Source organism: Streptomyces sp. YIM 121038 (assembly GCF_006088715.1).
Lineage (GTDB): Bacteria > Actinomycetota > Actinomycetes > Streptomycetales > Streptomycetaceae > Streptomyces.
Genome location: NZ_CP030771.1, coordinates 6,937,672 through 7,399,044 on the forward strand (window position 1 = coordinate 6,937,672; position 461,373 = coordinate 7,399,044).

Annotated in this window: 342 protein-coding genes, 5 pseudogenes and 1 riboswitch (2 of these 348 cut by a window edge); of the genes and pseudogenes, 186 read left to right on the forward strand and 161 right to left on the reverse strand. The window is 73.0% G+C overall.

What is annotated here, in order from left to right; translation table 11 throughout:
• The 4 genes from dapF to hflX all read left to right on the forward strand — a co-directional run.
• Positions 1-280 carry the 3' end of a diaminopimelate epimerase gene (dapF, locus tag C9F11_RS29970; RefSeq protein ID WP_138962184.1) on the forward strand. It extends 617 nt beyond the left edge of the window, so 280 of the gene's 897 nt are visible here — the last part of the coding sequence; its start codon lies beyond the left edge, outside the window; the stop codon is at positions 278-280.
• 470 nt (positions 281-750) lie between these two features.
• On the forward strand, positions 751-2,919 hold the full coding sequence (locus C9F11_RS29975; protein ID WP_138962185.1) for an HD domain-containing protein: 2,169 nt from the start codon (positions 751-753) through the stop codon (positions 2,917-2,919).
• 245 nt (positions 2,920-3,164) lie between these two features.
• Positions 3,165-4,715: a M1 family metallopeptidase gene (locus tag C9F11_RS29980; protein ID WP_138962186.1), complete on the forward strand. Its 1,551-nt coding sequence runs from the start codon at positions 3,165-3,167 to the stop codon at positions 4,713-4,715.
• Positions 4,716-5,026: 311 nt separating this feature from the next.
• Positions 5,027-6,517: a GTPase HflX gene (hflX, locus tag C9F11_RS29985; RefSeq protein ID WP_138962187.1), complete on the forward strand. Its 1,491-nt coding sequence runs from the start codon at positions 5,027-5,029 to the stop codon at positions 6,515-6,517.
• A gap of 156 nt (positions 6,518-6,673) precedes the next feature.
• Here hflX and C9F11_RS29990 read toward each other — a convergent pair whose 3' ends face one another.
• Positions 6,674-7,888, reverse strand: a complete 1,215-nt coding sequence (locus tag C9F11_RS29990; protein ID WP_138962188.1) for a hypothetical protein — start codon at positions 7,886-7,888, stop codon at positions 6,674-6,676.
• A 612-nt stretch (positions 7,889-8,500) separates the two neighbouring features.
• Complete coding sequence (locus tag C9F11_RS29995; protein WP_138962189.1) at positions 8,501-9,727, reverse strand: hypothetical protein; 1,227 nt, start codon at positions 9,725-9,727, stop codon at positions 8,501-8,503.
• A gap of 403 nt (positions 9,728-10,130) precedes the next feature.
• Here C9F11_RS29995 and C9F11_RS30000 point away from each other — a divergent pair, with 403 nt between their 5' ends.
• The 5 genes from C9F11_RS30000 (at position 10,131) to C9F11_RS30030 (ending at position 19,194) form a co-directional block, all read left to right on the forward strand.
• Complete coding sequence (locus C9F11_RS30000) at positions 10,131-11,741, forward strand: diaminobutyrate--2-oxoglutarate transaminase family protein (protein WP_138967144.1); 1,611 nt, start codon at positions 10,131-10,133, stop codon at positions 11,739-11,741.
• A 163-nt stretch (positions 11,742-11,904) separates the two neighbouring features.
• Entirely contained in the window at positions 11,905-14,361 is a 2,457-nt protein-coding gene (locus C9F11_RS30015; RefSeq protein WP_249401929.1) for an IucA/IucC family protein, read from the forward strand.
• Positions 14,362-14,465: 104 nt separating this feature from the next.
• Positions 14,466-15,242 carry a GNAT family N-acetyltransferase gene (locus tag C9F11_RS30020; RefSeq protein WP_138962190.1) on the forward strand — a complete coding sequence of 259 codons (777 nt, stop codon included), beginning with the start codon at positions 14,466-14,468 and terminating at the stop codon, positions 15,240-15,242.
• A gap of 72 nt (positions 15,243-15,314) precedes the next feature.
• Complete coding sequence (locus C9F11_RS30025; protein ID WP_138962191.1) at positions 15,315-17,162, forward strand: IucA/IucC family siderophore biosynthesis protein; 1,848 nt, start codon at positions 15,315-15,317, stop codon at positions 17,160-17,162.
• A gap of 40 nt (positions 17,163-17,202) precedes the next feature.
• Positions 17,203-19,194, forward strand: a complete 1,992-nt coding sequence (locus tag C9F11_RS30030; RefSeq protein WP_138962192.1) for an ATP-dependent DNA helicase — start codon at positions 17,203-17,205, stop codon at positions 19,192-19,194.
• 443 nt (positions 19,195-19,637) lie between these two features.
• Here the strand turns inward: C9F11_RS30030 and lexA are convergent, their stop codons facing one another.
• Positions 19,638-20,423, reverse strand: a complete 786-nt coding sequence (gene lexA, locus C9F11_RS30035) for a transcriptional repressor LexA (RefSeq protein WP_138962193.1) — start codon at positions 20,421-20,423, stop codon at positions 19,638-19,640.
• Positions 20,424-20,939: 516 nt separating this feature from the next.
• On the opposite strand from lexA, the gene nrdR reads away from it, so the two are divergent.
• Together nrdR and C9F11_RS30045 are read left to right on the forward strand one after the other, a co-directional pair.
• Positions 20,940-21,494: a transcriptional regulator NrdR gene (gene nrdR / locus C9F11_RS30040; RefSeq protein WP_138962194.1), complete on the forward strand. Its 555-nt coding sequence runs from the start codon at positions 20,940-20,942 to the stop codon at positions 21,492-21,494.
• Positions 21,495-21,631: 137 nt separating this feature from the next.
• On the forward strand, positions 21,632-24,523 hold the full coding sequence (locus C9F11_RS30045; protein ID WP_138962195.1) for a vitamin B12-dependent ribonucleotide reductase: 2,892 nt from the start codon (positions 21,632-21,634) through the stop codon (positions 24,521-24,523).
• A 62-nt stretch (positions 24,524-24,585) separates the two neighbouring features.
• Here C9F11_RS30045 and C9F11_RS30050 read toward each other — a convergent pair whose 3' ends face one another.
• Positions 24,586-25,116, reverse strand: a complete 531-nt coding sequence (locus C9F11_RS30050; protein WP_138962196.1) for a TerD family protein — start codon at positions 25,114-25,116, stop codon at positions 24,586-24,588.
• Between the two features lie 119 nt (positions 25,117-25,235).
• Between C9F11_RS30050 and C9F11_RS30055 the strand changes: the two genes are divergently transcribed.
• Complete coding sequence (locus C9F11_RS30055; RefSeq protein WP_138962197.1) at positions 25,236-26,057, forward strand: arylamine N-acetyltransferase; 822 nt, start codon at positions 25,236-25,238, stop codon at positions 26,055-26,057.
• A 33-nt stretch (positions 26,058-26,090) separates the two neighbouring features.
• Positions 26,091-26,696, forward strand: coding sequence for a YdbC family protein (locus tag C9F11_RS30060; protein ID WP_138962198.1), 606 nt, complete (start codon positions 26,091-26,093; stop codon positions 26,694-26,696).
• Positions 26,697-26,825: 129 nt separating this feature from the next.
• On the opposite strand, the pseudogene C9F11_RS30065 reads toward C9F11_RS30060, so the two are convergent.
• Positions 26,826-27,443 (reverse strand): annotated as a pseudogene (locus C9F11_RS30065) (TetR/AcrR family transcriptional regulator C-terminal ligand-binding domain-containing protein); the annotation flags it as partial.
• A 414-nt stretch (positions 27,444-27,857) separates the two neighbouring features.
• On the opposite strand from C9F11_RS30065, the gene abc-f reads away from it, so the two are divergent.
• The 3 genes from abc-f to C9F11_RS30080 are packed head-to-tail and all read left to right on the forward strand — an operon-like array spanning position 27,858 to position 31,080.
• Entirely contained in the window at positions 27,858-29,468 is a 1,611-nt protein-coding gene (abc-f, locus tag C9F11_RS30070; RefSeq protein ID WP_138962199.1) for a ribosomal protection-like ABC-F family protein, read from the forward strand.
• Between the two features lie 34 nt (positions 29,469-29,502).
• Positions 29,503-30,162, forward strand: a complete 660-nt coding sequence (locus tag C9F11_RS30075; protein ID WP_138962200.1) for a histidine phosphatase family protein — start codon at positions 29,503-29,505, stop codon at positions 30,160-30,162.
• A gap of 12 nt (positions 30,163-30,174) precedes the next feature.
• The gene (locus C9F11_RS30080) at positions 30,175-31,080 is read left to right on the forward strand and encodes an ADP-ribosylglycohydrolase family protein (RefSeq protein ID WP_138962201.1); all 906 of its coding nucleotides are present in this window, start codon (positions 30,175-30,177) and stop codon (positions 31,078-31,080) included.
• Positions 31,081-31,318: 238 nt separating this feature from the next.
• Here C9F11_RS30080 and C9F11_RS30085 read toward each other — a convergent pair whose 3' ends face one another.
• On the reverse strand, positions 31,319-32,875 hold the full coding sequence (locus C9F11_RS30085) for an MFS transporter (RefSeq protein ID WP_138962202.1): 1,557 nt from the start codon (positions 32,873-32,875) through the stop codon (positions 31,319-31,321).
• 127 nt (positions 32,876-33,002) lie between these two features.
• Between C9F11_RS30085 and C9F11_RS30090 the strand changes: the two genes are divergently transcribed.
• From C9F11_RS30090 to C9F11_RS30100, 3 genes are all read left to right on the forward strand, one after another.
• Positions 33,003-33,617 carry a TetR/AcrR family transcriptional regulator gene (locus tag C9F11_RS30090; RefSeq protein WP_138962203.1) on the forward strand — a complete coding sequence of 205 codons (615 nt, stop codon included), beginning with the start codon at positions 33,003-33,005 and terminating at the stop codon, positions 33,615-33,617.
• Between the two features lie 227 nt (positions 33,618-33,844).
• Positions 33,845-34,546, forward strand: a complete 702-nt coding sequence (locus C9F11_RS30095) for a ribonuclease HII (protein WP_138962204.1) — start codon at positions 33,845-33,847, stop codon at positions 34,544-34,546.
• A gap of 77 nt (positions 34,547-34,623) precedes the next feature.
• Positions 34,624-35,289 carry a hypothetical protein gene (locus tag C9F11_RS30100; protein ID WP_138962205.1) on the forward strand — a complete coding sequence of 222 codons (666 nt, stop codon included), beginning with the start codon at positions 34,624-34,626 and terminating at the stop codon, positions 35,287-35,289.
• Between the two features lie 272 nt (positions 35,290-35,561).
• Here the strand turns inward: C9F11_RS30100 and C9F11_RS30105 are convergent, their stop codons facing one another.
• Both C9F11_RS30105 and C9F11_RS30110 read right to left on the reverse strand, forming a co-directional pair.
• Positions 35,562-36,230, reverse strand: coding sequence for a hypothetical protein (locus C9F11_RS30105; RefSeq protein WP_138962206.1), 669 nt, complete (start codon positions 36,228-36,230; stop codon positions 35,562-35,564).
• 219 nt (positions 36,231-36,449) lie between these two features.
• Entirely contained in the window at positions 36,450-38,639 is a 2,190-nt protein-coding gene (locus tag C9F11_RS30110) for a RecQ family ATP-dependent DNA helicase (RefSeq protein WP_138962207.1), read from the reverse strand.
• A gap of 133 nt (positions 38,640-38,772) precedes the next feature.
• Between C9F11_RS30110 and C9F11_RS30115 the strand changes: the two genes are divergently transcribed.
• From C9F11_RS30115 to C9F11_RS30145, 7 genes are all read left to right on the forward strand, one after another.
• Entirely contained in the window at positions 38,773-40,362 is a 1,590-nt protein-coding gene (locus tag C9F11_RS30115; protein WP_249401930.1) for a DUF4192 family protein, read from the forward strand.
• Positions 40,363-40,629: 267 nt separating this feature from the next.
• Positions 40,630-42,729: a glycogen debranching N-terminal domain-containing protein gene (locus C9F11_RS30120; RefSeq protein WP_138962208.1), complete on the forward strand. Its 2,100-nt coding sequence runs from the start codon at positions 40,630-40,632 to the stop codon at positions 42,727-42,729.
• A 119-nt stretch (positions 42,730-42,848) separates the two neighbouring features.
• The gene (locus C9F11_RS30125; protein WP_138962209.1) at positions 42,849-43,610 is read left to right on the forward strand and encodes an NUDIX hydrolase; all 762 of its coding nucleotides are present in this window, start codon (positions 42,849-42,851) and stop codon (positions 43,608-43,610) included.
• A gap of 208 nt (positions 43,611-43,818) precedes the next feature.
• Positions 43,819-45,849, forward strand: coding sequence for an ABC transporter ATP-binding protein (locus tag C9F11_RS30130; protein ID WP_138962210.1), 2,031 nt, complete (start codon positions 43,819-43,821; stop codon positions 45,847-45,849).
• Positions 45,850-46,091: 242 nt separating this feature from the next.
• Positions 46,092-46,979, forward strand: coding sequence for a FadR/GntR family transcriptional regulator (locus tag C9F11_RS30135; RefSeq protein WP_138962211.1), 888 nt, complete (start codon positions 46,092-46,094; stop codon positions 46,977-46,979).
• A gap of 547 nt (positions 46,980-47,526) precedes the next feature.
• Positions 47,527-49,074, forward strand: coding sequence for an RNA polymerase sigma factor (locus C9F11_RS49695; protein WP_138962212.1), 1,548 nt, complete (start codon positions 47,527-47,529; stop codon positions 49,072-49,074).
• Between the two features lie 181 nt (positions 49,075-49,255).
• Positions 49,256-50,086, forward strand: coding sequence for a serine protease (locus tag C9F11_RS30145; RefSeq protein WP_138962213.1), 831 nt, complete (start codon positions 49,256-49,258; stop codon positions 50,084-50,086).
• A gap of 326 nt (positions 50,087-50,412) precedes the next feature.
• On the opposite strand, the gene C9F11_RS30150 is transcribed toward C9F11_RS30145, so the two are convergent.
• Complete coding sequence (locus C9F11_RS30150; protein ID WP_138962214.1) at positions 50,413-50,643, reverse strand: hypothetical protein; 231 nt, start codon at positions 50,641-50,643, stop codon at positions 50,413-50,415.
• A 453-nt stretch (positions 50,644-51,096) separates the two neighbouring features.
• Here C9F11_RS30150 and C9F11_RS30155 point away from each other — a divergent pair, with 453 nt between their 5' ends.
• From C9F11_RS30155 to C9F11_RS30180, 6 genes are all read left to right on the forward strand, one after another.
• Complete coding sequence (locus C9F11_RS30155; RefSeq protein ID WP_138962215.1) at positions 51,097-53,211, forward strand: DNA topoisomerase IV subunit B; 2,115 nt, start codon at positions 51,097-51,099, stop codon at positions 53,209-53,211.
• A gap of 330 nt (positions 53,212-53,541) precedes the next feature.
• Positions 53,542-54,030, forward strand: coding sequence for a CcdC protein domain-containing protein (locus C9F11_RS30160; RefSeq protein WP_138962216.1), 489 nt, complete (start codon positions 53,542-53,544; stop codon positions 54,028-54,030).
• Positions 54,031-54,062: 32 nt separating this feature from the next.
• On the forward strand, positions 54,063-55,211 hold the full coding sequence (locus C9F11_RS30165; protein WP_138962217.1) for a histidine kinase: 1,149 nt from the start codon (positions 54,063-54,065) through the stop codon (positions 55,209-55,211).
• Between the two features lie 152 nt (positions 55,212-55,363).
• Positions 55,364-56,071 (forward strand): response regulator transcription factor, encoded by a 708-nt coding sequence (locus C9F11_RS30170; RefSeq protein WP_138967150.1) that lies wholly within the window; start codon positions 55,364-55,366, stop codon positions 56,069-56,071.
• Positions 56,072-56,183: 112 nt separating this feature from the next.
• Positions 56,184-56,681, forward strand: coding sequence for a DUF485 domain-containing protein (locus tag C9F11_RS30175; RefSeq protein ID WP_249401931.1), 498 nt, complete (start codon positions 56,184-56,186; stop codon positions 56,679-56,681).
• Positions 56,678-58,267 (forward strand): cation acetate symporter, encoded by a 1,590-nt coding sequence (locus tag C9F11_RS30180; RefSeq protein ID WP_138962219.1) that lies wholly within the window; start codon positions 56,678-56,680, stop codon positions 58,265-58,267. The genes C9F11_RS30175 and C9F11_RS30180 overlap by 4 nt, the downstream gene beginning before the upstream one ends.
• Positions 58,268-58,297: 30 nt before the next feature.
• Here C9F11_RS30180 and C9F11_RS30185 read toward each other — a convergent pair whose 3' ends face one another.
• The 4 genes from C9F11_RS30185 to C9F11_RS30200 form a co-directional block, all read right to left on the reverse strand.
• On the reverse strand, positions 58,298-58,975 hold the full coding sequence (locus tag C9F11_RS30185) for a response regulator (protein WP_138962220.1): 678 nt from the start codon (positions 58,973-58,975) through the stop codon (positions 58,298-58,300).
• Positions 58,972-60,675 (reverse strand): sensor histidine kinase, encoded by a 1,704-nt coding sequence (locus C9F11_RS30190; protein ID WP_138962221.1) that lies wholly within the window; start codon positions 60,673-60,675, stop codon positions 58,972-58,974. Before C9F11_RS30190 ends, C9F11_RS30185 begins: the two co-directional genes overlap by 4 nt.
• A gap of 150 nt (positions 60,676-60,825) precedes the next feature.
• Positions 60,826-61,848, reverse strand: coding sequence for a sucrase ferredoxin (locus C9F11_RS30195; RefSeq protein ID WP_138962222.1), 1,023 nt, complete (start codon positions 61,846-61,848; stop codon positions 60,826-60,828).
• Positions 61,849-61,881: 33 nt separating this feature from the next.
• A complete protein-coding gene (locus C9F11_RS30200) occupies positions 61,882-63,150 on the reverse strand; it encodes a citrate synthase family protein (RefSeq protein ID WP_138962223.1) in 1,269 nt (422 codons plus the stop codon).
• A gap of 120 nt (positions 63,151-63,270) precedes the next feature.
• Here C9F11_RS30200 and C9F11_RS30205 point away from each other — a divergent pair, with 120 nt between their 5' ends.
• Positions 63,271-64,446: a citrate synthase/methylcitrate synthase gene (locus C9F11_RS30205; RefSeq protein ID WP_138962224.1), complete on the forward strand. Its 1,176-nt coding sequence runs from the start codon at positions 63,271-63,273 to the stop codon at positions 64,444-64,446.
• A gap of 171 nt (positions 64,447-64,617) precedes the next feature.
• On the opposite strand, the gene C9F11_RS30210 is transcribed toward C9F11_RS30205, so the two are convergent.
• From C9F11_RS30210 to C9F11_RS30220, 3 genes are all read right to left on the reverse strand, one after another.
• Entirely contained in the window at positions 64,618-65,193 is a 576-nt protein-coding gene (locus C9F11_RS30210) for a DUF6082 family protein (protein WP_249401932.1), read from the reverse strand.
• 595 nt (positions 65,194-65,788) lie between these two features.
• Positions 65,789-66,025 carry a hypothetical protein gene (locus tag C9F11_RS30215; protein ID WP_138962225.1) on the reverse strand — a complete coding sequence of 79 codons (237 nt, stop codon included), beginning with the start codon at positions 66,023-66,025 and terminating at the stop codon, positions 65,789-65,791.
• Positions 66,026-66,145: 120 nt separating this feature from the next.
• Positions 66,146-66,631 carry a DUF6082 family protein gene (locus C9F11_RS30220; protein ID WP_346347458.1) on the reverse strand — a complete coding sequence of 162 codons (486 nt, stop codon included), beginning with the start codon at positions 66,629-66,631 and terminating at the stop codon, positions 66,146-66,148.
• Between the two features lie 365 nt (positions 66,632-66,996).
• Between C9F11_RS30220 and C9F11_RS30225 the strand changes: the two genes are divergently transcribed.
• On the forward strand, positions 66,997-68,475 hold the full coding sequence (locus C9F11_RS30225) for a CobW family GTP-binding protein (protein WP_249401933.1): 1,479 nt from the start codon (positions 66,997-66,999) through the stop codon (positions 68,473-68,475).
• On the opposite strand, the gene C9F11_RS30230 is transcribed toward C9F11_RS30225, so the two are convergent.
• Positions 68,476-70,929, reverse strand: coding sequence for a DNA topoisomerase IV subunit A (locus C9F11_RS30230; RefSeq protein WP_138962227.1), 2,454 nt, complete (start codon positions 70,927-70,929; stop codon positions 68,476-68,478).
• A gap of 408 nt (positions 70,930-71,337) precedes the next feature.
• On the opposite strand from C9F11_RS30230, the gene C9F11_RS30235 reads away from it, so the two are divergent.
• From C9F11_RS30235 to C9F11_RS30250, 4 genes are all read left to right on the forward strand, one after another.
• Positions 71,338-72,723: a pitrilysin family protein gene (locus C9F11_RS30235; RefSeq protein WP_249401934.1), complete on the forward strand. Its 1,386-nt coding sequence runs from the start codon at positions 71,338-71,340 to the stop codon at positions 72,721-72,723.
• A 23-nt stretch (positions 72,724-72,746) separates the two neighbouring features.
• Entirely contained in the window at positions 72,747-74,129 is a 1,383-nt protein-coding gene (locus C9F11_RS30240) for a pitrilysin family protein (RefSeq protein ID WP_138967157.1), read from the forward strand.
• 261 nt (positions 74,130-74,390) lie between these two features.
• A riboswitch (cyclic di-AMP (ydaO/yuaA leader) is annotated at positions 74,391-74,553 on the forward strand.
• A gap of 12 nt (positions 74,554-74,565) precedes the next feature.
• Complete coding sequence (locus tag C9F11_RS30245) at positions 74,566-75,399, forward strand: M23 family metallopeptidase (RefSeq protein ID WP_138962228.1); 834 nt, start codon at positions 74,566-74,568, stop codon at positions 75,397-75,399.
• A 288-nt stretch (positions 75,400-75,687) separates the two neighbouring features.
• Entirely contained in the window at positions 75,688-76,359 is a 672-nt protein-coding gene (locus C9F11_RS30250) for a GntR family transcriptional regulator (RefSeq protein WP_138962229.1), read from the forward strand.
• A 420-nt stretch (positions 76,360-76,779) separates the two neighbouring features.
• Here the strand turns inward: C9F11_RS30250 and C9F11_RS30255 are convergent, their stop codons facing one another.
• Complete coding sequence (locus C9F11_RS30255; RefSeq protein WP_138962230.1) at positions 76,780-77,061, reverse strand: HPr family phosphocarrier protein; 282 nt, start codon at positions 77,059-77,061, stop codon at positions 76,780-76,782.
• Positions 77,062-77,239: 178 nt separating this feature from the next.
• On the opposite strand from C9F11_RS30255, the gene C9F11_RS30260 reads away from it, so the two are divergent.
• The 4 genes from C9F11_RS30260 to C9F11_RS30275 all read left to right on the forward strand — a co-directional run bounded on the left by C9F11_RS30260 (position 77,240) and on the right by C9F11_RS30275 (position 82,779).
• Positions 77,240-80,161: a bifunctional GNAT family N-acetyltransferase/acetate--CoA ligase family protein gene (locus C9F11_RS30260; RefSeq protein WP_138962231.1), complete on the forward strand. Its 2,922-nt coding sequence runs from the start codon at positions 77,240-77,242 to the stop codon at positions 80,159-80,161.
• Between the two features lie 71 nt (positions 80,162-80,232).
• Positions 80,233-80,838: a DUF5998 family protein gene (locus C9F11_RS30265; RefSeq protein WP_138962232.1), complete on the forward strand. Its 606-nt coding sequence runs from the start codon at positions 80,233-80,235 to the stop codon at positions 80,836-80,838.
• Positions 80,838-82,037: a nucleotide pyrophosphatase/phosphodiesterase family protein gene (locus C9F11_RS30270; RefSeq protein ID WP_138962233.1), complete on the forward strand. Its 1,200-nt coding sequence runs from the start codon at positions 80,838-80,840 to the stop codon at positions 82,035-82,037. The genes C9F11_RS30265 and C9F11_RS30270 overlap by 1 nt, the downstream gene beginning before the upstream one ends.
• Before the next feature lie 64 nt (positions 82,038-82,101).
• Entirely contained in the window at positions 82,102-82,779 is a 678-nt protein-coding gene (locus C9F11_RS30275) for a thymidine kinase (protein WP_138962234.1), read from the forward strand.
• Positions 82,780-82,880: 101 nt separating this feature from the next.
• Here the strand turns inward: C9F11_RS30275 and C9F11_RS30280 are convergent, their stop codons facing one another.
• Complete coding sequence (locus C9F11_RS30280; RefSeq protein WP_138967159.1) at positions 82,881-83,708, reverse strand: VOC family protein; 828 nt, start codon at positions 83,706-83,708, stop codon at positions 82,881-82,883.
• Positions 83,709-84,160: 452 nt separating this feature from the next.
• Between C9F11_RS30280 and C9F11_RS30285 the strand changes: the two genes are divergently transcribed.
• Positions 84,161-84,991: a sulfurtransferase gene (locus tag C9F11_RS30285; RefSeq protein WP_138962235.1), complete on the forward strand. Its 831-nt coding sequence runs from the start codon at positions 84,161-84,163 to the stop codon at positions 84,989-84,991.
• A 190-nt stretch (positions 84,992-85,181) separates the two neighbouring features.
• Here the strand turns inward: C9F11_RS30285 and sepH are convergent, their stop codons facing one another.
• Positions 85,182-86,240, reverse strand: coding sequence for a septation protein SepH (gene sepH / locus C9F11_RS30290; protein ID WP_138962236.1), 1,059 nt, complete (start codon positions 86,238-86,240; stop codon positions 85,182-85,184).
• A 582-nt stretch (positions 86,241-86,822) separates the two neighbouring features.
• On the opposite strand from sepH, the gene C9F11_RS30295 reads away from it, so the two are divergent.
• Entirely contained in the window at positions 86,823-88,049 is a 1,227-nt protein-coding gene (locus C9F11_RS30295) for a hypothetical protein (protein WP_138962237.1), read from the forward strand.
• Positions 88,050-88,076: 27 nt separating this feature from the next.
• Here C9F11_RS30295 and C9F11_RS30300 read toward each other — a convergent pair whose 3' ends face one another.
• Complete coding sequence (locus tag C9F11_RS30300) at positions 88,077-89,420, reverse strand: D-arabinono-1,4-lactone oxidase (protein ID WP_138962238.1); 1,344 nt, start codon at positions 89,418-89,420, stop codon at positions 88,077-88,079.
• Positions 89,356-90,618: an MFS transporter gene (locus C9F11_RS30305; RefSeq protein ID WP_138962239.1), complete on the reverse strand. Its 1,263-nt coding sequence runs from the start codon at positions 90,616-90,618 to the stop codon at positions 89,356-89,358. Before C9F11_RS30305 ends, C9F11_RS30300 begins: the two co-directional genes overlap by 65 nt.
• Before the next feature lie 314 nt (positions 90,619-90,932).
• Between C9F11_RS30305 and C9F11_RS30310 the strand changes: the two genes are divergently transcribed.
• Positions 90,933-92,072 (forward strand): ferrochelatase, encoded by a 1,140-nt coding sequence (locus tag C9F11_RS30310; RefSeq protein WP_171075873.1) that lies wholly within the window; start codon positions 90,933-90,935, stop codon positions 92,070-92,072.
• Between the two features lie 9 nt (positions 92,073-92,081).
• Positions 92,082-92,900 (forward strand): inositol monophosphatase family protein, encoded by an 819-nt coding sequence (locus tag C9F11_RS30315; RefSeq protein WP_138962240.1) that lies wholly within the window; start codon positions 92,082-92,084, stop codon positions 92,898-92,900.
• A gap of 147 nt (positions 92,901-93,047) precedes the next feature.
• On the opposite strand, the gene C9F11_RS47560 is transcribed toward C9F11_RS30315, so the two are convergent.
• Positions 93,048-93,221, reverse strand: a complete 174-nt coding sequence (locus C9F11_RS47560; protein ID WP_171075874.1) for a hypothetical protein — start codon at positions 93,219-93,221, stop codon at positions 93,048-93,050.
• A 331-nt stretch (positions 93,222-93,552) separates the two neighbouring features.
• Here C9F11_RS47560 and C9F11_RS30320 point away from each other — a divergent pair, with 331 nt between their 5' ends.
• The 4 genes from C9F11_RS30320 to C9F11_RS30335 all read left to right on the forward strand — a co-directional run bounded on the left by C9F11_RS30320 (position 93,553) and on the right by C9F11_RS30335 (position 97,148).
• On the forward strand, positions 93,553-94,206 hold the full coding sequence (locus C9F11_RS30320; protein WP_138962241.1) for a response regulator transcription factor: 654 nt from the start codon (positions 93,553-93,555) through the stop codon (positions 94,204-94,206).
• A 6-nt stretch (positions 94,207-94,212) separates the two neighbouring features.
• Entirely contained in the window at positions 94,213-95,445 is a 1,233-nt protein-coding gene (locus tag C9F11_RS30325; protein ID WP_138962242.1) for a HAMP domain-containing sensor histidine kinase, read from the forward strand.
• A 394-nt stretch (positions 95,446-95,839) separates the two neighbouring features.
• Positions 95,840-96,136: a DUF4193 domain-containing protein gene (locus C9F11_RS30330; protein ID WP_030680288.1), complete on the forward strand. Its 297-nt coding sequence runs from the start codon at positions 95,840-95,842 to the stop codon at positions 96,134-96,136.
• 13 nt (positions 96,137-96,149) lie between these two features.
• A complete protein-coding gene (locus C9F11_RS30335) occupies positions 96,150-97,148 on the forward strand; it encodes a hypothetical protein (RefSeq protein WP_138962243.1) in 999 nt (332 codons plus the stop codon).
• A gap of 21 nt (positions 97,149-97,169) precedes the next feature.
• Here the strand turns inward: C9F11_RS30335 and C9F11_RS30340 are convergent, their stop codons facing one another.
• Positions 97,170-97,616 (reverse strand): DUF3093 domain-containing protein, encoded by a 447-nt coding sequence (locus C9F11_RS30340; protein ID WP_138962244.1) that lies wholly within the window; start codon positions 97,614-97,616, stop codon positions 97,170-97,172.
• A 58-nt stretch (positions 97,617-97,674) separates the two neighbouring features.
• On the opposite strand from C9F11_RS30340, the gene C9F11_RS30345 reads away from it, so the two are divergent.
• From C9F11_RS30345 to C9F11_RS30355, 3 genes are read left to right on the forward strand one after another with little or no spacing between them, the layout of a single operon-like run.
• The gene (locus tag C9F11_RS30345; RefSeq protein ID WP_138962245.1) at positions 97,675-98,259 is read left to right on the forward strand and encodes a PaaI family thioesterase; all 585 of its coding nucleotides are present in this window, start codon (positions 97,675-97,677) and stop codon (positions 98,257-98,259) included.
• On the forward strand, positions 98,256-98,786 hold the full coding sequence (dut, locus tag C9F11_RS30350) for a dUTP diphosphatase (protein ID WP_269078100.1): 531 nt from the start codon (positions 98,256-98,258) through the stop codon (positions 98,784-98,786). Before C9F11_RS30345 ends, dut begins: the two co-directional genes overlap by 4 nt.
• 1 nt (position 98,787) lies before the next feature.
• Entirely contained in the window at positions 98,788-99,552 is a 765-nt protein-coding gene (locus C9F11_RS30355) for a DUF3710 domain-containing protein (protein ID WP_138962246.1), read from the forward strand.
• Positions 99,553-99,679: 127 nt separating this feature from the next.
• On the opposite strand, the gene C9F11_RS30360 is transcribed toward C9F11_RS30355, so the two are convergent.
• A complete protein-coding gene (locus C9F11_RS30360) occupies positions 99,680-101,350 on the reverse strand; it encodes an IS1182 family transposase (RefSeq protein ID WP_138958190.1) in 1,671 nt (556 codons plus the stop codon).
• 357 nt (positions 101,351-101,707) lie between these two features.
• On the opposite strand from C9F11_RS30360, the gene kdpF reads away from it, so the two are divergent.
• From kdpF to C9F11_RS30400, 8 genes are all read left to right on the forward strand, one after another.
• Positions 101,708-101,797, forward strand: coding sequence for a K(+)-transporting ATPase subunit F (gene kdpF / locus C9F11_RS30365; protein ID WP_033264828.1), 90 nt, complete (start codon positions 101,708-101,710; stop codon positions 101,795-101,797).
• An 8-nt stretch (positions 101,798-101,805) separates the two neighbouring features.
• The gene (gene kdpA / locus C9F11_RS30370; protein ID WP_138962247.1) at positions 101,806-103,470 is read left to right on the forward strand and encodes a potassium-transporting ATPase subunit KdpA; all 1,665 of its coding nucleotides are present in this window, start codon (positions 101,806-101,808) and stop codon (positions 103,468-103,470) included.
• Positions 103,467-105,611, forward strand: a complete 2,145-nt coding sequence (kdpB, locus tag C9F11_RS30375; protein ID WP_138962248.1) for a potassium-transporting ATPase subunit KdpB — start codon at positions 103,467-103,469, stop codon at positions 105,609-105,611. The genes kdpA and kdpB overlap by 4 nt, the downstream gene beginning before the upstream one ends.
• A 6-nt stretch (positions 105,612-105,617) precedes the next feature.
• The gene (locus C9F11_RS30380; protein ID WP_138962249.1) at positions 105,618-106,340 is read left to right on the forward strand and encodes a potassium-transporting ATPase subunit C; all 723 of its coding nucleotides are present in this window, start codon (positions 105,618-105,620) and stop codon (positions 106,338-106,340) included.
• Between the two features lie 177 nt (positions 106,341-106,517).
• Positions 106,518-109,064, forward strand: a complete 2,547-nt coding sequence (locus tag C9F11_RS30385) for a sensor histidine kinase KdpD (protein WP_138962250.1) — start codon at positions 106,518-106,520, stop codon at positions 109,062-109,064.
• Between the two features lie 74 nt (positions 109,065-109,138).
• Positions 109,139-109,822 carry a response regulator gene (locus tag C9F11_RS30390; RefSeq protein WP_138962251.1) on the forward strand — a complete coding sequence of 228 codons (684 nt, stop codon included), beginning with the start codon at positions 109,139-109,141 and terminating at the stop codon, positions 109,820-109,822.
• 61 nt (positions 109,823-109,883) lie between these two features.
• Positions 109,884-110,282 carry an OB-fold nucleic acid binding domain-containing protein gene (locus C9F11_RS30395; RefSeq protein ID WP_138962252.1) on the forward strand — a complete coding sequence of 133 codons (399 nt, stop codon included), beginning with the start codon at positions 109,884-109,886 and terminating at the stop codon, positions 110,280-110,282.
• 3 nt (positions 110,283-110,285) lie between these two features.
• Entirely contained in the window at positions 110,286-111,035 is a 750-nt protein-coding gene (locus tag C9F11_RS30400) for a DUF3159 domain-containing protein (protein WP_138962253.1), read from the forward strand.
• A 108-nt stretch (positions 111,036-111,143) separates the two neighbouring features.
• Here C9F11_RS30400 and C9F11_RS30405 read toward each other — a convergent pair whose 3' ends face one another.
• The 4 genes from C9F11_RS30405 to C9F11_RS30420 form a co-directional block, all read right to left on the reverse strand.
• The gene (locus C9F11_RS30405; protein WP_138962254.1) at positions 111,144-111,806 is read right to left on the reverse strand and encodes a TrkA family potassium uptake protein; all 663 of its coding nucleotides are present in this window, start codon (positions 111,804-111,806) and stop codon (positions 111,144-111,146) included.
• Complete coding sequence (locus tag C9F11_RS30410) at positions 111,806-112,474, reverse strand: TrkA family potassium uptake protein (RefSeq protein ID WP_030682402.1); 669 nt, start codon at positions 112,472-112,474, stop codon at positions 111,806-111,808. The genes C9F11_RS30405 and C9F11_RS30410 overlap by 1 nt, the downstream gene beginning before the upstream one ends.
• A gap of 222 nt (positions 112,475-112,696) precedes the next feature.
• Positions 112,697-112,936 carry a hypothetical protein gene (locus C9F11_RS30415; protein WP_138962255.1) on the reverse strand — a complete coding sequence of 80 codons (240 nt, stop codon included), beginning with the start codon at positions 112,934-112,936 and terminating at the stop codon, positions 112,697-112,699.
• Positions 112,933-113,268, reverse strand: a complete 336-nt coding sequence (locus C9F11_RS30420) for a winged helix-turn-helix domain-containing protein (RefSeq protein WP_138962256.1) — start codon at positions 113,266-113,268, stop codon at positions 112,933-112,935. The genes C9F11_RS30415 and C9F11_RS30420 overlap by 4 nt, the downstream gene beginning before the upstream one ends.
• Before the next feature lie 202 nt (positions 113,269-113,470).
• On the opposite strand from C9F11_RS30420, the gene C9F11_RS30425 reads away from it, so the two are divergent.
• The 5 genes from C9F11_RS30425 to C9F11_RS30445 all read left to right on the forward strand — a co-directional run bounded on the left by C9F11_RS30425 (position 113,471) and on the right by C9F11_RS30445 (position 124,034).
• A complete protein-coding gene (locus tag C9F11_RS30425; RefSeq protein WP_138962257.1) occupies positions 113,471-115,738 on the forward strand; it encodes an MMPL family transporter in 2,268 nt (755 codons plus the stop codon).
• 165 nt (positions 115,739-115,903) lie between these two features.
• Entirely contained in the window at positions 115,904-117,952 is a 2,049-nt protein-coding gene (locus C9F11_RS30430; protein WP_138962258.1) for an APC family permease, read from the forward strand.
• Positions 117,953-118,234: 282 nt separating this feature from the next.
• On the forward strand, positions 118,235-119,566 hold the full coding sequence (locus tag C9F11_RS30435) for a class I SAM-dependent RNA methyltransferase (RefSeq protein ID WP_138962259.1): 1,332 nt from the start codon (positions 118,235-118,237) through the stop codon (positions 119,564-119,566).
• A gap of 222 nt (positions 119,567-119,788) precedes the next feature.
• The gene (locus C9F11_RS30440) at positions 119,789-121,717 is read left to right on the forward strand and encodes a DNA/RNA helicase domain-containing protein (protein ID WP_138962260.1); all 1,929 of its coding nucleotides are present in this window, start codon (positions 119,789-119,791) and stop codon (positions 121,715-121,717) included.
• 202 nt (positions 121,718-121,919) lie between these two features.
• A complete protein-coding gene (locus C9F11_RS30445; RefSeq protein WP_138967165.1) occupies positions 121,920-124,034 on the forward strand; it encodes a DUF2075 domain-containing protein in 2,115 nt (704 codons plus the stop codon).
• Positions 124,035-124,093: 59 nt separating this feature from the next.
• On the opposite strand, the gene C9F11_RS48845 is transcribed toward C9F11_RS30445, so the two are convergent.
• The 6 genes from C9F11_RS48845 to C9F11_RS30470 all read right to left on the reverse strand — a co-directional run bounded on the left by C9F11_RS48845 (position 124,094) and on the right by C9F11_RS30470 (position 129,789).
• Positions 124,094-124,222 (reverse strand): DUF6408 family protein, encoded by a 129-nt coding sequence (locus tag C9F11_RS48845; RefSeq protein ID WP_234334465.1) that lies wholly within the window; start codon positions 124,220-124,222, stop codon positions 124,094-124,096.
• A 208-nt stretch (positions 124,223-124,430) separates the two neighbouring features.
• Complete coding sequence (locus C9F11_RS30450; RefSeq protein ID WP_138962261.1) at positions 124,431-125,096, reverse strand: response regulator transcription factor; 666 nt, start codon at positions 125,094-125,096, stop codon at positions 124,431-124,433.
• Entirely contained in the window at positions 125,084-126,340 is a 1,257-nt protein-coding gene (locus C9F11_RS30455; protein WP_138962262.1) for a sensor histidine kinase, read from the reverse strand. The genes C9F11_RS30450 and C9F11_RS30455 overlap by 13 nt, the downstream gene beginning before the upstream one ends.
• Before the next feature lie 248 nt (positions 126,341-126,588).
• Entirely contained in the window at positions 126,589-127,905 is a 1,317-nt protein-coding gene (locus C9F11_RS30460) for a glycosyltransferase 87 family protein (RefSeq protein ID WP_138962263.1), read from the reverse strand.
• A gap of 168 nt (positions 127,906-128,073) precedes the next feature.
• Positions 128,074-128,694 (reverse strand): sigma-70 family RNA polymerase sigma factor, encoded by a 621-nt coding sequence (locus C9F11_RS30465; protein WP_171075876.1) that lies wholly within the window; start codon positions 128,692-128,694, stop codon positions 128,074-128,076.
• A 225-nt stretch (positions 128,695-128,919) separates the two neighbouring features.
• Complete coding sequence (locus C9F11_RS30470) at positions 128,920-129,789, reverse strand: hypothetical protein (protein WP_138962264.1); 870 nt, start codon at positions 129,787-129,789, stop codon at positions 128,920-128,922.
• 463 nt (positions 129,790-130,252) lie between these two features.
• Between C9F11_RS30470 and C9F11_RS30475 the strand changes: the two genes are divergently transcribed.
• Together C9F11_RS30475 and C9F11_RS48850 are read left to right on the forward strand one after the other, a co-directional pair.
• The gene (locus C9F11_RS30475; protein ID WP_138967169.1) at positions 130,253-131,494 is read left to right on the forward strand and encodes an MFS transporter; all 1,242 of its coding nucleotides are present in this window, start codon (positions 130,253-130,255) and stop codon (positions 131,492-131,494) included.
• Position 131,495: 1 nt separating this feature from the next.
• Positions 131,496-133,187, forward strand: coding sequence for a hypothetical protein (locus tag C9F11_RS48850; protein WP_249401935.1), 1,692 nt, complete (start codon positions 131,496-131,498; stop codon positions 133,185-133,187).
• A gap of 38 nt (positions 133,188-133,225) precedes the next feature.
• On the opposite strand, the gene C9F11_RS30485 is transcribed toward C9F11_RS48850, so the two are convergent.
• Complete coding sequence (locus tag C9F11_RS30485; protein ID WP_249401936.1) at positions 133,226-134,392, reverse strand: acyl-CoA dehydrogenase family protein; 1,167 nt, start codon at positions 134,390-134,392, stop codon at positions 133,226-133,228.
• Positions 134,393-134,549: 157 nt separating this feature from the next.
• Between C9F11_RS30485 and C9F11_RS30490 the strand changes: the two genes are divergently transcribed.
• Together C9F11_RS30490 and C9F11_RS30495 are read left to right on the forward strand one after the other, a co-directional pair.
• Positions 134,550-136,427, forward strand: a complete 1,878-nt coding sequence (locus tag C9F11_RS30490) for a CoA transferase (protein ID WP_138962265.1) — start codon at positions 134,550-134,552, stop codon at positions 136,425-136,427.
• A 264-nt stretch (positions 136,428-136,691) separates the two neighbouring features.
• The gene (locus tag C9F11_RS30495; RefSeq protein WP_138962266.1) at positions 136,692-138,347 is read left to right on the forward strand and encodes a class I adenylate-forming enzyme family protein; all 1,656 of its coding nucleotides are present in this window, start codon (positions 136,692-136,694) and stop codon (positions 138,345-138,347) included.
• Between the two features lie 72 nt (positions 138,348-138,419).
• Here the strand turns inward: C9F11_RS30495 and C9F11_RS30500 are convergent, their stop codons facing one another.
• From C9F11_RS30500 to C9F11_RS30525, 6 genes and pseudogenes are all read right to left on the reverse strand, one after another.
• Positions 138,420-139,241 carry a zinc ABC transporter substrate-binding protein gene (locus tag C9F11_RS30500; protein WP_138962267.1) on the reverse strand — a complete coding sequence of 274 codons (822 nt, stop codon included), beginning with the start codon at positions 139,239-139,241 and terminating at the stop codon, positions 138,420-138,422.
• Positions 139,178-140,065: a metal ABC transporter permease gene (locus C9F11_RS30505; protein WP_138962268.1), complete on the reverse strand. Its 888-nt coding sequence runs from the start codon at positions 140,063-140,065 to the stop codon at positions 139,178-139,180. The genes C9F11_RS30500 and C9F11_RS30505 overlap by 64 nt, the downstream gene beginning before the upstream one ends.
• Before the next feature lie 122 nt (positions 140,066-140,187).
• Positions 140,188-140,817, reverse strand: a pseudogene (locus C9F11_RS30510) (ATP-binding cassette domain-containing protein); the annotation flags it as partial.
• A gap of 118 nt (positions 140,818-140,935) precedes the next feature.
• The gene (locus C9F11_RS30515; protein ID WP_138962270.1) at positions 140,936-141,430 is read right to left on the reverse strand and encodes a copper chaperone PCu(A)C; all 495 of its coding nucleotides are present in this window, start codon (positions 141,428-141,430) and stop codon (positions 140,936-140,938) included.
• Complete coding sequence (locus C9F11_RS30520) at positions 141,427-143,709, reverse strand: heavy metal translocating P-type ATPase (RefSeq protein WP_138962271.1); 2,283 nt, start codon at positions 143,707-143,709, stop codon at positions 141,427-141,429. The genes C9F11_RS30515 and C9F11_RS30520 overlap by 4 nt, the downstream gene beginning before the upstream one ends.
• Positions 143,709-143,930 (reverse strand): hypothetical protein, encoded by a 222-nt coding sequence (locus C9F11_RS30525; RefSeq protein WP_138962272.1) that lies wholly within the window; start codon positions 143,928-143,930, stop codon positions 143,709-143,711. The genes C9F11_RS30520 and C9F11_RS30525 overlap by 1 nt, the downstream gene beginning before the upstream one ends.
• Positions 143,931-144,117: 187 nt before the next feature.
• On the opposite strand from C9F11_RS30525, the gene C9F11_RS30530 reads away from it, so the two are divergent.
• The 4 genes from C9F11_RS30530 (at position 144,118) to C9F11_RS30545 (ending at position 147,018) form a co-directional block, all read left to right on the forward strand.
• Positions 144,118-144,498, forward strand: coding sequence for a cell division protein SepF (locus C9F11_RS30530; protein WP_030682464.1), 381 nt, complete (start codon positions 144,118-144,120; stop codon positions 144,496-144,498).
• Positions 144,499-144,641: 143 nt separating this feature from the next.
• Entirely contained in the window at positions 144,642-145,841 is a 1,200-nt protein-coding gene (locus C9F11_RS30535) for an ATP-binding protein (RefSeq protein WP_138962273.1), read from the forward strand.
• Positions 145,842-145,854: 13 nt separating this feature from the next.
• Positions 145,855-146,178 carry a nucleotide pyrophosphohydrolase gene (locus C9F11_RS30540; RefSeq protein ID WP_138962274.1) on the forward strand — a complete coding sequence of 108 codons (324 nt, stop codon included), beginning with the start codon at positions 145,855-145,857 and terminating at the stop codon, positions 146,176-146,178.
• Between the two features lie 339 nt (positions 146,179-146,517).
• Positions 146,518-147,018, forward strand: coding sequence for a DUF6099 family protein (locus C9F11_RS30545; protein ID WP_138962275.1), 501 nt, complete (start codon positions 146,518-146,520; stop codon positions 147,016-147,018).
• Positions 147,019-147,122: 104 nt separating this feature from the next.
• Here C9F11_RS30545 and C9F11_RS30550 read toward each other — a convergent pair whose 3' ends face one another.
• Positions 147,123-147,341: a hypothetical protein gene (locus C9F11_RS30550; protein ID WP_138962276.1), complete on the reverse strand. Its 219-nt coding sequence runs from the start codon at positions 147,339-147,341 to the stop codon at positions 147,123-147,125.
• A gap of 265 nt (positions 147,342-147,606) precedes the next feature.
• Here C9F11_RS30550 and C9F11_RS30555 point away from each other — a divergent pair, with 265 nt between their 5' ends.
• The 7 genes from C9F11_RS30555 (at position 147,607) to argF (ending at position 156,873) form a co-directional block, all read left to right on the forward strand.
• Positions 147,607-148,530, forward strand: coding sequence for an LLM class F420-dependent oxidoreductase (locus C9F11_RS30555; protein ID WP_138962277.1), 924 nt, complete (start codon positions 147,607-147,609; stop codon positions 148,528-148,530).
• 114 nt (positions 148,531-148,644) lie between these two features.
• Positions 148,645-149,118, forward strand: a complete 474-nt coding sequence (locus C9F11_RS30560; protein ID WP_138962278.1) for a carboxymuconolactone decarboxylase family protein — start codon at positions 148,645-148,647, stop codon at positions 149,116-149,118.
• Between the two features lie 62 nt (positions 149,119-149,180).
• The gene (locus tag C9F11_RS30565; RefSeq protein WP_138962279.1) at positions 149,181-150,104 is read left to right on the forward strand and encodes an RNA polymerase sigma-70 factor; all 924 of its coding nucleotides are present in this window, start codon (positions 149,181-149,183) and stop codon (positions 150,102-150,104) included.
• Between the two features lie 224 nt (positions 150,105-150,328).
• The gene (locus C9F11_RS30570) at positions 150,329-151,816 is read left to right on the forward strand and encodes a 3' terminal RNA ribose 2'-O-methyltransferase Hen1 (RefSeq protein ID WP_138962280.1); all 1,488 of its coding nucleotides are present in this window, start codon (positions 150,329-150,331) and stop codon (positions 151,814-151,816) included.
• Entirely contained in the window at positions 151,813-154,338 is a 2,526-nt protein-coding gene (locus C9F11_RS30575) for a polynucleotide kinase-phosphatase (RefSeq protein WP_138962281.1), read from the forward strand. Before C9F11_RS30570 ends, C9F11_RS30575 begins: the two co-directional genes overlap by 4 nt.
• Before the next feature lie 169 nt (positions 154,339-154,507).
• The gene (locus C9F11_RS30580; RefSeq protein WP_138962282.1) at positions 154,508-155,737 is read left to right on the forward strand and encodes an arginine deiminase; all 1,230 of its coding nucleotides are present in this window, start codon (positions 154,508-154,510) and stop codon (positions 155,735-155,737) included.
• A 122-nt stretch (positions 155,738-155,859) separates the two neighbouring features.
• The gene (argF, locus tag C9F11_RS30585) at positions 155,860-156,873 is read left to right on the forward strand and encodes an ornithine carbamoyltransferase (RefSeq protein WP_138962283.1); all 1,014 of its coding nucleotides are present in this window, start codon (positions 155,860-155,862) and stop codon (positions 156,871-156,873) included.
• 7 nt (positions 156,874-156,880) lie between these two features.
• On the opposite strand, the gene C9F11_RS30590 is transcribed toward argF, so the two are convergent.
• Entirely contained in the window at positions 156,881-157,300 is a 420-nt protein-coding gene (locus C9F11_RS30590; protein WP_138962284.1) for an ATP-binding protein, read from the reverse strand.
• A 231-nt stretch (positions 157,301-157,531) separates the two neighbouring features.
• Between C9F11_RS30590 and C9F11_RS30595 the strand changes: the two genes are divergently transcribed.
• Positions 157,532-158,359 carry an enoyl-CoA hydratase family protein gene (locus C9F11_RS30595; protein ID WP_138962285.1) on the forward strand — a complete coding sequence of 276 codons (828 nt, stop codon included), beginning with the start codon at positions 157,532-157,534 and terminating at the stop codon, positions 158,357-158,359.
• A complete protein-coding gene (locus C9F11_RS30600) occupies positions 158,356-160,665 on the forward strand; it encodes a bifunctional salicylyl-CoA 5-hydroxylase/oxidoreductase (RefSeq protein ID WP_171075877.1) in 2,310 nt (769 codons plus the stop codon). Before C9F11_RS30595 ends, C9F11_RS30600 begins: the two co-directional genes overlap by 4 nt.
• On the opposite strand, the gene C9F11_RS30605 is transcribed toward C9F11_RS30600, so the two are convergent.
• Positions 160,655-161,464: a PaaX family transcriptional regulator C-terminal domain-containing protein gene (locus C9F11_RS30605; protein WP_138962286.1), complete on the reverse strand. Its 810-nt coding sequence runs from the start codon at positions 161,462-161,464 to the stop codon at positions 160,655-160,657. The two genes, C9F11_RS30600 and C9F11_RS30605, sit on opposite strands and share 11 nt — an antisense overlap.
• 9 nt (positions 161,465-161,473) lie before the next feature.
• Entirely contained in the window at positions 161,474-163,183 is a 1,710-nt protein-coding gene (locus C9F11_RS30610) for an AMP-binding protein (RefSeq protein ID WP_138962287.1), read from the reverse strand.
• Between the two features lie 135 nt (positions 163,184-163,318).
• On the opposite strand from C9F11_RS30610, the gene C9F11_RS30615 reads away from it, so the two are divergent.
• Together C9F11_RS30615 and C9F11_RS30620 are read left to right on the forward strand one after the other, a co-directional pair.
• Positions 163,319-164,545 (forward strand): acyl-CoA dehydrogenase family protein, encoded by a 1,227-nt coding sequence (locus C9F11_RS30615; RefSeq protein ID WP_138962288.1) that lies wholly within the window; start codon positions 163,319-163,321, stop codon positions 164,543-164,545.
• Positions 164,542-164,940, forward strand: coding sequence for a RidA family protein (locus C9F11_RS30620; protein ID WP_138962289.1), 399 nt, complete (start codon positions 164,542-164,544; stop codon positions 164,938-164,940). Before C9F11_RS30615 ends, C9F11_RS30620 begins: the two co-directional genes overlap by 4 nt.
• A gap of 179 nt (positions 164,941-165,119) precedes the next feature.
• Here C9F11_RS30620 and C9F11_RS30625 read toward each other — a convergent pair whose 3' ends face one another.
• Together C9F11_RS30625 and C9F11_RS30630 are read right to left on the reverse strand one after the other, a co-directional pair.
• Positions 165,120-166,556, reverse strand: coding sequence for a hypothetical protein (locus tag C9F11_RS30625; RefSeq protein WP_138962290.1), 1,437 nt, complete (start codon positions 166,554-166,556; stop codon positions 165,120-165,122).
• Between the two features lie 69 nt (positions 166,557-166,625).
• A complete protein-coding gene (locus C9F11_RS30630; protein WP_138962291.1) occupies positions 166,626-168,155 on the reverse strand; it encodes a UDP-N-acetylglucosamine 1-carboxyvinyltransferase in 1,530 nt (509 codons plus the stop codon).
• A gap of 517 nt (positions 168,156-168,672) precedes the next feature.
• Between C9F11_RS30630 and acnA the strand changes: the two genes are divergently transcribed.
• Complete coding sequence (acnA, locus tag C9F11_RS30635) at positions 168,673-171,387, forward strand: aconitate hydratase AcnA (RefSeq protein ID WP_138962292.1); 2,715 nt, start codon at positions 168,673-168,675, stop codon at positions 171,385-171,387.
• Between the two features lie 73 nt (positions 171,388-171,460).
• Here the strand turns inward: acnA and C9F11_RS30640 are convergent, their stop codons facing one another.
• On the reverse strand, positions 171,461-172,780 hold the full coding sequence (locus tag C9F11_RS30640; protein ID WP_138962293.1) for an NAD(P)-binding domain-containing protein: 1,320 nt from the start codon (positions 172,778-172,780) through the stop codon (positions 171,461-171,463).
• A 91-nt stretch (positions 172,781-172,871) separates the two neighbouring features.
• Between C9F11_RS30640 and C9F11_RS30645 the strand changes: the two genes are divergently transcribed.
• On the forward strand, positions 172,872-173,486 hold the full coding sequence (locus C9F11_RS30645) for a MerR family transcriptional regulator (protein WP_138962294.1): 615 nt from the start codon (positions 172,872-172,874) through the stop codon (positions 173,484-173,486).
• A gap of 504 nt (positions 173,487-173,990) precedes the next feature.
• Positions 173,991-175,187, forward strand: coding sequence for a DUF11 domain-containing protein (locus C9F11_RS30650; RefSeq protein WP_138962295.1), 1,197 nt, complete (start codon positions 173,991-173,993; stop codon positions 175,185-175,187).
• Positions 175,188-175,254: 67 nt separating this feature from the next.
• On the opposite strand, the gene C9F11_RS30655 is transcribed toward C9F11_RS30650, so the two are convergent.
• From C9F11_RS30655 to C9F11_RS30675, 5 genes are all read right to left on the reverse strand, one after another.
• Complete coding sequence (locus tag C9F11_RS30655) at positions 175,255-175,647, reverse strand: VOC family protein (RefSeq protein ID WP_138962296.1); 393 nt, start codon at positions 175,645-175,647, stop codon at positions 175,255-175,257.
• 146 nt (positions 175,648-175,793) lie between these two features.
• Complete coding sequence (locus tag C9F11_RS30660) at positions 175,794-177,836, reverse strand: HEAT repeat domain-containing protein (protein ID WP_138962297.1); 2,043 nt, start codon at positions 177,834-177,836, stop codon at positions 175,794-175,796.
• Positions 177,837-178,514 carry an SAVMC3_10250 family protein gene (locus C9F11_RS30665; protein WP_138962298.1) on the reverse strand — a complete coding sequence of 226 codons (678 nt, stop codon included), beginning with the start codon at positions 178,512-178,514 and terminating at the stop codon, positions 177,837-177,839.
• A gap of 7 nt (positions 178,515-178,521) precedes the next feature.
• A complete protein-coding gene (locus tag C9F11_RS30670; RefSeq protein WP_138962299.1) occupies positions 178,522-178,716 on the reverse strand; it encodes a DUF397 domain-containing protein in 195 nt (64 codons plus the stop codon).
• On the reverse strand, positions 178,713-179,540 hold the full coding sequence (locus C9F11_RS30675; RefSeq protein WP_138962300.1) for a helix-turn-helix transcriptional regulator: 828 nt from the start codon (positions 179,538-179,540) through the stop codon (positions 178,713-178,715). The genes C9F11_RS30670 and C9F11_RS30675 overlap by 4 nt, the downstream gene beginning before the upstream one ends.
• 111 nt (positions 179,541-179,651) lie before the next feature.
• Here C9F11_RS30675 and C9F11_RS30680 point away from each other — a divergent pair, with 111 nt between their 5' ends.
• A complete protein-coding gene (locus C9F11_RS30680; RefSeq protein WP_138962301.1) occupies positions 179,652-180,098 on the forward strand; it encodes an ATP-binding protein in 447 nt (148 codons plus the stop codon).
• Here C9F11_RS30680 and C9F11_RS30685 read toward each other — a convergent pair.
• Together C9F11_RS30685 and C9F11_RS30690 are read right to left on the reverse strand one after the other, a co-directional pair.
• Positions 180,052-183,843 (reverse strand): GH92 family glycosyl hydrolase, encoded by a 3,792-nt coding sequence (locus tag C9F11_RS30685; protein WP_138967175.1) that lies wholly within the window; start codon positions 183,841-183,843, stop codon positions 180,052-180,054. The two genes, C9F11_RS30680 and C9F11_RS30685, sit on opposite strands and share 47 nt — an antisense overlap.
• A 319-nt stretch (positions 183,844-184,162) precedes the next feature.
• Positions 184,163-184,921 carry an NAD(P)H-binding protein gene (locus C9F11_RS30690; protein WP_138962302.1) on the reverse strand — a complete coding sequence of 253 codons (759 nt, stop codon included), beginning with the start codon at positions 184,919-184,921 and terminating at the stop codon, positions 184,163-184,165.
• Positions 184,922-185,226: 305 nt separating this feature from the next.
• Between C9F11_RS30690 and C9F11_RS30695 the strand changes: the two genes are divergently transcribed.
• Positions 185,227-186,144: an RNA polymerase sigma-70 factor gene (locus C9F11_RS30695; RefSeq protein ID WP_138967177.1), complete on the forward strand. Its 918-nt coding sequence runs from the start codon at positions 185,227-185,229 to the stop codon at positions 186,142-186,144.
• Positions 186,145-186,160: 16 nt separating this feature from the next.
• Here C9F11_RS30695 and C9F11_RS30700 read toward each other — a convergent pair whose 3' ends face one another.
• From C9F11_RS30700 to C9F11_RS30710, 3 genes are all read right to left on the reverse strand, one after another.
• Positions 186,161-187,279 (reverse strand): serine hydrolase domain-containing protein, encoded by a 1,119-nt coding sequence (locus C9F11_RS30700; RefSeq protein WP_138962303.1) that lies wholly within the window; start codon positions 187,277-187,279, stop codon positions 186,161-186,163.
• A 65-nt stretch (positions 187,280-187,344) separates the two neighbouring features.
• A complete protein-coding gene (locus C9F11_RS30705; protein WP_138967179.1) occupies positions 187,345-188,874 on the reverse strand; it encodes an alpha/beta hydrolase in 1,530 nt (509 codons plus the stop codon).
• A 9-nt stretch (positions 188,875-188,883) separates the two neighbouring features.
• Positions 188,884-189,309, reverse strand: a complete 426-nt coding sequence (locus tag C9F11_RS30710) for a DUF4190 domain-containing protein (RefSeq protein WP_249401937.1) — start codon at positions 189,307-189,309, stop codon at positions 188,884-188,886.
• 186 nt (positions 189,310-189,495) lie between these two features.
• Here C9F11_RS30710 and C9F11_RS30715 point away from each other — a divergent pair, with 186 nt between their 5' ends.
• The 11 genes from C9F11_RS30715 (at position 189,496) to C9F11_RS30765 (ending at position 204,032) form a co-directional block, all read left to right on the forward strand.
• Positions 189,496-190,686: a histidine kinase gene (locus tag C9F11_RS30715; RefSeq protein ID WP_275940275.1), complete on the forward strand. Its 1,191-nt coding sequence runs from the start codon at positions 189,496-189,498 to the stop codon at positions 190,684-190,686.
• A 53-nt stretch (positions 190,687-190,739) separates the two neighbouring features.
• The gene (locus C9F11_RS30720; protein WP_249401938.1) at positions 190,740-191,480 is read left to right on the forward strand and encodes a response regulator transcription factor; all 741 of its coding nucleotides are present in this window, start codon (positions 190,740-190,742) and stop codon (positions 191,478-191,480) included.
• A gap of 425 nt (positions 191,481-191,905) precedes the next feature.
• Positions 191,906-193,348, forward strand: a complete 1,443-nt coding sequence (ngcE, locus tag C9F11_RS30725; RefSeq protein ID WP_138962305.1) for an N-acetylglucosamine/diacetylchitobiose ABC transporter substrate-binding protein — start codon at positions 191,906-191,908, stop codon at positions 193,346-193,348.
• A gap of 34 nt (positions 193,349-193,382) precedes the next feature.
• The gene (locus C9F11_RS30730) at positions 193,383-194,312 is read left to right on the forward strand and encodes a sugar ABC transporter permease (RefSeq protein ID WP_138962306.1); all 930 of its coding nucleotides are present in this window, start codon (positions 193,383-193,385) and stop codon (positions 194,310-194,312) included.
• 15 nt (positions 194,313-194,327) lie between these two features.
• Positions 194,328-195,260 carry a carbohydrate ABC transporter permease gene (locus C9F11_RS30735; protein WP_138962307.1) on the forward strand — a complete coding sequence of 311 codons (933 nt, stop codon included), beginning with the start codon at positions 194,328-194,330 and terminating at the stop codon, positions 195,258-195,260.
• A 247-nt stretch (positions 195,261-195,507) separates the two neighbouring features.
• Positions 195,508-196,707, forward strand: coding sequence for an ROK family transcriptional regulator (locus tag C9F11_RS30740; protein WP_138962308.1), 1,200 nt, complete (start codon positions 195,508-195,510; stop codon positions 196,705-196,707).
• Between the two features lie 122 nt (positions 196,708-196,829).
• Entirely contained in the window at positions 196,830-197,927 is a 1,098-nt protein-coding gene (locus C9F11_RS30745) for a substrate-binding domain-containing protein (protein ID WP_249401940.1), read from the forward strand.
• Positions 197,928-198,093: 166 nt separating this feature from the next.
• The gene (locus C9F11_RS30750) at positions 198,094-198,888 is read left to right on the forward strand and encodes an ATP-binding cassette domain-containing protein (RefSeq protein WP_138962309.1); all 795 of its coding nucleotides are present in this window, start codon (positions 198,094-198,096) and stop codon (positions 198,886-198,888) included.
• The gene (locus tag C9F11_RS30755; RefSeq protein WP_138962310.1) at positions 198,885-200,186 is read left to right on the forward strand and encodes a sugar ABC transporter permease; all 1,302 of its coding nucleotides are present in this window, start codon (positions 198,885-198,887) and stop codon (positions 200,184-200,186) included. Before C9F11_RS30750 ends, C9F11_RS30755 begins: the two co-directional genes overlap by 4 nt.
• A 236-nt stretch (positions 200,187-200,422) precedes the next feature.
• Positions 200,423-202,351 carry a 1-deoxy-D-xylulose-5-phosphate synthase gene (gene dxs, locus C9F11_RS30760; protein ID WP_138967187.1) on the forward strand — a complete coding sequence of 643 codons (1,929 nt, stop codon included), beginning with the start codon at positions 200,423-200,425 and terminating at the stop codon, positions 202,349-202,351.
• A 157-nt stretch (positions 202,352-202,508) separates the two neighbouring features.
• A complete protein-coding gene (locus tag C9F11_RS30765) occupies positions 202,509-204,032 on the forward strand; it encodes an amino acid permease (protein WP_138962311.1) in 1,524 nt (507 codons plus the stop codon).
• 99 nt (positions 204,033-204,131) lie between these two features.
• Here C9F11_RS30765 and C9F11_RS30770 read toward each other — a convergent pair whose 3' ends face one another.
• A complete protein-coding gene (locus C9F11_RS30770; protein WP_249401941.1) occupies positions 204,132-205,118 on the reverse strand; it encodes a hypothetical protein in 987 nt (328 codons plus the stop codon).
• A gap of 95 nt (positions 205,119-205,213) precedes the next feature.
• Between C9F11_RS30770 and C9F11_RS30775 the strand changes: the two genes are divergently transcribed.
• The 5 genes from C9F11_RS30775 to C9F11_RS30795 all read left to right on the forward strand — a co-directional run bounded on the left by C9F11_RS30775 (position 205,214) and on the right by C9F11_RS30795 (position 212,377).
• On the forward strand, positions 205,214-206,413 hold the full coding sequence (locus C9F11_RS30775) for a CapA family protein (protein WP_138962312.1): 1,200 nt from the start codon (positions 205,214-205,216) through the stop codon (positions 206,411-206,413).
• A 287-nt stretch (positions 206,414-206,700) separates the two neighbouring features.
• On the forward strand, positions 206,701-208,938 hold the full coding sequence (locus C9F11_RS30780) for a HAMP domain-containing protein (protein ID WP_138962313.1): 2,238 nt from the start codon (positions 206,701-206,703) through the stop codon (positions 208,936-208,938).
• Positions 208,939-208,944: 6 nt separating this feature from the next.
• Positions 208,945-210,798, forward strand: coding sequence for a poly-gamma-glutamate synthase PgsB (gene pgsB, locus C9F11_RS30785; protein ID WP_138962314.1), 1,854 nt, complete (start codon positions 208,945-208,947; stop codon positions 210,796-210,798).
• Positions 210,795-211,277 (forward strand): poly-gamma-glutamate biosynthesis protein PgsC/CapC, encoded by a 483-nt coding sequence (locus C9F11_RS30790; RefSeq protein WP_030682587.1) that lies wholly within the window; start codon positions 210,795-210,797, stop codon positions 211,275-211,277. Before pgsB ends, C9F11_RS30790 begins: the two co-directional genes overlap by 4 nt.
• Positions 211,278-211,303: 26 nt before the next feature.
• The gene (locus tag C9F11_RS30795) at positions 211,304-212,377 is read left to right on the forward strand and encodes an NlpC/P60 family protein (protein WP_138962315.1); all 1,074 of its coding nucleotides are present in this window, start codon (positions 211,304-211,306) and stop codon (positions 212,375-212,377) included.
• Between the two features lie 189 nt (positions 212,378-212,566).
• Here the strand turns inward: C9F11_RS30795 and C9F11_RS30800 are convergent, their stop codons facing one another.
• A complete protein-coding gene (locus tag C9F11_RS30800; protein ID WP_138962316.1) occupies positions 212,567-212,941 on the reverse strand; it encodes an NYN domain-containing protein in 375 nt (124 codons plus the stop codon).
• A 117-nt stretch (positions 212,942-213,058) separates the two neighbouring features.
• Here C9F11_RS30800 and C9F11_RS30805 point away from each other — a divergent pair, with 117 nt between their 5' ends.
• Positions 213,059-214,093: a hypothetical protein gene (locus tag C9F11_RS30805; protein ID WP_138967191.1), complete on the forward strand. Its 1,035-nt coding sequence runs from the start codon at positions 213,059-213,061 to the stop codon at positions 214,091-214,093.
• Between the two features lie 60 nt (positions 214,094-214,153).
• Here the strand turns inward: C9F11_RS30805 and C9F11_RS30810 are convergent, their stop codons facing one another.
• The 5 genes from C9F11_RS30810 to C9F11_RS30830 all read right to left on the reverse strand — a co-directional run bounded on the left by C9F11_RS30810 (position 214,154) and on the right by C9F11_RS30830 (position 222,235).
• The gene (locus tag C9F11_RS30810) at positions 214,154-216,283 is read right to left on the reverse strand and encodes a 3-hydroxyacyl-CoA dehydrogenase NAD-binding domain-containing protein (protein ID WP_138962317.1); all 2,130 of its coding nucleotides are present in this window, start codon (positions 216,281-216,283) and stop codon (positions 214,154-214,156) included.
• Entirely contained in the window at positions 216,280-217,494 is a 1,215-nt protein-coding gene (locus C9F11_RS30815) for an acetyl-CoA C-acyltransferase (RefSeq protein ID WP_138962318.1), read from the reverse strand. Before C9F11_RS30815 ends, C9F11_RS30810 begins: the two co-directional genes overlap by 4 nt.
• Positions 217,495-219,229: 1,735 nt before the next feature.
• The gene (locus C9F11_RS30820) at positions 219,230-220,513 is read right to left on the reverse strand and encodes a ribonuclease D (protein WP_138962319.1); all 1,284 of its coding nucleotides are present in this window, start codon (positions 220,511-220,513) and stop codon (positions 219,230-219,232) included.
• Between the two features lie 78 nt (positions 220,514-220,591).
• A complete protein-coding gene (locus C9F11_RS30825) occupies positions 220,592-221,254 on the reverse strand; it encodes a response regulator transcription factor (protein ID WP_030687574.1) in 663 nt (220 codons plus the stop codon).
• A gap of 321 nt (positions 221,255-221,575) precedes the next feature.
• Positions 221,576-222,235, reverse strand: a complete 660-nt coding sequence (locus C9F11_RS30830) for a DUF3000 domain-containing protein (RefSeq protein ID WP_138962320.1) — start codon at positions 222,233-222,235, stop codon at positions 221,576-221,578.
• A 156-nt stretch (positions 222,236-222,391) separates the two neighbouring features.
• On the opposite strand from C9F11_RS30830, the gene hemE reads away from it, so the two are divergent.
• Positions 222,392-223,459, forward strand: coding sequence for a uroporphyrinogen decarboxylase (hemE, locus tag C9F11_RS30835; RefSeq protein ID WP_138962321.1), 1,068 nt, complete (start codon positions 222,392-222,394; stop codon positions 223,457-223,459).
• Positions 223,460-223,462: 3 nt separating this feature from the next.
• On the opposite strand, the gene C9F11_RS30840 is transcribed toward hemE, so the two are convergent.
• The 9 genes from C9F11_RS30840 to C9F11_RS30880 form a co-directional block, all read right to left on the reverse strand.
• Positions 223,463-224,164, reverse strand: coding sequence for a spherulation-specific family 4 protein (locus C9F11_RS30840; RefSeq protein ID WP_138962322.1), 702 nt, complete (start codon positions 224,162-224,164; stop codon positions 223,463-223,465).
• Positions 224,161-225,090 (reverse strand): NAD-dependent epimerase/dehydratase family protein, encoded by a 930-nt coding sequence (locus C9F11_RS30845; protein WP_138962323.1) that lies wholly within the window; start codon positions 225,088-225,090, stop codon positions 224,161-224,163. Before C9F11_RS30845 ends, C9F11_RS30840 begins: the two co-directional genes overlap by 4 nt.
• Positions 225,091-225,093: 3 nt before the next feature.
• Positions 225,094-225,807 (reverse strand): nucleotidyltransferase family protein, encoded by a 714-nt coding sequence (locus C9F11_RS30850; protein WP_138962324.1) that lies wholly within the window; start codon positions 225,805-225,807, stop codon positions 225,094-225,096.
• A gap of 39 nt (positions 225,808-225,846) precedes the next feature.
• Positions 225,847-226,848, reverse strand: a complete 1,002-nt coding sequence (locus tag C9F11_RS30855; RefSeq protein WP_138962325.1) for an SDR family NAD(P)-dependent oxidoreductase — start codon at positions 226,846-226,848, stop codon at positions 225,847-225,849.
• A gap of 49 nt (positions 226,849-226,897) precedes the next feature.
• Entirely contained in the window at positions 226,898-228,412 is a 1,515-nt protein-coding gene (locus C9F11_RS30860) for a hypothetical protein (protein WP_138962326.1), read from the reverse strand.
• Positions 228,409-229,986, reverse strand: coding sequence for a GT4 family glycosyltransferase PelF (gene pelF / locus C9F11_RS30865; RefSeq protein WP_138962327.1), 1,578 nt, complete (start codon positions 229,984-229,986; stop codon positions 228,409-228,411). Before pelF ends, C9F11_RS30860 begins: the two co-directional genes overlap by 4 nt.
• Before the next feature lie 268 nt (positions 229,987-230,254).
• The gene (locus tag C9F11_RS30870) at positions 230,255-232,414 is read right to left on the reverse strand and encodes a hypothetical protein (RefSeq protein WP_138962328.1); all 2,160 of its coding nucleotides are present in this window, start codon (positions 232,412-232,414) and stop codon (positions 230,255-230,257) included.
• A gap of 751 nt (positions 232,415-233,165) precedes the next feature.
• A complete protein-coding gene (locus C9F11_RS30875) occupies positions 233,166-234,551 on the reverse strand; it encodes an FAD-dependent oxidoreductase (protein WP_138962329.1) in 1,386 nt (461 codons plus the stop codon).
• Positions 234,552-234,693: 142 nt separating this feature from the next.
• Positions 234,694-235,668 (reverse strand): DUF4349 domain-containing protein, encoded by a 975-nt coding sequence (locus tag C9F11_RS30880; RefSeq protein WP_138962330.1) that lies wholly within the window; start codon positions 235,666-235,668, stop codon positions 234,694-234,696.
• A 164-nt stretch (positions 235,669-235,832) separates the two neighbouring features.
• Here C9F11_RS30880 and hemG point away from each other — a divergent pair, with 164 nt between their 5' ends.
• Together hemG and hemQ are read left to right on the forward strand one after the other, a co-directional pair.
• Positions 235,833-237,323, forward strand: coding sequence for a protoporphyrinogen oxidase (gene hemG, locus C9F11_RS30885; protein ID WP_138962331.1), 1,491 nt, complete (start codon positions 235,833-235,835; stop codon positions 237,321-237,323).
• A 4-nt stretch (positions 237,324-237,327) separates the two neighbouring features.
• Positions 237,328-238,047 (forward strand): hydrogen peroxide-dependent heme synthase, encoded by a 720-nt coding sequence (gene hemQ, locus C9F11_RS30890; RefSeq protein WP_138962332.1) that lies wholly within the window; start codon positions 237,328-237,330, stop codon positions 238,045-238,047.
• 10 nt (positions 238,048-238,057) lie between these two features.
• On the opposite strand, the gene C9F11_RS30895 is transcribed toward hemQ, so the two are convergent.
• From C9F11_RS30895 to C9F11_RS30925, 7 genes are all read right to left on the reverse strand, one after another.
• Entirely contained in the window at positions 238,058-239,668 is a 1,611-nt protein-coding gene (locus C9F11_RS30895; RefSeq protein WP_138962333.1) for an alpha/beta hydrolase, read from the reverse strand.
• A gap of 102 nt (positions 239,669-239,770) precedes the next feature.
• Entirely contained in the window at positions 239,771-240,565 is a 795-nt protein-coding gene (locus C9F11_RS30900; RefSeq protein ID WP_138962334.1) for a TIGR04222 domain-containing membrane protein, read from the reverse strand.
• A 104-nt stretch (positions 240,566-240,669) separates the two neighbouring features.
• Positions 240,670-241,494 carry a DUF4142 domain-containing protein gene (locus tag C9F11_RS30905; RefSeq protein WP_138962335.1) on the reverse strand — a complete coding sequence of 275 codons (825 nt, stop codon included), beginning with the start codon at positions 241,492-241,494 and terminating at the stop codon, positions 240,670-240,672.
• Between the two features lie 189 nt (positions 241,495-241,683).
• A complete protein-coding gene (locus tag C9F11_RS47565; RefSeq protein WP_171075880.1) occupies positions 241,684-242,757 on the reverse strand; it encodes a TIGR04222 domain-containing membrane protein in 1,074 nt (357 codons plus the stop codon).
• 41 nt (positions 242,758-242,798) lie between these two features.
• Positions 242,799-244,157, reverse strand: coding sequence for a DUF692 domain-containing protein (locus C9F11_RS30915; RefSeq protein ID WP_171075881.1), 1,359 nt, complete (start codon positions 244,155-244,157; stop codon positions 242,799-242,801).
• Between the two features lie 115 nt (positions 244,158-244,272).
• Positions 244,273-245,037, reverse strand: coding sequence for a DUF4142 domain-containing protein (locus tag C9F11_RS30920; RefSeq protein ID WP_171076136.1), 765 nt, complete (start codon positions 245,035-245,037; stop codon positions 244,273-244,275).
• A 229-nt stretch (positions 245,038-245,266) separates the two neighbouring features.
• On the reverse strand, positions 245,267-245,986 hold the full coding sequence (locus tag C9F11_RS30925) for a peptidyl-tRNA hydrolase (protein ID WP_138962337.1): 720 nt from the start codon (positions 245,984-245,986) through the stop codon (positions 245,267-245,269).
• A 60-nt stretch (positions 245,987-246,046) separates the two neighbouring features.
• On the opposite strand from C9F11_RS30925, the gene C9F11_RS48860 reads away from it, so the two are divergent.
• Both C9F11_RS48860 and C9F11_RS48865 read left to right on the forward strand, forming a co-directional pair.
• A complete protein-coding gene (locus C9F11_RS48860; RefSeq protein ID WP_249401942.1) occupies positions 246,047-246,937 on the forward strand; it encodes an ATP-binding cassette domain-containing protein in 891 nt (296 codons plus the stop codon).
• Positions 246,934-247,605 (forward strand): ABC transporter, encoded by a 672-nt coding sequence (locus C9F11_RS48865; RefSeq protein ID WP_249401943.1) that lies wholly within the window; start codon positions 246,934-246,936, stop codon positions 247,603-247,605. The genes C9F11_RS48860 and C9F11_RS48865 overlap by 4 nt, the downstream gene beginning before the upstream one ends.
• Before the next feature lie 10 nt (positions 247,606-247,615).
• On the opposite strand, the gene C9F11_RS30935 is transcribed toward C9F11_RS48865, so the two are convergent.
• The gene (locus C9F11_RS30935; RefSeq protein ID WP_138962338.1) at positions 247,616-248,479 is read right to left on the reverse strand and encodes a polysaccharide deacetylase family protein; all 864 of its coding nucleotides are present in this window, start codon (positions 248,477-248,479) and stop codon (positions 247,616-247,618) included.
• Positions 248,480-248,628: 149 nt separating this feature from the next.
• Here C9F11_RS30935 and C9F11_RS30940 point away from each other — a divergent pair, with 149 nt between their 5' ends.
• Positions 248,629-249,783 (forward strand): class I SAM-dependent methyltransferase, encoded by a 1,155-nt coding sequence (locus tag C9F11_RS30940; protein ID WP_138962339.1) that lies wholly within the window; start codon positions 248,629-248,631, stop codon positions 249,781-249,783.
• Positions 249,784-249,796: 13 nt separating this feature from the next.
• Here C9F11_RS30940 and C9F11_RS30945 read toward each other — a convergent pair whose 3' ends face one another.
• The 3 genes from C9F11_RS30945 to zapE form a co-directional block, all read right to left on the reverse strand.
• On the reverse strand, positions 249,797-250,621 hold the full coding sequence (locus C9F11_RS30945; protein WP_249402242.1) for a PPK2 family polyphosphate kinase: 825 nt from the start codon (positions 250,619-250,621) through the stop codon (positions 249,797-249,799).
• Between the two features lie 162 nt (positions 250,622-250,783).
• Positions 250,784-252,166, reverse strand: coding sequence for an alkaline phosphatase PhoX (locus C9F11_RS30950; RefSeq protein WP_138962341.1), 1,383 nt, complete (start codon positions 252,164-252,166; stop codon positions 250,784-250,786).
• A gap of 55 nt (positions 252,167-252,221) precedes the next feature.
• Positions 252,222-253,316, reverse strand: a complete 1,095-nt coding sequence (gene zapE, locus C9F11_RS30955) for a cell division protein ZapE (RefSeq protein ID WP_138962342.1) — start codon at positions 253,314-253,316, stop codon at positions 252,222-252,224.
• Between the two features lie 47 nt (positions 253,317-253,363).
• On the opposite strand from zapE, the gene C9F11_RS30960 reads away from it, so the two are divergent.
• From C9F11_RS30960 to msrB, 4 genes are all read left to right on the forward strand, one after another.
• Positions 253,364-254,197, forward strand: coding sequence for a pyrimidine reductase family protein (locus C9F11_RS30960; RefSeq protein WP_138962343.1), 834 nt, complete (start codon positions 253,364-253,366; stop codon positions 254,195-254,197).
• A gap of 85 nt (positions 254,198-254,282) precedes the next feature.
• Positions 254,283-254,756: an indole-3-glycerol phosphate synthase gene (locus C9F11_RS30965; RefSeq protein WP_138962344.1), complete on the forward strand. Its 474-nt coding sequence runs from the start codon at positions 254,283-254,285 to the stop codon at positions 254,754-254,756.
• Between the two features lie 85 nt (positions 254,757-254,841).
• The gene (gene murC, locus C9F11_RS30970; RefSeq protein WP_138962345.1) at positions 254,842-256,239 is read left to right on the forward strand and encodes a UDP-N-acetylmuramate--L-alanine ligase; all 1,398 of its coding nucleotides are present in this window, start codon (positions 254,842-254,844) and stop codon (positions 256,237-256,239) included.
• Positions 256,240-256,283: 44 nt separating this feature from the next.
• Entirely contained in the window at positions 256,284-256,691 is a 408-nt protein-coding gene (gene msrB / locus C9F11_RS30975; RefSeq protein ID WP_138967197.1) for a peptide-methionine (R)-S-oxide reductase MsrB, read from the forward strand.
• Between the two features lie 27 nt (positions 256,692-256,718).
• Here the strand turns inward: msrB and C9F11_RS30980 are convergent, their stop codons facing one another.
• Both C9F11_RS30980 and C9F11_RS30985 read right to left on the reverse strand, forming a co-directional pair.
• The gene (locus tag C9F11_RS30980; RefSeq protein WP_249402243.1) at positions 256,719-257,975 is read right to left on the reverse strand and encodes a cytochrome P450; all 1,257 of its coding nucleotides are present in this window, start codon (positions 257,973-257,975) and stop codon (positions 256,719-256,721) included.
• Positions 257,976-258,094: 119 nt separating this feature from the next.
• Complete coding sequence (locus C9F11_RS30985; RefSeq protein WP_138962347.1) at positions 258,095-258,928, reverse strand: alpha/beta hydrolase; 834 nt, start codon at positions 258,926-258,928, stop codon at positions 258,095-258,097.
• Positions 258,929-259,107: 179 nt separating this feature from the next.
• On the opposite strand from C9F11_RS30985, the gene C9F11_RS30990 reads away from it, so the two are divergent.
• The 4 genes from C9F11_RS30990 to C9F11_RS31005 all read left to right on the forward strand — a co-directional run bounded on the left by C9F11_RS30990 (position 259,108) and on the right by C9F11_RS31005 (position 264,568).
• Positions 259,108-261,486 (forward strand): GTPase-associated protein 1-related protein, encoded by a 2,379-nt coding sequence (locus tag C9F11_RS30990; RefSeq protein ID WP_138962348.1) that lies wholly within the window; start codon positions 259,108-259,110, stop codon positions 261,484-261,486.
• Between the two features lie 146 nt (positions 261,487-261,632).
• Complete coding sequence (locus C9F11_RS30995) at positions 261,633-262,292, forward strand: tellurium resistance protein (RefSeq protein WP_138967199.1); 660 nt, start codon at positions 261,633-261,635, stop codon at positions 262,290-262,292.
• On the forward strand, positions 262,289-263,197 hold the full coding sequence (locus C9F11_RS31000) for a protein phosphatase 2C domain-containing protein (protein WP_171075882.1): 909 nt from the start codon (positions 262,289-262,291) through the stop codon (positions 263,195-263,197). Before C9F11_RS30995 ends, C9F11_RS31000 begins: the two co-directional genes overlap by 4 nt.
• 18 nt (positions 263,198-263,215) lie before the next feature.
• Positions 263,216-264,568, forward strand: coding sequence for a protein kinase (locus C9F11_RS31005; protein WP_138962350.1), 1,353 nt, complete (start codon positions 263,216-263,218; stop codon positions 264,566-264,568).
• Positions 264,569-264,617: 49 nt separating this feature from the next.
• On the opposite strand, the gene C9F11_RS31010 is transcribed toward C9F11_RS31005, so the two are convergent.
• The 10 genes from C9F11_RS31010 to C9F11_RS31055 form a co-directional block, all read right to left on the reverse strand.
• Entirely contained in the window at positions 264,618-266,678 is a 2,061-nt protein-coding gene (locus C9F11_RS31010) for a hypothetical protein (RefSeq protein WP_138962351.1), read from the reverse strand.
• 3 nt (positions 266,679-266,681) lie between these two features.
• A complete protein-coding gene (locus C9F11_RS31015) occupies positions 266,682-267,170 on the reverse strand; it encodes a hypothetical protein (protein WP_249401944.1) in 489 nt (162 codons plus the stop codon).
• Positions 267,167-268,864 (reverse strand): hypothetical protein, encoded by a 1,698-nt coding sequence (locus C9F11_RS31020; protein WP_138962352.1) that lies wholly within the window; start codon positions 268,862-268,864, stop codon positions 267,167-267,169. The genes C9F11_RS31015 and C9F11_RS31020 overlap by 4 nt, the downstream gene beginning before the upstream one ends.
• 63 nt (positions 268,865-268,927) lie before the next feature.
• On the reverse strand, positions 268,928-270,793 hold the full coding sequence (locus tag C9F11_RS31025; protein ID WP_138962353.1) for an Hsp70 family protein: 1,866 nt from the start codon (positions 270,791-270,793) through the stop codon (positions 268,928-268,930).
• Positions 270,790-272,931: an Hsp70 family protein gene (locus C9F11_RS31030; RefSeq protein ID WP_138962354.1), complete on the reverse strand. Its 2,142-nt coding sequence runs from the start codon at positions 272,929-272,931 to the stop codon at positions 270,790-270,792. Before C9F11_RS31030 ends, C9F11_RS31025 begins: the two co-directional genes overlap by 4 nt.
• Complete coding sequence (grpE, locus tag C9F11_RS31035) at positions 272,928-273,395, reverse strand: nucleotide exchange factor GrpE (RefSeq protein WP_138962355.1); 468 nt, start codon at positions 273,393-273,395, stop codon at positions 272,928-272,930. Before grpE ends, C9F11_RS31030 begins: the two co-directional genes overlap by 4 nt.
• Positions 273,396-273,482: 87 nt before the next feature.
• The gene (locus tag C9F11_RS31040) at positions 273,483-273,830 is read right to left on the reverse strand and encodes a hypothetical protein (RefSeq protein ID WP_138962356.1); all 348 of its coding nucleotides are present in this window, start codon (positions 273,828-273,830) and stop codon (positions 273,483-273,485) included.
• The gene (locus tag C9F11_RS49700) at positions 273,827-279,616 is read right to left on the reverse strand and encodes a CHAT domain-containing protein (protein WP_138962357.1); all 5,790 of its coding nucleotides are present in this window, start codon (positions 279,614-279,616) and stop codon (positions 273,827-273,829) included. The genes C9F11_RS31040 and C9F11_RS49700 overlap by 4 nt, the downstream gene beginning before the upstream one ends.
• A gap of 9 nt (positions 279,617-279,625) precedes the next feature.
• Complete coding sequence (locus tag C9F11_RS31050; RefSeq protein WP_138962358.1) at positions 279,626-281,989, reverse strand: hypothetical protein; 2,364 nt, start codon at positions 281,987-281,989, stop codon at positions 279,626-279,628.
• 35 nt (positions 281,990-282,024) lie between these two features.
• Complete coding sequence (locus C9F11_RS31055; protein ID WP_138962359.1) at positions 282,025-282,540, reverse strand: hypothetical protein; 516 nt, start codon at positions 282,538-282,540, stop codon at positions 282,025-282,027.
• Positions 282,541-282,970: 430 nt separating this feature from the next.
• Here C9F11_RS31055 and phsA point away from each other — a divergent pair, with 430 nt between their 5' ends.
• Positions 282,971-284,770, forward strand: coding sequence for an O-aminophenol oxidase PhsA (gene phsA / locus C9F11_RS31060; protein ID WP_249402244.1), 1,800 nt, complete (start codon positions 282,971-282,973; stop codon positions 284,768-284,770).
• A 28-nt stretch (positions 284,771-284,798) separates the two neighbouring features.
• Here phsA and C9F11_RS31065 read toward each other — a convergent pair whose 3' ends face one another.
• Entirely contained in the window at positions 284,799-285,581 is a 783-nt protein-coding gene (locus tag C9F11_RS31065; protein WP_138962360.1) for a hypothetical protein, read from the reverse strand.
• A 97-nt stretch (positions 285,582-285,678) separates the two neighbouring features.
• On the opposite strand from C9F11_RS31065, the gene C9F11_RS31070 reads away from it, so the two are divergent.
• Positions 285,679-286,563 (forward strand): LysR family transcriptional regulator, encoded by an 885-nt coding sequence (locus C9F11_RS31070; protein WP_138962361.1) that lies wholly within the window; start codon positions 285,679-285,681, stop codon positions 286,561-286,563.
• 48 nt (positions 286,564-286,611) lie between these two features.
• On the forward strand, positions 286,612-287,310 hold the full coding sequence (locus C9F11_RS31075; protein WP_138962362.1) for a PDZ domain-containing protein: 699 nt from the start codon (positions 286,612-286,614) through the stop codon (positions 287,308-287,310).
• 18 nt (positions 287,311-287,328) lie between these two features.
• Here C9F11_RS31075 and C9F11_RS31080 read toward each other — a convergent pair whose 3' ends face one another.
• The gene (locus C9F11_RS31080; RefSeq protein WP_138962363.1) at positions 287,329-288,084 is read right to left on the reverse strand and encodes a metallophosphoesterase; all 756 of its coding nucleotides are present in this window, start codon (positions 288,082-288,084) and stop codon (positions 287,329-287,331) included.
• Between the two features lie 283 nt (positions 288,085-288,367).
• Between C9F11_RS31080 and C9F11_RS31085 the strand changes: the two genes are divergently transcribed.
• Positions 288,368-289,495 (forward strand): aminopeptidase P family protein, encoded by a 1,128-nt coding sequence (locus C9F11_RS31085; protein WP_138962364.1) that lies wholly within the window; start codon positions 288,368-288,370, stop codon positions 289,493-289,495.
• 11 nt (positions 289,496-289,506) lie between these two features.
• Here the strand turns inward: C9F11_RS31085 and C9F11_RS31090 are convergent, their stop codons facing one another.
• Positions 289,507-290,487, reverse strand: a complete 981-nt coding sequence (locus C9F11_RS31090; RefSeq protein ID WP_138962365.1) for an aldo/keto reductase — start codon at positions 290,485-290,487, stop codon at positions 289,507-289,509.
• A 57-nt stretch (positions 290,488-290,544) separates the two neighbouring features.
• Positions 290,545-292,314: a malto-oligosyltrehalose trehalohydrolase gene (gene treZ, locus C9F11_RS31095; RefSeq protein ID WP_138962366.1), complete on the reverse strand. Its 1,770-nt coding sequence runs from the start codon at positions 292,312-292,314 to the stop codon at positions 290,545-290,547.
• Positions 292,315-292,434: 120 nt separating this feature from the next.
• Between treZ and C9F11_RS31100 the strand changes: the two genes are divergently transcribed.
• On the forward strand, positions 292,435-292,995 hold the full coding sequence (locus C9F11_RS31100) for a DUF1707 and FHA domain-containing protein (RefSeq protein WP_138962367.1): 561 nt from the start codon (positions 292,435-292,437) through the stop codon (positions 292,993-292,995).
• A 74-nt stretch (positions 292,996-293,069) separates the two neighbouring features.
• On the opposite strand, the gene C9F11_RS31105 is transcribed toward C9F11_RS31100, so the two are convergent.
• Positions 293,070-294,311 carry a M14 family zinc carboxypeptidase gene (locus C9F11_RS31105; RefSeq protein ID WP_138967205.1) on the reverse strand — a complete coding sequence of 414 codons (1,242 nt, stop codon included), beginning with the start codon at positions 294,309-294,311 and terminating at the stop codon, positions 293,070-293,072.
• Between the two features lie 188 nt (positions 294,312-294,499).
• Positions 294,500-296,914: a malto-oligosyltrehalose synthase gene (treY, locus tag C9F11_RS31110; RefSeq protein ID WP_138962368.1), complete on the reverse strand. Its 2,415-nt coding sequence runs from the start codon at positions 296,912-296,914 to the stop codon at positions 294,500-294,502.
• An 81-nt stretch (positions 296,915-296,995) separates the two neighbouring features.
• Between treY and C9F11_RS31115 the strand changes: the two genes are divergently transcribed.
• Positions 296,996-298,327: an MFS transporter gene (locus C9F11_RS31115; protein WP_138962369.1), complete on the forward strand. Its 1,332-nt coding sequence runs from the start codon at positions 296,996-296,998 to the stop codon at positions 298,325-298,327.
• On the opposite strand, the gene glgX is transcribed toward C9F11_RS31115, so the two are convergent.
• Positions 298,302-300,410 (reverse strand): glycogen debranching protein GlgX, encoded by a 2,109-nt coding sequence (glgX, locus tag C9F11_RS31120; RefSeq protein ID WP_138962370.1) that lies wholly within the window; start codon positions 300,408-300,410, stop codon positions 298,302-298,304. The two genes, C9F11_RS31115 and glgX, sit on opposite strands and share 26 nt — an antisense overlap.
• A 160-nt stretch (positions 300,411-300,570) precedes the next feature.
• Here glgX and C9F11_RS31125 point away from each other — a divergent pair, with 160 nt between their 5' ends.
• The 4 genes from C9F11_RS31125 (at position 300,571) to C9F11_RS31140 (ending at position 304,921) form a co-directional block, all read left to right on the forward strand.
• Entirely contained in the window at positions 300,571-301,359 is a 789-nt protein-coding gene (locus C9F11_RS31125; protein ID WP_171075883.1) for a Tat pathway signal sequence domain protein, read from the forward strand.
• A gap of 58 nt (positions 301,360-301,417) precedes the next feature.
• Positions 301,418-302,734, forward strand: coding sequence for a copper amine oxidase (locus C9F11_RS31130; RefSeq protein ID WP_138962371.1), 1,317 nt, complete (start codon positions 301,418-301,420; stop codon positions 302,732-302,734).
• 109 nt (positions 302,735-302,843) lie between these two features.
• A complete protein-coding gene (locus tag C9F11_RS31135; protein ID WP_138962372.1) occupies positions 302,844-304,085 on the forward strand; it encodes an SAV2148 family HEPN domain-containing protein in 1,242 nt (413 codons plus the stop codon).
• 116 nt (positions 304,086-304,201) lie between these two features.
• Entirely contained in the window at positions 304,202-304,921 is a 720-nt protein-coding gene (locus C9F11_RS31140; protein WP_138962373.1) for a 3'-5' exonuclease, read from the forward strand.
• A gap of 219 nt (positions 304,922-305,140) precedes the next feature.
• Here the strand turns inward: C9F11_RS31140 and C9F11_RS31145 are convergent, their stop codons facing one another.
• Complete coding sequence (locus C9F11_RS31145; protein ID WP_138962374.1) at positions 305,141-306,007, reverse strand: aminoglycoside phosphotransferase family protein; 867 nt, start codon at positions 306,005-306,007, stop codon at positions 305,141-305,143.
• Positions 306,008-306,209: 202 nt separating this feature from the next.
• Here C9F11_RS31145 and C9F11_RS31150 point away from each other — a divergent pair, with 202 nt between their 5' ends.
• From C9F11_RS31150 to C9F11_RS31160, 3 genes are read left to right on the forward strand one after another with little or no spacing between them, the layout of a single operon-like run.
• On the forward strand, positions 306,210-307,142 hold the full coding sequence (locus C9F11_RS31150) for a sugar ABC transporter permease (RefSeq protein ID WP_346347385.1): 933 nt from the start codon (positions 306,210-306,212) through the stop codon (positions 307,140-307,142).
• Complete coding sequence (locus C9F11_RS31155; RefSeq protein WP_138962375.1) at positions 307,139-307,978, forward strand: carbohydrate ABC transporter permease; 840 nt, start codon at positions 307,139-307,141, stop codon at positions 307,976-307,978. Before C9F11_RS31150 ends, C9F11_RS31155 begins: the two co-directional genes overlap by 4 nt.
• Positions 307,978-309,267, forward strand: a complete 1,290-nt coding sequence (locus C9F11_RS31160) for a sugar ABC transporter substrate-binding protein (RefSeq protein ID WP_138962376.1) — start codon at positions 307,978-307,980, stop codon at positions 309,265-309,267. The genes C9F11_RS31155 and C9F11_RS31160 overlap by 1 nt, the downstream gene beginning before the upstream one ends.
• Positions 309,268-309,352: 85 nt before the next feature.
• On the opposite strand, the gene C9F11_RS31165 is transcribed toward C9F11_RS31160, so the two are convergent.
• On the reverse strand, positions 309,353-310,402 hold the full coding sequence (locus tag C9F11_RS31165; protein ID WP_138962377.1) for a hypothetical protein: 1,050 nt from the start codon (positions 310,400-310,402) through the stop codon (positions 309,353-309,355).
• Positions 310,403-310,578: 176 nt separating this feature from the next.
• Between C9F11_RS31165 and C9F11_RS31170 the strand changes: the two genes are divergently transcribed.
• The 6 genes from C9F11_RS31170 to C9F11_RS31195 all read left to right on the forward strand — a co-directional run bounded on the left by C9F11_RS31170 (position 310,579) and on the right by C9F11_RS31195 (position 316,280).
• Positions 310,579-311,040: a MarR family winged helix-turn-helix transcriptional regulator gene (locus C9F11_RS31170; RefSeq protein ID WP_138962378.1), complete on the forward strand. Its 462-nt coding sequence runs from the start codon at positions 310,579-310,581 to the stop codon at positions 311,038-311,040.
• An 89-nt stretch (positions 311,041-311,129) separates the two neighbouring features.
• Entirely contained in the window at positions 311,130-312,371 is a 1,242-nt protein-coding gene (gene mgt / locus C9F11_RS31175) for a macrolide-inactivating glycosyltransferase (RefSeq protein WP_138962379.1), read from the forward strand.
• A 277-nt stretch (positions 312,372-312,648) separates the two neighbouring features.
• On the forward strand, positions 312,649-313,707 hold the full coding sequence (locus tag C9F11_RS31180; RefSeq protein ID WP_138962380.1) for a CDP-alcohol phosphatidyltransferase family protein: 1,059 nt from the start codon (positions 312,649-312,651) through the stop codon (positions 313,705-313,707).
• A gap of 305 nt (positions 313,708-314,012) precedes the next feature.
• A complete protein-coding gene (locus tag C9F11_RS31185; protein WP_138962381.1) occupies positions 314,013-315,221 on the forward strand; it encodes a S8 family peptidase in 1,209 nt (402 codons plus the stop codon).
• A 109-nt stretch (positions 315,222-315,330) separates the two neighbouring features.
• Positions 315,331-315,897, forward strand: a complete 567-nt coding sequence (locus C9F11_RS31190; RefSeq protein ID WP_138962382.1) for a DUF1697 domain-containing protein — start codon at positions 315,331-315,333, stop codon at positions 315,895-315,897.
• The gene (locus C9F11_RS31195) at positions 315,894-316,280 is read left to right on the forward strand and encodes a DUF4440 domain-containing protein (RefSeq protein WP_138962383.1); all 387 of its coding nucleotides are present in this window, start codon (positions 315,894-315,896) and stop codon (positions 316,278-316,280) included. The genes C9F11_RS31190 and C9F11_RS31195 overlap by 4 nt, the downstream gene beginning before the upstream one ends.
• Before the next feature lie 12 nt (positions 316,281-316,292).
• On the opposite strand, the gene C9F11_RS31200 is transcribed toward C9F11_RS31195, so the two are convergent.
• From C9F11_RS31200 to C9F11_RS31270, 15 genes are all read right to left on the reverse strand, one after another.
• The gene (locus C9F11_RS31200; RefSeq protein WP_138962384.1) at positions 316,293-317,198 is read right to left on the reverse strand and encodes a transglutaminase-like domain-containing protein; all 906 of its coding nucleotides are present in this window, start codon (positions 317,196-317,198) and stop codon (positions 316,293-316,295) included.
• Positions 317,199-317,485: 287 nt separating this feature from the next.
• Positions 317,486-318,289 (reverse strand): sirohydrochlorin chelatase, encoded by an 804-nt coding sequence (locus C9F11_RS31205; protein ID WP_138962385.1) that lies wholly within the window; start codon positions 318,287-318,289, stop codon positions 317,486-317,488.
• A gap of 5 nt (positions 318,290-318,294) precedes the next feature.
• Positions 318,295-319,203 (reverse strand): ABC transporter permease, encoded by a 909-nt coding sequence (locus tag C9F11_RS31210; protein WP_138962386.1) that lies wholly within the window; start codon positions 319,201-319,203, stop codon positions 318,295-318,297.
• On the reverse strand, positions 319,190-319,999 hold the full coding sequence (locus tag C9F11_RS31215; protein ID WP_249401945.1) for an ABC transporter ATP-binding protein: 810 nt from the start codon (positions 319,997-319,999) through the stop codon (positions 319,190-319,192). Before C9F11_RS31215 ends, C9F11_RS31210 begins: the two co-directional genes overlap by 14 nt.
• 42 nt (positions 320,000-320,041) lie before the next feature.
• Entirely contained in the window at positions 320,042-321,187 is a 1,146-nt protein-coding gene (locus tag C9F11_RS31220) for an aliphatic sulfonate ABC transporter substrate-binding protein (protein WP_249401946.1), read from the reverse strand.
• A gap of 234 nt (positions 321,188-321,421) precedes the next feature.
• Complete coding sequence (locus C9F11_RS31225) at positions 321,422-322,768, reverse strand: GTP-binding protein (protein WP_138962387.1); 1,347 nt, start codon at positions 322,766-322,768, stop codon at positions 321,422-321,424.
• Between the two features lie 2 nt (positions 322,769-322,770).
• Entirely contained in the window at positions 322,771-323,739 is a 969-nt protein-coding gene (gene cysD / locus C9F11_RS31230) for a sulfate adenylyltransferase subunit CysD (protein ID WP_138962388.1), read from the reverse strand.
• A 103-nt stretch (positions 323,740-323,842) separates the two neighbouring features.
• Entirely contained in the window at positions 323,843-324,424 is a 582-nt protein-coding gene (cysC, locus tag C9F11_RS31235; RefSeq protein ID WP_171075884.1) for an adenylyl-sulfate kinase, read from the reverse strand.
• Positions 324,406-325,125, reverse strand: coding sequence for a phosphoadenylyl-sulfate reductase (locus tag C9F11_RS31240; RefSeq protein WP_138962390.1), 720 nt, complete (start codon positions 325,123-325,125; stop codon positions 324,406-324,408). Before C9F11_RS31240 ends, cysC begins: the two co-directional genes overlap by 19 nt.
• Positions 325,122-325,301, reverse strand: a complete 180-nt coding sequence (locus tag C9F11_RS31245; RefSeq protein ID WP_138962391.1) for a hypothetical protein — start codon at positions 325,299-325,301, stop codon at positions 325,122-325,124. Before C9F11_RS31245 ends, C9F11_RS31240 begins: the two co-directional genes overlap by 4 nt.
• Before the next feature lie 28 nt (positions 325,302-325,329).
• The gene (locus tag C9F11_RS31250) at positions 325,330-327,027 is read right to left on the reverse strand and encodes a nitrite/sulfite reductase (protein ID WP_138962392.1); all 1,698 of its coding nucleotides are present in this window, start codon (positions 327,025-327,027) and stop codon (positions 325,330-325,332) included.
• A gap of 112 nt (positions 327,028-327,139) precedes the next feature.
• Positions 327,140-327,223, reverse strand: a complete 84-nt coding sequence (locus C9F11_RS49980) for a putative leader peptide (RefSeq protein WP_318783855.1) — start codon at positions 327,221-327,223, stop codon at positions 327,140-327,142.
• Between the two features lie 278 nt (positions 327,224-327,501).
• A complete protein-coding gene (locus C9F11_RS31260; protein ID WP_138962394.1) occupies positions 327,502-328,068 on the reverse strand; it encodes a GNAT family N-acetyltransferase in 567 nt (188 codons plus the stop codon).
• A gap of 119 nt (positions 328,069-328,187) precedes the next feature.
• Positions 328,188-329,489, reverse strand: a complete 1,302-nt coding sequence (locus C9F11_RS31265) for a GAF domain-containing protein (protein ID WP_138962395.1) — start codon at positions 329,487-329,489, stop codon at positions 328,188-328,190.
• 277 nt (positions 329,490-329,766) lie between these two features.
• Entirely contained in the window at positions 329,767-331,401 is a 1,635-nt protein-coding gene (locus C9F11_RS31270) for an acyl-CoA dehydrogenase family protein (RefSeq protein WP_138962396.1), read from the reverse strand.
• Positions 331,402-331,418: 17 nt separating this feature from the next.
• On the opposite strand from C9F11_RS31270, the gene C9F11_RS31275 reads away from it, so the two are divergent.
• Positions 331,419-332,549, forward strand: a complete 1,131-nt coding sequence (locus tag C9F11_RS31275; RefSeq protein WP_138962397.1) for a YihY/virulence factor BrkB family protein — start codon at positions 331,419-331,421, stop codon at positions 332,547-332,549.
• A 21-nt stretch (positions 332,550-332,570) separates the two neighbouring features.
• On the opposite strand, the gene C9F11_RS31280 is transcribed toward C9F11_RS31275, so the two are convergent.
• Entirely contained in the window at positions 332,571-333,443 is an 873-nt protein-coding gene (locus C9F11_RS31280; protein ID WP_138962398.1) for an NmrA family NAD(P)-binding protein, read from the reverse strand.
• 80 nt (positions 333,444-333,523) lie between these two features.
• On the opposite strand from C9F11_RS31280, the gene C9F11_RS31285 reads away from it, so the two are divergent.
• Both C9F11_RS31285 and C9F11_RS31290 read left to right on the forward strand, forming a co-directional pair.
• Positions 333,524-334,498, forward strand: coding sequence for an AraC family transcriptional regulator (locus C9F11_RS31285; RefSeq protein ID WP_138962399.1), 975 nt, complete (start codon positions 333,524-333,526; stop codon positions 334,496-334,498).
• Positions 334,499-334,508: 10 nt separating this feature from the next.
• A complete protein-coding gene (locus C9F11_RS31290) occupies positions 334,509-335,240 on the forward strand; it encodes a DUF6597 domain-containing transcriptional factor (protein ID WP_138962400.1) in 732 nt (243 codons plus the stop codon).
• Between the two features lie 28 nt (positions 335,241-335,268).
• On the opposite strand, the gene C9F11_RS31295 is transcribed toward C9F11_RS31290, so the two are convergent.
• Both C9F11_RS31295 and C9F11_RS31300 read right to left on the reverse strand, forming a co-directional pair.
• Positions 335,269-335,682 carry a VOC family protein gene (locus C9F11_RS31295; protein WP_138962401.1) on the reverse strand — a complete coding sequence of 138 codons (414 nt, stop codon included), beginning with the start codon at positions 335,680-335,682 and terminating at the stop codon, positions 335,269-335,271.
• A gap of 111 nt (positions 335,683-335,793) precedes the next feature.
• Positions 335,794-338,682, reverse strand: coding sequence for a glycoside hydrolase family 2 TIM barrel-domain containing protein (locus C9F11_RS31300; RefSeq protein ID WP_138962402.1), 2,889 nt, complete (start codon positions 338,680-338,682; stop codon positions 335,794-335,796).
• A 469-nt stretch (positions 338,683-339,151) separates the two neighbouring features.
• On the opposite strand from C9F11_RS31300, the gene rsgA reads away from it, so the two are divergent.
• On the forward strand, positions 339,152-340,285 hold the full coding sequence (gene rsgA / locus C9F11_RS31310) for a ribosome small subunit-dependent GTPase A (RefSeq protein WP_138962403.1): 1,134 nt from the start codon (positions 339,152-339,154) through the stop codon (positions 340,283-340,285).
• Between the two features lie 164 nt (positions 340,286-340,449).
• Entirely contained in the window at positions 340,450-341,859 is a 1,410-nt protein-coding gene (locus C9F11_RS31315; RefSeq protein ID WP_138962404.1) for a DNA-3-methyladenine glycosylase 2 family protein, read from the forward strand.
• Here the strand turns inward: C9F11_RS31315 and C9F11_RS31320 are convergent.
• The 5 genes from C9F11_RS31320 to C9F11_RS31340 all read right to left on the reverse strand — a co-directional run bounded on the left by C9F11_RS31320 (position 341,849) and on the right by C9F11_RS31340 (position 346,388).
• The gene (locus C9F11_RS31320; RefSeq protein WP_138962405.1) at positions 341,849-343,543 is read right to left on the reverse strand and encodes a hypothetical protein; all 1,695 of its coding nucleotides are present in this window, start codon (positions 343,541-343,543) and stop codon (positions 341,849-341,851) included. The two genes, C9F11_RS31315 and C9F11_RS31320, sit on opposite strands and share 11 nt — an antisense overlap.
• A gap of 18 nt (positions 343,544-343,561) precedes the next feature.
• Complete coding sequence (locus C9F11_RS31325) at positions 343,562-344,095, reverse strand: hypothetical protein (RefSeq protein ID WP_138962406.1); 534 nt, start codon at positions 344,093-344,095, stop codon at positions 343,562-343,564.
• Positions 344,096-344,285: 190 nt separating this feature from the next.
• The gene (locus C9F11_RS31330) at positions 344,286-344,663 is read right to left on the reverse strand and encodes a PPOX class F420-dependent oxidoreductase (RefSeq protein ID WP_138962407.1); all 378 of its coding nucleotides are present in this window, start codon (positions 344,661-344,663) and stop codon (positions 344,286-344,288) included.
• Between the two features lie 165 nt (positions 344,664-344,828).
• Positions 344,829-345,314: a DUF456 domain-containing protein gene (locus tag C9F11_RS31335; RefSeq protein WP_138962408.1), complete on the reverse strand. Its 486-nt coding sequence runs from the start codon at positions 345,312-345,314 to the stop codon at positions 344,829-344,831.
• 66 nt (positions 345,315-345,380) lie between these two features.
• Entirely contained in the window at positions 345,381-346,388 is a 1,008-nt protein-coding gene (locus C9F11_RS31340; protein WP_138962409.1) for a LuxR family transcriptional regulator, read from the reverse strand.
• A gap of 276 nt (positions 346,389-346,664) precedes the next feature.
• Here C9F11_RS31340 and C9F11_RS31345 point away from each other — a divergent pair, with 276 nt between their 5' ends.
• From C9F11_RS31345 to C9F11_RS31355, 3 genes are all read left to right on the forward strand, one after another.
• Positions 346,665-348,773, forward strand: coding sequence for a protein phosphatase 2C domain-containing protein (locus C9F11_RS31345; RefSeq protein WP_138962410.1), 2,109 nt, complete (start codon positions 346,665-346,667; stop codon positions 348,771-348,773).
• A gap of 54 nt (positions 348,774-348,827) precedes the next feature.
• Positions 348,828-350,570: a pyruvate dehydrogenase gene (locus C9F11_RS31350; RefSeq protein ID WP_138962411.1), complete on the forward strand. Its 1,743-nt coding sequence runs from the start codon at positions 348,828-348,830 to the stop codon at positions 350,568-350,570.
• A 235-nt stretch (positions 350,571-350,805) separates the two neighbouring features.
• Complete coding sequence (locus C9F11_RS31355) at positions 350,806-351,600, forward strand: SDR family oxidoreductase (RefSeq protein ID WP_138962412.1); 795 nt, start codon at positions 350,806-350,808, stop codon at positions 351,598-351,600.
• 279 nt (positions 351,601-351,879) lie between these two features.
• Here the strand turns inward: C9F11_RS31355 and C9F11_RS31360 are convergent, their stop codons facing one another.
• Together C9F11_RS31360 and C9F11_RS31365 are read right to left on the reverse strand one after the other, a co-directional pair.
• Positions 351,880-352,932 carry a DUF2637 domain-containing protein gene (locus C9F11_RS31360; protein WP_138962413.1) on the reverse strand — a complete coding sequence of 351 codons (1,053 nt, stop codon included), beginning with the start codon at positions 352,930-352,932 and terminating at the stop codon, positions 351,880-351,882.
• A gap of 205 nt (positions 352,933-353,137) precedes the next feature.
• The gene (locus C9F11_RS31365) at positions 353,138-354,007 is read right to left on the reverse strand and encodes a (2Fe-2S)-binding protein (RefSeq protein ID WP_138962414.1); all 870 of its coding nucleotides are present in this window, start codon (positions 354,005-354,007) and stop codon (positions 353,138-353,140) included.
• A gap of 182 nt (positions 354,008-354,189) precedes the next feature.
• Between C9F11_RS31365 and C9F11_RS31370 the strand changes: the two genes are divergently transcribed.
• Positions 354,190-354,933, forward strand: coding sequence for a GntR family transcriptional regulator (locus C9F11_RS31370; RefSeq protein ID WP_138962415.1), 744 nt, complete (start codon positions 354,190-354,192; stop codon positions 354,931-354,933).
• A 259-nt stretch (positions 354,934-355,192) separates the two neighbouring features.
• On the opposite strand, the gene C9F11_RS31375 is transcribed toward C9F11_RS31370, so the two are convergent.
• A complete protein-coding gene (locus C9F11_RS31375; protein WP_308402333.1) occupies positions 355,193-355,591 on the reverse strand; it encodes an ATP-binding protein in 399 nt (132 codons plus the stop codon).
• A gap of 245 nt (positions 355,592-355,836) precedes the next feature.
• On the opposite strand from C9F11_RS31375, the gene C9F11_RS31380 reads away from it, so the two are divergent.
• Positions 355,837-358,938, forward strand: coding sequence for a glycoside hydrolase family 38 C-terminal domain-containing protein (locus tag C9F11_RS31380; protein ID WP_138962416.1), 3,102 nt, complete (start codon positions 355,837-355,839; stop codon positions 358,936-358,938).
• A gap of 197 nt (positions 358,939-359,135) precedes the next feature.
• On the opposite strand, the gene C9F11_RS31385 is transcribed toward C9F11_RS31380, so the two are convergent.
• A complete protein-coding gene (locus tag C9F11_RS31385) occupies positions 359,136-359,912 on the reverse strand; it encodes a hypothetical protein (RefSeq protein WP_138962417.1) in 777 nt (258 codons plus the stop codon).
• Positions 359,913-360,075: 163 nt separating this feature from the next.
• Entirely contained in the window at positions 360,076-361,833 is a 1,758-nt protein-coding gene (locus tag C9F11_RS31390; protein ID WP_138962418.1) for a PucR family transcriptional regulator ligand-binding domain-containing protein, read from the reverse strand.
• A 482-nt stretch (positions 361,834-362,315) separates the two neighbouring features.
• On the opposite strand from C9F11_RS31390, the gene C9F11_RS31400 reads away from it, so the two are divergent.
• The 6 genes from C9F11_RS31400 to C9F11_RS31425 all read left to right on the forward strand — a co-directional run bounded on the left by C9F11_RS31400 (position 362,316) and on the right by C9F11_RS31425 (position 370,405).
• A complete protein-coding gene (locus C9F11_RS31400; protein ID WP_138962419.1) occupies positions 362,316-363,206 on the forward strand; it encodes a xanthine dehydrogenase family protein subunit M in 891 nt (296 codons plus the stop codon).
• Positions 363,206-363,799 (forward strand): (2Fe-2S)-binding protein, encoded by a 594-nt coding sequence (locus C9F11_RS31405; protein WP_138962420.1) that lies wholly within the window; start codon positions 363,206-363,208, stop codon positions 363,797-363,799. The genes C9F11_RS31400 and C9F11_RS31405 overlap by 1 nt, the downstream gene beginning before the upstream one ends.
• Positions 363,800-363,803: 4 nt before the next feature.
• On the forward strand, positions 363,804-366,194 hold the full coding sequence (locus tag C9F11_RS31410) for a molybdopterin cofactor-binding domain-containing protein (RefSeq protein ID WP_138962421.1): 2,391 nt from the start codon (positions 363,804-363,806) through the stop codon (positions 366,192-366,194).
• A gap of 218 nt (positions 366,195-366,412) precedes the next feature.
• The gene (locus C9F11_RS31415; protein WP_138962422.1) at positions 366,413-367,870 is read left to right on the forward strand and encodes an NCS2 family permease; all 1,458 of its coding nucleotides are present in this window, start codon (positions 366,413-366,415) and stop codon (positions 367,868-367,870) included.
• Positions 367,871-367,911: 41 nt separating this feature from the next.
• Positions 367,912-369,066, forward strand: a complete 1,155-nt coding sequence (locus C9F11_RS31420) for an XdhC/CoxI family protein (protein WP_138962423.1) — start codon at positions 367,912-367,914, stop codon at positions 369,064-369,066.
• Positions 369,067-369,148: 82 nt separating this feature from the next.
• Positions 369,149-370,405 carry a cytochrome P450 gene (locus tag C9F11_RS31425; protein WP_138962424.1) on the forward strand — a complete coding sequence of 419 codons (1,257 nt, stop codon included), beginning with the start codon at positions 369,149-369,151 and terminating at the stop codon, positions 370,403-370,405.
• A 9-nt stretch (positions 370,406-370,414) separates the two neighbouring features.
• Here the strand turns inward: C9F11_RS31425 and C9F11_RS31430 are convergent, their stop codons facing one another.
• Positions 370,415-371,203: a polysaccharide deacetylase family protein gene (locus C9F11_RS31430; RefSeq protein ID WP_138967219.1), complete on the reverse strand. Its 789-nt coding sequence runs from the start codon at positions 371,201-371,203 to the stop codon at positions 370,415-370,417.
• 497 nt (positions 371,204-371,700) lie between these two features.
• Between C9F11_RS31430 and C9F11_RS31435 the strand changes: the two genes are divergently transcribed.
• The 5 genes from C9F11_RS31435 to C9F11_RS47575 all read left to right on the forward strand — a co-directional run bounded on the left by C9F11_RS31435 (position 371,701) and on the right by C9F11_RS47575 (position 380,134).
• Entirely contained in the window at positions 371,701-372,345 is a 645-nt protein-coding gene (locus C9F11_RS31435; protein WP_249401947.1) for a helix-turn-helix domain-containing protein, read from the forward strand.
• Positions 372,346-372,540: 195 nt separating this feature from the next.
• Positions 372,541-373,602 carry a radical SAM protein gene (locus C9F11_RS31440; RefSeq protein ID WP_138962426.1) on the forward strand — a complete coding sequence of 354 codons (1,062 nt, stop codon included), beginning with the start codon at positions 372,541-372,543 and terminating at the stop codon, positions 373,600-373,602.
• Positions 373,599-376,223 (forward strand): class III lanthionine synthetase LanKC, encoded by a 2,625-nt coding sequence (lanKC, locus tag C9F11_RS47570; protein WP_171075886.1) that lies wholly within the window; start codon positions 373,599-373,601, stop codon positions 376,221-376,223. The genes C9F11_RS31440 and lanKC (C9F11_RS47570) overlap by 4 nt, the downstream gene beginning before the upstream one ends.
• A gap of 159 nt (positions 376,224-376,382) precedes the next feature.
• Entirely contained in the window at positions 376,383-378,905 is a 2,523-nt protein-coding gene (gene lanKC, locus C9F11_RS31450) for a class III lanthionine synthetase LanKC (RefSeq protein WP_138962427.1), read from the forward strand.
• Positions 378,902-380,134, forward strand: coding sequence for an MFS transporter (locus C9F11_RS47575; protein ID WP_171075887.1), 1,233 nt, complete (start codon positions 378,902-378,904; stop codon positions 380,132-380,134). The genes lanKC (C9F11_RS31450) and C9F11_RS47575 overlap by 4 nt, the downstream gene beginning before the upstream one ends.
• Here C9F11_RS47575 and C9F11_RS31460 read toward each other — a convergent pair.
• Positions 380,044-382,566 carry a M14 family zinc carboxypeptidase gene (locus tag C9F11_RS31460; protein WP_138962428.1) on the reverse strand — a complete coding sequence of 841 codons (2,523 nt, stop codon included), beginning with the start codon at positions 382,564-382,566 and terminating at the stop codon, positions 380,044-380,046. The genes C9F11_RS47575 and C9F11_RS31460 overlap by 91 nt on opposite strands.
• Positions 382,567-382,786: 220 nt before the next feature.
• Here C9F11_RS31460 and C9F11_RS31465 point away from each other — a divergent pair, with 220 nt between their 5' ends.
• Complete coding sequence (locus tag C9F11_RS31465; RefSeq protein ID WP_249401948.1) at positions 382,787-384,019, forward strand: serine hydrolase domain-containing protein; 1,233 nt, start codon at positions 382,787-382,789, stop codon at positions 384,017-384,019.
• A gap of 12 nt (positions 384,020-384,031) precedes the next feature.
• Here C9F11_RS31465 and C9F11_RS31470 read toward each other — a convergent pair whose 3' ends face one another.
• Positions 384,032-384,940, reverse strand: coding sequence for a helix-turn-helix domain-containing protein (locus C9F11_RS31470; RefSeq protein WP_138967224.1), 909 nt, complete (start codon positions 384,938-384,940; stop codon positions 384,032-384,034).
• 137 nt (positions 384,941-385,077) lie between these two features.
• On the opposite strand from C9F11_RS31470, the gene C9F11_RS31475 reads away from it, so the two are divergent.
• From C9F11_RS31475 to C9F11_RS31495, 5 genes are all read left to right on the forward strand, one after another.
• On the forward strand, positions 385,078-385,671 hold the full coding sequence (locus C9F11_RS31475; RefSeq protein WP_138962430.1) for an MBL fold metallo-hydrolase: 594 nt from the start codon (positions 385,078-385,080) through the stop codon (positions 385,669-385,671).
• Between the two features lie 377 nt (positions 385,672-386,048).
• Complete coding sequence (locus C9F11_RS31480) at positions 386,049-386,567, forward strand: acyl carrier protein (protein WP_138962431.1); 519 nt, start codon at positions 386,049-386,051, stop codon at positions 386,565-386,567.
• A 14-nt stretch (positions 386,568-386,581) separates the two neighbouring features.
• The gene (locus C9F11_RS31485; protein WP_138962432.1) at positions 386,582-387,538 is read left to right on the forward strand and encodes a chlorinating enzyme; all 957 of its coding nucleotides are present in this window, start codon (positions 386,582-386,584) and stop codon (positions 387,536-387,538) included.
• A gap of 160 nt (positions 387,539-387,698) precedes the next feature.
• On the forward strand, positions 387,699-388,397 hold the full coding sequence (locus C9F11_RS31490; RefSeq protein WP_171075888.1) for an alpha/beta fold hydrolase: 699 nt from the start codon (positions 387,699-387,701) through the stop codon (positions 388,395-388,397).
• Positions 388,398-388,615: 218 nt separating this feature from the next.
• Entirely contained in the window at positions 388,616-389,929 is a 1,314-nt protein-coding gene (locus tag C9F11_RS31495) for a cation:proton antiporter (RefSeq protein ID WP_212767842.1), read from the forward strand.
• An 88-nt stretch (positions 389,930-390,017) separates the two neighbouring features.
• On the opposite strand, the gene C9F11_RS31500 is transcribed toward C9F11_RS31495, so the two are convergent.
• Entirely contained in the window at positions 390,018-393,170 is a 3,153-nt protein-coding gene (locus tag C9F11_RS31500) for a non-ribosomal peptide synthetase (RefSeq protein WP_138962434.1), read from the reverse strand.
• A 280-nt stretch (positions 393,171-393,450) separates the two neighbouring features.
• Between C9F11_RS31500 and C9F11_RS31505 the strand changes: the two genes are divergently transcribed.
• Positions 393,451-393,648: a ferredoxin gene (locus C9F11_RS31505; protein WP_138962435.1), complete on the forward strand. Its 198-nt coding sequence runs from the start codon at positions 393,451-393,453 to the stop codon at positions 393,646-393,648.
• Between the two features lie 180 nt (positions 393,649-393,828).
• Here C9F11_RS31505 and C9F11_RS31510 read toward each other — a convergent pair whose 3' ends face one another.
• The 3 genes from C9F11_RS31510 to C9F11_RS31520 form a co-directional block, all read right to left on the reverse strand.
• A complete protein-coding gene (locus C9F11_RS31510; RefSeq protein ID WP_138962436.1) occupies positions 393,829-394,935 on the reverse strand; it encodes a zinc-binding dehydrogenase in 1,107 nt (368 codons plus the stop codon).
• Complete coding sequence (locus C9F11_RS31515) at positions 394,932-395,744, reverse strand: phytanoyl-CoA dioxygenase family protein (RefSeq protein WP_138962437.1); 813 nt, start codon at positions 395,742-395,744, stop codon at positions 394,932-394,934. The genes C9F11_RS31510 and C9F11_RS31515 overlap by 4 nt, the downstream gene beginning before the upstream one ends.
• A 67-nt stretch (positions 395,745-395,811) precedes the next feature.
• A complete protein-coding gene (locus C9F11_RS31520; protein WP_138962438.1) occupies positions 395,812-396,546 on the reverse strand; it encodes an SDR family oxidoreductase in 735 nt (244 codons plus the stop codon).
• 995 nt (positions 396,547-397,541) lie between these two features.
• On the opposite strand from C9F11_RS31520, the gene C9F11_RS31525 reads away from it, so the two are divergent.
• From C9F11_RS31525 to C9F11_RS31560, 9 genes are all read left to right on the forward strand, one after another.
• The gene (locus tag C9F11_RS31525; protein WP_138962439.1) at positions 397,542-403,664 is read left to right on the forward strand and encodes a non-ribosomal peptide synthetase; all 6,123 of its coding nucleotides are present in this window, start codon (positions 397,542-397,544) and stop codon (positions 403,662-403,664) included.
• A gap of 13 nt (positions 403,665-403,677) precedes the next feature.
• Positions 403,678-404,457, forward strand: a complete 780-nt coding sequence (locus C9F11_RS31530) for an alpha/beta fold hydrolase (protein WP_138962440.1) — start codon at positions 403,678-403,680, stop codon at positions 404,455-404,457.
• Positions 404,454-408,254, forward strand: a complete 3,801-nt coding sequence (locus C9F11_RS31535) for an SDR family NAD(P)-dependent oxidoreductase (RefSeq protein WP_138962441.1) — start codon at positions 404,454-404,456, stop codon at positions 408,252-408,254. The genes C9F11_RS31530 and C9F11_RS31535 overlap by 4 nt, the downstream gene beginning before the upstream one ends.
• Before the next feature lie 368 nt (positions 408,255-408,622).
• On the forward strand, positions 408,623-426,133 hold the full coding sequence (locus tag C9F11_RS31540) for a non-ribosomal peptide synthetase (protein WP_138962442.1): 17,511 nt from the start codon (positions 408,623-408,625) through the stop codon (positions 426,131-426,133).
• Between the two features lie 114 nt (positions 426,134-426,247).
• Positions 426,248-427,477 (forward strand): cytochrome P450, encoded by a 1,230-nt coding sequence (locus tag C9F11_RS31545; protein ID WP_138962443.1) that lies wholly within the window; start codon positions 426,248-426,250, stop codon positions 427,475-427,477.
• A gap of 1,014 nt (positions 427,478-428,491) precedes the next feature.
• The gene (locus tag C9F11_RS47580) at positions 428,492-428,641 is read left to right on the forward strand and encodes a hypothetical protein (protein ID WP_171075889.1); all 150 of its coding nucleotides are present in this window, start codon (positions 428,492-428,494) and stop codon (positions 428,639-428,641) included.
• A 159-nt stretch (positions 428,642-428,800) separates the two neighbouring features.
• The gene (locus C9F11_RS31550) at positions 428,801-430,726 is read left to right on the forward strand and encodes a radical SAM protein (RefSeq protein ID WP_138962444.1); all 1,926 of its coding nucleotides are present in this window, start codon (positions 428,801-428,803) and stop codon (positions 430,724-430,726) included.
• Between the two features lie 12 nt (positions 430,727-430,738).
• Complete coding sequence (locus C9F11_RS31555) at positions 430,739-433,279, forward strand: RiPP maturation radical SAM C-methyltransferase (protein ID WP_138962445.1); 2,541 nt, start codon at positions 430,739-430,741, stop codon at positions 433,277-433,279.
• Between the two features lie 94 nt (positions 433,280-433,373).
• Positions 433,374-434,012 (forward strand): class I SAM-dependent methyltransferase, encoded by a 639-nt coding sequence (locus C9F11_RS31560; RefSeq protein WP_138962446.1) that lies wholly within the window; start codon positions 433,374-433,376, stop codon positions 434,010-434,012.
• Between the two features lie 202 nt (positions 434,013-434,214).
• Here C9F11_RS31560 and C9F11_RS31565 read toward each other — a convergent pair whose 3' ends face one another.
• The 10 genes and pseudogenes from C9F11_RS31565 to C9F11_RS31605 all read right to left on the reverse strand — a co-directional run bounded on the left by C9F11_RS31565 (position 434,215) and on the right by C9F11_RS31605 (position 446,277).
• Positions 434,215-434,610, reverse strand: coding sequence for a helix-turn-helix transcriptional regulator (locus C9F11_RS31565; protein WP_138962447.1), 396 nt, complete (start codon positions 434,608-434,610; stop codon positions 434,215-434,217).
• A gap of 202 nt (positions 434,611-434,812) precedes the next feature.
• Positions 434,813-435,160, reverse strand: a complete 348-nt coding sequence (locus C9F11_RS48880) for a hypothetical protein (RefSeq protein ID WP_249401949.1) — start codon at positions 435,158-435,160, stop codon at positions 434,813-434,815.
• 17 nt (positions 435,161-435,177) lie between these two features.
• The gene (locus C9F11_RS31570) at positions 435,178-437,610 is read right to left on the reverse strand and encodes an AAA domain-containing protein (protein ID WP_249401950.1); all 2,433 of its coding nucleotides are present in this window, start codon (positions 437,608-437,610) and stop codon (positions 435,178-435,180) included.
• A 497-nt stretch (positions 437,611-438,107) separates the two neighbouring features.
• Positions 438,108-438,299: pseudogene (locus C9F11_RS31575) on the reverse strand (CorA family divalent cation transporter); the annotation flags it as partial.
• A gap of 408 nt (positions 438,300-438,707) precedes the next feature.
• The gene (locus C9F11_RS31580; RefSeq protein WP_138962448.1) at positions 438,708-441,587 is read right to left on the reverse strand and encodes a tetratricopeptide repeat protein; all 2,880 of its coding nucleotides are present in this window, start codon (positions 441,585-441,587) and stop codon (positions 438,708-438,710) included.
• Positions 441,588-442,147: 560 nt separating this feature from the next.
• On the reverse strand, positions 442,148-443,506 hold the full coding sequence (locus C9F11_RS31585) for a hypothetical protein (protein ID WP_138962449.1): 1,359 nt from the start codon (positions 443,504-443,506) through the stop codon (positions 442,148-442,150).
• A gap of 139 nt (positions 443,507-443,645) precedes the next feature.
• A pseudogene (locus C9F11_RS48885) lies at positions 443,646-443,895 on the reverse strand (transposase family protein); the annotation flags it as partial.
• 90 nt (positions 443,896-443,985) lie between these two features.
• Positions 443,986-444,297, reverse strand: a complete 312-nt coding sequence (locus C9F11_RS31595) for a very short patch repair endonuclease (RefSeq protein WP_249401951.1) — start codon at positions 444,295-444,297, stop codon at positions 443,986-443,988.
• A gap of 36 nt (positions 444,298-444,333) precedes the next feature.
• Positions 444,334-444,885, reverse strand: a complete 552-nt coding sequence (locus C9F11_RS31600) for an NUDIX domain-containing protein (protein ID WP_138962450.1) — start codon at positions 444,883-444,885, stop codon at positions 444,334-444,336.
• A 36-nt stretch (positions 444,886-444,921) separates the two neighbouring features.
• On the reverse strand, positions 444,922-446,277 hold the full coding sequence (locus tag C9F11_RS31605) for a tetratricopeptide repeat protein (RefSeq protein WP_138962451.1): 1,356 nt from the start codon (positions 446,275-446,277) through the stop codon (positions 444,922-444,924).
• Positions 446,278-446,508: 231 nt separating this feature from the next.
• Between C9F11_RS31605 and C9F11_RS31610 the strand changes: the two genes are divergently transcribed.
• The 4 genes and pseudogenes from C9F11_RS31610 to C9F11_RS31625 all read left to right on the forward strand — a co-directional run bounded on the left by C9F11_RS31610 (position 446,509) and on the right by C9F11_RS31625 (position 449,515).
• Complete coding sequence (locus C9F11_RS31610; protein WP_138962452.1) at positions 446,509-447,258, forward strand: hypothetical protein; 750 nt, start codon at positions 446,509-446,511, stop codon at positions 447,256-447,258.
• Between the two features lie 72 nt (positions 447,259-447,330).
• Positions 447,331-448,242, forward strand: a pseudogene (locus tag C9F11_RS31615) (aminoglycoside phosphotransferase family protein).
• Positions 448,243-448,935, forward strand: coding sequence for a class I SAM-dependent methyltransferase (locus C9F11_RS31620; protein ID WP_138962453.1), 693 nt, complete (start codon positions 448,243-448,245; stop codon positions 448,933-448,935).
• A gap of 28 nt (positions 448,936-448,963) precedes the next feature.
• Complete coding sequence (locus tag C9F11_RS31625) at positions 448,964-449,515, forward strand: hypothetical protein (RefSeq protein ID WP_138962454.1); 552 nt, start codon at positions 448,964-448,966, stop codon at positions 449,513-449,515.
• Between the two features lie 340 nt (positions 449,516-449,855).
• On the opposite strand, the gene C9F11_RS31630 is transcribed toward C9F11_RS31625, so the two are convergent.
• Together C9F11_RS31630 and C9F11_RS31640 are read right to left on the reverse strand one after the other, a co-directional pair.
• On the reverse strand, positions 449,856-450,362 hold the full coding sequence (locus tag C9F11_RS31630) for a hypothetical protein (protein WP_138962455.1): 507 nt from the start codon (positions 450,360-450,362) through the stop codon (positions 449,856-449,858).
• Between the two features lie 471 nt (positions 450,363-450,833).
• On the reverse strand, positions 450,834-451,865 hold the full coding sequence (locus C9F11_RS31640; protein WP_138962456.1) for a nucleotidyltransferase: 1,032 nt from the start codon (positions 451,863-451,865) through the stop codon (positions 450,834-450,836).
• Between the two features lie 372 nt (positions 451,866-452,237).
• Here C9F11_RS31640 and C9F11_RS31645 point away from each other — a divergent pair, with 372 nt between their 5' ends.
• Together C9F11_RS31645 and C9F11_RS31650 are read left to right on the forward strand one after the other, a co-directional pair.
• The gene (locus tag C9F11_RS31645) at positions 452,238-452,609 is read left to right on the forward strand and encodes a helix-turn-helix domain-containing protein (RefSeq protein WP_249401952.1); all 372 of its coding nucleotides are present in this window, start codon (positions 452,238-452,240) and stop codon (positions 452,607-452,609) included.
• 11 nt (positions 452,610-452,620) lie between these two features.
• Positions 452,621-453,175, forward strand: coding sequence for an ImmA/IrrE family metallo-endopeptidase (locus tag C9F11_RS31650; RefSeq protein ID WP_138962458.1), 555 nt, complete (start codon positions 452,621-452,623; stop codon positions 453,173-453,175).
• 94 nt (positions 453,176-453,269) lie between these two features.
• On the opposite strand, the gene C9F11_RS31655 is transcribed toward C9F11_RS31650, so the two are convergent.
• The 7 genes from C9F11_RS31655 to C9F11_RS31685 all read right to left on the reverse strand — a co-directional run bounded on the left by C9F11_RS31655 (position 453,270) and on the right by C9F11_RS31685 (position 459,569).
• The gene (locus C9F11_RS31655) at positions 453,270-453,932 is read right to left on the reverse strand and encodes an HAD-IA family hydrolase (protein WP_138962459.1); all 663 of its coding nucleotides are present in this window, start codon (positions 453,930-453,932) and stop codon (positions 453,270-453,272) included.
• A 233-nt stretch (positions 453,933-454,165) separates the two neighbouring features.
• Positions 454,166-454,501 (reverse strand): hypothetical protein, encoded by a 336-nt coding sequence (locus C9F11_RS31660; RefSeq protein ID WP_138962460.1) that lies wholly within the window; start codon positions 454,499-454,501, stop codon positions 454,166-454,168.
• A 135-nt stretch (positions 454,502-454,636) separates the two neighbouring features.
• On the reverse strand, positions 454,637-456,364 hold the full coding sequence (locus C9F11_RS31665) for a relaxase/mobilization nuclease domain-containing protein (protein ID WP_138962461.1): 1,728 nt from the start codon (positions 456,362-456,364) through the stop codon (positions 454,637-454,639).
• A complete protein-coding gene (gene mobC, locus C9F11_RS31670) occupies positions 456,361-456,867 on the reverse strand; it encodes a plasmid mobilization relaxosome protein MobC (protein ID WP_138962462.1) in 507 nt (168 codons plus the stop codon). The genes C9F11_RS31665 and mobC overlap by 4 nt, the downstream gene beginning before the upstream one ends.
• Before the next feature lie 285 nt (positions 456,868-457,152).
• Positions 457,153-457,923: a DUF2637 domain-containing protein gene (locus C9F11_RS31675; RefSeq protein ID WP_138962463.1), complete on the reverse strand. Its 771-nt coding sequence runs from the start codon at positions 457,921-457,923 to the stop codon at positions 457,153-457,155.
• 60 nt (positions 457,924-457,983) lie between these two features.
• Complete coding sequence (locus C9F11_RS31680) at positions 457,984-458,640, reverse strand: ATP-binding protein (protein ID WP_138967230.1); 657 nt, start codon at positions 458,638-458,640, stop codon at positions 457,984-457,986.
• A gap of 41 nt (positions 458,641-458,681) precedes the next feature.
• Positions 458,682-459,569, reverse strand: a complete 888-nt coding sequence (locus C9F11_RS31685; protein ID WP_138967233.1) for a hypothetical protein — start codon at positions 459,567-459,569, stop codon at positions 458,682-458,684.
• A gap of 254 nt (positions 459,570-459,823) precedes the next feature.
• Between C9F11_RS31685 and C9F11_RS31690 the strand changes: the two genes are divergently transcribed.
• The 3 genes from C9F11_RS31690 to C9F11_RS31700 form a co-directional block, all read left to right on the forward strand.
• Positions 459,824-460,075, forward strand: coding sequence for a helix-turn-helix transcriptional regulator (locus C9F11_RS31690; RefSeq protein ID WP_138962464.1), 252 nt, complete (start codon positions 459,824-459,826; stop codon positions 460,073-460,075).
• Between the two features lie 321 nt (positions 460,076-460,396).
• A complete protein-coding gene (locus C9F11_RS31695) occupies positions 460,397-460,633 on the forward strand; it encodes a helix-turn-helix domain-containing protein (RefSeq protein ID WP_138962465.1) in 237 nt (78 codons plus the stop codon).
• A 46-nt stretch (positions 460,634-460,679) separates the two neighbouring features.
• A protein-coding gene (locus tag C9F11_RS31700; RefSeq protein ID WP_138962466.1) for a site-specific integrase crosses the window boundary here: on the forward strand, positions 460,680-461,373 show its 5' portion. 554 nt of this gene lie beyond the right edge of the window; only the first 694 of its 1,248 coding nucleotides appear in the window; its start codon is at positions 460,680-460,682; its stop codon lies off the right edge, out of view.

The following is a 461,373-nucleotide window of genomic DNA, read 5'->3' on the forward strand; positions in this document are numbered from 1 at the left end:
CCCCCGCCACGTCGCCATGCGCGTGCACGAGCGCGGCGTCGGCGAGACCCGCTCGTGCGGCACGGGCGCGTGCGCCGTCGCCGTCGCCGCCGCCCGCAGGGACGGCCTGGACCCCGCGGCGACCGGCGCCCCGGTGACGTACACCGTCGACGTGCTCGGCGGCACCCTGGTGATCACAGAGCGGCCCGACGGCGAGATCGAGATGACGGGCCCCGCCGTGATCGTCGCCGAAGGCGAGATCGCCCCGGAGTGGCTGGCCGCGGTCACGCGCCGAGGGTGATGCCGGGGGCGGGCCGCTGACCGCCCGGGGGAGCGCCGGGCCTGCCGCGCGCGTGGCGGCAGGCTCTGCCCGAGGTCCGGGCGCCGCCCGCCCGAAGCCGGTGAGGGCGCCGGGCTCCCGGCCTGCCGGCCCTCGGCCGGAGCGTCAGGGCGCCGCCTCTGCGCCACGTGGCCGCACCCACCCCGCGCAACGGCCCCGGGTGCCGCCGGGCGCCCGTGCGGCGGGTGAAACAGTCGAAACGGGGGCCTGCCCCGTCACGATGGCGCTCCTCCGTGTCGAATCAGTACTCGTCCCAGTCGAATCATCACTCGAAACAGCACTCCACAGAACTGTCGCTCGAATGGGTGATCCGTTTCACGCTCGGCGAGAGCGGGTCAGCACCGCGTGATGGGCTCGGTAGCATCAAGCACCGGCCCGGACGGAGCAGGCTGCCGTTCGTACACCGCCGGTCGGAGCTGCCGGAGGTGCCCATGAGTGCGGAGGCCACGAATCCCGCGACGCCCGGCCCCGCGACGCCCTCGGGCCCGATCCCGGCGACAGCGGGATCCACGGGCCAGCGGCGCCGCGCCCGCCCCCGGCTCGACCTGCGCAGACTCGGCTGGGCCGCGCTCCTCGGAACCGCCGCGCGCGGCCGCGTCCCGGACGCGATCAGCCACGTCGCCGAGGCCCACCGCGGCCACCACCCGGACGCCGACCTGGAGCTGCTGCGCCGCGCCTACGTCCTCGCGGAGTCCTCGCACCGCGGCCAGACGCGCAAGAGCGGCGAGCCGTACATCACCCACCCGCTCGCCGTCACGCTGATCCTGGCTCAACTGGGCGCCGAGACGACCACCCTGACCGCGTCCCTGCTCCACGACACGGTCGAGGACACGGACGTGACGCTCGATCAGGTGCGCGCCGAGTTCGGCGAGGACGTGTGCTATCTGGTCGACGGCGTCACCAAACTGGAAAAGGTCGACTACGGGGCGGCCGCCGAGCCCGAGACCTTCCGCAAGATGCTCGTCGCCACCGGCAACGACGTCCGGGTGATGTCGATCAAACTCGCCGACCGCCTGCACAACATGCGCACCCTCGGCGTGATGCGTCCAGAGAAACAGGCGCGCATCGCCAAGGTCACCCGCGACGTGCTCATCCCGCTCGCCGAGCGGCTCGGCGTACAGGCCCTCAAGACCGAGCTGGAGGACCTCGTCTTCGCGATCCTCCACCCCGAGGAGTACGCCGCGGTCGAAGGCCTCATCGCGGCGAAGAACGCCGACGGCGCCGACCCCCTCGCGGACATCGCCGAGGAGGTGCGCGGCGTGCTGCGCGAGGCCGGGATCGCGGCCGAAGTGCTCATCAGGCCGCGCCACTTCGTCTCCGTGCACCGCGTGCACCGCAAACGCGGCGGGTTGCGCCCCGCCGACTTCGGGCGCCTGCTGGTCCTCGTCGGTGAGGACGCCGACTGCTACGGGGTGCTCGGCGAGCTGCACACCTGCTTCACCCCGGTCGTCGCGGAGTTCAAGGACTTCATCGCCGTACCGAAGTTCAACCTCTACCAGTCGTTGCACACGGCCGTCGCGCGCCCGGACGGCGAGGTCGCCGAAGTCCTCATCCGCACCCACAAGATGCACCGCGTCGCCGAGGCGGGCGTCGTCGCCCTGCGCAGCCCGTACGAGCCCCCCGTGGAGGAGCAGCCCGTCGACGGCGAGCGCGCCGACCCCACCCGGCCCGGCTGGCTCTCGCGCCTCCTGGAATGGCAGCAGGCCGCGCCCGACTCCGACACCTTCTGGTCCACGCTGCGCGAGGACCTCGCCCAGGACCGCGAGATCGCCGTCTTCCGCCCCGACGGCGGCACGCTCGGGCTGCCCGCGGGCGCCAGCTGCGTCGACGCCGCCTACGCCCAGTACGGCGAGGACGCCCACGCCTGCATCGGGGCGCGTGTGAACGGCCGCCTCGCGACGCTCAGCACCGTCCTGAGGGACGGCGACTCGGTGCAGCTCCTCATGGGCCAGGACCCCACGTCGGGGCCCTCACGCGAGTGGCTCGACCACGCCCGCACCCCCGCCGCACGGATCGCCATCCGGCGCTGGCTCGCCTCCCACCCGAGCCCGGCCGCAGGGCAGCCCGCGCCGGCACCCCCGCCGCCCGCGACCGTGCCCGCGGCGGCCCCACGACCGCCGGTCGCGGCAGCCCTGCGCCCGGCCGCCGCGAACGTCGTGGTCGACCGGGAGGGCGCCACCGTGCGCCTCGCGGGCTGCTGTACGCCCGTACCGCCCGACGAGGTCACGGGATTCGCGGTACGCGGCGGCGTCGTCACCGTCCACCGCGTCAGCTGTCCGGCGGTGGCGCGCATGAAGGGCGTGGGGCGCCCGGAGGTGGGCGTGCGCTGGGGGGACAGCGCCGAGTGCCGGGTCACGCTCATCGCCGAGTCGTTCGGCAGGCCGCACCTCCTCGCCGACCTCACCGAAGCCATCGCCCTGGAGGGCGCCGCCATCGTCTCAGCGACCGTGGAGCCGCCCAGCCAGCAGCGCGTCCGCCACACCTACACCCTCCAGCTCCCGGACGCCGCCCACCTGCCCGGCCTGATGCGCGCGATGCGGAACGTCCCCGGGGTGTACGACGTGAGCAGGGCGCAGCACCGGGCCGCGGCCACGCCCTAAGGCGGCGACCTCCTGAGAAGGACCGTGGCGATGTCCTGAGAAAGGACCGTGGCGGTGTCCTGACAGAGCCGCGGCGACGTCTTGGAGCAGTGAGGGCGCCCTCCGGTCCCGCCGCGCCCCAGCGGGCTCCGATCCGCTCGTCCCGCCGCGCCGCTGAGGCATCCGGCCACCCCCGCCCCGACTCGTTCGAGTGGCCCGGCGCGCGTCATCACGGCACGGAAGGCAGGCGCTGATAGCGGTAGTTCATGCTGCTCACCCCACGCCCCAAGGCCACGAGGACCACGGCCGCGCGGCCGAAGACCGTGCGCGTCGCCATCGCCCTCCTCGCGACCGCCGCCTCCGCCGCCCTGCTCGCCGCGAGCGTCCCGCAGCCCGCCGCCCCGCTCGGCATCGGCGACCGGCTCTTCCCGCACCTCGGCAACCCGGGATACGACGTCCTGGAGTACGACATCGCCTTCACGTACAGCGGGGACAACGCCAAGCCGCTCGACACGGTCACGAAGATCGACGCCCGCGCCACCGCCCCGCTGGAGCGGATCAACCTCGACTTCTCGCAGGGCGAGGTGCGCTCCGTCGACGTCAACGGCGCGCCCGCCGCCTTCGACAGCAGCGGCGAAGACCTCGTCGTCACCCCCCACGCGCGCGTGGAGCGCGGCCAGCGCCTGCGGGTCACCGTCCGCCACACCAGCCACCCGGTCGGCGGCAAGGAAGAGGGCGGCTGGGTACGCACCGCCGACGGCCTGGCCATGGCCAACCAGGCCGACGCCGCACACCGCGTCTTCCCCTGCAACGACCACCCGGCCGACAAGGCCCGCTTCACCTTCCGCGTCAGCGCCCCCAAGGCGCTCACGGCCGTCGCCAACGGCGTCCCACTGGCCACGACGCGCGCCGGGGCCACCACCACGTGGGCGTACCGCACCGAACACCCCATGGCCACCGAGCTGGCGCAGGTCTCCATCGGCCGGTCCACGGTGCTGCACCGCACCGGCCCGCGCGGCCTCCCCATGCGGGACGTCGTACCGACCAAGGGCCACAAGAAGCTGGAGCGGTGGCTCAAGAAGACGCCCGGCCAGATCGCGTGGCTGGAGGGCAAGGTCGGCCGCTACCCGTTCGAGAACTACGGCCTGCTCGTCGCCGACGCCCAGACCGGCTTCGCACTGGAGACGCAGACGCTGTCGCTCTTCGAGAAGCAGCTGTTCACGCGGCCCGAGTTCCCGGAGTGGTACGTGGACACGATCATGGTCCACGAGCTGGCGCACCAGTGGTTCGGCGACAGCGTCAGCCCGCGCACCTGGTCCGACCTGTGGCTCAACGAAGGGCACGCCACCTGGTACGAGGCCCTCTACGGCGAGGAGAAGTCCGGGCACGAGCTGCGCACGCGCATGCGCGAGGCCTACCGGTACTCGGACCAGTGGCGCGCCGCGGGCGGCCCGCCCGCCGCCCCCAAGGCGCCCAAGCCCGGGGAGAAGATCAGCCTCTTCCGGCCCGTCGTGTACGACGGCAGCGCGCTGGTGCTCTACGCGCTGCGGCAGGAGATCGGACGGGCCGCCTTCGAGAGCGTGGAGCGCGCGTGGGTGCGCGCCCACCGCGACGGAACCGCGACCACGGCCGACTTCACGCGCCTGGCCTCCCACGTATCGGGCCGGGACCTGCGCGAGTTCTTCGCCGCCTGGCTGTACGGCACCAAGACACCGCCGATGCCGGGCCACCCGGACTGGACGTCGGAGGCCCCGGGCAAGAAGCAGGCGGGCCGGGCGGGCGGCGGGTCGGGCGCCGCCGGGCACACCCACCACTGATCAAGGTCCCGCACAGCCTGGGGGACGGCGTTTCGCCAGGTGGCAGGCGTGGCAATAACCCAGGTGACGAGACGGGCCGTCCCGTGCAACCATCTTCAGGTCGACGGCGCGGCCCGTCCGGGACATCCCCTCGGGGAGATCTCAGGGGCGGTTCCGTCCGGTCCGGGGAATCCCGGGGCGGTCGTGTGCGTTGTCGGATGTGACGGGTGGCGCCGTCGCTCGCGAGACGCCGCCGCACCCAGGGTGCGGCAGGGGACGGTAGCCGTCCCCAAGGCGCCCCGCATCGGATTCCCATCGACGTAAAGGACCCAATGACCTCCTCTTCTTCCTTTTCCCAGGACGCACAGAGCTTCGTGCAGAACTACCCCGAAGGTCTTCGGGCCGATGCCCTGATGGAAGAGGACGTCGCCTGGAGCCACGAGATCGACGGAGCACGGGACGGCGAGCAGTTCGACCGTGCCGAGCGTGCGGCGCTGCGCCGCGTCGCGGGCCTCTCCACCGAGCTCGAGGACGTCACCGAAGTCGAGTACCGACAGCTCCGCCTGGAGCGCGTCGTCCTCGTCGGCGTCTGGACCTCCGGAACGGTTCAGGACGCGGACAACTCCCTCGCCGAGCTGGCCGCCCTCGCGGAGACGGCGGGCGCCCTCGTGCTCGACGGTGTCGTGCAGCGCCGCGACAAGCCGGACCCGGCCACGTACATCGGCTCCGGCAAGGCCCTGGAGCTGCGGGACATCGTGCTCGAGACCGGCGCGGACACGGTCGTGTGCGACGGTGAGCTGAGCCCCGGCCAGCTGATCCACCTCGAAGACGTCGTCAAGGTCAAGGTGATCGACAGGACCGCCCTGATCCTCGACATCTTCGCCCAGCACGCCAAGTCCCGAGAGGGCAAGGCCCAGGTCGCCCTGGCCCAGATGCAGTACATGCTGCCGAGGCTCCGCGGCTGGGGTCAGTCGCTGTCCCGGCAGATGGGCGGCGGCAAGGGCGGCGGCCTCGCCACCCGTGGCCCCGGTGAGACCAAGATCGAGACGGACCGGCGACGGATCCGCGAGAAGATGGCGAAGATGCGCCGGGAGATCGCGGAGATGAAGACGGGCCGCGAGATCAAGCGCCAGGAGCGCAAGCGCAACAAGGTCCCCTCGGTCGCCATCGCCGGATATACGAACGCGGGCAAGTCCTCGCTGCTCAACCGCCTCACGGGCGCGGGCGTCCTGGTGGAGAACGCGCTGTTCGCCACCCTCGACCCCACCGTCCGCAGGGCCGAGACGCCGAGTGGCCGTCTGTACACCCTGGCGGACACCGTCGGATTCGTCCGGCACCTGCCGCACCACCTGGTGGAGGCGTTCCGCTCCACGATGGAGGAGGTCGGCGAGTCCGATCTGATCCTGCACGTGGTCGACGGCTCGCATCCCGCCCCCGAGGAGCAGCTCGCCGCCGTGCGCGAGGTGATCCGCGAGGTCGGCGCGACCGACGTCCCCGAGATCGTGGTGATCAACAAGGCGGACGCCGCCGATCCGCTGACCATCCAGCGACTGCTGCGCACGCAGCGGCACGCGATCGCGGTCTCCGCGCGCACGGGCGCGGGCATCGAGGAGCTGCTCGGGCTCATCGACGCCGAGCTGCCGCGGCCCGAGGTCGAGATCGAGGCCCTCGTGCCGTACACCCACGGCAAGCTCGTCGCCCGCACGCACGCCGACGGAGAGGTGCTCTCCGAGGAGCACACCGCCGACGGCACGCTGCTCAAGGCCCGGGTGCACGAGGAGCTCGCGGCGGAGCTGGCGCCGTTCGTCCCTGCGGCGCACTGACGCCCGCGTCGCACGCGCACGCACACGGCGGAGGCCCCGCCCCCTTCCGAGGGGGCGGGGCCTCCGCCGTGTGCGTGCGGCTCCGGGCCTTGCCTGCTGTGAAGGCGGCCGGGCCCGGTCGTGAACCGGCCGGGCCCGGCAGCGATAGGCCAGGACCTACTGCGCTCCGTACTTCTCGCTCATCATGTCGAAGATCTGCTTGGCGCCGGAGCCCAGCTGCGGGCCGGCGAGCCAGGTGTTCTCCGCCGGGCCGATCGAGGTGTTGGACACGAGCTTGGTCTCGCCGTCGCTCGCCCGCCGGAACCAGCCGCCGCCCGACGAACCACCGGTCATCGTGCAGCCGATGCGGTACATCGTCGGCTGCGCCGGGTCCAGCGACAGACGGCCCGGCTTGCCGATGCACTTGTGCATGGTCAGGCCGTTGAACGGCGGCGCGGCCGGGTAGCCCCAGGCGCCCATCGAGCCCACGCTCTGCGCGGACGGGGTCGAGAAGTCGACATCCAGGCCGTTGCCGACCGTCTCCTCAAGGGACTTGCTGCCCTGCTGCGGCTTCACGTGCAGCACGGCGTAGTCGTACGGCGCACCGGCGCCGCCCGACGCGGCGCCCTGGTCGATCCACTCACCGGAGGTCGACACCCAGTCCGCCCACCACTGGCCGTACGGGGAGACCTCCTGCGGGGCGGCGTTGCTCAGCTCGGCCTCGGACTTGCCCAGGTCGTTGTAGGCCGGCACGAAGGTGATGTTGCGGTACCAGCCGCCCTTCGAGCCCGCATGCACGCAGTGGCCCGCGGTCCACACGAGGTTGGACTTGCCCGGGTTGCGCGGGTCCTTCACGACCGTGCCCGAGCAGACCATCGAGCCCTCGGGGGAGTCGAAGAAGATCTTGCCGACGGGCGCGGCGTGCTCGTGGTACGGCGTCTTCTCGGGCTCGGCCTCGACCGGCTCGGGCTCCGGGTCGGTCGCGCCCTGGTCGGCGGCCGCGTCCTTCGCCGCGATCGTCTTGTTCGGGTCCTTGGCCTTGCGCATGCGCTCGGGCTTCCAGAGGTCCTCTATGACCGGGTTGACGAAGTCCTTGGCCTCGCGCAGCCAGTCGTCCTTGCTCCAGTCCTTCCAGGCACCGTCCTTCCACTTGTCCGGATCGATGCCGTGCTCCTTGAGCCGGTCGGTGAGGTCGGCGGGCAGCCCGCCGCCGCCCGAGTCGGACCCCTTGTCGGCACCCTGCGAGGTACCGGAGTCGGCCTTGTCGCCGGCCTTGTCGTCGCCCGGCCCGCAGGCCGTGGCGGTGAGCGCCAGGGTCGCGGCGAGCCCGGTGACGGCGAGCGCGGTACGGCGACCGCGGCCGCGCGCGAAGGGCGCACGAATGGAACGCATGGAGCTGTAACCCCCGTGGGAACGTGTGTTTGCCATGTGCGTGTCAGGCGTGGGCGCGGCGTCCGCCGCCCGGGCCGACGTGGCCTCCCACTATGCCTGTGCAATTGGGGACGAACGGCGGCGAGCCCGTGAAGGTTTCGCCGCCCCCGTCGGCGTACGCATACGTACGGATGCGTACGCGTACAAAGCGGATCTGTGTGGTGCGCCGGGCGGATCTGTGGGGTGTGCGGTGTGGGGTCTGTGGGGCGCGCTGTGCGGTGTGCACGGGGGCGCGTTGTGCGGGGTCCGTGGGGCGCGGGCTGTTGCGGCGCGGGCTGTGCGGGGTCCGCGAGGCGCGTGGTGCAGGGCCCGTGGGGTGCGTGGTGCGGATGCGCGGCGTGCGCGGTGGCCAGGCTCCGGGCCCGGATTGAGCGCCCGGGCCCTGAGTGCGGCTGGGCTTCGGGCCCGGGCGCCGGGCCTCTGCGTCCGGCCGGGCTCCGGGCCCGGCGGAGACCGGGGCTCGTGCGGCGGTCAGGCCGCGCCCCCGCGGAGCCCGAGCGGCACTGTCGCGCCCGGCCGGTGGGTTCGCCCTCACGAACGAACCCACCGCGTGCCGTGCGCCTCCGCGAGCCGCTAGCTCGCGAACTTCTTGCTGACCGCGTCGTAGATGCCCTTGGCCTCGGCACCCAGGCGCGGACCCGCCAGCCAGCCGGCCGTCACCGGGCCGATCGAGGTGTTCGACACGAGGGCGGGCTTGCCGTCCTTGCCCGCGGCGACCCAGCCGCCGCCGGACGAACCGCCGGTCATGGTGCAGCCGATGCGGTACATCGTCGGGTCGGGCTCGCTGATCGAGAGCCGCCCCGGCTTGTCCGCGCACTGGAACTGATTCTGGCCGTCGAACGGCGGCGCCGCCGGATAGCCCGTCGCCGTCATGTCCTTGATGTCCGGCACGGCCGGAGCGTTGAAGTCCACCGGCAGCGCGCTGCCGACCGTCTCCTCCAGGGACTTGCCCTCGCTGCCCTTCTCCGGCGTCACATGGATCACCGCGAAGTCGTACGGAGCGCCCTTGCCGCCGGTCGGGCCGCCCTGCTCGATCCACTGGTCCGAGGTCTGCGCCCAGTCGCCCCACCACACGCCGTACGGAGCGACTTCTTCCTTCGGTGCACCCTGGAGGTCCGCGGTGGCCTTGCCCGCGTTGTTGTACGAGGGGACGAAGGCGATGTTCCGGTACCAGCCGCCCTTGGCGCCCGCGTGGACGCAGTGGCCCGCGGTCCACACCATGTTCGACTTGCCGGGGTTCTTCGGGTCCTTGACGACCGTGGCCGAGCAGACCATCGAGCCCTCGGGGCCGTCGAAGAACAGCTTCCCGGCCGCGGGGACCTGGTCGTGGTACGGCGCCTTCACGGACGCCGCCTCGACCGGCTTCGGGGTCGGGTCCGTCACGCCCTGGTCACCGGAGATGTCGTTGTCGTCGACGCCCCGGTCCGGGTTCTTGTCGGCGTCCCGCATGCGGTCCGGGTCCCACAGGCCCTCGATGATCGGGTTGACGAAGTCGCCCGCCTCGCGCAGCCAGTCGTCCTTGTCCCAGTTGCGCCAGGCGCCGTCCTTCCACTTGTCGATGTCGATGCCGTGCTCCTTGAGCCGGTCCTTGAGATCGCCGGGAAGCTGGATCTTGCCGTCACCGTCGCCGCTGCCGCCCGGCTGGGACGCGGACGAGTCGTCCTTGTCGTCGCCGGGACCACAGGCCGTCGCCGTCAGGACGAGCGCCGCGCCGAGCACGACAGCGGCTGCCACGGGGGAGGTCTTGCCGCGCGCGCTCCTCCCACGACGAGCGGTGAAGAGCGGACGTATGGGTCGCATGGTGAGAATCCCCCTGGGCTTCGAATTGTTCTCAACGCCGGACATCATGGCGTCGTACGCCATGTCGTACGGGTTCCGTACGCCTGTCGCGGCAGCGCCGGTCATCACTGAACACCGCGGTGCTCAGGGGTTCTGAACGCCTTGGTGCTGATGAACGGCACCCCACACTATGCCGGTGCCGTTGGGGACGGCCGACGGAACAGCAACGGTTCCGTCACGGCAAGGATCTTCGGTCGACCCGTGATCCCCCGCACTCACCGTCGTTGGTACGTACGGGGGACACGCCACACGCGTTCATCCCCCGCGTCAACTCGCCCGCCGCACCCGGCCGGATGCGACGGGCACCTGCCCAGTCCCAGCGGGAGGACGAAAAGCCGTGGCCGTGACCGAGCCTGTCCCCGCGATGGTGTCCGCGGCGCACGAAGGGATCCTGCGCCGTCAATCGGCGCGCGAGTCCGCCGCGCGCACCTACGCGCGCGCCCTGCCGATCGTGCCCGTCCGCGCGAGAGGGATGACGATCGAGGGCGCCGACGGGCAGCGCTATCTGGACTGCCTCTCCGGCGCGGGCACCCTCGCCCTCGGGCACAACCATCCCGTCGTCCTCGAAGCCATCCGCGCGGTGCTCGACTCCGGCGCGCCCCTGCACGTCCTCGACCTGGCCACACCGGTCAAGGACGCCTTCACCACCGAGCTGTTCCGCACCCTCCCGCGCGGCTTCGCCGAGCGCGCCCGCGTCCAGTTCTGCGGTCCCGCGGGCACGGACGCGGTGGAGGCGGCGCTGAAACTGGTGCGCGCCGCCACCGGGCGCGAAGGGCTCCTCGCCTTCACCGGCGCGTATCACGGGATGACGGCGGGGGCGCTCGAAGCATCCGGCGGCGCGCGGGACGTACGAGTGGCGCGCCTGCCCTATCCGCAGGACTACCGCTGCCCCTTCGGCATCGGCGGCCCCCGCGGCGCCGAACTCGCGGCCCGCTGGACCGAGAGCGTCCTGGACGACTCCAAGTCCGGCGTCCCCGCCCCCGCAGGCATGATCGTCGAACCCGTGCAGGGGGAGGGCGGCGTGCTCCCCGCCCCCGACGCCTGGATGCGCCGGATGCGCGACATCACGGCGGCACGGGGCATTCCGCTCATCGCGGACGAAGTGCAGACCGGCGTCGGGAGAACCGGTGCCTTCTGGGCCGTCGAACACAGCGGCGTCACGCCCGACGTCCTCGTCCTCTCCAAAGCGATCGGTGGCAGCCTGCCCCTCGCCGTCGTCGTCTACCGCGACGACCTCGACGTCTGGCCGCCCGGTGCCCACGCGGGCACCTTCCGGGGCAACCAGCTCGCCATGGCCGCGGGCGCGGCGACCCTGGCCCACGTCCGCGAGAACCGCCTCGCCGAGCGCGCCGCCGACCTCGGCACCCGCATGCTCGCGGGGCTGCGCTCCCTGGCCCATGAGCACTCCTGCATCGGCGACGTGCGCGGCCGCGGACTCATGCTCGGCATGGAACTGGTCGACCCGAGCGGTCGTCAACCAGCCCTGAACGAACGCGATTTCGGCCGGGCCAGAAGCACGTCCCGATACGACGACCCGCCTCCCGCGGCGGCCGACGGGCGCCCCGGAACCGCCCCCGAATCCGCCGCGCACGGCCCCCACCCCGGCTCCGCGCGCACCCTCCCCGCCGCCCGCCAAGGGGATGCCCGCACCGAAGGGCCCGGCTCCGCAGGTGCCCACCCTCATCCGCCTCAGTACGACTTGGCCGCGTCGGGGGAACACGCCGATCCCCATCAGCGCCCGAGCGACACCGCGCACGACCTTCCGGAATCCCGTCCTCACCCACCGGCCCCCGAACTCGCCGCCGCCGTGCAGCGCGAGTGTCTGCGCCGCGGACTCATCGTCGAACTCGGCGGCCGTCACTCCAGTGTCGTACGCCTCCTGCCTCCCCTCACCATCACCGACGAACAGGCGACCGCCGTCCTCGATCGCCTCGCCGACGCGCTCGCCACGGCGACACGAACCCAGCACAGGTAGCCACCGCCTCCCTCGCCCCACTGTCCGCTGCCTCCCTTCTCCGTTGACCACGACGGAACCGGACTGCTCCGTGGCAGCCGACCGCACCCCGTGTCCCACCCCTCGTCCCAGCCCAGCCCCTGCCCGTCGCCACACGGAGCCCGACACCACGCAAGGAAGCCCCTTGAACGCCACCCCCGCACCCGACGGCCGTCCCCAACCGCATCCCTCAGGCGCCTGCGGCACGCAATCCCCGCTGGCTGCGGAGTCCGGCACAGTCCCCCAGCAGAAGGGCAGGACCCACGAGCCCAAGCGCCTGCCGCACACCACGGCAGACCTCCTCGACCACCCCGACCCGCAGATCGCCGCCCAGGCCGCCGCCGTCGAGAACCTGCTGCGCTGCTGGGTGCGGGAGAACGCCATCCCCGCGCCCGACCACGGCTCCCTCCGCATCCCCCTCCGCGCCAGCGCCACCGCCCTGCTGGTCCCCGTCGACTACTGGTCCCCGACCGGCTGGCACCGCTTCGGCCTCCCCTATCTGGAGGACGGCCCCGACTCCGCGCCCCCGGTCGACGCGGTCACGGTCGCCGCACTGCTGAGCCGCGAGAACGCCTCCACGGAGGGAGGCGGCACACCCGGACCCGAGACCTCCGGCGCCTCACGTGCCTCCGGCGCCTCACGTGCCTCCGGCGCCTCCCGTGCCTCCCGTGCTGAGCACACCGCCCCCTTGCCCGACCAGGAACAGGCGGAAGCGGAACCGGAGCTGGGTGAACCGACCACGTCGACCCCGGCGCCATCGGCTCCCCAGCCACCTGAGCCTCAGTCGCCTGAGCACCAGTCACCTGAGACCACCACGGCGGAGGCAAGGGCCTCTGAGGTCGCAGCGCAGGGGGCCAAGAAGGCTGAGGAAGCCCCGTCCGAAGCCGAGGCACCTGAGACCAAGGCGACCGACACGGCCACCACGCCGGAGACCAAGGCGTCCGAGGCCGCCGTGCCGACCCCGGGCGCCACGGACCAGCCGCCCAGCCCCCACATGCCCACCCGGCAGCCCCCGACAGGCCTTCCGGTACCGGACGCCGCCGGACCAGGCCCCGCCCGAGCACTCTCCGGATCGGCCTCAGCCGCGGGCGGACCCGCGATGCCCGACGCGCCGAGGACCTCCACGCCCGCACCCCAGGACTCCGCTGACGGCGCCGACCTCGTCGCCCGCGTCGCCGACTCCGTCCGCCGTACCGCCGACTTCCTCGCCGACCGCAGGGACAACCTGGACGACACCCCTGACCTCTTCCTCGCCGCCGAACAATCCCTCCTTCTCGGTCACCCCCTGCATCCGACCCCGAAGAGCCGCGAGGGTCTCTCCCGCACCGAATCCCGGCTCTACTCACCTGAGCTGCGCGGCTCCTTCCCCCTGCACTGGCTGGCGGTCGATCACTCCGTCCTGGCCATGGCCTCGGCCTGGACCGAGAGAGGCCGCACCGTCCCGGCCGAGCAGCTCACCGCCCGCCTGGCCGGGCCCGGCCTGACCCCGCCGGACGGCCACGCCCTGCTCCCCGTACACCCGTGGCAGATGCGGGAACTCAAGCACCGTCCCGAAGCCGCCGACCTCCTGGCCGCCGGGCTCCTCAAGGACTGCGGCCCGCACGGCACTCCCTGGTCGCCCACCTCCTCCGTACGCACCCTCTACCGCTCCGGCGCCCCGGCCATGCTGAAGCTGTCACTGGGCCTGCGCATCACCAACTCCCGTCGCGAGAACCTCCACAAGGAACTCCACCGCGGCGTCGAGGTCCACCGCCTGCTGCGCAGCGGTCTCGGCGAACAGTGGCAGGCCGCCCACCCCGGCTTCGACGTGATCCGCGACCCCGCCTGGCTCGCCGTCACCGGGGCCGACGGCAACCCCGTCGCCGGGCTCGACGTCATGATCCGGCACAACCCCTTCGGCCCCACCGACGACGCCACCTGCATCGCAGGCCTCGTCTCAGCTCGGCCGACGGGTCAGGGCGGGGAGCAGGACCGTCCGCCGATGCGCTCCCGGCTCGCCGAGATCATCACCCGTCTCGCCGGGCGCACCGGCCGACCGCGCGGAGCCGTCGCCGCCGAGTGGTTCCTGCGGTACCTCGAAAGCGTCGTCCGCCCCGTGCTGTGGCTGGACAGCGAGGCAGGAGTCGCCCTGGAAGCCCACCAGCAGAACACGGTGCTGCTGCTCGACCCCGATGGCTGGCCCAAGGGCGGGCGCTACCGGGACAACCAGGGCTACTACTTCCGCGAGTCCCGCCGCCCCGAGCTGGAGAAGCGGCTTCCCGGCATCGGGCAGCACAGCGACACCTTCGTCTCCGACGACGTGACCGACGAACGCTTCGCCTACTACCTCGGCATCAACAACGTCCTCGGTCTGATCGGCGCCCTCGGATCCCAACGCCTGGCCGACGAACGGCTGTTGCTGGCCGCCTTCCGCCGCTTCCTCACCGATGTGGCCTCAGGGCCCGGCCGACTGCGCACGCCCCTGCCCGCCCGGCTGCTCGACTCACCCACGCTGCGCTGCAAAGCCAACCTGCTGACCCGGCTGCACGGCCTCGACGAACTGGTCGGGCCCGTCGACACCCAATCCGTCTACGTCACCATCGCCAACCCCCTCCACCTGTGAACCCTCCACCTCGCCTGCCGCCCGGCCCCATGCCCGCCATGACCCACCCCTGAGGACCACGCCCGGCCCCACTGAACCCGCCCCCTGCCGAGAGGAGCGACGTCGTGTCTCCCACCGACGCGAGCACCGACGCCGGAACCGAGCCCGTCACCGCGGGCGCGACGGACTTCGAAGAGACCCTCGACCCGCGGCAGCCCGACGAACTCGGCCCGCCGCCTCCCCCCAGCGACGGGCGACCGGCCCGCGCGGCAGCCGACCTCCGCGGCGACGCGCACCCGACGGCAGGCGGGGCGGCCACCCCGACACCGGAGGACCTCCTCGACCACATCGCGGCCTGGGGCCCGGCGGCCACCGATGTCGGCGCCTTCCACCTCGTCCCCGTACGCCCCGAACACGACCTGACGCTCATCAGCCGGTGGATGAACGACCCAGCCGTCGCCGCGTTCTGGGAGCTCGCCGGGCCCCCCTCCGTCACGGACGCCCACCTGCGGGCCCAGTGCGACGGAGACGGGCGCAGCGTCCCGTGCCTCGGTGTCCTCGCAGGCACCCCCATGAGTTATTGGGAGATCTACCGTGCCGATCTCGATCCGCTGGCGCGCCACTACCCAGCCCGCCCCCACGACACCGGAATTCACCTCCTGATCGGCGGTGCCGCCGACCGCGGCCGAGGGCTCGGCAGCACCTTGCTCAGGGCCGTCGCCGATCTCGTACTCGACCACCGCCCCTCCTGCGCACGTGTCGTAGCTGAACCGGACCTGCGCAACACCCCCTCCGTCTCTGCCTTCCTCGGCGCCGGCTTCCGCTTCGCTGACGAGGTCGACCTCCCCGACAAGCGGGCCGCGCTCATGATCCGTGACCGGGCCCTGCGCGACCTGCTCTGACCCGCTCAGCACGACCTGCTCACTTCTCGTACACCGCCCGACCCGATCCGGTTCCCTCCCAGAGGAGTCCCCGTGCCGAATCCCTCAGAGCCGCACGAACCCCATGAATCCACCGCGCTCTACGACCCGCCGGAGCTGACACCCGACCGCTGGGAGCAGGCAGGCCGACGCCTGCTCGCCAAGATCATCAGTGAGTTCGCGTACGAGGAGATCATCGAGCCCGCCCCCGCGGACGGGGGCTCGGGCGCGTACTGCTTCCACCTCGACGAACCCTCCACGGACGAGCAGCCCCGCCCCCTTCTCACCTTCCGCGCCCGGCGCGGGGCGTACGGCAGCTGGCGGGTGGACCCGGCCAGCCTGGCCCTCGCCGAAGGAGCCGACGGCCCCCAGGCGCTGACCGACCCGCTGCGGTTCCTGACCGCAGCGCGCCGCACGCTCGGCCTGGACGGCGCCACGCTCGGCCACCTCATCCGCGAACTGACCGTCACCCTCAGCGCCGACACCCGGCTCGACCACGGAGCGCTGAGCGCGGCCCAGCTGGCCGACCTCGGATACGCGGAACTCGAAGGGCACCAGACCGGCCACCCCTGGCTCGTCCTCAACAAGGGCCGCATCGGTTTCTCCGCGACCGACGCACGGCACTGGGCCCCCGAGGCCTGCACCAGCACGACGATCCCCTGGATCGCGGTCCACACCAGCCTCGCCCGCTACCGCGGCGTGACCGGGCTGGCCACCTCCGACAAGCTCTACGCCCGCGAACTCGCCCCCGGCACGCAGGAGTCCTACGCCGCCCTGCTCCGCGCGCGTGGACTCGATCCGGAGGAGTACCTCTATCTGCCGGTGCACCCGTGGCAGTGGGACGACGTCGTGCTGCCCCTCTTCGCACCGTCCGTCGCCTCCGGGAAGGTCGTCCCCCTGCCGACCGACGGCGACCTGCGCCTGCCCCAACAGTCCATCCGCACATTCCTGAACACCACGCGCCCCGACCGGCACACCATCAAATTGCCGCTGTCGGTCCTCAACACCCTCGTCTGGCGCGGCCTGCCCACGGAGCGCACCCTCGCCGCCCCGGCCGTCACCTCCTGGGTGCACGCATTGCGTGATGGCGACACGTTCCTGCGCGACGAGTGCCGCGTCATCCTCCTCGGAGAGGTCGCCTCCGTAGCCGTCGAGCACCCCGTATACGACTCGTTGCCGGAAGTTCCCTATCAATACAAGGAACTGCTGGGCGCCATCTGGCGCGAGCCCCTCACGCGCTACCTCGCGCCGGGGGAGCGCGCCCGCACCCTCGCCTGTCTGCTGCACACCGACCCACAGGGGCGTGCCCTCGTCGCCGAGCTCGTCGAACGCTCCGGTCTGACGCCGACCGTCTGGCTGAGCCATCTGTTCACGGCGCTCCTGCCGCCCCTGCTGCAGTTCCTCTACCGGTACGGCACGGTGTTCTCGCCCCACGGTGAGAACACCATCGTCGTTTTCGACGACAGTGACGTCCCCGTACGGCTCGCGGTCAAGGACTTCGTGGACGACGTGAACGTGAGCGCCAAGCGGGTGCCGGAACACGACTCCATGCCGCCCGCCGTGCGCGACATCCTGCTCACCGAGCCCCCCGCCTTCCTCACCCAGTTCATCCACGCCGGGCTCTTCGTCGGGGTCTTCCGCTACCTGGCGCCGCTGTGCGAGGAACAGCTGGGCGTCACCGAATCCGACTTCTGGGCCCTCGTCCGTGCCGAGATCCTGCGCCACCAGGCCCGCGCTCCCGAGCTCAAGGAGCGCTACGAGATGTTCGACCTGCTCACTCCCCGTATCGACCGGCTGTGCCTGAACCGCAACCGGCTCCACCTCGACGGCTACCGCGACCGCTCCGAGCGCCCGCACGCCGCCGTTCACGGGACCGTGCCGAACCCGCTCCATCAGCCTTGAGGACGGCGTTGTCAGTGGGGCACCGTAGGGTGGTCGGGCTATGACGAAGCCCTCACTCCCCGAGCTCCTGCACGCCGCCGTCGCCGCTGTCGGAGGCACGGAGCGCCCTGGCCAGGTGACCATGGCCGAGACCGTCGCCGAGGCGATCGACGACGGTTCCCACGTGCTGGTCCAGGCCGGCACAGGCACCGGCAAGTCCCTCGGCTATCTGGTGCCCGCGCTGGCCCACGGGGAGCGGGTCGTCGTAGCGACGGCCACCCTGGCGCTGCAGCGCCAGCTCGTGGAGCGGGACCTGCCGCGGACGGTGGACGCCCTGCACCCGCTGCTGCGCCGCCGCCCCCAGTTCGCCATGCTCAAGGGCCGGTCGAACTATCTGTGTCTGCACCGCCTCCACGAAGGCGTGCCCCAGGAGGAGGAAGAGGGGCTCTTCGACCAGTTCGAGGCGGCGGCCCCCACCAGCAAGCTCGGCCGGGACCTGCTGCGCCTGCGGGACTGGGCGGACGAGACCGAGAGCGGTGACCGCGACGACCTGACCCCCGGGGTCTCCGACCGGGCCTGGGCCCAGGTGTCCGTCTCCTCCCGGGAGTGCCTGGGCGCCTCCCGCTGCGCGTACGGCCAGGAGTGCTTCGCCGAGGCGGCCCGCGAGCGCGCCAAGCTCGCCGAGGTCGTGGTCACCAACCACGCCCTCCTCGCCATCGACGCGATCGAGGGCGCCCCGGTCCTCCCGCAGCACGAAGTGCTGATCGTGGACGAGGCACACGAGCTGGTCTCCCGGGTGACCGGCGTCGCCACGGGCGAGCTCACTCCGGGGCAGGTCAACCGCGCGGTGCGCCGCGCGGCCAAGCTGGTCGACGAGAAGGTCGCGGACCAGCTCCAGACGGCCGCCGAGGGCTTCGAGCGGCTGATGGAGCTGGCGCTGCCCGGCCGCCTGGAGGAGATCCCGGAGGACCTCGCGTACGCGCTGATGGCCCTGCGGGACGCCGCCCGCACGGTCGTCACCGCGCTCGGCACCACCCGCGACAAGTCGGTCCAGGACGAGGACGCCGTCCGCAAGCAGGCCCTGGCCTCCGTGGAGACCATCCACGACGTGGCCGAGCGCATCACGACCGGCTCCGAGTACGACGTCGTCTGGTACGAGCGCCACGACCGCTTCGGCGCCTCCCTGCGCGTGGCCCCCATGTCGGTGTCGGGCCTCCTCCGGGAGAAGCTCTTCACCGACCGCTCGGTGATCCTCACGTCCGCCACGCTCAAGCTCGGCGGCGATTTCAACGGGGTGGGGGCGTCCCTGGGCCTGGCCCCCGAGGGCACGCGCGCCGAGGACACCCCGGTGTGGAAGGGCGTGGACGTCGGCTCGCCCTTCGAGTACCGCAAGCAGGGCATCCTGTACGTCGCCCAGCACCTGGCCCGCCCGGGACGCGACGGCACGCGCGAGGACATGCTGGATGAGCTCGCCGAGCTGATCGAGGCCGCGGGCGGGCGCACGCTCGGCCTGTTCTCCTCGATGCGCGCGGCACAGTCGGCGGCCGAGGAGCTGCGCGGGCGCCTCGACGTGCCGATCCTGCTCCAGGGGGAGGAGACCCTGGGCGAGTTGATCAAGAACTTCGCGGCTGACGAGCAGACCTGCCTCTTCGGCACGCTCTCGCTGTGGCAGGGCGTCGACGTGCCGGGCACCAGCTGTCAGCTGGTCGTCATGGACAAGATCCCGTTCCCGCGCCCGGACGACCCGTTGATGAGCGCCCGCCAGAAGGCGGTGGACGAGGCGGGCGGCAATGGCTTCATGGCGGTCGCGGCGACGCATGCCGCTCTGCTGATGGCGCAGGGCGCCGGCCGTCTCGTACGGGCGTCGGGGGACCGCGGTGTGGTCGCGATCCTGGACCCGCGCCTCGCCACGGCCCGGTACGGCAGCTATCTGCGGGCATCGCTTCCCGACTTCTGGTACACCACGGACCGCAATCAGGCGCGCCGCTCACTGGCGGCGATCGATGCTGTGGCCAAGGAGAAGGGCGCTGCGGCCGGGGAGAAGAGCGAGTAGACGAGTAGGGGGAGAGGGGCGCGTCCGGTGCGCGCCGGTGCCACCCCGTAGGTGGGTGCCGCGCCATCGGGTCGCGGTGTCACCGTGGTGCTGTCACCGCGCGTAGCCGTCGCCAGACGGGCGGCATCATCAGACGGGGGGCGTCACCAGACGGGCGGCGTCACCGTGGGCGGGGTCACCGTGGGCGGAGCCGCCGCGCGAGCGGCTTCACAGGGTCGCTCGGAGCCCGCGCGTCCCGGAGGCCAGCCCCGGGGCCACCTGGATGCCCGCGCCGCTCTCCCGGGGGCTCAGCCCGCCCTGGGCGGCACCTAGGCACGCTCTGCCACCCTGTGAAGGGGGCAGGACAGCTCTGAAGCACCAGGGAGCAGCCCCGAGCACACGGCACAGAGCAGGGCCCCGGAACCGGCGCAGTGGGTTCCGGGGCCCGGTCGGGGGCACAGGGCTCACACCCGGCGCAGGACCGCCACCACCTTGCCGAGGATCGTCGCCTCGTCGCCGGGGATCGGCTGGTACGCGGCGTTGTGGGGCAGCAGCCAGACGTGTCCGTCCTCGCGCTTGAAGCGCTTCACCGTGGCTTCGCCGTCGAGCATGGCGGCGACGATGTCGCCGTTCTCCGCGACGGGCTGGCGGCGGACCGTCACCCAGTCGCCGTCGCAGATCGCGGCCTCGATCATGGAGTCGCCGACGACCTTCAGGACGAACAGCTCACCGTCGCCGACGAGCTGCCGGGGGAGGGGGAACACGTCCTCGACGGACTCCTCGGCGAGGATGGGACCACCCGCGGCGATGCGGCCGACGAGGGGGACGTACGAGGCGGCGGGCTTGCCCGTCGTGTCGGTGGCCTGGGTGCTGGGCTGGTCCGAGCCGCGCACCTCGTACGCCCGCGGTCGGTGCGGGTCGCGGCGCAGGAATCCCTTGCGCTCCAGAGCCATCAGCTGGTGCGCCACCGAAGAAGTGCTGGAGAGGCCGACCGCCTGCCCGATCTCCCGCATCGACGGCGGGTAACCACGCCGCTGCACCGAGTCCCTGATGACCTCGATCACCCTGCGCTGGCGGTCCGTGAGCCCGGAGCTGTCGGCGCGGATTCCTGGAGGTCGGCCCGGCAGGGAGCGAGTGGGCTTGGGCCCCTCCTGGTTCGTGGCTGCGTCATTCATGGCATGCACCGGCTCGAATCGGCTCCGGGAGCGGTCCTGGGCAGTGATAGTGGCGCTGTCTGCGGTGGTGGTCACGTCGGTCGGCCCCTCTACGAGATGTTCTCCCTAGTTAGCCAACGGTAGTTGCTTTCGAAAGGTTGCGCCAAACACACGTTCGAGTGAAAAATCGCAGATTGCCTGCCGTGATCATGCGTCCGGGTGTATGGCTATCGCGCGGACCGAAAGGCATTTCGGCTCATTACGGTACGCTTCACCGCCGGGGTCGTAACCCTGTCGAGTGAGGCTCTCATAGTGCCATCCGCGGCCTCGTCAACCCCGCACCGACCCCTCTCGGGTGGCGTTGGTGCGGTCGGACCCAGGGCGTGCAAGGGGTGGACGGTGTGGCGCGCGGGGGTGATCGGCGCGACACGCGACGGCGTCGAAATTTCCGGCAAACCCCAGATCTAGTGGTTGGATTGCGACCGCAGCCCAGAAGTTGTGGTCCCCGGTCCATCGGGACCTCCGGCATCGCCTATGCTTGGGGCTGCTTCGAGGGCCTCAAGGGTCCACAGAGGCTTGTGAGTCGTGCCATGAAGGAGGGTTGGGAGTTCCATGCACTGCCCCTTCTGCAGGCACCCCGACAGCCGCGTAGTCGACAGCCGCACCACGGATGACGGCACGTCGATCCGCAGGCGTCGTCAGTGCCCGGACTGCTCGCGCCGTTTCACGACGGTCGAGACGTGCTCACTGATGGTGGTCAAGCGCAGCGGCGTCACCGAACCCTTCAGCCGTACCAAGGTCATCAATGGCGTCCGCAAGGCGTGCCAGGGGCGACCGGTGACGGAGGACGCGCTGGCCCAGCTGGGCCAGCGGGTCGAGGAAGCGGTGCGGGCCACGGGAAGCGCCGAACTGACCACCCACGACGTGGGCCTCGCCATACTCGGCCCGCTGCAGGAGCTCGACCTCGTCGCCTATCTGCGCTTCGCGTCCGTGTACCGGGCGTTCGATTCGCTCGAGGACTTCGAGGCCGCGATCGTGGAGCTGAGGGACCGGTGCGAGGAGCGGGGTGACCGCGCGCCGGACGGCTCCGGCGCGGAGCGTGCCGCGACCGGCCGCGGGCCCGGAGGGACTGCAGAAGTCCCGCAGCCTGCCACTGCCGCCGACTGACCGTCCTGCCGACGGTTCGGCGGCAACCAGACCTGTCACGAGGTGCCCGCGCGGGCGCTCGCGACATCAAGACACACACCGTGCTGCGGGAAGAACGCGGCACTTCAGGGCGTTTTAGCCTGATACAGGGAGGCGGCATGACCGAGACGACGAGCGGCCCCGCACGAGGTTCCCGCGCCAAGGGAGCCAAGGGCGGCAAGGGCCTGCGCATCGAGCGCATCCACACGACCCCCGGCGTGCACCCTTACGACGAGGTGGCCTGGGAGCGTCGTGACGTCGTCATGACCAACTGGCGCGACGGTTCGGTCAACTTCGAGCAGCGCGGCGTCGAGTTCCCCGACTTCTGGTCGGTGAACGCGGTCAACATCGTCACGAGCAAGTACTTCCGGGGCGCGGTCGGCACCCCGCAGCGTGAGGTCAGCCTCAAGCAGCTCATCGACCGCATCGTGCAGACGTACCGGAAGGCCGGCGAGGACCACAAGTACTTCGCCTCCCCCGCGGACGCCGAGATCTTCGAGCACGAGCTGGCGTACGCCCTCCTGCACCAGATCTTCAGCTTCAACTCGCCGGTGTGGTTCAACGTCGGCACGCCCCAGCCGCAGCAGGTCTCCGCCTGCTTCATCCTCTCGGTCGACGACTCCATGGAGTCGATTCTCGAGTGGTACAAGGAAGAGGGCATGATCTTCAAGGGCGGCTCCGGGGCCGGCCTGAACCTCTCCCGCATCCGTTCCTCCAAGGAACTGCTGTCCTCCGGAGGCAACGCCTCGGGTCCGGTCTCCTTCATGCGGGGCGCCGACGCCTCCGCAGGAACGATCAAGTCGGGCGGCGCCACCCGCCGCGCGGCCAAGATGGTCATCCTCGACGTCGACCACCCCGACATCGAGGGCTTCATCGAGACCAAGGTCAAGGAAGAGGAGAAGATCCGCGCGCTGCGCGACGCGGGCTTCGACATGGACCTGGGCGGCGACGACATCACGTCCGTCCAGTACCAGAACGCCAACAACTCGGTCCGCGTGAACGACGAGTTCATGAAGGCCGTGGAGTCCGGCGGCAAGTTCGGCCTCCGCGCCCGGATGACCGGCGACGTCATCGAGGAGGTCGACGCCAAGTCGCTCTTCCGCAAGATGGCCGAGGCCGCCTGGGCCTGCGCCGACCCGGGCATCCAGTACGACGACACGATCAACGCCTGGCACACCTGCCCGGAGTCCGGCCGCATCAACGGCTCGAACCCGTGCAGCGAGTACATGCACCTGGACAACACGTCCTGCAACCTCGCCTCGCTGAACCTGATGAAGTTCCTCAAGGACGACGGCAAGGGCAACCAGTCCTTCGAGTCCGAGCGCTTCGCCAAGGTCGTCGAGCTGGTCATCACGGCGATGGACATCTCCATCTGCTTCGCCGACTTCCCGACCCAGAAGATCGGCGAGAACACCCGCGCCTTCCGCCAGCTCGGCATCGGCTACGCCAACCTCGGCGCCCTGCTGATGGCCACCGGCCACGCGTACGACTCCGACGGCGGCCGCGCCCTCGCCGGTGCCATCACGTCGCTGATGACCGGCACCTCGTACAAGCGCTCCGCCGAGCTGGCCGCGGTCGTCGGCCCGTACGACGGCTACGCCCGCAACGCCGAGCCGCACAAGCGCGTCATGAAGCAGCACGCCGACGCCAACGCCACGGCCGTCCGCATGGACGACCTGGACACCCCGATCTGGGCCGCCGCCACGGAGGCCTGGCAGGACGTCCAGCGCCTCGGCGAGAAGAACGGTTTCCGTAACTCCCAGGCCTCGGTCATCGCCCCCACCGGCACCATCGGTCTCGCGATGTCCTGCGACACCACCGGCCTCGAGCCCGACCTGGCCCTGGTCAAGTTCAAGAAGCTCGTCGGCGGCGGCTCGATGCAGATCGTCAACGGCACCGTGCCGCAGGCCCTGCGCCGCCTGGGCTACCAGGAGGAGCAGATCGAGGCGGTCGTCGCCCACATCGCCGAGAACGGCAATGTGATCGACGCCCCGGGCCTGAAGACCGAGCACTACGAGGTCTTCGACTGCGCCATGGGTGAGCGCTCCATCTCCGCGATGGGCCACGTCCGCATGATGGCGGCCATCCAGCCGTGGATCTCCGGCGCGCTCTCCAAGACGGTCAACCTGCCGGAGACGGCGACCGTCGAGGACGTCGAAGAGGTCTACTTCGAGGCCTGGAAGATGGGCGTCAAGGCGCTCGCGATCTACCGCGACAACTGCAAGGTCGGCCAGCCCCTCTCCGCCAAGAAGAAGGAAGAGGAGAAGGCCGAGGTCACGGAGAAGACCGAGGCGACGATCCGCGAGGCCGTCGAGAAGGTCGTCGAGTACCGTCCGGTCCGCAAGCGTCTGCCCAAGGGCCGTCCCGGCATCACCACCTCCTTCACGGTGGGCGGCGCCGAGGGCTACATGACCGCGAACTCCTACCCGGACGACGGTCTCGGTGAGGTCTTCCTGAAGATGTCCAAGCAGGGCTCCACCCTCGCGGGCATGATGGACGCCTTCTCCATCGCCGTCTCCGTCGGTCTGCAGTACGGCGTGCCCCTGGAGACGTACGTCTCCAAGTTCACGAACATGCGCTTCGAGCCGGCCGGCATGACGGACGACCCGGACGTGCGGATGGCGCAGTCGATCGTCGACTACATCTTCCGCCGCCTCGCGCTGGACTTCCTGCCCTTCGAGACCCGCTCCGCGCTCGGCATCCACTCCGCCGAGGAGCGTCAGCGTCACCTGGAGACCGGTTCGTACGAGCCGGCCGACGAGGACGTCGACGTGGAGGGCCTGGCCCAGTCCGCTCCGCGCCAGACGGAGACCCTGAAGGCCGTCGCCGCCCCGGTGGCGAAGGCCGAGGTGCCCGCTCCGCAGCAGGCGCACACCAGCGCCGAGCTCGTCGAGATGCAGCTGGGCATCCAGGCGGACGCGCCGCTGTGTTTCTCCTGCGGTACGAAGATGCAGCGCGCAGGCTCGTGCTACATCTGTGAGGGCTGCGGCTCCACCAGCGGCTGCAGCTGACCGCTTGACGCCGTGAGATGAGGGGCGGCGGGCCTTCGGGCCCGCCGCCCCTCATCGCTGTCTCAGCGGACGCCGCCCATGGCGGACGTGAAGGACGCCAGGTCGGTGTCGAAGCCGTGGAGCAGCTCGCGGAAGGTCCAGGGACCGCCCGGCTGGTCCCGGGCGAACTCGGCGACCACGCAGGCCGTGCTGCCGGCCACTTCGGTGAAGTCGTGCTCCGTGAGGTCCGTGTATCCCTCGCGGATGCGGACCGCGGCATTCACTATGTCGCTGAAGACCCTGCCCTCCGGGGGCTGCTGGATGGCCACGCCGACCACCACGCGCACGTACCTCTCGGCGAGCCGCTCCAGCTCCAGGACCATGACCTCGTCGTAGCCGAAGCCCTGGCCGGTCCTGCTGTCCCTGCTGAGCGTGATCGTGCCGTCCGGGGAGCGGCTGTCGAAGTGCACGAGGTAGGCGGGGCTGCCGTAGGGGTCCTCGGAGGTGTACGTCGCGGCGACGATGTCCAGGTCGTGGGGCGACGTGCCGAGAGGGCTCGGGTCCCATCTCAGGCCGACCTCGACCTTCTCGAGCCCTTTCCTGATGTTGCTCACCGAACTCCCCCTCACCGTCCGCCGGTTGCCAGTGCTACGGACACGCTAAGGCTTCCCACTGACATCGGCGTCATGACCCGTGGCTTTGCGCCGAGCGCCCCCGCGGTGATCATTGTTGCGTGACATGGAACGAGAAGGAACTGGATGTCGAGGCCTATCTGGCCAGGATCGCCTACGAAGGGGAGACGAAGCCCGATCTGGCGACGCTGCGCGCGCTGCACCGCGCGCATGTGACGGCCATCCCTTTCGAAAACCTTGAGATCATGCTCGGCCGTCCCGTCCTGCTGGACGTGGCCGCTCTGCAGGACAAGATGGTGCGCCGTCTGCGCGGCGGTTACTGTTACGAACAGAACCTGCTGTTCGCCGCGGCGCTGGAGCGCATCGGCTTCTCCGTGACGGGACTCGGCGCCCGCGTCAGGGCGGGAGCGCCGTCCGTGCGCCCGGTGACGCACATGCTGCTGAAGGTCGAGGCGGACGGCGAACGGTGGCACTGTGACGTCGGGTTCGGTGGCGAAGGGCTGCTAGAGCCCCTTTTGCTGCACGACGGGGTGGACGAGCGCCAAGGAGAGTGGCGGTTCAGTCTGAAGAGCGAGCCGGACGGCGTGATGGTGCTGCGGACCGAGCACCCTGACGGCTGGTTCGACCTCTACTCGTACACGTCGACTCCGTGTCTTCCCGTCGACTACACCGTCATGAACCACTTCATCTCCACTCACCCCAAGTCCCCTTTCGTCCGCCGTCCCATCCTGCAAAAGGCGACCCCTGAGGTGCGCCTTCGGCTGGCCGGTACGGAGCTGGTCGTCACCGCACCCGACGGCCAACTGGAGAAACGAGCCGTGACCGGAGGCGAGTTGAGGGACGTACTCGTGCGCGAGTTCGGTATCGAGCTCAGTGAGCAGGAGCTCGCCGACCTGATCCGGGGGCACTACCCGGGAGCGTGACCCGCGCCACGCGCCGCACCGTACGATGGCGCGGTGCTGGTCAAGTGGATTCGCTGCACCGTCGTGGACCGCCGGGGATTCGAGCGGGCGCAGCGAAAGTGGGCGGGGCTTCTGGGGGAGCCGGGTTTCCGGGGACAGGGCGGGGGATGGAGTCGTGGTCGGCCGAACGTGGCGCACATCTTCGCGTTCTGGGAGAGCCGGGCCTTCTACGACTCCTTCATGGCGCGCTCGCACGACCGGCTCGCGGCGGCGCAGGTGGGCACCTACAGAGACATCCAGGTCAAACTGTTCGACCACCGTTTCGACGTGAAGACGGGCTTCGAACCGCGCTTCACGGACACCGACGTGGTCCGCGTGGCGCACTGTCGCGTCCACGAGGAGCGGGTCGAACACTTCGCGCTGATGCAGGAGAAGGTCTGGAACCCGGCGATGGCCGGCTCGCCGGGGATGGTCCGGGGGCTCTTCGGCGAGGCTCCGGGGCACGAATTCCTGGTCCTGTCGATGTGGCAGTCGGCCGCCGAGCACGGCAAGTACCGCGCGGAGCGCGTGGAACGGCTCTCGCTGCGCGCGCAGACGGAGGCCGATGTCGCGGCGCTCGCAGGCGATGTCGTGGAGCTGGAGCCGTCCTGGACGGTGTGACGCGGCTGTCCGTGAACGGGGATTCGGGGCCCCTGCCCCTGAGGGCAGGCGTCTCGGGGCCTCCCTGCGTCTGAGGGCAGGTGCTGTCCGAGGCGTGCGAACGCTCCCGCGCGCGGGAGCGACCCCGCGTCAGCGGCTCTCTGCGGTACTGGTCCGGTCGAACGCCCCCGCGCGCGTGGCGGCCGCCGCAGCGGCCGCCGACTGGTCGGCGAGCGCGGCGTCGATGGGCTCCCGGGTGATGAACAACCGCAGCATGAGTGGCGCCGAAACGGCCCGGACGAGTGCTGCCGCGTCGGTGCCGGCCGTCGTCTCGCCACGCGCCACCGCGCGCGCGACCACGGCCTCGCAGCGCGTGAACCGCTCGGTGTAGAACGCGCGCAGGGCGTCGGCCGCGCGCGGGGACTGGAAGGCGGCGGCGATGAACGCGGTCGGCGCGGCGGCGTCCGCCGGGTCGGCGAACGCGTCCACGACCTCGTGGGCGAGCGCGCGCAGATCGCCCTCCAGGGAGCCGGTGTCGGGTGGTGTCCAGGTGTCCTCGCCCGCCATGTCCAGGGCGTCGGCCACCAGCCCCTCCAGGCCGCCCCAGCGGCGGTAGAGCGTCGTCTTGTGGACGCCGGAGTGCTCGGCCACGTATTCGATGGTGAGACCCGGGTAGCCGTGGTCGCTCAGACCGCTCAGCACCGCGTCGCGCACGGCCGCGCGGGTGCGGGCGGTGCGTCCGCCGGGGCGGCTGGTGCCGGGGGCGGGGCGTGGGTTCGAGGGGTTTGCGGAGTGCGGGGTCGTGGATCGCTGGGCCGCGAGGTCCGTGGTGTCTTCGTCGGTCCCGCCGGGGCTGGGGGTGGCGTCTCCCGCCGGGACCCGACCCGTGGGATGGCCTTTGCGTGATGCCCCAGCGGCGCCGCTCTTGGCCTGCTTGGCCGTGCCGGGTCGCTGGACCTCGCCGAACTGCCCGGGCGTGTGCGTGCCGCTGGCCTTGCGGCCCTGACCAGCAGGAACGGCTTCGCCTGTCATCGCTCTCCCTCTGCAAGCATCATGAGCGCACATTCAATCACTACTTCTGTTGCATTAGTGAGTCCGTCGTGTCACACTCATCGTAATGCGACAAGCGTTGCGTTTGCTTGTCGGCGGGTGAATGCGGGTTGTGCGGAAACGGGGGTGTCCATGCCTACTCAGATCTCAGTGCGCGGCGTGACCAAGTCCAGGGGTGACCGGCTGCTGTTCGACGACGTGTCCTTCACCGTGCGCCCGGGGGAGCGTGTGGGGGTCGTCGGGGAGAACGGCGCGGGCAAGTCCACGCTCCTGCACCTCCTCGCGGGGAGCACGCAGCCCGACGACGGCGAGGCGGTGACCGTCACCGAAAGGGGCGCTGGGCTCCTGGCGCAGACACCCCAACTGCCCGCCGAGCGCGGCGTCGACGACGCGATCGACGCCGCCCTTGCCGACCTGCGCTCCATGGAGCGGCGTCTGCGTGATCTAGAAGCTGACCTCGAAACCGCATCCGGCACGGCGCTGGAGGAGTACGGCGACCTGCTCACCGCCTTCGAACTGCGCGGTGGCTATGAGGCCGACGCGCGCGTCGACAAAGCCATGCACGGTCTTGGGCTCGCGCACATCGACCGCGACCGCCGACTGGGCAGCCTGTCCGGCGGCGAGCAGGCGAGACTCGGCCTCGCGTGCTTGATCGCGGCGGCCCCCGAGGTGATGCTCCTGGACGAGCCCACCAACCACCTCGACGAAAGCGCGCTGGACTGGTTGGAGACCGCTCTGATCGCACACCGGGGCACGGTCGTCGCGGTCTCGCACGACCGCACGTTCCTGGAGCGCGTCGCCACCGCGATCCTCGAGGTGGACGACGCCCGCCGCACGGTCGTGCGCTATGGGGGCGGTTATCGGGGTCTGCTCGCCGAGCGCGAGGCCGCCCGGCGGCGCTGGGAGCAGGCCTACGCCGAGTGGTGCGAGGAAGCCCATCGCCTTGAGGGGTTCACGGCGACCACGGCACACGCCGTGGCCGGAGGCCGCGCCATGAAGGACAACAACAAAATGGCGTACGACCGGGCCGGAGGCCGAGTGCAGGCCTCCATCGCGGGCCGCGTCCGCAACGCCCAGGAGCGGCTGCGTCGTCTGCGCGAACACCCGGTGCCCAAGCCGCCGGAGCCGTTGCGGTTCGCCGCGCGGCCCACGTCCGGAGCGGTCGAAGGGCCCCTGGTGATGCTCCGGGACGTGCGGATCGGAGACCGTCTCCATGTGCCGGAGCTCACGATCTCCGCAGGTGAGCGCCTGCTTGTCCACGGGGGCAACGGCGCCGGGAAGTCCACGCTCCTCCGCACCCTGGCGGGCGTACTCGACCCGGACGAGGGCACGGTCGTGCGCCGCGGCCGCATCGGCTACCTCGCCCAGGAGATCCCGGTGCGCCACCCCGCCGAGCGGGTGCTCGAAACCTTCGGCAGGGGCCTGCCGCTCACCGAGGAGGAGCAGGCCGAACTGCTGCTCTCCTACGGCCTGTTCCGGCCCCGCGACCTGCACGTCCCCGTGGGGGCGCTCTCTGCCGGGCAGCGCCGCAGGCTCGCTCTCGCTCGGCTGCTCGCCCGCCCCGCCGATCTGCTGTTGCTCGACGAACCGGCCAACCATCTGGCGCTCACCCTGGTCGAAGAGCTGGAGCAGGCCCTGGACCAGTGGACCGGCGCCCTCGTGGTCGTCTCGCACGACCGACTCCTCCGGAGCCGCTTCACGGGCCGAATACTCCGGATGGAGTCCGGTCGGCTACCCGGCTGACCCATGCCCGGAGCGGCCGATCTAGGGTCGACCCATGGCTCGACCGCGGCGCATCGTCCTCGTCCGGCACGGCGAGTCGGCTGGAAACGCCGACGACACCGTGTACGAGCGCGAGCCTGACCACGCCCTCGCCCTGACCGAGACGGGGTGGCGCCAGGCGGAGGAGACCGGGAAGGGGCTGCGGGAGCTCTTCGGCCAGGAGCGGGTCAGTGTCTACCTCTCGCCGTACCGCCGCACCCACGAGACCTTCCGGGCCTTCCACCTCGCACCCCAGCAGGTGCGCGTGCGGGAGGAGCCCCGGCTGAGGGAGCAGGACTGGGGAAACTGGCAGGACCGGGACGACGTCAAGCTGCAGAAGGCCTACCGCGACGCCTATGGGCACTTCTTCTACCGCTTCGCCCAGGGCGAGTCGGGCGCCGATGTCTACGACCGGGTCGGATCCTTCCTGGAGAGCCTCTTCCGCAGCTTCGAGGCTCCCGACCATCCGCCGAACGTCCTGCTCGTGACGCACGGCCTGACCATGCGCCTGTTCTGCATGCGCTGGTTCCACTGGACGGTGGCCGACTTCGAATCGCTGTCCAACCCGGGCAACGGCGAGACGCGGACGCTGCTGCTCGGCGAGAACGGCAAGTACACACTCGACCGACCGTTCGAGCGCTGGCGTGAGCCGGAGCCGTACGGCATCACCGGATAGAGTGACGAGGCGATGACCGCTGACCTCTCTCCTAACCAGCGCCTGGACCGCGCCCTGGCGAGCCTGCGCGGCCTGGCCGTGGGAGACGCGCTGGGCTCACAGTTCTTCACGCCCGCGCACTACCCACTGCTCCAGCGGCGCGAGCTGCCGGACGGTCCCTGGCTTTGGACCGACGACACCGAGATGGCGTGCTCCGTGCTGGCCGTCCTCACCACGCACGGCCGCGTCGACCAGGACGCCCTGGCCCGCTCCTTCGCCGAGCACCACCACGCGGACCGGGGGTACGGCCCGGCCGTCAGCCGCCTCCTCGACCAGATCCGGGGCGGCGGGGACTGGCGCGAGCTGGCCTCCGCCCTGTTCAAGGGGCAGGGCTCCTGGGGCAACGGCGCGTCCATGCGGATCGCACCGCTCGGCGCCTGGTACGCCACCGACCCGGAGCAGGCCACGCACCAGGCGGAGATCTCGGCCTATACGACCCACCAGCACCGGGAGGCCGTCGTCGGGGCCATGGCGGTCGCCGCCGCGGCCGCACTGGCGGCCGCCCCGGAAGGGCCGCCGACCTCCAGGGCGCTTCTCGACGGTGTCATCGCCCTGGTGCCCCGCAGCGCCGTGGGCGCGGGCCTTCGCCGGGCCCGGGACATGCTCGACTACGACGACCCCGGGACGGTCGCCGCGGTCCTCGGTTGCGGCCGCCGTACGACGGCCCACGACACGGTGCCGTTCGCGCTGTGGTCGGCGGCCCGCGCGCTGGACGACTACGAGCGGGCGTTCTGGGCCACTGTGGCGGTGGGCGGCGACATGGACACCACCTGTGCCATCGTCGGAGGAGTCGTGGCGGCCGCAGGCGGGAAGCCGCCGACGTCGTGGCTGGAGCGGACAGAGGCGCTGCCCGAGTGGGTGCCCACGGAGGGGCGCTGACCCGCTGGGACGTGCCGACCGAGGTCGGCTTGCTGGGGGCCTCAGGGCCGGTGTGGGCCGGTGCGCAGGCCTGGAAGGGCCGTGGGCGGGACCCGTCAGGCCTGGAAGCGGCCTGGGGCGGGAGTCGGGTTGCGTGGCTTCGGCGGACCTGATGGTTCCCGTGGGTGCCAGGTGGTCCGCCGGGCGTCTGGCCCGGTCTGCCCCGCCGTTGCCGACGGCCCGGCACCCACGGCTGGCTTCAGCCTCCGGAGGGACCCGCGGCGCTCGCCGTACCCGCGAGCGCGTCCAGGTCGCTCTTGCGCACCCGGATGACCAGCAAGGCGGTCACCAGGGCGAGCACGGCCATGGCCACGGCCGGGAGGAAGGCCGTGGAAATGCCCTTGGACAGCACCTCGTGGCCCCACGGCGCGGGGAGCTCGTGGCTCTTGGCGAAGGCGGCCTTCTGTTCCGGTGAGGCCTTCGCCATGAAGTCCGGGATCTGGTCCTTGGCCTCGTCCCGGCTCGCCGTGCCGAAGACCGTGGTCAGGATGGAGAGACCGAGTGAACCACCCACCTGCTGGGTCGCGTTGAGCAGGCCCGACGCGGCGCCCGCCTCGTGCACGGCGACTCCGGAGACCGCCGTCAGCGTCAGCGTCACGAAGTTCAGGCCCATGCCGAAGCCGAACAACAGCATCGGACCGAGCACCCCGCTGAGGTACGAGCTGTCCGGGGTGATGAACGTCTGCCAGCCGAGCCCCAGAGCGACGATCGACGAGCCGGTCACCATGAAGGGCTTGGGCCCGAGCACCGGCAGCAACCGCTGCGAGAGGCCCGCGCCGACCACGATCGCGGCCGTGACGGGCAGGAAGGCCAGCCCCGCCTGGATGGGCGTGTAGTCCAGGACGTTCTGGACGAAGAGCACGATGAAAAAGAACATGCCGAACATCGCCGCCGCCAGGCTCAGCATGATCACGTACGTGCCCGAGCGGTTGCGGTCGGCGAACATCCGGAGCGGAGTGATCGGCTCCTTGGCGCGGCTCTCGATGAGGACGAACGCGAGGAGCAGGACGACCGCGGCCCCGAACGACCCGAGTGTGAGGCCGTCGCGCCAACCGTCCTCGGACGCCCTGATGAAGCCGTAGACCAGGGAGGCCATGCCCGCGGTCGAGGTCAGGGCGCCCACGAAGTCGAAGCGGCCCGGGTGCCGCTCGGACTCACTGATGTAGAGGGGGGTCAGGAAGGCGATCAGAACGCCGATGGGGACGTTCACGAACAGCACCCAGCGCCAGTCGAGCCACTCGGTGAGCATGCCGCCCGCCAGCAGACCGATGGCGCCGCCGCCCGCGGAGACGGCCGCGAAGACGCCGAACGCGCGGTTGCGCGCCGGACCCTCGGGGAACGTCGTCGTGATCAGTGCGAGCGAGGTGGGGGACGCGATCGCGCCACCGACGCCCTGCAGGGCGCGTGCCGCGAGGAGTTGCCACGGCTCCTGGGCGAATCCGCCGAGGAGCGAGGCGAACGTGAACAGCAGGATGCCGAACATGAAGACCCGGCGGCGGCCGAGGATGTCACCGGCACGGCCGCCGAGCAGCAGCAGGCCGCCGAAGGTGAGGGTGTACGCACTGACGACCCAGGTGAGGTCCGTCGTCGAGAACTCCAGCGCGTCCTGGATGTGCGGGAGCGCGATGTTCACAATCGTCGCGTCCAGGACCACCATGAGTTGGCAGGCGGCGATGATGGTGAGAGCCACGCCGGGATGCCCATCGCGACGGGCGGCACCGGGCTTTTGATCTTGCGCTAACTGAGAGGTTGTCACTATGAGACCCCCGCAAGTGCGTTAGTGAACGCATCCGTTCACTGCCGCGTCCCACGGTAGTGAACCCCGAAGAGTGAACGCAACCGTTCACTGGGGGCTACCTCGAGTCCTCAACGGAGAGATGTAGATGCCTACTTCGCGTTGGAAGGCCGCTTCCGCTCAGGTGGTCTCCTCGCGCCGCCGGGGGCCCGTGCTGGAGCGCGCGATTCTCGATTCCGCGTTGGAGCAGCTCAGTACGGTCGGCTGGAACGGCCTCACGATGGAAGGTGTGGCCGCGGGTGCCCAGACGGGCAAAGCCGCGGTGTACCGTCGCTGGCCGTCCAAGGAGGACCTCGTCATCCACGCCCTACAGGCCGGACTGCCCAAGCTCGACGAGGTGCCGGACTGCGGCAGTGTCCGGGAAGACCTGCTGCAGCTGTGCCGCCAGATGCGCGCGGCCATGACCTCCCGCCCCGGTTACGCCCTGCTCGCCGTCCTTCACGAATGCGACACGGCAACCGCCGAGCGCTTCCATGAGGTGATCGTCGAGGGTGTGATCGAGCCGAGTGTGGAACTCATCCGGCAGGTCATGCGGCGCGGAATCGAGCGCGGAGAGGTCCGTTCCGGAGCGACGGACAAGTACGTCTGCGATGTGATCCCGGCCATGATGATGTACCAGTCCAAGGTGCGCGGGAGCGAATGGCCCGATGAGGAATTCACGGACCTCATCGACCAGGTCATGGTCCCGCTGCTCCGCCCGTAGATCTTCCCGGGACTTCATCACAAGCCCCGGGAGGCCTTCCGGGGGCTCGCAGACGCGTCGCGACGGGGCGCGCCGACGCCCGTCCGCACGTCGGGGGGAAGCGGAATGCGGCCGCCCGGAAGCGGGCGGACGTACGGCACCGGCGGAAGCCCTGGCGCGAACCGGCCCGGAGTGAGGCGAACCGGGGTGTCGCGAGTGGTCACAGGCGGCGTACGCTGTCAGGCGCCATGCCGTACGAAGCACCCACCCATACCGTCGAGCGCTCCTTGCGCGCCACCACCGGAGCGAAGATCGTCGCCGGTGTCGACGAGGTCGGACGCGGAGCGTGGGCGGGCCCGGTCACCGTTTGCGCGGCGGTCACGGGCCTGCGCAGGCCACCCGCGGGGCTCACCGACTCCAAGTTGATCAACCCCAAGCGGCGGGCCGAGCTCGCCCAGGAGCTGACGGGGTGGGTCACGGCGCACGCGCTGGGCCATTCCTCGCCCGAGGAGATCGATGATCTGGGCATGACGGCAGCGCTGCGGCTCGCCGCGGTCCGCGCCCTCGAAGCACTACCGGTGCGGCCGGACGCGGTCATCCTCGACGGGAAGCACGACTACCTCGGAGATCCGTGGCGGGTGCGTACGGTCATCAAGGGCGACCAGTCCTGTGTGGCCGTCGCGGCGGCATCGGTGATCGCCAAGGTTCAGCGCGACAAAATGATGGCCGAACTGGGCATCGAACATGCAGACTTCGGTTTTGCGGCCAACGCCGGCTATCCGTCGCCGGTGCACAAGGCCGCGCTGGCGGAACGGGGGCCCACCCCGTACCACCGGCTTTCGTGGGCGTATCTTGACGCGCTGCCCCAGTGGCGGCACCTCAAGAAGGCCCGCAGCTGGGCGGAGGGAAACGTTCCGGAAATCAAGGGCCAGCTCGGCTTTGAGTTCTGATGTTTTCCGCGGTTCCAGTCGCACTCATGTGCCACCCGCCGACGCGTGTCGCATCGGCGTTTGATAGACAACAACGCATGCCTCTCATTCCCGAGGAGCCTCAGATTCACGAGAGTGCCCAGGGTCCCCGCGCCGCTTCGGCCAACAGCCGCACCGCGCCGACCCCCCGCCCCGTACCCGGTCCGCGTCCCGCGGCTCCGTCGCGCCCCGGCCGTCCCGGCCCCGCGCGGCCGATGCCGCCCGCGCAGCGCGCGACGCGCGAGCCGGCCGTCAAGCCAGGGCCGCAGGCCCCGGCCGTGAAGCCGGGGCCCACCGCTCCGGTTGCCCCGGAAGCCTCGGCCGAAAGCGTCGCGGCTCCGCAGATCCAGTTGATCCCGGCCTCCGCCGACGGCGCCCTCGACGCCGCCGAGGAAGCCGTCGACCTGCTGCTCGACTCGGGTCGCGCTCCGGGTGAGGTCCTGGTGGTCACCACCGGCGAGCTTCACCCGTGGGCCGCGCACGAGCTGTCCTTCGGCGAGGACGCCTACTGGGCCCAGCACGAGGCGGGTGACGACGTCTTCTACGCCGACGCCGCCGTCCTGTCCCGCGCCACGGCCCGCCCCGCGGTCGTCGTCGCACTGAACGGCGGCAGCGAGGAGACCGAGGCCGCGGCCCTGCCCGTAGCGCTCGGCCGGGCCGGTGCCCTGCTGATCGTCTGCGGAGACCCGCAGCGCATCAACGCCATGCTGGGCGCGAGCGTCTGACGCTCCCGCCCGGCGGGCGAGCCGCGGCGCGTGCGCCGCGGCCCGGGGGAGCCACAGCCGTAGGGGTGCCGTGCCGCACTGTGCTCACCCCTGCCCTGCGGTGGTGCGCATGGGGCCTCAGGGGCCGCGCCACGCGGTACGTGAGGCGGGCACGGTGTGGTCGACTGCCCACGGGCTGCACCGCGTCGTCCGGGCCTCACCGCGCCGCCACGCGTCGTCGCAGGCCTCACCGCGTCCCCACGCGCCGCCCGGACTCACCGCGCCGCTGAGGTCTATCGCGCCGCCACGCGCCGTAACATCTCGGACGCCGCGCCCCCGGTCCGCGGCTGACGCGGATCGCCCGCCGCGGTTCCAGCGCCCGGGGCGTGGGCCGTACCGGCGAGGTCCTCGGGCGGCGAACCGGCGCTCGGCCTACGGCCTCCGCGCCCTTCGCCGAGGACCTGCCAACCCTCCCGGGTCAGCGTGATGTACGCCCCGCACCGCAGGCCGTGCAGTGTGCAGGCGTCCCGCAGCCCCCACATCCACGCGCCGTCCTCCTGCGTCCAACGCCCGTCCCCGTCGCGGCAGTAGAGCAGTACGGCGGTGCGCACCGGGGTGCGGCGGCGCAGATCGTGCGGGATGACCCGGCGCAACTGGGCGAGCAGCGCGTTACGGAACACCCATCCGTCCACCGCGCTCGCCCGGCGGGCGAACGACGCGGAGGCTCTGACCCGCTCCTCCGGATCGAGCACGGCCACGATCGCGGTGGCCGGGGTGGGCCGGTGCCGGGCGTGCAGTCCGCTCACGACCTCGCGCGGGTTCCGCAGCAGGGGGATCTCGGCGGCTGACCACTCTGAGGGCTCGAGCATCCGGGTCGGTTGCCGACCGGCGTCGGTCGTCGCGGCAGCGGCCAGGGAATCCGATGCCGACGCCGCAGCGGACGGAGCGAATCCGAAGGTCACGGTCCTCCCTTCGGCTACGCGCCCCCAAGGAGGGCGGGGTCGGACTGGGGGGAGCGCACCGCGACACAGCCCTACCGGACCACGGGGAGCCGCGCGGGAGCGGTACCAATTCTTCCCGTCGTACTGGCTTGCGGCAACGAGCAATTGAAGCCGCCTGACCAGTATCCGCTGATACGTCTTGCATATCCCTGCCCAGGACATCGCACGGTAATGCGGACGTCACCCCTGCACGGCCAGGACCAGCGGCAACACCCCCTTCGCCCCTGCCCGTCGGAGCATGCGCGCGGAGACCGCGAGCGTCCAGCCGGTCTCCGTCGCGTCGTCGACGAGGAGCACGGGGCCGTCCGCCTCCTGGAGCGCCGCGGCCAGCGCGGGCGGCACGATCAGGGCGCCGTCCAGGGCACGCAGCCGCTGGGCGCTGTTGCTCCTCGGCACCCGAACGTCCGCGGCCTCGGCGGCGTACTCCAGTCCACCGAGCAGCGGAAGGCGGCCGATCTCCGCGATCCGCGCCCCGAGCGACTGGATCAGCTGGGGCTTCGAGCGGGAGGGCATCGTCACCACGCCCACCGGCCGGGGCCCGGCGTCGGGGCCGCCCGACGCCCAGCCGCCCGGGCCCTTGGCCCAGTCGGCCAGTACTTCCACCACGGCCTTGGTGACGTCATCGGGCACCGGGGTGTCCGGCGCCTGGGGTGCGAGCATCGGACGAAGCCGGTTGCCCCAGCCGATGTCCGACAGGCGTCCCAGGGCCCGGCCCGGAGAGGCCTGTTCACCAGCGGGAATGCGGCCCTTGAGGGTCATGCCCACGGCGGCGAGCCCGGTGGGCCACATCTTGCGGGGCTCGACCTCCACTCCGGGCCGGGCGAGCTCGCCTCGCGCCGAATCCAGAGCCGTGGACGAGACGGCCTCGTCGAAGCGGCCCCCCGCACAGTTGTCGCAGCGGCCGCACGGTGCGGCTTCCTCGTCGTCCAGCTGGCGGCGCAGGAACTCCATGCGGCAGGACGTGGTCGTGGCGTACTCACGCATGGCCTGCTGCTCGGCCTGCCGCTGTTTGGTGACCCAGGCGTAGCGCTCGGTGTCGTACGTCCAGGGAGCGCCCGTGGCGATCCAGCCACCTTGCACCCGGCGTACCGCACCGTCGACGTCGAGGACCTTGAGCATCGTCTCCAGGCGTGACCTGCGCAGCTCGACCAGCGGCTCCAGGGCGGGCAGCGACAGGGGGCGGTCCGCCTGACTGAGGACCTCCAAGGTGCGACGCACCTGCTCCTCGGGCGGGAAGGCCAGGGAGGCGAAGTAGTTCCAGATCGCCGTGTCCTCCTGACCGGGCAGGAGCAGCACCTCAGCGTGGTCGACGCCGCGCCCGGCGCGGCCTACCTGCTGGTAGTAGGCGATGGGCGAGGAGGGCGAGCCGAGATGGATGACGAAGCCCAGGTCGGGCTTGTCGAACCCCATCCCGAGCGCGGAGGTGGCAACCAGGGCCTTCACGCGGTTGGCGAGCAGGTCCTCCTCCGCCTGCTGCCGGTCCGCGTTCTCCGTCTTGCCGGTGTACGAGGTGACGATGTGGCCGCGCTGGCGGAGGTAGGCGGTGACCTCCTCGGCGGCGGCGACCGTGAGGGTGTAGATGATCCCGGAGCCCGGCAGGTCGCCCAGGTGGTCAGCGAGCCAGGCCAGCCGGTGTGCCGCATTCGGCAGTTGGAGCACGCCGAGGCTCAGGCTCTCCCGGTCGAGCGGCCCTCTCAGGACGAGGGCGTCCGATCCGCCGCCGGTGCCGAGCTGGTCGGCGACGTCCGCGGTCACGCGCGCGTTGGCCGTCGCTGTCGTGGCCAGGACCGGGACACCGGGCGGGAGGTCGGCCAGCATGGTGCGCAGTCGGCGGTAGTCGGGCCGGAAGTCGTGGCCCCAGTCGGAGATGCAGTGGGCCTCGTCGACCACCAGCAGGCCGGTCGCGGCGGCGAGCTTGGGCAGGACCTGGTCGCGGAACTCCGGGTTATTGAGCCGCTCCGGGCTCACGAGCAGCACGTCGACGTCGCCCGCCGCGACCTCGGCCTGGATGGTGTCCCACTCCTCGGTGTTCGACGAGTTGATCGTGCGGGCGCGGATACCGGCCCGCGCCGCCGACTCGACCTGGTTCCGCATCAGCGCGAGCAGGGGAGAGACGATCACGGTCGGACCGCTGCCGCGCTCCCGCAACAGCGCGGTCGCGACGAAGTACACCGCCGACTTGCCCCAGCCGGTGCGCTGTACGACGAGCGCGCGGCGCTTCTCCGCGACCAGTGCCTCGATGGCTCTCCACTGGTCCTCGCGCAGACGCGGGCCGTCCGGCGGCCGCGTCCCGTCGGCCGAGGAGGAGGGGCCGCCGACGAGGCGGGCGAGGACGGCGTCGGCCGCCGTGCGCAGGTCTTCGTTGCTCATGGCTCCATGCAACCCGATGGGTCGGACATCCGGCGAACGCGACCGCCAGACTGTGGATAACTCTTGGCGTGGCCCTGCTCAGGGTTATCCACAGCCATAACCGGAGGTATTGATTCCGGTGCAGAGTCGGCACATGACCCAACGCAGCGAATCAGCAGACCCGATCGACGAGACCATCGTCACCCTCCGCACGCCCGCCGAACTGGCGGACGCCTTGCCGTACTTGCTCGGCTTCCGGCCCGAGAACAGCGTGGTCCTCATCGCCCTGCACGGTCCGCGAGGCCGGTTCGGCGGACGGGTGCGCCTCGGCATCCCGGAGCGCCCGGACGACTGGCCGTCCGTCGCCGAGCAACTGGCCCAGTGCCTCGTGAGCGGATCCGAGCGGCGCGAGGCCCGGCCGGACGGAGTCGTCGCCTTCCTCTGCCAGGAGCCGGAAGCGTTCGCGGGGGACGCTTCCGGTCAGCAGGTCATGGAACGCCTCAGGCCGCTGGCCCAGGCACTCCGTACGGAGTGCGGTGACCTCGACGTTCCCGTCCTCGAAGTCGTGTGCGTCTCCGACGGCCGCTTCTGGACGTACTGCTGCCCGGACCAGCGCTGCTGCCCCTCCGAAGGCACCCCTTTGCTCCCGGCGGGGACGTCGGTGCTGGCTGCCGCCACCGTGTACGCGGGTTTCCAGGTCGGTCCCGCGCAGGGGCGAATCAGGGCCCGGCTCGCTCCCTGGCGGACCGCCGCGGCCAGCGACCAGGCGCGCGTGCTGCATGACACGGCGTGTGCACTCGTGCCCAGGATCCTCGGCGACGGCGGTCACGCCGAAGTCGCCGCCGAGACCCTCGCTCTCGCCCGCCGCGTCATGGCACGCCTGGCCGCCGCACCTCCCATCGCCGACACACTCGAAGCCGACGTCTACGACGACGAACTGATCGGCCACGAGGAGGCCGCCGCGCTGATCCTCGGGCTTCAGGACCGCACGACCCGCGACCGCTCCGCCGAGTGGATGGAAGGGGACGAGGCAGCTCCGGCCCTCAGGCTCTGGCGCGCCCTGGCCCGGCGCTGCGTGCGGGAGTACCGAGAACACGCCGCCGCGCCCCTGACCCTCGCGGGCTGGGTGGCCTGGTCCCTCGGCGACCTCGCCGAAGGGCAGGAAGCGCTCACCATGGCGTTGATCGCTGATCCGCACTACGCCTTCGCCCTGCTCCTGCACCCGGCGTGCAGCGCGGATGACGACCCGGAGCCGATCCGCCGCATTCTGCGCGGCGAGCGCGCTCAGCGGGACGCGACGGCACAGGGCCGGAACCCCGTTCGATCCGCTGTCCGGCAGCACGCGGAAGCGGCCGCCAGCGGAGGAAGGAGCACCGAGACCAGCGGAGCCGAGCACACCGAGGTGCGGGAGCACGACCGTAGGGAGGGCGACAACGCCCAGGGCGGCGTGAGCGCCGCGAAGCCCGACATGGGCACGGAGAAGCCCAGGAAGAACGAAGAGGCCGAGGACCAGAAGGCCCCCGGAGCGCCGGAAGTCGCGCCGCCCGGGAGCTCGCCGGACCGTCCGGACAACACCGACCCTCTTGAACACGCAGGGGCCGGCGTCGGTGTCAGGACGGCGCCCCGTGGACGGCGGCGCCCGCCGCGCACCTCAGGCCCCGGCTCCCGACCCGTCGGCGACGCGGGCACGGGACCACGGAACCGGCGGGACACGATCCGCCGTGGCGCAAGGCACGACCGGTGACCACATCGGTGGCTGGGCCCCGGTCGACATCCGCGGCTGGGCCCCGGCCACAAGCGGTCTCCGGACCCCGGTCGAAGCATTCGTTTCTGGCTCGTGCGGCGCAGGCCGCCAAGCGAATGCACCGCCGGATGGGCGGCTTCCTGGAACACATGCGTGACTTGGGGCGGCCCCGTGCCGTTCACCTGAGTGGCGGTACCCGCGTCCTCGTCGTGACGCTGTTCCGTGACCGAGTCTCCGTAGCGCAGAGAACGCAGAAGTGGCTGCCCCATGTCCGTTCCCGCCTCGTCTCCCGTCTCCCCCTGGCCCGAGAGAAACGGCGGCCCGGAGCCGCACGCCTTCCGGGCACCCGCACCGACTCCCAGGCGCCCACCCGGCGGCCACGCGCCCGGCCCTGGGCCGCGTCGCTCCGCCGCACTGCCACCCGTGCACGACGCGCTGGTCTGCGTCGCGCTTCCCGCGCTCGCCGTCTCCACGGACCAGGGGCAGCTGAACGGCCGGGGACTGGAGGGGTTCTATCGCGCGGGCCGTCGCATGCTGTCCCGCTGCCAGGTACGTGTGGCCGGGCGCGAGCCGATCGCCGTACAGGCGCGGATGCTCTCGGCGGACAGCGCCCGCTTCGTGGCGGCCCTCCTCCCCTCGGCGGACGGAGGGCCGGACCCGGACGTCGTCGTGGAGCGGACCCGACATGCCGACGGCACCGAGCGGATCACGCTGCACAGCTCGGCCAGCCGCCCCCTCAGGCTGCCGGTCGAGGTGTCGCTGGGCACGGACCTGGCGGAGCTCGGCGCGGTCGCGTCCGGCCGCGCCGGTCCGGAACTGCCCGCCAGCGTCCACGACTCGGGCATGCGCTGGTCCTCAGGAGAAGGCCACTGCGTGGTGACGGCCGTCCCGGCGCCCAAGGACGCGCTGGCCTCCGCGGGACTGCTGCGCTGGGAGGTGCACCTGCCACCGGGCGGCAGTCAGAGCGTGGAGCTGCGAGTACGGCCGCACGGCGCGGGGCCCCTGAGACCGGTAGGGCACGGGGTGACCAGCCCGCTGTCCTCGGCCCAAGCGACCGGGGACGACCCCACGGTCCAGCGTCTGCTGGACACCTCGGTGGCGGACCTCAGGGCCCTGCTGCTGCGCGACCCGGCCCACCCCGCGGACCTGTACGTGGCCGCCGGAGCGCCCTGGCGGTGCGGCCTCGCGCCCGCCGAGGCCCTCACGGCCGCGCGGATGGTGCTGCCCCTCGGCACTCGGCTCGCGGAGAGCACGCTGCGTGCGCTCGCCCGCGACCAGCTCACCCGTTCCGGTCCCTGCGCGGGCATGATCCCGGGGCCGATGCGGGACACAGGTCCCCACCTGCCACCCGGGTGCACGGGAGTGGAGGCCACGCTTCTGTTCCCCACCCTCCTCGCCGAGGCGTGGCGCTGGGGGATGCCGGAGGCCGACGTCGCGGAACTGCTGGTCCCGGCGGAGCGCTGTCTGCGGTGGCTGCTCGAAGGCACCGCAGCCGGGGAATTCGTGCGGGACGCCCACCCGGACTCCCCGCCCTCCGGGCCGGTGCGCTGCGAGATCCAAGCGCACGCGCACCGGGCTGCGCTGCTGGGGGCCGACCTCCTCGACACGCTCAAGGGCTCGGGAGGCGCGGAGCTGCGGCAGTGGGCGGAGCGGTTGCGGACCCGGTTCCAGAGGGCGTTCTGGGTGGAGGACCGGACGGGCGGCAGGCCCGCCGTGGCACTCGAGCCCGACGGGCGGCCCTTGCCGCACCTCACCGGCGGTGCGGCCCACCTCCTCGACACGGGCCTCCTCGGATCCGGCGAGGTCGCCCCCGGCCTGCTCGACAAGGTGCAGACCGAGCAGGTCGCGAGGCTCCTTGGCGGGCCTGCCATGGACTCGGGCTGGGGCCTGCGCAGCCTGGGCTCGAAGGAAGCGGCGTACAACCCCTTCGGGCACCGTGGCGGGGCGGTCCGGGTCCACGAGACGGCCACGGCCGTCACGGGCCTGGCGGCGGCGGGTTACGAGAAGGAAGCCGGTGCACTGCTGCGAGGAGCGCTGGACGCCGCTGCGGCCTTCGGGTTCCGGCTGCCGGAGATGTACGGCGGCGAGCAGCGTGTGGCCGGGAGCGCACCCCTCCCACACCCCGCGGCCTGCCGCCCCGCGGCTGTCAGCGCCGCGGCCGGAGTGCAGCTCCTGACCGTGCTGGCCGGGATCCGCCCGGACGCTCCGGCGGGCACGGTGACGCTCCGGCCGGTCCGCAGTGCGCCCCTGGGAGAGCTGGGCCTGACGGCGCTGCGCGTGTCGGGCGCCCCCTTCTCCGTGCGCGTCAGCAGGCTCGGCCTCGCCATGGTGGAGGAGGCGGCCGACGGGCTGCAGTTGGGGGTGTGATGTCGCTGAGCCACGGCGTCACGGGTGCGACGGGCCGGACGGAAGGGCCTCAGGGAGCGGGGCCGGAAGCAGATGGCGTAGGAGGTGTTTATCGTCAGGCAGACGACTATGATCGCGGCATGTCGCCCTACGACCCGTCGGCCTTCCCGCCCTTCGCTGTCACCGTCGATCTGGTCGTGCTGACCGTGCGCCGCCACGCCCTGTGCGCCCTGGCCGTGCGCCGTGGTGAGCCGCCGTTCCAGGGGCGTTGGGCATTGCCCGGGGGTTTCGTACGGGCGGACGAGGACCTCTCGGGGGCCGCGGCGCGCGAGCTGGTGGAGGAGACGGGGCTCTGTGCCCACGACCCGGACAGTCCGGTTCAGGCCAATGGTGCGCACCTCGAGCAGCTGGCCACGTACGGCGACCCCAAGCGCGACCCGCGGATGCGCGTGGTCAGCGTCGCTCACCTCGCCCTCGCACCGGACCTGCCGGCGCCCCGCCCCGGCGGTGACGCCCACAGCGCGCGCTGGGCCCCGGTCGAGGCCCTGCTCCACCAGGGCGGGTACGGCAGGGAGGGGGAGCAGGCCGCGCCGCTGGCGTTCGACCATGCGCAGATCCTCTCGGACGGAGTGGAGCGCGCCCGTTCGAAGATCGAATACTCCTCGCTGGCCACGGCGTTCTGCCCGCCGGAATTCACGGTCGGCGAACTGCGGCGCGTGTACGAAGCGGTATGGGGTGTCGCCCTCGATCCGCGCAACTTCCACCGCAAGGTGACGGGCACGCCGGGATTCCTCGTGCCCACAGGGGGGACGACGACGCGCCAGGGAGGCCGCCCGGCCCAGCTCTTCCGCGCGGGTGGCGCGACGCTCCTCAACCCCCCGATGCTGAGGCCCGACGTCTGATCCCGCCCGGGCTCGACGGCTGCCGGCTGTCCGGCTTGGGTGCGCCGTCGGCCGCGTGAGAGCTGGGGATTGACACCCGCAGTCCACGCCCTGAGCGAAAAGCCGGAAATGTCGCGTTATCTTGCTGCGGTACCCACGGGGCTTGTCCGTCCCCGATCCGGCGGACCCGCCCCGCCCGCGAGCGGTCGCACATCCTGCGAGAGAAGCGATGATCCAGGCCATCGGACTGACCAGCAACCCCCGCAAGGACCTCCCGCCCGCCGTCGACGACGTCTCCTTCCAAGCGCACACGGGCCGTGTCACCGCGGTCCTGGGAGCCTCGGGCGGAGGCAAGACAACGACTCTCCGCTTGATGCTCGAACTCCAACAAGGGCGCGGCGTCACCTACTTCAGAGGGCGGGAACTGCACCGCATCGCGCACCCTTCGCGCGAGGTGGGCGTCCTGCTCGGTGACGTCCCCGGGCATCCGGCGCGCACGGTGAGAGGCCATCTGCGCATGCTCTGCGCCGCGGTGGGCGCGCCTGTGACACGCGCCGATGACGTGCTCGAAGGAGTCGGACTCGTCAGCCTGCGCGAACAGCGCCTCGGCACGCTCTCCCGCGGGATGGACCGCCGTCTCGGGCTGGCCTGTGCGCTCCTCGCGGATCCGCACACCCTCGTGCTGGACGAGCCCACCGGCAGCCTTTCGGCCCGTGAGGGCGACTGGCTGCACGGCATCCTACGGGCACATGCCGCACGGGGCGGCACGGTCCTGTTCACCACGGACGACGCCAAGGAAGCCGCCCGGACCGCCGACCGGGTCATCACCCTGGACGCGGGGCGGCTCGTCGCGGATCAGGATGCGGCGGAGTTCGCCCGCACACGGCTCAGGCCCCGCGTCGCCGTGCGCACCCCGCATGCCGCGCGTCTCGCCGCCTTGATCGCCAAGGAGGCCCGCTCGCTGCGCCGGTCCGTCGAGGTGGTGCAGGAGGGCGGCAGCCGTCTGTCGGTCTACGGAAGTACGTGTGGGGAGGTGGGGGAGGCCGCGTTCCGCCACGGCATCCTTGTGCATCAACTCGCCGACGAAGTCGGGGACGCGGACCACGCGGCAGCCGATGCGCGGGAGCGGGCTCCGGTGGAGCAGGGGCGCAGCGCGGCGCTCGAAGCCGCGCCGGGCGCGCAGAGCGGCCCCGCAGTGCGGCAGGGGCCCGTGAGCTCCGCGGCATGCGCCTCCGGCGAGCCGCGAGAGTCGCTCAAGGCAGCCGTCGCCACGCCTACGCACGACACGGTGGCTGAGCGCTCGCCCGCCACCGGCGGCGCTTCTGCCGCGTCGGGCACCGATGGCGCCACTTCGAGCACTGCGAGCGCGCCTCGTACTGCCAGTGCGCCTCGTGCTTCGAGTGAACCTTGTGCTTCGAGTGCGCCGCGCGCATCGAGCGCACCGCAGGCCCCGCCGTCTCCCTTGCCCCCTCCCATCGCCCTCCGTACGGCACCGAACCCGCTGCGTCCGCTGCGCTACGAGCTGCGCCGCGCCACCGGTGTCGGCACCGGATACCTCACGGTGGCCGTGGCGATCGCCTCGTCCGCGCTCCTATGCCTGTTCCTCGCCCGGACCGGACGCACGCCGCAGCTGCACCTGCTCGCGGCTTGGCCCAGCGAACTTCCGCTGCCGCCCGCGGCCCTGGGAGCCGGGCTGCTGGGCGCGCTCGCCTTCGGGGAGGAGTTCCGCCACCCCGCCCTCGCCGCGGACCGCGGTACCGTGCCCCGGCGCCTGGGGCTCCTCGCCGCGAAGCTCGCCGTCGCCGCCACCACCGCGCTGCTGCTCGCCGGGCTCACCGTGGGGTGCGACGCCTTGCTGCTCCACCTGGTATACGGAGGAGAGCTCGCAGAAGTTCCCTCCGACTGGCTTTCGGCGACCGTCAGTTGGATTTCATTGATGATCGGATGTGCTTGGGCCGGAGTGCTGGCCGCCGGAGTCTTCCGGTCCACCACCGCCGGACTCGCCGCGGTGCTCGCGGTGCCGATCGTCGTCGTACCGCTCGTACAGAAGGCGCTGGAAGGGCCGTCCGTTCGATCAGCCGCTGGATTTCCGGGGCGACTGCGAGAGCTCACGCTGGTGGAGTGGCCGTTCGGCGCCGAGCGGTACGTCGCCGGAGGGCTGAGGATGGTGGCTCAACCCGTGGGCAGCGCACTGATGTTGTCGCTCGCCGCACTGCTCGGCGCGTACCTGCTGACAGCGGGGCGCAGGCGGGCGCGCTGACGCCTTCGCCGCCTCCGGAGAGCACGGGTGAGGGGCTGCGGCCGCCGATGGCTCGTCGGCCTCCTGGGCGGGCCGCGGACGGGCCTCTACTGCCTTTCGGTCCCGCGTTGTGCGCAAGTCTTCGCAGGACAGCCACTTCTTTCCGATAAGGCGTCAATTGCAGCGAGGTAAGCGATCACCCTTTCGTGTGCTTTTCACCAAAGACCTCAAGGGACTTGGGGGCCAGGCCGACAACTGAATCCGTGAGTACCCTTGCGCACACCATGATGACCACCGCCCGCTCCGCAGACACCGGCCTCGCCGGCCCGGGCGAACTCGACCGCTACCCCTACGCCGAGGCCCACGGCGCCGACCGCGTGGTCGCGCCCGCCTGGGACAGCGCCGACCAGGACCTGGCCCGCGTGGGCCGACGAGCGGCCGGGAGCCGCGGCCGCGGACTGCACGGCCAACTGGTCCAGCAGCTGGGCCAGATGATCGTCTCCGGGGACCTGGGCGCCGACCGGCCCCTCGTCCCGGAGGAGATCGGCCAGCGGTTCGAGGTCTCCCGCACCGTCGTCCGCGAATCCCTGCGCGTGCTGGAGGCCAAGGGCCTCGTCAGCGCCCGCCCCAACGTCGGCACGCGCGTGCGCCCGGTCAGCGACTGGAACCTGCTCGACCCGGACATCATCGAGTGGCGGGCGTTCGGCCCGCAGCGCGACGACCAGCGCCGCGAGCTCAGCGAGCTCCGCTGGACGATCGAGCCGCTCGCGGCCCGGCTCGCCGCCGGGCACGGCCGGGAAGAGGTCCAGCAGCGCCTCGCCGACATGGTCGAGATCATGCGGCACGCGCTCGGCCAGGGCGACTCGATCACTTTCGCCCGCGCCGACGCCGAGTTCCACTCGCTGCTCATCCAGGTCGCGGGCAACCGCATGCTGGAGCACCTGTCCGGCATCGTCTCGGCCGCCCTCCAGGTCTCCGGCGGCCCCGTCACCGGCTGTGACCGCCCCACCGAGGCCTCGCTGGCCCACCACGGCCGGATCGTCGACGCCCTCGCGTCGGGCGACGGAGCCGCCGCCGAGGCCGCCACGCGCCAGCTCCTGACCGTCCACCCGGAGGTGGAGCGGGTCGTGCCCGCTCCTCGCGAGCACTGACCGCGCGCACGCGTCGGCACCGCAGCCGTGCGCGCCGCGCAGCATCGTTTCGCTGCCTTCCCCTCCGCTGACCGCTCCCGTGTCGCCGGACTCCCGGGGCCCTGCCAGGGGCCGGGGGCCCGGCGACACGGGCGCAGCAGCCTCGGAACGGCAGCAGCGGAGCCGCAGGCGATCGCTCACCGGGCCTGGGGACGCGCGAGCCCGGCATGAGGAAACGTGTCGGCAGCCCCGAAGAAACGGCCGTAGTCAAGAGCTAATGGTTGAAGGCACGACCACTCTTCACCGGATGCTCGTCGACTCTGACCAGATCTGGACGTTTTTAGACGCATACGGTGTGTGACTCGGGCCACGTAGATTGGGCGTAACGCTCCCAGAGACAGCGCGATGACCTAAGAGGTGACAGCCGAGGAGGGAATACAGACGTCGTTCACGGCGCTGTGCAGCTCCACGGTCCCGCCCGCGCCGTCGGCACAATCCCCAGCCGTCGGTCGTCGGCTCCGATCCATGGTGGACGGGGCCGGAAGCCGTTTTCCAACGTTCCGAGAGGTTGTTCGTGTCGGCCAGCACATCCCGTACGCTCCCGCCGGAGATTGCCGAATCCGTCTCTGTGATGGCGCTCATCGAGCGGGGAAAGGCTGATGGGCAGATCGCCGGCGACGACGTGCGTCGTGCCTTCGAAGCTGACCAGATCCCGGCCACTCAGTGGAAGAACGTTCTGCGCAGCCTCAACCAGATCCTCGAGGAAGAGGGTGTGACGCTGATGGTCAGTGCCGCGGAGCCGAAGCGCCCCCGCAAGAGCGTCGCAGCGAAGAGTCCGGCCAAGCGCACCGCGACCAGGACGGTCGCGGCCAAGACCACCACCGTGAAGCAGACCACCGCCACGGCCGCCTCCGCGAAGTCGGCCGCCGAAGGCGTGGACGAGGACGGCGCCGCCAAGAAGGCCGCTGCCAAGAAGACGACGGCCAAGAAGACCGTCACGAAGAAGACCGCCGCCAAGAAGACGACGGCCAAGAAGACCGCCTCCAAGAAGGACGCCGGTGAGTTCCTCGACGAGGAGGCCACCGAGGAGACGCCCGCCGTCGGCAAGCCCGGCGAGGGCGAGCCCGCGGAAGAGGGCGCCCAGGGCTTCGTCCTGTCCGACGAGGACGAGGACGACGCGCCCGCGCAGCAGGTCGCCGCGGCCGGCGCCACCGCCGACCCGGTCAAGGACTACCTGAAGCAGATCGGCAAGGTCCCCCTGCTCAACGCCGAGCAGGAGGTCGAGCTCGCCAAGCGCATCGAGGCCGGCCTGTTCGCCGAGGACAAGCTCGCCAACGCCGACAAGCTCGCGCCGAAGCTCAAGCGCGAGCTGGAGATCATCGCCGAGGACGGCCGCCGCGCCAAGAACCACCTCCTGGAGGCCAACCTCCGTCTGGTGGTCTCCCTGGCCAAGCGCTACACGGGCCGCGGCATGCTCTTCCTGGACCTCATCCAGGAGGGCAACCTCGGTCTGATCCGCGCGGTCGAGAAGTTCGACTACACCAAGGGCTACAAGTTCTCCACCTACGCCACCTGGTGGATCCGTCAGGCGATCACCCGCGCCATGGCCGACCAGGCCCGCACCATCCGTATCCCGGTGCACATGGTCGAGGTCATCAACAAGCTCGCGCGCGTGCAGCGCCAGATGCTCCAGGACCTGGGCCGCGAGCCCACCCCGGAGGAGCTGGCCAAGGAACTCGACATGACCCCGGAGAAGGTCATCGAGGTCCAGAAGTACGGCCGCGAGCCCATCTCCCTGCACACCCCGCTGGGCGAGGACGGCGACAGCGAGTTCGGTGACCTCATCGAGGACTCCGAGGCCGTCGTCCCGGCCGACGCCGTCAGCTTCACGCTCCTCCAGGAGCAGCTGCACTCCGTCCTCGACACCCTGTCCGAGCGCGAGGCGGGCGTCGTCTCGATGCGCTTCGGTCTCACCGACGGTCAGCCGAAGACCCTCGACGAGATCGGCAAGGTCTACGGGGTGACGCGTGAGCGCATCCGTCAGATCGAGTCGAAGACGATGTCGAAGCTGCGCCACCCGTCGCGCTCGCAGGTCCTGCGCGACTACCTGGACTAGGTCCCGGCTCCTCGGCCTCGTCGCGTCACCGGGCCGAGTCACAGGACAACCGGAAGACCCGGAGTCCCTCCCGCAAGGGAAGGGCTCCGGGTCTTCCGTCTATCCGCGTGGCAGAGTGTGCGGCGCGCGCGACGGTAGTTGACTCTGGGTACGCGATGGCAACCCAGAGTGAGGAGATCGCATGCGTCGTCCCTTCGCCCGAGCGCTGGTGGGAACGCTGACCCTGGGGGCCGCGATGGCCGCCCTGCCGCTGGCTTCCCCGCCGCCTGTGGCGGCCGACAGCGTGGTCGTCGGAGGCGCGCCCGCGCGGGTGGCGGACAGCCCGTGGGTGGTGGCGCTCGCCAGCCGTGACCAGTTCGGGGGTACGCGCTCGGGCCAGTTCTGCGGCGGCGTCGTGATCGCCCCGTCGACGGTCCTGACCGCGGCCCACTGCATGGGCGAGGAGGTGCTCGGCGTACCCGTCCGGGAGATGAAGGACCTCAGGGTCATCGCCGACCGCGAGGACCTGGACACCCGTGCGGGCAGTGAGATTCCGGTACGCGGCGTATGGGTCAATCCCGAGTACGACCCGTACACGAACGCCGGTGATGTCGCGGTCCTCACCTTGGCCAAGCCGCTCCCGAAGGGCCAGGTCATCCCCATGGCGCGTGCCGGGGACGCCGCGTACGAGCCGGGTACGGGCGCAGCCGTGTACGGATGGGGCGATACGACGGGGATGGGTCACTACGCGCGCACGCTGCGTTCCGCGCGCGTGACGGTGCTGGCGGACTCGGTGTGCGAGCAGGCCTACCGGGGCAGCGTCGACGGGACGTACACGCGCTCTTCGATGCTGTGCGCGGGCGAACCGCAGGGAGGCCGGGACGCCTGCCAAGGGGACAGCGGCGGGCCGCTGGTCGCCCACGGGCGGCTCATCGGCCTCGTGTCGTGGGGGAGCGGCTGCGGTCGGGCGGACAGCCCCGGGGTCTATACGCGCGTCTCGGACGTCGCTCGGGTGGTGCAGCGGTACGTGTAGGAGCTGCTGTGGGCTGGGGCCCAGCAAGGGCCCCTGGCGGCCCATGGGCCCCGCTGGGCCGCATGAAGGGCTGTGGTGACGCCTTGAAGGCCAGGCGGCTCGGGATCGCGTTTACGAGCTCTTGAGGCCTGCAACGGAGACGCCGTGGGGCCCCTGGAGGCCTCGCCTGGGCCCCTGGGAGGCGCTTAGCGGTCGGCAGGTGGCTCGGAGGGTGGATCGTCCGACAGGAGGCCGGGAAAGAGAGCGGGCGGCTGCCCCTGGGTTGCAGGGGAAGCCGCCCGTGCCGGTCTGGTGGTCCGGCGCTCGCTCGTCGTGGGTGCGAGGCGTCAGCGTTCCTCTTCGGTCACGCTGGCCGGCACGGCCGTCAGGCGCTCCGTCTCGTCCTGTATCTCGGCGGCGATCTTCTTGAGTTCCGGCTCGAACTTGCGACCGTGGTGGGCGCAGAAGAGCAGTTCACCGCCACTCAGCAGGACGACGCGCAGATATGCCTGGGCGCCGCAGCGGTCGCAGCGGTCAGCGGCCGTCAGGGGGCTCGCGGGGGTCAGAACAGTAGTCACGTCGCCTCTTCTCTAGCTCGACGAGCTGTCGTACCAGGGTCAACATCCAACCAGCCCGAAAACGTTCCCGCTCGTGGCTTTTCCTCGATTTTTTCTTTCGAGGAGGCTGTCTGCTGCCGGTTGGCGGCGAATGAGCCGTATTGCGTGTCTTACGTGTCGTACGGTTTCGCGCTGTCTGTCAGGTCAGGTCCTTCGCCGGCTGGCTTGCCGGTTGTTCATGAGGACGTGCCCGGAGCCTAAATGGTTCATGCCTGGAAGGGAACGTGACGTGCGCTTCACTCCATCGAGGGATCGAACACGCGTACGCTTCTGGACTAGTCTGGACCCGGTGCGGGTTGACTTGAGGGTGGCGTGACAACGGCTCTACCAGGCCTCGGTACCCTCTCACCGGCAGCAGAAGCCGGGCCCTTACCCACAAGGGCCTCCCTTGAAATTCAGCGAGGAGCGAACCGCGTGACCGCCGAGACGTCCACAGCGTTGCTGACAGGAGCCGACCGGGACGGTTCCAACTACACCGCGCGGCACCTGCTCGTCCTGGAAGGGCTCGAGGCCGTCCGCAAGCGTCCGGGCATGTACATCGGCTCGACGGACAGTCGCGGCCTGATGCACTGCCTCTGGGAGATCATCGACAACTCCGTCGACGAGGCCCTGGGCGGGTTCTGTGACCACATCGAGGTCATCCTGCACGACGACGCCTCCGTAGAGGTCCGGGACAACGGCCGAGGCATCCCTGTGGATGTCGAGCCGAAGACCGGGCTCTCCGGGGTCGAGGTCGTCATGACCAAGCTGCACGCGGGCGGCAAGTTCGGCGGCGGCTCATACGCGGCCTCCGGCGGTCTGCACGGCGTGGGCGCTTCCGTGGTGAACGCCCTGTCGGCCCGTCTGGACGTCGAGGTGGATCGCGCCGGGCACACCCACGCCATCAGCTTCCGGCGCGGAGTCCCCGGTGCGTTCGCAAAGTCCGGCCCTGATGCGGCCTTCGACTCCGCGGCGCGTCTCACCAAGGTCAAGAAGGTCCCCAAGGCCCGCACCGGCACCCGCGTGCGGTACTGGGCCGACCGTCAGATCTTCCTGAAGGACGCCAAGCTCAGCCTGGAGAACCTGCACCAGCGCGCGCGCCAGACCGCCTTCCTGGTGCCGGGCCTGACCATCGTGGTCCGTGACGAGTACGGCCTCGGTGAGGGGGGCACGAAGGGTGAGGAATCCTTCCGCTTCGACGGTGGCATTAGCGAATTCTGTGAGTACCTGGCACAGGACAAGGCGGTCTGTGACGTCCTGCGCTTCTCCGGGCAGGGCACCTTCAAGGAGACCGTTCCGGTACTCGACGACCACGGTCAGATGACGCCGACGGAGGTCACCCGCGAGCTGGGCGTGGACGTCGCCCTGCGCTGGGGCACCGGCTACGACACGGCGATCAGGTCCTTCGTCAACATCATCGCCACGCCCAAGGGCGGCACCCACGTCACCGGCTTCGAGCGCTCGCTCACCAAGACGGTGAACGAGGTGCTGCGCACCCAGAAGCTGCTGCGCGTCGCCGAGGACGACGTCGTCAAGGACGACGCCTTGGAGGGGCTGACGGCCGTCGTGACCGTTCGCCTGGCGGAGCCGCAGTTCGAAGGCCAGACGAAGGAAGTCCTCGGCACGTCGGCGGCCAACCGCATCGTCGCCAACGTCATCGCCAAGGAGCTCAAGGCGTTCCTGACCTCCACCAAGCGGGATGCCAAGGCGCAGGCCCGCGCCGTCATGGAGAAGGTCGTCGCCGCCGCCCGGACGCGCATCGCTGCCCGGCAGCACAAGGACGCCCAGCGCCGTAAGACCGCGCTCGAGTCCTCCTCGCTCCCGGCGAAGCTCGCAGACTGCCGTAGCGACGACGTCGACCGCAGTGAGCTCTTCATCGTCGAGGGCGACTCCGCGCTCGGCACGGCCAAGCTGGCCCGGAACTCCGAGTTCCAGGCCCTGCTGCCGATCCGCGGCAAGATCCTCAACGTCCAGAAGTCGTCCGTTTCGGACATGCTCAAGAACGCCGAGTGCGGCGCGATCATCCAGGTCATAGGAGCGGGGTCCGGCCGGACCTTCGACATCGACGCGGCCCGCTACGGCAAGATCATTCTGCTCGTGGACGCCGACGTCGACGGCGCGCACATCCGCTGCCTGCTCCTGACCCTCTTCCAGCGCTACATGCGGCCGATGGTGGAGGCGGGCCGCGTCTTCGCCGCCGTCCCGCCGCTGCACCGCATCGAGCTGACCCAGCCCAAGAAGGGCCAGGACAAATACGTCTACACGTACTCGGACCGCGAGCTGCGGGAGACCCTGCTCGAGTTCGAGCGCAAGGGCGTGCGGTACAAGGACTCCATCCAGCGCTACAAGGGCCTCGGTGAGATGGACGCCGATCAGCTGGCCGAGACCACGATGGACCCGCGCCACCGCACGCTCCGCCGTATCAACATCACCGACCTCGAATCGGCCGAGCACGTCTTCGACCTGCTCATGGGCAATGAGGTCGCCCCTCGCAAGGAGTTCATCACGAGCTCCGCGGCGACGCTGGACCGCTCGCGGATCGACGCTTAGGCACGAGCCGGTAGCCGGTAGCCGGTAGCCGGTAGCCGGTAGCCGGTAGCCGGTAGCCGGTAGTGGGGTGCGGGGTGCGGGGACTCGCTGGGCGTCAGGCGGGCAGCGTTCGCCAGGCGGCATGCCGGTGGCCTGCTGGCTAGCTGGCGGGCCGGGCTGTCGGCTGGTTCGCCGCCCGTCCGCCGAGCCGCCACGTCGGGCGCCTCCACCCTCGGGTGGAGGCAGCTAATCCACCCGTGATCCACCCCTGCTCCGATCTCCCGGCCGGGCCGAGTCCGTAACTTCGATGACGTCGTACTTCACCGTTCGCGCACGTCATCGGAGGCCGTGATGTCAGGGTTCGCCCAAGTGCTGCTGATCCCCGCAGTCATAGCGCTCGTCGTCATACGCCAGATGAAGCCGCAGCGACTGACCGACGCCCGGCGCTGGTGGCTGGTGCCCGCCGTGCTCACCTATTGCGGCCTGACGGAATCGGGCCTCATCGACCCGGGCCACCGGGCGGAGTCGCTTGCGCTGCTCAGCGGTGAGGTGCTCATAGGCCTTCTGATGGGCATCGCCTGGGCCCGCACCAGCCATGTCTGGGCCGAGCAGGACGGATCCGTGTGGAGCCGCGGCACCAAGGCCACAGCCGTGGTGTGGGTCGTCGGCATCGCCTCGCGGTTCGGGCTCATGGGCATAGGCCTGCTCATTGGCATCCACCAAGGCACGGGTGCGCTGCTCCTCGCCCTGGCGGCGTCCCTGCTGGTGCGTGCCGGCCTTCTGGAGTTGCGGGCCCACACCCTCCGCTCGGGCCCGGCACTCACCGGCGCCGTACGGTGACACGGTGGCCGCACCGAGAGGAAGGAGCGGGCGTGACGCGTGACATCTGGACGCGCTGGCCCGCGCGGGAGGCGCTCACTCAGGAGGAGCTGACACGGCCCCGCCGGTTGCTCACTTGGGTCGTGCGCGCGGTGTTCATCAGCATGCTGCTGTGGAGCACCTTCGCGCGGCGGGAGATGCCCGGCTGGGGCCTCGCACTGGCGCTGTTCGTGATCATTCTCTGCGCGGGGGCGGCGGCGTGGTTCATCCACGTCACCCTGGAGCGGCGCATATGGCCGGCCCTGATGTCGTGGGGCGTGCTGCTGCTGGCGGGCGTGGCGGCGCAGGGGGCCGGGCTCGACACACCCGCGGCCGTGCTGTGGTGCGCCTGCGCGATGTTCGCGCTGGAGCGGCTGCCCCTTGCCGTGGGGGTGCTCGGGGCGCTGACGTCACTGGGGGCGTTCGCCGTGGTGAACGAGGATCCTTGGCCCACCACGGCGGCCGTCACCGTGGGGCTCGGTCTCGCCGGGTACGTCCTGCGCATGGACGCCGAGGCGCGGGGCAACGCGCAGCGGCTGCTCGCGCAGGAGCGGGCAGCGCGGGCCGCGGAGGCGGAGTCGGCGGCTCTGGGAGAGCGTGCCCGTATCGCCCGGGAGATCCACGACGTGCTGGCGCACAGCCTCTCCGCGCAGCTGGTCCACCTGGAGGCGGCCCGGTTGTTGATCGAGCGTGACGCGGACCGGGAACAGGTTCTGGGCCGGGTCGTGGCGGCGCGCGCGATGGCTGCCGAGGGGCTCGCCGAGACGCGGCAGGCGCTGTCGGCGCTGCGCGGCGAGATGACTCCCGTCGAGGACTTCCTGCGGGAGCTCGCCCGGACGGACGGTGCGTCGGTCGCGGTCTCCGGCGAGCGGCGGGCCCTCCCCGCGGAGGCTTCGCAGGCGGTGCGAAGGGTGGCACAGGAGGCGATGACGAACGTACGGAAGCACGCGCCGGGGGCCAAGGTGACCGTGTGCTTCGCATACGGAGAGGGGGAAGTCGCGCTGGACGTGACCGATTCGGGGGGAGCGCCGGGGGAATTCGCGGCATCGGGAGCCGGGTACGGTCTGCTGGGAATGCGTGAGCGTGCCGAGTTGCTCGGCGGCTCGCTGGAGACGGGGCCGGAGGACGAGGGCTTCGCCGTGAGGCTGAGGGTGCCGGGATGACAGGGGACGACGGGCGCCGCGACGGTGCTTCCGTGGCTGGTGCTGGTGCTGGTGCTGGTGCTGGTGCTGGTGCTGGTGCTGGTGCCGAGCTGGGCGCCGGGGCACGGGCAAGTGGTGTTTCTGGAGTGGGCGTTGGCGCCGAGGCCGGGGCGGTGAAGTCGGCGGTCCAGGGAGGTGCGAGAGAGGGCAAGGCGCCCGCGCGCGTGGTTGTCGTCGATGACCAGACCGTGGTGCGTGAGGGCATCGTGATGCTCCTGGGGCTGCTGCCGGGGGTCGAAGTGGTGGGGGCCGGGGGTGACGGTGAGGAGGCGGTGCGGCTCGTGGGCGAGCTCGCGCCGGACGTGGTGCTGATGGATCTGCGTATGCCGCGCTGCGACGGGGCGGAGGCCACCCGCCGGATCCGCGCCGAGTACCCGGGCACGCAGGTGGTGGTGCTCACCACGTACGCCGACGACGAGTCGCTGTTCCCCGCGCTCAAGGCCGGGGCGCGGGGGTATCTCACCAAGGACGCGGGTGGGGAGGAGATCGTGCGGGCCATCGAGGACGTGCTCTCGGGCCAGGCCGGTCTTTCGCCACAGATCCAAAGACGGCTCCTGGAGCGGCTTTCGGAGCCGGAGGGGCCCGCGCAGCCGGTGGAGCCGCCGGACGGCCTGACGCTGCGGGAGACGGAGGTCGTCGCTCTGATCGCGGAGGGGCTGACGAACCAGGAGATCGCGCGGGTGTTGCACGTCTCCACGGCCACCGTGAAGACCCACATCAACAATCTCTTCGCCAAGGCGGGCCTCAAGGACCGTGCGCAGGCGGTGCGTTATGCCTACCGGCACGGGCTCGCGCAGCTGCCGGGGAGTACCCGCAGGTGAGGATCGCCGTCACCTGATGGGGTGAAGAGCGGGGAGAGAGGAGGGACGGATCTTCCCCTTCTGCCCATCCTTGGGCTCGCGGCCGAACATGGCTGCGGACAAGGAGAGTTCGGTGGACAAGGACGACGGCTGCGATGCCGGGCGGGACCGGCCCGGTGACCTGAAGGATCCGTGGTACGACGAGCTCGCGGCGGGCTGGGGCGAGTTGGACGGCACGGGCACACCGACGCCCACGGATCCCGCCACCGCGCCGCGGCGGCACGGGAGCGCGGCCGACATCTATCTGGAGGTGCAGGCGAGCGCGGCGTTCCAGGAAGTGCGCCGCCGCTACCGACGGTTCGTCGTCCCGGGGGTGGCCGTCTTCTTCACCTGGTACGTGGCGTATGTCGTAGCGGCGACGACGGCGCCGGGGCTGATGGCGCGGCCGGTCGCCGGAGCGGTGAACGTGGCGATGCTGGCTGGGCTCGGACAGTTCCTGACGACGTTCCTGCTGACCTGGGCGTATGCCCGGCATGCTCGGCTGCGGCGGGACCGGGCGGCGCTCGATCTGCGCTGGGCCGTGTTCGAGCAGAACAGAGAGCGGGAGCTGAGGCAGGGGGCCGAGCGGTGAGCGGTGACCATCAGACGCTGGCGCTCGTGCTGTTCGGCGTGTTCGTGGCGATCACGCTGGCGATCACGACGTATGTGAGCCGTAACCGGCAGGGGTCGGCGGAGGAGTTCTACGCGGGCGGGCGGCTGTTCTCGCCCATGGAGAATGGTTTTGCCATCGCGGGTGACTACATGTCGGCTGCGTCGTTCCTCGGCATCTCCGGGCTGATCGCCCTGTACGGCTACGACGGGCTGCTCTACTCGGTGGGCTTTCTGGTCGCGTGGCTGGTCGTGCTGTTCTTGGTGGCGGAACTGGTGCGCAACTGCGGCAGGTTCACGCTCGCCGATGTCGTCGCGGCGCGGATGCGGGAGCGGCCGGTGCGCATCGCCGCGGGCACGTCCTCGGTGACGGTGTCCGTGCTCTATCTGGTGGCGCAGATGGTGGGAGCGGGCTCGCTGGTGGCGCTGTTGCTGGGAGAGACGGGAGGTGCCGCCCGGACATGGGCGGTGATCGGGGTCGGCGCGCTCATGGTCATCTATGTGTCGCTGGGCGGGATGCGGGCCACCACGTGGATCCAGATCGTCAAGGCGGTGCTCCTCATGGGCGGTGCGATCGCGCTGACGGTGCTGGTCCTGATGCGTTTCCACGGCGACTTCGACCAGTTGTTGCGTACGGCGGCCGACCGCAGTGGGCACGGAAGTGCGTTCCTGGCCCCTGGGCTGAAGTACGGCGGGGACTGGACGGCGCGGTTGGACTTCATCAGCCTGGGGCTTGCCCTCGTGCTCGGCACCGCGGGGCTTCCGCACATCCTCTCCCGCTTCTACACCGTGCCGACTGCGCGAGCCGCCCGCCGTTCCGTCGTCTGGTCCATCGGCCTGATCGGCAGCTTCTACTTGATGACGATCGTGCTCGGGTTCGGGGCGGCGGCGATCGTCGGCTCCGACGCGGTCCGCGGGTCGAACGCCGCGGGCAACACGGCGGTGCCGCTGCTGGCGCTCGATCTGGGCGGGGGCGCGGATTCCACGGGAGGAACGGTTCTCTTCGCGGTGGTCGCCGCCGTGGCGTTCGCGACGATCCTCGCCGTGGTCGCGGGGATCACGCTCGCTTCCTCGGCGTCCGTGGCCCACGACCTGTACGCGTCCCTGCGGCGGCGGACCAAGCAGCGCAGCGAGGTGGCGGTGGCGCGCGTCGCCGCGGCCGGGATCGGGGTCGTCGCGATCGGGCTCGGCCTGCTCGCCCGGGATCTCAACGTCGCGTTCCTGGTGGGGCTGGCTTTCGCGGTCGCCGCGTCCGCGAATCTGCCGGTGCTGTTGTACTCGTTGTTCTGGAGGGAGTTCACCACGCGGGGCGCCGTGTGGTCGGTGTACGGCGGGCTGCTGCCCGCCCTGGCGCTCGTGGTGCTGTCGCCGGTGGTGTCCGGGAGTCCGGACTCGCTGTTCCCGGGAGTGGACTTCCAGTACTTCCCGTTGGAGAACCCGGGGCTCGTCTCGATTCCGCTGGGCTTCGTCGCGGGTTGGCTCGGGACCGTCACATCGGTGGAAGGGGCGGACGAGGCCAAGCACGCGGAGACGGAGGTGCGTTCGCTGACCGGGGCGGGCGCCGTGTAGCCGGGCCTGCCCCACGGGGCGTGGCGTGGGTCAGCGGCTGGACGCCCACTCGTAGCGGTGTTCGGGACGTCCTGTGTCGCCGTACTTCAGGCTCAGCCGCACTCGGCCGGTGCGCTCAAGGAGCTTGAGGTAGCGCTGTGCGGTCTGGCGGCTGAGCCGGGTGCGTTCTCCCAGCTCCTGCGCGGAGAGCGGCCCCTCGGCGGCCATCAGGGCCCTGCGGACCAGCTCCGCGGTCGTGAGGGAGTGCCCCTTGGGCAGTTCGGGCGCCGGAGTCGCCGAGAGCGCGCCGAAGATCCGGTCGACCTCGGCCTGTTCCGCCTCGCCGCCGCCGTCCAGGGTGCGACGCAGCGTGGCGTACGCGTCGAGCTTCGTACGGAGCCCCGCGTACGAGAACGGCTTCACCAGGTACTGGAGCGCCCCGTGGCGCATCGCGGCCTGGACGGTGGTGACGTCGCGGGCCGCCGTCACCATGATCACGTCGGTCTGGTGGCCGCGTTCGCGCAGCGTGCGCACCACGGCGAGGCCCGTCTCGTCCGGCAGATAGTGGTCGAGGAGCACCAGGTCGACGGGGAGCTGTTCGACCAGGCGCAGTGCCTCGGCCGCGTTGTGGGCCCGGCCTGCGACGCGGAAGCCGGGCACCTTCTCCACGTAGGCGGCGTTGACGTCCGCGACCCGGACATCGTCGTCCACGACCAGTACCTCGATCATCGTGCCTCCTCCGTGGCGGCCGGTGGGGTGAGCGACCGGGGTTCCGTGGCGGTGGAGCGCAGGTCCCCGCCCATCGGCTGCGGCTCTGCCAGCCCTTCGGGGAGGACCACGGTGAACTCGGCGCCCCCGTCCGCTCCCGCGCCGACCCGTACGCTGCCGCCCTGGCGTTCGGCGAGCCTGCGGACCAGCGCGAGTCCGATGCCCCGTTGCCCGTGCGCGGGAGGCTCCTTCGTCGTCCAGCCCTCCGTGAACACCGCTTCGCGCTGGTCCTGCGGTACCCCGGGGCCGGTATCGCGCACCTGGAGGACAACCGTGCGTCCCTGTAGACCCTCAGTACGCAAAACGACCTCCACGCGTGCGTGCCGTGTGCCCGTCGCCGCGTCCAACGCGTTGTCCACGAGGTTCCCGACGATGGTCACGAGGCCTCCGGGGTCGACGAGCCGGTCGGGCAACGCGGTGTCTCCGGAGACGGCGAGTGCCACGCCGCGCTCCGTGGCCACGGTCGCCTTGCCGACGAGCAGGGCCGAGAGGAGCGGATCGTGGACCTTCTCGGTGATCTGCTCGGCCGTCACCCGGTGGGCGCCCGCCACCTCACCGACGAACTCCGCGGCCTCCTCGTACATCTCCAGCTCCAGCAGGCCGAGCAGCGTGTGCATACGGTTGGCGTGCTCGTGGTCCTGGGCGCGCAGGGCGTCGATGAGGCCGTGCGTGGAGTCGAGTTCCCGGCCGAGCTGCTCCAGCTCGGTGCGGTCGCGCAGGGTCGCGACGGCACCCCCGTCGTCCGTGGGCATGCGGTTGGCGACCAGGACGCGCTGGCCGCGTACGGTCAACAGGTCGGTGCCCGTGACGCGCCCGGCGAGGACGTCCGTCGTACGGCCCGGTCCGAGCGCCTCGTCCAAGGGCCGGCCGATCACCTCCGTGCCGAGCCCGAGGAGCCGCTGTGCCTCGTCGTTGAGCAGCCGGACGCGTCCGCCGCGGTCGAGGGCGACGACGCCCTCGCGGATGCCGTGCAGCATCGCCTCGCGCTCCGCGAGCAGCGCCGAGATGTCGGAGAAGGCGAGGTCCCTGGTCTGGCGCTGCACGCGCCGGGAGATCAGATAGGCGGCGAGCGCGCCCGCGGCGAGCGCCCCGCCCGCGTACGCGAAGAGGCTCGGGATCGTATGGATCAGACGGTCGCGGACGCTGTCGTACTCGATGCCTACGGAGACGGCGCCGACGATCTCGCCGCCCGCCACCCGCAGGGGTACCTTCCCGCGCGCGGAGCGCCCCAGCGTGCCGTTGTCGATCTGCATGACGTCACGGCCGGCGAGCGCGTCGCTGGGGTCGGTCGAGACGACCTTGCCGATCTCGCCGGGGTCGGTGTGCGACCAGCGCACCCCCAGCTTGTTCATGATCACTACGTACTCGGCGCCGCTGGCCTCGCGGATGCGTTCGGCCGCCGCCTGGACGGGCCCGTCGGCCGCCGGACGCGTCGAGGTGAGGTCGCGGACGATCTGAGGCTGTGCCGCCGTCGTCTGCGCGATGGCGAGCGCGCGGCGCATGGCCTGGTCGTCGAGCTGTTTGCTGAGCGGCGCGAGGAACAGACCGGTGGCGAGCACCGTGACCCCGGCGGCGATCGCCAGCTGCATCAGCAGGACCTGCGAGAAGACGCGCCGCGGCAGGCCGAGGCGCAGTCGTCGGGCAGGAGGAGTCGGGCTCATGCGACGAACGGTACGGCGGCGGGCGGTCTCCTCTTAAGAGAGTGTGGCGTGGATCTCGTCAGCCCTTGCGTCGCTTCCCCGGAGGCTGACGAGGAGCGCCCCTGGAGCCTGCCGGACTGCTTGTGCGCTGCCGCGCGCCCCTTTGTGTTGCTAGGTGAGTGCTCCGAGCGCGGATGCGCCCCCGTCCTTGTTCGCGTTCCCCTGATCGACCCCGCTCCCGTCCGCGCTTTCGCGGTGGTGCCCGCCCTCAGCTCCGGTCGACCGGGATCCCGTGAGCTCGCGGACCGCCATGACGTCCATCCGGGCGGGTGACGCGAGGGCCGCGCCGCAGCTCTCCGGGCGCGGCGGGAGCGAGGCGCCCTGGGCGACGGTGACCAGCCAGTGCCGCCCGTCGGTGTGGGCCACGGTGATCTCCCAGCGCGGGGCGTCACCTGTCGTCCGTACGACGCTCAGGACGCCCGCGCGGTCCTCGCCCACGGCCGTGCGCACCGCGAGCTCGGCGGCCTGCCCGGGACGCTCCCAGGCGGAGTTGCCCCGGCAGCCCTCCGTGACGACGCGTCCTTCGCGCACCGCTTGCAGGACGCTCTTGACGGCGTGCGCCGCCGTCCGGCCGTACGCGTATCCGTACGGGAGCACCAGCAGGGTGGGGGAGAAGCGGTGACCACCTAGATGAGTGACTTCCCAGACGCCTTCCTCGCCGGAGGCGGCGAGTTCGGCGGCGAGCGGGCGGCCGAGCAGGGCGCAGCAGCGGTCCCGCTTGCCGTTCGTGCACACGAGCGCGAGCGGGTCGCCGGTGTGCGGGCGGCCGAAGCCGCCGTGGTCGCCCGCGCCGAGTGCCGCGAAGTCCAGGTCGAGCAACTGCCTCGGGTCGTCGATCACATGGGCGCGCAGCCAGGTGGCTCCCGGGGTGGTGTGCGCGACGAACACCCGGTGCCGCGCGGGTGTGTGACAGTCGGCGTGCCGTCCGGGGCGCCGGATGAGGGCGACCCGGACGCCCGTGGACTCGGCCGCCCGCTCCAGCGCTCGGCCCACCTCCGGGTCCAAGTGGCTTGATGTGAGCGCTTTGGCACCCCAGGGGCCGGGCTGTTCCAGGAGCAGCCAGGTCTTGGCGGTGGCCGCGGTGCCCGTGAGGGGTTCGCTCAGGTCCCGCGATGCGGTTGCGCAGGTACTCACGGAGGTGAGCCTAACCTGAGGCCCCGGCCGGACTCACGTGTCCTGCTTGGTGGGCAGCGGCTGTGGCGGGCGCTGCCCGACGTACTGGCCGACAGGACGCATGCGCATCGGCCGCTCCTCGTACTCCTCCAGGGCGTGCGCGATCCAGCCGACCGTGCGGGCCACCGCGAAGACCGTCTCGCCCGCCTCAGCGGGCATGCCGGACGACACGGTGAGGACGGCGAGCGCGAGGTCGACGTTGGCGTGCAGGTCGGTGTGGCGGGCGGTGGTGGCCACCACGTCGCGCGCCGCCGCGAGGGCGGGTCCGGCCTTGGGCATCACTTCGAGCAGGCCGAACAGGGCCTGGGCGCGCGGGTCCTCGCCCGCGTACAGGCGATGGCCGAGCCCGGGGACGCGGCGGCCCGCGCGCAGTTCGTCCGCGACGACCGGTGCCGCGGTGCCCCGGTCGAGCACCTCCACGAGCATGCGGTGGGCGAGGCCGCTGGCCGCGCCGTGCAGGGGCCCCTCCAGGACGCCGAGGCCCGCCGACACCGCCGCGTACGGGTGGGCGCGGGCGGACGCGGCCACGCGGACCGCCAGCGTGGACGCGGCGAGGTCGTGGTCGACGAGCAGCGCGAGGGCGGTGTCCAGGGCGTGGAGCGAGGCCTCGTCGGGCTTGCGGCCGCTCAGCCGTGCCCACAGCCGCCCGGCGAGCGGGCCGCCGTCGCGGTGCGTGGCGAGGACGGGCGGGAGCGCGGCGACCATGGTGGGGATCAACGTGCGGGCCGTGCCGACGACCGCCTCCTCGGAGAGGTCGAAGCGGAGCGGGTCGGCGGCCGCCGCGGAGATGGCCGCCACGCGCAGGCGGTCCGTGGGGGCGCAGTGCGCGGGCAGGGCGCGCACGGCGAGCCGCGCGGCTCCGGCGGGCTCCGGCGGTGCCGTGAAGTGGATGCCCGGGCGCAGGACGCCGGTCCACAGCCACTCGGCGACCTCTTCGTAGGAGTGGCGCAGGGCCAGCTCGGCCGCGTCGACGCCGCGGAAGTAGTAGCGATCCTTGTCGATCAGCGTGATGCGGGTGCGGACGGAGAGTTCGTTGGCCGTGGTCGCGGCGGCGGGCTCGCGGCGGTTTCTGTGCGCGAGGGCCCGCACCTCCTTGGGGTCGAAGGTGCTGCCGCGCCCTCCGGGGCCGCGGCGGCTGTTGAGCTGGCCCCGGCTCACGTACGCGTACACGGTCTCGGGCTTCACGCCGAGTAGCTCCGCGGCCTCCTTGGTGCTGATCCGCCGACCTTCGTGCGTGGCCGCACCCGCTTCTTGATCCGTCATGGGCGTCACCGTATCTGCGTCCGGACAGCTGCATTCGCACATTGATTCAATCAATATTGACAGGGATTGAGTCAAGCATGGACAGTCAAGTCAAGTCCAGGGAGGAAGTCGAGGAACACCATGCCGATCAATGGCTCCGCCGCCACCCCTACCGCGCCCATCGAGGTCCCCCGCGGCCTCGCGGGCGTCGTCGTCACCGAGACCCAGCTCGGGGACGTCAGGGGATACGAGGGCTTCTACCACTACCGCCAGTACTCCGCCGTCGAGCTCGCGCAGACCCGCGGCTTCGAGGACGTCTGGCACCTGATGTTCCACGGAACGCTGCCCGACGCCGCGCGGCGGGCAGCCTTCGCCGAGCAGACCGCGGCCCTGCGGCACCTGCCGGACGAGGTGCGCGCCGCGCTGCCCGCCATCGCCCGCGCCAGCGTGCTCTCCGGTCCGCTCTCCGGACTGCGTACCGCGCTCTCACTCTTCGGCGCCGCGAAGGGCTTCCGGCCCGTTTACGACATCGATGGCGACCGGCGCCGCGCCGACGCGCTCGCCGCCTCCGCCGTGGTGCCGACCTTGCTCACCGCGCTGTACCGCCTCGGCCAGGGGCTCGACCCCGTGGAGCCGCGCGACGACCTGTCGTACGCCGCCAACTATCTCTACATGATGACCGGTTCGGAGCCGGACGCCGCCCGGGCGCGGGCGGTCGAGCAATACTTGATCTCGACCATTGACCACGGCTTCAACGCGTCAACGTTCACGGCCCGCGTCATCACGTCGACGGGTGCGGACGTGGCGGCCTGTCTCGTCGGAGCCGTCGGAGCGCTGTCCGGTCCGCTGCACGGCGGTGCGCCCAGTCGCGCCCTGGACACGCTCGACGCGATCGGCACGCCCGAGCGCATCGACTCCTGGATCCGGGAACGCGTGCTCGCGGGCGAGCGCATCATGGGCTTCGGCCACCCCGTCTACCGCACGGAGGACCCGCGCTCCCGCATGCTCCGCGGCATCGCGCAGCAGTTCGGCGGCGAGCTCGTGGAGTTCGCGGTGGAGGTCGAACGGCAGGTCGAGGCCATCCTCGCGGAGCTCAAGCCGGGGCGCGAACTCCACACGAACGTGGAGTTCTACGCGGGCGTGGTCATGGAGCTGTGCGGGCTGCCGCGCGAGATGTTCACGCCGACGTTCGCGTCCGCGCGTGTGGTGGGCTGGAGCGCCAACATTCTGGAGCAGGCGCAGGACTCGAAAATCATCCGGCCCGCGGCTCGGTACGTGGGGGAGGAGCCGCCGGTGGCGGTGCCGCCGCTTGCCTGATCGGTGCCCAACTGTGCGGCGCCCGGTCGTGCTGTGCCCGGCCGCGCGGTGCCCAGTCGGGCCGCGCTCGGCCGCGCGATGCTCAGTCGGGCCGTGCTCGGCCGTGCCGCACCCGGCTGCGCGGCGGGCTGCCGAGGCGCAGGCCGAGCCGGGCCGACGGGCCACCCTCGTTCACGCGGTGGACGGGGGCGTCCTGCGATGCTGGTCGGCCAGGGCGCGCTCGAAGACCCGGAACATGCGGCCCTCCGCACTGTCGGCGGGCAGTCGGCTCTTGTGCGCGCGGGTGGCGTTCCAGTAGCGCAGGAAGGCGGGGCTGGACAACAGGCTCGACGCGTAGACGACGAGGTCTTCCTCGGAGAAGGTGCCCCAGCTCAGCGCCAGGACGAAGTGGTTGAAAGCGAGGTTGGAGAACAGGTCCTGACGCAACTCGGTGGTCGATCCCAGAGGGAGGTCGTTCCACACTGCGGCCAGGTCGGGGTTGTCCATGACCATCTCGGTCAGCTGCATGTGGAGGGAGCGTAGATCCGCCTCGGCGCTGCGGTGCAACTCCTGTCGTGAAGTCGCCAGTTCCGCCCGCTGGAGCGCGAGTTCCTGTCGCTGCATGCGTAGTTCACGCTGTTGCAGGAGCAGCGTGAAGATGAGCAGCAGGAGGGCGAGGCCGGAGAAGACGGCACTCACGCCGCCGAAGTAGTCGCCGATCTGGCTTCGCTTCTCCGCTGTCCGGCTGTCGCCGTTGGCAGCCTCCACGCCGCGTATCAACAATCCGCTCACGGCAATGGACGCCAGGCTCACAAGCGCGATGCCGATGACGACGGCGGCGCTCCATAGGGAGGTGGTGCGTGCCGAACGCCATGCATGTTGACCTGGCATCAGTCACCCCTGAGGGAAAGTCTTCCCGAGGGTGAGTGCAGGAAACGGCACCCGGGAGGGCGGGAGCAGCAGGGCGCTGGACATGTCGGCTGTGTGCCAGGGGGATGGGTCGGGGCCCGGATGAGGGCGCATCGGCTGCTGATGACGATCCGTGCGTGGGCGGCACGCGCTACGCCGACGGGCAACTCGTCGTCGGGATCCGAGGTCGTTTTGGTTCAGGTCGCGAGGAAGTCACTGGCCGATGCTTCGATGATGTGCGGCGGTCGGCATGGGAAAGGTGGCATCTCTCCCGTGATAGAGGTCCATCCCGCAGTGGAGTTCGAGCACACCGGAACTACGTCGGCGCACGAGGCGAGAGAGCGCAGGGCGAACGGAGGGCCCGAAGGGCGCTTGTGGTGAGGAGTCACTCACGTGACGGCAGCTCGGAAGCGAAGCGCCGGAATGGGGCGTCGTGTCCTGCTCCGGGTTACGGTCAGGCGTCGGGGATGTCGGCCTTGGCCCGGATGAGGGTCTCTCGGCTGATCACGACGATGCATTCGTCGTCGGCGCGTGCCGCGTCGGCGGGCAGTGCGCCTGCGAGGTCCGCTGTCATCTCGGTTCCGATGACAGCGAAGTCGCCGGTGCTGAGCTCGAAGATGTCGGGGCACGTCGCGCCCGAGGCGCTGCCCCGCTCGCGTGGAGAGGCGCCAATGCGGCGCAGGATGTTCAAGGGGATCCTGGTCCTTGGGTGCTAGGCGGAAGGGCCAGGACAGATTAGCCCCAAATGTCTGTGCCCGGGAGCCGTGTGGCGCTCCAACTCGTCTCGGCGCAGGGGTGGTTGGGGTACCGGCTAGTCGGCGGGCGGGTGCTCGACAATCCACCGTTCGCCCGTGTTCGCGGCCCGGAAACCCTGTACCAGACTGTCCAGGGCGCGCTCCATCTCGGCCTCCTCCGACGAAGGGCACAGGCTGGCGTGGTGGTGGGTGATCTCCCAGTACTCGCGCAAGATCGGGTTCTGGCACATCGCCTGACGATGTCCGTGGAGTTCTCCTGGGCTCATGACGCCGATCCGGCACGCCTGCAGAGCGTGGAAGTGGAGGGCGTGGGCGAACAAGAACTGGCGGCGCCCGGCCGATGGCGCCTCGCCGTCGTAGATGTCCGGGTCCGCGGCCAGCGTCTCGTCCCCCATGGCCTCGCAGCGCAGGGCGAAGTGCAGACGGTGCTGCTCGGTCAGGGCCATGTGCCTGCGGAGCCGCGCGGCCGCGAGGGCCAGCGCTCCGGTCGTGATCGCGAGGCCCGCCATCGCGGCCGGCCTGATCCCCCCCGTATCCAGTATTTTCGTGTGGCCATGTCAAGCCCCGAATCAGGCGACCGTCCGCCGGTCTTCGGGCGCGGGGCGGCAGGCGGACCGGCGAGCGATGGGCGGCGCTTGCCGCCTCCCAGGGTGCCGAGCGGCTCTGATCGGCCGGGAGACGGAGAGGAGGCGCACGGAAGCACGGCAGGAATCCGGTTTCCGACATCCCTGCGCCGTGCCCAATGTGTGCCCCGTCGGCGTCGCACGGGATCGTTCGCCTACCGGCACGTCTACGCGCACATATCCTGGAGTGGTGTTCAAATGCCGTACGTGCTCGTCGCCTGCGAGGTGTACGCGTCTTGAGCGAATTGACCGACCTTGATGTGTGTTGATGCGAGGGGCCACACGTGCGTGAGCAGCAGATTCCAGTCGTCGTCCTCACGGGATTCCTGGGATCGGGCAAGACGACCCTGTTGAACCACCTGCTGCACCGCAGCGGAGGCAGTCGCATCGGCGCGATCGTCAACGACTTCGGTTCCATCGAGATCGACGCCATGGCCGTCGCGGGCCAGCTCGGCGACTCCACCGTGTCCCTCGGCAACGGGTGTCTGTGCTGCGCCGTGGACGCCGGCGAACTCGATGTGTATCTGGAACGGCTCGCCCGGCCCTCTTCCCGCATCGACGTCATCGTCATCGAGGCGAGCGGGCTCGCGGAGCCGCAGGAACTCGTGCGCATGGTGCTCGCCAGCGAGAACCCGCACATCGTGTACGGCGGTCTCGTGCAGGTCGTGGACGCCGCCGAGTTCGACGCCACCAGACAGCGGCACCCCGAGGTCGACCGGCATCTGAAGATCGCCGACCTCGTCGTGGTCAACAAGGCCGACCGGGTACCGGCGGGGGAGCGCGACCGCGTCCTCGACGAGGTGCGCCGTCACACCGACCGGGCCGCCGTCGTCGCCGCCACGTACGGGCGCGTGAACGTGGAGCTCCTCCTGGACCGCAAGCCGGTGGGGGAGCGCGTCGGGCAGCTCTCCTTCGACGACCTGCACGACCACAGCGAGGACCCGTACACGGACGGCGGCCACCGGGAGGCCGACGGCGGCCCGGAGACGGGCGAGGAGTGCCACTGCGGCGACCCCGGCCACACCACCCCGCACGGTGCCCCCGGCCACGCCACCCCGGACGGCGACCTCGGCGACGCCACCCCGCACGGCGGCCGCGGTCACGCCCATCTGCACAGCGCCTACGAGAGCCTCGCCTTCACCTCCGAAGCGCCCATGAACCCCCGCCGCCTCATGGCCTTCCTCGACAGCAGGCCCGAGGGGCTCTACCGCATCAAGGGGTACGTCGACTTCGGGGCCGCCGACGCGCGCAACCGGTACGCGGTGCACTCCGTGGGGCGGTTCCTGCGCTTCTACCCCGAGCCGTGGGAGCCCGGCGAGAAGCGCCTCACGCAGCTCGTCCTCATCGGCTCCGGCATCGACGTACCGGAGCTGCACACCCGGCTGACGCTGTGCCGGGAGAACGACGAGGACGCCCCGCACGCGGATGAGTTCGGCATGTGGGGCGTCCTGCGGTACGTACAGGAGCCGGGTGCGGAGGAGACGCCCGGGGCTGAGGGCGGGAGCGGGCCCGAAGCCGGGGCCGGGCCGGGACCCGACCCCGCCTCCGATGCCACCGCCGATATCGCCGACGATGTGGACGGCGACGTCGAGCCGGAGGCCGGTCCCGACCCCTACTCGGACCTCGACTTCGGCCCTGACACCGATGATGCCGATGGCTTCGACGACTTCGACGACTTCGACGGCCTCGACACCGAGGACCACGAAGACCTCGGCCCCGCAGCCGACCCCGGCCCCGGGACCGGCCCCGCCACCGGCCGCTGACTACACCGGCCCCGCCACCGCAGCCACCGGCTTGGCCAGGGAGACGCCGGAGCCGTCCCGGCGCGGGTCGGGCTCCGGCAGCTCCGTCGGGATGCCCGTGCGCTGTGCCGCGCGCGGCGGCGTGGGGCCCGCCCAGGCGAAGCTCAGGCAGTCCTCGCCCTTCAGCAGGCGCTGGCAGCGCACGCCGCCCGTCGCACGGCCCTTGCGCGGATACTGGTCGAACGGCGTCAGCTTCGCCGTCGTCTGCACCGAGTCGTCGAGCGTGCCGCGCGAGCCCGCGACCGTGAACACCACGGCGTCCGCCGCCGGATCGACCGCCGTGAAGGAGATGACCTTCGCGCCCTGTGCGAGCTTGATGCCCGCCATGCCGCCCGCCGGGCGTCCCTGCGGGCGCACCTGTCCCGCCGGATAGCGCAGCAACTGGGCGTCGTCCGTGATGAAGACCAGGTCCTCCTCGCCCGTGCGCAGCTCGATCGCGCCGGCGATGCGGTCACCGTCCTTGAGGGTGATGACCTCCAGCTCGTCCTTGTTCGCCGGATAGTCGGGCACCACGCGCTTGACCACGCCCTGTTCCGTACCGAGCGCCAGGCCCGGGGAGGACTCGTCGAGCGTCATCAGGCAGATCAGCTTCTCGTCCGCCTCCAGGGAGAGGAGCTCGGCGACCGGGGCGCCTCCCGAGAGGTTGGGCGCGGACGCCGTGTCCGGGAGCTGCGGCAGATCGACCACGGAGAGCCTCAACAGGCGCCCCTCGGACGTCACCGCGCCCACCTCACCGCGCGCGGTCGCCGGGACCGCCGAGACGATCACGTCGTGCTTGACGCGCTTGCCGTCGCTCTCCGAGAAGGGCTCGCCGTTGGCCGTGCGGGCCAGCAGGCCCGTCGAGGACAGCAGGACCCGGCACGGGTCGTCCGCGACCTGGAGGGACACCGTGGGGGCCGGGGCGCCCGCGGACTCCAGGAGCACCGTGCGCCGCTCGGTGCCGAACTTCTTCGACACGGCGGCCAGTTCGGCGGAGACCAGCTTGCGCAGCTCCGCGTCCGACTCCAGGATGCGGGTCAGCTCGTCGATCTCCGCGTTCAGCTTGTCGCGCTCGGACTCCAGCTCGATGCGGTCGTACTTGGTGAGGCGGCGCAGCGGGGTGTCCAGGATGTACTGCGTCTGGACCTCGGTCAGGGAGAAGCGCTCCATCAGGCGCTCCTTGGCCTGCGCGCTGTTGTCGCTGGAGCGGATGAGGCGGATGACCTCGTCGATGTCCAGGAGGGCGATGAGCAGGCCCTCCACCAGGTGCAGCCGGTCGCGCTTCTTGCCGCGGCGGAACTCGCTGCGGCGGCGCACCACGTCGAAGCGGTGGTCGAGATAGACCTCGAGGAGCTCCTTGAGGCCGAGCGTGAGGGGCTGGCCGTCCACCAGCGCCACGTTGTTGATGCCGAAGGACTCCTCCATCGGCGTCAGCTTGTACAGCTGCTCCAGGACGGCCTCCGGGACGAAGCCGTTCTTGATCTCGATGACCAGGCGCAGGCCGTGCGCGCGGTCGGTGAGGTCCTTGACGTCGGCGATGCCCTGGAGCTTCTTGGACCCCACCAGGTCCTTGATCTTGGAGATGACCTTCTCCGGGCCGACGCTGAACGGCAGCTCCGTGACGACCAGGCCCTTGCGGCGCGCGGTCACGGCCTCCACGGCGACCGTCGCGCGCATCTTGAAGGTGCCGCGCCCCGTCTCGTACGCGTCCCGGATGCCGGACAGGCCGACGATCCGGCCGCCGGTGGGCAGGTCGGGGCCCGGGATGTGCTTCATGAGCGTCTCGAGGTCGGCGCCCGGGTACTTGATGAGGTGCCGGGCGGCCGCGATGACCTCGCTGAGATTGTGCGGCGGCATGTTCGTCGCCATGCCTACGGCGATGCCGGACGAGCCGTTCACCAGGAGGTTCGGATACGCCGCCGGGAGGGCTACCGGTTCCTTCTCCTGGCCGTCGTAGTTCGGCGTGAAGTCGACCGTGTCCTCTTCGATCGACTCCGTCATGAGGGACGTGGCGTCCGCCATGCGGCATTCCGTGTACCGCATCGCGGCGGGCGGGTCGTCGTTCCCCAGCGAGCCGAAGTTCCCGTGGCCGTCGACCATGGGCAGGCGCATGGAGAACGGCTGCGCCATGCGGACCAGCGCGTCATAGATGGACGCGTCGCCGTGCGGGTGCAGCTTGCCCATGACCTCGCCGACGACGCGGGCACACTTCACATAGCCGCGCTCCGGGCGCAGGCCCATCTCGTTCATCTGATAGACGATGCGGCGCTGCACCGGCTTCATGCCGTCGCGGGCGTCGGGCAGGGCGCGGGAGTAGATGACCGAGTAGGCGTACTCGAGGAAGGAGCCCTGCATCTCGTCGACGACGTCGATGTCGAGGATCTTCTCCTCGAACGAGTCGTCGGGCGGTGGGGTCTTCGTGCTGCGGCGGGCCATCGCTGCTGCGGCTCCTTCACCAACAAGTGCGGGATCTGACGCCGACCATTGTGGACCGTCCCACTGACAACCCCGACCACGACCCGGGCCCACCCGCGCGCCGACCAGGCGGTCGGCGGCGTGGCGCGGGCACGCCACGGCCGCGCGGCGCCCCCGTTCCGCGCCGCGAACCGGGGCGGAGCCGGGGCGGGACCGGGCGGGGCAGAGGTAGGAACCCGGCGGCGCCGGGGCCCCGCCGCGGGCCCCGGCGCACCGCACACGCCCACGCGCGCCCCGTCGCGATCACGCCCACGGCGAACACCGACGACCCGGAGCGCGGAACGGGAACTTCGCCAGGGGTCTGCGGGCTTGCATACAGTGTCAGGACCGGCAAAAGCTATTGAGGATTCAGCGATCGAAGGGACGTACATGCCCATGGGTCACACGGCCACAGCCGCGGCAGGCTCCGGCGGTCTGGCAGCGACCGAGCACCGCCTTGCCAACGGCCTGCGCGTGGTGCTCTCCGAGGACCACCTGACCCCGGTCGCCGCGGTGTGCCTCTGGTACGACGTGGGCTCGCGCCACGAAGTCAAGGGGCGCACCGGTCTGGCTCACCTCTTCGAGCACCTGATGTTCCAGGGCTCGCAGCAGGTGCACGGCAACGGTCACTTCGAACTGGTGCAGGGTGCCGGCGGCTCGCTGAACGGCACCACCAGCTTCGAGCGCACGAACTACTTCGAGACCATGCCCGCGCACCAGCTGGAGCTCGCCCTGTGGCTGGAGGCGGACCGGATGGGCTCCCTCCTGGCGGCACTCGACGAGGAGTCCATGGAGAACCAGCGCGACGTGGTGAAGAACGAACGCCGCCAGCGCTACGACAACGTCCCCTACGGCACGGCCTTCGAGAAGCTCACCGCCCTGTCGTACCCGGAGGGCCACCCCTACCACCACACCCCGATCGGCTCCATGGCCGACCTGGACGCGGCCACCCTGGAGGACGCCCGGAACTTCTTCCGCACGTACTACGCGCCGAACAACGCGGTCCTGTCCGTGGTCGGCGACATCGACCCGGAGCAGACGCTCGCCTGGGTCGAGAAGTACTTCGGCTCCATCCCCGGGCACGACGGCAAGCAGCCGCCGCGCGACGGCTCGCTGCCCGAGCGCATCGGCGAGGAGCTGCGCGAGGTCGTCGAGGAGGACGTCCCGGCCCGCGCCCTGATGGCCGCCTACCGCCTGCCCCAGGACGGCACGCGCGCGTGCGACGCGGCCGACCTGGCCCTGACGGTGCTCGGCAGCGGCGAGTCCTCGCGGCTCTACAACCGCCTGGTGCGCCGCGACCGCACCGCGGTGACCGCCGGGTTCGGCCTGCTGCGGCTCGCCGGAGCGCCCTCCCTCGGCTGGCTCGACGTGAAGACCTCGGGCGACGTCGAGGTCCCCGTCATCGAGGCCGCCGTCGACGAGGAGCTCGCCCGGTTCGCCGAGGAGGGCCCCACTCCGGAGGAAATGGAACGGGCCCAGGCCCAGTTGGAGCGCGAGTGGCTCGACCGCCTCGGCACGGTCGCGGGCCGCGCGGACGAACTGTGCCGGTTCGCCGTCCTCTTCGGTGACCCGCAGCTCGCCCTCACCGCGGTCCAGCGCGTCCTCGACATCACGGCGGCCGAGGTCCAGGAGGTCGCCAAGGCGCGCCTGCGCCCCGACAACCGCGCGGTCCTGGTGTACGAGCCGGTGGCCGCCGCGGAGGACGCCGACGGCACGGCCGCCGCGCCCCAGCAGGAAGCCGCCGAGACCCAGCAGGAAGAGGAGGCGGCGAAGTGAGTGAGGCTGAGACGTCCGTGAAGATGCAGTTCCACCCGCAGCCCCAGGCGGGCACGGCCAAGCCCTGGGCCTTCCCGGCCCCCGAGCGCGGCGCCCTGGCCAATGGCCTGACGGTGCTGCGCTGCCACCGCCCCGGCCAGCAGCTCGTCGCCGTCGAGGTCCACCTCGACGCGCCCCTGGACGCCGAGCCGCAGGGCCTGGACGGCGTGTCCACGATCATGGCGCGGGCGTTCTCCGAAGGCACCGACAAGCACTCCGCCGAGGAGTTCGCCGCCGAGCTGGACCGCTGCGGCGCCACGCTGGACGCGCACGCCGACCACCCCGGCGTCCGGCTCTCCCTCGAAGTGCCCGTCTCCCGCCTGGCGAAGGGCCTGGGCCTGCTGGCCGACGCGCTGCGCGCGCCCGCCTTCGAGGACGGCGAGATCGAGCGCCTCGTCCGCAACCGCCTGGACGAGATCCCGCACGAGACCGCCAACCCCGCGCGCCGCGCCGCCAAGGAGCTGGCCAAGCAGCTCTTCCCGGCCACCTCGCGCATGTCGCGCCCGCGCCAGGGCACCGAGGAGACGGTCACCGCCATCGACTCCGCGGCCGTACGCGCCTTCTACGAGAAGCACGTGCGCCCCGCCACGGCCACCGCCGTCGTGGTCGGCGACCTCACGGGCACGGACCTCGACGCCGTCATCGCCGACACCCTCGGCGCCTGGACGGGCGGGTCGGCGGAGCCGCACGTGATGTCCCAGGTGACCGCCGACGACACCGGCCGCGTCGTCATCGTGGACCGCCCCGGCGCCGTCCAGACGCAGCTCCTCATCGGCCGCGTGGGCGCGGACCGGCACGACATCGTCTGGCCGGCGCAGGTCCTCGGGACGTACTGCCTGGGCGGCACCCTCACCTCGCGCCTGGACCGCGTCCTGCGCGAGGAGAAGGGGTACACGTACGGCGTGCGCGCCTTCAGCCAGGTGCTGCGCTCCGCGGCCCCGCGGTCCCCGGAGGGCGCCCCGGGCGTCGCCATGCTGGCCATCAGCGGCTCCGTGGACACGCCGAACACGGGCCCGGCGCTGGATGACCTGTGGAAGGTCCTGCGCACCCTCGCCGCCGAGGGCCTCACCGACGCCGAGCGCGACGTCGCCGTGCAGAACCTGGTGGGCGTGGCCCCGCTGAAGTACGAGACGGCCGCCGCGGTCGCCGCGACGCTCGCCGACCAGGTGGAGCAGGAGCTGCCGGACGACTTCCAGGCGAGCCTGTACCGGCAGTTGGCCGGGACGGGCACGGTGGAGGCCACCGCGGCCGTCGTGAGCGCGTTCCCGAGCGACCGCCTGGTGACGGTGCTCGTCGGTGACGCCGCGCAGATCGAGGAGCCCGTCAGGGCCCTCGGCATCGGCGAAGTGACGGTTGTCACCGGCTGATTGCGGCACACACGCCATGAACCGGCCTCACCAGGCCGCAACGGGCAAACCGGAATGAACGCCGCGTAACCCCAGGGGCCCCGGAGGCTCAGGAAGCCTCCGGGGTCCCTGCATGCTGCCATATGTCCGAATTGACATGGAGGTTGGGCGTCTGCCGTGTGGCGTGCGCTACAAAAGGCAGGATCCGTTTGTCGATTGAAAGATGAGGCGTTTAGCGTCAGTGCGGCTGTACGTCACGCAGTACGCCGCGCCCGCGGCACCGGACAGTCATCGCCGAGTCCCCGTACGGCGTGAGCCAGGGGAGCCGGGGACCCACACGTCCCCTGGGGTGAATCGGTCCCCTTGCCGCGAGGCGAGGAGTCCGTAGGAGACCTTCCTGCTCCGAACCCGTCAGCTAACCCGGTAGGCGAGAAGGAAGGAAAGGACCAGCCGCTTCATGGCGCTCATCCGCCCGACCGGCAAGCACCGCCGTCCGAGCCGCATCACGCGCACCACCGCCAGCGCCGCGGGCGTCGCCGCCCTCACCACCACCGGTGTCATCTCGGGCCTGGCCGCTCCGGCCCTCGCCGCCGACGGCTCCGCGGACCACGCGAGCACCGGCCTCACGCAGGCCATCGCCATCAACGACACGCTGGCCGACGAGATCGACGCCCAGGCCGCCGCCCAGAAGCAGGCCGCCAACGACGCCGCCGCCCAGAAGAAGGCGGAAGAGGCGGCGCGGCAGAAGGCCGCCGAGCAGAAGCGCAAGGCCGAGGCCGCCGCGAAGGAGAAGGCCGAGAAGGAGGCCAAGGCCAAGGCGGCGAAGGAGGCCAAGGAGCGGGCCCGCGAGCGGGCCGCCCGTGACGCCGAGCGCAAGCGCCTGAACGCCTACGTCGCCCCGGTCGCCGGCTCCTACGTCTCCACCTCCTACAAGGCCGGCGGCGGCATGTGGTCCTCCGGCAGCCACACCGGCATCGACTTCCACGCCGCGTCCGGCACCTCGGTGCAGGCGGTCGGCGCGGGCACCGTCGTCGAGGCGGGCTGGGGCGGCGCCTACGGCAACAACGTCGTGATCAAGATGAACGACGGCACGTACACCCAGTACGGCCACATGTCGTCCCTCAGCGTCACGGTCGGCCAGGCCGTCACCCCCGGCCAGCAGATCGGCCTCTCCGGTTCCACCGGCAACTCCTCCGGGCCGCACCTGCACTTCGAGGCCCGCACCGGCGCCGAGTACGGCTCGGACATCGACCCGATCGCGTACCTGCGCTCCCACGGCGTGGGCGTCTGACGCGTCGACGGCGCGAACGCCCCGCGCCCGCGCACGTCCCGAAAGCCCCGGCTCACCGAGCCGGGGCTTTCGGCATCGGGGCACGGCTCGGGCCCTAAGCGCCCACGACCGGTAAGCGTGCCGCTGCGCACACCTTTGGCCAAAAGATATCCATGGATTCCGGTGCCCCATCGGAAAATGCGGCCATCTGCAATAGAGTCCGTCGTGGCAGCGTCCATGGAGTCGCCGCACCAGCGTCTTCAACGCGTCGCGCGACGCGTTTCGCGGGCATTAAAGCGGAGGTCCGTCATGCGCATTCCCGCGCACTCGGTCTGCACGGCCATCCGGGACGACATCGTCTCCGGTGTCTACGAACGCGGCACGCGGCTCACCGAAGAACTCCTCGCCCGCCGCTACGGCGTCTCGCGCGTCCCCGTGCGCGAGGCCCTGCGCACCCTGGAGGCCGAGGGCTTCGTCGTCACCCGCAGGCACGCGGGCGCCTGCGTCGCCGAGCCGACCGAGCAGGACGCCGCCGACCTCCTGGAGGTCCGTACGCTCCTGGAGCCGCTGGCGGCCGCCCGCGCGGCCCAGCGCCGCACCGAAGCCCATCTGAAGGTCCTGCGCGGCCTCGTGCGCCTCGGCCAGGAGCGGGCCCGGCGCGGCGGCGAGGACCTGCGCGCGCTCGACGGCTGGTTCCACGAGACGCTCACCCAGGCCTCCGGCAGCCCCGGCCTCATCGCCCTGCTCACCCAGCTGCGCCACAAGGTCGCCTGGATGTACGTGGCGGACGCGCAGGCCGCGGCCACGGACCTGTGGAGCGGGCACGCCGCGGTCGTCGACGCGGTCGCCCGCCAGGACGCGGACCGGGCCCGCGCGCTCACGCTCCTGCACGCCGAGCGCACGGCGTCCGCGTACCGGCCGCGCGCCGGGCGTGTGAGGGGTTCGCAACGCGCCGTCAACAAAGTAGGCGTACGGAATTAACAGGCGCCCCGTACACGGGACTAACAGGGGCCTCGTACTCAGGATTAACAGGGGCCTCGTACACGGGACCCGTATCCCGTACGCGGGACTCGTCCACCGGACTCGTATGCAGGGCTCATATGCGGAGTGCACGTACCCGAAGTGCGCGTACGCGACCTCATGCGCGGCGTCGTGAAAGCCGGGCATGCCCGCGTGGGAATTCCCCGCCGGATTTACTTGCCGCAGGTGCTGCCTTTGTGCCACCGGTGGTGCGCCACCGGCTCGTGAATTCACCCGGGGCGTTCGCCGGACGGCACTCCGCGGGGGCGCGCCTCGGGGCGCACCCCCCCCGAAAAGCCTCGGGGCGCACCCCCGAAAACACGACGGAGCCGCGCGGCCACCCAGTGGCTCACGCGGTTCCGGCACGCTTGTCCGACCGTGTCAGACGGTCTCCGGGAGCTCCTCGAGGCCCTCGGAGACGAGCTTCGCCAGCCGGTCCAGGGCGGCGTCCGCACCCTCGGCGTCCGAAGCGAGCACGATCTCCTCGCCGCCCTGCGCGCCCAGGCCGAGCACCGCGAGCATCGAGGCCGCGTTGACGGGGTTGCCGTCGGCCTTGGCGATCGTCACGGGGACGCCCGAGGCCGTGGCCGCACGGACGAAGATGGAGGCGGGCCGGGCGTGGAGGCCCTCGGCCCAGCCGACGTTGACGCGGCGCTCAGCCATGTGTTGCTGCCCTTCCAGGTGTCTCACACTTGTCTAGACCAGTGTCTCATGCCGACCCGGGTGCTCCCGCAGGACCGGCGGAGCGCTGCCCCACGGGCCGCGTCCCGCCACCCGAGCGCCTTCGACCCCTCCTACATTGCCCCGGGCCCGGCGCCCGCGCGACCCGTACCCTGGCCCCATGCAGACCCCGGCGGACGGCTCAGCACACCCCTCGTCGGACAGCGCCGCGCACGCCCCGGCGGACGGCACGGCGCCCGCCGCCACGCACACCCCCGCGGCCGAAGCCACCCGCGCCCCGGCCGCGGACCAGCACCCCTACCCCTCCCACTGGGAGGCCGACGTGGTGCTGCGCGACGGCGGCACCGCCCGCATCCGGCCCATCACGGCCGCCGACGCCGACCGTCTGGTCAGCTTCTTCGAGCAGGTCTCGGACGAGTCGAAGTACTACCGCTTCTTCGCGCCCTACCCCCGTCTGTCCGCGAAGGACGTGCACCGCTTCACGCACCACGACCACGTGGACCGCGTCGGGCTCGCGGCCACCATCGGCGGCGAGTTCATCGCCACCGTCCGCTACGACCGCATCGACGCCCAGGGCCGCCCCGCCTCGGCGCCCGCCGAAGAGGCCGAGGTCGCCTTCCTCGTCCAGGACGCCCACCAGGGCCGCGGCGTCGCCTCCGCGCTGCTCGAACACATCGCCGCCGTCGCCCGCGAACGCGGCATCCGCCGCTTCGCCGCCGAAGTCCTGCCCGCCAACACCAAGATGGTGAAGGTCTTCACGGACGCCGGATACCAGCAGCAGCGCAGCTTCGAGGACGGCGTCGTGCGCCTCGAACTCGACCTGGAGCCCACCGACCGCTCCGTCGCCGTCCAGCACGCCCGCGAACAGCGCGCCGAGGCCCGCTCCGTGCAGCGGCTGCTCGCGCCCGGCTCCGTCGCGGTCATCGGCGTCGGCCGCGCCGAGGACAGCGTCGGCCGCGGCGTCCTGCGCAACCTGCTGCGCGCGGGCTTCACCGGCCGCGTCCACGCCGTCAACCGCGCCTTCGCGGACCGGGCCACCACCGAGGGCGTCGAGGGGGTCCCCGCACACCGCTCCGTGCGCGACGTCGCCGGGCCCGTCGACCTCGCCGTCGTCGCCGTCCCCGCCGAGCACGTGCCGGAAGCGGTCGCCGAGTGCGGCGAACACGGCGTCCAGGGCCTCGTCGTCCTCTCCGCCGGATACGCCGAGAGCGGCCCCGAAGGACTGGAGCGCCAGCGCGAACTCGTCCGCCAGGCCCGCTCCTACGGCATGCGCCTCATCGGCCCCAACGCCTTCGGCGTGATCAACACCGCTTCCGCCGTACGCCTGAACGCCTCGCTGGCCCCCGAACTGGCCGCCGCGGGCCGCATCGGCCTGTTCACCCAGTCCGGTGCCATCGGCATCGCCCTGCTGTCCCGGCTGCACCGCCGCGGCGCGGGCCTGTCGTCCTTCGTCAGCGCGGGCAACCGCGCCGACGTCTCCGGCAACGACGTCCTCCAGTACTGGTACGACGACCCGGACACCGACGTCGCGCTCATGTACCTGGAATCCATCGGCAACCCCCGCAAGTTCACCCGCCTCGCCCGCCGCGCCGCCGCCGCGAAGCCCCTCGTCGTCGTCCAGGGCGCCCGGCACAGCGGCATCGCCCCCACCGGCCACGCCGGGGCCGCGACCCGGCTGCCGCACGCCACCGTGTCCGCGCTGCTCCGCCAGGCCGGGGTCATCCGCGTCGACACCGTCACCGAGCTCGTCGACGCCGGGCTCCTGCTCGCGGGCCAGCCGCTGCCCGCGGGGCCCCGCGTCGCCATCCTCGGCAACTCCGAGTCCCTCGGCCTGCTCACCTACGACGCGTGCGTCGCCGAAGGCCTGCGCCCGCTGCCCCCGCGCGACCTGACCACGGCCGCGACGCCCGAGGACTTCCGCGCCGCGCTCGGCGCCGCGCTCGCCGCCGACACCTGTGACGCGGCCGTGGTCACCGTCATCCCCTCGCTCGGCGAGTCGAGCCGCGAGGGCCAGGGGGAGACCCTGGCGACCGCCCTGCGGGCCGCCGCTGCCGCGTGCCCCACCAAGCCCGTCGCCGTCGTCCACGTGGAGCTCGGCGAGCTCGCCGAGGCCCTCTCCGCCGCCGCGAGCACCAAGCCCGGATCGGCCGCCGCCCGCCCCGCCGACCGGCCCCCCGCCGCCCCGCCCACGGCCGACGCCCCGCCGCCGCACGCCCGCATCCCCGCCTACCCCGCCGCCGAGCGGGCCGTGCGCGCCCTCGCCGAAGCCGTCACCTACGCCCAGTGGCGGCACGACATCGCCGACCCCGGCAAGGTGCCCGAGTACGACGACATCGACGAACCGGGCGCCGCCGACCTCATCGCGGACCTCCTCGCCAAGGGCGGCGACCCGCACGGCCTGACCCTCGGCCCCGACGACGCCCGCGACCTGCTCGGCCGCTACGGCATCGCCGTCCACGCCGTCCTGCCCGCGCCCGACGCCGACGCGGCCGCCGACGCCGCCCTGCGGCTCGGCTACCCCGTCGCCCTCAAGACCACGGCCCCGCACCTGCGCCACCGCCCCGACCTCGGCGGCGTACGCCTCGACCTCGCCGACGAGGAGCAGCTGCGCCGCGCCTACCGCGAGCTCACCCACGCCCTCGGCCGCCCCGCCGAGCTGCGGCCCGTCGTCCAGGCCATGGTCGCGCGGGGCGTCGACACCGTCGTGCGCGCGGGACACGACCCCGCCGCGGGGGCGGTGCTGTCCTTCGGCCTCGCGGGCGCGGCGTCCGAACTCCTCGGGGACACCGCCCACCGACTGATTCCCGTCACCGACCGCGATGCGCGCACCCTCGTGGGATCGATCCGGACCGCGCCCCTCCTCTTCGGCTGGCGCGGTGCGGCCCCCGTGGACACCCCCGCCCTGGAGGAGCTCCTCCAGCGGGTCTCGCGCCTGGTCGACGACCATCCCGAAGTGGTCACCGTCTCACTGGAACCGGTGGTCGTCGCCCAGGACGGCCTGTCCGTCCTCAGCGGCACCGTCCGCCTCGCCCCGCCCCCGGCCCGCGACGACCTGGGCCCGCGCACCCTGCCCGCCTACTGACGAGCCCGCGGCGCCCGCCGAGGCGGCCACCGCGCACCGTCGGGCGGGCGCCGGGCCGTAGGATGGGCGTCATGGCAAAGACCGGTACCACGACCCAGGGGCTGCGCGCGGCGATCGAGCGCAGCGGCTACTACCCGGCCCTCGTGGCCGAGGCGGTGGAGGCCGCGGTCGGCGGCGAGACCATCGGGTCGTACCTGGTCCACCAGGAGACCACGTTCGACGCCAACGAAGTACGCCGTCACGTGACGGTGCTCGTCCTCACCGACACCCGCTTCATCGTCAGCCACACCGACGAGCAGGCGGCCGACAGCACCTCGCCGACCCCGTACGCCACGACCTCCACCGAGTCCGTGAAGATCGGCCGGATCTCGTCGGTCGTCGTCAGCCGCGTCGTCGCCAATCCCGAGAAGTACGTCCCCGGCTCCCTGCCCCGTGAGGTCGTCCTCACCATCGGCTGGGGCGCCGTCTCCCGCATCGACCTCGAACCGGCCGCCTGCGGCGACCCCAACTGCGAGGCCGACCACGGCTACACGGGCAGCTCCACCGCCGACGACCTCAGCCTGCGCGTCAGCGAGGCCGGCGACGGCCCCGACACGGTCCGCCAGACCCTCGCCTTCGCCCAGGCACTCTCCGAGGCCACGGCGGCCACCGCCGGCGGCGCGGGCGCCACCCGCTGATGGTCACAGCCGACTGGACCGGCGGCTGGGACGACGTACAGCCCCTGGAGCTCGCCACCGCACCGCTGCCCGAGTACGGCACCGGGTCGCTCGCCGACCTGCTGCCCACCCTCGTCGCGCACCAGGAGGTCGACGGCTTCGCGCCCGCCATCGCCGAGCTGGCCCCCGCCGACCGGAACTGCGTCTTCCTGATCGACGGCCTCGGCTGGGAGCAACTGCGCGCCCACCCCGCCGAAGCGCCGTTCCTGACCTCGCTCCTCGGCTCCTCGCGCGGCGGCACCGGACGCCCCATCACCGCGGGCTTCCCCGCCACCACGGCCACCTCCCTCGCCTCCGTCGGCACCGGCCTGCCCCCGGGCCTCCACGGCCTGCCCGGGTACACCGCCCGCAACCCCGACACCGGCGAGCTGATGAACCAGCTCCGCTGGAAGCCCTGGACCGACCCGCACGCCTGGCAGCCCCACCCCACGGTCTTCCGGCGCGCCCACGAGGCGGGCGTCCACACCGCCCAGGTCTCCTCGCCGACCTTCGAGCACACCCCGCTCACCAAGGTCGCCCTGAGCGGCGGCACCTTCCGCGGCCGCCTCTCCGGCGAGGACCGCATGGACCTCGCCGCCGAGCAGCTCGCCGCCGGTGACCGCTCCCTGGTCTACACGTACTACGCGGAGGTCGACGGCAAGGGCCACCGCTTCGGCCTGGACTCCGACGCCTGGCGCGGCCAGCTCATGTACGTCGACCGCCTCGTCCAGCGCCTGGCCGAGCAGCTCCCGCCGCGCAGCGCCCTGTACGTCACGGCCGACCACGGCATGGTCGACATCCCCTTCGACGAAGAGTCCCGGATCGACTTCGACGAGGACTGGGAGCTGCGCGCGGGCGTCGCCCTGCTCGGCGGCGAGGGCCGCGCCCGCCACGTCTACGCCGTCCCCGGCGCCGAGGCCGACGTCCTCACCGTCTGGCGGGAGGTCCTCGGGGACCGCTTCTGGGTGGCCGGACGCGAGGAGGCCATCGCCGCGGGGTGGTTCGGCCCGCGCGTCGACGAGCGCGTCCACGGCCGCATCGGCGACGTGGTGGCCGCCGCCCACGACGACGCCCTGATCATCGCCTCCCGCACCGAGCCCCACGAGTCCGCGATGGTCGGCAACCACGGCTCCATGACCCCCGCCGAACAGCTCGTACCGCTGCTGGAAGTACGCTCCTAGCCGCCGCGCGCCCTCCCCGGGCGCCCCCGCACGCCCCCACATGATGAAAGGCCCTCAACTCCCCATGCCTGAGCTGGTGTTCTTCTCCGGAACGATGGACTGCGGGAAGAGCACCCTCGCGCTGCAGATCGAGCACAACCGCTCGGCCCGCGGCCTCGAGGGGTTGATCTTCGCGCGCAACGACCGCGCGGGCGCGGGCAAGCTCTCCTCCCGCCTCGGCCTCGTCACCCAGGCCCTCGAAGTCGCCGACGGCCTCGACTTCTACGCCCATCTCGTCGACCGCCTCTCCCAGGGCGGCCGCGCCGACTACGTCATCGTCGACGAGGCGCAGTTCCTCACCCCGGAGCAGGTCGACCAGCTCGCGCGCGTGGTCGACGACCTCGGCCTCGACGTCTTCGCCTTCGGCATCACCACCGACTTCCGCACCCGGCTCTTCCCCGGCTCGCAGCGGCTCGTGGAGCTCGCCGACCGCATAGAGGTCCTCCAGGTCGAGGCCCTGTGCTGGTGCGGCGCCCGTGCCACTCACAACGCCCGTACCGTCGGTGGCCACATGGTCGTCGAGGGCGCCCAGGTCGTCGTCGGAGACGTCAACCAGGCCGCTGACGAGGTGGGCTACGAGGTCGTGTGCCGCCGTCACCACCGCCGCCGCATGACCGCCGCGTCCGCCCACGCGGGCGCCCTGTCGCCCGACGTCCTTCCGCTCGACAGCGACAGCGCCGTCGGCACCCTGGAACGCTCCTAGGGCTCCTAGAGCTCCTAGAGCTCCTGGGGCCGCTGGGGCCTCTGGAACCTCAGGGCCCTCCTGGAGTCACCGAACCCCCTGGAGCCTCCGGAGCGCCGCCGTCAGAGCGTCTCCGGCGGCTCCTGGCAGGACCGCTCGGTGTGCACGAGCGTGAACACCGCGCCCTCCGGGTCGGCGACCGTCGCGATCCGCCCGTGCGTGCCCTCGCGCGCGGGACGCACGAGACGGCCGCCGAGCTCGACCGCCCGCTCCACCGTCGCGTCCACGTCCGCGGCCTCGAAGTACGTCATCCAGTACGCGCCCCGGTCGCGCGGCAGCGCGCTGCCGGCGCCGTGCACCGAAGCCACCGCACGGCCCTCGAGGAACAGCGTCAGGAAGTCCGTGTCGGGTGCGCCGGACGCCTCCTCGGTGTAGCCGAACAGCGTCCGGTAGAACTTGGCGACCTCCGCCGTCTCCCGGGTCACCAGCTCGTTCCAGGCGGGCGCTCCGGGCACCCCCGCCACCGCGGTGCCCAGGTGCTCCGCGGGCTGCCAGATGCCGAACACCGCGCCCGCGGGGTCCGACGCGATCGCCATGCGCCCGGCCTCGGCCGCGTCCAGCGGGCCGACGCCCACCGTGCCGCCGCAGTGCCGGGCCATCTCCGCCGTCTCGTCGGCGTCGTCCGACGCCAGATACGGGGTCCAGGCGATCGGCAGGCGCCGGTCGGCCGGCAGCTCGCCGATCCCGGCCACCTCGCGGTCGTCCAGGAAGGCGCGTACGTAGGGGCCCAGCTGCTGCGGCCCGGGCCGGTACGTCCAGCCGAAGAGCCGCGCGTAGAACTCCTTGGTCGCGGCCAGGTCGTGCGCCATCAGGCTCACCCAGCAGGGCGTGCCGGGTGCGGGCCGCGCGGTCCGTTCGCGTCGGCTGTCCGGCCACCGTGCCTCGGTCATCGTCACTCTCTCCTCGGGCCCTCGTGGCGGCGGCAGCTCACGGACGGCGCCGGTCGCCGACGCCAGGGGGCCGGATTCGCGATCCGTCATCTGCTGCTCCATGACGTCGCTCGTCCGCCCGCTGCCGTCCGCCACCCGCCGTCGGTCAGCCGCCGCCACTCCGCTTCGACTCGCCTTTCGAACGCGCGTACCCTGGCCGCGCGCATGCCCGTCCGTGCAGATGCTTGCACCACCCGCCGCCCGGCGCCCCCCGGCCGCGCCGCCTTTTCCTGTTTCCTGGCGGAGGATGCCCGGTCTGCCGTTTCCCATCCGTAAACGTGCGATTGCCGAGCCGTGTCCGTCTTCGGTACGGGGCGTGCCCGGTCCCGTACGCCACGTGTTCGGGCGGGTCCGGCCGAGCAGGCTAGCCGGACCTGGACGCGGCGGCCACCCCGTGGGCAAGGTTGGGGCTTATGAAAGCCATCATCTCCGCATCCGAACTCGCGAGCGACCTGGCGGGCGCGAATCCGCCAGTGCTGCTCGACGTCCGCTGGCAGCTCGGCGGCCCGCACCAGCGGCCCGCCTACGAGGAGGCGCACATCCCGTCGGCGGTCTTCGTCGACCTGGACGCGGAACTGGCCGGTCCGGCCGGGGCGGAGGGCCGCCACCCGCTGCCGGACGCCGGGCGCTTCGGCGCGGCGATGCGGGCGGCGGGCGTCTCGGGGGACCGGGACGTGGTCGTGTACGACGGCGGGCAGGGCTGGGCCGCGGCGCGCGCCTGGTGGCTGCTGCGCTGGGCGGGGCACCCGTCGGTGCGCGTCCTGGACGGCGGGCTCGCGGCGTGGCGCGGCGAGCTGGAGTCCGGCGACGTACGACCGCCCGCGGAGGGCGCGTTCACGCCGGTGCCCGACTCGGTCGCCCGGCTCGACGCGGACGGCGCGGCCGCCCTGGCCCGCTCGGGTCTGCTCCTGGACGCCCGGGCCGCGGAGCGCTACCGGGGCGACGTCGAGCCGATCGACCGCGTGGGCGGGCACATCCCGGGCGCGGTCTCGGCCCCCACGACGGAGAACGTCTCCGGGGATGGCCGATTCCGTCCGGCGGGGGAGCTCGCGGCCCGCTTCACGGCGCTGGGCGCCGCCGACGCCCCGGAGGTCGGGGTGTACTGCGGCTCGGGCGTCTCGGGCGCCCATGAGGTCCTCGCCCTCGCGGTGGCGGGCATTCCGGCGGCGCTGTACGTCGGTTCGTGGTCGGAGTGGTCCTCGGACGCGGCCCGTCCGGTGGCGAAGGGGCCGGATCCGCAGTAAGGGGCCGGGGATACGTCGTCGGCGCTCGCGGAGCCGGGCGCGACGACGTGACCGTCACGCTCCGTAGGCACACGGCTGTCACGCTCTGTGACGCATGGGTGTCATGTGAAGGGCCCGTACGGATCTTGCGTACGGGCCCTTCGACGTGTCCGCGGCGTGGGCGGAGGATGGTTCCTCCACCTCCGCGCGGCTACTCCTGCTTCTTGCGGCGGGTGCCGAACACGATCTCGTCCCAGCTCGGCACGGCGGCGCGGCGGCCGGGCCGGACGCCGTCCGCCTCGGCCTGGCGGTCCGTGGAGCCGACCAGGCGCTCGCGGTGGCTGGCGACGGCGCGCGGCATCAGCACGTCCGCGTACGCCGAACCGGCCGACGCCGCGGTCGCCGGGGGCTCCTCGGCCTCGGGCTCCTGCTCCGGCTCGTCCTGTGCGGACGGCAGTTCGGAGGGTGCGGTGGTGGGGCGCTCCGGGACGACCATGTCGCCCCGGAAGCTCGGCACGGCCTCCAGGAGGCTGGTCAGGGAGTCCCGCTCCTGCTCGGCGACGGCGCCGCTCGGGCCCGGCTCGTCGGGCTCCGGCGCCGGGGCGCCGGGGCGGTCGAGGGCGCGCTCCAGCGGCCTGTCCCGGGGCAGCCGGGCGATGCGCGGCACGAACGGAAAGCTCGGCTCGGGCGCGGCGATGTCGTCGGTCTCGCCGATGAGGGCGCGGGCCTCGTCGTCGACGGCCTGGACGAGGCGGCGCGGCGGGTCGTACGTCCAGCTCGCGGAGTGCGGCTCGGTGGCGACGCGGTAGACGAGCAGCACCTCCCAGGTGCCGTCGTCACGGCGCCAGGAGTCCCACTGCACGGACTCCTTGTCGGCGCCGCGCAGCAGCAGCCGCTCCTGGACGGCCTCGCCGAGCTGCGGTCCGGTGTTCTCGCCGGGGCGGCGCACGGGGGTCTTCCGGGCGCGCTCGGCCATGAAGGCGCGCTCGGCGAGGACGGGGCCCTCGAAGCGGCGGACGCGGTCGACGGGGATGCCGGCGAGCGAGGCGACTTCTTCCGCACTGGCTCCAGCGCGTATACGGGCCTGGATGTCGCGGGGCCTGAGGTGGCTCTCCACCTCGATCTCGATCTGGCCGAGTCTCGGGCGGTCGCCGCGTACGGCGGCACGGAGCCGTTCGTCGATGGGAAGCGTGTACTCCGTGCTGTCCGCAGCCTTCAGCACCAGCCGTGTGCCGTCGTTGCTGACGGCCACGACACGCAGTTCGGGCATGGGGACCTCCCGGGTGGTGCCTGCCGACGTCACGTGCGTCGCTGCTTCCGCTAGTCGAGTGTGGCCTGCCCGGGTGCAGCCTGCCACAACCTTGCCGAGTTGCCCGGCGTGTCGGGCGAGGGCCCGGGATCGCCGTTATGGCACGGTTACTTATTCGCAACGCTAAGTGACCAACTTGGTCACCCTGTGCAGCGAGCCCCCTCCCGGCGGTCCTGGCTGGCTCCGGGCACCCTGGTGGGAGACCGGACCCAGGGCTCGCAACACTACTCCATTCGGGCCACCCGGGTGGACCGGCACGCCGCCGAACTTCTCCCGGGTGAAGGGAGTTGATGGCGTCAAAGGGCGCGAACGCCCCGCGCGCAGGTGGCGCTCTTCACGTAAACGCCAGAAGCGGAACTATTTTCTTCGTACGTACGTCCCTTTCTCATGTGACTCGCGTGGCTCGTACGCGAATCAGTGGTGAAGCCCGTAAGGCGAGAAAGGCGACAAGGGTCGGAGATGCGTGGAAAGCCGGATACCGGCAGGACGTCGGAGGACACATCGGAAGGCACGTCGGAGGACGCGCCGAAGAAGCGGCTCGACGTGAGCGTGCCGCAGGTGGCGGGCAGTGCCGTGGCCGCGGTGCTCGCCGCGAAGCTCGCGTCCAGCTTCGGCGTGTACGGAACGATCCTCGGCGCCGGTGTGGTGAGTGGCATCGCCACCTGCGGCGGCACGGTCTTCCAGCACTTCTTCAAGCGCACCGGCGAGCAGATCCGTGACGTCGCGGTGCAGGCCAAGCCGAAGGCACAGCAGGTGCCGGTGACGGCGGCCACGCCGGTGCCCGAGGCCTTCAGGGCCGCGCCTGCCACGCCCCCGTCCGGTCACGCCTCCGGTCCTGCGACCGGCTACTCGACTGGCTACGCGCCCGGCCACGCGACCGGCTCGGGCCCGGTGACCACCACCTGGGGCAGGCAGTCGGCGGACCACCGTGCCCCGGACGCCGACCCCACGGCCGTGCTGCCGATGGCGGGAGCCGACCCGACGGCCGTGCTGCCGATCGCCGGTGCCGCCGACCCGACGGCCGCCCTGCCCGCGGTCGGGGCGGGCGATCCCACCACCGCCCTGCCCGCCGTCTCCGCCGACGCCGAGCAGACGCGGCTCCTGGGATCCGTGGACGCGACGCAATTGCTGCCGCGCGACCAGAAGACCCAGGTGCTGCGCGCCACGGGTCCCGCGGTTCCCGGAGCGCCGCAGCCGTCGCAACCGCCGTTCCCTTCGGACGAGTTCACCGAGGGCACCACGCACCGCGCGCGGGTGACGAGCTGGAAGCGTCCCCTGGTCGCCGCCGCCGTCGTCTTCGGTGTGGCGCTCACCGGCATCACCACGTACGAGCTGGTGAGCGGTCAGAGCTTCAGCGGTGACGACAAGAGCACCTCGATCGCCGACTTCGTGAAGGGCAAGAACTCCTCCTCCACGTCGGACGATCAGCAGCCGGGCGGCGACTCGGACCAGCCGTCCGACCAGGGCACCACCGGTGAGGACGACGGCTCCCAGCAGGGCGACGACACCTCCAAGGACCCCAGCGGCAAGCCGTCGCCGGGCGACGACACGGGCTCGGACACCGGGACCGACACCGGCAAGGACCAGGGCGGCAAGCCCGACGACGGCGGCAAGGACGACGGCGGTGACTCCGGCGACGGCGGCTCCAAGGTCGACCCGACGCCCACCCCCACGCCCACACCGACCCCCACGCCGACCCCGACCCCGACGCCCACCCCGGCACGCGGCGGCGGGAACGGCCTCCAGGAGCAGCAGTCCCCCGAGCAGTGAGCCCGGTGACCGCTCCGGCCCGGGGGCTCAGTCGCCGAGGACCCGCCGCAGATAGGCGTTGGCGAAGAGCCGGTCCGGGTCGAGGCGGTCGCGCAGCGCCGTGAACTCGCCGAAGCGCGGGTAGGCCTTGGCGAAGTACGCGGCGTCGCGGGTGTGGAGCTTGCCCCAGTGGGGCCGCCCCTCGTGGGCGACGAAGATCTGCTCCGCGGCGCTGAAGTACGTACGGAAGGGCGTGCCCTTGTAGAGGTGCACGGCGATGTAGGCGCTGTCGCGGCCGGACGCCGTGGAGAGCGTGATGTCGTCGGCGGGGGCCGTGCGGACCTCCACGGGGAAGCTGACGCGCAGCGGGGAGCGCTCGATCATCGTCTTCAGCTCCCGCAGCGTGTCCACCAGCGCCTCGCGCGGGACGGCGTACTCCATCTCCACGAAGCGCACGCGCCGGGGGCTGGTGAAGACCTTGTACGGGATGTCCGTGTAGGTGCGGGCCGACAGGGCCCTGCTGGAGATCCTGGCGATGGCGGGGATGGTCGCGGGCACGGCACGGCCGAGCGAATTGACGACCTGGAAGAGGCCGTTGGAGAGCAGTTCGTCCTCTACGAAGGCGCTGATCGCGCCGGGCGGGGCCGCGGGGCCCAGGCTGCGGTTGTTCCGCTTGGTGGTGCAGTTGTCGGTGTGGGGGAACCAGTAGAACTCGAAGTGCTCGTTCTCCGTGGCGAGTTCGTCGAACGACCCGGTGACCTGGTCGAACGACATCGGCTCCTCACGTGCCTGGAGGAAGAAGAGGGGCTCTACGGAGAACGTGATCGCGCTGATGACGCCCAGCGCGCCGAGGCCCACGCGCGCGGCGGCGAAGACGTCGGGGTGCTCGTCCCGGGAGCAGGTGAGGACCTGGCCGTCCGCGGTGACCAGTTCGAGCGCCGTGATCTGGGCGGCCATCGACGCGGAGTCGCGGCCCGTGCCGTGCGTCCCGGTGCTGACGGCCCCGGAGACCGTCTGCTCCATGATGTCGCCCATGTTCGTCAGCGACAGGCCCTCACGGGCGAGCGCGGCGTTCAGGCGCTTGAGCGGGGTGCCCGCCTCGACGGTGACGGTGCCCGCGGCGTGGTCGATCGCGCGGATCCCCGTGAGCAGGTCGGGGCGTATCAGCAGGCCGTCGGTCGCGGCGGCGGCCGTGAAGGAGTGGCCGGTGCCCAGGGGCTTCACCGTCAGGCCTTCGGCCGCGGCCCCGCGGACCGCCGCGACGAGCTCGTCGACCGAGGCGGGCGTCGCCTCGCGCGCGGGGTGCGCGCTGACGGTGCTCGCCCAGTTACGCCACGCCGCTCGACTCCTCCCGCTGGTCGCTGCCGCGCCCCTGCCCGTTGCCCTGCTCATGGGTCCCTCCCCGTCGCGGATCCGGCCGCTTCAGCCGGCGATACCCCAGGAATCCGACCGCCGCCGCGAGCGCCCCGGCCACGCCCGGCACGCCGTACCCGGCGCTCGGTCCCGCGGCGTCGATCACCCAGCCGGCCACGGAGGAGCCGAGCGCGATCCCGACGGCTAGCCCGGTGCTGACCCAGGTCATGCCCTCGGTCAGCTTCGCGCGTGGTACGTGCTGTTCGACGAGGGCCATGGTCGTGATCATCGTCGGTGCGATGGACAGGCCCGCGAGGAAGAGCGCCGCGGCCAGGAACGGCAGGCTCCCGACCAGTTGCAGCGGGATCATACTCACGGCCATCGCGCAGAGGCCCACCACCCACCTGCGCGCGGGCGACCCCTTGAAGTGCATGAGCCCGAAGCCGACACCGGCGAGGCACGAGCCGAGCGCGTACACGGCGAGGACCAGGCTCGCGGCGCTCTTGCGGCCCTCCTCCTCGGCGAAGGCCACAGTGACCACGTCCACCGCGCCGAAGATCGTGCCCGTGGCGACGAACGCGGCGACCAGGACCTGGAGGCCGGGGGAGCGCAACGCCGAGCCCCGGGTGTGGTGTTCGCGCGGGTGCGGCACCGGCTCGGTGGCGCGCTGCGCGGTCAGCCAGAAGACGCCCACGGCGAGGAACACGGCCGCGAGCAGTGGCCCCGACTCGGGGAACCACACCGTGGACAGGCCGATCGAGATGATCGGCCCGAAGATGAAGCAGATCTCGTCGACGACGGACTCGAAGGAGTACGCCGTGTGCAGCTGCGGGGTGCCGCGGTACAGGGCCGCCCAGCGCGCCCGGACCATCGAGCCGAGGCTCGGCACGCAGCCCGCGACCGCGGCGAAGAGGAACAGCGTCCAGTCCGGCAGCTCGAACCGCGCGGCCAGCAGCAGGCCCGCGACGGCGACGAGCGTCACCAGGGTCGCGGGCCGCAGCACCCGGCGCTGGCCGTGCCGGTCCACGAGCCGGGATATCTGGGGGCCCATCACGGCGGCGGACAGCGCGACGGTCGCCGACAGGGCGCCCGCGAGGCCGTAGCGTCCGGTCATCTGGGAGACCATCGTCACGACGCCGATGCCCATCATCGACAGCGGCATCCGCCCGATGAGACCGGCGGCGGAGAAGCCCTTGCTGCCGGGGGCGGCGAAGATGGCGCGGTAGGGGCTCGGCACGTGGACTCCGCGGGGGCGCAGGGGCGGCTGACCCGGGAGGGGTCGCGCGGCTCCGGTAAGGCGTGAAGATGGCTGATACAGCTTACGGCCGCGGAGCCGTTCGGCGCACCGTTAATTTCCGTCCCGCAGGAATCACTGGAGAAGCGCCGTTGAAGCGCCGTTGAAGCCCCGGGGAGGCGCCCGCGCACGTGCGGGAGAGGGCCGCGCTAGTGCTGACGAGGCGGTGTCATCCCCGGTGCGACGGAGCGGCGCCGCCCCCGGTGAGGAGTACCGCCGTTTTCCGGCTGTCAGTGCCGAGTGGCAGGATCAAAGGCATGTCCGATGCGCTGGATTCCCCACTGGATCCCACTCCGTACGACGCCTTGCTGCTGCTCTCGTTCGGCGGGCCCGAGGGCCCGGACGACGTCGTTCCGTTCCTGGAGAACGTGACGCGGGGCCGCGGCATCCCCAAGGAGCGTCTGAAGGAGGTGGGGCAGCACTACTTCCTCTTCGGCGGCGTCAGCCCCATCAACGACCAGAACCGCGCCCTGCTCGACGCCCTGCGCAAGGACTTCGCCGACCACGGCCTCGACCTGCCGGTGTACTGGGGCAACCGCAACTGGGCGCCGTATCTGACGGACACCCTGCGGGACCTCGCGCGCGACGGCCACCGCCGTGTGCTCACCCTCACCACCGGCGCGTACGCCTCGTACTCGGGCTGCAGGCAGTACCGCGAGAACCTGGCGGAGGCCCTCGCCACGCTCCGGGAGGAGGGCCTGGAGCCCCCGCGCGTGGACAAGCTGCGGCACTACTTCAACCACCCGGGCTTCGTGCGCCCCATGGTCGACGGCGTCCTGAAGTCCCTGGCCGACCTCCCCGAAGAGGTGCGGGACGGCGCGCACCTGGCGTTCACCACGCACTCCATCCCGACGGCCGCGGCCGACACCTCGGGCCCGGTGGCCGACCACGGCGACGGCGGGGCGTACGTGCGCCAGCACCTGGACGTCGCCCGCGTCATCGCGGAGGCCGTGCGCGCCGAGACCGGCGTCGACCGCCCCTGGGAGCTGGTCTACCAGTCGCGCTCCGGAGCCCCGCACATCCCGTGGCTGGAGCCCGACATCTGCGACCACCTGGAGGAGCGGCACGCCGCTGGGGCGCCCGCCGTGGTGATGGTTCCGATCGGCTTCGTGTCGGACCACATGGAGGTCCTGTACGACCTCGACACCGAGGCCACGGCGAAGGCCGCCGAGCTCGCCCTGCCGGTGCGGCGCTCGGCCACCGTGGGCGCCGACCCGCGGTTCGCCGCCGCGGTGCGCGAGCTGGTCCTGGAGCGCGCGGCCGCCGAGAGCGGCCGCGCGGTGACGCCCTGCGCCCTGGGCGCGCTCGGCGCCGGCCATGACCTGTGCCCGGTGGGCTGCTGCCCGGCACGCACCCCGAAGCCCGCCGCCGCGGGCGCCGACAGCCCGTTCGCCTGAGGAGCCCTCGTGACCGACCACTCCACCGCTCAGGATGGCCTGAAGGCCGAGCTCCTCGCCGTCGCCCTGGAGGCCGCGCACCGCGCCGGTGAGCTGCTGCGCGACGGCCGCCCGGACGACCTGGGGGTGGCCGCCACGAAGAGCAGCGCCGTCGACGTCGTCACCGAGATGGACATCGCGTCCGAGAAGCTCATCACGGACTTCCTCGCCGAGCGCAGGCCCGACGACGGCGTGCTCGGCGAGGAGGGCGCGAGCTCCGAGGGCAGCAGCGGCGTCCAGTGGGTGATCGACCCCGTCGACGGCACCGTGAACTACCTGTACGGACGGCCGGACTGGGCGGTGTCCATCGCGGCGCGCGCGGGCGGCGAGACCCTCGTCGGCGTCGTGCACGCGCCCGTGCGCGGCGAGACGTTCCGCGCGGTGCTCGGCCAGGGCGCGTACGTCAACGACAGACGGGCGCGCACCCGCCCCGCGCCCCCGTTCGAGCAGGCCCTGATCGGCACCGGCTTCGGGTACGTCGCACAGCGCCGCGCCCACCAGGCCGAGGTCGCCCGGGAGCTGCTGCCGCTCGTGCGGGACATCCGCCGCTGCGGCTCGGCGGCGATCGACCTGTGCGACGTGGCGGCGGGCCGCCTGGACGCGTACTACGAACGGGGCCTGAACCCCTGGGACTTCGCCGCCGGAGACCTCGTCGCACGCGAGGCGGGCGCGCTCACCGGCGGCCGCCCCGGCGAGCCCCTGTCCGGCGAGCTGACGGTGGCGGGCCCGCCCGGCCTCTTCGAGCCGCTGCAGACGTTCCTGGACGAGCGGGGCGCCTGGCACGACTAGGGCCCGTGCGGCGGGGCGGCGCGGCGTCGGCCCGCGGGACGGGCCCCAGGGCCCCCGGCGGCCCGCACGGCTCCAGAACACACGTCAGGGCCCCGGCACCCCGCGGACGCGGCGTGCCGGGGCCCTGACGCAGGACGTGCCGGCCGGTCAGGAGGACGGGACGGCGACCTCCACGCCGTGCTCGGCGGCCAGGCGGTGGAGGTCTTCCAGCTCGGCCAGCTCGACCTCGGCCAGGAAGTCGTCGCCCGTCTCGCGGGCCTGCGCGAGGTCGGATTCCGTGGTCTTTATGCGCTGCAGGAGACCTGCGGTGAATGCGTCCATGGTTGCGCCCCCTCGGCTGAGTCGTGTGGGTCGGTGGCACGGGGGTGTGCCCGAGAAGCGGCGATCACGTCCGATGACGCTGCGTGGAGCGCGCCGTGGCACATCACATACGAAGCGTGATCGCGGGGTGTAAGGCCGTCCTCCCCCCGGCCTTCCTCACGGAAACCTCAAACACGGGCGGAAGTCCGAGAAATTCCCGTGTTCCCAGGGGCACCGGCCGTCTTACAGCCGGTTTATGGCCGAAAGGGGCAGGATGGAGGTCTCACCCCCAGATCAGACCTGCCCTCGCCCACGGGAGAACCGGGGCCGGGCACAGAGGAAGGACAGCGACGTGCGCGTACTCGTCGTCGAGGACGAGCAGCTGCTCGCCGATGCGGTGGCCACCGGACTGCGCCGGGAGGCCATGGCCGTCGACGTCGTGTACGACGGTGCGGCCGCCCTGGAGCGCATCGGCGTGAACGACTACGACGTGGTCGTCCTGGACCGCGACCTCCCGGTCGTGCACGGCGACGACGTCTGCCGCAAGATCGTCGAGCTCGGCATGCCGACGCGCGTCCTGATGCTCACCGCCTCCGGCGACGTCAGCGACCGCGTCGAGGGCCTGGAGATCGGTGCGGACGACTATCTGCCCAAGCCGTTCGCGTTCAGCGAGCTGACGGCCCGCGTGCGCGCCCTGGGCCGGCGCACCAGCGTGCCGCTGCCGCCCGTCCTGGAGCGTGCAGGCATCAAGCTCGACCCGAACCGCCGCGAGGTGTTCCGCGAGGGCCGCGAGATCCAGCTCGCGCCGAAGGAGTTCGCCGTCCTGGAGGTCCTGATGCGCAGCGAGGGCGCCGTGGTCTCCGCCGAGCAGCTCCTGGAGAAGGCCTGGGACGAGAACACGGACCCGTTCACGAACGTCGTCCGCGTCACGGTCATGACCCTGCGCCGCAAGCTCGGCGAGCCCGCCGTCATCGTCACGGTGCCCGGCTCGGGCTACCGGATCTGATCTCCGGTGGCCGCGACACCGGCGCCGCCAGCGGCGCCCCCCAAGCCGACGTGGGACCCCCGGAAGGTCGAACCGCCCTTCCCGTGGCTGCGTCCCACCATCCGCATAAGGCTCACGCTCCTGTACGGCGGCATGTTCCTGATCGCGGGCATCCTGCTGCTCTCGATCATCTACCTGCTCGCCGCGCAGGCGCTGAACGTGGGCAGCGAGCTGCCCTTCAAGATCGTCTCGGGCCGGGTGGAGAGCAAGGTCTGCGACCTGCCGAGCCGCGCCTCGCCGGAGGAGTTCAACGCCGCGATGAACGCGTGCGTGAACGAACAGCGCCAGCACGCCCTGGACAACCTCCTGAGCCGCTCGCTGCTCGCCCTGCTCGGCCTCGCCGTGATCGCCTTCGCCTTCGGGTACGCGATGGCGGGCCGCGTCCTGTCGCCGCTCGGCCGCATCACCCGTACCGCGCGCCGCGTGGCGGGCACGGACCTCAAGCGCCGCATCGAACTGGACGGCCCCGACGACGAGTTGAAAGAGCTCTCCGACACCTTCGACGAGATGCTGGACCGCCTGGAGCGCGCCTTCACGGCCCAGCAGCGCTTCGTCGGCAACGCCTCGCACGAGCTGCGCACCCCGCTCGCGATCAACCGCACGCTCCTCGAAGTGCAGCTCTCCGATCCGGGCGCGCCACCCGAGCTCCACCAGCTCGGCAAGACCCTCCTCGCCACCAACGAGCGCAGTGAGCAGCTCGTGGAGGGCCTGCTGCTGCTGGCCCGCAGCGACAACCAGATCGTCGAGCGCAAGCCCGTGGACCTCGCCGAGGTCGCCAACCGCGCCGTCGACCAGGCGCGCGCCGAGGCCGAGGCCAAGGGCGTCGAGATCCGCGGCGAGCGCGGCCTCGCGATCGTGCAGGGCAACGGCGTCCTGCTCGAGCGCATCGCCCTGAACCTCGTCCAGAACGCCGTCCGGTACAACGTGAAGGAGGCGGGCTGGGTCGAGGTCACCACGGAGGCCCAGCACGGCCAGGCCGTGCTCGTGGTGACGAACACCGGACCCGTGGTGCCCGCGTACGAGATCGACAACCTCTTCGAGCCGTTCCGCAGGCTCCGCACGGAGCGCACCGGCAGCGACAAGGGGGTGGGTCTCGGCCTGTCCATCGCCCGGTCGGTGGCGCGCGCCCACGGGGGCCGTATCATCGCGGAGCCTCGTGAGGGGGGTGGGCTCGTGATGCGCGTCACCCTGCCGATCTGAGATGCTGCCGCGTGACCATGCCGGACGTTCGCTTTGAGCGGAATTTTCAGGATCTGATCCTGCCAATTTCGTGTGTGATCGATCACAGGAGCGAATTTCTGGCCATCCACTCTCCGTGACCGCGAAAGTCGTCGGAAAGCCGGGAAAATCCGGGTTTTCGAGGGTCTTGATCACGGGAAGTACACGGGGTGGCGCCCGTGAAGTGCGACATTCGGACCGTGTACGGTCCCGATCGCCATCCAAACCGATCACCTCTTCAGGGGTGCGGTTGGGTGTCGATTGAGTAACAGACCTTGATGTGAGGCAAAATCTCCGCCTCAGGTCGGGCACAAGTCCGGCCTCTCACGCGTTACGTGCGCTGAGACACCGCAGACACCCAGAGGGGGAGAGCGACATGGCAACGGACTACGACACCCCACGCAAGACCGACGACGACGTCGACTCGGACAGCCTTGAAGAGCTGAAGGCCCGGAGGAACGACAAGTCCTCCTCGGCCGTCGACGTCGACGAGTTCGAGGCCGCCGAAGGCCTCGAGCTGCCCGGAGCGGACCTGTCCAACGAGGAGCTCGCCGTGCGCGTGCTCCCCAAGCAGCAGGACGAATTCACCTGCATGAGCTGCTTCCTGGTGCACCACCGCAGCCAGCTGGCCCGGGAGAAGAACGGTCAGCCGATCTGCCGCGACTGCGACTGAGGCGGGGTCGGCCGTGACAGGCTCGACCCCGCCCGGGAAGAACCGCTTCGGCGACCACGAAGCGGACGCAGCCGCGCCCACCGGCGAGACGGACGCCGAGCGGGGCCCTGAGGCCTCGCTCAGGCCCGCCGACGCGCCGGGAGCGGCCCCGGCCGACTCCGTCGGCCACCAGGGCCCAGGCAGGGCGCAGAACGGCGCTGAGACGGCGTACGAGGCGGTTCCCGCGCTCGTGCACGAGGCGGCGGTTTCGTCGCCGCACCAGGCCGTCGAAGCCGTGGACACCGCGACGACGGCGGGAGACGAGGGCCCTGCGACCAAGGGCAAGCGTTTCGCCGCCGTCGCGAACGGCTTGAAGAACGGGGCGCTCCGCGGTGGCCGCGGAGCCAAGGCCGGCATCGGCTATCTGGCCGACCGGATCATCGAGAACGCCCCCCGGGTCCCCGTCCGGGACCTGGCCACCCTCCGCAAGCAGTTCCCGGGCCTCGGCCCCGACCGGCTCGCGGACAAACTCATCACGGGCGCGGCGAACGCCACCTCCACGGTGGGCGCCGGCGTCGGCGCCGCCGCCATGCTGCCGGTGCCGCCGGCCATGCCCGCGGAGCTCGCCGCCGAGATCACCGGTGTGGCCGCGATCGAGCTGAAGCTCATCGCCGAGCTGCACGAGGTGTACGGACGGCGCCCGCCCGGCAACCTCAAGCAGCGCAGCACCGAGTACCTGCGGTCGTGGACCGAGGAGCGCGGGATCGACGTGGCCAAGCCCGCGTCGGTGAACGCGGCGCTCGGCGGCCAGCTGAAGCGTGAGCTGCGCCAGCAGATCATGAAGCGCATGGTGCGGAACCTGCCGAACCTGATGCCGTTCATGGTGGGAGCCGCGGTCGGGGCGTTCATGAACCGCCGCGACACCAAGAAGCTCGCCGAGCGCGTCCGCGCCGACCTGCGGCGCACCCAGGTGCCCTGGGACGCCCTGGGGGAGCTGCCGCCGCTCACCGGCCCCAAGGAACTGGAGTCCTGAGCCCCGGCGCCGGGCGGCGGGCTACGACGCCGTGACCGCCCCCAGGGCCTTCGCCAGCGCCTGCGGATTCCGCGTCGACACGTACACGTACGGGGTCGGGTCCTCGGGGTCCGCGATCTCCACGCGCAGGGCCGTCGGGATGTAGCTGCGCAGGACCATGAACGCGCGCGGGTCCGCCTTGTGGGTCCGCCAGGCGCGCGCTTCAGCCGCGTCCAGGGCCTGGGCGGGGCCGAGGGCCGCCAGCGGGATCTTGGCGTCGCCCGCGACCAGGAAGCCCGCCACGACCCGGATGCGCACCGAGCCGTACGAGCTGGTGAGCACCGCCGCGAGCGCCGTGCCGGCGACCAGGCCGCCCAGGAACGGCAGGGTGCCGAACGGGAGCGCGATCAGACCCGCCGCGATGCCGACGAGCACCGAGACGAACCACCACGAACGGGGCGCGGTCAGGCGTTCTTCGTAAGGCTGCATGAAGCCAAGCTTGGCATGGTGCGCGACCGCCGCTGACGCGGAGGTAAGGTCTGCGCCTGTGAGTGGTACAACTGCGGCCCTGCGGCCCCCGGCCGACGCCATACCCCCCGTGCGGCACCCCGACGCGCCCGCGCCCGGGGAGCTGATCGGCGCGCACTACGCGCAGTGCTTCGGCTGCGGCGAGGGTCAGGCCCACGGGCTGCACCTCGCGGCGCGCGCCGGTGAGGGCGTCACCGTCACCGCCGAGTTCACCGTGCGCGAGGCGCACCAGGGTGCGCCCGGTCTCGCCCACGGCGGCGTGCTCGCCACCGCGCTCGACGAGACCCTCGGCTCCCTGAACTGGCTGCTGCGGGTGATCGCCGTGACCGGGCGCCTGGAGACGGACTTCGTGCGGCCGGTGCCGGTCGGCACGGTGCTGCACCTGGAGGCCGAGGTCGTCGCCGTCGCCGGACGGAAGATCTACTCGCGGGCGCGGGGGCGCATAGGCGGGCCCGAGGGCCCGCTCGCCGTCCGCGCCGACGCCCTCTTCATCGAGGTGAAGGTGGACCACTTCATCGACAACGGCCGTCCGCAGGAGATCCGGGCGGCCATGAACGACCCGGACCAGATCCGGCGCGCCCGCGCCTTCGAGGTGAACCCGTGACCGACCGTGCCCCCCTGGACGTGCTGATCAGGCGCGTCGACCCCGACGTACCGCTGCCGGCGTACGCGATGCCCGGTGACGCCGGCGCCGATCTGCGGACGACCGAGCCGTGCGAACTCGCGCCCGGAGAGCGGGCGGTGCTGCCGACGGGGGTTTCCATCGCCCTGCCCGAGGGGTACGCGGCCTTCGTGCACCCCCGGTCCGGTCTCGCCGCCCGCTGCGGTGTCGCCATGGTGAATGCCCCAGGGACGATTGATGCCGGGTACCGTGGGGAGATCAAGGTGATCGTGGTGAATCTCGACCCGCGCGACAGCGTGCGGTTCGAGCGCTTCGACCGGATCGCCCAACTGGTCGTCCAGCAGGTCGAGAAGGTGCGCTTCCAGGAGGTGGCGGAACTTCCCGGCTCGGCGCGGGCCGAGGGGGGCTTCGGGTCGACCGGCGGTCACGCCGCCGTGGGCGTCAGCCCGGGCGAACAAACGGGTGGGAATCGATACGCATCGGCCGTATCCGACCGGGAAGGACAGTGACGTGTTCGGACGTCGCAAGAAGAGCGGTGCCGCCGAGGACGCGGCGGGCGAGGCCGAGCAGGTCGTCGACGGCACCAAGGACGCGGAGTCCGAGGACGCCGCGCCCCAGCGCGTGCGACTGGAGCCGGAGCCGCGCCCGGACGGTCCCTGGGACGACTCCGAGGTCCGCGACCCCGGCGAGGGCCGGGTGGACCTCGGCGGTCTGTTCGTGCCGGGGGTCGAGGGCATGGAGCTGCGCGTGGAGGTCGCCGGTGACGCGATCGTCGCGGCCACCGTCGTGCTCCAGGACAGCGCCGTCCAGCTGCAGGCCTTCGCCGCTCCCAAGCGGGAGGGCATCTGGGGCGAGGTCCGCGAGGAGATCGCCTCCGGCATCACCCAGCAGGGCGGTGTCATCGACGAGGTCGAGGGGCCGCTCGGCTGGGAGCTGCGGGCGCAGGTGCCGGTGCAGCTGCCGGACGGCACGGGCGGCTTCCAGGTCGTCAGGTTCGTCGGCGTGGACGGCCCGCGCTGGTTCCTGCGCGGAGTGATCTCCGGGCAGGGCGCGGTGCAGCCGCAGGCCGCGGGTCTGCTCGAGCAGATCTTCCGGGACACGGTCGTCGTCCGCGGCGAGGGCCCGATGGCCCCGCGGGACCCGATCGTCCTCAAGCTGCCCGACGACGCGCAGATGGTCGCGGAAGGCGTTCAGCAGGAGGACCAGGAGGCCTCCCGCTTCTCGGGCGGCATGGGCCAGCTGGCCCGGGGGCCGGAGATCACCGAGGTGCGCTGACGGCGACGCGGGCCGGAAAGGGCCGTCGTCACCGGCACGAGAGCTGACGTGAAGCTGACGTAAAGCAGTGCGAGCCAAGGGGCCGCACTCCCGAATCGGGGATGCCGTTGGCGAATTCGGGGTCCTGCTACTTCGCCCCGTCGATCGTTTGGTCGGCGGGGCGAAGTCGTGCGAAGTGGCTGGTGCGGGTCCGGGCCAGGGGTGTTCCGGTGAGGTGGGCGTCGAGGCGGGCAAGGTTGATCGCGGTTGCGGTGAGCTGGTGCTGGAGGCGGGTTCTGGCGAGTCCGCGGTAGCGGCACCGGCGCAGACCGGCGGTGTGAACAGCGTGGGAGAGGGTGCCCTCGATGCCGTTGCGGGCCGCGTAGCGTTCCCGCCACTCGGGAGTGCCCTGGGCTGCACGGGCCTGTTGGATCGCCTCGTGTTCGGCCCGGGGCCGCAGGGTGATTTCCCTTCTCGCGGCTCGGGGTGAGCTCACGCACTCGGGGCGCGCGGGGCAAGTGCGGCAGTCAGCGGGTGAGAACCGGACGATGATGATGGGGGCGCCACGATCGGAGATCTTGTCCCGCCATTGGGTGGCGTTCTTGCCGTTCGGGCAGGTCACGGTCTGGCTCTGCCAGTCGATGGCGAAGGCGCTCTGGCTGTAGGGGCCGCTGGCCTGGGCAGTGGTGTTGCCGCGGATGGGGCCGGTCAGGGTGATGCCGTACTGACGATCGGCGGTGACGATGCGGGGTCCGTCGATGTAGCCAGCGTCCAGTAGATGCTCGCCGGGCAGAAGGTCCCTGGCGGCGAGGGCGTCGTGGACCAGGTTGGTGGCCGTGCTGTCCTGGACGGTAGCGTCCTGCGTCAGCACGTTCGTGATCAGGTGAGACGTGTCCGCATCGCAGGTCTCGGTCAAATGGACCTTGAAACCGTCCCACTTGATATCCCGCTTCACACTCGCGCGAGCGTCGGTGTCATAGGGGCTGACCAGGCGAAGAGCACCCGGCGGGCACTCTTTTGGGTCCCGCCATCGCACCTCGCCCTCCGTATCGAACACGTACTGCTGAACCCAGGCCCGGCGCAGGATCTGGACGGCGGGCAGCTCGCGCAGCCACACGGGCGCCCCGGCGGCGTGCACGTCGGCCAGCAGGCGCATGCCGTCCCGGCCGGTCTGCTCGGCCAACTCGGTCCGCTTGGCCTTGCCGGAGGGCAGCCAGTAGTCCTCCGGCCGGGTGGCATACCGGTCGAACCAGGCCGGATCAGCGTGGGCGGACAGCCAGTTGGGGGCCGCAGCGGCGAGTGCGTTGAGCGCAGCGCGCAGGGTCTCGATGACGAACTCCAGCCGGTTCAGCGACCGGATCGCGGCCAGTACGTGGGTGGAGTCGGTGCGGGCCCTGCCTGGCGCCTTCAGCATTCCCGCCTTCCGGGCGGACTCCAGGACGTGGTCGAAGACCTGCTGCCCCGCTTCCGCCTCGACCAGCCGGGTGCGGAACTCGCTGAGTACGGAGTAGTCGAAGCCCGGGTCGGTAAGCTCCAGGCCCAGGGCGTATTTCCAGTCGATCCGGGCCCGCACCGCCAGGGCCGCCTGCCGATCGGGCAGCCCCTCGGCGAACTGGAGTACCGACACCAGCGCGAGCCGGCCCGGGGACCAGGCCGGCTTGCCCCGGGACGGGAACAGATCCGCGAACTGCTCGTCCCGGAACAGCACCCCCAGCTCATCCCGCAACCGGATCGCCAGACTGCCCTTCGGGAACGCCGCCTGGGCCACCCGCACCGTCTCCGCGGGGATCTCCCCATCTCCGATCGGACGCATCGACATCGACACCCACCCCATACGACAACGTCGGCCTTCAAGACCACAACCAGGTCTTGAAGGCCGACGTCACGCAGAGCCCCGAATTCGCCAACGGCATCCCCGAATCGGGAGTGCGGCCCCTTGGCGTATACGCGTGTGAACTGGTTGAACGCAGCGCCGTAAGAGATTCGTCAACGCCGCGCCAATGGCCGCTAGGGAGACGTCAACGGCGATCGGAATTCGCCATTGAGGCGGTTTCCTCGGGTTGTCAGCAATTCCGAATCTCATCTAGGAGCACACGATGGCCGACGTGGCCTTCGTCGTCACCACGATCGCGGTCTTCGCGCTGGTGGCTCTCGTCGCCAAGGGGGTGGCGAAGCTGTGACCGCCGAAAACATCGTCGGCCTCGTCGTGGCCGTCGCCCTGCTCGGTTATCTCGTCCTCGCCCTCGTGTTCCCGGAGAGGTTCTGAGCCCCGACATGAGTCCCGTTCTCGCTGGCGTGCTCCAGCTCCTCGCGCTCGTGGCCGCGCTGGCCCTCGCGTACCGTCCGCTCGGCGACTACATGGCCGGCGTCTACTCCTCCGACAAGCATCTGCGCGTCGAGAAGTGGATCTACAAGGGCATCGGCGCCCACCCCGGCACCCAGATGCGCTGGCCCGCCTATCTGCGCGGCGTGCTCTCCTTCTCCCTGGCGAGCCTGCTCTTCCTGTACCTGCTCCAGCGGATCCAGGGCTCGCTGCCCGGCTCGCTCGGCTTCAAGGCGATCGACCCGGACCAGGCGTTCAACACCGCCGCGTCCTTCGTCGCCAACACCAACTGGCAGTCGTACTACGGCGAGCAGGCCATGGGCCACGTCGTGCAGACCGCCGGTCTCGCGGTGCAGAACTTCGTCTCCGCGGCCGTCGGCATCGCCGTCGCCGTGGCCCTGGTGCGCGGCTTCTCCCGCTCGCGCACCGGTGAGCTCGGCAACTTCTGGGCCGACCTGGTGCGCGGCGTCGTCCGCATCCTGATCCCGATCTCCGTGATCGGCGCGCTCGTCCTGGTCGCCTGCGGCGCGATCCAGAACTTCTCCGGCATCCACGGGGTCGGCCAGTTCCTGGGCGGCGAGCAGCAGTGGAACGGCGGCGCGGTCGCCTCCCAGGAGGTCATCAAGGAGCTGGGCACCAACGGCGGCGGCTACTTCAACGCCAACTCCTCCCACCCCTTCGAGAACCCGAACCCGATCTCGAACCTCTTCGAGATCTTCCTGATCCTGGTGATCCCGTTCGCCCTGACCCGGACCTTCGGCCGGATGGTCGGCTCGCTCCGGCAGGGCTACGCGATCCTCGCCACGATGGCGACGATCTGGCTCGGCTTCACCGCGCTGATGATGTGGACCGAGTTCCACCACGGCGGACCGGCGTTCGACCTCGCGGGCGGGGCGATGGAGGGCAAGGAGACGCGGTTCGGCGTCGGCGGCTCGTCGATCTTCGCGGTGGCCACCACGCTCACCTCCACCGGCGCGGTGAACTCCTTCCACTCCTCGTACACCGGCTTCGGCGGCGGGATCACGATGCTGGGCATGCAGCTCGGCGAGATCGCACCCGGCGGCGTCGGGTCCGGCCTCTACGGCATGCTCGTCATGGCGATCATCGCGGTCTTCCTCGCCGGTCTGATGGTCGGCCGCACCCCCGAGTACTTGGGCAAGAAGCTCGGCACCCGCGAGATCAAGCTCGCGGCCTGCTACATCCTCGTCACGCCCGCGCTCGTCCTCGGCTTCACCGGCGCCTCGATGGCGATGGACACGCCGAAGAACTCGATGACCAACAGCGGCGCCCACGGCTTCTCGGAGATCCTGTACGCCTTCACCTCCGGCGCCAACAACAACGGTTCGGCCTTCGCGGGCCTGAACGCGGACACGCAGTGGTTCAACACCACGATCGGTCTCGCGATGCTCCTCGGCCGGTTCCTGCCGATGGTGTTCGTGCTCGCGCTCGCCGGATCCCTCGCCGAGCAGCGGCCGATCCCGAAGACTGCGGGCACCCTGCGCACCGAGAAGCCGCTGTTCACGGGCCTGCTCGTCGGCACCATCATGATCATCACTGGTCTGACGTACTTCCCGGCGCTCGCGCTCGGGCCGCTCGCCGAGGGTCTCGCGTCATGACCACCCACACCAGGAAGCAAGAGGAGCGCAGCTCCATGACCACCGCTACTCCCACGCGCGCGCCGCACCAGGACGTGCCGACCGGCCACAAGCCGGACGACGGCAAGGTCGGCGGCGGTCTCTTCGACCCGGCCCAGCTCCTGAAGTCCTTCCCGGACGCCCTGCGGAAGCTCGATCCGCGCGTGATGGTCAAGTCGCCCGTGATGTTCGTGGTCCTGATCGGCTCGGTGCTGACCACCGTGCTCGCCTTCAAGGACCCGGGCGACTGGTTCGGCTGGACGATCGCCGCGTGGCTGTGGCTGACCACGGTCTTCGCCAATCTGGCGGAGGCGGTCGCCGAGGGCCGCGGCAAGGCCCAGGCCGACACGCTGCGCAAGGCCAAGACCGACACGGTCGCCCGGCGCCTGTCCGCCGACGGCAGGAGCGAGGAGCAGGTGCCCGGCACCGACTTGAAGGTCGGTGACCTGGTCGTCTGCGAGGCGGGCGACATCATCCCCGGCGACGGTGACGTCGTCGAAGGTGTGGCGAGCGTCGACGAGTCGGCGATCACCGGTGAGTCGGCGCCCGTCATCCGCGAGTCCGGCGGCGACCGGTCCGCGGTCACCGGCGGTACGAAGGTCCTCTCCGACCGCGTCGTCATCAAGATCACGACCAAGCCCGGCGAGACCTTCATCGACCGGATGATCAACCTGGTCGAGGGCGCGGCCCGGCAGAAGACGCCCAACGAGATCGCCCTGAACATCCTGCTCGCCTCGCTGACCATCGTCTTCCTGCTCGCGGTCGTCACGCTCCAGCCGTTCGCCGTGTACGCCGGTGCCGAGCAGTCCATGATCGTGCTCTGCGCGCTCCTGGTCTGCCTCATCCCGACGACCATCGGCGCCCTGCTCTCCGCGATCGGCATCGCGGGCATGGACCGCCTGGTCCAGCGCAACGTCCTCGCCATGTCCGGGCGGGCCGTCGAGGCCGCCGGTGACGTCTCCACGCTGCTGCTCGACAAGACCGGCACCATCACGCTCGGCAACCGCCAGGCCGCCGAGTTCGTGCCGGTGCGGGGCACCACCGAGGCCGAGGTCGCCGACGCCGCGCAGCTCTCCTCGCTGGCCGACGAGACGCCCGAGGGCCGCTCCATCGTCGTCCTCGCCAAGGAGAAGTACGGGCTGCGCGAGCGCCACCAGGGCGAGCTGACCGGCGCCGAGTGGATCGCCTTCACCGCCCAGACCCGGATGTCGGGCGTGGACGTGGACGGGCGCAAGGTCCGCAAGGGCGCGACCGGCTCGGTCGTCGCCTGGGTCCGCGAGCGCGGCGGCACCGTCTCCGACGAGGCCCAGGAGCTCACCGACACGATCTCGCAGGCGGGCGGCACCCCGCTCCTCGTGGCGATCGAGGACACCGAGGGCGCCCGCGTGCTCGGCGTCATCCACCTCAAGGACGTCGTCAAGGAGGGCATGCGGGAGCGGTTCGACGAACTGCGCCGCATGGGCATCAAGACCGTCATGATCACGGGTGACAACCCGCTGACGGCCAAGGCGATCGCCGACGAGGCGGGCGTGGACGACTTCCTCGCGGAGGCCACGCCCGAGGACAAGATGGCGCTCATCAAGCGCGAGCAGGCCGGCGGCAAGCTCGTGGCGATGACGGGTGACGGCACGAACGACGCGCCCGCGCTCGCGCAGGCCGACGTCGGCGTGGCCATGAACACCGGCACCTCGGCCGCCAAGGAGGCCGGGAACATGGTGGACCTGGACTCCAACCCGACCAAGCTCATCGAGATCGTGGAGATCGGCAAGCAGCTGCTCATCACGCGCGGCGCCCTGACGACCTTCTCGATCGCCAACGACGTGGCGAAGTACTTCGCGATCATCCCGGCGATGTTCGCGGTGGTCTACCCGGGCCTGGACAAGCTCAACATCATGGATCTGTCCAGCCCCAAGTCCGCGATCCTGTCGGCCGTCATCTTCAACGCGCTGATCATCGTGGCCCTGGTGCCGCTGGCCCTGAAGGGCGTGCAGTACCGGCCCATGAGCGCCGACCGGATGCTGCGGCGCAACCTCGGGATCTACGGTCTCGGCGGTCTGGTCGCGCCGTTCATCGGCATCAAGGTCATCGACCTGCTCCTCTCCCTCATCCCCGGCATTGGGTGACTTGGCATGAATAACTCCGTCGGAAACACCGCCCGGTTGCTGGGCGCGGGCCTGCGGGCCGTGCTCGTCCTCACCGTGGTCTGCGGCGTGATCTACCCGCTCGTCGTCACCGGCGTCGCCCAGGCCGTCTTCCCCAACAAGGCCAACGGCTCCGAGGTCAAGGACGGCGGCGAGGTCGTCGGCTCCGCGCTCATCGGCCAGCGCTACGACCTGCCCCTGAAGAAGGGCCAGGAGACGCCCGAGCCGGACCTGAAGTGGTTCCAGCCCCGGCCCTCCAACGGCCTCGGCAGCAACAGCGTGAACACCCGGTACAAGCTGCTCCTGTCCGGCGCGACCAACCTCTCGGGCGACTCCGGGTCCGTCAAGGACAAGGACGGCAGGCAGGTCTGCGACCCCAAGGCCGCCGACGGGCTCTGCGCCCAGGTGAAGGCCGCCAAGGACGCCGTCGTCAAGGACAACTCGACGGCCGACTTCAAGGTCGGCCCGGCGGACGTCCCCGCGGACGCCGTCACCTCCTCCGCCTCGGGCCTGGACCCGCACATCTCACCGGCGTACGCCGACCTCCAGGCGCACCGGGTCGCCGCGAGGAACCACCTGGACGTCAAGGCCGTCGAGAAGCTGGTCGACGACCACACCGACGGCCGCGTCCTCGGCTTCATGGGGGAGCCCCGGGTGAACGTCCTGAAGCTCAACATCGCCCTGAAGCACCTGGCCGCCGCCAAGGGCTGACACCACCCCGGCCTGTGGGCCCCCGGCGTGTCCGGGGGCCCACAGGCCTGCGCGGCGCCGGGCGCATCAGGGTTGCGTCAAGGACCCTCAGGAACGCCCGCCTCGTCCGTTTTACCGCGATTGTTGGCCGTAGGGTCGACGCTGCGTACACAGCAGTTTCAGGAAGACAATGGGGCCATGGCACGCGGCAAGCTTCGGATCTACCTCGGTGCGGCACCGGGTGTCGGCAAGACGTACGCGATGCTGTCCGAGGCCCACCGCCGTGTCGAGCGCGGCACGGACTGCGTGGTGGCGTTCGTCGAGCATCACGGGCGGCCGCGCACGGAAGTGATGCTGCACGGCCTGGAGGTCGTACGGCGCAAGGAGCTGGAGTACCGGGGCGCGGCCTTCACCGAGATGGACGTGGACGCCGTGCTGCGCCGGGCCCCGGCCGTGGCGCTCGTGGACGAGCTGGCCCACACGAACGTGCCGGGCTCGCGCAACGCCAAGCGCTGGCAGGACGTCGAGGAGCTCCTCGAAGGGGGCATCGACGTCATATCGACGGTGAACATCCAGCACCTGGAGTCGCTGGGTGACGTGGTGGAGTCGATCACGGGGGTGCGTCAGCGCGAGACGGTGCCGGACGAGGTGGTGCGGCGCGCGGACCAGATCGAGCTGGTGGACATGTCGCCGCAGGCGCTGCGGCGGCGGATGGCGCACGGCAACATCTACAAGGCGGACAAGGTCGACGCGGCCCTGTCGAACTACTTCCGGCCGGGCAATCTGACGGCGCTGCGGGAGCTGGCGCTGCTGTGGGTGGCCGACCGGGTCGACGAGTACCTCCAGCAGTACCGGGGCGAGCACAACATCCGCTCGACCTGGCAGGCCCGTGAGCGCATCGTCGTCGGCCTCACCGGCGGCCCCGAGGGCCGCACGCTCATCCGGCGCGCCTCCCGCATGGCCGCCAAGGGCTCCGGCAGCGAGATCCTCGCGGTCTACATCGCCCGCAGCGACGGCCTGACCGCGGCCTCGCCCAAGGAGCTCGCCGTCCAGCGCACCCTGGTCGAAGACCTGGGAGGAACGTTCCACCACGTCATCGGCGACGACATCCCCGCCGCGCTGCTCGACTTCGCCCGGGGCGTCAACGCCACCCAGATCGTCCTCGGCTCCTCGCGCCGCAAGGCCTGGCAGTACGTGTTCGGGCCCGGCGTCGGCGCCACCGTGGCCCGTGACTCCGGGCCCGACCTGGACGTCCACATCGTCACGCACAGCGAGGTCGCCAAGGGGCGCGGCCTTCCCGTGGCGCGCGGTGCCCGGCTCGGCCGCTCCCGGCTCATCTGGGGCTGGCTCGCCGGCGTCGTGGGGCCCGCGCTGCTCACCCTGCTCCTGACGCACATCGACGTCGACCTCGGCCTCGCCAACGACATGCTGCTGTTCCTGACCCTCACGGTCGCGGCGGCGCTGCTCGGCGGCATGCTCCCGGCCCTCGCCTCGGCGGCCTTCGGGTCCCTGCTGCTCAACTACTTCTTCGCGCCGCCGCTGCACCAGTGGACGATCTCCGACGCCAAGAACATCGTGGCGATCTGCGTCTTCGTGTCCGTCGCGGTGTCCGTGGCGTCCGTGGTCGACCTCGCGGCCCGCCGCACCCACCAGGCCGCCCGCCTGCGCGCCGAGTCGGAGATCCTCTCCCACCTCGCGGGCAGCGTGCTGCGCGGCGAGAACAGCCTCGCGGCGCTCCTGGAGACCATGCGGGAGACCTTCGCGATGGAGGCCGTGGCCCTCCTGGAGCGCGAGAACGACACGGCGCCCTGGACCTGCGCGGGCAGCGTCGGCAGCGGCGCGCACGTGGGCCGCCCCGAGGACGCCGACGTGGACGTGCCCGTGGGCGACCACATGGCGCTCGCCCTGTCGGGCCGGGTGCTGCCCGCGGAGGACCGCCGCGTGCTCGCCGCGTTCGCCGCGCAGGCCGCGGTGGTCCTCGACCGCCAGCGCCTGCAGTCCGAGGCCGACCGGGCGCGCACCCTCGCCGAGGGCAACCGCATCCGCACCGCCCTGCTCGCCGCCGTCAGCCACGATCTGCGCACCCCCCTCGCCGGGATCAAGGCGTCGGTGTCCAGCCTGCGCTCCGAGGACGTGGAGTGGTCCGAGGAGGACCGGGCCGAGCTGCTCGAAGGCATCGAGGCGGGCGCCGACCGGCTCGACCACCTCGTCGGCAACCTCCTGGACATGTCCCGCCTCCAGACCGGCACCGTCGCCCCCCTGATCCGCGAGATCGACCTCGACGAGGTGGTGCCGATGGCGCTCGGGGGCGTGCCCGACGGCAGCGTGGACCTCGACGTCCCCGAGGACCTGCCGATGGTCGCCGTCGACAAGGGCCTCCTGGAGCGCGCCGTCGCCAACGTCGTGGAGAACGCCGTCAAGTACGCGCCCGAGGACACGCCGGTCCTGGTGTCGGCGAGCGCCCTCGGGGACCAGGTGCAGCTGCGCGTCGTGGACCGGGGCCCCGGCGTCCCCGATGACGCCAAGGAGCGCATCTTCGAGCCGTTCCAGCGTTACGGTGACGCTCCACGCGGCAGTGGCGTGGGCCTCGGCCTCGCCGTCGCCCGCGGCTTCGTGGAATCCATGGAGGGCACCCTCAACGCCGAGGACACCCCCGGCGGTGGCCTCACGATGGTGCTGACGCTGAAGGTGGCGGGCGGCCGGCCGCCCGTCGTGCCCGACCTCTCCGCCCAGATGACCTCGTGACCGCCACCGCCGGCCGCGCACGGGGCACAACCAGCCGCACGAGCGGCGCTGACAAGCCCGAAAGGCAGGTAGGAATGACCCGGGTGCTCGTGGTCGACGACGAGCCGCAGATCGTACGCGCCCTCGTGATCAACCTGAAGGCGCGCAAGTACGACGTGGACGCGGCACCGGACGGCGCGACCGCCCTCCAGCTCGCCGCCGCCCGCCACCCCGACGTGATCGTGCTCGACCTCGGTCTGCCCGACATGGACGGGGTGGAGGTGATCAAGGGGCTGCGCGGCTGGACGCGGGTGCCGATCCTGGTGCTCTCCGCCCGGCACAGCTCCGACGAGAAGGTCGAGGCCCTGGACGCGGGCGCCGACGACTACGTGACCAAGCCCTTCGGCATGGACGAGCTCCTGGCCCGGCTGCGGGCCGCCGTGCGGCGGGCCGAGCCCACCGGGGCGGGTGAGGACGACGTCACGATCGAGACCGAGGACTTCACGGTCGACCTGGCCGCCAAGAAGGTCAACCGGGGCGGGCGCGACGTGCGCCTGACCCCCACCGAGTGGCACCTCCTGGAGGTCCTCGTACGCAACGCGGGCCGTCTCGTCAGCCAGAAACAGCTCCTCCAGGAGGTCTGGGGGCCCTCGTACGGCACGGAGACGAACTACCTGCGGGTCTACATGGCCCAGCTGCGGCGCAAGCTGGAGACGGACCCGGCGCACCCCCGGCACTTCATCACGGAGCCCGGGATGGGCTACCGCTTCGAGCGGTGACCTGCCGGGGGCCGCGCACCGGCGTTGCGGGGGTGTCGGGGAGCACCGGTAGGCTCGGGGTATGAGTGCTGTTCCTGGATCCGACAGGCCCGCCGGCCGCTTCCGGCGCATGCTCGACCGGCTGTCGTCCTCCCAGCAGGACTTGGACTCCCAGGAACTGCGCGAGGACGCCGAGACGGCCGGCTGCACCCGCATCGGCGACTGCCACGACCGCCAGATCGTCACGGTCACTGGTACGTTGCGCACGGTCACCCTGCGGCCACGGGCCGGTGTGCCCGCCCTGGAGGCGGAGCTGTTCGACGGCTCCGCCGCGGTGGACGTGGTGTGGCTCGGCAGACGTTCCATCGTCGGCATCGAGCCGGGCCGCCGCCTGATCGCCTCGGGGCGGATATCCATAGACCGCGGCCGCAGAGTGCTCTTCAACCCCAAGTACGAACTCAGACCGCTCGGACGGGAGTAGCCGGTGACGTCAGTCGACAAGCCGACCGACCAGGGCCTGGCGGGCGCGAGCCCCCAGGACACGGACACCAGGGCTCTGACGCAGGCCGCGCTCTTCGACGCCTTCGGCGGCATCCGCGGCACGGTCGAGACGATGGTCCCGGGCCTGCTGTTCGTGTTGATCTACACGATCAACAAGGACCTGCACAGCTCGGCGATCGCCGCGCTCGGCGTCGCGCTGCTCCTGGTCGTGGTCCGGCTGGTCCGTCGGGACACGGTCAAGCATGCGTTCAGCGGCGTCTTCGGCGTCGCGTTCGGCGTCGCCTTCGCCATGTTCACGGGCAACGCCAAGGACTTCTATCTGCCCGGGATGATCTACGGCACCGGCCTCGGCGCCGCCTTCTTCCTGTCGGCGCTCGTGGGCTTCCCACTGCTCGGCCTGCTGCTCGGGCCGGTCTTCCGGGAGAACCTCTCCTGGCGCACCCGCAACCCGGGCCGCAAGAAGGCGTACACCAAGGCGTCCCTGGCCTGGGGCCTGATCTTCCTCGCGAAGTACGCGATCCTCTTCCCGCTGTACTGGTGGGGGGACACCGAGCAGCTCGGCTGGGTCCTGATCGCCCTCAAGCTGCCGCCGATGGTCCTCGCGGTGTACTTCACCTGGATCTTCCTGGCGAAGGCCCCGCCGCCCATTGATGTTTTCGCGGAGATGGAAGCCGAGGAGCGGGCCGAGGCCGAGCGCAAGGCAGCCGCCGAGCAGCAGCAGCGCCAGGCCTGACTCTCCCCGCCCACCCGCCCCTTCAGGGGCGGGTGGGCGGGGAAAACGCAGGTGGGGGGTGCCCGAACCTTCCGGGCACCCCCCACCTGCGTACAAAGCCTTACGGCTCTAGTTGCGCGCCGACAGCAGGTCCTCCAGCTGCTCCTCGCGCGCCTGGGCGGCCACGAAGAGCAGCTCGTCACCCGCTTCGAGCGAGTCGTCGGGGGTCGGCGTGAGGACGCGCGTGCCCCGGATGATGGTGACGAGCGAGGTGTCCTCGGGCCACTGGACGTCGCCGACCCGGGTGCCCGCGAAGGCGGACTCCGGCGGCAGCGTCAGCTCGACCAGGTTCGCGTCGCCGTGGCTGAAGCGCAGCAGGCGCACCAGGTCGCCGACGCTCACCGCCTCCTCGACGAGCGCGGACATCAGACGCGGCGTGGACACCGCGACGTCGACGCCCCAGGACTCGTTGAAGAGCCACTCGTTCTTGGGGTTGTTGACGCGGGCGACGACGCGCGGGACGCCGTACTCGGTCTTGGCGAGGAGCGAGACGACCAGGTTCACCTTGTCGTCGCCCGTCGCGGCGATGACCACGTTGCAGCGCTGGAGCGCCGCCTCGTCCAGGGAGGTGATCTCGCAGGCGTCGGCGAGCAGCCACTCGGCCTGCGGGACGCGCTCGACGGAGATGGCCGTCGGCGCCTTGTCGACGAGCAGCACCTCGTGCCCGTTCTCCAGGAGCTCACCGGCGATGGAACGGCCCACCGCGCCCGCTCCGGCAATGGCGACCCTCATCAGTGACCGCCTTCCTCGGGGCCCTCGGCGAATGCCGCCTCGACCTTCTCGACCTCGTCGGTGCGCATCATCACGTGCACCAGGTCGCCCTCCTGCAGGACCGTCTGCGAGGTCGGCAGGACCGCCTCGCCGAGCCGGGTGAGGAAGGCGACGCGCACGCCGGTCTCCTCCTGCAGGCGGCTGATCTTGTGGCCGATCCAGGAGGCGGAGGCGTGCACCTCGGCGAGCTGGACGCCGCCGGTGGGGTCGCGCCACAGCGGCTCGGCGCCGGAGGGCAGCAGCCGCCGCAGCATCTGGTCGGCGGTCCAGCGGACCGTGGCGACCGTGGGGATGCCCAGGCGCTGGTAGACCTCGGCGCGGCGGGGGTCGTAGATGCGGGCGGCGACGTTCTCGATGCCGAACATCTCGCGGGCCACCCGGGCGGCGATGATGTTCGAGTTGTCGCCGCTGGAGACGGCGGCGAAGGCACCCGCGTCCTCGATGCCTGCCTCGCGCAGGGTGTCCTGGTCGAAGCCGACCCCGGTCACGCGACGGCCGCCGAAGCCGGAGCCCAGACGGCGGAAGGCGGTGGGGTCCTGGTCGACCACGGCGACCGTGTGCCCCTGCTGTTCCAGGGTCTGCGCGAGAGCGGAACCGACTCTCCCGCAGCCCATGATGACGATGTGCACGTCGCTACCCCGCGCTCCTCACGGCCCACTTGACCTGCGTAAATGCCCTACTCATGACTCTCTTTCGGCGCGCCTGCGCGGCGGCGGCGCATCCCGCCCAGCGGCTCGCGGTGCGGGGCGCTCTCGACCGGCCCGGTGTGTCCGGGTGCGTTTGCAGAGTCCACGGTAACGGCTTTCGCACGCGGGCCGGAGCCGGAGTGCGCGCGCCCTCGCCGCGGGCCGCTAGTCGACGGAGCGCAGCATGCTCTCCATGGACCCGACCCGCAGGTTCAGCTCGGTGAGCTGGTTGCGCACGGCGTCGGCCTCGGACCGGGCGGTGTCCAGGGCCTGGCGGTAGGCCTCCATCGCCGCCGCGTACTCGCGGTCGCGCTCGCGGCTGCGCTGCGTCTGGAAGTGCGCTACGGCGACGATCGCTCCGGCGAGTATCAGGAAGAAGGCGATCGGGATGATCGCGTCGCTCATGGGGGCGTCTCCTCGGGTGAGTGCTGTCCGGCCTCGCTCGCCCCGTCCTGCCGGGCCGCGGCAAGAATCGTATCCACGTTCAACCGCACGTCAAACGGCGCGAGTTCGAAGTACTTGAGGGCCTTGCCGTCGTCGGAGAGTTCCAGCCTGCCGAGCACGAGGTCCGCCTTCTCCAGGCGCTCCAGGTGCATATAGAGCAGGGGCCGGGAGACGCCCAGGCGCCGTGCCAGCTCACTGACGTACATGGGGCCCGCGGAGAGCTCCTTGATGATCCGGATCCGCTGCGCGTGGCCCACCGCCGAGAGGAAGGCAAGCAGCTCCTCGCTGTTCATGGCCCGCCTCTGTGCCGTTCCGATACCTGTCAGCCAAGGCTTACGCACGCCGTGAAGCACTGTCAAACCCTCCGCCGACCCGGAGTTTCCCGCCGGATCTGACAGTTGACGCACTCATCCTTCACCTGTCAGTCTGCGCTTACACGTCATGTGTAAGTCTGTTCTTACACATGAAGCACGGCTATTCATGGGGGTCGGAGACATGGGGATACGAGGGTCGGGCGGGGAGGGGCGGTCGGTGACCGTGCGGGTGGCGCGGTGGAGCGCGCTGCACCCGTGGCGGGCGATCGTCGGCTGGTTCGTCTTCGTGGCGCTGTGCCTCGTCGCGGGCAGCGCGGCCGGGATGAACAGCGCGGCATCGGAGGACTACCGGGTCGGCGAGGCCGGGCGCGCCGAGGCCATGGCCTCCGAGGGCGACCTGCAGATCAAGTCGCTGGAACAGATCCTGATCAGCGGCCGGGCCGGCAAGCTCGACGAGGCCGAGGCCGACGCCGCCGTGCGGGACGTCACCCGGCGGATGAAGCGGCTGCCCGAGGTCGACGAGGTGGGCGCCCCCGTCCGCTCCGCGAACGGCGAGGTCATCCGCGTACCCGTGACGCTCAACGGCCCGGAGCAGGAGGCGCGGGAGATCGTCGTCCCGCTCCAGGAGCTGACCGAGAAGATCAAGAAGGCCCATCCGGGCGTGGTGGTCGAGGAGACCGGCGCCGCCTCCGTGAGCAAGGGCGTCGACGACCAGCGGGACGAGGACCTCGCCTTCTCCGAGGCGATCACGCTGCCCATCACGCTGATCACGCTGGCCCTGGTGTTCGGCTCGCTGCTGATGGTCGGCGTACCGCTGCTGCTCGCCGTCACCTCGATCGCGGCGACCATGGGCCTGGCGATGCTGGCCTCGCACCTGCTGCCCGACACCGGCGTCGGGCTGAGCATGATCCTGCTCATCGGCATGGCCGTCGGCGTCGACTACACGCTCTTCTACCTCAAGCGCGAGCGCGAGGAGCGGGCCCGCGCGGGCGGCCGGCTCTCCTCGGAGGCGCTCGTCGAGGCCGCCGCCGCGACGGCGGGACGCGCGATCGTCGTCTCGGGGCTCGCCGTCATCGTCTCCACGGCCGCCCTGTTCCTGGCCGACGACGTCATCTTCGACTCGCTCGCCACCGGCACCATCCTGGTCGTGGCGGTCGCCGTGGCCAGCTCGGTCTCCGTGCTGCCCGCGATGCTGGTCAAGCTGGGGCAGCGGGCCGAGCGCCGGGCGGCCCGGCGCCGGGCCCGGGGCAAGCGGGTCAGGCTCCACGAGGAGCGGACGCCGGGCCGCTTCTGGAACGCCCTGCTCGCGCCCGCCCGCAGGCGCCCCGCGCTCACCCTGGGGCTCGCGGTCCTGGCCCTGGTCGGCCTCGCGCTGCCCGCCCTCGACCTGAAGCTGAAGGACCCGGCCCGGGACAGCTTCTCGCGCGAGATCCCGGCGATGCGGGGGTACGACCGGCTGCTCGCCTCCTTCCCCGACGAGCGCCTGCGCTTCCAGGTCGTGGCCCGCTCCGCGCCCGAGCGGTCGGACGACATCGTGCGCGCCCTGCGCGCCCTGGACCGCGAGGCCGCCGCCGACCCGCTCTTCGCCCGCCACGACACGCCGCGGATCAGGACGTCCGAGGACGGCCGCGTCAGCACCCTGGACCTCGGCGCCCGGCACGCCACGTACTCGGACGAGGCCGCACGGACCCTGGACCACCTCCGCGACGACTACCTGCCCGCCACCGTCGGCAGGCTCAGCGGCGTCGAGACGGCCGTCAGCGGCGACGTGCCCCGCGGCGTCGACTACGTGGCCCACCAGAACGAGAAGCTGCCGCTGGTCCTCGGCGCGCTGCTCCTGCTGACGTTCGCCATGACCGTGTACGCCTTCCGGTCCGTCGTGCTCGGCCTGCTCGGCATCGTGCTCAACCTGCTGTCGGCCGCGTCCGCACTCGGGCTGCTGGTCCTCGTCTTCCAGGGCGAGTGGGCGGAGGGCCTGCTGTCGTTCGAGTCGCTGCACGGCATCTCCGCGCGCGTGCCGCTGTTCCTCCTGGTGATCCTCTTCGGGCTCTCGATGGACTACCAGGTGTTCGTGGTCAGCCGGATCCGCGAGGCGGCGCTGAACGGCGTGCCCACCCGCAAGGCCGTCATCGACGGCATCGCGTCCTCGGCGAAGGTCGTCACCAGCGCGGCGATCGTCATGGTCACCGTCTTCGCCAGCTTCGTGATGCTGCACATCCTGGAGATGAAGCAGATGGGCTTCGTGCTCGCGGTGGCGGTCCTGGTCGACGCCTTCGTGATCCGCGTCATGATCCTGCCCGCGGCGCTCCTCCTGCTCGGCCGCGCCACGTGGTGGCCCTCGAAGGCGGTGCGGCGCGCCGAGGAGCGACTGACCCGTGGATACGTTCCGCAGCCTGGCCCGGGTGCGGAGCCGCTGGTCACCGGGGTCGGGACGACGCCCGGACGGTGAGCGGGCGCGCCCCGGCCAGCGGTGGGTGGCCCGTCCGGTCCCGAGGGACCGGACGGGCCACCCACCCGTCGCTTGAACATCTCTTTAACCTTTTCCCCAGGAGGTCTTGACAAGTCGGGGGTACTGGGTGGGCGACACGCTGACGGAGCGCTTACGATCCTCTGCGTGTCCAAACTGACCGACGTGCCCAAACGGATCCTCATCGGGCGCGCACTGCGCAGCGACCGGCTGGGAGAAACGCTCCTGCCGAAGCGCATCGCCCTCCCCGTGTTCGCCTCCGACCCGCTCTCCTCCGTCGCGTACGCGCCCGGCGAGGTGCTGCTCGTCCTGTCGATCGCGGGCGCGTCGGCGTACCACTACAGCCCCTGGATCGCCGTCGCGGTCGTCGTGCTGATGTTCACCGTCGTGGCGTCGTACCGGCAGAACGTGCACGCGTACCCGAGCGGCGGCGGCGACTACGAGGTCGCCAACACCAACCTCGGCCCCAAGGCCGGTCTGACCGTCGCGAGCGCCCTGCTCGTCGACTACGTCCTGACCGTCGCCGTGTCCATCTCCTCCGGCATCGAGAACCTGGGCTCCGCGGTCCCCTTCGTGGTCGAGCACAAGGTGCTCTGCGCGGTCGCCGTCATCGTGCTGCTCACGCTGATGAACCTGCGCGGCGTGAAGGAGTCCGGCAAGCTCTTCGCGATCCCGACGTACGTCTTCGTCGTCGGCGTCTTCCTCATGATCGCCTGGGGCGCCTTCCGCGGCTTCGTCCTCGACGACACCATGAAGGCCCCGACCGCCGACTTCGAGATCAAGGCCGAGCACCAGGGCATCGCGGGCTTCGCCCTCGTCTTCCTGCTCCTGCGCGCCTTCTCCTCCGGCTGTGCCGCGCTCACCGGCGTCGAGGCGATCAGCAACGGCGTGCCCGCCTTCCGCAAGCCCAAGTCGAAGAACGCCGCGACCACGCTCGCGCTCATGGGCGCCCTCGCCGTCACCATGTTCTGCGGCATCATCGGCCTGGCCATGGCGACCAACGTCCACATGGCCGAGAAGCCCGCCAAGGACCTCCTGGAGAACGGCGTCCCCGTCGGCGGCGACTACGTCCAGAACCCGGTGATCTCGCAGGTCGCCGAGGCGGTCTTCGGCAACGGCAGCTTCCTGTTCGTCGTCCTCGCCGCGGCCACCGCCCTCGTGCTCTTCCTCGCCGCGAACACCGCGTACAACGGCTTCCCGCTGCTCGGCTCGATCCTCGCGCAGGACCGCTATCTGCCGCGCCAGCTGCACACCCGCGGCGACCGCCTCGCGTTCTCCAACGGCATCGTGCTCCTCGCGGGCGCCGCGGCCCTCCTCGTCTGGGTCTACGGCGCGGACTCCACCCGCCTGATCCAGCTCTACATCGTCGGCGTCTTCGTCTCCTTCACGCTCAGCCAGATCGGCATGGTCCGGCACTGGAACCGCCATCTGTCCACGGAGCAGGACCCGGGCAAGCGCCGCCACATGGTCCGCTCCCGCGCGATCAACACCTTCGGCGCCTTCTTCACCGGCCTGGTCCTGATCGTCGTCCTCGTCACCAAGTTCACGCACGGCGCCTGGGTCGCACTCCTCGGCATGGTCATCTTCTACGCGACCATGTCCGCGATCCGCCGCCACTACGACCGCGTCGCCGAGGAGATCGCGGCCCCCGAGGGCCCGACCGACGACAGCGTCCGCCCCTCCCGGGTGCACTCCATCGTCCTCGTCTCCAAGATCCACAAGCCGACGCTGCGCGCCCTCGCGTACGCCAAGCTGATGCGCACGGACACCCTGGAGGCGCTGAGCGTCAACGTCGACCCGGCGGAGATCAAGGCCCTGCGCGCCGAGTGGGAACGGCGCGGCATCTCCGTGCCCCTCAAGGTCCTCGACTCGCCGTACCGCGAGATCACCCGCCCGGTCATCGAGTACGTGAAGTCGCTGCGCCGCGAGAGCCCGCGCGACGCGGTGAGCGTGATCATCCCCGAGTACGTGGTGGGCCACTGGTACGAACACCTCCTCCACAACCAGAGCGCCCTGCGCCTCAAGGGCCGGCTGCTCTTCACCCCCGGCGTGATGGTCACCTCCGTCCCCTACCAGCTGGAGTCCTCCGAGGCCGCGAAGAAGCGGGCCCGCAGGCGCCAGGAGTGGAACGCGCCGGGGTCGGTGCGGCGGGGGCCGGTGGAGAAGCGGGCGAAGGAGAAGAGCGGGAAGGGCTGAGCGGGGCGCTCGGCCGGGGCGGCGCCCGGCCGGGGCCGCGCGGCTCGGGCCTGGCCTGGCTTGGACCGGCCTGGCTTGGTCCGGGCGGGGCGTGTGCGGCTCGGGGCTGGCTTCGACCGGGCGGGGTGTGCGTGGCTCGGGCCTGGCTTGGACCGGGCGGGGTGTGCGTGGCTCGGGCCTGGCTTGGTCCGGGCGGGGCGTGCGCGGCTGGACGACGCCCCACGTAGACTGGTGGGCTGTTGTCCGGCCGCTCATCCTTTGACGTTGTGGAGTCACCCCGCCATGCAGGCAGAACCGAAGAATTCACTGGTGGGGGAGGAGTACGAGGTCGAGGTCGGCCCCGTCGCCCACGGCGGCCACTGCATCGCCCGTACGGCCGAGGGCCGCGTCCTCTTCGTGCGCCACACCCTGCCCGGCGAGAAGGTCGTCGCCCGCGTCACGGAAGGCGACGAGTCCTCCCGCTTCCTGCGCGCGGACGCGGTGACGGTCCTCGAACCGTCCAAGGACCGCGTGACGGCCCCCTGCCCCTACTCCGGCCCCGGCCGCTGCGGCGGCTGCGACTGGCAGCACGCCAAGCCGGGCGCGCAGCGCCGCCTCAAGGGCGAGGTCATCGCCGAGCAGCTGAAGCGGCTCGCGGGCCTGACGCCCGAGGAGGCGGGCTGGGACGGCACGGTGATGCCCGCGGAGGGCGACAAGCTCCCGGCGGGCGAGGTCCCGCAGTGGCGCACCCGCGTCCAGTACGCGGTGGACGCCGAGTCCGGCCGGGCGGGCCTGCGCCGCCACCGCTCGCACGAGGTCGAGCCGGTCGACCACTGCATGATCGCGGCGGCGGGCATCAGCGACCTCGGCATCGAGCAGCGCGGCTGGGCGGGCATGGAGTCGGTCGAGGCCATCGCGGCGACGGGCTCGCAGGACCGCCAGGTCATCCTCACCCCGCGGCCCGGGGCCCGCCTGCCCATCGTCGAGCTCGACCAGCCCGTCTCGGTCATGCGGGTCGGCGAGAAGGACGGCGGGGTCCACCGCGTCCACGGCCGCCCCTTCGTCCGCGAGCGCGCGGACGGCCGCACGTACCGCGTCGGCAGCGGCGGCTTCTGGCAGGTCCACCCGAAGGCGGCGGACACGCTGGTGACGGCGGTCATGCAGGGCCTCCTGCCGCGCAAGGGCGAGACGGCCCTCGACCTGTACTGCGGCGTGGGCCTCTTCGCGGGCGCCATCGCCGACCGCGTAGGCGACGAGGGCGCCGTCCTCGGCATCGAGTCCTCCAAGCGCGCCGTCGAGGACGCCCGCCACAACCTCGCCGCCTTCGACCGCGTCCGCGTCGAACAGGGCAAGGTCGAGTCCGTCCTCCCGCGCACGGGCATCACCGAGGTCGACGTCATCGTCCTGGACCCGCCCCGAGCGGGCGCGGGCAAGGCCACGGTCCGCCACCTGGCAGGCCTGGGCGCCCGCCGGATCGCCTACGTGGCCTGCGATCCGGCCGCGCTGGCCCGGGACTTGGGGTACTTCCGCGAGGCGGGGTACCGGGTGCGGATGCTTCGGGCGTTCGATCTGTTTCCTATGACGCATCATGTGGAGTGCGTGGCGATTTTGGAGCCCACGGAGAAGCGCCGCTGACGCGCTGGTGACCCTCGTCCGGTGCTCGTTCCGAACGGGTGCCGGATGGGTTGCTCCGTGTCGTCCGTCCCCCAGTGGCCACCGGCGTAACCGTCGGAGCTGCGAGGTACGCTCGGACGCATCGTCAACGCGGCCCGACGGGCTTCCGGCTCCACCTCGGTGGAGCCTCGAAGGACACGCCCCTACCCGCGCGAGTCACTTCGTGCTGCCTAGGGGAAGTCCTTGCTGTTCCGCGCGTCCGCGAAGACGGTCGCCGTCATGGCGCTCGACACGTCGCTCTACCACCACCTCGCCGAGCAGTTCTTTCATGTGCACGGCTACCGGCCAGGCACCTCGGAGGCGCGTTCCTGGGAGCGGAGCCTTCCGGCGTTGACCGCCGCGCTCAACGACGCGGGGCTGGGCGACGTCGAGGTCATGGTCGAGTACACGCTGCCTCTGAACAGCAAGCGTGCCGATGTTGTGCTCGCCGGAGTCCATCCGGTGTCGGGCGAGCCGTCCTACGTCGTCGTGGAGCTCAAGCAGTGGAGCCAGGCCGAGCCCGATGAGGACGACCTCGCCCTGTGTCGCGTCGACGCCTACGCGCATCCGGTGCTCAACCCCATCGAGCAGGTGCGGCGCTACCGCGAGTACCTCGTCGACTTCAACGGCGCGTTGGCCGAGCACCCCGGCCGTGTCAGCGGCGTGGCGTTCCTCCACAACGCCACCGAGTTCGGTGTCGGCGCCCTGCGTGCGAGGGAACGGGACGACCACGGCCAGCTGTTCACCGCCGAGCGGCGCGGGGAGTTCATCGACTACCTGCGTGCCAGGCTCAGCCCCGATCACTCAGGTGCTCACGCGGCCGATGAACTGCTGGCGGGCAAGACCGCCCCGTCGAAGCAGTTGATGGCAGTCGCGGCCCAAGAAGTGCGGGAGCGAGCGGAGTTCGTCCTTCTGGACGAGCAGCAAGTCGCGTACCGACTGGTGCTCAACGCCGTGCGCAGGGCCAAACGGTCCGACCACAAGGAAGTCGTGATCGTCACCGGTGGGCCCGGCACCGGCAAGAGCGTCATCGCGCTCTCCTTGCTCGGTGAGCTGTACCGGCAGGGCGTTTCCGCGTTGCACGCCACCGGCTCACAGTCGTTCACCAAGACGATGCGGAAGGTCGCGGGGGCGCGCAAGCGTCAGGTGCAGGAGCTGTTCAAGTACTTCAACAGCTTCATGGCGACGGAGAAGAACAGCCTCGACGTCCTGCTGTGCGACGAGGCCCACCGCATCCGTGAGACCTCGGCCAACCGCTACACGCCCGCGGCCCACCGCACCGGCAGGCGGCAGATCGACGAACTCATCGACGCCGCCCGGGTCCCCGTCTTCCTCCTGGACGAGCACCAGGTGGTGCGCCCCGGTGAGATGGGCACCGTGGACGAGATCAGGGCGGCCGCGGCGGCGAAGGGGCTGGACTGCCACGTCGTCCCGCTGGAGAGCCAGTTCCGCTGCGGCGGCAGCGACGCGTACCTGCGGTGGGTGGTACGACTGCTGGGCCTGGAGCCCGGCGGCCCGGTGGAGTGGGAACCCGACGGCCGCATGAGCCTGCTGGTCGCGGAGAGCCCCGGGGAGATGGAATCGTTCCTCCAGGCCCGCCGTGCCCGGAACTACAGTGCGCGGGTGTCCGCCGGTTACTGCTGGCGCTGGTCCCCGGAGCCCAAGCCCGGTGAACCGCTGCCCGCCGACGTCGTCATCGGCGACTGGGCCCGGCCCTGGAACCTCCGAGGTGACCGCTCTGTCGCCGGCGCGCCCCCGGCCGCGCTCTGGGCCACCGACCCCGCGGGTTTCGGACAGGTCGGCTGCGTCTACACGGCTCAGGGGTTCGAGTACGACTGGTCCGGCGTCATCATCGGCCCCGACCTGCTTTGGCGGGGGGATCGATGGGTGACGGACCGGGCGGCGTCCAAGGACCCGGTCTTCAAGAGGTCCACCCCCGATGCCGATGTGGACCGTCTCATCCGTAACACGTACAAGGTGCTGCTGACCCGGGGAATGATCGGCACGATCGTGTACTCGACCGACGCGGAGACGCAGGAGAAGCTGCGGGAGCTGGCGTGCGCCGGGCTGGCGGACGACTCCGCCGCGGGCGGCCGCTCCGAGGCGCGCGGCACCGCGTCGAGTCGGTCGTGAACCTCTGTCCCTTCGGGGCGTTGAGAGCGTGATCCGGCCACGACGTCCGCCCTTCGGTCCGTGAGTGACAGACGTCGCTTTGTGGAGAGCGGCGGTGTTCTTATGATCGCCGATACCGGTTGCGGCCCGACGGGCTTCCCCATGAGGACACGCCCCCACCCGCACGAGTCACTCGTGCCCTGGGGGGAACCATCTCGTGTCCATGCTCCTGCTGAAACTGGCGGCGCAGGATCTGCTCGCTCTGGACGTGAGGCGCCGCATGGTGTCGCACCTCGCCGCCAGGTGGCGGCACTTCCGAGGGGCTGACGCCTCACTGACGGAGAGTTCCGCGTGGGCGGAGAGTCTGGTCAGCCTCGCGAACGACCTCGTGGCCGCCGGACGCGGCAACGTAGAGATGATCGTCGAGTGCGCCGCCACGGTCGACGAGGGCGACCGACCAGGTGCTCCCCGGCTCATCGACGTCGTTCTCGTAGGGCAGCATCCGCGGGAACACCGACTGTCCGTGCAGCTCGTCGAGTTGAAGCGGTGGTCCCTGGTGACCCGGGTGGAGCGGGCCACCGCGGAGGTGGTGCACGTTCCGGGGATGGGCACGAAGAAGCACCCCGCCCTGCAACTGCGTGAGTACTACGAGGCTTTCACCAGCGAAAGGGGCCCGTTCAGCGGGCTCGCGTTCGAATGCGGGGGCTTCGCCTATCTGCACAACGCCACGGACGACTCCGTACGGCCACTGATCGACATCGACGCGCCGACCGGCCCCTACGCTCGCGTGTACACGAACGACGGGCGCGAGCGGCTCCTGGCCTCGCTCCGTGAGAGCTTCACCGAAGAGGGCAGCGCCTCGGCCGCGGAGCTTCTCCTGCAGAGGATGGGGCTGCGCAACACGCCGTTGCTCGATGCCATGATCCGGTCACGCGGTGACGACAGCGTCTTCACGCTGAGGGGGCGGCAGCGGGAGGCCGCCGATCAGATCCTGGACACGGCGTGCAAGGTGCTTCCCGACCCTGAGCGCCCCGCTCTCGTACCCGATGGGAGGCGCGTGGTCTTCCTGGTGACCGGTGGGGCCGGAACCGGCAAGAGCGCGATCGGACTCCAGGTCAAGGCGGAGCTGGAGGCTCAGGGCCGGTCGGTCAAGTACGCCAGCGGCAGCCGGGCGTTCAACGGGGCGATCCAGGAGCACGTGGGCTACGGGGACCGGGCGTTCAGGGAGACGTTCACCTACTTCCACAGCTTCGTGACGCCCCCGGAACCGCCGCTGGACGTGCTGATCTGCGATGAGGCGCACCGTCTTCGCGACCGCTCGACCAGCCGCTTCTGGAGGCCCGAACAGCAGGGCACACGGCCGCAGGTGGACGAACTCCTCGACGCGTCCCGGCTGACCGTCTTCTTCCTGGACGAGGACCAGACCGTACGGCCGAACGAGGTCGGCACGGCCGACCTGATCGAGGAGGCGGCACGGCGGCACGACGCCCGGCTCGTGCGGTACGGGCTTCGGGAGCAATTCCGGTGCGGCGGCAGCGACGCCTACATCGGCTGGGTGCGCGCCGTGCTCGGGGTCACGGACGAGCCGCCGGAGCAGTGGACACCGGACGGGCTCATGCACGTCGAGGTGGCGGAGACCCCCGAGGAACTCGAGCACGTCATTCGTGCCGAAGCGCGGGCGGGCGCTTCCGCCCGTATGGTCGCCGGCTACTGCTGGCCCTGGACGAAGCCGCTCGGCGAGGAGAAGCGGCTGGAGGCCGACGTGCGCATCGGCGACTGGCACCGGCCGTGGAACGCGGACAGCGACAGCTTCTGCGCGGACGGCGCGCCGCCGTCGAAGATCTGGTCCGTGCACGAGAACGGCATCGGCCAGATCGGCTGCGTGTACACGGCGCAGGGGCTGGAGTGGGACTGGTGCGGCGTGATCATGGGCGACGACATGGTGTGGCGGGACGGCCGGTGGCTGTTCCGTCGGGGCAAGGCGTGTGAGGGCCCGCAGCCGAAGGTCAAACGCGTCGACGCACCCGGTTCGTTCGACCCGAAGGTAAGGGCCTCGAGCGTCGACGACGACGAGTTCGCCCGGCTGGTCCGCCACGCCTATCACGTGCTGATGACCCGGGCGAGCCGTGCGACGGTGCTGTATTCCACGGACGAGGAGACACGTGCTTACCTGAAGGAACGTGTCGGCCGGGTCGAGTTCCACGGGCTGCGCCCCACCTGGGAGAACCTGCCGCAGGAGGCACGGATACCGCATCAGCCCCGGCCGCGAAGAGGCAGGCGGCCCCGCAGGAACCGCAATGCGTCGGGGGCGCAAGGAACTGAGACGCGGCTGTTCTGATCAGTGCCGGTCGCGGCGACGTGGAGTGGCGGGCTCTCCGGGCCCGCCACCTGCCTGGGTCAGAAGACCAGGCGCGCTGCCGCGATCAGGCACGCCACCATGAGATTGGTGACGACACCTACGGCGACGTCGGCCAGGATCTCGCGAAGCCGGTGACGACGTGCAGGCTTGTACTCAACGGGGTTCATGCGGCAACCACTCCTCGGTATGAGCTGGGAATGGCAGGGATCGCCCTACCGGGCATCCGCACTCACACCACGTGAGACACATGGTGGAAACCACTCGACAGCCGACCGAGTAGAGGCACCTGAACACCGCCGTCGTACCCTCCGGGAAGGTGCGCAGCGTCAACAACAGTAGTACACGCCCGAGTTGGCAGAAGGTCGCGGGGCATCCTCAGGCCCCCGCCCCCGCGTCCCCCCGCAAATGCGCCAGTACCGCCAGCACCCTGCGGTTGCCCTCCGTCGGGTCCAGGGAGAGCTTCGTGAAGATGTTGCTGGCGTGTTTGACGACTGAGGCCTCGGTGACCGTGAGGCGGTGGGCGATGGTCTGGTTGTTGAGGCCCTGGGCCATCAGGGAGAGCACTTCTCGTTCGCGGGGGGTGAGGCGGGTCAGGGGTTCGGTGCGGCGGGAGAGGAGGACGCGGACGACCTCGGGGTCGATGACCGTTTCGCCCGCGGCGACCCGGCGCAGGGTGGTGAGGAAGTCCGCGACCTCGCCCACCCGGTCCTTGAGGAGGTAGCCGAGGCCCGTCAGGCCCGCGCCGTCGCCGGTCAGGAGCTGGGTGGCGTACGCCGTGGCGACGTACTGGGAGAGGACCAGGACGGGGAGGCGGCCGTGGCGGGCGCGGAGGTCGAGGGCCGCCTTGAGGCCTTCGTCGCGGAAGTCGGGGGGCATGCGGACGTCGGTGATGACGACGTCCGGGCGCTCGGTCTCGACCGCGCGGGTCAGGGACGGGGCGTCGCCCACCGCCGCGACCACCTCGTGGCCGCCGCGCGTGAGCAGTTCCACGAGTCCGGCGCGCAGCAGTACGGCGTCCTCGGCGAGGACTACGCGGAGCACGGTACCTCCACTGTCAGTCGGGTCGGTCCGCCGGCGGGGCTGGACACCGTGAGGCGTCCGCGCAGGATCGCGAGGCGGTCGGCCAGGCCCGTCAGGCCCGTGCCGCCGGCGGGGTCCGCGCCGCCGCGGCCGTCGTCGGTGATCGTCAGCGTGAGGCGTTCCTTGCGCAGGCCGCCCCGCACCTGCACTTCCGTGGCTCCGCTGTGCTTCGCCGCGTTCGTGAGCGCTTCCGTGATGGTGAAGTACGCCGTCGTCTCCACGGCCTCGGGCAGGCGGTGCGGCAGGTCGATGTCGATCCTCACGGGTATCGGGTGCCGCAGCGCGACCTCCGTGACCGCCGCGGCCAGGCCGTGGTCCGTGAGCACCTGCGGGTGGATGCCCCGCACCAGGTCACGCAGCTGGTCCAGGGCACGGCGCGCCTCGCCCCTGCCGCGCGCGAGGAGGGCGGCCGCCCCCGGCCTTGCGTCGCCCAGCTCCATCTCGGCGAGGCCGAGCGTCATGGTGAGGGCGACGAGCTGCTGTTGCGCGCCGTCGTGCAGGTCCCGTTCGATACGGCGGCGCTCCGCTTCGAAGGCGTCCACCAGGCGGGCCCGGGAGCGGGTGAGTTCGACGACGTGCCGGGTGAGTGGTTCCTCGCGAGGGGCCAGGAGGAAGTGCGCCGTGCGTACCTGGACGCCCGCGAGGAGTCCCGCCGCGTACGCGGTCAGGGCCAGGAACAGCAGTCCCGCGGCGGTGAACGGCAGGCCCGCCAGCGGGTGCGGGACCGCCTGCCCCGGGATGATCATCACCGTGTCCGGCGCCAGCGCCCAGACGATGACCGGGCACGTGACCAGGACGAGCGCGAAGAGCAGCAGCAGGGACACGCCGAGGCCCGCGGCCGAGAAGACCAGGGCCAGCAGCCATGCGTAGCCGAGCTCGCGCCACGTCGCCCGCTCCCCGCACCGCGTCCGCAGCCGTGTGCGGAGCCCGGCGCCCTTGAGGGGGCGGTGCGGGTCGCGCAGCGGCGTCGGTTCGACCAGCCCGAGACGGCGGCGTTCGAGGCGTCCCAGGGGGACGCCGGACAGCGCGGCCGCCGTCAGGAGGGCCAGGCCGATCCCCACGGCGGACGTCAGCAGCCCTCCGGCCACGAGCACCAGCATGACGGCCAGCACCACGAGCCCCAGCGGCACGCCCCCGCACACGTACGCCCAGCACCGCAGCGGCCAGGAGGAGAGGAGGAAGCGGTGGGGTGGTCGGTGGCGCATCACCGTCCATACGGTGACCGGTACCGGTGCCGGTGCCGGTGCCGCTGCCGCTGTCGGTGCCAGTGCCGGTGCGGACTCCTCGGCCGCCCGGCCGTCCTGCGGGTGCCCCGGCATCGGTGCCCTCCCGCCGAATGTCGCCTTCCGCGATCACGCCTCGTGATCGTGAAAAGCCTAGTGGGGCGTCGGGCGGCCCGGGGAGTGGGCCTTCCGGTGTGCTCAGGGGTGGGTTTTCCCTACCCCCACCACCCTCACGCCCGGCGCGTGCCCGCGCCCCGTACCCGTATCCGTACGTCCCCGCGCCTGCCGCCCACCGCGAGCCGCGGCCACACCACGAGGAGCACCGGCAGCGCCAGGTAGCCGAACCGGCCCGCCGGTGCCAGCAGGAACGCCGTGCACAGGCCCGCCGCGAGGCGGTCGGCCGCGGCCACGACGGTGGCGGGCGGGCGCAGGACGAGCGTCGCCGCGACCGCGGCTCCGCCGCACAGGAGCAGTGCCACCGCCGCGTACCAGCCGAGCGGGCCGAGGTCGGCGAGCAGCCGGCCGGGCAGGGGGCTCGCCGCGGGGGTGGGGACGTCGCCGCGCCCGGCGGGGAAGGCGAGGACCTGGCGGACCAGGGGGCCGGGCGCGAGCAGCGCGCTCGGCAGGGCGACGGCCACCGCCCCGGCGACCGCCGTGCCCGCGCAGCGCAGCGCCGCCCGGGCTCCCGTCACGTTGCCGAGCAGCGCCGCGGCGACCGCCACCGCGGGCCACGCCGTCCACTTGAGCGCGCACGCGGCGGCGAGGGCGAGGCCCGCCGCCACCGGCCTGTCGCGCGCGGCGAGCGCGAGCCCGAGGCAGCACAGGCCCGCGAGCGGGAGGTCCACGCCGCTCACGCTCAGCGGCAGGGCGACGACGGGCGAAGCGAGGAGAGCCGCCAGGCCGGTGCGGTACGTGCCCTGCGAGGCCGGGCGGCGCGGGCCCGTCCGCAGGCACGTCACCCCTGCCCTCAGGCACACCAGGAACACCCCCGCGCACCACAGCCGCGCGTCCCCGAGGACCCGCAGCGGCAGCGTGGCGTCGCCGCACAGGGCCCGGGGCAGCCCGAACAGCGCCATCCCGGGCAGGTAGGGGGTGTACTCGCCGACGTTCTGGGGGTCCGTCAGATACGGGCTCGCCTGCTGGACGAGGAGGACGCCCGAGCGCTCGATCACCCCGACCTCGCTCTGTCCGCGCCCGGTGAGCAGGAACGACGTCAGCGGTACGACGACGGCGCCCGCGACCGCGGACCCCAGCGACAGGGCGCGGGCCCGGGGCCGGGGCAGCCACCACGCGGCGAGCGCGGCTCCGGCGTACCCGGCCGCCGCGGAGAACCCCCAGGCGCGGTGCGTCGCCAGCGTGGAGAGGAGGGGGAACGCCAGGGCCCACGCGGCGGCGGCCAGCCAGCCCGCGACCCAGACGGCTCGGCGGGGCAGGGCGCCCGGCCACGTACGCGTACGTGGCCTCTCGGCGCGTGGCGGGGGAGTCGGGGTCGTCGGCTTGTCGATCAGCACCCGTCCATTGCAGCCGCGCGGTACGGGTGCGGTCATGACAGGCAGATCGAGTCTTTGTGGTCGGGTTTTCCCGACCACGTCCGGCCAGGTCCGACCACGTCCGGCCAGGTCCGACCACGTCCGGCCAGGTCCGGCCACGCCCGACCGAGGACGTGCGGAGGGGGGTGACGCCCCGCGGCGCCACCCCCCTTCAGCCGTGCCGGATCAGGCCGCGTCCAGGGCCTCGATCAGATTGGCGCGGGCCCGCGCCACCCGGGAGCGGACCGTGCCGACGGGGCAGCCGATGGCCGCGGCGGCCTCCGCGTACGGCTGCTGGAGGAGCTGGGTGAGGACGAACGCCTCGCGTCGCTCGGCCGGTATGCCCGCGAGGAGTTCGGCGAGCGCGATGCCGTCGTCGAAGCCGGGCAGGCCGCGCGGCTGGGCCTGCTCGGCGGCGGTCTGCCAGTCGTCGCGGTCGGAGAGGCGGGGCCGGGCGGCCGCGTGCCGCAGGCTGTCCACGACGGTGCGCCGCGCGATGGAGAGCAGCCAGGTCCGCGCCGACGAACGGCCCTCGAACCGGTGCAGGCTGCCGAGCGCCCGCAGGAACGTGTCCTGCGCGAGGTCGTCGGCGGCCTGCGGGTCGGCGCTCAGGTGGGCCACGTAGCGCAGTACGTCGCGGTGCAGGGCGCGTACGAAACGGTCGACGGCCTCCGGGTCGCCGTCGCGCGCGGCGAGCGCGAGCCGCGTGACGGGTTCGTCGGCGGCGTCGGTGCGGCGGCCCGTCGGTCGACAGGGCTGGCCTTTCGGGATCTTTCGGGCAGGTGGGGTCGCCAGGGCAGCAGTCATCGCCTGAGGTCCTTACGGGTGTCCGGAAACCGGAGGTGCAGCATCCGGAGTGCGGAGTTTCGGGATCCGGCCGCGACGGCGCGCGGCCGGTGAGGGGTCGTACGGCCCGGTGCCGCCGGGTGGGGCGGTGCGGGCCGATGCCCGGTGCGCGCACGACGAGGGGCGGCGCGGCGCCGGGCGGCGCCGGGCCGGGTCCGCCGTCGTGGCGGGCCGGGGTACCGGCTGTCAGCTGACAGCGATCCCGAGGGGTGGGCCCCGTGAGGTGATGGCGTGGACGAGGAGCAGCCGCCGCAGCCGCCGCGCGCGGTGGTCGCGGCGCGGGCGCAGGCGCGGCCGGTGCGCGGGCGGCGGCAGCCGGAAGGCGAGCCGCAGCGGCGCGACCAGCCAGCCCGCGACGGCCCGGCCGATGCGGAACGCGGCGCGTTCGCCGTACGCGAGCCACAGGCCGCACAGCAGGGCGGCGACCAGGTGCGCGGCGAGCATGCCCAGCGGCGACATGCCGCCCATGTCGTGCCCGGCGTGCATGCCGGACATCGCGTCGGACATGCCGCCCGGCAGCGCGTCGGACGTCCCGTCGGGCAGGGCGCCGCCGCCGTGGCCTCCCGCGGAGGTCATGTGGGTCATGTCGTGCGCGCCGGGCGTGGGGACGGCCGTCTCCTGCATGCCCATCGAGTGCCGGGTGTGCCCGGCGGCCTCGTGCATCCGGTCCGCGAGTCCCGCGTCGGTCACGGCGCGGAGCGCGTCCGCCTCCGACATGGTCCCCATGCCGTCCGCCCCGCAGAGCAGATGGCGGGCCCACTGCTGGGCGAGGGACGCCCCGCCGGACGCCGAGGACTGGGCCGCGGCCTGCGCGAGCGAGAACCACGTGTGCAGCGCGGCCTGTGCCACGACGGACGCGGTGGTCACCATGAGGACGCCGCGCTCACGCCCGGCCAGGAGCCAGGCCCCCGCGAACGTGGCGGCGCCCGCGCCCGGCAGCGCCCACCACGGCAGCGGGGACGCCGACATGAGGGCGTGGCCGGTGGCCGCGAGCAGCACACAGGCGGCCGCGAACACCGCGGCCCGTATCGCGCGACAGCTTCGGCCCCCAGACATGGCGGCCTCATCTTTGCATCCGCCCGGCGCGGCCAGCGGGCGGGTCCGGAATGTTCCGCACGGGGCCGCGGTGTGGCGCGGGTCACTGGAAGGGCCGGGAACTGGCGGGGCCGCGCGGCCGACTCCTGACCGGCCGACTGTCGAGCAGGGGAGCAGCCGCGTGGCGAGAGAGCAGGGAGACGCGACGGCGGGGGCCGGGAGCGGGTCCGCCGCGCCGCGTACGTCCGCTGTCGACGCGGCCGGAAGTGCCGCCGGTGCGGGCGGGAGCGAGGCCGTCGGTGCGGCCGGGGGTGACGCCGTCGGTGCGGCCGGGATTGAGGCCGCCGCCTCGCGTACGTCTGCTGTCGACGCGGCCGGGAGTGCCGCCGGTGCGGGCGGGAGTGACACCGTCGGTGCGGCCGTGGGCGGGGACCGGGGCGGTGCGCCGGCGCGGGGCGTGTCGACCGCGCTGCTCACCTGCGCCATGGCCTTCTCGATGCTCCAGCTCTTCCTGCTCGGCGCGCTCGGGCCGCGCCTGGTGGACGGCCTCGGCGTCTCGCCGACGACGCTCGGCCTGACCACGACGATCGGCTTCGGCACCGCCGCCGTGCTGTCGCCCGTCGGCGGCCGCGTCGTCGACCGGGTGGGACCGCGTCGCGCGCTGGCCGCGCTGCTCCTGCTCTCGGCGGTGGCCCTCGCGCTGATCGGCGCGGCGCCCGGCGCGGGCTTCCTGCTCGCGGCGGTCGCGCTCGGCGGTCTGCCGCAGGCGCTGGCCAACCCGGCCACGAACAAGGCGATCCTGGCGTCCGTGGAGCCCGCGCGGCGCGGCGCGGTGACCGGCATGAAGCAGTCGGGCGTCCAACTGGGGGCATTCGCGGCGGGCCTGCCCCTGGCGGGGCTCGCCGGGTGGCTCGGCTGGCGCGCGGCGGTGTGGACGGCGGCGGGCGCGGCGGTGCTGACGGCGGTGTGGGCGCTGCGCGCGCTGCCCGCGGCCGCGCCTGCGGGAGGCGGGCCCCGGCGGGCTGCGGGCGCCGCCGGGGCTGCGGGGGCTGCGGGGTCCGCGCCCGCGGGGTCTGCGGCAGGCGGGCCCCGGCGGCCCGCCGGGGTCGCGCCTTCTCGGACCGGCGGGGCCGCTTCGCTGCTGCCGCGCGGCGCCATCGCCTGGCTCGCGGCCTTCTCGCTGCTGCTCGGCTGCGGCATCGCGTCGGTCAACACCTACCTCGCGCTGTACGGGTCGGACCGCCTCGACCTGCCGCCGGTGGCCGCCGCCGCGCTGGTGGCGGTGCTCGGCGTGGCCGGGATCGGCGGGCGCGTGGCCTGGTCGAGGGCGGCGACCCCCGGCCGGGCGCCGTGGCTGCCGGGGTGGCTCGCGGCGGGGGCGGTCGGCGCGGCGCTGCTGCTCGCCGCCGCGGCGGCGGTGGGCCCGCTGGTGTGGCTCGCGGCGGTCGCCGTCGGGGTGTTCGCGGTGTCGGCCAACGCGGTCTCCATGGTCCTAGTCATGCAGCGCGCCGCGCCCGGCCGCGCGGGCCAGGACTCGGCCCTCGTCTCCGCGGGCTTCTTCGCGGGCTTCGCCCTGGGCCCGCCCCTCTTCGGCGTCCTCGCGGACGCGGACCGCTACGGCTGGGGCTGGGCGCTGGTCGCGGCGGAGTTCGCGGGGGCGTGCGCGGTGGGTCTGACGTGGGCGGTACGGGAGCGGGGCGCGCGGCGCCGGGCGGGGGAGGCCTGACGTGCGCGGACCCGAGGAGCCCCCCGTCTGGGCCGGGCCGGCCCTGCGCGCCGTGCTCGACCGGGCCGCCCTGACCCGGGCCGAGGCCGGCGCCCGCTTCCCGCTGTTCGCCGACCCCGGAACCGGTACGTGGACGACGACCCGGCGCGGTGCCTGGACCGGCGGCTTCTGGGCGGGCCTGCTGTGGCTGCGCGCCCGCGCCACGGGCACGGCGGAGGACCACCGCGCCGCGGCGGAGTGCACGGCCCGGCTCGCCCACTGGCTCCACGCGGACACGGCGACACGCGGCCTGATCCTCTGGTACGGCACGGCTTCGACGGGGCCCGTCACGGCAGCGGAGCCCCCGGCCGCCCCGGACCGATCCCCGGCCCCGGACCCCACCTCCGCCCCGGACCCCACCTCTGCGCCGGGCCCCGCCTCCGCCCCGGGCCCCGCCTCCGCCCCGGGCCGCGCCTCTGCGCCGGGCCCCGCTCCCGTGCCGGATCGTGCCTCCCCGCCGGGGGCCGCTCCCGCGGTGGACGATGCTCCCCGGTCGGGTTCCGCTCCTGCGCCGGACCTTGCCTCTGCGCTCGACCTCGCCTCCGCGGCGGGTCCCAGCGCCGCCCCCGGCCTCGCCTCCCCGCCGGGGGCCGCTCCCGCGGCGGATGATGCTCCTCGGTCGGGTTCCGCTTCCGCGCCGGGCCGCGCTCCCCGGCCACGTCCCGCTCCCGCGCCGGACGATGCTCCCCGGTCGGGGTCCGCCGCCGCGCCGGGTCGGGCGTCCGCGCCGTTCCCGGCCGCCGCGTCGGACGGTGCCGCCCCGGCGCGGGCGGAGAGCGCCGCAGGGCCGGATGACGCTGCCGCGACGGGGTCTGCTGCCGCGCGCGTGGAGGGCCCTGCCGTGCCACGGTCTGCTGCCGCGCGGGTGGAGGGAACTGCCGCGTCGGGCCCTGTCCCTGGGGCGGGCCCCGCCCCCACCCCCGAAGCCCTGCGTGCCGAAGCCGCCCGGGTCTGTCTCGACGCCCTCGACCCCGGCCTGGGCCTCGTCCCCTGGGGCGCGGCCTTCGGCGGGCCGAGGCTCGTGGCGCGGGCCGATGCCGTGCCCGGGCTCGTGCCGCTGCTCGCCGCGGCGGGGCCGCGCGGGGCACAGGCCGCCGCCGCGCATCTGCACCGGCACCTGGACCTGTGCCGGGCCGGAGCCATGGCCTGGCGGTACGTGCCGGGCAGCGGCTGGCGGCCGCTCGCCGAACCGGCGCCCGGCTGGAGCCGCGGCCGTGCCTGGCTGCTGCTCGCGGTCGCGGACGCGCTGGCGCGCGCGGACGCCGACAGCGACCCCGCGGGGTGGCGCCCGGAGCGGCTGCGCCGGGCCGCGGCCCGGCTCGGCGCGTCCCCGACTCCGGGGGAACCCCTCGTGCCGCCCGCCGACACCGCCGAGCCCGGCGGCTTCCCGGACACCTCCGCCGCCGCGATCACCGCCGTCGCGCTGCTCAAGCTCGCCGCGCTGCCCGGCGCCGACGCCGGGCGGCTCACGCGGCGCGCGACCGCCGTCCTGCACCGCCTGGTGACCGCCCACCTGAGGGACGGGATGCTGCTCGACGGCTGCTACGACGCCGCCACCGGCACCGCCCAGCAGCACGAACTGATCTGGGGCGACTACTTCCTGGCCCTCGGCCTCGCCCTCCTCACCGGCCTCGTCCGCCCCGGCGACGTATAGACGTCGACGTATAGACGTAGGGACGCAGGAGGACGGAGTCACGCGTAGGCGTCCAGGACGCGGCGCGCCACCGACGTGACGTGCAGCTCGTCCGGGCCGTCGAGGATCCGTGCGGCGCGGGCCGTGCGCAGCAGCGCGGGCAGCGGGGTGTCGGGGCCGAGCCCGGCGGCGCCGTGGACCTGGATCGCCGCGTCCACGACCTGGTGCAGGGCGCGGGCCGCGGCGACCTTCGCGAGGCCCACCTCGACGTGCGCGTCCTCGCCCGCGGCGAGCCGCGCGACCGCCTCGTGGACCAGCGGCCGCGTCGTCCGCAGCGCGAGCAGGGACTCGAAGACGTGCTGCTGTACGAGTTGGTGCGTGTGCAGCGGGCCGCGGGCGCCGCCGCGGGTGGCGGCGCGCCGGGCCAGCAGGTCGAAGGCCCGCTGGGCCTGCCCGAGCCAGCGCAGGCTGCGCAGGGTACGGCCGAGCTGGAGCCGTTCGGCGGCGACGGCGAGGCCCGCGCCGCGCTCGCCGACGAGGTGGTCGCCGGGCACGCGGACGTCGTCGAGGGCGATCTCCCACTGGCCGCTCGCGCCGAGCACGGGCAGCTCGCGCACGACGCGGAAGCCGGGCGAGCGCGTCGGCACGACGAACAGCGACAGGCCGTGCCGGTCCCGCGGCGCGCCGTCGGTGCGGGCGAGCACGGTCACCAGGTCCGCGCCCGCCGCGCCGGACGTGAACCACTTGCGGCCGCTGACCACCCAGTCCCCGTCGGCGCGCCGCACCGCCGTGGTCGCGGTCAGGAACGGGTCGGTGCCGGGGCGTTCCGGTTCGGTCATCGCGTAGCAGGCGCGCAGCCCGCCCTCGACAAGGCCGGGGAGATACGCGGCACGGACGCGGTCGCTGCCGTGCCGCAGCAGCATCCGTACGTCGAGCAGCGGCGCGGAGCCGAGCGCGGCGGGCCCGTGGTCGCTGGCGCCCTCCGCCTCCGCGTGTTGCGCGTACGCGCTCAAGTCGAGGCCCTGGCCGCCCAGTTCGGCGGGCAGCGGCAGGGCCCACAGGCCCGCGTGCCGGGCCCGGTCCCGCAGCGCGCGCAGCGCCTCGGCGGCCTCGGGCCCGCCCGCGTCCAGGACGTCCTCGCGGGGCATGACGTGCTCCCGTACGAACGCCCCGACGCGCTCGCCGAGCCCCGCGTCCGTACCGTCCCGCTCCTTCAACTCCGTCACTGGCGCCACCGCTTCCTTCCGTTCGCCGGGAACCCGCGGGCCCGGGCGCCCGACTGACTCTCCATGGAACTGGTCGGGCGCCGACGCCCCCGAGTTCCCGCCTTCGCGGCGGCCCCGGTGCGGCGGCCGCCGCACCGGAAGAGGAGACACGACGGACATGACCCAGGCAGCGTCACAAGACCTCACCGCACGGGCCGGGGCGCGGCCCCTCGACGCGTTGCGCTGCGACATCGGCGGGCCCCCCGAGCTGACCGACGTCGTCGCGGCGCACCTGCGGCTGCTCGGCGCGCGGACGTTCCGGTCGGACGACGGGGGCGACAGCGGCCGGGCGGTGCTCGGCGGCGGGGGGTTCGGGCCGCTGGAGGCGGAGGTGCTGTGGGCGGGCCCGGTGGGCGCGTCCCGCGACGCCGTGGCCGCGCACGCGGGCGCCGTCCACGTGGATGGCGCCCCCGTCGCCCCCGTCGCCCCCGTCGGCTCCGGGGGCCCTGTGGGCCCGGGGGCCGTCCTCGGCGCCGTTCACGACGAGGCCACCGCCCAGGCCGTCACCGGTGTCATGGCCGTGCACGGGCGCCGCGACGGCACCCCGCGCGGCCTCGGCGTCGACTACACCGCGACCGCCGCGGGCGTCCTCGCCGTCCAGGGCCTGCTCGCCGGGCTCGTCGCGGAGGCCCGCGGCGGGTCGGCGGGCCGGGTGACGACGAGCGCGGTGCGCGCGGGCCTGCTCGCCGTCTCGCAGTACGCCGCGGCCGCCGGGGCCGACGAGGGCGAGGCGGCGCCGCTCGCGCCGGGCGGGCCGCCGTTCACCTCCGCCGACGGCGTGGTCTTCGAACTGGAGACCCTCGACCCCGGCGCCTGGGCCGCGTTCTGGAGGGCCCTCGGCGCGCCCGCCGACGCGCTGCGGGCGGGCTGGCGCCCCTTCCAGTTCCGGTACGCCACCGCCTGCGCGCCCTTCCCCGAGGCCCTGCACACCACCGTGCGCGGCGCCGCCTGGAGCCGGGTCCAGGCGGCCGCCGCCGCGTCCGGGGCCGAGGTGTGCGCGCTGCGCACGCTCGCCGAGCGCGCCGCCGAGCACGACCACGCGCCGCCGTGGACGCTCACGCCGTACGGCCCCGGCGGGCTCGTGAGGCCCCGTCAGGTCCCCACCGCCGACCGGCCCCTGGCCGGGATCACCGTCCTGGAGGCGGGGCGCCGCATCCAGGCCCCGCTGGCCGCGCACCTGCTGCGGCTCCTCGGGGCCGACGTCGTACGGATCGAGCCGCCGGGCGGCGACCCGCTGCGCGGCATGCCGCCCGCGTGCGGCGGCGTCTCCGCCCGCTGGCTCGCCCTCAACCGCGGCAAGGACGCCGTGGAGGCCGACATCAAGTCCCCCTCCGGCCGCCGCAGACTGCGCGACCTCGTCGCCGACGCGGACGTCTTCCTGCACAACTGGGCGCCGGGCAAGGCCGCGCAGCTCGCCCTGGACGCGGACGACCTCGCGCGGGTCAACCCCGGTCTCGTGTACGCGTACACGAGCGGCTGGGCGGGCCGGATCGACGGCGCGCCCATGGGCACGGACTTCATGGTCCAGGCGCGTGCCGCCGTCGGCGAGGCCGTGCGGCCCGCCGACGAGCCGCCCGCGCCCTCCCTGATGACGCTCCTCGACGTCCTCGGCGGGCTGCTCGGGGCGGAGGCCGTGCTCGCGGGGCTGCTGCTGCGGGAGCGGGCCGGGGGGCGGGGCGTGCGGGTCGACTCCTCGCTGCTCGGGGCCGCCGACCTGCTGGTCGGGCCCGCCCTCGCGCGGGGCGCGCGCCGTCCCGCCGGGTTTCGGCGGCCCCTGCGGACCGCGGACGGGTGGGTGGCTCCGGGGGACGGGTGCGCGGGGGCCGTCGCCGCGTACGACCTCGGCGGTCTGGCCTCCGCCGACGCGGTGGGGCTGCTCGCTTCGCACGGGCTGGGGGCCGTCGTGGTCGCTTCCGGGCCGGGGGAGCCGGCGGGGGCCCTCGGCCGTGACGGGCATGGCGCGCCGGTGGTGCCCGACCCCTGGAGCTTCGGCTAGCGGCCGCTCCCTCGCGGGGCGCCCCAGGCCCGCCCCTTCCCGATCCGGGGGCTGCCGCCCCCGTGCCCCCGCTTTTCGGCGCTTCGCGCCTCGTCCTCAAACGCCGGACGGGCTGGATGGTGCCGCTTGCGGCTGTGTTTCAGCCTCTCCGGCGTTTGAGGAGCGGGGGTCTGGGGGCGGAGCCCCCAGGAAGCGGGAAGGGGCGGGCCTGGGGCGCCCCGCGAAGGCCCCACCCTCACCTCTCATCCAGCCCAAGGAGCCCCCATGCCCCCCGCCCTCCACGACCTCCTCCCCGCCGCCCTCCGCAGGAGCTGGGCGGTGGAGGGGGTCTGTCCCGACCTCGACCTGTACAGCCTGTTCCGGGCGCGGCAGGTCAGCGATCTGCATCGCGCGGCCGTCGTCGACGGCAAGGGCAAGCTCTGTTACACCGCCCTGGACCGCAAGGTCCGATGTCTGGCCGTCGGGCTCAGAGGGCTCGGCATAGGACCGGGCGACGTCGTCGGCGTCCAGCTGCCCAACGGGCGCGACGCGGTCGTCACCGACCTCGCCCTCGCCGCCCTCGGCGCGGTCGCGCTGCCCTACCCCGTCGGCCGGGGCCCGGCGGAGGCCACGAGCCTGCTGCGCCGCGCGGAGGCCGTCGCGGTGGTCGTGGCGGCGGAGCACCGGGGCGCGCACCCGGCGCGGGCGCTCGCCGAGGCGCGGGCCGCCCTGCCCGCGCTGCGCCACGTCGTCGCGGCGGGCCGGGGCCCGCGGCCCGAAGGGGCGTTCACCCTGCGGGAGTTGCTGCGCGCCGACCCGAAGGACTTCGTGGCCGCGCGGCCCGACCCGGACGGCCCCGCCCGCATCCTGGTCTCCTCCGGGTCCGAGGCCGAGCCGAAGATGGTCGCCTATTCGCACAACGCCCTGGCGGGCGGCCGCGGCAACTTCTTCGCCTCGCTCATGCCCGCCGGGGCGAGACCGCCGCGCTGTCTCTTCCTGGTGCCGCTGGCCTCGGCGTTCGGCTCCAACGGCACGGCCGTCGCCCTCGCCCGGCACGGCGGCACGCTCGTCCTGCTCGACCACTTCACGCCCGAGGCCGCGATCGCCGCGATCCGGGAGCACGAGCCCACGCACGTCCTCGGCGTACCGACCATGGCCCGGATGATCCTGGACCGGCTCGCGGCCGACGGCGGGACGCTGCCGCCGCCCACCGCGCTCGTGCTCGGCGGCTCCCCGCTGGACGCCACCACGGCGGCCGCCGCGCGGGAGGCCTTCGGCTGCCCCGTCGTGAACCTCTACGGCTCCGCCGACGGCGTCAACTGCCATACGGGGCTCGAAGGACACGAGGAGGGCTCCGCCCCGGAGCACGGCGTCGTGGCGGGGCGGCCCGACCCCCGCGTCGCCGACATCCGCGTCGCCGACCCCGCCACCCACGAGCCCGTGCCGGACGGCGCCGTCGGCGAGATCGTGGCGCGCGGCCCGATGACCCCGCTGTGCTACGTCGGCGCCCCCGAGCTCGACGCCCGCTACCGCACCCCCGACGGCTGGGTCCGCACCGGCGACCTCGGCCTGATCGACGGCGGCGGCGTGCTGCACGTCGTCGGCCGCCTCAAGGACGTGGTGATCCGTGGCGGCGCCAACATCAGCCCGGCCGAGGTGGAGCGCGAGCTGAGCGCCCATCCGCTGATCCGGGACGTGGTGTGCGTCGGCGTCCCCGACCCGGTCATGGGGGAGCGGCTCGCGGCCTGCGTGGTGCCCGTCTCCGACGGCCGGGACGGGGCGCCGCTGACCCTCGACGCGCTCGGCGAGCACCTCGCGGGGCGGGGTCTGGACCGGGCCAAGCACCCCGAACGGCTGCTGCTCGTGCCGGAGATGCCGCTGACCCCGGCGGGCAAGCCGGACCGCACGGCCCTGCGGGAGCGGGCGGCCGCCGGTTCCTGACACGCGCGAGGGGCCCCGCCGGTCCGGACCGGCGGGGCCCCTTCAGCCGCGCGTGCTGCTCCGCCGCGCGTGCTACTCCGCCCGCAGCGCCTTCTTCAGCTGGGCCGCCGCGTTCCGGTACACCGGCAGCAGGTCCAGGTCGTCCCCGGGGTAGTTGACGATCTTCAGCTGTTCGGCGCCGGAGCCGGGCAGGACCGTGCCGGTCGACATGTGCGCGTTGTCGAGCACCAGCGCGGGCTTCTTCGCGGCCAGCTCGGCGACCTGGGAGGCCTTCACGGGCTCGGGGCCGTACGTGCCGACGGTGCGGGCGCCCGCCATCCGCGCGGACCAGGTGGTGAAGACCTGGCTGACCGCGGTGGGCGCCTTGCCGCCCGGCCAGGCCGACTTGAGGTCCGCGGACAGCTTCGCGTACAGGCGCTCGAAGGACGTCTTCCACTTCTTCGCGGACACCTCGGTGCCGAAGAGGCCGCCGAGCCGGGTCACCTCGCCGGTGGCCTTGCCCGCGTCGTTGTCGAGGTTGACCTGGACGAGCTCGGCCTTCGAGCCCGCCGCCTCCTTGATCTTGTCGGCGTACGGCTCGAAGGGCGCGTACAGCACGAAGTCGGCCTTCGCGACGGCCGCGAGGTCGGAGGGCTTGGGGTCGTAGTCCGGGGCGTGGTGCGTGGACGGCGGCACCAGGACGGTGACGTCCTTGGCCCCGGCGGCCTTGGCGAACGCGCCCTCCCAGGTGGTGGTGGCGACGACCACGGGCCCGCCGCCCTCGCCCGCGTCGGTCTTCTTCGGCTGGTTCTCGTCGGCGCAGGCGGTGGCCGTGAGGGCGAGGGCGGCGCTCAGTGCCACGGCCCCGGCCGTGCGGGAGAGGTGCTGGGGGATGCGGACGCCGGTGCGCGCCATGAGGTGATGCTCCGTTCGGGGATGAGGTGGACGGCGAGGACGACGGCCCCCGCCAGCAGGACGAGGACGGGCCCGGGAGGCCAGTCCAGCCACAGGGCGAGCAGGAAGCCCGTGGTGTTCACGACGACGCCGATGGCCACGGCCCACAGTGCGATCGTGGTGAGCCGGTCGCCGAGGCGGCGCGCGGCGAGCGCGGGAAGCAGCGTGAGCGCGTCGACGAGCAGCGCGCCGGTCAGCTTGATCGCCCCGCCCACCGCGACGGCGACCAGGACGAGCAGCACCACGGTGAGCCCGCCGACGGGCACCCCGGAGCACTGCGCCAGCTCACGGTCGTACAGCAGCAGCGCGAGGTCGCGGCGCCGCCACAGGAACAGCGCCGGTACGGCGACGGCGAGCACCGCGACGACGACGATGTCGGCGGTGGTGACCGACAGGATCGACCCCCACAGGAGCGCGAACGCGCCGGAGGCGTTGACCCCGGCCACCGAAAGGACGAGCAGCGCGGCCGCGACGGCCATGCTCATCAGCAGGCCCATCGCGCCCGACAGGCCGTCCGGCGTGCGGGCCAGGGGGGCCACGCCCGCGCCCGCGAGCGCGCAGGCCACCAGGGCGCACAGCATCGGGTCGAGCCCGGTGAGCAGCCCCACGGCGATGCCGAGCAGCGCGACGTGCATCATCGCGAACCGCACCGGCATGATGTCGAGCCCGACGATCACGACGCCGACGACGGGCAGGCCGACGGCGGCGAGCAGCAGCGCGAACCCGGCGCGCTGCACCGGCACGAGCTGGAGCATGAGGCCGAGGTCGGCGGTGGCGAGGGTCATCCGGCCGCCCCCCTTCCGAGGCCGACCGGTGGCACTTCGCGCGGCCCCGGGGCGGTGGACGGCACTTCGCGCGAACCCGGGGCGGCCGGTGGCATCTGGCGCGCACCCGGGCCGGTGGGCGGCACCTCGCGCAGGCGGCCCGCCGCCATGTCCAGGACGCGGTCGCACGCCGCGGCGAGCGTCCGGTCGTGCGTGACGACCAGGAGCGTGACGGGCAGCGAGGTGAGCAGCTCGGCGGCCTCCTCCTGGCCCGCGAAGTCCAGGGCGGCGGTGGGCTCGTCCGCGAGCAGCACCCCGGCACCGGCGGCGACACAGCCCACCGCGCGCGCCAGATAGGTCCGCTGGAGCTGGCCGCCGGACAGGGTGTGCAGCGGCTTGCGGCGCAGCCCGCCGACGCCGAGGCCGTCCGCCGCGTCCGCCGCCGGGCCCGGGGCGCCGCTGGAGTCCAGCAACTCGCCCGCGAGCAGCGGGAAGCGGCCCGTCGCGGGCTTCTGCGGCACCCACGCGCAGGCGCGCCGCCGCCAGGCCCGGTCGGCGGCCGAGCGGGTGCCGCGCCCGCCGACGAGGACCGTGCCGCGGGTCTGCCGGTGCAGCCCCAGCACGGCCCGCAGGAGCGTGGACTTGCCGGAGCCGTTCGTCCCGGTCAGGGCCACGCGCTCGCCCGCCGCGACCTCCAGGTCCACGCCGTCCACGGCGACGACGCGCCCGTGCCCGCAGGTCACGTCGCGCAGCTGTACCTCAAGCCCGCCCATCGGCCCTCACGCGCCTTCCTTCCGCCGCCTCGGCTCACGCCGTGTGCCGCAGTAGTCGGACGGGCGGCGCGGGCAGTTCCCGTACGTCCCGACTCCGGTCGCGCCGTGCCGGCGCCTGTCAGCTGCCGGGCCGCACCACCAGGGCCGTCACCCGCACCTCGCCGCTGTGCCGGAACGTCAGGACGAACGGCACCTCGGCGCCGAGCCGCAGGGCCCGCTTCGGGCGGAGCATCACGTCGAGCCCGTCGGGCTTCATGGTGATCCGCCTGCCCGCGGGCACGGTCGCCGACTCCACCATCCGCATCGACTCGACGTTCGCGCCCGCGCGCTCCACGGTCCGGCTGAGCATCACGTCGACGGCGGCGGGCGAGCGCACGGACTCCAGGACGTCGTCGGAGTCGCCGGAGTTGGTGATCCGGAAGAACGCGGCGGTCTCCGCGACGCTGCCGTAGGTCAGGAACACCCGCCCGCCCGTCACCGAGATCCGTGCGGGCCCGCCCGCGGCACCGGCCGCGACCCAGGCCGAGAGCCCGCCCAGGGTCAGCGCGGCGGCCAGGACCGGTGCGAGCGCGGCGAGCAGGCCGGGGCGCAGCCGCGCGTACAGGGAGCTCATCGGCGGTTCCTCTCCCGTGCCGCGCGCGGCACCGGCTCCCACGTCCGCAGACGCAGGCTGTTGGCGACCACGAGCAGGGAGCTCGCGGACATGGCGACGGCCGCCGTCATCGGGCCGAGGCGGCCCACCGCGGCCAGCGGCACGGCGAGCGCGTTGTAGCCGAACGCCCAGACGAGGTTGGCGCGGATCGTGGCCAGGGTGCGCCGGGCGAGCCGCACGGCCACCGCGGCCGCGCCGATGTCGCCGCCCGCGAGCGTCACGTCGGCCGCGCCGATCGCCGCGTCGGTGCCGCAGCCCATGGCGATGCCCAGGTCGGCGCGGGCGAGCGCGGCGGCGTCGTTCACGCCGTCGCCGAGCACCGCGACGCGGCGGCCCTGCGCGCGCAGCCGCCCGACGAGTTCGGCCTTCTCCTCGGGCGTGCAGCGCGCGTGCACCTCGGCGATGCCGAGTTCGGCGGCCACGGCGTGCGCGGTCGCCGCCCGGTCGCCGGTGGCGAGCACCGGCTCGACGCCGAGGCGCCGCAGCCGGTCCACGGCGCGGTAGCTGCCGGGCCGCAGCACGTCGCCGACGGCGACGACCGCCTCGTCGACGCCGTCCACACGGACGAGGACGGCGGTGCGGGCGGCCTCCTCCGCCTCGGCGAGCGCGGCGGCGAGCACGTCCGGCAGCGCGTCGCCGGGCACCCGCACCTCCACGCGGCGGCCCTCCACCACACCGCCGACACCGGTGCCGGGCGTCGCCAGGAACCCGTCGACCGGCGGCAACGCCGCGTCGTCCAGGCGCTGGCGGGCGTACGTCACCAGGGCGCGGCCCAGCGGGTGCTCCGAGCCCTGCTCCACGGCCCCGGCGAGCCGCACCACCGCGGCCTCGCCGAGGCCGCCGGGCACGGCGGTGACGCGCGCGACGGTCATGTTCCCGGTGGTGAGCGTGCCGGTCTTGTCCAGGACGACGGTGTCGACGTGCCGCAGCGCCTCCAGGGCCCGCGGCCCGCTGACGAGGACGCCGAGCTGGGCGCCGCGCCCGGTGGCGGCGAGCAGCGCGGTGGGCGTGGCGAGGCCGAGGGCGCAGGGGCAGGCGACGACGAGCGCCGCCACGGCCGCGGTCACGGCGGCCTGCGGGTCGGCCCCGGCGCCCAGCCAGAAGCCGAGCACGGTGACCGCGAGGGTGAGGACCACGGGCACGAACACGCCCGCCGCGGTGTCCGCGAGGCGCTGGGCGCGGGCCTTGCCGGTCTGAGCCTCCGTCACCATCTTCGTGATCCGCGCCAGTTGGGTGTCCGCGCCGACCGCGGTGGCCCGGACGACGAGCAGGCCGCCCGCGTTGACCGCGCCGCCGACGACGGCCTGCCCGGGTGCGGCCTCCACCGGTTCGCTCTCGCCGGTGACGAGCGACACGTCGAGCGCGGACGCGCCCGACACCACGACGCCGTCGGTGGCGACGCGCTCACCGGGCCGCACGGTGAACTCCTGGCCCACCCGCAGCAACCCGACGGGCACGCGCCGCTCGGTGCCGTCCGGGCCGCGCACCGCCACGTCCTTGGCGGCGAGTTCGGCGAGCGAGCGCAGCGCCGCGCCCGTGCCGTGGCGGGCCCGCGCCTCCAGGAACCGCCCGGCGAGCACCGAGAGCGGCACCCCGACCGCCGCCTCCAGATACAGGTGCGCGGCCCCGCCCCCGGCGGACGGCAGGAACGCGAAGGGCATCCGCATGCCCGGCTCGCCCGCCCCGCCGAGGAACAGCGCGTACGCCGACCAGGAGAAGGACGCGGCGACGCCGAGCGACACCAGGGTGTCCATGGTGGCCGCCCCGTGCCTGAGGCCCCGCAGCGCCCGCTGGTGGAAGGGCCAGGCGCCCCACACCGCCACCGGTGCCGCGAGGACGAAGCACAGCCACTGCCAGTTGCGGAACTGCCAGGCGGGCACCATCGACAGGGCAAGGACCGGCAGCGAGAGCAGCGCGGTGACGAGCAGCCTGGTGCGCTCGGCCCGAGCGCCGTCGTCCTCGGCGGTCTCGCCCGCCGCCCGCTCGGGCGCGGGCGGCGCGGGCACCTCCGCCGTGTAGCCCGCCCGTACGACGACCGCGATCAGCTCCTGCGCGCCGGTGTCCGCCGGATGCGTCACCTGGGCCCGCCCGGTGGCGAGGTTGACGCTCGCGCTGACCCCGTCGAGCTTGCCGAGCCGCTTCTCGACGCGGTTCACGCACGCGGCGCAGGTCATGCCGCCGATCACCAGGTCGGTGGTCGTCACCCCGGGCGCGGGGGCCGTACCGGTGGCGGTGTCCATCAGCCGTGCCCTCCGTGCCCGCCGCCGTGGCCGCCTCCGGAGCCGCCGTCCCCGTCGGACGTCGAGGACCGCATGCCCGGCGCCACCGGTCCCACGGAGTCGCCCACTTGGTACGCGACGACGAAGACGACGGCGAGCAGCGCGAGGAACCCGAGCAGGGCGGGCGGGGGCCGCCAGGCGCGCGGCGGGGGTGACCCGGAGGGTCTGGACGGACTGGGCATCGGCGCTCCCGAGGCTGAGGCGGTGGCGCGGGCAGGGGACACCCGGCGCCGGGCAGGTGGTCGGGCGCCGGGGCGCGGAAGTTCCCGCCGCGGTGTCCTCCTCGTGTCGCAATTGGGCCAACCGGGTGAAGTGGCGTAAGAATTGCCTGGTACAGACGTTGAGGACGAGCCAGGACGGGGTTGCTCTGTGACCAGCAACGAAGCCACCGACGAACAGTGGGAGGGGCTCGCGCAGGTCGTGCCGCTGCGCGGCCGCAACGAATGGCCGTCGTGGCCGGGGCACCGCTCGCTGCCCGACGCCGAGACCGAGACCCGGCGGCGCTTCGTCGTCACCCGCGTCAACGTCTTCTCCGACGCCCGCGAGGTCGCCGAGAACCTGATGGCGCAGATCCCCGTCCTCCTCGACCTCAGCGGCGCCGAGACCGAGACCGCCAAGCGGGTCCTCGACTTCAGCAGCGGCGTCGTCTTCGGCCTCGGCTGCGGCATGCACCGGGTGGAGAAGAACGTCTTCCTGCTCTCGCCGCCCGACACCGAGGTGCAGGGCCTGGTGGAGGCGGCCACCGTCTGACCGGGCCCCCTGCGGGTCCCGCGCGCGTGCTCCGTAGCCCAACCGCCCAGCTCACACGGCCCGTTGGGTGGTGATCGCCCGATCGGGCGAAGGTCGGCCGGGCAAAACGGTTCGCCTGATCCACTTCGGCCTAGCTTCCGTGCATGACTGTGCACTCCCGCCGGACGTTCGCGCAGGATCCAGCGGCCCTGGCCCGGGACAAGCCGCGCGTCACCGAACTGCGGCTCTCCGCCTTCGCCGGGCACCGGGCCGCCGCGTTCCCGCTCGGCCCGCTCACGCTCTTCTCGGGGCCGAGCGGCAGCGGCAAGACCAGTGCACTGCGCGCGTACGAGGCGCTCGCGCTGCTGGGCGCGGGCGCCGAACTCGCCGACGTGTTCCCGCAGCCCGCCCGCTGCGTGCCCGAGCGGGCCCGCGCCGACGGCCAGGCCCGCCGCGGCTTCCGCATCGGCTGCACCGTCGACGGCCCCGCGGGCCCCGTCCGCCTCGACGTCGCGGTGCAGGCCGAGCCGGAGCTGCGCATCGCGGGCGAGCGCCTGACCCGCGACGGGCTCACCCTCCTGGAGACCGCCCTGCGCGACCCCGGCCGCCGCGCGGTGCAGGCCTCCTGGCACACGGCGGGCGCCGCACCGGTCACCCGCGCGCCGCTGCCCGACGACCGGCTCGGCACGGCCCTGCTGCCGCTGCGCGTCGCGGGCAAGACCGACGGGCAGCGGCTCGTGCTCGCCGCCGCCGAGCAGGTCGTCGTCGCACTGCGGTCGGTGTTCGCCTGCGATCCGCGCCCCACCCGGATGCGCGAGCCGGTGGTGGTGGGGGCGGGCGGGCTCGCGGGCGCGGGCCGGCTGCTCGGGGGCTGCGACAACCTCGCCGAAGTCCTCTGGCGCACCCGCTCCGAGTGCGGCAACCGGCACGCGCAGCTCGTCGCCGCGCTGCGCGCCGGGTGCGCGGGTCCGGTCGCCGACGTCCTCTCCGAGCAGGCGGGCGACGGCGCCCTGCGCGCCGTGCTCGACCGCGGGGACGGGGTGCGGACGTGCGTGGGGCGGCTCGGCGACGGCGAACTGCGCTATCTGGCGCTCGCGCTCGTCCTGCTGACCGGCCCCCGGGTCCTCGAGGTCGACCCGGTCGCGGAGGTCCCGGAGGCGTACCAGAGCCTGACCGTCCTCGCCGACGGCTTCGACCGCTGCCTGGACCAGCGGCAGAAGCGGGCCCTCGCGGACCTCGCGGCCCGCGCGTGCGGGCGCGGGCACATCCGTCTGATCGGGGCCGTCGCGGACGCCACCTGGGCCGCGGCGGCCGACGGCGTCACGGTGGTGAACCTCGGACGGACGCGATGTCACGGCATGTAGTTGACTGGGGCCCGTGACCGATCAAGACATCGAGGGACTGCAGCGCAGGCTGGCCGAGTTCGCCGCCGCGCGGCGCTGGGAGCAGTACCACACGCCCAAGAACCTGGCCGCCGCGCTCAGCGTCGAGGCCGCCGAGCTCGTGGAGATCTTCCAGTGGCTGACGCCGGAGGAGTCGGCCCGCGTCATGGAGGACGCCGACTCCGCCCACCGCGTCACCGACGAGGTCGCGGACGTGCTCGCGTACCTCCTCCAGTTCTGCGCGGTGCTCGGCGTCGACCCGCTCGAGGCGCTCGCGGCGAAGATCGAGCGGAACGAGGAGCGGTTCCCGGCGCCCTGAGGCGCCGCCCGGCGCACGCCCCGGGCCCCCTGCGGCGCACGCCTCGCGGGGCGCCCCGCGTACGCCCCGACGGCCGCGGGCGCCCGTCGTCAGGCGATCCGCTGGGCCCAGCAACCCCGTAAGTCCGCCGCTGTCACCACCTGTTGGACAGCCGGAAAGAGGGCCAAAGACACCTCTTCGTCACTCTCCGGAGTGGATGCCTTGTCCACACTCAGATTTTTGTCCACAGATTTCAGGCTTCCTCTGGCTTTTCGAACGGAAGGCGCTCACTGTGGGTAGTGAACAAGGGAGTTCTGGTGTACGTGCCGCGAGTGGGCGCGGGATGAATGGGGACGGCGCATGGATGCGATGAGGCTCATCGAGGCGACGAGATGCGCCTTGGCGCGGAGTCAGGAGCCCGCGGCCATCGTGGCGGAGGTGTGGCAGTCCCAGGCTCTGGCCCAGGCGATAGGGCATCGCCTCGCCGTCGCGGGCCCGCCGGAGTTACGGGGCGAGGCGCTGGGCCTGAGCGAGCTGAGCGGCCGGGGCTGCGGCCTCCTGGACCCGCCCCGCTCCCAGGCGGAGGACATACGGGCGGCGGGTCTGACCGTGATAGGGGACGCCCACGACACGCTGCTCGGGCTCGGCGCCCTGCTCGCCGAGGCCGGGATCGCCCTCGTCTCGGTGGCGATGGGCGCCGAGGACGAGGGGTTGTACTGGCAGTGCATGGAGTCGATCGACGCGGCCGACGAGTCCAGGGACCGCGTGGTGGAGATGCTCCGCAGACTGGCCGCCCGCGAGCGGGCCCTGTCGGACGAGAGCGACTGCGAGAAGTGCACCGGCACGGTCCTGGAGGGCTGACACCCTCCGGTCCGGCCGGACGGCCCGCACACAGAGCGCTGGATGTACGGGCCGCCGGTCTTCGGGGGAAGCGCCCACGGGGGCGCGGGGCTGGGTCCGCGGGGTCAGGCGCGGTGCTGGTCACCCTCCGGCGTGGGCGGCCGGGTGGACTGCTGAAGGTCGGCGTCCAGTTGCGTCAGATCCGCGTTGAGCGCTGCCATCAACTCTTCCATCTGTTGCAGCAGGCCCTTGGGCGCGCCCTGCGGCCCGGCCGGGGGCAGGGCGCGTTGCTGCTCTGGCACGACGTGGTCGCGCGCCTGCTCGGGCACGGCTTCCTGGGACATCACGGCCTCCTCGGCCCGCGCCCCGCGCGGGGCGGAAGCGTCCCGGCCCGACGAGGCAGTTCATGCGGCGGACGCGCCGACGGTGGCCGCCGGCGCGGGTGCCGGGCGGCCCGGCTCCGCCCGAGCCAACGATCTCCGGCTCGGGGTAGTCACTGGCACGGACCCGCCCCGGCCGCCGGGTTGACGGACTTTCACCCGACCGGTGCCGGTGGGGACCGGCGGGACAGACGAGGTTGACGGGCGTTCGAGCGTGCAGGATGGAGACATGGACCTGCGCATCTTCACAGAGCCCCAGCAGGGGGCCACCTATGACACCCTCCTCACCGTCGCCAAGGCCACCGAGGACCTCGGCTTCGACGCCTTCTTCCGCTCCGACCACTATCTGAAGATGGGCTCGGGCGACGGCCTGCCCGGCCCCACGGACGCCTGGATCACGCTCGCCGGGCTCGCCCGCGAGACGCGGCGGATCCGGCTCGGCACGCTGATGACCGCGGGCACCTTCCGGCTGCCCGGCGTGCTCGCCGTCCAGGTCGCGCAGGTCGACCAGATGTCGGGCGGCCGGGTCGAACTGGGGCTGGGCGCGGGCTGGTTCGAGGAGGAGCACAAGGCGTACGGCATCCCCTTCCCCAAGGAGAAGTTCGCCCGCCTGGAGGAGCAGCTGGCGATCGTGACGGGCCTGTGGGACACGCCCGTGGGCCGGACGTTCTCGTACGACGGCACGTACTACCAGCTGACCGACTCGCCCGCGCTGCCCAAGCCCGCGCAGCGCAGGGTGCCGGTCCTCATCGGCGGCCACGGCGCCGTGCGCACCCCGCGCCTGGCCGCGCGCCACGCCGACGAGTTCAACATCCCCTTCGCCTCCGTGCAGGACAGCGAGCGCCAGTTCACGCGCGTGCGCGAGGCCGCCGAGCAGGCCGGGCGCAAGGGCGGCGACCTGGTGTACTCCAGCGCCCTGGTGGCCTGCGTCGGCAAGGACGACGCGGAGGTCGCCCGGCGGGCCGCCGTCATCGGCCGCGAGGTCGACGAGCTGAAGGCCAACGGCCTCGCGGGCTCCCCGGCCGAGGTCGTCGACAAGATCGGCCGGTACGCGGAGATCGGCGCGAGCCGGATCTACCTCCAGTGCCTGGACCTGGCCGACCTCGACCACCTGGAGCTGATCTCCTCGCAGGTCCAGTCGCAGCTGTCGTAGCCCCGGCCGCCGCGCCCGGCGGCCGGGAGACCCAGGTCACATCCGTCCATGTCACAGGGGTCCGGGCCACCTCGTCCCAGGGGGTGTAGGCACGGACCACCAGAGGAGCACACCATGGACGCGCGACTGAACTACTTCGGCAGCCCGACCGCCGGGAAGGCGCTCAAGCACGTGATGTCGGCGGGCAGGACGCTCAAGGAGTCGCCGCTGCCCGCCGCGACGCAGGAGCTGGTGGCGCTGCGCGTCAGCCAGATCAACGGCTGCGCCGCCTGCCTCGACATGCACACCAAGGAGGCCGCCGCGGCCGGTGAGAGCGCGGTGCGCCTGCACCTGGTCGCGGCGTGGCGGGAGGCCACGGTCTTCACCGCGGCCGAGCGCGCCGCCCTGGAGTTCGCCGAGGAGGCGACCCGGGTCGCGGACGGGGCCGGCGGGATCGACGACGCGGTGTGGGCGCGCGCCGCCGCGCACTACGACGAGGAGCAGCTCACCGTCCTCGCCCTGCACGTCTCTTTCATGAACATGGCCAACCGGCTGAATATCATCGCCCAGCAGCCCGCGGGCGACTACGTGCCCGGGCAGTTCCACTGAGCACCAAGAGCACCATGCCCGGGGCCCGGCGGCGGACCCCGGGCCGGGGGAGGGAAGTCGGCGTGAGCAAGGTCGAGGAATTCGAGGAGCTGCGGTCGCTGCTGTTCTCGATCGCCTACCGGATCCTGGGCAGCGTGAGCGAGGCGGAGGACGCGGTGCAGGAGGCGTGGCTGCGCTTCGACGCCTCGCCGACCCGGCCCGATTCGGCCAAGGCGTTCCTGTCCACCACGGTGACCCGGATAGCCATCGACGTGCTGCGCTCCGCGCGGGTGCGGCGCGAGGAGTACGTGGGCCCGTGGTTCCCCGAGCCGCTGCTCAGCGACCCGTATCAGGACCCGGCGCGGGCGGTGGAGCTGGCCGACTCGGTGTCGATGGCGGCGCTGCTGCTCCTGGAGCGGCTCAGCCCGCTGGAGCGGGCGGTCTTCCTGCTGCGGGAGGTCTTCGGCTTCGGGTACGACGAGGTCGCCGCCGCGGTGGGCCGCTCGGAGGCCGCGTGCCGGCAGCTGCTCGTGCGGGCCCGCAAGCACATGGAGGCCGGACGGCCGCGGTTCGAGGCGGACCGCGCGGAGCGGCAGGAGCTCGCGTCGCGGTTCTTCGACGCGCTGAAGGAAGGCGACGTGGGCGGCCTGCAGGACCTGCTCGCCGCCGACGTCCAGCTCGTCGGGGACGGCGGCGGCAAGGCCCCGCAGCTCGCCAGGGCCGTCGTGGGCGCGGAGAACGTGGCCCGGCTGCTCGGCACGGTCTTCCCCTGGCTGATCAGGATCGACGTGACGTGCGAGCCGCACGAGATCAACGGCCAGCCCGGCGCCGTCGTCCGCGACCGCGACGGCAAGGTCCTGCACACCCTGTCCCTCGACGTGCTCGACGGGCGGATCCAGACCATCTGCTCGGTCGTCAACCCCGACAAGCTCGGCCACATCGGCCCGGTCGCCGACGCCTGGGCCGTCGACCGCGAGGTCAAGCGGGTCCGCGGCGGACGCGGCTGACCCCGCAGGGCCCGCGCCCCCGGCCGGGAGCGGCCGCATCGAAATGCCCGAGTGCGTTCGCGCTGTTCGAGGTACGTTTGGGCAGACGCGCCGGGGGAGGGCGCCGTACCGGCGAGCTGACCGCGGACGGCGCACACGCACGGACACGAGGGCCGGGGAAGGACCCAGCCGTGATCGCCCACGCGCGCCCGTCCGATCCGAGCCGATACCAAGGCAGACCCACCGTGTTCCTGACGATCAGCACGACAGGCAGCCCCGAACGCCCCGCGACCGACCTCGGGTTCCTGCTGCACAAGCATCCCGGCAAGGCGCAGGCGTTCTCCACCTCCTACGGGCGCGCGCACGTCTTCTACCCCGAGGCGGGCGACGAGCGCTGCACGGCGGCGCTGCTGCTCGAGGTGGATCCGCTGGCGCTCGTGCGGCGGGGCAAGGGCCGCGGCGGCGCGCCGGACGCGGCCCTCGGGCAGTATGTGAACGACCGTCCGTACGCCGCCTCTTCGCTGCTCGCCGTGGCGCTCAGCACGGTGTTCTCCAGCGCCCTGCGCGGCGTGTGCAAGGCCCTGCCCGAGCGCGCGGAGCAGTCGCTTCCGCTGCGTGTGGAGGTGCCCGCGCTGCCCGCGCGCGGCGGGCCCGGCCTGGTGCGCGCCCTGTTCGAGCCGCTGGGCTGGACGGTGCGCGCCGAGCCGGTGCCGCTGGACGAGCGCTTCCCGCAGTGGGGCGACTCGCGGTACGTGCGCCTCGTCCTCGACGCGCCGGACGGCACGCTCACGCTGAGCGCGGCGCTGCGCCACCTGTACGTGCTGCTTCCGGTGCTCGACGACGCCAAGCACTACTGGGTCTCGGCCGACGAGGTCGACAAGCTCCTGCGCGCCGGTGAGGGCTGGCTCGCGGAGCACCCGGAGCAGAAGCTGATCACCAGCCGCTATCTGTCCCGCCGCTGGTCGCTCACGCGCGAGGCGATGGAGCGCCTGGAGCTGGTGCGGCTCGCCGACGCCGACGACAGCGACGTCACGGAGATCGACAACGCCGTGAACGAGGACGTCGACACCGAGGAGCAGCCGGTGCCGCTCGCCGTGCGGCGCCGCGAGGCGGTCCTCGCGGCCCTGGAGGACGCGGGCGCGGCCCGGGTGCTCGACCTCGGCTGCGGCCAGGGCCAGCTGGTGCAGGCCCTGCTCAAGGACGTGCGGTTCACCAAGGTCGTGGGCGTCGACGTGTCGATGCGCGCGCTCACCGTGGCGGCGCGGCGGCTGAAGCTGGAGCGCATGGGCGAGCGCCAGGCCGAGCGCGTGGAGCTGTTCCAGGGCTCCCTGGCGTACACGGACAAGCGCCTGAAGGGGTACGACGCGGCCGTGCTCAGCGAGGTCGTCGAGCACGTCGACGTGGAGCGGCTGCCCGCCCTGGAGTACGCGGTGTTCGGCTCGGCCCGCCCCCGCACCGTCCTGGTGACCACGCCGAACGTGGAGTACAACGTGCGCTGGGAATCCCTCCCCGCGGGCCACGTCCGCCACGGTGACCACCGCTTCGAGTGGACCCGCGCCGAGTTCCGGCAGTGGGCGGAGTCCGTCGCCGGACAGCACGGCTACGAGGTCGCGTTCACGCCCGTCGGGCCGGACGACCCCGAGGTGGGTCCGCCCACGCAGATGGCGGTGTTCACCCGGGGCAAGCAGCCCGCGGGCCGCGGCGGCGACCGCACCGCGGAGGTGGCGGCATGAGCAGGACCCTCTCCGTCACCGACCTCTCCCTCGTCGTGCTCATCGGCGCGTCGGGCTCCGGCAAGTCGACGTTCGCGCGGCGGCACTTCAAGCCGACCGAGGTGATCTCGTCGGACTTCTGCCGCGGCCTCGTCGCCGACGACGAGAACGACCAGAGCGCGAGCCGCGACGCCTTCGACGTGCTGCACTACATCGCGGGCAAGCGCCTCGCCGCGGGCCGCCGCACCGTCGTCGACGCCACCAGCGTGCAGAGCGAGAGCCGCAAGCAGCTGGTCGAGCTGGCCAGACGGCACGACGTGCTGCCCATCGCCATCGTGCTCGACGTGCCCGAGGAGGTCTGCGCCGCGCGCAACGCCTCCCGGACCGACCGCGCCGACATGCCGCGCCGCGTCATCCAGCGGCACACCCGCGAACTCAAGCGCTCGCTGCGGCACTTGGAGCGCGAGGGCTTCCGCAAGGTGCACGTCCTCAGGGGCGTCGAGGAGGCCGAGTCGGCCGAGGTCGTCACCGAGAAGCGCTTCAATGACCTCACCCACCTCACCGGCCCGTTCGACATCGTCGGCGACGTCCACGGCTGCGCGAGCGAGCTGGAGTCCCTGCTGGCCCGGCTCGGCTACGTCGACGGCGTCCACCCCGCGGGCCGCACGGCCGTCTTCGTCGGCGACCTCGTCGACCGCGGCCCCGACACGCCGGGCGTCCTGCGCCGCGTCATGTCCATGGTCGCCGCGGGCAGCGCCCTGTGCGTGCCCGGCAACCACGAGAACAAGCTCGGCCGCCACCTCAAGGGCCGCAAGGTCCAGCACACGCACGGCCTCGCGGAGACGATCGCGCAGCTGGACGGCGAGAGCGAGGAGTTCCGCACCCGGGTGCGGGAGTTCGTGGACGGGCTCGTCAGCCACTACGTCCTGGACGGCGGCAGGCTCGTCGTCTGCCACGCCGGGCTGCCCGAGAAGTACCACGGCCGCACCTCGGGCCGGGTCCGCTCGCACGCGCTGTACGGCGACACGACCGGCGAGACCGACGAGTTCGGCCTGCCCGTGCGCTACCCGTGGGCCGAGGAGTACCGCGGCCAGGCGGCCGTCGTGTACGGCCACACGCCCGTGCCGACGGCGACCTGGCTGAACAACACCATCTGCCTGGACACCGGTGCGGTCTTCGGCGGCAAGCTCACCGCCCTGCGCTGGCCCGAGCGTGAACTGGTCGACGTACCGGCCGAGAAGGTCTGGTACGAACCGGCGCGGCCGTTGCGCACGGACGCGCCCGGCGGCCACGACGGACGCCCGCTCGACCTCGGTGACGTGCACGGCCGCCGGGCCGTGGAGACCCGCAACGCCGGACGCGTGACCGTGCGCGAGGAGAACGCCGCGGCGGCCCTGGAGGTCATGAGCCGCTTCGCGGCCGACCCGCGCCTGGTGCCGTATCTGCCGCCGACCATGGCGCCCACGGCGACGTCGCAGCGTGAGGGCTACTTGGAGCACCCCGCCGAGGCGTTCGCGCAGTACGCGGCGGACGGGGTCGCGCGGGTGGTGTGCGAGGAGAAGCACATGGGCTCCCGCGCCGTGGTCCTGGTCTGCAAGGACGCGGCGGCCGCGGGCGAGCGGTTCGGCGTGGACGGGCCCACGGGCTCGCTCTACACCCGCACCGGCCGCCCCTTCTTCGACGACCCGGCGATGACCGAGGAGGTCCTCGACCGGCTGCGGGCCGCCGTGGGCGCGGCCGGTCTGTGGGCGGAGCTCGATACCGACTGGCTGCTGCTCGACGCCGAGCTGCTGCCCTGGTCGCTCAAGGCCACGGGCCTGCTGCGCACCCAGTACGCCGCCGTGGGCGCCGCGTCCGGGGCGGCCTTCCCGGACGCGCTGAACGCCCTGGAGGCGGCCGTCGGGCGCGGCGTTGACGTCGGCGACCTGCTCGACGCGCAGCGCGAACGGGCGGCGGACGCGGCCGCGTTCACCGACGCCTACCGCCGCTACTGCTGGCCGACCGACGGGCTCGACGGCGTGCACCTGGCGCCGTTCCAGATCCTCGCCGTCCAGGGCCGGAGCCTGGCCGCGCTGCCGCACGACGAGCAACTGGCCCTGATCGACCGCATGGTGGAGCACGACGGCTCGGGCCTGCTGCGCACCACGCGCCGCCTGTACGTGGACACGGGCGACGAGGAGTCGGTGCGCGCGGGCGTCGACTGGTGGCTGGAGATGACCGGGCGCGGCGGCGAGGGCATGGTCGTCAAGCCGGTCGGCGCCCTGGTCCGCGACGGCAGGGGCCGCCTGGTCCAGCCGGGCATCAAGTGCCGGGGCCGGGAGTACCTGCGGATCATCTACGGGCCGGAGTACACGCGCCCGGAGAACCTCGCGAAGCTGCGCGGCCGCGTCCTCGGCCACAAGCGCTCGCTGGCGATCCGGGAGTACGCGCTCGGCGTCGAGGCCCTCGACCGGCTCGCGGCGGGTGAGCCGCTGTGGCGGGTCCACGAGGCGGTGTTCGCGGTGCTCGCGCTGGAATCGGAACCGGTGGATCCGCGTCTGTGACCTGCCGCGGTTCGTGCGGCACCGATGTCCCGCCGGGCAGGACGCCCGGCGGGACACCCGGCGGGCGACCCGGCGGGACACCGGCAACGCGGCGCGTTGTGACGTGTTCTGGACGTGTTCTGGGCGCCTTCGACGCGTGTCCCGGCCGTCGAGAGGCGAGGATGGGGGCATGGGATTCCACGTCGACTCCGAGGCCGGGCGGCTGCGCCGCGTCATCCTGCACCGCCCGGACCTGGAGCTGAAGCGCCTGACCCCCACCAACAAGGACGCGTTGCTCTTCGACGACGTCCTGTGGGTGCGGCGGGCAAGACAGGAGCACGACGGCTTCGCCGACGTCCTGCGCGACCGGGGGGTGACGGTCCATCTCTTCGGTGACCTGCTCACCGAGGTGCTGAACGTGCCCGCCGCCCGGCAGCTCGTCCTGGACCGCGTCTTCGACGAGAAGGAGTACGGCCCGCTCGCCACCGACCACCTGCGCGCCGCCTTCGAGGCGCTGCCGTCCGGCGAGCTCGCGGAGGCCCTGGTCGGCGGCATGACGAAGCGGGAGTACCTGGAGCGGCACCCGGAGCCCACGTCCGTGCGCTTCCACTGCATGGACCTGGACGACTTCCTGCTCGGCCCGCTGCCCAACCACCTGTTCACGCGCGACACCTCCGCGTGGATCTACGACGGCGTGTCGATCAACGCGATGCGCTGGCCCGCGCGGCAGCGCGAGACCGTCCACTTCGAGGCGATCTACCAGCACCACCCGCTCTTCCACGGCCAGGTCGGCAACGTCTGGTCACAGGGGCAGGCCGACTACCCCTCCACCATCGAGGGCGGCGACGTCCTGGTGATCGGCAACGGCGCGGTGCTCATCGGCATGAGCGAGCGCACCAAGCCGCAGGCCGTCGAGATGCTCGCGCACAAGCTGTTCGCGGCCGGCTCGGCGCGCACGATCGTGGCGCTCGACATGCCCAAGCGCCGGGCCTTCATGCACCTGGACACGGTCATGACGATGGTCGACGGGGACACGTTCACGCAGTACGCGGGCCTCGGCATGCTGCGCTCGTACACCATCGAGCCGGGGGTCGACGAGCGCGAGCTGAAGGTCACCGACCATCCGCCGGAGCACATGCACCGGGCGATCGCGGCGGCCCTCGGCCTGGACCGCGTGCGGGTCCTGACCGCCACGCAGGACGTGCACGCGGCCGAGCGCGAGCAGTGGGACGACGGCTGCAACGTCCTCGCGGTCGAGCCGGGCGTCGTCGTCGCGTACGAGCGGAACGCGACGACCAACACGTATCTGCGCAAGCAGGGCATCGAGGTGATAGAGATCCCGGGCAGCGAGCTGGGCCGGGGCCGGGGCGGGCCGCGCTGCATGAGCTGCCCGGTGGAGCGCGACCCGGTCGGCGGCTGAGCGGGGCGGGCCGGGAGCCGGCGGGGGCGCCCCGAGAGGGCCCCGGAAAGGGGGGGTGCATACATTTGTGGTCAGTCGTATAGACTTCCAGTATCACGTATCCGCACCCCAGGAGCGCCCCCATGGCGAACGGCCCGACCAGCCTCGACCTCACCGGCCGCCACTTCCTCAAGGAGGTGGACTTCACCGCCGAGGAGTTCCGAGGTCTGCTCGCCCTGGCCGCGGAGCTGAAGGCCGCCAAGCGCGAGGGGCGCGAGCGGCGGCGGCTGAGCGGCAAGAACATCGCCCTGGTCTTCGAGAAGGCCTCGACGCGCACGCGCTGCGCCTTCGAGGTGGCCGCCGCCGACCAGGGCGCGGCCACGACGTACATGGACCCCTCGGCCTCGCACATCGGGCAGAAGGAGTCCGCGAAGGACACCGCCCGCGTCCTCGGCCGGATGTTCGACGCGATCCAGTACCGGGGCGATGCCCAGGCGACGGCCGAGACGCTCGCCGCCCACGCGGGCGTGCCCGTCTACAACGGCCTGACCGACGACTGGCACCCCACGCAGATGCTCGCCGACGTCCTCACGATGACCGAGCACTGCGCCAAGCCCCTGGAGCGGATCGCCTACGCCTACCTCGGTGACGCCCGCTTCAACATGGGCAACTCCTACCTGGTCACCGGCGCCCTGCTCGGCATGGACGTGCGGATCGTGGCGCCCCGGGCCTACTGGCCCGCCGAGCACGTGGTCGCCCGGGCGCGGGGCCTCGCCGAGGCCAGCGGTGCCCGGATCACGCTCACCGAGGAGGTCGCCGAGGGCGTCGCGGGCGCGGACTTCGTCGCCACCGACGTCTGGCTGTCCATGGGGGAGCCCGCGGAGGTCTGGGACGAGCGCATCCGGGCCCTCGCGCCGTACGCCGTGACGATGGACGTCCTGCACGCCACCGGCAACGCGGACGTGCGGTTCCTGCACTGCCTGCCGGCCTTCCACGACCTGGAGACGACGCTGGGGCGGGCGCTGTGCGAGCGGCACGGGCTGCGCTGGCTGGAGGTCAGCGACGAGGTCTTCGAGTCCCCCCACTCGGTCGTCTTCGACGAGTCGGAGAACCGCCTCCATACGATCAAGGCCGTGCTCGTGGCGACGCTGGCCTGAGCCGCCGCTAGGGCCCTGCCGACAGGGTGAACCACACCGCCTTGCCCGAGGCGGTCGGGCGGTGGCCGCAGGCCGTGCTGAGGGTGCGGATCAGGAGCAGGCCGCGGCCGTGCTCCTGCCAGGGGTCCGGCTCGCAGCCGGGGCCGGGGGCGGAGAGGTCCCCGGGCGGGGTGGGGTTGGAGTCCCGGACCTCCACCTGGCACTGCGTCGGCAGCAACTCGATGAGCAGCTCTATCGGCGCGTGCCCGGGCGCGTGCTCCACCGCGTTGGCCACCAGCTCCGCGGTGAGCAGCTCGGCCGTGTCGGTGTCCGCCGTGGAGCCGATGTCGATGAGTGCCGTGCGGACCAGGGCGCGCGCGATCGGCACGGCGGCCACGGTGTGCGGCAGCGCGATGCGCCAGCTTGCGGGGGAGTGCGGCTCGGGCAAGTGCGGGTCCGTTCGGCGAGCAGGTGGTCCGGTGCGGTCCTGCCTTCAACCGTACGAATCCTAAGCCGAGTGGCGACAGGGACCTTGGTCGGGCTGCCCCGGGACCACCGGCATCCCTGTCGCGGGGCCGTCCCGCACGGCTGTTATCGCGTACTCGTGACGACAGTCATGGAATGGTGATAACTTCGAAGAGGGAACCCCCGTCGCACTCCGCCGAGGAGGCCGCACGTCATGAGTCCCTTCACCGGCTCCGCAGCCCGCACCCCCGAGTGGGAGCATCTGCGCCTGACCGTCGACGAGGGCGTCGCCACCGTCACGCTCGCCCGCCCCGACAAGCTCAACGCGCTCACCTTCGGCGCGTACGCCGATCTGCGCGACCTGCTCGCCGAGCTGTCCCGTACGCGGTCCGTGCGCGCCCTCGTGCTCGCGGGCGAGGGCCGCGGCTTCTGCTCGGGCGGCGACGTGGACGAGATCATCGGCGCCACGCTCGCCATGGACACCGCCCAGCTGCTCGACTTCAACCGCATGACCGGCCAGGTCGTGCGGGCGCTGCGCGAGTGCCCCTTCCCCGTGATCGCCGCCGTGCACGGGGTGGCCGCGGGCGCGGGCGCGGTCCTTGCGCTCGCCGCGGACTTCCGGGTCGCGGATCCGTCGGCGCGGTTCGCGTTCCTGTTCACCAGGGTCGGTCTGTCCGGCGGCGACATGGGCGCCGCGTATCTGCTGCCGCGCGTGGTCGGGCTCGGGCACGCCACCCGGCTGCTGATGCTCGGCGAACCGGTGCGCGCCCCCGAGGCCGAACGGATCGGTCTGCTCAGCGAGCTGACCGACGAGGGCAGGGCCGACGAGGCCGCCGCCGCCCTCGCCCGCCGCCTGGCCGAGGGCCCGGCCCTGGCGTACGCGCAGACCAAGGCCCTGCTCACCGCGGAGCTCGACATGCCGCTCGCGGCCTCCGTGGAGCTGGACGCGGCCACCCAGGCGCTCCTCATGAACGGCGAGGACTACGCCGAGTTCCACGCGGCCTTCACCGCGAAGCGCGCCCCGAAGTGGCGGGGGCGGTGACCGTGGCCTCCGCGCCGACCCCGGCCCCCGCGCCCTCCGCCGTGCGCCGCGTCGCCGTCATCGGCGGCGGCCCCGGCGGCCTGTACGCCGCCGCCCTGCTCAAGCGCCTCGACCCGGCGCGCGAGGTCACGGTCTGGGAGCGGAACGCCCCGGACGACACCTTCGGCTTCGGCGTGGTCCTCTCCGACGAGACGCTCGGCGGCATCGAGCACGCCGACCCCGTGGTCTACGCGGCCCTGCGGGAGCGCTTCGTGCGCTGGGACGACATCGACATCGTGCACCGCGGCACCCGGCACACCTCCGGCGGCCACGGCTTCGCGGCGCTCGGCCGCCGGGCCCTGCTCGCCGTGCTGCACGAGCGCTGCCGCGACCTGGGCGTGGACCTCCGCTTCCGCGCCGAGGCCCCGCCCGCCGCCGAGCTGGCGACGGCGTACGACCTGGTGGTCGCGGCGGACGGGGTGCACAGCGTGACCCGTGAGGCGCACGCGGACGTCTTCAGGACCGCCGTCACCAGCCACCGCTGCCGCTACATCTGGCTGGCCGCCGACTTCGCCTTCGACGCGTTCCGCTTCGAGATCGCCGAGACCGAGCACGGCGTGATGCAGCTGCACGGCTATCCGTTCTCGGCGGACGAGTCCACCGTGATCGTCGAGATGCGCGAGGAGGTCTGGCGCGCGGCGGGCTTCGCCGACGCCGATCCCGCCGAGTCGATCGACCGCTGCGCCAAGGTCTTCGCGGACGCCCTGCACGGCCGCGGCCTGCGCTCGAACAACTCGTCCTGGCTGACCTTCCGCACGGTCGTCAACGACCGCTGGTCGCACGGCAACACGGTGCTGCTCGGCGACGCGGCGCACACCGCGCACTTCTCCATCGGCTCCGGGACGAAGCTCGCCGTCGAGGACGCGCTCGCCCTCGCTGCCTGCCTCCAGGAGCAGCCGGACGTCCCGCGCGCGCTCGCGGCGTACGAGGCCGAGCGCCGCCCGGTCGTGGCGTCCACGCAGCGCGCCGCGCAGGCCAGCCTCCAGTGGTTCGAGGAGCTTCCGCTCTACCTCGGCCAGCCGCCGAGGCAGTTCGCGTTCAACCTGCTCACCCGCAGCCGCCGCGTCACCCACGACAACCTGCGCCTGCGCGACGAGCGGTTCACGACGGCGGTGGAGCGGGACTTCGGCTGCCCCGAGGGCACACCGCCCATGTTCACCCCCTTCACCCTCGGCGGCCTCACCCTGCGCAACCGCGTCGTCGTCTCCCCGATGGACATGTACTCCGCGCGGGACGGCGTCCCCGGCGACTTCCACCTGGTCCACCTGGGCGCGCGGGCCCTCGGCGGGGCGGGCCTCGTCATGACCGAGATGGTGTGCGTGAGCGAGCGGGGCCGCATCACCCCCGGCTGCGCCGGGCTCTACACCGACGAGCAGGCCGACGCCTGGGCGCGCATAGCGGACTTCGTGCACGACCAGTCGCCCGGCACCGCCTTCGGGGTCCAGCTGGGCCACGCGGGCCGCAAGGGCTCCACCAAGCTCATGTGGGAGGGCATCGACGAGCCCCTGGCGGAGGGCAACTGGCCCCTGGTGGCCCCCTCCGCGCTGCCGTACACCTCGCGCAGCCAGGTCCCGCACGCCCTGCGGGCCGACGAACTGCCCGCGCTGCGCGAGGAGTTCGCCGCCGCGGCCCGGCGGGCGGCGCGCTGCGGCTTCGACCTCCTGGAACTCCACTGCGCGCACGGCTACTTGCTCTCCGGCTTCCTGTCCCCGCTCACCAACCGCCGCACGGACGCGTACGGCGGCTCCCTGGAAGCCCGGCTGCGCTTCCCCCTGGAGGTCTTCGACGCGGTGCGCGAGGCCTGGCCCGCCGACCGGCCGATGACGGTCCGCGTCTCCGCCACGGACTGGGCCGAGGGCGGCACCACGGCCGACGACGCCGTGGTGCTCGCCCGCGCCTTCGCGGCCCACGGCGCCGACGCGATCGACGTCTCCACGGGCCAGGTGGTCTCCGACGACGCCCCCGCCTACGGCCGCTCGTACCAGACGCCGTACGCGGACCGCATCCGCAACGAGACCGGCGTCCCCGTGATCGCGGTCGGGGCCATCTCGTCCTGGGACGACGTCAACTCCCTGCTCCTGGCGGGCCGCACCGACCTCTGCGCCCTGGCCCGCCCGCACCTGTACGACCCCCACTGGACCCTGCACGCGGCCGCCGAGCAGGACTACCAGGGCCCCGCCGCCCCGTGGCCCCGCCCCTACCGGGCCGGCAGCCGCCGCCCCCAGACGGGCCGCACGGACGCCCCGAAGCCGAGGCTCAGCCTCTGAGCACGAACTCCGAGCCCGCTCGGTGGAGGCGGTCGTGCAGGCCCTGGAAGACCTCCGCCGAGCGGGTGCCCGGCCAGTACGCCGGGAGGAGCTCCGGGGGCAGGCCCGGGTCGACGTAGGGGAGGTGGCGCCAGGTGTCGAGGGCCAGGAGGTAGTCGCGGTAGGCCTGCTCCGGGGGCGTGTCGGGGCGGGCGTGCCAGGCGCGCAGGACCGGGCCGTGGCGGTCGAGGAAGGCCTCGTGCTCCTTGGCGATGGCGGAGAGGTCCCACCAGCGCGACACCGCCTCGGCGGTGGGGGTGAAGCCCAGGTGCTCGCCCCGGAAGAGGTCGACGTACGCCGTGAGGCCGAGGCGCTCCAGGGTGTGCCGGGTCTCGTCGTGGAGGCGGGCGGGGGCGATCCAGACGCCCGGCGCGGCCGTGCCGAAGCCGAGGCCCGCCAGGCGTGAGCGCAGCACGTGCCGCTTGTTGCGCTCCGCCTCCGGGACGGAGAACACGGCCAGCACCCAGCCGCCGTCGCGGCGTCCGCCCGCGGCCGGGTAGATGCGCCGGTCGCCGTCGTCGAGGAGCTGCCGCGCCTCCGCGGACAGCTCGTACCCCGCGGCCCCGCCGGACGTGCGCGCGGGCACGAGGAGCCCGCGCCGCTTGAGGCGGGACACGGACGAGCGGACGGACGGCGCGTCGACGCCCACCGGCGCGAGGAGGCGGACGAGTTCGGCGACCGCGACGGGGCCGGGGGCCGCCCGGCCGTACGCGCCGTAGAACGTGACGATCAGGGACCTGGGGGCGTGTTGCTCGGACACGTGATCACTCTAGGCCCCGGACGCGGGCCCCGGTTCCGGAAGTGGATCTTCCGCGCCGGGCGCCGCCCCCGGTTCCCGCAGGCGGAAGCGTTGCAGCTTGCCCGTGGCCGTCCTCGGGAGGGCGTCGAGGAACTCCACGGCGCGCGGGCACTTGTAGGGCACCAGCTCCGCCTTGACGAACGCGCGCAGGCGCTCGGCGTCGGGGGTCGCGCCCTCGCGCAGCACCACGTACGCGACGGCGATCTGCCCGCGTCGCTCGTCGGGGCGGCCGACGACGGCGGTCTCCACCACGTCCGGGTGGCGCAGCAGGGCCTCCTCGACCTCGGGGCCCGCGATGTTGTACCCGGCCGAGATGATCATGTCGTCCGCGCGCGCCACGTAGCGGAAGTAGCCGTCGGCGTCGCGGACGTAGGTGTCGCCGGTGACGTTCCAGCCGTGCCGGACGTAGTCGTGCTGCCGGGGGTCGGCGAGGTAGCGGCAGCCGACCGGGCCGCGCACCGCGAGCAGGCCCGGTTCGCCGTCCGGCACGGGCGCGCCGGAGGCGTCGACCACGCGCGCGTGCCACCCGGGCACGGGCAGGCCCGTGGTGCCGGGGCGGATCGCCTCGTCGGCGGCGGAGATGAAGATGTGCAGCAGCTCCGTCGCGCCGATGCCGTTGATGATGCGCAGGCCCGTGCGCTCGTGCCAGGCCTGCCAGGTCGCGGCGGGCAGGTTCTCGCCCGCGGAGACGCACCGGCGCAGCGACGACACGTCGTGCGCGGTGTCCCCTTCGGGCGCGTCGAGCGCGTCCAGCATCGCCCGGTACGCCGTCGGCGCGGTGAACAGCACGCTCACCCGGTGCGCGGCGATCGCGGGCAACAGCTGCTTCGGGCCCGCCTGTTCGAGCAGTACGGAGGCCGCGCCGACGCGCAGCGGGAAGATGACGAGGCCGCCCAGGCCGAAGGTGAAGCCGAGCGGCGGGCTGCCCGCGAACACGTCGTCACAGCGGGCCTTCAGGACGTGGCGCGCGAAGGTGTCGGCTATCGCGAGCACGTCCCGGTGGAAGTGCATGCAGCCCTTGGGCCGCCCCGTCGTGCCGGACGTGAAGGCGATCAGCGCCACGTCGTCGGCCGCCGTGTCCACCGCCCCGTACGGCTCCGGCCGCCGGGCCGCCGCGCGGGCCAGGAGGTCGTCGGGGCCCTCGCCGCCGTACGTCGTCACGCGCAGGCCCGGCACCCCGGCCTTGATCAGGTCGTCGACCGCGCGGGCGTCGCACAGCGCGTGCGAGACCTGTGCGATCTCGCACATCGTGGCCAGCTCCTGCGCGCGCTGCTGGGCGAGGACGGTCACCGCGACCGCGCCCGCCTTCATCACGGCGAGCCAGCAGGCGGCGAGCCAGGGCGAGGTGGCGCCGCGCAGCAGCACGCGGTTGCCGGGCACCACGCCCAGCTCGGCGGTCAGGACGTGCGCGATCCGGTCCACGCGGTCCTGGAGCTCGCCGTACGACCACGCCGTGCCGTCGGCGGCGACGAAGGCGGGCCGGTCGGCGCCGTACCGCAGGGCCGAGGCGTCCAGGAGCTCGGCGCCGCAGTTGAGCCGGTCGGGGTAGTGCAGCTCGGGCCGGTCGCGCACCAGCGCGGGCCACTGGTCGCGCGGGGGGAGGTGCTCACGCGCGAAGGTGTCGACGTGTCCGGTGGGCGCGGCGCCGCTGTCGCCGTAGGTTGCCCCTGTGGTCCGCATGGCGCCTCGCCACCTTTGCCGTCGGGCGTAGTGATGGGCTCGCCCAACGAGCGTATCGTGTTGGTGACGGCAGTCAACACTGCGCGATAAGACTCCGGGGTGCGGCTCCGCGCCCCGCGCCAGGGGAGGCCCGAGATGACCGACGTGCCGACTGTGTCACCTGCACCGGATGTGCCGGTTCCACCGCCTTCGCAGGCGTTTCCGCAATTTTCGCTCGGCCCGGAGCAGACCGCTCGGCGTGACCGGCTGCGGGAGCTCGCCGAGACCCGGCTCCGCCCCCTCGCCGAGAAGGGCGAGCCGGGGCGCGTGAACCGACCGCTCACCGAGGCCCTCGGCGAACTCGGCCTGCTCGACGGGCTGTTCACCGCCGGGGCCCTCGACCTGTGCCTGACCCGGGAGTCGCTCGCCCGTGGCTGCACGGAGGCCGAGACCGCGTACGCCCTCCAGGGCCTGGGCGCCTACCCCGTGCACGCCTACGGCTCGGCGCGGCTGCGCGAGCGCTGGCTGCCCGGCGCGCGCGAGGGCCGCGCCGTCGCCGCCTTCGCCCTGTCCGAGCCGGGCGCGGGCTCCGACGCCGCGGCCCTCGCGCTGCGCGCCGAGCCCGAGCCCGGCACGGCCGGAGCCTGGCGCCTGACCGGCGAGAAGGCCTGGATCTCCAACGCGCCCGAGGCCGACTTCTACACCGTCTTCGCCCGCACCACGCCCGACGCGGGCGCCCGCGGCGTGACCGCCTTCCTGGTGCCCGCCGACCGTCCGGGCCTGAGCGGCACCCCGCTCGCGATGCTCTCCCCGCACCCCATCGGCACCCTCGCCTTCGACGGCGTCCGCGTGACCGCGGACGACCTCCTGGGCGAGGCCGACCGGGGCTTCGGCGTCGCCATGGCGACCCTCAACCGCTTCCGCCCGAGCGTCGGCGCCTTCGCGGTCGGCATGGCCCAGGCAGCGCTCGACGCGACCCTCGCGCACACCGCGCGGCGGGACGCCTTCGGCGGCAAGCTGAAGGACCTCCAGGCGGTGTCCCACCAGGTCGCGGAGATGGCCACGCGCACGGAGGCCGCGCGGCTCCTGGTGTACGCGGCCGCCGCGGCGCACGACCGCGAGGAGCCCGGCATCGCGGGCCGCGCGGCGATGGCGAAGCTCTTCGCCACGGAGACCGCCCAGTACGTCGTCGACACCGCCGTCCAGCTGCACGGGGCCCGCGCCCTCCAGCACGGGCACCTGCTCGAACACCTCTACCGTGAGGTGCGGGCGCCGCGCATCTACGAGGGTGCGAGCGAGGTCCAGCGCGCCGTCATCGCCAAGCAGTTGTACGCGTCCGCCCCCGCCCCCGCCCTCGCCCTCGCCCCGGAGGAGACCGCGTGAGCCTCGACCGTCTGAACCCCGCCGGCCTCTCCCCGGCCACCGGCTTCAGCCACGCCGTCGTGGCGACCGGCGGCCGCGTCGTCTTCCTCGCCGGGCAGACGGCCCTGGACGCCGACGGCAAGGTCACCGGGGCCACGCTGCCCGAGCAGTTCGAGCAGGCCCTCGGCAACCTCCTCGCCGCCCTGCGCGCGGCGGGCGGCACCCCCGCGGACCTCGCCCGCGTCACCGTCTACGCCACGGACGTCGCCGACTACCGCGCGCACGCCCGTGAACTGGGTGCCGTCTGGAAGCGCTTGGCGGGCCGCGACTATCCCGCCATGGCGGTCATCGGCGCGGTCCGCCTCTGGGACGAGGAGTGCCTCGTGGAACTGGACGGCTTCGCGGTGCTGCCCTGACCCCTGCCGGGAGCTCCCCAGTCCCGCCCCTTCCCGAAACTGGGGCTCCGCCCCAGACCCCGCTCCTCAAACGCCGGAGGGGCTGTATCCAGCCCGTCCGGCGTTTGAGGACCGGGGGTACGGGGGCGGAGCCCCCGAAGCGGGAAGGGGTGGGCCTGGGGCGCCCCGCGAGGGCAGGCCTAGCGTGGCGGGGCGAACCTGCGGGTGGAGAAGACGGCGTCGTCCTTCGGGCCCGCGCCGTCCGTGATCCACCAGTGCGTCGGCACCGACCCGTACGTGTCGTACAGCTTCGGCGAATGCCAGGACAGGACCACCTCGTCCGCGCCGCCCCCGTCGAGGTCGGCGGCGGAGTGCACCAGCCACTGCCCGCTCCCCGCGGGGATCCGCTTGCCGTCCACCCGCGCGGGCGGCGTCCGCAGCAGGCGCGCGACCCGCCGGTCGCCCTCGTAGAGGACGGGACCCCGGCGGCCGCCGAACAGCAGCGCGTCCCGGCCGTCGCCGTCGTGGTCGACGGCGGTGTAGGCCCCGGCCACGCGCTCGGCGGGCCGGTACGTGCGCACGGGACCGCCGCCGCCCGGGTAGACGGCGTAGCTCCCGGCGACGTCGGGCGCCTCGGCCCCCGCGTCCGGTTCGTCGTTGCGGCCGCCGTCGTCGCCGACGGCGAGGTCACGGGCGCCGTCCCCGTCGAAGTCGCCGAACGCGTAGCCGTTGCCCGCGCGCACCGGGCGGCTGGTGGCGGCGAGGCCGCCGCTGGGCCGCGCCGCGAAGTACTGGCCCGCCGACTGCTCGCCGTCGTTGCCGTAGTGCGCGTACAGACCGGTGGTGCGCGGCTTGCCCGAGGGGGCGATGTCGTCGGCCCGGAGGCTGCTGTACGAGGTGTACCGCGGCCGCGGCAGGGTCCGCCGCTCGGTGCGCGCGGCCGCGCCCGCGCGCGTGAACGGGCCGAACAGCAGCACCACGGACGTCCCGTCGGCCCGCAGGCCCGCCAGGTCGTGGCGGCCGTCGCCGTCGAAGTCGCCCCGGACCGTCGCGGCGAAGCCGGCCGTCGCGTCCGGCGCGGGAAGGCGGAGCCGGGTCGGGGCCGCGCCGCGCCGGGGCCCCGTGGGCCCGCCCCAGTTGACGTACTCGACCACGCGGTTCCCCGCGGGCGCCTCCTCGCCGGTGCGGGTGACGAAGTCCGCGAAGCCGTCGTCGTCCAGGTCGGCGGTGGTCCCGGGGTACGGCGGGGTGTTCCCGACGGCGCTGGGGTCGGGCACGCCGAGGTCCTCGGTGGTGTACAGGGTCCGCGTCGTCGGGTCAGGACCGCGCGGGGAGCCGAAGACGACGGCGATCTGCGGCACCGCGCCGTGGCTCGCGGGCCAGGCCACGGGCACCTGCATCAGCAGGTCGGGGCGGCCGTCGCCGTTGATGTCGTCCGGGTCGCCGGAGCCCCGGCCGGGGGCGGGCGCGCGGCTCTCGGCCGGGACGACGTCCGGCGTCCGGGAGGACCCGGACCGCTCGCCCTCGCCGTCGCGGGACCCGGAGCCGCCGGACCCGCCGGACCCGCCGCCGCACCCCGCGACCAGCGCGAGGGCGGCGAGTACGGAGACGGCGCGGGCCGCGGTGCGAGGAGTCATGGGGGACACCCTCACACCGCGGCCCGCGCCGATTCCACACGGATGTGCGAGCGGCCGGACGGGACGTCCTCAGATGTCCCGGAACGTCTCGATCTGCGCGCCGACGGAGTTCAGACGCTCCGCCAGGTCCTCGTAGCCGCGGTTGATCACGTACACGTTGCGCAGGACCGACGTGCCCTCGGCCGCCATCATCGCGAGCAGCACGACCACGGCGGGGCGCAGCGCGGGCGGGCACATCATCTCGGCGGCGCGCCAGCGGGTCGGGCCCTCGACGAGCACCCGGTGCGGGTCGAGCAGCTGGAGACGGCCGCCGAGGCGGTTCAGGTCCGTGAGGTAGATCGCGCGGTTGTCGTAGACCCAGTCGTGGATGAGGGTCTTGCCCTGCGCCGAGGCCGCGATGACCGCGAAGAAGGGGACGTTGTCGATGTTCAGGCCGGGGAACGGCATGGGGTGGATCTTGTCGATGGGCGCCTCCAGCTTGGAGGGGCGCACCGTGACGTCCACCAGGCGGGTGCGGCCGTTGTCCGCCGCGTACTCCGCCGAGCGGTCGTGGTCGAGGCCCATCTCCTCCAGGACGGCGAGCTCGATCTCCATGAACTCGATCGGCACCCGGCGGATGGTCAGCTCGGACTCGGTGACCACGGCGGCGGCGAGCAGGCTCATCGCCTCGACCGGGTCCTCGGAGGGGGAGTAGTCGACGTCCACGTCGATGTCCGGCACGCCGTGCACGGTCAGGGTCGTGGTGCCGATGCCCTCGACCTTGACGCCGAGCGCCTCCAGGAAGAAGCACAGGTCCTGGACCATGTAGTTGGAGGAGGCGTTGCGGATGACCGTGGTCCCGGCGGAGCGGGCGGCGGCGAGCAGCGCGTTCTCCGTCACCGTGTCGCCGCGCTCGGTCAGGACGATCGGGCGGTCGGGCGTGACGTCGCGGGCGACGTCCGCGTGGTAGAGCCCCTCGGTCGCGGCGATGTCCAGGCCGAAGCGGCGCAGCGCGATCATGTGCGGCTCGATCGTGCGGGTGCCGAGGTCGCAGCCGCCCGCGTACGGCAGGCGGAAGCGGTCCATGCGGTGCAGGAGCGGGCCGAGGAACATGATGATGGAGCGGGTGCGGCGGGCGGCGTCCGCGTCGATGGCGTCCATGTCGAGCCGGGCGGGCGGCACGATCTCCAGGTCCACGCCGTCGTTGATCCAACGGGTGCGGACGCCGATGGAGTTGAGGACCTCCAGGAGGCGGTAGACCTCTTCGATGCGGGCGACGCGGCGCAGGACCGTGCGGCCCTTGTTGAGCAGGGAGCCGCAGAGCAGGGCCACGCAGGCGTTCTTGCTGGTCTTGACGTCGATGGAGCCGGAGAGGCGGCGGCCGCCGACGACTCGCAGATGCATCGGACCCGAGTACCCGAGCGAGACGATTTCACTGTCCAGCGCCTCGCCGATCCGGGCGATCATCTCAAGGCTGATGTTCTGGTTGCCGCGCTCGATGCGGTTCACGGCGCTCTGGCTGGTGTTGAGCGCCTCGGCCAGCTGCGACTGTGTCCAGCCACGGTGCTGCCGGGCGTCACGAATGAGCTTGCCGATGCGTACGAGGTAGTCGTCTGCCATGCGCCAGAGGCTATCTCAGATATGAGATGAGGTACCCGCTGGGGTAGGCCATTGGGGGAGCGGCTGATTCCGATCCGTCAGACACCGGCCGTTGTGCGGCCGTTAAGTCGCAGGCGGGCGCCGTGCTCCACTGTGCCCGCACAGTGGATGTGTTGCACGTCCGCGACCGGGAACTCGGCCACTTGGCGCAGCGTCGGCCCATGGTGAGCCCGGGGGCGCACACGCCTGGGCGCGCGTGAGTCCGCGCATGAATCCCGGACGGAAGCGAAATAAGCCCGTCCGGCGTTTGAGGACGAGCGCGCAGCGCGAAGCCCGCCCAGGGCCCCGGGGCCAGCATCCGCGCGGCTGATGTATTAGAGTTATCTCGACATCGAGATATCTGCCGAGGCGCACCGCAGCCGTACGCATCGCCAGTCCGGCGGTAAGGGTCACCTAACTTAGCCTTACCTTAGCGGATCGGCCAGGAGGCGTGACGGCAGGATGCGGTGGAACGCGCACATATATGAAGGAGACTGTCGTGTCGGCGAACAGCTTCGACGCCCGCAGCACGCTGCAGGTGGGCGACGAGTCGTACGAGATCTTCCGGCTGGACAAGGTGGAGGGCTCGGCCCGCCTGCCGTACAGCCTCAAGGTCCTGCTGGAGAACCTGCTCCGCACGGAGGACGGCGCCAACATCACCGCCGACCACATCCGTGCCCTCGGCGGCTGGGACTCGCAGGCCCAGCCCAGCCAGGAGATCCAGTTCACGCCGGCCCGCGTGATCATGCAGGACTTCACCGGCGTCCCCTGTGTCGTGGACCTCGCCACGATGCGTGAGGCCGTGAAGGCCCTTGGCGGCGACCCGGCGAAGGTCAACCCGCTCTCCCCGGCCGAGCTGGTCATCGACCACTCCGTCATCGCCGACAAGTTCGGCACCCACGACGCGTTCTCGCAGAACGTGGAGCTGGAGTACGGCCGCAACAAGGAGCGCTACCAGTTCCTGCGCTGGGGCCAGACCGCGTTCGACGACTTCAAGGTCGTCCCGCCGGGCACCGGCATCGTCCACCAGGTGAACATCGAGCACCTGGCGCGCACGGTCATGGTCCGAGGCGGCCAGGCCTACCCCGACACCCTGGTCGGCACCGACTCGCACACCACGATGGTCAACGGCCTTGGCGTCCTCGGCTGGGGCGTCGGCGGCATCGAGGCCGAGGCCGCGATGCTCGGCCAGCCGGTCTCCATGCTGATCCCGCGCGTCGTCGGCTTCAAGCTCACCGGTGAGCTCAAGCCCGGCACGACCGCCACCGACCTGGTGCTCACGATCACCGAGATGCTGCGCAAGCACGGCGTCGTCGGCAAGTTCGTCGAGTTCTACGGCGAGGGCGTCGCCGCCACCTCGCTGGCCAACCGCGCCACCATCGGCAACATGTCGCCGGAGTTCGGCTCCACCGCCGCGATCTTCCCGATCGACGGCGAGACCCTGAACTACCTCAAGCTCACCGGCCGCTCCGAGCAGCAGGTCGCGCTCGTCGAGGCGTACGCCAAGGAGCAGGGTCTGTGGCTGGACCCGGCCGCGGAGCCGGACTTCTCCGAGAAGCTGGAGCTGGACCTCTCCACGGTCGTCCCGTCGATCGCCGGTCCGAAGCGCCCGCAGGACCGCATCGTCCTCGCGAACGCCGCGCAGCAGTTCGCCCTCGACGTGCGCAACTACGTCGACACCGCCGACGAGGCGGGCAAGGAGTCCTTCCCGGCCTCCGACGCCCCGGCCACCTCCAACGGCGTCCCGTCGAACCCGGTCACCGTGACCGCCCCCGACGGCTCGACCTACGAGATCGACCACGGCGCCGTCACCGTCGCCGCGATCACCTCCTGCACCAACACCTCGAACCCGTACGTGATGGTCGCCGCCGCGCTCGTCGCGAAGAAGGCCGTCGAGAAGGGCCTGACCCGCAAGCCGTGGGTCAAGACCACCCTCGCCCCGGGCTCGAAGGTCGTCACCGACTACTTCGACAAGGCGGGCCTGACCCCGTACCTCGACAAGGTCGGCTTCAACCTCGTCGGCTACGGCTGCACCACCTGCATCGGCAACTCCGGCCCGCTGCCGGAGGAGGTCTCCAAGGCGGTCAACGACCACGACCTCGCCGTCACCTCGGTCCTCTCCGGCAACCGGAACTTCGAGGGCCGCATCAACCCCGACGTCAAGATGAACTACCTGGCGTCCCCGCCGCTGGTCGTCGCGTACGCGCTCGCGGGCTCCATGAAGGTGGACATCACCACGGAGGCGCTCGGCACCGACACCGAGGGCAAGCCGGTCTTCCTCAAGGACATCTGGCCGACCGAGGCCGAGGTCAACGACGTCGTGGCGAACGCCATCGGCGAGGACATGTTCAACAAGTCCTACCAGGACGTCTTCGCGGGCGACGCCCAGTGGCAGGCCCTGCCGATCCCGACCGGCAACACCTTCGAGTGGGACGCCGAGTCCACCTACGTCCGCAAGCCCCCGTACTTCGAGGGCATGACGATGGAGACCACCCCGGTCTCCGACATCGAGGGCGCCCGCGTCCTGGCGAAGCTGGGCGACTCGGTCACCACCGACCACATCTCCCCGGCCGGTGCCATCAAGGCCGACACCCCGGCCGGCCAGTACCTCACGGAGCACGGTGTCGCCCGCCGCGACTTCAACAGCTACGGCTCGCGCCGCGGCAACCACGAGGTCATGATCCGCGGCACGTTCGCCAACATCCGCCTGCGCAACCAGATCGCGCCGGGCACCGAGGGCGGCTACACCCGCGACTTCACGAAGGACGGCTCCCCGGTCTCCTTCATCTACGACGCCTCGCAGAACTACCAGGCGGCCGGCACCCCGCTGGTCATCCTGGGCGGCAAGGAGTACGGCTCCGGCTCGTCCCGCGACTGGGCGGCCAAGGGCACCGCGCTCCTCGGCGTCAAGGCCGTCATCACCGAGTCGTACGAGCGCATCCACCGCTCGAACCTCATCGGCATGGGCGTCCTGCCGCTCCAGTTCCCGGCCGGCCAGTCGGCCGACTCGCTCGGCCTGACCGGTGAGGAGACCTTCTCCATCACGGGCGTCACCGAGCTGAACGAGGGCACGACCCCGAGCACGGTGAAGGTCACCACCGACACCGGTGTCGAGTTCGACGCGGTCGTCCGCATCGACACCCCCGGCGAGGCGGACTACTACCGCAACGGCGGCATCATGCAGTACGTGCTGCGCAGCCTGATCCGCAAGTAAGCGGTCACGGCAGGCAGTCGAGGGCCGTACCTCCCGGGCGTCGATCCGGAGGGTACGGCCCTTCGCCGTCCCGCTACGCGGTGATCAGGTCCGTCGGCGCTCCGGTGCGCAGCACGTGGTCGACGTGGATCAGGCGGGCGATGGACCGGCCGTTCTCCACGTTCGCCTCGATGCCCACGGGGGCGATCGAGTTCCCGTCCGGGAGCCCGGCGTAGTACAGGCCGGGGAGCGCCCCCAGCAGGCCCCCCTCCTGGACCGGCGCGCCGTGCTCGTCGAGGACGTGGTCGGGCAGGATCCGGTAGTCGGGGCCGAAGCCGGTGCACCAGACGATGGTCGTGATGCCGTGGCGCGCCAGGTCGAGGCGCTCGCCGAAGTCGGCCACGTGGGCCAGGGGGACCTCGGGCGCGGGCCGCTCCTGGGGTGCCGCGAATCCCCGCTGGCGGACGCGGGTGTCGATGAGGTCGACGGCCCGCCGGAACGAGCGGGCGGACTCCTCCGCGACGGCGACGACGTTGTCCTTCAGGTGCAGCTCGTGGCCGTCCGCCGCGCGTACGGAGCCGACCAGGGTGACGCCCTTCGCGGCCAGGGTGCCGAGGTTCAGGTCGCCGCGCTTGTCCCGCACGGCGGTCACCGGCAGGCCCGGCAGGACGGGTCCGCCGTCGCCGCCCGCGGCCCCGAACTCCTCGTACAGGGAAGGGAGCGCGCGGAGCCACTCCTGGATGCCGCGGCCGCGGTAGCGGCGCGGCCACGCGCGGTGCCGCCCGACCGCGAGGAAGGTGCGGCGCCCGGCCGCCGCCAGCTCGTCCGCGATCTGCTGGCCGCTGATGCCCGCGCCGACGACCAGGACGGCCCCCTCCGGCAGGGCCCCGGGGTTGCGGTAGCCGTGGGAGTGGAGCTGGTGGACGGCCGGGTCGACGTCGGCGGCCGGGGCGGGGGTGCGGGGGGCCGCGTAGCCGCCCACGGCCGCGACGAGGTTGCGGGATTCGACGACGCCGCCGGTGGCCAGGTGGGTGCGGAACCGTACGTCGTCGAGGTCGGAGGCGTCGGGCGGGCACTCGACCTTCGCCACGGGTGTGTGCTGGCGTATCCGCAGCCCTCGTTCCGTCGCGTACCGGCGCAGGACGCGGGCCAGTTCGGGGCCCGAGGGGCAGCCGTAGGGGTCGTCGCCGTCGTACTCCCGGCCGGGGAAGCGCAGCGAGCGGTTCCCGCTCCCGATCAGCAGGCTGTCCCAGCGTTCGTGGGCCCAGGCCTGGCCGATCTCCCCCCGCTCCAGGACGAGCGCGGCGCGGCCGAGCTCCTGGAGGGCCCCGGCCACTCCGCACCCTTGCTGACCGGCGCCGATGACGACGGTCTCGGCGTATTCGACGGACCCGACGTGCTTGCCAGTTGTCATGACCGAACCCCTCTGCCGCGAGGACGCGGCTACTTAGGTTTACCTAAGTAAGACCTTGCCTTTTCAAGTCGGCTTGATGTCAACTGGGCCCATGGCGCGGCGAGATGCGGTCTCCATCGGTGAAGCGGCGGCCCTGTACGGCCTGGCGCCGTCCACGGTGCGGTGGTGGGAGCGGCGGGGTGTGCTCAACGAGCCCGTCCGCGAGGGCGGCAAGCGGCGCTACGGCGCTACTGACCTGCGCCGCATCGGCCTCGCCTATCTGTGCTGCGTCGTCGGGCGGATGCCCCTCGACCAGGCCGCCGTGGTCACCTCCGGCAAGGCCACGCGCGACGCCTGGCAGGGCGCGATCGAGGCCCAGCTCGTACAGGTGGAGCGGCAGATCACGGAGTTGGAGGCGGCACGGAGCTATCTCCGCCACGCGCTGACCTGCACGGACGACGACATCGCGGGGGACTGCCCGGTCCTGGACGACGAGTTGGCCACGCACACCCCACGGGGGCGCGTCCCGGCCCCGGACCTCGTCACCGCCGCCCGTACGGGCGAGCCACCGCGTGACGAAAGCGCGGCGCCGGGCCCTCCGCGTGACGAAAGGCTCTGCCCCGGCTGCCGGGGGCCGGTTCCGCGGTCCTCGGGCGGACGCCCCCGGACGTACTGCTCACCGGCCTGCCGCCAGCGCGGCTACCGCGCCCGCCGGGGCGGGCGGTAGCGGGCCCGCGCTGGCGGTGCGGCTGCCGCGCTGGTGCGAGGGGTGGTGCGCTGTTGTCCGTAGGGCCGGTGGGCGCTCGGTGTGCGGGTGGTACGACGGTGTCGGGATGCCGGTGCCCGGTGGGGAGCCCGGGTGTTCCTGGAGCGGCGCAGGCACGGTGGGGCGGGACGGCCGCGCGTGGCCGGGTGTCGTGATCCGGGCGGTGCCGCGGACCGGGGGCCTGTGGGATGCTCCGGGCGCTCGTACGCCGACGACGGCAAGGGGCTCCGGTCGCCGCTCCCGCCGCGGGGTCCGGCCGGGCCGCCGCACTCCGGGCGGCCGGACCGGCGCGCCGGGCCCGCACGGACACCCGGACCCCGTGTCCGCCGGTGGGCCTCCACCCCTTCAGCCGGGCCGTTCCGGAGCACCGGGACCGCCCCTTCTCCGCGGGAGTCTCCTGTGAGCTGCGCCAACGAACGACCCAGTGGACCGCGATCAGGACGCGGTCGCGCGCTACGCCGTGTCATGGCGCTGTGGGGCGGGCTGCTGCTCGCCCTGTCCGGACTCCTCGGCGTCGCCTCCCCGGCAGCGGCAGCGGCCGCGCCCGACGCCGTGGCCATCATCCTGATCGGTCCGGACGATTCGGCCGACCCGGTGCGGGCCGGCACCAGCTACACCTACCGCTACAGCGTGACGGGAAGCGGTGACCTCACCCACGCGGTGTCCACCCTGAACCTGTACGGGGCCCCGGCGACCGCCACCGCCACCACCTCCAGCCAGGGCAGTTGCTCCACCACCGCGCGGACCTCCACCTGCGACCTGGGCAGGATCTCCCGCCTGGCCCCCGTGGACGTCGAGGTGACGGTGACGCCGCATGCCGCGGGTGCCGTGACCGCTTATGTCGAGGCCAGTGCCGACGGCGCGACCCGCCCCGTCCGCTGGCAGTCCACCACGATCACCGCGGCGCCCGGCGCAGACCCGGCCGTCGCGGCGCCCGGCGCGGACCCGGCCGTCGCGGCGCCCGGTGCCGACCTGGCCGTCGCGGTGGCCGACTCCGCCGACCCCTTCGCGCTGGGCGGGATCCTCACGGACACCGTCACGCTCACCAACAACGGATCCGACGACGCCACCGGGGCCACCGCCGAGATCGCCCTGACCGGGGTGCCCACCGGCATCCTGACGGCCCGTTCCTCCCAGGGCTCGTGCACCGTCTCCGGGCCCACGGTGAGGTGCGCGCTGGGCGGCCTGGCCGCGTCCGGTTCGGCGACGGTCGTCCTGAGCCTGTCGCCGACGGCCACCGGCACGGTCACCGCCACCGCCACGGCGGCCGCCGACCAGCCCGACCCGAACACCGGCGACAACTCCGCCGCCCGGAACACCGCGGTGAACAACGCCAACGGCTGCACGCTGGTGGGCAGCAACGGCTCGGAGGTCCTGTCCGGCGTCAACCGTGACGACGTCATCTGCGCCCTGGCCGGTGACGACATCGTCTTCGGAGCCGGTGGCAACGACATCGTCTACTCCGGCGCGGGCGACGACACCGTCGGCGGCGGCGACGGCAACGACACGCTCGTCGACCACCACGGCACCGACACCCTCAAGGGCAACGCGGGCGACGACACCGTCGACGTCCGGGACGGCCTGGACGGTGACACCGCCGACGGCGGCAGCGGCGCCGACAGCTGTGCCGTCGACACCGGTGACACCGCGACGAACTGCTGATCCCGCACACCCCTGCCGACGTGAGGGGGGCGCACCGCCCACGGGCCGTGTGCCCCTCTCGCACGTCCTACCGCCGCGGCCAGCCGCCGTACGGGACCGTGATCAACTCCAGGGCGTGGCCCGCCGGGTCGAGGAAGTAGACGCCTTTGCCGCCGTCGTTGTGGTTGATCTCCCCGGGGTGCTTCTGGTGGGGGTCGGCCCAGTGGTCGAGGCCGCGGGCGGTGATCTTCTCGTACGCCGCGTCGAACTCGGCCTCCGAGACCAGGAAGGCGTAGTGCTGCGGGGTGAGGTGTTCCGCGGGGATGGTGGCGAAGTCCAGGGTGACGCCGTTCGCCAGGGCGACCGCGACGAACGGGCCCCATTCGCTGGTGATCTCAAGTCCCAGCAGGTCCGCGAAGAAGGCGGCGGACTCCCGGTTGTCCCGGGCGTGGACGATCGTGTGGTTGAGCTGAACCGACAAGGAATGCCTCCGAGGGCATGTCCCGCACCTCCATGCCTCACCCGGTCGGTGACCGGCACGCGATGCTGGCGGGATCTTAGGCAGGCCCGCGGCGGTCTGTCGAGCGTCAGTTCGCCCCGTCGCGCCGGGGGCGGTGGCCTGCCGGGCTAGCCGAGCCGGACGCCGCGGGCCTCGGCGATGGTGTTCAGGGCGTCGACGTGCCAGTCGTAGAAGTGCGTGGCCCGGCGGCAGAACGCCAGCACGTGGTCGTGCGCCTCGGTGGTGCCGATCGTCAACAGGGCCTGTACGGCGGCCTCTTGGGCTCCGAACCAGGCGTCGGGGGCCAGGAGCGCCGTCAGGGGAGTGAGGTCCTCGGGGGTGCCCCGATCGACGAGCGCGAGGGACGCGGCCTCCCGGGCCGGACTCGACAGGGCGAGCGGTCCGCCCGGCGGCGCGGCGTATCTGGCCTTCGCCTCCAGAGGCGGCCTGGCGGCGAGCCGGACCAGGGCGGCCGTCGCCTTCGCCTCGGGGCGGGCGGCGAGCACGGCGACGAGCAGCTCGGCCAGGTCGTCCCCCAGGGCGTCGGCGCCGCCCGCGAGCGCGGCGACGACGGGCAGGGCCGGGGCGCCGACGCGCCCCAGGGCGCGCACGGCGGCACGGGCGACCTCGGCCCCGGTGCCGTCGGCCCCGGCGTCGCCCGGCCCGGTCCCACCCGGCCCCGTGCGCCCCCTGACGAACTCCCCGAGCGCCCGGACGGCCTCCGGCACCGGGAAGCCGCCGAGCGCCGCCACCGCCCGCGCCCGCACCGCCTCGTGCGGGGAGCGGGCGCAGGCGAGCACCACCGGCAGGGACTCCGGCGCGCCGATCAGGCCGAGGGCCCGGACGGCACGGGCGCGCAGCGTGCCGGGCTGCTCCTCGTCCGCCGCCAGGGCCGCGAGGGGCGCGGCCGCCTGCCGGTGGCCCAGGGCGCCGAGGGCGTCGGCGGCGGACGCGCGCGCCGCCGCCGGGGCCGCGTGGTCCGTCGCGAGGGCGAGCAGCGCCGGGGCGGCCGCCGCGTCCCCGATGCCCCCCAACGCCCGTGCCGCGCCGCGCTGTTGGCCCGCCGTCGTGAGCAGACCCAGGAGCCTGTGAAGCGGTGGATGGGCGAGCCCGGCGACGAGGTCCGCCGCCGTGTCGCTGACGTGCGGGTCGCCAAGGGCCGCAAGGAGGTCGCCCACCGCCAGCGGGCCCGAGAACGCGGCCAGGGCCCCGGCTGCGGCGCGGCGCACCGTCGGTGCCGCCGACTCGCCCAGATGGTGCCGGAGCAGCGCGTGGTACGCGCCGGGGGCCGATGCGACGAAGCGGCCGGGCTCGGCCGCCACCTGGGCGCAGACGGCGGCGACGGCGTGCGGCGGGCACTCGGGCGCGTCGGGGGTGCGCGCCGCCTCGCGGACGACGTGCCACAGGTGCTCCCTGCCGTCGGCGGTCCTGGCGAGCAGGGCGGTCGCGCGACGCGCCGTTTCGGGGTCGGGGTCGCGCTGCGGGGCGTGGAGGAGCGTTTCGGGGGCCGGGTACGGGTGCGCGGGCGGCCACGCGGCCTCGGGCAGACCGTGCAGCGCCCTGAGCGCGGCCCTGCGCAGCCGGGTGTCCGACGCGGGCGACTGCGCGAGGACGAGCAGGGCGGAGCCCGCGCGCGGGTCGCCGATCTCCCCGAGCGCCCGCACCACGTGCTCCGCGGAGTCGGGCAGACAGTGCCACAGCGCGGCGAGCAGCGGCCTCACGGCCTCGGGCGCGCGCAGCCGGGCCAGTGCGTCGACCACCCGGAACGTGCCCTTCCCCGTGGCCGTCTGCTCCTCCAGCAGGTCGAGCAGGCCACGGACGACCTGCGGCCCGCCGATGTCGACCAGGGAGTCGGCCGCCGGCCGGTCCAACTGCTCGCGGTCGTGCGGGTCCGCGGCCAGCAGCCGCAGCAGGTCCGGCACGGCGCGGTCCGCCCGCAGCCGCCCCAGCGCCCTGGCCGCCTGCCAACGCGACCCGACCGGCCGCTCGCCTCGCTGCCACAGGCGGGCGAGGAGCGTCTCGACCACCCCCGGCGTCCCCGTGCCGTGGCCCAGCGTGCACGTAGCGAACGCCGCGACGTCGATGGAGTCCGACCCCGTGGCCCGGCACAGTCCCGCCACGTCCCCCGCCAGCCGCAGGTCCACCAGGCCGGAGACCGCCCCCTCCGCCACTCAGGCCTCCCCGTCCCCGGGCATCCCGTCCGACATCGCCACGTACACCGGCGTCCCCACGACGACCGTCAGCTCCCGCCCGTCCTCCCGCCGCACGGTATCGCTCAGGAGCCGCCGCGCCAGGAACTCGCAGGGCACCGGCGGCACCGTCAACGCGTCCGCGAAGTGCAGCACGTCGTGCGCCACGCTCTCCCGGCTCGGCATCCGGCCCCACCAGCGCACATTGAACTGGCGCTCCCACTCCGGCGGGACCTCCTGGAGCAGCCGGAACATCGACGGCAGCCCCGAGTAGCCGACCCGGTGCAGGTCCGGTGCGGCCTGATGCCCGATCAGATGGTGCGCCGACCCGATCAGCGCGACGACCGTGTCGCCGTCGCGGCCCGTCATCAGCGTCGGGCTGTTCGGCCCCCCGTCGCCCACGATCCGCAGCCCCAGGTCACCCCGGAACCAGGCGCTCGGCTCCGACATCCAGCTGACGTCGAACTCCCGCTCCAGGTACGCCTCCACGAGGTCGAGCCGGTCGTACGTACTCGTGTCGCCACGCGGCGACTGCACGGCCAGGCTGAGCACCTTCAGGTCGACCTTCGCCTCCACGGCGAGCCGCCGCGCCAGCTTGGGCGGGATCTGCTCGTAGAGCATGTCCACTTTGGCGGTGGAGAGGTAGATGTAGTACCGCACGGGCCGCTCAGGCGCGGGGCTTTTGAGGGAGGGGCAGGAAGGCGGTCCAGGTGGCGGGGGCGACGGTGAGCTGCGGGCCGTCGGGGTCCTTGGAGTCGCGTATGTGGATGGCGGCGGGGCGGGTGGCGACTTCCAGGCAGGCTTGGCCCTCGTTGTCGCTGTAGCTGGACTTGAACCACTCAAGTCTGGTGCCGTTGCTCATCGTTCTCCTAGCAACCGGTCCAACAGTTCCTTGGAGTCCTCCGGGTTGAGGGCCTCGGTTCGCAGCATCCCATACTTGCTGGCCAGGATCGTCACCTCGTCCGGGGCGGCAATCAGGTGGCTTCCGCCATGAGTTTCGCTGTAGACGAGTCGCTGGTGCTCGGGAGTTTCCAGCACGATGAACGGGGCGCTGATCGAGGGGGTGAAGCCATGGCTCAACGGCAGGATCTGCAAGCAGACGTTCGGAAGGTCGGCGTACTCGCGTAGGTGGCGGAGCTGCTCGGTGTGCACACTTTCTCCGCCCACACGGCTGTGTAGCGCCGCCTCCCAGATGATGAAGCTGACATGCGGCGGATTCTTGCGGTGCAGGATTTCCCGCCGTCCGATTCGCTCGGCGACGAGCTCCTCGATCTTCTCCTCGGTGTACGCCGGAATGCGCAGACGGCAGATCGCTCGCGCGTAAGCCTCTGTCTGAAGCAGTCCGGGAATCAGCACGGTCTCGTACCATTCGAGCACGATGGCCTCTTGTTCCTGATCCAGGTACTCATCGGCGTACCGAGGAATCAGGTCGACCTCCGGCATGTGTTCGACGGCGGTTTCGAATGTTCGGTGGGTGCCGAGGAGTTCGTCGAGCCTGATTGCTAGGTCCATCTTCAGGGGCCGCCGCCCCTGCTCGATGGAGGCGATCTGTCCCTCGCTGATGACGAAGTGTTCCGCCAGGGATTTTTGGGTGTACCCGGCGCGCTCCCGGTGTAGGGCTAGTAGTGCCCCGACCATCTTCATTGCTGACGCGTTCTTGCGCGATCGTCGCTTTGGCCTGCTCATGTGCGCTAACTCCCCATTGAATCCCGCCTGTTCACGCCTTTCGCTCGTACAACTGAGTTGTACGAGTTCGAGTACTGCCCGTCGGACCTGGGGTCCTGTGACTCTCGTCACGTGAACAGCGAAACTCCCCTCACGCCCCTCCATGAACGCTTCTACCGGCGGGAGCAGCAGGCGATCCCGTCGGCCCGGGCCTTCACGCGGGCCATACTGGCGGCGTGGGAGATCAGCGAACGTGTGGATGACATCACGCTGTGCGTGAGCGAGTTGACGACGAACGCCTTGGTGCACGGTGTCCCGCCAGGGAGAGGGTTCCGCCTCCGCCTCGTACGCGACGGCGCCGTCGTGCGCCTGGAGGTCCACGACAGTGGCGACGGCTGGCCCCGACTCGTCGGCGAGGGGAACGCCGACGAGTCGGGGCGAGGTCTCCTGCTGGTGGCGGCCCTGGCCGACAGCTGGGGCGTGGCGGAGCGTCACCCCGGCAAGGTCGTGTGGGCCGAGTTCGCCGAAGGCGTCAGCGCAGCAGCTCCACCTCCGAGAGGGCGGCCCGGCCCCCGGTGAAGACCAGGCGGTACTTCACGTACGAGCCCGGCTCGCTGACGGTGAACGGGCGGGTCTGCCGGTCCCAGGCGAAGGACTCGCCGGACCGCTTGTCGACCGTCGTCCACTTCTCGCCGTCGGGCGAGCCCTGGAGGACCCACCCGCGCGGAGCCTTCGCGGCGTCCGCCGAGGTGAGGGTGTACTGCACGGCCTTGGTGCGGGACGCGACCGGCACCACCACGGAGGAGGCGTTCGCGTACGTCGACGAGGAGTTGTCGAACAGCTCGCCCTCGACCCTGGTCGCGTCCTCGCGGGGCGACGGCACCTTGTCGTCGTCCGTGACGGACACCGGCTGGGCGCCCTTGCCGGAGCCCCACGCGGAGGGCTTGGGGCCCATGTCGAATTCGAGGACGCCGCCGCGGGCGATCTCCTCGTGCGGCAGGGCGGTGGAGTTCCACTTCTTGCCGTTGACCTTCAGCCCCTGCACGTACACGTTCCGCGCACTGTTCTTTGGAGCTTTAACGACCAGCGTGCCGCCGTTGTCGAGGCGTACGGTCGCCTTCTTGAACTGCGGGGAGCCGATGGCGTATTCGCCGCTGCCCATGACCAGCGGGTAGAAGCCGAGCGAGGAGAACAGGTACCAGGCCGACTGCTCGCCGTTGTCCTCGTCGCCGTGGTAGCCCTGGCCGATCTCGCTGCCGGTGTAGAGGCGGGAGAGGACCTCGCGGACCTTCTCCTGGGTCTTCCAGGGCTGCCCGGCCGCGTCGTACATGTACGCGGCGTGGTGCGCGACCTGGTTGGAGTGCCCGTACATGCCCATGCGCACGTCACGGGCCTCGGTCATCTCGTGGATGACGCCGGGGTAGGAGCCGATGAACTCCGGGGACGCCGTCTCGGGCGTCACGAAGTACGTGTCGAGCTTCTTCGCGAGGCCGCCCCGGCCGCCGTACAGATTGGCCAGGCCGCGCGAGTCCTGCGGGGCGGTGAAGGCGTAGCCCCAGGCGTTGGTCTCCGTGTAGTCGTGGCCCCACACGCGCGGGTCGAACTTCTCCGACGGGACGCGCCAGGCACCCTTCTTGTCCTTGCCCTGGAAGAACCCGGCCTTGGCGTCGAAGAGCTTCACGTAGTCACGGGCGCGGTTGAGGAAGTAGGACGCCTCCTCCTGGTAGCGCTTCTCGCCCGTCTTCTTGTAGAGGGCCTGGCCCATCTTCGCGATGCCGTAGTCGTTGACGTATCCCTCAAGGGCCCACGACAGGCCCTCGTGCGTCTCGGACGGCGTGTAGCCGAGGAACGGCGCGTTCGTCATGCCCTTGCGGCCGTAGCCCGGCTTGTCGGGCGCGACCGTCGCGTTCTTCACGGCCGCGTCGTACGCCGCCTTCGCGTCGAAGCCCTTCACGCCCTTCACGTACGCGTCGGCGAACGCCACGTCCGAGGACGTGCCGGTCATCAGGTCCGCGTAGCCCGGCGACGACCAGCGCGAGGTCCAGCCGCCGTCCTTGTAGTGCTGCACGAAGCCGTCGACCAGCTCGCCCGCCTTCTTCGGCGTCAGGAGCGAGTACGCGGGCCACGTCGTGCGATACGTGTCCCAGAAGCCGTTGTTGACGTACGGCTTGCCCTCGACGATCTTCGCGCCGGTGTGGGTCGGGGTGTCCGGGTCCGGCTGCTTGGTGAACGGCGAAGCGTACTTGTACGTCGAACCGACCTTCTCGAAGCCGGAGTTGGGGTAGAGGTAGAGCCGGTACAGGCTGGAGTACAGCGACGTCCGCTGCCCCTCGCTCGCGCCCTCCACCTCGACGCGGCCGAGGACGTCGTCCCACTGCCGCTGCGCCGCGTCCTTGACCTTCGCGAAGGACGTGCCCGCGGGGATCTCCGCGTCCAGGTTCGCCTTCGCCTGGTCGACGCTGATCAGGGACGTGGCCAGGCGCAGCGAGACCTCGCGGTCGGCGCCGGCCTTGAAGCGGAAGTAGCCGGTGGCGTCCGTGGTGCCGCCGCCCGTCAGCTTGCCGCCGTCCGTGACCGGGCGGTCGAACGTGCCGTACACGAACATGCGGGTCGCGCCCACCGACAGGCCCGACTTCACGTCGGAGTAGCCGGTGACGATCCCCTTCTCCTTGTCGAGGGTGAGGCCCACGGCGTGCTTGGTGTCGCCCGTCTTCTCGATGTTGTCGAAGACCACGCTCGCGTCGTCACCGGGGTAGGTGAACTTGAACATCGCCGCGTGGTCGGTCGGCGTCATCTCGGCCTTCAGGCCGTTCTCGAAGGTCACGCCGTAGTAGTGCGGGCGCGCCGTCTCGTTCTCGTGCTTGAACGGCAGCGCGCGCTTGTCGCGGGCCGCGTCCGGGGTGCCCTTCGCGGCCGACGGCATGATCTGGAACGTCTGCCGGTCACCCATCCACGGGCTCGGCTCGTGGCTCGCGCCGAACGCCTGGAGGGTGGGGAGGTTGTCGTCGTTGTTGCCCCGGGCGTAGTCGTACAGCCAGTCGATGCTGCCCGCGTTGGTCACCGGGGTCCAGAAGTTGAAGCCGTGCGGGACGGCCGTCGCGGGGAAGGTGTTCCCGCGGGAGAAGTCGCGGCTGGAGTTGGTGCCGCGCGTGGTCGAGGCGTAGTCGGAGGGGTGCGCCTTGGGCTTCGGAGGGGCCTTCTCGGCCAGGGATATGTCGTCCACCCAGCCGCGGAACTTCACCGGGCCCTTCGGGGAGTCGTACGCGAGCAGGATCCGGTCCACGGTCTTGCCCGCGGCCACCTCGCCGATCCGCGACGCCACGTCGTTCCACTGGTTGACGTAGAGCACCTTGGCGTCGCCCTGCCCGCGCGGAGTGAGCGGGAAGCCGTGCTGGTCGGTGGCGCCCAGGTCGCTCAGATACGTACCGTCGGTGAAGGCGAGGTCCACCGAGACGTTCGTGGCGTCGTACGGCGCCTTCTTGTACTCCTCGTCGTCCATCGACGGGAAGACGCGGTACCCCAGCTCGGTGTCCCGGCCCACCTTCACGTCCACGTCGAAGACCTTGTTGGACGAGTGGCCGCGCCCCCCGGCGGTGTGCGTGCCCGCGTACCTGAAGGCCTGCTTGCCGGTGAAGCCCGCCCGGCCCTTCGCCGTCGGCGACCCGGCCGGACCCCGGTCGACGGCACTCTGCATGTCCTCGGGCGGCGCGGGGGTGTCGGAGCCGCCGACGGACAGCTGGAGGTCCGCGAGCTGGATCTCGCCGCCGCCGTTGTTCGCCGAGATGTCCAGACGGAAGTGCGTGTACGCGGTGTCGTTCGCGAAGTCGTACGTCTTGGTCTGGAACCGCTCGCCGAACGTCTCGCCCTCGCGCTTGTCGAGGTCCTTCCAGTCCCGGCCGTCCGTCGAGCCCTGGAGCGTCCAGCTCTTCGGGTCGCGCTGCGCGTGGTCGTTCGCGGACGTCAGCGCGTACCGCACCACCTTGGCGGGGGAGTCCAGCGTGAACTCCACCCAGCCGGACGTGGCGAAGGTGAGCCACTTCGTGCTCTTCTCGCCGTCGACGAGGTTCTCCTTCACCTCGCCGGAGCCGCTGTGCTCACCGCTGGCCCTGACGCCCACGACCCGGTCGTTGACGCCGCCGGGTATCCCGGAGGCGAAGGCGCCGTTCACCCCGCCCGCGCGCTTCTTGCCGTCAGGACCGGTCTCCACGGTGTTCAGCCAGTCCGGCGCGGGCTGCCCCGCCTCGAACGAGGAGCTGAACTCCCGCTCCGCGCGCGGCTGCTGCTGCGGACCCGCCACGGCCGCGCCCTGCGAGGCGGCGACCACGGTCAGGGCGGTGACCCCGACCAGCAGCCCCCCGCCCGGTCTGCGTCCCCGACGTCTGTACCCCATCCCGACTCCCTCCCTGCCCATCCGGACAACGTTGTCACGCGGCTGCGCAAGGACCAGTAGGGCGGCAAGTGGCGAGCGGTGTCAAGGGTGTTGTCCGGGCCTGGGGCAGCGTAGGGGAGATCGCTTCGCCGCGCCGTGCTCCCGGGGCGGGGGCGGCGGCCCGGCCGCGACCGCCGCCCCCCTGGCGGGGCGGACCTGGATCAGGCCCTGGCCGGGTGCTCCGCACGGAGCGTGAAGGTGTCCGTCCAGTGGGTCAGAACTGGGTGTCGAGCCATTCCCGGAAGGTGGGACCGGCCAGCTTGGCGTGCGGTCCTGGCAGGAACCCGCCGGCCGCCGCGGTCTCGCCGTCGGGCACGCCGGAGCCGTCGACCTCGACGACCTCGATGCCCCGGCGGGCGCCGAGGAGCTTGGCCGCCTCGGCCATGCTCTCCCTGCGGGGCCCGGCGATCTCGGGGATCGGCGTGCCGGGACTCGCCCCGTCGGGCTCGGTGGCCAGGTCGACCAGCGTCTCCGCCACGGTGCGGCAGGCCACGAGCTGGGTGGGCAGGGCCGGGATGTGGGCGACGCCGCCCGGCTGCCAGTCCAGGAGCTGCCCGACGAACTCGTGGAACTGCGCGGCCCGCAGAATGCGCGTGGGCAACGGACCGGACAGGCCGACCTCCTCGTGCACCTGCTGGGCGGCGACGAAACCGGCGGTGGCCTTGTCGGCGCCGATGATGGACACGGCGGTGATCCGGTCGACGCCCGCGCGTTGTCCGGCCTCGTGCAGATTGCGGGTGGCCGTGCGGAAGAAGTCCGCGGCGGCCGCCTGTTCGGAGGCGTGCCACGACGCGACGTCCACGATGACGTCGACCCCGGTGAGCGCCTCGGCCAGGCCCGCGCCGGTGACGATGTCCACGCCGGTGGCGCGGGACATCGGCACGACCTGGTGACCCCGTTCCGTGAGGACGTCCACGACGTGGCGTCCCAGGCGCCCGGTCGCTCCCGCCACCGCGAATTTGCTGGTGCTCATGTTCTCCGCCCTTCCTGGCACTGGGTGGGGAGACGGCGGGGCCGCCTCCCTTCTCCCGTGCGATCTCGACTCGTGGTGCCGCGTGCCGTGTGCCGCGTACCGCTCCGGACGGTCCCTGCGCACGGCGCCTTGACGAACACGGGACGCCGGTGCCCCGCTGCCCGTAACGGCCGCGGCCGTGTGACACAGGCCACCGGTCGGAGGGTGTTACGGAGCGGCGGGGACCGGCGTCTAGTGCGGGGAGCAGGGCCGGAAGGAACAGGCGGGAGCCGGGTATGAGCGAGCGCAGCGAACGAACCACCGACATGGCCGTGCCGCCCGGCCGTGCCGCTCCGGTGAGGCCGGTGGACTCCGCCACCGAGGTGTTCGTCGCCCACCGCAATCTGCTGTTCACCGTCGCCTACGAGATGCTCGGCTCGGCCGCCGACGCCGAAGACGTCCTACAGGAGACCTGGCTGCGCTGGGCGGGCGTCGACCGCGGAGCCGTGCGGGAGGAACGTGCCTACTTGGTGCGGATCGTCACCCGGCAGGCGCTGGACCGGATGCGTGCGCTCGGCCGGCGCAAGGAGTCCTACGTCGGACCGTGGCTGCCCGAGCCGCTGCTCACCGCGCCGGACGTGGCCGAGGACGTCGAACTGGCCGACAGCCTCTCGATGGCGATGCTGCTGGTGCTGGAGACGCTCGCGCCGGTCGAACGGGCGGTGTTCGTGCTGCGCGAGGTCTTCGCCCTCGACTACGACGAGATCGCCGGGGCCGTCGGCAGGAGCCCGGCCGCCGTCCGCCAGCTCGCCTACCGGGCACGGGCCCACGTCGCCGCGCGCCGCCCGCGCGGCACCGTCTCCCCGGCCCAGACCCGGGCCGCGCTCCAGGCCTTCCAGCGCGCGGTCGAGACCGGCGAGTTGCAGTGCCTGCTCGACGTCCTCGCCCCGGAGGTCGTCGCCCTGAGCGACGGCGGCGGAGTCAGACACGCCCTGCTGCGGCCCATCGTGGGCGCGGACAAGGTGGCCCGTCTGCTGGCGGGCGGCTGGTGGCGGCGCGACGCCGAGAGATCGGTCGAGCCGGTCCAGATCAACGGCGGGCCGGGGCTCCTCGTCCGGGCCGACGGGGAGGTCGACGGCGTCGTGGCCGTGCGGGTCGAGAACGGCCACGTCACCGGGGCCTACCACGTCCGCAACCCCGAGAAGCTGTCGCGCGTGGCGCGGGAGACCGCCGTCAGCCGCTGACTCCCCGGCCCGCCCGTCAGCGGCAGAGGACCTCGTCCACGACCTCGTCCATGCCGTCCTTGACCGCCTGGCCCGGCTGCGTGGTCACGGCGACGTTGACGGAGCGGACCGGCTCGCCGTGCTTCAGGACGACGCCGCCGCGGGTCTCGTAGCCCGTCATGCTGCCGCCGTGGCCCCAGTAGACGCCGCCGCACGACAGGGGCGTCCGCACGAGGCCGAGGCCGTAGCGGGCCCCCTTGGGGAAGGGGTACGTGGCGGGGGTGGTCTTCTGCATCTCCTTGAGCTGGGGTTCCTTCAGCAGGCGCCCGTCCAGGAGCGCGGTGTAGAACCGGTTCAAGTCGGTGTTCGTGGAGACCATCTGCCCCGCGGCCCAGGCCCAGGAGGGGTCCCACTCCGTGGCGTCGACCAGCGGCGCGCCCGCAGCGGACTGGTAGTAGCCCTGGGGGTGGCGCTCACGCAGGGTCGCGTCGCCGTGGGCGGGGAAGTAGGTGTGGCGCAGGCCGATGCGCTGGATGACGCGCCGGTCGATCTCCTGGGCGATCGAGCGGTGGGTGATCTTCTCCACGATGAGGCCGAGGACGAGGTAGTTCGTGTTGTTGTACTCCCACTTCTCCCCGGGCCCGAAGTGGGCCTTGTGCTTCAGGGCGCGGGCCAGGAGCTCGCGGGGCTCGTAGGGGTGGATGTCCTCGTCGAGGTAGTCGACGTAGCTGGGCAGGCCGCTGCGGTGCTGGAGCAGCTGGCGGATGGTGATCTTCCGCCCGTCGATGCCGTCGCCGCGCAGGACGCCGCGCAGATGGTCGTCGACCTTGTCGCTCAGCCGGAGCTTCTTCTCGCCGACCAGCTGGAGCACGACCGTCGCGGTGAAGGCCTTGGTGTTGCTGCCGATCCGCACCTGCCCGTCCCGGGGCACCTGCGCGCCGGTGGCGACGTCACCGACGCCCGCGGTGTACGTACGGGTGCGGCCTTCGCGGTCCGTCACGCTCGCCAGGGCACCGGGCACGCTGTCGGGGTTCACCAGGGCGTTCAGCCCCTTCTGTACGGGGTCCGGCGCGGTGGCGGAGGCCGTCGCCGCGGGGGCGAGGGCGCCGAGGGCCACGACCGCGGTGGCCGCCCACTGCCATGTCTGTGTACGCATGGGTCAACTCCTCATGGGGATCAAAGGGGATCAAGAGGGATCAAGAGGGATCTGTGGGAGGGGGATTAGTCGGTCCGGCAGGTCAGGTCCCTGGCGGGGAGCCTGCCGGTGGTCAGGTAGCGCGTGGCGGCGCCGTCCGCGCAGGAGTTGGTGCCGTTGACGATGTGGCCCTCTCCTTCGGCGACGGTGACCATCCGGGAGCCGCGCAGGGCCCGGTGCATGGCCTGGGCACCGGCCAGGGGGGTGCTGGGGTCCCACGCGTTCTGCACGATCAGCGCGCGGGCCGCGTGGCCCACCTCGGTCGCGGGCTCGCTGCCCGGCTGCCAGAACGCGCACGGCTTGATGCCGGACGCGAAGTCGCCCGACAGCGGATAGCGGGCCTTGTCGCGGATCGCGTCGCGGCGGTAGCGCTCGGGGTCGCGCGGCCACGACGCGCGGGTGTCGGCGCAGAGGACGGCCCAGGCGGCGGCGGTGTCGTTGTCGGCGGGGGTGCCGGGGACGGCGGGGGTGCCGGGCACTCCGGGCGCGCCAGGGCGCTTCCCGTTCTCGCTCCGCTTTCCGTTCTCCGCCGCCTTCTTCAGCCCGGCGACCCACGCGGACGCCTTCCGCACGTGGAAGAACCGGGTGCGCTGAGCGCGGATGCCGTCACCGGTGAGGGGCTGTCCGTCGACGGTGAGGGGCGTGCGGTCGGCCCGCGCGACCAGGTCCCAGAAGGTCTCGCGGACCTCGGCCGGGGTGGTGCCGAGCCCATGGGCCGCGTGCCGCCGGGCGGCCCACCCGCTCCAGCGCGTGAAGGCGGGCTCGGCCCCTTCCGCCATCGCCTGGAACATGCCGCGCCCGTACCGCGCGGGGTCGGCGGCGCTGTCCAGGACGAAGCGGTCGGCCCGCCGCGGGAACATCCGCGTGTAGACGGCGCCGAGGTAGGTGCCGTAGGAGAACCCCAGGTAGGAGATCTTCTTCTCGCCCAGCACGGCACGGACGACGTCCATGTCCCGGGCGGTGTTGCGGGTGGTGAGGTGCCGCAGCACCGCGCCGTTCGCGGCCCGGCACTTGGCGGCCACCGTACGGGCCCACCGCACGTCCTTCGCGAAGGTGCGGGCCCGGTAGGGGTGCTCCAGTGCCTGTTCGCCGGGGGTCAGGCCGCAGCCGACGGGGGAGCTCCGGCCGATGCCCCTCGGGTCGAACCCGATGAGGTCGTACCGCTTCCGCACCTCCTTCGAGATCCGCAGCGCCGGGTCGACCGGCAGACGGAGGCCGGGTCCGCCGGGGCCGCCGGGGTTGAGCAGCAGAACGCCGCGCCGTTCCACCGCGCTTGTCGCCTTCAGGCGGGATATCGCGATGGTCGTCCTTCTGCCGTCCGGGTCACCGTAATCCAGCGGCACTTCGAGGGTCGCGCACTGGAAGGCGGCGGGGCTCCGGGCGTCACAGCGCTGCCAGTGGGGCTTCTGCTGTGCGTACGGGCGAAGGGGGTTTCCGGTCGCGGCGGCTTCGGGTGCGGCGGTTGCCGCCGCGGGTGTCAGGGCCGGTACGAAAGCCGCCGTGATGCCGACGGCCAGAAGAGACGCTGTGCGTGCGGCGCGCGCCACGATGTCCATTCCCATCGGTCAGGCTCCGTCGAACTGGTCGTGGACGCACTGCGCGTACTGCCGGAAGCTGTCGGGCTCGTAGCACTCCTGCGTCTGGTTCGCGTACCAGACGAAGAGGAAGGCGGCCGCGACGGACGCCATGATCGCGAGGGTCGACGTCACCACGCCGGCGACGGCCCTGCCCCGGCCGACGCCCGTGCGCCGGGCCGTCCGCAGGGCGCCGAGGCCCAGGACCAGACCGACGGCACCGAGCAGGCCGCCGACGAAGACGACCGAGGTGCTCAGGCCGACCACGCCGAGGACCAGGGCGGCCCGGGCCGTGCGGTTCCCGCCGCCCGGGGCCCGCGTGCCGTAGCCCTGCGGGCCGGGGACGCCGCGGTGCGTTCCCGTTCTCGCGGGCCATGCCGGGTGGTGCTGGGGCATTTCCAGCTCTTGCGTGTTCATCGGTCGTCCTCCGGTCCGTCGTTCTGGGAAAGATCCTGGATTTCGGAGGCCCGGAAACGCATCACGGAAAAGCGGGAAAAGGGCCTCCCCCGATCGGGGGAGGCCGCCCGTGGGATCTCCGGCGATACTGGACGAATCATGTTGAGGGGAATACGGCCGCTGCTGCGCGGCTCCACATACGCAGGCATGCTGTTCGCCGTTCTCGGCGCCTTCGCGAGCCTTCCGCTGTTGCCTTTCGCCATGCTTCCGGCGCTGGGGTGGCGATCCGCTCCTTATGGCGTTCAGGTCGCTCTGACCCTGCTCGTCTGGGCGGCGCTGATCGGCGCGGTGGGCCTCGCGCGCACCACGCGGCGGGGGCTCGTCGCGGCCGCCCGCCGACTCCTGAAGGTGGCGTTGCCGGATCCCGCGGCCGCGCCCGCCTCCGCCCCCGCCGCCGACCGCCTGCGGACCCCCCTCTGGCTGCTGCTGCACGTGGCCATCGGGTGGACGGGGGCGCTGGCGGGCGGCGTGCTGCTGCTCCTGGGCGTGACCCTGCCGGGCGGCTGGCTCGACGCCGAGCTCGAACTGAGCCTGTTCGGCCGCTCCGCGCGGCCGGGCGACGGCTGGGCGAGCTGGGCGGTGGCGCTCGCCTGCCTGCTGCTCGCGGCGGCCGTGTGCGCCGGGGTGACGGGCGCGCTGCGGTGGCTCGCGCCCCGGCTCCTCGGGCCGTCGGCGGCCGAGCGGCTCGCGCTCGCGGCCGAGCGGGAGCGGGCCCTCGCCGAACGCAACCGCCTCGCCCACGAGCTGCACGACTCGATCGGGCACACGCTCACGGCGACCACGATCCAGGCGGCCGTCGCGGGCGAGGTGCTCGCCGCCGACCCGGTGGCCGCGCGGGCCGCCCTGCGCAGCATCGAGGAGTCGGCCAGGTCCGCCCTCGAAGACCTCGACTACGTGCTCGGCGTGCTGCGCGAGCAGGAGTCGGAGACGGCCCCGACCCGCACCCTGGCCGATCTGCCCGAGCTCTTCGACCGGCTGCGACACGCGGGCGCGGTGGTGGAACCGGACCTCACGGGCGACCTCGCGCAGGTGCAGGGCACGCTCTCCCGGGCCGCGTACCGGATCCTCCAGGAAGGCCTGACGAACGCGCTGCGGCACGGGGCGGGCGGCCCCGTCCAGGTCCGGGTGGCGGCCGCGCCGGACCGCCTCGAACTCCGCGTGGTCAACCGGACCGGGGCGGGTCCCGGCCGGAGCCCGCGCGCCTTCCCGACCTCCGGGCACGGCCTGCCCGGACTCGCCGAGCGCGTACGGCTGCTGCACGGCGAGATGGAGTCCGGAGCCGACGGGCCGCACCACTGGCGGCTCGCGGTCCGGCTGCCCGTACGGTTGCCCGCATGATCGACGCAGGGGCAGGGGCAGGGGCAGGGGCAGGGGCAGGGGCAGCCGCGGACGTGCCGACGAGTCCCGTCGGCGCCGTCACGCCGCACCCCGTACCGAGCCCGGTGGACGCCCCCGCCGCACCCGGCCCCGCCGGCACCCCCGTCACCCTCCTGATCGCGGACGACGACGCGGTGACGCGCAGCGGGCTGCGCGTGCTGCTCGCTGCGCAGCCGGGCATCGCCGTGGTCGGCGAGGCCGCCGACGGAGTCGAGGCGGTCGAGCAGGCGCGGCTGCTGCGCCCCGACGTCGTCCTGATGGACGTGCGGATGCCGCGCCGCAACGGGATCGAGGCCACCCGGCACCTCCTCGCCGACGCGGCCGACCCCCCGAAGGTCGTGGTGATCACCACCTTCGAGAACGACGACTACGTCACCGCCGCGCTCAGCGCGGGGGCCAGCGGGTTCGTGCTCAAGCGGCGTCCGGTCCCGCAGATCGCGGAGGCGGTGCGCGTGGTGGCGGCCGGGGAGGCGATCCTCTTCCCCTCGGCGCTGCGCCGGATGGTGGCCGCCCGCCCGCTGGGCTCCGCCGACGCGCTGCCGAACGCGGCGCTCACCGGGCGCGAGGAGGAGGTGCTGCGGCTCATGGCCACCGGTCTGTCCAACCCGGAGATCGCCGAGTCGCTCACGGTGAGCATGGAGACGGTGAAGACCCACGTCGGGAACGTGCTGACCAAGCTCGGCGCCCAGAACAGGACCCACGCCGTGGTGATCGCCTACGAATCCGGCCTGGTGGTACCGGGCTTCACCGGCTGACCCCCTGCTGCCGCCCCGGCCGCCGCCCCGGCCACCCGCGCGCCGCCGCCCCGGCCCCCGCCCGCCGCGGCACCGGCCGCCACGCCCGTCCCGCCCACCTCCTCCGCCCCGAGGTCAAGACACCGACGGCATCGGGGAATTGGACTTTCCGAATTGGTCCGTACTATTTCCCGGCATGCCCGCCATAAAGAGGTCTCAACTCGGAAAAGGTGGCTGCCCAAAGCTGCATTCGATCTTGCTCACCCGGTGGCGAGTGGACTATACCTGTGCGCGTCCGCACGGTCCGGTCGGCAAGCCGTGGTTCGCCCTTTCGAGCGCCGCCGGACACGTCCCGCACCATCGCACGACCCCAGCTTCACTACTCCGCGGTGCCGGGGAGGATCCGGTTCACCGCCTGAGTCCTGGAAGAGAGCGAGGACTTGAGCATGGGATCCACCTCTGGAACGCCCGGTATGTCCGGCGTCGGCCGCCGCGATCTGATCAAGCGCAGCGCGGCCCTCGGCCTCATCACCGTCCCCACGATGGGCTTCCTGTCCGCCTGCGCCTCCGGCGGCGGTGACGACGACGAGAAGGCCAAGACGGTCAAGAAGACCAAGGACAACCCCTTCGGCGTCGCCAAGGACAACGACCTGGACGTCTTCATCTTCAAGGGCGGCTACGGCGACGAGTACGCCAAGGCGTGGGAGGCGTCCTTCGAGAAGAAGTACGGCGGCGACGTCTCCCACAGCGGCGAGCAGGACGTGACCGGAAAGCTCCAGCCCCGCTTCAACAAGGGCAATCCGCCGGACGTCGTCGACGACTCCGGGTCGAAGAAGATGAAGCTCGACACGCTGTTCAAGGACGGCCATCTGACCGACCTCACGCAGCTGCTCGACGCGCCGTCCATCGACGACCCGAGCAAGAAGATCCGGGACATCATGCTGCCCGGCACCATCGAACAGGGCACGTTCGGCGGGAAGTTCCACGCGCTGTTCTACGTCTACGCGGCCTGGGGCCTCTGGTACTCCAACAAGCTCTTCAAGAAGCACGGTTGGGACGTGCCCAAGACCTGGGACCAGCTCCTGGACATCATGAAGGACGCCAAGTCCAAGGGCATCGGCGGCCTCGCCCACCAGGGCAAGTACCCGTACTACATGAACATCGTGATCATGGACCTGATCGCCAAGACCGGCGGCATGGACGCCGTGAAGGCGATCGACAACCTCGACCCCAAGGCGTTCGTCGGCAACGACGCCGCCGAGCGCTCCATCGAGGCGGTCTACGAGATCGTGGAGAAGGGCCTGCTGATGCCGGGCACCAACTCCCTGGAGCACACCGAGGCCCAGACCAAGTGGAACGAGTACAAGGCGGTCTTCATCCCGTCCGGCTCCTGGCTGGAGAACGAGCAGGCGAAGCAGACGCCCGCGGACTTCGAGATGACGTTCCTGCCGCTGCCGCTGCTCCCCGACTCCAAGATGAAGCTGCACGCCGTGCGCGTCGGCGCCGACGAGCCCTTCATCGTGCCGGCCAAGGCCAAGAACGTCCCCGGCGGCCTGGAGTTCCTGCGCCGGATGCTGTCGAAGGAAGGCGCCACGGACTTCGCCAAGAAGGCCAGTTCGCTCTCCGTGCTCGGCCCGGAGTACGTCGACAAGAGCGTCGAGCTGCGCCCCGGCATCAAGACCGCGCTCGCGGCCGTCGACAACTGCCCGGTCCCGGAGCGCTTCAACTTCCGCTATTCGGAGTGGTACGGCGAACTGGACGTCGAGATCCAGAACGCCACCGGTGAACTGATGGCCAAGCGCCTCACGCCGAAGAAGTGGCTGGAGCGCTGCCAGAAAGCGGTCGACAAGGAACGCGCGAAGGGCACCGACAAGAACAAGAGGAAGTAGCGGCGAGGTTCAGGCGAGCCAGGAGCAGGGTGTCATGCATCGGAATAAGTACCCGTTCATCGCGGGATTCCTCGTCCTTCCCGTCGGGCTCTACCTGTTGCTGGTGATCTGGCCCTACATCCAGACCATCAGCTACTCGTTCACCGACTGGAGCGGCGCCTCCCAGAAATTCAGTTTCGTCGGGTTCGACAATTACAAGGACCTGGCCGACGACGACGTCTTCTTGAAGGCGCTCCAGCACAACGCCCTGCTCCTGGTCCTCGTGCCGACCCTGACCATCCTGCTCTCGCTGTTCTTCGCCTTCATGGTGAACGTCGGCGGGCGGGGCGGCGCGGGCGGCGTCTCGGGCGTGAAGGGGTCCGGCTTCTACCGGATCGTCTTCTTCTTCCCGCAGGTCCTGTCCGTCGCGATCCTCGCCATCCTCTTCAAGGCGGTGTACCGCGGCGACGACTCGGGCCTGATCAACGGCAGCCTCCAGGCCGTCGGGCTCGGCGACAAGAACCACCCGACGGAGTGGCTGAACGACCCCGACCTGGTCCTGTGGTGCATCGTCTTCGTGATGATCTGGGCCGGCGCGGGCTTCTACATGGTCCTGTTCTCCGCCGCCATGCAGTCCATCCCGAGGGACATCTACGAGGCCGCGCTCCTCGACGGCGCCGGGCGGATCCAGACCTTCTTCCGGGTGACGCTCCCGCTGCTCTGGGAGACCATCCAGACGGCCTGGGTGTTCCTCGCCATCCTCTCCATGGACGCGTTCCTGCTGATCTCCACGCTCACCTCCCAGGACTTCGGCGGCGGCCCCGACCACAGCAGCGAGGTCATCTCGACGTACCTGATGCGCAACTTCCAGACGTACAGCAAGAGCGGCTACGCCTGCGCCATGGGCGTCGTGATGCTGCTGCTCACCCTGATCGTGTCCATCGTCACGCTGCGGCTCAGCCGCCGCGAGCGCATCGAGTACTAGGGAGGCGCGAGCGACATGACGGCTCCCGCGACGCAACCCCCCGTCACCAAGGCCGCCGTACCCGGGCAGCGCGGCGGCACGCGCGGCGGCCCCGGCCGCCGCGACGGGATGGAGGGCAAGACCCTCAACGCCTTCTCGCACGGCTTCCTGGTCCTGTGGGCGATCATGATCGTCCTGCCGCTCTTCTGGATCCTGCTCGGCAACTTCAAGACCGACTCGCAGATCAAGTCCAGCGCCTGGACCTGGCCCACCGAGTGGACCTTCGACGCCTTCCAGCGCGGCTGGGAGAAGGGCGTGGGCGACTATCTGCTCAACACCCTCATCGTGATGGTCTTCTCGGTCCCGCTCACGATGCTGCTCGGCGCCATGGCGGCCTACGTCCTGGCCCGCTACGAGTTCTTCGGCAACCGGTTCCTGTACTACTTCTTCGTGGCCGGGTCGATGTTCCCGGTGTTCCTCGCGCTCGTCCCGCTGTACTTCATGGTCGACCGCCTGGGCATGCTGAACACGTACCAGGGGCTGATCCTCGTGTACGTGGCGTACTCGCTGCCCTTCACCGTGTTCTACCTGTACTCGTTCTTCCGGACGCTGCCCACGGCCGTGCACGAGGCCGCGGTGATCGACGGGGCCTCGCACACCCGGGTCTTCTTCCAGATCATGGTGCCGATGGCGAAGCCCGGCCTGATCAGCGTCGGGATCTTCAACGTGCTCGGCCAGTGGAACCAGTACATCCTGCCCCTCACCCTCATGCAGAAGCAGAGCGGCGGCGACGAGGACCGCTCGATGCTCGCCCAGGGCCTGGTGAGCCTGATGAACCAGGGGAACTACGAGACCGACCTGCCCGCCCTGTACGCGGGCATGACGATCTCCATGATCCCGGTGTTCGTGGTCTACGCGTCCTTCCAGCGACAGGTCCAGTCGGGTCTCACCGTGGCCACCCTGAAGTGAGCCCGGCGCCCGGCAGGCGTCAACCCATCAAGTGAAGACGGAGCCCCGTGCGCGGGCCGGGGCCGGACGGAGAGGTGTGACCTCGGCCTCCGGTCCCGGCCCGCGCGCGTACCCCGACGGGCCCGCCGAGCACCCCTGGATTTCCCTCAAGGACTTGACTGCGGTAACACCTTCAGCAGAGCTTGGAGTTCACAACTTGTACGGGCGGCGAGGGCGCCGTCCGCCATAGGCGGGAGTGGATGAGTCGATGGAGACTCCGGGGTCGCAGTCGTCACTGCACCGAGCAAACCTCGAGCGGGTCGTGCGCGCGGTACGGCTCGCGGGATCGCTCACGCAGGCGGAGATCGCCAGGACGACGGGCCTGTCCGCCGCGACCGTGTCGAACATCGTCCGGGAGCTGAAGGACGGCGGCACCGTCGAGGTCACGCCCACGTCGGCGGGCGGCCGCCGGGCCCGCAGCGTCTCGCTCAGCGGCGACGCGGGCATGGTCATCGGCGTGGACTTCGGCCACACCCACCTGCGCGTGGCCCTCGGCAACCTGGCCCACAAGGTGCTCGCCGAGCAGTCCGAGCCCCTGGACGTGGACGCCTCCGCGGCCCAGGGCTTCGACCGGGCCGAGCGCCTGGTCGGCCAGCTGATCGAGCAGGCGGGCGTGGACCGGGCCAAGGTCGCGGGCGTCGGCGTCGGCGTGCCCGGGCCCATCGACGTGGAGTCCGGCACCCTCGGCTCCACCTCGATCCTGCCGGGCTGGGCGGGCACCAAGCCCGCCGAGGAACTCAAGGACCGCCTCGGCGTGCCCGTGCACGTGGACAACGACGCCAACCTGGGTGCCCTGGGCGAGCTGGTGTGGGGCAGCGGCAAGGGCGTCAAGGACCTCGCGTACATCAAGGTCGCCAGCGGCGTCGGCGCCGGGCTCGTGATCAGCGGGCGGATCTACCGCGGCCCCGGCGGCACGGCGGGCGAGATCGGGCACATCACCCTGGACGAGTCCGGGCCCGTCTGCCGCTGCGGCAACCGCGGCTGCCTGGAGACCTTCACCGCCGCGCGCTACGTGCTCCCGCTGCTCCAGTCCAGCCACGGCACCGATCTGACCATGGAGCGCGTCGTCGCCCTCGCCCGCGAGGGCGACCCGGGCTGCCGCCGGGTGATCGCCGACGTCGGGCGGCACATCGGCAGCGGCGTCGCGAACCTCTGCAACCTCCTGAACCCCAGCCGGGTGGTCCTCGGCGGCGCCCTCGCGGAGGCCGGCGAGCTGGTGCTCGGGCCGATCCGCGAGTCGGTCGGGCGGTACGCCATCCCGAGCGCGGCCCGTCAACTGTCCGTACGTCCCGGGGCACTTGGCTCGCGTGCGGAGGTGCTCGGCGCCCTCGCCCTCGCGCTCAGCGAGATGGGGGATTCGACGCTTTTGGACGGGTCGGTTCCGACCGCCACACCTGCCTTCACTTAGATAACGCATGGCACCGTTGTCATCTCGTTAAGGATTTACTCCTTGACGCGTGTCGGGCGGCCGAGTTGACTTCGAGCCACCTCGGCCGCAACGACGCGGCCACGTCAGGGAGGCACCCCCAAATGAATGCATGGACGCGCCGCGTCGTCATAGGCACCGCGACCCTTTCCATGGCCCTCGGCCTCGCCGCCTGCGGTGAGGCCGGAGGCGACGACGACAAGGGAAGCGGCGGCGACGGAAAGACCATTGGTCTGCTCCTTCCGGAGAACAAGACCACCCGCTACGAGACCTTCGACCGTCCGATCATGGAGTCGAAGATCAAGTCGCTCTGCGGCGACTGCGAGATCAAGTACAACAACGCCGCACAGGACATCGAGACCCAGAAGAAGCAATTCGACGCGCTCATTACGCAGGGCGTCAAGGTGATCATTCTCGACTCCGTGGACTACAAGTCCACGAAGGGCTGGATCGAGCGCGCCGACAAGGAGGGCGTCAAGGTCGTCGCGTACGACCGACTGGCCGAGGGCCCGCTGTCCGCGTACGTCAGCTACGACAACGAGAAGATCGGCCGCCTCCAGGGCGGCGCCCTGGTCAAGGCCCTCGGGGCCAAGGCCAAGAGCTCCAACGTCGTCATGATCAACGGCTCGCCGACCGACCCGAACGCCCCGTTCTTCAAGAAGGGCGCCCACTCGGTGCTCGACAAGAACGTGAAGAAGGTCGTCTACGAGCAGGACATCCCCGACTGGTCGCCCGACGAGGCCAACCGGAAGATGGCCACCGCCATCGACAAGCTCGGCAAGGACGGCTTCGACGGCGTCTACTCCGCCAACGACGGCATGGCCGGCGGCATCATCACCGCCCTCAAGCAGCGCGGCATCGAGGTCCCCGTCGGCGGCCAGGACGCCGAGCTCGCGGGCATCCAGCGGTTGCTGAGCGGCGAGCAGGACTTCACGATCTACAAGCAGATCAAGCCGGAGGCCGAGACCACCGCCGAGATCGCGGTCCGGCTGCTCAAGGGCAAGAAGATCGACGACCTCATCGACCGCAAGGTCGACTCCCTGAGCGGCGACTACAAGGGCATCCCCGCCAAGCTCTACGACGCCCAGGCCATCACCAAGGACGACGTGGCCGGCACGATCGTCAAGGACAAGGTCTACAAGGCGAGCGAGATCTGCACCAAGCAGTTCAAGGCCGCCTGCGACGAGGCCGGGATCAAGTAGCCCCGCCCGTTCCTCCCGGGAGTTGACGCGGCCACGCGGCCGCGAGACACCTTCCCCAGCGTCCGGTGCCCGCACGTTCCTCTCCCGGCACCTCCCGCCCCGCAGCCGGAGGGCGGGCACCGGCACCCCCTTGTTCACCATCCCCGCCGGTCAGGCGGCGAAGGAGATGATTCACGTGTCCGCTACGCCCGTGCTGGCGTTGCGCGGGGTCTCCAAGCGGTTCGGCGCCGTCCAGGCGCTCACGGACGTAGACCTCGAGATCCACACCGGTGAGGTGGTCGCCCTCGTCGGCGACAACGGCGCCGGAAAGTCCACCCTCGTCAAGACCATCTCGGGCGTCCACCCCATCGACGAGGGCGCCATCGAGTGGGAGGGCCGCGAGGTCCGCGTCGGCCGCCCCCACGACGCCCAGAACCTCGGCGTCGCCACCGTCTACCAGGACCTCGCGCTCTGCGACAACCTCGACGTCGTCGCCAACCTGTTCCTCGGCAGCGAGCTGAAGAGCGCCTCCGTCCTCGACGAGATCAGGATGGAGAAGCGCGCCCGGGAGCTCCTGGAGACGCTGTCCATCCGCATCCCGAGCGTCCGCATCCCCATCGCCGCCCTCTCCGGCGGCCAGCGGCAGGTCGTCGCCATCGCCCGCGCCCTCGTCGGCGACCCCAAGGTGGTCATCCTCGACGAGCCCACCGCGGCCCTCGGCGTCGAGCAGACCGCGCAGGTCCTCGACCTCGTGGAGCGGCTGCGCGAGCGCGGCCACGGCGTCATCCTCATCAGCCACAACATGGCCGACGTGCGCGCCGTCGCCGACCGCGTCGCGGTCCTCAGGCTCGGCCGCAACAACGGCGTCTTCCACGTCGCCGACACCTCCCCCGAAGAGATCATCGCCGCCATCACCGGCGCCACGGACAACGCCGTGACCCGCCGCCGGGCGCGTACCGCCACGAAGGAGGACGCGAAGTGAGCGACCTCGCCAAGACCCCCGCCGACCAGCCCGCGGCCCCCGTCGACGCCGAGCCGTCGGCGACCCCCGCCGCGGCCGTCGACCCCCGGCTGCTCGTGCGCGAGCAGGGCTTCGCCGGGTACTGGACGGAGTTCCTGCGCAAGGTGCGCGGCGGTGAGCTCGGCTCGCTGCCCGTCGTCGTGGGCCTCATCGTCATCGCCCTGGTCTTCCAGCTGCAGAACGACAAGTTCCTGTCCGCCTCCAGCCTCGCCAACATCGCCGTGTTCACCTCCGGCGTCGGCATCATGTCCGTCGGCATCGTCTTCGTGCTCCTGCTCGGCGAGATCGACCTGTCCGTCGGCTCCGTCGCCGGTGTGGGCGCCGCCGTGTGGGCGGTGCTGAGCGTCAACCACGGCTGGGGCGACTGGCTCTCCGTGGTCAGCGCCGTCGTCTGCGGCATGGTCATCGGCGTCCTGCACGGGATCTTCTTCGCCAAGGTCGGCGTGCCGGCCTTCGTCGTCACCCTCGCGGGCTTCCTCGGCTGGAGCGGCCTGCAGATCTGGCTGATGGGCAAGGAAGGCAGCATCAACACCCCGAGCGGCTCCGTCGTCGAGGACCTCACCACCCACTACTTCGCCGACAAGGCCGCCGCGTACGGCCTCGCGCTCGTCGCCGTCCTGCTCTACGCGGGCTCGCAGCTGCTCGACGCCAGGCGCCGCAAGGGCGCGGGCCTGCCCTCGCGGCCGCTCAGCGAGATCCTGCTGCGCACCGGCGTGCTCGCGGTCCTGTGCTTCGTCGTCGCGTACTTCCTGAACGAGCCGGACGGCGCCCGCGGCCTGCCGCTGGCCCTGGTGCTCTTCCTGGCCGTGCTCGTCATCGCGGACTTCGTGGTCCGCCGCACCACCTTCGGCCGCCAGGTCTTCGCGGTCGGCGGCAACGCGGAGGCCGCGCGGCGCGCGGGCATCAACGTCGACCGCGTACGGATCACCGTCTTCGCGATCTCCGGCATGCTCGCGGCCTTCGGCGGCCTGTTCATCGCGAGCCTGTCCGGCGGCGCGACCAAGAGCCTCGGCAGCGGCAACACCCTGATGATCGTCATCGCGGCGGCCGTCATCGGCGGCACCAGCCTCTTCGGCGGCCGGGGCAAGATCTGGTCCGCGCTGCTCGGCATGCTCGTGATCCAGTCGATCCAGCAGGGTCTGAATCTGGAGGGCATGGCGAGTGAGATCCAGTACATGATCACCGGTGCGGTGCTGCTCGCCGCCGTCGTGATCGACTCGGTCTCCCGGCGCACCCAGAAGTCCGCGGGCCGCGCCTGATCAAGCGCCTCCGTGCCCGGTACCGGTCCCTCCGGTACCGGGCACGCCGCTGTCTGTGAACAAGGCGCTGAATAGAACGTTCGTTCTGGCCGGGAGTTCGTGTTCCCGGCGATTTACGGCCGATCGCGTGACGTAGGACTCCCGGGCCGGACTCCGTCGTCAACGGCGGAACATTAGACTCGACAGGCCCGGCAATGCTCGAACAGCGCTACACGCTCTACTGCAAGGAGGCACGGGTGCCGCTGCTGACCCGCATCACGGGACCGCGCGATCTGGACCGGCTCAGCCCGGAGCAGCTGAACCAGCTGGCCACCGAGATCCGCGGCTTCCTCGTCGACGCAGTCTCCAAGACCGGCGGCCACCTCGGCCCCAACCTCGGTGTCGTCGAGCTGACCATCGCCCTGCACCGCGTCTTCGACTCGCCCAGGGACAAGGTCCTGTGGGACACCGGCCACCAGGCCTACGTCCACAAGCTGCTCACCGGCCGCCAGGACTTCGAAGGACTGCGCGGCAAGGGCGGCCTGTCCGGCTACCCCTCGCGCGCCGAGTCCGACCACGACGTGATCGAGAACAGCCACGCCTCCACCGTCCTCGGCTGGGCCGACGGCATCGCCAAGGCCAACGAGGTCCTCAAGAAGGACGACCACGTCGTCGCCGTCATCGGCGACGGCGCCCTCACCGGCGGCATGGCCTGGGAGGCGCTGAACAACATCGCCGCGGCCAAGGACCGCCCCCTGGTCATCGTCGTCAACGACAACGAGCGTTCCTACGCCCCCACCATCGGCGGTCTCGCCAACCATCTGGCGACCCTGCGCACCACCGACGGCTACGAGCGCTTCCTCGCCCGCGGCAAGGACCTCCTGGAGCGCACCCCCGTCGTCGGCAAGCCGCTGTACGAGACGCTGCACGGCGCCAAGAAGGGCCTGAAGGACTTCATCGCCCCCCAGGGCATGTTCGAGGACCTCGGCCTGAAGTACGTCGGCCCCATCGACGGCCACGACATCGAGGCCCTGGAGTCCGCGCTGGCCCGCGCCAAGCGCTTCAACGGCCCGGTCATCGTGCACTGCATCACCGAGAAGGGCCGCGGCTACAAGCCCGCCGAGCAGGACGAGGCCGACCACTTCCACGGCATCGGCCCCATCCACCCCGACACCGGCCTGCCCATCGCCGCCGGCGGCATGGACTGGACGTCCGTCTTCGGCGAGGAAATGGTCAAGCTCGGCCACGAGCGCGAGGACATCGTGGCGATCACCGCCGCCATGCTCCAGCCCGTCGGCCTGAAGAAGTTCGCCGAGGAGTTCCCCGACCGCGTCTACGACGTCGGCATCGCCGAGCAGCACGCGGCCGTGTCCGCCGCCGGGCTCGCCACCGGCGGGCTCCACCCCGTCTTCGCGGTGTACGCCACCTTCCTCAACCGCGCCTTCGACCAGCTCCTGATGGACGTGGCCCTGCACAAGTGCGGCGTCACCTTCGTCCTGGACCGCGCGGGCGTCACCGGCACGGACGGCGCGTCCCACAACGGCATGTGGGACATGTCGATCCTCCAGTGCGTGCCCACGCTGCGCATCGCCGCGCCGCGCGACGCCGACCAGGTCCGCCTCCAGCTGCGCGAGGCCGTCGAGGTCGACGACGCCCCGACCGTCGTGCGCTACTCCAAGGGCGCCGTCGGCCCGGCCGTCAAGGCCGTCGCCCGCGTCGGCGGCATGGACGTGCTGCGCCGCCCGGACGCGCCCCGGCCCGATGTGCTCCTCGTCTCCGTCGGGGCGCTCGCCCCGATGTGCCTGGAGATCGCGGACCTCCTCGACAAGCAGGGCATCTCCACGACCGTGGTCGACCCGCGCTGGGTCAAGCCGGTCGACGAGGCGATGGCGCCGCTCGCCGAGCAGCACCGGGTCGTCGTGACCGTCGAGGACAACTCCCGTGCCGGAGGCGTCGGTTCGGCGATCTCGCAGGCGCTGCGGGACGCGGGCGTGGACGTGCCGCTGCGCGACTTCGGCATTCCGCCGCGGTTCCTCGACCACGCCTCGCGCAAGGAGGTCATGGCCGAGATCGGGCTGACCGCGCCCGACATCGCCCGCCAGGTCACGGGGCTCGTCGCCAAGCTCGACGGGCGCGTCGAGCGCGGCCGGACGGCCGTGGACTCCGTCGAGCCCGTCCGCGACTGACCCCACCGGGCGGGCGAGCGCCTCGCCCGCCCGGTGGGCGGACCACCCGGACAGCCGTAGGTTTCGGGTCCCTTCGCGTGAATCGCACCGCGCCGGGGCACTGGGAGTACATCCCCTCTCGAAGATGTCGAGGACGACTCGCGTGGGAGGTACGCCAGTGAGCAGCACCCTCTTCCGGACGAAGAAGGTCGAGCAGTCCATCCTCGACACCGAGGAGCCAGAGCACGCGCTCAAGAAATCGCTGTCCGCGCTCGACCTGACGGTCTTCGGCGTCGGCGTCATCATCGGCACGGGCATCTTCGTGCTCACCGGCACCGTCGCCAAGAACAACGCGGGCCCCTCCGTCGCCCTCGCCTTCGTCGTGGCCGGTGTCGTCTGCGCCCTCGCCGCGCTCTGCTACGCCGAGTTCGCCTCGACGCTCCCCGTGGCCGGGTCCGCGTACACGTTCTCGTACGCGTCCCTGGGCGAACTGCCCGCCTGGATCATCGGCTGGGACCTGGTCCTGGAGTTCGCGCTCGGCACGGCGGTGGTGGCCGTCGGCTGGTCCGGGTACATCGCCTCGCTGCTCGACAACGCGGGCTGGGCGCTGCCGGAGGCGCTCAGCGGCCGGGACGGCGCCGACGGCTTCGGCTTCGACATCATGGCCGCCGCCCTGGTCCTGGTGCTCACCGGCATCCTCGTGCTCGGCATGAAGCTCTCCGCGCGGATCACCTCGCTCGTCGTCGCCATCAAGGTGATCGTCGTCCTCGTGGTGATCGTCGCGGGCGCCTTCTTCGTCAAGGGCGACAACTACGACCCGTTCATCCCCGAGTCCCAGGCCGTGGAGGCGGGCGGCGGACTGCACTCCCCGCTGATCCAGCTGATGTTCGGCTGGGCGCCGTCGAACTTCGGCGTGATGGGCATCTTCACCGCCGCCTCGGTCGTCTTCTTCGCCTTCATCGGCTTCGACATCGTGGCCACCGCCGCGGAGGAGACGAAGAACCCGCAGCGGGACATGCCGCGCGGCATCCTGGGCTCCCTGCTCATCTGCACGACGCTGTACGTGGCCGTGTCGATCGTCGTCACCGGCATGCAGCACTACACGCAGCTGTCCGTGGACGCCCCGCTCGCCGACGCCTTCAAGGCCACCGGGCACCCCTGGTACGCGGGCTTCATCAGCTTCGGCGCCGCCGTCGGCCTGACCACGGTCTGCATGATCCTGCTCCTCGGCCAGACCCGGGTGTTCTTCGCGATGAGCCGCGACGGGCTGCTCCCGCGGTTCTTCTCGCACGTCCACCCGCGCTTCAGGACCCCGCACCGGCCGACCATCCTCCTCGGGGTGATCATCGCGGTCGTGGCCGGGTTCACCCCCCTGAGCGAACTCGCCGAGCTGGTGAACATCGGCACCCTCTTCGCCTTCGTGATCGTGGCCGTCAGCGTGATCATCCTCCGGCGCACCCGCCCCGACCTGCACCGCTCCTTCCGCACCCCGTGGGTGCCCGTGCTGCCGATCGCCTCGGTCGCCGCCTCGCTGTGGCTGATGCTCAACCTGCCCGCCGAGACCTGGGTCCGCTTCGCGGGCTGGATGCTGCTCGGCGTCGTCGTCTACTTCCTCTACGGGCGCTCGCACAGCCGCCTCGGGCAGCGCGAGGAGACGAGCGTGGGCGAGGTGCTGCGGCCGCCGGGCCGCGACGCCCAGTAGCCGGGCCCGGGCCGCCGGGCCGCGGCGCCCGGTGGCCGAGGGGTCCTCAGGCCGGTGGGGGCGGGTGGGGAGCGCTCCCCACCCGCCCCCACCGGGCGGCTACGAGCCCGCCCGCCGCCAGTCCCGCGTCACCTCGGCCATGGCCGCCACGGCGGCCCGCCGGTGCTTGCGCTCGCCGCGCAGCTTCGGTGCGAACTCCACGTGCAGGAACTCGGTCTCCTGCTCGGCCGCGTCGCGCCCCTGCATATTGGTGCGGCCCTCCAGGGGGCAGGAGCGGGCCCAGGCGCGGCAGACCTCGTAGCCCCGGCGGCGCAGCGCGTCCGCGAGGTCACGGCCCGCGGCGACGGCCACGCGGCCCTTGCCGGTGGAGGCCACCACGTCGTGGTCCGGCGCCGAGTCGTCCGCCATGCCGTGGATCTGGATCCCGGGCAGTCCACGCCGTGCCAGCTCGTCGCAGATGGCATGGAACACGCTCTTCCGCCGGTGTGCCACATCCGCCTCGTTGCCGCGGCCCGCTTTGCGATGTGCGCCAGCGATGATCAGTACGCCACCGGGCGAACGCCGCATCAGCTGGACGCCGAGCCGCTCGGTGTTCTTGTCGGCCACGGGGTGCGGCACCTGCGCGGACCAGCGCACCGGGGAGTCGAGGTCCACATAGACCCGGCCCCAGCCGCGCGGCGCGGGGGCGTGGTCGGAGCGGTCGGTGACCTCCGCGTACCGCCGCCCGGTGGCCGCGTCGGTGATCGTGCGCACCGTGAAGTCCACATCGGAGAGGCGGCGCTCGGCCCGCTCCCGTTTGCGGTCCACGAGCAGGGAGACGCCCTCGGCGACCTTGCGGCGTTCGACGGCCGAGGGGCGCCGGTAGCCGGTGTCCGCGGCGAAGTCCGACGTGTAGTCGGTGACCAGGCGCTCCAGGTTCTCCTCGTCGCTGCCGTCGGCGTCGGTGGGGCGGCTTCCCGGTGTCGAGGGCCCGGGGGAGGAGGGCTCGCGCTCCGGGGACCGGCTCCCGTCCGACGCGGCGGGGCGCCGCTCCCCGTCGGACGGCGAGCCGCACTGCGTGAGGCTCGCCACGGCGGCGAGCGCCACGGCGACCCCGACCAGGGGACGAACTCGACGCCGCTTTGCGTTTGTTATCGACCGAATTGGAGGGTGAGTCATGGTTGTATAAAGATATCCTCGTGATGACACGTCCCTCCCGCAGGCTAATAACGACCTGCGCAGCCTCGCTCGCCCTTCTGGCGGGCACCGCGTGCGGCCCCTTCGGCGGCGATGACGACAAGGCCGCCGACGGCGGCCCCTCGTTCACCGTCGCGGCCGCGGGCGACATCCTCATCCACCCTCAACTCACCGAGCAGGCACGCAAGGACGCCAAGGTGACCGGCAAGGGGGAGAAGGGCATCGACTTCGGCCCGATGCTCGCCGGGATCAAGCCCGTCATCAGCAAGGCCGACCTCGGGATCTGCCACTTCGAGCCGGTCGTGAGCAAGCCGGAGGGGCCCTTCCAGAGCTATCCGGACTTCCTGGTGCCGCCGCAGATCACCACGGCGGTCAAGGGCGTCGGCTACGACCAGTGCTCCAGTGTGTCCAACCACACCCTCGACCACGGCCCCAAGGGCGTCACGCGCACCCTGAACGCCCTGGACAAGGCGGGCCTGAAGCACACCGGTTCGGCGCGCAGCGCGGCCGAGGCGAAGAAGCCGCTGATCACGACCGTCAAGGGCGTCAAGGTCGGGCAGATCGCCTTCGCCTTCGGCTTCAACGGCCGGGCGGTGCCCAAGGACAAGCCCTGGATCGTCAACCAGAACGACTTCGACAAGATCGCGGCGGCCGAGAAGGCCACCCGCGCCGCCGGTGCCGACGTGGTGATCCTGAGCATCCACTGGGGCCGTGAGAACCAGCCCAACGCCAGCACCCCGCAGATCAAGCTGGCCCGCCGCATCGCCGAGGAGACCGGGATCAACCTGGTCATCGGCCACCACGCACACGTGGTCCAGCCGATGGAGAAGATCGGCGACACCTGGATCGCGTACGGACTCGGCAACCAGATCGCCCGGCACGACGTGCCCAGCGGGCTGACCGAGGAGGGCGCCATCGGCTGGTTCACGTTCACCAAGCGCGGCGGCAAGTGGGACGTGGGCGCGAAGTACGTGCCGACCTTCACGGAGATCCCGCCGGACCCGGACGAGACCGGCGAACTGCCCAAGGGCGCCGTCAAGGACCACCGCCTGCTCGACGTCGCCGCCACGCTGCGTGACGGCAAGGGCCTCAGCGAGGAGCGGCGTTCGCGCTACCGCCTCGCCTTCGAGCGCACCCAGGGCACGCTCCTCAACCGCGGTGCCGGCCAGGACGGCCTCGAGGCCCTGGAGGACCTGCCGGACTGAAACATTCCGTGAAGCCTGGTTTAACACCAGGTCACGGAGGTGCGGCGGCCCGTAGGCGGCCACTAAGTGATCTTTGACGTAGGTCACATCTCGCCATCCCCGTACATCCATTCCCGTCCCCGACGGGTCAAGACCTTCCGATCGCACTCGCGTGCGCCCGAGCGCCGCCGTGTGCCCACCGCGTTGATTCCGTACTCAGTGTCACGAACGTGTCACTCCAGGAGAGGAGCTCCCCCTTGGCCGCTTCGCCCACGAAGCGGCGGCACAAGGTCCGCCGAAGGACCGACATGTCACTCATCGGCGGCATCCGCCCGCCGATCGCCGTGCTGTCGGTCCTGCTCCTCGCCCTGGCGGGTGTCACCGCCCTCACCCTCGGCCGCGTCGGTCAGGACGCGGTACCGAAGGCCGTCAAGCAGTCCCAGCAGCACTTCGCCGAGGACGGCGCCATCGCCCTGCGCGCCTCCATCGACGAGTCCGTCACCGACCTGACCCGCACCGCGGGCCTGTTCAGCGCCGGCGACCCGGTGCCCGCCGACGCCGTGCTCGACAAGATCGGCAGCGTCTACCAGAAGTGGATGGGCACCGCCGTCGTCGAGATCCGGTCCGGCAAGCTCCTCGCCGCCCGCGGCGAGAACGTGCCGCTGGCCGCCATCGACCGCTCCACGCTCAAGGACGACGACGGCCTCCAGCCGCGCATGGTCCGCCTGGAGAACGGCGAGACCCGGCTGCTCGCCTTCGCGGTGCTCAGCTGGAAGGGCCAGCCGCAGCAGCTGCTCGTGGCCTCCACCAGCCTGCGCTTCCCCGGCATCAGCCTCGGCAACTTCCGCGCCATCGCCGTCGTCGGCCAGGACGGCAACGTCCTGAGCACCGACGGCATCCCCGAGCCCGAGCAGGTGCTCACCGACCTCCAGCGCAAGGAGGTCAAGCAGTCCAACAAGCAGCTCAACGCGTTCGCCAAGGCCGCCGCGAAGAAGTCGCGCCAGCACCCCCTGTCGGCCAAGGAGCCCGGCTCCGGCGGCTACAAGGGCGTCAGCGGCTACCTCATCGGTGACAGCTTCCTCAGCGAGCGGTCCGTCGCCGGCTACGCCACCCTCGCCGCCCCCGAACCGGGCGAGCAGACCGTTGCCACCCGGCTCGGCCTCAGCGTCGTCGCCATGCAGCCCGTCGCCGAGGACGAGGACCGGGCCGACAGCTCCGCGTTCGGCCTGATCGCCGCGGGCGCCCTGCTGCTCATCGGCGGCGTCACGGTCTTCCTGCTCCTGCGCACCGTGCAGCGCCCGCTGATCCGGCTGTTCCTGGAGAGCCGCCGCCTCACCCGCGGCGACCTGAACCGCCCGGTGACCGTGCCCAGGTCCGGTGAGGCCGCCCGCATCGGCGCGGCCCTCGAACGGCTGCGCCGCCAGCTCCTCGGCGAGCCCGCCGCGGCGGACCAGAAGCCCGCGCGCCGCCGCAAGTTCGGCGCCCGCACCCTCCTCGCGGTCTGCGGCGTGCTCCTGCTCGTCTGGTCGGCGCCGCTACTGCTCCTGCTCAACCGCGCCGGGGACGACGTCCAGGTGCCGCAGCAGCTCGTCAACGACCAGCGCGAGCGCACCGACACCCTCACCGACCGGGTCCGCCGCGCCCTCAACGAGGGCCACGCCGACCTCACCTCGGTGGCCTCCCTCATCGGCGCCCGCACCGAGCCCGACGACATGGGCAAGGTCCTCGACGGCACCCTGAACCAGCACAGCCGCTACCGCTCCCTGTACGTCCTCGACAAGGACGGCAAGGTCCTGTCGAAGGCGGGCCAGGACCCGCGCAGCCCCGCCGGCAAGGAGCCGTCCGACGAGGCCATCCGGGTGCTCGACGACGGCGGCAAGGAGCCGGTGATCATCGGCACCGCCGAGGTGCCGGGCCGCGGCGGCGCCGCCGTCGTGGGCGAGTTCCGCATCGACTTCCTCAACTCGCTGCTCAAGCGCCCCGGCCTCGGTGCGGTCCGCGTCGTCGACAAGGACCGCAAGGTGATCGGCGGCAACACCGGCTACCTGGAGTTCGAGGGCCTGCCCAGCGGGCGCCTCAACGCGCTCGTCGAGGGCACCAGCCAGAAGGTCGGCCTCAGCCCCCGGCCCAGCGGCGTGCTCTACCGCGACGGCGGCGACATCCAGATCGCGGCCGCGGCCCCGTTCGTCGGCGGCGGTGCCGCCAAGGCGCTCGGCTGGACCGTGGTCAGCTGGCAGCCCGCCTCCCAGCTCCCGATCCCCGCGTACACGCTGCAGAACCGCACCGTCCTCGCGGGCATGCTCGGCGTCACCGCCGCCGCGGCCTGCCTCGGCTGGCTGCACATCGTCGTCGTACGGCCGCTGCGCAAGCTCGCCGACCAGGCGGAGGCGCTGGCCGACGGGGACCGCAAGACCGTCCTGTACCCGGTCCACCACGACGAGGTCGGTGCCGTCACCCGCAGCCTGGAGCTCATCAGGCAGCAGCTGCCCACGGGCGCGCAGCGCAAGCGGGACGGCGTGTCGGCGCCGCTCGCCGGAAGGAACTGAACCGCCGTGTACTTCCTCTTCACCGTCCTCGTGGTGTGCTGCGCCGTCCTGCTGGTCGCCGGGGTGATCGAGCAGCGGCGGCACTTCACGAACCTGGAGCACATACCGACGCGGGTGCTCGTCAACGGCATCCGCGGCAAGAGCTCCATCACCCGCCTGTGCGCGGGCGCGCTGCGCGGCGGCGACCTGACCACCGTCGCCAAGACCACCGGCACGGCCGCCCGGTTCATCCACCCGGACGCCACCGAGGAGCCGGTCTACCGCAAGTTCGGCATCGCCAACGTCGTCGAGCAGATCGGCATCGTGCGCCGCGCGGCGGCGTACAACCCGGACGCCCTGGTCATCGAGTGCATGGCGGTCATGCCCGCGCTCCAGGAGATCAACCAGTCCAAGCTGATCCGCTCCACCATCGGCGTGCTCTGCAACGTCCGCGAGGACCACCTCGCCGAGATGGGCCCCACCCTCGACGACGTGGCGCGCTCCCTGTCCCGCTCCATGCCGGAGAACGGCATCTGCGTCACCGCGGAGAAGGACCGCTTCGACATCCTCAAGGAGGAGGCCGACGCCCGGAACTGCGAGCTGATCTACGCCGACCCCGAGACGGTCACCGACGACGAGCTGCGCGGCTTCAGCTGGTTCACCTTCAAGGAGAACGTGGCGATCGCGCTCAAGGTCGCCGAACTCCTCGGCGTCGGCCGCGAGGTCGCCCTCCAGGGCATGTACGACGCCCCGCCGGACCCCGGTGTCCTCTCCGTCGAGCGGTACGTCACCGAGGACCACAAGAAGCTCCGCTTCGCCAACGTCTTCGCGGCCAACGACCCCGAGTCGACGCTGATGAACATCAACCAGCTGCTCGACCTCGGCGCGATCCACCGCCCGCTGAACGTCGTCATCAACTGCCGCCCCGACCGCGTCGAGCGCAACGGTCAGATGGGCGAGATCATCCCCGACCTCCAGCCGGAGAAGGTCTTCGTCATCGGCCACCCCGCCAAGAGCGCCATCGACGCCATCCCCGCCGAGTGGCGCTCGCGCGCCGTCGACCTCGGCGGTGACCGGCGCGACCCCGAGGAGTTCATGGGGCAGCTGCTCGGCCAGCTCGGCCCGGACTCCTCGCTCGTCGCCATCGGCAACATCCACGGCCAGGGCGAGGTGCTCCTGGAGCACCTCGCCGAACTCCCCGCCGACGAGAGCGAGGACCCGGCCACCGCACCGGCGGCCGCCCCCGCGCAGGGTGCCGCGCCCGCCGAGGGCGTCGTGGAGCGGACCCAGCCGACCCCGCTGTACGAGCCGCACATCGACCCGTACCAGCACTACCCGGAGGCGTACGAGAACCGCTACGCCCACCACCAGCTGACGCCCGCCGCGGCCGTGCACGTGCCCGCCCAGCGGACGGCGGAGCAGCCGTACGGCCACCAGTACCAGCACGAGCAGCAGCAGTACGACCAGCACCAGCAGCACCAGCAGTACGCCCAGCAGCAGTACGCCCAGCAGTACCAGCAGCACGAGCAGCAGGCGTACGCCCAGCAGCAGAACCAGCAGCCGTACGACCACCAGCCGTACGACCAGCAGCCCGGGCAGCAGCAGTACGACGCGCCGTACGCGGCGCAGGGCCACCCCGGTCACCAGCAGGACGCGTACGCCGCCCACGACCCCTACGGCCAGCAGGCCGCCTACGCGTCCGCGCCCCAGGGAACGGCGACTCCCCACGAGGCGTCCTACCCGTCGCACGAGGCCCAGCCGCCCCGCCAGCCCGAGCCGGAAGAGGTCCGGCCCCGCGGCCTGTTCGAGCCGCGCGTTCCGCCCGTTTCCCCCGCCGCCGACGACACGCAGCAGTGGCACAGCCCAGGAGAGCCCCGTTGATCCCCTCCGTCCTCACCCCCGAGATCGCCGCGATCGGGATCGCGCTCGGGCTGCTCTTCTCCCTGGTCTGCTATCTGACGACCAACCTCTCGCCCGGCGGCATGATCACCCCGGGCTGGCTCGCGCTGACCCTCGTCGAGGACCTCCAGCGCGCCGCCATGGTGGTCGGCGTCACCGTCCTCACCTACGTCTGCACGCTGCTCATGCAGCGCTTCATCATCCTGTACGGCAAGCGCCTGTTCGCCGCGGTCGTCCTGACCGGTGTGGTGCTCCAGGCCACGGTGATGATCGTGCTCTCGATCGAGTTCCCGCTGATGTACAGCAACCAGACCCTCGGCTTCATCGTGCCGGGCCTGATCGCCTACCAGCTCGTGCGCCAGCCCAAGGGCCCCACCCTGCTCGCCACGGGCTCGGTGACGCTCATGGCCTACGTCGTCCTCACCGCCGGGATTCTCCTCGGCTTCATGCCGTCCGCCTGACCTCGGCCTGACTTCCGGAGCCACACATGCCGCCCAAGAAGAAGCGCCCCGCCCTCCACGCCGCGACCGTGCTCGCCCTGCTCGCCGGCAGCGCCTTCCTGACCGTCGAACTGCGCAAGGACGAACAGGACAAGGCGCCCGAGGTGCAGGCCGTCACCGACACCCCCGGCCGTCTCAGCAACGGCGCCTCGGCGCAGGGCGGCAAGCAGTCCTGGGAGCGGCTGCGCAACCCCGACCGCTCCGTGCTGCGCACCGAGGGCGGCAAGGTGCTCGCCACCTTCACCGACGGGGCCCGCGCCGCGACCCTCACCGGGCCGAGCCGCACCTTCACCGAGCCCGCCAACACCAAGTCCCGGGTCGTCACCGAGGACTGGGTGCGGCTGATGCCCGAGGTGTGGCGCAAGGGCGCGGAGAAGGAGAAGTGGTTCAAGGACTGGTACAAGCAGTTCGCGGGCAGCGAGGAGGACGACATCTTCGCCATGGCCTTCCAGTACGTCGAGGGGGCGCCCGTCAAGAAGGACGACGAGGGCATCGCCTACCGCGGCGACGCCAACTTCGGGCCGCTGAACCCCAACGGCAGCGAGGGCAACGACCTGCGCGAGGAGCAGTCCGACTTCTACGACTACCTCGGCATCCCCTACACCTTCCGCGACGGCACCACCATCCAGCCCGAGGCCAAGCGGGCCAGGTCCATGGACTGCTCCGGCTTCATCCGCACCATCTTCGGCTACCGCGCGCGGTACCCCCTGATGTCCTCCGACACCGCCGGTGACGGGCTTCCCCGCACCGCCAACGGCATGGCCCGCGGCAAGGTCGGCACGGACGTCATCAAGCTGAAGGGGGTCGGCGCGGCCGACCGCCCCAAGACCATCGACGTCATCCAGCCCGGGGACCTGGTCTTCTTCAAGCTCGACGCGCGGACGAAGCAGCGGCTCGACCACGTGGGGATCTTCCTCGGCCACGATGCGGACGGCCACAAGATCTTCATCTCCAGCCGCGAGGAGGTCAACGGGCCGACGATCGGCGACAAGGGCGGCACGTCCCGCCTGGACGGCAACGGGTACTACGCCTCGACCCTGCGCAGCGCCAAGCGCCTCTAGCGGCGGGCCGCTGGGAACGGGGGCTCCGCCGCTACCGCGGCGGGCCTCTCCCACCCGCCCACCCGCATCACCCCGGCTTCGCGGGCCGGGCCCGCGGCGGGGCAGCTCCCCGTCTCCGCTGTGGGCCATCGTCCCGCTGGGCGGGACGGGTGGGCACAGCCCCAGGTGCCGCCCGGCCGTGGGGTGGGGCTAAGGGGCCGGGCGGACCGTGCGGGGGCCGACGCAGGTGGCGCCGTGGGCGGAGACCCGGGTGCGCAGGCCCCGGTCGGCCGTGACGACGACGCAGGGCCCTGCCACCTCGGCGACCAGTTCCACGATGCGGTCGTCCCCGCTCGCGGGCGCGGAGTCGACCCGCACCCCGGGCACCGAGGCCACCCCCCGGGCCAGCCCCTCCACCACGAGGACCACGTCCAAGGGCCCCGGCACCCCGTCAAGACCGCCCTCGGCATAGGGAACGAGCCGGTCCCGCAGCCGCTCCGCCGCCCCCTTCCGGTCCCGCCACCACCCGTCCGGCACGGACCCGACCACGTTCGCGGCATCCACCACAAGGGTCACTCTCTCCATGCGGCAAGGGTCGCACGCCCGGGTACGGCCCCCCGGCCCACGCGCATTAGAGTGGGTCGTACCGCACCCACCCCTCGCCCCGGAAGCCGCATGCCCCCAGCCCCCACCTCCTCGGCCGTGAACGGCGACTGGCTCATACGCGGACGCGACGGCCGGCTCTGCGTGTACGCCTTCGGCCCGGACGGCGGCACCGTCGAGTGCCGCACCGAGCGCTCCCCGGGCGGCCCCTGGACCGCCCCCCGCGTCGTCGGCGGCGACCAGCGCGTGCACCCGGTGCTCGCCGTCGCCCAGGGCGCCGACGCCTACGCCCACCTGGTCTCGTGGCGCCCCACCGTCCCGGGCGAGTCCGGCCTGGTCCACTCCACGCACTTCCAGCCGCACCTCGCGGCCCTGGACTGGAACCCCCTCGGCCACCCGAACAAGAAGGGCGAGCGCACCGGCACCCCCGCCGTCACCGTCGACGCCGAGGGCCGCGCCCATGTGTTCGTACCGAACAGGGGCGGCGGAGTGAGCATGCGCGGCCAGAAGCAGCTCGGCGGCTGGGGGCCCTGGCGCGACCTCAAGGGCCAGGGCGTCCAGGGCGAACTGGCCGTCGTGACCGCCGAGTCGGGGCGCGTGGTGGCGTACGCGAGCACGCCGGACGTGATCCTGCGCTGGCGCCAGAGCGGTCCGGGCAAGGTCCCGGTCATGGACGAGCCGCTGAAGGCCCGCGCCCGTCCGGGCACCCTGCGGGCCCTGGCCACCTCGGCGGAGCACACCACGCTCTTCTTCACGGACGAGGAGGGCGACGTGTGCGCCTGGCGCGGGGACGAGGAGCCCGCGCGGCTGCTGCGCGCCGCGGGGCCGGGCCGCGTCGCCGCCGTGCGCTGCGAACTCGACGGCTACGACTGTACGTTGCTGGCCCAGCGCGCGGACAGCGGCCGCGTCGCCTTCGCCGCGTACCCGACCGAGCTGGAGTCGGCGGGAGCCTGGTGGGCCGAGTCGGGCCCCGCCCTTCCGGTGGACGCGCGCCTCGCGCTCCGCGCGGACGCCGCGGGCCAGGTGGTCGCCGCGACCTTCGTGCCCGGCACCGACGACCTGCGCCTGACCTACCGCAAGGACGAGCCGGGCCTTGCCCTGAAGGCGTGGGAGCAGCCGGTCACCGGCCGGTGAACCGTACGGGAAGGGGCCCGGCCCGCCGACTGGCGGACCGGGCCCCTCGCGGTGTCTCCGTCACGCGGGGACGCTGGCGAGTCCCTGCTCCAGGAACCGCTTGCCGTTCACGCGCTCGCTGACGCCCTCGCGGTCCAGGTACGGCGTGACGCCGCCCAGGTGGAAGGGCCAGCCCGCGCCGGTGATCAGGCACAGGTCGATGTCCTGTGCCTCGGCGACGACGCCCTCGTCGAGCATGAGGCCGATCTCCTGGGCGACCGCGTCCAGGACGCGGGCGCGGACCTGCTCCTCGGTGAGGACCGTGTCGCCCTGCTTCAGGAGCGCCGCGACCTCCGGGTCCAGCTCCGGCTTGCCGCTGTCGTAGACGTAGAAGCCGCGCTTGCCCGCCTCGACGACGGCCTTCAGGTTCGGGGAGACCGTGAAGCGGTCCGGGAAGGCGCGGTTCAGCGTTTCCGAGACGTGCAGGCCGATGGCCGGGCCGACCAGCTCCAGGAGCACGAGCGGGGACATCGGCAGACCGAGCGGCTCGACGGCCTTCTCGGCGACCTCGACCGGCGTGCCCTCGTCGATGACGTTCTGGATCTCGCCCATGAAGCGGGTGAGGATGCGGTTCACGACGAACGCCGGGGCGTCCTTCACCAGGACCGCGGTCTTCTTCAGTTTCTTGGCGACGCCGAAGGCCGTGGCCAGGGAGGCGTCGTCGGTCTGCTCGCCGCGCACGATCTCCAGGAGCGGGAGGATCGCGACCGGGTTGAAGAAGTGGAAGCCGACGACCCGCTCGGGGTGCTTCAGCTTCGACGCCATCTCGGTCACCGAGAGCGAGGAGGTGTTGGTGGCGAGGATCGCGTGCGCCGGGGCGACCGCCTCGACCTCCGCGAACACCTGCTGCTTGACGCCGATCTCCTCGAAGACGGCCTCGATGACGAAGTCGGCGTCGGAGAAGCCCTCGGCCTTGTCCAGGACACCGGTCACCAGGGCCTTGAGGCGGTTGGCCTTGTCCTGGTTGATCCGGCCCTTGCCGAGCAGCTTGTCGATCTCGGCGTGGACGTAGCCGACGCCCTTGTCGACGCGCTCCTGGTCGATGTCGGTCAGGACGACCGGCACCTCCAGACGGCGCAGGAAGAGCAGGGCCAGCTGCGAGGCCATCAGACCGGCGCCGACGACGCCCACCTTGGTGACCGGGCGGGCCAGGTTCTTGTCCGGGGCGCCCGCGGGGCGCTTGCCGCGCTTCTGCACCAGGTTGAACGCGTAGATGCCGGAGCGCAGTTCGCCGCCCATGATGAGGTCGGCGAGCGCGGTGTCCTCGGCGTCGAAGCCCTGCTGGGCGTCGCCGTCCTTCGCGGCCGCGATGATCTCCAGGGCGCGGTACGCGGCCGGGGCCGCGCCGTGCACCTTGGCGTCGGCGATGGCGCGGCCGCGGGCGACCGCCGCGTCCCAGGCCTCGCCGCGGTCGACGTCGGCGCGGGCCACCTCGACGTCGCCCTTGAGGACGGAGGCCGTCCACAGCAGCGACTGCTCCAGGAAGTCGGCGCCCTCGAACAGCGCGTCGGCGATGCCGAGCTCGAAGACCTGCTGGCCCTTGAGCTGCTTGTTCTGGTTCAGCGAGTTCTCGATGATGACCGAAACCGCGCGGTCGGCACCGATCAGGTTCGGCAGCAGGGTGCAGCCGCCCCAGCCCGGTACGAGACCGAGGAAGACCTCGGGCAGCGAGAAGGCGGGCAGCGCCTTCGACACCGTGCGGTAGGTGCAGTGCAGACCGACCTCGACGCCACCGCCCATGGCGGCGCCGTTGTAGTACGCGAACGTCGGTACGGCGAGCGCGGACAGGCGCTTGAAGACGTCGTGGCCGCCCTTGCCGATGGCCAGCGCGTCCTCGTGGCGCTTGAGCAGCTCGACGCCCTTGAGGTCGGCGCCGACGGCGAAGATGAACGGCTTGCCGGTGATGCCGGCGCCGACGATCGTGCCCTCGGCGGCCTCCTGCTCGACCTGGTCGATCGCGGCGTTCAGGTGCGCGAGCGACTGCGGGCCGAAGGTGGTCGGCTTGGTGTGGTCGAAGCCGTTGTCGAGCGTGATCAGCGCGAAGCGGCCCGCGCCCGGCAGGTCGAGGTGGCGTACGTGCGCCTGGGTCACGACCTCGTCCGGGAACAGCTCGGCGGCACCCTTCAGAAGCTCGGCGGTGGTGGTGCTCACTTGCCCTCCCAGTGGGGGTTCTCCCAGATGACCGTCGCGCCCATGCCGAAGCCGACGCACATGGTGGTGAGGCCGTAGCGGACCTCCGGCTGCTCCTCGAACTGCCGTGCCAGCTGCGTCATCAGACGCACGCCGGAGGAGGCCAGCGGGTGGCCGAAGGCGATGGCGCCGCCGTACTGGTTGACGCGCGCGTCGTCGTCGGCGATGCCGTAGTGCTCCAGGAAGGCGAGCACCTGGACGGCGAAGGCCTCGTTGATCTCGAACAGGCCGATGTCACCGATGCCGAGTCCGGCCTTGGCGAGGGCCTTCTCGGTGGCCGGGATCGGGCCGTAGCCCATGACCTCGGGCTCCACACCGGCGAACGCGTAGGACACCAGCCGCATCTTGACCGGCAGGCCGTTCTCGCGGGCGAAGTCCTCGGAGGCGATGATCGAGGCGGTGGCGCCGTCGTTGAGGCCGGCGGCGTTTCCGGCGGTGACGCGGCCGTGCGTACGGAACGGCGTCTTCAGCCCCGCGAGGTTCTCCAGGGTGGTGCCCGGACGCATCGGCTCGTCCTGCGTGGCGAGGCCCCAGCCGGTCTCGCCGGTCTCGGGGGTCGTGCGCCGGACCGAGATCGGCACGAGGTCCTGCTGGATCTTGCCGTTGGCGTACGCCTTGGCGGCCTTCTCCTGCGAGCGCACGGCGTACTCGTCGGCGCGGAGCTTGGTGATGGAGGGGTAGCGGTCGTGCAGGTTCTCGGCGGTCATGCCCATGAACAGGGCGGACTCGTCGACCAGCTTCTCGCTCACGAACCGGGGGTTCGGGTCGACGCCCTCGCCCATCGGGTGGCGGCCCATGTGCTCGACACCACCGGCGATCACGGCGTCGTACGCGCCGAAGGCGATCGACCCGGCGGTCGACGTCACGGCGGTGAGCGCGCCCGCGCACATCCGGTCGATCGAGTAGCCCGGCACGGACTGCGGAAGGCCCGCGAGGATCCCGGCGGTGCGGCCGAGGGTGAGCCCCTGGTCACCGATCTGCGTGGTGGCGGCGACGGCGACCTCGTCGATCTTGGCGGGGTCAAGCGCCGGGTTGCGGCGGAGCAGCTCCCGGATCGCCTTGACGATCATGTCGTCGGCCCGGGTCTCGTGGTAGATGCCCTTCGGGCCCGCCTTGCCGAACGGGGTGCGGACGCCGTCGACGAAGACGACGTCCCTGACGGTACGAGGCACGATGGCTCTCCTCCAGGGTGCGGTGCGCCTGCGGCGCGCTTCCTGGGGTCATGCTACTTACCGGTAACTAGTAGGCCAAGGGTGGTCCGGGGGAGGCCCATGTCACATGCGCGACACCTGACCGAATCCTTGCCCCTCGCCCCACCCGGCAGCCGCCGCCCCGGCGATCCCACCGCGGCCCCACCCGCCCGAGGCACGCCGACCCGGCCCGGCCCCGCGCCCCACCCCTGAGCCGCACCGGGCCCCTGCGCGGGGCCTGCGTGCCACAGCCGAGGCGGCACCTTGCCGCTGCGCGGGGGCCGGGGGGCGCCTCGCTCGTGCGGGGGACCTGTGTGCTGGGCAGTGCCTTGCTCCTGTGCGGGGCCTGTGTGCGGGGGCTGGGCGGCGCCTCGGCCCCGCGCGGGGTTGTGCGACGGCTGGGCGACACCTGGGCTCGGCGCCGGGCCTGTGACGGCTGGGCGGCGCCTTGCTCCTGCGCGGGGCCCCGCGTGACACCTGGGCTCCGCGGAACGGTTGCGCGGCACCTGGGGCCGCGCCCACCAGGCTCTCGGCTTTGCTCGGGCAGGGGGTGCTCCGCTCGCCCCGCGGCACGAGGGCCCACGGCGAGGCAGGCCCGCCCGGCATCGCCGTGCCTGCCCGCGGCCCCGGCGACACGGACCCGTGCTCCGCATGTCCACCCCTGTCCCACCCACCCGCCCCCACCCGGGACGGGGCCGCACGCCCCCGAGCCGGAGCCTGGCCGCCGAGACTGGCGCAGACCCATGACGAAGTGCGAGGGGCGGGGTGCCACCCCCAGCCCCTCGCGCAGGCCCCCGGTCGACCAGGCTGCGGTGTGGTCCCACCCACCCGTTCCCCTCTAGGGCGAGCCTCCGCAAGACCCTCACTCGGCAGACCCCCGAGCCGGGCCCCGGCCAACCGGACCGGCGCAGTCCCACCCGCCGCCCCCTCCGCCCGTGGTGTGCATCCGCAGGCCCCCGCACCCGCAAGCCCCGGGCCGGGCCTCGGTCAGCGAGACCGGCGTGGGCCCACCCGCCGCCCCCTCCGCCTGGGCCGGGGCGTGGCCTCGGCTGTCGAGGTCGCAGGGGTGACTCGTCGCCCGCCCCGACGGTGGTGTGCATGCGCAGGCCCCCGCACCCGCAAGCCCCGGGCCGGGCCTCGGTCAGCGAGACCGGCGTGGGCCCGCCCGCCGCCCCCGCCCGGGCCGGGGTTCCGCAGGGTGGGGGTGGTCCCGCCGTCCCGCCCCCGCCAGTGGCGGGGCAGCTGGACGACGGGCCGGGAGCCGCCAGGTCGGGGTCCGGCCAGGTCGCTGAGGCAGGAACGGGCGGGCGGGTGGGAGAAGCCCGCCGCGGCAGCGGCGGAACCGCCGGACGCCGGGCCGCAAGCCGCCAGGTCGGGGCCCCGCCAGGTCACTGAGGCAGGAACGGGTGGGCGGGTGGGAGGCCGCCGCCGCGGTAGCGGCGGGCCGGACGAGCCGCCGCGGCGCTCCGCGTCGGGGCCGCGGCGGCAAGGCCGGGGAGTGTCGGGTGGGCGGGTGGGGAGATCCGTCGCGGTAGCGACGGGGCTGAGCACTCCGCCACGTGGGCGGCGGGAGCCAGCCAGGGCTAGCCGCGGCGGTGGCGGGACCGGGGCAGGCCAGGCGCAGCAATTGGGGCCCAGCCAGGGCCAGGCGTGGCGGTGGCGGGGTCCGGGCAGGGCCAGGCGCGGGGGTGGGGGCCGCGCCTGGCCGGGGGTGGGGTCAGGTGAGGGCCGCGGTGAGGGACGGGGCCACCTGTTCGATCTGCCAGGCGCGGGCGCCATGCGCCGCGAGGGCCGCGGACACCGACTCCACCCCCACCGGCACGGGCGGCTCCCAGCACACGCGCCGCACCGTGTCCGGAGTGATCAGATTCTCCTGCGGCATGTTCAGCCGCTCGGCGAGCTCCGAGACGGCGGCCCGCGCGGCGGAGAGCCGCGCCGCCGCGGCGGGGTCCCGGTCCGCCCAGGAGCGGGGCGGCGGCGGTCCGGTCACGGCCTGACCGGGCTGCGGCAGCTCCGCCTCGGGCAGCGCCTTGGCCCGCTCCACGGCGGCCTGCCACTGTTCGAGCTGGCGGCGGCCCATGCGGTGGCCGAAGCCGGTCAGCGCGGTCAGGGCGTGCACGTTGGGCGGCAGGGCGAGGGCGGCCTCGACGATGGCGCCGTCGCTGAGCACCTTGCCGGGCGAGACGTCACGGCGCTGGGCGATCCGGTCGCGGGCGGTCCACAACTCCCGTACGACGGCCATCTGCCGGCGGCGGCGCACCTTGTGCATGCCGGAGGTGCGCCGCCAGGGGTCCTTGCGGGGCGGCGCGGGCGGCGCGCTGGCGATGGCGTCGAACTCCTGGCGGGCCCAGTCGAGCTTGCCCTGCCGGTCGAGCTCCTTCTCCAGGGCGTCGCGCAGGTCGACGAGGAGTTCCACGTCGAGGGCGGCGTACCGCAGCCAGGGCTCGGGCAGTGGGCGGGTCGACCAGTCCACGGCGGAGTGGCCCTTCTCCAGGACGTAGCCGAGGACGCTCTCCACCATCGCGCCGAGTCCGACGCGCGGGAATCCGGCGAGACGGCCCGCCAGCTCCGTGTCGAAGATGAGCGACGGAATCATGCCTATTTCCCGTAGGCACGGGAGGTCCTGGGTGGCTGCGTGCAGCACCCATTCGGTGTCGGCGAGGGCGTCGCCGAGGCCGGACAGATCGGGGCAGGCGACGGGGTCGATCAGCGCGGTGCCCGCGCCTTCGCGGCGCAGCTGGACGAGGTAGGCGCGCTGGCCGTAGCGGTAGCCGGAGGCTCTCTCGGCGTCCACGGCCACCGGTCCCGTACCAGCGGCAAATGCCGCGATGACCTGCGTGAGTGTGTCCTGGTCCGCCACGACGGGCGGGATGCCGTCGCGCGGTTCGAGCAGGGGTGTGGGAGTCCCGTCGACGGAGACGCCTGTGACGCCTTCGTCCGGAGGAGCGCCTCCGGTGGTTCGCAGTGAGCTGTCTGCTGCGGTCTCTTGGGCGTCGGTCACCTGTCAAGGGTATCTGTGAACGGACGGCGCCCGTCGACGGAACGTTACGTCGACGGGCGCGCAGGGGGTGTAAATCAGTCAGTGGATGATTCCGGTGCGGAGGGCCACCGCTACCATTCCGGCCCGGTCTCCGGTGCCGAGCTTGCGGGCGATCCGGGCGAGGTGGCTCTTGACGGTGAGTGCGGACAGGCCCATGGAGACGCCGATCGCCTTGTTCGACTGGCCCTCGGCGACGAGCCGCAGGACCTCGACCTCACGGCCCGACAGCTCGCGGTAGCCGCCCGGGTGGCTCGGGGCGCCCGGGGGGCGGCGGTGCATACGGGCGGCGGCGGAGCCGATGGGGGCGGCGCCCGGCCGGGTGGGGAGCCCGACGTTGGTGCGGGTGCCGGTGACGACGTACCCCTTCACGCCGCCCGCGAGGGCGTTGCGTACGGCGCCGATGTCGTCGGCGGCGGACAGGGCGAGCCCGTTGGGCCAGCCCGCGGCGCGGGTCTCGGACAGGAGGGTCAGGCCGGAGCCGTCGGGAAGGTGGACGTCCGCGACGCAGATGTCGCGGGGGTTGCCGATGCGGGGACGAGCCTCCGCGATGGACGAGGCCTCGATGACGTCCCGTACCCCGAGGGCCCACAGGTGGCGGGTCACGGTGGAGCGGACACGGGGGTCGGCCACGACGACCATGGCGGTCGGCTTGTTCGGGCGGTAGGCGACCAGGCTTGCGGGCTGCTCGAGGAGAACGGACACCAGGCCTCCTGGGGGGTGGCGGCGGGACGGGCCGGCTCGGGGATGAAGCCGGGGCGAACCGTATGTTTCAAGGTCACAGACCTCTTCGGCACCTCCTGTCCCGGGCTTTAGGGGATGATCACGATTTGGTGAGTAACAATTCGGGGCGATTCGGACATGCGATCGATCATCCGACGATTCACCTGGGCGTATGGCGCACCCGGCGCGTCAAGCGGGCGCACGCGCCCCCAACCCGTGCGACGGACCGGCCGCCGCCGCGAGTGACGCCCCGCGGCCGCCCCCGCGCCAGGAACGCCGCCACCGCGGCGTCCCGGCCGAGCCTCAGCTCAGCCGCGGGCCCCGGCGCTGCGGCAGCGTGACCACCGAGCCGTCCACGGGCCCCGCGGGCGGCAGCCCCGCCACCTGGCACAGCAGATCGCACCACGCCGCGAGATGCGCCCCCGCGTCCGGTACGCCCCCCGCGCCCTCCCGCGGCGTCCACGAGGCACGGATCTCGATCTGCGAGGCGGGCGGCCGCTCCGCGAGCCCGCCGAAGTAGTACGACCCCGCACGCGTGACCGTCCCGCTCGGCTCCCCGCAGGAGAGCCCGCGCGCCTGGAGCGCCCCGGTCAGCCACGACCAGCACACCTCGGGAAGCAGCGGATCGGCCGCCATCTCCGGCTCCAGCTCCGCCCGCACCAGGGTCACGAGCCGGAACGTGCCCTTCCAGGCCTCGTGCCCCGCCGGGTCGTGCAGCAGTACGAGGCGCCCGTCCGCCAGGTCCTCGTCATCCTCGACGACCGCCGCCTCCAAGGCGTACGCGAACGGCGCGAGCCGCTGCGGCGGCCGCGTCGGGTCGATCTCCACCTGCGGCCGCAGCCGTGCCTCCCGCAGCGCGTCGACCGCCGCGCGAAAGGGCGGCGGCGCCGTGTCCGCCACCACCCCCTGCGCTCCGTCCATCTCGCCAGCGCCGTCCGACCGTTGTCCCTGAGCCGCAGCCATGCGGGGAACATTAAGGGGAACTGCGGCTTCGCGCAGTCACCCCGCCGTTGCGCGGCGAGGTGTTCCGCCCCCGCGGGGCCGCCCGCACGCCCCGCGTCCGGCGTCGAACACCGACGGGCTTTCCCGCCGCGGGACGGGCCGTGCGAGACTTTCCCGGTGACTGTCAACGACCAGGCCACCGGCCAGCAGCCCGCAGCGACGTACGACTCCGCCTTCCTCAAGGCGTGCCGGCGCGAGGCGGTGCCGCACACGCCCGTGTGGTTCATGCGGCAGGCCGGGCGCTCCCTGCCCGAGTACCGCAAGGTCCGTGAGGGCACGGCCATGCTGGAGTCCTGCATGCGGCCCGACCTCGTCACCGAGATCACCCTGCAGCCGGTGCGCCGCCACGGCGTCGACGCCGCCATCTACTTCAGCGACATCGTCGTCCCCCTGAAGGCCATCGGCGTCGACCTCGACATCAAGCCGGGCGTCGGACCCGTCGTGGAGCGGCCGATCCGCACCCGCGCCGACCTCGCGCAGCTGCGCGACCTCACCCCGGACGACGTCTCGTACGTGACCGAGGCCATCGGCATGCTGACCGGCGAACTGGGCGCCACGCCGCTCATCGGCTTCGCCGGTGCGCCGTTCACCCTCGCGAGCTACCTCGTCGAGGGCGGACCGAGCCGTAACCACGAGCACACCAAGGCGCTCATGTACGGCGACCCGCAGCTGTGGGCCGACCTGCTCGACCGGCTCGCGGAGATCACCAGCGCCTTCCTGAAGGTGCAGATCGAGGCGGGCGCCTCCGCCGTGCAGCTCTTCGACTCCTGGGTGGGCGCCCTCGCGCCCGCCGACTACCGCCGCTCGATCATGCCCGCGTCGCGCAAGGTCTTCGACGCCGTCGCCTCGTACGGCGTGCCGCGCATCCACTTCGGCGTCGGCACCGGCGAACTGCTCGGCCTGCTCGGCGAGGCCGGGGCCGACGTCGTCGGCGTCGACTGGCGCGTCCCGCTCGACGAGGCGGCCCGCCGCGTGGGCCCCGGCAAGGCGCTCCAGGGCAACCTCGACCCCGCCGTGCTCTTCGCCCCGCGCGAGGCCGTAGAGGTGAAGACCGACGAGGTGCTCGCGGCGGCGGCCGGACTGGAGGGCCACGTCTTCAACCTCGGCCACGGCGTGCTGCCCTCCATGGACCCCGACGCCCTGACCCGGCTCGTGGAGTACGTGCACACGCGCACCGCCCGCTGACCCTCACACCCAGCAGCCGGGAGCCCACGGCACCCCGGGCGGCTCCGGCGGTTCCGGCGGTTCCGGCGGTTCCATCCAGGGGTTGGGGCCCGCCCCCGGCACCGCGCAGTGCACCCCCGCCCCGCGCCGCGCCGCCGTGCGCGCCGCGAGGCGGGACAGGGCGGGCGGCACCCCGTACACCAGATGACAGAACCGGTCGGGGGAGTGCCGCGCCGTCCACGGCGGAGCGCTGAACGCACGCAGATACGTCGTCCAGTGCCCCTCGAAGGTGACCAGCAGATCCGCGGCCCGCGCATAGCCCGGCGACGCCGGATGCGTGCCCGGGTTCAGGACCACCGGCGCGAGTCCGCGCTCGCGCGCGCCGCGGACCAGCCGCCGGCAGTGGCGCAGCTCGCCCCGGCCCGGCGCGATCCGGTCGAGGAAGCAGCCGTCGACCCGGTAGAAGGCGAGGTGCCGGTCCAGATCGGCGGCGACCTCGCGGGCCGGGCGCCCGCCGTACGCCGCGTCGACGTACCCGAGCACCGGCACCCCCGCCGTGCGCAGCGCGTGCGCGGCGGCGGCGAACGCCGGGTCGGGGGCCGCGCCCGGCCCGTCGGCGGCGTTGAGCACGACGCCGTACAGGTGGGGCGCGACCGCCACGAGCGCCCGCCAGGCCGCGGGGGCCGCGGCCGGGTGGACGTACAGCGGGACGAGCAGGGGACTCATCGCCGGTCCGCGGAGACACACGCGTCGGCGTCCGTGGCCCCGTCCGCGGCCCACAGCGCGGCCAGCGCGTCGTCGAGGTCGTGCCGCGGGCGCCAGCCGAGTTCCCGGTCCGCGGCCCCGATGTCCGCGCACTGCCAGGGCACCGCCGCGGAGCGGCCCGCGGCGGGCAGCGACTCCTCGACCCGGCCCCGGAAGCCCGCCGCCCGCACCAGGCCGTGCACCAGGTCGCGCACCGGCACCGCCCGGCCGCTGCCGATGTTGAGCAGCGGCGGCACCGGGCCCGGCGCGGTCACCGCGAGCTCCACCGCCCGCGCCACGTCGCGCACGTACACGAAGTCCCGGAACGCGGACAGGTCCCCCACCCGGACCGTGCCGTGCGGCGACTCGCCGACGGCGCGCCGCAGTTCGGCGGTGAGCCGCCCCGGCAGGCCCGCCGCGGGCGCGCCGGGGCCGACCGGGTTCGTCACGCGCAGGGCCACCGCGTCCAGCCCCGACGACGTCACCGCCAGGGTGCCCGCCAGCTTGGTGGCGCCGTAGGGCGCGACCGGGTGGGCCGGGCCGTCCTCGGCGGTGCGCGCGCCGCGCGGCTGGGGGCCGTACTCGGCGGCGGAGCCGAGGTGGACGAGACGGGCGCCGGGCGCCGCCGCGCGCAGCGCCTCGCACAGCAGCGCGGGGCCGCGGGAGTTGACCTCCGCGAGGGTCAGGGCGGTGCCGCCGACCGCGCCCGCGCAGTTCACCACCGCGTCGGGCGCGGCCCGTACGAGCAGCTCCACCAGGTCGCCGGGGGCGGCCGTGGCCAGGTCGCAGCGCAGGTCGGCGGCCGGGGCGCGGCCGCAGGTGCGCAGTCGGGCGCCGGGCAGCGCGCGCAGCTGCTGGGTGATGTGCGCGCCCAGGTAGCCGGTCGCGCCCAGGACGAGTATCCGCACGGCTCACGCCCCCTTGAGCAGCAGCGAGCGGTGGGTGGTGAACTCGGCGTTGGCGCGGTCGTAGTCGTCGGGGCGGCCGATGTCCAGCCAGTAGCCGTCGAACGCGTAGGCGTGCGGCGGGTTCTCGGTCTTCAGGAGGTCGAGGACCAGCTCGTCGAAGCCCAGCGGCAGGCCCGGTGTGTACGGGGTGAGCGTCTCCCGGGAGACGCCGTAGACGCCCATGGAGACGCGGTAGTCCACGCTCGGCTTCTCGGTGAAGGCGACCACGCGCCGCTCCTCGGTGGTCAGGACGCCGAAGTCGATGTGCACCTCGCGCGGGTAGGTCGCGATGGTCAGCGGGGCCTTGGACCCCTCGTGTCTGCGCAGGACGTCCGCGAAGTCCAGGTCGGTGAGTATGTCGCCGTTCATCACCAGGAAGTGCTCGGGGAGGCGGTCGAGCATCGTGAGCAGCGGGCCCATGGTGCCGAGCGGGCTCTCCTCGGTGGAGTAGCCGATGCGCAGGTTCCACCGCGAGCCGTTGCCGACGTAGGCGCGGATGATGTGGCCGAGGTGGCCGATGGCGATGGTGCAGCTGGTGAATCCGGCCGCGGAGAGCTGGCGCAGGACGATCTCCAGGATCGCGTGCTGGTCGCCGATCGGGACCAGCGGCTTGGGCAGCGCGGTGGTGTACGGGCGGAGCCTGACGCCCTTGCCTCCGGCGAGGATGACTGCGTGCATGGGGGTGCTCCCTGTCTGTGAGTCGGTGGTGATGGAGCGTCAGATGTTGTAGATGTCCGTCTTGTAGCGGGCCAGGTTGGCGGGGTCGAGGAAGAACTCCACGGTCCGGGCGAGGCCTTCCTCCAGGCCGTGCCCGGGGCTCCAGCCGGTGGCCTCGCGCAGCCGGGTGGCGTCCGCGACCAGGCGCAGCACCTCCGAGGCGGCGGGCCGCACGCGCTGTTCGTCGGCCCGCACGTCCAGGGCGGTGTCCATCACCTTGCCGATGAGGCGCACCAGGTCGCCGACGGAGATCTCGCCGCCGGTCCCGGCGTTGAAGGTGCGGCCGAGCACGGCGTCGGCGGGCGCGGTGCCGACGGCGAGGAAGGCGCGGGCGGTGTCCTTGACGAAGGTGAAGTCCCGGGTGGGGCGCAGATCGCCGAGCGTGACGGTGCGCTGCCCGGCCGCCACCTGGCCGATCACCGTCGGGATGACGGCCCGCATGGACTGGCGCGGGCCATAGGTGTTGAACGGCCTGAGCGTCACCACGGGCGTCGCGAAGCTCGCGTAGTAGCTGTCGGCGAGCCGGTCGCCGCCCGCCTTCGAAGCGGCGTACGGGGACTGGGTGTTGATGGGGTGGTCCTCGGTGATGGGCACGGTCCGCGCGGTGCCGTACGTCTCGCTGGTCGAGGTGTGCACCAGACGCGGGACCTCGGCGTGCCGCACGGCCTCCAGGACGTTGAGGGTGCCGGTGACGTTCGTGTCGACGTAGGAGTGCGGCGCCTGGTACGAGTACGGGATCGCGATCAGCGCGGCCAGGTGGTAGACGATCTCGGCCCCGGTGACCAGGGCGCGGGTCGAGCCGGGGTCGCGCACGTCGCCCAGGACGACCTCGACCTCGGCGAGCACGTCGGCGGGCAGGGTCTCCAGCCAGCCGTACGAGGAGAAGGAGTTGTACTGGACCAGGGCGCGCAGGCGGTGGCCCGAGGCGACGAGCTCCTCGGTGAGGTGCGAGCCGATGAAGCCCTCGGCTCCGGTGACGACGGCGAGCGGTGCGGACGTCATGCGGGTCTCCTGGCGGTCGGGGTGGGTCGAGCGGTGCGGGAGGCGCTGTTCAGCTGTGGGCGGTGGGGCTGCCCAAGTGGCGTACGGCGGCGCCGAGCAGGGCCAGCGCCGCCGCCGTACAGCCCACGAGCTGGGCCGTGCTCGCGGGCAGGTCCGACAGACGGGGGAGCGCCGTGGCCACGGCCGCCGCGCCCAGGCACAGCGCGGCGGACGGCCAGGCCACGCCGAAGGCCTGGAGCAGCAGCGCCGTCCACAGGGCGGCGCCGAGGGCGAGCAGCGGGCCCGGGGCGGTGCCGGTCACGGGGATGCCCACGGCGAGGGACGCCAGATACGCGGCGACGCACAGGCCGAGCGCGCGGGCGGCGCGCAGCCGGAAGCCGAGCGGTGTGGTGGAGGCCCGCAGCGCGGCCACCGCGAGCCCCCTGAAGCGGTAGAGCAGCCACTCGGCGGGGCCCATGCTGAGCGTGAGCACGATGACGGCGTACGGGTCCTTGAGGCCCGCGGCCGTCGCGAGGGTCCCGGCGGCGAGCCCGAACAGGCCGTACGGCAGCGAGCGGACCAGGTGCGGCACCGCCCCGGCCGCCGGGGCGGTGGCCAGCGCGGCCCGCAGGGCGAGCCCGGCCGCGCCTGCGGTGAGCAGCACGGTGAGCACCGGCAGGCCGAGGCCGAGGACCGCGGGGGGATCCCACCAGGGCAGCACGGCAGCGCCCGCCACGACGGGCAGCAGCGCGACGGCGAGCCGGCGCTCGTGGCCGAGGACGAGGAGCACGCCCGCCGCCGCCAGATAGCAGGACTGCCCGGCGGCGAAGACGGCGGCGGACCCGGGACCGGCCACCGCGAGCCCGGTGAGGGCCGCGCACGCGACGCCGGGCGGGGCCCCGCGCAGCAGGGCGCGCGCCGCCTCGTGGCGCCCGGTCACGAGCCGTACGTACGCCCGGTGGCTGAGCGCCTGTGACCAGGCCCAGGAGACGAGGGCCGCGGCGATCAGACCGTGCGGGCCCGCGTCGCCCCAGGCGCCCGCGGCGAGCAGGTAGGCGGCGCCGGGCAGCGCGAACAGCAGCCCGCGCAGGGCGCACTTGGCGTGGTCGGGCCGCCAGGGGTCGGGCGGCAGCGGCGGCTCCGGGTGGCTGCGCGGCACCCGCCGGTAGAGGGCGTCGGCGAGCGAGAACAGGTCGCGGTGCCCGTACTCCTCCTGGATCCGCTCGCCGGTCATGCCCTGCGACTCCAGGACCGCGGCGACCTCGTAGGGATGCACGGCGGCCCCGACGTCCTCGGCCAGCTCGGCCGCGAGCGCGTCGACGGGGTCGTCGGCGCGCGCGGCCCGCAGGCCGGGGCGGTGGCCCCCGGGCCGGACGCCGCACCCCGGGGCGTGCGGGCAGGGCGCGGGGCGCGCCCGGGGTGCCGCCGCGGGCTCGGGGTCGCCCCGGGCCCAGGAGGGCCGCCTGCGGCGGGGCGCGGGGCCGGACTCGGGGGCGCGGTCGGGCAGTGCCCAGGACGGGCGGCGGCGTCCGGCGAGCCCGTCGACGCCGTCCTCGCGGGGCGGCAGCGCCATCGGTCCGCTCATCCGGCCGCCTCGCTTCCGGCGAAGTCGTACGCCGTCGGGCCCGGCTCCTGGCCGGTCGGCCGCCCGGTGCGCAGCGCGGGTTCGCGGGGATCGCCGAGCGCGGGCCGGGCGCCCGCGGCCAGCTCGCGGTAGATCTCCCGGAACGCCTCCACCGTCTGCCGCAGCGTGAACTGCTCGATGACGCGGACCCGGGCCGCCGCGCCCATCGCGGCGCGGCGGCCCGGGTCCGACAGGAGCTCGACGGCCGCGCCCGCCATGGCCTCCGGCGCGCGCGGCGGCACCACGAGGCCGGCCGGGCCCACGGCCTCGCGGACGCCCCCGACGTCGGTGGAGACCGTGGCGCGGCCGCACGACATGGCCTCGATGAGGGTGAAGGGAAAGCCCTCGCTGATGCTGGACAGCATCACCACGTTGCCCGCGGCGTAGGCGTCCTTGATGTACTCCACGCGGCCCTCGAAGACCACCGAGTCCGCGTGGCCGAGCGTGGCGGCCAGGGCCTCGCAGCGCTCCCGGTAGGCCTCGCCGCCGCGCGGGGTACCGCCGAACAGGCGCAGCCTGGCGTCCGGCACCCGCTCCCTGACCAGGGCGAAGGAGCGGATCAGGGTCTCCAGGTCCTTGATCGGGTCCACGCGCCCGGCCCAGCTGAGGGTGGGCGTGTCCGGTTCGGGGCCCGCGGCGGGGAACGCCTCGGGGTCCACGCCGTTGTAGACGGTGCGGATCAGCGCGGGGTCGGCGCCGCCGCGCTCCTCCCAGAGCCGGTTGTAGCGGTTGCCGGGCGTGATCAGGGCCGCGCGGCGGTACGACTCCTCCGCGAGCAGCCGGAAGAAGCCGAGCAGGACCGCCTTCACCGGCCAGCGGTAGGGGCCCGTGCGATAGCCCAGGTAGCGCTCGCGCAGATACACGCCGTGCTCGGTCAACAGCAGAGGCACGCCGTGGGTGTGACGGGCGATCAGGCCGGGCAGGGCCGCGATGCCGCCGCTCACCGCGTGCGCCACGCCGTGCTCCGGCGGGCGGGCGGCCAGTGGACGCAGGGCGTGTTCCAGCAGATGGGTCGCGGTGACGGCGTCGTGCAGCGTGGGGCGCGCCTCGGCCACCGCGAGCCCCGGTGTGCGCCACACCGAGGCGAGCACGCCGACCGCGCCGTCGCCGCGCAGCGCCGGGGAGAGGGCGCCGTCCCGGGCGTACGGGGCCAGGGCGTACAGGGCCGGGGCGAAGGCGCTCTCGGCGGTGGGGTCGAGCAGGGCGGTGAGGAAGGCCTCGTAGTGGGTGAGGAGGTCCCGGCGCGCCCGGCCGCGCGGGGGGCGTCCGGCCGGGTCGGGCCCCCACATGGGCAGACAGACCGGCTCGGCCACGTGCGGCGGCAGCTCCCAGGCGAGGGGCTCGCGCCCGGTGCCCGTCACCGCGAGCACGCCGAAGTCGACGTCGGGCATGCCGCGCACCAGCTGGTCGCACCAGACGCTGACGCCGCCGTGGCTGTGCGGGTACGTGCCCTCGGTCAGCAGCGTGACGCGGGTGCGCCCGGACGGGCCGGGCGGGGGTGCGGGTAACGGCACCGTCGCGGACGGTGTGGGCATGGGTGGGGCTCCCCAAGTGACGTCGCGGTGCGGGTGGCGGGCGGCCGTGTGCCGGAGGCAGGCGGGGTCACGCCGCGTCGCCTTGGTGCGTGAGAGGTGGAGCGGGCCCGCCGGGGCCCGTGGGCCCGGCGGGAGTTCTGCTCCGCCGTTCCCGCCCGCGTTCGGCGCGCGGGCGGGGACGGCGGCCCCCGTTGGTCCCCGGCGTGGTGCCGGAGCGGGTGGCGCGGGCCGGTGACGCCGGTGCGGCGGTCCGGCCCGCGGCCGTTCCTCAGCGGCCGGTCGGCAGGGACTTCGGGGTGTGCCCCGCGGTCCCCGGCGGCACGTACGTCGCCGCGCCGGGCGGCACGTGCGCGCGCCGCGCCGCGGGCACCGCCGCGGGTGTGCCGCCGCCCGTCCTGCCGGTCGGGGGAGCCGACGGCAGCGTCAGGGTCACCCGGTCCTGGAGCAGCCCGGGGGAGACCCAGCCGGAGGATCTGCCGGCGTACGGCGAGCCGAACGCGCCGGTGCCGACGACGAGTTGCTGTCGCGTGCCGGTGGGCATGGTGGCGGTCGCGGCGACGCCCGCGGGCGCCTGCACGGTCACCGTGTCACCGATGCGGTACGCCGTGACGCGCCCCGCGCCGAGGGCCGCGTCCCAGGCCGCGCGCGAGCGCAGCTCCGCCCCGATGTCGGCCATGCGCAGCTTCACCAGCGGGGTGGACGGCGCGTACAGCTCCTCGTAGGCGTCGAGCACCTGGTCGAGGACGGGGTAGCCGATGCGGTCCTCGGCCAGGTTGGACTGGTGGATGAAGTGCGGCCGCGGATTGCCCGACAGGGCGTGGCCGAGGGCGATGGCCGACTCCACGGGCACGATGTGGTCCGCGTAGCCGGTCGTGAGGTCGAGCGGCTTGTCCAGACAGGTCGTGACCGGTGAGTTCTCGCACAGGCCGCTGCCGCCGTCGGACTTGCGGGTGTAGATCCAGTTGTACTCGTCGACCTGCTCGGCCTCGCGGCCCGCGTTGTAGAAGACGTTCATCGGGTAGCGCGGCACCGTGAGCGACGGGCCGACCTGGCGCTGTCCGGGCTCGCGGGAGTTGTCCGAGCCGAGCCAGCGCACGCCGTTGTCGCCGAGCGCGGGGGCCAGGTTCGGGTTGTCGTCGGGCTGCTGCGGCAGGACGCGCAGGCCCGAGTGCTCCCCGGTCACCAACTCGCCGTTGTCGAGGGGCAGTTCGGCGCGCGTGCCCCAGGCGCGGTTGAGCGAGACCTGGTCGTCTATCTCGGTCCGCGACACGTACTTCGTACTGCCGTCCGCGTTCTTCGCGCAGCTCCAGGGCACCTTGGAGGTGTCCTGCTCGCACCCGAGGAACGGGTGGTTGTAGGTGTGGTTGACCCAGCGGAAGGCGCTCCGGTCCTCGACGAGCTGGTCGGCGAGCGGGTCGTCGCCGCCGTTCTCCTCGCGGTACAGCTCGCTGCCGCCGCCGTTGTAGGCCAGGTCCAGCGGCAGTCCCCGCCGCTCGGACCACTCGGCCGCGTACGTGGCGTCCTCGGGTGTCATCCGGATGCCGTCCTGCTGGCCCTGCCCGGGAGGGCAGTCGATGTCGCCCGGGGTGCAGTTGAGCTCCATGTCCCAGCGGTCGTCGGAGCCGAAGACGTCGTCCACGTGGACGGCGAAGTAGTTCCGCGACGCGCCGATGCGCACGCCCTGCGTCAGCCAGTCGACGACGCCCCGGGCGATCAGCCTGAACTGCTGCTGGTACTGGTTGTAGACGAACGTGACCACCAGCTCGCGCCGCCCGTCGTGCCGGTACTCCCCGACGAGCGAGCCGCGGCTCGACCCGCCCGGGGCCGTCGCCTCCACGTACGGGGTGAAGTCGGCGCCCGGCGCGGGCTTCGCCAGGTGGCCGTAGCTCTCCCCGACCGCGGGGGAGTTGTCCTCGAAGGGCACGGCTCCGGCGAGGTAGCCGAACGGGCCCGCCTCGCCCGCCGCGGTGACCTCGGCGCGGACGCCGTCGAGCGAACCGCTGTACTCCGGTTTCTGCAGGCCCGCTTCGGGGCGGGCGTAGGTGTAGGCGTCCACCTGCGGGACGTTGTACGTCCGCTCGTAGGCGGCGAGCGCGGCCAGCTCGGCCGAGCCGGTGCCGAACGGGTTGTCGTTCGGCAGCACGACGGCCTGGAACCTGGCGCGCGGCCTGCCGTCCACGGTGTCCGCGAGGAAGGCCGCGTCGATCGCCGGCCGACCGCTCCTGCGCAGGTCGACGGTGGTGAACGGCGTGCCCTGGGCGTCGAGTTCGGCGGCGATGGCGGCGGTCGCGGGGCCGCCGTCGGTCACCACCAGGACGCGTAGGTCGATCCGGGGTTGCTCCGCGGCCGCCGCTGGCTGAGCGGGCAGCGAGAGCGCGATGAGCAGAGCGCCGGCCCCGAGTGCCGCCGCCCGTGCGGTGCGATTCATCTGGTTGTGGTCCCCTCCGCGGTCGGATCACGACGGTGCGGACACCGCGGGACCCGCCCCCAACGGCACGCGCGCACAGATCGCGGTGCGTGTCCGTGCCACTCTGACGCGTCACATAGTGCGACTCCGCTGGGGGTGTTGTGCCGGTTCCGTGAGATCTGGCGGAAAAGAGCTGGCAAGCGCCGTGCGGTGCGGGAGAGGGCTCCTGAGAGGGGTGGGGTTTGACGGAGTGTTGACCTGTGAACCGTTCCCGGAGAGCCGTGCCCGCTCAACGGGGTCGGGTCTGCCTCGCCGCCGAAGTGATTGGCTGCTGCACCTATGGGGCGTGCGCGGGGGCGCGTTTCAACTCGGTCGCACTCCTGCGGCGCGCGTGGGAACCGGCCACGCCCGGGGGGTGCGCGGGGTTTGATGGAATGCCGGAAAGCGGGTTCGACCTGCGTTGCCGTTGGAATGTGGGGCGTGGGCCTTCGGACCTGAGGCCGGGGCTGGCGGGGGCGCCCTGATGTGCGGGGGAATCAGATGTTCCCCGGACCGGGCGGGCGGCGGAAATTGGTGCGGACCAATGCCCCTTCCGTCCCCGCCGCCCCGCGCGGCGGGGAACCTCCCGGCCGCCCACCGGAGCCCGGCCCGGCCCGTGGGCACCGCCTGCGCGTGCCTGCCCGCCGATGCGTACCCCGCCCACCCGGGACGCGCCCCGGCGGCTCGGGACGCGCCCCGGCAGCTTGGGGCTTCGCCGCCGGGGCGGGCTCCGTCAGCCGACGGTCCCGCGGACCGCCGTCACCGCCTTGCGGGCCGCCACCAGGACGGGGTCCCAGACGGGGGAGAAGGGCGGCGCGTAGCCGAGGTCCAGGGCCGTCATCTGCTCCACCGTCATCCGGGCCGTCAGGGCCACCGCCGCGACGTCGACCCGCTTGGCCGCCCCCTCGCGCCCCACGATCTGCGTTCCGAGCAGCCGCCCCGTCCGGCGCTCCGCCAGCATCTTCACCGTCATCGGGGCCGCCCCCGGGTAGTACCCGGCCCGGCTCGTCGACTCGATGGTCACCGTCTCGTACCGCAGGCCCACCGCCTTCGCGTCCTTCTCGCGCAGGCCCGTGCGCGCGATCTCCAGGTCGCAGACCTTGCTCACGGCCGTGCCGACGACACCCGGGAACGTCGCGTAGCCGCCGCCCACGTTCGAGCCGATGACCTGCCCGTGCTTGTTCGCGTGCGTGCCGAGCGCGATGTGCCGCTGCTGCCCGGAGACCAGGTCGAGGACCTCCACGCAGTCGCCGCCCGCCCAGACCGCCCCGTCCGCGACGGGCCCCCGCACCCGCATCGAGAGGTCCGTGAGCAGCCCGCCGTGCTCCCCGAGGGGCAGCCCCGCCGCCCGCGCGAGCTCCGTCTCGGGCCGTACGCCGATTCCGAGCACCACCACGTCCGCCGGGTACTCGGCGTCCTCGGTGGCCACGGCCCGCACCGCGCCGTCCTCACCGGTGAGGATCTTCGTGACCTCGGCGTCGTTCACCATCGCGATGCCCATGCCGGACATCGCGTCGCCGACCAGGCGCCCCATGTCGGGGTCGAGGGTGGACATCGGCTGCTCGCCGCGGTTGAGGACCGTGACCTCGTAGCCCCGGTGCAGCAGCGCCTCGGCCATCTCCACGCCGATGTAGCCCGCGCCGATCACCACCGCCCTGCGTCCCTCGGTGGCGGCGAGGCGGTCAAGGAGCGCCTGGCCGTCGCCCAGGGTCTGCACCCCGTGCACGCCCGGGGCGTCGATGCCGGGCAGCGGCGGCCGCAGCGGCCGCGCGCCGGTGGCGATCACGAGCTTGTCGTACGCCGTCCACTCCTCGGAGCCCGAGGCGAGGTCGCGCGAGCGCACCCGCCGCCGGGCCGGGTCGATCTCCGTGACCTCCGTTCGCATCCGCAGATCGATCGCGCGGGCCCGGTGCTCCTTGGGCGTCCGCGCGATCAGGTCGTCGCGGGCGGAGACCTCGCCGCCGACCCAGTACGGGATGCCGCAGGCGGAGAAGGAGGTGAAGGAGCCGCGCTCGAACGCGACGATCTCCAGCTCCTCGGGCGCCTTGAGCCTGCGTGCCTGGGACGCGGCGGACATGCCCGCCGCGTCACCGCCGATGACCACCAGTCTTTCGCTCATGCGCCCACGCTACGTCGCCGGTCAACGCGCCCGTCGTACCCCCGCGTTGCCGCCCCGCCCCGCCCGTGCCGCACCGTCCGCCCCACCCGTGCCGCACCACACGCCCCGCCCGTGCCGCACCACACGGCCCGGCCGGGCCGCCTCAGGAACCGTCCGGCGCCCGGGGCGGGACCTCCGGCGCCCGGGGCGTGCGCGACGGCCGCACCGTGCGCCCCCGGCCCCACCGCAGCCACGCCGCGCCCAGGAGCGCGACGCCCGCCGCGAACGGCAGCGCCGCGCCCAGGGCGACCGCCGCCCAGCGCAGCATCGTCACGAACGCGCCCCAGCCGCCCGCCAGGGCGTCCACGACGGTCGGACCGCCGTCGTCATCGGCCCCGCCGCGCCCCGCCGGGGCCTCGGTGAGCGTCAGCGTGACGGTGGCGAGCGCCGTGCGGTCCTTGAGCGAGGCCTGCCGCGCGAGCAGCGCCTCCAGATCCGCCTGACGGGTGCTCAACTCGCCCTCCAGGGACACGATGTCGCTGATCTTCGTGGCCTTGTCCATCAGCTCCCGCACCCGCGCCACGCTCGCCCGCTGCGTCCTGACCCGGCTCTCGACGTCGACGACCTCCTCGGTGACGTCCTCGGCCTTGGCGGTGCGCGACAGGAGCCTGCCCGTGCCCGCCAGGTCGGACAGGACCTGCGCGTACCGCTCCTGCGGCACCCGGAGGACCACGCGCGAGCGCTCCCTGCCGTGCCGGTCGCGGTCCGTGGTCTCGTCGCCGACCAGGCCGTCCGCCTCCTGGGCCACCGCGCGGGCCCGTTCGAGGGCCTTCGACACGTCCCGTACGCGCACGGCCAGCGACGCCGTGCGGATGATGTGCGGGCCCTCGGCCCGCAGCCGCCCGGACGGCTTCTTGGCCCCGGCCCCCTTCGCCCCGGCCTCCTTGGCGCCGGGCGCCGCCGCCCTGCCGTCACCGGCGAACTCCCCGGCGCCGTCGCCCCGCTCGGCCCGGGCCGCGTCGCCGCCCGACGCCTTCCCGTCGTCGCCGCCCGCGCCGCACCCCGTGAGCGCGAGCGTCCCCGCGAGCAGCGCGACGGCCAGCGCCCGCACGCCGCCGCCTGTCCTGGCCCTGCGCATGTCGTACCCCCGAGCTCGTCGTGACTGTGCCCCTACGACGGCCCGGGAGCCCGGGGCGTTCGGCCCGTACGGTCCCGAAGCGGTCCCGGCGCGGTCACGAACGGGACTCGCCCCGGCGGGAGACGGCCGTCGGGCGCCCGGAGGCCGTCTGAGACAGTGGGGGCATGCGCGCAACGGACACCTCGACGGATCGGGGACACGCAGGTCAGGAACGTGCGGGACAGGCGGCCCACGTCGTCGTGGTGGGCGGCGGCATCGCCGGGCTCGCCGCCGCGCACCGGGCGCTCGCGGCCGGGTGCCGCGTGACCGTCGTCGAGGCCTCCGACCGCGTCGGCGGCAAGCTGCTCCCGGGCGAGATCGAGGGCGCGCGGGTCGACCTCGGCGCCGAGTCGATGCTGGCCCGCCGCCCCGAGGCGGTCGCGCTCGCCCGCGAGGCCGGGCTCGGCGACGCGCTCCAGGCACCCGCCACGGCCAGCGCCTCGCTGTGGACGCGCGGCGCCCTCGTGCCCATGCCCAAGGGCCATGTGATGGGCGTGCCCGGCGACCCCTCGGCGCTCGCCGGGGTGCTGTCCGAGGACGGCCTGCGGCGCGTCGCCCAGGACGCGGACCTCGCGCCCACCGAGGTCGGCGAGGACGTCGCGGTCGGTGCGTACGTGGCGGCCCGGGTCGGCCGCGAGGTCGTGGACCGCCTGGTCGAGCCGCTGCTCGGCGGGGTGTACGCCGGGGACGCCTACCGCCTGTCGATGCGCATGGCCGTGCCGCAGCTGTACGAGGCCGCGCGCAGCCACGCCTCCCTGCTCGACGGCGTCCGCGAGCTCCAGGCCCTGGCCGCCGCGCGACAGCAGACCGGACCGGTGTTCATGGGCATCGCGGGCGGCGTGGGCCGGCTGCCGCTCGCCGTCGCGGACACGGTCCGCGCGCGGGGCGGCGAGATCCTCCTGGGCACCCCCGTCCAGGCGGTGCGCAGGACGCCCGACGGCTGGGAGGTGCGCGCCGGGGACCGGCTGATCGCGGCGGACGCCGTGGTCCTCGCCGTTCCCGCCCCGCACGCCGCCCGCCTGCTCGACCCGGTGTCCCCGGGGGCCGCCGCCGAGCTGCGGACCGTCGAGTACGCCTCCATGGCCCTGATGACGCTCGCCTACCGGCGCGCCGACGTGTCCCTGCCCGAGGGCAGCGGCTTCCTCGTGCCGCCCGTCGAAGGCCGCACCGTCAAGGCGTCCACGTTCGCCTCCCAGAAGTGGGGCTGGGTCGCCGAGGAGAACCCGGACCTGCTGGTCCTGCGCACCTCGGTGGGCCGCTACGGCGAGGAACGGGACCTCCGGCGCGACGACGGCGAGCTGATCGACGTCTCCCGCGCCGATCTGCGCGCGGCCGTCGGCCTGACCGCGCGGCCCGTCGCCGCCCGCGTCACGCGCTGGCAGGACGGCCTGCCCCAGTACCCCGTCGGCCACCACGCGCGCGTGGCCCGCGTCCGCGCGCACGTGGGCCGCCTGCCGGGCCTGGCCGTCTGCGGGGCCGCGTACGACGGCGTCGGCATCCCCGCCTGCATCGCCAGTGCGTACGCCGCCGTCGACCAGCTCAGGGGCGACTTCTCCGGCGTCGAGGAGCTGACGGCCCACCCGGTGCAGAGCCTCCACGGCGGCGCGGGACAATAGCCGCATGAGTGACGACGCCCCCGCCAAGATCCCGAACGCCGGCAAGAAGGCCAAGGACCTCAACGAGGTCATCCGCTACACCCTGTGGTCCGTCTTCAAGCTGCGCGACGTCCTGCCCGAGAGCCGCCTCGGGTACGCGGACGAGGTCCAGGAGCTGTTCGACAAGCTGGCCGCCCAGGACGTCACCGTCCGCGGCGTCTACGACGTGTCGGGGCTCCGCGCCGACGCCGACATCATGATCTGGTGGCACGCGGAGACCAGCGACGAGCTCCAGACCGCGTACAACCTCTTCCGCCGCACCAAGCTCGGCCGCGCCCTGGAGCCGGTCTGGTCGAACATGGCGCTGCACCGCCCGGCCGAGTTCAACAAGTCGCACATCCCGGCGTTCCTCGCCGACGAGACGCCGCGGAACTACGTGAGCGTCTACCCCTTCGTGCGCTCCTACGACTGGTACCTGCTGCCCGACGAGGACCGTCGCCGCATGCTCGCCGACCACGGCAAGATGGCCCGCGGCTACCCCGACGTGCGCGCCAACACCGTCGCCTCGTTCTCCCTCGGCGACTACGAGTGGCTGCTGGCCTTCGAGGCCGACGAGCTGTACCGCATCGTCGACCTCATGCGTCATCTGCGGGCCTCCGAGGCCCGGATGCACGTCCGCGAGGAAGTGCCGTTCTACACCGGCCGCCGCAAGTCCGTGGCGGACCTGGTGGAGGGGCTCGCGTAAACCGCTCCGCTCACCGCCACGCCGCGCGCGTTCCGGGCGCCTTCGTCCGCGCCCGGGACAGCGGCAGCGGCTCCCGGTGCGGCGCGCACTCCGCGTGCCCCTCGGGGAGGCTGCCCCGCAGCAGATACGCGTCCAGGTAGCCGTTGACGCAGGCGTTCGGGCCGCCCGCGATGCCGTGCGTGCCCGCGCCGCGCTCGGTCACGAGGACCGAGCCGAAGAGCCGCTCGTGCAGCTCCTGGGCGCCCGCGTACGGCGTCGCCGCGTCCCGCTCGGCGGCCAGGATCAGCGTCGGCGGCAGGGCGCCCGGCGGGGTCCACACGTCCACCGGCCGCTGCCGGGGCGCGGGCCAGTAGGCGCAGGGCAGGTTCATCCAGGCGTTGTCCCACGTCTCGAACGGGGCGGTGCGCGCCAGGTCGGTGTTGTCGCGGTCCCACACCCCGAAGTCGGTGGGCCAGGAGGCGTCGTTGCACAGCACCGCGGTGTACACGGCGTTGCCGTTCTCCTCCTCGGCGGCCGCCGAGGGCTTGGGCCCGGCCTGCGCGACCAGCGGCCGCGGATCGCCCTTGAGGTACTGCGACAGGGCCGTGGCCCGCATCGGCCAGTAGTCGTCGTAGTACCCGGCCTGCAGGAACGCCGAGTGCAGCTGGTCGGAGCCGACCGTACCGCCCGCGGGCTCGCGGGTCACCGCCGCCCGCACCTTCTCGTACGCGCGCGCCACGTCCTCGGGCGTCGCGCCCAGGCCGTACGTCCGGTCGTGCTTGGCCACCCACGCCCGGAAGTCGGCCCAGCGCCGCTCGAACGCGGCGGACTGGTCGAGGTTGTTGGCGTACCAGACCTGCTCCGGGTCCGGGTTCACCGCCGAGTCGAACACCATGCGGCGCACGTGGCCGGGGAACAGCGTCGCGTACACGGCGCCGAAGTACGTGCCGTACGAGGCGCCCATGAAGGTCAGCTTCTCCTCGCCGAGCGCGGCGCGCAGCACGTCCAGGTCCCGGGCGTTGTTCAGCGTGGTGTAGTGCGGCAGGGCGGCACCGGCCCGCTCGGCGCAGCCGCGCGCGTACGCCCGCGCCCGCTCGATCCGCTCGGCCTTGGCTGCGGGGCCCGGGTGGACCGGCGAGTGGGTGGGCGCCTTCGTGAACTCCTTCGGGTCCTGGCAGGACAGCGGCGCGGAGCGGCCGACGCCGCGCGGGGCGTAGCCGACGAGGTCGTACGCCGCCGCCAGACGCCGGAACTCCGGCAGTCCGCGGACCAGCGGGAAGTACATGCCGGACGCGCCGGGGCCGCCCGGGTTGAAGACGAGCGCGCCCTGCCGGGCCACCCGGTGGCCGCCCGCCCCGCCGGTCGCCTCGGCACGGCTGACGGTCAGTTGGATCTGCTTGCCGTCGGGGTCCGCGTAGTCGAGCGGGACCGTGACCGTGCCGCAGCGCACGGACGGCGGCAGGCCCTCCGCCGCCGGGCAGGCCCCGAAGCGGACGCCCGCGGCGCGGGCGCGCTCGGCGGCCACGGCGGTGCCCCGCTCCTCCCGCGTGGGCAGGGGGAAGGAGTGCGCGGGGGCGGCGACGAGGGCGGAGAGGACCAGGGACCCTGCGGCTCCGTACAGGACGGCTGCGGCTGCTCTCATCGCGGTTCTGGGCCCTTTCGCACAAGAAAGCCATGAATTGTGACGAAAGGGATGTTTCGCTCAGCGGTTGGCGAAGTAAAGCACCGGTCCGCCGGTGTCGGCTCAATGACCCTCTTGGCGCGTGGACCGGTAGCCGTCGAGGTTCGGGTCCCGGTGCGAGAGCGCGGCGCGCAGGCCCGGGTCGTTCAGGGCGCGCACCCCGCGCACGGCGAGTGCCGTGAGGTCGTCGCGCGAGGGCACCGCGCCGAGCAGCCGCTGCCCGGCGGGCGACGCCCAGCGCGACGCGGGCACCTCGAAGCGGGCGATGGCCAGACAGCTCAGGGTGAGGAGCAGCGGCAGCGCGAACCACACCGCGACCGGCAGGTCGTCGCCCTGCCCCTGGCCGGGGAGCAGCGTCGCGCACGCCCCGAGCACGGCGATCGCGGCCGCCGCGGCCCGCACCTGCCGGAGCGCGCCCGCGATGCCCGACCAGGAGCCGTCCGGCACGGCGAGCCCCGCCGCGACCAGGCGGTCGGCGAGGGCCCGCACCGCGTCCGCGGTGGCCGTCGCCCGGCGCACCGGGGGGATCCGGGACTGCCCGCCGGGGCCGATCGCGCCCAGGACCGACCGCTCCACGTCGTCCGGGGCGTCCCGGGCGCCGCCGACCGGGTCGACGACCGTGGCCCAGCCGGTGTGCGCGAGCAGCAGCCGCCGCCGTCGCGCCATCGAGACCAGCGCCACGTCGGCCACCCGGCCGGGGCCGCCGGACAGGAACGCCGCCTCGTACAGCGTGAGGCACCGCGTCGACCCGGGGGTCCTGGCCTCGGCGGCCGCGGCGTGCACGGCGGCCAGGCACAGCCGTCCGCAGGACAGGGCGGCGACGGCGCAGGCGAGGAGCAGCAGCGGAACCCAGAACATGCCGGTGTTTCTATGTGAACCTCCGGTGACGGCGCCAGCGGAATTCCACGATGTGGACGAGGATCACAGGGCCCCAGGGCTCACAGGGACAGGGATCACCGGGCTCACGGGCGGGGTCTCGGCCGGGACACGGCGGGCGGCAGCGTGAAGCTCGGCGTCGGCGTCACCGGTGACGCCGAGGGCGGCGAGCCGTCCACGGGGCCCGGCGGCGCGGGGGAGCGGGTCGCGGGCTGCGGGCCCGAGGTCGCGCCGTCACGGGCGATCCGGTCGAAGTCGACGAGCCCGGTGGCCTCCAGGACCTTGATGTGGTCGAGGACCGTGGTGTTCGCGTCGTCGGCGAGGGCGCGCACCAGCGAGTTGCGGGTGCCGGCGCGGACCTGGGCGACGAGGGCGAAGACCTTGCCGTGCGCGAGCCGCAGGACGTTCGCGAACGTCTCGTCGTACGCCGTGCCGCGCGCCGCGCTCAGCTCGGCCAGCCAGCGCCGCTGCTGGGCGGTGGGCTGGCTGGGCAGTTCGAGCCGCAGCTGCGCCGCGACCTCGCGGACGCGCGCGTCGAGGAAGGTGTGCCCCTCCACGAGGTGCTCGCCCGCGGTGTGCACGGCCTGGGTGGTGCCGCGCTCCCCGGCCTGCTGCCCGGCGGGCAGCTCCCACAGGCCCGCGAGCCGCACCTTGGTGACGAAGTCCCGGTCGAGCGCGGACAGCGGCCCGAACTCGGTCGACTCGGTCTGCGCGTTGAGGGCGTCGAGGCCGGTGCCGGACCGGTCCTCGTAGGACCACACGGGAAAGACCAGCGCGGCCAGGGTGACGACGAGCCCCACGAGCACGAGCCCGCTGCCGCTGATGAGCCCGCCGCCACGGGTGAGTCCGCCGCCCCGGACGAGTCCGGTGCCGCGGGTGAGTCCGCCGCCGCGGACGAATCGGGATCGCATGAAGCCTCCTGTAGCGCCTGTGCACGCTAGTGCGTGCCGCAGGCCGGGGGCCGCGATACCGCGCGAGGTACGTCAACGTCCGTACGGGGGCGTGCACGTGGTGCGGTCGTGCGCGCCCGTGGGATGCGGCAGGGGCGGTCGCGGGGGCGGTGCCCCTGGCGAGGGCACGTCGGCCGTGTCCCCCGGAGGTCAGTCGCCTCCTCCGCCTCCTCCTCCGCAGCCGCCCCCGCAGCCCGCCCCGCAGCCGCCTCCGCCGCAGCCGCTCCCGCCGCTGCCACAGCCGGAGCCGGAGCCGCCGCGGGTGTCGCTCTCGCCGTCGCGGTGCGCGGTGCCGCAGCTGGGGCCGCCGCAGCCGGTGCCGCCCGCGCACCAGGCGACGGGGGTGCCGGTCCACAGGCCGGTGGTCCCGGAGGGCGCGGGGGAGGCGGCGACGGGCACGGCGGGCGGATGGCCGACGCGCAGCCGCCGTGCCTGCGCGAGCTGTTTGCGCAGCTCGGTGTCCGCGACGCCGCGCAGGCCGCGCGCGGCGACCGCGTGCGCGGCCCCCCGCTCCTCCTTGCGGGTGCGGGCCCGGTGCAGGCGCAGCGCCACGCGGCCCCGCGCGGTCGCCCGGTCCCTGGCCGCCCGGGAGCAGAGCACCCCGACGGCGCCGCCGAGCAGCACCACGAGGACCACTTGGAGGTCCGAGTACGCGGAGTTGGACCTCCCGACCGAGGACGTCGCGGGGAGGACGAGGCCGAGCGGCACGCCCGCCGCGCACAGGACGAGATGCGCGGTGATCCGGCGCCGCCAGGGCCGCAGCGGGCCCGGCGGTGCCATCAGACCGCGGGCGGCGAGCCCGTCCCCGAGCCCCTGCACGGCCGGGGCGCGCATCACCGCGGCGCGCAGCCAGTGCAGGGCGCCGCTGGGCGCGGTGGCGTACGTGGCGAGCACCGCGGCCTCCACCGGGTGCCGGGCCGCGGCGCCCGGGGCGACACCGGCGAGGCCGGGGTGCGTGACCAGGAGGCGGCCGTCCTCGTGCAGGGCGGCGAGCGCGGCGTCGGCGGCCCGGCCGGGCCCGCCCGCGAGGAAGGCGGCCTCGTAGGCGTCGTCCAAGGAGCCGTGCGGCGGTTTCGCGCGGCCGTGCCCCGGGCGTCGCCGGGCCAGGAGGACCCCGGCGACGACGGCGGCGCACGAGGCGGCGACGAGCAGGAAGTAGCAGCCGGTCAGGGCTTCGGCGGCCGCGTCGGACAGGGCGGTCTGCGTCAGGTGGGTGCGGTGCATGGCTGGTCCTCGGGAGCGGTGGGTGCGGGCGGGGCGCCGCGTCAGCGGAGCGCCTGGCTCCGGCGCAGCGCGAGCCGCGCCGTGCGCAGCCAGCGCGTCACCGGGCGGCCCTCCAGCGGGCGCGGCCCCGAGCGGTCCAGCCACCAGTGGGTGAGGCGGCCGCGCGCCGCGGCGTCCTCGGGGCGGCCCGCGAGCAGCAGGTGCTCGGCGAAGGACAGCGCGTCGCGGCGGTAGCCCGCCGTCATCGGACGCCCGGCCGCGTAGGCGCGGAACTCGCCGCGGTACGCGTCCCCGAGGATCTCCGGCAGCTCGGGCGCGACCTTCGCCACGACGTCCGCCCGCTTGGCGGCGAGCGCCCGGCCCTGCACGCGAAGCCGCGCCCGGTCGAAGCCCTCCGGCGCGGGCGTCCCCGCGACGAGCGCGGAAAGCAGCGACGCCTGCGCGAGGGCCACGCGCTCGCGGGCGGTGGCGAGGGCCCCGGCGTCCGGTACCTCGGCCGGGGCCTGCGGGGCCTGCGGCGCCTGCGGGGCCGCGCCGGTGCCGGGGAGGAGCCCGGCACCGGGGCTCCCGGACCCCGCCGCCTTCGTCACCGTGGCCCGGATCGCGTCCAGTTCGCGCGCGAGCTCGCCCGGCGCGGGGAAGTTCTCGTCCCGCTCCAGGAGCACGCCCGGCGGGTCCGTGCGCGCGGCCAGGTCGGCGAGGACGTCGAGGACCGGCTGCGGCACGGGGTGCGCGTGGCTGTCGTGCCAGACGCCGTCCCGCTCGAAGCCGCCCGCCACGTGCACGTACGCGAGGGCCTCCAGGGGCAGCTCGGCCAGCGCCTCGGCGGGGTCCTCACCGCGGTTCACGTGGTTGGTGTGCAGGTTCGCCACGTCGATGAGCAGCCGTACGCCGGTCCGCTCCACCAGCTCGTGGAGGAACTGCCCCTCCGTCATCTCCTCGCCCGGCCAGGAGACGAGGGCCGCGATGTTCTCCACGGCGAGCGGCACGGGCAGGGCGTCCTGCGCGATCCGCACGTTCTCGCACAGCACGGCGAGCGCGTCCCGGGTGCGCGGCACCGGCAGCAGGTGCCCCGCTTCGAGCCGCTGCGAGACGGTGAGCGGCCCCCCGGCCCGGACGAAGGCGATGTGCTCGGTGACGAGCGGCGCGCCCAGGGCCCCGGCGCGCTCCGCGAGCGCGGCGAGCCGCGCCTCGTCGGGCCGGTCGGCGCCGCCGAGCCCGAGCGAGACGCCGTGCGGCACGACCGTGACGCCGCGCTCGCGCAGCCGCGTCAGGGACGCGGGCAGATGCCCCGGGCAGACGTTCTCCGCCACGACCTCGACCCAGTCGACGCCGGGCATGCGCTCCACGGCCTCCGCTATCTCCGGCCGCCAGCCGATCCCCGTACCCAACCGCACCATGATTCCCCCCGTGTCCTTGGTCCTTCGCTCCGTGACGCGCCTTTGCATCCTCCTTCGACGCCGGAGTCATGACCGCGACAGGGGTGCCCGAACCTTCTGATCAGCGGGTTCAGAGCTACATTTGAGGTTCGGGCCGGTCGGTGTTGACGGTGCCCGGGGCCCCGGGCGAGGGCCGTGAGGTGCCGGAGACGTCGCCGCTCGGACCGGCGGGGGCGGGCTCGGGGGGCGTGCCGCCGGGCGCCGGGGGACCGGTGGGGCTCGCGGTGGCGGTCGCGGCGTTGCCGCCCGCGATGGCGTCGAAGTCGACGAGGCCGGTGCCCTCCAGCATGGTGATGTGGTCCAGGACGGTCTGGTTGGCGTCCGAGGCGAGCTGGCGCACCAGCGAGTTGCGGGTGCTGTCCCGCACCTGGGCGATCAGGGCGAACACCTTGCCGTGCGCGACGCGCAGCAGGTTCGCGAACTTGCGCTGGTACGTCTCGCCGCTCGCCGCGGTCAACTCCTTGAGCCAGCCCTGCTGTTGCTCGTTGGGCTGGTTGGGCAGCTCCACGTTCAGCTGCGCGGCGACCCCGCGCACCCGCTGGTCGAGGTCGGTGTGCCCGACGATCAGATGGTCACCGGCCTCCTTGACGGCCTTGGTGGGCGCGCGCTCCACGGCCTGCTGCCCGGCCGGTATCTCCCACAGCCCGGCGAGCCGCACCCGTACGAGGAAGTCCCGGTCGGTGGCCGACAGCGGGCCCCAACGCGTGGGCACGCTCCCGGCGTTGAGGTTCGCCTCGCCCGTGCCGGAGCGGTCGGCGTACGACCACACGGGGAACGCGAGCGCCCCCACGGTGACGACGAGGGCCGCGATGATCAGGGCCGTGCCGTTGATGTGCCTGATGGGCATGGTGCGCCGCAAGGTGCCTCCCGGGCCGCAACGGAACTGCTGACCAAGCCACTTGGTGGTACGGGAAGGTACGGGAGGGGTGGGCGGGGTGTTCACCCCTGCCGCCCGGCTGTGACGGGAGTCACGCGCCGCGTCCGTCCTCCGTGCCAGGGGCCCGGCGGGGCCCGCCGCCCGGCCGGGCGTCCCGCGGCGCCGGGCGGCCGGGCCGGGCCCCGCGTGCCGGTCAGGCGCCGCGCAGCGCGGGGTGGTCGGCGACCACCGTGCAGGAGCCGGGGGCGATCTCCGTGTAGCCCGCGTCCCGCACCACCGGGAGGCCGTTGGTGGTCAACTCCCGCCAGCGGGACGGCGGCGCGGTCCGCACCGCCAGGGGGAAACCGGCGTCCCGCCACGCCGCCCGGTCCGCCGCCGTCAGGTCCCACCAGGCGAGCTGCGCGCCGTGGCCGGCCTGCGCCATGGCCTTGCCCGCCGACATCGTCACCTCGGGGTTCAGCCAGAGCACCGGCGTGCCCGGCTCCGGGTCCAGGGGCGGCTCCGGGTCGTCCAGGTCCGTGCCCGACACCTGGAGGCGGGCCAGGTCCTTGGGCCAGCCGTCCAGGGGGACCGGCGGATAGACGCGGACCTCCGCCGTCTTGCCCGCGACCGTGATGCCGTCCAGGGCCTCCGCGCGGCGCCACTCCGCGCCCCGCGCCCTGCGCACCACCTTGCGGATGCGGGCGTCCTGCCAGTCCCGCATCGCCTCGGCCCACGCGCCCTCGCCGAGGGACCGCTCGTCGCTGAGGATCGTCAGGACCGCGCGCGCCGCCGTCTCCAGGGCGTCCGTACGCGCCGGGGGAGCCGCCCGCTCGATGCGCGCCACCAGGGGCAGCACGAACTGCGGCGCCAGGTCGCGCTCGCCGGGCTCGGCACGGAAGGGACTGTCGGCCTGGGGTTCGTAAGCACTCACCGAACCAGTCTGCCAGGGACGCCCGAAAGGTCCCGGGGCCGGTGCGCGAGGATGGGGCGCATGGGACGCACGGGGGGCATCGGCAGTGGATCCACGGACTTCGCGGTACGACTGGACGGCGCGGGCCGCCGCTACGGCCTGCGCGGCCCCTGGGTGCTGCGCGGCGTGACCCTCGGCGTGCGCGCCGGGACCCTGACCCGCGTCCAGGGCGCGAACGGCACCGGCAAGTCCACGCTCCTGCGGCTCCTCGCTCGCGTCGACGCCCCGACCGAGGGCCGCGTCCACGGCCGCCCCCGCACCGCCTACGTCCCCGAACGCTTCCCGGCCGCCCTGCCGTTCACCGCGGCGGGCTACCTCACGCACATGGGCCGCGTGCACGGCCTGAGCGGCGCGGCGGCGGCCCGGCGCGCGCACGCGTGGCTGGAGCGCTTCGACGCCGCGGGCCACGCGGGCACCCCCCTGACCGAACTGTCCAAGGGCGGCAGCCAGAAGGTCGCCGTCGCCCAGGCCCTGCTCGCGGAGCCCGGCCTGCTCGTCCTCGACGAGGCGTGGACGGGCCTGGACGCCGCCGCCCGCGACGTCCTCGACCGCGCCGTCGCCGAGCACACGGCCGCCGGCGGCGCCGCCGTCTTCGTCGACCACGACCCGCGACGGCTCGCGGGGCTGCCCGACGAGACGTACGAGACGACCGGCACGGGCGTGCACCGCCGCGCGGAGCGGCCCGCGCCCGACCCGGCGGCCGCGGGCCCCGCCGTGGTCATCGAGGTCCGCGGCCCGCGCGGCGCACCGCTGCCGCCCGGCCTCCCGGGGGCGGCCGCGGCGGGCCCGGAGCCGGACGTCCGCCGCCTGGTGGTCGCTCAGCCGCAGTCGGACCTGGTCCTGCGCACCTTGCTCACGGCGAGCCCGCCCTGGCACGTCATCGGCGTACGGGCGGCGGAGGAACGGCGATGACGGCGGCCCTGCTGCGGTACCAGACGGCCCTGCTCCTTCGCTCCCAGCGCTGGCTCGCGCCGGTCGTCCTCTACGCGGTGTTCCTCGCCGTCGGCGTCCAGGGCGGGCAGCCCGTGCTCGACTCGCTCGCGTACGCGGCGGCGGCCCTGCTGCCCGTGACGGCCTGGCTGGCGCGGATCTGCGTCACCAACGAACCGCCCGCCGCGCGCGGTTGCACGGCCGCCGCCGCGGGACCCGGCCGCGCGCACCTCGCCGCGCTGCTCACCGCCTTCCTGGCGGCGAGCGTCCTCGGGGCGGCCGCCGCCGCGGCCGTCGCCGTCATCAGCGACGCGGCGAGCACCGACCACCACACAGCCGTGGCGCGCGGGCCCGCCGCCGCGGCGGGGCTCCTTGCGATGCTGGTCAGCGCGCTGCTCGGCACGGCCGTCGGCGCCCTCACCAGCAGGCCGCTGCTGCGCTCGCCGGGGCGGTCGGTGCCCGCGCTCCTGCTGGCCGCGCTCCTGGCCCTGGTGACCACGGGATCGCCGGCCAAGGCGGTCCTCACCGACCTCACGCGCGGTTCGCGCGACGGCACGGTGCCGCTGCCGGTGGGGGCGCTCGCCGCCGCCCTCGCGACAGCCGCGGCGGCGGTGGCCCTCGCCTGCGGGGCCTGCGCGCGCCGGGAGTGAGCCGGGCCGCTCAGCCGCCCCGGCTCCCGGCGCGGGCGGCCCCGATCTGCTCCGACACGCGGACCAGGCGGAAGCCGCGCGCGCGGAGCTCGGGGACGATGCGGTGGAGCGCGCGCTCCGTGGCCGGGGCCGCGCTGCGCGTGCAGTGCAGGACCACGACCGAGCCGGGGCGCACCTCCCGCAGGACCTGGCGCGCCACCGCGTCCGGGTCCGTCGCGAAGGCGTCGCCGCTCACCACGTCCCACTGCACCGCCGTGACCCCGGCCGGGGCCAGGGCGCGCAGCGCCGCGCGGTCGTAGCAGCCGCCGGGGAAGCGGAAGTACGGCACGGTCCGGGTGACGCCCGCCCGCCGGAAGGCGGCGAACGCGCGCTCCACGTCGGCGCGCACGCGGCCGCGGGGCAGCGTGGGCAGGCCGTAGCAGTCCGCCGTGAAGGCGTAGTGGCTGTAGGAGTGGTTGGCCACCTCGAAGAGCGGGTCCCGGCCGATGGACCGGGCCTGCGCCGGGTACTGCTCGGCCCAGCGGCCCGTCATGAAGAACGTCGCGGGGACCTTCAGGCGGCGCAGCGTCGCCACGAGCGCGGGGTTGTCGAACCGCTCGCCCCCGGTGGCGCGGGGCCCCTGGCCCGCGGTCATGTCGGCGTCGAAGGTGAGGGCCACGGCGGGCCGCGCGCGCTCGCCGGGCGCCCTGCTGAAGACCGGGGTCAGGCCTTGCGGGCCCGGGGCGAGGGTGGGCGGGGCCGTGCGGTGGGCGGGGGCGGCGGGCCGCTCGGGCCGGGGCGCGGATGCGGGGGTGCCGGGGGCGGTGCCACAGGCCGTGAGGGCGGCCGCGGCGAGGGTGAGGAGGGCGGTCCACTTCCGGGTACGAGTGATCACACGTAGGACGGTATCGGCATACAAGCGGTAAATCGGGTAAGTGCGAGGTGTCGTCGCGGGGCCCGTTTGGCCTGGTGGACACGGTGTGGCATCGTCCTGAGGGCGTCCATCGGCGCCCAGGGGACCCCCGAGGAGTTGACGAGGCACCGATGTCCGAGACGCCCGACATCAGCTGGACCGAGCCCGCCGGACCCGAGCCCGGGGCCGTCCGCGGCGCCCGCTGGCACTCCGAGAGCGGCGCGGCCGCCCCCAAAAGGGTGATCGTCGCGGACGACCGGATGAAGGCCGACAAGGCCTACCGCCTCGTCTGCGAGGGCACCGCGCTGCTGTGGCGCGGTGACTACCAGGGCGCGCGCCAGCTCCTGAAGGCGCTGGGACGGCGCCTGGACCGGCTCGCCCCGAAGCCGGGGTCGACCCCCGCGGAGACGTTCCACCGCCACCGCCAGTCCCGGGGCCACCGCGCCCGCGTGCTCGGCATGCTCCTCGTCGTCCTGGAGGAGGACCACGCGCTCGACCTGCGCCGCGCCCCCGACGTGCGCCAGGCCTGCGCGGAGGCCTACGGACCGGCCCAGGGGCGCACGGTCGTCTCGCTGCGCGAGCTGCTCGGTGTGATCGGCGCCCACGAGTGGCGCAAGAAGGGCGTGGAGATCCCGGCCGTCGGCGGCCGCATCCACCCCCACTACGGAGTGTTCTCGCCGGTCCGCGGCGAGTACGTCGACCTGGTGGCCACGGCCCCGCTGCCCGCCCCCGCCCTCCTCGCGACCGGCACCGCCCTCGACCTCGGCACCGGCACCGGCGTGCTGGCCGCCGTCCTCGCCCGCCGCGGCGTCGGCCGGGTCGTCGCCACCGACAGCAGCCCCCGCGCCCTCGCCTGCGCCCGCGACAACGTGGAGCGGCTCGGCCTCACCGGCCGCGTCGAGGTCGTCGACGGCGACGCGCTGTACCCGCCAGAGCGCGCCGCGCTCGTCGTGTGCAATCCGCCCTGGCTCCCCGCCCGCCCCACCTCCGCCGTGGAACAGGGGGTGTACGACCCGGACAGCGCCATGCTGAAGGCGTTCCTCGCCGGGCTCGCCGCGCACCTGGAGCCCGCGGGCGAGGGCTGGCTGATCATCTCCGACCTGGCCGAGCACCTCGGCCTGCGCGGCCGCCAGGAGCTCCTGGACGCCTTCGCCGCGGCCGGGCTCCGCGTCGTCGACCGGCACGACGCCAGGCCCCGGCACCCGCGCGCCTCGGACCCGGGCGACCCGCTGCACACGGCCCGCGCCGCCGAGGTCACCTCGCTGTGGCGGCTCGCCCCCGCCTAGGGCCCGCGCCCGGTCAGCCCTGGGCCAGCAGCTGCCCGCGGCACTCCGCCACGTCGAAGTCCGCCTTCGGGTACCGCGGGTCGAGCGTCTCCAGGTGCTCCAGGAGCAGCGTGCTGATCGCCCAGTTGCGGTACCACTTGCGGTCGGCGGGGATCAGGTACCAGGGGGCCGACGGCGTCGAGCAGCGCTCCAGGGCCAGCTCGTACGCCTCCTGGTACGCGGGCCACAGCGCGCGCTCGGCGATGTCGCCGGGGTTGAACTTCCAGTGCTTCTCGGGGTTGTCGAGCCGCTCCAGGAGGCGGCCGCGCTGCTCCTCGTAGGAGATGTGCAGGAAGCACTTCACGACCGTCACGCCGTCGTCGGCGAGGGACTGCTCGAAGCGGTTGATCTGTCCGTAGCGGCGGCCGAGGACGCTGCGCGGCACCAGCTCGCGGACGCGGGCGATGAGGACGTCCTCGTAGTGCGAGCGGTCGAAGATGCCGATCTCGCCGGGGAGCGGCAGCGCCTGGGCGATCCGCCACAGGAACGGGTGGTTCAGCTCCTCGGGCGTCGGCGCCTTGAACGCCTTGATGCGGCAGCCGGACGGGTTGAACAGGCCGATGACGTGCTTGACGGTGCCGCCCTTGCCGCTGGTGTCCATCCCCTGGAGGACCAGCAGGAGGCGGCGCCGGTCCCCTTGCGTGCTGGCCGCGTACAGGCGCTCCTGGAGGTCCGCGAGCCGTTCACCCAGACGGGCGGTCGCGAGCAGCCCGTCCGCCTTGCCGGAGGGGCCTCCGGGCGTGGCCCGCGCGTCGTAGGAGGAGAGGTCGACCCGGTCGCCCTCGGGGATCCGCAGCAGGTCCGAGAGCCGGGGCGCGGCCTCCGGCCTGCCGGGCCCGTCGGCCTTCGCCGGTTTCTTCGGCTTCGTCGGCTTCCTGGACTTCGCCACCACGCACCCCTTCCGCTTCCTCCCCCGATCCTGCGCCGGGGGAGGAAGCGGCGCTAGTCGTGCGGATCGGAGCTACTCGTGCCAGGGGCCCGTCACCGCGAACGTCGTCCCGGGCGTGTAGCAGTTCACGTACATCGTGCGGTGGTCGGGGGAGAAGGTGACGCCCGCGAACTCGCCCCAGGCGGGGTCTTGGGGAGTGCCGATGTTTTTGGCGTTGCGGGCCATCGCGTACACGCGGCCGCCGCGCGTGACGCCGTACACGTGCTGCGCCCCGTCGCCGTCCTCGCACACCATCAGGCCGCCGCTGGGGGTCAGACAGATGTTGTCGGGGGACTCGCCGGGCAGCTGGATGTCGGTGTCCGGGCCGAAGACGATCACGAGGGTGAGGCAGCGGCGCGCCGGGTCGTAACGCCAGACCTGGCCGTAGTGGTCGCCCGCCGAGCCCTCCGTTCTGCGCGCGTAGCTGGAGACGAAGTAGACGCAGCGGCCGCCCCAGTAGCAGCCCTCCAGCTTCTGGGCGTGCGTGATGCCCTTCGGGCCGAAGTCCTGGTCGCGGATGGGCGTGGAGACCGCGAGCGGGTCGGGTACGTCGACCCACTCGACCCCGCGGAAGGACGCGCCGGTCTCCTGGACCGCCGACAGGTCGGGCAGGCCGGGCACGCGCATCGCCTGGAGGCGGCCGCCCGCGCGCAGCGAGCCCCTGCCGCCCTCGGGCCGGTCCGGCAGGAAGCGGTAGAACAGGCCGAACGGCTTCTGGAAGGCGTCCTCGGTCTCGTACACCACACCGCGCCACGGGTCGACCGCGATCGCCTCGTGCTGGAAGCGGCCCATGGCCGTCAGCGGGACGGCCCCGGTGCGGCGCGGGTCGACGGGGTCGACCTCGAAGATGAAGCCGTGGTCCTTGGTGTAGCCGTTCGTCCCGGCCTTGTCCTCGGTCTCCTCGCAGGTCAGCCAGGTGCCCCAGGGGGTCGGGCCGCCCGCGCAGTTGACGGCGGTGCCCGCGATGGCGACGCGCTCGCCGAGCACGTCGTTGTCGCGGTCGAGGGCGAGCGCCGTACAGCCGCCCTTGGCGGCCGGGTCGTAGGTCAGGCCCTTGACGACCGGGACGCCGATCTTCGCGCCGACGCGGTTCTCGTGGTTGCGCACCAGGTGGACGCCGCCGCGCCGGCCGCGGAAGGCGGCCATGCCGTCGTGGTTGCTCGGCACCCTGCCCTCGCCGGAGCGCAGCGGGTCGCCCTCGCGGGACAGGACCTGGTAGCGGAAGCCCTCGGGCAGGTCGAGGAGTCCGGCCGGGTCGGGCACGAGCGGGCCGTAGCCCGCCCGGCCCTGGGCGGCCGCGGTGGCCGTGCCCGCGAACAGCTCGGAGAGGGCGCCGCTGAAGGCGATGGACGCCCCCAAGGCACCGGTGCGGGCGAGTACTTGACGTCTGGTCGCGCTGGGTCGTGCTGCGGACATGGGGCAACCTCCTGCTGGCGGACAGGACATGACCCGATTGTGTGTACCACGCGTCTCAGGCGTTCACGAGCCCCTTGGCGTCGCGCGCCAGCGCCGTCAGCCGCGAAATCGCCCGGAAGTACTTCTTTCGGTAGCCGCCGTTGAGCATGTCCTCGCCGAACAGCCGGTCGAAGGGGACACCGGAGGCGAGCACCGGCACCTCCCGGTCGTAGAGCCGGTCGGCGAGCACCACGAGGCGCAGCGCCGTCGACTGGTCGGGCACCGGCGTGACGTCGGTGAGGCAGACCGCGGTGAGGCCGTCGGTGAGGGCGCCGTACCGGCTCGGGTGGACGCGCGCCAGATGGTCGAGCAGATGCGGGAAGTCGTCCAGGCTCGCGCCCCCGGTCGCGTACGCGGCCTTGGTGACCTCCTCGTCCGAGTACGGCGCCGGGGCCTCGGGCAGGCCGCGGTGGCGGTAGTCCTCGCCGTCGATGCGCAGCGCCTTGAAGTGCGCCGACAGGCCCTGGATCTCGCGCAGGAAGTCGGCGGCGGCGAACCGGCCCTCGCCGAGCTTGCCCGGCAGCGTGTTGGAGGTCGCGGCGAGCGCGACGCCCGCCTCGACGAGCTTGCCGAGCAGCGTGGACACCAGGACCGTGTCGCCCGGGTCGTCCAGCTCGAACTCGTCGATGCACAGCAGCCGGTGGCCGCTGAGGGTCTTGACCGTCTGCTGGAAGCCGAGCGCCCCGACCAGGTTCGTCAGCTCCACGAACGTGCCGAACGCCTTCAGCGACGGCTCGGCCGGGGCGGCGTGCCACAGGGAGGCGAGCAGATGGGTCTTGCCGACGCCGTAGCCACCGTCCAGATAGACCCCGCGCGGACCGGAGGGCGCGGCCTGCTTGGCCCGCCCGAACCAGCGCCGCTTGCCCGAGCCGCTCGCGTGGGCCCCGCCGAGCCCGGCCGCGAAGGCGCTCAGGACCCCGACGGCCTCGGTCTGGCTCGGCTGGTTCGGGTCCGGGATGTACGTGGCGAAGCGGACCGAGTCGAAGCGCGGCGGCGGCACCATCTCGGCGACGAGGCGGTCCGCGGGCACGTGCGGCTCGCGGGCGCACAGGGAGAGGGGGCCCGCTTCGGGTATGGGGCTCCGCCCGGAGGCGGCGGTGGAGGCTGACACGTCTATCCACTCTAGGCCCGGCCCGGGACCGTGGAAGACTGCCGGGCATGCGACGCCTGTTCCCTGTGACCGATCAGACATCCGAAAGCGCCGGAACGCCGGCTTCTGTGGTCGATCGCGAGTGGACCCTCGACGAGCTGGCCGAGGCCTACGCCTACCCGGACCGGGAGGGCCCCTGGCTGCGCGCCAACATGGTCTCCACCCTCGACGGCGCGGCCCAGCACGACGGCCGCTCCCAGCCCATCTCCGGCGCCACCGACATGCGGATCTTCGGCGCCCTGCGGGGCCTCGCGGACGCCGTCGTGGTCGGTGCGGAAACGGTACGCCAGGAGGGTTACCGGCCGGCCCGCGCGCGGGAGGCCTTCGCCGCGCGCCGCGCCGCCGCCGGGCAGCCGCCCGCGCCCGCCGTCGTCGTGCTCAGCGCGAGCCTGGAGCTCGACTTCACCCTGCCGCTGTTCACCGCGCCGCTGACGCCGACGCTCCTGGTGACCGGCGCCGCGGCGCCCGCGGACCGGGTGGAGGCCGCGCGCAAGGCCGGGGCGGAGGTCGTGCTCGCCGGTGAGGGGGCCGGGGCGGAGCCCGCGCGGGTGGTCGCGGAGCTGGCCGAACGCGGGTTCGAGCACCTGCTCACCGAGGGCGGGCCCCGGCTGCTCGGGCAGTTCGTGGCGGCGGGCGTGCTCGACGAGCTGTGTCTGACGGTGTCCCCGATGCTCACCGCGGGCGGGGCGCAGCGGATCGCGGGCGGGCCCGGGGTGCCGGTGCCGGAGCGGTTCGTACTGGCGTCCGTACTGGAAGAGGCCGGGTTCCTCTTCACCCGATACCGTCGGTCCTGGGAATCAGCGGAATCCCCCGTTCCGTTTGCCGTCGGCGGGGCACACTAAAGTGCGCAGCCCCCGTCCAGGCACGGGGCAGGATGGTTTCCGCAGGGGCCTTGTCCACGGCCCACGGAGGAGAAGGGCGCCTGTCGTGTTCACAAGCGTATTGATGATCGAGAAGGCCCTGACGTCCGCCGACGTGGAGTTCGTCACCACCTTGCACGGCGAGGAGCCGGTCACCTTCCACGTCCTCCTGCAGCCGCGCGGGGACCAGGCGGACCGCCTGCTCCGGGCGATCGACGACGTGGCGCTCGGCGAGCTCGACGAGGCGGTGCGCGAGGGGGACGTACCGGAGGGCGACGCGGCCGTCGGCCCCGCCGAGCAGGCCCTCCAGGTCTCCCTCACCGCCCTGCGGGCCGCGGGCAGCGCGGCCGAGGGCAAGCTCATCGAGGACCACCCGCTGGACGCGCTGCGCGAGCTCGTGGACGCGGCCGGGGCGGACGAGGTCATCGTGCTCACCGACCCCCACTACGTGGAGGAGTTCTTCCACCGCGACTGGGCGTCCCGGGCGCGCCACAAGGTCGGGGTGCCGGTCCTGAAGCTCTTCTCGCACAGCGAGAAGTAGCGGGCGCGGGAGCGACCGGTGGGGTTCCGGCCGGGCGGATAGGGTGGAGACGCTCATGTCACCGTCACACCTCTCGGGAGAGAAGATGGCACCCGGCCTCCCCTCCGCCATGCCCCGACCGCACTTCATCGGCATCGGCGGCGCCGGAATGTCGGGCATCGCCAAGATCCTCGCCCAGCGCGGCGCCCGGGTCGCGGGCAGCGACGCCCGGGACTCCGCGACCGCCGCCGCCCTGCGCGAGCTCGGCGCGACGGTGCACATCGGGCACGCCGCGGAGCACCTGGCGGACGACGCCAGCTGCGTCGTCGTCTCCTCGGCGATCCGCGCCGACAACCCGGAGCTGGCCCGCGCCGCGGAGCTCGGCATCCCGGTCGTGCACCGCTCCGACGCGCTCGCCGCGCTGATGGACGGCCTGCGTCCGCTCGCCGTCGCGGGCACGCACGGCAAGACCACGACCACGTCCATGCTCGCCGTGAGCCTGTCCGCGCTCGGCCTGCACCCCTCGTACGCCATCGGCGGCGACCTCGACGCCCCGGGCTCCAACGCCGACCACGGCACCGGCGAGATCTTCGTCGCCGAGGCCGACGAAAGCGACCGCAGCTTCCACAAGTACGCGCCCGAGGTCGCCATCGTCCTCAACGTGGAGCTGGACCACCACGCCAACTACGCCTCCATGGACGAGATCTACGAGTCCTTCGAGACGTTCGCGGACAAGATCGTCCCCGGTGGCACGCTGGTCGTCGCCGCCGACCACGAGGGCGCTCGCGAGCTGACCCGGCGGCTCGCCAAGCGCGGCACCGACCTGCGGATCGTCACCTACGGCGAGTCCGCCGACGCCGACGTGCGGATCACGGACGTGACCCCCCAGGGCCTCAAGAGCGAGGTCACCGTCGTCCTCGACGGCACCGAGCTGCGCTTCGCCGTGTCGGTGCCCGGCCGCCACTACGCGCACAACGCGGTCGCCGCGCTCGCCGCGGGCGTCGCCCTCGGCGTCCCCGCCGCCGAGCTGGCCCCCGCCCTCGCCGCCTACACCGGCGTCAAGCGCCGCCTCCAGCTCAAGGGCGAGGCCCGCGGCGTCCAGGTCGTCGACAGCTACGCGCACCACCCGACGGAGATGACCGCCGACCTGGAGGCGATGCGCGGCGCCGCGGCGGACGCCCGCCTCCTCGTCCTCTTCCAGCCGCACCTGTTCTCCCGCACCCAGGAGCTGGGCCGCGAGATGGGCGCGGCCCTGGCGCTCGCCGACGCCTCCGTCGTGCTCGACATCTACCCCGCGCGCGAGGACCCGGTCCCCGGCGTGACCAGCGCCCTCATCATCGACGCCGCCACCGCCGCGGGCGCCGACGTACGGGCCGCCCGGGACAAGGAGAGCGCCCCGGAGCTGATCGCGGGAATGGCACGCCCCGGCGACCTCGTTCTCACCATGGGAGCGGGCGACGTCACCGACCTCGGCCCGCGGATCCTGGACCACCTGGCCCGCTAGGACCACCGCGTACACCGCGTACTTCACTTAAGGGGATGCGTTCCATGTCGTACGACGTCGAGAAGCCCGACGAGCAGTGGCGTGCGGAGCTGACCCCCGCGGAGTACGCCGTCCTGCGCCAGGCGGGCACCGAGCCCGCCTTCCGGGGCGAGTACACGGACACGAAGACCAAGGGCGTCTACTCCTGCCGGGCCTGCGGCGCGGAGCTGTTCACGTCCGGCGAGAAGTTCGAGTCGCACTGCGGCTGGCCGAGCTTCTTCGACCCCAAGGACAGCGACGCCGTGGAGCTCCTGTCGGACACCTCGCACGGCATGGTCCGCACGGAGGTCCGCTGCGCCCGCTGCGGCTCCCACCTCGGCCACGTCTTCGAGGGCGAGGGCTACCCGACCCCGACGGACCAGCGCTACTGCATCAACTCCATCTCGCTGCGGCTGACGCCGGACGAGGGCTGACCGGCCGGGACGGCCCACGGCGTCCCGTCAGGCGGTGAGGGTCAGCCGCAGCGACTTGAGGCCGTTGATGAAGTGCGAGACCAGGCGGGCGGGCGGCTCGGCCAGCCCCACGGCCGTCGTGGCGGTGAGCAACTCCTCGTACAGGACGGTCAGTTGCAGACGGGCGAAGTGCGCCCCCAGACAGACGTGCGGGCCGTCGCCGAACGCCACGTGCGGGTTCGGTGACCGCGTCAGGTCGAGCCGGTCGGGGTCGGCGAAGGCGCGCTCGTCGCGGTGGGCCGCGGCGTGGAAGACGACCACCTTGTCGCCGCGCCGGATCCGCTGCCCGGCCAGCTCGGTGTCGCGCGCGGCGGTGCGCCGGAAGCTCAGCACCGGCGGGTGCCAGCGCAGCAGCTCCTCCACCGCCCCGGCGAGCGGGGCCTCGCCCGAGCGCAGGCGGCGCTGCTCGCCCGGGTGCTCGGCGAGCGCGAGCAGACCGCCGGGCGCGGCCGCGCGCACGGTGTCGTTGCCCGCGACCGTGAGCAGGAAGAAGCACATCTCCAGCTCGGGCGCGGTCACCTCGGGCGTGGTGGCCAGCGTGGTGAGCACGTCGTCGCCCGGGTGGCGCCGCTTGTGCGCCGCGAGCTCGCCCGCGTACGCGAACATGTCGCGCAGCATCGCCGGGGAGCGCGGGTTCACCGGCCGCCCGTCGGCGCCGACGACCGGCTCGCCCGCCTCGTCCGGGTCCTGGTAGCCGATGACGCGGTGCGTCCAGTCCAGGAGCAGGCCCCGGTCGGAGGGCGGCACGCCGAGCAGGTCCGCGAGGTTGAGGACCGCGTAGTCGTCGGTGACCGCCGCGACCACGTCGCAGCCGCCGTCCCCGGCGCGGGCCTCGGCGACGGCCCCCGCGAGGAGCGTGCGCGCCCGCCGCCTGGCCAGGGCCTCGAACCGCGCCACGCGGCGCGGTGTGAAGGCCCGGCTGACCAGGCGGCGCAGCCTGCCGTGGTCAGTGGTGTCTCCCCCGTTCGAGCGGGGCCGGGAGCTCGGGGAAGGATCCTGATTGAGCATCATGCGGCGGATGAACGGCAGGTCGTCCGGGTCCGGGTCGCGGATCTGGGTGGCGCCCAGACACGAGGAGTACACCGCCGCGTCCTTGAGCACCGCCGTCACGTCCGCGTGCCGCGTCACCGCCCAGAACCCGGGCCCCGCGGGCCAGCCGAGCACCGGCGGCTCGCCCTGCCAGGCCACCGGGTGGTGGTCGCGCAGCACGCGATAGCGGTCGTAGGGCACGGCTCGCGCGTACAGCCGCGGGTCGAAGACGTCCGGGGCGCCGCCGGGCCCGGGGCCCGCGGGGGCGGGGCCTTCCGGGGGCGCGTCCGCCGACGGGCGGGGCTCGCGGGGGCGGGGGTGCCCGGGAGCGGTGGTCACTCGCTGTCGGCCCCGGTGCCGCTCGCGTCCGCCGCGGCCGTGCCGTCCGTCTCCGCCGTCGCGTCGTCCGCCCGGAGGAAGTCCTCCACCACGCGGATCAGGTCCAGGGGCGACTCGTCCATGGCGTTGTGCCCGGTGCCCGGCAGCTCCACGAGTTCGGCGCGGGGGAAGGCGGGCAGCCAGGTCCGGCGCATGACGTCCGCCGACAGGGCCGGGTCGAGGGCGCCGACCACGGCGAGCGCGGGCACCGGTGAACCCGTCACGCGGTCCTGGAAGTCGTTGTCCGCCCAGGAGTCGAGCCAGGCGCGGAACGCCTTCGCGTCGCTGCGGGCGAAGGACCGGTCCACCATGCGGCGCAGCCACGCGGCCGGGCGCCCGCCGCCGGTGGTGAAGTCGACGATGGCCCGGCGGCTGTCGGCCGCGTGCCCGGCCGACTCGAACAGCTCCCGCTGCTCCGGCGGCATCGCGACGCCCGACGCGGGCACCGGGGAGATCCCGACGATCCGGCGCACCCGGTCCGGCGCGTCGGCCAGGACGTGCTGCGCCACACCGCCGCCCATCGAGTGCCCGACCACCGAGAACCGCGCCCAGCCGAGGTGGTCCGCGAGGGCCACCACGTCGGCGGCGGCCTCGGCCGTGGTGAACGCCCCGGGCACGTCCCGTGCCTCGCCGTAGCCGCGCAGGTCCACCACGGCGAACTCGAAGGCGCCCGTGTCCAGATCGGCGAGGACCGGCGCGTACGCCGACCGGTCGGCGAGCCAGCCGTGGACGGCGATCACTTTGTGCGGGCCTTCGCCCACCAGGTCATGAGGGAGCGTGAAGGAGGTCACGACCGCCACGATGGCCGCGAATCCCCAGCCGCGCAAGGGTGCGGCGGCCCGCCGGGACCGGCGTCCGGGGCCCCGGAGGGACCGCGTCCGGGGGCCTGGCGGGGGGCCGGATTTCCCCCTGGTGGCGGGAAGTTGGCCGACCGCCTGCGAGGGGCGCCCCCGGGTGGTCAGAATGTGGCATGGCCATCCGCCGCCACAGCTACCGGCTCGCCGAGGAGCCGGTCACCGGAGCCGTCCGACTGATCCCTGTCCCCGTGTCCGCGCCCCCGTCACCTCTGTCCGCGCACGCCGACGGGGCCGAACGCGAGGACCAGCGACAGCTCCGGGAGTGGGCCGAACTGGCCATCGGCACCGGGCACACCCGGGGCCGCGGCCACTCGGGCGACGGAACCGGCCTCAGTTACAGCAGGCTGCCGGACGGCGGCAGCCTGCTGTGCGCCACGGCCCCCGGGGGCGACGTGGCGGCGTACCACCTGACCGAAGCCGACACGCTCGCCCGGTTCGCCGGGGAGTGGCCCATCACCTGGTGGGCGGCGGGGGCGGCCGGGACGGACCACGAACCCGCGCGGGACGCGGCGCCCGCCGCCGTCGGGCACGACGAGCTCGTCGCCTTCGCCCGCGCCCACGAGAGCCGCGTCGCCCCCTTCCTCGCCGACGTACGGCGCCTCTTCGACGACCCGGCCGGCCGGCAGCTCGTCGTCGCCGAGGAGAGACCCGGGGCCGTCGCCCGCTGGATCGCCCTGGCCTGCGCCTCGCTGCCCGCGGCGTACGTGCCGTCGCTGACGTTCACCACCGGCGCCGCCGACCCCGGGCGCGCCCCGCAGCACATCGTCGGCATCGGGCCCGACGCCGACTTCGACCGGGGCGACCCCACCGTCCTCGACCACCTCTACCGCGTCCACGACGGCCTCGGCGGGCCCGGCAGCCCGCCCCGCGCCGACACCTGGGCCACCTGGACGGCCCGCCTCTGGCTCGCCGGGGAGCCGCTGCCCGAGGCGGACGCCGCCGACGGCGACCCCTTCGCGGCGGGCCCGCTCGTCCCGCGCCTGCTGCGCGCCGGGCTCCTCACCGGGCGCGAGCTGACCGGCCTCGACGGCGCCGCGCTGCGGACGGCCGTCGCCACCCTCGTCGCGTCCGTGGCCGACCCCCGCACCGACCACGGCGGCCTGCTCGCCGTCTGCCGCGAGCTGCACGCCCACGACCCCGCCGCCGCGGCCCCCCTCGCGCTCGCCCTCGCCCGGCACCGGCTCGGCGCCGCGCGCCCCGAGGAGCTGCCCGGCGAACTCACCGCCGTCTGCGCCGAGGTGCCGCTCGACGCCGAGGCCGAGCGGGCCCTGCGCGGCGAGTACGGCGGCGACGCCGACAAGGCGCTGCGGCGCGCCCTGCGCGACCCCGTCGACACCTGGGCCGAGCCGCTGCGGATCGCCCTCGCCGTCGGCGCCGACGACGGGCGCGGCATCGGCGAGGCCATCGAGAGGCTCGCCCGCGCGCTGCGCGACCCCACCGGAGCCGAGCGCGCACCGGCCGTGCGGGTCCTCGACGACCTCGGCAGCGAGCCGCTGACCCGCCGCGTCCTGCGCCGCCTCGCCGACACCCCGCACACCCGCCGCCTCGACCTGCTCGTGGAGCTCGCCGACTCCCCGTACGGCGACTGGCTGCGCCGCAGCCTCGACGAGAACGCCCCCCTGCCCCTGCGCCTTGCCGAGGCCGCGTCGCGCTGGCGGGCGGGCGGCGCGGGCCTGCGCGGCATGGAGCTGTTCGCGAAGCTCACCGAGGTCCTCCCGCGCCGCCGGGTCACCGACGCGGACACGCTCAAGCAGATGTGGTGGCTGGTCTGGGGCAGCTCCTGTCCCGCCCCCGCCGAACTGTCGTGGGTGGCGCACACCTGCACGATGCGGCTGCTCGTCGCCGCCGGGTACGGCCTGCGCATGACGGGCCTGCTCGCCGCGCCGGACGGAGTGGACAGGGAACTCGCCGGGTTCGCCGCCGACCTGCTGCACGAGACGCACCTGCCCCGGCGGGACCGCGCCACCGCCGAACTGATCGTCGTCGCCCAGGACCTCGCCGACGGCCGCAAGGCCCTGCGGCAGGGCCTGCGCCGCTTCGAGGCACTGTGCGTCGACGCGGGCCCCCTCGGCAGCACCGTGCGGCGCGGCGTGTTCCGGCTCGTCGCCCTCGCCCTGGCCCGCGCGGACGCCGACCAGCTGGCCCGCCCGCCCGCCTTCGAGCAGCTGGTCGCGGCCGGGCCCGAACTCCTCGGCCCCTACCGGGCGTTCATGCTCGACGAGGACCGCAGGGACCGCCTGGAGCGCGAACTCCCGCTGCGGCCCGCCGAGGTCGCCGCGTACTACTACCTGTGGCGGCCGCGCGAGCGCCGCGGCATCAGCCACGACTGGCGGCGCGTCGCCGCCGAACTGCTCGACGAGGTCCTCGGGCCCGTCGCCGTCCGCCTCGACGACCGGCAGCTCTCCCACGTGGCCGACGCCATGCTCGACCGCCAGGGCATCGACCGCGTCCGGGAGTGGACCGCCTGGCGCAACAGCTTCCGCGCCCGCTGACCGCCGCGGGCGCCCCGGGGCGAAACCGGCGCCCGGCGCCCGGCGTCCTTACGTACCGACCGATCCACCTGGAGAGGGCCAGCGTGAAACAAGCCGACCACAGCAGTGACACCACCGAGATCGTCGACAACTTCCCGGGCGGCTCCATGGCCAGCCGCCCCGTCCACTTCATCTGGATGCTCGACTGCTCGGGCTCCATGAGCGTCAACGGCAAGATCGGCCAGCTGAACTTCGCCATCCGCGAGGCCATCCCGGAGATGCAGCAGGCCGCCGACTCCAACCCCGCCGCGTCGCTGCTGGTGCGCGCCATCTCCTTCGCCAGCGGAGCCAGCTGGCACGTCGGCGAGCCGACCCCGGTGAACAACTTCTCCTGGGAGGACGTCCACACGTACGGCGGCACGGACATGGGCGCCGCCTTCAAGCTCGCCGCGGGCGCCCTGCAGACGCCGCCGATGCCGCAGCGCGCGCTGCCGCCGGTGCTCGCGCTCGCCTCGGACGGACAGCCCACCGACGACTGGCGGGCGGGCCTGCGCGCCATCGACAGCACGCCCTGGGGCAAGCGGGCCGTGCGCGTCGCCGTGGCCATCGGCGACGACGCGGACAAGAGCATGCTCAAGGAGTTCCTCGCCAACCCCGAGCTGGAGCCGCTGCAGGCCAAGAACCCGCGCCAGCTCGCCGCCGCCATCCGCTGGATGTCCACGGCGGTCGTCAAGGACGCCTCGACGCCCAAGGTCGAGGACGCCAAGCCCGCGACGCCCCTTGGCCCGCCGCTGACCAAGGTCGAGGGCGAAGCCGACATCTGGTGACCGCCGAGCAGGGGACAGACCGCGCCGGGGACGTCCGCTGGGCGCTGCTCACCGGCGGGGTCAAGGGCGTCGGCAAGAAGTACAGCCAGGACTGCTGGGCCGCCAAGGCCACCGCGGACGGCCGCGCCGTCGTCCTCACGGTCGCCGACGGCCACGGCTCCGCCGCGCACTTCCGCAGCGACCTGGGGGCCCGCTGGGCCGTGGAGGAGTTCACGGCGTGCGCGGAGGTCTTCGCGCACGAGGCGGTGCGGGTCGGCGCGGACGCAGCGGGCTGGCCGGAGCTGCGGGCCGAGGCCCGGCTCCTGCCGCAGGCCGTCGGGCACCGCTGGCACCGCCGGGCGCTCTTCCACGACAGCAACACGCCCGCGCGCGGCGCCGCCCCCGCCCAGCGCGCCGCCGCCCACCGGCGGGCGCGCGGCCGCGGCGCCCCGGACCTGGCCGCGTACGGCAGCACGCTGCTCGGCGCCGTCCTCACCGAACACACGCTGCTGTGCTGGCAGTTGGGCGACGGCGACATCGTCCTCGTGGACGACGGCGGCGAGCCGCACACCCCGCTGTCCAGCGGCCCGGACCTGGGTGACGAGACCGACTCGCTCTGCGAGCCGGAGCCCTGGCGCAAGACCCGTACGCACTGGCAGCCCATCACCGGAGGTCCGCCGCCCGCCGTGCTGCTCTCCACCGACGGCCTGTCGAAGAGCTTCGCCGACCACCAGGGCTTCCTCGACTTCGCCACCGGGGTGCGCGAGCGGGCCGCGGAACAGGGCCTGGCGGCGGTGCAGGGCCAGCTCGCGGACTGGCTGGCGCGGGCGGCGAAGTACTCGGGCGACGACACGACCCTCGTCGGGGCGTTCGGAGCCCGGCGCGACACGAGTGACGCCACAGGAGGACACGAACCGCATGAGTGAAGGAACGGGGACCCAGGCATGAGCAACGGCATGCTCGCCCGCGGGAAGAAGCTGGTGGCCGAGTCGGGGGAGCGCGTCACGGTCGCGGAGCTGTTCGGCTCCGGCGGCCAGGGCGAGGTGTACCGCGTCACGACGGCCACCGGTGACCGCGCCGTGAAGTGGTACTACCCGCAGCTCGCCGACGCCCGCCAGAAGCACATCCTGGAGGGCCTCATCGAGAAGGGGTGGGACGACGACCGCTTCCTGTGGCCGCAGTCCATCGTGATGGACCCCGACGGCAAGGAGCCCGGCTTCGGCTACCTCATGGACGTGCGCCCGGCGCGGTTCCAGGACCTGCCCGCCCTGTTCCGCCGCGACCCGTCCGTCAAGGACGCCACGATGCGCACCCTGGTGACGGTCGCCCTGCACACCGTCGAGGCCTACCGCGCGCTGCACTCCAAGGGCATCGCCTACCGGGACATCAACTGGGGCAACATCTTCTTCGACCCGCGCACCGGCGACGTCCTGGTGTGCGACAACGACAACGCGGTCGTGGAGGGCGCCCTCGCCGGGGTCGCGGGCACCATGGACTTCATGGCGCCGGAGCTGGTGCGCGGCGACAAGGGCGCCCAGCCCGGCACCCAGACCGACCTGCACTCGCTCGCGGTGCTCCTGTTCCTGCTCCTGATGAACGACCACCCGTTCAACGGCGCCCTCGCCCTGCGCATCCACTGCATGGGCGAGTCCGCCAAGCGCAAGCTGTACGGCTCCGACCCGGTGTTCGTGTACGACCCCGAGGACACCCGCAACCGCCCGGTGGTGGGGGAGCAGCCGACCGTCATCGCCACCTGGGCGGCCCTGCCGAGGATCCTGCGGGACCTGTTCGTCCAGACGTTCACGCACGGGCTGCGCAGCCCGGCGCGGCGGGTGCGCGAGTCCCAGTGGCGGGACGCGCTCAGCCAGGTCCTGGACGCGATCACGCAGTGCCGGGGCTGCGGCAAGCAGAACCTCACCCAGCCCGACGGGGCGCCGCCCGACTGCTGGAAGTGCGGCAAGCCGCTCCAGCTGCCGCCCCGTCTGGAGCTGGTCACCGCCACCGGCACCACGCTGCGCACCCGGCGCGGCATCCGCCTCGACCCGAGCGCCCGCCTCTACGCCCACCACCTGGACGGCGACCCGGAGCGCCACGACTTCCGGGCCGTGGTCGGCGAGGTCACCGAACACCCGCAGCAGCGCGGCCGGTTCGGCCTCACCAACCGCACCCGCGGCACGTGGACGGCCCGCAAACAGGACGGCACGGTCCTGGACGTGGAGCCGGGCCGCACGGTCGGCCTCCAGCAGGGGCTGCTCCTGGAGTTCGGCGGCGGCGCGGAGGCCGAGGTCAAGGACTAGGTCCTGCCCGACCCATCGGGCAGGACCTCGGCGCGGCGCGCCCGCGCCGTCAGGGAGCGGGGGCCGTGCCGCGCCGCAGGAAGCGGTGCCACCACGGCCTGCGCACGGGCGGACCGGGCGGGGGCGGTGCGGCGGGCAGGGTGACCCGGGCGGGCGCGGCCGGGACGGCCACGGCGTCCGGGCGCGGCAGCGGCGCGACCGTCACCGCACAGGCCGTCTCCGGCACGGCGAGGGTGACCCTCCCGCCCGCGGCCCGATGCGTGCTGCGGGCCACACTGCGCTCCTCGCGGCGCACCCCGTCGTCCCAGGCCACGCGCGCGAGCACGGCGGGCTCGGGCCAGCTGAAGCGCACCTCGGCCCGGCCCGCTCCCAGCCGACGTACCGTCAGGTCCGGTATGGCGCAGGGATGTTCGACCACGACGCTCGGCCCGGCCACCGCGCGCCCGCCGAGCGCGCTCACCGCGGTGAGGCGCAGCCGCCGGCCGGGCGGTGCCGTCACCTCCAGCTCCCGCGCCGGGGCCGGGGCGGCGCCGAGTTCGGCGAACCGCGCCGACACGTCCGCGCCGGGCGCGACCGGACCCGCGGGCCACGGCACCAGCGTGCCCTCGCCCCGCTCCGGCGCGCTCCAGGCGAGCCGCACCCGGTCCCCGGCGCGGTGGGCGGTCAGCTCCGTGACCGGCGCGGGCCACTCCTCGACCCGGACGGTGACGCGCGCCCCCGGCGACCAGGCGGTGCCGCCGCCCGGACCGCCGCCCGGATAGCCGCAAGCCACCTCGTACGCGTACGTCCCCACGGGCAGGGGTGCGTCCAGGAGGCGGTCGGGCCCGCTCGGCACGACGGTGTGCGGGGCGCCGCCCGCCGAGCGCCGCACGCGGACGGCGGTCGCGGCCGGGTGGGGGCGCCAGCGCAGCCGCACGCCCTCGGGCACGAGGACCGCCGCCAGGCCGGAGACGTCCGGGGCGATCAGGACCGGCGCGGTCACCAGCGGCACGCCGATGACGCGGCCGCCGCGCAGCGGCACGACCGCGTAGCGCAGGGCCAGGCCGAGGGGGGCCCGCGCGTCCTCGGCGGTCAACCCCGCGGGCGGGCCGGGGAGTTCGGCGGCCCGCTCCGGCTCGCCGTCGGGGAAGCGCAGCACCTGGTACGTCACGGTGGCGCTGACCCGGGGCGGCCGCCAGGTCAGGCGTACGCGCAGGTCGTCGACGGCCACCGTGGTGGGGGCCCGGCCGGGCGCCGCGGTCGCGTCGGCCAGGCCGGTGGCGGCGCGCAGCAGGCCCGTGCGGGTCTCCGGGGCGTCCTCGGCCTCCCGCAGCGCGCCGAGCCACGCGGCGGCGGCGCCGCGCCAGTCGCCGCGCTCCTCCAGGGCGCCCGCCCGTGCGGCGAGCCGGGCCACGGCGGCCGAGCGGGCCCGCAGCGAGCCGAGCAGCCGTGCGAGGACGTGGTCCCGGGGCGCGCGGGGCAGCGCGTCGGCCACGCGTTCGGCGGCGCGCAGGCGCAGCCCCGGCCAGACGTCGTTGACGGCCTCGGCGGCCCGGCGCACCGGCCCTTCGGCGGGGAAGCCCGCGTCGACGGCGGCGGCGAGCAGCCGGGCCTCGCTGCGGTGCACACCGAGCGCGGCCACGTCGTCGGCGGTGGTCGCGGTGCCCTCCGGCCGCGGTGCGCGGTCCTTCAGGAGGCAGCACAGCTCCCACAGGACCACCCGGCGCAGGCCCATCGGGTCGTCGCGGGCGAGGGTCTCCAGGGTGTCCACGACGGCCGCCGCGGTGAGGGCGCGCGGGTCGGCCGACGTCCGCCAGGCGTCCTGCGCCTGCCGTACGTACGGCACGTCCACGCGCTGCCACAGGCCGCCGCGGCCGGGGAACCACAGGCCGTCCAGGACGCGGAAGCCGTCGTCCGTCTCGGCCTGCGGCAGGGTGCCGAAGACTCCGTCGGCCGCGCGCCGCCGCGCGGGTTCGCGCAGCAGGCCCGCCGCGTGCTGGAACCCCAGGTCGCGCAGGGCGGCGCGCAGGGCGGCGTAGCCGCGCATGCCGGGGAACTCGGGGAGCGCGGGCAGCGGCGGCAGCGTGTCGGTGCCCGTGGCCCGGACGCCGGGCCGCCAGCTCTCGGCCACCGGTCAGCCTCCGGGCGCCGTGAAGAAGTACACGCGGACGACGGCCGTCGTCGCGTCGGCGCCCAGGTCGTGGAAGTCGTCGGTGGCGGTCTTGCCGCTGAACATCGCCGGACGCCCCTTGCTCAGCTGGGAGTTGACCAGATGGGCGTACTCCGTGCCGCTCGGGCCGCCGCCGAAGGTCAGCACGAGCGCGGCCCTGCGCCCCTCCCACCGGCGGGTCTCGCGGCCGATCTGCCGGGCGAGCGACTTCTTGTCGGCGCCCTTGACCTCGAACTCCTCCGGTTCGCGCGCCACCGACGGCGGGCCGGTGGGCTTGGGCTTCTCCTTGGCGTGCGCGCCCGCGCCGCCCGGCGGCTTCGGGCGCGCGGCCAGCGGGTCGGGCCGGTCGGCCATCGACACCAGGGCGAGGACGAGGAGCAGGTCGGCGAAGAGCCAGCCCGCGAGCACGACCCCGGCGACCCGGCTGCCGCGCTGCCGCCGGCGCGGGGTCACGTGTCAGCTCCGGGTGGCGCGGACGGGCGCCGCGGCGGCGGGCGCAGGGCGGTGGTGCGGTCGGACCGCACGTCGTCCTCGGCGGCCTCGTGGCGGCGCCCGCCGCTCAGGGCCGGGTCGTCCTGGATGTCCGGCTCGGGCGCGGGGTCCCGCCGCGTCGGAGGGGGCGTCAGGTCCTCTTCGGCCGGGGGAGGCGCGGGGGCGTGCGGCGCGGCGGCCGGGGCGCCGTTCGTGCCGGTTGCTGCGCCGCTCGCGCCGTTGGCACTGTTCATGCCGTTCATGCTGTTTGTGCCGTTCGTGCCGGGCCAGGGTGACGGCGCCGGAGCCTCGTACGGACCGGGCTCCCCGTACGGGCCGGACTCCCCGTACGGGCCGGGCGTCCCATACGGACTCGACGTCCCGTACGCGCCCGACCCGGAGCCGTACCCTGGCGAACCGCCCCTGTACGACGGCGCGTTGGTCGCGTACGCGCTGGCGCCGGTGCCCGCCCCGTACGGGCCGGACGCGGCGCCGTACGGGTCCGGTCCTGCGCGGTGTCCCTCCGACCCGTTCCGCGAGGACGCCGTCGCGAGGGTCCGGACGCCCGTCTCCAGGCGGGCCGCCGCGTCCTGCCAGTGCGCGGCCGCCGCGTCCCAGCGCTCGGTGGCCTCGCGCATGCCGTCCACCGCGTCGTTCGTGCGGCCCGTGCTGGTCACCAGGGCCGCGCAGGCCTGCTCGGTGGCCTGGGCCACCGCGTCCGTCTTGGCGACGAGGTCCTTCTGGGTGGTGACGAGCGAGCGCAGCGAGCTCTCGACGGTCGCGCCCACCGTCTTGACCTGGTCGCTGAGCTGCCGCGTGGCGGCGATGCCCACGTTGCCCGCCTGGGCGGCGGTGTGCTGGCCCTCGCGCACCGCCGTCTCGATGCGGTCGGCGGCCGCGCCCAGCTTCGGCACCTCGGCGGTGAGCTTGCCCGCCGCCTCCTGGAGGGCCGTCGTCGCCCCGGTCACCGAGCCGGTGGCGCCGAGGAGCGCCTTGTGGTTCTTCTCGGCCTCGGCGGCGAGCGAGCGCATCTCCTGGGCTGCCTTGGTCAGTTCGGAGGTGAACTGCTTCGGCGAGGCGCTGCGGTGCGGCGCGAGCAGCATCTGGAGGCGGGTCAGGACGGACGCGAGGTCCGCGAGCAGCCGCTCGCGCTCCGCCTCCTGGGCGTCCTCCTCGCGCTCGGCGCGGGTGCGCACGCGCGCGTGCACCACGGAGAGGAGCACGAGCAGGGCGATCAGGACGACCGCCATCAGGGCCACGTTCTCGAACCGGCCCAGCGGCGACAGATGACCGCCGAAGCCCGACTGCCACAGCTGCAGGAACGGCCGCGTGGCCTCCTCGCGGTCCACCTTGCTCAGTTCCCCGTACGCGTGCACGGCCTCGCGCAGGCCGAACCAGGTCACCAGGAGCGGCACGAAGACCAGGGCGCCGAGTGCGGCCTCCAGGAGCCCGTCGCGCCGCGCCGAGGGTCTCCGGCCGCGCGCGGTGACGCTCTCCGGGCGGACGTAGACGTGCACGAGGTCCAGCTCGGACCAGCGGTCCAGGCGTTTGTCGTTGGTCACGTCGTGGGCCAGGACGTCGAGTTCGGCGGCGCGCGGGCCGAGCGCCGGGTGTCCCGCAAGGTCCTGCAGTTGCTTGATGAGCTCCTGCTTGTCCAGCAGCTGTGCGGGCGTCAAGCGCGTACTCCCTGTCTCGGGACCGGTGCGTGACCGTCGAGTGCCTCGCCCACGAGGCCCTCGTCAGTCGAGGACGTCACCCCTGCCGCGCCGGTTCCTGCCGTCGCGGCTCAACCGGGCCAACAGAGCCTCGGCGTCGGGGTGTTCAGGGTCCCACGTGAGGCACTTGCCAAGGGCCTCAATCGCCTCATCGCGTGCGCCGCGCCGGTGCAGCTCCCGGGCGTGCCGGTAGGTGCGGCGGGCGAGCAGGGCCCGTACCCGCTCGTTCGTCGGGTCGTGGCCGTACGCGCAGCGCAGCCAGCGCTCGGCGTCGGGGAAGTGGTCGGGCGCCACGTCGGCCATGGCGGCCGCGCAGTGCACGTCGATCATGGCGTCGAGCACGTCGGCGCGCGCCGGGTGCGCGGTGGCCTCCTGCCAGGCCAGGTGCGAGGCCTGCACGGCGTGCTCGTACCGGCCGAGGTCGAGCAGGGCCCGGGCCCGGGCCAGCTGCCGCCGGGCGGCGTGGCTGAGGGGGTCGGCTTCCTCGGGTGCCGTCTGCGGGGCCGGGTCCTCCGGTGGCCCGGAGGGCTGCGGGGGCGGCCGGTCGGAGTCGTCCGGCTCCGGTGCCGCCGACGCTCCCGTCAGGCCTTCGAGGAGCTCCCGCGCCTCCGCCACGATGTCCCTGAGCAGCGCCACCGCCTCCCTTCTGCGGCCCTGCCCGGCCAGTTCGCGGGCCTGCGCGACGTCGCGGCGCGCCGGGCCCGGGGCGTCGTCCGGGGCGAGCAGCGTCGCGGTGAGCGAGGGCGCATCGGCGAGGGTGTCGCGCCCCGGGTCCGGGGGGTCGAGCGGACCCTCCTCCAGGGCCGCGGCGCCGGACGCGGACGCGCCCCCGCCCGCGAGCCGCACCGCGTGCTTGAGGGCGCCGAGCGCGAGCAGTTCCCGGGGCCCGTGCGCGGTGCTCCGCCCCAGGTCCGCCACGCCCGAGCGCACCTGCGCGAGCCGTGTCGCGCCCCCGACGAGCAGCAGCGTGTCCACGTCCGGGCGGGTCAGGGCCGCCTCGCCGAGCAGGTCGTGGGCGCGCCGCACGGTCCGGCGCACATGCGGCTCCAGGAAGGCGTCGAGGTGCGGCCGGGTGATCCGCATGCGCAGCGGCGGCCCGGTGCCGAGGTCGAGGGTGAGCGCGGCGGAGTCCGCGGCCGACCCCTCGGCGTCGCCCAGCTCCTCGCGCGCCTCCTGGGCCCGCTCCCGGTGGCCGAGCCACCGCCGCGCGCCGCCGCCGGACACGGAGGCGGGGCCCCGGTGGGCCCGCAGCAGCCGCACCGCGGAGGCGAGCGCGGCCTCGTCGAAGGCCCGGCCGCCGGAGGTGGCCGCGCCGTCGTAGCCGAGCGCGCGGTAATGGCCGCGCACCCCGCGCACCAGGCCCAGTTCGAAGCCGTCGTAGCCCATGCCGTACACCAGGAAGGTGCCGCTGTCGCGGTCCGTGGTGTGCCCCATGACGGCGGCCAGCGAGTCGCTGATGAGGCGCACCGGCACGAGCCCGGCCGCGGCCGCCGCGTCGCGCAGGGCCTGGCGCTGCCGCGACTGGAAGGCGGCGGGCACGCTGATCACCGTCTGCGTCACGGCCCCCGCGCGGGCCTCGACGCGCTCGCGCAGCGCCCGCAGCATCCGCGCCGCGACCGCGTCGGCGTCCTCCGTACCGTCCCGCCACGGCACCGGACTCCCGCTGCCGAGCAGGGACTTCACGCTCGGGAACACCACCGGCAGGACGCCCGCGGCGGCCGGCGCGCACACCAGCCAGGGCCACTCGTCGGCGGGCAGGTCGAGGCGGCGCACCGGCTGCCCGGCCACCGCGAAGAGCGCCCGCACCCCCGTCGCGCCGAAGTCCACACCGAGGCTGACCCGGCCGTCGGCGTCCTGCGCCGTCACCCCCGTACCCCCCGCTGCCGTCATCCGCCCGCCATGTCGTCCGGGACTTGGAGGATGCCGTCGTAGTCCCGCTTGCTCGGCAGCGACGGCACGGCGCGCTCGGAGTAGGCCACCGCGATCATGCTGCGCAGGTTCTTGGCCTGCTCGGCGGTCTGGATGCGGTTGCCGTTGCGGTGGGCCGACTTGACCTGCTCCACGGCCTCGCTGATCGCCTTGACGGTCTCCAGGGGCGCGCCGTCCGAGGCCAGCTCGGCCTGGCGGAACTGGCTGGCGAGCCCGCACTGGTGGTACATGTCGTCGAGCAGCAGCTCGGTGAGGCGCTGGTACTCGCCGCTGTCGCCCATCTCCACGGCCCGCTGCGCCTGCGTGATGTCCCGGCGCACCTTCAGCTCCTGGGTGTGCTCGATGTAGGGCCCGTACCGCTTCAGGAAGTGCTGGGCCTCCCGCTCGGCGAGGCCCAGCTCCTCGCGGAGCACCGCGCTGTCGACCTCCCGCTCGGTCTCGGGCGGCGGCGTGCGCGGCTTGTCGCGCCGCGGCGTCGCCTCCAGGGCCATGTCGGTGCCGCGCACGCTGACACGGACCGTGATGATGCGGTCCGCCGAGTAGTTGAACGACACGTCCACATGGCGGTTGATCTCGATCTCCTGCGGCAGCTCGAACTCGACGACGCCCTGCTCGTCGTTCTCGCTCGCCACGTGGCTGTCGCCCTCGTACACCGGCACGCGGATCAGCCGGCTGTCCGTCGCGTGGAACGTGCGCGTGCGCGGCTCCGGCAGCGGGAAGGGCGAGCCCGCCGGGATGATCGGCACGAACACGTCGCGGCGCGCGCCCTTGACCGCGGCGATGCCCATCGCCATGGGCGTCGACTCGAACAGCCCGGTGGAGCCCACCGGCCGCGCGTTGACCAGGCTCTGGCCGCAGTCCGCGCACGCCTCGGCGGTGTACTCGTTGGCCTTCAGGCACTGCGGCGCCGGACACTCCACGCCGTTGAGGGTCTCGGCGAGCACGCCCGCGCCGTAGGCCACGCACTCCATGGGGTTGATGTTCCGGCGCACCTTGTCGCCGCCGAAGTACGCCTCGACCGCCTCGTACACCGGGCGGGTCAGGGTGCCGCCGCCGACGAGGAGCACGTCCGAGATGTCGTCGGGCGTCAGCTCGTAGCCCGTCAGGGTCTCCTTGACGAGGTCCATGGTGCGGGTCACCAGGGGCGCGATCATCCGCTGGAACTCCTCGCGGGTGAGCGCCATTTCGACGTCGACGATGCCCTCCGGGCCGTGGTACGCCGCCGGGATCACGATGTACGTCTCGCTCAGCTCGTTCAGCTCCCGCTTGGCGGCCTCGGCGGCCTTCTTCGCCTGGAACAGGAACTCCTTGTCGCGGGACGGGTCGACGCCCCGCTCGTCCCGCATCCAGGCGATGATCCGCTCCACGATCGCCAGGTCGAAGTCGTCGCCGCCGAGCCAGATGTCCCCGGCGGAGCGCAGCACCTGGAACTGGCTGTTGCCCTCGGCGTCCTTGACGGTGTTCAGGACGGAGATGTCGAACGTGCCGCCGCCCAGGTCGTAGACGAGCACCCGGCTGCGCGCCCCGCCCGGCTTGTGCAGGCCGAACGCGACCGCCGCCGCGGTCGGCTCGTCGATGATCTTCTTCACCACCAGGCCCGCGCGCTCGGCCGCCTCCCGGGTCGCGGCGCGCTGCGCGTCGCGGAAGTACGCGGGCACGGTGATCACCGCGTGCGTCACCTGCTCGCCGAGGGTGCGGGCCGCGTCCCGCACCAGCTTGTCGAGGATCACGCTGGAGATCTCGGAGGGGGTGCGGCTGCGGCCGCCGAGCAGCACGTGGGCGCGCGGGTCGTCGTCGGGCCCCGACACGATCTCGTACGAGAGGCGCTCGCGGGCCTGTGCCACCGAGCGGTCCGCGAAGTCGCGGCCCATCAGGCGCTTCACGGACACGACGGTCTCCCGCGGCTGGCGCACCGCCCATCTGAGGGCGTCCTCGCCGACGAGGGTCTGGTCCTTGCCGTCGCGCCGCGCGAGGCCGACCACCGACGGCGTGAGCCGGTCGCCCTTGCTGTTGGTGAGGACCGCGATGTCGTCGCGGTGCGGGTCGTGGGCGGCGACGGCGCTGTTCGTCGTGCCGAGGTCGATCCCGATGGCCTTCATCCCTGTGCTGTCCCTTCCTGTGCTGCCTGGGTCCGTTCCTCCGCGGCGTCGCCCGCGGCGACCACGACCCGGGCGGCGCGCAGCACGTGCCCCCGGTATCGATACCCGCGCCGCGCCACCTCAAGGACCTCGTCGTCGACCGCGCCCGCGGGCGCCGGGCGCACGCCCACGACGTGGTGCGTGGCCGGGTCCGCGCGCTCGCCGACCGCGCCGAGCGGCTCCAGGCCCGCGCCGGTCGCGGCCGCCTCCAGCTGCCCCGCGATGAGCCGCACCGTGCGCCGGTACGCCGCCGGGTCCTGCCGCGGCCCGGCGGCGAGCAGCCGGTCGCACGCGTCCAGGGCGTCGGCGCACGCCAGGAGCAGCCGCTCGGTGTGCGCGCGGTGCGCGGCGTCGCGCTCGGCCAGCGCCCGCGCCCCCTCGTACGCGACGCGCGCGGCCGCCGCGGTGGACTCCTGCTCGGTCACGGTGTCCTCCTCATCCGTCCGGGTCCGCCGCCGTCCGGCGGGCGTCCCGGGCCGCTGTCGTCCGGCGGGATCCGTCCCGGGCCGCCGTCATGCGTCGAACCGGATCAGCTCGTCCAGGAGCCGGGCGACCGCCTCCCCGGACAGCGGCTCCCCGGCGCCCGGGCCGCTCGCCCCGGCGAGCAGCCGGTCGATCTCCTCGGTGGCGCCCGGCAGTTCGGCGGCGACGTCGACGGCGTACAGGAACAGGTCGACGAGCAGCCGCCCCGGCACCGTGCGCAGCTCGTCCCACGCGGCCTGCGCTGCCGGGGTCATCAGCCGCCGGGCGAGCAGCTCGAACGGCGCGTCGCGCAGCTCGGCGTGCGTGGTCCACGGGGTGACCGGGGCCTCGGCGAGCGCGTCGTAGGGGCTCGGGGGCCCGTCGGGGTCCTGGATCACGGCGGGGTGCCCTTCTCGGGGGGTGCTCCGGGCGGCGCCGCGGTCAGGGCGGCGCGCCAGCCGCGCACCGCGTCGAGGAGCGCGCGGCGCACCCGCGGGTCCATCGCGTCCGCGCGGGTCGCGCGGATCAGGTGGTGCAGGGCCTTGCGCACGTCGCCCCGGGCCCGTTCGGCCTCCGCGCGGTCGGTCAGCTCCGCGGCCCACGAGGCCAGGTCGTCCTCGTCCGGCGGCGGCTCCGCGCCGTCGCTGCGGATCAGCGCGCCCATGCCCGCGACGCCCAGGTCGGTGGCGAGCAGCCGGTCCAGCTCCTCCAGGGCCTCGCCGAGGGTCTCGCGGTAGTTGTGCGTGAGGGCCTGGCCGAGGCCGACGTCGAGCAGCCCGAGGGCCTCGTGCAGGTGCCGCAGGCGGACGGGCAGCGGGTCGCCGCGCTCGTCGAGGGTGAAGACCAGGGCGCGGGCGAGGTTGTCCCGTGCGTGGTTGGAGGCCGGGTTGAGGTCGAGGGCGCGGCGCAGGTCGGCCTCGGCGCCGTACACGTCCGAGCGCATGCCGTGCTTGGTGCGGGTGTAGCCGCGCCACACCCCGCGCATCGAGTACAGCGAGGAGAGCCTGCCGTCCAGCTGGTCGCGCACCTCGCGGTCCAGCGGGTGAAGGAGCGGCGGCACGGCCTCGACGAGCGCGATGGCCTCGTCGAGCCCGTCGCCGCGGCGCGCCCCGGGCCCGGACGGCTCGCTGACGAGGGCCTCCACCCGGCCGAGCGCGGTGCGGACGACCGCCTTCTTCGCACGGGCCGACATCCCGGCGCGGCGGGCGACCCGCACCAGGCGCTCCCACTGTTCGAGGGCGCGGCTCAGCCCGTCCTCGCCGTCGGCGAGGGCCGAGCGGGACAGTTCGAGGCGGGCCCGCACGGCCAGTTCGACGCCGTCCTGGAGCAGCCGCGCGTGCCGGTGCGCCAGCTGGACGTACGCGGGGTCCCGGCGCAGGAAGTCCCGGCAGTGCCCGCAGCCCTCGATGTGGCGGCGCGGGTCGGCCGCGGCGGCGGGGCCCGCGCAGTCCTCGGGCAGCGTGGTGAGCGTCGGGAAGGCGGGCAGGGCGCCCAGGGCCCCCGGGAACTTGTGGACCGCGCACAGCGCGAGCGACCGGGCCAGGCCGGAGAACGCCCAGCGCAGCTCGCGGGCCGCGTACTCGCCCGGGTCCTTGCCGTCCTTGGCGGCGGCGTCCAGCTGCGCGGCCAGCGCGGCGAGCGGCAGCTGCAGATCGAGCAGCCGCAGATAGTGCGGCCCGCAGGCGAGCGCGCCGCGCGCCCCGGGCACCCCGGGGAGCCCGCCCACGTCCTTCAGGACCCGGGCGCCCCCCAGCTCGGCCTCCAGGAAGGCCGCCAACTCGCCGTACTCCTCGGCCTGCTGGGGCCGCCCCTCCTCGGTGTGCCGCTGCTCGTACGCGGACAGCTGCGCGGACAGATGACGGCTCAGCTCCCAGCGCAGCCGGTTCATGTCCTCCGGGGCCAGCTCGCGCGCGTAGCAGGCGGCGCGCTCGGCCCGCCAGCCGTCCCAGTACGCGTCGTCGCTGAGCAGCGTCGACCAGTACGCGAGCGCCTGCTCCCAGGTGCGCGTGGCGTGCTCCCAGGCGCCGCTCTGCTCCAGCTCCTGCGCCTGCCAGAGGCGGGCCACGGCGAGGCCGTGCACCACCGCCATGTCGCCGGGGGCCGCGGCCAGGCGCCGCTCCCACTCGGCGGCGGCCGCGTCCCGGCCGCGCGCGAGGAGCAGCAGCAGCGGCGCGTCCTCGGGGAAGCGCTCGCACAGCACGTCCACGAGCCCGGGCCCGGCGTGCTCGTCGTCCGGCGACAGCGTGGCCAGCGCGTCGCGCACGGCGTCGGGCGCGTGCCAGCGGTACAGCAGGGCGTCCAACTGGAGCCTGCGGCCCGGTAGTTGGAGCCGGTCCAGGGCGACACGCTCGGACCAGGACATGCCGCCGCGCCCCAGGAGCGTGTACGGCGCGTCCCGGACGGCGGCCATGGACACGCCGGGGTGCACGCCCGCCTCGCGCAGCGCCAGATACGGGTACGTGGGGTCGCGCAGCGCGAACGGGTCGGCGGTCAGCGGGGCGTGGGTCAGGCCGTCGGCCCAGGGCAGCAGATCGAGCAGCCGCCGCAGCCGGCGGCGCCGCACCTCGGCCCGGTCGAGCCGTCCCGCGGCGCGCTCGTACGCGGCCACGGCGTCGCTCCAGCGGCCGTCGCGCTCCAGCAACCGCCCCTGCGCGTAGGCGAGGTGGGCGTCGGCGTCCCGGTGCCCCAGGCACGCGCCGAACGCCTCCGCGGCCTTCTCCCACTCCTGGTGGGCGTCCGCGATGCGGCCGCGCGCGTACGCGTCCACGGCGTCCACGGCGGCCGCGGCGTCCACGCCGGGCTGCCCCCGCAGCGCCTGGGCCGCCGCCACGACGGCGGTCCACTCGCCCTCGGCCTCGGCGGCCCGCAGCCGCGCGTACCGGCAGCGCGCCGCGCAGTCCGCGCCGTCGAGCCCGCCGCCGATCTCCTCGTACGCCGCCGCGACCGCCCGCCACTGCGCCGCCCCGGTGGCCCGTTCCTCGCCGACGCGCGCCCCGGCGTAGCGCCGCCGCGCGGGCACGTCCGCCCACGCGTCCGGCAGGACGCGGTAGACCCGCAGCGCGTCGTGCCAGCGGCCGGCGGCCTCGTGGGTGCGGGCGAGGGCGTAGAGGTAGAGGTGCAAGGGCTCGGGGGCCGCCGGGGTCTGCGGGGCGGCGGTGCCGTTCTGGAAGGCGCGCCCGTAGATCGCGCAGGCCGCCGCCCAGTCGGGCCGCGCCTCCGCGCGGCGGCCCTCCGCCTTGCGGCGCAGCGGGGCGACCGTGCCCTCGCGCGCGGTGTCCGGCACGCCCGCGAGCAGCGCGCAGGCCGCCGCCCAGTCGCGGTGGACGTCGGCCGCCACCCGGGCGCGGGCGTAGCGGCGGCGCACCCCCACGTCGCCGTCCGCGTAGGCGTCCGGCAGCCTCCCGAAGCCGTCGATGACACCGGCCCACGCGCCCCGGGCGTCGGCGGCCCGGCCGTGCGCGTACAGGACCTGGTCCGCCACGTCGGCGAAGGAGTCCGCGAGGCCGCCGAGCCAGGCGAGCGCCCCGTCCCAGTCGGCCCGCTCGCGGCAGAGCCGTGCCCGGGCGTAGGCGCAGCGGCCGTCGGCGTCGAGGTGGGCGACGGCAGGGGAGCCGGGGCCACCGGGTCCGCCAGGGCCGCCGGGTCCGCCGGGGCCGTTCCCGGGGGAGCGGCACGCCTCGAAGGCCGCGACGGCGGCTGCCCAGTCCCCCTCCTCGGCGGCCGCGCGGCCGCACGCGTAGGACCGGCGGAGGGCGGCGTCGGCGATGCCCGGGGTGGCCGGGGTGTGCGGGGCATCCGGGGCGGGCCGTGGGGCGGCCGGGGCCGGGGAGTCGGGGCCGACGGGTGAGGCGTCCGGCCCGGGTGGCGGGGCGTGCGGGTCCGGGGAGTTCGGGGCGGGTGGTGCGGGGGCCGGGTCGTGGGAGTTGGGGGCGGGTGGTGCCGGGGCCGGGCCCGGGGCGGCCGGTCCGGGTGGTGGCACGGTAGGGCCCGGGGCGTCCGGTCCGGGTGGCGCGGCCGTAGGGCCCGAGGAGTTCGGGCCGGATGGTGCGCTGCCCGAGCCCGGGGAGTTCGGCCCGGATGCGCCCGGGGCGCCCCCGCACTCCGCGTACGCCGCCGCGGCCTCCCGCCACCGCCCCGCGGCCTCCGCCGACCGGCCGCGGACGTACGCCGCGCGGGCCGCCGCGGCCGGGTCGTCGGGGCACAGGGCCGCGGCCCCGGCGTAGGCGTGCGCGGCGGCGTCCCAGTCGCCCTCGCGGTGGGCCCGCTCGGCGGCGGCGCGGAGCGAGGCGGCGCGCAGGGCCGTGCGCGCGGCGGCCAGGCGCTCCGGGACCTCCGTGCGGCCGAGCCCGGCGGCGGCCACCTCCTCGTACAGGCGGACGGCCGCGTCCCAGTCGGCGGCGGCCTCCGCCGTCCGCGCGCGGTCGAGGAGTTCGGCGGCGAGCCGCAGCCGCTCCGCGCGGGCGGTCAGCGGCCCCGGCAGCGGCAGGGGCAGCGCCGCGTGGACCACGGCGAGCTGCGCGGCCGCGGCGGCCCCGTCGCCCTCGTGGGCGAGCAGGCCGCACAGCTTCTCCAGGTCGGGCCAGGCCAGTTCGCACGCCGCCTCGGTGCGCAGGCGCCGCTGCTCGTCCTCGTACTGCCGCGTGGGCGTGCGCAGGATGCGCTGCACCTGCGGCCACCGGCCCTGGTCGCGCTCGAAGCGGGCGGCGCTGATCAGCGTGGTGGCGTCCACGTGCCCGACGGGGCTCTGGAAGGCGCGCAGCGCGTCCGCGCCCTCGCGCAGCGGGTCGGCCACGGCGCCGCCGTCGTCGCGGACCTCGCGCGCCTTGAACAGCCAGCCGTGCCGGTACTCGGCGTGCAGGAACAGCGCGGGCGTCGCCCACTCGACGGCGGTGTGGCGCGGCAGGTGCGAGATGCGGCGGCGGGCCGTGGACACCGCCTCGTCGACGGTGCGGTTGGCCGCGAGCTCCTTGAACAGCTCGGGGCTGAAGCGGCCCGCCGACGCGTCGCTGACGCGGCCGCGCATCGCCACCACGGCGGGCAGGCCCCCGGCGACCAGCGCCTGCGCGAGCCCCGAGAACGGCTCGGCGTGCATCCCGTCGGGTCCCGAACTGTCCGCCCCCGCGCAGAGGTTGAGCACGGCGAGGCGCAGCCGCGGCGCCTTCAGGAGGATGCCGCTGAGCAGATCGGCGGGGACGCTGTCGACGCCGCCTGACTCGGTCTCCAGCTGGACGACGCCCTTGCCGAGCTCCTCGTCGTAGCGGCCGTGGGCGATGAGCAGCACGGCCGTGGGCAGGTCGCCGTGCGCGGCGAGGGCCGCCTCCAGGCGCTCGCGCGTGGCCGCCTCCACGACGGTGGTGCGCACGGCCACCTCGGGCAGCTCCTGGCGCAGCGCGGCGACCTCCGCGTCCAGGCGCAGGGCCGGGCCCGCTCCGGGCGGCGACGCGCAGGCGACGAGCAGCCGGATCAGGCTCGGCTCGTCCGCGGGCGTGGGCAGCCGCTGGCCCAGCGGGCCGCCCGGCAGGGAACGCACCAGCGAGTAGGCGGGGTTGAGGGCGAGCGACTGGTGCGGCAGGTCGGCCGGGGCGCACAGCGCCTCCAGGGGCAGCTCGCGCAGGCGCGGCGGCAGGTCGAAGCGGAGCCGGAGGCGGCGGCCCGGGGCGGTGCGCTGGGCGAGGTCGAGGGCGGAGGCCAGACAGGCGGCGGTGGGGGAGGAGCGGGGGCCGCGGGGCGGGGGCGGCACGGCCGGGGCGGTGCGGGGCGGCCCGTACGCCGGGCTGCCGGGCGCCGGGGGCGGCGGACCGAAGCCGGGTGCCGGGGTCTGCGGGCCGAAGCCGGGGGCGGCGAACCCCGGGGCTCCCGGCCCGAACCCGGCGTTGCCGGGAGGCCCGGCCGGTGTCGCGTACGGACGGCCGGGGCGTCCGGGCGCCGCCTGGGCGCCGTCGCCGAACAGCAGCCCGTACACGGCGCGCCCCAGCTCCCGCAGCTGCTCGACGGTGTGCCGCTCGCCCATCGGCGCATGGCCGAGGTCGGCCTCGACGAGGCGGTCCCAGCGGGCGCGGAGCGCCGCGGGCTCGCCGTCGACGGCGATGACGTCGGTGGCGCAGGACGGCCCGCTGACGGCCACCAGGAAGCGGGCAGGGCCGAACGGGCGGACGCGGATGCGCAGTTCCTCGTACTCGTACACCGCCTCCGGTCACCTCCCGCTCTCGTCGAACTGCTCGCGTACGAAGTCGAGTTCGTCCTGGGCCCGGCGCCGCTCCTCGGCGATCTCGGGGTCGTCGGGGAAGCGGGCGAGCGCCGCCGTCAGTACCTCGACGGCCTCCTCCAGGACGGCGCGCGCGCCGGACAGGCTGCCCGACCCCCACCGCTGGAGGGCCAGGCCGCGCAGCACGATACCGAGGCTGAGCTGTGCCCGCCGCCCGTGCGGGCTCAGGTCCACCGAGCGCCGCAGATCGGCGGCGGGCGCGTCGAGCGTGGCGCCCTCGCGGTTCGCCTCGACGATGCCCCGGTCGGCGAGGGCCCGCGCCAACTGGCCGTCGATGCGCGGCCGTTCGTTGGCGCCGATGACGGTGCGGGCGGCCTCCAGGGTGGCCACGGCCCGGCCGAGCAGCCCGGCGCGGTGGGCGTCCTTCGCGGCGGCGAGGGCGAGGCCGACGACCTTCGCCTGGGTCGGTCGGTAGCGGCCGAGCTCCCGGGCGTGCACGAGGGCGCGCCGCAGGGAGGCGGCGGCCGCCCCGAAGTCCGGCGGCTCGGCGCGGAGCTGGTCGTGGCCGAGCGTGACGCGGGCGTGCAGCGCGAGGTCCCTGGCGTCGCGGGCGAGCCGTGCGTGGCGGTCGGCCAGGCCCGCGTAGCCCGGGTTCAGCTCGTCGAAGCGCGGGCAGTCCGCCTCGCACACGGGCGCGGCGCCCGGGTCCGCCGCGCGGGCCCGCGCACGGCAGGCGGGGCAGCGCAGCTCCCCGAGCGCGGCCAGGGCGTCGCCGGGCAGCCCGTGCCGCAACTGCATGTGTGCGAAGCCCAGTTCGGAGAAGGCGTGCACGAGCGCGTCGTCCGGCCGGGCGGCGGCGAACGCGCCGAACTCCCGCACCGCGCCGAGCGCCGCGATCCGCAGGGGCCCGCCGCGCACGGGCGGGCCGGGCGGTCCGTCCGTCGCCCCGGGCGGTCGCGGCGGCGAGCCGTCCGCGGCGCCGGGCAGGTGTGGTGACGCTCCGGCCGCCGCGTCGAGCAGCCGCGCCGCCTCGGCCTCGCGCTGGAGCAGCAGGCCGGGCGGCACCCTGGCGCCGGTGCCGGCACCGGCGTCGGCGAGCCGTCGCGCGAGGTGCTCGCACAGCGCGGTCCGCAGATCCGGTACGAGGGACTCCGCCACGTCGACGCCGTACCGGGACGCGGCACCGCGCCGGATCCGCTCCCAGAAGGCGGCGTCGTGCAGCAGCGCGCCCCACGCGCCCACGCACCGTTCGAGGGTGGAACTGTCTGTGCCAGAGCGGGAGTTGAGCAGCATGAGTGCGAGTGCGTGGGTGACCCGGTGGTCGGCCGGGTCGTGCCGGGTGGCGTCGTCGAGGAGACCGACGGCCGCGTCGCGGCGGCCGCCCGCGACGAGCGTCACCGCGTACAGCGGTACGTACGCGCCGCGCTCGCGGCACAGCCCCCAGGACGCGGCGGTGAGCGCGGCGGCCCGCTCCCGGTCGGGCGCGTCCCCGCCGAGCGCGGTCAGCGCGGCCCGCCGCAGGCGCAGCGCGACCTGCCGGGCGCCCCCGCCGAGCGCCGCCTCGACCCACCGCGCCTCGTCGTCGAGCGGCCCGGCCCGCGCCGCCGCCCGCAGATCGTCGAGCGCGGCGGCCGCGCGCCCCGACTTGGCGCGTACGTAGGCGCGTTGCACGGCCGCGCGCGGGTGCGGGTCCGGCCGGTCGAGGGCCTCGGTGAAGCACGCCTCGGCCGCCGCGAGGTCCCCGCGCCGCGCGAGCGCGCACCCCGCCCAGAAGGGGGCCGCGGCACCGCCGGGATCCGCCTCCCGCGCCCGGCGGAACTCCACGAGGGCCTGCCCTGTGTCCCCGGCGGCGAGGCGCAGGCGCCCGAGGCCGATACGGGCGCGGGCAAGGACGTCGGCGCCGTCCTGGGCGGTGACATCGACGACGTCCGGAGTGTGGGTGGTGCCCGGAGCATGGGTGGCGCGGGGGGCTGCGGCGGCGGCGCGCGGAGCATCAGCGGTGTCCGGGGCATCGGTGGTCTCCGGGGGATCGGCGGTGTCCGGAGGGTTGACGGTTTCTGGAGGATCGGTGGTGTCCGGAGGGTCGACGGTGTCCGGAGCACCAGCGGTCTCCGAGGCGTCGGCGGTCTCCGGGGCACCAGTGGTCTCCGGGGCATCGGCGGTCTCCGGGGTGCCGTTGGTCAGGGGCGTCCCGGGCGGGGAGCCGTCGTCGGCGCGTGCCGGGCGCGCGAGGTCCGCCGCGCGCCGGAAGGAGGCCTCCGCGCCCGGCGCGTCCCCGCGCGCCCACCGGGCCTCGCCCTCGGCGCAGGCCGTTCGCGCCGCGGCGTACGCCGTCCCTCTTCGCGCCCCCACGTCTCGTGCGCCCCCGATCAGCGGCCGGTGCCGGGTCAGCCCGCGGCCTCGTCCAACTCGGAACGCCAGCGGGACTGCTGTCGGTCGTAGTGCAGGGGCCCCACCCGGAACGCCGTCAAGTCGAGCCCCAGTAGCCGTTCATACGCTTCGGCGGGGAGGTCCGGTTCCAGGACGACGCTCAGGCCGCTGCGGTCGTCCCGCAGCACGAGGGGGCGCGGCGGCGCGGCGGCGGCTCCGTCGCGGCGCGCCAGGCGGCCCACCACCGCCTTGAACGCCCCGTAGGCGTCCCGCACCGCCTCCGCGCCCAGACCGCTGAGGAACGCCTGCAACGGCAGCGCGGCGAGGACCAGCCAGGGCACGTCGCCCGCGCCGCGGTGACCGACGGCGCGGCGTACCCGCGCGGTGCGGACGCCGAGCCCGGCGAGCGCGGCGACCAGGTCGTCGCCGAGGGCGTCGCTGACGTCCTGGTCCAGGAGCAGCTCGGCGCGCAGCGGCACACCGGAAGTGCCGGGCGTACGGGGCGCGTCGGGCAGCGGCGGCGCGTCGGGCATGGGGCGTCATCCTTCCGCCGGGAGTGCGGGGCGTGCGACGGGGCACGGGCCCGCAGCCTAGAGGCCGGGCGGCCTGCCGCGCGGGCGAAACCGGATCTCTCGCCCTCCCGATTCCTCAGCCAAGGCCCTGAACAGGCACTCTTGCCAGATTTTTCCGGAATGGGGGATTCATGGAACTTTCGTGCTGTGCCGGGAGTCTTCTGAGGTGAAGGCTGAAACGCAGCTGAACACGGGGGTGTTCACCTTGACCGACATCGACCTCGACTTGGACGTCCGGCCCGGGACCGACCAGCCCGGCCCGGCCGATCAGCCGGATGCGACCGCCGACCCGGACGCGACCGCCGCCCTCGACACGACCGCGGAGCCCGGCGCGACCGACGGCGGCGGCACGGCCACGGGGGAAGCGGACGGCCGCGAGCTCGTTCCGTACGTGGCGCCGCTGACCGTCCCGCCCGTCCTGCGCCCCGCCGGGGGCGACGTCCGCGAAGAGACGGAGATCGCGGTCCGCCCGGCCTGGGTGCGTCTGCACCCGCAGCTCCCGCCCACCCTGATGTGGGGGTACGAGGGCTCCGTGCCCGGCCCCACCATCGAGGTGCGGCGCGGCGAGCGCATCCGCGTCGCGTGGACCAACCGCGTGCCCAAGGAGACCGAGTTCCCCGTCACCGCGGTGGAGGTGCAGCGCACGAGCGAGCCGCCCAGCACCCTCCCGGGCCGCGAGGGCGTCGAGCCGAACAAGGACGTGGCCGCGCTCCCCGCCTGGACCGTCACCCACGTCCACGGCGCCCAGACGGGCGGCGGGAACGACGGCTGGGCGGACAACGCGGTGGGATCCGGCGACGCCCAGCTCTCCGAGTATCCGAACGACCACCAGGCGGTCCAGTGGTGGTACCACGACCACGCCATGAACATCACCAGGTGGAACGTGTTCGCGGGCCTGTACGGCACCTATCTGGTCCGCGACGAGGAGGAGGACGCGCTCCAACTCCCCTCCGGAAAGCGGGAGATCCCCCTCCTCATCGCCGACCGGAATCTCGACACGGACGAGGACGGCAGGCTGACGGGCCGCCTCCTCCACAAGACCGCGATCGTCGACCCGAAGAACGCCGAGACGGGCAAGCCGGTCACGCTCCCCTTCACGGGCCCGTACACCACGGTCAACGGCCGCATCTGGCCCTACGCCGACGTGGCCCCGGCCTGGTACCGCTTCCGCCTGGTCAACGCGTCGAACGCGCGCGTGTACGACCTCGTCCTCATCGACGAGGCAGGCCGCCCCGTGCCCGGCGTGCTCCACCAGATCGGCAGCGACGGCGGCCTGCTGCCGCGCCCGGTCCCCATCGACTTCGGGGGCACCACGGGCTCCTCGCCCACACTGACCGTCGCGCCCGCCGAGCGCTTCGACCTCCTCGTCGACTTCCGCGCGCTCGCGGGCAAGCGCCTCCGCCTGGTCAACAAGGGGCCGAACGCGGCGCCGGGCCTCCCCGACCCCGCGGGGAACGTGCGCCATCCCCACGTCATGGAGTTCCGCGTCGGCAAGGGCGGCGGCGCGCCGGACACCTTCCGGCTCCCCGAGGTCCTCTCCGGCTCCTTCCGCCCGATCGGCCACGGCGTGCCGCACGGCCACCGGCTCGTCGTGCTCACCCCGCCGGCCACCAAGGGCGGCGGCGGACACCCGGAGATCTGGGAGATGGAGGAGGTGAAGGACCCCGGGGGCATCCAGTTCCCCGCCGACGGCGTCATCCAGGTCCGCGGGCCCGACGGCGCCCTGAAGACCTACCGCAGGACGGCCCGTACGTTCAACGACGGCCTCGGCTTCACCATCGCCGAGGGCGCGTACGAGCAGTGGAGCTTCCTGAACCTCGCCGTCCGGCCGAACGTGACCCACCCCATGCACATCCACCTGGCCGACTTCCAGCTCCTCGGCCGCGACACGTACGACGCCTCGGGTTTCGACCCGGCCGTCGGCGGCACGCGCACACCGGTCGCGCACGACCCGGCCGCACCCGTCCCGATCGCTCCCAACGAACGCGGCTGGAAGGACGTGTTCCTGGTCCCCGGCGGCCAGATGCTCCGCGTCATCGGCAAGTTCGACGGGGCGTACGGCCGCTTCATGTACCACTGCCACCTGCTCGAACACGAGGACATGGGCATGATGCGCCCCTTCGTCGTGATGCCCAAGGAGGCCCTGAAGTTCGACCACGGGGGCCATGGCGGCGGCCACGGCGACCACTGACCGGGCGGAGCGGGCCGGGGAGCCGCCGTCAGGCCGCCGCCCCGACCCGCTCCGCGGCCCGGGCCACCGCGGCCCGCCCGAGGGCCCGCACCATGGGATGGGCCCGCGTCCCGTCCCCGCTCAACTCCGGCTGGAACAAGGCCGCGAGGAAGAAGGGATGCCCCGGCAGCTCGGCCACCCGCACCTGCCCCTCCTCGTCCGTGCCCGAGAACCGCAGCCCCCGCGCCCGCAGCACATCGAGGAGCCGGACGTCGCTGGGTCCGTACGAGCAGTGGTAGCGCTCCACCGTGCGGTCCGCCCCGAGGACGGCCGCGGCGAGCGAGCCGGGGGCGAGGGTCACGGCCCCTTCGTGCCCGACGAGCGAGCAGGCGAGCGGCGCGATGAGCGGGTCCTCGGCGCCGGGGTCGTTCTCGGCGTGCGCGGCGTGGGCGAGCCCGCACGCATGACGGGCGTACTCCAGGAGCGCGTGCTGGAAGCCGCCACAGGTGCCGAGGAAGGGAATGCCCTCCTCGCGCGCGGTACGGATCGCGGCCAGCGCCCCCGCCTCACTGCGGTACGGGCTCCCGGGCAGCATCCACACCGCGTCGAACCCCCGCACGGCGTCCGGCTCGACGGCGTCCTCGGTGGGGATCCAGTACGCGTCGAGGACGAGCCCGTCCCGGGCGGCGAGCGCGTCGAGGAGCAGGGGGACGCGGGTGTGCGAGGCGACGTTGGGGGAGCGGTCCCCGACGAGGGCGAGCCGGGCGGGCGGCGTCGCGGAAGCGGAAGCGGAAGGGCTCTCTTGGGACTTCGTGTGGGATTTCGTGTTCATGACGGCCATCCTCCGCACCAGCCCTCGTTCACGTCCAACGATGAATCCTGCACCCTCCATCAGCAGCACTGATGACGGGGGGGCGATCCTGTTCCCCATGGACCCGCACCTGCTCCGCACGTACGTCACCGTCGTCCGCCTCGCCTCCTTCTCCGCCGCCGCCCGCACGCTCGGCTACACCCAGTCCGCCGTCTCGCAGCACATCGCCGCCCTGGAGCAGGACCTCGGCACGCCGCTCCTGACCCGCCGCCCCGTCGCGCCCACGCGCGCGGGCGAGCGGCTCCTCGACCACGCGGGGCCGCTGCTGCTGCGGCTCGACGCGGCCCGCGCGGAGGTCCTCGCCCTCGCGGGCGCCCCGGACGAGGGCCTGACGCTGGCCGCCGCGCCCACCGCCCTGACCCCGCGCACGCTGCGGGCCCTGCCGCCGACGGGCGTCACGCTGCGGGTGGTCGACCGGGCCGCGGTTCCCGAGGCCGTCGCGACCGGCGCCGCCCAGCTGGGGCTCGTCGACGGGCTCGCCGCGCCGACCGACCCGCTGCGCGTCCCCGACGTGGCTCCGCTCACCACCCGGGGCGCGGGCGAGGAACCGGTGTGCGTCCTGCTGCCCGCCGGGCACCCGCTGGCCCGCCGCGCGGGGCTTCGCCTAGGGGACCTCGCCGACGCCCGCTGGCTGGACGCCCCCGGCGCGGGCCTGCCCCTGGACCAGCTGCGCACCGCGACGGGCGGCACGGGCTTCCGCCCGGCCCTGCGCTACGACGGCACGGACGTACGGACACTGATCGCGCTCGCGGCGGCCGGGCACGGGCTCGCCCTGCTGCCCCGCTCGGCGGCGACCGCCCCGGACGCCCGGGGCGCCGACGGCACCGTCGCCGTACCGCTCACCGCGCCCCGCGTCGTGCACCGCACCGAACTGCTGCACACCGGGGCGCTGCGCGGTGCCGCGGCCGCCTTCGCCGCGCGCCTCGACGTCACCCGTTCGTGAATCGTCGCGCCGGGTCACGCCGGGTAGGGCTGTGGCCGGAGGCGAGCCATGAAACAGACCGCGTTGCGTCCCAAGCCCATGCCCGGACGGGAGCCCGCCACGGGCGAGAGACCCGCCAACGGCCCCCGCCCGCACGCCGCGCGCCGCCGCGGCAAACGGCTCACCACGCTCCTGCTCGGCCTGCTGTGCGCGGCGGTCCTGGTGCTCACCGGGGTGGGCCTCGGCACGGTCGGCGCCACCGTCATCGGCATGAGCAGCCTCGCGGAGATGCAGCGCCAGGCAGGCGCGGGCGCACCCCCCGGCGCGCCGGGGCACACGCCCCCCGGCGCGCGGTCCAAGGGCGGGAAACCCACGGGCGGGGCGGCTTCCGGAGGCTCGTCTTCCGGAGGCTCGGCCTCCGGCGAGCGGCCCGCCGACAGGACGGCCACGGCCACCGTGCCGTCGGGCCCGCGGCCGCAGACGCTCCGCTCCGCGGGCCCGCGCCTGGTCCTCGGCGTCGAGGCGGCCGACGCCCCGGCGGCGGGCGGCGCCCTGCTCGTCGGCGTGCACGTGCCGGGCCCCGGCCACGCGGCGGGCCTCCTGCGGCGCGACGTGGTCGTCGCGTTCGACGGCACCCGGGTGCGCACGGCGGCGGACCTCGTCCGCGCGGTGGCCGCGGCACGCCCGGGCAGGAACGTCACTCTGACGGTGCGTCATCCGACCGGCGCCCGCAGGACCCTGACGGTCACCCCGGGCTTCACCACCTGAGGGCGCGCGGCGGGGCCGTCAGACCACGCGGAAGTGGGACGTCAACCGCCCCTCGTCGTCGAGCACATGGAGGGCGAACCCCGCCGGGGCGTCCAGGTCGACCAGGCCCTCGCCCTCCCACGGAAGGCGCAGCGTCGAGACCACGCCGGGCCCGACGACCAGCGGCCGCCCCGCGAAGGTGGTCGCCGCGGGCGTGTGCGCGTGCCCGACGATCAGGCCCGCGATCTCCGGGCGGCGCTCCACCAGCGCCCGGAGCCGGTGCGGCTCGCGCAGCGGCCACGCGGTGTCCAGGCGCGGATGGTGCACGGGCGCGGGGTGGTGGTGGAGGGCGAGCAGCACCGGCGTCCGTCCGCCGAGGGCGTCGAGCCGGTCCTCCAGCCAGGCGTACGTCGTCCCGTCGAGCAGCCCGTGGTCGTGGCCCGGCACGCTGGAGTCGAGCAGGAGGACCTCGGCGCCGCCGACGCGGTGGGCGCTGTTCACCGGCGCCTCGGACGCGCTCGCCGCGGGCTCGCCGAGCAGGGCCGTACGGAAGGGCGTGCGCCGGTCGTGGTTGCCGGGGCAGGTGAGCACGGGCCAGGGCGCGTCGGTGAACAGCAGGCGCGCCGCCTCCTTGTACTCGGCCTCCTCGCCGTGGTCGGCGATGTCGCCGGTCACGAGCAGCGCGTCCACGGGCCGGGGCAGCGCCCGCAGCCGCTCCATGACGCGCTCGGCGCGCTCGGTCGCCCGGGCGCCGCCGTCCAGATGAAGGTCACTGATCTGCGCGAGTACCAGCATGCCGTACGTCCCTCCGGTGCCCCGGGCGCCGTCCAAGTGCCCCTGTCCGCACCCGGGCCCGGCCTCGAACTAATGGATGCACGGCATCTAACCATTAGCCGTGGGTTCGGGGAACAGCCACCTGGGAACCGGTGGCCTGCCCCGCGTGCGGCAGGTCGCGGACGGGGCGGTCCGGGCCGCGATACCCGCTCGCGCCGCGCGGGGCGCGCGGGCAGGATGCTGGGGAAGATCCCTGCCCGCGGGACCGCCGCGGGCAGGCGCCGCAGACGCTTCAGGAGGACCGATGACCCCGGCCACGCCCGCGCCGTTCACCGCCGACGACTACCGCGCCCGGATGGACCGCGCCGCGCGCGCCGCCGCCGAAGCGGGCCTCGCGGGCGTCCTCGTCGCGCCCGGACCCGATCTGGTGTGGCTGACGGGCTACCGCGTGCCCGCCGACACCGAGCGGCTCACCCTGCTCGTGCTCGCCCCCGGCCAGGACCCCGTGCTCGTGGTGCCCACCCTGGAGGCCCCGGACGCCGCGCGCGCGGCGGGCGCGGCCGCGCTGACCCTGCGCGACTGGACCGACGGCGTCGACCCGTACGGGGTGGCCGCGCCGCTGCTCGCGAAAGACGGCCGCTTCGGCGTCAGCGACAACGCCTGGGCGCTCCATCTGCTGGGCATGCAGCGGCAGTTGCCCGCCAGCTCGTACGTCGCGCTCACCGAGGCCCTGCCGATGCTGCGGGCCGTCAAGGACGCGGCGGAGCTGGAGCGCCTCACCGCGGCGGGAGCCGCGGCCGACGCCACGTACGAGGAGATCCAGAAGGTCCCGTTCGCGGGCCGCAAGGAGACCGACGTCGCGGGTGACCTCGCCGATCTGCTGCGGCAGTTCGGGCACGAGCAGGTGGACTTCACCGTCGTCGGCTCGGGCCCGAACGGCGCGAGCCCGCACCACGAGGCGGGCGACCGCGTCATCGCCCACGGCGACATGGTCGTCCTCGACTTCGGCGGCCTCAAGCACGGCTACGGCTCCGACACCTCGCGCACCGTGCACGTCGGGGAGCCCTCCGCCGAGGAGCGGCGCGTGCACGACGTGGTGCGCGAGGCCCAGGACGCCGCGTGCCGCGCGGTGCGCCCCGGCATCGCCTGCCAGGAGGTCGACCGCGTGGCGCGCGCCGTCATCACCGACGCCGGGTACGGCGAGTACTTCATCCACCGCACCGGGCACGGCATCGGCGTCACCACCCACGAGCCGCCGTACATGATCGAGGGCGAGGAGCAGCCGCTCGTGCCCGGCATGTGCTTCTCCGTGGAGCCCGGCATCTATCTGCCGGGCCGCTTCGGCGTCCGCATCGAGGACATCGTCACGGTGACCGAGGACGGCGGCCGGCGCCTCAACAACACCCCGCGTGAGATGGCCGTCGTGAACTGAGGCGGCCGGGCTCAGCCCTGGGCGAAGTGCGCGAGCACGTCGTAGGGCGGCGGCAGCGGCCCGGCGCTCGCCCCGTCGAGGCGCCGCAGCTGGTCCGCGTCGAGCGTCCACCCCACCGCGCCCAGATTGTCGGTGAGCTGTTCCACGGACCGCGCGCCGACGATCGGCGCGGTGACGCCCGGCCGCTGGAGCAGCCACCGCAGCGCGACCTGCGCGGGCGTGCGCCCGGTCTCCTCGGCGACGCCGAGCACCGCGTCCACGACCCGCCAGGTCGCCTCCGTGGCCCGCTCGGCCCACTGCCCGCCGCCGCGCGCGCCCCGCGGCGGTGCCGCCATGCCGCGCCGGTACTTCCCCGAGAGCCACCCGGCGTGCAGCGGGCTGTACGGGATGACGCCGACGCCCTCCGCGCGGCACAGCGGAAGGAGCTCCCACTCGGCCTCGCGCGCCAGGAGGTTGTAGATCGGCTGGAGGCACACATACGGCTCCCAGCCGCGCGCGTGGGCCACGTCGCGGGCCTTCTGGAGCTGCCCGGGGCCGTGGTTGCTCGCGCCGAGGTGGCGGACCTTGCCCGCCCGCACCAGGGTGTCGAGCGTGGACAGGGTCTCCTCGATCGGCGTGTGCGCGTCCCACACGTGCGTCTGGTACAGATCCACATAGTCCGTGCCGAGGCGGCGCAGGCTCGCGTCCACCGCCGCGAGGACGTGCTTGCGGCTCAGCCCGCGCGCGTTCGGCGCCTCGCCCATCGGCAGGAACACCTTGGTGGCGATCACCAGGTCGTCCCGTACGCGGCCCTTGAGCCAGCGGCCGAGCACCTCCTCCGACACGCCGTTGGCATAGGCGTCGGCGGTGTCGACGAACGTGCCGCCCGCCTCCGTGAACGCGTCCAGCATCGCGTGCGCGACCCGCTCGTCCGCGCCGCCGCCGAACGTCATGGCGCCGAAGCACAGTTCGCTGACCCGGAGTCCGGTGTTCCCCAGCCGCCGCTGTTCCATGGTCGTGCCCTCCTCGAAGTCGCCACCAGGCTATGCGGGGACCCGGCACGGCCCCGGCTACTCCACGGCGAGCACCGCGCACGACTCGCCGGGCAGCCGCACGGTCCCGTCCGCGTCCGGGCCCCCGACGGGCTCCCACGCGGCGAGCACGCGCGCGTGGCGCACGCCCAACGGGACCTCGGCGGCGCTCTGCGCGAGGTTCACCACGATCCGCAGGTCCCCGCGCCGCACGGCGAACCAGCGCGCCCCCGCGTCATGGGCGACGCGCACCGCGGCCAGATCGGCGTCGGTGAGGTCGCCCCGCTCCCGGCGCAGCGCGATCAGCTCGCGGTACCAGCCGAGCACGCGCGCGTGGTGGCCCTTCTCGCGCTCGGCCCAGTCGAGGCAGGAGCGCTCCCGCGTCGCCGGGTCCTGCGGATCGGGAATCTCCTCCCGCGCCCACCCGTGCGCGGCGAACTCCCGCCGCCTGCCCTGTCGTACGGCCCGCGCGAGCCCGGGGTCGGTGTGGTCGGTGAAGAACTGCCACGGCGTCGAGGCCGCCCACTCCTCGCCCATGAACAGCATCGGCGTGAAGGGACCCGTGAGCGTCAGCGCGGCCGCGCACGCGAGCAGCCCGGGGGAGAGCGTGGCGGAGAGCCGGTCGCCCTGCGCGCGATTGCCGACCTGGTCGTGCGTCTGCGCGTAGCCGACCAGCCGGTACGCGGGCGTGCGCTCGCGGTCGAGCGGGCGCCCGTGCGCCCGGCCCCGGAAGCTGGAGTACGTGCCGTCGTGGAAGTAGCCGTGCGTCAGCGTCTTCTCCAGGGCCGCGAACGGGGCCACGGCGAAGTCCGCGTAGTAGCCGTGGGACTCGCCGGTCAGCGCGGTGTGCAGCGCGTGGTGGAAGTCGTCGCTCCACTGGGCGTCCAGGCCCAGGCCGCCGCGGGTGCGCGGGGTGATGAGCCGCGGGTCGTTCAGGTCCGACTCCGCGATGAGCCCGAGCGGTCTGCCGAGCTCGCCGGCGAGCGCGTCGACGGCCGTCGCCAGCTCCTCCAGGAAGGGCCGCGCCCGGGTGTCGCACAGCGCGTGCACGGCGTCCAGGCGCAGCGCGTCCACGCGGTAGTCCCGCAGCCAGGCGAGCGCGCTGCCGACGAGGTACGCCCGCACCTCGTCCGAGCCGGGCGCGTCCAGGTTGACGGCGGCGCCCCACGGGGTGTGGTGGGTGTCCGTGAAGTACGGGCCGAAGGCGGGCAGATGGTTCCCCGACGGGCCGAGGTGGTTGTGCACCACGTCCAGGACCACGCCGAGGCCCGCGCCGTGGGCCGCGTCGACGAACCGCTTCAGCGCGTCGGGCCCGCCGTACGGCTCGTGCACGGCCCACAGCGACACCCCCTCGTAGCCCCACCCGTGCCGCCCCGGGAAGGGGCACACCGGCATCAACTCGACGTGTGTGACGCCCAGGTCGACGAGGTGGCCGAGGCGCTCCGCCGCCGCGTCCAGGGTGCCCTCGCGCGTGTACGTGCCCACGTGCAGCTCGTACAGGACCGCGTCCCGCAGGCCGCGCCCCGGCCACGGCGCGCGCCAGGCGAACCGCGCGTGGTCGACGACGGCGCTCGGCCCGTCGGGTCCGTCCGGCTGCCGGGCCGAGCGGGGGTCGGGCAGCGCGGTGCCGCCGTCGAGCGCGAAGCCGTACCGGGTGCCGTCCTGGGCCGCGGCCTCCACGGCCCACCACCCGGGGCGCACCGGATCGCGCGCCAGGGCCCGCGTGCCGCCCTCGGCGCCGCCCGGCCCCGCGTCCTCCAGGACCAGATCGACCCGCTCCGCGCGCGGTGCCCACACCTCGAACCTCACCGGAAGACCCCCTCGTTGGCCCCTGTGTCGCCGTGCCTCCATGGTGCGCCAGAAGTGATCGCGGCGGAGGAGTTCGGCCGATTCTGGACACCCGGGCTGAGCTGGCCGACAATCGTCGACGTGACCCTTTCTTCCGCGGCTTCCCCCGAGTACGACACACAGGCGGGGCGGGTGAGCGACGCCGAGCGGGAGCGGGCCCTGGAGGTGCTCAGGGAGGGCGCGGCGCTCGGCCGTCTCTCGCACGACACGTTCGTCCGCCGCATGGAGCTGGCCCTCGCCGCCCGCAAGCGGCAGGAACTGGCCGTGCTCACCGCCGATCTGCGCACGGAGAACCGCTGGACGCGGCTCGCGCTGTCCACCGTCGGCGCGGTCTCCGGCTTCGGCGTGAAGCTGCGCCGGGCCTGGCAGGCGGAGAAGCTGCCCAAGCTGCTGCTCCCGGCGCCGGGCGCGTATCCGCTGCGCATCGGCCGGGACCCGGCGAACGGCCTGCGGCTGAGCCACGACACCGTCTCACGCGTCCACGCCGAGCTGATCCACCAGGGCGGCCTGTGGGTCCTGCGCGACCTCGGTTCCACGAACGGCACGTCCGTCAACGGCCGCCGGGTGATCGGCGCCGCCGTCGTGCAGGCCGGGGACCAGGTCTCCTTCGGCCACATGTCGTTCTGCCTCGCGGCGGCCTGAGACCCGCGCGCCCACCTCCCCCCTGCTCCGGGGACCCGAGGGCCCGGGGGAGCCCGGCCCCTACCGGCCGCCCCTCACACGTCCCGTACGCGCGCGTGCCGGGCCGCCTCCACCGCCGTCCGCGCCTGGTGCTCGACCTGGCGCTCCAGCGGCACCCAGCGGGCCTCGAACCGGTCGGCGAACGCCTCGCTCCACCGCGTCACCAGCCGGTCCAGACGGGGCGCGGCCCGGTCGTCGGCCTCCCGGAGGACCCTGAGGAGCATCGCGGCCGCCCGCAGCGGGAGGCGCCGCCCGAAGGCGTCCACGCTGCCGATGTACGCCATCGACGTCCCGGCGGGCGGCAGCCGGCCCCAGTCGTCGGCGAGCCCCGGCACCAGGTCGAGCGCCCACCGGGCCGCCCGCAGCAACGGCCCGTCCGCCCCGGGGAGCCGGGGCAGCGCGTCGCCGAGGACGTCCTCCACCAGGCCCGCGTCGTGCCGCAGGCGCCGGGCGAAGCCGCGCAGGGCCGCGCGGGGCGCCGGGTGCACGGCCATGTCGTCCACCATGTCGCTCGCCCACATCGGCACCTCCACGATGGCCGTCACGCCGCCGTAGCGGTGCGCGTGGTGCCACGTGGTGTGCCGGGCGTCCTCCGGCAGGCTCGGATAGGCGGCCGCCGAGCCGGGCCCGGGCAGCACGTGGACGCCGGGCCCCGACACCGGCCAGCCCGCCGCGTCCGACGCCCCCGTCTCCACCGGGATGCCGAGGCGCGCCGCCGACGCGGCGAACGGCGCGGCGAGCCCGGGGATGTCCCGGGTCAGCTGCACCCAGCTGCCGCCGAGGTCGGTGCAGTGCAGCGACACCTGCAAGTAGGGCCGCAGTTCGTCGATGACGCCCTTCAGGGCGCGGGTCTCGGGCGGCAGCCGGTCCGGCGGCAGGACGGACGGCGACCACTCGGGCTGCTCCGGGCCCGCCGGGCGGAAGAAGTGCCGGTGGTAGTCCAGGAGGGTGCGCGGCGCCGGGGTGCGGTGCAGGTTCGCGCCGTCCGGGTCGGCGCACAGCAGGAAGTGCCAGGACGTGTCGGCCCGCAGCGCGGCGTCGCGCACCGTCCACTCGGCGAGGGCGACGAGGGTCGAGCCGCCCGTGGGTTCGTTGGCGTGCGCGCCCGCCACCACGAGCACCGCGCGCGGGCGGTGCCCGACGGACAGCAGGTGCAGGGGGCGGCCCGCGCGCGAGGAGCCGACCTGGCGCAGCGTGCACAGATCAGGACGGTGAGCCGCCAGCTCCCGCGCGGACACGACGAGTTCGGGAACACTGGGATAGCGGTTCGCCGCCAGTTGACTCACCCCCGACTGGTCCGCTGACGCAATCCGCAGTACGCCACGCGGCGGTACGCGTGTCAAGCACCCTGAAGGCGGGCTCCACGGAGCCCACGCCTGGTACACATGGCTCCGCTCGCTCCATCCGTCCCATTCACGGACCGGTATGCCCCGCTCCGGGCGGAGCGTGCCCCCGGCGCCCGCCGTCAGGCGCGCTCCAAAAGAGCCACCGGAAGCGGCGCGAGCAGTTCGTCCACGCGCGTGCACCCAGCGAACTCGCGCCCCGGAGTGAGCAGATCGGTCCACGCCCCCCGGGGCAGCGACAGGGCCGTGTCCCGCCAGCCGCCCGCGTCCGCGAGACGCAGCGACAGCCGCGTCACGGCCACCACCACGCCCCCGGAGCGGCAGTAGGCCAGACAGTGCGCCGCGCAGGGGCCGGACGCCGTCAGCGGCTCGTACGTGCTCCCGCCGCCGAACAGGCCGGGCCGCCGCGCCCGCAGCCGCAGCGCCGCCGCGGTGACCGCCAGCTTCTCGTCCGACAGGTCCCAGGAGTCCCGGCGCGCGCCGAGTCCCTCCAACAGGCCCGCGTCGAAGGTCGTGGGGCGGCGGTTGTCGGGGTCGACCAAGGCGTGGAAGGCGCGCTCCGTGCCCTGGTACAGATCCGGCACGCCCGGCATCGTCAGGTGCAGCAGCGCGGCACTGAGGACGTTCACGCGCGCGTGCGGGGCGAGTTCGGCCGCGAACCCGGCCACCGTGTCCAGTGAAGGGCCGCACGGGCCCGCCGCCAGGAACGCCGTCACGGCCCCTTCGTAGCCCTCGTCGCGCTCCGTCCAGCTCGTGTGCAGGCCCGCCTCCCGCACGTGCTTCAGGAGGGCCTCCTGGAGCCGCCTCCCGTAGTCGCCGGAGCCGTCGCGCGCGGCCGGGGCGAAGCCCACCGCCGTCTGCCAGGCCGCCCAGGCCAGTTGGGGGTCGGGCGCCCGCACGGTCTGCCGCGTCACGTCGGCGAGCAGCGCGTCCCACCGCTCGGGGGCCTGCGTGAGGACGCTGATGCCCGCCCGGACCTCGGCGCTGCGCTTGGTGTCGTGGGTCGTCAGGGCCGTGCCGGAGTACGGCCAGTCCCGCCGCACGCGCGCGCAGTACGCGTGGAACTCCGCCACGTCGAGCGCGGGCCGCCCCGGCTCGCCGCCCACCTCGGCCGCCGACAGGAGCGGCACGTACCGGTAGAACGCGGTGTCCTCCACGGACTTGGCCCGCAGCGCCGCCGCCGTCTGCGCGAACCGCGCCCGGAACGCCGCGCACCGCTCGTCGTCGCCGCGCCTGCCGAGGGCCAGGTCCCGTACCGCGTCGACCGCTTCGGCCTCCTCGGGAACCACGAACACCCGCCTGGCCTCGGCGGCCGCGCCCGCCGTCAGGACCGTCGCGGGGTCGGCGCCCCCGCGCGCGTACGGACGGTAGACCTCCAGGCGCACGAGCAGCTCCCGCAGCGCCGTCCGCAGCGCCCACGGGGCGTGGTCCCTGAGGCCGGGGTCCGTCGCGCACAGCGCGTCCGCCTCGCGCGTCAGCCGCTCCACCTCGGCGGCCAGCTCCCGCGTGACGACCTTGTACGCGGCGCGCCGCACGGTCGCCCGCCAGTCGCCGCCCCGGTCGGCGGGCGCCGCGGCGAACCGGCGGTAGCGGCCGCGCAGTTCGCGCGCTCCCGCCGCGTCCGTGAGCACCCCGTCGACGTGCCGCAGCGCGTCGTAGCCGGTGGTGCCCGCCACCGGCCAGGCCGCGGGCAGGCGCTCGCCGTCGGCCAGGATCTTCTCGACGACCGTCCAGCGTCCGCCCGTCGCCTCGTGCAGCCGCCCGAGGTACGCACCCGGGTCCACGAGCCCGTCCGGGTGGTCGACGCGCAGGCCGTCGACGACGCCCTCGCCGAGCAGCCCGAGGAGGGTGGCGTGTGTCGCCTCGAACACCTCGGGGTCCTCCACCCGTACGGCGATCAGGTCCGAGATGGTGAAGAAGCGCCGGTAGTTGAGCTCCGTGCGGGCGAGCCGCCACCAGGCGAGCCGGTACCACTGCGCGTCGAGCAGCCGCGGCAGCGGCAGCCGCTCGGTGCCCGCGCGCAGCGGGAACACCCGGTCGTGGTAGCGCAGCACTCCGCCGTCGACGCGCAGCTGCGCGAGGTCCGCGCCGAGCCGGTGGCCGAGCACGGGCAGCAGCAGCCTGCCGCCGCCCGCCGCCCAGTCCACGTCGAACCAGCGCGCGTACGGCGACGCGGGCCCGTCGCGGAGCACCTCCCACAGCGCGCGGTTGTGCAGCGGGTCGGCCGCCATGTGGTTCGGCACGATGTCCACGACCAGGCCGAGCCCGGCCGCCCGCGCCGCGCGCGCGAGCGCCCGCAGGCCCGCCTCGCCGCCCAGCTCGCCCCGCACGCGCGCGTGGTCCACGACGTCGTAGCCGTGCGCGGAGCCGGGCACCGCCTCCAGGACCGGCGACAGATGCAGGTGCGAGACCCCGAGCGCGGCCAGATAGGGCACCGCGGCCTCGGCCGCCGCGAAGGGGAACTCCGGACACAGCTGCAGCCGGTACGTGGCGGTCGGCGGCTGCGGGACATCGGGCGCGGGGCGCGGAGACGTCATGCGAACGTACGTACCCGCCCGGACGGCTTTTGTGCCTTCGACGCATGCGTGGGTTCGAGGGAGCGTCGATAGCGTCCGACGATGACGGAGAAGGCGCGGTGCGGTCGGGGCGTGCGGGGCGTTCGGGGCGTGCGGGACGGCCGGGTCCGGCGCACCGCCGACTCCTACCGGGCGGTGCTCGCGGTCACGGGGCGCGCGCTGCCGGTGATCTCGTTCCTGGGGCGGCTGCCCGTGGCCGTGATCCAGTTCGGCAGTGTGCTCCTGGTGGGCGAGACCAGCGGCTCGCTCGCCACCGGGGGAGCCGTGGCGTGCGCCCTCGCCCTCGGGCAGGTGACCGCAGGGCCGTTCGTCGGGCGGCTCGCCGACCGGCGCGGGCAGCGGCCGGTCGTCCTCGCCTTCGCCGCGCTCAACGCCCTCGCCGTCGCCGCCTGCGCGCTCGGCGCCCTGCTGCGGCCGCCCACGCCCGTCCTGCTCGCCCTCGCGGTCCTGGCGGGCGCGAGCGTGCCAGGGATCGGCCCGCTGGCCCGCGCCCGCGCGGTGGCGCTGCTGCGCCGCGAGGACGCCCCGCCCGGCCTGGTGAACGCCGCGCTGTCCCTGGAGTCCACGCTCGACGAGCTGTCCTTCGTGCTCGGACCCGCCCTCGTCGGCCTCGCCGCCGTCGCGGGTCACCCGGTGTACGCCTTCGCCGTCGCGGCCCTCCTGGTCGCCGTCTGCGGCACGGGATTCGCCCTGCACCCCACAGCGCGGGCCGCGGCCCCGGCCGCCGCCCCACGCGCGCGTGCGACACGCTCCGCGCTCCCGCGCACGGTGTACGCGGTCCGCGTCGGGCTCGTCTTCCTGGGGGTGCTGCTCGGCGCCTGCGGGGCCGGGATCGCGGCGCTCACCGAGCGGCTCGGCGCGCCGGGCCACGCGGGCCTCGTCTACGCCGCGATGGGCGTCATGAGTGCCGTCGCGGGCCTGTCCACGGCCGCGCTGCCGGACCGCTTCGGCCTGTACGGCCGCTGGCGCGCCGCCACGGCCGCCGCCGCGCTCCTGTCGCTCCCGCTGGTGTGGACGGACAGCCTGGCGGGCCTGTACGCCGTCGTGACGGTCTTCGGCGCCGTCTACGCCCCGAACCTCGTCACCTGCTTCGCCCTGACCGAGCGGGCCGTGCCCCGGCGGCGCGTCGCCGAGGGCATGACGTGGGCGGCGAGCGCCTTCGTCGGCGGCCAGGCGGTCACCCTCGCCGTGGCCGGACGGCTCGCCGAAACCCACGGCCCCGGCGCCGCGTTCGCCCTGGGCAGCGCGGCCGCCGCGGTGGCCTGCGCCATCGCCCTGGTCACGCGCCCGCAGACGGCCCCGGGCGAGAACGCGGCCCCCGCGCGCGCGGACCGCGCCGCCGAGGCGCCTACGCGGGACGCTGCAACACCGTGAGGCTGCGGTCGGTCAGCGTCACGCGCTCGCCCGCCCGCACCTTGGCCCCCGTCCCCGGCGGCACCCCGTCCTCACGCGCCGTGTCGACCACCACCTGCCACTGCTGACCCTGGTTGACGGGCACCACGAACTCCAGCGGGTCCGGGGACGCGTTGAACATCAGCAGGAAGGAGTCGTCGCTGATCCGCTCGCCGCGCGGCCCCGGCTCGGAGATCGCGTTGCCGTTGAGGAACACCGTCAGGGCGCGCGCCTGCGCCGCGTCCCAGTCCTCCTGGGTCATCTCCGCGCCCTCCGGAGTGAACCAGGAGATGTCCGACAGCTCGTCGTGGGTGCCCTCCACGGGACGGCCGTGGAAGAACCGGCGCCTGCGGAACACCGGATGGTCGCGCCGGAGCCACGCCATCGCGCGCGTGAACTCCAGGAGCGTGCTCTCGCCGTCCGGCCAGCGCACCCAGGCGACCTCGTTGTCCTGGCAGTAGGCGTTGTTGTTGCCGCCCTGGGTGCGGGCGAACTCGTCGCCGTGGCTGAGCATCGGCACGCCCTGGGACAGCATCAGGGTGGCGAGGAAGTTCCGCAGCTGGCGGGCGCGCAGCGCGAGGATCCCGGGGTCGTCCGTGGCGCCCTCGGTGCCGCAGTTCCAGGAGCGGTTGTGGCTCTCCCCGTCCTGGTTGTCCTCGCCGTTGGCCTCGTTGTGCTTCTCGTTGTACGCCACCAGGTCGTGCAGGGTGAAGCCGTCGTGACAGGTCACGAAGTTGATCGAGGCGAGCGGGCGCCGGCCGTCGCCCTGGTACAGGTCCGAGGAGCCGGTGAGCCGCGAGGCGAACTCCGCGAGGGTGCGCGGCTCGCCGCGCCACAGGTCCCGCACGGTGTCGCGGTACTTGCCGTTCCACTCCGTCCACAGCGGCGGGAAGTTGCCCACCTGGTAGCCGCCCTCACCGACGTCCCAGGGCTCGGCGATCAGCTTCACCTGGCTCACCACCGGGTCCTGCTGCACCAGGTCGAAGAACGAGGAGAGCCGGTCCACCTCGTGGAACTGCCGGGCGAGGGTCGCCGCGAGGTCGAAGCGGAAGCCGTCCACGTGCATCTCGGTGACCCAGTACCGCAGCGAGTCCATGATCAGCTGGAGCACGTGCGGATGGCGCATCAGCAGCGAGTTGCCCGTGCCCGTGGTGTCCATGTAGTACTGCGGATCGTCCGCCAGGCGGTAGTACGAGGCGTTGTCCAGGCCCCGGAACGACAGCGTCGGACCGAGGTGGTTGCCCTCCGCCGTGTGGTTGTAGACGACGTCCAGGATGACCTCGATGCCCGCCTCGTGCAGGGCCCGCACCGCCGACTTGAACTCCAGGACCTGCTGGCCGCGGTCGCCCCAGGAGGCGTACGCGTTGTGCGGGGCGAAGAAGCCGATCGTGTTGTAGCCCCAGTAGTTGTTCAGGCCCATGTCGACGAGCCGGTGGTCGTTCACGAACTGGTGGACCGGCATCAGCTCCAGGGTGGTCACGCCGAGCCGCGTCAGATGCTCGATGACCGCCGGGTGGGCGAGGGCCGCGTAGGTGCCGCGCAGCTCGTCCGGCAGCTCCGGATGCAGCATCGTCAGGCCCTTCACATGGGCCTCGTAGATCACGGTCTCGTTGTACGGCGTGCGCGGCGGGCGGTCGTCGCCCCAGTCGAAGTACGGGTTGACCACCACCGAGGTCATCATGTGCGGCGCGGAGTCCAGGTCGTTGCGCTCGTCCTGGGCTTCGAACCGGTAGCCGTACACCTCCTCGCCCCAGTCCACCGCCCCGCTCACCGCGTGCGCGTACGGGTCAAGGAGCAGCTTCGCCGAATTGCAGCGCTGACCGCGCGCGGGCGCGTACGGGCCGTGCACACGGAAGCCGTACCGCTGGCCCGGCATGACGCCGGGCAGGTACGCGTGCCGCACGAAGCCGTCGGACTCGCGCAGTTCCACGGCGGTCTCCGAGCCGTCGTCGTGCAGCAAGCACAGTTCGACTCGATCCGCGGCCTCGGAGAAGACCGCGAAGTTCGTACCGGCGCCGTCGTACGCGGCGCCGAGGGGATACGCCTGCCCAGGCCAGACCTGCATGTCCACGACTCTTCCACGCTCACCGCTCCCGTGGGGGCCGCCTTGGCCAGAGTGTGCTCGAAAGTGGGGCAACCACAGAGGAGTTGAGCCCGTCTAACCGACTGACCACATACTCGACATGCCCATGAATTGGGCCCATCAGGGGAGATTGGGGGAGGATGTGCGCAAGCTAGTCAGACGCCACCTCGGGAAGGTCGTGGCGGGGGGTGCCCTCGCCGTGGCGGCCACCGCGGCGCTGGTGGCCGTCACGCTGCCCGACCGGGCGGGGGAGTCCGACCGCAGCACGGCCGCGGGCTCCTCGCGCCAGGACGCCGTAGCGCCCGACGGCACCGTGGAGGCCGCGCCCGACGAGGGCTCCGAGGGGGTCGGCAGCGACCCGCTGACCGACGCCGAGACCGCGCGGGCCCAGAAGATAGCCCTGGACAGCAACGGCCTGCGCTCGCGCGCCCGGGACGTGGAGGGCGACCGGGGGCCGGAGCGGCTGTCCACGAACCTCGCGGAGAACGAGCCGGGGGCGACCGGGGACGACGCGGCGCGCCGCGCCGAGATCGTCTACTACGACTACAAGAAGGACGCCGTCGTCGCCAAGACGGTGAACCTGAAGACCGGCGAGGTCGAGTCGACCAACACGGCCCAGAACGTCCAGCCGCCGCCCAGCGAGGAGGAGCTGACCGAGGCCGCGCGACTGCTGATCGCCGACGGGCACGGCAAGGGCCTGCGGGACGACTACGAGAAGGCCACGGGGAAGAAGCTGGAGGGCCCCTCCGACCTGGACCTGAGCGGCTTCGTGTTCCGCAAGGAGACCCTCGACAGCGTCCCCGCCGACCTCCAGGACTGCGGCAAGCACCGCTGCATCCAGGTCGTGGCCAAGGTCAAGAACGGGCCGTGGATCGACACCCGGGCCTTCATCGTCGACCTCAGCGACCGCCACGTCGGCCGCGTCCGCTGACCGCCCGCACAGGGCAACCGCACACCTCTGCCCTCCTGACCGAAGGAGCCTCCTTCGCATGCACGTCTCGCACGGCAACAGACTCCCGCGCGCCCGTAAGGCGGCCGGTACGGCCCTTGCGGTCTCCGCGCTCCTGGGAGCCGCGATAACCACCGCGGGCCCGGCCACCGCGGCCCCCGGAGCCGCACCGCGGGCGCCCGCGGCCGGCTGCAGCGCCGACTACCGCATCGAGCAGACCCTCGACGGCGGCACGACCTGGCGCATGTGCTGGCACTACAACACGTACTCCGGGCTCATCCTCGACAACATCAGCTACCAGCCCAAGAGCGAGCCCAAGCCCATCCCGGTGCTGACCAGCGCCCGCCTCGCCCAGATCCACGTGCCCTACGACGACGGCGAGGCCGAGTTCGACGACGTCACGGGCACCGACTTCGGCCGGAAGCTGCAGAAGCTCAAGACGAGCGAGTGCCCCGGCGGCACCATCAAGACGGTGAAGGTCCCGGACGGGGGGAACGTCCCGGGCCTGTGCACCACCACCCGCGCGCGGGGGCACGCCTACCGTCTCAACAACGACGCGAGCACCGGCGGCAGCGGCAAGGTCTACGCCGCCCAGGGCAAGGACCTGCTCGTCTACACCGTCAACAAGGCTTCCTGGTACGAGTACATCACCGAGTGGCGCTTCTCGTCGGACGGCACCATCCACTCCAACGTGGGCGCCACCGGCAGCCTGTCGCCGTACGACTTCGACGGCGGCGACGACCGCGGCTGGCCGATCGGCAAGGGCGACCAGGCCAAGGCCGAGAGCCACTCGCACAACGTCTTCTGGCGGCTCAACTTCGGCCTGGACGGCTCGCCCAAGTCCAAGGTCGAGCAGTACGACTCCAAGGTCACCCCGCCCAGCGGCCAGGGCAGCCCCACCACGAAGACGACCCGCACGCCCATCACCAAGGAGCTCGCGGGCGACCGCCAGGACATGCGCTGGTGGCGCATGGTCAGCACGGCGGGCAAGAACAAGGACGGCCACCCCCGCAGCTACGAGTTCGTGCCCGGGGCCAGTCAGAAGCACGCGGGCCGGCCGTTCACGCGGCACGACGTGTTCTTCACCGACTACAAGAAGTGCGAGCAGTACGCGAGCAACAACATCGGGTGCCCGAACGGCTACCCGGCCAGCGTCGACAAGTGGGCGAACGGCGAGACCCTGAAGCACCCCATCAGCTGGGTCAACATCGGCTTCCACCACATCGCGCGCGACGAGGACCAGCAGCCCATGCCGGTCCACTGGCAGGGCTTCTCGCTGGCCCCGCGCGACGTGACGGCCATGAACCCGCTCACTCCGCAGGACCTCTCGGGCGTGAACGGACGGCCGCGAACCTGAAGTTGCGGCACGACCCTGCCCATCCGGCTGCACCGCGCGCCGGTCCCGGAGTACTCTTCCTTGATCGTTGACCGGGGGAGAGCGCGGGGGAGCGGAAGGCGGTGCACGGGTGAGCTCGGAGGGGCGCGAGCTGCCCCCTGGTGACGAGGGTCACGAGGGGAGCTCCGCGGACGTCCCGTCCTCGGCGGTGTCCTTGGCACGGCCGATGGAACCGGTGTCCCAGATCGGACCCGAACTGGACTGGGACGCCGATGCCTGGCGCGAGGTGCGCACGCGCGCCCAGCGGGCCGGGCGGGCCTACATCTGGCTGAACCTCGTGGAACAGCGGCTGCGCGCGGTCGTGGCCGCTGTTCTGCGTCCCGTCTACGAACCCGTCCACGCGGACGACTGGGTGGTCGCCGCCGCGGGCCCCGCCGGGCAGGAGTGGGTGCAGCGGGCCGTCGCCGTGCGCGAGGTGAGCCGCCGCAAGGGCTACCTCCTCGACCCGGCCGACGACAACGTCCTGAGCTTCCTGACGCTGCCGCAGCTGCGCGAGCTGGTCGTCCAGCACTGGCCGTGCTTCGAGCCCTACCTCGACGACCGGCGCGAGGTCGAGCTGGCCCTGGACGAGCTGGAGGTCACGCGCAACGTGGTCTCGCGCAACCGCGCCCTGTCCCCGACGGTCCTCGCCCAGGCCGAGCGCGCCTCCGCACGCCTCCTGGAGATCCTCGGCGCGGGCTCGGACGCGCCCTCCGCGCGGCGCCTGCCGGTCGACGCCGTGGAGCAGCTCGTCGGTGACCGGTACGCGGACGTCGTGGGCGTGCACGCGGACCGGGTGCGGCTGCTGCGGCAGTTCCCGGCGGAGGACCTCTTCGGGGGCGCCCGGCGCGTCGACGCGATCGGCATAGGCCTGAACCTGCTGGTGCAGAACTTCTCGGGCCGCCGTCTCGTCCGGCTCGCCGAGTCCGGCTGCCGGGTCAGGCTGCTCTTCCTGAACCCCGCGAGCAGCGCGGTCAAGCGCCGGGAGCGCGAACTGGGCCTCAAGCGGGGCGAGCTGAGCCGGGCCGTCGAGTCGAACATCCTCCACATGCGCCGCGTGCGCTCGCGCCTGCGCGACCCCGGCGCCTTCGAGATCCAGGTCTTCGACGAGACCCCGCGCTTCACGGCCTATCTGGTCGACGGCGACGGCTCGGACGGCATCGCGGTCGTCCAGTCCTATCTGCGGCGCACCCGCGGCATGGAGGCGCCGGTCCTGGTGCTGCGCGGCGGCGGCCGCGTGGTCAAGGCGGACGACCTCGGCGAGCACGGCCTCTTCGCGACGTACCGGGAGGAGTTCGAGACGGCCTGGGCGGACTCGCGCCCGGTGTCGTAGGACGGCGTCCGGGACGGGTATCCGGGACGGGGAGCGGAATCCGGCCATCTGATTGTCAGTGGCGCATGGGATCGTGGAGGCCACTGGGGGAACGCACCACGACGAAGGGGGCGGCCATGGGCTGGCACCGAGAGCTGCTGATCGGCTTCGACCTGGAGACGACGGGCACGGATCCGTCCGAGGCGCGGATCGTCACGGGGGCGGTGGTCGAGGTCAGGGCCGGACGGGAGCAGGGCCGCCGCGAGTGGCTCGCCGATCCGGGCGTGCCGATCCCGCCGGACGCGGTGGCCGTGCACGGCATCACCGACGAGCGGGCCGCCGCCGAGGGGCGGCCCGCCGCGGAGGTCGCCGACGCGATCGCCGACGTCCTCGCGTCCGCCTGGCAGTCGGGCGTCCCGGTCGTCGCGTACAACGCGGCGTTCGATCTGACCCTCCTCGCCGCCGAGCTGCGCCGGCACGGGCTCGCACCGCTGCGCGACCGGCTCGGCGGGGCCGACCCCGCGCCGGTGATCGACCCGTACACCATCGACCGCTCGGTGGACCGCTACCGCCGCGGCAAGCGCAACCTCGAAGCGGTCTGCCGGGAGTACGGCGTGGTCCTGGAGTCCGCCCACGACGCTTCGTCCGACGCCCTCGCCGCGGCGCGGCTCGCCCGCGCGATAGCCGACCGCCACGCCAAGGTCGCCGACCTCGGCCCGGCGGAGCTGCACCGGCGCCAGGTGGAGTGGTCCGCGCAGTGGGCCGCGGACTTCCAGTCCTTCCTCCGCCGCAAGGGCGACACCGCCGCGGTGGTCGACGGCACGTGGCCCCTGCGGGAGCCGGTGAGCGTGCCCTAGCGGGGGCTCCCCAATCCCGCCCCTTCCCGCTTCCTGGGGGCTCCGCCCCCAGACCCCCGCTCCTCAAACGCCGGAGAGGCTGAAAGATCTGCCGCAACCGGCGACAGTTCCAGCCCGTCCGGCGTTTGAGGACGAGGCGCGGAGCGCCGAAAAGGGCGGGGGCACGGGGGCGGCAGCCCCCGGATCGGGAAGGGGCGGGTCCGGGGCGCCCCGCGAGGGCTAGAACGGGTGCCAGCGGACCTCGGTGTCGCCCTCGCGCAGCGAAGCCACGCGGCGGCGGAATTCGGCCAACGCCCCGGCGTTGGCGGGCGCGTGCTGGGCCACCCAGGCACAGCTCGCGGTCTCCCGCGCCCCGCGCAGCACCCCGCACCCCTCCCACTCCCGCACGTCCCACCCGTACTCCCGGGTGAACTCGTCGTACGCCTCGTCCCCGAGCCCGTACCGGTCACGGGACAGCGCCATGACGACCAGGTCGTGCTCCCGCAGGTCCGAGGAGAACGTCTCCAGGTCCACCAGGACGGGCCCTTCGGGCCCCACCAGGACGTTGCGCGGCAGCGCGTCCCCGTGGACGGGCCCGGGCGCGAGCCGGGGCACGAGCGCGGCGGCGGCCGCCGCGAACCCGTCCCGGCGCTCCCGGAGATAGTCCGCGTCGGCGGGGTCGATCGCGTCCCCGGCGAGCCGCAGCCACCGTTCCACACCCCCGAGCAGCTCACGGCGCGGCAGCTCGAACGGCGGCGCGGGCAGGGCGTGCACGAGCCGCAGGAGTGCGGCCAGATCGCCGGGGCGCGCGGCCCGCACGGCCGCGGGCAGCCGGTGCCAGACCGTCACGGGATGCCCCTCGACGAGCCGCGGCGCGTCCTCGGCGGGCCGCACCGCGGGCACCCCGGCGTCCCGCAGCCACCCGCCGACGGCGAGTTCGCGCCGCGCCCGGTCGAGCAGTTCCGGCGCGGCGCGCCCGACCTTGACCACCAGGTCGCCCACGGCGAACACCGCGTTCTCGCCGAGGGCCAGGAGCTCGGCGCCCGCGTCGGGGCCCGCCGTGAGCCCCGCGGCGTCCAGGACCTTCCGTGCCCGTGCCTCGTCCATCCGTTGCCTCCCGCAGCCTGTGCCTCACCGTGCTCCGCGGCGCGCCGCCACCGGGCCCGCCGCCGCGCAAGTGTCGCATTCGTACAGGCCAGCCCGACTTCACGCGTGCGCGGTCGCTTGACGTAGCCCGGCCGCGTCAGCACGATGACGGAGGCCGCCGGGTCGGCCAAACCGTCATCATCCGCCCAAAGGAGCCGATTCCGTGACGTTGGCGACCGCGCGTTCGCGGTCCGGCAGAGGCTCCAGAGGTCCTCGCCCCGGCAGGGCCGTGGACCACGGGGCCTGGTTCCTGGTCCTGCCCGCGCTGCTCCCGATCCTGGTGCTGAGCGTCGGCCCGCTGCTCTACGGCATCGCGCTCGCCTTCACCGACTCCCAGTCGGGCCGCACCGAGCCCACCGAGTGGATCGGGCTCCTCAACTTCCAGGACCTGCGGCACGACACGCTGTTCTGGGACTCGTTCCGCATCGGCCTGCTCTGGGCGGTCGGGGTGACGGTGCCGCAGTTCCTGCTCGCGCTCGGCCTCGCGCTCCTCCTCAACCAGAACCTGCGCTTCCGCTGGCTGGCCCGCTCGCTCGCGATCGTCCCGTGGGCGATGCCCGAGGTCGTCGTCGGCATCATGTGGCGGCTCGTCTACCACCCGGACGCGGGCATCCTCAACGAGACGCTGCGCGACCTCGGCCTCGGCGACGGACGGGACTGGCTGACCGGCATCGGCACCGCGCTGCCCGCCGTCATCGTCGTCGGCGTCTGGGCGGGCATGCCGCAGACCACGGTGGCGCTGCTCGCCGGGCTGCAGAACGTGCCCCGCGAGCTGCACGAGGCGGCCGCGATGGACGGCGCGGGCGCCTGGCGCCGCTTCACCACCGTCACCTGGCCCGCCCTCAGACCGATCGCGCTCTCCATCACCGCGCTCAACTTCATCTGGAACTTCAACTCCTTCGCCCTGGTCTACGTGCTCACCAACGGCGGCCCCGGCGGACGCACCCGGCTCCCGATGCTGTTCGCGTACGAGGAGGCGTTCCGCTACGGCCAGTTCGGCTACGCGGCGGCGATGGGCTGTGTCATGGTCGCGGTGATCTCGGTGCTGCTCGCCGTGTACCTGGTGGGCCGGCTGAGAGGAGCCGACGAGCGATGACCTCCCGTACGAAGGGGGCCGCGCGGGCCGGACAGTACCTCGCGCTCCTCGCCTACCTCGTCTTCCTCGTGTTCCCGTTCCTGTGGCTGCTCTCCACGTCCTTCAAACCGGCCCGCGAGCTGGCCGACCTGCACCCCACCTGGATCCCCGAGGACCCGACCCTCGCCAACTACCGCCAGGCCTTCGACGAGCAGCCGCTCCTGCGCGCGGCGGGCAACTCGCTGATCGCGGCCCTCAGCGCCGCCGCGATCGCCGTCGTCATCGCCACCCCGATGGCGTACGTGATGGCGCGCCACCGCACGCTGCTCGCCCGGGCGGCGACCGGCTGGGTCGTGGTCAGCCAGGCCTTCCCGTTCGTCCTGGTGATCATCCCGCTGTTCCTCGTCCTGAAGAACCTGCACCTGATCAACTCGCTGCCGGGCCTGATCATGGTCTATGTGGTGTGGGCCCTGCCGTTCGCGCTGTGGATGCTCGTCGGGTACGTCCGCGCCGTGCCGGTGGAGCTGGAGGAGGCCGCGGCGGTCGACGGGGCGGGGCGCCTGCGCACGCTCGTGTCGGTGACCGCGCCGCTGCTCGCGCCGGGCATCGGGGCGACGGCCCTGTTCGCCTTCATCACGGCGTGGAACGAGTTCTTCTTCGCGCTCGTGCTGCTCAAGACCCCGGAGAAACAGACGTTGCCGGTCGTCCTCACGCACTTCATCGGCGCGGAGGGCGTGGCCGACCTCGGCCCGCTCGCCGCCGCCGCGTTCCTCGCGACGCTGCCCTCGCTCGTCGTCTTCGCGCTCATCCAGAAGCGGATCACGGGCGGCATGCTCGCCGGGGCGGTGAAGAGCTGATGCGGCGCGCACGCGCCCTCGCCGCCGCGGCCGCCGCGCTCGTGCTGCTGCTCGCCGGGTGCTCCGGCGACGGCGGGGACTCCGGCGGCCGGATCACCCTGCGCTTCCAGTCGCTCGCCTGGCAGCAGGAGTCCGTGGCGGCGAACAAGGAACTGGTGGCGGAGTGGAACGCGCGCCACCCCGACGTCAGGGTCGAGTACGTCCAGGGCAGTTGGACCAGCGTCCACGACCAGCTCCTCACCTCCTTCGAGGGCGGCGAGGCCCCCGACGTCATCCACGACGCCTCCGACGACCTCGCCGACTTCGCGTACGGCGGCTACCTCGCCGACCTCGGGAAGCTGCTGCCCCGGCGGCTGCGGGCCGACATCCCCCGGGCGAGCTGGGACACGACGACCTTCGGCGGCAAGGTGTACGGCGTGCCGTTCCTCCAGGAGCCGCGCGTGCTCATCGCCAACGCGCGGTGGCTGAAGGAGTCCGGCGTCCGGATCCCGACCCCCGACAAGCCGTGGAGCTGGCCGGAGTTCCGCTCGGTCACGCGGGAGCTCGGCGCGGGGAAGGGGAAGTACGGGGTGGCCTGGCCGCTGAAGGAGCCGGTGTCGGCCACGCTCAACCTGTCGCTCTCGGCGGGCGGCGAGCTGTTCCACCGGCGCCCGGACGGCAAGGCCGAGATCCGCTTCGAGGACGCCGACGCGGTGGTGCCGCGCACGGTCCACGACCAGGTCAACGTCGACGGCAGCGCGTCCGGCGCCACCCTCGGCATGGGCGGCTCGGACACGCTGCCCGGCTTCTTCGGCGGCAAGTACGCGATGGTGCCGCTCGGCTTCTCGTACCGCCAGCAGATCGTCCAGCAGGCGCCGAAGGGCTTCGACTGGCAGGTCCTGCCCGCGCCCGCGGGGGCGGACGGGCTCGCGCAGGGCGTGAGCCCGCAGACCCTGTCGGTCGCCGAGGACAGCCCGCACAAGAAGGAGGCGGCCGCGTTCGTCGACTTCTTCCTGCGCCCCGCCAACATGGTGCGGCTCGCGCGCGGCGACTGGATGCTGCCCACCGGCGAGGAGGCGCTCAAGGACCCGGCGCTGCGCACGGAGAAGAACGACTGGGCGACGGGCACGGCCCTGGCCCGGCACCTGCGCCCCGCCCCCGCGCAGTCGGTGCGCGGCTACCCCGAGTGGTCGGACAAGGTCGCCACGCCCGCGCTCCAGGAGTACTACAGCGGCGCGATCGGCCTGGACGAGCTGAGGAAGCGCCTGGTCGAGGACGGGAACCTGGTCCTGCGCCGCTACCAGCGCTGAGCCCGCGGGACCACCGGCCCCCCGCGGGGCCACCCTCCGCGGGCTCCCGCAGGAGCGACCGGCCCCCGGGATTCCCGCCGTGCCCTCACACGCCGACCGACTCCTCCATCTCCTCCTCCATCTCCTCCTGGTCGGCGGCCGTCGCGGGTGCCGGGGCGGCCGCCACCGCGGTCCGCCGCCGTTCGACCAGCCCCGCCACCGCCGTGAGCAGCGCGCCCGCGGCGAGCCAGGCCACCAGCGTGCCCACGTGTCCGCCGAGGCCGTGGCCGCCGAAGTACAGCTGGGAGCGGACGCCCTCGACGAAGCCCGCGCCGTTCCAGAAGGCGTGCAGGGAGCCGAAGAAGCCGTTCTGCAGCTCGGGCCGGAAGAGCCCGCCGGAGCTGGTGAAGTTGAGCATCACGAAGAGGACCATCATCGCGAGCGTCGTCCAGCGCTTGAGGAACGTGTGCAGGCCCACGCCGATCAGCAGGATGCCCGCCGAGTAGAGCCAGGACATGGCCCACACGCCCCACAGGCCGTGGTGCGCGAGGTGGAACACGGGCCCGGCGAGGACCGTGCCGATCAGGCTCACGGCGAGGGCGACGCCGACGGCGAGGCCCGCGCGCGCCCGCATCCGCAGGGCGCCGCCCGCGGCACCGAGCGCGGCGACGGACGCGTACGAACCGATGCTCACCGCGACGAGCAGGAAGAACAGGCCCTGGCCCGTGGGGTCGTCGGGGACCGTCGGCGCCACGTCGGTGACCTTCAGGGGAGCGCCCTGGGCGGCGGCGAGGGGGGTGAAGACCTTCTCGGCGGCCAGCGCGCTCATGTCGGATCCGGCGGAGGCGACGAGCAGCTCGGGCGTCCTGGCGTCCGGGACGTAGGCGCCGGATATGTCGAGGGACGTGAGCGCGTCGACGGCCTGGGCGCGCGAGGCCAGCGTCCGCACGTCGAGGGCGTCGCCCGCCTTGTCCGCGACGGACTCGGCGAAGGCGTGCGCGCGGGCGTCCGTGCCGACGACGGCGACGGGCAGGTCGTGCGGCTCGGGCGTGACGAACGCGCTCATATAGGCCAGGCCCATGCCCAGACACATCAGCAGCGGGGTCAGGAGATGGACGAGGACGTGGCGCAGGGGGCCACGGGCAGGCGCCTGCATGCGAATCGCTCCAGAGGGTCGGCAGAGACAGGTGGCGTATGCGACATAGATAGTTGGCATATACAACTCTTACGTCATGTTGTACTGTACAACCATTGGCGCCGGGGCGGAAACACGGCACGTGAGGCGGGTGCGGCCGGAGCCGGGCGAGGTGGACGCGAGGAGGCGGAGGGGCCGTGGCCGACCGGGACGACGCGATCGAGACGATCCAGCGGGAGATGACGGCGTTCGCGCGGCGTGCGCGCGCCACCGCCGCGCGGATGCACCCCGAGCTCTCGCTCGTCTCCTTCACCCTCCTGAGCCATCTCGAGTACCAGCAGGGCTGTCGCGCCACGGACCTGGCCGCGCACTACACGCTGGACAAGTCGACCATCAGCAGGCAGGTGGCGGCCCTGGAGAAGGCGGGCCTGGTGGAGCGCCGCCAGGACCCGGCCGACCACCGCGTGCACGTGCTGCATCTGACCGAGCGCGGGGAAGGGGTGCTCGCGCAGGTCACGGACAGCCGTCGGATCGCCTTCCGCGGGCGGCTCGCGGACTGGAGCGGGCCGGATCTGGAGCGGTTCGCGGAGTATCTGCTGCGGTACAACGCGGGCGCGGAGGGCGGTCCGGGCGCGGGGCCCGAGGGGTTCGCCGAGTAGCCCCCGGGTCGGAGGCCCCGGCGCGGGCGCTCGCGAAGAGTGCCGGAAATGGATTGCACGAGACGTATCGTCTCGCTTATGGTCGGCCCATGACCACACGCAAGCGTGCCCACATCGCCATGTTCTCCATCGCCGCCCACGGGCACGTGAACCCGAGCCTGGAAGTGATCCGGGAGCTCGTGGCCCGCGGTCACCGCGTCACGTACGCGATCCCGCACGCCTTCGAGGAGAAGGTCGCCGAGACCGGTGCCGAGCCCGTCCTCTACCGCACCACCCTGCCCGGCGCGGACGACGACCCGGAGGCCTGGGGCGACACCCTGCTCGACAACGTGGAGCCGTTCCTGGCCGACGCCGTCCAGGCCCTGCCGCAGCTGGCGGCGGCGTACGAGGGCGACGAGCCGGACCTCGTCCTGCACGACATCACCTCGTACCCGGCCCGCGTCCTCGCCCGCCGCTGGGGCGTGCCCGAGGTCTCGCTCTCGCCGAACCTGGTCGCCTGGGAGGGGTACGAGGAGGAGGTCTCCGAGCCCCTGTGGGCGGAGCCCCGGCGGACCGAGCGCGGCCGGGCGTACTACGAGCGCTTCGAGAACTGGCTGACGGAGAACGGGGTCACCCAGCACCCCGACCCCTTCGTCGGCCGCCCGCCCCGCTCGCTCGTCCTGATCCCCAAGGCGCTCCAGCCGCACGCCGACCGGGTCGACGAGAGCGTGCACACCTTCGTCGGCGCCTGCCAGGGCGACCGCGCGGCGCAGGGCGACTGGGAGCGCCCGGCGCACGCGGACAAGGTGCTCCTGGTCTCCCTCGGCTCGTCCTTCACCAAGCAGCCGGGCTTCTACCGCGAGTGCGTCAAGGCCTTCGGCGACCTGCCGGGATGGCACGTGGTGCTCCAGATAGGCGGGCACGTCGACGTGGGCGAACTCGGCGGCGTACCGGCCAACATCGAGGTGAGCCGCTGGGTGCCGCAGCTCGCGGTCCTGCGGAAGGCGGACGCGTTCATCACGCACGCGGGCGCGGGCGGCAGCCAGGAGGGCCTCGCGACGGGGACGCCGATGGTCGCCGTGCCGCAGGCCGTCGACCAGTTCGGCAACGCCGACATGCTCCAGGGCCTCGGCGTCGCCCGCCACGTGCCCATGGAGGAGGCCGACGCGCGGACGCTGCGCGAGGCGGTGCTCGCGCTCGTCGACGACCCGGAGGTGGCGCGCAGGCTGAGCGAGGTGCGCGCCGGGATGGCGGGGGAGGGCGGCACGCGGCGGGCGGCCGATCTCATCGAGGAGGAGATCGTGCGCGGCCGGCGTGACGGCGGAGTGAAGAGGGAGGGCGTGGGCACGTGACCGTTTGGTGGCGCTTCAGGCCTGGTTGGCCGGGATTGGCGCTTGGTTCGGCATGGCCTGACACGGCGTGACATAACGCTCTGTCGGACCATTCGGTAACGGCTGGGTCATTCGGTAACGCTCGGATAACGCGCGTGCGTCCTGGCACATGCATGGACCCGACCCACTGGTTCGACCCATACCCCCCGGCAAAGGTTGCATGGGCCACTTCTTGTTCCTTGGGACAACGGCTTCCTAGCGTGAGGTGAACTTCATTCGAACGCCAGGAAGTTGACCCATGTCACAACAGTCCCTGCGACGCGACACGGCCGAGCGGCGGGAGGCGCGGGAGATACCGCCCCTCGCCGAGGTGCGCCGCGTCACCGAGAAGAAGCGCGACGCCTGGTGGACCGTGCTGCTCGTCGACCCCGTCGCCACGCCGCTCGTCCGCCAGACCGCGCTGCGCACCCGGATCACGCCGAACCAGATCACCTGGGGCGCGTTCCTGCTCGGTCTCGGGTCCGCGGCGTGCTTCGCCCTCGGTGACTGGCGGTGGCTGTGCCTCGGTGCCGTGATCTACCACCTGAGCTTCATCCTGGACTGCATGGACGGCAAGGTCGCGCGGCTCACCGGCCAGGGCTCGGTCTTCGGGGCGTGGCTCGACTTCGTCTTCGACCGGATCCGCGTGATGGTGTGCGGGGTCGCCCTGATGGCCGGGCAGTACGAGCGCACCGGGGACGTGACCTACGTCTGGCTCGCGCTCGCCGTGGTCGGGCTCGACACGCTGCGGTACATCAACTCCCTTGAGATCTTCAAGGTCCGCTACACCATGCGCAAGCAGATCAAGGCGCGGGTGCGGGCCGCGCGGCGGGCGGAGAACCAGGCCGAGCTCGCGTTCATGGAGGACCTGCTGCGGGAGAACCCCGAGGCGGACGTGGAGCGGGACCAGGCCGTCGGGGCGGGCGCGCCCGGGGAGCCGGAGGCGCTCGCGGGCCGGGCGGCCGTGCCGGTGGGCGCGGGCCCCTCCGCGGAGGCCGGGGTGCCCGCGCCCGTCCGCCCCGCCAAGCAAGTCATCGACCTCCACCAGGAGTTCCGGCACCGGTTCCCCGCCTATCTGCGGGCGCGGTCCTTCCTGCTGCGCCACCGCATCCGTACGCACCTCGTGAGCGGGGTCGAGTTCCAGATGGGCGTCTTCATCCTCGGGCCGCTCTTCGACGCGGTGATCCCGGCGACCATCGTCTCGGGCGCGCTGCTGCTCGTCTTCGAACTCGCCATCATCTACAAGCTGCTCCTGTCGACCCGGGACTTCACGCGGACGATCGACTCCTTCGAGCAGCCGGTGTCCGCGGCGGCCTAGCCGTCGCCCGCCGAGGGCCTTCTGCGTCCTGCCCGCTCGGGGGAGGGGCAGGGCGCAGAGGGGGCGTACAGGGGGCGGGGTGCCCGAAGTGTCATGGGTGGGTCGATTTGTTATTACAGAACCTTGTTGAACAAGTCACAGCCGCATGAAGGTATTGATCTGCGCGCGTCATTCAGACAGGGTTTCGTCCCAACGCCCGGAGATCTTCAGTTCTTTCGGAGCGAGCCGGGCGTCGCAGTGAAAGCTTGACAACCCCATATTCCCCCCACATCCCCCCACAACACCCCACGAGGAGACCCCTCTTCATGGCAGCTCACAAGCGCGCTCGCACGATGAAGCTCACCGCAGGGATAGTCACCGCCGCCACCGCGGTGGGCGTGACCGTCTTCGCCGGCTCGTTCGCCGGTGCCTCGACCCCCACCGAGGGCAAGGTGTACGGAACCGACGCCAAGGGCGCCGTGGCCGGCAGCTACATCGTCCTGCTCGACGAGAAGGCCGACAACGACGCCAAGGCCGACCTCGCCGAGCAGTACGGCGGCGACCTCGGCCGCACCTACTCCTCGGCCGTCAACGGCTTCTCGGCCACGGGCCTGAGCGAGACCGAGGCCAAGCGCCTGGCCGCCGACCCGGCCGTCGGCAAGGTCGTCCAGAACAAGAAGTTCTCCATCAAGGCCACCCAGGACAACCCGCCGTCATGGGGCCTGGACCGGGTCGACCAGGCCGACACGGCGGGCGACAAGAAGTACACGTACCCGGACCAGGCCGGTGAGGGCGCGACCGCGTACGTCATCGACACCGGCGTCCGCGTCAGCCACAAGGACTTCGGTGGCCGCGCGGTCTCCGGGTTCGACGCGGTCGACAACGACGACAACGCGGACGACGGCAACGGCCACGGCACCCACGTCGCGGGCACCATCGCGGGCTCGGCGCACGGCCTCGCCAAGAAGGCGAAGATCGTCGCGGTGCGCGTCCTGGACGACCGGGGCTCCGGCACCACCGAGCAGGTCGTCGCGGGCATCGACTGGGTCACCAAGAACCACAAGGGCCCGTCCGTCGCCAACATGAGCCTCGGCGGCGGGGCCGACGAGGCCCTGGACGAGGCCGTCCGCAAGTCCATCGCCTCCGGCGTCACCTTCGCGGTGGCCGCGGGCAACGAGTCGAGCGACGCGAGCCAGGGCTCCCCGGCGCGCGTCAAGGAGGCCATCACGGTCGCCTCCTCCACGAAGGACGACCAGCAGTCGGACTTCTCCAACTTCGGCTCCGCCGTGGACATCTACGCCCCGGGCTCGGACATCACCTCCGACTGGAACACCGGCGACGACGCCACCAAGACGATCTCCGGTACGTCCATGGCGACCCCGCACGTCGTCGGGGCCGCCGCCCTGTACCTGGCCGCGCACCCCGACGCCAAGCCCGCGGACGTCGCCAAGGCGCTGACCGACGGCGCCACGCCGGACAAGATCTCCAACCCGAGCGAGGGCACGCCCAACAAGCTCCTGAAGGTCGTCGAGTAGGTCCCGTCCGGGCCGCCGCGCCGCCGCACGGCGGCGCGGCGGCCCTCTTCGGACCGGCGGCCGTCGTGCCCACCCCCACGGGGCGCGGCGGCCGCCTTATCGTGTGCGCATGGCGACGAAGATCTACGCGGCGCTCCTTCGCGGCGTGAACGTGGGCGGCAGCAGGAAAGTGCCGATGGCCCGGTTGCGCGCGCTCCTCGAAGGGCTCGGGCTCACCGGCGTACGGACGTACCTGCAGAGCGGGAACGCGGTGTTCGCGGCGGACCACGGCGACGAGGACGTCCTCGCGGCCGAGCTCGCGGCGGCCCTGGAGCAGGAGTTCGGCTTCGGCGTGGACCTGCTGGTGCGCGACCACGCGTATCTGCGGGCGGTGGTCGACGCCTGCCCCTTCCCCGCCGCCGACCTCGAAGGCAAGCAGCTGCACGTCACGTACTTCTCCGGGCCCGTGGACGCCGCCCGCTTCGCCGCGCTCGACCAAGCGGGCTTCCTGCCGGAGGAGTTCCGCATCGGCGAGCGCGCCCTGTACCTCTACGCGCCCGAAGGGCTCGGCCGCTCCCGGCTCGGCGAGGCCCTGGGGCGCCCCGCCCTCACCAAGGGCCTTACCGCCACCACCCGCAACTGGAACACCGTCACCAAGCTCGCGGAGCTGACCGAGGCCCCGGGGGCCGGCCGATGACCGACCGCTCGCCCGCCGTGGAGGCGGCCATCGAGAACGAGCTGCGCCTGCTCGACCCCGAGGTGCGCGCCTCGCCCCAGCTGTTCGGCGATCTGCTGCACCCCGAGTTCACCGAGTTCGGCGCCTCGGGCGCGCGCTGGGACCGGGCGTCGATCGTCCGGGTCCTCACCGCGAGCCCCGAGCCCGGCGCCCGGCCCGTCACGACCTCCCGCATGCGGGGCGTGCAGCTCGCCGACGACCTGGTGCACCTGACCTTCGACACCGAAAGCAACGGCCGTCTGGTGCACCGCAGTTCGCTGTGGCGGCGCACGGGCGAGGGCTGGCTGCTCTGGTTCCACCAGGGCACGCCGTTCACGCCCTCCGAGCCGGGCGGCCAGGGGTGAAGGGGCAGGCGCTCACGCCGCGCGCGGCAGCGTGACCGTGCGGACGCCGCAGTAGGTCGTGTGCGAGACGATCTCGGCGGGCACCGCGAGCCGCGGATCGGCGAGCAGCCGCCGCACGGCGTCGGGCCGCTCCGGAGCCGGGGCGTGCCCGGCAGCCGAGGTGACGGCGGCGACGGCGTCGAGCAGCGCGAGGTCCGCCGCCGTGACCTCCGCCTCGTCCTTCTCCATCAGCCCCCAGCCGTCCCACGGCAGCGGCTCCGTGCCGCCGAGCGCGGCGAGGTCGGCCACCACGTCGGCGCGCACGAGCCCGAGGCCCTTGATCTCGGGCACGGTGAACACGCCGAAGGCCTCCGGGTCCGCGCGCCCCTCCCGGCACGCCCGCCAGGCGTCCCCGGCCACCAGGAACGCGTCGCGCGGCACGTCCATCGGGTCGAACGCCGTGTCGTGCAGGTCGCCGTACACCTGCGGGTCGGCGAGGACCCAGCCGCGCCCCTCCCGCCAGTACTCCGTCACCCAGTGGTTGTCGTGGAACCCCGCCTGGAAGTACGTGCCGTAGCCGCCCCTGAGCCGCGCCGGGGTGCCGGTCTCGCGCAGCAGCGCGCACAGCAGCAGCGCGAAGTCCCGGCAGGTGGCGACGAACCGCGCCGCGGGCTCGCGCTCCTGGGCGAGCGGGGTGTCGCCGCGCTCGCGCAGGATGCGCAGGATCTCCGTGACGTACCGGGACTCGGCGTCCCCGTGCAGCCGCTCGTCGGGCACCGTCCAGCCGCAGGTCTCCCGCTCCTCGCGGTGCAGCAGCACGCCCCGCACCAGGGCGGCGAGGGCCTCGGGGGAGCGGGGCAGCGGGTCCGGGCCGAGCAGGGCTTCGAGGTGGGGGCCGGGGGTGCTGTACGGGCTGTGTGTCAGGTAGTCGCTGTCCATGGCGGACAGGCTGAGGTCTGCCCTTGGGGCAAGGTCCAGAGGCGGGGGGGCTGTGTGGCCGGGGGCGCCGGGCCGCTGCGCTGGGCTGGGCCGCTCGGCTGGGGCGCCGGGTCGCCGGACCGGGTCGTGATCGGCCCAGGAAACTCCCCTGAAAGTGGACCATTCCACTGCGCCACCCCTGGCTGGGGTTTCCGCCATGACCACCACGGAGACCCGCCCGCCGCCGAGGGGCGCGGCGAGGGGGTGCTGCGTGACCTGTACGCGGCCCTCGGCACCCTGAGGGGCCGCTAGCCGACGGCGGGCAGGGCCAGCAGCCCTGTCGCGAGGTGCCCCGCCCGGGTGGACGGGTGGGCGAGATCCGTCGCGAAGCGACGGCACGCGTCGAACCGTTCGAGGAGCACCCGGGCGACGAACGGCGAGTCCCCCAGAACCCCGCCGAGAACATCGGCCTCGGCGGCACCGCGAGCGATCCGGTCGGGCAGGAACCCGGGAGCCAGTACATAGGGAGCGACGGCCACCCGCCGCACCCCGGGCACGCCCCGCAGGAGGTGGACGGCCCGCCCGGTGGGGGGCAGTGCCGCGGAGGCGAACGCAGGCCGCACGGCGCACCAACCGGTACGCCGCCACTCCCGCGCGATGTCAGCGATCACTGCGATCGCCTCCGGGTCCGTGGAGCCGGCCGAGGCGAGGACCACCCCGGTCGTGTCCTTGTCGGCGGGGTCGAGCCCCGCCTCGTACAGCCGCTGTTCGAGCGCGGTGAGCAGCAGCGGCGAGGGGCCGAGCACCCCCGCCTGCCGCACCCGCATCCCGGCCGGGGCCGCGCGGAGCACGGCGGGGATGTCGGCCTTCGCGTGGAAGGCGCGGGTCAGCAGGAGCGGCTGGGCGACGACGTCGCGCACGCCGGCGGCGGCCAGGGCCGCGAGGACGTCCGGCACGGCGGGGGCGTCGAAGTCGAGGAAGCCGACCTCCACCCGCAGCCCCGGGCGCAGCGTCCGTACGCGGCGCACCAGCGCGCGCACCGTCGCGGCGTGCCGCGGATCGCGGCTGCCGTGGGCGATGACCAGGAGTGCGGGGGAGGCGGCGGTGTGCATCGTGATCACTTCACCAACAGGCCGCGGCTGCGCAGGACCCACCGCTCCAGCGGGCTGAAAATCAGCAGGTCGATGGCGATGCCGACGATCAGGATCAGCAGGATGGCGAGGAAGACCTGCGACATGCTGCTGTTGGTGCGGCCCGCCTCCAGGAGCTGGCCGAGACCCATCCCGAGGTCCGGCGACTGCGCGATGATCTCGGCGGCCATCAGCGACCGCCAGGAGAACGCCCAGCCCTGCTTCAGACCCGCCAGATACCCGGGCAGCGCGGCGGGCATGACGATGTGCCAGGTCCCGCGGAGCCCGGTGGCGCCGAGCGTGCGGCCCGCCCGCAGGAACAGCGGCGGCACCTGGTCCACGCCCGCGACCAGGCCGTTGGCGATCGACGGCACGGCGCCGAGCAGGATCACCGCGTACATCATCTTGTCGTTGAGGCCGAGCCAGATCACCGCCGGGGGCACCCACGCCACGGACGGCAGCGACTGGAGCCCCGACAGGACCGGGCCGATGGCCGCCCGGACGAAGCGGACGCGCGCCACGAGCAGGCCGAGCGGTGTGCCGATGACCAGCGCCATGAGGAAGCCGAGCATGCCGCGCGAGACGGACGTCCAGATGTAGTCGAGCAGGGTGCCCTGCTGCCAGGCGAGCTCGACCTCCCGCCACACCGCGTCCGGCGAGGGCAGCTTGTAGCTGTCGGTCACCTCCGCCCAGACGAGGATCTGCCAGACCACGAGGACGAGCAGGATCGCCGTGACCGGCGGCAGGACCTTCTGCACCAGCGTCTCGCGCAGCGGGGCGCGCCGCGTCTGGACGGTGTCCAGGGCGTCGAGACCCGCCTCCAGGCCCGCCAGGTCGTGGGTGTCCGGCCGGTCGCTCTTGTGCGGAGCGGGAGTCGTCGTGTCAGTGCTGCCCATGGCGGCGGATCTCCCCACGCAGTTCTTCGGTGATCTCGACGGACAGCTCGGCCACGGCCGTGTCGTCGATGCGGCGCGGCTGCTCGATGCCGACGGTCCACTCCCGCGCCACCCGGCCGGGCCGCGAGGACAGCAGGACCACGCGCTGGGCGAGCCGTACCGCCTCGCGGACGTTGTGGGTGACGAACAGGACCGAGACGCCGGTCTCGCGCCAGATCCGGGTCAGCTCGTCGTGCAGCACGTCCCGGGTGATGGCGTCGAGCGCCGCGAACGGCTCGTCCATGAGGAGCAGCTTGCTGTCCTGGGCGAGCGCGCGGGCAAGCGCGACCCGCTGGCGCATGCCGCCGGACAGCTCGTGCACGCGCTTGCCGTACGCGCCCTCGAGCCGGACGAGGGTCAGCAACTCCTCGGCCCTGGAGCGGCGTTCGGCCTTGGCGAGGCCGCTCAGCTTCAGGGCGAGCTCGATGTTCTTGCCCGCGGTCAGCCACGGGAACAGGGCGTGCTCCTGGAACATCAGGGCCGGGCGGCCGTCGGTGCCGATGCTGCCCGCGCTCGGCCGGTCGAGCCCGGCCACGAGGTTGAGCAGCGTCGACTTCCCGCAGCCCGAGGCCCCCAGGAGGGTGACGAACTCGCCCTGGCCGACGTCCAGCGTGATGTCGTCCAGGACGAGCTGCTGCCCCGCCGGTGTGGCGAAGGACTTCGAGACGTGCTCGATGCGCGCGGCGACCCCGCCCGCGTCCGTGGTGTGCGAGGCCCGTGCGGCGCCCCGCGGTGCCTTGGCCAGCGTCGTGCCCATGGTCGTCACCTCCTGAGAACCTGAACTGTGGGCGATGTCGGGTTACTTGACGCCGAGGCCGGCGTCGTCGACCGCGGGCTCGCCCGCCGCCTTCAGGACCTTGTTGAGCGGGCCCAGGTCGTAGATGCCCTTGAGGTCGGGCTGTTCCAGGAGGCCCGCCTTCACGGCGTGCTCGGCCTCGGTGTCGAGCGTCGCCGCCAGCGGGTCGTTGGTGAACTGGATCGACTTCCAGGCCGGGTCGAGGACCTGCGCGGGCAGTTCCTTGCCGGAGTGCTGCTTCAGCTTGGCGTTGGCGGCGGCCTTGGCCTTGGCCGGGTTGTCCTTGATGAACTGGTTCGCCTTCACCGCGCCCCGCAGCACGGCCTCGACGACCTTCGGGTGGTCCTTGAGGAACTGCTGGCGCACGATGACGTTCGTGATCACGAACTTCTTGCCGGGCCACAGGTCGGCCTCGTCGAGGAGCACCTTCGCGCCCTCGGCCACCAGCTTGGACGCGGTCGGCTCCGGCACCCAGGCGCCGTCGACGGAGCCGGACTTGTAGGCGTCCGGGGTGATCTTGTTGTCGGTGCGGACCACGGAGACGTCGCCCTTGCCGCTCTGGGCGTCGACCTTCCAGCCCTTCTCCTTGATCCAGTTCAGGAAGGCCACGTCCTGGGTGTTGCCGAGCTGCGGGGTGGCGATCTTCTTGCCCTTGATGTCGTCCAGGGTCTTGATCTTCTTGGGGTTCACCACGAGCTTCACGCCGCCGGACGCCGAACCGCCGATGATGCGCAGGTTCTCGCCGTTGGACTTGGTGTAGCCGTTGATGGCGGGCGACGGGCCGATCCAGCCGATGTCGATGGACTTGGAGTTGAGCGCCTCGATCTCCGAGGGACCCGCGTTGAACTGGGAGTACGACGCCTTGGTGGCGCCCAGCTCCTTCTGGAACAGGCCCTCGTGGTCGCCGACGAGCGCCGTGCCGTGGGTGAGGTTCGGGAAGTAGCCGATCTTCACCTCGTCCAGCCCCTCGATCTTCTTCGCGTCGGCGGCGATCTTCGCCTTGCCGTCGTCGTCCTTGTCGGAGTCCGAGCCGTATCCGCAGGCGGAGAGTGTGAGCGCGAGCAGGGGGAGCGCGGCGACGGCGGTCAGCAGGCCGGAGCGGCGCGGGCGGGGAGAAAGGGGACCGGAGGAGGTGCGGATGGCTGGCACGGGAGGGGTTCCTCTCGTTGGCCCGGCGGAAGCACGGTTCAGGGTGCGGCCGGGTGGATGTCGGCGGATCTTCGTCTGCGTGCGAAGGGACGGCGGGGGGTGAGGGCGCGCGAGCGGTGCGCGTACGTCATCGCACACATCGCGTGACGCCGCCGGACCCCGCGCCGAGGGCGCCGCTGCCCACGCGGCCGCCCTCCTTCGCGAAGGTCGAGAAGACATCGGGAGAGGACACGGTCAGAAATCCCACCCTTCTTCGTCGTCCGTGGCCGACGCGGGCGCCTCGGCCCTGGCGAAGGCCTCGCCCGCCATCCCGGCGGCGAGCGTCGTGCCGTCCGCCGGGTCGATCAGGAGGAAGGAGCCGGTGCGGCGCGAGTCGGCGTACGCGTCGAGCGCCAGCGGCTCGGCGGTGCGCACCAGGACGCGGCCGATGTCGTTGGCGGCGAGGAGCCCCGGGTTCGGATGCTGCGACAGGTCGTCCAGGGTGAGCCGGGACGGGATCTGCTTCACGATCGCCTTGACCGTACGGGTGGTGTGCTTGAGCAGCACCCGCTGGCCCACGCGCAAGGGCGTGTCGGCGACGTGGCAGACGGTGGCGGCGATGTCCTGGGTGGTCGTCGGCGTATCACTGCTCGGGACGAGCATGTCACCACGTGAGATGTCGAGGTCGTCCTCCAGGAGCACGGTCACGGACTGCGGCGTCCACGCCACGTCCACCGGCCTGCCCAGGAGATCGATGCCCGCGACCTTCGTGGTGCGCCCCGACGGCAGCACCGTCACCTCGTCGCCGACGCGGAACGTGCCCGCGGCGATCTGCCCCGCGTAGCCGCGGTAGTCGGGGTGCTCGGCGGTCTGCGGCCGGATCACGTACTGCACCGGGAGGCGCGCGTGGCAGCCCGTCAGGTCGTGGCTGACCGGCACGGTCTCCAGGTGCTCAAGGACGGTCGGGCCGTCGTACCAGTCCATGGTCGCGGACGGCTCCACCACGTTGTCCCCGGCGAGCGCCGAGATCGGGATCGCGGTGACCTCGGGGACGCCCAGCTCCGTGGCGTACGCGGTGAACTCCTCGGCGATCTTCGCGAAGACGGGCTCCGCGTACGCGACGAGGTCCATCTTGTTCACCGCGAGCACCACGTGCGGCACGCGCAGGAGCGCGGCCACCGCGGCGTGGCGGCGGGTCTGCTCGATCACGCCGTTGCGGGCGTCGACCAGGACCACGGCGAGGTCGGCGGTGGAGGCGCCGGTGACCATGTTGCGGGTGTACTGCACGTGGCCCGGCGTGTCGGCCAGGATGAACCGGCGGCGCGGGGTCGCGAAGTAGCGGTACGCCACGTCGATGGTGATGCCCTGCTCGCGCTCGGCCCGCAGGCCGTCGGTGAGCAGCGCCAGGTCGGGCCCCTCGGCGCCGCGGCTGCGCGAGGCGTGCTCGACGGCCTCCAGCTGGTCGGCGAGGACCGACTTGGAGTCGTGCAGGAGGCGGCCGACCAGCGTGGACTTGCCGTCGTCGACGGAGCCCGCGGTGGCGAAGCGCAGCAGGGTGGTGGCGAAGGGCCCGGCAAGCCGGCCCGCGGTGGTGCTGGTCATGGTTAGAAGTACCCTTCGCGCTTGCGGTCTTCCATCGCGGCCTCGGAGAGCTTGTCGTCGGCCCGGGTCGCGCCGCGCTCGGTGAGCCGGGACGCCGCGATCTCGGCGATGACGGCGTCGAGGGTGCTCGCGTCGGAGTCGACGGCCCCGGTGCAGGACATGTCGCCGACGGTGCGGTAGCGGACCCGGCGGGTCTCGACGGCCTCGCCGTCCTTGGGGCCGCCCCAGTCACCGGCGGTCAGCCACATGCCGCCGCGCAGGAACACCGGGCGCTCGTGGGCGAAGTAGATCTCGGGCAGCTCGATCCCCTCGCGGGCGATGTACTGCCACACGTCCAGCTCGGTCCAGTTGGACAGCGGGAAGACGCGCACGTGCTCGCCCGGGGCGTGCCGGCCGTTGTAGAGCTGCCACAGCTCGGGCCGCTGGCGGCGCGGGTCCCACTGCGAGAACTCGTCCCGCAGCGAGAACACCCGCTCCTTGGCGCGGGCCTTCTCCTCGTCGCGGCGGCCGCCGCCGAAGACCGCGTCGAAGCGCTCGGCGGCGATCTTCTCCGTCAGCGGCAGCGTCTGGAGCGGGTTGCGAGTGCCGTCGGGGCGCTCCTTGAGCACGCCGCGGTCGATGTAGTCCTGTACGGACGCCACGTGCAACCGGAGCCGGTGCGCGGCGACCACGCGGTCGCGGTACGCGATGACCTCGGGGAAGTTGTGCCCGGTGTCGACGTGGAGCAGCGAGAAGGGCACCGCGGCCGGGGCGAAGGCCTTCAGCGCCAGATGCAGCATGACGATGGAGTCCTTGCCGCCGGAGAACAGGATCACCGGCCGCTCGAACTCGCCCGCCACCTCACGGAAGATGTGGACGGCCTCGGACTCCAGGGCGTCCAGGTGGCTGAGCGCGTAGGGCCCCTCGGCCTCCTGGGCGGCCGGGGCCCGCTCGGGCTGCGACGCGTCCTCGGTCGTGGCGGCGGTCGTCATGCGGTGACCCTCTCGTTGGCTCCTGCGCCCGCGGCTTCTGCGCCCGCGCGGCGCACGGGTGCGGGCGTCGTCGGCAGCGGCCGGGCGGCCGTCGTCGGCGCGCTCATACGACACCCCGCTCCGTCAGGAGCTCCAGGACGGCCGCCGCGGACTGCCGCACCGTCTGGTCCTGGGACTCCACGCGCAGGTCGGGCGACTCGGGCTCCTCGTACGGGTCGTCGACGCCGGTGAGCCCGGACAGCTCGCCCGCGGCCTGCTTGGCGTACAGGCCCTTCACGTCGCGTACGGAGCACACCTCCACGGGCGTGGCGACGTGCACCTCCAAGTAGGCGGTGCCGCCCGACTGGTGGCGCTTGCGCACCGCCTCGCGGCTGTCCGCGAACGGGGCGATCACGGGGACGAGCGCGAGCACGCCGTTGCGGGCGAGCAGCTCGGCGACGAACCCGATGCGCTGCACGTTGGTGTCGCGGTCCGCGCGGCTGAAGCCGAGGCCCGCCGAGAGGAACTCGCGGATCTCGTCGCCGTCGAGCACCTCGACCGCGCGGCCCCGCTCGCGCAGGGTGCGCGCCAGCTCGTACGCGATGGTGGTCTTGCCCGCGCTCGGCAGGCCGGTGAGCCAGACGGTGGCTCCGGTCACGTCGGTCTCCTGGACGGGTCGGGGGGCGGTCATCCGTGCAGCCCGCATTCGGTCTTGGTCCGCCCGGCCCAGCGGCCCGCGCGCGCGTCCTCGCCGTCGAGGAGGCGCCGGGTGCACGGGGCGCAGCCCACGGAGCCGTAGCCGTCCATGAGCAGCGGGTTGGTCAGCACGCCGTGCTCGGCGACGTAGGCGTCCACGTCGTCCTGCGTCCAGCGGGCGATGGGGGAGACCTTCACCTTGCGGCGCCGGTCGTCCCAGCCGACGACGGGCGTGTGCGCGCGGCTCGGCGACTCGTCGCGGCGCAGCCCCGTGGCCCACGCCAGATAGGGCGTCAGACCGTCCTCAAGGGGCTTGACCTTGCGCAGCGCGCAGCACAGGTCGGGGTCGCGGTCGTGCAGCCGCGGGCCGTACTCGGCGTCCTGCTCGGCCACGGTCTGGACCGGCGTCAGGGTGAGGACGTTGACGTCCATCACGGCCTCGACGGCGTCGCGGGTGCCGATGGTCTCCGGGAAGTGGTAGCCGGTGTCGAGGAACACCACGTCCACGCCGGGGCGCGCGCGGGAGGCGAGGTGGGCGACCACCGCGTCCTCCATCGACGAGGTCACGCAGAAGCGGGCGCCGAAGGTGTCGGTGGCCCAGGTGAGGACCTCCAGGGCGGAGGCGTCCTCCAGGTCGCGCCCGGCCTGCTCGGCGAGCGCCTTCAGCTCGCCGGCCGGGGTGTCGGCCGGCACCTGCCGAATGGTCGTCATATCGCTGCCTCTCCACCGTCGTCGCGCCGGAGTCCACGGGTGAGCAACCCGAGGAACTTCAGCTGGAAGGCACGGTTGCACGCCGCGCATTCCCATGCGCCATGGCCCTGCTCACTTGGACGCAGGTCCTCGTCGCCGCAGTAGGGGCAGTAGAAGGGGGCGGCCCGCTCGCTCATGGTGTGGTCCTCGTCTCGCTCGCGGCGCTCACGAAAGGGCGTCCTCGTCGGCCCGCGCGGCCCAGGTGGCGAACCGCTCGCCGTCCGCGCGCTCCGCCTGGAAGCGCTTGAGCACCCGCTCCACGTAGTCCGGCAGCGCGGCGGAGGTCACCTTCAGGCCGCGCACCTTGCGGCCGAACCCGGCCTCCAGGCCGAGGGCGCCGCCCAGGTGCACCTGGAAGCCCTCGACCTGGTCGCCGTTCTCGTCCAGGACGAGCTGGCCCTTGAGGCCGATGTCGGCGACCTGGATGCGGGCGCAGGCGTTCGGGCAGCCGTTGATGTTGATGGTGATCGGCTCGTCGAAGTCCGGGATGCGGCGCTCCAGTTCGTCGATGAGCGAGGCGCCGCGGGCCTTCGTCTCGACGATGGCGAGCTTGCAGAACTCGATGCCCGTGCAGGCCATGGTGCCGCGCCGGAAGGGGGAGGGGCGCACCGTGAGGTCGAGCGACTCCAGGCCCGCCACCAGGGACGGGACCTGGTCCTCGGCCACGTCGAGGACGATCATCTTCTGCTCGGCGGTGGTGCGGAGGCGGCCCGAGCCGTGCCCGGCGGCGAGATCGGCGATCTTCGTCAGGGTGGTGCCGTCGACGCGGCCGACGCGCGGGGCGAAGCCCACGTAATAGGTGCCGTCCTTCTGCCGGTGCACGCCCACGTGGTCGCGCCAGCGCTCCAGGGGCTGCTCGGGCGCGGGCCCGTCGACGAGCTTGCGCAGCAGGTACTCGTCCTCCAGGACCCGGCGGAACTTCTCGGCGCCCCAGTCGGCGAGGAGGAACTTCAGCCGGGCGCGGGTGCGCAGCCTGCGGTAGCCGTAGTCCCGGAAGATCGAGATGACGCCCTCGTAGACGTCCGCCACCTCGTCGAGGGGCACCCAGGCGCCGAGCCGCTGGCCGATCTTGGGGTTGGTGGACAGACCGCCGCCGACCCACAGGTCGAAGCCGGGCCCGTGCTCGGGGTGGCGCACGCCCACGAACGCGATGTCGTTGATCTCGTGCGCCACGTCGAGCAGCGGCGAGCCGGAGATCGCCGACTTGAACTTGCGCGGCAGGTTCGAGAAGGCCGGGTTGCCCACGATGCGGCGGTGGATCTCGTCGATCGCGGGCGTGCCGTCGATGATCTCGTCCTCGGCGATCCCCGCGACGGGCGAGCCCAGGATGACGCGCGGGGTGTCGCCGCAGGCCTCCGTCGTGGACAGGCCCACGCCCTCCAGACGGCGCCAGATCTCCGGCATGTCCTCGATGCGGATCCAGTGGTACTGGATGTTCTGCCGGTCGGTGATGTCGGCGGTGCCGCGCGCGAACTCCTGCGAGATCTCGCCGATGACGCGCAGCTGCTCGGTGGTGAGCCGCCCGCCGTCGATCCGCACCCGCAGCATGAAGTGCTCGTCGTCCAGCTCCTCGGGCTCCAGGATCGCGGTCTTGCCGCCGTCGATCCCGGGCTTGCGCTGGGTGTAGAGCCCCCACCAGCGCATCCGGCCGCGCAGGTCGTTGGGGTCGATGGAGTGGAAGCCGCGCTTGGCGTAGATCGTCTCAATGCGTGTCCGCACATTGAGACCGTCGTCGTCCTTCTTGAACTGCTCGTTGCCGTTCAGCGGCGTGAAGTGACCGGCGGCCCACTGGCCCTCGCCGCGGTGGCGGCCCGCCTTGCGACGGGGTGCGACAGGCGTGGATCGGTCCGGGTCGGTGGCCATGGGTACGTCCTTCACAGCAGACTGAGAGCGGCTCTGACCTGCGCACTCGCGCGAAGGCGCGGTGGTGCGCGGGGAGGGGGTCAGTACAGGGAAAGCGGCGGTGCTGGGTCTCTCAGCTCGCCGGACACATGGCGCTGGACACGCGGACGAGGTCGACGTGACGTCGACTCACCAAGGCGATTCCAGCTCGAGACATGGCGAAAGCCTGGCATGCGCCTTTCGGGACCGTCCACCACTGTCTGCATTGTGGACGAAGTTGTCTCGTATGGTGGACTGCGGGGGGGGGGGCTGTCAAGCCCCGCGTGGGACGCCCCGGACCCGCCCCTTCCCGATTCCTGGGGGCTCCGCCCCCGGACCCCCGCTCCTCAAACGCCGGAGGGGCTGAAACACAGCCGCAACCGGCACCGATTCAGCCCGTCCGGCGTTTGAGGACGAGGCGCGGAGCGCCGAAAGGCGGGGGCGCACCCAGCGCGGCTACGCGTAGGCCCCCGGCCACGGGCCCGGCGTCGGCTGCTCCGGCTGCTCCGCCGTCTCCGTGCGGAAGAGCTTGAAGCCGCGCCGCACGTAGTTGTCCATGGCGTGCTCGCCGTCGAGGCTGCACGTGTGCAGCCACACCCGCTTCGTGGGCGCCCGCTCCGGCCACCGCTCGGCCAGGTCCCAGGCCCGCGCCGCGCCGTACGCCAGGAGGTGGCCGCCGATGCGCCGCCCCCGGAAGGCCGGGGCGAGGCCGAAGTAGAGGATCTCCACGGCCCCGTCGTCCTGCGGGTCGAGCTCGACGTACCCCGCCGGCGTGCCCCTCTCGTACGCCACCCACGTCTCCACGCCCGGCCGCGTCAGATGCTCCCGCCACTGTTCGTAGCTGAGCGAGAGGCGGTCGACCCACTGGATGTCACCGCCGACGGCGCAGTACAGGAACCGGCTGAACTCGGGCGAGGGCACCTCGGCCCGCACGATCCGTACGTCGCCGTCCGGCGCGGCGGCGGGCAGCAGATCGGTGGGAGCGGTCTGCTCCAGGGACCAGGTGGTGACAGTGATGCTCATGGCGGCCAGGGAATCACGGGTCCTGCCGGGGCCGCCACGAGGGGCCGGGCGCGGGGCCGGGGCATGGCGATGACTCGTGTCACCCCGGCGGGGGTGCGGCGGCGGGTGCGCCCCCGCCCTCAGGGCACCGCGCCCGCCCGGGCCCGGATCACCGCCGGGGCCATGGAGTGCGGAAGCAGCCGCGTCACGTCGTCGGGCAGCACCAGATCGACGTCCGCCTCCTCGTGGAAGCGGTACGGGCGGTGCGCCACGAGGCCGCCCAGATAGCGCCGGACGCGGGACAGCTCGGCGCGCACGGTCACCGTGCGGCCGGGGTCGCCGAACAGGTCGGCGGCGAGGCCCGCCGCGCTGCGCCCCGCCCGCTGCGTGGCGAGCAGATAGAGCAACTCGGCGTGGCGCGGCGACAGTTCGTGGGTCCAGCAGCCCGCGCTTCCGGTGACGGTGACCGACCAGCGGTGCGCCCCGCTGACGTCCACCACCACCCGGGTCGTGGCCGAGGTGGCGGCCACGGCGGCCTCGTCGTCCTCCACGCGCAGGAGCCAGCCGCCGGGCAGCGGCGCCACCGCGCAGCGGCCGAGCGAGGGCAGCCACGCCCGGCCGTCCGTGAGGGACTTGGGCAGGGTGATCCGGTCCACCGGCGGCATCCCGGTGACCGCCGCGGTCCAGCCGTGCGGGTCCACCGCCACCGCGCGCCCGTCGAGGCGGGCGAGGAGCGGCGCCGCCACCGAGCGCAGCCGGTCCAGGGCCGTCAGATGCCCCTCGCGCAGCCGTGCCTCGGCGAGCTTGGCGACCGAGCAGACCAGGGCGAGCGTCGCCGGGTGCATGGTGTCGAGCGGGCCGCTGATGTCGACGACGCCGAGCAGCCGCCCGTCGCGCGGGTCGGTGATGGGCGCGCCCGTGCACGTCCACGGGTGGTGCGAGCGCACGAAGTGCTCGGCGGCGAAGACCTGGACGGGGCGCCGGGTGACGATCGAGGTGCCCACGCCGTTGGTGCCGACCACGGTCTCGCGCCAGTCGGCGCCGACGTCGAAGCCGTGCCCGTCGGCCATCCTGAGCACGGACCTGTTGCCCTCGCGCCACAGCAGCCGCCCGTCGGCGTCCGCGATCACCATGATGTGCTGCGCCACGTCCGCGACGGAAAGGAGGCCCTCGCGCAGCACCGGCAGGACGGCTCTGAGGGGCGAGGCCTGCCGCCGCCGCTCCACCTCGTCCGTGCTCAGGACGCCCGAGCGGAAGTCCCGCTCGGGGTCGACGCCGGTCGCCAGCATCCGGTCCCACGACGCGCCGATGACGGGCCGGGGCCCGAACCTGGCGCGCTGCCCCGTGATCCGGGCGTCCCGCATCTCCAGGATCGCCCGCGTGGCCTGGGCGGCGTTCGCGGCGGCGAGCCGCTCCAGGTCGAAGGTGGCGTGCGTGTTCATCACCGGTTTCCTCCCGCTCTTTGAGCAGGCCCACAGAGGGGACACGTACTCATCGTGCCCGTAGGGGCAGGCCGAAGGACATGCCTCGGCCATGTTGTTGAAGACCGGAGTTGCAACCCCCTGCAACTCTGGCGAACAGTCGTGCGGTGTCCAAAACTTGGCAGCACGCCGCCTGGCGCGGCGCCCGTCCCGACGGGGACCTGAAGACCGGGGGTGGTGCCGTGTCGGCGCAGCACCACCCCCGTGACAGGGCCGCCCGACGGCCCGCGGCCGCCCGTCAGAGGTGCACGGCCGCCCGCTCCACGACCGCCCCCAGATCCAGGCTGTGCGGCAGCGTGCCGAACGCCGCGCCCCAGTCCCCGCCGAGCCGCGAGGCGCAGAACGCGTCCGCCACGGCGGGCGGCGCGTGCCGCACGAGCAGCGAGCCCTGGAGCACGAGCGCCATCCGCTCGACGAGCCGCCGCGCCCGCCCCTCGACGCCCTCCAGGTCGGCGAGCTCGGTCAGCAGGTTCTTGATCGCCGCGTCCAGGCGGTGGTCGGCGCCGCGGGCCGCGCCCACCTCCTCCAGGAACGCGTTCAGGGCCAGCGGCTCCCGCTGGAGCGCGCGCAGCACGTCCAGGGCCTGGACGTTGCCCGAGCCCTCCCAGATCGAGTTCAGCGGCGACTCGCGCAGCAGCCTCGGCAGGCCCGAGTCCTCCACGTAGCCGTTGCCGCCCAGGCACTCCAGGGCCTCGGCGGCGAGGGGCGTGCACCGCTTGGTCACCCAGTACTTGGCGGCGGGCACGGCGAGCCGCAGGAAGGCCTGCTCGCGCTCGCTCCCGTCGTCGTACGCGGCCGCGAGGCGCAGCGCCAGCGTCGTCGCCGCCTCCGACTCCAGGGCCAGGTCCGCGAGCACGTTGCGCATCAGCGGCTTGTCGACGAGCCTGCCGCCGAACGCCTCCCGGTACGTGGCGTGGTGCACGGCCTGCGCCACGGCCTGGCGCATCAGCGCCGCCGAGCCGATCACGCAGTCGAGCCGGGTCGCCGCCACCATCTCGATGATGGTGCGCACCCCGCGCCCCTCGTCCCCGACCCGCCGCGCCCAGGTCCCGTCGAACTCGACCTCGCCGGAGGCGTTGGAGCGGTTTCCGAGTTTGTTCTTCAGACGCTGAATGGCGAACGCGTTCCGTGAACCGTCGGCCAGAACTCGGGGAACGAGGAAACAGGTGAGGCCGGATTCCGCTTGGGCGAGCACCAGGAATCCGTCGGACATGGGGGCGGAACAGAACCACTTGTGCCCGACGAGTGCGTACGTGCCGTCCTCGGAAAGCGCCGTCGCGCGCGTCGTATTCGCGCGGACGTCGCTTCCGCCCTGCTTCTCCGTCATTCCCATGCCGAAGAGCGCGCCCGCCTTCTGCGCGGCGGGCCGCAGCCCCTCGTCGTACACGGTGGAGGTCAGGAGCGGCTCCCACTCGGCGGCGAGGACCGGGTCGGTGCGCAGCGCCGGGACCGCCGCGTGCGTCATCGACACCGGGCACCCGTGCCCGGCCTCGGCCTGCGTCCACACCAGGAACCCGGCCGCGCGCCGCACGTGCCCGCCCGGCCTGCTCCAGGCGGAGGTGAGGCCCGCCGCGACGGCCTTGCCGAGCAGCCGGTGCCACGCCGGGTGAAAGGCGACTTCGTCGACACGGTTCCCATAACGGTCGTGCGTGTGCAGAGCGGGCGGGTTCTCGTTGGCGAGCGTCCCCCACTCCTGCGCCTGCGCGGAACCCGCGGTGCGCCCGAGCAACGAGAGCTCCGCGCGGGCGCCGTCGAGGAGCGCCGGGTCGAGATGACGTTCGACCCCCTCGGCCAGAGCCCGGTCGCACGTGAAGACGTCATATCCCACCAGGGGCGGAGCCTGGTTGGTCACTGTGTGGGTGGTGGCTGCCATGCCGCTACGGTAAGGAGGTGCACCAGGCAAAAGAAACACCCGGGCGCCCACCGGGCCGCTGGAACCGGGCCCGCGCTCTTTACCGCAACGTCTCCAAGCGCAGGACCGCCTGGCTGCTCCTGAAGGACACCGTCAACTCCTGCATCGAGTACCGCGTCCTGGGACTCGCGGCGGAGGCGGCGTTCTTCACCCTGCTGTCCGTGCCGCCGCTGCTGCTCAGCCTCATCGGGCTGCTCGCGTACGTGGACCGGTGGACCGGCGCCCACACCATCGAGAGCGTCGAGAACAACATCCTGGAGGCGTCCCGCACGATCCTGTCCGAGAAGGGCGTGCGCGAGATCGCCCAGCCGATCCTCGAGGACGTCATGAAGGTCGGCCGCCCGGACGTCGTCTCGATAGGGTTCCTCTTCGCCCTGTGGTCGGGATCCCGCGCCGTCAACGTCTTCATCGACACCATCACCGTCATGTACGGGCTCGACGGCGCCCGCGGCATCGTCAAGACCCGGCTGCTCGCCTTCGGGCTCTTCCTCGTGGCGCTCGTCATCGGCTCGGTGGCGCTGCCGCTGATGGTGGCCGGTCCGGACGCGGTGGTGAAGCTGGTCCCGGGCTCCACGACGGTCGTGCAGATCCTGTACTGGCCCGTGGTGATCCTGCTCTCCGTCGTCTTCCTGACCACGCTCTACCACGTGTCCGTCCCGGTGCGCTCGCCCTGGGTGGAGGACATGCCCGGCGCGCTCATCGCCCTCGGCATGTGGGTGCTCGGCAGCTTCCTCCTGCGCATCTATCTGACGAGCACGGTGGAGGGGCCCACCATCTACGGCTCCCTGGCGGCGCCCGTCGCCGTCCTGCTGTGGATCGGCGTGTCCGCCTTCGCCGTCCTCGTCGGCGCCGCCGTCAACGCGGCGATCGACCGGGTCTGGCCGTCGCTCCAGACGGCGGCGGCGCGGGCCGCGCAGGACCGGGTCAAGGAGGCCAAGGCGGCCGAGCTCATCGCCCGGGCCGCCGCCGCGCGGGCCGAGGACGACCCCGACGACCCCGACATGCCCGCGGAGTTCCCCGAGCGCTGGTCCCGCTTCCTGCCCCCGGACGACGTCTCGGGCCGCCTCCGGGCCCACCACGGCAAGCGGGACGAGACGCCCGAGCCCTAGGGGGCTGCCGCGGGGGCCGAGTCATGCCTTCCAGGCCCCCGCGTCCGCCGCCTCGCCCACGAACGCGGTGAATTCCCTCGGCGCCCGCCCGAGCACCTCACGCACCCCGTCGGAAACGTGTGCGTTGCGCCCGTCCAGATTCGTCTCGAAAAGCTCGATCAGGAATTCCACTTCTTCTTCCGGAACGCCGAAGTCCGTGAGCGCGGCACCGTATTCGCGGGCCCCCACCGGCACATAGACGAGCGGCCGCCCGACCGCCGCGGATATCTCCGCCACCGCGTCCCGGAAGGAGAGCAGCCGCGCCCCGCTCACCTCGACGATCCGCCCGGCGTACCGCGGACCGGCGGCGAGCACCGCGACCACCACGTCCGCGATGTCCCGTACGTCGACGAACGGTTCGAGGACCTCCCCGGCGGGGAAGACGAGCTCCCCGGCCCGCAGGCCGTCGACGAGCGGGCCCTCGCTGAAGTTCTGCGCGAACCAACTGGCGCGTACGACCGTCCAGCGGGCGACCCCCGACTCCGCGAGGGACCGCTCCGTGGCGTGCGCCTGGTCCTCGCCGCGCGCGGAGAGCAGGACGAGGTGGAGCACGCCCAGCTCCGCGGCCCGCCGGGCGAGCGCGTCCACGGCGTCCGCGGCGCCGGGCGCGCCGACGTCCGGGAGATAGGCGAGGTAGGCCGCGTCGGCACCGCGCAACGCGGCGTCCCAGGTGGCGGGTTCGTGCCAGTCGAAGCGGACCTCACCGGAGCGGGACGCGGCGCGCACGGTGTGGCCCGCCGCGCGCGCGGCCCGCGCGACCCGGCTCCCGGTGCGTCCGGTGGCTCCGGTCACGAGGACCGTCAGGGCGGCGTCGGTGGTCGGTTCGTCCGTCGTGTGCTGCGAGTTCGTCGTCATGCCCTCAGTCAACTGCCGCCCGCGCCCCGCGGCCATCCGTCAGGAACTCACCCGCATGCGCGTGCGTCTACGCTGCCCCCATGGACGTACTCGCAGGCTTGCTGGAGGGCCCGCGCGCACGGGGGGCCTTCATGATCAGGGCGTGCTTCGAGCCGCCGTGGGCCGTGCGCATCGCGGACGAGGCACCGGTCTCGGTCATGATCATGGTCAAGGGCGACGCCTGGATCGTCCCCGAGAACCCGGCCGCGGAGACGGGCGGGGCGGGCCGGGGCGGCGCCCCGGCGGCGCCCCAGCTGATCCGCCCCGGCGACGTGGCCATCGCGCGCGGCCCCGACCACTACCGCGTCGCGGGCGAGCGGGACACCGCGCCCTTCGCGGAGATCCGGCCCGGCCAGGCCTGCGCCCCTCTGAACGGCGCGCCGGACGGCCACTACGCGAGCTTCGGCCTGCGCGAGTGGGGGCAGCCCGGCGGCCCCGTCCAGATGCTGATCGGGACGTACCAGATGCAGGGCGAGATCACCGCGCGGCTCCTGGACGCGCTGCCGCCGCTGCTCGTGCTGCCCACCGAGGTGTGGGACTGCCCGCTCACGCCGTTCCTCGCCGAGGAGATCGGCAAGGACGAACCCGGCCAGGAGGTGGTCCTCGACCGCCTGCTCGACCTGCTGCTCATCGCGGCGCTGCGCGCGTGGTTCTCCCGCCCGGAGGCGGCGGCCCCGGCCTGGTACCGGGCGCTCGGCGACCCCGTGGTCGGCCCCGTCCTGCGGCTGCTCCAGGACGACCCCGCGCACGCCTGGACGGTGGCTTCGCTCGCCGCGACGGCGGGCGTGTCACGGGCCGCCCTCGCCCGCCGGTTCACCGACCTTGTGGGCGAGCCCCCGATGACGTATCTGACCGGCTGGCGGCTCGCGCTCGCCGCCGACCTGCTGCGCGACAGCGAGCAGACGATCGCCGCGATCGCCCGCAAGGTCGGCTACGGCAGCGCGTTCGCGCTGTCCAGCGCCTTCAAGCGGGTGTACGGCGTCAGCCCGCAGGAGCACCGCACGGGCGCGGCGTAGCCTGGGAACCATGGCCGCGGAGGAGCGGGGCGAGGACGCCGCCGGGTACGCCGAGCGGCCGTCCCCGGTGCTGCCGGGGGCCGTCGTGTGGACCAAGGCCGCGGACCCCTCGGGCGGCGGCTCCGCCGTCCTGCCCGACGGGTGCATGGACCTGCTGTGGACCGAGGGCAGGCTGTTCGTCGCGGGCCCCGACACCCGCGCCTACGCGCCCGGTGCCCCGGCCCCCGGCCGGTACGTGGGCCTCCGCTTCGCCCCCGGCACGGCCCCCGCGCTCCTCGGCGTCCCCGCGCACGAGCTGCGGGACCGGCGCGTGGACCTCGCCGACCTGTGGAGCGGTGCCGAGGTCCGGCGGCTGACCGCGCGCGTGGACGCCGCCGCCGACCCGGCGGCCGCCCTGGAGCTCCTCGCGCACGAGCGCGCGGACCGCGCCCCGGCGCCCGACCCGCTGCTCACCCGCGTGGTGGCGCGGCTGAACGCGGGCCACGGCGTCGCCGAGACGGCCGCCGCCGTGGGGCTCGGCGCCCGGCAGCTGCACCGCCGCGCGCTGCCCGCCTTCGGCTACGGCCCCAAGACGCTGGCCCGCGTGCTGCGCCTCCAGCGGGCGCTCGCGCTGGCCCGCGGCGGCCTCGGCCAGGCCGAGACCGCCGCCGTCGCGGGCTTCGCCGACCAGGCCCACCTGGCGCGCGACGTCAAGGAGTTGACGGGGATGCCGCTCGGCGTGCTGCTGCGCGTCGACGGGTAGCGCCCCGCTTCCAGCGGCGCGGGGCAGATCACGCGAACAGGTCAACCCCGTTACCGTCCGGGTCGAGCACCACCGCGTACCGCTGCCCCCACGGGGCGTCGAACGGCTTGGCCTCCGAGCGGTACCCGGCGGCCACCAACTCCTCGTACACCGCGTCCACGCCCTCGGCCGTGCCGCAGTGGAAGGCGAGCCCGAGCCGCCCGGAGCCGGCCGGGGGTCGCCAGTCGGGCAGGAACGAGCGGAGGGTGGCCTCCGTGTCGAAGGCCACCCGCAGACCGCCCGGCAGGGTGGTCTCCACGTGCGGCGACTCCTCGGAGCCCGGGGCGAAGTCGAGGCCGAGGCGGCGGTAGAAGGCGAGCGAGGCCGCCATGTCGGAGGTGACGATGCCGATCAGGTCGAGCCGGGGCGCGACGCGGGGTGTGCTGCTGCTTTCGCTGTTCATACGGGGAGCGTAGGAGGGGCGCCGCCACACGGTCTTGAAGGAAACGGACACCACCTCCAGGGGAGCGGACACCACCTCCAGGGGGGCGGACACCACCGGGAAGGGCCCGCCTCACCGGCCCGGCCCGGCCGCCGAGAAGGTGAGGGCGAACTCCGCGAAGGCCGGGCGCAGTTCGTACTGCGGCAGCACGCCGGGGCCGCACGACTGGGTGCCGATGCCGCGCTGGCCGTGGTCCAGATGGACCCACACCGTGTCGCCGGGCACGAGGTCGGTGCGGTGCGCGGCGGCGTCCAGCTCCTCGGTGGACCACGGGCGCGCCGTGAACCAGAACGCCGGGTCGCCCACGATCCGCACCCCCGGCCCGTCGACGTCCGTGCGCAGCTCCGCCCAGCGCACGTCCGCGCGGGCCCCGTTCTCCTGCGGCCGCAGATACGGCGTCTGCATCCCCTCCACCGACGAGGCCCACCAGCCGAGGCGGGAGGCCGCCCGGGTGTCCGGGTACGCCTCGCCGTCGCCGCCGAACCAGCGGGCGCTGCCGTACCCGGAGGGAAGCCCGAGCCGCACGCCGAGCCGGGGCAGCGGCACCTCCCAGTCGCCCTCCGGCGTCACCGAGACCGCCAGGCGCAGGGCGGTGCCGTCGGAGGTCCAGCGGTAGACGGTGCGCAGCGCGAGGTCGCGGGCGGCGGGTGCCACGCGGGTGCGCACGGTCAGCGCGTCCCGCGTCACGTCGAGGTCGTCGAGCCGGTGGTGCAGGCGGTGCAGGCCGAGCGTGCGCCAGAGCGGGCCGTAGCGGGTGTCGGGCTGCCACGGCGCGCCGTCGTCGTTGTCGGTGGGCGCCCGCCACACGTCCAGGCGGGGCGCGGACCTCAGCGTGACGTCGCCGATGCCGCGCAGCTCGCCGGTGCGGACGTCGAAGCGGCCGGGCCCGAGGGTGAGGTCGTAGCCGCGGCGGCGCGGCCGCTCCCCGGTGGCGGCCGGCACGGGCGGGCGCGCGGTGACGGGGAAGTCGGCGAACGCCACCGCGTGGTCCAGGGCCGTCCAGTTGGTCTCCTCGCAGACGAGGGCCGACAGGTGCAGCCAGGTCTCGGCGTCCCGCGCGGCGGCGGGCGGATCGGGCAGCTTCAGCTCGACGCTCTCGCCGGGCCCGAGGTCCGGCGGCACGTCCAGCGGCCCGGAGACCGAGCGGACCTCGTCGTCCGCGCGGTCGCAGTGGTACGTCCACTCGAAGGACAGCTCGGCCAGGTCCGCGAAGTCGTAGAGGTTGGCCACCCGGACCGTGCCGGTGTCCGCGTCGTACGCGAACCGCACTGGCTGGATCACCCGCTTGTACTCGGTGAGGCCGGGCGAGGGCGTGCGGTCGGGGAAGCACAGGCCGTCGCAGACGAAGTTCCCGTCGTGCAGCTCCTCGCCGAAGTCACCGCCGTAGGCGTAGCCGAACGCGGGGTGCTTCAGGCCGTGGTCGGCCCACTCCCACACGAACCCGCCCTGCAGCCGCTCGTACGTCTCGAAGAGGCGCTGGTAGTCGCTCAGACCGCCGGGGCCGTTGCCCATCGCGTGCGCGTACTCGCACAGGATGAAGGGCAGTGCGCGGCGCGCCCCCGGGCCGCCGTCCTCGCGGCGGCCGATCCGCTCGACCTCGGCGTGGTCGGCGTACATGCGCGAGTACATGTCGGTGTCCGCGCACGACGGGTCGCCCTCGTAGTGCAGCAGGCGCCCCGGGTCGCGGTCGCGGATCCACGCGGCCATGGCGGTCAGGCCGCGCCCGGTGCCGCACTCGTTGCCGAGCGACCAGATGACGACCGACGGGTGGTTCTTGTCGCGCTCCACGGTGCGGGCCGCGCGGTCCAGGAGCGCGGGGGTCCAGCGCTCGTCGTCGACGGGGTTGCCGCGCCACTGCCGCATCGTGAAGCCGTGCGTCTCCAGGTCGCACTCGTCGATGACCCACAGGCCGAGCTCGTCGCACAGGTCGAGGAAGGCGGGGTGCGGCGGGTAGTGGGCGGTGCGGACGGCGTTGATGTTGTGCTGCTTCATCAGCCGGACGTCGGCGCGCATCGTGTCGAGGTCGACGGCGCGGCCGGTCTCCGGGTGGAACTCGTGCCGGTTCACGCCGCGGAACAGGACCGGCCGGCCGTTGACGGTGATCAGCCCGTCCTGGAGGGCGACCGTACGGAACCCGATGCGCAGCGGCACCCGCTCGCCCGGCGTGGCGAGGACCCCGTCGTACAGGCGCGGCCGCTCCGCCGACCACGGGTCCACGGCCACGGTCACGCTCTCGCCGGTGGCGACGTCGACGCCGAGCTCCGGCACGGTCACGCGCCCCGCCACGTCGGACTCCACGCGGAGCGTGCCCGTCCCGTCGCGGTGGTCGTACGACGCGTGCGTGAAGTGGTCGCGCACGGCGCCCTCGGGCCGGTGCAGCAGCGTCACGTCCCGGAAGACGCCCGGCAGCCACCACTGGTCCTGGTCCTCCAGGTACGACCCCGACGACCACTGGTGCACCCGCACGGCGAGCACGTTGTCGCGGGGCCGCAGCAGGGCGCCCACCGCGAACTCGTGCGGCAGGCGCGACCCCTTGAAGTCGCCGAGGAGCGCGCCGTTGAGCCACACCCGCGCACAGGAGTCGACCCCGTCGAACCGCAGCGTCGCCCCGCCGTCCGCGGGCCAGTCCTCCGGCAGGTCGAAGCCGCGCAGGTGGTCACCCGTCGGATTCTCGGTCGGCACCCGCGGCGGGTCCACGGGAAACGGATACATCTGATTGGTGTAGATCGGCGAGCCGTGGCCCTGCAGCACCCAGTGCCCGGGCACCACGACCTCGTCCCAGGCCGCCGCGTCGAACCCGTCGGCGGCGAACGACTCGTCCTCGTCCGCGGCCCCGGGCGAGAGCCGGAACCGCCAGCTTCCGTTCAGCGAGAGCACGGCGGCGTCCGACCCCGCGTACCACGCACGGGGCGGCAGACCGCCGGTACCGGGGGACACGTCCTCGTGGTAAGGGAGCTCCATACCCCCATCAGAACGCGCCGAGCCGCGCCCACTCAATCATTTCGCCCCGGGCGTTGTTGGATTTCTGCCGGGACGCTTGGACGGGGCGGGGGGTGGTGACGGGTGGGTGACGGGGTGGGGGCGGGTGGGTGACGGGCGGGCCGACGACGGGTGCGCGGCGGGCCCGGGGCGGGCTCTGGTGCGGGCCCAGGGGTGGGCTCAAGTGGGCTCAGGGGGGCGGAAAAAGGAGTGGCGCGGTTTCGGGGGGCGGGGCTAGGGTTCTGAGTGTTCCTCGGTGGCGTGTGTCGCCGCCGTCGGTCGAGTCGTGAGTGGAGGTGTGATCAATGGCTGTCGTTGCGATGGGTGCTGCCCGCGTTCGGACGTTCGTCATCACATCCACCTCCGTGGCCTCCGGCTGACCGGCTCTCTCCGCGTCTTTCCTCGCGCCGTCGTGCGCGGGCCGGGGCCGCCCTTGTGAAGGGTTCTCCCCTTGTCTTCGTCTTCTTCTTCCTTCTCCTCCACTTCCTCCTTCCCGGCCGCCGGTGCCCACGCGCTGGCCGCGTACGGCTGGGACGAGGACTGGGAGGCCGCCTTCGCCCCGTACGCGGAGCGCGGGCTGCTGCCCGGCCGGGTGATCCGGGTCGACCGGGGCAGCTGCGACCTGGTCGTCACCGAGGAGGGTGTCGTCCGGGCCGACACCACGTACGTCACGCCGCACGACCCGCTGCGGGTCATCTGCACCGGTGACTGGGCGGCCGTGGACGCGCCCGGCGGTGATCCGCGGTACGTGCGCGACTATCTGCCGCGGCGCACCTCGTTCGTGCGGTCCACCTCGTCCAAGCGGTCCGAGGGGCAGATCCTCGCCGCCAACGTCGACCACGCGGTCATCGCCGTGTCGCTGGCCGCCGAGCTCGACCTCGGGCGCGTCGAGCGGTTCCTCGCGCTCGGCTGGGAGTCCGGCGCGCAGCCCGTCGTCGTGCTCACCAAGGCCGACCTCGTGCCCGACGCCGCGTCCCTCGCCCACCTCGTGCAGGACGTGGAGACCGCGGCGCCCGGCGTGCCGGTCCTCGCCGTCAGCGCGGCGCACGGGGACGGCGTCGACGTGCTCGCCGCCGTCGTCTCCGGCGGCACCTCCGTCCTGCTCGGGCAGTCCGGCGCGGGCAAGTCGACCCTCGCCAACGCCCTCGTGGGCGCGGACGTCATGGACGTACAGGCCGTCCGCGACGTCGACGGCAAGGGGCGGCACACCACCACCACCCGCAACCTCATCCCGCTGCCCGGCGGCGGCGTGCTCATCGACACGCCGGGGCTGCGCGGCGTCGGCCTGTGGGACGCGGGCAGCGGCGTCGGGCAGGTCTTCGCCGAGATCGAGGAGCTGGCCCGGGACTGCCGCTTCCAGGACTGCGCGCACGTCGCGGAGCCCGGCTGCGCGGTGCTCGCCGCCCTGGAGGACGGTTCGCTGCACCAGCGGCGGCTCGACAGCTACCGGAAGCTGCTGCGCGAGAACCAGCGGATCGTCGCGAAGACGGACGCGCGGGTCCGGGCGGAGATGCGGCGGGAGTGGCGGCGGCGCGGGGCCGAGGGCAAGGCCGCGATGGAGGCCAAGCGGGGGCGGTTGCGCTAGCGGCCGCCCGGGCCTGCTCCGGGGTGCCCCTGCGGGTGCCTCGGGGCGGCCCCGGCCGTCCGGTCGCCCGGCATCCGGGGCGACGGCATCCGGGGCCGTGCCCACGGGGGCTCCGTGTCCGATTTCCGCTAGCTGTGGCGGCTGGGGCCACCCACACTGGAGGTGTGAACGATCTCGATACCAGGTACGAAGCCGTCCGCAGCCGCGATGCCCGGTTCGACGGGGAGTTCTTCTTCGCCGTGTCCACGACGGGGATCTACTGCAGGCCGAGCTGTCCCGCCGTGACGCCCAAGCGGCAGAACGTGAAGTTCTATCCGACGGCCGCCGCCGCGCAGAGCCAGGGCTTCCGGGCCTGCCGGCGGTGCCGCCCGGACGCCGTGCCGGGGTCCGCGGAGTGGAACGTGCGCGCGGACGTCGTGGGCCGCGCCATGCGGATGATCGGCGACGGCGTCGTGGACCGCGAGGGCGTCGGCGGGCTCGCGGTGCGGCTCGGGTACAGCGCCCGGCAGGTGCAGCGCCAGCTCACCGCCGAGGTGGGCGCGGGCCCCGTCGCGCTCGCCCGGGCGCAGCGCGCGCACACCGCGCGCGTGCTGCTCCAGACCACCGACCTGCCGGTCACGGAGATCGCGTTCGCGGCGGGCTTCGCCAGCGTGCGGCAGTTCAACGACACCATCCGCGCCGTGTACGAGCTGACGCCCACCGCGCTGCGCGCCGCCGCGCCCAAGCGGGGCGGCGGCCGGGCCACGCCCGCCGCGGGCATCCCGCTGCGGCTCGCCTACCGCGGGCCCTACCAGGCCGTCGCCGCCTTCGACCTGCTCGCCGACGAGGCGCTGCCCGGCGTCGAGGACGTACACGGCGAGCGCGGCACCCGCACCTACCGGCGCACCCTGCGCCTCCCGCACGCCTCGGGCATCGTGGCCGTCGAGGAGCGCGACCCGCGCAGGCGCGGCGACGCCGGGCAGAGCGGCTGGCTGGAGGCCCGGCTGCACCTCACGGACCTGCGGGACCTGACCACGGCCGTCCAGCGGCTGCGCGGCCTGTTCGACCTGGACGCCGATCCGTACGCCGTCGACGACCGCCTCGGCACGCACCCCCGCCTCGCGCCGCTCGTGCGCGCCCGGCCCGGTCTGCGCTCGCCCGGCGCCGCGGACCCCGAGGAGTTCGCGATCCGCGCGGTCGTGGGCCGGGAGGCCGCCGCGCGGCTCGTGACGGAGTACGGCACGCCGCTGCCGTCCCCGTGCGGCGGCCTCACGCACGTCTTCCCCGAGCCCGCGGCCCTGGCCGGCCGGCTGCCGCTGGCGGCCGCGCTCGCCGAGGGCGTCGTACGCCTGGACGCGGGCAGCGACCGCGACGACGCCGAGCGGCGGCTGCGCGCCGTGGACGGCGTGGACGCGACGGCGGCGGCCGTCATCCGCATGCGGGCCCTCGGCGACCCGGACGTGGCCCTGCCCGGCGAGCGGGTGGACGACGCGTGGCGGCCCTGGCGGTCGTACGCGGTGCGGCACCTGCGGGCGCAGGCGCGTGCGGAGTCGTCAGGGCCGCCTGAGCCGTTCGAGCCGTCGGTCACCGGCTGAGCCGGGGCCGTCCGGCGCGGCGCCGCGCGTACCAGCCCGTCGCGACGAGGGCCGCCGCCAGGGCCGCGGCCGACGTCACCGCCACGCCGGTGGCGGCGAGGCCGCCGCCGGTGGGGGAGGCGGTGCCGGAGCCGCCGCCCACCGAGGCGCCGCCGGATCCGCCGCCTGTCCCGGCCCCGGAGCCGCCGCCGGAGCCGCCGGTGGTCCCGGAGTCCGAGCCGCCGCCGTCCGGGGCGTCACGCGGGTCGTCACCCGGGGGGCCACCTGGGTCCTCGCCACCGCCCCCGCTGCCGGGGCCGGTGGTGGAACCCCCGTCGCCCGGTCGCGCGCCCTCGACCGTCAGGGTCGCGGGCTCCGTGTGCGCGGTGCCCGCGTCGTTGGCGAACTCCGCGCGGAAGCGGTGGCCGTCCTGGGCCGCGCGGGCCGTGAAGGTGTACGAGGCCTGCGGGGGTCCGGCGGCGTCCGCGACGGCGCGCCAGGAGCGGCCGCCGTCGGTGCTGCGCTGCCAGCGCGCGACCGGTGCGGGGGAGCCTTCGGCGCGGGCCGTGAACGTCACCTCGGTGCCGTCCTTCGCCGTGACGTCCTGCGGTGACCGCGTGACGCGCGGCGGAGCCGAGCGGACGATCCGGGTGACGCGGCCCTGGGCGGGGCTGGTGACGAAGACCTCCGCGCCGCCCGGCGCCACCGCGACGGCGGCGGCGCCCAGTTGGGCGACGTTGCCGTGCAGCGGCACCGGCTGCGCCGCGGCCTTCAGGGTGCGGGTGTCGAGGACCGCCAGGGAGCCTTGGCCGTCGTAGTCGGGCGCGTCCGGGTCGCCGACGTCCTGCCGGGCGACGTACGCGCGGCCGCCGTCGAAGGCGACGTCCGTGGCGAGGTCGGTGCCGGTGAGGGTGGTGCGCGGGGTGCCGTCCGCGCCGAACACCATGATCTTGTCCTGGCGGCCCACCCACACCGCGCCCGTGCCCGGGTCGACGGCGGTGAAGCCCTCCACCCCCTCGGTGACGGGGAGTCCGACGGTCCTGGTCACCGTGAAGGAGCCGGTGTCGACGCGGTACAGGCGGTTGTTCGCCAGGTCCGCCGACCACACCGCCCCGCGGCGCGCGTCGACGGCGAACCTCCCGCCGCCCGCGAGGGCCACCGTCCGCCGGGCCGCGCCGGTGGCGGTGTCGACCTCGGCGAGCGCCGTGCCCTGCGCGACCAGCGCCGTACCGGGGGTGACGCCCGGACCGACGTCCGTCACCTTGGGGCCGGGCAGCCAGACCCCCTGTGCCGCCGGGTCGCCGCCCTTGGCCGTGCCGAGGCCCTTGAGCGGGTGGTGGAAGACGACGCCGTCGCCGGGCAGCGGCCCCGCGATGCGGCGCACGGCCACCGCGCCGGGGGCACCCGTGGCGCCGGGCGCCTCGGCGGTGTGGCCGCGTACGGTGCCGTCGGCGCGGTCCAGGACGTACAGGCCCGTCTCGTTGACGTCCGCCGTGGCGGTGTCGTCGTCGGAGCCGACGTAGAGCTTGCCGGAGTCGGGGTGGAGCGCGATGTCGAGGGGTTTGCCCGCCGTGGTGAAGTCGGCGGCGCGGTGGTAACCGAGCCCGCCCGCCGGGGGGTTCGCGCCGCCGTCGGCCGGTGCGAACCCCGCGGTGAGCGCGGCGAGGGTCGCCGCCGCCGCGGTCAGGGAAAGGTGGCGTCTCATGGCGGCAGCGGCCCCCGGCTACTGGAAGGTGACCGGGATGTGCACGTCGTACTTGCGGTCGCCGGAGTCGGCGTGGTCGGCCCGGGTCACGATCGCGCACTCCACGGTCTCGCCGCAGACCTTGCCGCCGCCGAGGTCGGCCTTCACGTGGATCTTCACCGAGAAGCTGCCGTTCGCGCCGAACCGGGAGCTGTTGGGCACGGTGCCGCCGCCCGCGTTGGACACCCAGTGCGAGGCGCCGGTGGTGCCGGACTGGTCCTGGCCGCCGAGACAGGGGGTCGGCTTGTTGGCGCCGGGCGCGCCCTCGACGGCGCACAGGCCGACGTAGACGCCCCGCGCGGTGTTGTAACCGGTGCCGGACACGGTGACGTTGACGCCCCCGGCCGCCGCGGTGTTCGGCCCCGTCAGGGCCAGGCGGTAGGTCTTGCCGCCGTCGGTGACGGTTCTTTTCGCGGTGACGTCGGCGGCGGACGCCGCGCTCGCGAGGCCGACGGTGAGCGCGGCGGCCATGAGGGGAGCGACGGGCAGGAGGGCACGGGTACGCGTACGCATGGGTGCGGGCACCTTTCTGGGCCGAGCGAGGCCCCGGAGGGCTCGCTAGTTAGGTAAGGCATACCTAAGCTTGCTGGCTCTCCGGTGTCAACGCCGTCACCGTCCGCCCCGGTGCGCCGCGCCGTCCGCCCCGACTACGCCGTCACCGTCCGCCCCAACTGCGCCGCGCCGCACGCCTCCTGGCCCCCCGTCACCCCTCGTCCTCCTCCAGGCCCCAGCTGTGGATGCGCTTCGGGCGGATGCGGATCAGCTCCTCGCTCAGCCGCGGCCCCAGCTCGTGCGGGCCGGTGAGCAGCTCCGCCTCGCCGCGCACGTCCACGCCGCGGACCCGCCACGGGTGTTCGCTCACGATGTCGTCCACGACCAGTGCCACCTTCGGGTTGGCCTGGAGGTTGCGCCACTTCTTCGTGGTGCCCATCGCGTAGCCGCCGATGAGGATCGTGCCGTCGTCCTGCGGGAAGAAGCCGACGGGGTTGGCCTGCGGCTGCCCGTTCGGGTCGACGGTGGCGAGCCTGCCCAGACGCTGGGACTTCAGGTACGCGCGCTCGGCCGCGCTGAATTCGGTCATGGGGTGAGGCTGGCACGCGGATCCGGCGGGCGCACCGGTGCGTCGGCCCACGTCGCGGGCGCGGGGGCCCGGGCGGCGGCCCCGGGGCCTCTCGCCGGGTCCGGCGCACGGGCCCTCCCGCCGGGTCCGGCGCACGGGACCCGGGAGCCTCGCGGCGCCGCCCCGTCACCCGCGGGCCAGCACCGCGCCCACCCACGCCCCCACGATCAGCAGACACGCGTACAGCTCCACGAACACGTTCCAGCCACCCGCCCGCAGGGCCGTGCGCACCGCCGTCACGGCCTCGCCGTGCCCGCCCAGCCGCAGCCGCTCCGCCAGGTACATCCCGCCCACGAACCCGGGCGCGGCGCCGAGCACGGGCAGCAGACAGAACCCGAGCAGCGCCCCGGCCCCCGCGTACGCGGTCGGGCGGTGGCCCGCACCGGAATCGCGCAGCCGCCGGGGCGGCAGCTGCCAGCGGACCGCCCGGGACAGCAGGAGCACCAGGGTCGCGCCCACCAGGACGCCCCAGGCCAGGCCGTGCGGGTCCTGGAGCGCCCACCACAGCACCCCGGCCCACACCAGCCACGAGCCGGGCACGCCGGGTACGAGGACACCGCACAGGCCGAGCAGCATCACCACGCCGACCAGCGTGAGCTCCCACGCTCCCATCTGCCCAGGGTGCAGGAGCGGCCGCGAAACCGCAGGTCGCGTTAGTCCCGGCGCCCGCGTCGGCGCCTAGCCGCGGGCCGGTCCCGGGGCGCCCGCCTCGCGGGCCACCCAGCCCCGTTCGTACGCGTGCCAGCCCAGCTGGAGCCGGGTCGTCACGCCCGTCAGCTCCATCAGCCGCTTGACCCGGCGCTGTACGGTGCGCAGGCCGAGGTCCAGCTGCTTCGCCACGCTCGCGTCCGTCATGCCGGCGAGCAGCAGCGACAGGACCTCCAGGTCCGTGCCGTCGGGGCCGTCCGCGGCCTCGCGCACCGTGCCGCCCTCGCCGAGCCGCAGCGGCAGCGCGCCCCGCCACACCGCCTCGAACAGGCCCGTGAGGGACTCCAGGAGCCCGCTCGCGTGCACCACGAGGGCCGCGGGCTCCGCCGTCCGCGTGGTCAGCGGCACCATCGCGAGCGACCCGTCCGCGATCACCAGCTTCGTCGGTACGCGGTCCACGACCCGCACCCGCTCGGCCCGCCCCAACGCCTCCGCGATCTCCGTCAGGCCCGTCGGCGCGGCGAGGACGGCGCGCTCCACCACCACGCGGTAGGCGACGCCCCGGCTCGCCGCCTGTTCCTCCGCGTCGTTCTCCAGACCGGTCACCGCGACCGGCCGGCCCGTCACCAGGGCGCACACCTCGCGGCTCGCGCCGAGCTGGAGCTGGAGGAAGCGCTGCGAGACGGCGGCCGCGCCCGTCACCACCTCGACCAGGTCGTGCACGGTGGGCTCGGCCGCCCGGCCCCGGTACTCCTCCGTGAGCAGGGTCGCCGCGAGCTCCGCCTGCTCCAGCTCGTGCCGCCGCTGGGTGAGCAGCGCGCCCAGGGCTACGCCGGGCGGCGCCGCCACCCAGCGCCCGGCCCGGCCCGACGCCTGCGCGGCGAGCCCGTGCCGTTCGAGCCGGCGCAGCGCCCGCTCCGTGTCCGGCTCGGCGAGCGTGAGGCGGCGCGCCAGGTCCGGCACGTCGGCCGCCCCGACCGACACCAGCGCGCGGTACGCCGCCTCGTGCGTCTCGTCCAGACCAATAGCGGCCAGCATGCGGCGGCTCCCTCCCCGATCGTTCCGGCGCGTTCCTGCCGTTCTGCCCGTGGCTGGCGGAAACCGGCCACGGCGTGAACCCGCCGCGAACATCATCACCGCACCACCCGTCGCTCTGCCAGGGTGGCCTCCTCGCCGGGCGGTCCTCCCGTGGGGGGTGGGCCCGCCCGGCACCCCGCCCGGCACCCCGCGCCACCGCCCGCCACCCCCGTCGGGCCCGGTGGGAATTTCCGGATGCACCGTTTTCGTACGGCCTGTGCTGTGGACAATAGGGGCATGAGCCAGCAGGGGGAGAGGCCCACCGGTCAGGAGGCCGACTGGTGGGCGCAGTTGTACGACGAGGCGAAGGACGACACGGGGCCCGCGGCCGCGGGCGATTCCCTGGACGACCGGTTCGCCTCGGCGGCGGGGACGGTGGGCGAGGAGGCGGACGACGGTCCGCCCGCCGCGTCCGCCCCGACCCTCAGGGGCACGTTCGCGGCGAGGCCCACGGCCGGTTCCCGGGGCGGCCCCTTCGCCCCGGCGGCGGGGGAGCCGCCGCCGAGGGACCCCACCGCGTACGCCGCGGGCAGCGCGCCCCGGGTGGGCCCCGCCGACGACGACGCGCCCACGCCGCCGCCCGCCCCCGCGAGGCCGCCCGACGCGGGCGGGGGAGCGAAGCCGTACGACGTTCCCGGGCAACGGGAGGCCCCGGCGGGGGTGTCGCGAGGGGAGCCGTGGGGCGAGCCGCGGGGGGAGTCCCCGCGCGAGCCGCAGGGGGAGCCGCGTAGGGAGCCCCTGCGCGAGCCCCCGCGCGAGCCGCGGGGAGAGCCCCTGCGTGAGCCGCGGGGAGAGCCCCTGCGTGAGCCGCGAGGGGAGCCGCGCCCGAAACCCCAGGCGCCGAGCCCGGGGCCCCCGCCTCCCCCACCCGCAACCGAGCCCGGCGCCGAGCCCGGCACCCCGGGCGCCAGCCCCCCGGCAGCCACCCCGCCCCCGGCCCCCGCCTGGCCCCCCGGCGTCGAACCACCCCGCGGCCCGGTGACGCCCCCCGCCCGCACCCCGGCACCCCGCCGCCCGCCCTCCGCGGCGCCTCCGCCCACGGAACCCCGTACGGACCGCCGTACGGACCGCCGTACGGAACCCCACACGGACCGCCGCACCGATCCCCCCGCGGCACCCCCGCCCACGGATCCGCCCACAGATCGCCGGGCGGACCGTCGTACGGATCCCACCGCGCCCCCCACCTACCGCGCCCCCGCCCCCTGGGCGCCCGCCACCCCCTCCGGCCCCGTCACCTTCCCCTCCGCGCCCGAGCGGCCCGCCGCGCCGCCCACGCGGCCCTCCACGGAGAGCAGCGCCGCCACCGCCGCGGCCTCCCACCCCCCGAAGGCCCCGGCGGACCCGGAAGGGCAGGGGGCCGTCGGCGAGGCCCCGGCGCTCCCCGCCAGGGCGTACGTGGGGGACGGGCCCCCGACCTACGAAGCCGAGCCGACCGGGCTGCCCGCCGCCGACCCGGACGACCTCGGCAGCCTCGTCGCCGACACCGTGCTCGACGGCGCGCGGTACGGCGCCAGCACGCTGCGTGCGGCCTCCGTACGCGGGGACTCCGCCCGGTACCGGGCCGAGCCGCGCCGGGACGCGCTGCTCACCGCCCGCTTCGGAGCGGGCGAGGACGCCCTCGTCCTGGTCGCCATGGCCACCGGCGCCCGCGCCACGGCGGGCGCCCACCGCGCGGCTGCCGACGCCTGCGCCTGGATCGGCCGGGCCGTGGGCCGCAGCCACGCCCGGCTCGCCCAGGACATCAAGGCCGCGCGGCGCGGCGACCTGAAGTCGGGCCTGCACCGGCTCACCGACCGCAGCCTCGGCAAGCTGCGCGCCCGCGCCGCCGACCTCGGGCTCGAACCGGAGGAGTACACGGCGTCCCTGCGCTGTCTGCTGCTGCCCGCCGACCCGCGCTGCCGCACCCGGGTGTTCTTCGGCGTCGGCTCCGGCGGCCTGTTCCGGCTGCGCGGCGGCGAGTGGCAGGACATCGAACCGCGCGTCGCCACCACCACGGGCGCCGCCGTCGTCGGCTTCGGCTCGCCGCCCGCCGAGACCCCCGAGGGCGACCGGCTCACCATGGACCTGGGCATCACCACGCCCCCGAGCCCGTACGAACCGGCGCCCGCCCCGCCCCGCGACCCCTTCCGCTTCCGCGCCTCCGTCGCCCGCCCGGGTGACACGCTGCTGCTGTGCACCGGCGGCCTCGCCGAACCGCTGCGCGGCGAGCCCGAGCTGTCCCGGCACCTCACCCGCCGGTGGGCCGAGGGCGGGCCGCCCGGCCTCGCCGCCTTCCTCGCCGACACCCAAGTACGGGTCAAGGGATACGCCGACGACCGCACGGCCGCGGCCGTTTGGGAGGCGTGAGCGCGGCCCCTGTGAATTCATGGACCCATAGCGACCGAAGGGGTGCATGAAGACATGGCCAAGCAGAACGTCGCCGAGCAGTTCGTCGACATCCTCGTCCGCGCCGGGGTCAAGCGGCTCTACGGAGTGGTCGGCGACAGCCTCAATCCCGTCGTGGACGCGATCCGGCGCACCCCGCGGATCGACTGGATCCAGGTGCGGCACGAGGAGACCGCCGCCTTCGCGGCCGGCGCGGAGGCCCAGATCACCGGCACCCTCGCCGCCTGCGCGGGCTCCTGCGGCCCCGGCAACCTCCACCTCATCAACGGCCTCTACGACGCCCACCGCTCCATGGCCCCGGTGCTCGCCCTGGCCTCCCACATCCCCTCCTCCGAGATCGGCCTCGGCTACTTCCAGGAGACCCACCCCGACCAGCTGTTCCGCGAGTGCAGTCACTACAGCGAACTGATCTCCAACCCGAAGCAGATGCCGCGCCTGCTCCAGACCGCCATCCAGCACGCCGTCGGACAGTCCGGCGTCAGCGTCGTCTCGCTGCCCGGCGACATCGCCTCCGAGCCCGCTCCGGACAAGGCCGCGGAGACGGCCCTGGTCACCTCGCGCCCCTCCGTGCGCCCCGGTGACGCCGAGATCGACACGTTCGCCGCGATGATCGACGAGGCGGACAAGGTCACGCTGTTCTGCGGCAGCGGCACCGCGGGGGCGCACGCCGAGGTCATGGCCTTCGCCGAGAAGCTCAAGGCCCCCGTCGGGCACGCCCTGCGCGGCAAGGAGTGGATCCAGTACGACAACCCGTACGACGTGGGCATGAGCGGACTGCTCGGCTACGGCGCCGCGTACGAGGCCACCCACGAGTGCGACCTGCTCATCCTGCTCGGCACCGACTTCCCCTACAACGCCTTCCTGCCCGACGACGTGAAGATCGTCCAGGTCGACGTGCGGCCCGAGAACCTGGGGCGCCGTTCCAGGCTGGACCTCGCGGTCTGGGGCGACGTGCGCGAGACGCTGCGCTGTCTGACCCCGCGCGTCTCGCCGAAGAGCAACCGCAAGTTCCTCGACAAGATGCTCAAGAAGCACGCCGACGCGCTCGAAGGCGTGATCAAGGCCTACACCCGCAAGGTCGAGAAGCACGTACCGATCCACCCCGAGTACGTGGCGTCGGTCCTCGACGACCTGGCGGACGATGCGGCGATCTTCACCGTCGACACCGGCATGTGCAACGTCTGGGCGGCCCGCTACCTCACCCCGAACGGCAAGCGCCGCATCATCGGCTCCTTCAGCCACGGCTCCATGGCGAACGCCCTGCCGCAGGCGATCGGCGCGCAGTTCACCGACCGCACGCGGCAGGTCGTCTCCCTGTCGGGCGACGGCGGCTTCTCCATGCTGATGGGCGACTTCCTCACGCTCGTGCAGTACGACCTGCCGGTGAAGGTGGTCCTCTTCAACAACTCGTCCCTGGGGATGGTGGAGCTGGAGATGCTCGTCGCGGGCCTGCCCTCGTACGGCACCGCCAACCACAACCCCGACTTCGCCGCGGTGGCCCGGGCGGCCGGGGCCTACGGCGTGCGCGTGGAGAAGCCCAAGCAGCTCGCCGGTGCCCTCAAGGACGCCTTCGCCCACAAGGGCCCCGCCCTCGTCGACATCGTCACCGACCCCAACGCCCTCTCCATCCCCCCGAAGATCAGCTCCGACATGGTCACCGGCTTCGCCCTCTCCGCCAGCAAGATCGTCCTCGACGGCGGGGTGGGCCGCATGGCCCAGATGGCCCGGTCCAACTTGCGCAACATCCCGAGGCCTTGAGCCTCGCGGGACTCCCCGCTGTGCCCATGGGCGCGCTCCGCGCGCAGCGACGACAGCCCTCGGCAGCACCTGCGGCGAGGGCTGTCGCCCTGCGTGAAGCGGGCGACCTGGGCGTGTCCGCGTCCCTGATCCGCTTGCTTGGAGTGCACTCCAAAGTCATAGCGTTGAGACAGCTGAACCGAACACGCAACGCGTCGGCGCGTCATCCCGCACGACCGAACTGGAAAGGCGGCAAGTGGTACACAGCCAATTCACCACGCACGCAGAGCTTTTCGATCTGCGTGGAAAGCGCGCGCTCGTCACCGGTGGCACCCGAGGCATCGGAATGATGATCACGCGTGGCCTCCTCCAGGCGGGCGCCCGCGTGGTCATCAGCTCACGCGACGCGGAAGCGTGCGCTCAGGCGCAGGAACAACTGTCCCCGTTCGGTGAGGTGCGGGCCGTCCCCGCCGACCTGTCCCGCCACGACGAGTGCCGGCGACTGTCCGACCTCGTCACCGCCGACTCGGAGCATCTCGACATCCTCGTCAACAACGCGGGCACCCTGTGGGACGAGCCGCTGGCGACGTTCCCGGACGCGGCCTGGGACACGGTCGTCGACCTCAACCTGAAGGCGCCGTTCTGGCTGGTCCAGGCGCTGTTGCCCGCACTCCGCAGGGCGGGCACCGCCGACGATCCCGCGCGGATCGTCAACATCGGCAGCATCGCCGCCATCCACATCCCCCAGCGGCCCAACTACTCGTACTCCAGCAGCAAGGCCGCACTGCACCAGCTCACCAGAGTGCTCGCCAAGGAACTAGGACCGCAGCACGTCACCGTGAACGCTGTGGCGCCGGGACCGTTCCCGTCGACGATGATGGCCGCAACCCTCGATGAGTTCGGCGAGGCGATCGCGGCGTCGGCCCCACTGCGCCGGATCGGCCGCGACGACGACATGGCGGGTGTCGCCGTGTTCCTCGCCAGCCGGGCAGGCGCATACCTGACAGGCGCAGTGATCCCCGTCGACGGCGGCATCGCCACAACCGCCTAGGCCGACCGGGGCTTCCCGATCCGGGGGCTCCGCCCCCGTGCCCCCGTTTGTCGGCGCTCCGCGCCTCGTCCTCAAACGCCGGACGGGCTGGAAGTCCTCGGTGCGGGCCGCAGACGAGATCCGGTCGGCACCGGCAGCCATCCAGCCCGTCCGGCGTTTGAGGACGAGCGCGCCAGCGCGATGAAGGGGCGGGGTGCCAGGGGCGGCAGCCCATGGTTCGGGAAGGGGCGCCCGCGCGCGGAGCGCGCTCATGGGCACAGCGGGGCGCACCGCGAGGGGTCAGCCGAACTGCTGCTCAAGATCCTTCAGCTTGCGCTCCAGCGAGTCGAGGCGCGGAATCGTCTGCGTGTCGTCCTCGGCCGTGAGGTCGACCGTCACGGTCTCAGGACCGCCCTTGACGGCCTGGAGGGAGGGACGCGACCGTACGGGCAACTGCTCCTGCTGCGGCGGAGCCGCTATGGCAGGGTCCGCGCCGACCTGCGCGGACCCCACCGACTGCGTCACGGCCGGGACGTCGACCTGCCGGCCTCCGCGCCCGTGGTAGCCACGGCCCCGGCTGATGGCCTTCAGTTGCGCCCGCTCCAGCTTCTCCTGGTCGCGGCGGCGCGTGCGGGCCTGCTCCTTCTCGCGCCGGTCCTCGCGCACCTCCTCGACCGCCTCGTCGAGCGTGCGCACGCCCTCCAGGAGCATCAGCGACCACGCGCCGAACGTCTCCCGGGGCGCCCGCAGCCACCGTACGATCCGGATCTGCGGCAGCGGTCGCGGCACGAGGCCCTGCTCGCGCAGGGCGGCGCGGCGGGTCTGCTTGAGGGCCCGGTCGAAGAGGACGGCCGCGGACAGGGACATCCCGGCGAAGAACTGGGGCGCGCCCGCGTGGCCGAGGCCGCGTGGCGCGTGCACCCAGTTGAACCAGGCGGCGGCCCCCGCGAACGTCCACACCAGGAGCCGGGAGCCGAGCGCCGCGTCGCCGTGGCTGGCCTCGCGCACCGCGAGCACGGAGCAGAACATCGCGGCCCCGTCGAGCCCGAACGGCACCAGGTACTCCCAGCCGCCCGACAGGTTCAGGTTCTGCCGGCCGAAGCCGACCAGGCCGTGGAAGGAGAGGGCCGCGGCGACGGCCGCGCAGCAGAAGAGGAGGACGTAGGAGGCGGTGCCGTAGAGGGCTTCCTTGCGCCTGCGGCGCTCCTCGTTGCGTTCCCACGAGTCGTCGGCGGCGGCCGCCTTCGTCTGGGCTTTCTTGCCCCGTGCGAGCACCGCCACCGCCACCGCCATGCCCAAGAGCAGGACGCCGCCGGGCAGCAGCCAGTCCAGCGATATGTCGGTCAGTCTCATCTCGGGTCCCTTGCGTCGCGGTAGGGCGTTTCGGGCGCCATAGTGACCCACGCCCGACGGCGCTCAAGGGGTTTTCCGGCAAGAGGACGCCAAGTGGGTGGCAAGGACCGCGCCACGCCGGGAATCGTTCGAACTACTGCCAGGAATATGCGAGTTGAGTTCGAATAGGCGGGCGTGCGGGGGCCGCGGGACGGACCGGAGGGCGTCAGGCGGCGGCCGCGGCGGCCAGTTTGGCGGCGCGGTCCGTGTCGCACATGCGCGGGCAGGTGACGCAGGTCTCCTCGGGCCGCAGCGTGTAGAACATGCAGCAGCTCGCGCGGTCGCGGGTGGGCAGCTTCTCGCCGTTCGGCCCGGTCAGCTCGCGGAACGCGGCCGTGCCGACGTACGGCTTGGTGGCGCCGGGGAGCAGGCGCTCCAGCTCGGTGGTGGCGCGCCCCTCCTCGCCGAGGAGATGGGCGACGTACCAGATGCCCTCGACGATCTCGTCCGTCGCCATGGCCCACAGCGCGCGCCCGCGGCGGCGCATGCGCGGCCCGAAGCCGTCGAGCAGCGGCCCCAGGTGCTCGGCCACGGCGGCCCGCACCTCGGCGCGCAGCGCCTCCTCGTCCGGTACGACGGTGGCGCCGGGCAGCGCCGCCGCCGGGTCGTCGGGCAGGCAGGCGAAGGTGGTGGGGCGCACGGCCAGCGTGCCGAGCGCGCGCTGGAAGGAGACGTGCTCCACGGGGTAGCGCGGCACGCGGCGCTGCAGGAACCACGGCACGGTGATCAGCAGACAGGCGGGCCAGGCGTAGCGGTGCAGCGCGAAGCTGGCCACGACGTCGGGCCGGGCGCGCAGGCCGTAGTCCTTGAGGACCTGCGCGTCGTCCCAGGCGAGGAACTCCTCGAACTCCGGCCCGGCGGCGGCGAGCCGCTCGACCGGGACCCAGCCGTCGCCCCGGGGTGCCTGTTCGTCCTCGGCCAGCTCCTGGATCCGCAGCCCGGGGTACACCTCGGTGAGACGGGCGTAGGCGCCCGTGACGGAACTGTGGCGGGGCGCCGAGTGCCGGGCGCCGGGCTCCAGGGTGGGAAGGGACATGCGGGACCGCCGAATCACGATCGATTGCAGGTAAGCCTAACCTTACCCAACATGATCGAGGTTTCAACTGGAGTGCGGTCCGCCTAAGGTGCTTCTCGGGTGATTCGGGTCGTACGTTTCGCGTCCGGCGCGATCCCCTAGGTGCCGGGTGGGCCGCGGAAGCGCGGGAGCGGGAGGTAACAGTGGAGCGGGCCGGAGCGCGTGCGACGGGGGCCTCCGCCCGCTGCGCCGTCGCGAGGGTCCCGGGGCAGGCCGGGACGGGCAGCGGGGACCGGGGCGCGCCGGGGGAGCCGCCGGAGCGCGGCGGCGTGCGGCGCAGCTCCGTGCGCGGGCAGGTCCTCGACGCCCTGCGGGCCGCGCTCGTCGACGGCGACCTCGCGCCCGGCGAGGTGTACTCGGCGCCCGCCCTCGGGGAGCGCTTCGGCGTGTCCGCGACGCCCGTGCGCGAGGCCATGCAGCAGCTCGCCCTCGAAGGCGCGGTCGAGGTCGTGCCGAACCGGGGGTTCCGGGTCCTGCGGCGCGGGGCGCGGGAGCTCGGGGAGCTGGCCGAGGTGCGGGCCCTGATAGAGGTGCCGGTGATGCTGCGGCTCGCCCGCAGCGTGCCCGCCGGACGGTGGGAGGCGCTGCGGCCGCTCGCGGAGGCGACGGTGGTGGCCGCGGCGGCCGGCGACCGGGCCCGCTACGCGGACGCGGACCGGGCCTTCCACCGGGCCCTGCTCGGGCTCTCCGGCAACGGACAGCTCGTCCAGGTCGCCGACGACCTGCACCGGCGCTCCCAGTGGCCCCTCGTCACCGGCCCCGTCCACCCTCGCCGCGCCGACCTCGTCGCGGACGCGGCCGAGCACACGACCCTCCTGGACGCCCTGATCGCGGGCGACCTGCCGGTGGTGCACACGTTGGTGACGGAACACTTCGCGGGCAGCTGAGCCGTCGCGGCGCGCCCCGGGCCCGCCCCCTTCCCGAACCAGGGGCTGGCCGCCCCTGGCACCCCGCCCTTCATCGCGCTGCGCGCTCGTCCTCAAACGCCGGACGGGCTGGAAGTTCTCGGCGCGGGCCGCAGACGAGATCCGGTCCGCACCGGCAGCCATGCAGCCCGTCCGGCGTTTGAGGACGAGGCGCGGAGCGCCGACAAACGGGGGCGCGGGGGCGGAGCCCCCGGATCGGGAAGGGGCGCGGCCGTGAGGGCTAGAGGCCGTCCGCGTCCAGTTCGAACCACACCGCCTTGCCCACCCCGTGCGCCCGCACGCCCCACGCGTCCGCGAGGGACTGGACGAGCATCAGGCCGCGCCCGTGCGTGGCGTCGCCCGCCGCGGGCGTCCGCATCCGCGGCCGCCGTCCCACGAAGTCCCGGACCTCGACCCGCAGCCGCCGCGGCCCCACCGTCGCCGTCAGGACCGCGTCCCGGTCGGTGTGCACCAGGGCGTTCGTGACCAGCTCGCTGGTGAGGAGCTCGGCCACGTCGGACGAGCCGGAGCGCCCCCAGCGCCGCAGCAGGTCCCGCAGCGCCGCCCGCGCCTCGGACACCGCCCTGAGGTCGGAACGCCCCAGTCTGCGCCGCAGCTGGAGCCCGCTCTCACTCGTCACGCCGTCGACTTGATGGTCCTCTCGTCTCACCCGGGCCGCCCCCCGATCGACGGCGGCACCTCCTTGCGCGTACCTGACCATGACCCCCGCCCACAAGTCCGTCATCGAACATGCTCACGGGATGCATGCCCGCCCCACTTGGGCCCACTCATGTCCATTCGTCAACCAACGAAGTGGATGCGCCGATGGGTTGAGGGGAAGTGAAGCCGAGTACCACTCGGGATCGACCATGTGGAGGAGTCGCCGTGCACGACGACCGACGTCTGGTGGAGGAGCGCCTGGAACGCGTGGTGCGGCAGTTCGTCCGCCCCGCCCAGTACGCGGACCGCGTGCCGCTCGCGCTCTCCGTGTGGCACCCGCCCGGCGACGGGGCCTCCCCTGCTCGAGCGGAGCCGAGAGCTTGGGGAACCGTGCCCGTCGCCGAGGCGCTCGCGGCGGCGTACGAGCCCTTCGACACCGGTACCGCCTGGGGAAGGCCCTGGTCGACGAGTTGGTTCCGGATGGAGGGGCAGGTGCCGCAGGCGTGGCGCGGGCGGCGGGTGGAGGTGGTCGTCGATCCGGGGTTCACCGGCGAGGGGCCCGGGTTCCAGGCGGAGGGCCTGGTCCACGACGCCTCCGGGGTCCCGCTCAAGGGCATTCACCCGCGCAACCGGCACGTACCCGTCGCGGACCCCGCCGAGGGCGGCGAGCCGGTGCACCTGTTGCTTGAGGCGGCGGCCAACCCGGCGGTCCTGCACGACTTCGTGCCGACCCGGCTCGGCGACGTCCTGACCGCGGGCGATCGGCCGATGTACCGATTCGCCGCTGCCGACCTGGCCGTACTCGACGAGGCCGTCTGGCATCTGCTCCTGGACATCGAGGTCCTGTCGGAGCTGATGGGCGAGCTGGACGCGGCGCGCCCGCGGCGCCACGAGATCCTGCGCGCCCTGGAGGACATGCTCGACGCGCTCGACCTGCACGACGTGCGGGGGACCGCCGCGGCGGCGCGCGCGGAGCTGGCCGAGGTGCTCGCGCGGCCCGCGCACGCCAGCTCCCACCGCGTATCGGCCGCCGGGCACGCGCACATCGACTCGGCGTGGCTGTGGCCGCTGCGCGAGACGGTGCGCAAGGCGTCCCGGACGTTCGCCAACGTGACGGCGCTCGCGCGTGACTATCCGGAGTTGGTCTTCGCCTGTTCGCAGGCGCAGCAGTACGCGTGGGTGAAGGAGCACCAGCCGCACATCTGGGAGCGGATCAAGAAGGCGGTGGCGGTTGGCCAGTGGGCGCCCGTCGGCTCGATGTGGGTGGAGTCGGACGCGAACATGCCGGGCGGGGAGGCCCTGGCCCGGCAGATCGTGCACGGGAAGCGGTTCTTCCAGGAGGAGTTCGGGGTCGACACCGAGGAGATCTGGCTGCCGGACTCCTTCGGGTACACGGCCGCCTTCCCGCAGCTCGCGCGGCTCGCGGGCGTGCGCTGGTTCCTCACCCAGAAGCTGAGCTGGAACCAGTCCAACAAGATGCCCCACCACACGTTCTGGTGGGAGGGCATCGACGGCACCCGCGTCTTCACGCACTTCCCGCCCGTGGACACGTACAACTCCCAGTTCCTCGGCTCCGAACTGGCCCACGCCGAGCGGAACTTCGCCGAGAAGGGGCGGGCGACCCGCTCCCTGGTGCCGTTCGGCTGGGGCGACGGCGGGGGCGGGCCCACCCGCGAGATGCTGGAGCGGGCCCGCAGGCTGCGCTCCCTAGAGGGCTCGCCCCGGGTCGAGATCGAGCGGCCCTCGGCGTTCTTCGCGGCGGCCGAGGAGGAGTACGGCGAGCGGGCACCGGTGTGGTCCGGCGAGCTGTATCTGGAGCTGCACCGGGCGACGTACACGACGCAGGCGGCGACCAAGCGCGGCAACCGGCGCAGCGAACACGCCCTGAGGGAAGCCGAGTTGTGGTGCGCGACGGCCGCGCTCAAGGACCCCGCGTACGCCTATCCGTACGACGCCCTCGACCGGCTGTGGAAGACGGTCCTGCTGCACCAGTTCCACGACATCCTGCCGGGTTCGTCCATCGCGTGGGTGCACCGGGAGGCGCGGGACACCTACGCGCGCGTGCTCGCCGAGCTCGACGCCCTCACGGCCGACGCGGTACGCCACCTCGGCGCCGGTGACGTCTGCGTCCTGAACGCGTCGCCGTACGCGCGCAGCGAGGTCGTCGAGCACGACGGCGTGCTCACGCAGGTGCACGTGGGCCCGCTCGGCACCCGCAGCCTCGCCGTCGCCGCGGGCCACGAGCGTGCCCCGGTGGCGGTGACGTCGGCGACGCGGACCGGCGCCGAGATCATCCTGACGAACGAGCACCTGCGCGTCACCATCGGTGCCGACGGGCTGCTCGCCTCCGTGCGGGACCTGGACCACGACCGCGAGGTCCTCGCCCCCGGGTCCCGCGGCAACCTCCTCCAGCTGCACCCGGACCACCCCACCCGCTACGACGCCTGGGACCTGGACGAGCACTACCGTCACCGGCACGCCGACCTGACGGACGCCGAGTCCGTGGAGCTGGTCGAGGACGGGCCGCTGCGCGCCTCCGTGCGCGTCGTCCGCGCCTTCGGCGCGGGCTCGCGGATCACGCAGGAGCTGCGGCTCGCGGCGGGCAGCCGCCGCCTCGACGTGGTCACGGACGTGGACTGGCGCGAGTCGGAGAAGGTGCTCAAGGCCGCGTTCCCGCTGGACGTGCACGCCGAACGGTCCACGGCGGAGATCCAGTTCGGGCACGTGCACCGGCCGACGCACGCCAACACCGGCTGGGACGCGGCCCGGTTCGAGATCTGCGCGCACCGGTGGCTGCGGGTGGGCGAGGACGGGTACGGGGTCGCGGTCCTCAACGACTCGACGTACGGCCATGACGTGACGCGCGCCGAGCACGCCGACGGGCTCGGCACGACCGTGCGCCTCACGCTCCTTCGGGCGCCGCACAGCCCCGACCCGGACACGGACGTGGGGCCGCACCGGTTCACGTACGCGCTGCTCCCGGGGGCGGAGGTCGGGGACGCCGTGGCCGAGGGGCTCGCGCTGAACCTGCCGGTGCGGGTGGCGGAGGCGGGGGACGTGGCGCCGCTCGTGCGGGTCGACCATCCGGGGGTGACGGTGGAGTCGGTGAAGCTCGCGGAGGACCGGAGCGGGGACGTGGTGGTGCGGCTGTACGAGTCCCGGGGCGGGCGGGCTCGGGCGGTGCTGACCTCGGCGTTTCCTGTCGCCCGTGCGGAGGTCACGGATCTGCTCGAGCGGCCCCTGCGGTCCGCCTCCACCACCGGCGCGGGGCTCTCCCTCTCCTTGCGGCCCTTTCAGATTCTGACGCTCAGGCTCCGACCGGCGTAGCCCTCGCGGGGCTCCCCGCTGTGCCCATTAGCGCGCTCCGCGCGCGGGCGCCCCTTCCCGATCCCTGGGGGCTCCGCCCCCAGACCCCCGCTCCTCAAACGCCGGAGGGGCTGGAATACAGCGCCGCTTTCGGGGGTCCAAGGGGGCGGAGCCCCCTTGTTCGGGAAGGGGCGGGCCTGGGGCGCACCCGCGAGGGACTACGCCGCCGGGGCCGGTGGGGTGAGTTGGGGGGCCAGCCAGGAGGGGACGCCGCCCAGGAGGCGGAAGAGGCGGGTGGCTTCGGCGCGGAGGCGGGAGGCCTCGGGCTCGGGCTCGGCGTCGGCGAGGGCGGCGAGGGCCGGGGCCGTGCCGACGAGGAAGCCCAACTCCTCCCGGAGGCGCAGGGATTCGGTGAAGCCGTGCCGGGCCTCCGCCAACTCGCCCTCGCGCAGGGCGAGTCCGGCGAGGTGCCGCCAGGTGAAGGAGAGCAGGAGGGAGTCCTCGTGCGCGGTGGCCCCGGCGTGGGCGCGCCGGTACGCGGCCCGCGCGGCCTGCGGCGAGTCGGCGAGGTGCTCGGCGACCAGGCCGCGGCGGAAGTCCAGGAGGGCCCGCCCCGCGGCCCCGGGCGCGAGCAGCGCGGCGGCGCGGCCGAGCGCGGTACGGGCCTCGTCGGCGCGGTCGCGCACGCCCAACACGGTCGCGGCGTAGGCGAGTTGGCCGCGCTCGCAGGCGGCGGCGCCGCGCGCGTCGTCATCGTCGGCGACGGCCTCCGCCGTCCGCAGGCCGTCCTCGGCCTCGGCCCAGCCCTCCCCGGTGAACAGGCAGCGCTCGACGAGCAGCGAGGTTCTCTGGAGCGCGGCGGCCGCGCCCTGCCGGGGCGCGAGCAGTGCTGCGGCGTCGGTCCAGCAGCCGCGCGAGCGCAGCCGCCATACCGCGGTCTGGAGTGGATCGTGCCCTGAGCCATTTCCCGTACCAGACATGGCGGTATGCGCCACGTTGCCCTCCCCTAGCGCACCATTGAGCTGTTGAGTCGTGGGCGAATCTCAGCACGGATCGGCGCGTGGGGCCAAGGGGGTGGGTGAAGGATTTCACAAAGTTGAGGGAGGCGGATGGTGTGGTTTTGGGCTGAACCGACCGGCGCACGCCCGCGCCCGTGGCTCAGCTCATCCGCAATGCCAAGAAGAAATCCAGCTTGTCCTCCAGGCGCGCGAGGTCACGGCCCGTCAACTGCTCGATTCGGCCCACGCGGTAGCGCAGTGTGTTGACGTGCAGGTGCAGCCGGGTCGCGCAGCGCGTCCAGGAGCCGTCGCAGTCGAGGAACGCCTCCAGGGTGGGGATGAGCTCCGCGCGGTGGCGGCGGTCGTACTCCCGCAGCGGATCGAGGAGGCGGGCCGTGAACGCGCGGCGCACGTCGTCGGGCACGAACGGCAGCAGCAGCACGTGGGAGGCCAGCTCCTGGTGGCCCGCGGCGCAGACCCGGCCGGGGCGGGCGGCCGCGACCCGGCGGGCGTGCCGGGCCTCCTCCAGGGCGCCGCGCAGGCCCTCCGCGGAGTGCACGGCCGCGCTGACGCCGAGGGTGAGGCGGCCGTCGTCGGCGAGGCCCGCCGTCAGGGGCTCGCGCACGGCGGCGAGGAGCGCGTCGGCGAGCAGGCCCGCGTCGCCGCCCTCGGCCTCCGGGGACATCGCGGGCAGCGGCACGAGCGCGATGGCCTCGTCACCGGTGTGCGCGACGGCGATCCGGTCGGAGGGGTCGGGGCCCGCGGTCGCCGGGTCGACGAGGATCTCCTCCAGGAGCGCCTGGGCGACCGGGCCGCTCTCGATGCCCGCGCGGCGCCCGCCGTCGATCGAGGACCCCGAGGGCTCGCCCGCCCGGCGCCCGCCGGCGTCGGCCGCGGGCCCGCCCTGGACCTCGTCCCACTCCACGCGGGCCACCACGACCTGCCAGTGCGGGGCCGCGCCGAGTCCGGGAAGGAGCACCGGCGCCGCGACCCGCAGACGGGCGGCGATCTCGGCGGGCGCGGCACCCGTCTGGACCAGTTCGAGGACCTCCTGCGCCAGGCGGCGGCGCACGGTGCGGGCCGCGTCCCTGCGGTCCCGCTCGACGGCGATCAGCTGGGTGACGCCCTGGAGCAGGTCGAGCCGCTCCTCGGGCCAGTCGCCCGCGTCGGCCTCGACGGCGAGCAGCCAGTCGGACAGGACGGTCTCGCGGACGTCCCGGGAGGCGCCCGCGCTGCCCCGGCCGCTGGAGCGGATGGGGAACAGCGAGTACGTGACCCCGTCCACGCCCACCCGGTGCGGTCCGCGCCGCCCGGTGCGGGCGGCGGCCAGGTGCTCTCCGGCGAGCCGCGCGCGGATCCGGGCCGAGAGGCCGGGCGCGCCCGCGGCCGCCCCGGCGATGGCGCGTCCGGCGGGGGACAGGACCCAGGCGCGCAGGTCCAGGTCGGAGCCGAGCAGGTCGAGCACCACGTCCGGGCCGCCGCCCGCGGGGCCCGACGTCATCAGGCGCCGGTGCCGGTCCACGACGGCCGCGAGGTCCCCGGCGCGCTCGCCCGAGACCTGGCGCACGACGTGCTCGGTGATCGTTGCGAACGCCACCGACTCGTTGACGGCGAAGAGCGGGAGCCGGTGGCGGGCGCAGGCCTCGACGAGGTCGTCGGGGATGTCGCCCAGCTCGGCCTCGCCCGCCGCGAGCGCCGCCACCCCGGCGGTCGCGAGGATCCGTACGAACGGCTCCGTGTCGGCGGCGTCCCGGCGCCAGGCGAGGCCGGTGAGCACCAGCTCGCCGCCGCCCAGGTAGCGGCTGGGGTCGCGCAGGTCCGTGGTCATCACGCCCCGGACGGTGCGGTCGAGCTCGTCCTCGCCGCCGAGCAGCCTGAGGCCAAGGGCGTCGGTGTCAAGGAGTGCGCGCAGCCGCATCGTGTCGTCGCCGCCGATCTGTCTCGATTTCGTGTGTGCCCGGCCGCGCCGGGGGTTCCGGGGACCGCGGGCCCCTGTGTCCTGGCGGTTTCCCGGGGGAAGCCGCGAGGTGACCGGGGCCTGTTCTTCATACGAATCTACAAGACTCACGGCTTGGCCAGCCAACTCCTTCATGGTTTCAGTGACTGACCCCATGGGAGGAGCGGGCGGTGTACTTGCCCCACTCCGCGTTAACAGCACATGAACGAGCAGTCGAGAGGCCGGCGGCCCACGTGGCCGGATCGATCGCCTCCACTCGGATGTCGCGCCACCGCCACCACCCGGAAGGCGGACGGCCGCGTCCCCCGGAAGACCGCGCCCGGCGTTCACGATCAGCAACAGCGCCACCGGTCACGAAGCATCGCGTACCAGCACGGCGTACCGGTACCGCGTACGCACACCGAGCACGATGACGACGCACGATTACGAAGAGAGAGCCACTCATGGACTTCCTTCGCCCCGCCAGCTGGGAGGAGGCGCTCGCCGCGAAGGCCGAGCACCCCACGGCTGTGCCGATCGCGGGTGGCACCGATGTCATGGTCGAGATCAACTTCGACCACCGGCGTCCGGAGTACCTCCTGGACCTCAACCGCATCGGTGAGCTGCGGGAGTGGGAGGTCGGCGCGGACTCCGTCCGGCTCGGCGCCTCCGTTCCGTACACCGACATCATGGAGCACCTGCGCGCCGAGCTGCCCGGCCTCGCGCTCGCCTCGCACACCGTGGCGTCCCCGCAGATCCGCAACCGCGGCGGGGTCGGCGGCAACCTGGGCACCGCGTCCCCGGCCGGTGACGCCCACCCGGCGCTCCTCGCCGCGGGCGCCGAGGTCGAGGCGGAGTCCGTGCGCGGCACCCGGCTGATCCCGATCGACGACTTCTACACCGGGGTGAAGCGCAACGCGCTCGCCCCGGACGAGCTGATCAGGGCCGTGCACATCAAGAAGGCGGAAGGCCCGCAGCAGTACTCGAAGGTCGGCACCCGCAACGCGATGGTCATCGCCGTGTGCGCCTTCGGCATCGCGCTGCACCCCGGGACCCGCACCGTGCGCACCGGCATCGGCTCGGCCGCCCCCACCCCGATCCGGGCGAAGGCCGCCGAGGAGTTCCTGAACGCGGCCCTGGAGGAGGGCGGCTTCTGGGACAGCAAGAAGATCATCACCCCGTCGGTCGCCAAGCAGTTCGCGGACCTCGTCTCCGGCGCCGCCAACCCGATCGACGACGTCCGCGGCACGGCGAGCTACCGCCGCCACGCCGTCGGCATCATGGCCCGCCGCACGCTCGGCTGGACCTGGGAGTCCTACCGCGGCACGGGCCGCGGCACGGAGGGAGTCGCGTAATGCGTGTCAACTTCACGGTCAACGGCCGTCCGCAGGAAGCCGACGACGTGTGGGAGGGCGAGTCCCTGCTGTACGTGCTGCGCGAGCGGCTCGGTCTGCCCGGTTCGAAGAACGCCTGCGAGCAGGGCGAGTGCGGCTCCTGCACCGTCCGGCTCGACGGGGTGCCGGTGTGCGCCTGCCTGGTCGCGGCCGGACAGGTGGAGGGCCGCGAGGTCGTCACCGTCGAGGGCCTCGCGGACTTCGCCAAGCAGCGCGCGGAGCACGGCGGTTGCGCCCCCGGCGCCACCGGCTCCTGCGGGGTCTCCCTGGACCAGGCCAAGCGCTGGCAGGCCGGGCCCGCCGACTCCCGCGCCGGCGAGGGCGCCGAACTCTCGCCCGTCCAGCAGGCGTTCATCGACGCGGGCGCCGTCCAGTGCGGCTTCTGCACCCCGGGCCTGCTCGTCGCCGCCGACGAGATGCTGGAGCGCAACCCGGACCCGACGGACGCCGACATCCGCGAGGCCCTCTCCGGCAACCTGTGCCGCTGCACGGGCTACGAGAAGATCCTGGACGCGGTCCGCCTCGCCGCCGCGCGCCAGACCCAGGAGGTCTGAGGACATGGCCGACACCCGCACCACGGGCATCCCCGCCGACGTCACCCAGGGCTCGCAGACCAAGGGCGGCATCGGCGAGTCCACGCTCCGCCCGGACGGCATCCTCAAGGTCACCGGCGAGTTCGCGTACTCGTCCGACATGTGGCACGAGGACATGCTGTGGGGCCAGATCCTGCGCTCCCCGGTCGCGCACGCCGAGATCGTGTCCATCGACACCGGCGAGGCCCTGGCGACCGCGGGCGTCTACGCGGTCCTCACCCACGACGACCTGCCGACCGACGTGAAGAACTACGGCCTGGAGATCCAGGACACCCCGGTCCTCGCGCACGGCAAGGTCCGCCACCACGGCGAGCCGGTGGCCCTCGTGGCCGCCGACCACCCGGAGACCGCGCGCCGCGCCGCCGCCAAGATCAAGGTCGAGTACCGCGAGCTGCCCGTCATCACCGACGAGGCGAGCGCGACGGCGCCGGGCGCGGTCCTCGTCCACGAGGGCCGCGACGACCACCACGCGGGCCACGTCCCGCACCCGAACGTCGTGCACCGCCAGCCGATCGTCCGCGGCGACGCGGACGAGGCGGCGAAGCGGGCCGACGTGATCGTCACGGGCGACTACACCTTCGGCATGCAGGACCAGGCCTTCCTCGGCCCCGAGTCCGGCCTGGCCGTGCCCGGCGAGGACGGCGGCGTCGACCTGTACGTGGCCACCCAGTGGCTGCACTCGGACCTCAAGCAGATCGCCCCGGTCCTCGGCCTGCCCGAGGAGAAGGTCCGGATGACGCTCGCCGGGGTCGGCGGCGCGTTCGGCGGCCGCGAGGACCTGTCGATGCAGATCCACGCCTGCCTCCTGGCACTGCGCACCGGCAAGCCCGTCAAGATCGTCTACAACCGCTTCGAGTCCTTCTTCGGGCACGTTCACCGCCACCCCGCCAAGCTCCACTACGAGCACGGGGCCACCAAGGACGGCAAGCTCACCCACATGAAGTGCCGGATCGTCCTGGACGGCGGCGCGTACGCCTCCGCGTCCCCGGCCGTGGTCGGCAACGCCTCCTCGCTGAGCGTCGGCCCGTACGTGATCGACGACGTGGACATCGAGGCCGTCGCGCTCTACACCAACAACCCGCCCTGCGGCGCCATGCGCGGCTTCGGCGCGGTCCAGGCGTGCTTCGCGTACGAGGCGCAGATGGACAAGCTGGCCGCGAAGCTCGGCCTGGACCCCGTGGAGTTCCGGCAGCTCAACGCCATGGAGCAGGGCACGATCATGCCGACCGGGCAGCCGGTCGACTCGCCCGCACCGGTCGCCGAACTCCTGCGCCGGGTCAAGGCGATGCCGCTGCCGCCGGAGCGCCAGTGGGAGACCACCGAGGGCTCGGACGTGCGCCAGCTGCCCGGCGGCCTGTCCAACACCACGCACGGCGAGGGCGTCGTCCGCGGCGTCGGCTACGCCGTCGGCATCAAGAACGTCGGCTTCTCGGAGGGCTTCGACGACTACTCGACGGCCCGGGTCCGCATGGAGGTCGTCGCGGGCGAGCCGGTCGTCACCGTGCACACCGCGATGGCCGAGGTCGGCCAGGGCGGCGTCACCGTGCACGCGCAGATCGCCCGCACCGAGCTGGGCGTCACCCAGGTGACGATCCACCCGGCCGACACCCAGGTGGGCAGCGCGGGCTCGACGTCCGCGTCCCGGCAGACGTACGTCACCGGCGGCGCGGTCAAGAACTCCTGCGAGGCCGTGCGCGAGCGGGTCCTTGAGCTGGGCCGCGCCAAGTTCGGCACGTACCACCCGGCGTGGGCCACCGCCGAACTCCTCCTGGAGGGCGGCAAGGTCGTCACCGACGGCGGCGAGGTCCTGGCCGACCTCGTGGACGTCCTGGAGGGCGAGGCCGTCGACGTCGAGCTGGAGTGGCGCCACCGGCCCACCGAGCCCTTCGACCTGCGCACCGGACAGGGCAACGGCCACGTCCAGTACTCCTTCGCCGCGCACCGCGCCGTCGTCGAGGTCGACACCGAGCTCGGCCTCGTCAAGGTCATCGAACTGGCCTGCGCGCAGGACGTCGGCAAGGCGCTCAACCCGCTCTCCGTCCTCGGCCAGATCCAGGGCGGCACCATCCAGGGCATGGGCATCGCGGTGATGGAGGAGATCGTCGTCGACCCCGAGACCGCGAAGGTCAGGAACCCGTCCTTCACGGACTATCTGCTCCCGACCATCCTCGACACGCCGACCATCCCGGTCGACGTGCTCGAACTCGCCGACGAGCACGCCCCGTACGGGCTGCGCGGCATCGGCGAGGCCCCGACCCTGTCGTCGACGCCCGCGGTCCTCGCCGCCATCAGGAACGCGACGGGACTCGAACTGAACAGGACGCCGGTCCGCCCGGAGCACCTCACCGGAACCTGACCGGCCCCCCGCTCTCCGGGCGGTGTGCGCCTCCCAGGAACGTCACACTTCCCTCAGCCCACACCGCCCGGAGCTCCAAGTACCGCGCCGCTCGCGGTCCTCGTGCTCCCTGTGAGCCCCCGTTCGTCTCGGGCCGTCCCCCGGGTCGTGCAGCCAGTCACCATCCCAAATCCCGCGGCTTCACGCGGGTGCCCCTGTGAACCTTGGGAGTAGGCACCATGACCCAGCAGTCCCTGGAGCCCAAGACCACCGCGGAGGACGCGGGCCGCGGCTCGCGCGTCCCCGCCGGGCGGTCTTGGCTCGACCGGTACTTCCACATATCCCACCGGGGATCGACGGTCGCGCGTGAGGTGCGCGGCGGCATCACGACCTTCATGGCGATGGCGTACATCGTCCTGCTCAACCCGCTGATCCTGTCCGGCAAGGACGCCGCGGGCGACACGATGGGGCAGAAGGCCCTCATCACCGCGACGGCCTTCGCCGCGGCCGTCACCACCCTGCTCATGGGCTTCGTCGGCAAGGTGCCGCTCGCCCTGGCGGCCGGGCTCTCGGTGTCCGGGGTGATCGCCTCCCAGGTGGCGCCCGAGATGACCTGGCCGCAGGCCATGGGCATGTGTGTGATGTACGGCGCCGTGATCATGCTTCTGGTGGTCACCGGGCTCCGCGAGCTGATCATGAACGCGATCCCGCTCGCCCTCAAACACGGCATCACCATGGGCATCGGCCTGTTCATCGCCATCATCGGCCTGGTCAAGGGCGGCTTCGTCCACCAGGGCAAGGCGACCCCGCTCACCCTGGGCCCCACCGGTGAGCTGGCCGGGTGGCCCGTCCTGCTCTTCGCGGGCACACTGCTGCTGATCTTCATGCTCCAGGCCCGCGAGACGCCCGGCGCGATCCTCATCGGCATCGTGACCGGCACGGTCGTCGCCGTCGTCCTGAACGCGCTGGACGTCATCGACCCGAAGCAGTGGGCCAACGGCGCTCCCGAACTGCACGGCGGCGCCGTCTCCACACCCGACTTCTCGCTCTTCGGAGACGTCGAGTTCGGCGGCTGGGGCGAGGTCGGCGCGATGACCGTCGGCATGATCGTCTTCACCCTGGTCCTCGCGGGCTTCTTCGACGCCATGGCCACGATCATCGGCGTCGGCACCGAGGCCAACCTCGCCGACGACAAGGGCCGCATGCCCGGCCTGTCCAAGGCCCTGTTCATCGACGGCGCGGGCGGCGCGATCGGCGGCGTCGCCGGCGGCTCCGGCCAGACCGTCTTCGTGGAGTCCGCGACGGGCGTGGGAGAGGGCGCCCGTACGGGCCTGGCCTCGGTCGTCACCGGACTGTTCTTCGCCGCGTGCCTGTTCTTCACGCCGGTGACCGCGATCGTCCCGCAGGAGGTCGCGTCCGCCGCGCTCGTCGTCATCGGAGCGATGATGATGATGAACGCCCGGCACGTCGACTGGGCCGACCGAGCCACCGCGATCCCGGTCTTCCTGACCGTGGTCCTGATGCCCTTCACCTACACCATCACCACCGGTGTGGCCGCGGGCGTCATCAGCTGGGTCGCCATCAAGGTCGCCCAGGGCAAGGCGCGGGAGATCGGGGCCTTCATGTGGGGCCTGACCGTGGTCTTCCTCGTGTACTTCGCCCTCAACCCGATAGAGAGCTGGCTGGGCGTCCACTAGGCGCACCGGCTCGACGTATGCGAACCCCCAAGGAGACCGACATGCTGGACATCGCCGAGGAGCTGCACCGGTGGGTCGAGCAGGGGCGTGACTTCGCGGTGGCCACCGTGGTGGCGACCGGCGGCAGCGCGCCCCGGCAGCCCGGCGCCGCGCTCGCCGTCGACCGTGACGGCACGGCGATCGGCTCGGTCTCCGGCGGCTGTGTCGAGGGCGCCGTCTACGCGCTGTGCCAGCAGGCCCTGGAGGACGGCGAGACCGTCGTCGAGCGCTTCGGCTACAGCGACGAAGACGCCTTCGCCGTGGGCCTGACCTGCGGCGGCGTCATCGACATCCTGATCACACCGGTCCGGGCGGACGCTCCCGCGCGGCCGGTGTTCGCCGCCGCGCTCGGTGCCGCCGCCCGGGGCGGGGCGGCGGCGCTGGCACGGATCACCGCGGGCCCCGACGAGCTGCTCGGCCGCGCGCTGCTGGTGCGCGGCGACGACGGGGCCCGCGCCCACGAGGGCGGCCTCGGGGGCCACCCCGAGCTGGACCGGACGGTGGCGGGGGAGGCCCGCGCCCTGCTCGACGCCGGGCGCACGGGCACCGTGGAGATCGGCGCCGACGGCTCCCGCTGCGGGCAGCCGCTCACCGTCCTGGTCGAGTCGTCCGTGCCGCCGCCCCGGATGATCGTCTTCGGTGCGATCGACTTCGCCTCGGCGCTCGTACGGGTCGGCAAGTTCCTCGGCTACCACGTGACCGTGTGCGACGCGCGCCCCGTCTTCGCGACCCGCGTCCGCTTTCCCGATGCCGACGAGATCGTGGTGCGCTGGCCGCACGAGTACCTCGCGGACACCGAGGTCGACGGCCGCACCGTGCTGTGCGTGCTCACCCACGACGCCAAGTTCGACGTGCCGCTGCTCCGTCTCGCGCTGCGCCTCCCGGTCGCCTACGTCGGCGCGATGGGCTCGCGCCGCACCCACCTGGACCGCGAGGCGCGGCTGCGCGAGGTCGGCGTCACGGAGCTGGAGCTGGCCCGGCTCCGCTCCCCGATCGGCCTCGACCTCGGGGCGCGGACGCCCGAGGAGACCGCGCTCTCCATCGCGGCGGAGGTCGTGGCGAACCGCAGGGGCGGCGGCGGCCGCTCCCTGACGGGCGCCCACACCCCCATCCACCACGACGCTCCGCCGCCCCGCGGCATCACCTCGGTGGCGTGAGCCACGGCCCCGCGCGCCCTTCGCCGCGCCCGTGCCGCTCCGGTGGGTTTCGAAGGCCGGTGCGGGGGGCCACCATGGAGACATGGATCCCCAACAGCACGCCCGAGCAGCTGAGTTGACGCGCGATCCGTATCCGCTGTACGCGCGCGCCCGGGGTGCGAAGGGGCTCACCTACGTCCCCGAGTTCGGCGCCTGGCTGGTGGCGCGGGACGCCGACGTGCGGGAGGTGCTGCGGCGGCCCGACGTGTTCTCGTCGGCGAACGCGGTCCGCGGAAGCGCCAGGCCCTCCCCGGCGGCGCTCGCGGTCCTCGCCGACGGCGAGGGCTTCAGCTCTCGCGGCGGCGTGGTGGTCACCTCGGACGGCCTCGCCCACCAGCGGCTGCGCGCGCCGATCGTGCGCGGTCTCGGTCCGGCCCGGGTGGCCGCGGCGCTGCCCTTCGCGGTCGAGTGCGCCGAGGCCCTCGTCGACGCGTTCGCGGACAAGGGGCGCGTGGAGCTGATGGAGGCGTACGCCATGCGCTTGCCGGGCCAGGTGGTCGGCCACGTGCTCGGCCTCGACCCGGCCGACGTGCCGCTCGTGGTGCGGGCCGGGCACCGCACCGAGGCCCTGCTGTTCCGGCCCCTCGGCGAGGAGGAGCAGCTGGCGGCGGTGCACGACATGGTCGCGGTGAAGCGGCTGCTCGACGGCTATGTGTGCGACCGGTACGCCGCGCCGCGCGACGACCTGACCAGCGAGCTGGTCACCTCGCTGGCCACGGCCGACGACGCGGAGGAGGGCGAGCCGGGGCTGCTCACGCTCGCCCAGCGCACCGAGCTCGTCGCCCATCTGAACAACTTCCTGCTCGCCGGGCACCTGACCACGACCGCCCTCATCGGCACGGCGTTCCTGCACCTGTTGAGCAACCCCGACCAGTGGCGGATGGTGTGCGAGGAGCCGGAGCGGATGATCCCGGCCGCCATCGAGGAGACGGCCCGCTTCGACACCGCGCTGCAGGCGTTCCGGCGCGTCACCACGCGGCCCGCGACGCTCGCGGGCACCGAGCTGCCCGCGGGCGCCGAGCTCCTGGTCGCGTTCGGCGCGGCCGGGCGCGACGACGCGCGCTATCCCCGCCCCGACGTCTTCGACATCACCCGGCCCGCCGCCGCCCGGCACGTGGCCTTCGGCCTCGGCGCCCACGCCTGCCCCGGGGCCCTGCTCGCCCGGGAGCAGATGCGGCTGACCCTGGAGCTGTTCACGCGCCGCTTCCCCGGTCTGCGGATCGCCGCCGACGCGCCCGAGGTCACGATGCGGCCCTCGCTCATCCACCGCGCCCCGGAGGCCCTGCACCTCACCTGGTGAGGCGGACCGTCAGCGGTAGACCTTGCCCGGCTCGGCCTTGCCCGGCGCGAGGAGCTGGGGCACGGTGACGAAGACGTAGCCGCGCTTCTTCAGCTCGGCGATGATGCCGGGCACCGCGGGCACCGTGCCCTTGTAGATGTCGTGCAGCAGGATGATGCCGTCGCGGCCGGACTGTTCGAGCACCCGCTTCTCGATCAGCGCGGAGTCCTCGGTCGTGTAGTCCTTCGCCGTCACCGTCCAGAGGATCTCGGCCAGGCCGAGCTCGCGGGAGAGCTTGTTGACGGTGTCGTTCGTGCGGCCCTGCGGGGGCCGCATCAGCGTCGGCTTCTTGCCGATGAGCTTCTCGATCGCCTTGTTCGGGCGCTCCAGCTCGGCCCGCGCCTCCGCGGGCTTGATCTTGGTGAGGATCTTGTGCGACCAGGTGTGGCTCGCGACCTCGTGGCCCTCGGCGTCCATCTGCTTGACCAGCTCGGGGTACTTCTCGATGTGGTTCTTGCCGAGCGTGAAGAAGGTCGCGGGGACCTTCTCCTTCTTGAGGATCTTCAGCAGCCGCGGGGTGTTCTCGCTGGGGCCCGCGTCGAAGGTCAGCGCGATGCACTTGGCCTTGCGGCAGTCCACGGTGCCGAACGCCCCCCGGTCTTTGCCCTTCGCGTCCGCAGCGCCCTTGCGGACGGTGCTCGGGGAGACCGTGTCGAGCTTGGTGCAGCCGGTGAGGGCGAGAGTGGCGGCCAGGCCGGCGACGAGCGCGGCACCGCCGAACCTGGTGCGCGGAAGCAACTTCTTCCCTGTCTTCGTCATCTTGCTGGTCGGCATAACTATCGGACGCATGCGCGCACTATACATGCCGTGTATACGTCCCGTTCATAGCGCCTCGGGAGCCCGATGAGCGGGACGTTCGCACCGCACGCCCACCGTACGCGCCCCGCGCCGTCGGGACGCGCCACCGGCCCGCACCCGGTCGCAGCTGTGAAGGGTGGGACGGCAGGGGCGCCTGGGCCTGTCGTGGATGGCCGGTAGTCGGCGCAATCTCATCTGGCGGCACGGCCGCGTCGCACCGCAGCATGGCCAGTTGCCCGCGACCTCGCCAGGGGGCCACGGGTGTGCGAAACGGGGGAACGACCATGCCAGGGACAGGACTGTCATCAGCCATGCCCGCACGCGGGCGGGGCCCGTCGAAACGGGGGGCGCCCCGCCAGGAGCTCCGGCAGGAACTGCGCAGGGAATGCAGGCCCGACGGGGAGGCGGCGCCACCGCACGACCAAGGAGCATCCCTTCAGCAGGGCAGGGGGGTGCTCGTGGGAGCCTTCGCCCTGCTCGACGCGTTGCGTCGCCGCGGCGGTGAGGCCGGCCTCACCGAACTCGCCCTCGCCTGCGCCCTGCCCAAGGGCAGCGCGCACCGCCTCCTCGACCAGCTCGGCCTGCTCGGCGCCGTGGAGCGCAGAGGCAACCGCTACGCCGTCGGGCCGCAGCTCTTCCGGCTCGGCCAGGCCTGGCAGCCCTACCCGGGGCTGCGCGCCGCGTCCCGCATCCCGCTGCACCGGCTCCGCGCCGCCACCGGCGCCAGCGTCGTGCTCACCGTGCTGCGCGACGAGCTCGCCCTGACCGTGGCCTCGGTGCCCGGCCGCGTCGAGGGCCTGGTGCCGGTGCGCAACGGCATGAGCTTCCCGCTGGACACGGCCGCCGGGCGGGTCTTCACCGACGGCCCGCGCGGCCCGCTCCTGGAGCGCGAGGAGGTCCAGGAGGGCGTGTCCTGCGTCGCCGTGCCCGTGCGGGCGCCGGACGGGCACACCGTCGCGGCCCTCGCCGCCGTGGTGCCCGCGCGCCAGCAGCTCGCCCAGGTCGCGGCCGAGACGGCCGCCGCGTCCGCGGCCATCGAGAGCAGGCTGACCCGGATGCCGCCGCGCGAGGCGGCGGCCCGCTCGGCCATGCTCCTGTACTGAATTCCCGCTCCCGTACGCGGGGGCCGCGCGGATGTTCCGGTGAGTGGAACTCCCGTAGCGCGGCCCCCGCCGCATTCGTCATGGTGAGGTCACCCGAAGGCCGGGGAATTACCGGCCGCATTCGGGAGAGGACGCCGCGGGCGAGCCGCCGCCGGACGCCGGACGAACGCCTGCGGAACGAATCTGGGGGAATCCATGGACGGTGCCGAAGGCCCGGAGATCATCATCTGGGACATCACGTACGCGTGTCCGCTGCGCTGTGTGCACTGCTATTCCGAATCCGGCCGAAGGCCCGCGCGGCACCTGCGCTCGGCCGCGGACGGCCTGCGCGTCGCCGACGCGTTCCTCGCCCTCAAGCCCCGCGTGGTGTCCCTCGCCGGCGGCGAGCCGCTGCTCATCAAGAACCTCCTGGACATCGCCGGGAAGCTCACCGCCGCGTCCGTCTCCACCTGCCTGTACACCAGCGGCTGGCTGTTCGACGAGGGCCTGCCCGACCGGCTCGCCGAGGTGTTCAGCCAGATCACGGTCAGCGTCGACGGGGCCCACGCGGCGACGCACGACCGGGTGCGCGGGCGCGCCGGATCCTTCGACCGCGCCCTGACGGCACTCGGCCATCTCGACGCGGCGGCCGCGCGCCGCGCCGCCGCCGGGCTCGGACCGCTGAATTTCACTTCCGAATACGTGGTCCTGCGCAGCAACATAGGTGAGCTGGAGGATTTCGTACGCCTCATGGCGCGGCGCTTCCCGCGTCTTGGCAGCATCACCTTCAACGCCGCCGCGCCCGCCGGACTCGGCAGCGGAGTGGAATTCGGCGAGACGGAACTGCTGTTCGACGAGCAGCTGGAACACCTGGTCTCCGCGGAATTCCGCCGACGTCTCCAGGACATCGCGGGCCCGGACATCCGCGTCTTCACCACCGACAACCTCGGCCTCGTCATGCCGCCCGACCCGCGCCTGCCGCGCGACGGCTCCCACGTGATGCAGGTCGAGCCCGACGGCGAGGTGCGCTGGATGCCCGTGTACGAGGGCTCCGTCGGCAACCTCCTGCACGACGACCCGCACGCGGTCTGGGCCCGCGCCAAGGAGCGCTGGGCCGACCCGGACGTCCTCGGCGTCCTGGAGCCGGTGCGCACCGTGCGCGAGTGGGCCCGCGCGGTGCGGCTGCTCAACGACCGGTTCGCCTCGGACGCGGACCGCGAGCGCCTGGAGAAGCGCAAGGCGCCGGTGCCGGTCGCCCTCACGGCCAGGCCCTCGTGAGCGCGCAGGCGTCCGGGGCGGCGGCGCCCGCCCCGCCGCCCCCGCCGCCGTGGACGTCGCCGCCGATGATGACGCCGGAGGACTTCCACCGCTTCTGCCTCGCCGACCCCGACTTCTTCGAACGCCCCGAGCTGCTCGCCGACGACGCCGACCGGTTCGCGGCCGCCCGCCTCGACGCGCCGCCCGGCTGGCGCCGGACCACGTCGGACTGGTGGATCCAGCTGCGGCCCGCACGTCTGACGCTGCCCGCCGAGGGCTGGCTCGTCCACGTCTCCGTCGGCCTCGCCGACCTGGAGAAGGCCGTCGAGATCGTCTGGGGCCACTGCGTGGAGCGCGGCGTCCCCTTCGACTTCGTGCGCGGCACCACCACCGCCCGCGAGGTCAACGGCGACAGCGCCGACCGCTTCGGCTGCGGCAGGCTCATCACCCTCTACGCCGTCGACGACGCCGTCCTCACCGGCACGCTCACCGACCTCGCCGCCCTGCTGCACGGCCTGTCCGGGCCCCGCGTGCTCGGCGCCCTCACCCACCGCGAGGGGCCGCTGCACGTGCGCCACGCCGCGTACGAAGGACCGGCGCGGCCCGGCACCGCCGTCTTCGCGCCGCCCCAGGACCGGCCGCTGCCCCGGATCCTCGCCGACGACCTCGCCGCGCAGCACGCCACGCCCGCCGGCGACTTCCCGTACCGGGTGCGCAGCGCCCTGCGGCTCGGCTGCGGCGGCGGCACCTACCTCGCCCGCACCGGCCCCGGCGAGGGCCGCACCGTCGTCCTCAAGGAGGCCCGCCCAGGCGCCGGGCTCGACCGCGACGGGGCCGACGCCGTCACCCGCCTCGCCCGCGAACACGAGAACCTGGAACACCTCGCGGGCCTCGACTGCGTCCCGGTGCCGGGGTGCTACCGCACCGCCCAGGGGCACCACTTCCTCGAACGGGAGTACATCGAGGGCACCAACCTGTTCGCCGAGAGCCTCCAACTGCCCCTGGGCGTCGAGGAGTACGCGCGCCGCGAAGCGCCCGGCTACGCCCGCTGGGCCCACGGCGTCCTGGAGCACCTGGCCCGCGCCCTCGACGCCCTTCGCGAACGGGGCCTGCGCCTAGGCGAGTTGAAGCCCCGCAACGTTATCCTGCGCCCGAGCGGCGAGGTCGTCCTGGTCGACCTCGCCTCCGCCACCGCCCTCGACGACGACCGGCCGCCCGCGCACGGCGACCCCGGCCACACCGTGCCCCCGGGACTCACCGCCGCACAGGCGCACGCGTATCTGCTGAACCGCGTGCGCGTGGCGCTGCTGCTGCCCGTCGACCTCGACGACCCGGTCAAGGTCCCCACCGTGGTGGCCGCCCTGGCCCGGCACTATCCGCTGCCGCCCGGCCAGGGCGAGCGGATCCTCGCCGGACTCCTGCCCCAGGGGCGGCCGCAACGGCCCGACACGGCGGGCGAGTTGTTCGCCGCCGAGCCGCTCGACTGGCCCCGCGTCCGGGACGCGCTGGTCCGCGGCATCCACCGCTCGGCCACGCCCGAGCGCGCCGACCGGCTCTTCCCGGGCACGCCCACCGGACCCCGGGCGCTCGGCGGCGCCGCGTTCGGGTACGGCGCGGCCGGGGTGCTCTACGCCCTGCACCGGGCGGGCGCCGAGGTCCCCGGCCGCTTCGCGCGCTGGCTGACCGACGCCGCGCGCGCCGTCACCGACCCGCCGCCCGGCCTGTACGACGGGCTGCACGGCGTGGCGTACACCCTGGACCTGCTCGGCCACCGCGACGAGGCGCTCGCCGTCCTCGAGCGGTGCGTGACCCCGCCGGGGCCCGACCTGTACGGCGGGCGCGCGGGCGCCGCCCTGAACCTGCTGCACTTCGCCGCCGTCACCGGCGAGCGGCGCTTCGAGGACGAGGCCCTGCGCCTCGCGGAGACGCTCGCCGCCGAGGCGCCCGCTCCCCGGCCGCCCGCCCGGCCCGACCGGTACGAGCCCGTCGGCCTGCTGCACGGCCCGACCGGCGTCGCCGCGCTCTTCTGCCGCCTGCACGAGCACACCGGCGACGCCCGCCACCTCGACCTGGCCGAGGGGCACCTGGCGCACGACCTCGCCCGGTGCGTGACCGCGCCCGACGGCGGCGTCCAGCTGCGGCACGCCACCACGATGCTGCCCTATCTGCACGGCGGCAGCTGGGGCCTCGCGGCCGTGCTCCCGTATCTGCTGCGCCACCGCCCCGACGACACCCGGGCGGCGCTCCTGCGCGGCGTCCACCGCACCTGCGGCACCGTCTACGTACGGTTCCCCGGGCTGCTCAGAGGCCGGGCGGGCGCGATCGCCACGCTCGCGGCGGCCCACCACGGGGCCCCGGCGCACGACGACGCCGCGGCGCACCGGACCTCCCTGGAGACCCAGATCCGCCTGCTCTCCTGGCACGCCCGCACCTGGCAGGGCGCGCTCGCCTTCCCGGGGCTGCGGATGCCCCGGCTCTCCATGGACTTGGCCACCGGCTCCGCCGGTGTCCTGCTCGCCCTGGCCGCGGCCTTCGAAGGGGCCCTTGTCCTGCCGCACCTCCAGCCGTGGCCGGCCCGCACGACCGGACGTACGAGAGGAGGTGAACCCCATGACCGACATCCTCGAACTCCAGGAGCTTGAGGAGGAGACCCTGTCGCTGTGGCCCTGCAATTCCGGCAGCAGCCAGAGCGGCTTCGCGTTCCTCTGAGCGTCACGGCGCTCCTGAGAGGGTCGAGCGGCCGGCGGTGACGCCCTGGCCGCCGCCGCTCGACTCCGGCCCCGCACGGAAGGACCCGAGCCATGAGCCATCCCGGCGCCGCCCCGCTGTTCGCCGACGGCCTCGAACACTTCGACGACGAGGCGACGTGGTTCGCCCGCACCCGCGCCCCCGCTCCGGACGGCTGGGAGCGCGCCGAGCAGGGCCCCTGGGTCAACCTCCGGGCCGTCGGCACCCGGCTGCCCCGGCAGGGCTGGAAGGTGCACGCGTCGGCGACCCCGGCGGACGCCGAGCGCGTCGTCGACACCGTCGCCGACTACTGTCTCGCCCACGGCATCGCCTTCAAGTTCCTGCGCGGCACGGCGATCCTGAAGCAGGTCAACGGCAAGCCCGCCGCCCGCTCCGCCGGCGGCAAGCTCGCCACCCTCTACCCCGCGACCGACACCGTCCTGGAACTCGCCCTCAAGGAGCTCTCGGCGCTCCTGCACGGCGTCGAGGGCCCCTACGTCCTCAACGACCTGCGCTGGGGACCCGGCCCGCTGTACCTGCGCTACGGCGGCTTCGAGGAGCGCTACTGCTTCTCGCCCGAGGGCGCGTACGTGGCGGCCGTGGCCCGGCCCGACGGCGTCCTCGTGCCGGACACGCGCGGCGCCTCGTTCAAGGTGCCCCCGTGGGCGGAGGTCCCCGCGTTCGTGCGGGCGCAGATCGACGCCGCGCGGGCGGAGCGCACCGGCGCCTTCCCGTACCGCGTGGAGAAGGTGCTCCTGTTCAGCAACGGCGGCGGGGTCTACCGCGCCGTGGAGTCGGCGACGGGCCGCACGGTGGTCCTGCGCGAGGCCCGCCCGCACGCCGGGCTCGACCTGGACGGCACCGACGCGGTGACCCGCCTCGCCCGCGAGCACGCCATGCTGGAACGCCTCGACGACCTGCCCTGCGCCCCGAAGACGTACGGCCGCGTCCGCCACTGGGAACACCACTTCCTGGTGCAGGAGTTCATCGAGGGCGAGCCCCTGCACGAGGCGATCGGCCGCCGCCACCCGCTGCTGCGGCCCGCCCCCACCGCGGACGAGCGCGCCGCCTACGCCGCCTGGGCCGACATCACGTACACGCGCGTCGAGCGGGCCCTGGCCGCGCTGCACGCGCGCGGCATCGTCTTCGGCGACCTGAAGCCCGGCAACATCATGGTCCGCCCCGACGGCTCCGTCTGCCTCGTCGACTTCGAGACCGCCCGGCACATCGGCGACGCCGTGCGCCCGGCCCTGGCCACCGAGGGGTTCAGCGCCCCCTGGGCGCGCTCCGGGTTCGCCGCCGACGACCACGCCCTCGCCTGCGTCCGGCTCGCGCTGTACCTGCCGCTCACCGAACTGCTGCGGTTCGCGCCCGGCGAGCCCGCCAAGCACGAGCAGCTCGTCGCGGCGGTCGAGCGCCGCTTCCCGGTGCCCGCCGACTTCGGCCCCTCGCTGCGCCGCGCGCTCGCACCCCCGGCGCAGGAGGACGCGCCCCGCCCCGCCTGGCCGCAGGCCCCGCGGGACTGGGACGCCCTCCTCGACGGGATGCGCGACGCGATCGTCGACAGCGCGACACCCGATCGCGAGGACCGGCTCTTCCCCGGCGACGTACGGCAGTTGGAGCACCAGGGCGCCGCGCTCGCGTTCGGGGCCGCCGGGGTGCTGCACGCGCTGCGCGTCACCGGCCGCGACGACCACCCGGCCTTCGCGGAGCACACCGACTGGCTGGTCGCGGCCGCCCGCCGCGCCCGGTGGCCGCGCCCCGGCCTGTACGACGGGGTGGCCGGCGTCGCGTGCGTCCTCGACGAACTCGGCCTGCGCGACGAGGCGCTGGCGGTCCTCGAAGGGCTGAGGGGCGTCGAGCCGCACCGGTGCGGCCCCGGCCTCTTCGGCGGGCTCGCGGGCATCGGGCTCACCCTGCTGCGCTTCGGCGCGGACGCACCCGTCCTCGGCGCACGGACACGCGGGGCCGGGGGCGCCACGGCGATCGGCCGGGAGCTGGTCCACCGCCTCGGCGCCGACCCCGGCGCGAGAGGCCTGATGCACGGCTGGTCGGGCCCCGCCCTGCTCTTCACCCGCCTGTACGAGGCCACGGGCGACCCCTCCTGGCTGCGGCACGCCGAGACGGCCCTCGCGCGGGACGCCGGCCGCCTCGGCGTGCCGCGCGGGCCCCGCCTCCAGCTCAGGAGCGGCCCGCACTGGGTGACCGGCCTCGAACGCGGCAGCGCGGGCATCGGCCTCGCCCTCGACGCGTATCTGCGGGTCCGCCACGACCCCCACCTGGCGGGGGTCCGCGACCGGATCCGCGACGGCCTGGACACCGAACTCCTGCTGGACGGCGGCCTGTTGACCGGCCAGGCGGGCGTCCTGTACGCCTGCGCCCACCTGGGCGCGCCCACCGAGGCGCACCTCGACGCGCTCGCCCTGCACGCGGTGCGCTTCCGGGGCCGCCCCGCCTTCGCCCTCGACGGCCGCCTGCGCCTGTCGATGGACCTCGCCACCGGCACGGCGGGCGCGCTGCTCGCCGTGCACGCCGCGCGCACCGGTGCGGCGCCGGACGCCCTGCCGTTCCTGGCCCCGGCCCCCGGCCGCCCGTGACCGCCGCCGAGAGCCCGCCCGCCGCGCCCCACCGGCTGCTGCGCAACCGCGACTTCCAGCTGCTGCTGTGGGGGCAGGGCCTGTCCGTCCTCGGCTCCGGCGCCGCCGCCCTCACCCTGCCGCTGCTCGTCCTCGCCGAGACCGGCTCGCCGCTGCGGGTCGGCCTGGTCGAGGCGGTGTGGACCGGCGCCGTCGCCGTGGCGTGCCTGGCGGCGGGCCCCCTCACCGACCGCTACGACCGGCGTGCGGTCATGCTGTGGTGCGAGTACGGCCGCGTCGCCGTCAGCGCCGCCTTCGCCGCCGCCGTCGCCCTCGGCCGCGCCCCGCTGCCGGTGCTCCTGGGCGCCGGGGTGCTGCTCGGCCTGCTCACCGCGCCGTTCAGCACGGCCGGGCTCGCCTCCGTGCGGAAGGTCGTGCCCCCGAGCAGACTCGCCGCCGCGCTCACCCTCAACCGCGTCCGCGGCCAGCTCGCCGGGCTCCTCGGGCCGCTCGCGGGCGGCGCCCTGTTCGCCCTCGACCCGAGCCTGCCGTACTGGCTCAACGCGCTCTCCTTCCTGGTCTCCGCGGCCACCGTGCACGCCCTGCGCACCCCGCTCGACGCCGTGGAGCGGGCCGGGCCGCGCTGGTGGCGGGCGTTCGCCGAAGGCGTCCGCTTCCTCTGGCGCGACCGGGTCCTCCGCCGGCTCACCCTGATCGCCTCCGCGCAGAACTTCGCCGTCGACGGCGTCGCCCTCACCGTCGTCGTGGTCAGCGGCCGGCACGGCACGTCCAGCCTCACCATCGGCCTGCTGTACGACTTCTGGGCCGCGGGGGCGCTCGTCGGGGCCCTGCTCGCGCCGCGCCTCGTCGACCGGGTGCCGTACCGGACCGTGCTCCTGGCGTGCGGGGCGGTGTGCTCCCTCGTGGTGCCGCTGATGGCGGTGAGCGCCGCGCCCGCCGCCCTCGCCCCGCTGCTCGCCGCCTGCGCGGCCGCCGTCTCGCTCTCGGGCTCGGTCATGACGTACGCCCAGGTCGTCCGCACCCCCGACACGCTCCAGGGGCGGGTGCACGGCGGCGTCGCGCTGCTCCTGCTCGCGGCGCCGCCGCTCGGCTCCGCGCTCGCGGGCCTGCTCCTCGAACGGTTCCCGGACGAGGTGCCCTATCTGGCCTTCGGCGCGCTGCTCCTGCTCCTCACCGCCGTCACGTCGCAGACGTCCCCGACGTCGATGCTCTCGCCGCGCTCGGCGTAGACCTCGGTGAGCCCGACGACCCGCCCCCGCGGCGTCGCGCAGGTGAGCTGGTACGCCTCCTTCTCGCCGTACGTGGCCGGGAGCGGCGCGGCGAAGTCGACGCGCCCGCTCCAGTCGTCGACAGCGCCCGGGTCGGCCTGCGCGTAGTTGACGAGGACCGCGCGGTACTCACCGGGCGGCGGGTCCAGGAGGACGGCGCGGGCGGACGTCTCGCCGCTGGTGTCCGAGGCGACGGGCCTGCCGGAGGCGTCGTACAGATACAGGTCCCAGTGCGTGCGCGGCGACGTCCAGGACACGCCGACGGTCATCCTGCCGTTGTCCGCCGCGGGCGGCCCGGCGACGCGGAACGTGAAGCTCTCCGCCGCCGGGTCGTCCGGGTAGCGCTCGTTGACCGCGGGCACGCCCGGCGGGTTGGCGACGGCGATGGCGTCCTGCGGCGGCCCCTGCGGGTCGCGCCCGTACCGTCCGGCGACGTACGGCCGCGTCGAGGGGTTCACCTCCCACCGGAACCGGCCGCCCGGCGCGGTGAGTTCGGTGGTGAGGTCGTCCCGCACGGACAGCGGCGGCGTCGTCGAACCGTCCGGCTGGAGGACGGGCGAGGTCGGCGTCCGGAACGTCTTGTGCAGCGTCAGGCGGTGACCCGCGGGCGCCCGGCCGGTCAGGGTCGCGTGCGTGGCCGGGTCCGCGGCGTGCGCGAGGACGGCGAGCAGCGCCCCGCGGTTGCCGCCCCTGCCCGCCCCCGCCGCCGGGGGCAGGCCCGCGTACTCGGCGACCACGGCCTCGGCGTAGGGGCCGTGGAAGCCGCTGCCCGCCAGCTCGACGGTGAGGCCCCAGCCGCCGGTCGCCCAGTACGACCAGTCCTCGGTGGAGCCGGTGTTGTCGTACAGCTCCCAGCTCGCCCGGGACGGATAGCCGGTGCGGGCGGCGAGGGCGGCGCCGAGCCTGCGGTACGCGGGCTCGTCGAGCGGCGGCCGGGTGGAGACGAGGCCGGGCGGGCGCAGCACGAGGGCGGCCGGGGTGTGCAGCGTGGTCAGGTTCGTCACCTGGCGCGCGGACACCAGGGCGCGGACGTTGCGCACCTCGGGCTCGCTGAAGGGCGCGGGCCCTCGGTAGGTGTCGCCGTTCCAGGTGAGCCCGGCGCCGGGGCCGCCCCAGAAGCCGCCGTAGTTGCGGTTGGGGTCGGTGCCCCGCGCGCGGCCCGCCGGGTTGGCGGCGCACGTGCCGGTCGCGTACTCGGGCGGCGAGTCCCGCACGCTGCAGTTCTTGCGCTTGGTCTCGTAGTCGAAGCGGGACTGGTCGCCCCGGGGCGCGGCCTCGCGGGAGACGGCGAAGCCGTCGGGGCTGACGACGGGCACGACGACGCTGCGCGTGCGCGCGACGAGCCGCCGCACGGACGCGTCGTGCCGGTAGCCGCCGACCAGGTCGTACGCCCACTCCAGGGCGACCTCCCCGCTCGGCCACTCGCGGGCGTGGTGCACGCCCAGGGTGAGGTTCACGGGCTTGCCGTCGCCGTGGCGCACGTCCGCGCCGATCTCGACGCCGACGACGTCCCGGCCCTCCCACGTCGGCTCGGGCAGCGTGAACGCCCTGACGAGGCGCGGGTGGGCGCGGGCCAGCTCCTTCATCTCGAACTCGTAGTCGTACAGGTGGCGGTAGCCGGTGCGGCCGGAGGGCAGCGGGGAGCGCGCGGTGCGCGCCGCGTACGCCCGGTCCGCGCGGGCGTCCGCAGTCGCCTGCCGGGTGAGGTCGCGCCGGACGGTCCGCCAGGTCAGGCCCGCGCGGGTCAGCGCGGCCCGGTCGGCGGCGTCGGCGAGCACGACGTCCAGGCCGTGCGCGTCGCCGCCGCCGGTGACGTCGAGGCCGAGCCGGGCGAGGCGCTCGCGGTCGGCCCGGCCGGGCGTGCGGACGCGGACGAGCCGGGGCGGGGCCGCGGCGGTCGGCCCGGCGCGGTCGCCGTCGAGCGGCGGCACCGGCCGCCGGGCCGCGGGCGTCCCCGGCGGCGTGGCCAGGAAGTCGAGCCCGAGCCGCACCTCGCGTGCGGGGCCGCCGTAGCGGCAGCCCTGCACCACGAGCCGCTGTCCGCGCTCGACGAAGCCCTCGGCCAGCTCGCGGGAGCGCGGGGCCGCCGACGCGGCGACGACCCTGCCCGTGTCCCGGTCGAACACGGCCAGGTCCCAGTCGCCCGCGGGCCGCCCGCCGGGGGTCAGGCGCGCCTGGACGATCCCCGCCACGTCCGCGGTCACCTCGCGCCGGTCGGCGCCCGCGGCCCCGGGCGGCAGCGGCCGCGCGAAACAGGACCGGGCCACGGGCCGGTCCGCCCGCAGCACGTCCGGGGGCGCCGCACGGGCGGCGCCCCCGGACGGCACGGTGAGGACCGCCGCCACGACCGCGAGCACGGCGGCGCCGACGGCCGTTCTTCCCGAACTCCCCACGCTGTCCCACCCCTTCGGATCGAGGACGACGGCCCTGACCGTGCGCGGCACCGTCGGCAGGAGCAGGGTCCCACCGCGGGGGAGCGGTCTCCCAGAGGCAGGGAGCGGGTTCCCACGGCGAGGGCGGGGGCTGCCCGGATGGTGTTGTTGATCTTGGGTGCACAGGATGGACGAGCCGGGTTTCCGGCCCCACCAGCCGCTTCCCCCAAGGGAGTTCACCGTGACCGACCGTTCAGTCTCCGCCCGTTCCCGCCGCTCAGGACCCCGTACGCGCGTGGCGGTGGTGGCTCTGCTGGCCGCCGCCCTGGGCGCCGTGGGCACGCTGCCCGCGTCCGGGGCGCCGTCCCAGGGCCCGCGCGACGCCGTGCGCAAGGACTCCGCACGCGAGGACACCGTGCGGAAGGACTCCGTGCGCAAGGACGTGGAGGGCCTGGTGCGCGACGCCCGCTTCCCCGCCGCCCTGGTCGCCACGGCCGACCGCGACGGGCGTGCCCGCCACTACACGGCCGGGGTCGCGGACGTGCGCACGCAGCGGAAGGTGCCGGTCGACGGGCGGGTGCGGGCGGGCAGCAACACCAAGACGTTCACCGCGACCGTGGTCCTCCAGCTGGTCGGCGAGGGCAAGGTGGACCTGGACGCCTCCGTCGAGACGTACCTGCCGAACCTGTTGCGCGGCGACGGCATCGACGGCCGGGACATCAAGGTCCGTCAGCTCCTCCAGCACACCAGCGGACTGCCCGAGTACACCGTCCACATACTCAAGGACGTCTTCGGCAAGGCCCGCCACACCTACTACGAGCCCCGCGACCTGCTGGACATCGCGCTGAAGCACAAGGCGGAGTTCGAGCCCGGCGACCGCTGGGCGTACAGCAACACCAACTACGTCGTCGCCGGTCTCCTCATCGAGAAGGTCACCGGGCGCCCGCTGGCCGAGCAGCTCACCAAGCGGGTCATCGACCGCGTCGGGCTGCGCCACACCTCCTTCCCCGGCGTCGGCGACGAGGGCATCCGGGGCCCGCACGCCCGCGGTTACGACGCGGCAAGGCCCGGGGCGCGGCTGACGGACGTCACGAGGATCGACCCGTCCTGGGGCTGGGCCGCGGGGCAGCTGATCTCCACCCCGGGCGATCTGAACCGGTTCTTCTCCGCGCTGCTCGGCGGCGAGCTCCTGAAGCCCGCGCAGCTCGCCCAGATGCGCACCACCGTCAAGGTGCCCGACGGCTTCAGCGAGGTGAAGGGGGTGCGCTACGGGCTCGGCCTGACCCGCACCCCGTTGAGCTGCGGCGGGGCGATGTGGGGGCACGGCGGGAGCATCCCCGGCTACTACACCTACCCCGGTGTGACCGACCGCGGCCGGGCCGCCACGGTCGCCGTCACCGCCAACAGGGAGCCCTCGCGGGGCGCCTTCGCGAAGGCCGACGCCGTGGTGGACGCCGCGCTGTGCCGCAAGTGAGCGGGCCCGCTCCTACGGCGCGTTGGTGAAGGAGCGGCGGTAGGACCGGGGCGGCACGCCCCGGCGGCGCACGAATTGTTCGCGCAGCACGGCGGCGCTGCCGTAGCCGACGCGGCGGGCGACCTCCTCGACCGGCAGGTCGGTGGTCTCCAGGAGCTCCTCGGCGCCGCTGAGGCGCAGGTTCCGCAGCCAGGCGTGCGGGGTGGTGCCGGTCGCCGCGGTGAAGCGCCGGGCGAAGGAGCGCTTGCTCATCGCGGCGCGCCGGGCGAGCTCCGCGACGGGCAGCGGCTCGTGGAGGTGGGCGCGGGCCCAGGCCAGGACGTCGGCGAGCCGTTCGTCCCGGGCGTCCTCGGGGACGGGCGCGGTCAGGTACTGGGCCTGCCCGCCGTCGCGGTGGGAGGGCAGCACCATGTCACGGGCGACGGTGTTGGCGAGCGCCGCGCCGTGCTCGCGCCGCAGCAGGTGGAGACACATGTCGAAGCCCGCGGCCGCCCCCGCGCCCGTGACGATGCGCCCCTCGTCGACGTAGAGGGCGTCGGGCTCCACGCTGACGTCGGGGTGGCGGCGGGCGAGGAGTTCGGCGAACCGCCAGTGGGTGGTCGCCCGGCGGCCGTCGAGCAGCCCGGCCGCCGCGAGCGCGAACGCGCCGACGCAGTGGGCCGCGACCAGCGCGCCGCGCTCGTGGGCGCGCCGCAGCGCGTCGAGCACGGCGGGCCCGGGAGCGTTGCGGAACCCCGCCGAGGGCAGGGCGATCAGGAGCTCGGCGGCGGCGAGCCGGTCCAGGCCGTGCGCCACGGTGACCGGCACGCCGACGTCGGTGGTGACGGGGCCCGGCCGGTCGGCGCAGAGCGCGAAGTCGAAGGCGGGCAGGTCCGCCCCGTGCGGGGCGAACACCTCGGCGACGACGCCGACGGCGAGCATGCCGACCCCGGGCGGGGCATAGGCGGCGACGTTGGTGAAGGGCGGCACGCGGGCAGTGTGCCACGTGGCACGAATCCTGCGATCATAGGCAGTGATGCCACTCGCACGCCTCTGACCTGCTCGGAAGGATGGGAGGCATGACAGACGCACCGCTCGGCCGCAGCGCCGTGTACACGATCCTGACCACCGGCTACGTGGGCTCCACGGGCCCCGGTGTCGCCGCGACCGTCTCCCATGTCGCCGACGCGGGCCGCCACTTCGTCTTCGACCCGGGCATGGTGGCGAGCACCGACGACATCCTCGGCCCGCTCGCGGAACTCGGCCTCGGCCCCGACGACATCACCGACGTGGTGCTCAGCCACCACCACCCCGACAACGTCATGAACGCGGGCCTGTTCCGCCGGGCCCGGGTCCACGACCACAAGGTGGAGTACCAGGGCGACCAGTGGCACAACCGGGACGCCGAGGGCCATGAACTCACCCCGTCGCTCCGGCTGATCCGCACCCCGGGGCACAGCCCCGAGGACATCACGCTCCTCGCGGGCACGGCCGACGGCGTGGTGGCCTTCGCCGGCGACCTGTGGTGGCACGCGGCGGGCCCGGCGGACGACCCCGTCGCCCCGGACCGCGACGTCCTGCGCGCCTCCCGGCGCCGGGTCGTGGCCGTGGCGGACCTGATCGTGCCGGGCCACGGGGCCCCGTTCGTGCCGGACGGGACGACGCCCCTCTAGCAGGGGCGGTGTGGGGTTGTCAATACTTCGAGGGCCCTGCGGGGCCCGGGGTTTGAGTGGGCGTCAGGGCGCGGGAGGCGGGCGCGGCCCCCGTCCGGGGACTCCCGTCCGTCCCGTCAGCAGGACATTCCGCACCCGCGTAAACGGCGCGTTGTCACTGGCTCGATATCGCTCAGAAAGGCTTGTAGGGATTCCGTGCCCGGTCTAACGTGACGAACAACCGTGGCCGGTGAACATCATTTTCCCATTCGGGCGACTTCCTATCCGGAGGCAGTAATGCGCTTTCATCGAGTGTGGCCTGCGCCTGCCGAGTTCCGGACCCTGGAGCCGCGTGGGGAAATGGGATTACGCTCGGCCGGGAAAAGGAACCAGAACGTTTGACGATACACGCGGTCTGCCTCGAAGCGGCGGATCCGCTGACGGAAATTTCCGTTCGTAAAGGGTCCGTCGATCGGTGGGACGGTCCGTCGCCTGTCGGCCCCGGCACCCCCTGGTTCCTGCGCGCACGCCGTACGACTGTCATTCGGACTTCCGGCATTCGCCTTGCGCAGGGGCGCGCCGGCTACAGGACCGCTCACACCGCACAGAGAGACCGAAAGAAGGGCGCTCCCATGCAGGGTTCAGCAACTAACGAAAAGGAAGCCAGCACAGTGAGTGCAGCGGATGTGGAGCAATCGGCTCTGAAGTGGCTGCGTGCCGAGCTGGACGATCAGGAGATCAGCGGCTCCGACAACTTCCTCGACATCGGCGGCCATTCGCTGACCTTCTCGAAGCTGAATGTTTTCCTCGGGGACTCGTTCGGCATCTCCCTCGACATGAAGACGACGTACGACGGGACCCTGGCCGCGGCACTCCTCGCCGCGCAGCCGATCACCACCGAGCCGACCAGTAAGTAAGGGAGTCACCAGACATGACCAGCAGCCCCGTGCGTACGGAGTTCTCGCTGTCGGACGAGGAACTGGCGTTCTTCGAGAAGAACGGCTACATCGGTCCGCTCACCATCTACACGCCCGAAGAGATGGACCAGCTGTGGAAGACCGTCCAGCGCGAGACGCTGGACCGGTCGCACGCCGCGTACCCGGAGGTGGACAAGGGCGTCGGTGCCCCGAACATCTTCAACTACGACCGGCACCTGGACGTCGACCTGCTCGCGCGGCACGTCATGAACCAGCGGATCACCGACCGGGTCGCCTCGATCCTCGGCCCGGACCTGCTGTGCTGGCGTTCGGAGTTCTTCCCGAAGTACCCCGGCGACGAGGGCACCGACTGGCACCAGGCGGACACGTTCGCCAACGCCAGCGGCAAGCCGCAGCTGCTGTGGCCCGGTGAGTCCGAGGAGTCGTTCGGCGCCGGCACGCTCACCGTGTGGACCGCGTTCACCGAGTCCAACCGCGAGAACGGCTGCCTGCAGGTCATCCCCGGCACGCACCACCAGATGAACTACGACGAGACCAAGCAGATGGACTACAACGAGGGGCGCATCAACTCCGAGGTCAAGGACGGCGTCCCGCGCGGCTTCTTCGGTTACGACTACCGGCAGCTGCAGAAGGACCCGAACTGGAAGCCCAACGAGGACGACGCGGTCGCCTTCGAGATGGAGAAGGGCCAGTGCATCATCTTCTGGTCCACGCTGATGCACGCCTCGCTGCCGAACATCGCCACCGGCAAGAACTACCGCATGGGCTTCGCGACCCGCTACGTGCCCACCTCGGTGCAGATCTACCCCGGCACCGACCACATCGAGGAGTACGGCGGGAACATCTCGCTGGACAAGTGGTCGGCCGTCCTCGCCCGCGGCCGTGACGAGTTCGGTCACAACAAGATCGCCACGGAGACGCTGCGCGGCACGAAGTACCTGCCCGCGTAAGCCGGGCCGCGCCGCGGATCAGCGGCGCGCCGTGACGGGACGACGACCCGCGGCCGGACAGGCCGCGGGTCGTCACCCTGAGCGCTCCACCGGGGCCGCCGTTCCGGGTCCCCGCGGGGCGCCGCACCTTCCATCACCATCCCCGGGGGACAGCAGCACCGTGACCACACCCAGTACGTCGAGACCCGCGGTCGCCTTCATACCGCCGTCCTGCTGCGGAGCGGGCTACTTCCGCCGGCTGCGCCGCGAGCTGGGCGACCGGGTCACCTTCCACGCCCTCGAACTCCCCGGCCACGGCCGCCGCTACCAGGAGACCCCGCTCACCGACGCCGCCGAGGCCGTCGCGGACCTCGTCGCCCGCATCGACGCTCCGCTCGACGCCCTGTACGGCGAGAGCCTGGGCGCCTACCTCGCCCTGGGCGTGGCCGACGTGCTCCAGCAGGAGCGGCCCCCGCTGCTGCTCGCCGCGTCCAACTCCCCGCCCTCGGTGCGCGGCCGCATCAGGACCGAGGAGCTCGACACCATCGAGGCCGCGGTCGCCGCGCTGCGCGCGATGGGCGGCGAGATCCCCCCGGAAGTGATCAGTGACCCCGAACTCGCCCAGAGCGCCTACCCGTTGATCCGCGCGGACCTCTTCCTCTCCCAGTCGTGCATCGACCTGGTCCGCGGAAGCGCCGCGGCCGGGAACCTGACGGTCCTCGCCGGGACCGGCGACACCGCGCTCACCCGCCTGGAGGCGTGGTCGACGCACACCCGGGGGCGCTGCGAGGTGGCGTCCCTGTCCGGCGGGCACCTGCTGTCCGCCACGAACCCCGCGGCCGTCGCCGAGCACGTCCTGGAGGCGCTGGCCCGCGGCTGAGGCCGCCCGGCCGGTGGCCCGCAGGGCTCGGCGGCCCGCGGCGCTCGGTGGTCCGTAGCGCTCGGCGGTCCGCCGCCGCCCGTACCCCGCGCCCGTCCCCGCACGTTCTTCCCCGGGCGCCCGTCCCCCGTGATTCCCCCCTGGCGCCCGCTCCTTTCGCTCCTCCCCTCGCCGCCGCGCGGCGGCGACCGTTCAGTCCTTATCCGAAAGGAATCACGATGGTGCTGTCCCAAGCGCCTCTTCCCGCGATCAGCCACCATCAGATGCTGGTCTTCCTGCTCCAGGTCGGACTGCTGCTGGGCGTCGCGATCCTCCTCGGCAGGCTCGCCACCTGGCTCCGCCTGCCCCGTGTGGTCGGTGAACTGTCGGCGGGCGTGCTCCTCGGCCCGTCGGTGTTCGGCAACCTCCTGCCCGACCTGCGCGACTGGCTGCTCCCGCACGACGTGGCACAGATGCACCTCCTGGCCGCCGTGGGACAGCTGGGCGTGCTGCTCCTCGTCGGCATCACGGGCGCGCACATCGACGTCGGGCTGCTGCGCCGCAAGAGCCGGGTGATCGGGGTGGTCAGCGCGGCCAGCGTGCTGCTGCCGCTGGCCCTGGGGATCGGCCTCGGGTTCCTGATGCCGCAGTCGCTGATGGCCCCCGACGCGGAGCGCGGCACCTTCGCCCTGTTCGTCGGCGTCGCGATCGCGGTCAGCGCGCTCCCGGTGATCGCCAAGACCCTGCTCGACATGGACCTGCTGCACCGCAACGTCGGCCAGCTCATCATCGGCGCGGCCGCGATCAGCGACATCGTCGGCTGGATGCTCCTGTCGATCGTCGCCGCGATGGCCACCCGCGGCCTGCACACCGGCCTGGTCCTGGAGTCCGTCGGCTATCTGATCCTGGTCCTCGCCTGCACGGTCCTCGTGGCCCGGCCGGTGGCCCGCAAGGTGCTGCAGTACACCGACCGCTCGCCGCAGTCGGACGTCAGCGTCGCCGCGATCGCCGTGATGATCCTGCTGTCCTCCGCCGGCACGCTGGCCCTGGACATGGAGCCGATCCTCGGCGCCTTCCTCTGCGGCATCGTGATCAGCTCCCTCGGCGTCTCCGCCCGCCGTTCGCTGGACTCCATGCGCACCTTCGTGATGTCGACGCTCGCCCCGCTGTTCTTCGCCACCGCCGGGCTCCAGGTCGACCTGGGCGCGCTGACCCGGCCCACGGTGCTCCTCGCCGCGGTGGTCACCCTGCTGGTCGCCACCCTGGCGAAGTTCGCGGGCGGCTACCTCGGCGCCCGCATGAGCCGGCTCGACCACGGGGAGGGCCTCGCCATCGGCGCGGGCCTCAACGCCCGCGGCGTCGTGGAGATCGTCATCGCCACGGTCGGCCTCAACCTCGGCGTCCTGACCACCGCCACGTACACCATCGTGGTGCTGATCGCCGTGATCACCTCGATGATGGCCCCGCCGTTCCTGCGCCACGCCACCCGGAGCATGCCGGTCACCACGGCCGAGCACGAGCGGCAACGGGAGCTGGCCGGACAGGCCTCCTGACCGCCGCCGCCCCACCAGGGCGCCGGCAACGCCAGGGCCCCGCCCCCGAGATCCGGGGGCGGGGCCCTGGCGTTGCCACGTCTGTGGGCTACACGGAGTCGAGGTGGTCGGAGAGCAGCGCCGGGGTCGGCGCCAGGAACACCGCCCGCACCGGCACCCGCAGGCCGAGCTCCGCGTGCGCCCGTACGCTCAGGCGCACCGCGAGCTGCGACGTGCCGCCGAGGTCGAAGAAGTGGTCGTCGACGCCGACCCCCTCCCGCTGGAGCACGTCGGCGAACAGGGCGGCCAGGGCCCCTTCCCGCTCGGTGCGCGGCGTCCTGCCGTGGTCACCGTCCCCGTCGCCGCCGCTGCCCGCGCCTCGGCGCGGGGCGGGCAGCGCGGCCCGGTCCAGCTTCCCGTTCGGCGCCAGCGGCAGCCGGTCGAGCACCACGAACGCGGACGGGATCATGAAGGTGGGCAGCCGGTCGGCCACGTAGCGGCGCAGCACCCGCGCCGTGAGCCCGGCCGCCGCCTCACCGCCCGGCTCGACCGGCACGACGTAGGCGACGAGCGCACCGGCGCCCGAGCCCGCCGCGGGGCGCAGGGCGACCACGGCCTGGGCGATGTCGGGGTGCGTGACCAGGGCCGACTCGATCTCGGCGGGCTCGATGCGGATGCCGCGCAGCTTCATCTGGCCGTCGTCGCGCCCGAGCAGCTCCAGCTGCCCGTCGGCGTTCCACCGGGCCACGTCGCCGGTGCGGTACATCCGCTCGCCCGCCGGGCCGAACGGGTCGGCGAGGAACCGCTCCGCGGTCTGCCCCGGCCGGGCGTGGTAGCCGCGGCCCACCGCGCCCGCCACGAACAGCTCGCCCACCACGCCCTGCGGGACCGGGACGAGGCCAGGACCGAGCACGTAGGTGCGCATGTTGCCCAGCGGCGTCCCGATGGGCACGCCGCCCGCGCCCCGCCAGCCGTCGGGGACGGTGTACGTGGTGGCGTAGAAACTCTCCGTCTGGCCATAGGCGTTGACCAGGGTCGTGTCCGGCAGCGCCGTCCGCACCTTGTCCGCGAGGGCCGCCGTGAGCTTCTCCCCGGCGAACACCGCGGTGTCCACCGTCAGACGGCCCTGGAGCTGTTCGAGCACCTCGGCGAAGACCGAGGGGACGGTGTGCAGGACGGTGCCCGACCACCGCCCGCGCTCGCCGAGCTCAAGGACGTCGCGGACGACCTCGACGGTGGCGCCGGTGCTCAGCGCGGTGAACACCTCGAACACCGACACGTCGAAGTTGATGGAGCTGCTCGCCAGCATCCGCGCGCCGGGCCGCATGTGCACGGTGGCGGCGAGGCGGAGCACGCCGTTGACGATGTTGGCGTGCGAGATGGCCACGCCCTTCGGGGTGCCCGTCGAGCCGGAGGTGTACATCAGATAGGCGAGGTTGTCCGGGCGCAGCGGCGGCCGCGCGGGCCGGGCCCCGGGCTCGTCGTCGGCGGGCCCGTCCAGACCCAGGGTCTCCATCAGGAGGCAGGTGATGGCGTGCTCCGGCAGCGACCGCGCGGTCTCGGCGTCGGTGAGGATCAGGCCGGGGGCGGCGTCCTGGAGCAGATGGTCCAGGCGGCGGCTGGGGTAGCGGGGGTCGATCGGCAGATACCCGGCGCCGGACTTCAGGATGCCGAGGAGCGCCACCACCAGGTCGGCGGAGCGCGGCAGGGCCAGGCCCACCACCGACTCCGGGCCGACGCCCGCCGCGAGCAGCGTACGGGCCAGCCGGTCGGTGCGCTCGTCCAGTTCCCGGTAGGTCAGCGACACGTCCCCGCAGACCACGGCGACGGCGTCCGGGGCCGCGGCGAACTGGGGCGCCACCAGCTGCGGGATCGTCACCGGCGGGGTGGGGGCCGCGGTGTCGACGAAGTCCACGAGCAGCCGCCGCCGTTCGGCCTCGTCGAGGACGTCGACCGCGCCCACCCGCACCCCGGGCTCCGCGGTCACGTGCCGCAGCGCGCGCAGATAGCAGGCCGCCAGGTACTCCGCGCCCGCGGGGTCGAACAGATCGGTGGCGTACGCGACCGTGCCGTGGATCTCCGAACCGTCAGCCGTGGTGCGCAGCCGCAGCGACAGGTCGTAGGGGGTGCTGTCCGGCACCGCCGTCCGCGCGGTCACCGTCAGGCCGGGCAGCGCGACGGCGGGCCCCGGGGCCTCGCGCAGGTCGAACGCCACCTGGAACAGCGGGTGGTGGGCCAGGGACCGCTGCGGGGCCAGCGCGTCCACCAGGGAGGCGAACGGCAGGTCGCGGTGGGCCTCCGCGGCCAGGGCCTTGCCGCGCAGCCGCTCCAGGAGGTCCGTGAAGGCCGGGTTGCCGCTCAGGTCGGCCCGGAGCACCCAGGTGTCGTCGAAGGGGCCCACGCAGTGTGCCCAGGCCGCGTCGGGGCGCCGTGCCGCGGGGCAGCCGATGGGGATGTCCGCGCCGCTGCCCAGCTGGTGGAGCACCACCGCGAGGGCGGCGCGCAGCACCGCGTCGGTGCCCACCCCGCGCTGCTCGGCGAGGACCGTCACCGCCTTGGTGAGGCCCTCGTCCACGACCAGCGGGACCCGGCCCGCGCGGTGGCTCGCCTCCGGCGGGCGCGGCCGGTCGGCGGGCAGCGGCAGGGGAGCGGGCACGCCCGCCAACTCGGCCTGCCAGAAAGCGGTGTCGCGCGCGTGGACACCCCGCGGGCCGTCCTCCTCCGCGAGGAGTTTCCGCTGCCACAGGGCGAAATCCGGATAGGGAACCGGCGCGTCCGTCCAGTCGGGCGCGGCCCCTTCCCGGCGGGCGGCATAAGCGACCGCCAGATCCTCGGCCAGCGGCCGGAGCGACTCCTCGTCCGCGGCGATGCCGTGGACCACCACGACCAGTGCGTGGTCTTCGGGCGCGCAGCGTATGACGGCGGCGCGCACGGGAATGTCCGTGGTCAGGTCGAAGCGGTGGGACGCCTGTGCCGCGACGGCATCGGAAATCCGCTCGGGCTCCGATTCCACCAGGGGAACGTCGAGGTCGAGCTCGGACACGGGCACCACGTACCGGCCGGGAACTCCCTCCGTGTCCTCGGCGCAGAGCGTGCGCAGGCCTTCGTGACGGGTCACGACATCCCTGACGGCGCGCCCCAGCGCGGCCCTTTCCAGCGGCCCGGTCATCCGCAGTACCAGCGGAATGTTGTGCATGGCCGACGGGCCGTGAATTCGGTGAATGAGCCACAGTCGGCGCTGCGCGAGCGACAACGGATTCATGCGTGCCTACTCCTTGTTCGTCCAGCGTGGTTCGAGTCTGTCGGGACCGTCCGCGCCGTGCCATAGTTCCGGGTGTTCCTCGGAACAACCGCGTGCGCAGTGCCGGGTCCGATCTCGATGCGCGACGCGCGCCGCGTCAATTCGACACGCGTCATTTCGACAAAGCCCGGCCGCGCCCTTTTCGTCTGTCCCGTCGACGGGACCGGCGGAGACGAACGTCGTGGCGGCCGGACCCCTCTCACGGATGAGCCGGAACCGCCCGGAGCCGAACGGAGAAATCGTGCACATCACCGTCGATGAACAGTCCTGTGTCGGGGCGGGCCAGTGCGTCCTGACCGTCCCCGACGTCTTCGACCAGGACGAGATGACCGGCCGGGTCCTCCTCCTGGAGGGGCGGCCGTCCGCGGACCTGGAGGAGGACGTGGTCGAGGCCGCGCGGGCCTGCCCGGCCCAGGCGATCACGGTGACGGAGGCCTGACCCCGTCACCGCCGCGCACCGCACGAGCCGTATCCCCCGGCCGCCTTCCGGCGGCCGGGGGATACGGCTCTTCGTGTGTGGGGGGAACGGGGCGCCGGACCGGCCGCGGTGGAGCGGAGGTCCGGCGCCCCGCGCACGCGCGGGCCGGCGGGGGCGGCGCCGCCCGTGTGCGAGCGCGGGTCAGCTCGTGAGGACCGCCTTCATCACCGATCCGTCGGCGACCGCGGCCAGGGCGTCCGCGTGCCGGTCGAGCGGGAAGGCCGTCACCAGGCTCGCCAGGTCGAACCGGGCGGCGAGCGTGGGCAGCAGGCGCACGTACTCGACGAGGTGGGCCCCGGTGAAGGCCCAGGAGCCGATCACGTCGAGCTGGCGGTAGACGATCTGGTGCGGGTTGACCAGCGTGTCGCCGGCGTCCGTGTACTGGCCGATGACCAGGTACGTGCCGCCCCTGCGGGCCAGGTACAGGCCCTGGGCGACGGCCTGGGGGACACCCGCGCACTCGATGACGAGGTCGGCGCCCTGGCCGCCGGTGGCCGCGCGCACCTCGTTCAGGATGTCGTCCGGGTCGCCTGCGTCGGCGATGTTCAGGTGGACGTCGCCGATGCCCGCCCGCGCCGCCGCCTCCAGGCGCTCGGCCGGGCCGCCGATGACGATGACCTTGGCGGCCCCGGAGATCTGGGCGAACGCCGCGGCCGCGAGGCCGACCGGGCCGCTGCCCTGGACGACGACGACCTCACCGAGCCGCACGGGGCGCCGCTCGTACAGGGCGTGCACGACGGTGGGGCCCGCGCAGGCCAGCGACATCGCGGCGAGCGGGTCGACGCCCTCGGCCGCCTTGACGACGGTGGTGCCCTCCTGCAGGACGATGTGGTCGGCCCACGAGCCGGACAGCTCGGGCCCGGCCACGGTGGAGCGGTTGACCCCGTACGTACGGCGGTTCTCGCACAGCGTGGGCTCGCGGTGGATCCGGCACGGCGGACAGGTCCCGCAGGCGATGGACGAGGCCCACATGACGGAGTCGCCGGGCTTGAGCTCGGTGCCGAGGGCGTCGTGCGTGAGGCCCTCGCCCAACTCCCGTATGACGCCGAGGCCTTCGTGGCCCAGGACCAGCGGGGTCGGGATCGGCAGGTGGCCCTGGTGCAGATGCAGGTCGGTGCCGCAGATGCCGCCGTAGCCACAGGCGACGATCATGCCGCGCTCCGGGGCCGGGGGCAGCGGGTACTCGCGCAGCGCGAGCGGCTTGCCGAACTCCTCCAGGACGACCGCGCGGCCGGTGCGCCCGGTCATACGGCCGCCTCCTCGAGGTCGTCGAGGAAGGAGCCGTCGAGCGGGGCGAGCGGGGCGGAGTCGCGGCACACCACGTAGTCGGGGCGCGGCTCACCGGTCCAGCTCGGCAGGTTCGAGACGTCGTTGTACGTCGCGATGAGCAGACGGCGGGCGAAGGGGGACATGTTGGGGGCCGAGCCGTGCACGATCTCCGGGGAGAACAGCACCACGGAACCGGCCGGTCCCTTCGGGCTGACCATGCCGTGCCGGTCGACGAGTTCGGCCAGCTGCTCCGGCGAGAGCGAGATGTCGTCCGGGTCGAGGTGCTGCGAGGACTTCCGCTCGCTCTTGCGCCCCTCGTGCACCAGCCCGTCGCGGTGCGAGCCGGGCAGGAAGATGACGGGACCGTTGAACTCGGTGACGTCGTCGAGGAAGACGCCCACGTTCACCTGGAGCGGGGCGGGCAGGGTGTCGGAGATCTGCCAGGCCAGGAAGTCCTGGTGCCAGGCCCACTTGTCGCCGCCGAACGCAGGCTTGGCATTGATCTTGAACTGGTAGACGTACACGTCGTCGGGGAGCAGCTGCTGGGCGGGGACCAGCACCCGCGGATCACGCATGAGGCGGGCGTATTCGGGCTGCCGGAGGTGGGAGGAGTAGACCGCGCGCACCTCCTCGCCGCCGTCCTCGATGATCCGGTGCGGCCCCTCCGTCTCGCAGTCCTTCTGGAACGCGGCGCGCAGGGAGTCGACCTCGCGCTCGTCCAGCAGGGAATCGAGCAGCAGAAAACCGTTCTCGTGGTACTGCTCCAACTGCTCCTGAGTCAGACGCATTCTTCTTTCGCTCCTTATGCGAAGGGAATTCACGTAGTGGGCGCGTACGTGAGGTAGCGCCGGGGATTCACCCCATGAAGTGTCCGCCGTCCACGATCAGTTGCTGACCCGTGATGTAGGAGGACCGCGAGGTCACAAGGAATTCGAGAGCGTCGGCGATGTCCTGCGGGGTGCCGATCCGCTGCTGTGGAATGGAGTCGATGACGGCCGCGCGTCGTTCCGGCTCGTCGAGCCGGTAGCGCTCGGTGACTTCTGGGGTGTCGGTAAATCCGGGGAGCAGCGCGTTGACCTGGATGTGCGGAGCCAGTTCAAGGGCCATGCACTTGGTGAGCTGGAGCAGCCCCGCCTTGCTGGCACAGTAGTTGGCGCCGTTCGCCCGCGGGCGGATCGCCGTGGTGGCGCCGATGTTGACGATGGAGCCGCCGCCCGCCTCGATCATGGCGGGCGCGAGGGCCTGGCTGAGGTGGAACGGCCCGGAGAGGTTGGTCGCGACGACCTGGTCCCAGTCCTCCTCGGTGAGGGAGAGGAAGGGCCGGTCGCGGTTGACCCCGGCGTTGTTCACCAGGATCCGGGGGGCGCCGTGCTCCTCGACGATCCGCGCGCAGACCTCGCGGACCTCCGCGGGCCGCCCGACGTCGGCCCGGACGGGGACGATGCTTCCCTCGCCCGCCTCGGCCGCCTCCTTGGCCGCGGTCTCGTCGCTCCGGTAGAGGGCGAGCACCCGGTGGCCCAGGGCGCTGAGCCGCAGACTCAGCGTCAGTCCGATGCCCCGGGTGCCGCCGCTGATCACTGCCGTCGCCATGAGAACTCCACAGAGGTGCGTGCTGCGGGGCGGTCGGCCGGACACGGGATCGCCCCGGCGTCGAGCAGCCCGGACGGATCGCGTACGTCCCTCACCCCGCACGGACGAATGGATCGAAGAACTGGTTCGGATCGGGCCGCCGCCCGCGATGACCGGGCGGGGAATATCCCCGGGCGTACCGCCGCCGGTGAATTCCGCACGCGCCGCCCAGGCCTCCCGGCCCGCTGCCACACCCTCACGCCTGCGGCCTGCCGGGGTCAAGCAGGGAAAGAGTGCCTGACAAGACCGCTTCGCGACATCTCGGATGTCCTGTCCACGGGACACGGGGGCGTCGTGCGGGCGTCGCCCCGGGGAATCGCGTGCGGGTGGGCCGGTGAATTGCTGGCGTTCGCGCCGCGGAGGTTTCGTACGCCACGGAGGGGGAGAGCGGGGATCCGTCCGCGCGGTGCGGAAGCGGTGCGGCAGCGGTCCGGACGCGGTGCGGCAGCGGTCCGGAAAGCGGTGCGGAACAGGGACAGCGGATAGCGCTCGGCCGCCGCTGCGCAAGGCCTTCGCTCTCCCTCGCGGATGCCCGCGGCTCTTCTGCGCGGATGCCTGTGGCTCTTCTTCGTGGATGCCCGCGCGACCCCGCCGCGCAACTCACAGGAAACGTAAGGGACATGCTCCCGGACAAGCCCGGGGATTGCTCTTCCGCGGCTTTCCGTGAAGCCTGCTCGGGTCCGTGTCCGCCGTGCTCCCGAGTGGCATCGCCAGGCGCCATTCGGATGTCCTGTAGACGGGACACGGGGGCCGCCGCGCAACGCCCTGCCAGGGACTCTTCTTTGCTTGACCCCGGCAGGCCGCAGGCATGAGGGTGTGTTCGCAGGCCGGGAGGCTTGGGCGGCGCGTCTGGAATTCACCGGCGGCGGTACGCCCGGGGATATTTCCCCGCCCGGTCACCGCGGGCGGCGGCTTGATCTGAACCACTTCTTCGATCCATTTGTCTGTGTGGGGTGATGGATGTGCATGCTCCGCTGGAGCGAAACCGTCCGCTGACGAGTAGGGACGGGGCGGCCGGACGGATCCTCGACACGACGGTGCTCGAGCTGTTCGCCCAGCAGGCCCGGCTGACTCCGGACGCGATCGCCGTGGTCTGCGGGGACGAGACCCTGACCTACGGCCAACTCGACACCAGGTCCGCCGCGTTGGCCGCGGGCCTCGCCGGGCGCGGCGTACAGCCGGAGTCCCTCGTCGCGGTCGCGCTGCCGCGCTCCGCGGAGTCCGTCGTGGCCCTCCTCGGCGTGCTCAGGGCGGGCGCCGCCTATCTGCCGCTCGACCCCGACTACCCCGTCGAGCGCGTCGAGTTGATGCTCGGCGACGCGGCCCCCGTCCTGCTGCTGAGCGCGGGGGACACCGCGCCGCGGCTGTCCGGCTCGTGCCCTGCCGTGGACGTGGCGGAGCTGACCGGTGCCACCGGCGCGGCGCCCGCCGTCGCCGCGCACCCGCTGGCGCTCGCGTACGTGATCTACACCTCCGGGTCGACGGGCCGGCCCAAGGGCATCGGCGTCACCCACCGCGACGTGGCGGCCCTGGCCCTGGACGAGCGCTGGCGCGGCGGTGCGCAGGAACGCATGCTGCTGCACTCGCCGCTGGCCTTCGACGCCTCCGTCTACGAGATCTGGGTGCCGCTCCTCAACGGCGGCACGGTCGTCGTCGACCCCTCGCCCGACCTCACGCCCGCCGCGCTCGCCGAGCAGGTGGCCCGGCACGACGTCACCGCCGTCTGGATCACCAGCGCGCTCTTCAACCTCCTGGTGGAGGAGGACGCGCACTGTCTGACCGGGCTCCGCGAGGTGTGGGTGGGCGGCGACCGCGTCTCGCCGCAGGCCGTCGCCCAGGCCATGGCGGCCTGCCCCGACACCGTCTTCGTGAACGGCTACGGCCCGACCGAGACCACGGTCTTCGCCACCAGCCACCGGGTCGACCCCACGCGGGACCCGGACGCCGAGGTGCCGATCGGGCAGCCCCTTGACAGCTTCGCGGGCTATGTGCTTGACGCGGAGCTGCGGCCGGTGGAGCCGGGCGTCCCCGGCGAGCTGTACATCGCGGGCCCCGGTGTGGCCCGCGGCTATCTGCGCAGGCCGGGCCTGACCGCCGAGCGGTTCGTGGTCTGCCCCTTCGGCCCGGCCGGTGAACGGATGTACCGCACCGGCGACTTGGTGATCCGCGACGCGAACGGCGACCTCGTGTACCAGGGGCGCGCCGACCACCAGGTAAAGGTGCGCGGCTTCCGCATCGAGCTCGGCGAGATCGAGGCGGCGCTGCTCGCCCACCCCGCGGTGGCGCACGCCGCGGTGATCGCCCGCGAGGGCCGCGGCGGCGACACCGCCAAGCAGCTCGTCGGCTATGTGGTCCTGACCCAGGACGGCGCGCCCGCGCCCGACGCAGCGGACCTCCCGGCCGAGCTGCGCGAGTTCGTGGCCAAGGGACTTCCGGACTTCATGGTTCCGGCCGCGCTCATGGTGCTCGACCGGCTGCCCCTGACCCCGAACGGCAAGCTGGACCGGGCCGCCCTGCCCGAGCCGCACTTCACCAGCACCGCCTACCGCGCGCCGCGCACCGGGACCGAGGAGGTCCTGGCCGGTGTCTTCGCCGAGGTCCTCGGCCAGGCACGCGTCGGCGTCGACGACGACTTCTTCGCCCTCGGCGGCGACAGCATCCAGTCCATCCAGGTGGTGTCGCGGGCCAGGACCCACGGCCTCCTGGTCACCTCGCGGCAGGTGTTCGAGCACCGGACCGTGGCCGAACTGGCGGGCGTCGCCGCCACCGACACCGGCGAGAGCGGCCCCGTCCTGGCCGAACTCGACGGCGGCGGCGTGGGACACCTGCCGCTCATGCCGGTGGCGCACTGGATCCTGGAGAACGGCGCGGGCTTCGACTCGCTGCTCCAGGCCGTGGTCCTGGAACTGCCGCACGACATCGACCGGGAGGGCCTGGCCGCGACCCTGACGGCCGTCCTCGACCGGCACGACCTGCTGCGCGCGCGGCTGCTGCCCGACGGGCTGCTCGTCGCCCCGGCCGGCACCGTCGACGCGGACCCGCTGATCCGCACCGTGTCCTGCGACGGACAGTGGTCCGGCGAGTCCTGGCGGACCCTGCTCGTGACCGAACTCCAGGACCTGGCCGAGCGCCTCGACCCGGCGGCCGGCGCCCTCGCGCAGTTCGTGTGGTTCCAGCCGCCCACCGGCCCCGGACGGCTCCTGGTCGGCCTGCACCACATGGTCGTCGACGGCGTCTCCTGGCGGATCCTGATGCCCGACCTCGCCACCGCCTGGAAGCAGGTGCGCGACGGCGCCGCCCCGCGCCTCGCGGCCCCCGCGACCTCGGTGCGGCGCTGGGCCCACGCCCTGGTGGAGGAGGCGGCCCGGCCCGAGCGGGTGGCCGAGCTCGACCGGTGGACCTCGATCCTCGACGGACCCGACCCGGTCCTCGGCGCCCGGCGCCTGGACCCGGCGAAGGACGTACAGGCCACCGTCGAGAAGGTGCGCGTGGTGCTCCCGAGCGCCGCCACCGAGGCCGTCCTCACCTCCGTGCCCGCGGCCTTCCGCGGCGGGGTCAACGACGTGCTGCTCGCCGCCCTGGCGATGGCGGTGGTCCGCTGGCGCCGCACGCGCGGCGTCGAGGAGCCCTCGACGCTGCTGCGCCTCGAAGGGCACGGGCGCGAGGAGGAGTCGGTGCCCGGCGCCGACCTCTCGCGCACCGTGGGCTGGTTCACCAGCGTCTTCCCGGTCCGCCTCGACCTGTCCGGCATCGACGTCGAGGACGCCTTCGCCTCCGGCCGGGCCGCGGGCGCCGTCATCAAGGCGGTCAAGGAGCAGCTGCTCGCCCTGCCCGACAAGGGCCTCGGCTACGGCCTCCTGCGCTACCTCAACCCCGAGACCGCCGAGGTCCTGCGCCCGCGCGGCCTCGGCCAGATCGGCTTCAACTACCTGGGCCGCTTCTCCACCGGCGACATGCCCGAGGAGCTGCACGGCCTGGGCTTCACCCAGACCGCGGACGCCGCGGAGTTCACCGAGCTGGCCGAGCTGGACGCCGGGCACGACCCGGCCATGCCCGCGCTGTGCGAGGTGGACATCAACGCGATGGTCACCGACACCGCGGCAGGTCCGCGCCTGGGCGCGGTCTTCGGCGCCCCGGCCGGGGTGCTCGCCGCGGCGGACGTCACCGAGCTGGCCGAGCTGTGGCAGTCGGCGCTCGAAGCCCTGGTGCGGCACGCGGCCGCCCCCGGCGCGGGCGGCCTGACGCCGTCGGACGTGCCCCTGGTCAGCGTCTCCCAGGGAGAGATCGAGACCTGGGAGGAGCGGTACCCGGGCCTGAGCGACGTCTGGCCGCTGACGCCCCTGCAGGCCGGTCTGCTGCACCACACCGAGCTGGCCGGCACCGGCGTGGACATGTACCAGGTACAGCTGCTCTTCGGCTTCGACGGGCCGGTGGACGCCGCCCGGATGCGGGCGGCGGGGCAGGCACTCCTCGACCGGCACGCGAGCCTGCGCACCGCCTACGTACCCGACGCGGGCGGCGACCTCGTGCAGCTCGTCGTCTCCGGCGTGACGCTGCCCTGGCGCGAGGTGACCGTGGCGGAGGACGCGTTCGAGTCCTTCCTCACCGAGGACCGCACCACGACCTTCGACCCCACCGAGCCGCCGCTGCTGCGCATGACCCTGGCGCACGTCGGGGACGGCCGCACCGAGGTGGTCCTCACCGGCCAGCACGTGCTGTTCGACGGCTGGTCCGAGCCGATCCTGCTGCGCGAACTGCTGTGGCTGTACGCCGACCCGTCCGCGCTGGCCAAGGCGCCCTCCTTCAAGGAGTTCCTCGGCCACCTCCAGCGCCGCGACGAGGAACAGCGCGAGCTTTCGGTACGGGCCCACACCGACGCCCTCGTGGGGATCGACGAGCCGACCCTGCTCGTCCCCGAGGAGGCCGAGGGCGGCGCGAGCGGCTTCGGCGAACTCGACCTCGCCCTGACGCCGGACGAGGCCCGCGCCCTGGTGCGGCGGGCCGCGGAGACGGGCAGCACGCCCAGCAACGTCGTCCAGGCCGCCTGGGCCGTCGTCCTCGGCGAGCTCACCGGCCGCACCGACGTGCTGTTCGGCGCCACGGTCTCCGGCCGTCCGCCGGAGCTGCCGGGCGTGGCCGACACGGTCGGCCTGTTCATCAACACCGTGCCGGTCCGCGCGCGCTGCGCGCCGGGCAAGACCCTCGCCCAGGTGGCGACCGAGCTCCAGGCCTCGCAGGCCGTCCTGCTCGACCACGACGACTGCGGCCTGGCCGACATCCACGAGGCCACCGGCCTGGACGCGCTGTTCGACACCCTCGTCCTGGTCCAGTCCCACCCCTTCGACAACGCTGCCATCGCCGACGCCGGCGAAGCGGCCGGTCTGCCCGTACCGAGCTTCCGCAACATCGCGGGAGCGAACTACCCGCTCATCGTGATGGCCGAGCAGGACCCGCTGCTCCGCCTGCGGCTCCAGTACCAGCTCGGCGCGTTCGACCGGGAGCGGGCGGCCGACGTCGCGGAGCGGCTGCTCCGCGTGCTGCGGGCCTTCCTCGCCGACCCCCACAGCAAGGTCGGAGCGGTGGGCGCCCCCGCGTCCGGCGCGCTCGCCGCCACGGCCCGGCCGACCTCGCGGACGGCCCCGGCCGCGGCCGACGAACTGCTGCCGCAGCTCTTCGCACGCCTCGTGGCCGAGGACCCGGACGCCCTGGCCTTCGTCGCCGACGGAGTGATCACCCGGCGCGAGCTGGACGAGCGGGCCGACCGCCTCGCCGGTGAACTCCTGCGGCACGCCGTGGAGCCCGACTCCGTGGTGGCCGTCTCCTGCGTCGACCCGGTGGACCGCACGGCCGCCCTGCTCGCCGTCCTGAAGGCGGGCGCCTGCGCCCTGCCCCTGGATGCCGAGGACTCCCCGGAGTGGACCGGCTCCGTCGTCCGGGACACCGCGGTGAGCGCCGTCATCGTCGACAAGGAGACCGACGACCGCGACTGGGGCGCCGCGCCCCGCATCCGGGTGCCCCTGGACGCCCTGGACGCCGCTCCGGCCGTCCCGCAGGTCCGGCCGCTCCCCGGCCGCCTGGCCCTGCTGACCCACGCGCCGGACGCCACGGCCCGGCCGCGGGCGCTGGCCGTCACCCACGCCGCTCTCCTGCGCGACGTGCGCGGCTTCGCCTCCGACACCGCGGCCTTCCTCGAGGCGGGCCCCGCCACGCCCGCCGCCGAGCTCCTGCTCGCGCTCGGTGCCGGCCGCGCCGTCGAGATCCGCGAGGGCGCGCCGGAAGCCCACCCGCTCGCCGCCGACGCCACCCGCGCCCGCGTCCTCAGCCCCTCCCTCGCCCCCACCGCCCCCGGCGGCACCGGCGAGCTGTACCTCACCGGGGAGTACGGGCGCGGCTACCCCAGGCACCGGGCCCGCACCGCCGAGCACTTCGTCGCCGACCCCCACGGTCCGGCCGGGGCCCGGCTCTACCGCACCGGGCTGCGGGCCCGCGTCACCGCCGACGGCGGGTACGAGCCGCTCGGCCCCTCCACCGGGCGGACCGAGGGCCAACAGGCCCTGGAGGCCGTCCTGTCGGGCCACACCGCCGTGGCGGCCGCCGCCGTGGTCAGTGACGACACCGGCCCCGTCGCCTACGTCGTCACCGCCGCGGGCGCCCGGATCGTGCCCGACGAGCTGCGGGCCCTGGCCGCGCAGCGCCTGCCGCACCGGCTCGTGCCCCGCGCGGTCCTGGTCCTGGACGAGCTGCCCAGGACCGCCACCGGGCGGCTCGACGTCAAGCGGCTGCCCGAAGCCGCCGAGGCGCCGCGCCCGGCCCGGGCGGCGGGCAGCGAGCGCGAGGAGTTCCTGCTGAGGGTCTTCGGCGAGGTGCTCCAGCGGGAGAACGTCGGCGTCGACGACAACTTCTTCGCCATGGGCGGCAATTCGCTGCTCGCGACCAGGCTCATCGGCCGCATCCGCAACGACCTCGGGGTGGAGCTCACCCTTCGCTCGATATTCCAGTACAAGACCATCGCCGAACTGGCAGCCCACTGGGACGAGATCGTCACAGCGAGCGGCCCCCGACTGCGCAAGATGAGCTAGGGAGAAACCCAGCATGTCCATAGTGAGCCCCGAACTCGCCGGTGAGACCCCCTACATCTGGCGCGCCCGGCAGCCGCAGAGCAGGCACCGGCTCATCTGCTTCCCGCACGCGGGCGCCGGTGCCACGGCCTACGCCGAGTGGGCGGCCCTGCTGCCGCCGGAGATCGAGCTGGTCGCCGTGCAGCTGCCCGGCCGTCAGGACCGCATCGCCGAGAAGCCGTTCAGCGAGGTCGGCCCGCTGGTCAGCGTGCTGACCCACGCGCTGCGGCCCGTGCTCGGCGGTTCGTACTCCTTCTTCGGCCACTCCTGCGGCGCGGCGCTCGCCTTCGAGCTCGCCAAGACCCTGCGCGCCAAGGGCCAGACCGGGCCCGAGCACCTCTTCCTGTCCGCGCAGGCCGCCCCCGGCGCGACCGGGATCCGGCAGCTGCACGACCTGTCCGACGACGAGTTCCGCGACGCGATGCTGACCCTCGGCGGCATCGACGAGGAGATCGCGAACGACGAGTTCGTCATGGACTCCCTGGTGCCCGTGCTGCGCGCCGACTTCAGCCTCTGGGAGCGCCACCGCACGGCCCCCGAGGCGCCGCTCGACTGCCCCATCACCGTCCTCGCGGGGGAGACCGACCCGCAGGCGCCCAAGGATTCGCTGGACGGCTGGCGCGAGCAGACGAACGCCGAGTTCACGCTCCGCTTCTACGACGGTGGCCATTTCTACTTCCTCGATTCGCCCGGCATCGTGGTCTCGGCCATCGCCGAGAAGATGCTGGGCGCGGTGGCGGGGAGGACCGCATGACGAGCCCGGACGCCCTCGGCGTACTCGACGACATCACCGGCCGGATCACCGCGGCCGCCCTCACGGTGCCCGGAGTCGGCGACGCCGTCGCCGTGGCCCGCAAGGGCGTGCGGACGGCCTCCGCGCCGCGCCCCGCGGCGGCCCCGCCCGCCGCGGAGGCGCAGGACCTCGGGGACGCCGCGCCCGCCCTCCTGGACGGCGGCCCCGTGCTCATCCCCGACGGCGCGCCGACCACCCTCCAGGAGGCGCTGAGCCAGGCGGCCCGGCTCGCCCCCGACAAGGGCACGGTCTACCTCACCAAGGGACACGACGACGTGTTCCAGAGCTACGCCGAGCTGCTCGCCGACGCCGAGCGGGTCCTCGCCGGACTCCGCGCCGCCGGGCTGCGCCCGGGAGACGCGGCGCTGTTCCAGTTCGCCGACAACAAGGCCTTCCTGACCGCGTTCTGGGCCTGTGTGCTCGGCGGCTTCGTACCGACCCCGGTCGGCGTGGCCACGACGTACCGGGCGGAGAACGAGACCAACCGCAAGCTGCACAACGCCTGGAAGCTGCTCGCGCGGCCCGTGCTGCTCACCGACGACGCCACCGCCGAGGCGCTCGCCGGGGTGCGCGAGCTGTGGGGCGAGCCCGAGGTGCGCATCAGCACCGTCGCCGAACTCCTGGCCTTCGAGCCCGACAGCGACTGGTTCCCCGCCACCCCCGCGTCCCCGGCGCTCAACCTGCTCACCTCGGGCAGCACCGGGATGCCCAAGTGCGTGCACCACACCCACGCCAGCCTGGTGGCCCGGTCGCTCGCCGTGATCCAGCACTGCGGCCTCACCGGCGACGACATCAGCCTCATCTACATGCCGTTCGACCACGTCACGGTCGCCTTCTACAACGTTCGTGACGTCTTCGCGCGGTGTCTGCACATCAACGCCACGACCGAGCACGCCCTCGGCGACCCGCTGCTCTGGCTCGGCTGGGTCGACCGCTACCGCGTGACGAACACCTGGGCGCCGAACTTCGTCTACGCCCTTGTCAACGAGCACGCCGACGAGGTCCGCACCAACCGCTCCTGGGACCTGTCGTGCCTGCGCGAGATCGTCAACGGCGGTGAGCCGGTCATCGCCTCGACCAGCCACGCGTTCCTCGAACTGCTCGCCCCGCACGGCCTCGCCGCCGACGCCATGCGCCCGGCGTGGGGCATGTCCGAGACCTGCTCCGGCGTGACGTACACCCAGCAGCACCGCGACGACCACGCCGCGGGCACCGTCGCCATCGACCCGGCCTCGCTGACCGGCACCGTCCGCCACGTCGACCCGGCCGACAAGGCCGCGGTCGTCCTCTCGACGGTCGGCAGCCCCCTGCCCGGGGTGCAGCTGCGCATCGTCGACGACGCGGGCCGGGAGCTGCCCGAGGACCGCCTCGGCGAGCTGCGCATCCGCGGTCTGACGCTGATGCACGGCTACTTCGCCAACGAGGAGGCCAACCGCGAGGCGTTCGACGAGGACGGCTGGTTCCGCACCGGCGACCTCGCGTTCGTCCACGACGGCGAGGTCGTGATCGCCGGGCGCAAGAAGGACCAGATCATCGTGCGCGGCATCAACTACATGGCGCACGAGGTCGAGAGCGTCGTGGAGCGGGCCGCGGGCGTGAAGGTCACCTTCTCGGCCGCCGTCGGGGTGCGCGAGCCCGGCGCCGACTCCGATCAGCTCGTGGTCTTCTTCGTGCCGGTGCGCTGGGACGCCGACGCGCTCGCCGGGGTCAGCGAGGAGCTGCGCGCCCTGCTGCCCCGCGAGGTCGGCATCGCGCCCGACCTCCTTGTGCCCGTCACCGAGGCGGAGTTCCCGAAGACGGGCAGCGGCAAGGTCCAGCGGGCCGCGCTCGCCGCCGCCTTCCGCGCCGGGACCTTCGCCGACCGCGCCATCGGCGGCGAGACGGCCGAGGAGGTGCCGGACACCTGGCTGTTCCGGCGGCAGTGGACCGAGCTGCCCGACCCCGCAGCGGCGGCGGCCGGGGCCGGGGTCCGGCTCGTCATCGCCGACGACGCCGACGCCGCGCGCCTGGGCGTCGAGGGGCCGGTCATCACCGTCGGCCGCGGTACGGGCTTCGCCGAGCAGGCGCCCCTGCGGTTCACGGCGCGCACGGACGACCGCGAGGACCTGCGGCGGCTGCTCGCGGCCGTGACCGAGGCCCACGGCCCGCTCGCCACCGTCGTCCTCGCCCCGCCGCTGTCCGGCGGCGACGACCCGCACGCCCGGCTCACCGCGGCGACGGCGGAGCTCTCCGCCCTCGTCGGGGCGCTCGCCGACGGGACGTTCGGCCACCCGACGCTGCTCCTGGTCACCTCCGGCTCGGTGTACGTGCGCGAGGGCGACGCCGTCGACCTCGGCACCTGTGCGCTGCCCGCCCTGGTGCGGACCGCCGTCGCCGAGAACCCCCGCACCGTGATCCGCCAGCTCGACCTGCCCGCCGACCCCGGCGGCTGGCCGGCGGCCGTGCGCGCCGAACTCGCCGACACCACCAGCACGGGCACCGTCGCCGTGCGCGCGGGCCGGCGCCTCAAGCCGCAGGTGGCCCCGGTCGCCGACGACGCCGCGCCGACCGCGGCGCCGCTGGTCGCGGGCGGCCTCTACCTGGTCACCGGCGGCCTCGGCGGCATCGGCCACGAGATCGCGGGCTATCTCGCCGCCGCCTACGGAGCGCGTCTGCTGCTCGTCGGCAGGTCGCCCGCCGAGGGCGAGAGGGCGGCCCGGCTCGCCGAGCTCTCCGCGCTCGGCAGCGTCGTGTACGAGCAGCTCGACATCACCGACGGGGCCGCCCTCGAAGCGGCGGTCGCCGCGGCCGAGGCCCGCTGGGGGCGCCCGCTCGACGGCGCGCTGCACCTGGCGGGGGCCAACCCCACGGGGCAGTGGGCCGACCTCGAACAGCACACCGTGGCGGCCGAGTCCGAGGAGACGTACGCCGCCCAGTACGGCGCCAAGGTCGCGGGCACCCTCGCGGTGGCGCGGGTGCTCCTCACCCGGCCCGACGCCTCGCTCGTGCTCTTCGGCTCCGTGAACGGAGAATTCGGCGGCCATTCCTTCGGCGCGTATTCGGCGGCCAATGGCTTCCTCGTCGGATTTGCGGACCACTGGCATCACGAGCGCCGCCGCACTGTGCATTGCCTGGCCTGGAGCATGTGGTCGGGCATCGGCATGAACCAGAACCAGTCCGACGCGCCCGCGCGCAGCCGGGGTTTCCGTTCCATCAACGCCTCGGACGGTCTGCGGCTGTTCACCGAAAGCATCGTGACCCCGCACCACTACCTGATCGTCGGCCTCGACCTGGGGAATCCGGCGATCGTGGACGAACTGGTTCCGGAACAGCTGCGGATCGGTGAGCTGCTCGTCGCCTACACCGCCGACGGCGTGGACGCGGAGGCCGTGCACGCGGCCGTCGCGCCCAGCGTGCAGGACTGCCCGGTGCCGGTGCGCCTGGTGCGCGTGGACCGGGTCCCGAGGGACGCGGCGGGCGCCGTGGACGTGGCCCGGCTGCTCGCCGACACGGCCGCCGACCGGCCCAAGCGCCGCTTCACGGCGCCCGAGACCGACCTGGAGCGGCAGCTCGCCGCCCTGTGGTCGGACGCCCTGAACCAGCCGGAGGTCGGCAGGGACGACTCGTTCTTCGACCTCGGCGGCAACTCGATCCGGGCCACCCGTCTGCTCGCCCTGGTCGACGAGGAGTTCGCCGTCCGGGTGCCGACGCAGGAGCTCTACGAGCACCCCACCGTCGAGGGCATGGCGGCGTTCGTCACCCGGCACACCGCCGGCTGAGTGCTCCCGCGCCGCGTCGGCGCCCCGCCGCGGCGGCCGCCCCCGGCCGCCGCGGCCCGGCCGGTGTCCCGATGTCCTGTCGCCAGGAAAAACGGGGCACCGGCCGCGTGCTGCTCCACCCCGAATTCGCTTGACCCCGAGGGGCGCTGCGGGAAAAGTAAGTGTCGCTCCGCCGTCAGCCCGAAGTGCCCGACCGCCGTCATCCCGATGTGAATTGAGCGGCAGGTACGAGACGGACCGATAGACCGGCTCGCCCATTCGAAATTCATGAAACCCACGGACGTCGAGTTCGCGCGCCATCCGCGCCCACCTTTGCGCATGCAATTGGCCCGTCTGTGCAGGAAGACCCACCGAGGAGTTAACGCGAAATGATCCCTCTGTCCTTTGCGCAGCGCCGGCTGTGGTTCATCGACCGGCTCGAGGGCCCGTCGGCCACGTACAACATCCCGTTCGTGCTGCAGCTGGACGGAGCGCTGGACGTGGACGCCCTGCGCCTGGCGCTGCGCGACGTCGTGACCCGCCACGAGAGCCTGCGCACGCTGTTCGTCGAGGACGACGAGGGCAGGCCCGTGCAGCAGATCCTGCCTGCCGACGGCCTCCTGACGGACCTGCCGGTCATCGAGGTGGCGCCCGAGGGCGTGGACGCCGCGACGGCGGAGGCCGCGGCCTACCGGTTCGACCTCTCCCACGAGATACCGGTGCAGGCGCGCCTGCTGCGCACCGCCCCGGACGCCCACGTCCTGGTCCTCGTCGTGCACCACGCCGCCGCCGACGGCGAGTCGATCGTGCCGCTGAGCCAGGACCTGGCCACCGCCTACACCGCCCGCGTGGGCTCCCAGGAGCCGGGCTGGGCCGAACTGCCCGTCCAGTACAAGGACTACACGCTGTGGCAGCGCGAGTACCTCGGCGACGGCGACACCCCCGGCAGCGTCCTGCACACCCAGCTCGACTACTGGCGCCGCGAGCTCGACGGCGCGCCGCAGCAGCTGCGCCTGCCCACCGACCGGCCGCGCCCCTCGAAGGCCAGCCACCACGGTGACGTGGTCGTCTTCACCGTCGACGCCGACCTCGCCGCCGCCGTCGACGCGGTCGGCAGCCAGCGCGGTCTGACGCGGGCGATGATGATGCAGTCGACGCTCACCATGCTCCTCAACCACCTCGGCGCGGGCGACGACGTCTCCATCGGCCAGACCGTCGCGGGCCGCACCGACAGCGCGCTCACCGAGCTGGTCGGCTTCTTCGTCAACACCTGGGTGCTGCGCACGGACCTGTCGGGCAACCCGACCCTGGAGCAGGTCCTCGACCGCGTCCAGGACAAGGCCCTCGGCGCCTACGAGAACCAGGACGTGCCCTTCGAGCGGCTCGTCGAGGCGCTGAACCCGGAGCGCTCCACCGCGTACCACCCCTTCTTCCAGGTGATGTTCAGCTGGCAGAGCACCGCCCGCGTCGAGCTGGACCTGCCGGGCCTGAGCGTCGAGCTCAAGGCCATCGGCAACGAGACGTCCAAGTTCGACCTGGAGTTCAACTTCTCCTCCGACGAGCAGGGCCGCGTGCACTGCCACCTGGAGTACGCCACCGACCTCTTCGACCGGGACACCGTCGTGGAGATGGGCGAGCGCTTCGTCCGCATCCTGCGGCACCTCGCGGCCGACCCCACCATGCGCCTCGGCGCGGTGGACGTGCTGTCCGACGCCGAGCAGAACGTCCTCGCCGGACGCAACGAGACCGCGGAGCCCACCCCCGAGGGCACCGTCGCCCAGCTCTTCGAGCGGCGCGCCGAGCTGACCCCGGACGCCATCGCGGTCACCTCCGACGCGCAGGACCTGACCTACCGCGAGCTGGACGAGCGGGCCAACCGCCTGGCGCACGAGCTGATCCGGCGCGGCGCGGGCCCCGAGACGCTCATCGGCCTCGCCGTGCCGCGCACCGCGGACCTGGTGACCGCCCTCCTCGGCATCCTCAAGTCCGGTGCGGCCTACGTGCCCATCGACCCCCGCTACCCCAGCGCCCGCCTCGGCCACATCCTCTCCGAGGCCCGCCCGCAGCTGATCCTGACCGACTCCGCCACCGAGTCGGTGCTGCCCGCCGGCGACGCCCCCCTCCTCCGGCTCGACGAGGTCGACCTGGACAGCGGCGCCGCGGACACCCCCGCGGCCGCGCTGCACCCGTACAACACCGCCTTCGTGATGTACACCTCCGGCTCCACCGGCAAGCCCAAGGGCGTGGCGGTCACGCACATCGGTGTCGTCAACGGCGTGACGCGCCTGGCCGAGGTGGTCGGCCTGGAGTCGGGCTCGCGGACCCTCGCGGGCACCTCCGTGAACTTCGACGTCTCGGTCTTCGAGATCGTCACCACGCTGTCGGTGGGCGGCACCGTCGAGGTGGTCCGTGACGCCCTGGTCGTCGCCGAGCGCGGCGGCTGGTCCGGCAGCGTGATCAGCTCGGTCCCGTCGGTCTTCGCCGAGCTCCTGGACCAGGTGGGCGGGAAGATCCAGGCCGACACGGTCGTCTTCGGCGGCGAGGCGCTTTCCGCCTCCCTCGTGGAGCGGGCCCGGGAGGCGATCCCGGGCGTGCGCGTGATCAACCCGTACGGCCAGACCGAGTCGTTCTACGCGACCGCCTTCCACGCCGAGGAGGGCTGGACCGGCACGGCCGGCGCGCCCATCGGCGTACCGCTCGGCAACATGCGCACCTACGTCCTGGGCGCCGGCCTGAAGCCGGTGGCGCCGGGCGTCGTGGGCGAGCTGTACGTGGCGGGCGAGGTGGCGCGCGGCTACTTCGGCCAGGCCGGACTGACCGCCGAGCGCTTCGTGGCCGACCCCTACGGCCCGGTCGGGCACCGCATGTACCGCACCGGTGACCTGGCCCGCTGGAACGACCACGGGCAGCTGGAGTACGTCGGCCGTGACGACGCGCAGGTCAAGGTGCGCGGCTTCCGCATCGAGCCCGGCGAGGTGGAGGCGGCCCTGACCGCCCACCCGGGCGTCGCGAAGGCCGCGGTGGTCACGCGGCAGCACCAGGGCAGCACCCAGCTGGTGGGCTATGTGGTGGCCACGCAGCTGTGGGAGTCCGAGCCCGGCGCGGTGGCGAACGTCGGCGACCTCGACGTCGACCTGACGGCCGCCGTCTCCTCGCGCGAGCTGCGCAGGTTCGTCTCCGACCGGCTGCCGGAGTTCATGGTGCCGTCGGTGTTCGTGATGCTGGACCGGCTCCCGCTGGACCCCAACGGCAAGCTGGACCGCAAGGCCCTGCCCGAGCCGGAGTTCACCGGCAGCGACTACCGCGCGCCGCGCAACGAGGTGGAGGAGATCCTCGCCGGGGTCTACTCCGACGTCCTCGGCCTGGAGCGGGTCGGCATCGACGACGACTTCTTCGCCGTCGGCGGTGACTCCATCCGCTCGATCCAGGTGGTGGCGCGGGCCAGGACCCGGGGCGTGGAGGTCACGCCGCGGCAGATCTTCGAGGCCCGTACGGTCGCCGAGCTGGCCGAGCTGGCCGCCGACGGTGTCCAGACCGGACCCGTCCTGGAGGAGCTGGCGGGCGGCGGCACCGGCTTCATGCCGCATCTGCCGGTCGGCCACTGGCTCGACGAACTCGGCGCGGGCGTCGACCGGTTCACCATGTCGATGACCGTCGACCTGCCCGTCGGCATGGACGAGGCCGCCCTGGTCGCGACCCTCACGGCGGTCCTCGACCGGCACGACGCGCTGCGCTCGCGCCTGGTCACGGGCGAGCGGCCCGGCCTTGAGGCGTCCGCCCCCGGCACGGTCGACGCCGCCTCGCTCCTCCACCGGATCGCCTGCGACGGCACCTGGGCGGACGGCTGGCGCGAGCAGGCCGCCGCCGAGCTGGACGCCGCCGCCGACCGCCTGGCCGCCGAGGCCGGGGTCATGGCGCGGTTCGTGTGGTTCGACGCCGGTACCGAGCGCGCCGGACGCCTGATCCTCGTGCTGCACCACCTCGTCGTCGACGGCGTGTCCTGGAGCATCCTGCTGCCCGACCTGGCGGCCGCCTGGAAGGACGTCCGCGAGGGCCGCACCCCGGACCTCGCCCCGGTGGGCACCTCCGCCCGCCGCTGGGCGCACGCCCTGGCCGACGAGGCCGCGTCCGCCGAGCGCGGCGCGGAGCTGGCGCTGTGGCGCTCCATCGTCGCCGGACCCGACCCGGTCCTCGGCAGCCGCCCCCTCGACCCGGCCGTCGACACCATCGCGACGATCGAGTACGTCCGCAAGGACCTGCCCGTGGCGGCCACGGAGGCGCTCCTGACGAGCCTCCCCGCGGCCTACCGGGGCGGCGTCAACGACGGTCTGCTCGCCGCGCTCGCGCTGGCGGTGGCCAAGTGGCGCAAGCAGCGCGGCGTCGACGCCGCCGCCGCGTCCTCGCTCCTCCTGCGCATGGAGGGCCACGGCCGTGAGGAGGCCGCCGCGCCCGGCGCCGACCTCTCCCGGACGGTGGGCTGGTTCACCAGCATGTACCCCGTCCGCCTGGACGTCGCGGGCGTCGACCTGGACGAGGCCCTCACCGGCGGCGCCGCCGCGGGCACCGCCGTCAAGGCGGTCAAGGAGCAGCTGCTCGCCGTCCCGGACAAGGGCATCGGCTACGGCCTCCTGCGCTACCTCAACCCGGAGACCGCCGAGGTCCTCAAGCGCTACTCCACCGGCCAGATCTCCTTCAACTACCTGGGCCACTACTCGGGTTCGGCGAACATGCCGGAGAACCTGCGGGGCCTCGGCTTCACCCAGGTCGAGGGCACCACCGAGCTGGTCGCCGAGCTCGACGCCGCCATGCCCGCCCTCGCCGCGCTCAACGTCACCGCGTACGTCGCCGACGGCGAGCAGGGGCCGCGCCTGGCCGCCCGGCTCGACTACCCCTCCGGCCTCTTCACGCAGGCCGAGGTGGAGGAGCTCGCCGAGCTGTGGACCACCGCCCTGGAAGGCCTCGCGCAGCACGCCGCGCAGCCGGCCGCGGGCGGCCTGACCCCCTCCGACGTGCCGCTGGTGACGGTGGCCCAGGGCGACCTGGACGCGTGGGAGGAGAAGTACGCGGGCCTGACCGACGTATGGCCGCTGACCGCGATGCAGAGCGGTCTGCTGTTCCACACCGAGCTGGCCGGCGCGTCCTTCGACGCCTACCAGATGCAGTTCGACTTCCACCTCGCCGGTGCCGTCGAGCCGCAGCGGATGCGCGCCGCCGGACAGGCGCTCCTGGACCGCTACCCCAACCTGCGGGCCGCGTTCACCACCGACAGCGCGGGCGACCGCGTCCAGCTCGTGCAGAGCCACGTCGAACTGCCCTGGCACGAGGAGGACCTGAGCTCCTTCACGGGCGCGGAGCGCGACGAGCAGCTCAAGCGGTTCCTGGCCACCGAGCACGGCACCCGCTTCGACGCGGCCACGGCCCCGCTGGTGCGGATGTCGCTGATCAAGCTGGACGACGACGCGTGGGAGCTGGTCTTCACCGCCCACCACGCCCTGTTCGACGGCTGGTCGATCCCGCTGCTCATGCAGGACCTGATGCGTCTGTACGGCTCGGCCGGTGACGCCACGGACCTGGGCAAGCCGCGCAACTACCGTGACTTCCTGGCCTGGCTCTCCCGCCAGGACAAGGACGCCACCGCCGCCGCCTGGGCCGAGGAGCTCCAGGGCGTGGACGAGCCCACGCTGCTGCTGCCCGTCGGCTCCGACGAGCAGGGCGAGGCCTCGGGCGCCGGCCAGATCGACGTGCCGCTCACCGCGGAGCAGTCCCGTGCGCTCTCGCGCCGCGCGAGCGAGCTGGGCGTGACCCTGAACACCGTGGTCCAGGGCGCGTGGGCGATGCTCCTCGCGGGTCTGACCGGGCGTCAGGACGTGGTGTTCGGCGCCACGGTCTCGGGCCGTCCGCCGCAGGTGGCGGGCGTGGACGAGATGGTCGGCCTGTTCATCAACACCCTTCCGGTGCGGGTGGACTGCGCGCCCGGCGCCTCCCTCGGCAGCGTCCTGAGCACCCTCCAGGACCGCCAGGGCGCGCTGCTCGACCACCACCACCACGGTCTGCTCGACCTGCACCAGAGCACCGGTCTGCGGGCCCTGTTCGACACCATGGTGGTCTTCGAGTCGTACCCGATCGACAGCGCCGCGCTCAGCGAGGCGTACTCGGCCGCCGGGATCTCGGTGACCGGGATCAGCCCGCTCAGCGGCACCCACTACCCGCTGACGGTCATCGCGGTGGCCGAGCCGCACCTGAAGGTGAGCCTCCAGCACCAGCACCACCTGCTCGACCAGGAGCGTGCGCAGGACATCGCGGTGCGTCTGGGCCGCGTCCTGGCGCAGCTCGCCGAGGACCCGCGGGCCCCCTTCGGCTCGATCGACCTCCTCGAGCCCACCGAGCGCGAGCGGCTGCACGCCGTCAACGACACGGCCGCCGAGACGCCCGAGCTGACCATCCCCGGTCTCTTCGAGCGGCAGGTCGCGCAGGTCCCGCAGAAGACCGCGGTGACCTTCGACGGCGTGGCGTACACCTACGCCGAGCTGGACGCCCGCGCGACCCGGCTCGCCCAGGAGCTCGCCGGGCGCGGGGTGGGCCCGGAGACCGTGGTGGGCCTCGCCCTGCCGCGCTCCGCCGACCTGGTCACCGGCATGCTCGGCATCCTCAAGGCGGGCGGCGCCTATCTGCCGATCGACCCGAAGTACCCGAGCTCGCGCCTGGACCACATCCTGTCCACCGCGCGTCCGCAGCTGGTCCTCACCGACGCCGACACCGTCGGGGTGCTGCCCGAGACGGACGTCCCGTCGCTGTTCCTGGGCGACCTGGACCTCGAAGGACCCGCCGACGGCGCCCGGTTGGCGGCCGCGCGGCCGCACAACGCCGCGTACGTGATGTACACCTCCGGCTCCACCGGCACCCCCAAGGGCGTGGTGATCAGCCACGCGAACGTGGTCAACGGCGTGCTGCGGCTCGCCGAGCGGGTCGGCGTCGGCGCGGACACGCAGATGTTCGCCAACTCCTCGGTGAACTTCGACGTCTCGGTCTTCGAGGTCGTCACCACCCTCGCCAAGGGCGGCACCATCGAGGTGGTCCGCGACGCCCTGGTCCTGGCCGAGCGCCAGGAGGTGACGGCCAGCGTGATCCACACCGTGCCGTCCGTCTTCGCCGAGCTGGGCGACCGGCTGCCCGCCATGCCCGGCCTGGAGACCGTCGTCTTCGCCGGTGAGGCGCTGCCCGCCACCCTCGTGCACCGCATCCGCGAGACGCTGCCCGACGTGCGGGTCGTCAACGCCTACGGCCAGACCGAGTCCTTCTACGCCACCACCTTCGCCCTGGAGGCGGGCACCGCGTGGCAGGCCGCCGACAACACCCCCGTCGGCACTCCGCTGGGCAACATGCGCACCTACGTCCTCGGCGCGGGCCTCGCGCCGCTGCCGCCGGGCGTGGTGGGCGAGCTGTACGTCGCCGGGAACATCGCCCGTGGCTACTACGGCCAGGCCGAGCTGACCGCCGAGCGCTTCGTCGCCGACCCCTACGGCCCGGCCGGGTCGCGCATGTACCGCACCGGCGACCTCGGCCGCTGGAACGCCGACGGGCAGATCGAGTACGTCGGCCGCGAGGACGACCAGATCAAGATCCGCGGCGTGCGCGTCGAGCCCGCCGAGATCGAGGCCGCCCTGGCCACGCACCCGGCCGTCGGCCAGGCCGTCGTGGTCCCGCACGAGGGCGCGGGCGACAAGCAGCTCATCGCCTACGTGGTCCCCGACCTGGACGGCACCGAGTACATCGAGGAGTCCGCCAAGCAGGTCGACGAGTGGGAGCAGATCTACGACGAGGTCTACTCCGCCACCGGCACCGAGTGGGGCGAGGACTTCACCGGCTGGAACTCCAGCTACACCGGCGAGGAGATCCCGCTCGACGAGATGCGCGACTGGCGCGACGCGGCGGTGGCGCAGATCCTGCGCCAGGGACCGCGCCGCATCCTCGAACTGGGCGTCGGCTCCGGTCTGCTGATGGGCCACCTCCTCAACGACGACAACATCGAGGAGTACTGGGCCACCGACCTGTCCTCGCAGGTCATCGGCCGACTCGCCGAAGAGGTCGAGCAGGCCGGGTTCGCCGACAAGGTCACCCTGCGCCACCAGACCGCCGACGACACCACCGGTCTGCCCCGCGGTCACTTCGACACCGTCGTCCTGAACTCGGTGATCCAGTACTTCCCGCACGCCGCCTACCTGGACGACGTCCTCGCCAAGGCCCTGGACCTGCTCGCCCCCGGCGGTCGGATCGTGGTCGGTGACGTCCGCAACGCGGGCACGCTGCACCTGATGCGCACCGGCGTGCAGCGGACCCAGTACCCGAACGAGGCGCCGGCGGCGGCCCACGCGGCCATCGCCCGCTCGATCCTCACCGAGCCCGAACTGGTCCTGGACCCCGAGTGGTTCCACCAGTTCGGCGAGAAGCACGGCGCGGCCGCGGTGGACATCCGCCTCAAGCCGGGCCAGGCCCACAACGAGCTGACCCGGCACCGCTACGAGATCTTCGTGCACAAGGACCCGGTCGACTTCCTCGACGTCAGCGACGCGCCCGCCGTGGACTGGGGCCGTCAGGTCGGCGAGCTCTCCGCCCTGGAGGAGCTGGTCCGCGCCCAGGACGGTCCGGCGCTGCGCGTCACCGGGATCCTCAACGCCCGGATGATCGAGGAGGCCGACTGGGCCGCCGAGGTCAAGATCGTCGACGCGCCCCCCGCGGCCGAGTCCGCCGTCGACCCGGAGGCCCTGCACGCGTGGGCCGCCGCGCACGGCTGGAGCGTCCTCATGACCTGGTCGTCGGCGGCGGGCGAGAGCTTCGACGCCGTCGTCCTGACCGACCCCGACGCCGTCGAGCGGCCGGTGCGGGGCGCCTTCGTCCCGTCGCGCCGCGCCGACCTGTACCTGTCCAGCGACCCGGCCGCGGCCACCCAGATCGGTGTCCTGGTCGGCTCCCTGCGCGGCTACCTCCAGGAGCGGCTGCCCGCCCACATGGTGCCCGCCTCCGTGGTCGCCATCGCCTCCGTGCCGCTGGCCGCCAACGGCAAGCTGGACCGCAGGGCCCTGCCCGCGCCCGACCTGTCGGCGCAGTCCGGCGGCCGGGCCCCGCGCACCCTCCAGGAAGAGCTGCTCTGCGACCTGTTCGCCGAGGTCCTCGACCTGGAGCGGGTCAGCGTCGACGACAACTTCTTCGACCTGGGCGGCCACTCGCTGCTCGCCACCAAGCTCATCAGCCGCATCCGCGCCACCCTCGGCGCCGAGGTCGAGCTGCGCACCTTCTTCTCCCACCCGACGGTGGCGGGGATCGTGCCGCACCTGGACGGCAGCGTCCGCACCCAGGCACCCCTGGTCCGCGTGGCCGAGCGGCCCGAGCACCTGCCGCTCTCCTTCGCCCAGCAGCGCCTGTGGTTCGTCGACCAGTTCGAGGGCCCGTCGGCGACGTACAACATGCCGATCGTGCTCCGGCTGAGCGGTGAGCTCGACGTCCCGGCCCTGGAGACGGCCCTCAACGACCTCGTGGCCCGCCACGAGACGCTGCGCACGGTCTTCCCCGCGGTCAACGGCAGGCCCGAGCAGCGGATCCACTCCGTCGAGGACGCGCCGGTCACCCTGGCCGTGCGCGACGTCGACGGCGAGGACGAGCTGGCCACGGCCCTCACCGAGGCCGCCCGGTACGCCTTCGCCCTGGAGAGCGAACTGCCGCTGCGCGCCCAGCTGTTCCGCAGCGGTCCGCAGGAGAACGTGCTGTCCCTGGTGGTCCACCACATCGCGGCCGACGGCTGGTCCTACGCCCCGCTGGCCCTGGACCTGGCCGCCGCCTACACGGCACGCGTGGGCGGCGCCGCACCCCAGTGGACCGAACTGCCGGTGCAGTACGCCGACTACACCCTGTGGCAGCACGAGCTGCTCGGCGACGAGAGCGACCCCGACAGCCTCTTCAACAAGCAGTACGCCTACTGGGCCGAGCAGCTCGCCGGGCTGCCGGAGAAGGTCACCATCCCGACCGACCGGCCCCGCCCCGCCGTGCTCAAGGGCACCGGCGACCTGCTCCGCTTCACCCTGGACGCCGAGCTGCACCAGGGCATCGCGGAGCTCGCCAAGGCCACCGGCACGACGCCCTTCATGGTGCTGCAGACCACCATGGCGGCCCTGCTGACCCGCCTGGGCGCGGGCACCGACATCTCGGTGGGCAGTGGCATCGCGGGCCGGACCGACGAGAACCTGAAGGACCTGGTCGGCCTGTTCGTCAACCTGCTGGTGCTGCGCACGGACACCTCGGGCGACCCGACCTTCGCCGAGCTCCTGGCACAGGTGCGCAAGACCAGCCTGTCCGCCTACTCCCACCAGGACATCCCCTTCGAGTCCCTGGTGGAGAAGCTCAACCCGGAGCGCTCGCCCTCCGTCCACCCGCTGTTCCAGATCGCCCTGGCGCTCCAGAACAACGAGGCGGCCCAGTTCGAGCTGCCCGGCCTGCGCGTGCAGGCCGACGGCTCCGGCACCGGCACCGCCCGCTACGACCTGCTCCTGAGCCTCGACGAGACCTTCGAGGACCGGACCAGGCCCGCGGGCATCTCGATCGCCGCCGAGTACTCCGACGAGCTGTTCGACGCCGCCACCATCGAGACGCTGATCACCCGCTGGAAGCGGCTGCTCACCACCGCGGTCACCAACCCCTCGCACCGCATCAGCTACGCCGACCTGCTCACCCCCGAGGAGCGCAGCCAGCTGCTCGCGGCCGAGCGGGAGCAGCCGGAGCGGGTCGCCGCGCCCGCGACCTTCCCCGAGCTGTTCGCGGCCCGGGTGCAGGCGGCCCCGGACGCCCCGGCCGTGGAGTCGGCCGACGTCACGTGGTCGTACGCGGAGCTCGACGCGCGGGCCAACCGCGTCGCGCACTGGCTCGCCGCGCGCGGCATCGGTCTGGAGCAGCAGGTGGCCGTGGCCATGCCGCGCTCCGCGGACCAGGTCGCCGTCGCCCTGGGCATCCTGAAGGCGGGCGCCGCCTACATGCCCGTCGACCTGGACTACCCGGCCGACCGCATCACGTACATGGTCGACGACGCCGCCCCCGCCGCCCTCCTGGTGACGCGGGCCGCGATCGAGGACCTGCCGGAGGGCCTGGCCACCGAGGTCGTGGCCGTCGACACGGACGACGTGCAGGCCGCCTGGCGGACGAGCCCGGACACCGCGCCGGACACCGGTCTGACCCTGCACCACCCGGCGTACGTCATCTACACGTCGGGTTCGACGGGCCGGCCCAAGGGCGTCACCGTGACCCACGCGGGCATCGCCTCGCTCAGCCACTCCACCCAGGAGCGGCTCGGCCTCACCCCGGACGCGCGCGTCCTGCAGGTCGCGGCGCCGAGCTTCGACGCCGCCTTCTGGGAGCTGGTGCAGTCCCTGACCACCGGTGCGGCCCTGATCGTCCCGGCCGAGCGGCGCCTGGTCGGCGACGACCTGGTGCGCACCCTCGCCGAGCGCCGCGTCACGCACGTGATGCTGCCGCCCAGCGTGCTCGCCGCGCTGCCCGCCGACACCCCGCGCACCCTGACCGACCTGCGCACGGTGACCGTCGGTGGCGAGGCGTGCCCGCCGGGCCTGGCCTCCGCCTGGTCGCCGGGGCGTCGCTTCGTCAACGCCTACGGCCCCACCGAGACCACCGTCTGCGGCTCCATCTCCACCCCGCTGACCAGCGACCACACCCCGATCGGCACCGCCGTGGCCGACAACCGGGTGCGGGTGCTCGACGAGCAGCTCGCCCCGGTGCCCCCGGGCACGCCCGGTGAGCTGTACGTGGCGGGCCCGAGCCTGGCCCGCGGCTACCTCGGCCGCTCCGCGCTGACCGCCGAGCGCTTCGTCACCGACCCCTACGGACCCGCGGGCTCGCGGATGTACCGCACGGGCGACGTGGTGCGCCAGGGCGCCGACGGACAGCTGGAGTACCTGGGCCGCAGCGACGACCAGGTCAAGCTCCGCGGTCTGCGCATCGAGCCGGGCGAGATCGAGGCGGCGCTCGCCGAGCACCACAACGTGGCCCAGGCCGTCGTCCTCGTCCGCGAGGTGCGCGGCAGCAAGCAGCTCGTCGGCTACGTCGTCCCGGCCGGTGCCCGCGAGATGAAGGCGGAGCACTTCGACATCACCGCGGGCGTCTCCGCCAAGGAGCTGCGGCGCTTCGCCGCGGGCCGCCTGCCCGAGTTCATGGTGCCCTCGTCCTTCGTCCTCCTGGACGAGCTGCCGCTGACGCCGAACGGCAAGCTGGACAAGGCCGCGCTGCCCGAGCCCGAGGTGCCCGGCGGCGCCTACCAGGCGCCCCGCACGCCCGAGGAGCAGGCCCTGGCCGCCGCGTACGCGGAGGTCCTCGGCCTGGAGCGGGTCGGCATCGACGACGACTTCTTCGCCGTCGGCGGTGACTCCATCCGCTCCATCCAGGTCGTCTCCAAGGCCCGCGTCCACGGCATCGAGATCACGCCGCGCCAGGTCTTCGAGTGCCGTACGGTGGCCGCCCTCGCGGTGGCCGCCGCGACCGGCGGTCCTGCCGTGCCGGTCCGCGAGGAGATGGCGGGCGGCGGCGTCGGCTGGATGCCGCTGCTCCCGATCGCCCGCTACATCACCGAACTGGGCGGCGGTTACGACCGGTTCGTGATGTCCATGGCGGTGAACCTGCCGCGGGGCATCGACGAGAGCGGCCTGGTCGCCACCCTGGCCGCGGTCGTCGACCACCACGACGTGCTCCGCGCCCGTCTGGTCACCGCGGACGAGGCGGGCCTGGAGGCGGCCGAGCCGGGCACCGTCGACGTCGCGTCCCTGGTGCGCCGCGTCCCCTCCGCGGGGGACTGGCAGGACGCCGCCTGGCGCGACGAGGCGAAGGCCGCGCTCGACGCCGCCGTACGGGAGCTGGACCCGGCGTCCGGCGACGTGGCCCGGTTCGTGTGGTTCGACGCCGGACCGCAGACCGCGGGCCGACTGATCATCGTGCTGCACCACCTGGTGGTCGACGGCGTGTCCTGGCGGATCCTCGTCCCGGACCTCGCCGAGGCCTGGGAGCAGGTCCGCGAGGGCCGCACGCCCGACCTGGCCCCGGTGCCCACCTCGATGCGCCACTGGGCCCACGCCCTCACGGAGGAGGCCGCGTCGCCCGGCCGCACGGCCGAACTGGCCCTGTGGCAGAGCGTCGTGGAGGGCCCGGACCCGCTCATCGGCTCCCGGCCGCTCGACCCGGCGGTGGACGTCCGCGCCACCATGGAGTCCGTGGAGGTGCGCCTCGCGTCCGAGGCCACCGAGGCGCTCCTGACCGCGCTGCCCGCCGCCTTCCACGGCGGTCCCAACGACGGTCTCCTGACCGCCCTCGCCCTGGCCCTGACGCAGTGGCGCAAGAACCGCGGCGTGGACGAGTCCTCGCTGCTCCTGCGCCTGGAGGGCCACGGCCGTGAGGAGGCGGCGGCGCCCGGCGTCGACCTGTCGCGCACGGTCGGCTGGTTCACCACGATGTTCCCGGTGCGCCTGAGCGTCGAGGGCTTCGACGTCGACGAGGCCGTCGCGGGCGGCCGCTCCGCGGGCCACGCCATCAAGGCCGTCAAGGAGCAGCTCAACGCCATCCCGGACAAGGGCATCGGCTACGGCCTGCTGCGCTACCTCAACCCGGAGACCGCCGAGGTCCTCCGGGCGAGCCACGCCGGTCAGGTCACCTTCAACTACCTGGGCCGGTTCGCCGACGGCGACCAGCCGGGCGGCGGCGGTGGCTGGGCCATCGCCGGGGACATGGAGGGCATCGCCGCCGAGCTGGACGCGGACATGCCCGCCCTGGCCACGGTGGAGGTCAACTCCTACGTCGTGGACTCCGCGCAGGGCCCGCAGTTCAGCGCCTCCCTCAGCTTCCCCGCCGGGCTGCTCGCCCGCGAGGACGCGCAGGAGCTCGCCGACCTGTGGCACACCGCCCTCGAAGGCCTGGCCCGGCACGCCCGCACCCCGGGCGCGGGCGGCCTGACGCCCTCGGACGTCTCGCTGGTGAAGGTGCGCCAGCGCGACCTGGAGGCGTGGGAGGAGCTGTACCCCGGCCTCCAGGACGTATGGCCGATGACGGACGCGCAGTCCGGTCTGCTCTTCCAGAGCCAGCTGGCCGACACCTCCTTCGACGCCTACCACGTGCAGTTCGCGATGCACCTGGCCGGCGGGGTCGACCCGGAGCGGATGCGCGCGGCCGGGCAGACCCTGCTCGACCGGTACGCCAACTTCCGTACGGCGTACGTGTCCAGCGCCTCCGGTCAGCAGGTCCAGCTGGTCCTCGACCACGTCGAGCTGCCCTGGCAGGTCGTGGACCTGCGGGACCTCGGCGAGAAGGCGCAGGAGGAGGCCTTCGAGAAGCTGCTCGCCGAGGACCAGACGGCGCACTTCGACCCGGCGGCGCCGCCGATGCTGCGCATGACCCTGGTGCTGCGGAGCGACGACCTCTCGGAGCTGGTGTTCACCGTCAACCACGTGCTGTTCGACGGCTGGTCCTTCCCGCTCATGCTCCAGGACCTCATCCGCGCCTACGCGGCGGACGGGGACACCTCGTCGCTGCCGCGGGTGCGGCCCTACCGCGACTTCCTGGCCTGGCTCGGCAAGCAGGACCAGGAGGAGGCCTACCGGGCCTGGGCGCGGGAGCTCGACGGGGTCGAGGAGCCGACGCTGCTCGCCCCGGCGGCCGCCACCACGGCGGTCCCCGAGGGCCAGGACGCGACGGAGCACGTCGACCTGCCGCTGCCCGCCGGGATGGCGCAGGAGCTCCAGCGCCGCGCCGGTGAGCTGGGCATCACGCTCAACATGCTGCTCCAGGGCGCCTGGGGCGTGGTCCTCGGCCATCTGACCGGACGCCAGGACGTGGTCTTCGGTACGACGGTCTCCGGCCGTCCGCCGCAGGTCCCGGGCATCGACGAGATGGTGGGTCTGTTCATCAACGCCCTGCCGGTGCGCGTGCAGTTCACGCCGCGGGACACCCTCGCGGACCTGCTCACCGGGCTGCGCGAGCGCCAGGCGGTCCTGATGGACCACCAGAACCTCGGTCTGACCGAGATCCACGACGCCGCCGGTGTCGGCACCCTGTTCGACAGCATGATCATCTTCGAGTCGTTCCCGATCGACCGCGAAGGCATGAGCGAGGCGCACGGCGAGGCCGGCGTCGAGATCACCGGGATGCGCATCCACAGCAGCACCCACTACCCGATCACCCTGGGTGCCGACCCGGAGCTGACCATGGCGGTCGTGGAGTACCGCAAGGACCTCTTCGAGCGCCGTGAGATCGAGCGGATCGCCGCGCTCGTCGGCCGGGTCCTGGAGCAGCTCGCCGCGGACCCGCACACCCCGCTGTCCCGCCTCGACCTCGTGGACGAGGCCGAACAGGACCTGGTGCTGCGGCAGTTCAACGACACGGCCGCCGAGGTGCCCGCGAAGACGGCCATCCGTCTGGTCGAGGAGCAGGTCGCCCGCACACCGGAGGCCGTCGCGGTCGTCCACGAGGGCGAGCGGGTCACGTACGAGGAGCTGAACGCGCGGGCCAACCGGCTCGCCAGGCACCTCACCGCGCGGGGCATCGGCCCGGACACCCAGGTGGCCGTGGTCCTGCCGCGCACGCCGGAGCTGGTGGTGGCGATCCTCGCGACCCTCAAGTCCGGTGCCGCCTACGTCCCGATCGACCCCGGCTACCCGGGCACGCGTCTGCAGCACATCCTCGACACGGCGGGCCCGCGTCTGATCATCACCGACACCACGGTGGCGGACGTCCTGCCCGCGGGGGTGGACACCGAGCTGCTGCTGCTCGACGATGCGGACGTGTCGGCGTACTCCGCCGCGGACCTGGCCGACAGCGAGCGCACCGGCGTGCTGCTGCCGGACCACCTGCTGTACCAGATCTACACCTCCGGCTCGACGGGCCTGCCCAAGGGCGTGGGCCTGACCCACGCCAACCTGGTCAACGCCCTGCACGGCATGGCGGGCGAGGTCGGTCTCGGGTCGGGCCTGCGGATGCTGGCGAGCACCTCGATCGGCTTCGACGTGGCCAGCTTCGAGCTGTTCTTCACGCTCACCAACGGCGGCAGCGTCGAACTGGTCCGTGACGTCCTGGCCCTGGCCGAGCGCGACAGCTGGGACCTGGACGTGGTCAGCTCGGTGCCCTCGGCCTTCGCCGAGCTCGTCGACCAGCTGGGCGAGCGGGTGCGGCCCAAGGCGCTGCTGTTCGGCGGCGAGGCCCTCACCCCGGCCCTGGTGGGCCGCATCCGGGCCCAGTGGCCGGACGTGCGGATCGTCAACTGCTACGGGCCGAGTGAGGCGTTCTACGTCACCTCGCACGTCCTGGACAGCGAGGCTCCGTACGCCGCGGGGGTGCCCATCGGGCGCCCGCTGAACAACCTGCGCGGCTATGTCCTTACGCCGTCCCTGACCCCGGTCGCCCAGGGCGCCGTCGGCGAGCTGTACCTCGCCGGCGCGGGTGTGGGCCGCGGCTACCACGGGCGCACGGCGCAGACCGCCGAGCGCTATCTGGCCGACCCGTTCGGCGCCGCGGGCGGGCGCATGTACCGCACCGGTGACCTCGCCCGCTGGACCGCGGACGGGCACCTGGAGTACCTCGGCCGTGCCGACTCCCAGGTCAAGATCCGTGGCTTCCGCATCGAGCCCGGCGAGGTCGAGGCGGCGGTGGCGGCCCACCCGCAGGTCGCCCAGGCCGCGGTGGTGGCACGCGCCACGGCGGGCAGCAAGCAGCTGGTCGCCTACGCGGTGCCCGAGGACGGCGCGGAGCTCGAAGCGGCGCAGCTGCGCTCCTTCGTCGCCGAGCGGCTGCCCGAGTACATGGTGCCCGCGGCGTTCGTCACCCTGGAGCGGCTGCCGCTCTCGCCCAACGGCAAGCTCGACCACCGGGCGCTCCCGGCGCCCGACCTGAGCGGCACGGCGGCCTACCGCGCGCCGCGCACGCCTCAGGAAGAGGTCCTGGCGAGCCTGTTCGCCCAGGTCCTCGGGGTGGAGAAGGTCGGCATCGACGACAACTTCTTCGACCTCGGCGGCCACTCGCTGCGGGCCACGCGTCTGGTCAGCCGGATCGCGGCGGTCCTCATGGTCGAGGTGCCGATGCGGACGGTCTTCCAGGCGCCCACGGTCGCGCAGCTGGCCGAGAGCCTCTCGGCGGGCGGCGAGGGAACCGGGTCCGAGAACACCGACCCGTACGGCGTCGTCCTCCCGCTGAGGAGCGGTGGAAGCGGCACCCCCGTGTGGTTCATCCACCCCGGTTTCGGCCTCTCCTGGTCGTACCTGGGCATGGCCATGCAGCTCGGGGACCGGCCGGTGTACGGCATCCAGGCCCGCGGCTTCGACGGTTCGCCGATCCCGGAGAGCTTCGAGGCGATGGTTCTGGACTACGTGGAGCAGATCCTGGCCGTGCAGGAGGAGGGGCCGTACCACTTCGTCGGCCACTCCATGGGCGGCACCCTGTCCCACGCCGTCGCCGCCGAGCTCCAGAGCCGCGGTCACGAGGTGCCCTTCGTGGCGCTGCTCGACGCCGCGCCGACGAGCGCCTTCGTCTCCGAGGACGTGGTGCTGGACCGGTCGGTGGGCCGTGACTTCCTCGCGGGCTATCTGCCGGGCGAGGACGAGGACGCCGAGCGCCAGACCCTCGTCGAGAACGGCGCGCAGATCATGTCCGAGCACGTGCGCCTGGCGAAGGAGTTCACCCAGCCCGTCTACCGCGGCACGGCGCTGTTCTTCAACGCGACCCTGAGCCCGGAGGCCCAGGCCTCCTTCTGGGACGCGTACGTCGACGGGGACGTCCGCGTGAGCGACGTCCACGCCACCCACTTCGGCCTGACCGCACCCAAGGTCGCGGCCGAGATCTGCACCGTCATCAACCGCCACCTCGCGGACTGACGGAGCAGCACGTGGTGTCGGGTCCGGCCCACTCGGCCGGGCCCGGCACCGCCCCTTTCCCCCTCACCTGCCAGGTGAGGGGCCCACGCAGTCACACCGAGAAGAGAGAGATCCGTGACGGAGCAGATCACCACCCTGAGCAACAAGACCGTGAGCAACCCAGCGGAGTACGGGGCCCTGCGCGACCAGGGTTCCTTCTTCCGGGCCGCCATCGAGGGCCTGGAGTCCCCGGTCTGGTTCGTCGCCGGTTTCGACGACGCCAAGGAGATCCTCCACGACCCGCGTTTCATCCGTGACCAGTCGAAGCTGCCGGGCGCGGAGGGGCCGAGCCTCACCGACGAGATGCTCGAGCAGGTGGGCATGCCGCGGGAGTACTTCAAGTACTTCGGTCTCCTCGGTCTGTCCGACGGCGAGGAGCACACCCGGATGCGCAACGTCGTCGCGCGCGCCTTCACGGCCCGCCGCGTCAACGCGCTGCGGGCGGGTCTGGAGAAGAACGCGGCGGACACCTACGCGGCCCTGGCCGCGAAGAAGGAGGGCGACCTCGTCGCGGAGCTCGGCTACCCGTTCACCGCGGCCGCCATCTGCGAGCTCATGGGCGTCGAGGAGGCCGACCAGCCGAAGCTCATGGGCTGGATCATGGAGTTCGTGTCGTACGACACGGAGCGCCTGGTCTCTGCCATCGGCAGCATTATCGAGTACTACAAGGAGCTCATCGCACGCCGTCGCGCCGAGCCGACCGACGACCTCATCTCCGAGCTGACCAAGCCCGGGGGACCGGACCAGGATCTGCTGACCGATGACACCATCATCGCCATCTTCCTGCTCCTGACGAGCACGGGCATCGCGCCGCCCGCGCACTTCCTCGCGCAGGCGATCCTCGCGCTGCTGACGAACCCGGAGGAGCTGGCGAAGCTGCGTGCCGAGCCGAAGCTGCTCGCGCGGCGTGCCGTGCCGGAGCTGATCCGCTTCGCCACGTCCGTGCCGACCGGCGGTCCGCTCTACGCCGCCGAGAGCTTCGAGTTCCGCGGCTGCCCGGTCAGGACCGGTGACGCGGTGATTCCCTCGCTGCTCGGTGTCAACCACGACCCGCGGCAGTTCAAGGACCCGCTCAAGCTGGACGTCGCCCGTGACATGGGTCCCGGCGTCGGCCACCTCTCGTTCGGCAGTGGCTCGCACTACTGCACCGGCGCGGCACTGGCCCAGCTGGAGACGGAGATCGTCATCAACACGTTCCTGATCCAGAACCAGGGCATGGAGCTCGCGGTCAAGCCCGAGGAGCTCCAGTACTTCGACGTCCCCGGTAAGGGCACCGCTCTCGGCTCCCTCCCGGTGCGCTTCTGAATTCCCGCTTACGCCGCGAGGAAATCCGCACCAGAGGTCGTCCTGGCTCAACTCCCATGGAGCCCGGGCGACCTCGCCCTTTTCACCGAACGGCGCCAAGGGCTTAGGCAGTACTCAAGAGTGGAAGCCAAAGGAGGAATCGAAGGAGGCCGGTTGAGGGCCCGCCGTGTTCGTCTTCCCGTCTTCACGCGGCGTTCATCCAGCGGCGTGGTGTTGTGGCTAGAGGCTCTGGCTGGGCTATTTCGTGGCGACCTCTCCCTCAGTCGTCGAGTGCCATATGAAAACCGTACACGCCATGAGTAGGTGCCAACACCACGAACCGCGAACCGGAATGCGGAACGGCTGAAACCGAGCGCTATCCGGCTCGGACCGAACCCAAGGCCGAGCAGTGCTCCCCAATGAGCCCACCACATCGTCCTCTTGCCCTTCGGGGGCTTCCCCAAAGGGCAAAAGGCCTTGCCCGAAAGGGCAGCCACGGTGACCGCCCCCACGCGCCGAACGAGCGGATCGACCGTGGTTGGCGAAAACCAGACAGGGAACCGGAGGGCCGCGATAAACGATTGATCTCCGCCGCCGAGAAACCAAAAGGCCGAATCAGTGTGCACGGCTCCGCAATTTCGGCCCTGGCGAAAAGCCGGAAGAGGCGGGAAGCCGCCCGCCGCGACGTCGGGCGTGCGAGGGCGCGTGATGCCGCGCGCCTCCAGGTCTGGCCTGCGGTGACGGCTCCACGCCAGGGGGCGCCGCCATCGGCTTCTCACGGCTCGGTGCGGTGGGTCCCCCTCGGCATCCCGTGAGTTCCCCGCGGCTCGATGTCGCGACGGCGAAGGCTCCCGACTGGCCGGAAGTGGAGGCGGGACCCGGGGGCGATGGCGGTTGCCCCTCGCGGTCACCCGTCGCAGGGCCGTGGCTCGATAGCGCCCTTGACCGTCATCAAATGTCACGGCGAGCCTGTTCGAGCACCGAAGGCCCAGAAATGCACTCCGGTTTCCTGCACCACTCGCGCATGGAGGTTCCATGGACATCGAGATGAGCACCGAGGTGGAGAGCGACCTCGGCGAGCTAGAGGTACTCGAGATGGATGAACTGCACGTCAGTGGTTCGTCCACGGCCTACAACTACATCGCCAGGAACGCCGACCGCTCGTCGGACACAGCGGCGGGCTGACCGGCCCGGCCGCATCGTTCCGTGAGGAGCCCACACCACCTGTTCGTGGGCTCCTTCGGTTCTCCCTTCGCGATCGTCGAGGGTCGTACGAGCCCTTCCCGGGCGGGAGCGCCCTCGTGTATCCGGTCGGCCGCATCCGCCCGGAAGAGGACGGATGGCATGGATCTCCTGCTGCTCTTTCCGCCGCTCACGGAGGCGACGCTCTTTCCCTATCTGAGCCTGCCGTATCTCGCCGGTCACGTCCGCCGGTCCGGCCGCTCCGCGCATCAGGTCGACCTGAGCATCGCATTGGTCCACCGGCTCCTCGACGGACCGGCGCTCGCCCGGGAGGCCCGTGCCCTGGACACGGCGCGGGAGCTGCCGTCCTGGTACCGGGCGGTGGTGGCCGATGCCGCCCTGCGGCATCTGGGCGAGGTCCGCGACTTCGTCCTGACGAAGGCTCCGGCGCCCCGCCTCGGCCCCGTGCGCGCGGTGCGACTGGCCCGCCAGGCCGCCCAACTGATGCTGCGGGACTCGGCGTTGGCGTGCGTGTGGGACGACTTCGAATCGCTCGACCGGGCGGTGCTGCGCCTGTCGGAATCCCCGGCCGGCTCCCTCGACTTCGCGACCCGGAGCCTGCGCGGTCTGCTGGGAGAGGCCCTGGACGAGGCCGCGCCGCGGGCGGTCGGCATCTCGGTCGCCTTCTTCAGCCAGGTGGCGCCGGCTCTGCTCGTCGCCCGGTGGATCCGGAAGCTCCGCCCGGGCACACCCGTCTGCCTCGGCGGACAGCAGGTCATGCTGCGCCACGACGAACTGGCCGCCATGGCCTCCGTACGGACGGCGGTGGACGCGCTCTGCGTCACCGCGGGCGAAGAGCCCTTGGAGCGCTGGCTCGCCCATCTCGCAGGAGAGGCGCCGCGCGACGACGTGCCGGGGATGAGGTGGCTGAGCCCCGAAGGCGCGACCGCCCCCGGCAGGCCGCCCACGCTGCGCTTCAAGGACGTCGGCGCGCCCGACTACGGCGGCCTGGAGGTGCGTTCCTACCTCAACGACACCGTCGTCCTGTCCATGGTGTCCTGCGTGGGCTGCTTCTGGGGGCGCTGCGTCTTCTGCTCCTACGGCAACCGCTCCCTCGAACGCGGCGGCTACCAGCAGGCCTCGCCCAGGCAACTCGCGGACACCGTACGGCAGATCGTGGAGAGCACCGGGATCGACTTCGTCACCGTCGTCGACGAGAACACCAATCTGCTCCTGCTCGCCCGGGCCATGCGGCTGGTGCGCGAGAGCGGGCTGCGCGTCCGGTTCAACACGCGCAACCGCCTGGAGCCGGTCCTGCTCGACCCGGCCTTCTGCCAGGAGCTGGCCGAACTCGGCTGCGAGGGCATGGCCGTCGGCTACGAGGGCGTCACGCAGCGGCTGCTCGACCGGCTGGACAAGGGCGTCCGCGCCGCGGACTTCCAGGTCATCCTCGACAACCTCGCGGCGGCGGACATCCGGGTCAACCTCTCCGTCATGGGCGGCCTGCTGGACGAGACCGAGGAGGAGGCCGAGGAGTCGCTCCGCTTCCTGGAGCGCAACCGCGAGAAGTTCGCCGTGGACGCCTTCGAACTCATGGTGGTCGAGCCGGGGACCCGGCTCCTTGCCGAGCCGGGGAGCTTCGGTGTGGCCCTCGACGGCTCCGCCGCGTTCGCCGACAACCGCGAACTCAACTACCTGGGCGGCAGGGTGGGCAGGCGGCACACCGTCGTGGGCGGCCCCGGGCGCCCCGCCATGCTCAGGCGGCTCCAGCACGGCATGCGCCGGATCTCCGCGGCGGGAGCCGGACCCGCCGAAGCCCCGGCGCGGCCGGCGGCGCTGCGCCCGCACCCATGGATCCGGTGCGCTCCGCCGGGACTCGCCCCGCGCGGCGGCTCCTTCCTGCTGGCCGATCCCGTACGGGACCAGGTGTACGCGCTGCCGAAGGACCACGTGGCCCGAAGTGCCGCGCCGGGCGGGCTCCTGGCCGCGACCAGCGCGCGGGGCCGCTCCCTGCTCGGCAAGCTCGCCGCCGCGGACGCCGGTGTCCTGTGCGACGAACCGCCACCGGCCCCGCGCCCGTCCCGCTGAAGGAGTCACACGGTGCACATCACCCTGGTCAACATGCCCTGGGCCTCGATCGACTTCCCTTCCCTGGCCCTGGGAATCCTCAAGCGACGCGTCACGGACGCGTTCCCGGACAGCCGCGTCGACGTCGTGCACGCCAATCTGGACTACCTCGACTGGATCACCGAGCGGGCCGGTCTGACGCGGGACGAGTACACCTTCTGCTGGGACTCCTACTTCACCGGGTACAGCGAGTGGATCTTCTCCTCCGCGCTGTACGACGATCCGCGGTGGCGCAACGACGAGTTCGCGGACCTCGTGGCGGGCGTGGTGCCGGGGGACATGCTCGCCAAGGGGCGCCACCTGCACGCGCTCGCCCCCGAGTACGTCGACTCCCTCGTCGGCCGCATCCTCGCCGACCGGCCCGACGTCGTCGGCTTCTCCACGACGTTCGCGCAGAACAGCGCCGTCCTCGCCGCGGCCAGGCTCATCAAGAAGGCCGCGCCCGAGGTGCGCGTGGTGCTCGGCGGCGGGAACTGCGACGGCCCGCAGGGTGCCGCGCTCCACCGCGGCTTCCCGTTCGTCGACTACGTCAACCGCGGTGAGGGCGAGGTGTCCTTCACGCGGCTCCTCACCTGCCTCCGCGACGCGTCGAGCCCCGCGGACATCCCCGGGCTGTGCTGGCGCGACGCGGACGGCACCGCCCACGCCAACGCCATGAGCGCGGCCCCGCTGCCGGCGTCGGCACTGGTCACACCGGACTACACGGACTACTTCGAGCAGCACGCGGCCTCCCGCGCCGGAGCCATGGCCGAACCCCACCTGGTGGTGGAGAGCTCACGCGGCTGCTGGTGGGGGCAGAAGCACCACTGCACCTTCTGCGGGCTCAACGGATCGTTCATGGAGTTCCGCAGCAAGAGCCCGGACCGCTTCGTCGACGAACTCCTGGCGATGACGGAGCGCTACCGCGTGCTCAACGTCGCCGTGGCGGACAACATCCTCGACATGGCCTATCTGAGGTCGGTGGTCCCGAGGCTCGCGGAGGCCGAGTGCGACCTGCGCGTCAGTTACGAGATCAAGTCCAACATGCGCCGCGAGCAGCTCGCCTCCCTCGTCGCCGCCGGAATCCACTACGTGCAGCCCGGCATCGAGAGCCTCAGCGGCCGGGTCCTGAAGCTGATGGACAAGGGCGTCACCGGCTGCCAGAACGTCCGCATGCTGCGGGACGCGGAGTCGGTGAGCCTCGGCGTCGTATGGAACTACCTCTTCGGCTTCCCGGACGAGACGGAGGAGGACTACGAGTCGGTGATCGACCAGTTCCCTTCCCTCCACCACCTCGCTCCGCCGAACGGCGTGACCCGCATAGCCATCGAACGCTTCAGCCCCTACTTCAACCGCCCGGAACTGGGATTCGGCGACCTGCGGCCCGCCGCCCACTACGCGGTGATCTACGACCTGCCCGAAGCCGAACTCCGCGACATGGCCTATGTCTTCGACGCGGCGCACCGGGGGATCTCCGCCACACAGGCGGAGCGCCTGGAGAAGGCCATCGAGACCTGGCGCCACGAGTTCCCCCGAGGGCGCCTCACGCAGTGCGACCTCACCGACTCCGTCGTCCTGACCAACACCCGGCCCGGCTTCGCCTGGAGGACCCTGCGGATCGAGGAGCCCTGGGAGACGGCCGCGTTCCGGCTCCTGGACCAGCCGTGCACCGACGACGTCCTGCTGAAGAAGCTCCGGGCGGGCGGTCACGACGTCGACGCGGAGGACGTGGCGGACCTGCTGTCCCGCTGGCGCACGAGGGGCCTGCTCTTCGAGGACGGCGGCCAGACCGTGCACGTCGTACCGTACGCCGCCAACCAGGACCTCATGCGCTGGGTGACCCACGGCGGCCCGGCGCTGGTGCCCGCACTGCGCCACGGCCCGGCGGACCGGAGCCCGGAGGCGGCCGCGACGACGGCGCTGCGGTGCTGGCGCGAACGCGACGAGGAGACCCGCGCGCGGGACGGCATCTTCATGGGGGAGGAGCCGTACGAGGACACCGCCGTGCGCTCCGTGGCGGAGCTGGTCGCGCGGGGCACCCGGCACGTCGCCCTTCCCGAGCCCGTGGTCCTCGGCCGCGGCGGGAGCGGAGGCGACCGGCGGGCGGTCCGCGGGCTCACCCACGTACGGGAGTTGACGGGACGAGGCCTCTCCGTCGACTGGGACCTGGACCTCGGCGGCGAGATCGGAGCATGGCGGCTGTTCAGCCATCTGTATCCGCCGCGTTCGGTGGCCGGTCCCGACGGCGACGCCGTCCTCGAGCAGTGGCGCACCACGTTCCACATGAACAAGTGCGGCTACCGGCGTGGCGTGGGCTTCGTCGAAGTCACCGACCTGCGCCACGGAGCACAGCGGCGCGTCCTCATGCGCAAGGTGAACAAGGAGAAGCTGGCGGCACTCCTGGACGGTGCCCCTGCCTCGGACTTCCGGCCGCGGGAGACCGAGGCGTTCCTGACGTCGGGTCTCGTGCACCGGGTCGGCTCCCTGCTGTGGTGGCTGCCCTCCCGCATCACCCGCTGGCCGGTCGTGGGGTGACGCCGTGGGACGACGCCGTGGGACGACATCGTGGGGTGAGGAAGGGAAGCGACGGCCGCGCACCGGACCACCGTACGGAGAGGAACCGAGGACCATGCACCCTGACGGGGCCCTGCCGCCGCGCTCCCTCAACGCGGCCGAATGGGACCACACGTACGAGACCGTGGCCGCCCGCTGGGACGAGGAGCCGCCGCCCGTGCTCGGCGACCTCCTCGCCGAGCACGCTCCGCCCCCGGCCCGCGTCCTGGACGTCGGCTGCGGGCTCGGCACCACCGCGCGCTGGCTCGCCGCCCGCGGCTACGCCGTGACGGCTTGCGACTTCTCGGCCCGGGCGATCGAGGAGGCCCGCCGCCGCACGCCCGAAGGGTCGCCGGTGCGGTACGAGGTCCGTGACGTGACCGGCCCCGGGCCGGTGGACCCGTTCCCGGTGGTCCTCGACCGTGGTGTGCTGCACACCTGCCCCACCGGCCACGAGCGGCGCACGTTCGCCGCGGCGATGGCCCGGACGTGCGGGCCCGGCGGCCTGTGGGTCCACGTCGGGGCCGCCGCGCTCAGCGAGGAGGACGCCCTGGACCAGTCCGGTGGACCGTCCTGGACCACCGAGGAGACCTTCCGCTCCGCGGTGGCCCCGTGGTTCACCGTGCTGGACCTCCGGATCGCCGACTTCGGCCGGCAGCCGGGCGTGACGGACTGGCCCGCGCGGTACGCCGTGCTCCGGAGGGGCCAGGGCTGAGGCCCTTCCCGCGGGCGTGCGGCCCGGCCCCTGCCGCACGCCGGAGCCTCTGCCGCACGCCGGAGCCGTGGGGCCCTGCCGCACACCGGAGCCTCTGCCGCACGCCGGAGCCGTGGGGCCCTGCCGCACACCGGAGCCTCTGCCGCACGCCGGAGCCGTGGGGCCCTGCCGCACACCGGAGCCTCTGCCGCACGCCGGAGCCCTAGACGCGGTCGACGTGCACGTTCGTGGACTTCACCCGGGCGGTGGCCGTCATGCCCACCTCCAGGCCCAGCTCTTCCACGGCCTCCCGCGTCAGCAGCGACACCAGCCGGTGCGGCCCGGCCTGGATCTCGACCTGGGCCGCCACGTCGCCCAGCTTGATCGCGGTGACGATGCCGGGGAAGGCGTTGCGGACCGAGGTGTGGGAAGCCTCCTCCTCGCCGTTGCCGCCCTGGGCGAGCTCCACGGAGAAGGCGGCCAGGTCCTTCCCCTCGATGAGCCGCCGGCCGCCCTCGTCGCGGTGGGTCGCCACCCGGCCCGCGTCCGCCCACCGGCGCGCGGTGTCCGGGCTGACACCGAGCATCCGTGCCGCCTGACCGATCGTGTATGACTGCATGGTCGTCAAGGTTAGGCCCCCGCACCGCGGCCCGGCCGGGGGCCGCGGCGGTCGGCCCCGCACGGCCCCGACGTCCGTGACCGCACCCGGCGCACCACCCGTGGCGTCCTCCAGATCCGCAGATCGGCGACGGTGGTCCGAACTGGTGCTGCGGATCGCGCGGCCGGGCCCTCGTGGTGACTGAGTACGGACCGGAGGAGCTTCAGCGGCCGTCGCGGAGGCGTATGTCTTGGGTCCAGGCGTTGGAGCGCCCGGAGGGGGTCGTCTTGCAGGCGGTGGCGTAGCAGCGCCAGAACCAGTTGCCGTTCTTCCGTCTCCGGATCTCGATCTCCGTGCCCTGGCACCGCCTGCACTTCGGAGGGCGGGAGAAGGTCTCCGCGTGCTCGTGCGCGAGCAGTTTGCGGGCGAAGTACGCGCCGCGCATCGTGACCATCACCTCCCGCGTCCAGCTCTGGGACAAAGCGTTCAGGCTGCCGAGCAGCACGGTTCGTTCGTCGAAGACCGCGATCTTCTGGTGCATGACGTACATCGGGATCACTGTGTGGGCCACGGCGCGAAGGTCCGTGATCAGTGCCTGGGTTCGCAGGTCTCCGCTGCAACTGGTCGGTGTCGTCGCGGATGAAGACGGTGATCCGCACTCCGCGGTGGGAAGCGGCCGCGAGGGCGGGCAACAGGGAGCGGAGCCGTCTTGCGATCCACGGTGCCCAGAGCCATAGAGAGCGCTCTGCTCGGTTGATCTCTTCGGCGAAGGTGTCGTAGAAGGTCGAACTCCCGGCCCTGGAACCGGTGGGCCGTACCGACCTCCGCGAGTGGGCGCCCCGCGTCTTCGACGTCGCGCAGTGCCTCCAGGGTGGCGTCGGCCTGGACGCCGTACGGTGTGACGATGCCGGCCTCTTCCCCCTGTTCGCGGTGGAGTTCCACCAGCGCCCGAGCGATGAGCGACCCGGCGGGCCACCACCCTTTGCGGCTGCCGGTCAGGTGGGCGCGAGCCAGCCCGTCCAGGCCGTCGGTGTCGATGAGGACGATCTCGGGGTCGTTGCCCGGTCTCTCGCGCAGCGTCTGGGGACCGCCCGTGAGGACACCGCCATACGCGAGATCGTTGGCCAAGCGCATGACGGCAGGGCCGAAACGGTGCTGCTCGGTGAGCGTGACGCACGATGGGTGCGCCTCGGCGTCTGACGGTTCGTGGATGCCGCAGTGCTGGAACACGTCCGGGTGCAACCACCGCTTGATGTCGGGGCGGTCGCTGTTGCCGAGGACGGACGGGACCACCGGCCCGAGCTGCATGAAGTCCCCGAGCAGGACGGCCGCCCGGTCTGCTTTGCCAGTGGCGAGCAGGACCTCGGGGAGGGTCGCGGCACCCGCTTCGTCGACGAGGACCACGTCGTACGGCCCCTCGAGGACCGTGCGGTTGGTGCGAAACCGGGCCAGGGTCGTGGCGACCAGCTTGGCGGACTTGATGATCTCGCCCTGGGCGTTGCGGGCGAGTCGCTCATATCCTTCCTGCGCCAGCTGGTACTGCTTCTCCAGCTCCGGTCGGCGGGTACGGTCGGCGGCCACGGCGGGACGCAGCCGTTCGGCCCGGTCATGCTGGGCCGGCCAGCCTCGTTCGGCGGCCTGTCCGACCAGGTCACGGGCCTGCACGGCGCGGGCGGCGGTCTCGGAGGCCCGGATCGCCGCTCGCTTGAGGGCGAGCGCCTGCTGCTCAGCCTGTTCGCTCGCGGCCACGAGCTTCATGGCGTCGGCTTCGAGCCGGGAGATCTGGTCCCGGCTGAGCGGGATCGCCGCGACCAGCGCGTTGACTCGGGCACCGATACGGGCGATGTGCGCGGTCGCGGTCGCGCGGGCCTCCTGTGCTGTCGCACGGGCGTCGGCGGCCGCCCGCCGGGCGTTCGCCAGCTCATCCCGAAGGTCTGCGATCGTGTCGCGCTGCCGCCACCTGCCGACGGCGCCCTTCGCCTCGAGTTCCTTCAGCCTCAGCTCCAGGGAACGGCGGCAGTCGTCCGCGAGTAGGGCGTCGGCCTCGCTGTTCCCCGCCGCTTCCTGCACGCGGGTGATCTCCTCCGAGAGGTCGTCGACCTCGCGCCAGCGGTCCTTCGCCGCGTCCGCGGCCCTCTGGCGTGCGCGTGCTGTACCGATGGCCTCCCCGAGGTGGTCCAGGCGTTGGACCGCTTGACTGAGCTGCTCTTCCGCCTCGGTCACCCGGGCTCGCGCCGCCGCCACGGCTTGTCCGGTCGCCCCTACGAACTTCAGGGCCGCGAAGTACGACGGGGCGTCGAATTCCGCGAGTCTGCCTTCCAGAACCGTCAACTGCTGGGCCCGGTCCCTGATGGAGACGAGTTCGGCCTCGAGTTCCGCACGCCGGGCCGCTGCCTCCGTCAGCCGGGCCCGGACCATCAGAGGCAGGGACACGGAAGGGTCTTCGGCCACCTCGCGCAGGTGGGGCGGCCCGACCCGGACGATGTCACCGAACTCGTGGCGTCTCTCCCTCACCACACCCAGCAGGGCGTTGTCCACGGCGATGTTCGTCGCCGACACCAGCAGCACACGCCGACCCTGGGCGATCAGGTCGCCAATGGCCCGCTTGAGGACGGTGGTCTTCCCTGTGCCAGGTGGCCCCCACACCAAGTGGACGCCTTCGCCGAGACATGCTCGGTAGGCGTCCGCCTGGGCAGGATGGAAGCCCGGCGGGTCGACGGCGTGAGCCGAAGGGCCGCCGATCGTCGCGGTCGCGAGAGCAGTGGCGAGGGGATGTTCACCCAGCCCCGCGATGCCGTCACGCAGAGCCTCGATCAGGAAGGTGGGCGGCTGCTTCAGCATCCACAGGTGCGGGTCCGCGATCTCGGCGAACTCCGGTACCAGCAGCGTGAGCAGGGAGCCGTTCTGTACGGCTTCGGAGACAGCGAAGCCCTTGGTCTGGATGCCGTCGTTGCCCGGTCCGGCCAGCCTCAGGGAGTCCAGCTGTTCCGGCCCGATGTCGGAGCTGCGTAGATCGACCACATACCGGCCCGGATCACCACTCCGGGCCGCGCGCCCGACGAGCTGCCAGCGTGGCTGTTTGCCCGCGCCTCCTTCGACGGCGATCTACTCGCCGAGTGCCGAGGCGATCTCCTCGCGCCATCCCACCTACCGTCCCCCGACCCGCCCGATCCGCGCCTGCCCGATGCTGCGCCGCCCTGATGTGCTTCCTGTGGCCTCTCCACCCGAGGACCGGCACAGCCCGAGTCGTGGACGAGGGAAGCGCACCGGGTCGCTGCCTTGGAGCGAACCGGAGCCCGAGCAGGAGAGGTGCGCCTTCCCACTTGGGTTGCCCACGACGTACGGCAACACGATCCGGGCGAACATTCAGTGTCGAGGTGTGGAGCCCGCTTCCGCGAAGGTCGGCCTCATTCCCATGCGGGGGGGCGGGCGGGCCTGGAGGGCGTCCCGCAAGGGCGGCTTGCACGGTCTCCGGATCCTTCGCGTGCACGAAGTTCATCAATTCCCGCGACGCCCCGCTACAGCCAGTCCCGCCTCTTGAAGATGAAGTACAGGCTCACGCACACCACACCCATCAGCCCGATGGCGAAGGGGTAGCCGAAGGTCCAGCTCAGTTCGGGCATGGTGTCGAAGTTCATTCCGTAGATCGTTCCCACCAACGTGGGAGCAAACAAAATCGCCGCCCAAGACGAGATCTTCTTGAAATCCTCTACCTCACCCCGTTGGCCAGGGCATTTGAGTCGCCGAGGTGGTCTGACCTGGGGGAATGCGTCTTTCTGATTCCTTCACGCTCGTTCAGCCTTGTGTCGCTGGTTCTCCCCAGGCGCTCCCCATGCAGCTCAATTCCCCCCAGATTCTCCCCACGGGGCTTGCTCGATGGAGGCGCCTCAAGATGGTTCGGGGCCCGATTGCTTTGTCGTGTTCCGCAATCGGCTGGGCGCCGATGTTCGTGTCCGGCCGGAGTGGCGCTGGGGCACTGACCCCGCTGTTGGCTTCTCTGCCCATTCGCCTCTCGGTTGTGCCGTTTCGTGACGCTGGACAGTGTCCGATGCCTGTGGTGTTCGGGGCCGCAGGGGGTGTGCAGGTGCGTGGTAGGCGTGTTGCTCGTGGCGCTTAATTCATTGCCTCTCCACCGGACTCCCGCTGTCCGGGTGGGCATCGCCACCCGCAGCCATGGCGAGGCACTCAGCGGCTTCCTCCATGATGCATGCCGCGCCGTCGGGGTCATCGTCGAGCAGCGCGACCGCCTGTCCGTAGCAGCCCAGGGCCTCTGCGCAGCGACCTTGGGCGCACAGGCACCGAGCATTCCAGAGGGGGACCGCCCACAAGGGCACCGTGCCGCCGTCGGCTACGGTTGCGGCCTTCTCGGCCAGCGCTAGTTGCTCCTCGGCCTGTGTGAAGTCCTCCTGCGCGATGAACAGGCGGGCGAGCGCGATGTGCAACTCGACGATGAGCAAGCCGATGTTTCCGCTCACGCTCAGCTGATCGCGCAGCAACCTCCGCAGCTCGTCCTCGACGCCGCTGCACTCCGCCAGTTCCAACTGAAGGGCGAGCCGGGTTTGGATGAGGTCGACGAGGCTCGCGGGGCTTACCGGGGAGTCGCTCCCGGCCGGCATGTAGAGACCGAGGAGACGGCCGATCAACGCGATGGCCGGGCGTTCACCTTCCCCGTGCAGAAGCAGACCGAGCAGGTGCTGGGAAATGTCGTAATAGAGGGGGGAGAGCTGTGCGTCCGATTCATCGAGTCGGGAAAGCAGCGTGCTGTACATTCTCTCTGCTTGTTCCGTCTGACGCGTTTGTGTGAGTGCGTGACCCACGTGGTGAAGCAGGCTGATGTCCAGTTCGGACGGTTCCGTCTCGACGGCGGACATCAGCACCTGCGCCTCCGCGGTCGCCCTCTCGTCCTTGCCCTGTTCCGCGAGCACCAGGACAAGGACCGAATGCGCCAGCAACCTGTTGCGCACAGAGCCGTTTGAGCGCAGCCCGTCCAGAACCGCGCGCAGCTGTTCTTCCGCGGCAGGCAGCCGGCCGGTCGACTGCAAGGCGCGTGCCCATAGGAACTGGAATTGCAGTGTCTCCAAGTCCTGCGGCCCTCGCTCGGCGCGGCTCTCTTCGAAGAGTCGGCGTGCCTCGTCCACATCGCCGATGGCTTCGTAGTACTGGCCACGAATCGCACCGACTACGGGACGGGTTTCCGGTAGAATAGCGGCTCGTTCCATCATCAACCTGAGTAGTTCATCGGCCTGATCCCGATGGTTGGAGGCCAGGCAGTAGCCGTAGGAGACCCATCCGGCTTCGACGAACCAGGCCAGCGACTCCACGTCGTTCGCGGGAGCGGAGCGCAAGGCAGCCAGAACATGGGGGACTAGGACCTGCCGCCTTCGCCATTGATCAGGTGTATCCGTGCCCCCTCCCATCCATCGCGCCAGGCGGGCGCTGGTCTGCCACACCTCAGCGGTTTCATCTCCGTCGCGCACCTGTGCCGCGTTGGTCTCCAGTACCAGCGGGTGAGCTGTCAGACACAAGTCTGCCGCGTTCGCCGTGCGGCTTCCGCGTCCGCTGATCGAGACGTCCACGTCGACCAGGTTCAGCAAGCCCACGTCGACGAGTGCGTCGACGGCTGCCTCGCCCTCTTCGAATCCTTCCGGGAACCCGCCCTCCAGTGTGACGAGACCGTAGGCGAGCAGCGCGGTGGGGAACGGGGTCGTGGCGAAGCACGACAGGACCCGCATGAGTAATCTGGCTTCCGGCAGCCCTTGTCGGGTGAGCAAGTCGAGGCTGATCTCCCAGGTGTGGCTCACCAAACGGCGCAGCCGCTGCTCGTTCATGGGCGACCTGAGTGATTCACCCGCGTCGAGCAGCGGGGCGCCCAGCCGGTCGAGTTCGGCCTTGTACCCCGCGAAGTCCCCCACGGGCCGGATGTCTACGGCGCCGCGCGCTAGGCCCAGGCTCCTTCGTGTCTTCGCCAGATATGAGCCCGCCAAGTGCAGCCCCAGGGGCAGTCCACCCAGCCTCGTAGCGAGCGCACGAGCGTCCTCCGTCGGCCCGGCGTCGCCCGCCAGATCAGTGAGGACCTTCCCCCCGTCCTCGGCCGACAGCATGTCCACCGCTCGGCACATTGCTTCCGTTCCCCACAGCAGGGGGTTTCCGACGCGACTCGTCACCACGGTGAGGCCGGAACGACTCGGTCGGATCCACCCTGTGCCGTCCCCTGGCAAGCCGTGCTCCGAAGCAACGACTGAGAGGTCGTCCACGGCGTCGACGACGAGCAGCCAACGCTCGCCCGCACGGTCCAGGCAACGCCACACGAGATCCAGCGCGCTCGACTGACCTGCCCAGGCACGAGTGAGGTCCTCTTCGGCCACGCCCAGTTCCCGGGCCACCTGAGACATACCCGTCAGCAATCGCTCGTTCGTTGTCCCAGACACCCAGAACACCTGATGCCCAAGGGCCCGGGCGTGCCGGGCAAGCCGCAGCGCCGCTGTTGTCTTTCCGCATCCGCCTAGCCCGTGCAGGACCTGCACCTGTTCGTGCCCCTCGGCCAGTGCCCTTTTTAGATCAGCCAACAGGCTGTCCCGGCCATGGAGACGGGTGGGCAGCTCTCCGTACGGAGGACGCACCGAGTAGGTGCCCGGATTCGGTCCGGAAGCGGCCGGGTCGCCCCTCGCCGTACGGCGAGGAATCCCCCCGGTCTCACGGCGTCGTTCCTGGTCCGCCGCCGTCCGCCTCGTCTGCCACGCGGCCAGGCCCCGCCGGGGTGTGCTGGAGTGCTGCTGGGCCCTGGCTTCGAGCAGTTCCACGAGAACGGCAAAGGGGCGGTCGTCCTCGGGAACACTTTTCCCGCTGAACCACAGGCTGAGCTTGCCCTTGCCGAGACTGACCGGGGGGCGTTGTCTGCTTCCCCACTGCGCGATCTGGGCGTACGTAGGGGATCCGGCGTTCGCGCGAAGCTGCCTCAGCTCCGTCGCGAGCCGCTCGGCCGCGGACTGGTCGTCCATCCATCACCCGTTCAATCCGAACTTCCGTTGAACGCCTATTCCATCAGGTCTGGCTTGCGGCGATGTGGGGTTCAGCGGGAAAACGATCCGTTGAACCCCGCACGGATCCGGGCTAATGGCCGACGACCGGCCAGAGAGGCCGGACCTGGAGAGAGGACGTGCGGTGAAGGAATTCGCAGCGAAGTGGCGGCGCAGGGCTTGGCGGTTCGAAGCGCTGAGGACAGCGGGAGGATGGGTGGTCTCAGGTCTTGTCCGCGAACTCGTCAGCCGTGGTCTGTCCTCGTGGTGGGGGTCATGAGCCGAGTCCTTCACGACGCCCGACGGCGAGATCGTGAAGCGAGCGGGCGAGGGCGGCAGCCAGCTTCCCCGCTCGTCTGCCCGGCATGTCCAGCGGCACTGGGCGACCCTGCGGGCTCAACTGGTCCTGACATTGACCAGGTTGGCGATGTGCCGGCCTTCTATCGTTGGGCCCACGGCGTCACCAGACCGCCCCGCCTCAGCTTTGCTCGCCCCGAGCAAGCACCAGCAGGATCGGTCAGCGGTTGCGGCTGGCTGCCGGGTCACTCCTCTCGGAGGCGGATTGCCATCACAGTACCGTCGGCACGGATGGACACCGCGTTCCACTTCCCTGACGTGCTGCGGTCCGGCCACTGTCCTCGGAGGTCGTGTACTTCGCGTCGATACTCGTTGACGCGCCCGTGATGGAGATGCATGTACAGGCTCTTCTTGAGCCCGGAGAACGCCTCTACGCGGGTGCCATTCAGGCGGTAGATGTGGTCGGTGCCGAGGTAGTCGATGCCGTGGATGTGGTGCTCTGCATCTCGCAGTCTGCCCGTGTTGGCATGGACGTCGTGCTGGAAGTGGCGTCGCCCTTGCTCCTTGGTCAGGTACTGGGCAGTGGGTTTGCCACCCCCGGTGAATGCCATGAGCGTGGCCGCTTCCGTCCGTGCCAGCACGATGTTGAACCAGGCAAAGGATTCGGACAGTACCTGGTACCCGGGGATAGTCGTCTCTCCTCGTTCTGCATGCCGCACGACGTCAGCCATGCGGTTGCCCTGGTCAAGGGCAAGGTCCAGGTCGGCTTGTGGTGTTTCGCCGGGCGGACGGAGGATGGTCGTGCCCGGTGCCTCCAGGATGTGCAAGGCGAGGCTCTCCCTACTGGGGATCTCTGTCCCGATCAGCAGGTACGGGACAGTGCCGTAGGGCCCGATGTGTACGGACTCCACGTGGGCGCTGGCCGTGCTGAGCTGCTTGTGTACCTGGTGGACGCTGCTGTGCGTGCCCTTCGAGGAGACGAGGAGGACCTTGGACGGCTGACCTGGTTGCCAGGCTTCGACGAAGAAGTGGGGGCGTCGCTGCAGTGGCTCCGGGCGAGATCCGATACCGGAAGTGCTGCGAAGGGTCCAGCCAGCTTTCAAAGCGACGTCCGCGGGAATCACGGAGACGGAGTGGTCGGGGTACCGAGACCTCACCACGTTCTCGGCCAACAGTGAGGCGAAGCCGGTTCCGATTTCTCCGGACTGCGTGGCCTTGTAGAAGCGTAGGAGATCACGCCCCTCGGACGACAGCTGCAGGTAGTCACCCTGGCTGGCCTCCAGTGCCTGGCTATAGCGCAGACTCCCCCAGTGCTCCGCCAGCCCTCGTCCCGCGCCTTGACGGGACGACGCGGCCCCGAGGCCGATGGCGTGGATGACTTGCCAGGGGGTGAGTGTCAGTGATCGCGGTGCGGCTTGGACAGTTCTGTAGTCGGTGCGCCGGCGAAGCGGGCCTCGCCCGTCGTCTATCCGCTTCTCGTCTTCGTCGTCCGCGGCCTCGGAAACGTGGGCGGCGAGTTCGGTGGACGAGCGGACCTGAACGTGCGAGGCGTTGCTCAGCTCGTGGAGAATCTCGTTGACGGCTTTGAATTCGTCCTTGTTCACCGATTGCCCTTCCGTCGACGCCATGTGGAGTGAGCCGCAGGACGGTAGGACGGGGCGGGGGAGCGCAATCAAGTACGCATGAGGGGCGCAGGCCGGTATTCGGCCAGCTCTCCTCGGTGCCCATGAGTCCTTTCCAACTTCAGACTGATGCGTGGTGAAGGACGACGACTGCCTTCACGATGTTGGTGATGCGGTTGGTACTGCAGCGGAGTGTCCGCAGGAGGCGCCAGCTCTTGAGGGTGGTCATGGCCTGCTCGCTAACGCAGCGGATCTTGACGTGGGGTGGTGTTGTGGCGACACCTCCACCGCTTGAGCCGATGGCCTCGATACGGCACCAGTACGGGTCCGCCAGCACCTTGATACGCCTTGTCCGCCCAGCATTTGAGCTCCACGCAGGCTTTGAAACGGCTCACTGGTGCACCGGCGGAGTGCCTTGGGCGCGCGGGCGTCCGCGGGCGACACGCTGCACGCCTTCGGAATCAGGGGGTCGGCGAGTCGACGATCGTCTTGCCCACGTACTTCATCCGCGGTGCTCGAGGGTGAACTCGGTGGGCAAGTGCTGCCACCACTCTGTCGACGACGGTGTCAAAAGCCGCGTGTTCCCAGACGCGCAGAGGCAGCCAGCCCAGGCTGACGAGGTGGGCATTGGTCTCTTCGCCCCGCCGGGCGTTGCCCTGCAGTTTCTGCTGCCACCACTCCGCGTTGTGCGGCGGCGCGTGCAGGTGGCGAGGGCACGCGTGCAGAAGCACCCCTGCCAGAAGCACCCCTGCACGAATGTCGCCGTCCGCCACCGAACGAACGTGAGGTCTGCACGGCGACGGCGCATTTCAGGGACGGGTAGGTTCACGCGGTAGCGAAATCCCAGCGCGGGCAGGGCTCTGGTGCCAGCCGTCGAGGGAGACTTCCGGCCCTCCGGCTAGGTAGCAATGGAGAGCGCTGGCTGTGGTGTCCACGAACTCCTTGGGGATGGCGTCGGTGTCGATCCAGCGGACCTGGGCGTGCTTGCGGGGCTCACGGTTCTCGGGCTCGCCGGTCCACTCATGGGCGGCGAAGACGACGGTGAGGAATCCGTTGGGAGCTTCGACGCCCCAGGCGCCGTGGATGATGTGGGCGACCTTGAGGGACTCCGGCTTCACGGTGAGGCCGGTCTCCTCGTAGAGCTCGCGCACCGCAGTTTCGGTGATGGGCTCGCCGGGTTCGCTCTTGCCGACAGGGAGGTCCCACATGCCCTGGGCGAACTTGGCGTTCTCGCTGCGCTGGAGGAGTACGACGCGGTTGGCGGCCTGGTCGTGGACGATGACGGCGGCGACCAGCAGGGTCATGGATTCGAGGGCGGGCTTCAGGGCTTTGGGTTGGTCGTCGGTGGTCGGTTCAGCCACGGTTACGTCCCTTCATCGGCCAAATAGGTAGGCAGCTTAGGCGAGTGCTTCGCGGGCGCGGCGCGCGAGATCGGCAGCTCCGGGCACCTTGCGCCGCTGGTAGATCGCGAGAGTGGACCGCAGCGACATGATCGCTTTGCGGGTGCGGTCGGAGGTCATGCCCTCCATGAGAGTGAGAGCCTGCGACCAGGCGGCGACGGCCTCGTCAGCGCGGGCCTGGGCGGCGAGGCTGTCACCCAGATCGGCGTAGGTGAGGGCGTGGACGCGCTTGTACTTCACGGGGTCCCAGCGGATCAGGGCGTCGCGGTGCTGTTGTTCGGTGCCGACGTGGTCGGCGAGGTCGGTGAGGGTGCGGGCGGTGTGGCTGGCCACGGTGCCGGCGGCCGGGCCGCTGACGCGGGAGTAGCTGGGCTGGGGGCCGTCCTCGCGCAGGAGGGCGTCTTCGGCGGCGAGCAGGGCGCGTGCGGCGGCGGGCCTCTCGTCGGTGGCGGCGTAGGCGCGGGCGTGGGTGATGTGGAGCAGGGCTTCGGTCTGGCCGTCGATGTGGCCGAGCCCGCTGGCGAGCGCGGCTTCGGCGAGGTCGACGCAGTGGTGGGGCTGTTTGAGGCTGAGGGCCTGGTGGGCGAGGGTGCGCATCATCCAGGCGGCGTGGCCGTGCGGGTCGGCTTCGCAGGCGAGTTGGTAGCCGACCCGGTAGTAGCGCTGGGCGGCGCCTTCCTGGCCGAGGTCGTGGTGCTTCCAACCTGCCAGGTAGGCGAGTTCGGCGACGGCGCCGAAGGCGGCGCGGCGTAAGGGCTCGGTGGTGAAGCGGCCGCGAAGCATGGGGGCAGCGGTGTCGGCGAGGTAGGCGGTGACGGTCGTCAGGCCGTGGCCGCCGCCGAGGCGTTCGTCGGCCGCGCTGAAGGCAGCGGTGATCTGCCGTACGACATCCACGTCCTCCGCGCCGACCAGCGTGGTGCCGGTGCGGGCTCGGAGCATGCGGGCGGTGGCCTCGTGGTCGTAGGCGAGCGGCATGGCGACGCCGGCGGTGGTGAAGGTGGCGACCGCGAGGAAGCGGTGGCGCTCGACGTCGGCGCGCCCCAGCTCGGTCACAGTCAGGACCGGGTCCGCTTCGCCCTGCTCGTCGCTGTCAGATGTGCCCAAGCCGATCTCGGCCAGGGTGACGATGCGGCCTGATCGGCGGGTCAGCGCTTCGGTGAGGTACTGGCTGGTCCGGCCGCTGGGCTGGCGGGTGCCGTTCACCCAGTGGGAGATGGCCGACTTGTTGGTCTGGGTGATCTCGCCGTTCTCGGCGGCGATGCGCCGCACGTCCCTAGCCAGGGCCTCGTATGTGCAGCCTACCGCGTCGATGGCCTCGCGCAGGCGGGAGTTGGGGGCTCGCTGCGCTGTCACGACCGCCTCCGATCCGGAGCTGTAAACCGCGTATACCGCCTCGCCTGCCCCTCACCGTACCCACGGTGCGTGACGAGAGGTTCACTTGTTCGCAGCCGCCCGGCACGGTCCCAGGTTCCGACCGTGATCCAGGCTCCCCCTTGGTCCGGGCGGCTCCCCGAAGTTCCGTACGCCCGCAGGAAGCTCGGGCATTCCTATGCCCGTTCCTTGCCCCTCAGAGACGGAGACACGGTGACCACCATCGACACCGCGGCCATCACGGTCGAGCTGCCCGAAGCGTTCGACACGCGCTGGAGTCGCCTGCCCGGCATCCAGGTCGAAGGCCGGCGCATCACCATCGACCCGGCCGAGTACTTCTTCCGCTTCGAGTCCCACGCCTGGCTCGTCGCCGACTGGGAGCTGGTCAAGTCCCAGCTCCTGGACGTGGACGAGACCACCGAGAGCGCGGTCGAGCAACTCGCGCTCGGTTTCATCAAGCAGCATGGTCAGTCCACCTCGGACGCGGCCCGGGTGCTGTCCATCGCGTACGAGGTGTACGCGTACCTGTTCCGCGAGGAGCATCTCGCCGGTCTCGGCCTGCGGCAGATCACCGCCGAGCACCTGCGGATGCTGCGCGAGGCGGCCACGCTGATGGCCCTGAACAAGGTGGAGCTGGACGGGCACATCTCCAACGTCGGCCCGTGCTGGTTCTTCCCAGCCGCCACCTCCGTCGTCTTCGACCTGGACGAGGAGACGGGCTGCCTGCTCGACGAGGTCTACCACGGTGGCTGGTTCAACGAGCACCGTCGGATCGAGTCCATCAAGGCCCACGCTGCCCTCGGCGGCCGGCTCGTGCACGGCTGCCAGTCCGTGCCGGACCAGTCCGGCGGCGTGGTCGCGCCCTACGGTGCCTCGATGACCAACTTCCGAGACGGCCTCGCCGAATTCAAGGGCGATTGGATCAAGCAGGTCCACGCCCACCGGGCTGCCTCCGCCGCCTAGCCCGTACACCTGGCTCCAGGGCGGGCAGACACACTCGTCCGCCCTGGACGCCATCGATCTCAGGAGTCCCTCATGGATGCGAACCTCAACGCCGAACTCTTGGACAACGTACTGACCGCTGCTGGTGAGTCCGCCGTAGCGCGTGAAGAGGTGCGCGTCTGGTCCATGTCCGGCGTCGAACGCCTGACCTTCCCCGACGGCGCCACCGCCATCTTCAAGTACGCCAAGAGGCCCTTCGACCGTGAGGACCAGGCCCTACGCCTGGCCCGCACCCTCGGCGTTCCGGTCCCCAACGTCCGCGCCTCCGCAGTGCTCGATGGCTGGCTCGGGATGCTGCTGGAAGACCTCGGCACCCCTGTCCGGGATGCCGACGACCTCGACGGCGCTGCCGCAGCCGTGGTGCTGCACCGCACCCGCAAGGCGGCATCCTTGCCCGTCCTTGACCGAGAGACCCTGCGAGCCCTGCCCAGCCGGGCACTGGACCACCTCGATCGGCTCGGCAAGGCCGAGCGGTGGCAGGACACCGACGGCATCGAGGCATCGCTCGACCGGCTCTCCCAGGCCGCCGAGGCCCGCTCGGCCGGAGCGACGACCGCGCCGTTCGGATGGGTGCACTCCGAGTTCCACCCCACCAGCCTCCACATCGGCCGACGCGGCTGGCGTCTCCTCGACTTCGCCCGTGCCTTCACCGGCCCCGGGCTGCTCGACCTGGCCAGCTGGCACGGCACCCTCGAGGATCCCGACCCCGTACGCCTGCGCGTCTTCCTGTAGACCTACGTCGCCGACGGCGGCACCCCCGATGCTCTCGCCGAACGTGGAGGGCTCACTGCGGAGCAATGGGCGCTGGGCTGGCACCGGATGTGGGCGGTGGAGTGGTTCATGGAGCAGTCCATCCGCTGGATCAACGACCCGGCCACCGACGCCGCGTACATCAAGGTCGTGCGCCGCCACCTCACCGACGCCCTCCATCTCCTGGAGGCGTAGATGCTCGCCCAGGCTTCTCCCTGGTACGCCCATGCTCTCCAGCGCACCGCGGCCGGACCTGCCGTAGCGCTGAACGTGCCTGCGCGGATGGAGTGGACCACACGACGAGGCAGCGGCCCTGGCTCCGAGATCCTCCATCTGGGCCCGTACCGCAGGCGAGTGCTGGAACTCGGCTGCGGCCCCGGTCACAACGCCGCCCACCTCGCCACCCGGCACGCTGCTCAGGTCACTGGCGTCGACCTGGTCGGCCTTCAGGTCCGCAGGGCCCGTTCGCACTACGGACGGCTGCGCAACCTGGACTTCGTCGTCGGCCACGCTCTGCACTACCTGCAGGCAACCGACGAACGCTTCGACGCGATCTACTCCGTCTTCGGCGCCATCGGCCTCGTCGCCCCGCAGGTCCTGCTCCCGGCCATTGCCCAGCACCTCAAACCCGGCCGCACCCTCGCCTTCTCCGTGCCTCACCCGCAACGCGGTGGCAGGCCTCCGTGTGCTGATGACCGCCCGCGGCGTGACTTCGTCAACCTCCCCGACCGCACCCGACTGCCCATAGTCCGCTGGGATTTCGACACCGGCCGCTGGGAGACACACCTCGATCGTGCGGGCCTGTGGCTCACCTCGGCCCAGGAGTTCCACGATGCACGCCACGGCCGCTGGCCAACCACCTTGCTGATCACTGCCCGCAAGCTCTGACCCTCGCTCCAGCCTTCTGGAGGTACCGATGCGCCAGCCATACCTGCTCCTCGACATCGACGGCGTCCTCATACCGTTCCCCGGCGACAACGGGGCCGCCCCGGCCACTCATGTCCGATACGACGTCGTGCCCATCGGCCGGGGCGCCGACGACCCCGTTGCCATCTGGCTCAACCCGGACCACGGCCCGCTGCTCATGGACGTGTTCCGAGTCGGAACACTCTGCCCGACCTGGTGCACCAGCTGGCGCCGAGACGCTACCGCCTTGATCGGCCCGCTCCTCGGCCTCCCGCCTCTGCCGTACGTCGACCTGCCACGCCCGCAGATCACCACCAGCCACCCCAACGGCTACCTCTGGAAACGTGACTACGTCGACACCTGGCTGGGCGACGCACCCGCCGTCTGGATCGACGATGACTTCACCGGCCTGGACCATGCCTGGTCCGAAGCACGCACCGCCCGCGGCTCGGCGACTCTGCTCATCCAGCCAGACCATCACGTCGGGCTGAAGGTCGAACATCTGGCCCAAGTCACTGCATGGGCTGCTTGGATGGCCGAGCATGGTGCCGAAGCCGCGTAACGCCGAGTGCTGGGCCGCCCGGTGTTGAACGTCCTCAGCCCCTCCGACCGCGTACGAGAGAACCCCCGGATGTGCGTCGAACTCTCCGATCGCGGATCACGTGTTCTCGTGCGGAGGCGCCACCTCGGACCATGCAGCCCACTGGTGTTGGAATGGTTTCACTACCTGCCTGTTCACCCCATCTATCTCTGGCTGGTACCTACAGAAGGCCCGCCTGGTGCCGATCCTCGCTGAGCCGTGGCCGGCATGTTGGTCGGAGGACACCCTGCACCCTCGTGCCATGACGACCTGAAGGCTCAGGGATGTGGCAACGGTCACCGGAACTGAATCACGGCCCTTCTCAGAGGTGACGGCGCATCACTCCAATGCATTTGGCCCGGGCAGCGATTGATTGGTCCCGCGGATATGGCACCCCGAGATTCATCCCGCTGTCGGTGGCGATCGGGGGTTGCTGCCAGGCGAGACTCATCTGAGCACCAGCCTCAGCTCGGGCCGTGGCAACGAGGACTGAGTATGGCCCTGCCACAGCCGAGGCCTCGATCTGGAGCCACGCTTGGTGGAAGGCCATCCGGGCGAGTAGGCCGCTTACCTCGTCGGTGAGCTGTTGCCGTACGGAGGAGGAGGACTCGGGGCGGCGCCGTATGCGGTACGGCATCTCCAGGTACTCCTCGACCGTGGTCAGCGCCTCGGCGAACGTCTTGGCCCGGCGTTCCTTCCGTACGGTCCGCTGATTGAAGGTGTACGTGAGGTAGGCGCCGAAGAGAGCGATGCACGGGACGATCACTGCGGCTGTCTGGGCCCAGGTCCAGCCGCTCTCCGTCGCCCGTGCCGCCGCGATGACCTGCACACGTCGCTCCCCTGCGTGTCGTGAGGGGCGTCCTCCACCAACCACTGGCCACCGTGTTCTCCGCCGGTGAGCCGCCAGTAGTGTTCGAGGAACAAGTGTGTGCGCACTATCTCGATGAGGTCCAGCAGCCCTTTCGAACTCGTCCAGCGACGTTCGTCCGGATCGAGCGGGTACCAGAGGCAGAGGGCATCGTCACGCGAATACCGGTGCTTCGACGCGGCCCCGGGCTTGGCATGGACGCGAGGGAAGTCCTGGGCTGGCTGGCCGTAGGTCGGATAGGGCGGAACCGCATGGAAGCGGATCCGGACGTCGATCGGGTCGGGCTCGCCTATGACATCAAGTCCTGCGAGTTCGTACGTTAGTGAGTCACTGCGGTACGTGTGGCGGAGAGCATCACCGAAGTGTCGGTGTGCGTCACGTTCGAGTGGGGCCCACCAGACAGGCTGAGCCCCATACCAGACGGGCATGGTGTCAGTCTCCCCACGCCCGGGTCCGAGTCGGCGTGACGAGTCCCGTGGCGAGCCCGAGACCGGAGGTGGCCAGGCTGCCCGACCGGACCGCTCGCGTGAGGCGGTCGGCTTCTTCTTCCGTGGCGTCGGGCTTCGCCACAAGTTCGGGCAGGACCTGGTGTAGTGCGTGCTGGGCCAAGGCCGGTCGCTCTTCCTTTTCATGCTCGATCGCGAGGTTGATGTACTTCTGGGCGGTGCAGAGCCTCTTGTGCACGTCGGCGCGCGGCATGTTGAGTGGGATCGGGCCGGCTACTCCGGCTGGGTCGGGCGTCGGGCCCTTGCCGATCTCGTCCGCCGCGTAGGTGAAGAAGACCTGCAGGGCGTTGATGAGCGGCATGGGCTCGTTGAGGCAGTCGAGGCACAGGGCCTTGACGTTCCAGGAGCACATGGGCTTGCTATGGGTGCTGTTCCAGTGCTTCAGGAGCCGGACCGTGCGGGCGAAGACGACCTTCGTGTCCTCGATGGCCTGCAGCACCATTCGAGTGTGGGCGATCGGATCGGCGCGGTCCCACTGGTCTGCGGTCTTCGTGTTCGGGATGTACAGGCCCCGCCCTGAAGGGTGAGGGATCGCGGTCATGACGTCCGCCGTGAAGTCGACCTGGCCTGGGGTGACCGGGGCGCCGAAGCGTACGAGGACGGCGCGGCGGCGTCCTTCGACTTCGACGGTGAGATTGGGGAACTCGTTGTCGAGGTCCTCGTGGATCGCGTCGCGGACGATCTCCATCAGGGACTGGGCGCTCTTCTTGCCGGGGCCGTAGGGCTCGGCGTCCTTCTCCGTGAGGACGACGCCGAGGTCGACGTCGGTCAGTGGGGTGTTGGCGTCGCCGTGCGCAACGCTGCCGTTGAAGTAGGCGGTGGAGCCTGCAAAGGCTCGGCGTACGGACGCGGCGAGGAGTTTGCGGCGGCGCTTGGCCTCGGCGAGTTCCTCGTCGGTCACCTGGATCTTGCGGCGTCCTTCGTCGAGGAGCTGCGCAAGGGACTTGTTTGGAACCATCGGTACCTCCTTGGTGGCTGGTAGGAGACGACACATCGGCCGCCCGCCAGCACGTGACCTTTTACTTCTCCCGACGGACACCCTTGAACGGCGTGCCGCCTGTCTTCCCGCCCATGAAGCGGCCGTTCTCGCCTCGCTTCGTCCAGACGCCAGTCCGGGGATTGAGGATCTGGCTCCGTCGGGAGACACCACCGCGACGGAAGCCCTTGCCGGTGTTCGTAGCCATGTGGCCATCACCTTCTAAGATCACGACCTCCGTGATTGCGAGATGGAAATCAGTACCGATCTCGCAATCTGAAGGGTAGAGGGCATGCTTCGACTTTCGCAAGTGATGCCTGATGTGCAACCATGTATCCGAGAGAGGAGGAGATCGTGAGCGAGCGAATTGCAGCAGGACGGTTTGATGCGGTCGCGTTTCACGCAGCCCTGGATCGCACGCGTCAGGAGCGCGGCCTTCTCTGGAAGGACGTAGCTCAGCAGGCAGGTGTAAGTGCTTCGACGTTGACGAGGCTGGCCCAGGGACGTCGGCCCGACGTGGATGGGCTAGCGGCTCTAGTCACATGGGCCAATCTCAGCGCGGATGATTTCGTTCGCCGAACCGACGAGCCTCGCAGCCAAGACACGCTGACCAAGGTGGCTACGCATCTAAGGGGTGATCGCAACCTCACGCCGGAGGCCGCGGAAGCCCTCGAAGCTCTGATCGCCGTCGCCTACAAGCAGTTGGTGAACGATCAGCCGGAGTAGGGGAGCTCCCTATGTCGTTGCGTCATGGCTTCAAGGCTGAAGCGAATCGTCTCGCGGTGCAGATGCGGAAGGAGCTACGGCTTCATCCCGCGTCGCCTCTCGCACCCGCCCGGCTCGCTGAACACTTGGAGATCCCGGTCGAGACGTTCAGCTCTGTGGTAGCCCATGACGTACGGATCGGGCCACTCCTCACCGATGCGCGGGAGGCCGTGAGTGCCGTGACCGTATACGCAGGGACGCGGCGGGGGATTTGGGTGAACGACTCGCACGATCCGGGGCGGCAAAACAGCTCAGCCGCTCATGAAGTCGCGCACGCGCTCTTGATGCACCCGCCTGGTCCTGCACTCGACCTCGGCGGTTGTAGGCACTGGGACGGGGAGATCGAAGAGGAGGCTGACTGGCTGGCCGGTAGCCTCCTCATCACCAACGAGGCGGCGTGGTCCATCGTCAGGCGCGGCACCAGCCCAGAGGAAGCGATGCTCCAGTACGGAGTTAGCAAGCCCATGTTGACCTGGCGCATGAATATGAGTGGCGCGCGCGGGCGCCGTACCCGATCGGCAAGTTGATTCTTCCGCAGGTCCTTTGGCTCAGCAGCGAGGTGAATGTGGACGCCGACCGTTGCTCGTAGCCCCAGGCTGATGCGTCGATTGAATCCAGCTTCTACGCGGCTAGGTCGACGCTCACCCCGAGGAGGGCCTGCAGCTCGGCGACGGTGTCCGCCTCGTGCGTCGCGAGAACGGTGGTGATGCCCAGGTCCGCGGCGGGCGGGAGGTTCACCGGATGGTCGTCGACGAACACGCAGGCCGAGCCGGGCAGGCCGAGACGCTCCAGTGTCAGCTGGTAGATCGCCGGGTCCGGCTTCGCGGTTCCGACAGCCTCGGAAATGACGTGTACGTCGAACAGGCTCCAGATGCCGACGTGTTCGTACGGGTTGAAGGGGTCCAGACCGAAGCTGTTCGACAACAGCGCGAGCCGGTACCCCGCTTCCTTCGCGGCCCGCGCGAGGGCGGCCATGTGCCGTGCTGCGGGCACTCCGGCCCAGGCGCGCCCCATCAGGTTCGACGGTTCGACATGCGCACCGAGCAGGCTCGCTGTGCCCTCATTCCACTCGGTCTGGCCGATCTGTCCGAACTCCAACGCCGTGTACAGCCGTCGGCCTTCAGGGTTGTCACCGAGAGCGGTACGCCATGCGTCGGGGTGGAGCCCTTCCGCTTCGCACCACGCGCGGTGCACGGGGCGCGGGTCGGCGGTCAGTACCCCGGCGAAGTCCAGGATGAGCCCGCGCGGGGCGTTGCGATCGGCGGCGGCCTTGGCATGCGGCATGCTGCGTGCTCCCTCTCCGTTGGCCCTGTGAGGGACGTTACCGCGTGCGGGGCGAGCAGAATGGTTTGAAGACCCTGCCCTCCCGGCATCGCGCGGATGTGAGCAACACCGGTGTACTGGCGACTGCTGTGTGAGCTCCGGGCTGCCCGGGGCCGGGGCCGTGGCGGACGCGGCCGGTGGCGGAGAGGGCTCCTGGCCACCGGCCGCCGGTTCGTGCTGGGGCTTGCGTGTGCTCAGTCCTCGTGCGGCGGGATGTGGTCGGCGCCCGCAGCGACGAAGGTGGCCAGCCGGTCGTACTTGAGCATGTCCTCGTGGGTCATGAAGGGGACGAGGACTTCATGGTGCGGAATGACGTACTTGAACAGGAGGTCGGCCAGCTCCAGTGCGGCTGCTGCGGCCTCGGCTTTGGCCCTGGGGTTGTAGACGCGGATGCCTGCGGCCTGGAGTTCGTCCGTAGTGGCGCAACGGATGATCGCCTGTTCCTCCTCAGTGAAGAGGCGTCCGTCGAGGTGGCGGAAGACGAGGGAATCCGCAGGGCGGTTGAAATCTGTGTCGAACAGCAGGGCCATGACGTGGGGACGGGGCGTGGAGGCGTGAATGGGGGTCTCCTCAACGGGGGATGGATGCTGATGTCGCTCATGGTCCGGACGATCCCCGGTTTCGCTAACCGGGGATCGTCGGCTATGTTCCGGCGGCTTGTGTGGTCATCGCCGACGAGCGGAGGCGTTCGTCGGAGGGGCCACCGGCTGTGTGGCAGGCGTGGGGGAGGGGGTGCGTCGGCCCGCTTGCTGGGGGCTGTGCGGGGCGTATCCGGGCAGGCCCGCGGTACGGCGCAGGCGCCAGACGAGGACGTCGCTGATGGATTCGGCGGTGTCCAGTTCCCGGTGGGCGGCGGCCTCGACGAGCAGGGCCCGGGGATCGTGACCAGCCTGTTCGGCGTCGGTGAGGGTGGCGGCCAGGGCGATCCAGCCGGGCTCGGCCAGGATGGCCTCGGCGAGCTCGGGCAGGGCGGCGCGCACGGTGGCGGTGTGGTGGTGGCGTAGGGATGGGGCGATACGGCGACCCCGCTCCCGCAGCACGCTGAGAGATTCGGCGGCCGCTTGCTGGTAGGCGGCGAGCAGGTGCTCGGCGGCTTGGCGGGCGGCCTCGGCCTGCTGGGCGTGCTGTCGCCGGGCATGCCAGTGCACGGCAGCGATGACGAGGAAGAACAGCATGTCGATGGCCATGGCAGTGCTGGCCCCTTCCTCGCCCCGGCCCAGTGCCGGCCCGCCTCGGATCAGGTCGCGTGCGGCACGGCGCAGGTCCTGTGCGTGACGGAACTCGGCTCGGGTGTGGGAACGGGAGGCCCGCTCGAACTCCCAGGCTGCTTTGCGCAGTTCACCTCGGGTGTGAAGAGCTGAGGTCTTGGCGAGGGCGTCAAGGACCTCGCCGGTCACGGCGATCTGCGCGGCCGCCGCACCGTCATCGCCGCTGTGGTCGAGGACGAGCAGTGCCTGCCAGGCGGCCTGGGCGGTGGTGCGCCGTGCCGCGGCGGGTGCTGACGGGGAGGCGGCTGGGCTCCCCGGCCGTTCGCTGTCGGCGGTCTGCGCTGGGGTGGGGTTGGTGGTGAAGCGTTCCTGGATGCGGGGCAGGGAGAGGTCCGGGGCGAGGGTGGACCCGGCGTAGAAGATCGGCTCTTTGCTCTCGTTGCGGTCGTCGGGCAGAGCGACTTTGTAACCCCGCAGGTCACCGGAGGACAGCACCTTAGTGCGGACGAGGAGCCCGGCGTCCTTCAGACGGCCGAGGAACTCCTCGGTGGAGGCGGCACCGGCGACTGCCCGACGGACGGTCTCACGCAGTTCCTCGCGCGCGGGTCTGTCGTGGCCGTGGCGCTCGGCCTTGTGGCGCTCGGCCCTGGTGGGTTGCTTGGCGGCGGTGCCGTCGCCGGGGGTGACGCGACGGAGACCCAAGTCGGCTTCGATGAGGCGGGCTTCAGCCTGGGCGCGCTTGCCGGAACGGTGGTGGTCGGGGCGGCGGCTGTCCTCGCGTACGAGGGTGGCGATGATGTGGATGTGGTCGTCGGCGTGGCGTACGGCCGCCCAGCGGCAGCCCGCGCCGTCGCCTGGGTCGATGCCGGTGGCCGCGACGATGCGTCGGGCGATGTCGGCCCACTGCTCGTCGGTCATGATCGGGTCGTCGGGCGCGGCGCGCACAGAGCAGTGCCACACGTGCTGGGCGGGTCGCTGGTCGGTGTCGAGTAGGTGGAGGGGCTGGTCGAGGAGGCGCGCCAGGTCCTTCCTCGTGGCCTTCCGGTCGCGGCCGGGGTCGGGGGCCATGTGGTCGAAGGAGGCGACCAGGTGCGGATCGACGTGCTCCTCGCGTGTGCCCTTGCCGTAGAGGTAGCGGAGCAGGCATAGGGTGCTGCTGCCCTGGCGGTGAATGCTGGGGATCAAGCAGCCTCACCTTCCTGCTCCTGCTCCTGCTGGTGGGTGACGCGGTCTGCGGCCTTGCCTACGGCGTTGGCCGCGCGCCGGATGTCGGCGAGCACCTCTTTGAGGTGCGGTGCGTCACCGCCGGAGTTGAGGGCTCTGGCGACCTGGTTGAGGTTGCTGCCGGCCCAGCCGAGCTGGCGGCGCATGGCGAACAGCTCGGTGAGCACATCGCGTTCGGTGGCGATGGCGGCGGCGGTGCGGGACTGGTCGCGGGCGGCGGCCAGCGCGGAGTGGGCGAGGAAGCCCGCCATGCTCATGCCGACGGCGTCGGCGCCGACCTGGATGAGGGCGTGTTCTTGATCGCTGAGGCGGACGCTCTGGGCGGGACGCTGCTTCTTGTCGCGCGGACGGGCCTTCCCCTTGATCTTCGTCCGGCGCTTGCGGCCGGTCTTTCCTGGCTGCGATCCGCCCTCGGTCGCAGCCTCTCCGTTCGGCGCCCCTTGGCGTCGGGCGGGCCCCGCCACCCCCGGGGCGGGGCCAGGTTCGGACGCTCCCCCTGTGGGGGAGTGTCCGAACCTCCAACTTGCTGCGCCTGAGTCTGGTGGGACCAGTGGTGCGGCTTTGGGACGGTCAGAGGGAGAGTCGGTCATGCGAAGCGGCTCCGTTTCAGGGTGTGTCATGGGCGAGGGATGGGCCGGTTGGCCTGTGGGGCGGCTGTCGGCGTGAGGGGTGCACCGTGTGCGGACCGGGTGTGGTGGATGGTCCGTACGCGGTCCGCGCCGGATTGCGTGGGGTGACCGGATATCCGGTCACCCCACGGAGAAGCCCGTCAGGGAGCCTTGGTCCGCGCGCAGGCGCTGCATGAGCTCGGTGAGACGGTCCTCGGAGATGGGCAGCCCGGCTTCGCGGATCGCGTCGCGTGCGACGGCTCGGCTGACCCTTCCGTGAGCCTCGACGGCTGCGCGGGCGATGGCGAGCAGCTCGTCCATCTCGGCGCCCGGCGGACGGCCGGAGCGATGCGCTTGAGTAGCGTCCGTGGCCGAGGGTGGTCCGGGCTGGTCCTGGACCAGGTCAGTTCCGGGCGAGCCGGGGGTGGGGTGCACGGATGTGGCTGTGGTGGGGGTGGTCCGTGCGGTCTGGCGGGCGATGAGGATGTACAGGTGGACTGCGCCTGCGAGGGCGAGTGGCGCGAGGGTGGACAGGATGCCGACCGTCGTGTCGCCGAGCCTCAAGTCACCTGTCCGGGCCTGCTGGTTGAGGCGTACGGCGTGCAGGGCGTTGGCCCAGATGCTGGCCGCGGTGGCGGTGCCGAAGAGCGTCCAGACGTAGGCGCGGGCGCGGAAGGGGGCGCCGCGCAGGATGATCAGAGCTCGGACGCCGTAGGCGATGAAGCCGTCGATGACGAGCGGGAAGAGGTACGTCAGCAGTCCGCGCACGTGGATGGCGGTGGCCATCTGTTGCAGGGCATCGTACGAGAGTGCGCAGCCTGCACTGCCAAGGGCGACGATTGCGGCGCGGTCCCACCCGGTGACGGAGTGGGAGGGAGCGTCGGTGTGGGCGGGCAGGTCGGGTTGGGGCATGCAGGCGGCTCCGTGGGTCCCTTGTGGCAGGGGTAGAGGGATAGTTGGTGGGCCCGCGGGTCAGGCCGTGGTGGCAGGCTGTCGCCGCCGGTCGGGACCGGTGAGGACGACGCGGAGTGTCATCTCCGCCAGGCGCGAGGCCACACGGTCGCCTATGGCGTCGCGCAGGGCGCCGATGGGCAGGTTGGTGGTGATGAGGGTGGGGAGCATCTCGGTGTAGCGGCGGTCGATGAGCCGGTACGTCAGCTCCTCCGTCCACTCCGACTGCTTGGCCGCGCCGAGGTCGTCCACGATCAGCAGCGGGCTGCGGCTGAGGACGTGGAGTTCGCGCTCGGGGTCGTGGCCGGAGCGCGGGCGCAGGCGGGCATGCAGGTCAGGGGTGTTCGCCGCCTCCCAGCGCAGTCGTACCCCGGCCCTGAGCAGCGAGCGGACGGCTCCGTACGCCTGATGGGTCTTGCCGGTGCCGGTGGTGCCGACGATCAGCAGCGACGGACCGCAGGCGATGCCGCGCGAGCCGCCCGGACCCGGTCGCCCGGCCCGGACGATCTCGTCCACCCAGGCGGTGACCTGGGGGTGGGTGGCGAGGGCGTCGCGGTAGCGGGGCGGGATGCGGGCGTCGGCCAGTTGCAGTGTGGTCACGGGCTGCGCGGGCGGCTCGGCGGGCAGGGACGCGCGGTCGATGCCCCGGTCGGCGAGGATGCCGTCGAGGCGGGCCATCACCGTGCTGACACGGCGGGGTTGGCGGGCGGTGGCCGTGGTCACAGCTGGCCTCCGTAGGCCGCTTCGGCGTCGGCGGGCGCGGGGTTGGTCCAGGCCCGGTGCGGGCCTGCGGCAGCCTGTGGTGCGGCGTTCATGGCCTCGTGCACGAGGCTGGGCAGGGTGCTGGGGTGCAGACCCTTGGCACGGTGCCGCTCCAGTCCGGCGCGTATGTGAGCGGCCGCGATGCCTTCGTCGAGCAGCTTGCGCACCTCCCTGCCGAGGTGCCCCAGGACGTCCTGGGGCGGGCGGTGAGCGCAGGCGACGGCGTAGTCGCCGATGAGCTGATGGGCCGAGACGGTCTCGGGCGCGGCGGCGCTCGCGCCCCCCAACGGAGTAGATCCTAGATCCCTGTTCCTAGGTCCTAGATCCGGACCGTGAGGGCTCACTGCATGCTCACGTCCTTGTGGCGAAGGCTCACTAAAATCGCTCTGACCTGGGGCTTTGTGGCTCAGTGAGTCCTTCGTGTCCACGTCGTGAGCCTGTGCGGAGGGCTCCGTGAGCGTTCCGTGCGAGCGCGGTGAGCGCTCAGGTGCCAGGCCGAGGTCGTGGTGCGGGCAGTCGGGATGCCGGACCCCGCTGGGCCGGTTGACCTTCTGGTGCCGCGCGAAGGTGACGATGTGCAAGTACCGCTTCCCATCTGCGCCCTCGTAGCGGCAGATCAGACCGGCGGTGTGGAGCTGGTTGAGGTCGTCCTCGACACCCATCGGCCCGTGCTCGGGGCGCAGCGACCACAGCAGGCCGGCGATGACGGCTGCCTGGTCGCGGTACCGGCCGTGGTCGTCGGCCTGGGTGAGCAGGCCGAAGAAGGTCCGCTCGGCGGAGAGGGAGACGGCCGCCAGGGATTCGGACGCGAACGCCTCAGGCTTGATGGTGCGGATACGGGCGATGTAGATCGACCACCTTTTGCGAATCGGGGGCGGGGGATTCGGGCAGGGGATGGTGCGCTGGTGCTTGGACAACACAGCCACACCTACAGCCCAAAAGTCCAGAGTTAACTCTAGAGCGCAGTACAACTTCCAGGCGGGCCACGAATACAGTAGGCCCAGATCCCCGGTTGTCGAAATCAGTGTCGGCCAGCGCATCGCTCACAGCAGACGAATAGCGCTTCCCTGAGGCGGCGTGCGGAAGCTACAACACGACCATGCCTCCACGTCCTCTCCAAATCGGTCCCGCAGGACGGGCCGTCGCCCGTGCCATCGAGTCCACTCGCACCGCCCGCGGCTATTCCCAGCGCAAGCTCGCCAACCGCGTCACCGCGCTCGGGCGCCCCATGACCTTCACCGCTGTCTCCCGCATCGAACGCAGGGTCCGGCGCTGTGACATCGACGATCTCGTCGCCATCGCCGTGGCCCTTGATGTCGCCCCGCACGCCTTGCTCGGCTGGCACGCCTAGCCGCTCGACCCGTTCGGCGAGGGCGCAACATAGCCGACGATCCCCGGTTAGCGAAACCGGGGATCCTCCGGACCATTGAGTCTCCCGAGGCGGTCCCGTCTCCATCCGTCGGCGAAGCCTTGCGCAGTAGTGCCTACGGTCAGTGGAAAGGGCTCTCGCCGAGGAATTGCCGCCACGGCATGGAGTAAATCGTCGTGACGGGCTGTTCGTGAATCCAAACCTCAGTCGAAGGACCCCTTCTTGTCTGAAGTCGCCCCGTTTTCCCAGCGCCGTCCCTCCGCACTTCCGAATGCCTCCGCCGTAGGACGGGCATTCCTTGGCGTGCAGGAAGCGGCGGCCTATCTCGGTCTCTCGCCGCGCACGCTCTACGTCTGGCGGCACCGGCGGCAGGGGCCGCCGAGCTTCCGGTTGGGGGCCCGTGGGCGGGTGACGTACCGGCTCGACGCGCTCGACGCCTGGATACGCGAGCAGGAGCTGGCCGACTCGCGCTCCAACCCAGCCCTCGACCCCGTGAGCGCTGCCCCGCAGCGTCGGGTCGACCACTCGGCTACGGCCTGACGCACCAGCGGTAGCGCCACCCTCACCCCCAACCCCGAGGACGTACTTGGCTGGCTACATAGAAGACCGCTGGATCAACAAGAAGAAGGACCCCACCAGCGGCAAGCGGGAGCGCACCGCCCGCTACGGGAAGGGCACCCGGTACCGCGTCGCTGGGATCCCCGGCGTACGGAACATGTCGTTCGACACGCTGGAGGACGCCAAGGCGTGGCTGCGCAGAGCCGGAACCGACAGCGAGCGCGGCGAGTTCGTCGACCCGCGCGATGGCTCCATCACGCTGGCCGACTACGTCACCCGCTTCTGGAAGGAGGGTGTGCGCGGCGCCCCGGGCACGATCAAACGCGTCGACGAGCGCGTCCGCCTCCACATCCTTCCGCACCTCGGCACGGTGGGCCTGAGGGACATCTCTGCGACCGTCCTGCGCGGCTACATCGCCACGCTCGAAGCCGAATGCGCGCCGCGCTACGCCCGCCAGATCCTGACCACCCTCTCGAACATCTTCGAGGCGGCCATCGACGACAAGCGCCTCGTACGCAACCCGATGCGCGCCAAGTCGGTGCGCTGGCCCAAGGTGCCGGAGGACCAGCGGGAGGCATGGCCGCTGGAGACCGCGCAGCGCATGCGGGACGCGATCAAAGCGCGTTACCGCATCGCGGTCGTAGTTGCCCTCGGGTGCGGGCTGCGGCAGGGAGAGGTCTTCGGCCTCTCGCCTGAGGACGTCGACTTCCAGCGAGGCGTTA

Excerpts from the sequence above, each read along its gene's own strand:
- C9F11_RS29975 (WP_138962185.1), top strand. The coding sequence starts at position 751 with ATGAGTGCGGAGGCCACGAATCCCGCGACGCCCGGCCCCGCGACGCCC.
- C9F11_RS29980 (WP_138962186.1), top strand. The coding sequence starts at position 3,165 with ATGCTGCTCACCCCACGCCCCAAGGCCACGAGGACCACGGCCGCGCGG.
- hflX (WP_138962187.1), top strand. The coding sequence starts at position 5,027 with ATGACCTCCTCTTCTTCCTTTTCCCAGGACGCACAGAGCTTCGTGCAG.
- C9F11_RS29990 (WP_138962188.1), bottom strand. The coding sequence starts at position 7,888 with ATGCGTTCCATTCGTGCGCCCTTCGCGCGCGGCCGCGGTCGCCGTACC.
- C9F11_RS29995 (WP_138962189.1), bottom strand. The coding sequence starts at position 9,727 with ATGCGACCCATACGTCCGCTCTTCACCGCTCGTCGTGGGAGGAGCGCG.
- C9F11_RS30000 (WP_138967144.1), top strand. The coding sequence starts at position 10,131 with ATGGTGTCCGCGGCGCACGAAGGGATCCTGCGCCGTCAATCGGCGCGC.
- C9F11_RS30030 (WP_138962192.1), top strand. The coding sequence starts at position 17,203 with ATGACGAAGCCCTCACTCCCCGAGCTCCTGCACGCCGCCGTCGCCGCT.
- nrdR (WP_138962194.1), top strand. The coding sequence starts at position 20,940 with ATGCACTGCCCCTTCTGCAGGCACCCCGACAGCCGCGTAGTCGACAGC.
- C9F11_RS30045 (WP_138962195.1), top strand. The coding sequence starts at position 21,632 with ATGACCGAGACGACGAGCGGCCCCGCACGAGGTTCCCGCGCCAAGGGA.
- abc-f (WP_138962199.1), top strand. The coding sequence starts at position 27,858 with ATGCCTACTCAGATCTCAGTGCGCGGCGTGACCAAGTCCAGGGGTGAC.
- C9F11_RS30075 (WP_138962200.1), top strand. The coding sequence starts at position 29,503 with ATGGCTCGACCGCGGCGCATCGTCCTCGTCCGGCACGGCGAGTCGGCT.
- C9F11_RS30080 (WP_138962201.1), top strand. The coding sequence starts at position 30,175 with ATGACCGCTGACCTCTCTCCTAACCAGCGCCTGGACCGCGCCCTGGCG.
- C9F11_RS30090 (WP_138962203.1), top strand. The coding sequence starts at position 33,003 with ATGCCTACTTCGCGTTGGAAGGCCGCTTCCGCTCAGGTGGTCTCCTCG.
- C9F11_RS30095 (WP_138962204.1), top strand. The coding sequence starts at position 33,845 with ATGCCGTACGAAGCACCCACCCATACCGTCGAGCGCTCCTTGCGCGCC.
- C9F11_RS30100 (WP_138962205.1), top strand. The coding sequence starts at position 34,624 with ATGCCTCTCATTCCCGAGGAGCCTCAGATTCACGAGAGTGCCCAGGGT.
- C9F11_RS30110 (WP_138962207.1), bottom strand. The coding sequence starts at position 38,639 with ATGAGCAACGAAGACCTGCGCACGGCGGCCGACGCCGTCCTCGCCCGC.
- C9F11_RS30115 (WP_249401930.1), top strand. The coding sequence starts at position 38,773 with ATGACCCAACGCAGCGAATCAGCAGACCCGATCGACGAGACCATCGTC.
- C9F11_RS30120 (WP_138962208.1), top strand. The coding sequence starts at position 40,630 with ATGTCCGTTCCCGCCTCGTCTCCCGTCTCCCCCTGGCCCGAGAGAAAC.
- C9F11_RS30125 (WP_138962209.1), top strand. The coding sequence starts at position 42,849 with ATGTCGCCCTACGACCCGTCGGCCTTCCCGCCCTTCGCTGTCACCGTC.
- C9F11_RS30130 (WP_138962210.1), top strand. The coding sequence starts at position 43,819 with ATGATCCAGGCCATCGGACTGACCAGCAACCCCCGCAAGGACCTCCCG.
- C9F11_RS30145 (WP_138962213.1), top strand. The coding sequence starts at position 49,256 with ATGCGTCGTCCCTTCGCCCGAGCGCTGGTGGGAACGCTGACCCTGGGG.
- C9F11_RS30160 (WP_138962216.1), top strand. The coding sequence starts at position 53,542 with ATGTCAGGGTTCGCCCAAGTGCTGCTGATCCCCGCAGTCATAGCGCTC.
- C9F11_RS30185 (WP_138962220.1), bottom strand. The coding sequence starts at position 58,975 with ATGATCGAGGTACTGGTCGTGGACGACGATGTCCGGGTCGCGGACGTC.
- C9F11_RS30190 (WP_138962221.1), bottom strand. The coding sequence starts at position 60,675 with ATGAGCCCGACTCCTCCTGCCCGACGACTGCGCCTCGGCCTGCCGCGG.
- C9F11_RS30200 (WP_138962223.1), bottom strand. The coding sequence starts at position 63,150 with ATGACGGATCAAGAAGCGGGTGCGGCCACGCACGAAGGTCGGCGGATC.
- C9F11_RS30205 (WP_138962224.1), top strand. The coding sequence starts at position 63,271 with ATGCCGATCAATGGCTCCGCCGCCACCCCTACCGCGCCCATCGAGGTC.
- C9F11_RS30230 (WP_138962227.1), bottom strand. The coding sequence starts at position 70,929 with ATGGCCCGCCGCAGCACGAAGACCCCACCGCCCGACGACTCGTTCGAG.
- C9F11_RS30235 (WP_249401934.1), top strand. The coding sequence starts at position 71,338 with ATGCCCATGGGTCACACGGCCACAGCCGCGGCAGGCTCCGGCGGTCTG.
- C9F11_RS30240 (WP_138967157.1), top strand. The coding sequence starts at position 72,747 with ATGCAGTTCCACCCGCAGCCCCAGGCGGGCACGGCCAAGCCCTGGGCC.
- C9F11_RS30245 (WP_138962228.1), top strand. The coding sequence starts at position 74,566 with ATGGCGCTCATCCGCCCGACCGGCAAGCACCGCCGTCCGAGCCGCATC.
- C9F11_RS30250 (WP_138962229.1), top strand. The coding sequence starts at position 75,688 with ATGCGCATTCCCGCGCACTCGGTCTGCACGGCCATCCGGGACGACATC.
- C9F11_RS30255 (WP_138962230.1), bottom strand. The coding sequence starts at position 77,061 with ATGGCTGAGCGCCGCGTCAACGTCGGCTGGGCCGAGGGCCTCCACGCC.
- C9F11_RS30260 (WP_138962231.1), top strand. The coding sequence starts at position 77,240 with ATGCAGACCCCGGCGGACGGCTCAGCACACCCCTCGTCGGACAGCGCC.
- C9F11_RS30265 (WP_138962232.1), top strand. The coding sequence starts at position 80,233 with ATGGCAAAGACCGGTACCACGACCCAGGGGCTGCGCGCGGCGATCGAG.
- C9F11_RS30270 (WP_138962233.1), top strand. The coding sequence starts at position 80,838 with ATGGTCACAGCCGACTGGACCGGCGGCTGGGACGACGTACAGCCCCTG.
- C9F11_RS30275 (WP_138962234.1), top strand. The coding sequence starts at position 82,102 with ATGCCTGAGCTGGTGTTCTTCTCCGGAACGATGGACTGCGGGAAGAGC.
- C9F11_RS30280 (WP_138967159.1), bottom strand. The coding sequence starts at position 83,708 with ATGACCGAGGCACGGTGGCCGGACAGCCGACGCGAACGGACCGCGCGG.
- C9F11_RS30285 (WP_138962235.1), top strand. The coding sequence starts at position 84,161 with ATGAAAGCCATCATCTCCGCATCCGAACTCGCGAGCGACCTGGCGGGC.
- sepH (WP_138962236.1), bottom strand. The coding sequence starts at position 86,240 with ATGCCCGAACTGCGTGTCGTGGCCGTCAGCAACGACGGCACACGGCTG.
- C9F11_RS30300 (WP_138962238.1), bottom strand. The coding sequence starts at position 89,420 with ATGAGCAGGGCAACGGGCAGGGGCGCGGCAGCGACCAGCGGGAGGAGT.
- C9F11_RS30310 (WP_171075873.1), top strand. The coding sequence starts at position 90,933 with ATGTCCGATGCGCTGGATTCCCCACTGGATCCCACTCCGTACGACGCC.
- C9F11_RS47560 (WP_171075874.1), bottom strand. The coding sequence starts at position 93,221 with ATGGACGCATTCACCGCAGGTCTCCTGCAGCGCATAAAGACCACGGAA.
- C9F11_RS30330 (WP_030680288.1), top strand. The coding sequence starts at position 95,840 with ATGGCAACGGACTACGACACCCCACGCAAGACCGACGACGACGTCGAC.
- C9F11_RS30340 (WP_138962244.1), bottom strand. The coding sequence starts at position 97,616 with ATGCAGCCTTACGAAGAACGCCTGACCGCGCCCCGTTCGTGGTGGTTC.
- C9F11_RS30360 (WP_138958190.1), bottom strand. The coding sequence starts at position 101,350 with ATGTCGATGCGTCCGATCGGAGATGGGGAGATCCCCGCGGAGACGGTG.
- kdpA (WP_138962247.1), top strand. The coding sequence starts at position 101,806 with ATGAGTCCCGTTCTCGCTGGCGTGCTCCAGCTCCTCGCGCTCGTGGCC.
- kdpB (WP_138962248.1), top strand. The coding sequence starts at position 103,467 with ATGACCACCCACACCAGGAAGCAAGAGGAGCGCAGCTCCATGACCACC.
- C9F11_RS30380 (WP_138962249.1), top strand. The coding sequence starts at position 105,618 with ATGAATAACTCCGTCGGAAACACCGCCCGGTTGCTGGGCGCGGGCCTG.
- C9F11_RS30385 (WP_138962250.1), top strand. The coding sequence starts at position 106,518 with ATGGCACGCGGCAAGCTTCGGATCTACCTCGGTGCGGCACCGGGTGTC.
- C9F11_RS30390 (WP_138962251.1), top strand. The coding sequence starts at position 109,139 with ATGACCCGGGTGCTCGTGGTCGACGACGAGCCGCAGATCGTACGCGCC.
- C9F11_RS30395 (WP_138962252.1), top strand. The coding sequence starts at position 109,884 with ATGAGTGCTGTTCCTGGATCCGACAGGCCCGCCGGCCGCTTCCGGCGC.
- C9F11_RS30405 (WP_138962254.1), bottom strand. The coding sequence starts at position 111,806 with ATGAGGGTCGCCATTGCCGGAGCGGGCGCGGTGGGCCGTTCCATCGCC.
- C9F11_RS30415 (WP_138962255.1), bottom strand. The coding sequence starts at position 112,936 with ATGAGCGACGCGATCATCCCGATCGCCTTCTTCCTGATACTCGCCGGA.
- C9F11_RS30420 (WP_138962256.1), bottom strand. The coding sequence starts at position 113,268 with ATGAACAGCGAGGAGCTGCTTGCCTTCCTCTCGGCGGTGGGCCACGCG.
- C9F11_RS30425 (WP_138962257.1), top strand. The coding sequence starts at position 113,471 with ATGGGGATACGAGGGTCGGGCGGGGAGGGGCGGTCGGTGACCGTGCGG.
- C9F11_RS30435 (WP_138962259.1), top strand. The coding sequence starts at position 118,235 with ATGCAGGCAGAACCGAAGAATTCACTGGTGGGGGAGGAGTACGAGGTC.
- C9F11_RS30445 (WP_138967165.1), top strand. The coding sequence starts at position 121,920 with ATGCTCCTGCTGAAACTGGCGGCGCAGGATCTGCTCGCTCTGGACGTG.
- C9F11_RS48845 (WP_234334465.1), bottom strand. The coding sequence starts at position 124,222 with ATGAACCCCGTTGAGTACAAGCCTGCACGTCGTCACCGGCTTCGCGAG.
- C9F11_RS30455 (WP_138962262.1), bottom strand. The coding sequence starts at position 126,340 with ATGCGCCACCGACCACCCCACCGCTTCCTCCTCTCCTCCTGGCCGCTG.
- C9F11_RS30460 (WP_138962263.1), bottom strand. The coding sequence starts at position 127,905 with ATGACCGCACCCGTACCGCGCGGCTGCAATGGACGGGTGCTGATCGAC.
- C9F11_RS30465 (WP_171075876.1), bottom strand. The coding sequence starts at position 128,694 with ATGACTGCTGCCCTGGCGACCCCACCTGCCCGAAAGATCCCGAAAGGC.
- C9F11_RS30470 (WP_138962264.1), bottom strand. The coding sequence starts at position 129,789 with ATGTCTGGGGGCCGAAGCTGTCGCGCGATACGGGCCGCGGTGTTCGCG.
- C9F11_RS30475 (WP_138967169.1), top strand. The coding sequence starts at position 130,253 with ATGGCCTTCTCGATGCTCCAGCTCTTCCTGCTCGGCGCGCTCGGGCCG.
- C9F11_RS30490 (WP_138962265.1), top strand. The coding sequence starts at position 134,550 with ATGACCCAGGCAGCGTCACAAGACCTCACCGCACGGGCCGGGGCGCGG.
- C9F11_RS30495 (WP_138962266.1), top strand. The coding sequence starts at position 136,692 with ATGCCCCCCGCCCTCCACGACCTCCTCCCCGCCGCCCTCCGCAGGAGC.
- C9F11_RS30500 (WP_138962267.1), bottom strand. The coding sequence starts at position 139,241 with ATGGCGCGCACCGGCGTCCGCATCCCCCAGCACCTCTCCCGCACGGCC.
- C9F11_RS30505 (WP_138962268.1), bottom strand. The coding sequence starts at position 140,065 with ATGACCCTCGCCACCGCCGACCTCGGCCTCATGCTCCAGCTCGTGCCG.
- C9F11_RS30515 (WP_138962270.1), bottom strand. The coding sequence starts at position 141,430 with ATGAGCTCCCTGTACGCGCGGCTGCGCCCCGGCCTGCTCGCCGCGCTC.
- C9F11_RS30520 (WP_138962271.1), bottom strand. The coding sequence starts at position 143,709 with ATGGACACCGCCACCGGTACGGCCCCCGCGCCCGGGGTGACGACCACC.
- C9F11_RS30525 (WP_138962272.1), bottom strand. The coding sequence starts at position 143,930 with ATGCCCAGTCCGTCCAGACCCTCCGGGTCACCCCCGCCGCGCGCCTGG.
- C9F11_RS30535 (WP_138962273.1), top strand. The coding sequence starts at position 144,642 with ATGACTGTGCACTCCCGCCGGACGTTCGCGCAGGATCCAGCGGCCCTG.
- C9F11_RS30545 (WP_138962275.1), top strand. The coding sequence starts at position 146,518 with ATGGATGCGATGAGGCTCATCGAGGCGACGAGATGCGCCTTGGCGCGG.
- C9F11_RS30550 (WP_138962276.1), bottom strand. The coding sequence starts at position 147,341 with ATGTCCCAGGAAGCCGTGCCCGAGCAGGCGCGCGACCACGTCGTGCCA.
- C9F11_RS30555 (WP_138962277.1), top strand. The coding sequence starts at position 147,607 with ATGGACCTGCGCATCTTCACAGAGCCCCAGCAGGGGGCCACCTATGAC.
- C9F11_RS30560 (WP_138962278.1), top strand. The coding sequence starts at position 148,645 with ATGGACGCGCGACTGAACTACTTCGGCAGCCCGACCGCCGGGAAGGCG.
- C9F11_RS30575 (WP_138962281.1), top strand. The coding sequence starts at position 151,813 with ATGAGCAGGACCCTCTCCGTCACCGACCTCTCCCTCGTCGTGCTCATC.
- C9F11_RS30580 (WP_138962282.1), top strand. The coding sequence starts at position 154,508 with ATGGGATTCCACGTCGACTCCGAGGCCGGGCGGCTGCGCCGCGTCATC.
- argF (WP_138962283.1), top strand. The coding sequence starts at position 155,860 with ATGGCGAACGGCCCGACCAGCCTCGACCTCACCGGCCGCCACTTCCTC.
- C9F11_RS30595 (WP_138962285.1), top strand. The coding sequence starts at position 157,532 with ATGAGTCCCTTCACCGGCTCCGCAGCCCGCACCCCCGAGTGGGAGCAT.
- C9F11_RS30610 (WP_138962287.1), bottom strand. The coding sequence starts at position 163,183 with ATGCGGACCACAGGGGCAACCTACGGCGACAGCGGCGCCGCGCCCACC.
- C9F11_RS30615 (WP_138962288.1), top strand. The coding sequence starts at position 163,319 with ATGACCGACGTGCCGACTGTGTCACCTGCACCGGATGTGCCGGTTCCA.
- C9F11_RS30625 (WP_138962290.1), bottom strand. The coding sequence starts at position 166,556 with ATGACTCCTCGCACCGCGGCCCGCGCCGTCTCCGTACTCGCCGCCCTC.
- C9F11_RS30630 (WP_138962291.1), bottom strand. The coding sequence starts at position 168,155 with ATGGCAGACGACTACCTCGTACGCATCGGCAAGCTCATTCGTGACGCC.
- C9F11_RS30640 (WP_138962293.1), bottom strand. The coding sequence starts at position 172,780 with ATGACAACTGGCAAGCACGTCGGGTCCGTCGAATACGCCGAGACCGTC.
- C9F11_RS30645 (WP_138962294.1), top strand. The coding sequence starts at position 172,872 with ATGGCGCGGCGAGATGCGGTCTCCATCGGTGAAGCGGCGGCCCTGTAC.
- C9F11_RS30650 (WP_138962295.1), top strand. The coding sequence starts at position 173,991 with ATGGCGCTGTGGGGCGGGCTGCTGCTCGCCCTGTCCGGACTCCTCGGC.
- C9F11_RS30670 (WP_138962299.1), bottom strand. The coding sequence starts at position 178,716 with ATGAGCAACGGCACCAGACTTGAGTGGTTCAAGTCCAGCTACAGCGAC.
- C9F11_RS30675 (WP_138962300.1), bottom strand. The coding sequence starts at position 179,540 with ATGAGCAGGCCAAAGCGACGATCGCGCAAGAACGCGTCAGCAATGAAG.
- C9F11_RS30690 (WP_138962302.1), bottom strand. The coding sequence starts at position 184,921 with ATGAGCACCAGCAAATTCGCGGTGGCGGGAGCGACCGGGCGCCTGGGA.
- C9F11_RS30695 (WP_138967177.1), top strand. The coding sequence starts at position 185,227 with ATGGCCGTGCCGCCCGGCCGTGCCGCTCCGGTGAGGCCGGTGGACTCC.
- C9F11_RS30700 (WP_138962303.1), bottom strand. The coding sequence starts at position 187,279 with ATGCGTACACAGACATGGCAGTGGGCGGCCACCGCGGTCGTGGCCCTC.
- C9F11_RS30705 (WP_138967179.1), bottom strand. The coding sequence starts at position 188,874 with ATGGACATCGTGGCGCGCGCCGCACGCACAGCGTCTCTTCTGGCCGTC.
- C9F11_RS30710 (WP_249401937.1), bottom strand. The coding sequence starts at position 189,309 with ATGAACACGCAAGAGCTGGAAATGCCCCAGCACCACCCGGCATGGCCC.
- C9F11_RS30715 (WP_275940275.1), top strand. The coding sequence starts at position 189,496 with ATGCTGTTCGCCGTTCTCGGCGCCTTCGCGAGCCTTCCGCTGTTGCCT.
- ngcE (WP_138962305.1), top strand. The coding sequence starts at position 191,906 with ATGGGATCCACCTCTGGAACGCCCGGTATGTCCGGCGTCGGCCGCCGC.
- C9F11_RS30730 (WP_138962306.1), top strand. The coding sequence starts at position 193,383 with ATGCATCGGAATAAGTACCCGTTCATCGCGGGATTCCTCGTCCTTCCC.
- C9F11_RS30735 (WP_138962307.1), top strand. The coding sequence starts at position 194,328 with ATGACGGCTCCCGCGACGCAACCCCCCGTCACCAAGGCCGCCGTACCC.
- C9F11_RS30740 (WP_138962308.1), top strand. The coding sequence starts at position 195,508 with ATGGAGACTCCGGGGTCGCAGTCGTCACTGCACCGAGCAAACCTCGAG.
- C9F11_RS30745 (WP_249401940.1), top strand. The coding sequence starts at position 196,830 with ATGAATGCATGGACGCGCCGCGTCGTCATAGGCACCGCGACCCTTTCC.
- C9F11_RS30750 (WP_138962309.1), top strand. The coding sequence starts at position 198,094 with ATGATTCACGTGTCCGCTACGCCCGTGCTGGCGTTGCGCGGGGTCTCC.
- C9F11_RS30775 (WP_138962312.1), top strand. The coding sequence starts at position 205,214 with ATGACACGTCCCTCCCGCAGGCTAATAACGACCTGCGCAGCCTCGCTC.
- C9F11_RS30780 (WP_138962313.1), top strand. The coding sequence starts at position 206,701 with ATGTCACTCATCGGCGGCATCCGCCCGCCGATCGCCGTGCTGTCGGTC.
- C9F11_RS30795 (WP_138962315.1), top strand. The coding sequence starts at position 211,304 with ATGCCGCCCAAGAAGAAGCGCCCCGCCCTCCACGCCGCGACCGTGCTC.
- C9F11_RS30800 (WP_138962316.1), bottom strand. The coding sequence starts at position 212,941 with ATGGAGAGAGTGACCCTTGTGGTGGATGCCGCGAACGTGGTCGGGTCC.
- C9F11_RS30830 (WP_138962320.1), bottom strand. The coding sequence starts at position 222,235 with ATGGCTGCGGCTCAGGGACAACGGTCGGACGGCGCTGGCGAGATGGAC.
- C9F11_RS30840 (WP_138962322.1), bottom strand. The coding sequence starts at position 224,164 with ATGAGTCCCCTGCTCGTCCCGCTGTACGTCCACCCGGCCGCGGCCCCC.
- C9F11_RS30850 (WP_138962324.1), bottom strand. The coding sequence starts at position 225,807 with ATGCACGCAGTCATCCTCGCCGGAGGCAAGGGCGTCAGGCTCCGCCCG.
- C9F11_RS30855 (WP_138962325.1), bottom strand. The coding sequence starts at position 226,848 with ATGACGTCCGCACCGCTCGCCGTCGTCACCGGAGCCGAGGGCTTCATC.
- C9F11_RS30860 (WP_138962326.1), bottom strand. The coding sequence starts at position 228,412 with ATGAGCGGACCGATGGCGCTGCCGCCCCGCGAGGACGGCGTCGACGGG.
- pelF (WP_138962327.1), bottom strand. The coding sequence starts at position 229,986 with ATGCCCACACCGTCCGCGACGGTGCCGTTACCCGCACCCCCGCCCGGC.
- C9F11_RS30870 (WP_138962328.1), bottom strand. The coding sequence starts at position 232,414 with ATGAATCGCACCGCACGGGCGGCGGCACTCGGGGCCGGCGCTCTGCTC.
- C9F11_RS30875 (WP_138962329.1), bottom strand. The coding sequence starts at position 234,551 with ATGAGCGAAAGACTGGTGGTCATCGGCGGTGACGCGGCGGGCATGTCC.
- C9F11_RS30880 (WP_138962330.1), bottom strand. The coding sequence starts at position 235,668 with ATGCGCAGGGCCAGGACAGGCGGCGGCGTGCGGGCGCTGGCCGTCGCG.
- hemG (WP_138962331.1), top strand. The coding sequence starts at position 235,833 with ATGCGCGCAACGGACACCTCGACGGATCGGGGACACGCAGGTCAGGAA.
- hemQ (WP_138962332.1), top strand. The coding sequence starts at position 237,328 with ATGAGTGACGACGCCCCCGCCAAGATCCCGAACGCCGGCAAGAAGGCC.
- C9F11_RS30895 (WP_138962333.1), bottom strand. The coding sequence starts at position 239,668 with ATGAGAGCAGCCGCAGCCGTCCTGTACGGAGCCGCAGGGTCCCTGGTC.
- C9F11_RS30900 (WP_138962334.1), bottom strand. The coding sequence starts at position 240,565 with ATGTTCTGGGTTCCGCTGCTGCTCCTCGCCTGCGCCGTCGCCGCCCTG.
- C9F11_RS30905 (WP_138962335.1), bottom strand. The coding sequence starts at position 241,494 with ATGCGATCCCGATTCGTCCGCGGCGGCGGACTCACCCGCGGCACCGGA.
- C9F11_RS47565 (WP_171075880.1), bottom strand. The coding sequence starts at position 242,757 with ATGCACCGCACCCACCTGACGCAGACCGCCCTGTCCGACGCGGCCGCC.
- C9F11_RS30915 (WP_171075881.1), bottom strand. The coding sequence starts at position 244,157 with ATGGTGCGGTTGGGTACGGGGATCGGCTGGCGGCCGGAGATAGCGGAG.
- C9F11_RS48860 (WP_249401942.1), top strand. The coding sequence starts at position 246,047 with ATGGGACGCACGGGGGGCATCGGCAGTGGATCCACGGACTTCGCGGTA.
- C9F11_RS48865 (WP_249401943.1), top strand. The coding sequence starts at position 246,934 with ATGACGGCGGCCCTGCTGCGGTACCAGACGGCCCTGCTCCTTCGCTCC.
- C9F11_RS30940 (WP_138962339.1), top strand. The coding sequence starts at position 248,629 with ATGTCCGAGACGCCCGACATCAGCTGGACCGAGCCCGCCGGACCCGAG.
- C9F11_RS30950 (WP_138962341.1), bottom strand. The coding sequence starts at position 252,166 with ATGTCCGCAGCACGACCCAGCGCGACCAGACGTCAAGTACTCGCCCGC.
- C9F11_RS30960 (WP_138962343.1), top strand. The coding sequence starts at position 253,364 with ATGCGACGCCTGTTCCCTGTGACCGATCAGACATCCGAAAGCGCCGGA.
- murC (WP_138962345.1), top strand. The coding sequence starts at position 254,842 with ATGGCACCCGGCCTCCCCTCCGCCATGCCCCGACCGCACTTCATCGGC.
- msrB (WP_138967197.1), top strand. The coding sequence starts at position 256,284 with ATGTCGTACGACGTCGAGAAGCCCGACGAGCAGTGGCGTGCGGAGCTG.
- C9F11_RS30990 (WP_138962348.1), top strand. The coding sequence starts at position 259,108 with ATGGCCATCCGCCGCCACAGCTACCGGCTCGCCGAGGAGCCGGTCACC.
- C9F11_RS30995 (WP_138967199.1), top strand. The coding sequence starts at position 261,633 with ATGGCCAGCCGCCCCGTCCACTTCATCTGGATGCTCGACTGCTCGGGC.
- C9F11_RS31005 (WP_138962350.1), top strand. The coding sequence starts at position 263,216 with ATGAGCAACGGCATGCTCGCCCGCGGGAAGAAGCTGGTGGCCGAGTCG.
- C9F11_RS31025 (WP_138962353.1), bottom strand. The coding sequence starts at position 270,793 with ATGACGGCAGCGGGGGGTACGGGGGTGACGGCGCAGGACGCCGACGGC.
- C9F11_RS31030 (WP_138962354.1), bottom strand. The coding sequence starts at position 272,931 with ATGAAGGCCATCGGGATCGACCTCGGCACGACGAACAGCGCCGTCGCC.
- C9F11_RS31055 (WP_138962359.1), bottom strand. The coding sequence starts at position 282,540 with ATGCCCGACGCGCCGCCGCTGCCCGACGCGCCCCGTACGCCCGGCACT.
- C9F11_RS31065 (WP_138962360.1), bottom strand. The coding sequence starts at position 285,581 with ATGAACACGAAATCCCACACGAAGTCCCAAGAGAGCCCTTCCGCTTCC.
- C9F11_RS31070 (WP_138962361.1), top strand. The coding sequence starts at position 285,679 with ATGGACCCGCACCTGCTCCGCACGTACGTCACCGTCGTCCGCCTCGCC.
- C9F11_RS31075 (WP_138962362.1), top strand. The coding sequence starts at position 286,612 with ATGAAACAGACCGCGTTGCGTCCCAAGCCCATGCCCGGACGGGAGCCC.
- C9F11_RS31080 (WP_138962363.1), bottom strand. The coding sequence starts at position 288,084 with ATGCTGGTACTCGCGCAGATCAGTGACCTTCATCTGGACGGCGGCGCC.
- C9F11_RS31085 (WP_138962364.1), top strand. The coding sequence starts at position 288,368 with ATGACCCCGGCCACGCCCGCGCCGTTCACCGCCGACGACTACCGCGCC.
- C9F11_RS31090 (WP_138962365.1), bottom strand. The coding sequence starts at position 290,487 with ATGGAACAGCGGCGGCTGGGGAACACCGGACTCCGGGTCAGCGAACTG.
- treY (WP_138962368.1), bottom strand. The coding sequence starts at position 296,914 with ATGACGTCTCCGCGCCCCGCGCCCGATGTCCCGCAGCCGCCGACCGCC.
- C9F11_RS31115 (WP_138962369.1), top strand. The coding sequence starts at position 296,996 with ATGACGGAGAAGGCGCGGTGCGGTCGGGGCGTGCGGGGCGTTCGGGGC.
- glgX (WP_138962370.1), bottom strand. The coding sequence starts at position 300,410 with ATGCAGGTCTGGCCTGGGCAGGCGTATCCCCTCGGCGCCGCGTACGAC.
- C9F11_RS31130 (WP_138962371.1), top strand. The coding sequence starts at position 301,418 with ATGCACGTCTCGCACGGCAACAGACTCCCGCGCGCCCGTAAGGCGGCC.
- C9F11_RS31140 (WP_138962373.1), top strand. The coding sequence starts at position 304,202 with ATGGGCTGGCACCGAGAGCTGCTGATCGGCTTCGACCTGGAGACGACG.
- C9F11_RS31145 (WP_138962374.1), bottom strand. The coding sequence starts at position 306,007 with ATGGACGAGGCACGGGCACGGAAGGTCCTGGACGCCGCGGGGCTCACG.
- C9F11_RS31155 (WP_138962375.1), top strand. The coding sequence starts at position 307,139 with ATGACCTCCCGTACGAAGGGGGCCGCGCGGGCCGGACAGTACCTCGCG.
- C9F11_RS31160 (WP_138962376.1), top strand. The coding sequence starts at position 307,978 with ATGCGGCGCGCACGCGCCCTCGCCGCCGCGGCCGCCGCGCTCGTGCTG.
- C9F11_RS31165 (WP_138962377.1), bottom strand. The coding sequence starts at position 310,402 with ATGCAGGCGCCTGCCCGTGGCCCCCTGCGCCACGTCCTCGTCCATCTC.
- mgt (WP_138962379.1), top strand. The coding sequence starts at position 311,130 with ATGACCACACGCAAGCGTGCCCACATCGCCATGTTCTCCATCGCCGCC.
- C9F11_RS31180 (WP_138962380.1), top strand. The coding sequence starts at position 312,649 with ATGTCACAACAGTCCCTGCGACGCGACACGGCCGAGCGGCGGGAGGCG.
- C9F11_RS31185 (WP_138962381.1), top strand. The coding sequence starts at position 314,013 with ATGGCAGCTCACAAGCGCGCTCGCACGATGAAGCTCACCGCAGGGATA.
- C9F11_RS31190 (WP_138962382.1), top strand. The coding sequence starts at position 315,331 with ATGGCGACGAAGATCTACGCGGCGCTCCTTCGCGGCGTGAACGTGGGC.
- C9F11_RS31195 (WP_138962383.1), top strand. The coding sequence starts at position 315,894 with ATGACCGACCGCTCGCCCGCCGTGGAGGCGGCCATCGAGAACGAGCTG.
- C9F11_RS31200 (WP_138962384.1), bottom strand. The coding sequence starts at position 317,198 with ATGGACAGCGACTACCTGACACACAGCCCGTACAGCACCCCCGGCCCC.
- C9F11_RS31205 (WP_138962385.1), bottom strand. The coding sequence starts at position 318,289 with ATGCACACCGCCGCCTCCCCCGCACTCCTGGTCATCGCCCACGGCAGC.
- C9F11_RS31210 (WP_138962386.1), bottom strand. The coding sequence starts at position 319,203 with ATGGGCAGCACTGACACGACGACTCCCGCTCCGCACAAGAGCGACCGG.
- C9F11_RS31215 (WP_249401945.1), bottom strand. The coding sequence starts at position 319,999 with ATGGGCACGACGCTGGCCAAGGCACCGCGGGGCGCCGCACGGGCCTCG.
- C9F11_RS31225 (WP_138962387.1), bottom strand. The coding sequence starts at position 322,768 with ATGACCAGCACCACCGCGGGCCGGCTTGCCGGGCCCTTCGCCACCACC.
- cysD (WP_138962388.1), bottom strand. The coding sequence starts at position 323,739 with ATGACGACCGCCGCCACGACCGAGGACGCGTCGCAGCCCGAGCGGGCC.
- cysC (WP_171075884.1), bottom strand. The coding sequence starts at position 324,424 with ATGCGGGCTGCACGGATGACCGCCCCCCGACCCGTCCAGGAGACCGAC.
- C9F11_RS31240 (WP_138962390.1), bottom strand. The coding sequence starts at position 325,125 with ATGACGACCATTCGGCAGGTGCCGGCCGACACCCCGGCCGGCGAGCTG.
- C9F11_RS31245 (WP_138962391.1), bottom strand. The coding sequence starts at position 325,301 with ATGAGCGAGCGGGCCGCCCCCTTCTACTGCCCCTACTGCGGCGACGAG.
- C9F11_RS31250 (WP_138962392.1), bottom strand. The coding sequence starts at position 327,027 with ATGGCCACCGACCCGGACCGATCCACGCCTGTCGCACCCCGTCGCAAG.
- C9F11_RS49980 (WP_318783855.1), bottom strand. The coding sequence starts at position 327,223 with ATGTCTCGAGCTGGAATCGCCTTGGTGAGTCGACGTCACGTCGACCTC.
- C9F11_RS31260 (WP_138962394.1), bottom strand. The coding sequence starts at position 328,068 with ATGAGCATCACTGTCACCACCTGGTCCCTGGAGCAGACCGCTCCCACC.
- C9F11_RS31265 (WP_138962395.1), bottom strand. The coding sequence starts at position 329,489 with ATGAACACGCACGCCACCTTCGACCTGGAGCGGCTCGCCGCCGCGAAC.
- C9F11_RS31270 (WP_138962396.1), bottom strand. The coding sequence starts at position 331,401 with ATGGCAGCCACCACCCACACAGTGACCAACCAGGCTCCGCCCCTGGTG.
- C9F11_RS31280 (WP_138962398.1), bottom strand. The coding sequence starts at position 333,443 with ATGACGACGAACTCGCAGCACACGACGGACGAACCGACCACCGACGCC.
- C9F11_RS31285 (WP_138962399.1), top strand. The coding sequence starts at position 333,524 with ATGGACGTACTCGCAGGCTTGCTGGAGGGCCCGCGCGCACGGGGGGCC.
- C9F11_RS31290 (WP_138962400.1), top strand. The coding sequence starts at position 334,509 with ATGGCCGCGGAGGAGCGGGGCGAGGACGCCGCCGGGTACGCCGAGCGG.
- C9F11_RS31295 (WP_138962401.1), bottom strand. The coding sequence starts at position 335,682 with ATGAACAGCGAAAGCAGCAGCACACCCCGCGTCGCGCCCCGGCTCGAC.
- C9F11_RS31300 (WP_138962402.1), bottom strand. The coding sequence starts at position 338,682 with ATGGAGCTCCCTTACCACGAGGACGTGTCCCCCGGTACCGGCGGTCTG.
- C9F11_RS31320 (WP_138962405.1), bottom strand. The coding sequence starts at position 343,543 with ATGAGACGCCACCTTTCCCTGACCGCGGCGGCGGCGACCCTCGCCGCG.
- C9F11_RS31325 (WP_138962406.1), bottom strand. The coding sequence starts at position 344,095 with ATGCGTACGCGTACCCGTGCCCTCCTGCCCGTCGCTCCCCTCATGGCC.
- C9F11_RS31330 (WP_138962407.1), bottom strand. The coding sequence starts at position 344,663 with ATGACCGAATTCAGCGCGGCCGAGCGCGCGTACCTGAAGTCCCAGCGT.
- C9F11_RS31335 (WP_138962408.1), bottom strand. The coding sequence starts at position 345,314 with ATGGGAGCGTGGGAGCTCACGCTGGTCGGCGTGGTGATGCTGCTCGGC.
- C9F11_RS31340 (WP_138962409.1), bottom strand. The coding sequence starts at position 346,388 with ATGCTGGCCGCTATTGGTCTGGACGAGACGCACGAGGCGGCGTACCGC.
- C9F11_RS31345 (WP_138962410.1), top strand. The coding sequence starts at position 346,665 with ATGAGCCAGCAGGGGGAGAGGCCCACCGGTCAGGAGGCCGACTGGTGG.
- C9F11_RS31350 (WP_138962411.1), top strand. The coding sequence starts at position 348,828 with ATGGCCAAGCAGAACGTCGCCGAGCAGTTCGTCGACATCCTCGTCCGC.
- C9F11_RS31360 (WP_138962413.1), bottom strand. The coding sequence starts at position 352,932 with ATGAGACTGACCGACATATCGCTGGACTGGCTGCTGCCCGGCGGCGTC.
- C9F11_RS31365 (WP_138962414.1), bottom strand. The coding sequence starts at position 354,007 with ATGTCCCTTCCCACCCTGGAGCCCGGCGCCCGGCACTCGGCGCCCCGC.
- C9F11_RS31390 (WP_138962418.1), bottom strand. The coding sequence starts at position 361,833 with ATGCGGCTGCGCGCACTCCTTGACACCGACGCCCTTGGCCTCAGGCTG.
- C9F11_RS31400 (WP_138962419.1), top strand. The coding sequence starts at position 362,316 with ATGGACTTCCTTCGCCCCGCCAGCTGGGAGGAGGCGCTCGCCGCGAAG.
- C9F11_RS31405 (WP_138962420.1), top strand. The coding sequence starts at position 363,206 with ATGCGTGTCAACTTCACGGTCAACGGCCGTCCGCAGGAAGCCGACGAC.
- C9F11_RS31410 (WP_138962421.1), top strand. The coding sequence starts at position 363,804 with ATGGCCGACACCCGCACCACGGGCATCCCCGCCGACGTCACCCAGGGC.
- C9F11_RS31415 (WP_138962422.1), top strand. The coding sequence starts at position 366,413 with ATGACCCAGCAGTCCCTGGAGCCCAAGACCACCGCGGAGGACGCGGGC.
- C9F11_RS31420 (WP_138962423.1), top strand. The coding sequence starts at position 367,912 with ATGCTGGACATCGCCGAGGAGCTGCACCGGTGGGTCGAGCAGGGGCGT.
- C9F11_RS31425 (WP_138962424.1), top strand. The coding sequence starts at position 369,149 with ATGGATCCCCAACAGCACGCCCGAGCAGCTGAGTTGACGCGCGATCCG.
- C9F11_RS31430 (WP_138967219.1), bottom strand. The coding sequence starts at position 371,203 with ATGACGAAGACAGGGAAGAAGTTGCTTCCGCGCACCAGGTTCGGCGGT.
- C9F11_RS31440 (WP_138962426.1), top strand. The coding sequence starts at position 372,541 with ATGGACGGTGCCGAAGGCCCGGAGATCATCATCTGGGACATCACGTAC.
- lanKC (WP_138962427.1), top strand. The coding sequence starts at position 376,383 with ATGAGCCATCCCGGCGCCGCCCCGCTGTTCGCCGACGGCCTCGAACAC.
- C9F11_RS31470 (WP_138967224.1), bottom strand. The coding sequence starts at position 384,940 with ATGCTCGCCGTCGGCGTCGTCGCCGAGGTGTTCGCCCCGCACGGGGCG.
- C9F11_RS31475 (WP_138962430.1), top strand. The coding sequence starts at position 385,078 with ATGACAGACGCACCGCTCGGCCGCAGCGCCGTGTACACGATCCTGACC.
- C9F11_RS31485 (WP_138962432.1), top strand. The coding sequence starts at position 386,582 with ATGACCAGCAGCCCCGTGCGTACGGAGTTCTCGCTGTCGGACGAGGAA.
- C9F11_RS31495 (WP_212767842.1), top strand. The coding sequence starts at position 388,616 with ATGGTGCTGTCCCAAGCGCCTCTTCCCGCGATCAGCCACCATCAGATG.
- C9F11_RS31500 (WP_138962434.1), bottom strand. The coding sequence starts at position 393,170 with ATGAATCCGTTGTCGCTCGCGCAGCGCCGACTGTGGCTCATTCACCGA.
- C9F11_RS31510 (WP_138962436.1), bottom strand. The coding sequence starts at position 394,935 with ATGACCGGGCGCACCGGCCGCGCGGTCGTCCTGGAGGAGTTCGGCAAG.
- C9F11_RS31515 (WP_138962437.1), bottom strand. The coding sequence starts at position 395,744 with ATGCGTCTGACTCAGGAGCAGTTGGAGCAGTACCACGAGAACGGTTTT.
- C9F11_RS31520 (WP_138962438.1), bottom strand. The coding sequence starts at position 396,546 with ATGGCGACGGCAGTGATCAGCGGCGGCACCCGGGGCATCGGACTGACG.
- C9F11_RS31525 (WP_138962439.1), top strand. The coding sequence starts at position 397,542 with ATGGATGTGCATGCTCCGCTGGAGCGAAACCGTCCGCTGACGAGTAGG.
- C9F11_RS31530 (WP_138962440.1), top strand. The coding sequence starts at position 403,678 with ATGTCCATAGTGAGCCCCGAACTCGCCGGTGAGACCCCCTACATCTGG.
- C9F11_RS31535 (WP_138962441.1), top strand. The coding sequence starts at position 404,454 with ATGACGAGCCCGGACGCCCTCGGCGTACTCGACGACATCACCGGCCGG.
- C9F11_RS31540 (WP_138962442.1), top strand. The coding sequence starts at position 408,623 with ATGATCCCTCTGTCCTTTGCGCAGCGCCGGCTGTGGTTCATCGACCGG.
- C9F11_RS47580 (WP_171075889.1), top strand. The coding sequence starts at position 428,492 with ATGGACATCGAGATGAGCACCGAGGTGGAGAGCGACCTCGGCGAGCTA.
- C9F11_RS31550 (WP_138962444.1), top strand. The coding sequence starts at position 428,801 with ATGGATCTCCTGCTGCTCTTTCCGCCGCTCACGGAGGCGACGCTCTTT.
- C9F11_RS31560 (WP_138962446.1), top strand. The coding sequence starts at position 433,374 with ATGCACCCTGACGGGGCCCTGCCGCCGCGCTCCCTCAACGCGGCCGAA.
- C9F11_RS31565 (WP_138962447.1), bottom strand. The coding sequence starts at position 434,610 with ATGCAGTCATACACGATCGGTCAGGCGGCACGGATGCTCGGTGTCAGC.
- C9F11_RS31580 (WP_138962448.1), bottom strand. The coding sequence starts at position 441,587 with ATGGACGACCAGTCCGCGGCCGAGCGGCTCGCGACGGAGCTGAGGCAG.
- C9F11_RS31620 (WP_138962453.1), top strand. The coding sequence starts at position 448,243 with ATGCTCGCCCAGGCTTCTCCCTGGTACGCCCATGCTCTCCAGCGCACC.
- C9F11_RS31625 (WP_138962454.1), top strand. The coding sequence starts at position 448,964 with ATGCGCCAGCCATACCTGCTCCTCGACATCGACGGCGTCCTCATACCG.
- C9F11_RS31640 (WP_138962456.1), bottom strand. The coding sequence starts at position 451,865 with ATGGTTCCAAACAAGTCCCTTGCGCAGCTCCTCGACGAAGGACGCCGC.
- C9F11_RS31650 (WP_138962458.1), top strand. The coding sequence starts at position 452,621 with ATGTCGTTGCGTCATGGCTTCAAGGCTGAAGCGAATCGTCTCGCGGTG.
- C9F11_RS31655 (WP_138962459.1), bottom strand. The coding sequence starts at position 453,932 with ATGCCGCATGCCAAGGCCGCCGCCGATCGCAACGCCCCGCGCGGGCTC.
- C9F11_RS31660 (WP_138962460.1), bottom strand. The coding sequence starts at position 454,501 with ATGGCCCTGCTGTTCGACACAGATTTCAACCGCCCTGCGGATTCCCTC.
- C9F11_RS31675 (WP_138962463.1), bottom strand. The coding sequence starts at position 457,923 with ATGCCCCAACCCGACCTGCCCGCCCACACCGACGCTCCCTCCCACTCC.
- C9F11_RS31680 (WP_138967230.1), bottom strand. The coding sequence starts at position 458,640 with ATGGCCCGCCTCGACGGCATCCTCGCCGACCGGGGCATCGACCGCGCG.
- C9F11_RS31690 (WP_138962464.1), top strand. The coding sequence starts at position 459,824 with ATGCCTCCACGTCCTCTCCAAATCGGTCCCGCAGGACGGGCCGTCGCC.